375 protein-coding genes, 2 tRNA genes and 6 pseudogenes (2 of these 383 running past the window's edge) are annotated in these 461,373 nt (G+C 44.4%); 181 read left to right on the forward strand and 202 right to left on the reverse strand.

Features of this window, described 5'->3' with window-relative positions:
* Window positions 1-912, reverse strand: partial view of an MATE family efflux transporter gene (locus tag C1S74_RS02155; protein ID WP_103415213.1) — the 5' portion only. The gene continues 456 nt to the left of window position 1, outside the view; 912 of the gene's 1,368 nt are visible here — the first part of the coding sequence; its start codon is at window positions 910-912; its stop codon lies beyond the left edge, outside the window.
* Between the two features lie 277 nt (window positions 913-1,189).
* On the opposite strand from C1S74_RS02155, the gene msrP reads away from it, so the two are divergent.
* From msrP to C1S74_RS02175, 4 genes are all read left to right on the forward strand, one after another.
* Entirely contained in the window at window positions 1,190-2,194 is a 1,005-nt protein-coding gene (gene msrP, locus C1S74_RS02160) for a protein-methionine-sulfoxide reductase catalytic subunit MsrP (protein ID WP_045403100.1), read from the forward strand.
* The gene (msrQ, locus tag C1S74_RS02165) at window positions 2,191-2,808 is read left to right on the forward strand and encodes a protein-methionine-sulfoxide reductase heme-binding subunit MsrQ (protein WP_045403103.1); all 618 of its coding nucleotides are present in this window, start codon (window positions 2,191-2,193) and stop codon (window positions 2,806-2,808) included. Before msrP ends, msrQ begins: the two co-directional genes overlap by 4 nt.
* A 416-nt stretch (window positions 2,809-3,224) precedes the next feature.
* Window positions 3,225-4,733: a DUF3360 domain-containing protein gene (locus C1S74_RS02170; RefSeq protein WP_045403106.1), complete on the forward strand. Its 1,509-nt coding sequence runs from the start codon at window positions 3,225-3,227 to the stop codon at window positions 4,731-4,733.
* A gap of 493 nt (window positions 4,734-5,226) precedes the next feature.
* On the forward strand, window positions 5,227-6,309 hold the full coding sequence (locus C1S74_RS02175; RefSeq protein ID WP_103415214.1) for an MFS transporter: 1,083 nt from the start codon (window positions 5,227-5,229) through the stop codon (window positions 6,307-6,309).
* A 314-nt stretch (window positions 6,310-6,623) separates the two neighbouring features.
* Here the strand turns inward: C1S74_RS02175 and C1S74_RS02180 are convergent, their stop codons facing one another.
* From C1S74_RS02180 to C1S74_RS02200, 5 genes are all read right to left on the reverse strand, one after another.
* Complete coding sequence (locus tag C1S74_RS02180) at window positions 6,624-7,775, reverse strand: ABC transporter permease (protein WP_045403112.1); 1,152 nt, start codon at window positions 7,773-7,775, stop codon at window positions 6,624-6,626.
* The gene (locus C1S74_RS02185) at window positions 7,772-8,959 is read right to left on the reverse strand and encodes an ABC transporter permease (protein WP_045403115.1); all 1,188 of its coding nucleotides are present in this window, start codon (window positions 8,957-8,959) and stop codon (window positions 7,772-7,774) included. Before C1S74_RS02185 ends, C1S74_RS02180 begins: the two co-directional genes overlap by 4 nt.
* 18 nt (window positions 8,960-8,977) lie before the next feature.
* The gene (locus C1S74_RS02190; RefSeq protein WP_045403117.1) at window positions 8,978-9,958 is read right to left on the reverse strand and encodes an HlyD family secretion protein; all 981 of its coding nucleotides are present in this window, start codon (window positions 9,956-9,958) and stop codon (window positions 8,978-8,980) included.
* A gap of 3 nt (window positions 9,959-9,961) precedes the next feature.
* Window positions 9,962-11,377 carry a TolC family protein gene (locus C1S74_RS02195; RefSeq protein ID WP_045403123.1) on the reverse strand — a complete coding sequence of 472 codons (1,416 nt, stop codon included), beginning with the start codon at window positions 11,375-11,377 and terminating at the stop codon, window positions 9,962-9,964.
* Window positions 11,378-11,516: 139 nt separating this feature from the next.
* Window positions 11,517-11,744 carry a hypothetical protein gene (locus tag C1S74_RS02200; protein WP_045403126.1) on the reverse strand — a complete coding sequence of 76 codons (228 nt, stop codon included), beginning with the start codon at window positions 11,742-11,744 and terminating at the stop codon, window positions 11,517-11,519.
* 697 nt (window positions 11,745-12,441) lie between these two features.
* Here C1S74_RS02200 and C1S74_RS02205 point away from each other — a divergent pair.
* On the forward strand, window positions 12,442-15,456 hold the full coding sequence (locus C1S74_RS02205; RefSeq protein WP_045403129.1) for an NADH-dependent flavin oxidoreductase: 3,015 nt from the start codon (window positions 12,442-12,444) through the stop codon (window positions 15,454-15,456).
* A gap of 80 nt (window positions 15,457-15,536) precedes the next feature.
* A complete protein-coding gene (locus C1S74_RS02210; protein WP_045403130.1) occupies window positions 15,537-16,487 on the forward strand; it encodes an FAD:protein FMN transferase in 951 nt (316 codons plus the stop codon).
* 85 nt (window positions 16,488-16,572) lie between these two features.
* Here the strand turns inward: C1S74_RS02210 and C1S74_RS26505 are convergent, their stop codons facing one another.
* On the reverse strand, window positions 16,573-16,734 hold the full coding sequence (locus tag C1S74_RS26505) for a hypothetical protein (protein WP_038867515.1): 162 nt from the start codon (window positions 16,732-16,734) through the stop codon (window positions 16,573-16,575).
* Between the two features lie 88 nt (window positions 16,735-16,822).
* The gene (locus C1S74_RS02215; protein WP_082039106.1) at window positions 16,823-17,113 is read right to left on the reverse strand and encodes a YkgJ family cysteine cluster protein; all 291 of its coding nucleotides are present in this window, start codon (window positions 17,111-17,113) and stop codon (window positions 16,823-16,825) included.
* A 420-nt stretch (window positions 17,114-17,533) separates the two neighbouring features.
* On the opposite strand from C1S74_RS02215, the gene C1S74_RS02225 reads away from it, so the two are divergent.
* Together C1S74_RS02225 and C1S74_RS02230 are read left to right on the forward strand one after the other, a co-directional pair.
* The gene (locus tag C1S74_RS02225; protein ID WP_045403133.1) at window positions 17,534-19,153 is read left to right on the forward strand and encodes an ATP-binding protein; all 1,620 of its coding nucleotides are present in this window, start codon (window positions 17,534-17,536) and stop codon (window positions 19,151-19,153) included.
* Complete coding sequence (locus C1S74_RS02230; protein ID WP_045403135.1) at window positions 19,150-19,836, forward strand: response regulator; 687 nt, start codon at window positions 19,150-19,152, stop codon at window positions 19,834-19,836. Before C1S74_RS02225 ends, C1S74_RS02230 begins: the two co-directional genes overlap by 4 nt.
* Before the next feature lie 139 nt (window positions 19,837-19,975).
* Here the strand turns inward: C1S74_RS02230 and C1S74_RS02235 are convergent, their stop codons facing one another.
* Together C1S74_RS02235 and C1S74_RS02240 are read right to left on the reverse strand one after the other, a co-directional pair.
* Window positions 19,976-22,111 carry a TonB-dependent siderophore receptor gene (locus C1S74_RS02235; RefSeq protein WP_045403138.1) on the reverse strand — a complete coding sequence of 712 codons (2,136 nt, stop codon included), beginning with the start codon at window positions 22,109-22,111 and terminating at the stop codon, window positions 19,976-19,978.
* Between the two features lie 190 nt (window positions 22,112-22,301).
* A complete protein-coding gene (locus C1S74_RS02240) occupies window positions 22,302-23,237 on the reverse strand; it encodes an AraC family transcriptional regulator (protein WP_045403140.1) in 936 nt (311 codons plus the stop codon).
* 548 nt (window positions 23,238-23,785) lie between these two features.
* On the opposite strand from C1S74_RS02240, the gene zwf reads away from it, so the two are divergent.
* From zwf to gnd, 3 genes are read left to right on the forward strand one after another with little or no spacing between them, the layout of a single operon-like run.
* The gene (gene zwf / locus C1S74_RS02245) at window positions 23,786-25,288 is read left to right on the forward strand and encodes a glucose-6-phosphate dehydrogenase (RefSeq protein ID WP_045403142.1); all 1,503 of its coding nucleotides are present in this window, start codon (window positions 23,786-23,788) and stop codon (window positions 25,286-25,288) included.
* Entirely contained in the window at window positions 25,285-26,019 is a 735-nt protein-coding gene (gene pgl / locus C1S74_RS02250; RefSeq protein ID WP_045403145.1) for a 6-phosphogluconolactonase, read from the forward strand. The genes zwf and pgl overlap by 4 nt, the downstream gene beginning before the upstream one ends.
* Before the next feature lie 40 nt (window positions 26,020-26,059).
* The gene (gene gnd, locus C1S74_RS02255; protein WP_045403148.1) at window positions 26,060-27,508 is read left to right on the forward strand and encodes a decarboxylating NADP(+)-dependent phosphogluconate dehydrogenase; all 1,449 of its coding nucleotides are present in this window, start codon (window positions 26,060-26,062) and stop codon (window positions 27,506-27,508) included.
* An 86-nt stretch (window positions 27,509-27,594) separates the two neighbouring features.
* On the opposite strand, the gene C1S74_RS02260 is transcribed toward gnd, so the two are convergent.
* Window positions 27,595-27,801, reverse strand: a complete 207-nt coding sequence (locus tag C1S74_RS02260) for a hypothetical protein (RefSeq protein WP_045403151.1) — start codon at window positions 27,799-27,801, stop codon at window positions 27,595-27,597.
* A 271-nt stretch (window positions 27,802-28,072) separates the two neighbouring features.
* Between C1S74_RS02260 and C1S74_RS02265 the strand changes: the two genes are divergently transcribed.
* On the forward strand, window positions 28,073-29,593 hold the full coding sequence (locus tag C1S74_RS02265; protein WP_045403154.1) for a DUF1254 domain-containing protein: 1,521 nt from the start codon (window positions 28,073-28,075) through the stop codon (window positions 29,591-29,593).
* Window positions 29,594-29,692: 99 nt separating this feature from the next.
* Here C1S74_RS02265 and C1S74_RS02270 read toward each other — a convergent pair whose 3' ends face one another.
* A complete protein-coding gene (locus tag C1S74_RS02270) occupies window positions 29,693-30,595 on the reverse strand; it encodes a LysR family transcriptional regulator (protein WP_045403157.1) in 903 nt (300 codons plus the stop codon).
* A 342-nt stretch (window positions 30,596-30,937) separates the two neighbouring features.
* Here C1S74_RS02270 and C1S74_RS26510 point away from each other — a divergent pair, with 342 nt between their 5' ends.
* Entirely contained in the window at window positions 30,938-31,075 is a 138-nt protein-coding gene (locus C1S74_RS26510) for a hypothetical protein (RefSeq protein WP_009704374.1), read from the forward strand.
* Between the two features lie 450 nt (window positions 31,076-31,525).
* Window positions 31,526-34,669, forward strand: a complete 3,144-nt coding sequence (locus C1S74_RS02275) for an HD domain-containing phosphohydrolase (protein WP_045403312.1) — start codon at window positions 31,526-31,528, stop codon at window positions 34,667-34,669.
* A gap of 26 nt (window positions 34,670-34,695) precedes the next feature.
* Here C1S74_RS02275 and C1S74_RS02280 read toward each other — a convergent pair whose 3' ends face one another.
* The 19 genes and pseudogenes from C1S74_RS02280 to C1S74_RS02370 all read right to left on the reverse strand — a co-directional run bounded on the left by C1S74_RS02280 (window position 34,696) and on the right by C1S74_RS02370 (window position 57,995).
* Entirely contained in the window at window positions 34,696-35,412 is a 717-nt protein-coding gene (locus C1S74_RS02280) for a protein kinase domain-containing protein (protein ID WP_045403160.1), read from the reverse strand.
* Between the two features lie 2 nt (window positions 35,413-35,414).
* Window positions 35,415-38,804: a type VI secretion system membrane subunit TssM gene (tssM, locus tag C1S74_RS02285; protein ID WP_045403162.1), complete on the reverse strand. Its 3,390-nt coding sequence runs from the start codon at window positions 38,802-38,804 to the stop codon at window positions 35,415-35,417.
* The gene (icmH, locus tag C1S74_RS02290) at window positions 38,801-40,054 is read right to left on the reverse strand and encodes a type IVB secretion system protein IcmH/DotU (RefSeq protein ID WP_045403165.1); all 1,254 of its coding nucleotides are present in this window, start codon (window positions 40,052-40,054) and stop codon (window positions 38,801-38,803) included. The genes tssM and icmH overlap by 4 nt, the downstream gene beginning before the upstream one ends.
* 6 nt (window positions 40,055-40,060) lie before the next feature.
* Window positions 40,061-41,392 (reverse strand): type VI secretion system baseplate subunit TssK, encoded by a 1,332-nt coding sequence (tssK, locus tag C1S74_RS02295; protein ID WP_045403168.1) that lies wholly within the window; start codon window positions 41,390-41,392, stop codon window positions 40,061-40,063.
* Window positions 41,393-41,418: 26 nt separating this feature from the next.
* Window positions 41,419-41,901: a type VI secretion system lipoprotein TssJ gene (gene tssJ, locus C1S74_RS02300; protein WP_045403171.1), complete on the reverse strand. Its 483-nt coding sequence runs from the start codon at window positions 41,899-41,901 to the stop codon at window positions 41,419-41,421.
* On the reverse strand, window positions 41,901-42,839 hold the full coding sequence (locus C1S74_RS02305; protein WP_045403173.1) for a type VI secretion system-associated FHA domain protein: 939 nt from the start codon (window positions 42,837-42,839) through the stop codon (window positions 41,901-41,903). The genes tssJ and C1S74_RS02305 overlap by 1 nt, the downstream gene beginning before the upstream one ends.
* A gap of 3 nt (window positions 42,840-42,842) precedes the next feature.
* The gene (locus C1S74_RS02310) at window positions 42,843-43,646 is read right to left on the reverse strand and encodes an ABC transporter substrate-binding protein (protein WP_231578968.1); all 804 of its coding nucleotides are present in this window, start codon (window positions 43,644-43,646) and stop codon (window positions 42,843-42,845) included.
* 12 nt (window positions 43,647-43,658) lie between these two features.
* Window positions 43,659-46,266, reverse strand: a pseudogene (gene tssH, locus C1S74_RS02315) (type VI secretion system ATPase TssH).
* Between the two features lie 57 nt (window positions 46,267-46,323).
* Complete coding sequence (locus tag C1S74_RS02320; protein WP_197064560.1) at window positions 46,324-47,262, reverse strand: type VI secretion system baseplate subunit TssG; 939 nt, start codon at window positions 47,260-47,262, stop codon at window positions 46,324-46,326.
* A 12-nt stretch (window positions 47,263-47,274) separates the two neighbouring features.
* Complete coding sequence (gene tssF / locus C1S74_RS02325) at window positions 47,275-49,026, reverse strand: type VI secretion system baseplate subunit TssF (RefSeq protein ID WP_045403179.1); 1,752 nt, start codon at window positions 49,024-49,026, stop codon at window positions 47,275-47,277.
* Entirely contained in the window at window positions 49,019-49,441 is a 423-nt protein-coding gene (gene tssE, locus C1S74_RS02330; RefSeq protein ID WP_045403182.1) for a type VI secretion system baseplate subunit TssE, read from the reverse strand. Before tssE ends, tssF begins: the two co-directional genes overlap by 8 nt.
* Window positions 49,441-50,835 carry a type VI secretion system contractile sheath domain-containing protein gene (locus tag C1S74_RS02335; RefSeq protein ID WP_045403185.1) on the reverse strand — a complete coding sequence of 465 codons (1,395 nt, stop codon included), beginning with the start codon at window positions 50,833-50,835 and terminating at the stop codon, window positions 49,441-49,443. The genes tssE and C1S74_RS02335 overlap by 1 nt, the downstream gene beginning before the upstream one ends.
* Window positions 50,836-50,903: 68 nt before the next feature.
* The gene (tssC, locus tag C1S74_RS02340) at window positions 50,904-52,382 is read right to left on the reverse strand and encodes a type VI secretion system contractile sheath large subunit (protein WP_045403189.1); all 1,479 of its coding nucleotides are present in this window, start codon (window positions 52,380-52,382) and stop codon (window positions 50,904-50,906) included.
* Complete coding sequence (tssB, locus tag C1S74_RS02345; protein WP_045403191.1) at window positions 52,382-52,885, reverse strand: type VI secretion system contractile sheath small subunit; 504 nt, start codon at window positions 52,883-52,885, stop codon at window positions 52,382-52,384. The genes tssC and tssB overlap by 1 nt, the downstream gene beginning before the upstream one ends.
* Window positions 52,886-52,905: 20 nt before the next feature.
* Window positions 52,906-53,427 (reverse strand): Hcp family type VI secretion system effector, encoded by a 522-nt coding sequence (locus tag C1S74_RS02350; RefSeq protein ID WP_005443647.1) that lies wholly within the window; start codon window positions 53,425-53,427, stop codon window positions 52,906-52,908.
* Window positions 53,428-53,460: 33 nt separating this feature from the next.
* Window positions 53,461-54,906 (reverse strand): type VI secretion system protein TssA, encoded by a 1,446-nt coding sequence (locus tag C1S74_RS02355; RefSeq protein WP_045403194.1) that lies wholly within the window; start codon window positions 54,904-54,906, stop codon window positions 53,461-53,463.
* A gap of 199 nt (window positions 54,907-55,105) precedes the next feature.
* Complete coding sequence (locus tag C1S74_RS02360) at window positions 55,106-55,408, reverse strand: PAAR domain-containing protein (protein WP_005426629.1); 303 nt, start codon at window positions 55,406-55,408, stop codon at window positions 55,106-55,108.
* Window positions 55,405-56,013, reverse strand: coding sequence for a DUF6931 family protein (locus C1S74_RS02365; RefSeq protein ID WP_045403197.1), 609 nt, complete (start codon window positions 56,011-56,013; stop codon window positions 55,405-55,407). Before C1S74_RS02365 ends, C1S74_RS02360 begins: the two co-directional genes overlap by 4 nt.
* The gene (locus C1S74_RS02370) at window positions 56,013-57,995 is read right to left on the reverse strand and encodes a type VI secretion system Vgr family protein (RefSeq protein WP_045403199.1); all 1,983 of its coding nucleotides are present in this window, start codon (window positions 57,993-57,995) and stop codon (window positions 56,013-56,015) included. Before C1S74_RS02370 ends, C1S74_RS02365 begins: the two co-directional genes overlap by 1 nt.
* A 287-nt stretch (window positions 57,996-58,282) precedes the next feature.
* On the opposite strand from C1S74_RS02370, the gene C1S74_RS27110 reads away from it, so the two are divergent.
* From C1S74_RS27110 to C1S74_RS02420, 10 genes are all read left to right on the forward strand, one after another.
* Entirely contained in the window at window positions 58,283-58,453 is a 171-nt protein-coding gene (locus C1S74_RS27110; protein ID WP_244184846.1) for a hypothetical protein, read from the forward strand.
* Between the two features lie 277 nt (window positions 58,454-58,730).
* A complete protein-coding gene (locus C1S74_RS02380) occupies window positions 58,731-59,447 on the forward strand; it encodes a GntR family transcriptional regulator (protein ID WP_045403204.1) in 717 nt (238 codons plus the stop codon).
* 275 nt (window positions 59,448-59,722) lie between these two features.
* The gene (gene prpB, locus C1S74_RS02385; protein ID WP_045403206.1) at window positions 59,723-60,619 is read left to right on the forward strand and encodes a methylisocitrate lyase; all 897 of its coding nucleotides are present in this window, start codon (window positions 59,723-59,725) and stop codon (window positions 60,617-60,619) included.
* A 415-nt stretch (window positions 60,620-61,034) separates the two neighbouring features.
* Window positions 61,035-62,177: a bifunctional 2-methylcitrate synthase/citrate synthase gene (gene prpC / locus C1S74_RS02390; RefSeq protein ID WP_045403209.1), complete on the forward strand. Its 1,143-nt coding sequence runs from the start codon at window positions 61,035-61,037 to the stop codon at window positions 62,175-62,177.
* Window positions 62,178-62,309: 132 nt separating this feature from the next.
* The gene (gene acnD / locus C1S74_RS02395; RefSeq protein WP_045403213.1) at window positions 62,310-64,931 is read left to right on the forward strand and encodes a Fe/S-dependent 2-methylisocitrate dehydratase AcnD; all 2,622 of its coding nucleotides are present in this window, start codon (window positions 62,310-62,312) and stop codon (window positions 64,929-64,931) included.
* A 23-nt stretch (window positions 64,932-64,954) separates the two neighbouring features.
* A complete protein-coding gene (gene prpF, locus C1S74_RS02400; RefSeq protein WP_045403216.1) occupies window positions 64,955-66,142 on the forward strand; it encodes a 2-methylaconitate cis-trans isomerase PrpF in 1,188 nt (395 codons plus the stop codon).
* Between the two features lie 240 nt (window positions 66,143-66,382).
* Entirely contained in the window at window positions 66,383-68,263 is a 1,881-nt protein-coding gene (locus tag C1S74_RS02405) for a propionyl-CoA synthetase (protein WP_045403219.1), read from the forward strand.
* A 160-nt stretch (window positions 68,264-68,423) separates the two neighbouring features.
* A complete protein-coding gene (locus tag C1S74_RS02410) occupies window positions 68,424-68,906 on the forward strand; it encodes a GNAT family N-acetyltransferase (protein WP_045403221.1) in 483 nt (160 codons plus the stop codon).
* 200 nt (window positions 68,907-69,106) lie between these two features.
* The gene (locus tag C1S74_RS02415) at window positions 69,107-70,660 is read left to right on the forward strand and encodes a trypsin-like serine protease (RefSeq protein WP_052437320.1); all 1,554 of its coding nucleotides are present in this window, start codon (window positions 69,107-69,109) and stop codon (window positions 70,658-70,660) included.
* A 307-nt stretch (window positions 70,661-70,967) separates the two neighbouring features.
* Window positions 70,968-72,407: a bifunctional NUDIX hydrolase/phosphatase PAP2 family protein gene (locus tag C1S74_RS02420; protein WP_045403223.1), complete on the forward strand. Its 1,440-nt coding sequence runs from the start codon at window positions 70,968-70,970 to the stop codon at window positions 72,405-72,407.
* 73 nt (window positions 72,408-72,480) lie between these two features.
* Here the strand turns inward: C1S74_RS02420 and C1S74_RS02425 are convergent, their stop codons facing one another.
* Window positions 72,481-73,290, reverse strand: a complete 810-nt coding sequence (locus C1S74_RS02425; protein WP_045403226.1) for a Cof-type HAD-IIB family hydrolase — start codon at window positions 73,288-73,290, stop codon at window positions 72,481-72,483.
* 165 nt (window positions 73,291-73,455) lie between these two features.
* On the opposite strand from C1S74_RS02425, the gene queE reads away from it, so the two are divergent.
* Window positions 73,456-74,106, forward strand: a complete 651-nt coding sequence (gene queE / locus C1S74_RS02430) for a 7-carboxy-7-deazaguanine synthase QueE (protein WP_038894142.1) — start codon at window positions 73,456-73,458, stop codon at window positions 74,104-74,106.
* A gap of 14 nt (window positions 74,107-74,120) precedes the next feature.
* Window positions 74,121-74,819, forward strand: coding sequence for a 7-cyano-7-deazaguanine synthase QueC (queC, locus tag C1S74_RS02435; RefSeq protein WP_045403229.1), 699 nt, complete (start codon window positions 74,121-74,123; stop codon window positions 74,817-74,819).
* On the opposite strand, the gene C1S74_RS02440 is transcribed toward queC, so the two are convergent.
* The 4 genes from C1S74_RS02440 to C1S74_RS02455 all read right to left on the reverse strand — a co-directional run bounded on the left by C1S74_RS02440 (window position 74,776) and on the right by C1S74_RS02455 (window position 79,331).
* On the reverse strand, window positions 74,776-76,743 hold the full coding sequence (locus tag C1S74_RS02440) for a tetratricopeptide repeat-containing diguanylate cyclase (RefSeq protein WP_045403232.1): 1,968 nt from the start codon (window positions 76,741-76,743) through the stop codon (window positions 74,776-74,778). The two genes, queC and C1S74_RS02440, sit on opposite strands and share 44 nt — an antisense overlap.
* A gap of 194 nt (window positions 76,744-76,937) precedes the next feature.
* Window positions 76,938-77,291 (reverse strand): DUF2750 domain-containing protein, encoded by a 354-nt coding sequence (locus C1S74_RS02445; RefSeq protein WP_038867608.1) that lies wholly within the window; start codon window positions 77,289-77,291, stop codon window positions 76,938-76,940.
* A gap of 111 nt (window positions 77,292-77,402) precedes the next feature.
* The gene (locus tag C1S74_RS02450) at window positions 77,403-78,017 is read right to left on the reverse strand and encodes an OmpA family protein (protein WP_045403235.1); all 615 of its coding nucleotides are present in this window, start codon (window positions 78,015-78,017) and stop codon (window positions 77,403-77,405) included.
* Between the two features lie 3 nt (window positions 78,018-78,020).
* A complete protein-coding gene (locus tag C1S74_RS02455; RefSeq protein WP_045403238.1) occupies window positions 78,021-79,331 on the reverse strand; it encodes a TolC family outer membrane protein in 1,311 nt (436 codons plus the stop codon).
* 403 nt (window positions 79,332-79,734) lie between these two features.
* Between C1S74_RS02455 and C1S74_RS26810 the strand changes: the two genes are divergently transcribed.
* Window positions 79,735-90,591 carry a tandem-95 repeat protein gene (locus C1S74_RS26810; RefSeq protein ID WP_045403242.1) on the forward strand — a complete coding sequence of 3,619 codons (10,857 nt, stop codon included), beginning with the start codon at window positions 79,735-79,737 and terminating at the stop codon, window positions 90,589-90,591.
* Between the two features lie 78 nt (window positions 90,592-90,669).
* On the opposite strand, the gene C1S74_RS02465 is transcribed toward C1S74_RS26810, so the two are convergent.
* Window positions 90,670-91,293 carry an OmpA family protein gene (locus C1S74_RS02465; RefSeq protein ID WP_045403245.1) on the reverse strand — a complete coding sequence of 208 codons (624 nt, stop codon included), beginning with the start codon at window positions 91,291-91,293 and terminating at the stop codon, window positions 90,670-90,672.
* A 1-nt stretch (window position 91,294) separates the two neighbouring features.
* Window positions 91,295-92,611 (reverse strand): TolC family outer membrane protein, encoded by a 1,317-nt coding sequence (locus C1S74_RS02470; protein ID WP_045403248.1) that lies wholly within the window; start codon window positions 92,609-92,611, stop codon window positions 91,295-91,297.
* Window positions 92,612-93,004: 393 nt separating this feature from the next.
* Between C1S74_RS02470 and C1S74_RS02475 the strand changes: the two genes are divergently transcribed.
* Entirely contained in the window at window positions 93,005-99,511 is a 6,507-nt protein-coding gene (locus tag C1S74_RS02475; protein ID WP_045403251.1) for a Calx-beta domain-containing protein, read from the forward strand.
* A 67-nt stretch (window positions 99,512-99,578) separates the two neighbouring features.
* On the opposite strand, the gene C1S74_RS02480 is transcribed toward C1S74_RS02475, so the two are convergent.
* Together C1S74_RS02480 and C1S74_RS02485 are read right to left on the reverse strand one after the other, a co-directional pair.
* A complete protein-coding gene (locus C1S74_RS02480) occupies window positions 99,579-100,772 on the reverse strand; it encodes a class I SAM-dependent methyltransferase (protein ID WP_045403253.1) in 1,194 nt (397 codons plus the stop codon).
* Window positions 100,773-100,968: 196 nt separating this feature from the next.
* Complete coding sequence (locus C1S74_RS02485; protein WP_039976836.1) at window positions 100,969-102,372, reverse strand: methyl-accepting chemotaxis protein; 1,404 nt, start codon at window positions 102,370-102,372, stop codon at window positions 100,969-100,971.
* A gap of 90 nt (window positions 102,373-102,462) precedes the next feature.
* Here C1S74_RS02485 and yccX point away from each other — a divergent pair, with 90 nt between their 5' ends.
* Window positions 102,463-102,735, forward strand: a complete 273-nt coding sequence (gene yccX, locus C1S74_RS02490; RefSeq protein WP_045403255.1) for an acylphosphatase — start codon at window positions 102,463-102,465, stop codon at window positions 102,733-102,735.
* 47 nt (window positions 102,736-102,782) lie between these two features.
* Here the strand turns inward: yccX and C1S74_RS02495 are convergent, their stop codons facing one another.
* Complete coding sequence (locus tag C1S74_RS02495; RefSeq protein WP_005443942.1) at window positions 102,783-103,112, reverse strand: TusE/DsrC/DsvC family sulfur relay protein; 330 nt, start codon at window positions 103,110-103,112, stop codon at window positions 102,783-102,785.
* 408 nt (window positions 103,113-103,520) lie between these two features.
* Here C1S74_RS02495 and C1S74_RS27060 point away from each other — a divergent pair.
* Window positions 103,521-103,895, forward strand: a pseudogene (locus C1S74_RS27060) (chromosome partitioning protein ParB).
* A gap of 73 nt (window positions 103,896-103,968) precedes the next feature.
* Here C1S74_RS27060 and C1S74_RS02505 read toward each other — a convergent pair.
* The 5 genes from C1S74_RS02505 to C1S74_RS02525 all read right to left on the reverse strand — a co-directional run bounded on the left by C1S74_RS02505 (window position 103,969) and on the right by C1S74_RS02525 (window position 109,164).
* Entirely contained in the window at window positions 103,969-104,631 is a 663-nt protein-coding gene (locus C1S74_RS02505) for a Bax inhibitor-1/YccA family protein (protein ID WP_005446774.1), read from the reverse strand.
* Window positions 104,632-104,975: 344 nt separating this feature from the next.
* A complete protein-coding gene (locus tag C1S74_RS02510) occupies window positions 104,976-105,725 on the reverse strand; it encodes an amino acid ABC transporter ATP-binding protein (RefSeq protein WP_038873031.1) in 750 nt (249 codons plus the stop codon).
* Between the two features lie 23 nt (window positions 105,726-105,748).
* A complete protein-coding gene (locus C1S74_RS02515) occupies window positions 105,749-106,846 on the reverse strand; it encodes an amino acid ABC transporter permease (RefSeq protein ID WP_045403257.1) in 1,098 nt (365 codons plus the stop codon).
* 1 nt (window position 106,847) lies between these two features.
* Window positions 106,848-108,053, reverse strand: a complete 1,206-nt coding sequence (locus tag C1S74_RS02520) for an amino acid ABC transporter permease (RefSeq protein ID WP_045403259.1) — start codon at window positions 108,051-108,053, stop codon at window positions 106,848-106,850.
* Between the two features lie 82 nt (window positions 108,054-108,135).
* A complete protein-coding gene (locus C1S74_RS02525) occupies window positions 108,136-109,164 on the reverse strand; it encodes an amino acid ABC transporter substrate-binding protein (RefSeq protein WP_045403261.1) in 1,029 nt (342 codons plus the stop codon).
* Between the two features lie 461 nt (window positions 109,165-109,625).
* On the opposite strand from C1S74_RS02525, the gene C1S74_RS02535 reads away from it, so the two are divergent.
* Complete coding sequence (locus C1S74_RS02535; protein ID WP_045403263.1) at window positions 109,626-110,546, forward strand: NAD(P)-dependent oxidoreductase; 921 nt, start codon at window positions 109,626-109,628, stop codon at window positions 110,544-110,546.
* Between the two features lie 105 nt (window positions 110,547-110,651).
* Here the strand turns inward: C1S74_RS02535 and C1S74_RS02540 are convergent, their stop codons facing one another.
* Together C1S74_RS02540 and C1S74_RS02545 are read right to left on the reverse strand one after the other, a co-directional pair.
* Window positions 110,652-111,134, reverse strand: a complete 483-nt coding sequence (locus C1S74_RS02540; protein ID WP_038873018.1) for a YajQ family cyclic di-GMP-binding protein — start codon at window positions 111,132-111,134, stop codon at window positions 110,652-110,654.
* A 32-nt stretch (window positions 111,135-111,166) separates the two neighbouring features.
* A complete protein-coding gene (locus C1S74_RS02545) occupies window positions 111,167-112,219 on the reverse strand; it encodes a 3-deoxy-7-phosphoheptulonate synthase (protein WP_045403265.1) in 1,053 nt (350 codons plus the stop codon).
* A gap of 396 nt (window positions 112,220-112,615) precedes the next feature.
* Here C1S74_RS02545 and C1S74_RS02550 point away from each other — a divergent pair, with 396 nt between their 5' ends.
* Entirely contained in the window at window positions 112,616-113,107 is a 492-nt protein-coding gene (locus C1S74_RS02550; protein ID WP_045403267.1) for a PaaI family thioesterase, read from the forward strand.
* A 25-nt stretch (window positions 113,108-113,132) separates the two neighbouring features.
* Here C1S74_RS02550 and C1S74_RS02555 read toward each other — a convergent pair whose 3' ends face one another.
* Window positions 113,133-114,485, reverse strand: coding sequence for a hypothetical protein (locus C1S74_RS02555; protein WP_038873010.1), 1,353 nt, complete (start codon window positions 114,483-114,485; stop codon window positions 113,133-113,135).
* Window positions 114,486-114,667: 182 nt separating this feature from the next.
* On the opposite strand from C1S74_RS02555, the gene C1S74_RS02560 reads away from it, so the two are divergent.
* Window positions 114,668-115,504 carry a CvfB family protein gene (locus C1S74_RS02560; RefSeq protein WP_045403269.1) on the forward strand — a complete coding sequence of 279 codons (837 nt, stop codon included), beginning with the start codon at window positions 114,668-114,670 and terminating at the stop codon, window positions 115,502-115,504.
* A gap of 324 nt (window positions 115,505-115,828) precedes the next feature.
* Here the strand turns inward: C1S74_RS02560 and rsmF are convergent, their stop codons facing one another.
* From rsmF to C1S74_RS02585, 4 genes are all read right to left on the reverse strand, one after another.
* Complete coding sequence (gene rsmF, locus C1S74_RS02565) at window positions 115,829-117,265, reverse strand: 16S rRNA (cytosine(1407)-C(5))-methyltransferase RsmF (protein ID WP_045403272.1); 1,437 nt, start codon at window positions 117,263-117,265, stop codon at window positions 115,829-115,831.
* Window positions 117,266-117,397: 132 nt separating this feature from the next.
* Window positions 117,398-120,052: an MlaD family protein gene (locus C1S74_RS02575; RefSeq protein ID WP_045403274.1), complete on the reverse strand. Its 2,655-nt coding sequence runs from the start codon at window positions 120,050-120,052 to the stop codon at window positions 117,398-117,400.
* Window positions 120,045-121,292, reverse strand: a complete 1,248-nt coding sequence (locus tag C1S74_RS02580) for a paraquat-inducible protein A (protein WP_045403276.1) — start codon at window positions 121,290-121,292, stop codon at window positions 120,045-120,047. The genes C1S74_RS02575 and C1S74_RS02580 overlap by 8 nt, the downstream gene beginning before the upstream one ends.
* Before the next feature lie 24 nt (window positions 121,293-121,316).
* Entirely contained in the window at window positions 121,317-123,113 is a 1,797-nt protein-coding gene (locus tag C1S74_RS02585) for an ABC transporter ATP-binding protein (protein WP_045403278.1), read from the reverse strand.
* Between the two features lie 92 nt (window positions 123,114-123,205).
* Here C1S74_RS02585 and C1S74_RS02590 point away from each other — a divergent pair, with 92 nt between their 5' ends.
* From C1S74_RS02590 to C1S74_RS02660, 15 genes are all read left to right on the forward strand, one after another.
* A complete protein-coding gene (locus C1S74_RS02590) occupies window positions 123,206-123,679 on the forward strand; it encodes a GAF domain-containing protein (protein WP_045403281.1) in 474 nt (157 codons plus the stop codon).
* A gap of 98 nt (window positions 123,680-123,777) precedes the next feature.
* Window positions 123,778-124,404 (forward strand): RNA chaperone ProQ, encoded by a 627-nt coding sequence (gene proQ, locus C1S74_RS02595; protein ID WP_045403284.1) that lies wholly within the window; start codon window positions 123,778-123,780, stop codon window positions 124,402-124,404.
* Between the two features lie 17 nt (window positions 124,405-124,421).
* The gene (gene prc / locus C1S74_RS02600) at window positions 124,422-126,416 is read left to right on the forward strand and encodes a carboxy terminal-processing peptidase (RefSeq protein ID WP_045403287.1); all 1,995 of its coding nucleotides are present in this window, start codon (window positions 124,422-124,424) and stop codon (window positions 126,414-126,416) included.
* Window positions 126,417-126,626: 210 nt separating this feature from the next.
* On the forward strand, window positions 126,627-127,292 hold the full coding sequence (locus C1S74_RS02605) for a hypothetical protein (RefSeq protein ID WP_045403291.1): 666 nt from the start codon (window positions 126,627-126,629) through the stop codon (window positions 127,290-127,292).
* 232 nt (window positions 127,293-127,524) lie between these two features.
* The gene (gene pepN, locus C1S74_RS02610) at window positions 127,525-130,131 is read left to right on the forward strand and encodes an aminopeptidase N (RefSeq protein ID WP_045403294.1); all 2,607 of its coding nucleotides are present in this window, start codon (window positions 127,525-127,527) and stop codon (window positions 130,129-130,131) included.
* A 66-nt stretch (window positions 130,132-130,197) separates the two neighbouring features.
* Window positions 130,198-130,416, forward strand: coding sequence for a DUF2835 domain-containing protein (locus tag C1S74_RS02615; protein ID WP_078607003.1), 219 nt, complete (start codon window positions 130,198-130,200; stop codon window positions 130,414-130,416).
* Between the two features lie 198 nt (window positions 130,417-130,614).
* Window positions 130,615-135,456, forward strand: a complete 4,842-nt coding sequence (locus C1S74_RS02620; RefSeq protein WP_045403297.1) for an NAD-glutamate dehydrogenase — start codon at window positions 130,615-130,617, stop codon at window positions 135,454-135,456.
* Window positions 135,457-135,761: 305 nt separating this feature from the next.
* Window positions 135,762-136,772: a quinone-dependent dihydroorotate dehydrogenase gene (gene pyrD, locus C1S74_RS02625; RefSeq protein ID WP_045403300.1), complete on the forward strand. Its 1,011-nt coding sequence runs from the start codon at window positions 135,762-135,764 to the stop codon at window positions 136,770-136,772.
* A 166-nt stretch (window positions 136,773-136,938) separates the two neighbouring features.
* On the forward strand, window positions 136,939-137,481 hold the full coding sequence (locus tag C1S74_RS02630; RefSeq protein WP_045403303.1) for a cell division protein ZapC: 543 nt from the start codon (window positions 136,939-136,941) through the stop codon (window positions 137,479-137,481).
* 512 nt (window positions 137,482-137,993) lie between these two features.
* Window positions 137,994-140,120, forward strand: coding sequence for a bifunctional 23S rRNA (guanine(2069)-N(7))-methyltransferase RlmK/23S rRNA (guanine(2445)-N(2))-methyltransferase RlmL (gene rlmKL, locus C1S74_RS02635; protein WP_045403305.1), 2,127 nt, complete (start codon window positions 137,994-137,996; stop codon window positions 140,118-140,120).
* Between the two features lie 22 nt (window positions 140,121-140,142).
* Window positions 140,143-140,394: a glutaredoxin family protein gene (locus C1S74_RS02640; protein WP_038881984.1), complete on the forward strand. Its 252-nt coding sequence runs from the start codon at window positions 140,143-140,145 to the stop codon at window positions 140,392-140,394.
* Window positions 140,372-142,291, forward strand: coding sequence for an ABC transporter ATP-binding protein (locus C1S74_RS02645; protein WP_045403308.1), 1,920 nt, complete (start codon window positions 140,372-140,374; stop codon window positions 142,289-142,291). Before C1S74_RS02640 ends, C1S74_RS02645 begins: the two co-directional genes overlap by 23 nt.
* A 7-nt stretch (window positions 142,292-142,298) precedes the next feature.
* A complete protein-coding gene (locus tag C1S74_RS02650; protein ID WP_045403310.1) occupies window positions 142,299-144,032 on the forward strand; it encodes a DUF3466 family protein in 1,734 nt (577 codons plus the stop codon).
* A 170-nt stretch (window positions 144,033-144,202) separates the two neighbouring features.
* A complete protein-coding gene (gene rmf, locus C1S74_RS02655; RefSeq protein WP_005532367.1) occupies window positions 144,203-144,376 on the forward strand; it encodes a ribosome modulation factor in 174 nt (57 codons plus the stop codon).
* A gap of 206 nt (window positions 144,377-144,582) precedes the next feature.
* Window positions 144,583-145,962: an IS4 family transposase gene (locus C1S74_RS02660; protein WP_103415219.1), complete on the forward strand. Its 1,380-nt coding sequence runs from the start codon at window positions 144,583-144,585 to the stop codon at window positions 145,960-145,962.
* A gap of 57 nt (window positions 145,963-146,019) precedes the next feature.
* On the opposite strand, the gene fabA is transcribed toward C1S74_RS02660, so the two are convergent.
* Both fabA and C1S74_RS02670 read right to left on the reverse strand, forming a co-directional pair.
* On the reverse strand, window positions 146,020-146,538 hold the full coding sequence (gene fabA, locus C1S74_RS02665; RefSeq protein ID WP_010448008.1) for a bifunctional 3-hydroxydecanoyl-ACP dehydratase/trans-2-decenoyl-ACP isomerase: 519 nt from the start codon (window positions 146,536-146,538) through the stop codon (window positions 146,020-146,022).
* 70 nt (window positions 146,539-146,608) lie between these two features.
* Window positions 146,609-148,249 (reverse strand): S16 family serine protease, encoded by a 1,641-nt coding sequence (locus C1S74_RS02670; protein WP_045395838.1) that lies wholly within the window; start codon window positions 148,247-148,249, stop codon window positions 146,609-146,611.
* A 211-nt stretch (window positions 148,250-148,460) separates the two neighbouring features.
* On the opposite strand from C1S74_RS02670, the gene matP reads away from it, so the two are divergent.
* The 5 genes and pseudogenes from matP to C1S74_RS02695 all read left to right on the forward strand — a co-directional run.
* On the forward strand, window positions 148,461-148,910 hold the full coding sequence (gene matP / locus C1S74_RS02675) for a macrodomain Ter protein MatP (protein ID WP_045395836.1): 450 nt from the start codon (window positions 148,461-148,463) through the stop codon (window positions 148,908-148,910).
* Between the two features lie 11 nt (window positions 148,911-148,921).
* Window positions 148,922-149,233, forward strand: coding sequence for a DUF3634 family protein (locus tag C1S74_RS02680; RefSeq protein WP_045395833.1), 312 nt, complete (start codon window positions 148,922-148,924; stop codon window positions 149,231-149,233).
* A 118-nt stretch (window positions 149,234-149,351) separates the two neighbouring features.
* Window positions 149,352-149,662 (forward strand): annotated as a pseudogene (locus C1S74_RS02685) (hypothetical protein).
* Window positions 149,663-149,955: 293 nt separating this feature from the next.
* Window positions 149,956-150,474, forward strand: a complete 519-nt coding sequence (locus C1S74_RS02690) for a hypothetical protein (protein ID WP_231578721.1) — start codon at window positions 149,956-149,958, stop codon at window positions 150,472-150,474.
* A gap of 446 nt (window positions 150,475-150,920) precedes the next feature.
* Window positions 150,921-151,091, forward strand: a pseudogene (locus C1S74_RS02695) (DUF3693 domain-containing protein); the annotation flags it as partial.
* Window positions 151,092-151,259: 168 nt separating this feature from the next.
* Here the strand turns inward: C1S74_RS02695 and C1S74_RS02700 are convergent.
* From C1S74_RS02700 to C1S74_RS02710, 3 genes are all read right to left on the reverse strand, one after another.
* Window positions 151,260-152,990, reverse strand: coding sequence for an ATP-binding protein (locus tag C1S74_RS02700; protein WP_045395830.1), 1,731 nt, complete (start codon window positions 152,988-152,990; stop codon window positions 151,260-151,262).
* Window positions 152,980-154,167 carry an FIST signal transduction protein gene (locus tag C1S74_RS02705; RefSeq protein WP_045395828.1) on the reverse strand — a complete coding sequence of 396 codons (1,188 nt, stop codon included), beginning with the start codon at window positions 154,165-154,167 and terminating at the stop codon, window positions 152,980-152,982. The genes C1S74_RS02700 and C1S74_RS02705 overlap by 11 nt, the downstream gene beginning before the upstream one ends.
* A 113-nt stretch (window positions 154,168-154,280) precedes the next feature.
* Window positions 154,281-154,637 (reverse strand): hypothetical protein, encoded by a 357-nt coding sequence (locus C1S74_RS02710; RefSeq protein ID WP_038881928.1) that lies wholly within the window; start codon window positions 154,635-154,637, stop codon window positions 154,281-154,283.
* A 256-nt stretch (window positions 154,638-154,893) separates the two neighbouring features.
* On the opposite strand from C1S74_RS02710, the gene ccoN reads away from it, so the two are divergent.
* The 10 genes from ccoN (at window position 154,894) to uspE (ending at window position 163,881) form a co-directional block, all read left to right on the forward strand.
* On the forward strand, window positions 154,894-156,321 hold the full coding sequence (ccoN, locus tag C1S74_RS02715; protein ID WP_033006505.1) for a cytochrome-c oxidase, cbb3-type subunit I: 1,428 nt from the start codon (window positions 154,894-154,896) through the stop codon (window positions 156,319-156,321).
* 12 nt (window positions 156,322-156,333) lie between these two features.
* Complete coding sequence (gene ccoO / locus C1S74_RS02720; protein WP_038872939.1) at window positions 156,334-156,954, forward strand: cytochrome-c oxidase, cbb3-type subunit II; 621 nt, start codon at window positions 156,334-156,336, stop codon at window positions 156,952-156,954.
* A 9-nt stretch (window positions 156,955-156,963) separates the two neighbouring features.
* Window positions 156,964-157,140, forward strand: coding sequence for a cbb3-type cytochrome oxidase subunit 3 (locus C1S74_RS02725; RefSeq protein ID WP_009706108.1), 177 nt, complete (start codon window positions 156,964-156,966; stop codon window positions 157,138-157,140).
* Entirely contained in the window at window positions 157,140-158,114 is a 975-nt protein-coding gene (gene ccoP / locus C1S74_RS02730; protein WP_045395824.1) for a cytochrome-c oxidase, cbb3-type subunit III, read from the forward strand. Before C1S74_RS02725 ends, ccoP begins: the two co-directional genes overlap by 1 nt.
* 89 nt (window positions 158,115-158,203) lie before the next feature.
* A complete protein-coding gene (locus C1S74_RS02735) occupies window positions 158,204-158,680 on the forward strand; it encodes a FixH family protein (RefSeq protein WP_038881926.1) in 477 nt (158 codons plus the stop codon).
* Window positions 158,681-158,684: 4 nt separating this feature from the next.
* A complete protein-coding gene (locus C1S74_RS02740; RefSeq protein ID WP_045395820.1) occupies window positions 158,685-161,048 on the forward strand; it encodes a heavy metal translocating P-type ATPase in 2,364 nt (787 codons plus the stop codon).
* Between the two features lie 15 nt (window positions 161,049-161,063).
* Window positions 161,064-161,228, forward strand: a complete 165-nt coding sequence (gene ccoS / locus C1S74_RS02745) for a cbb3-type cytochrome oxidase assembly protein CcoS (RefSeq protein ID WP_010447939.1) — start codon at window positions 161,064-161,066, stop codon at window positions 161,226-161,228.
* A 9-nt stretch (window positions 161,229-161,237) separates the two neighbouring features.
* Window positions 161,238-161,915, forward strand: a complete 678-nt coding sequence (locus C1S74_RS02750) for a sulfite exporter TauE/SafE family protein (protein WP_045395817.1) — start codon at window positions 161,238-161,240, stop codon at window positions 161,913-161,915.
* A gap of 90 nt (window positions 161,916-162,005) precedes the next feature.
* Complete coding sequence (locus C1S74_RS02755) at window positions 162,006-162,752, forward strand: FNR family transcription factor (RefSeq protein ID WP_038872924.1); 747 nt, start codon at window positions 162,006-162,008, stop codon at window positions 162,750-162,752.
* A gap of 181 nt (window positions 162,753-162,933) precedes the next feature.
* Window positions 162,934-163,881, forward strand: coding sequence for a universal stress protein UspE (gene uspE, locus C1S74_RS02760; RefSeq protein WP_045395814.1), 948 nt, complete (start codon window positions 162,934-162,936; stop codon window positions 163,879-163,881).
* A 125-nt stretch (window positions 163,882-164,006) separates the two neighbouring features.
* Here uspE and ttcA read toward each other — a convergent pair whose 3' ends face one another.
* From ttcA to C1S74_RS02780, 4 genes are all read right to left on the reverse strand, one after another.
* Window positions 164,007-164,900, reverse strand: a complete 894-nt coding sequence (gene ttcA / locus C1S74_RS02765; protein ID WP_038872920.1) for a tRNA 2-thiocytidine(32) synthetase TtcA — start codon at window positions 164,898-164,900, stop codon at window positions 164,007-164,009.
* 199 nt (window positions 164,901-165,099) lie between these two features.
* Window positions 165,100-165,762, reverse strand: coding sequence for a DUF2987 domain-containing protein (locus C1S74_RS02770; protein ID WP_045395810.1), 663 nt, complete (start codon window positions 165,760-165,762; stop codon window positions 165,100-165,102).
* A gap of 17 nt (window positions 165,763-165,779) precedes the next feature.
* Complete coding sequence (locus C1S74_RS02775; RefSeq protein ID WP_045395808.1) at window positions 165,780-166,616, reverse strand: glucosaminidase domain-containing protein; 837 nt, start codon at window positions 166,614-166,616, stop codon at window positions 165,780-165,782.
* Window positions 166,609-167,406: a DUF2189 domain-containing protein gene (locus C1S74_RS02780; RefSeq protein ID WP_038872759.1), complete on the reverse strand. Its 798-nt coding sequence runs from the start codon at window positions 167,404-167,406 to the stop codon at window positions 166,609-166,611. The genes C1S74_RS02775 and C1S74_RS02780 overlap by 8 nt, the downstream gene beginning before the upstream one ends.
* 401 nt (window positions 167,407-167,807) lie before the next feature.
* Between C1S74_RS02780 and potA the strand changes: the two genes are divergently transcribed.
* The 5 genes from potA to C1S74_RS02805 all read left to right on the forward strand — a co-directional run bounded on the left by potA (window position 167,808) and on the right by C1S74_RS02805 (window position 172,949).
* A complete protein-coding gene (potA, locus tag C1S74_RS02785; RefSeq protein WP_009706100.1) occupies window positions 167,808-168,923 on the forward strand; it encodes a spermidine/putrescine ABC transporter ATP-binding protein PotA in 1,116 nt (371 codons plus the stop codon).
* Window positions 168,904-169,764 carry a spermidine/putrescine ABC transporter permease PotB gene (gene potB, locus C1S74_RS02790; protein WP_038872757.1) on the forward strand — a complete coding sequence of 287 codons (861 nt, stop codon included), beginning with the start codon at window positions 168,904-168,906 and terminating at the stop codon, window positions 169,762-169,764. The genes potA and potB overlap by 20 nt, the downstream gene beginning before the upstream one ends.
* Window positions 169,764-170,534, forward strand: coding sequence for a spermidine/putrescine ABC transporter permease PotC (gene potC, locus C1S74_RS02795; RefSeq protein WP_005389180.1), 771 nt, complete (start codon window positions 169,764-169,766; stop codon window positions 170,532-170,534). Before potB ends, potC begins: the two co-directional genes overlap by 1 nt.
* A gap of 102 nt (window positions 170,535-170,636) precedes the next feature.
* Window positions 170,637-171,668, forward strand: coding sequence for an extracellular solute-binding protein (locus C1S74_RS02800; protein WP_038872754.1), 1,032 nt, complete (start codon window positions 170,637-170,639; stop codon window positions 171,666-171,668).
* Between the two features lie 243 nt (window positions 171,669-171,911).
* Window positions 171,912-172,949 (forward strand): extracellular solute-binding protein, encoded by a 1,038-nt coding sequence (locus C1S74_RS02805; RefSeq protein WP_038875062.1) that lies wholly within the window; start codon window positions 171,912-171,914, stop codon window positions 172,947-172,949.
* A 165-nt stretch (window positions 172,950-173,114) separates the two neighbouring features.
* Here C1S74_RS02805 and cobB read toward each other — a convergent pair whose 3' ends face one another.
* The 11 genes from cobB to C1S74_RS02860 form a co-directional block, all read right to left on the reverse strand.
* A complete protein-coding gene (gene cobB / locus C1S74_RS02810; protein WP_045395802.1) occupies window positions 173,115-173,846 on the reverse strand; it encodes a Sir2 family NAD+-dependent deacetylase in 732 nt (243 codons plus the stop codon).
* 185 nt (window positions 173,847-174,031) lie between these two features.
* Window positions 174,032-175,411, reverse strand: coding sequence for an IS4 family transposase (locus C1S74_RS02815; RefSeq protein WP_103415220.1), 1,380 nt, complete (start codon window positions 175,409-175,411; stop codon window positions 174,032-174,034).
* A 140-nt stretch (window positions 175,412-175,551) separates the two neighbouring features.
* The gene (locus C1S74_RS02820; protein WP_045401190.1) at window positions 175,552-175,968 is read right to left on the reverse strand and encodes a hypothetical protein; all 417 of its coding nucleotides are present in this window, start codon (window positions 175,966-175,968) and stop codon (window positions 175,552-175,554) included.
* A complete protein-coding gene (locus C1S74_RS02825; RefSeq protein WP_045401192.1) occupies window positions 175,952-177,004 on the reverse strand; it encodes a formate dehydrogenase subunit gamma in 1,053 nt (350 codons plus the stop codon). The genes C1S74_RS02820 and C1S74_RS02825 overlap by 17 nt, the downstream gene beginning before the upstream one ends.
* A gap of 13 nt (window positions 177,005-177,017) precedes the next feature.
* On the reverse strand, window positions 177,018-177,626 hold the full coding sequence (gene fdh3B / locus C1S74_RS02830; RefSeq protein WP_005427693.1) for a formate dehydrogenase FDH3 subunit beta: 609 nt from the start codon (window positions 177,624-177,626) through the stop codon (window positions 177,018-177,020).
* 11 nt (window positions 177,627-177,637) lie between these two features.
* Entirely contained in the window at window positions 177,638-180,493 is a 2,856-nt protein-coding gene (locus C1S74_RS02835; protein WP_045401193.1) for a formate dehydrogenase subunit alpha, read from the reverse strand.
* Between the two features lie 10 nt (window positions 180,494-180,503).
* Complete coding sequence (locus C1S74_RS02840; protein WP_045401196.1) at window positions 180,504-180,704, reverse strand: twin-arginine translocation signal domain-containing protein; 201 nt, start codon at window positions 180,702-180,704, stop codon at window positions 180,504-180,506.
* A gap of 73 nt (window positions 180,705-180,777) precedes the next feature.
* Window positions 180,778-181,410: a TorD/DmsD family molecular chaperone gene (locus tag C1S74_RS02845; protein ID WP_045401199.1), complete on the reverse strand. Its 633-nt coding sequence runs from the start codon at window positions 181,408-181,410 to the stop codon at window positions 180,778-180,780.
* A gap of 9 nt (window positions 181,411-181,419) precedes the next feature.
* The gene (locus C1S74_RS02850) at window positions 181,420-183,081 is read right to left on the reverse strand and encodes a 4Fe-4S dicluster domain-containing protein (protein ID WP_045401202.1); all 1,662 of its coding nucleotides are present in this window, start codon (window positions 183,079-183,081) and stop codon (window positions 181,420-181,422) included.
* Between the two features lie 310 nt (window positions 183,082-183,391).
* Window positions 183,392-184,030, reverse strand: a complete 639-nt coding sequence (locus tag C1S74_RS02855) for a DUF3306 domain-containing protein (protein WP_045401205.1) — start codon at window positions 184,028-184,030, stop codon at window positions 183,392-183,394.
* Entirely contained in the window at window positions 184,020-184,484 is a 465-nt protein-coding gene (locus C1S74_RS02860) for a DUF3305 domain-containing protein (protein ID WP_045401207.1), read from the reverse strand. Before C1S74_RS02860 ends, C1S74_RS02855 begins: the two co-directional genes overlap by 11 nt.
* A gap of 320 nt (window positions 184,485-184,804) precedes the next feature.
* Here C1S74_RS02860 and C1S74_RS02865 point away from each other — a divergent pair, with 320 nt between their 5' ends.
* Window positions 184,805-185,629 (forward strand): formate dehydrogenase accessory sulfurtransferase FdhD, encoded by an 825-nt coding sequence (locus tag C1S74_RS02865; protein ID WP_045401598.1) that lies wholly within the window; start codon window positions 184,805-184,807, stop codon window positions 185,627-185,629.
* Between the two features lie 284 nt (window positions 185,630-185,913).
* Here the strand turns inward: C1S74_RS02865 and C1S74_RS02870 are convergent, their stop codons facing one another.
* Window positions 185,914-187,506, reverse strand: a complete 1,593-nt coding sequence (locus C1S74_RS02870) for an ABC-F family ATPase (RefSeq protein WP_045401211.1) — start codon at window positions 187,504-187,506, stop codon at window positions 185,914-185,916.
* A gap of 400 nt (window positions 187,507-187,906) precedes the next feature.
* Here C1S74_RS02870 and C1S74_RS02880 point away from each other — a divergent pair, with 400 nt between their 5' ends.
* Complete coding sequence (locus C1S74_RS02880) at window positions 187,907-190,252, forward strand: ATP-binding protein (protein ID WP_045401213.1); 2,346 nt, start codon at window positions 187,907-187,909, stop codon at window positions 190,250-190,252.
* Between the two features lie 2 nt (window positions 190,253-190,254).
* Window positions 190,255-191,133: a mechanosensitive ion channel family protein gene (locus C1S74_RS02885; protein ID WP_038872738.1), complete on the forward strand. Its 879-nt coding sequence runs from the start codon at window positions 190,255-190,257 to the stop codon at window positions 191,131-191,133.
* A gap of 107 nt (window positions 191,134-191,240) precedes the next feature.
* On the opposite strand, the gene C1S74_RS02890 is transcribed toward C1S74_RS02885, so the two are convergent.
* A complete protein-coding gene (locus C1S74_RS02890) occupies window positions 191,241-193,283 on the reverse strand; it encodes a sensor histidine kinase (RefSeq protein ID WP_045401216.1) in 2,043 nt (680 codons plus the stop codon).
* Window positions 193,273-194,724 carry a sigma-54-dependent transcriptional regulator gene (locus C1S74_RS02895; protein WP_045401218.1) on the reverse strand — a complete coding sequence of 484 codons (1,452 nt, stop codon included), beginning with the start codon at window positions 194,722-194,724 and terminating at the stop codon, window positions 193,273-193,275. The genes C1S74_RS02890 and C1S74_RS02895 overlap by 11 nt, the downstream gene beginning before the upstream one ends.
* Before the next feature lie 336 nt (window positions 194,725-195,060).
* Between C1S74_RS02895 and C1S74_RS02900 the strand changes: the two genes are divergently transcribed.
* The 6 genes from C1S74_RS02900 (at window position 195,061) to C1S74_RS02925 (ending at window position 200,028) form a co-directional block, all read left to right on the forward strand.
* Window positions 195,061-195,879: an ABC transporter substrate-binding protein gene (locus tag C1S74_RS02900; protein WP_005441551.1), complete on the forward strand. Its 819-nt coding sequence runs from the start codon at window positions 195,061-195,063 to the stop codon at window positions 195,877-195,879.
* A gap of 6 nt (window positions 195,880-195,885) precedes the next feature.
* Window positions 195,886-196,584 carry an ABC transporter permease gene (locus tag C1S74_RS02905; RefSeq protein ID WP_005427748.1) on the forward strand — a complete coding sequence of 233 codons (699 nt, stop codon included), beginning with the start codon at window positions 195,886-195,888 and terminating at the stop codon, window positions 196,582-196,584.
* A 43-nt stretch (window positions 196,585-196,627) separates the two neighbouring features.
* Window positions 196,628-197,347, forward strand: coding sequence for an energy-coupling factor ABC transporter ATP-binding protein (locus tag C1S74_RS02910; protein WP_005445824.1), 720 nt, complete (start codon window positions 196,628-196,630; stop codon window positions 197,345-197,347).
* Window positions 197,325-197,912, forward strand: coding sequence for a molybdenum cofactor guanylyltransferase MobA (gene mobA / locus C1S74_RS02915; RefSeq protein WP_045401221.1), 588 nt, complete (start codon window positions 197,325-197,327; stop codon window positions 197,910-197,912). Before C1S74_RS02910 ends, mobA begins: the two co-directional genes overlap by 23 nt.
* Entirely contained in the window at window positions 197,909-199,687 is a 1,779-nt protein-coding gene (locus tag C1S74_RS02920) for a bifunctional molybdopterin-guanine dinucleotide biosynthesis adaptor protein MobB/molybdopterin molybdotransferase MoeA (protein ID WP_045401223.1), read from the forward strand. Before mobA ends, C1S74_RS02920 begins: the two co-directional genes overlap by 4 nt.
* Before the next feature lie 74 nt (window positions 199,688-199,761).
* A complete protein-coding gene (locus C1S74_RS02925; RefSeq protein WP_045401235.1) occupies window positions 199,762-200,028 on the forward strand; it encodes a DUF2960 domain-containing protein in 267 nt (88 codons plus the stop codon).
* 77 nt (window positions 200,029-200,105) lie between these two features.
* Here the strand turns inward: C1S74_RS02925 and C1S74_RS02930 are convergent, their stop codons facing one another.
* The 3 genes from C1S74_RS02930 to C1S74_RS02940 all read right to left on the reverse strand — a co-directional run bounded on the left by C1S74_RS02930 (window position 200,106) and on the right by C1S74_RS02940 (window position 202,652).
* On the reverse strand, window positions 200,106-200,603 hold the full coding sequence (locus tag C1S74_RS02930; RefSeq protein ID WP_045401239.1) for a hypothetical protein: 498 nt from the start codon (window positions 200,601-200,603) through the stop codon (window positions 200,106-200,108).
* Window positions 200,604-200,820: 217 nt separating this feature from the next.
* Window positions 200,821-201,729 carry an N-acetylglucosamine kinase gene (gene nagK, locus C1S74_RS02935; RefSeq protein ID WP_045401242.1) on the reverse strand — a complete coding sequence of 303 codons (909 nt, stop codon included), beginning with the start codon at window positions 201,727-201,729 and terminating at the stop codon, window positions 200,821-200,823.
* A 173-nt stretch (window positions 201,730-201,902) separates the two neighbouring features.
* Entirely contained in the window at window positions 201,903-202,652 is a 750-nt protein-coding gene (locus C1S74_RS02940; RefSeq protein ID WP_045401245.1) for a tRNA-uridine aminocarboxypropyltransferase, read from the reverse strand.
* A gap of 184 nt (window positions 202,653-202,836) precedes the next feature.
* Here C1S74_RS02940 and C1S74_RS02945 point away from each other — a divergent pair, with 184 nt between their 5' ends.
* Window positions 202,837-203,655: a sterol desaturase family protein gene (locus tag C1S74_RS02945; protein ID WP_045401248.1), complete on the forward strand. Its 819-nt coding sequence runs from the start codon at window positions 202,837-202,839 to the stop codon at window positions 203,653-203,655.
* Window positions 203,652-203,876 carry a DUF7661 family protein gene (locus C1S74_RS02950; protein WP_052437309.1) on the forward strand — a complete coding sequence of 75 codons (225 nt, stop codon included), beginning with the start codon at window positions 203,652-203,654 and terminating at the stop codon, window positions 203,874-203,876. The genes C1S74_RS02945 and C1S74_RS02950 overlap by 4 nt, the downstream gene beginning before the upstream one ends.
* Here the strand turns inward: C1S74_RS02950 and C1S74_RS02955 are convergent.
* From C1S74_RS02955 to C1S74_RS02990, 8 genes and pseudogenes are all read right to left on the reverse strand, one after another.
* Complete coding sequence (locus C1S74_RS02955) at window positions 203,849-204,307, reverse strand: GNAT family N-acetyltransferase (protein WP_045401251.1); 459 nt, start codon at window positions 204,305-204,307, stop codon at window positions 203,849-203,851. The two genes, C1S74_RS02950 and C1S74_RS02955, sit on opposite strands and share 28 nt — an antisense overlap.
* A gap of 17 nt (window positions 204,308-204,324) precedes the next feature.
* Window positions 204,325-204,543, reverse strand: coding sequence for a hypothetical protein (locus C1S74_RS02960; RefSeq protein ID WP_045401255.1), 219 nt, complete (start codon window positions 204,541-204,543; stop codon window positions 204,325-204,327).
* A gap of 37 nt (window positions 204,544-204,580) precedes the next feature.
* Complete coding sequence (locus C1S74_RS02965; protein ID WP_045401603.1) at window positions 204,581-204,961, reverse strand: hypothetical protein; 381 nt, start codon at window positions 204,959-204,961, stop codon at window positions 204,581-204,583.
* Between the two features lie 201 nt (window positions 204,962-205,162).
* The gene (locus tag C1S74_RS26830; protein ID WP_045401258.1) at window positions 205,163-205,342 is read right to left on the reverse strand and encodes a YceK/YidQ family lipoprotein; all 180 of its coding nucleotides are present in this window, start codon (window positions 205,340-205,342) and stop codon (window positions 205,163-205,165) included.
* 297 nt (window positions 205,343-205,639) lie between these two features.
* Window positions 205,640-206,115: pseudogene (locus C1S74_RS27065) on the reverse strand (hypothetical protein).
* Window positions 206,112-206,528: an NUDIX hydrolase gene (locus C1S74_RS02980; protein WP_045401261.1), complete on the reverse strand. Its 417-nt coding sequence runs from the start codon at window positions 206,526-206,528 to the stop codon at window positions 206,112-206,114. Before C1S74_RS02980 ends, C1S74_RS27065 begins: the two are co-directional and overlap by 4 nt.
* The gene (locus C1S74_RS02985; RefSeq protein WP_045401264.1) at window positions 206,521-206,931 is read right to left on the reverse strand and encodes an NUDIX hydrolase; all 411 of its coding nucleotides are present in this window, start codon (window positions 206,929-206,931) and stop codon (window positions 206,521-206,523) included. Before C1S74_RS02985 ends, C1S74_RS02980 begins: the two co-directional genes overlap by 8 nt.
* Before the next feature lie 207 nt (window positions 206,932-207,138).
* Window positions 207,139-209,157, reverse strand: a complete 2,019-nt coding sequence (locus C1S74_RS02990; RefSeq protein ID WP_045401267.1) for a methyl-accepting chemotaxis protein — start codon at window positions 209,155-209,157, stop codon at window positions 207,139-207,141.
* Between the two features lie 139 nt (window positions 209,158-209,296).
* Between C1S74_RS02990 and C1S74_RS02995 the strand changes: the two genes are divergently transcribed.
* A complete protein-coding gene (locus tag C1S74_RS02995; RefSeq protein ID WP_039977304.1) occupies window positions 209,297-209,785 on the forward strand; it encodes an NlpC/P60 family protein in 489 nt (162 codons plus the stop codon).
* Between the two features lie 34 nt (window positions 209,786-209,819).
* Here the strand turns inward: C1S74_RS02995 and C1S74_RS03000 are convergent, their stop codons facing one another.
* From C1S74_RS03000 to C1S74_RS03010, 3 genes are all read right to left on the reverse strand, one after another.
* A complete protein-coding gene (locus tag C1S74_RS03000) occupies window positions 209,820-210,164 on the reverse strand; it encodes a DUF3802 family protein (protein WP_038875014.1) in 345 nt (114 codons plus the stop codon).
* Window positions 210,165-210,304: 140 nt separating this feature from the next.
* Window positions 210,305-211,267: a GGDEF domain-containing protein gene (locus C1S74_RS03005; protein WP_038872706.1), complete on the reverse strand. Its 963-nt coding sequence runs from the start codon at window positions 211,265-211,267 to the stop codon at window positions 210,305-210,307.
* Window positions 211,267-212,235, reverse strand: coding sequence for a response regulator (locus tag C1S74_RS03010; RefSeq protein ID WP_045401605.1), 969 nt, complete (start codon window positions 212,233-212,235; stop codon window positions 211,267-211,269). Before C1S74_RS03010 ends, C1S74_RS03005 begins: the two co-directional genes overlap by 1 nt.
* 224 nt (window positions 212,236-212,459) lie before the next feature.
* Here C1S74_RS03010 and C1S74_RS03015 point away from each other — a divergent pair, with 224 nt between their 5' ends.
* Window positions 212,460-213,326 carry a fructosamine kinase family protein gene (locus C1S74_RS03015; RefSeq protein WP_045401270.1) on the forward strand — a complete coding sequence of 289 codons (867 nt, stop codon included), beginning with the start codon at window positions 212,460-212,462 and terminating at the stop codon, window positions 213,324-213,326.
* 251 nt (window positions 213,327-213,577) lie between these two features.
* Entirely contained in the window at window positions 213,578-213,772 is a 195-nt protein-coding gene (locus C1S74_RS03020) for a CPXCG motif-containing cysteine-rich protein (RefSeq protein ID WP_045401273.1), read from the forward strand.
* Window positions 213,773-213,878: 106 nt separating this feature from the next.
* On the opposite strand, the gene C1S74_RS03025 is transcribed toward C1S74_RS03020, so the two are convergent.
* Window positions 213,879-214,490 (reverse strand): riboflavin synthase, encoded by a 612-nt coding sequence (locus C1S74_RS03025; RefSeq protein ID WP_045401276.1) that lies wholly within the window; start codon window positions 214,488-214,490, stop codon window positions 213,879-213,881.
* Window positions 214,491-214,770: 280 nt separating this feature from the next.
* Between C1S74_RS03025 and C1S74_RS03030 the strand changes: the two genes are divergently transcribed.
* Window positions 214,771-216,141 (forward strand): MATE family efflux transporter, encoded by a 1,371-nt coding sequence (locus tag C1S74_RS03030; protein WP_045401277.1) that lies wholly within the window; start codon window positions 214,771-214,773, stop codon window positions 216,139-216,141.
* Window positions 216,142-216,225: 84 nt separating this feature from the next.
* On the opposite strand, the gene C1S74_RS03035 is transcribed toward C1S74_RS03030, so the two are convergent.
* On the reverse strand, window positions 216,226-219,357 hold the full coding sequence (locus tag C1S74_RS03035; RefSeq protein WP_045401281.1) for an HD domain-containing phosphohydrolase: 3,132 nt from the start codon (window positions 219,355-219,357) through the stop codon (window positions 216,226-216,228).
* A gap of 464 nt (window positions 219,358-219,821) precedes the next feature.
* Here C1S74_RS03035 and C1S74_RS03040 point away from each other — a divergent pair, with 464 nt between their 5' ends.
* From C1S74_RS03040 to C1S74_RS03065, 6 genes are all read left to right on the forward strand, one after another.
* On the forward strand, window positions 219,822-220,310 hold the full coding sequence (locus C1S74_RS03040) for a prepilin-type N-terminal cleavage/methylation domain-containing protein (protein ID WP_045401284.1): 489 nt from the start codon (window positions 219,822-219,824) through the stop codon (window positions 220,308-220,310).
* A gap of 92 nt (window positions 220,311-220,402) precedes the next feature.
* The gene (locus C1S74_RS03045; protein WP_045401286.1) at window positions 220,403-220,852 is read left to right on the forward strand and encodes a GNAT family N-acetyltransferase; all 450 of its coding nucleotides are present in this window, start codon (window positions 220,403-220,405) and stop codon (window positions 220,850-220,852) included.
* Window positions 220,853-221,313: 461 nt separating this feature from the next.
* A complete protein-coding gene (locus C1S74_RS03050; protein ID WP_045401289.1) occupies window positions 221,314-222,291 on the forward strand; it encodes a tripartite tricarboxylate transporter substrate binding protein in 978 nt (325 codons plus the stop codon).
* A 228-nt stretch (window positions 222,292-222,519) separates the two neighbouring features.
* Window positions 222,520-223,014, forward strand: coding sequence for a tripartite tricarboxylate transporter TctB family protein (locus C1S74_RS03055; RefSeq protein WP_045401291.1), 495 nt, complete (start codon window positions 222,520-222,522; stop codon window positions 223,012-223,014).
* A 20-nt stretch (window positions 223,015-223,034) separates the two neighbouring features.
* The gene (locus C1S74_RS03060) at window positions 223,035-224,561 is read left to right on the forward strand and encodes a tripartite tricarboxylate transporter permease (protein WP_005451899.1); all 1,527 of its coding nucleotides are present in this window, start codon (window positions 223,035-223,037) and stop codon (window positions 224,559-224,561) included.
* 153 nt (window positions 224,562-224,714) lie between these two features.
* Entirely contained in the window at window positions 224,715-225,485 is a 771-nt protein-coding gene (locus C1S74_RS03065; RefSeq protein WP_045401294.1) for a sulfite exporter TauE/SafE family protein, read from the forward strand.
* A 112-nt stretch (window positions 225,486-225,597) separates the two neighbouring features.
* Here the strand turns inward: C1S74_RS03065 and C1S74_RS03070 are convergent, their stop codons facing one another.
* Together C1S74_RS03070 and exaC are read right to left on the reverse strand one after the other, a co-directional pair.
* Window positions 225,598-226,569 (reverse strand): TAXI family TRAP transporter solute-binding subunit, encoded by a 972-nt coding sequence (locus tag C1S74_RS03070; RefSeq protein WP_045401297.1) that lies wholly within the window; start codon window positions 226,567-226,569, stop codon window positions 225,598-225,600.
* Window positions 226,570-226,797: 228 nt separating this feature from the next.
* Complete coding sequence (exaC, locus tag C1S74_RS03075) at window positions 226,798-228,318, reverse strand: acetaldehyde dehydrogenase ExaC (protein WP_045401300.1); 1,521 nt, start codon at window positions 228,316-228,318, stop codon at window positions 226,798-226,800.
* Between the two features lie 246 nt (window positions 228,319-228,564).
* Between exaC and C1S74_RS03080 the strand changes: the two genes are divergently transcribed.
* Window positions 228,565-230,328 (forward strand): sigma-54-dependent Fis family transcriptional regulator, encoded by a 1,764-nt coding sequence (locus tag C1S74_RS03080; protein ID WP_045401303.1) that lies wholly within the window; start codon window positions 228,565-228,567, stop codon window positions 230,326-230,328.
* 113 nt (window positions 230,329-230,441) lie between these two features.
* Complete coding sequence (locus C1S74_RS03085) at window positions 230,442-231,458, forward strand: DUF3080 domain-containing protein (protein ID WP_045401306.1); 1,017 nt, start codon at window positions 230,442-230,444, stop codon at window positions 231,456-231,458.
* A 49-nt stretch (window positions 231,459-231,507) separates the two neighbouring features.
* Here C1S74_RS03085 and C1S74_RS03090 read toward each other — a convergent pair whose 3' ends face one another.
* Window positions 231,508-232,350: a DNA ligase gene (locus C1S74_RS03090; protein WP_045401309.1), complete on the reverse strand. Its 843-nt coding sequence runs from the start codon at window positions 232,348-232,350 to the stop codon at window positions 231,508-231,510.
* Between the two features lie 316 nt (window positions 232,351-232,666).
* Here C1S74_RS03090 and C1S74_RS03095 point away from each other — a divergent pair, with 316 nt between their 5' ends.
* The 16 genes from C1S74_RS03095 to C1S74_RS03170 all read left to right on the forward strand — a co-directional run bounded on the left by C1S74_RS03095 (window position 232,667) and on the right by C1S74_RS03170 (window position 251,058).
* Window positions 232,667-232,987, forward strand: coding sequence for an STAS domain-containing protein (locus C1S74_RS03095; RefSeq protein WP_038872685.1), 321 nt, complete (start codon window positions 232,667-232,669; stop codon window positions 232,985-232,987).
* A gap of 26 nt (window positions 232,988-233,013) precedes the next feature.
* Window positions 233,014-233,862, forward strand: coding sequence for an OmpA family protein (locus tag C1S74_RS03100; protein WP_045401312.1), 849 nt, complete (start codon window positions 233,014-233,016; stop codon window positions 233,860-233,862).
* Window positions 233,859-235,958 carry an SLBB domain-containing protein gene (locus C1S74_RS03105; RefSeq protein ID WP_045401315.1) on the forward strand — a complete coding sequence of 700 codons (2,100 nt, stop codon included), beginning with the start codon at window positions 233,859-233,861 and terminating at the stop codon, window positions 235,956-235,958. Before C1S74_RS03100 ends, C1S74_RS03105 begins: the two co-directional genes overlap by 4 nt.
* Complete coding sequence (locus C1S74_RS03110; protein WP_045401318.1) at window positions 235,958-236,644, forward strand: AAA family ATPase; 687 nt, start codon at window positions 235,958-235,960, stop codon at window positions 236,642-236,644. The genes C1S74_RS03105 and C1S74_RS03110 overlap by 1 nt, the downstream gene beginning before the upstream one ends.
* 12 nt (window positions 236,645-236,656) lie before the next feature.
* Window positions 236,657-237,040: an Hpt domain-containing protein gene (locus C1S74_RS03115; protein WP_045401322.1), complete on the forward strand. Its 384-nt coding sequence runs from the start codon at window positions 236,657-236,659 to the stop codon at window positions 237,038-237,040.
* A gap of 276 nt (window positions 237,041-237,316) precedes the next feature.
* On the forward strand, window positions 237,317-238,843 hold the full coding sequence (locus C1S74_RS03120; protein WP_045401325.1) for a sigma-54-dependent transcriptional regulator: 1,527 nt from the start codon (window positions 237,317-237,319) through the stop codon (window positions 238,841-238,843).
* Window positions 238,818-239,891: a glycosyltransferase family 4 protein gene (locus C1S74_RS03125; RefSeq protein WP_045401328.1), complete on the forward strand. Its 1,074-nt coding sequence runs from the start codon at window positions 238,818-238,820 to the stop codon at window positions 239,889-239,891. Before C1S74_RS03120 ends, C1S74_RS03125 begins: the two co-directional genes overlap by 26 nt.
* Before the next feature lie 157 nt (window positions 239,892-240,048).
* The gene (locus C1S74_RS03130) at window positions 240,049-241,233 is read left to right on the forward strand and encodes a glycosyltransferase (RefSeq protein WP_045401330.1); all 1,185 of its coding nucleotides are present in this window, start codon (window positions 240,049-240,051) and stop codon (window positions 241,231-241,233) included.
* A gap of 10 nt (window positions 241,234-241,243) precedes the next feature.
* Window positions 241,244-242,416, forward strand: a complete 1,173-nt coding sequence (locus C1S74_RS03135; RefSeq protein WP_045401333.1) for a glycosyltransferase — start codon at window positions 241,244-241,246, stop codon at window positions 242,414-242,416.
* Entirely contained in the window at window positions 242,409-243,839 is a 1,431-nt protein-coding gene (locus tag C1S74_RS03140; protein ID WP_045401336.1) for a lipopolysaccharide biosynthesis protein, read from the forward strand. The genes C1S74_RS03135 and C1S74_RS03140 overlap by 8 nt, the downstream gene beginning before the upstream one ends.
* Complete coding sequence (locus tag C1S74_RS03145) at window positions 243,836-245,200, forward strand: O-antigen ligase family protein (protein ID WP_045401339.1); 1,365 nt, start codon at window positions 243,836-243,838, stop codon at window positions 245,198-245,200. The genes C1S74_RS03140 and C1S74_RS03145 overlap by 4 nt, the downstream gene beginning before the upstream one ends.
* Before the next feature lie 116 nt (window positions 245,201-245,316).
* Window positions 245,317-246,447: a glycosyltransferase gene (locus tag C1S74_RS03150; protein ID WP_045401342.1), complete on the forward strand. Its 1,131-nt coding sequence runs from the start codon at window positions 245,317-245,319 to the stop codon at window positions 246,445-246,447.
* Window positions 246,444-247,871, forward strand: a complete 1,428-nt coding sequence (locus C1S74_RS03155) for a GumC family protein (protein ID WP_045401345.1) — start codon at window positions 246,444-246,446, stop codon at window positions 247,869-247,871. Before C1S74_RS03150 ends, C1S74_RS03155 begins: the two co-directional genes overlap by 4 nt.
* A 242-nt stretch (window positions 247,872-248,113) precedes the next feature.
* The gene (locus C1S74_RS03160) at window positions 248,114-249,223 is read left to right on the forward strand and encodes a glycosyltransferase (RefSeq protein WP_045401348.1); all 1,110 of its coding nucleotides are present in this window, start codon (window positions 248,114-248,116) and stop codon (window positions 249,221-249,223) included.
* The gene (locus C1S74_RS03165; RefSeq protein ID WP_045401351.1) at window positions 249,216-250,409 is read left to right on the forward strand and encodes a glycosyltransferase family 2 protein; all 1,194 of its coding nucleotides are present in this window, start codon (window positions 249,216-249,218) and stop codon (window positions 250,407-250,409) included. The genes C1S74_RS03160 and C1S74_RS03165 overlap by 8 nt, the downstream gene beginning before the upstream one ends.
* A 10-nt stretch (window positions 250,410-250,419) precedes the next feature.
* A complete protein-coding gene (locus C1S74_RS03170; RefSeq protein ID WP_045401354.1) occupies window positions 250,420-251,058 on the forward strand; it encodes a sugar transferase in 639 nt (212 codons plus the stop codon).
* Between the two features lie 23 nt (window positions 251,059-251,081).
* On the opposite strand, the gene C1S74_RS03175 is transcribed toward C1S74_RS03170, so the two are convergent.
* The gene (locus C1S74_RS03175) at window positions 251,082-251,471 is read right to left on the reverse strand and encodes an ATP-binding protein (protein WP_045401357.1); all 390 of its coding nucleotides are present in this window, start codon (window positions 251,469-251,471) and stop codon (window positions 251,082-251,084) included.
* A 313-nt stretch (window positions 251,472-251,784) separates the two neighbouring features.
* Here C1S74_RS03175 and C1S74_RS03180 point away from each other — a divergent pair, with 313 nt between their 5' ends.
* A complete protein-coding gene (locus C1S74_RS03180) occupies window positions 251,785-256,185 on the forward strand; it encodes an SslE/AcfD family lipoprotein zinc metalloprotease (RefSeq protein WP_045401360.1) in 4,401 nt (1,466 codons plus the stop codon).
* Between the two features lie 96 nt (window positions 256,186-256,281).
* Here the strand turns inward: C1S74_RS03180 and C1S74_RS03185 are convergent, their stop codons facing one another.
* From C1S74_RS03185 to C1S74_RS03195, 3 genes are all read right to left on the reverse strand, one after another.
* Window positions 256,282-256,944, reverse strand: coding sequence for a DNA alkylation repair protein (locus C1S74_RS03185; RefSeq protein WP_045401363.1), 663 nt, complete (start codon window positions 256,942-256,944; stop codon window positions 256,282-256,284).
* Between the two features lies 1 nt (window position 256,945).
* Window positions 256,946-257,179: a hypothetical protein gene (locus C1S74_RS03190; protein ID WP_231572680.1), complete on the reverse strand. Its 234-nt coding sequence runs from the start codon at window positions 257,177-257,179 to the stop codon at window positions 256,946-256,948.
* 132 nt (window positions 257,180-257,311) lie between these two features.
* The gene (locus C1S74_RS03195) at window positions 257,312-257,527 is read right to left on the reverse strand and encodes a DUF6434 domain-containing protein (protein WP_045401366.1); all 216 of its coding nucleotides are present in this window, start codon (window positions 257,525-257,527) and stop codon (window positions 257,312-257,314) included.
* 254 nt (window positions 257,528-257,781) lie between these two features.
* Here C1S74_RS03195 and C1S74_RS03200 point away from each other — a divergent pair, with 254 nt between their 5' ends.
* The gene (locus C1S74_RS03200) at window positions 257,782-258,213 is read left to right on the forward strand and encodes a hypothetical protein (RefSeq protein WP_045401369.1); all 432 of its coding nucleotides are present in this window, start codon (window positions 257,782-257,784) and stop codon (window positions 258,211-258,213) included.
* A gap of 60 nt (window positions 258,214-258,273) precedes the next feature.
* Here C1S74_RS03200 and C1S74_RS03205 read toward each other — a convergent pair whose 3' ends face one another.
* A complete protein-coding gene (locus C1S74_RS03205) occupies window positions 258,274-259,809 on the reverse strand; it encodes a sensor domain-containing diguanylate cyclase (RefSeq protein ID WP_045401374.1) in 1,536 nt (511 codons plus the stop codon).
* 455 nt (window positions 259,810-260,264) lie between these two features.
* Between C1S74_RS03205 and C1S74_RS03210 the strand changes: the two genes are divergently transcribed.
* From C1S74_RS03210 to C1S74_RS03220, 3 genes are read left to right on the forward strand one after another with little or no spacing between them, the layout of a single operon-like run.
* Entirely contained in the window at window positions 260,265-263,426 is a 3,162-nt protein-coding gene (locus C1S74_RS03210) for a response regulator (protein WP_103415224.1), read from the forward strand.
* A 17-nt stretch (window positions 263,427-263,443) separates the two neighbouring features.
* The gene (locus C1S74_RS03215) at window positions 263,444-263,923 is read left to right on the forward strand and encodes a hypothetical protein (RefSeq protein WP_045401609.1); all 480 of its coding nucleotides are present in this window, start codon (window positions 263,444-263,446) and stop codon (window positions 263,921-263,923) included.
* 1 nt (window position 263,924) lies between these two features.
* Window positions 263,925-265,016 carry a hypothetical protein gene (locus C1S74_RS03220; protein WP_045401383.1) on the forward strand — a complete coding sequence of 364 codons (1,092 nt, stop codon included), beginning with the start codon at window positions 263,925-263,927 and terminating at the stop codon, window positions 265,014-265,016.
* A gap of 126 nt (window positions 265,017-265,142) precedes the next feature.
* Here C1S74_RS03220 and C1S74_RS03225 read toward each other — a convergent pair whose 3' ends face one another.
* From C1S74_RS03225 to C1S74_RS03255, 7 genes are all read right to left on the reverse strand, one after another.
* A complete protein-coding gene (locus tag C1S74_RS03225) occupies window positions 265,143-265,778 on the reverse strand; it encodes a sugar O-acetyltransferase (RefSeq protein WP_045401385.1) in 636 nt (211 codons plus the stop codon).
* Window positions 265,779-266,003: 225 nt separating this feature from the next.
* Window positions 266,004-266,333 carry a hypothetical protein gene (locus C1S74_RS03230; protein ID WP_045401388.1) on the reverse strand — a complete coding sequence of 110 codons (330 nt, stop codon included), beginning with the start codon at window positions 266,331-266,333 and terminating at the stop codon, window positions 266,004-266,006.
* Window positions 266,334-266,470: 137 nt separating this feature from the next.
* Window positions 266,471-267,019, reverse strand: coding sequence for a class IV adenylate cyclase (cyaB, locus tag C1S74_RS03235; RefSeq protein ID WP_045401391.1), 549 nt, complete (start codon window positions 267,017-267,019; stop codon window positions 266,471-266,473).
* Between the two features lie 141 nt (window positions 267,020-267,160).
* Window positions 267,161-267,553, reverse strand: coding sequence for an MAPEG family protein (locus C1S74_RS03240; protein ID WP_045401394.1), 393 nt, complete (start codon window positions 267,551-267,553; stop codon window positions 267,161-267,163).
* A 74-nt stretch (window positions 267,554-267,627) separates the two neighbouring features.
* Window positions 267,628-268,062, reverse strand: coding sequence for an Mpo1 family 2-hydroxy fatty acid dioxygenase (locus tag C1S74_RS03245; RefSeq protein ID WP_045401398.1), 435 nt, complete (start codon window positions 268,060-268,062; stop codon window positions 267,628-267,630).
* Window positions 268,063-268,176: 114 nt separating this feature from the next.
* The gene (locus C1S74_RS03250; protein WP_045401399.1) at window positions 268,177-268,533 is read right to left on the reverse strand and encodes an MmcQ/YjbR family DNA-binding protein; all 357 of its coding nucleotides are present in this window, start codon (window positions 268,531-268,533) and stop codon (window positions 268,177-268,179) included.
* 33 nt (window positions 268,534-268,566) lie between these two features.
* Window positions 268,567-269,049 carry a MarR family winged helix-turn-helix transcriptional regulator gene (locus C1S74_RS03255; RefSeq protein WP_045401401.1) on the reverse strand — a complete coding sequence of 161 codons (483 nt, stop codon included), beginning with the start codon at window positions 269,047-269,049 and terminating at the stop codon, window positions 268,567-268,569.
* 120 nt (window positions 269,050-269,169) lie between these two features.
* Here C1S74_RS03255 and C1S74_RS03260 point away from each other — a divergent pair, with 120 nt between their 5' ends.
* Window positions 269,170-270,072 carry a DMT family transporter gene (locus C1S74_RS03260; RefSeq protein WP_045401403.1) on the forward strand — a complete coding sequence of 301 codons (903 nt, stop codon included), beginning with the start codon at window positions 269,170-269,172 and terminating at the stop codon, window positions 270,070-270,072.
* Window positions 270,073-270,159: 87 nt separating this feature from the next.
* Here C1S74_RS03260 and C1S74_RS03265 read toward each other — a convergent pair whose 3' ends face one another.
* Window positions 270,160-270,723 carry an HdeD family acid-resistance protein gene (locus tag C1S74_RS03265; protein WP_045401406.1) on the reverse strand — a complete coding sequence of 188 codons (564 nt, stop codon included), beginning with the start codon at window positions 270,721-270,723 and terminating at the stop codon, window positions 270,160-270,162.
* Between the two features lie 295 nt (window positions 270,724-271,018).
* Here C1S74_RS03265 and C1S74_RS03270 point away from each other — a divergent pair, with 295 nt between their 5' ends.
* The gene (locus tag C1S74_RS03270; protein ID WP_045401409.1) at window positions 271,019-272,299 is read left to right on the forward strand and encodes a mechanosensitive ion channel family protein; all 1,281 of its coding nucleotides are present in this window, start codon (window positions 271,019-271,021) and stop codon (window positions 272,297-272,299) included.
* Between the two features lie 6 nt (window positions 272,300-272,305).
* On the opposite strand, the gene C1S74_RS03275 is transcribed toward C1S74_RS03270, so the two are convergent.
* From C1S74_RS03275 to C1S74_RS03300, 6 genes are all read right to left on the reverse strand, one after another.
* A complete protein-coding gene (locus C1S74_RS03275; RefSeq protein WP_231578899.1) occupies window positions 272,306-272,521 on the reverse strand; it encodes a hypothetical protein in 216 nt (71 codons plus the stop codon).
* A 518-nt stretch (window positions 272,522-273,039) separates the two neighbouring features.
* Window positions 273,040-273,804 (reverse strand): polysaccharide lyase family 7 protein, encoded by a 765-nt coding sequence (locus C1S74_RS03280; protein ID WP_052437310.1) that lies wholly within the window; start codon window positions 273,802-273,804, stop codon window positions 273,040-273,042.
* Between the two features lie 878 nt (window positions 273,805-274,682).
* Entirely contained in the window at window positions 274,683-275,774 is a 1,092-nt protein-coding gene (locus tag C1S74_RS03285; RefSeq protein ID WP_045401412.1) for a linear amide C-N hydrolase, read from the reverse strand.
* A gap of 150 nt (window positions 275,775-275,924) precedes the next feature.
* Window positions 275,925-276,356: a hypothetical protein gene (locus C1S74_RS03290; RefSeq protein WP_045401413.1), complete on the reverse strand. Its 432-nt coding sequence runs from the start codon at window positions 276,354-276,356 to the stop codon at window positions 275,925-275,927.
* 2 nt (window positions 276,357-276,358) lie between these two features.
* Entirely contained in the window at window positions 276,359-276,790 is a 432-nt protein-coding gene (locus C1S74_RS03295) for a hypothetical protein (protein WP_231565416.1), read from the reverse strand.
* Between the two features lie 10 nt (window positions 276,791-276,800).
* Complete coding sequence (locus tag C1S74_RS03300) at window positions 276,801-277,388, reverse strand: winged helix-turn-helix domain-containing protein (protein ID WP_045401418.1); 588 nt, start codon at window positions 277,386-277,388, stop codon at window positions 276,801-276,803.
* Between the two features lie 242 nt (window positions 277,389-277,630).
* Here C1S74_RS03300 and C1S74_RS03305 point away from each other — a divergent pair, with 242 nt between their 5' ends.
* From C1S74_RS03305 to C1S74_RS03345, 9 genes are all read left to right on the forward strand, one after another.
* A complete protein-coding gene (locus C1S74_RS03305) occupies window positions 277,631-278,152 on the forward strand; it encodes a hypothetical protein (protein WP_045401421.1) in 522 nt (173 codons plus the stop codon).
* Window positions 278,153-278,181: 29 nt separating this feature from the next.
* Window positions 278,182-278,688, forward strand: coding sequence for a hypothetical protein (locus C1S74_RS03310; protein ID WP_045401423.1), 507 nt, complete (start codon window positions 278,182-278,184; stop codon window positions 278,686-278,688).
* Window positions 278,685-281,459: a TcfC E-set like domain-containing protein gene (locus C1S74_RS03315; protein WP_052437311.1), complete on the forward strand. Its 2,775-nt coding sequence runs from the start codon at window positions 278,685-278,687 to the stop codon at window positions 281,457-281,459. Before C1S74_RS03310 ends, C1S74_RS03315 begins: the two co-directional genes overlap by 4 nt.
* Entirely contained in the window at window positions 281,459-282,160 is a 702-nt protein-coding gene (locus C1S74_RS03320) for a fimbrial biogenesis chaperone (RefSeq protein ID WP_308622747.1), read from the forward strand. The genes C1S74_RS03315 and C1S74_RS03320 overlap by 1 nt, the downstream gene beginning before the upstream one ends.
* Window positions 282,160-283,200: a hypothetical protein gene (locus C1S74_RS03325; protein WP_045401429.1), complete on the forward strand. Its 1,041-nt coding sequence runs from the start codon at window positions 282,160-282,162 to the stop codon at window positions 283,198-283,200. The genes C1S74_RS03320 and C1S74_RS03325 overlap by 1 nt, the downstream gene beginning before the upstream one ends.
* On the forward strand, window positions 283,200-283,994 hold the full coding sequence (locus C1S74_RS03330; protein ID WP_052437312.1) for a LysM peptidoglycan-binding domain-containing protein: 795 nt from the start codon (window positions 283,200-283,202) through the stop codon (window positions 283,992-283,994). The genes C1S74_RS03325 and C1S74_RS03330 overlap by 1 nt, the downstream gene beginning before the upstream one ends.
* A gap of 84 nt (window positions 283,995-284,078) precedes the next feature.
* Window positions 284,079-284,504 carry a winged helix-turn-helix domain-containing protein gene (locus C1S74_RS27115; RefSeq protein ID WP_369386136.1) on the forward strand — a complete coding sequence of 142 codons (426 nt, stop codon included), beginning with the start codon at window positions 284,079-284,081 and terminating at the stop codon, window positions 284,502-284,504.
* Complete coding sequence (locus tag C1S74_RS03340) at window positions 284,501-284,926, forward strand: hypothetical protein (RefSeq protein WP_045401435.1); 426 nt, start codon at window positions 284,501-284,503, stop codon at window positions 284,924-284,926. Before C1S74_RS27115 ends, C1S74_RS03340 begins: the two co-directional genes overlap by 4 nt.
* On the forward strand, window positions 284,877-285,380 hold the full coding sequence (locus C1S74_RS03345; RefSeq protein ID WP_231578903.1) for a hypothetical protein: 504 nt from the start codon (window positions 284,877-284,879) through the stop codon (window positions 285,378-285,380). The genes C1S74_RS03340 and C1S74_RS03345 overlap by 50 nt, the downstream gene beginning before the upstream one ends.
* A gap of 37 nt (window positions 285,381-285,417) precedes the next feature.
* Here the strand turns inward: C1S74_RS03345 and C1S74_RS03350 are convergent, their stop codons facing one another.
* Window positions 285,418-287,784 (reverse strand): hypothetical protein, encoded by a 2,367-nt coding sequence (locus tag C1S74_RS03350; RefSeq protein WP_156145322.1) that lies wholly within the window; start codon window positions 287,782-287,784, stop codon window positions 285,418-285,420.
* 9 nt (window positions 287,785-287,793) lie between these two features.
* A complete protein-coding gene (locus C1S74_RS03355) occupies window positions 287,794-290,133 on the reverse strand; it encodes an adhesion domain-containing protein (protein ID WP_045401447.1) in 2,340 nt (779 codons plus the stop codon).
* Between the two features lie 760 nt (window positions 290,134-290,893).
* On the opposite strand from C1S74_RS03355, the gene C1S74_RS03360 reads away from it, so the two are divergent.
* Window positions 290,894-291,517, forward strand: coding sequence for an HD-GYP domain-containing protein (locus C1S74_RS03360; RefSeq protein ID WP_045401450.1), 624 nt, complete (start codon window positions 290,894-290,896; stop codon window positions 291,515-291,517).
* Window positions 291,518-291,654: 137 nt separating this feature from the next.
* Here the strand turns inward: C1S74_RS03360 and C1S74_RS03365 are convergent, their stop codons facing one another.
* The 13 genes from C1S74_RS03365 to hppD form a co-directional block, all read right to left on the reverse strand.
* The gene (locus tag C1S74_RS03365; protein WP_045401453.1) at window positions 291,655-292,086 is read right to left on the reverse strand and encodes a GNAT family N-acetyltransferase; all 432 of its coding nucleotides are present in this window, start codon (window positions 292,084-292,086) and stop codon (window positions 291,655-291,657) included.
* Between the two features lie 106 nt (window positions 292,087-292,192).
* Window positions 292,193-293,080 carry a phytanoyl-CoA dioxygenase family protein gene (locus tag C1S74_RS03370; RefSeq protein ID WP_045401455.1) on the reverse strand — a complete coding sequence of 296 codons (888 nt, stop codon included), beginning with the start codon at window positions 293,078-293,080 and terminating at the stop codon, window positions 292,193-292,195.
* Between the two features lie 16 nt (window positions 293,081-293,096).
* Window positions 293,097-294,320, reverse strand: coding sequence for a glycosyltransferase family 4 protein (locus C1S74_RS03375; protein WP_045401458.1), 1,224 nt, complete (start codon window positions 294,318-294,320; stop codon window positions 293,097-293,099).
* A gap of 470 nt (window positions 294,321-294,790) precedes the next feature.
* On the reverse strand, window positions 294,791-296,284 hold the full coding sequence (locus C1S74_RS03380) for a lytic polysaccharide monooxygenase (protein WP_045401461.1): 1,494 nt from the start codon (window positions 296,282-296,284) through the stop codon (window positions 294,791-294,793).
* 884 nt (window positions 296,285-297,168) lie between these two features.
* On the reverse strand, window positions 297,169-297,990 hold the full coding sequence (locus C1S74_RS03390) for a mechanosensitive ion channel family protein (RefSeq protein ID WP_045401464.1): 822 nt from the start codon (window positions 297,988-297,990) through the stop codon (window positions 297,169-297,171).
* Between the two features lie 227 nt (window positions 297,991-298,217).
* Window positions 298,218-298,294 (reverse strand) — tRNA-Val (locus C1S74_RS03395).
* Between the two features lie 46 nt (window positions 298,295-298,340).
* A tRNA-Val gene (locus C1S74_RS03400) sits at window positions 298,341-298,417 on the reverse strand.
* Window positions 298,418-298,596: 179 nt separating this feature from the next.
* Window positions 298,597-298,935: a hypothetical protein gene (locus C1S74_RS03405; RefSeq protein ID WP_045401465.1), complete on the reverse strand. Its 339-nt coding sequence runs from the start codon at window positions 298,933-298,935 to the stop codon at window positions 298,597-298,599.
* A gap of 143 nt (window positions 298,936-299,078) precedes the next feature.
* Window positions 299,079-299,741, reverse strand: a complete 663-nt coding sequence (locus tag C1S74_RS03410; RefSeq protein ID WP_045401467.1) for a DUF2726 domain-containing protein — start codon at window positions 299,739-299,741, stop codon at window positions 299,079-299,081.
* Window positions 299,742-299,938: 197 nt separating this feature from the next.
* On the reverse strand, window positions 299,939-300,607 hold the full coding sequence (gene maiA / locus C1S74_RS03415; protein WP_045401469.1) for a maleylacetoacetate isomerase: 669 nt from the start codon (window positions 300,605-300,607) through the stop codon (window positions 299,939-299,941).
* A 20-nt stretch (window positions 300,608-300,627) separates the two neighbouring features.
* Window positions 300,628-301,665: a fumarylacetoacetate hydrolase family protein gene (locus tag C1S74_RS03420; RefSeq protein WP_045401470.1), complete on the reverse strand. Its 1,038-nt coding sequence runs from the start codon at window positions 301,663-301,665 to the stop codon at window positions 300,628-300,630.
* Between the two features lie 9 nt (window positions 301,666-301,674).
* Window positions 301,675-302,805 carry a homogentisate 1,2-dioxygenase gene (locus C1S74_RS03425; protein ID WP_045401472.1) on the reverse strand — a complete coding sequence of 377 codons (1,131 nt, stop codon included), beginning with the start codon at window positions 302,803-302,805 and terminating at the stop codon, window positions 301,675-301,677.
* Window positions 302,798-303,871, reverse strand: a complete 1,074-nt coding sequence (hppD, locus tag C1S74_RS03430) for a 4-hydroxyphenylpyruvate dioxygenase (RefSeq protein ID WP_045401474.1) — start codon at window positions 303,869-303,871, stop codon at window positions 302,798-302,800. Before hppD ends, C1S74_RS03425 begins: the two co-directional genes overlap by 8 nt.
* A gap of 388 nt (window positions 303,872-304,259) precedes the next feature.
* Here hppD and C1S74_RS03435 point away from each other — a divergent pair, with 388 nt between their 5' ends.
* Window positions 304,260-304,721 (forward strand): TetR family transcriptional regulator, encoded by a 462-nt coding sequence (locus C1S74_RS03435; protein WP_045401476.1) that lies wholly within the window; start codon window positions 304,260-304,262, stop codon window positions 304,719-304,721.
* 335 nt (window positions 304,722-305,056) lie between these two features.
* Here the strand turns inward: C1S74_RS03435 and C1S74_RS03440 are convergent, their stop codons facing one another.
* From C1S74_RS03440 to C1S74_RS03460, 5 genes are read right to left on the reverse strand one after another with little or no spacing between them, the layout of a single operon-like run.
* Window positions 305,057-306,334, reverse strand: a complete 1,278-nt coding sequence (locus tag C1S74_RS03440; RefSeq protein WP_045401477.1) for a sensor histidine kinase — start codon at window positions 306,332-306,334, stop codon at window positions 305,057-305,059.
* The gene (locus C1S74_RS03445; RefSeq protein WP_045401479.1) at window positions 306,331-307,020 is read right to left on the reverse strand and encodes a response regulator transcription factor; all 690 of its coding nucleotides are present in this window, start codon (window positions 307,018-307,020) and stop codon (window positions 306,331-306,333) included. The genes C1S74_RS03440 and C1S74_RS03445 overlap by 4 nt, the downstream gene beginning before the upstream one ends.
* A gap of 40 nt (window positions 307,021-307,060) precedes the next feature.
* Complete coding sequence (locus tag C1S74_RS03450; RefSeq protein ID WP_045401481.1) at window positions 307,061-310,207, reverse strand: efflux RND transporter permease subunit; 3,147 nt, start codon at window positions 310,205-310,207, stop codon at window positions 307,061-307,063.
* 1 nt (window position 310,208) lies between these two features.
* The gene (locus tag C1S74_RS03455) at window positions 310,209-311,396 is read right to left on the reverse strand and encodes an efflux RND transporter periplasmic adaptor subunit (RefSeq protein ID WP_045401483.1); all 1,188 of its coding nucleotides are present in this window, start codon (window positions 311,394-311,396) and stop codon (window positions 310,209-310,211) included.
* The gene (locus C1S74_RS03460; protein WP_045401485.1) at window positions 311,393-312,784 is read right to left on the reverse strand and encodes a TolC family protein; all 1,392 of its coding nucleotides are present in this window, start codon (window positions 312,782-312,784) and stop codon (window positions 311,393-311,395) included. Before C1S74_RS03460 ends, C1S74_RS03455 begins: the two co-directional genes overlap by 4 nt.
* A 266-nt stretch (window positions 312,785-313,050) precedes the next feature.
* Here C1S74_RS03460 and C1S74_RS03465 point away from each other — a divergent pair, with 266 nt between their 5' ends.
* From C1S74_RS03465 to C1S74_RS03485, 4 genes are all read left to right on the forward strand, one after another.
* Window positions 313,051-314,157, forward strand: a complete 1,107-nt coding sequence (locus C1S74_RS03465) for a M20/M25/M40 family metallo-hydrolase (RefSeq protein WP_045401486.1) — start codon at window positions 313,051-313,053, stop codon at window positions 314,155-314,157.
* A gap of 426 nt (window positions 314,158-314,583) precedes the next feature.
* Window positions 314,584-318,294 (forward strand): M66 family metalloprotease, encoded by a 3,711-nt coding sequence (locus C1S74_RS03475; RefSeq protein WP_156145323.1) that lies wholly within the window; start codon window positions 314,584-314,586, stop codon window positions 318,292-318,294.
* 158 nt (window positions 318,295-318,452) lie between these two features.
* Complete coding sequence (locus tag C1S74_RS03480; RefSeq protein WP_045401489.1) at window positions 318,453-318,881, forward strand: hypothetical protein; 429 nt, start codon at window positions 318,453-318,455, stop codon at window positions 318,879-318,881.
* Between the two features lie 9 nt (window positions 318,882-318,890).
* Entirely contained in the window at window positions 318,891-319,565 is a 675-nt protein-coding gene (locus C1S74_RS03485) for a Crp/Fnr family transcriptional regulator (RefSeq protein WP_045401491.1), read from the forward strand.
* A gap of 68 nt (window positions 319,566-319,633) precedes the next feature.
* Here C1S74_RS03485 and tsgA read toward each other — a convergent pair whose 3' ends face one another.
* The 5 genes from tsgA to C1S74_RS03510 all read right to left on the reverse strand — a co-directional run bounded on the left by tsgA (window position 319,634) and on the right by C1S74_RS03510 (window position 324,955).
* Window positions 319,634-320,800 carry an MFS transporter TsgA gene (tsgA, locus tag C1S74_RS03490; RefSeq protein ID WP_045401493.1) on the reverse strand — a complete coding sequence of 389 codons (1,167 nt, stop codon included), beginning with the start codon at window positions 320,798-320,800 and terminating at the stop codon, window positions 319,634-319,636.
* A gap of 87 nt (window positions 320,801-320,887) precedes the next feature.
* Window positions 320,888-321,598, reverse strand: a complete 711-nt coding sequence (gene deoD / locus C1S74_RS03495) for a purine-nucleoside phosphorylase (RefSeq protein WP_373408340.1) — start codon at window positions 321,596-321,598, stop codon at window positions 320,888-320,890.
* Window positions 321,599-321,954: 356 nt separating this feature from the next.
* Window positions 321,955-323,079 carry a GGDEF domain-containing protein gene (locus C1S74_RS03500; protein WP_045401496.1) on the reverse strand — a complete coding sequence of 375 codons (1,125 nt, stop codon included), beginning with the start codon at window positions 323,077-323,079 and terminating at the stop codon, window positions 321,955-321,957.
* Window positions 323,080-323,277: 198 nt separating this feature from the next.
* Window positions 323,278-324,453, reverse strand: a complete 1,176-nt coding sequence (rlmF, locus tag C1S74_RS03505; RefSeq protein ID WP_045401500.1) for a 23S rRNA (adenine(1618)-N(6))-methyltransferase RlmF — start codon at window positions 324,451-324,453, stop codon at window positions 323,278-323,280.
* Complete coding sequence (locus C1S74_RS03510) at window positions 324,440-324,955, reverse strand: M48 metallopeptidase family protein (protein WP_045401503.1); 516 nt, start codon at window positions 324,953-324,955, stop codon at window positions 324,440-324,442. The genes rlmF and C1S74_RS03510 overlap by 14 nt, the downstream gene beginning before the upstream one ends.
* A gap of 139 nt (window positions 324,956-325,094) precedes the next feature.
* On the opposite strand from C1S74_RS03510, the gene C1S74_RS03515 reads away from it, so the two are divergent.
* On the forward strand, window positions 325,095-325,322 hold the full coding sequence (locus tag C1S74_RS03515; RefSeq protein ID WP_039985173.1) for a glutaredoxin family protein: 228 nt from the start codon (window positions 325,095-325,097) through the stop codon (window positions 325,320-325,322).
* Between the two features lie 39 nt (window positions 325,323-325,361).
* Here the strand turns inward: C1S74_RS03515 and C1S74_RS03520 are convergent, their stop codons facing one another.
* A complete protein-coding gene (locus C1S74_RS03520; protein ID WP_045401505.1) occupies window positions 325,362-326,231 on the reverse strand; it encodes a LysR family transcriptional regulator in 870 nt (289 codons plus the stop codon).
* 111 nt (window positions 326,232-326,342) lie between these two features.
* Between C1S74_RS03520 and C1S74_RS03525 the strand changes: the two genes are divergently transcribed.
* From C1S74_RS03525 to C1S74_RS03535, 3 genes are all read left to right on the forward strand, one after another.
* The gene (locus C1S74_RS03525; RefSeq protein ID WP_045401508.1) at window positions 326,343-327,566 is read left to right on the forward strand and encodes an MFS transporter; all 1,224 of its coding nucleotides are present in this window, start codon (window positions 326,343-326,345) and stop codon (window positions 327,564-327,566) included.
* Window positions 327,567-327,616: 50 nt separating this feature from the next.
* A complete protein-coding gene (locus C1S74_RS03530) occupies window positions 327,617-328,198 on the forward strand; it encodes a DUF1415 domain-containing protein (RefSeq protein WP_045401511.1) in 582 nt (193 codons plus the stop codon).
* A gap of 108 nt (window positions 328,199-328,306) precedes the next feature.
* Window positions 328,307-328,882: a nucleoside triphosphate pyrophosphohydrolase family protein gene (locus tag C1S74_RS03535; protein ID WP_045401514.1), complete on the forward strand. Its 576-nt coding sequence runs from the start codon at window positions 328,307-328,309 to the stop codon at window positions 328,880-328,882.
* A 105-nt stretch (window positions 328,883-328,987) separates the two neighbouring features.
* Here the strand turns inward: C1S74_RS03535 and C1S74_RS03540 are convergent, their stop codons facing one another.
* The 12 genes and pseudogenes from C1S74_RS03540 to C1S74_RS03600 form a co-directional block, all read right to left on the reverse strand.
* The gene (locus C1S74_RS03540; RefSeq protein ID WP_045401517.1) at window positions 328,988-329,620 is read right to left on the reverse strand and encodes a class I SAM-dependent methyltransferase; all 633 of its coding nucleotides are present in this window, start codon (window positions 329,618-329,620) and stop codon (window positions 328,988-328,990) included.
* Window positions 329,617-330,390 (reverse strand): nucleotidyltransferase domain-containing protein, encoded by a 774-nt coding sequence (locus C1S74_RS03545; RefSeq protein WP_045401520.1) that lies wholly within the window; start codon window positions 330,388-330,390, stop codon window positions 329,617-329,619. Before C1S74_RS03545 ends, C1S74_RS03540 begins: the two co-directional genes overlap by 4 nt.
* A gap of 32 nt (window positions 330,391-330,422) precedes the next feature.
* A complete protein-coding gene (locus C1S74_RS03550) occupies window positions 330,423-330,929 on the reverse strand; it encodes a P-loop nucleotide/nucleoside kinase family protein (protein WP_082039076.1) in 507 nt (168 codons plus the stop codon).
* 508 nt (window positions 330,930-331,437) lie between these two features.
* The gene (gene btuD, locus C1S74_RS03560; protein WP_082039077.1) at window positions 331,438-332,205 is read right to left on the reverse strand and encodes a vitamin B12 ABC transporter ATP-binding protein BtuD; all 768 of its coding nucleotides are present in this window, start codon (window positions 332,203-332,205) and stop codon (window positions 331,438-331,440) included.
* Window positions 332,192-333,186, reverse strand: a pseudogene (btuC, locus tag C1S74_RS03565) (vitamin B12 ABC transporter permease BtuC). Before btuC ends, btuD begins: the two are co-directional and overlap by 14 nt.
* A gap of 102 nt (window positions 333,187-333,288) precedes the next feature.
* Window positions 333,289-334,317, reverse strand: coding sequence for a succinylglutamate desuccinylase (locus C1S74_RS03570; RefSeq protein ID WP_045401527.1), 1,029 nt, complete (start codon window positions 334,315-334,317; stop codon window positions 333,289-333,291).
* Between the two features lie 238 nt (window positions 334,318-334,555).
* Complete coding sequence (locus C1S74_RS03575) at window positions 334,556-336,355, reverse strand: M3 family oligoendopeptidase (RefSeq protein ID WP_045401530.1); 1,800 nt, start codon at window positions 336,353-336,355, stop codon at window positions 334,556-334,558.
* 82 nt (window positions 336,356-336,437) lie between these two features.
* Window positions 336,438-337,052: an alpha-ribazole phosphatase family protein gene (gene cobC / locus C1S74_RS03580; RefSeq protein ID WP_045401533.1), complete on the reverse strand. Its 615-nt coding sequence runs from the start codon at window positions 337,050-337,052 to the stop codon at window positions 336,438-336,440.
* Entirely contained in the window at window positions 337,049-337,597 is a 549-nt protein-coding gene (cobU, locus tag C1S74_RS03585; RefSeq protein WP_045401536.1) for a bifunctional adenosylcobinamide kinase/adenosylcobinamide-phosphate guanylyltransferase, read from the reverse strand. Before cobU ends, cobC begins: the two co-directional genes overlap by 4 nt.
* Window positions 337,594-338,400 carry an adenosylcobinamide-GDP ribazoletransferase gene (locus C1S74_RS03590; protein WP_045401539.1) on the reverse strand — a complete coding sequence of 269 codons (807 nt, stop codon included), beginning with the start codon at window positions 338,398-338,400 and terminating at the stop codon, window positions 337,594-337,596. The genes cobU and C1S74_RS03590 overlap by 4 nt, the downstream gene beginning before the upstream one ends.
* Window positions 338,400-339,443, reverse strand: a complete 1,044-nt coding sequence (gene cobT, locus C1S74_RS03595; protein ID WP_082039078.1) for a nicotinate-nucleotide--dimethylbenzimidazole phosphoribosyltransferase — start codon at window positions 339,441-339,443, stop codon at window positions 338,400-338,402. Before cobT ends, C1S74_RS03590 begins: the two co-directional genes overlap by 1 nt.
* 19 nt (window positions 339,444-339,462) lie before the next feature.
* Window positions 339,463-340,074, reverse strand: a complete 612-nt coding sequence (locus C1S74_RS03600; RefSeq protein WP_045401545.1) for a flavin reductase family protein — start codon at window positions 340,072-340,074, stop codon at window positions 339,463-339,465.
* Window positions 340,075-340,738: 664 nt separating this feature from the next.
* Between C1S74_RS03600 and C1S74_RS03605 the strand changes: the two genes are divergently transcribed.
* From C1S74_RS03605 to purT, 8 genes are all read left to right on the forward strand, one after another.
* Entirely contained in the window at window positions 340,739-341,434 is a 696-nt protein-coding gene (locus tag C1S74_RS03605) for an NAD(P)H-binding protein (RefSeq protein WP_045401548.1), read from the forward strand.
* A gap of 191 nt (window positions 341,435-341,625) precedes the next feature.
* Entirely contained in the window at window positions 341,626-342,999 is a 1,374-nt protein-coding gene (locus C1S74_RS03610; RefSeq protein WP_045401551.1) for an L-cystine transporter, read from the forward strand.
* A 229-nt stretch (window positions 343,000-343,228) separates the two neighbouring features.
* On the forward strand, window positions 343,229-343,909 hold the full coding sequence (locus tag C1S74_RS03615; protein ID WP_045401554.1) for a DUF1826 domain-containing protein: 681 nt from the start codon (window positions 343,229-343,231) through the stop codon (window positions 343,907-343,909).
* A 200-nt stretch (window positions 343,910-344,109) separates the two neighbouring features.
* Complete coding sequence (gene sbcB, locus C1S74_RS03620; protein ID WP_045401557.1) at window positions 344,110-345,531, forward strand: exodeoxyribonuclease I; 1,422 nt, start codon at window positions 344,110-344,112, stop codon at window positions 345,529-345,531.
* Between the two features lie 58 nt (window positions 345,532-345,589).
* On the forward strand, window positions 345,590-345,964 hold the full coding sequence (locus tag C1S74_RS03625) for a CidA/LrgA family protein (protein WP_045401560.1): 375 nt from the start codon (window positions 345,590-345,592) through the stop codon (window positions 345,962-345,964).
* 1 nt (window position 345,965) lies between these two features.
* On the forward strand, window positions 345,966-346,643 hold the full coding sequence (locus C1S74_RS03630; protein WP_045401562.1) for an LrgB family protein: 678 nt from the start codon (window positions 345,966-345,968) through the stop codon (window positions 346,641-346,643).
* A gap of 268 nt (window positions 346,644-346,911) precedes the next feature.
* The gene (cdd, locus tag C1S74_RS03635; RefSeq protein ID WP_045401564.1) at window positions 346,912-347,799 is read left to right on the forward strand and encodes a cytidine deaminase; all 888 of its coding nucleotides are present in this window, start codon (window positions 346,912-346,914) and stop codon (window positions 347,797-347,799) included.
* Between the two features lie 147 nt (window positions 347,800-347,946).
* The gene (purT, locus tag C1S74_RS03640) at window positions 347,947-349,122 is read left to right on the forward strand and encodes a formate-dependent phosphoribosylglycinamide formyltransferase (protein WP_045401565.1); all 1,176 of its coding nucleotides are present in this window, start codon (window positions 347,947-347,949) and stop codon (window positions 349,120-349,122) included.
* 80 nt (window positions 349,123-349,202) lie between these two features.
* On the opposite strand, the gene C1S74_RS03645 is transcribed toward purT, so the two are convergent.
* Entirely contained in the window at window positions 349,203-349,853 is a 651-nt protein-coding gene (locus C1S74_RS03645; RefSeq protein WP_045401568.1) for a thiopurine S-methyltransferase, read from the reverse strand.
* 334 nt (window positions 349,854-350,187) lie between these two features.
* On the opposite strand from C1S74_RS03645, the gene C1S74_RS03650 reads away from it, so the two are divergent.
* On the forward strand, window positions 350,188-350,961 hold the full coding sequence (locus tag C1S74_RS03650) for a RelA/SpoT domain-containing protein (protein WP_038868633.1): 774 nt from the start codon (window positions 350,188-350,190) through the stop codon (window positions 350,959-350,961).
* 135 nt (window positions 350,962-351,096) lie between these two features.
* On the opposite strand, the gene ihfA is transcribed toward C1S74_RS03650, so the two are convergent.
* On the reverse strand, window positions 351,097-351,393 hold the full coding sequence (gene ihfA / locus C1S74_RS03655) for an integration host factor subunit alpha (protein ID WP_005427969.1): 297 nt from the start codon (window positions 351,391-351,393) through the stop codon (window positions 351,097-351,099).
* A 528-nt stretch (window positions 351,394-351,921) separates the two neighbouring features.
* Here ihfA and C1S74_RS03660 point away from each other — a divergent pair.
* Both C1S74_RS03660 and C1S74_RS03665 read left to right on the forward strand, forming a co-directional pair.
* On the forward strand, window positions 351,922-352,800 hold the full coding sequence (locus C1S74_RS03660) for an AEC family transporter (RefSeq protein WP_045401570.1): 879 nt from the start codon (window positions 351,922-351,924) through the stop codon (window positions 352,798-352,800).
* 86 nt (window positions 352,801-352,886) lie between these two features.
* Window positions 352,887-353,612 carry a metallophosphoesterase family protein gene (locus tag C1S74_RS03665; protein ID WP_045401573.1) on the forward strand — a complete coding sequence of 242 codons (726 nt, stop codon included), beginning with the start codon at window positions 352,887-352,889 and terminating at the stop codon, window positions 353,610-353,612.
* Window positions 353,613-353,713: 101 nt separating this feature from the next.
* Here the strand turns inward: C1S74_RS03665 and pheT are convergent, their stop codons facing one another.
* From pheT to C1S74_RS03755, 17 genes are all read right to left on the reverse strand, one after another.
* Window positions 353,714-356,119 carry a phenylalanine--tRNA ligase subunit beta gene (gene pheT / locus C1S74_RS03670; protein WP_045401575.1) on the reverse strand — a complete coding sequence of 802 codons (2,406 nt, stop codon included), beginning with the start codon at window positions 356,117-356,119 and terminating at the stop codon, window positions 353,714-353,716.
* Between the two features lie 18 nt (window positions 356,120-356,137).
* On the reverse strand, window positions 356,138-357,121 hold the full coding sequence (gene pheS / locus C1S74_RS03675) for a phenylalanine--tRNA ligase subunit alpha (protein WP_038868637.1): 984 nt from the start codon (window positions 357,119-357,121) through the stop codon (window positions 356,138-356,140).
* 250 nt (window positions 357,122-357,371) lie between these two features.
* Window positions 357,372-358,553, reverse strand: coding sequence for a hypothetical protein (locus C1S74_RS03680; RefSeq protein ID WP_045401578.1), 1,182 nt, complete (start codon window positions 358,551-358,553; stop codon window positions 357,372-357,374).
* Between the two features lie 9 nt (window positions 358,554-358,562).
* Window positions 358,563-359,354 (reverse strand): outer membrane lipoprotein-sorting protein, encoded by a 792-nt coding sequence (locus tag C1S74_RS03685; protein WP_045401581.1) that lies wholly within the window; start codon window positions 359,352-359,354, stop codon window positions 358,563-358,565.
* A 26-nt stretch (window positions 359,355-359,380) separates the two neighbouring features.
* Window positions 359,381-361,762, reverse strand: coding sequence for an efflux RND transporter permease subunit (locus tag C1S74_RS03690; protein WP_045401584.1), 2,382 nt, complete (start codon window positions 361,760-361,762; stop codon window positions 359,381-359,383).
* A 205-nt stretch (window positions 361,763-361,967) separates the two neighbouring features.
* On the reverse strand, window positions 361,968-362,756 hold the full coding sequence (locus C1S74_RS03695) for a TetR/AcrR family transcriptional regulator (RefSeq protein ID WP_045401587.1): 789 nt from the start codon (window positions 362,754-362,756) through the stop codon (window positions 361,968-361,970).
* A 170-nt stretch (window positions 362,757-362,926) separates the two neighbouring features.
* Window positions 362,927-363,736: a helix-turn-helix domain-containing protein gene (locus C1S74_RS03700; protein ID WP_045401590.1), complete on the reverse strand. Its 810-nt coding sequence runs from the start codon at window positions 363,734-363,736 to the stop codon at window positions 362,927-362,929.
* 635 nt (window positions 363,737-364,371) lie between these two features.
* Window positions 364,372-364,686, reverse strand: a complete 315-nt coding sequence (locus C1S74_RS03705; protein ID WP_038868645.1) for a heavy metal-binding domain-containing protein — start codon at window positions 364,684-364,686, stop codon at window positions 364,372-364,374.
* A gap of 1 nt (window position 364,687) precedes the next feature.
* The gene (locus C1S74_RS03710) at window positions 364,688-365,077 is read right to left on the reverse strand and encodes a VOC family protein (protein ID WP_045401593.1); all 390 of its coding nucleotides are present in this window, start codon (window positions 365,075-365,077) and stop codon (window positions 364,688-364,690) included.
* A gap of 10 nt (window positions 365,078-365,087) precedes the next feature.
* Window positions 365,088-365,468 (reverse strand): RidA family protein, encoded by a 381-nt coding sequence (locus tag C1S74_RS03715; protein ID WP_045401595.1) that lies wholly within the window; start codon window positions 365,466-365,468, stop codon window positions 365,088-365,090.
* A 306-nt stretch (window positions 365,469-365,774) separates the two neighbouring features.
* Complete coding sequence (locus C1S74_RS03725) at window positions 365,775-366,035, reverse strand: nucleoside triphosphate pyrophosphohydrolase family protein (RefSeq protein ID WP_227741108.1); 261 nt, start codon at window positions 366,033-366,035, stop codon at window positions 365,775-365,777.
* A 279-nt stretch (window positions 366,036-366,314) separates the two neighbouring features.
* Window positions 366,315-367,486, reverse strand: a protein-coding gene (locus tag C1S74_RS03730) for an IS3 family transposase (protein WP_103415227.1) whose coding sequence is annotated in 2 segments (ribosomal slippage) — window positions 366,315-367,204 and window positions 367,204-367,486 — 1,173 coding nt in all. Because the reading frame shifts where the segments join, the coding sequence is not laid out codon by codon here.
* Between the two features lie 104 nt (window positions 367,487-367,590).
* Window positions 367,591-367,944, reverse strand: a complete 354-nt coding sequence (rplT, locus tag C1S74_RS03735) for a 50S ribosomal protein L20 (protein ID WP_004727974.1) — start codon at window positions 367,942-367,944, stop codon at window positions 367,591-367,593.
* A gap of 40 nt (window positions 367,945-367,984) precedes the next feature.
* Window positions 367,985-368,179: a 50S ribosomal protein L35 gene (gene rpmI / locus C1S74_RS03740; protein WP_009705876.1), complete on the reverse strand. Its 195-nt coding sequence runs from the start codon at window positions 368,177-368,179 to the stop codon at window positions 367,985-367,987.
* A 117-nt stretch (window positions 368,180-368,296) separates the two neighbouring features.
* Window positions 368,297-368,797 carry a translation initiation factor IF-3 gene (gene infC, locus C1S74_RS03745; protein ID WP_038868650.1) on the reverse strand — a complete coding sequence of 167 codons (501 nt, stop codon included), beginning with the start codon at window positions 368,795-368,797 and terminating at the stop codon, window positions 368,297-368,299.
* A gap of 54 nt (window positions 368,798-368,851) precedes the next feature.
* Window positions 368,852-370,780: a threonine--tRNA ligase gene (thrS, locus tag C1S74_RS03750; protein WP_038868651.1), complete on the reverse strand. Its 1,929-nt coding sequence runs from the start codon at window positions 370,778-370,780 to the stop codon at window positions 368,852-368,854.
* A 304-nt stretch (window positions 370,781-371,084) separates the two neighbouring features.
* Window positions 371,085-371,828 carry a sporulation protein gene (locus tag C1S74_RS03755; protein ID WP_045402606.1) on the reverse strand — a complete coding sequence of 248 codons (744 nt, stop codon included), beginning with the start codon at window positions 371,826-371,828 and terminating at the stop codon, window positions 371,085-371,087.
* 198 nt (window positions 371,829-372,026) lie between these two features.
* On the opposite strand from C1S74_RS03755, the gene hutC reads away from it, so the two are divergent.
* The 5 genes from hutC to hutH all read left to right on the forward strand — a co-directional run bounded on the left by hutC (window position 372,027) and on the right by hutH (window position 378,460).
* Window positions 372,027-372,734 (forward strand): histidine utilization repressor, encoded by a 708-nt coding sequence (gene hutC / locus C1S74_RS03760; RefSeq protein WP_045402611.1) that lies wholly within the window; start codon window positions 372,027-372,029, stop codon window positions 372,732-372,734.
* A 119-nt stretch (window positions 372,735-372,853) separates the two neighbouring features.
* Window positions 372,854-374,104 carry an imidazolonepropionase gene (gene hutI, locus C1S74_RS03765; protein WP_045402613.1) on the forward strand — a complete coding sequence of 417 codons (1,251 nt, stop codon included), beginning with the start codon at window positions 372,854-372,856 and terminating at the stop codon, window positions 374,102-374,104.
* A gap of 1 nt (window position 374,105) precedes the next feature.
* The gene (gene hutG, locus C1S74_RS03770; protein WP_045402616.1) at window positions 374,106-375,119 is read left to right on the forward strand and encodes a formimidoylglutamase; all 1,014 of its coding nucleotides are present in this window, start codon (window positions 374,106-374,108) and stop codon (window positions 375,117-375,119) included.
* 96 nt (window positions 375,120-375,215) lie between these two features.
* Window positions 375,216-376,913 (forward strand): urocanate hydratase, encoded by a 1,698-nt coding sequence (gene hutU / locus C1S74_RS03775; RefSeq protein WP_045402618.1) that lies wholly within the window; start codon window positions 375,216-375,218, stop codon window positions 376,911-376,913.
* A gap of 11 nt (window positions 376,914-376,924) precedes the next feature.
* Window positions 376,925-378,460, forward strand: coding sequence for a histidine ammonia-lyase (gene hutH / locus C1S74_RS03780; protein WP_045402625.1), 1,536 nt, complete (start codon window positions 376,925-376,927; stop codon window positions 378,458-378,460).
* Window positions 378,461-378,665: 205 nt separating this feature from the next.
* Here hutH and C1S74_RS03785 read toward each other — a convergent pair whose 3' ends face one another.
* Genes C1S74_RS03785 through C1S74_RS03795 form a run of 3 tightly spaced genes read right to left on the reverse strand, consistent with a single transcriptional unit; the run spans window position 378,666 to window position 382,861 of the window.
* On the reverse strand, window positions 378,666-379,439 hold the full coding sequence (locus C1S74_RS03785; protein ID WP_045402627.1) for an ADP-ribosyltransferase: 774 nt from the start codon (window positions 379,437-379,439) through the stop codon (window positions 378,666-378,668).
* Window positions 379,440-379,453: 14 nt separating this feature from the next.
* Window positions 379,454-380,203 (reverse strand): ADP-ribosyltransferase, encoded by a 750-nt coding sequence (locus C1S74_RS03790; protein ID WP_045402630.1) that lies wholly within the window; start codon window positions 380,201-380,203, stop codon window positions 379,454-379,456.
* A gap of 15 nt (window positions 380,204-380,218) precedes the next feature.
* On the reverse strand, window positions 380,219-382,861 hold the full coding sequence (locus C1S74_RS03795; protein ID WP_045402633.1) for a hypothetical protein: 2,643 nt from the start codon (window positions 382,859-382,861) through the stop codon (window positions 380,219-380,221).
* Between the two features lie 923 nt (window positions 382,862-383,784).
* On the opposite strand from C1S74_RS03795, the gene C1S74_RS03800 reads away from it, so the two are divergent.
* Complete coding sequence (locus tag C1S74_RS03800; protein WP_038868665.1) at window positions 383,785-384,510, forward strand: DUF3581 domain-containing protein; 726 nt, start codon at window positions 383,785-383,787, stop codon at window positions 384,508-384,510.
* Window positions 384,511-384,616: 106 nt separating this feature from the next.
* Here C1S74_RS03800 and C1S74_RS03805 read toward each other — a convergent pair whose 3' ends face one another.
* Both C1S74_RS03805 and ydiJ read right to left on the reverse strand, forming a co-directional pair.
* Window positions 384,617-385,078, reverse strand: coding sequence for a methyltransferase family protein (locus tag C1S74_RS03805; RefSeq protein ID WP_045402635.1), 462 nt, complete (start codon window positions 385,076-385,078; stop codon window positions 384,617-384,619).
* Window positions 385,079-385,170: 92 nt separating this feature from the next.
* Window positions 385,171-388,206 (reverse strand): D-2-hydroxyglutarate dehydrogenase YdiJ, encoded by a 3,036-nt coding sequence (gene ydiJ, locus C1S74_RS03810; protein ID WP_045402637.1) that lies wholly within the window; start codon window positions 388,204-388,206, stop codon window positions 385,171-385,173.
* A 259-nt stretch (window positions 388,207-388,465) separates the two neighbouring features.
* On the opposite strand from ydiJ, the gene C1S74_RS03815 reads away from it, so the two are divergent.
* From C1S74_RS03815 to C1S74_RS03850, 8 genes are all read left to right on the forward strand, one after another.
* Window positions 388,466-389,149 carry a DUF3334 family protein gene (locus C1S74_RS03815; RefSeq protein WP_038868668.1) on the forward strand — a complete coding sequence of 228 codons (684 nt, stop codon included), beginning with the start codon at window positions 388,466-388,468 and terminating at the stop codon, window positions 389,147-389,149.
* 142 nt (window positions 389,150-389,291) lie between these two features.
* Window positions 389,292-389,987 carry a DUF2786 domain-containing protein gene (locus tag C1S74_RS03820; protein WP_038868669.1) on the forward strand — a complete coding sequence of 232 codons (696 nt, stop codon included), beginning with the start codon at window positions 389,292-389,294 and terminating at the stop codon, window positions 389,985-389,987.
* 156 nt (window positions 389,988-390,143) lie between these two features.
* Entirely contained in the window at window positions 390,144-390,812 is a 669-nt protein-coding gene (locus C1S74_RS03825; protein WP_038868670.1) for a YiaD family glycine zipper/OmpA-like lipoprotein, read from the forward strand.
* Between the two features lie 76 nt (window positions 390,813-390,888).
* Window positions 390,889-391,869 carry a J domain-containing protein gene (locus C1S74_RS03830; RefSeq protein ID WP_045402640.1) on the forward strand — a complete coding sequence of 327 codons (981 nt, stop codon included), beginning with the start codon at window positions 390,889-390,891 and terminating at the stop codon, window positions 391,867-391,869.
* A gap of 178 nt (window positions 391,870-392,047) precedes the next feature.
* The gene (locus tag C1S74_RS03835; protein ID WP_045402643.1) at window positions 392,048-392,233 is read left to right on the forward strand and encodes a hypothetical protein; all 186 of its coding nucleotides are present in this window, start codon (window positions 392,048-392,050) and stop codon (window positions 392,231-392,233) included.
* A gap of 266 nt (window positions 392,234-392,499) precedes the next feature.
* Window positions 392,500-392,787, forward strand: a complete 288-nt coding sequence (locus C1S74_RS03840) for a hypothetical protein (protein WP_045402652.1) — start codon at window positions 392,500-392,502, stop codon at window positions 392,785-392,787.
* 458 nt (window positions 392,788-393,245) lie between these two features.
* The gene (locus C1S74_RS03845) at window positions 393,246-393,638 is read left to right on the forward strand and encodes a SulA-like leucine-rich domain-containing protein (RefSeq protein WP_038874664.1); all 393 of its coding nucleotides are present in this window, start codon (window positions 393,246-393,248) and stop codon (window positions 393,636-393,638) included.
* A gap of 149 nt (window positions 393,639-393,787) precedes the next feature.
* Window positions 393,788-395,167, forward strand: a complete 1,380-nt coding sequence (locus tag C1S74_RS03850; protein ID WP_103415229.1) for an IS4 family transposase — start codon at window positions 393,788-393,790, stop codon at window positions 395,165-395,167.
* Between the two features lie 140 nt (window positions 395,168-395,307).
* Here the strand turns inward: C1S74_RS03850 and C1S74_RS03855 are convergent, their stop codons facing one another.
* From C1S74_RS03855 to C1S74_RS03885, 7 genes are all read right to left on the reverse strand, one after another.
* Complete coding sequence (locus C1S74_RS03855; RefSeq protein WP_045402154.1) at window positions 395,308-395,628, reverse strand: hypothetical protein; 321 nt, start codon at window positions 395,626-395,628, stop codon at window positions 395,308-395,310.
* An 86-nt stretch (window positions 395,629-395,714) separates the two neighbouring features.
* Window positions 395,715-396,416 carry a hypothetical protein gene (locus C1S74_RS03860; protein WP_045402157.1) on the reverse strand — a complete coding sequence of 234 codons (702 nt, stop codon included), beginning with the start codon at window positions 396,414-396,416 and terminating at the stop codon, window positions 395,715-395,717.
* On the reverse strand, window positions 396,361-402,498 hold the full coding sequence (locus tag C1S74_RS03865) for an RHS repeat-associated core domain-containing protein (protein WP_208624116.1): 6,138 nt from the start codon (window positions 402,496-402,498) through the stop codon (window positions 396,361-396,363). The genes C1S74_RS03860 and C1S74_RS03865 overlap by 56 nt, the downstream gene beginning before the upstream one ends.
* A 413-nt stretch (window positions 402,499-402,911) precedes the next feature.
* Window positions 402,912-403,670: a SpvB/TcaC N-terminal domain-containing protein gene (locus tag C1S74_RS03870; protein ID WP_158652388.1), complete on the reverse strand. Its 759-nt coding sequence runs from the start codon at window positions 403,668-403,670 to the stop codon at window positions 402,912-402,914.
* An 11-nt stretch (window positions 403,671-403,681) separates the two neighbouring features.
* A complete protein-coding gene (locus C1S74_RS03875) occupies window positions 403,682-404,059 on the reverse strand; it encodes a hypothetical protein (RefSeq protein WP_156145327.1) in 378 nt (125 codons plus the stop codon).
* Between the two features lie 16 nt (window positions 404,060-404,075).
* Window positions 404,076-404,408: a hypothetical protein gene (locus C1S74_RS03880; RefSeq protein WP_045402164.1), complete on the reverse strand. Its 333-nt coding sequence runs from the start codon at window positions 404,406-404,408 to the stop codon at window positions 404,076-404,078.
* 34 nt (window positions 404,409-404,442) lie between these two features.
* Entirely contained in the window at window positions 404,443-404,787 is a 345-nt protein-coding gene (locus C1S74_RS03885; RefSeq protein ID WP_045402167.1) for a hypothetical protein, read from the reverse strand.
* Window positions 404,788-406,412: 1,625 nt separating this feature from the next.
* Here C1S74_RS03885 and C1S74_RS03895 point away from each other — a divergent pair.
* On the forward strand, window positions 406,413-407,516 hold the full coding sequence (locus C1S74_RS03895; protein WP_045402170.1) for a phosphoribosylaminoimidazolesuccinocarboxamide synthase: 1,104 nt from the start codon (window positions 406,413-406,415) through the stop codon (window positions 407,514-407,516).
* A 148-nt stretch (window positions 407,517-407,664) separates the two neighbouring features.
* On the opposite strand, the gene C1S74_RS03900 is transcribed toward C1S74_RS03895, so the two are convergent.
* From C1S74_RS03900 to C1S74_RS03910, 3 genes are all read right to left on the reverse strand, one after another.
* Window positions 407,665-408,042, reverse strand: a complete 378-nt coding sequence (locus C1S74_RS03900) for a hypothetical protein (RefSeq protein WP_038868678.1) — start codon at window positions 408,040-408,042, stop codon at window positions 407,665-407,667.
* 235 nt (window positions 408,043-408,277) lie between these two features.
* A complete protein-coding gene (locus C1S74_RS03905) occupies window positions 408,278-409,036 on the reverse strand; it encodes a phospholipase A (RefSeq protein WP_045402173.1) in 759 nt (252 codons plus the stop codon).
* 111 nt (window positions 409,037-409,147) lie between these two features.
* Complete coding sequence (locus C1S74_RS03910) at window positions 409,148-411,502, reverse strand: helicase-related protein (protein ID WP_045402177.1); 2,355 nt, start codon at window positions 411,500-411,502, stop codon at window positions 409,148-409,150.
* A gap of 237 nt (window positions 411,503-411,739) precedes the next feature.
* Between C1S74_RS03910 and C1S74_RS03915 the strand changes: the two genes are divergently transcribed.
* From C1S74_RS03915 to C1S74_RS03925, 3 genes are all read left to right on the forward strand, one after another.
* On the forward strand, window positions 411,740-413,428 hold the full coding sequence (locus tag C1S74_RS03915) for an NAD-dependent malic enzyme (protein ID WP_045402180.1): 1,689 nt from the start codon (window positions 411,740-411,742) through the stop codon (window positions 413,426-413,428).
* Window positions 413,429-413,594: 166 nt separating this feature from the next.
* On the forward strand, window positions 413,595-414,341 hold the full coding sequence (locus C1S74_RS03920) for a SanA/YdcF family protein (RefSeq protein WP_045402184.1): 747 nt from the start codon (window positions 413,595-413,597) through the stop codon (window positions 414,339-414,341).
* A gap of 246 nt (window positions 414,342-414,587) precedes the next feature.
* On the forward strand, window positions 414,588-415,958 hold the full coding sequence (locus C1S74_RS03925; protein WP_005443284.1) for an SLC13 family permease: 1,371 nt from the start codon (window positions 414,588-414,590) through the stop codon (window positions 415,956-415,958).
* A 162-nt stretch (window positions 415,959-416,120) separates the two neighbouring features.
* On the opposite strand, the gene C1S74_RS03930 is transcribed toward C1S74_RS03925, so the two are convergent.
* Entirely contained in the window at window positions 416,121-417,464 is a 1,344-nt protein-coding gene (locus C1S74_RS03930; protein WP_045402187.1) for a GGDEF domain-containing protein, read from the reverse strand.
* 340 nt (window positions 417,465-417,804) lie between these two features.
* On the opposite strand from C1S74_RS03930, the gene C1S74_RS03935 reads away from it, so the two are divergent.
* A complete protein-coding gene (locus C1S74_RS03935) occupies window positions 417,805-418,629 on the forward strand; it encodes a DUF2797 domain-containing protein (RefSeq protein ID WP_045402190.1) in 825 nt (274 codons plus the stop codon).
* Between the two features lie 80 nt (window positions 418,630-418,709).
* Here the strand turns inward: C1S74_RS03935 and C1S74_RS03940 are convergent, their stop codons facing one another.
* Window positions 418,710-419,945 (reverse strand): cysteine desulfurase-like protein, encoded by a 1,236-nt coding sequence (locus tag C1S74_RS03940; RefSeq protein ID WP_045402193.1) that lies wholly within the window; start codon window positions 419,943-419,945, stop codon window positions 418,710-418,712.
* Window positions 419,929-420,585 (reverse strand): 2OG-Fe dioxygenase family protein, encoded by a 657-nt coding sequence (locus C1S74_RS03945; RefSeq protein WP_045402196.1) that lies wholly within the window; start codon window positions 420,583-420,585, stop codon window positions 419,929-419,931. Before C1S74_RS03945 ends, C1S74_RS03940 begins: the two co-directional genes overlap by 17 nt.
* 371 nt (window positions 420,586-420,956) lie before the next feature.
* On the opposite strand from C1S74_RS03945, the gene trxB reads away from it, so the two are divergent.
* From trxB to cydC, 3 genes are all read left to right on the forward strand, one after another.
* Window positions 420,957-421,916 (forward strand): thioredoxin-disulfide reductase, encoded by a 960-nt coding sequence (trxB, locus tag C1S74_RS03950; protein ID WP_045402198.1) that lies wholly within the window; start codon window positions 420,957-420,959, stop codon window positions 421,914-421,916.
* A 103-nt stretch (window positions 421,917-422,019) separates the two neighbouring features.
* Window positions 422,020-423,807, forward strand: coding sequence for a heme ABC transporter permease/ATP-binding protein CydD (gene cydD, locus C1S74_RS03955; RefSeq protein ID WP_045402201.1), 1,788 nt, complete (start codon window positions 422,020-422,022; stop codon window positions 423,805-423,807).
* Window positions 423,800-425,524: a heme ABC transporter ATP-binding protein/permease CydC gene (cydC, locus tag C1S74_RS03960; protein WP_045402204.1), complete on the forward strand. Its 1,725-nt coding sequence runs from the start codon at window positions 423,800-423,802 to the stop codon at window positions 425,522-425,524. The genes cydD and cydC overlap by 8 nt, the downstream gene beginning before the upstream one ends.
* An 87-nt stretch (window positions 425,525-425,611) precedes the next feature.
* On the opposite strand, the gene C1S74_RS03965 is transcribed toward cydC, so the two are convergent.
* Window positions 425,612-426,943: a D-serine ammonia-lyase gene (locus tag C1S74_RS03965; protein WP_045402207.1), complete on the reverse strand. Its 1,332-nt coding sequence runs from the start codon at window positions 426,941-426,943 to the stop codon at window positions 425,612-425,614.
* Window positions 426,944-427,436: 493 nt separating this feature from the next.
* Window positions 427,437-428,237, reverse strand: coding sequence for an EAL domain-containing protein (locus C1S74_RS03970; protein ID WP_045402210.1), 801 nt, complete (start codon window positions 428,235-428,237; stop codon window positions 427,437-427,439).
* Between the two features lie 163 nt (window positions 428,238-428,400).
* Between C1S74_RS03970 and C1S74_RS03975 the strand changes: the two genes are divergently transcribed.
* From C1S74_RS03975 to C1S74_RS04005, 5 genes are all read left to right on the forward strand, one after another.
* A complete protein-coding gene (locus tag C1S74_RS03975) occupies window positions 428,401-429,318 on the forward strand; it encodes a helix-turn-helix domain-containing protein (RefSeq protein ID WP_045402212.1) in 918 nt (305 codons plus the stop codon).
* Between the two features lie 424 nt (window positions 429,319-429,742).
* Window positions 429,743-430,675 (forward strand): helix-turn-helix domain-containing protein, encoded by a 933-nt coding sequence (locus tag C1S74_RS03985; protein WP_045402213.1) that lies wholly within the window; start codon window positions 429,743-429,745, stop codon window positions 430,673-430,675.
* A gap of 70 nt (window positions 430,676-430,745) precedes the next feature.
* Window positions 430,746-431,693: a helix-turn-helix domain-containing protein gene (locus tag C1S74_RS03990; protein WP_045402215.1), complete on the forward strand. Its 948-nt coding sequence runs from the start codon at window positions 430,746-430,748 to the stop codon at window positions 431,691-431,693.
* An 822-nt stretch (window positions 431,694-432,515) separates the two neighbouring features.
* Window positions 432,516-433,529: a helix-turn-helix domain-containing protein gene (locus C1S74_RS03995; RefSeq protein ID WP_045402370.1), complete on the forward strand. Its 1,014-nt coding sequence runs from the start codon at window positions 432,516-432,518 to the stop codon at window positions 433,527-433,529.
* Between the two features lie 954 nt (window positions 433,530-434,483).
* Window positions 434,484-434,870 (forward strand): hypothetical protein, encoded by a 387-nt coding sequence (locus C1S74_RS04005; RefSeq protein ID WP_045402217.1) that lies wholly within the window; start codon window positions 434,484-434,486, stop codon window positions 434,868-434,870.
* An 89-nt stretch (window positions 434,871-434,959) separates the two neighbouring features.
* Here C1S74_RS04005 and C1S74_RS04010 read toward each other — a convergent pair whose 3' ends face one another.
* From C1S74_RS04010 to C1S74_RS04025, 4 genes are all read right to left on the reverse strand, one after another.
* Complete coding sequence (locus tag C1S74_RS04010; protein ID WP_045402219.1) at window positions 434,960-436,918, reverse strand: diguanylate cyclase; 1,959 nt, start codon at window positions 436,916-436,918, stop codon at window positions 434,960-434,962.
* A complete protein-coding gene (locus C1S74_RS04015; RefSeq protein ID WP_231578935.1) occupies window positions 436,915-438,021 on the reverse strand; it encodes a sugar ABC transporter substrate-binding protein in 1,107 nt (368 codons plus the stop codon). Before C1S74_RS04015 ends, C1S74_RS04010 begins: the two co-directional genes overlap by 4 nt.
* A gap of 232 nt (window positions 438,022-438,253) precedes the next feature.
* Window positions 438,254-439,348, reverse strand: coding sequence for a 3-phosphoserine/phosphohydroxythreonine transaminase (gene serC / locus C1S74_RS04020; RefSeq protein WP_045402373.1), 1,095 nt, complete (start codon window positions 439,346-439,348; stop codon window positions 438,254-438,256).
* Window positions 439,349-439,479: 131 nt separating this feature from the next.
* The gene (locus C1S74_RS04025; RefSeq protein ID WP_045402222.1) at window positions 439,480-440,742 is read right to left on the reverse strand and encodes a DUF945 family protein; all 1,263 of its coding nucleotides are present in this window, start codon (window positions 440,740-440,742) and stop codon (window positions 439,480-439,482) included.
* A gap of 185 nt (window positions 440,743-440,927) precedes the next feature.
* Between C1S74_RS04025 and C1S74_RS04030 the strand changes: the two genes are divergently transcribed.
* The 3 genes from C1S74_RS04030 (at window position 440,928) to C1S74_RS04040 (ending at window position 444,118) form a co-directional block, all read left to right on the forward strand.
* Window positions 440,928-442,868, forward strand: a complete 1,941-nt coding sequence (locus C1S74_RS04030) for an ATP-binding protein (RefSeq protein ID WP_045402225.1) — start codon at window positions 440,928-440,930, stop codon at window positions 442,866-442,868.
* Window positions 442,865-443,362, forward strand: a complete 498-nt coding sequence (locus C1S74_RS04035) for a response regulator (protein WP_045402227.1) — start codon at window positions 442,865-442,867, stop codon at window positions 443,360-443,362. Before C1S74_RS04030 ends, C1S74_RS04035 begins: the two co-directional genes overlap by 4 nt.
* A 207-nt stretch (window positions 443,363-443,569) precedes the next feature.
* Window positions 443,570-444,118, forward strand: a complete 549-nt coding sequence (locus tag C1S74_RS04040) for a hypothetical protein (RefSeq protein ID WP_045402229.1) — start codon at window positions 443,570-443,572, stop codon at window positions 444,116-444,118.
* A 210-nt stretch (window positions 444,119-444,328) separates the two neighbouring features.
* Here C1S74_RS04040 and C1S74_RS04045 read toward each other — a convergent pair whose 3' ends face one another.
* Window positions 444,329-444,916: a TfoX/Sxy family DNA transformation protein gene (locus C1S74_RS04045; protein ID WP_045402230.1), complete on the reverse strand. Its 588-nt coding sequence runs from the start codon at window positions 444,914-444,916 to the stop codon at window positions 444,329-444,331.
* Window positions 444,917-445,286: 370 nt separating this feature from the next.
* Between C1S74_RS04045 and C1S74_RS04055 the strand changes: the two genes are divergently transcribed.
* The 5 genes from C1S74_RS04055 (at window position 445,287) to C1S74_RS04075 (ending at window position 450,875) form a co-directional block, all read left to right on the forward strand.
* Window positions 445,287-446,207: an HDOD domain-containing protein gene (locus C1S74_RS04055; RefSeq protein ID WP_045402232.1), complete on the forward strand. Its 921-nt coding sequence runs from the start codon at window positions 445,287-445,289 to the stop codon at window positions 446,205-446,207.
* A gap of 107 nt (window positions 446,208-446,314) precedes the next feature.
* The gene (locus C1S74_RS04060; protein WP_045402233.1) at window positions 446,315-447,220 is read left to right on the forward strand and encodes a LysO family transporter; all 906 of its coding nucleotides are present in this window, start codon (window positions 446,315-446,317) and stop codon (window positions 447,218-447,220) included.
* Window positions 447,221-447,430: 210 nt separating this feature from the next.
* Window positions 447,431-447,943 (forward strand): hypothetical protein, encoded by a 513-nt coding sequence (locus tag C1S74_RS04065; protein WP_045402235.1) that lies wholly within the window; start codon window positions 447,431-447,433, stop codon window positions 447,941-447,943.
* A 120-nt stretch (window positions 447,944-448,063) separates the two neighbouring features.
* On the forward strand, window positions 448,064-449,710 hold the full coding sequence (gene panP, locus C1S74_RS04070; protein WP_045402236.1) for a pyridoxal-dependent aspartate 1-decarboxylase PanP: 1,647 nt from the start codon (window positions 448,064-448,066) through the stop codon (window positions 449,708-449,710).
* Between the two features lie 310 nt (window positions 449,711-450,020).
* Window positions 450,021-450,875, forward strand: coding sequence for a MurR/RpiR family transcriptional regulator (locus C1S74_RS04075; protein ID WP_038868710.1), 855 nt, complete (start codon window positions 450,021-450,023; stop codon window positions 450,873-450,875).
* Between the two features lie 68 nt (window positions 450,876-450,943).
* Here the strand turns inward: C1S74_RS04075 and C1S74_RS04080 are convergent, their stop codons facing one another.
* The gene (locus C1S74_RS04080) at window positions 450,944-452,182 is read right to left on the reverse strand and encodes an iron-containing alcohol dehydrogenase (protein WP_045402237.1); all 1,239 of its coding nucleotides are present in this window, start codon (window positions 452,180-452,182) and stop codon (window positions 450,944-450,946) included.
* Between the two features lie 359 nt (window positions 452,183-452,541).
* On the opposite strand from C1S74_RS04080, the gene C1S74_RS04085 reads away from it, so the two are divergent.
* Together C1S74_RS04085 and C1S74_RS04090 are read left to right on the forward strand one after the other, a co-directional pair.
* Window positions 452,542-452,808, forward strand: a complete 267-nt coding sequence (locus C1S74_RS04085) for a GrxA family glutaredoxin (RefSeq protein WP_008077635.1) — start codon at window positions 452,542-452,544, stop codon at window positions 452,806-452,808.
* Window positions 452,809-452,990: 182 nt separating this feature from the next.
* Window positions 452,991-454,673, forward strand: coding sequence for an aspartate:alanine antiporter (locus tag C1S74_RS04090; protein ID WP_045402238.1), 1,683 nt, complete (start codon window positions 452,991-452,993; stop codon window positions 454,671-454,673).
* 115 nt (window positions 454,674-454,788) lie between these two features.
* Here the strand turns inward: C1S74_RS04090 and fabV are convergent, their stop codons facing one another.
* The 5 genes from fabV to C1S74_RS04115 form a co-directional block, all read right to left on the reverse strand.
* Window positions 454,789-455,991, reverse strand: coding sequence for an enoyl-ACP reductase FabV (gene fabV / locus C1S74_RS04095; RefSeq protein ID WP_045402239.1), 1,203 nt, complete (start codon window positions 455,989-455,991; stop codon window positions 454,789-454,791).
* Between the two features lie 180 nt (window positions 455,992-456,171).
* Window positions 456,172-458,457 (reverse strand): acyl-CoA dehydrogenase, encoded by a 2,286-nt coding sequence (locus C1S74_RS04100; protein ID WP_045402240.1) that lies wholly within the window; start codon window positions 458,455-458,457, stop codon window positions 456,172-456,174.
* A 69-nt stretch (window positions 458,458-458,526) separates the two neighbouring features.
* Window positions 458,527-459,153: a TetR family transcriptional repressor PsrA gene (gene psrA, locus C1S74_RS04105; protein ID WP_038868716.1), complete on the reverse strand. Its 627-nt coding sequence runs from the start codon at window positions 459,151-459,153 to the stop codon at window positions 458,527-458,529.
* A gap of 446 nt (window positions 459,154-459,599) precedes the next feature.
* Entirely contained in the window at window positions 459,600-460,769 is a 1,170-nt protein-coding gene (gene nhaA / locus C1S74_RS04110; protein ID WP_045402241.1) for a Na+/H+ antiporter NhaA, read from the reverse strand.
* A gap of 330 nt (window positions 460,770-461,099) precedes the next feature.
* Window positions 461,100-461,373, reverse strand: the end of a protein-coding gene (locus C1S74_RS04115; protein WP_038868755.1) for a lipocalin-like domain-containing protein. It continues 842 nt past the right edge of the window; 274 of the gene's 1,116 nt are visible here — the last part of the coding sequence; its start codon lies beyond the right edge, outside the window — the gene reads right to left on this strand; it ends in the stop codon at window positions 461,100-461,102.

A 461,373-nucleotide genomic window follows, 5' to 3' on the forward strand; every position in this document is an offset into this window, starting at 1 on the left:
GGCACCGAGTTCACGGCCAATCATTGGTGGCAAAGACATGGTGAGTGCCAGCGTGAAGATCAGCAAGAAGCTTTCCACTCGGTTTAATAAGCTCCAAAATGCGATTTCGTTAGTACCAAGATGAGCGATGAACATAACCGTCACGAAAGCACTAACGGACGGTAGAATTTGATTCATCATGGTTGGAATCGTGGTTGTGATCAGCAGAGCAACATCGTCTTTGCTAGCTAAAGCCGAAGAGAAAGGTGCGAACCATTGACGACCTTTGGCTTTGTTCATCATGTAAACCGCGCTGATGGCAAAGCCAAGCATCGACGCTAATGTAGCACCTGCAATCCCCATGTTTATAACGAACATAAATATCGGATCGAGCACGAGGTTGATAAGGCTTGCGATAACAAAAACAGAGCCAGTAACTTTAGTATCGCCGTTAGCACGATAAACACAGGTCATTAAATACAGTACGGCACTGGATAGTGCGCTCAACAGCCATAAGCCCCAGAACTGACTAAATAACGTTTCGAGCTGTTGATATTGTGCGCCGCTGTCTTCCACAGAGACAAACGCAGAAAACACGCTTTGCTCCATCAACCACAACGCAAATCCAATGAGAGCGATAAAAGCGCTGCCGACCAGTAATGCAAGTGAAGCGGTATTTGTCGCGCGTTGCGTATTATTTGCACCAAAAGCATGTGAGATGATCGACGTTGCAGCAACACCAATGCCGACTTGAATGCCAATAAAGCCAGCTTGGAACGGCATGGTGATACCTTGCACGGTAAGCTCGTTCACGCCAAGCATGCCGATAAACACCGCGTCGATAAGTTGTACTGACATGATCGCAAAAAGGCCGACAGTCAGCGGCAGTGTTTTTTCGAGAACGGATTTTAAGGTCGAGGAAATCGCTATCATCACAAGGCTCTTGGTTCGAAAGTTCGGGAACCGTGCCAGTATAGAGTTGCGATTGTTAATGATAAGAGGGCTAATCCCTAAATCAGTTTTTAGATTTGGTTAATAATGAACTAAAAAAGAGGCAGTATGAGTGCAACTCTACTGGGCAAAAAGCTTAACTTGAATGCGTGTCTCTTTTTGTTTTTTATGAAATAAATTTGTTTTTGCTACGGTCTGTTTAAATCAACGTATTACCAGTTCGCTATTTACTAAAGTATGAACTCATTCGGGGAAGATTATGTGGATTAAGAAGAACCATCGCTGGGCTTTATCTGAAAACGAAGCGACGCCAGAGTCCGTTTATAAAGAACGTCGTGAAATACTCAAAAAGCTTGGCATTGCGGTTGTCGGCATGCCACTCGCTGCAAATGCACAAGCTGGCATTTTGGATATCTTCTCCTCAAAGGAGAAGCCAGTCTCAGACAATCGAATTGACCTTAGCGCGGCGAAGCCACAACAGTACCAAGCGGATCTTTCTCTTACTCCTGAAAGTAAGGTTCTGAAATACAATAACTTCTATGAGTTTGGTACCGATAAATCTGATCCTGCGAAAAACTCTTCTGAGTTTGTGTCTGACCCATGGACGGTTGAGATCGACGGCTTGGTGAATAACCCGATTAAGCTCGACCACGATGATATCTTTAGTAAGTTCACACTAGAAGAGCGAATCTACCGCTTACGTTGTGTCGAAGCGTGGTCAATGAACATTCCGTGGATTGGTTTTCCTTTAGCGGACATCATCAAAATGGCGGCCCCAAAAAGTAGCGCGAAATACGTTGCTTTTGAAACTCTCTACGATCCGAAACAGTTCCCAGCCCAAGGCTCCTTTAGCAGTATTGAATATCCTTACGTCGAAGGGCTTCGTCTTGATGAGGCAATGAACCCGCTCGCGCTGATTTCTGTGGGTTTGTATGGAAAGACGCTTGCACCACAAAACGGTGCGCCACTTCGCTTAGTTGTACCGTGGAAGTACGGCTTCAAAAGCATCAAGTCTATTGTTCGAATTCGTTTAACTGACCGAGAACCGCCAACAACGTGGAATCGTTTAGCGCCAAATGAATACGGTTTTTACGCCAATGTGAACCCAAATGTTGACCATCCGCGTTGGAGCCAAGCAAGCGAGCGTTTCATCGGAGAGGGCAGTGTACTCAGCACTCGCAGACAGCCAACATTGATGTTCAACGGCTATGAGGAAGAGGTGGCGCATCTCTATAAGAATATGGATCTGAGGAAGTTCTATTGAGAAAGCTGACGCCAAAACACATCATTGCGCTTAAAGTCCTGATCCACCTTGTTTCTCTCGGTTTCTTAGGTCTGCTGGTCATTGCGATTAATACCGACAACTTAGGTGGTGACCCTGTTCAAGGGATTATCCATTACACAGGTATTAGCGCGCTGAATACGCTGTTTATTACCTTGTTAGTTTCTCCGCTTGCGCGTTGGACCAAGCAGGGTTTGTTAGTTCGAGTTAGGAGACTACTCGGGCTCTACAGCTTTTTCTGGGCAGTACTTCATTTGGTTGCGTTTGCTGTGCTCGATTTAGGATTAGATTGGAGTTTACTCGCTTCCGAAATCGTTAAACGCCCTTATTTGACCGTTGGTGCAGCAGTGTGGGTAATCTTGTCACTTCTGGCAGTGACTTCGACTCAATCCATTCAACGTAAAATGGGTCCTAAATGGCAAAAACTGCATAACTGGGTCTATTTGGCAGCGATACTGGCGCCGATTCATTTCTATTGGTCGGTGAAGTCAGAGGTAGCGGAGCCAACGATTTATATCTTAATCGCCATTGGTTTGTTGCTGGTGCGCTGGAAGACATTGAAGCAGCGAGTGTTTCGAAAGCTGTTATCCAGTTGATGCGCTGTTAGACCAATTGCGATAAATGAATCAACAGACTAAAAGGGGCTACGTGAGCCCCTTTCTTAATTGGATAAAAAGCCGCTAACCCAAGCTTTCTGTTGCTGTTGGCTCACCACGCTTCCACACCTTTTGTTCGCTTTCGCCAAAGACCTTGGGCTAAGTCTATCAAATCCCATCACAACGTTCATACCGTTAGCCCGAACCCTACGACTAATGTCTAACCACCTGAGACTATTTGTATTTTTTCGTTTGGTATAAGGTACTAGCAGCTGAATTTTAAGAGTTCATAAAGATCAGTCATCGAGTTCTTGTAGCAGAGAATTTATAGACAACGACTCGCTTAATCTTCGTTTAGTGAGTAAACAACGTTGGTTGGAAAAACACACCTTAGAGTGTGAACGAAAGGAATCATAATGAGCAGCACTTTAGAGTCCGTACATATTGGAACAGATAAGCCCAAAGCCAGTGAGGATGAACTCACTTACGAACAACAACATAAGCCAAGCTCGGAATTTGAGTCCCGAGAACAATATTTAGAGCACGAGTTGCAAATCATGGCGCCTAAACGTTGGCGTCCCAATTTGCCATTTAAAGACTATCGATTCGAGGTAGAAGACACCATTCCAGCGATGGCCGCGACCATTGGTAAAGTCGTTATGGTGGGAGCGATCGCAGCAACCTTTGCTGGGGCGCTAGGGCTGAATGAAGGCTTTATTTTAGAAAACGTTCGTTATGAACTACTCATCGCCTCTGTTTTCATTATTCTTTTTTCAGGCTTTTTACTACCTACCGCAAACCTCGCAGGTACACACGGCCCACTCATCCCATTAATTCCTATCGTCGTTGCAGCAGGCGGGCACCCTATGGCCTTTGGCTTGTTGATTGGCGCCTTTGGGATACTGCTAGCGATTAGTAAAGGTGGCAGTATGCTGGCAAACCTTACCAGTAAAGGCGTGTGTGGCGGTTTATTGCTCTACCTTGGCTTTGTTGGAACCGTCTCTCAAGTGAAAAAGCTATTCGCTTGGGCAGAGGGAATAGGGATGAGCCACATCGCTTTTGTCGTGATCTTTTGCACCATTATTTTATATGCACTACTGGAACATTTTCGTAAGCGTTGGCTAGCTGTCCCTCTTAGTTGCTTGCTAGGCGGTACTTTAGCTTTTGCTATGGGCGCTCCGTTTTCTTTTCAAACCGAGCCCGGCTTACCCAATATGAACCCTATGTATTGGTGGGGGGAAGATACGGGTTGGATGCTAGGTTTGCCTACGATTGAGCATTTCATGGTGGTATTGCCTTTTGCTATTTTAGCCGTAGCCATGTGGTCGCCAGATTTTTTAGGGCATCAAGTGTTTCAAAAAATCAGCTATCCAGAACGTACAGAAAAAGTACATATGAACATCGACGATACGATGACTACAGCGTCAATTCGTCAGACGTTCGGTTCTCTGCTCGGTGGTACTAACTTTACGTCTTCGTGGGGGACTTACATCGTTCCGGCGGCTATTGCTAAACGTCCTATTCCTGCCGGCGCGTTACTAACGGCACTGTTCTGTATCATCGCCGCGGTTTGGGGTTACCCAATGGATTTAGCGATCTGGCAACCTGTACTTTGTGTTGCGCTCATTGTTGGGGTATTTGTGCCTTTGCTAGAAGCTGGAATGGAAATGACGCGTGAAGGGAAAACCACACAATCGGCGGCGATTGTTGTATTTTCTTCAGCGCTCGTTAACCCTGCATTTGGCTGGTCTCTCACAATGCTGTTAGATAACTTAGGCTTGGTCGGCTGTAAAGAACGTAGTGGGGAACTCAGTAAAATGAGCCGCTGGGTGTTGCCTGGCATTATGTTTATTGTGCTAACAAGTGTAATGGCGTTGGTTGGTCTACTACCAGGAATACCAGCGGTTATCCCAAGTTTTCGTTAGATAGCCTCATGCTACGATTTATGGTTTGAAAGTCCTATTTCCAACCTGTTATAAACGGTTTAGTTCTGTTGTTCTAAACCGTTTTTGCCCCGTTTTGAGTTAGACCTATTACTCATTCATGTCCTATTTACATGATTTTAGATTAGTTTCATTTACTGTTTATCAATACCTCATTTAAATATTGACGGAGGCATGCCAAAAAGGTATATGTAGTCTATGGTAATTTTTAATTTAATCTCATCTCATAGCAACCATCAGTCATCTCATATTTGGCTGGGGGTAGCTATTGCTGAGTGAATTTAGGTAAGCCTGATCACTAAGAAAGCACCTTCAGCATAGACTATAGGGCTTCGTGACAAATCAGTGTTCAAGGAATGCCAAATGAATGATTGTTTATTAGTTACACCTTTACAGCAGAATAAAAAATATAAGTTAGCCGTTATTAATAATATAATTGGTAACTTTTCGATATGGTTTTTTTAATACCTCAATAATGCTGTTGCTTGTTGAATATTCAAACTCAGCTTCAATTGGCGTGATGGCATTTATATCTATTAACGCTCCAATAGCTTTATTTAGTATTGCATCAGGTATCATTAGCGATAAATATGATAAGGATAAAATAATACTCATATCAAATTTATCTATCGCTTTTTTTATTTATTTAATGCAATTTTTCCAATCTATACAATTTATTTTAATAATAACTTTTTTCATTTCTTCGGTTGCAGCAGTAAGAGTGATTGCAATGCAATCATATATTGCCAGTATTATCGATGCGAGTCAGCTTAATACCTCAGCAAGTATAAATAGCATATCACTTGCTATTGTAAGAATACTAGGGACGTTAATGTCTGGCTATTTATATTCTATTTTAGGATTTTTTGAGTCATTATTAATAATTACGATACCAGTGGCAATAACGACAATAATATCAATCAAATCAATCAATTGCAAAATGGAAAGGGTAAGGATAAAGGAAAAAAATAGAAGTATTTATAATAAAAACATCATGAGTCATGAGTATAAAAATTGTTTATTTGATTCTGTTATGCTCTTTTTAAGTGGTAGTGCTTTATGGTCATTAATACCTTATATATCATCACATGAACTAGGCTTAAATAAATCATACCAATCATTACTTATGTCTCTCATGATTCTTGGTGCAATACCCGCATTTTTAATTAAGGAGAAAGTATCATCGATTAAAATTAATAGCTTTAATTATGAATTAATAACAATTATCTTGTCTTTAACTATCTTAATAACTAACTTATTTGTGAGTTACTCAACTATAATCACATCCTTTTCTATCGCTATCTTCGGTTTCTTATGGTCGATAAAGGTGACAATTATTAATAGAGAAATTCAACGTATGGGTAGAGAAAGAAAAAACATAGGTTTAACTATATCGATATCATACACTTTTATGTACTTAGCTATGACGATAGGATCTTTCTTTTTTGGTCAGATGACAGATATATTTGGTCTGAAATATTCACTTTCCGTCTCTACATTGGTTATGGTTATTCCAATATTTAAAGAAAGGCTGATATTAATAGTAAAGAAATTATAGAAAGATGTTCGGATTGGGTCGTTTTTATGCTGTTGGTCTTATTCAGATAACATTTATCTAATGTGTTGGATCAGATCACGCCAATATTAAAATCTGGTATAAGAAAACATTGCCAATATCATTAGGGAGATGGTTAAAAATCAAACATCACCCTAACTATTTCTAATATCAACCAACCTAAGTAGTACAAACAACCTAAGAAGCTTTTGTCCATAAACGAGCCAACGACTCTTCTGCTCAACTCAGTCATTAGACTATCTACGCAAACAAAAAGGGGCTACGTGAGCCCCTTGGTTTTATTGGATAAACAGCCGTTAACCTAAGCTTTCTGTTACTACTGGTTTGGTATTGCGTTTGGCAATCCAGTAGGCAACGCCGCCCCAAAGTACCGTCAGAACCCAAAGTGCGGTCCAGTGTTTAGCTACTTGTTGCCACGTTGAGCCCATTTGGTTGAGTGCTAAAAAGCCTTTGATTGCCCACGTACTTGGGCTCAAGTCTGCAAACCAAAGTAGCGGGGCAGGGATCGACTCAACTGGCCAAATAAAGCCTGCTAAGAAGATTAATGGCATTGAGCTAACCAGCACGACCAATGTCACGAGCTCGCGCCTTGGTAGCAAATAACCGAGCCACAAACCTAAACCACAACAGCCAAGCAAGAACGGTAACAGCAAGGTCAACAATTCACCGGCATTGGCAACATGGTTGACGTTCAAGCGTTCAAAACTGAAGCCAAAGTAGTAGGCGCTGAGTAGGTAGTAGATAGCTACGAAGACCAAGGTTCTGGCAAGTAGCAGAGCGCCCGTTGGCACCTGAGACCAATACCCGCGACCATGACGTTGTGTACCTGTCTGCAAGCCGACTGCCATGATCAATGTTTGCTGAAGGATCAATACAAACACCGCTGGCACTACGTATTCGATGTAGCCCATGGTTGGGTTGAAGGTAGGCTTCATGTTGAGTTTGATTGCCGAGTAGTCATGGCTCGCCATGCTCAGTGGCACGCCATCGATCACCATCTTGCTTACTTTAACTTGAGAACCAAGCGTACCGCCTGCTGTTGCCAAGCCTTCTACCACGGTGCCGTAGACCAAGAAGTAGGAAGCATCAGCTGCATAAGCCAGAGTCGGGCTACTTCCAAGCATCAAGTCTTTGTAGAAGTGTTCTGGAATCACCAAAAAGCCGGTGATTTCACGGTTTAGGAATGCTTGTTTTGCATCTGCAATCGTGTGTAATCGTGTCACGACTTTAACCTGAGGCGTGGCGTCGACCATGCGCTCTAGAGTTAAACTGGTTTGGCTACCATCGAGGTTCACAATTGCAATCGGCTGCTCTCTTGGCGTTTGTTGCGCGTACGGAAGTGGGTATAAGAACGAGTAAAACACTACGCCACCAAAGACAGTAAGTACCACGACAGGATTGGTCATCACTGAGCGTAACTCGGTTTTAATCAATTGCCATAAGTTCATATTGCCCCCTGTTTACCATCAGCACGAGTTGCGCTATTGAGTAAGGCGGTATTACGATGTTTTGCCATCAAAGCCGCCGTCATCAATAACGGAATAACGTACCCAGCCATCGGCCAGAGTGAGCCGATTGATTGTGCCGCACTTGCGCCGTAGTTTGCTTGATCCACTTGAACTTCGATGTAATGCGTAATCGGCAATAAGCCTCGCCATGCTTGCGCTAACGCGTTCATGTCGGAAACCGGGAAGGTTATCCCCATAAATGCAAAGCTCGGTGCGGTAAATGCGCCAGCAAAGCTCATCGCACGTGCTGGGTCCATCGATAGGAAAAAGAACAATGCCCCCATGATGATGCATGCGATAGTCGTTACGAACTGCGCCAACAACATCACTAAGTAACTGCCTTCCATCGGCCAATCAAGCACCATATAGAACCAGACTAAGAACAGTGCGCTTTGCGCCATAAAGACAGGAATGTACTGGCTTAGAATTTTGCTTAGTCGAGTGAAAGGGCGGTCGCCTAAGAACGCGAAGCTGTTGTTGCCATTTCCATAAAGACGAAAATGCGCTGCGAGGATCAAAATGGTACTGACCACGATACAGATCTCCCAGATCGCCGGAACAATCGCTGTCACCAAGAACTGAGCGTAGTTGGTGTTACGGTTGAACAAGGCCGTAATCTGAGTCGAAATCGGCACTGCTTGACCAACAGCAGCAAGCGTTGTGGTATTCCCCTTTGCTAAGTTACCCATGGTTTCTAGCTGAGCATCAAAATACCCTTGAGACTGCGCAACCGCTGAGTTGATCAGTTTCGCAACCAAAATGTATTGGCTATTGAAGAAGACCGATAGCTGCGGTTGGCGATGCAAAAGAATGTCTTGGTCAAATTGAGGGGGAATCACAGCATAAGCGTAGATATCACCCTCGATCATCGCATTTTTGGCCTCTGTTGAACTGACGTAGTGGTAATCAACAGAAAGGGTGGATGAGGCGTCAAGAGATTGAATCATCTTGCGTGACAACTGTGAGTGCTGTAAATCGACCACGCCAATAGGGAGATCTCTGGCAATGCCTGCAGAGAATACCCCCCAAATACTGATTGCCAATAAGATCGGCACCCAAGTAAGGCAAGACAACAACCACTTATCGCGCCTTAGGACCTGTCGTTGTGAGATTTGAATAGTCATAGTACTAAACCAACGCGATTACAGGTCAACCACGACGCTCATGCCCATTCGAAGCTCAGGCTCTGGCTGGGTAGGGCGAGCTTCGACTTCAAATGTACGAAGATCAAAACCTTTTGATGCATCTGTGGCGCGCCATGTCGCGAAGTCACCCATAACGGCAACGTGCGTTACTTTAAACTCAACGTCTTTATCAAGGGCAGGCAGATAAGCTTCGAACGTTGTGCCTTTGGTAAAGTGTTTGAGCAAATCTTCGCGCACGTTCAGTGTCGCCCAAGAATCTTGAGTATCGATAACCGTCACCACCGGGAAGCCTTGAGGAGACAGCTCACCACTTTGCAGTAGTACTTGAGAGACTTCACCATCAAACCAGCTGAAGATTTGTGTGTCTTTCGCGTATGCTTCTACTTCGGCAACAGCACCAGCCGCCATGCGAGCTTTTTCTGCTGCGGCGACTTTGGTTTCGCTACGCGCGCCTTCTTTTGCCATGTTGTACATTTGGAACGCTGCGCTCTCGGTGTACTTAGAAGCTTGCCACTGAGTCAGCGCCTCATCGCGTTTTTGTTCTGCGACAACGCCATCTTTGTAGAGATTATTTACGCGCTGGTATGTTTTCTCCATCAAATTAGCAGCCGCTTGTGCTTTCAACCACTGGTCTTTTGCTGCTTGAATTTGTTGCTCACGCGCGCCTTTTTCTGCTTCTAACGCCAACGCGCCAGCGGCTTTTTCACCGGCTTTTGCTTGTTCTAGCTTTGCTTCGATTTCAGGGCTGTGAAGGGTAAAGATCAACTGACCTTTTGTTACGTCGTCACCTTTGCGTACCATGACTTCATCAATACGTCCTGGCACTTTAGAGGAGATGCTGTATTGCTGCGCTTCTATCAACCCTTGTAAACGAGCGGGTTCTGGTTGATACGCTTGGTAGAACTGATAACCAACCCAAGAAGCGACACCCAAAGCGCAAATTGATAGTAGAGCGGGTTTTAGAGATTTTGCTGCCATGACTTATTTTGCCTCTTTGGATGTTGATGCTGGAACGTAAGCAGTATGTTGGTATTGAGCGAAGCTGTTCATTTCGCTACTTAGTGCTAATAGTTTGGTCAAAGAAATTAGATAGCGGAAACGTGCCACAGATTGCTGTGTTTCTACGCTGGCGACATACAGTTGCGCGTCGACCACATCCAAAGATGAAGATAAGCCCTGAGTGAAGGCTTTTTCGCGTAAGCGTAGGTTCTCGTCTGCAAGGGCGATACTGGATTCTAAACCTTGGACTTCATCAATGGCTTGCTGCGCCTCTAGGTAGGTTTTCTGTACCAGAAGCGACAAGTCTTGTTTGGCTTGTGACTTTAGTGCATCCACTTGCGTGACCATACTTTGCGCTGCTTTCACTTTTTCGCTGCGACCAGTGGATTCGATTAGCGGAATATTTACGCCGACACCCACTAACCAATCCGGTTTCATTTGGCTGGCAAGGGAATCGTCTTCATACAGGCTGTAATCACCGTACAAATAGACTTCTGGATAGTATTTGCCTTTCTCGGCTTTTATCAGGCTCGATGCTTGTTTGTGTTTCGCATTTAATAAATCCAAGCCAGGGTAGGTCAGCAGTGTTTGATCAACAAACGCATTCAATGGAGGAAGGTTATCATTGATGAAGAGTGATTCTGATGGCTCTACCGAATCATTCTGCGCCAAGATTTTGCCAAGAGCAGCTTGGGCAATACTTAAATCGCTGGCCGCTTTACGAGTTTCTACTTTCGCTTTGTCTAGTGATGCTTCTGCTTGAAGGCGTTCAACTCGTGCAATCTGGCCTTGCTCTTCCATCTTAATTGCAAAATCACGGTGTTTGGTTAAGCCTTTTTCGACGGCTTGTCGAGTCGCCAGTACTTCTTTCGCTAATACAACCGAGAAGTAGTATTTGGAGAGATCTTCAAAACGCGCCTGTTGCTCCATCGCGAGCTGGCTTTTCGCTTCGTCCGTTTTGCCTTCTGCGGCCGATTGAGCTGCATTAATGCGACCACCGGTAAAGATTGGCCAGATAGCACGAATCGAAGAGGAGAAGATGTCACGCTCAGTGATCGTTGAGGTAGTATTCGCAAGTGCACTAAAGATAGGTTGAAAGACTGGTGGCACACTGATTTGTTGCCCAGTACTGTCGAATAACTGCTGACCCGAGACCGTTACGTCGGTGTCTAAGCGCGTGTAATTCGCTCCGATGCTGACTTGTGGAAGATTAAGGTTGTCTGTCGCACTTTGTTGGTATTCGTAACTTTCAACGTTCGCACGCTGTGCTTTTAGTGAATAGTTGTTTTCTAACAACAATTTCCATGCGTCATCAAATGTGATGGGAGCCGATTGACAGGCAAGAGAAATTGAGCTGCTGAGAAGGCCCAAGATCCATAACTTTCCGGTTTGTTTCATAGTGGCTGCTTTGCTTTAGAGTATTAACTCTAATATAAAGTATTCATTCGAAAGTGTTAAGTGATTGGCGAAAAGAATTGTTGGAGAAATGTTGCGCTCAATTGAGTACAGATCACTTGAGCGCAGCTGTGTTATTTTTTTATCTCATGGAAGGGCAGTGAAACTCTGCTCTCCACTCAAGTTGACGAGAACCTCGCATTGTATTCAGCAGGTCTTTACCACTCATCTGTGGGAACGATAGCAGCACCTTAAGTTCTGGGGAGCTGGCATCACTCTTTTCGTAAGCTCTGACGTGGGTAAACGTTGAATACATATTCTCTGACAGCATAGCCTTATTCAGGCAAATTCCAAATGTATCGCGTTCCATGTTTAGGTGTTCCTTCTAACTATAAAAGCGCCTCTGTTTATAGTTATTGCAGTGGCAGATGGTGTCTAAGTAATTGTCCTACGGTCAGTATTTGTATTTTTATCAATGTGTCTTCAAATTTCCTGACGCAAGTGCTGAGCGTTAAATAGACTTCCAGTTGGCTGCTTTCTTTTGCCGAAGCTCTCTCTGGCTTCTTGACTAAAAATTATACGATGGAAAGTCTCAAAACGCCTCAAAAACCGATAAATTTGATGTGATCGTGTTCAAGATTTAGATGGCAATTTATGTATGATGTTGAATAAATAACAACATTATTTGGCTGGCGATTTGATTGCTTTTTTATATTTCGTTTCGCTTATCAATGATGAATCGTGTACGTGACATAAGCATGAACCTGATGATTTTAAAGCGTCAAATGTTGTCACTGTTGCAGCGCTGTTAACTCGTATTCCCTTTTGCCTTTATCTCTACTTATTTCGACTTAACTCTTTGCGAGAAAGGCATTCTGATTTTTATTAATGCAATAAAATCATGTTAAAAATGCAAACGATTCATTTTACTCATGCGCATAAATCAATAATATTTTTGAGGTTATTAGAGGATCTGACTGGTTCTCATATCAAAAATGCTTGTGATGAGTAAATCCTTTTTGCAGGTGCGTTTCATATGAGAATTAATCTGTTAAAGGAAACTATTTATGGCTCAGTTAGTCGATGAAATCGTATTTCAGTCAGGGGTCAAACTCAGCAATCGCATCGTGATGGCACCGATGACGATTCAGTCCGCTTTTTTTGATGGCGGGGTGACTCAAGAGATGATCAATTATTACGCCGCTCGCTCAGGTGATGCTGGCGCAATTATTGTTGAAAGTGCTTTCGTTGAGAATTACGGTCGTGCTTTCCCTGGTGCTCTGGGGATTGATACTGATAGCAAAATAGCAGGTTTGAAAAAGCTCGCCACCGCGATTAAAGCGAAAGGTTCCAAAGCCATTCTTCAAATCTACCATGCCGGTCGTATGGCTAACCCTGAATACAACGGTGGTCATCATCCTATTTCGGCAAGTCCTGTCGCTGCACTTCGCGATAATGCGGAAACACCGTTAGAAATGACAAAAGAGCAAGTCGAAGCAATGATTGAAAGCTTCGGTAATGCTGTCAATCGTGCCATCCTCGCTGGTTTTGACGGTGTTGAAATTCACGGCGCAAATACTTACCTGATCCAACAATTCTTCTCACCACATTCAAATCGTCGACGCGACAAATGGGGTGGTAACATTGAGAAGCGCACCAGATTCCCTCTTGCGATTTTAGATGAAACGAAACAAGTCGCGTCATCTCATGATAAGTCGGATTTTATTATCGGTTACCGATTCTCGCCAGAAGAGATCGAGCAACCGGGCATTCGCTTTGAAGACACAATGTTCCTATTGGATAAGTTGGCGAGTTCAGGCTTAGATTACTTCCATTTCTCGATGGGCAGTTGGGCACGTAACTCAATTGTTACTCCAGAAGATCAAGAATTACTTATCGACAAGTATCGTCAACTTCAATCTGATGCCGTAGCAAAAGTGCCTGTCATTGGTGTTGGTGGTATCGCTCAACGTGCAGATGCAGACAGTGCATTGGCACAAGGTTATGACATGGTCAGTGTTGGTAAAGGCTATTTGGTCGAACCAACATGGGCAGGTAAGGTGCTGGATAACGAAACTTGCGCTGAGTTTGCTGATATTGCTCAGCAAGAAGCATTGCAGATCCCAACACCGCTTTGGGAAATCATGGATTACATGATTGTTGATAGTGCAGCTGAAGCGCTAAAACACCAACGTATTAAAGAGCTCCAAAACATTCCGATTAAATTCAATTCGGGCGAGTACACGGCATATGGGCGCGGTCACAATGGTGACTTACCAGTAACGGTTACCTTCTCTGAGGATAAAATATTAGAAATTTTTGTCGATTCATCTAAAGAGTCAGATGGTATTGCAAACCCTGCTTTTGAGCGTATTCCGCAGCAGATCCTTGACGGACAAACACTGAATATCGATGTTATTTCAGGTGCGACAGTCAGCAGCCAAGCGGTTCTTGATGGCGTGTCAAATGCGGTTGATTTGGCTGGTGGCAACTCAGAAGCATTGCGTTGTAAAGCGAAGGAAGCGGTTGAATGGTCATCGAAAACCATCGAAGAAACCGTTGATATTGTAGTTGTTGGCGGTGGGGGTGCTGGTTTGAGTGCAACGCTGACGGCGCTTGATAAAGGCAAGTCAGTTATTTTGCTTGAGAAGTTCCCAGCGATTGGTGGTAACACTGTTCGAACGGGTGGTTGGGTTAATGCTGCAGAACCTGAATGGCAAAATGACTTTGCTGCGCTTCCGGGTGAGAAAGAGACGCTAATGTTGCTGGCGAAAACGCCAGAGTCAGAATTTGTGGATGAGTACCTTGCTGATTTCAAAGCGCTGAAATCACAACTCGATAACTACTTCACTGACCTAGAAAGTGGCAAACAGTACTTGTTTGATTCGGTAGAATTACACCGTATTCAAACTTACCTTGGTGGTAAACGCACTGATTTAAATGGTGAGTCTATCCATGGCCAGTATGACTTGGTTGAAACGCTGACTTCTCGTTCTATGGAATCCATCGATTGGTTGAGTGAAACGGGCATCGACTTTGATCGCAGTGTCGTGGAAATTCCTGTTGGGGCGTTGTGGCGTCGAGCACACAAACCAAAACGTCCAAAGGGCGTCGAGTTTGTCGATAAACTGTCAAAACGTATTCAAGACCAAAATGGGCGCATTATTACTGATACGCGAGCTACCGATCTGATTGTAGAGGATGGCAAAGTCGTTGGTATCAAAGCGGTTCAAGCAAACGGCACTAAGCTCGTACTGCGCGTAAATCATGGTGTTGTTCTGGCCTCAGGTGGTTTTGGTGCAAACACTCAAATGATCAAAAAGTACAACTCATACTGGAAAGAAATCGCGGACGATATCAAAACCACCAACTCACCAGCGCTTGTCGGTGATGGTATTGAAATCGGTGAAAAGGCTGGTGCAGAACTTGTAGGCATGGGATTTGTGCAGTTAATGCCGATCGGTGACCCTAAGTCGGGTGCTTTGCTTACGGGGCTGATTGTTCCGCCAGAGAACTTTGTGTTTGTTAACCAACAAGGTAAGCGCTTTGTTGACGAGTGCGGAAGTCGCGACGTGCTTTCGGATGCCTTTTTCGACAACGGTGGTCTTATCTACATGATTGCCGACGAAAATATTCGTCAAACCGCGGCGAACACATCGGATGAAACCATTGAGCGAGAAATTAAAGAAGGCATTATTGTTCAAGCCGATACGCTAGAAGAGCTGGCTGAGAAGATTAATGTGCCAGTTGCTGAATTGACCAATACGATTGCACAGTACAATGCCTGTGTAGAGCAGGGGCATGATCCTGAATTTCATAAGAGTGCGTTTGGTTTGAAAGTGGCGCAAGCCCCGTTTTATGCCACACCTCGTCAACCATCGGTTCACCATACGATGGGCGGCTTGAAAATCGATACTAAAGCGCGCGTTATCGGTAAAGATGGCAACATCATCGAAGGCTTGTACGCAGCGGGAGAAGTTACGGGTGGCATCCATGCGGGTAACCGTCTGGGCGGGAATGCCTTGATCGACATCTTCACCTACGGCCGAATCGCAGGTGAAAGTGCATCTGACCTTGTTTAATCGCCATTAAGTTAAGAAGTACCAGTTAAGAGGGGAGCGATGCTTCCCTCTTTTTCGCATTGGACATTCAGGATCTTCAGATGAGCATAAAGAAATACAGCGCACGATTTCCGATGATGGGCACATTCATCGATCTTGTCGTTTACCACGCCAATGGTGAACACCTAATAAAAGAAGCTTATTTTCAGCTAGAGCAATACGCTCAACGTTTTACGGTGAATCAACCAGATTCGGAACTGATGCACGTTAATCAAAATGCTGGTATTGCTCCCGTTTGTGTTCAACCGGACCTTTTTGCCCTAATTAAACTGGCGAAAATGGTCAGTGAAGACCGAAATCATCCTTTCAATATTGCAATTGGTCCTCTTGTGAAAGCGTGGCGAATTGGATTTAAAGATGCCAAGGTTCCGAGCCGTGAAGAGATTGAAACAAAGCTTAAATTGGTTGACCCTAGCAAAGTCATCCTTAATGAACACCAATGCTCTGTTTATTTAAACCACGTCGGTATGGAGATAGATTTGGGTGCCATTGCTAAAGGATATTTCGCCGATCAGGTTAAGAGAGAGTTAGTGGCAGCTGGCGTCGAAAATGGTTTTATTAGTTTGGGGGGGAACGTATTAACGATTGGTCAATCGCCAACTAATACGAATCAAGCATGGAATGTGGGCATTCAGAATCCGTTAGGAGAACGTGGTGATGTGATTCGCGTTGTTCCACTTAAAGGGATGTCGATGGTCACTTCCGGGATCAACGAGCGCTTTTTTCAGAACAATGGGCAACGTTACCATCATTTGTTGGACGCAAAAACGGGAATGCCGATTGAGACTGATATCGCTGGGCTTACGATTCTATCGGAGCATTCGGTCGATGGTGAAATATGGAGCACAGCAGGGTTTTTACCATCAATGCAAGAATCTATGTCTTATTTGAATCAGCAAGCTGGCATTGAAGCAGTGGCGGTTTCAAAGCTAGGTGAGGTTGTTGTTACCGAGGGATTAATCGATCGAAATGGCGGGATTTACCTACGCTGAAGTTTATCGAAGCGAGACACGAAACAGAGGCAGAAAGTATACATTCTCCCCCTTGTTATCTCATGATTTTATTGAAGTCAGGTGATTAGTCATCGGCTCCACACTTCACGCATTCTTCATAAGTGCGTTCTTCTTCACTGATCACCACATAGCCACTGACACACTTGTCACACAGCGCGAGTTTTGGGTAAGCCAGTTTTTGCTTTTTGGCGCTCGTGTCGCCTTCAACAATGTAATATTTTCTCATGTTATTTTTTCATTTTAGAGCGAACCGTGTACTTTAACATGCCGCTAGTTAGGGGGAGCAAACGCAAAATAAAGCCGCTGATTCTGCTTTATAAGAACTTAACTCGTTCATCAAGGCATTCATCCGATCCCATTTCGAACTCGCGACATATCCAAGGCCGATTTTCATAAATAGTGCACATTAAACTGTCTCTATCTAACGCTGCGCACCAACCATCATCCAGTCGCATCATTGTCTCACCGCCATATTGATCACGTTCGATAAATTCTTCTGGAACGCCAGTATCTGAGATAATCATAACTTTAAGACGACAGCAGCATGCTTGGCAGTTTGAGCAAGAAACATTGGAGGATAACGGGTTTTTAGTGGGTATGTTCATGGATAGCTACAACTAGATCAATTGTGCATGATACCGTAAATGCTAGTTCAAATGACCTTTATTTTTTAGCTGAACCCTTTGGGCAGCATTTGTTGGTCATTTCTACTACGTTATCGACTTCTCATGTAGGCAAGCTACTCAGCAAAGTCTCTGCCTTGTATAAATACCCAACAATTCGCTGCAAAAATCAGCTCAAAAGGTCAACAGACCCTAACTTTGTCAGCCAGAAAGTAACTTAAGTAGGAGAGTGGACGATCATTTTCTCTTCCCTAGCGCCTAAAAACTGAGCACCAGCCAGCGAGATTATTTCCCTCGTTCACATATTTGTCATTTAGAGGATACGCCTTTGTTAACTCAGTGTTAACGTAGGAGCGTCGTCACAGTGACGTGGTAGTTTGAGAGTCGATAAAGGATATATCAATGAGTTGGAGAACGATCAGCTTTCGCAAGCGCATGCTCATTATTATGACGTTATCGGGTTTGATTGAACTTCTTATCCTTGTGGCAGCGGGCTTTACTTACCTTAAGTTCGATCAAGAACAAGAGATGGGGGAGAAAGCGCTAGGTGTTGCGCGTTTCTTATCGACATCCCACATCGTCATCGAGATGATCGAATCTCAACAACCTGAGCCATACCAACAGCGATTTCGTGAAATGACCGATGCGTTAGGTGCTGCGTTTATTGTTATCGGCGATAAAAATGGCGTGCGTCTGATTCACCCCGTCGACGAACGTATTGGCAAGCCGATGAAAGGCGGTGATAACCAAAGAGCGTTGGTGGAGGGGAAGTCCTATATCTCAACGGCTCAAGGTTCTCTAGGCTATTCCGTTCGTGGTAAAGCGGCGATTTTTGACCAGCAAGGCAACATTATTGGGGTGGTTTCAGTCGGTTATCTCTTGGAGCGCCTACAAGATCGAATCGAGCCGTTTTTCGCCTTTTTAATTGTAATGGCACTGGTTGTGGTTGCTGCCAATGCTGTGGTCTCTAACTATGCGTCACGTAAATTCCAACGAGCGATCATGGGCTTTGAGCCGGAAGAGATTGGTCGTTTATACGGTGAATTGGATGTGACGATGAGCACCATTAAAGAAGGGGTGCTCAGTGTTGATGCGCAAGGTGTATTACGCTCAATCAACCGTAGCGCATGCCAAATTCTGGGTATTGAACGAGAAACCGCGCTCAACAAACCTTTGACCGATACGCTCCGAGATAGCGATTTGTATACGGTGTTAGAAACAGGACAAGAAGATCACGACATCGAGATCTTCCTCAATCATAAACGCTTCATTGCGAACCGCTCCCCGATCTTTGTGGATGGCAAAATCGTCGGTGCCGTATCGAGTTTCCGCTTGCGTGATGAAATCAACGAACTCACCGAGCAACTTTCGCAAACCAAAGAGTACGCGGATTTGCTTCGCTCACAAACGCATGAGCACAGAAATAAACTCAACACCATTAGCGGCTTGGTTCAAATGGGTGAGCTAGAAGCGGTGCAGCAGCTTATTGGGCAAGAGACTGCGCATTACCAAGCGATGATTGAGTTCTTGCGGGACACCATTAAAGATCCGCTTATCGCTGGCATGCTTTTAGGCAAAACAGAACGTGCTCGTGAGCTTGGTTTGCAGCTGGTGGTAGAAGAAGGCAGTCGCCTAGAGCCGCTACCAGAATGGCTAAACGCCGAAGATTTGGTGACCATTCTCGGCAACCTTGTCGATAACGCATTTGACGCGACTTTGTCTGCTATTCGTGCTGAATCTGCGTTTGCGTTAGAGCGTCGCAGTATTGACGTGTCTATCAGTGATTACGGAAACGAAGTGATTTTAGAGGTGGTCGACCAAGGTTGTGGGCTACCGGAAAACATTGAGCCACAAGAGCTCTTGAAAAAGGGCATTTCAACCAAGTCTCGCCAGAATCGAGGGGTAGGATTACACCTTGTGAATCAACTGGCGACGCGTTATCACGGTTATGTTGAGATGCTACCGAATACAGAACATGGAACGAGAATTACCGTGTATTTGCCTAAGGAAGAACAAGTATGAATACGGCAACGCGAGTCATGATCATCGAGGATGATATTGCCATTGCAGAGCTTCACCACAAGTATCTGAGCCAACTCTCCGGTTTGGAAGTGGTGGGCATTGCAACCACGAGAATGGAAGCGGAAATGCAACTGGAGATTCTAAAACCAGATCTTTTATTGATGGATGTTTATCTACCAGATGGGACAGGTTTAGAAATTCTCAATACACTTCGTTCAAATAATCAAACTTGTGACGTGATATTGATTACCGCTGCGAGAGATGTCGATACGTTGCAACAAGCGATGCGTGGCGGCGTGGTCGATTACTTGTTAAAACCCGTGATGTTCCCAAGATTGGAAGCGGCATTGCAAAAGTACATTTCTCAACGTCAACAACTGAACGTTGCAGAAAGCTTAGATCAGAACCTAGTCGATAAGATGCTTCAATCGAGTACGAGCGCAGATAGCACACCACAACGATTACCAAAAGGGATTGATGGTGTCACGCTCGATAAAATTCGCACACTGTTCGGTGTGGAAGACAGATTTACGGCTGATGAGGCTGGCGAGCAAATTGGCGCAAGTAGAACAACTGCCAGACGTTATTTGGAATACCTTATTAGCTCAGGCGAACTGGAAGCCGATTTAAACTACGGCACGGTAGGGCGACCTGAACGCAGTTATAAAAAAGTGATGCGGTAACGTTTATTGTCGTGTTGCACTTAATGAAGAATGGTTTGACTTCGCCTAGAACAAATAAAAAGCGGAGGCTCTATGGTAGCCACCGCTTTTGTTTTCATATTCTCAAACAAGTTAAGTCCGTTTGAGTTAATCTAAGAGATTAGAACTTGTACTCAAGCGTTGCTTCGATAGAGCGCTCTGCACCGAACCAACAGTTGTTCTTATCGTAACAGCTGTAGTATTCCTCATCGAAGATGTTACTTGCAGAAACAGTAACTGTTGCACCTTCAAGTGACTGAGAAGCCGCAGAGAAATCGTAGCTCGCCGCAAGATCCACCAAGGTGTAATCTGCCACTTGATCGCTGTTTTGTGCGTCCATTTGCGTTTCACCTACGTAACGAACACCCGCACTGGTGCGAAGACCGGTTAGAGGACCTTCGAAGTAGTAGTTCGCCCAAAGAGATGCGGTCTGCTCCGGTACCCAAACTGGCGTTTTGCCTTCTTGGTTGTAGTAGGTGTCTTCTGTGATTTCCATGTCGATGTAGGTGTAGTTCAGCGTTAGGTCAGCTTGTGATGTTGCCTGCCATTTTGCCTCTAGCTCCGCACCTTGAGAAACTACTTCGCCCGCTTGGTATTGCGGTGCATAAGGGTTGTTTGGATCGGTTAGGATCGCGTTTTTCTTGGTGATATGGAATAGCGCTAGGTTACCCGACACGTTGCCACCCAGAGGTGCGTACTTGAAGCCAAGTTCCCATTGATGGCCTGTTGAAGGCTCAAACGCTTTACCTGTTGCATCGGCACCTGCAATAGGCTCAAAGCTTTCAGAGTAAGTTAGGTAAGGTGACAAACCGAAGTCTAGCTCGTACAAGCCGCCAACTCGGAACGATACGTTGCTGTCGTCTAGCTTTTCTTTACCCGTTGATACGTCGCCAATGTAGTTGGTTTCTGTATCCGTTTCTGATTCGTATTTGTCCCAACGAAGACCGGCAATCATGACAAGATTGTCGTAACGAACTTGGTCTTGGAAGTACAAACCAATCTGTTTCATGCTGATATCGAGATCCTGTTGGTACAAGAAGTTCAGTGAATCACGATTGATTTGGTTATGGTCAGGATTGAAGATGTCCTGAGTCAACGAGTAATCCAATGTATCTTTGTACTTCACATCAGAATCAAGCTGTTGGTAATCCAAACCAAACAACAAGTTGTGCTCGAATTTACCATGAGACAAGTAGCCGGACAGTTGGTTATCAATCACGAATGATTTAGAGGTTTCATCCGTTAGGTAAGCGTTACGTCCGATGGTTCGGTTATCTGCCTGTAGTTCACTGTTGTAGGTGTTTTCTTGGTATGCATCCGCTGTCATGAAGCGAGCATTTTGCAAGAACTGCCAGTTGCTGCTGAAGTCGTGTTGAATCTTATAGCCCACCATCAGAACTTCACGTTCGTACGTGTTCCAGTTCTCGTCACCTAAATACGTGTTTGGAGAAAGAGAGCCCAGTGGGTTATCCAACACAGAACCCGCCGCAGGGACAGTTGTGTAAATGCCTGCTGATGGATCGTTTTGGTAGTACACATTGACGTTTACAAGCGTGTTTTCTGTTGCTTGCCAATCAAAAGAAGGGGCAAGTAAGTAACGCTCATCTTCAGACGTGTCTGCTTGACCGTCGCGCTGCTTCGCCATACCGATAATACGGTAGTTCACGTTAGAATCACCAATTTGACCAGTGGTGTCGAAATTCACTTCTTTAAGGCTATCTGAACCTGTACTGACAGAAACAGAATGTGAAGGCTCTGATTGCGGTGTTTTGGCAATCATGTTGACCATACCACCCGGTGGGATATTACCGTAAAGCACAGATGTAGGGCCTTTAAATACCTCAATCTGTTCAATGGCCGCAGCGTCGATTTGCGGTTGAAGGTTCCAGCCGTTAAACAGCAGAGGCAGTCCGTCATAAAAGTTGGTGTAGTTAATAAAACCACGGATATTGAAGAGATCAAGACGGGTAACAGCACGACCACGAAGCTCGGTGTTAACACCAGACGAATAGCGTAACGCTTCACTTACCGTACTAACGCCACGCAAATCCATTTCGTCTTTTGTGATGACAGTAATGGCTTGCGGCGTTTCTTCTGGATCGAGTGATGTTTTGGTTGCAGTGTTTCGGTAGGTTTCACCGAGAACGGTTATTGTCTCAATTTGTGACACATCTTCGTCAGCCACTACATGACCAGCAATGAGAGCAGAGACAACAACAGCAAGTGTTGAGCGATGAAATTTAGTCGGGGTTTCCATTTTACGTAAATCCACTACTTTTTCTAGTTATTGATAATGATTGTTATTTGTATTTTATAGCTTGGATGTATGGAAAAGTTAACAATTTGGTGCAATATCAATTAACAGATTAGATTTTAAACAGAATAAACAAGGAAAAATTAAGAGAGCTTGCAAAGGTGCATATGCCGAAAGAATGTTTCTGTTCGGGTTATCTTGATTTCGTTTCGAATTGCTCGACAGGCAACCAGTATTGCATTTGCGCGTCTTCTTTGTCGGCTTGATAATCCGCCGGATAGATTTCCAGCTCGTAGCCATCAACACCGCGATAATTTGAGAAGGGTAGCCAGCGCATAATGAACCATTCCAGTGTTTGTGCCAACTTAGACGCTTTGCCAATATGTGTGATGACTGCGTAAGTTTGTTTTGGAACGAATAGGGCATCGAGGTTTTCTGAAACCGCACTCGGTACGCTATGAAATAGCGCATCTGTGTCCATTTCGTATCCAGCCCAATACTCAAGATTCGAACCATCGAAATGAGGGTTAGTGACGTCAATCACACCAAGATGTCGAATGGGTTGTCCCTCCAACGGTTGTGCCATTAAAGAGAGTTGAAGCCACAATTTCGGGACTTTGTAATGAAAGTCGGGATCAGGCGAGAAGAGTCCGCTGATTGGTTGAGATAACCCTTTTATGTAGAAAGCGGGTTTGGTCTCGATCTTCACTTCAATAAAATGGCTGTCATTTTGTGAAGTTTCAGGAAGTTGGCGCAAGGTAAATGGTTTTCTCAGTCCTGATAGCTGTTGGTTTTTACGATATTCTCGCGGGCTAACTGAAAACACCTGCTTAAACGCACGGCTAAAAGCGTGTTCAGACGCAAAGCCCATTTCCAGTGCAATGTCGAGTGATCGATCTTTGCTGCTGACTAAACGCTCGGCAGCATAACTTAGCTTGAGTTCACGAACGTAGTTAGCGACTGACAAACCAGTTTGTTGTTGGAAAACGCGTTGAAGCTGCCAACGAGACCAACAGCTTTGCTTAGAAATATCATCAACACTAAGAGGGGAGTCCAAATTGTTATGAATGAAGTCGAGCACACCCTGAATGCGAAGGGTAGATTGTTGCTTTAGTGAGCCCTGATTCATTACTTTCTAGTTCCATGTTGATAGAATTACTCATTATCTTCAATTAAGTATCATTATCAACAACTATGAAAAAGAATATCGAAAGATAACTTGTATTCATTGATTATGTAATGGATTGCAATTTTGCCCAATAAATCATCAATTTAGAGTTTTTGTTTAAATTTTTCAAGAAAAGGAGATAAAGTCTTTATTTGTTTTAATTCATGGAGTTATTGCAATTTTTGTAAATTATTTAAACGTTTGCACTACCAAGTGTTGATGTAAATCAAATAGTCGTAGACAATACGCCCCCGTGTCGGAAATCTCCTCCGTAGAGTGCAAGGTTGTACTCGAGAGACATAAGTGTCCTAAAAGACCGCCAGTTGTTGAATTTCAAACTATGGTTAAGGAGTTCAACCGTTGAGGTGGGTTTTAGGGCTATAGGCTTTACCTATCAACGTAATAGGTAAGACCAATTTTCTATTTTGGGGTGCCATTGATAGGGTTGGCTCAATCCTTTTAGCCGTATCCGGGCACACAATAAGTTCCTCGTTTTTAAGGGAAAGATGATGGTAATACCAGAAAACAGCAGCATCGTTATTTTTGGTGCTTCAGGCGACCTTACATACCGTAAGTTAATTCCTGCTCTATACCACCTCTATGCGAACAAACAGCTTCCAGAGAATTTTGCCATTCTTGGCGTAAGCCGTACTGAATACAGCGACGATTCTTACCGCGAAAAGCTGAAAAAATCGCTTCAGGAAATGGAGAAAACTGAGCCAGAAACGCTTAATGCATTTATCAACCACCTGCATTACCAAGCAATCAATACTTCTGACACACAAGATTACAGCAAGTTGGTGACTCGTTTAGACCAACTAGCAGACGAATACCAATTCGAACAACGTAATACGCTTTTCTATCTTGCGACGCCACCAAGCCTTTACAGCGTGATCCCTGCAAGCCTTGCAGCACACGGTCTGAACAACGAGGAAGATGGTTGGAAACGCCTGATCATTGAGAAACCTTTTGGTTACGATCTTGAATCAGCGCGCACTTTGGACAAAGAAATCCACGAGCACTTCCAAGAGCACCAGATTTACCGTATCGACCACTACCTAGGTAAAGAGACGGTTCAAAACCTTCTTGTACTTCGTTTCTCTAACGCTATGTTTGAGCCGCTATGGAACCGTAACTTCATTGATTACGTGGAAATCACAGGCGCAGAATTCTTAGGCGTAGAAGAGCGTGGTGGTTACTACGATGGTTCAGGTGCGGTACGCGACATGTTCCAAAACCACTTGCTACAAGTACTAGCAATGGTCGGTATGGAGCCACCTGCACAAATCAATGCTGACGCAATGCGTGATGAAGTCGTGAAAGTGCTTCAGTGTCTTAAACCACTGGATGAAGACGCACTTCGCAACGACCTTGTATTGGGTCAGTACACGGCGTCTGAGGTTCGTGGTCAACAACTTCCTGGTTACCGTGAAGAGAACGGCGTAGCAGACGATTCTCGTACAGAGACTTACATCGGCCTGAAAGCTTACATCAACAACTGGCGTTGGAATGGCGTGCCGTTCTACGTACGTACAGGTAAGCGTCTACCGACTCGTGTTACTGAGGTGGTTATCCACTTTAAACAGACACCACACCCAGTGTTTGGTCAAAACGCACCAGAGAACAAGCTGATTATTCGTATTCAGCCAGACGAAGGTATCCAAATGAGCTTTGGTCTGAAAGAGCCGGGCGCAGGCTTTAAAGCGAAGGAAGTGAAAATGAACTTCCACTACGCTGATCTGCAAGAAACCCAAATGCTAACTGCTTATGAGCGTCTACTTCTTGATGCTCTAAACGGTGATGCAACGCTATTTGCTCGTAGCGATGCGGTTGAAGCGTGTTGGAAATACGTGCAACCAATTCTAGATTTCAAGCAAGACCCACAAGCGCTATTCGGATACGCATGTGGTACATGGGGACCAAAAGAAGCGGACGACTTGCTACAACGAGCTAACCGCGCATGGCGCTTCCCTTGTAAAAACCTAACAGATACGGACTACTGCGAACTATGATCAACCATAAGATCTACCAAACAGCAGAGCAGGTAGTAGAAAGCCTTGCTAACGACATGAAAGCGTTTAGCGAAATGGGCCGACCTGTTCACATCTCTCTTTCTGGCGGCAGCACACCTAAAATGCTGTTTAAGCTATTGGCAACAGAAGCTTACGCGACGTCAATTCAGTGGCAAAACCTACACTTCTGGTGGGGTGATGAGCGCTGTGTTGCTCCTGATGATGCAGAAAGCAACTACGGTGAAGCGAATGCCCTTTTGTTCTCAAAACTAAGAGAATTTAGCCAAGTAAGCATTCCTGCTGAGAACATCCACCGCATTCGTGGTGAAGACGAGCCAGAAGCTGAAGCACAGCGCTTTGCGAAAGAGATGGCAGAAGTGATTCCAACTGAAAATGGCACTCCTGTGTTTGATTGGATCTTACTTGGTGTTGGCGCAGACGGTCATACCGCATCGCTGTTCCCAGGTCAGACAAACTACGATGATGAGAACCTATCAGTATTGGCTTCTCATCCTGAGTCTGGTCAGATTCGCGTATCGAAAACGGCACGCGTACTAGAAGCAGCGAAGCGCATCAGTTACTTGGTACTTGGCGCTGGTAAAGCAGACATTATCGAAGAGATTAACAGCTCACCAGCACGCGTACTTCCATATCCGGCAGCGAAGATCCAAGCGAAAGCAGGTCTGACGGAATGGTATTTAGATTTAGACGCAGCGGCAAAAATCGCTTAATGCGGCCGTTGGTCGAATAAAAGACAATTGGAGAGAAACAATGAAAGGTGATATCGGTGTAATCGGCCTTGCTGTAATGGGTCAAAACCTTATCCTAAACATGAATGACCACGGCTTTAAAGTTGTGGCTCACAACCGTACTGCTGCTAAAGTAGACGAGTTCCTGGAAGGTCCAGCGAAAGGCACAAACATCATCGGTGCATACTCTCTAGAAGAACTAGTAGAGAAGCTAGAAACGCCACGTAAAGTGATGCTTATGGTTCGTGCAGGTGACGTTGTTGACACGTTCATTGACAACCTAATTCCGCTTCTAGACGAAGGCGACATCATCATCGACGGTGGTAACACTAACTACCCAGATACAAACCGTCGCGTAGCACATTGCCGTGAGAAAGGCATTCACTTCATCGGTACTGGTGTATCTGGTGGTGAAGAAGGTGCACGTTTTGGTCCTTCAATCATGCCTGGCGGCGCTGCTGAAGCTTGGGAAGCGGTTAAGCCAATCTTCCAAGGTATCTCTGCAAAAACTGACGCTGGCGAACCATGTTGTGACTGGGTTGGTAACGACGGTGCTGGTCACTTCGTTAAGATGGTACACAACGGCATCGAATACGGCGACATGCAGCTTATCACTGAAGCTTACCAGTTCATGAAAGATGGTCTTGGTATGTCTGCTGACGAGATGCAAGCGGTATTTGCTGATTGGAACAAGACTGAGCTAGATAGCTACCTTGTTGAGATCACTGCTGACATCCTTGGCTACAAAGATGAAGACGGTGAAGCTCTTGTAGAGAAGATCCTAGACACAGCAGGCCAAAAAGGTACTGGTAAATGGACTGGTATCAACGCACTAGACCTAGGTATTCCACTAACGCTTATCTCTGAGTCTGTATTCTCTCGTTGTCTATCTGCACTGAAAGACCAACGTGTTGAAGCTGAGTCTCTATTCGGCAAGACAATCACTCCAGTTGAAGGTGATAAGCAAGAGTGGGTTGATGCACTACGTCAAGCGCTACTAGCATCTAAGATCATTTCTTACGCTCAAGGCTTCATGCTAATGCGCGAAGCGTCTAACGAGAATGGTTGGGACCTAAACTACGGTAACGTAGCTCTAATGTGGCGTGGTGGTTGTATCATCCGTTCTGCGTTCCTAGGCAACATCCGTGATGCGTACGAAGCGAACCCAGACATCGCATTCCTAGGTTCTGATGAGTACTTCAAAAACATCCTACAAGGCAGCCTAGCAGCATGGCGTAAAGTAGCAGCGAAATCTCTAGAGTCTGGTATCCCAATGCCATGTACGATTTCAGCGCTATCTTTCCTAGACGGTTACACTACAGCTCGTCTACCTGCGAACCTGCTTCAAGCTCAACGTGACTACTTCGGTGCTCACACTTACGAGCGTATTGACCGTCCACGTGGTGAGTTCTTCCACACTAACTGGACTGGTACAGGTGGCGACACAGCGTCTACAACTTACGACGTTTAATCCGCAGTCAGTAAACGGATAAAAGCAAAAGGATGCCCAAGTGGCATCCTTTTTTCATTCTTACTCTATAGTAACTCAAAGAGCGCCTAAGCGCTCTTTTCTTTTACATTGCCTTTTGGGTGATGGCCGAATCTGTCATTCAAGTAGAGCAATCCACTGACGAAAAGTGCCACAATGGAAACCGTAAAGAGGGCATACATACTTAATACCCAAGCGAATGTGGCTGTCAGAAAGGCAATGAAGGAAAACATTCTGCTGAATGACATTACATGACCTAATTTTTTACTTTTCATAACGCCTCCCAGAGCTTAGTGGGTAGAGCCAGAGTGTTTTCACTCCGCATTTGTATTGTCTCTTTTTTGCTCAGAATATACCCAAAAAGTAGGCTAAATATTTCTCAAAAAAGATTAAATATTGACCTGGTAGACAGTTTTTAATAGCCAATTATTGTGAGTTTCATTGCATAGCGTTTTAGACAGCATTTTTGATTCTATTGAGCGTCAAAAATGATTTTTATCTTTGACTAAAGTAAATGCATCCCAACTGAAAACGCAGGAAACTCTTATGTTAAAGACTCAACTTAAACGTGTCGCATTGATTACTAGCCTATTGGTTTCATCATCAGTGATGGCAAGCACAGGCGCTTACAACACTGATATTCCATCAAGCATCATGACACCTGATAAGGTTGAAACCAGCATTGGTACTCTGAATTTCAAGGATGGCGTGCCAAGTCAACAAACCATGGATACGCTCTACAACAATCTAGATACCATGCGTGCAACAGAAGTGTTTATGAACGCGATTCCTATGGCCTCTATGGAAGCGTTGAGAGTCGGGCATGAGAAGATGGGGCTAACCAGTTCAAATCAGGTGATGCTGTTTGATGATCTGATGGATTCAAACCCGCTATTTTTAACGGGTAACACAGACACGGTTTACGCATCGGCGTTTCTTGATTTAGAGCGTGATGGTCCAACGGTTGTAGAAATTCCGCCGGGCATGGGGCCAACTACAGTCAATGATGCCTTCTTCCGTTTTGTGACCGATATGGGCGTTGTAGGTCCAGATAAAGGTCAGGGCGGTAAATACCTCATCTTGCCACCAAACTATGAGGGTCCAGTACCTGAGGGTTACCATGTTTCGCAATCGACAAGTTATACCAACTGGTTTATTGCGCGTGGCTTCCTGAAAGATGGTAAGACGGATGCCGCGGTGAACTCATACCACACAGGTTTGAAGATTTACCCACTGGCGAAGAAGGGTGAACAGCCGAAGATGGAGTTTATCTCTGGTAGTGGTAAGTCTTTCAATACTATCCATGCGAACGACGACCATTTCTATGATGAAATCAAAACGGTGATCGACAAAGAGCCGATTGAGTTCATCGACCCAGAAATGCGTGGTTTGATTGCGACTATCGGTATTCAGAAGGGCAAACCATTTGCACCGGATGCTCGCATGCAAAAGATCCTTGAAGATGGTGCTGCGATTGGTAATGCAACGGCACGTGCACTGATGTTCAACCCACGCACCGAGAATGCATATATTTGGAACGATCGTAACTGGAAGACCGCATTTATTGGCAATGATTATCAGTGGTTAATTGAAGAAGGTAACGGTGGACGAAACCTAGATGCACGTACCTATTTCTTCTACATGGCAACGGTTAACACGCCTGCAATGGCATTGAAGATGGTTGGTAAAGGATCGAAATACGCGATTGTCGATAAGTCTGCACAAGGCGAGTACTTTGATGGTGGAAAGAATTACAAACTGACGATTCCTGCCAATGTGCCTGCGAAGAACTTCTGGTCTGTGGTGGCTTACGATACGCAAACACGTTCGGAGCTCCAAACGAGCCAACCGTTCCCAAGTAAGAACGACAAACGTGATGAGATGATTGAGAACTCAGATGGCTCGATTGACTTGTACTTTGGCCCGAAAGCACCAAAAGGCAAAGAAGCAAACTGGATTCAAACCGTACCCAATAAAGGTTGGTTCACCATCTTGCGAGTATATGGTCCACTAGAACCTTGGTACGACGGCACTTGGAAGCCAAGTGATATCACTGAGGTCAAATAAGACAAGATCTTAGGTTCTACAAACTGAAGAAGGAAGCCGGCCTGTTTATTGGTCGGCTTTTTTGTATTCGTTAACGATGTGGCAATTGAATTTAGTGGCTTAGCTAAGCGCTCGTTTAATAAAGGCTTCTACTTGAGCAATGATTGGATGTTGGTAGAAGGCACGATGGTACTGAATACCTACGTCAAACATCATAGGTTTGCCTTCTAACTTCAAAGGCAGTCGACGAATGCCCGTGGGCAGCTCTTGGTCATCGATATACATGCCAACAAATACATACGGGCTGACTTTGACGCAATCTAGCGCAGCACTCATGGAGGAGACAGTCAGTTTTTGTTCTAGATTCACGCCAGTTAACTTACGCATTCGCTCGTAATAAGCGCTCACATCGAGCGATCCCATTGAGACGCGCACAGTTTCAAGGTTCTCCATATCGCTCAGCTCAATTTCTTGTTGTTGACTGAGTGGGTGTTGATCATTGACGTAAGCGAAAATCGGCACTGAGCTGACTTTGCGTTCTACCATCCTTTCATTGAGTTCATTCGGAAAACCACCAATACCAATGGCGACAGCACCACGTTTGGGGTTTTCTATGCTCTCAATCGACCAATCAATAAAGGCGATCTTAGGCTTTTGCTCTTCTGTTGTGAGGGCGGTGACCAAAGGAATCGTCAACATGGCAGAAAGAGGATTGATAATGCTGAATAGGTATTCGTTCGCATGCTGATTCGCATTGTAGTTTTGTGCCAGTTGCGGTATCTGCTCAAGTTGTTCTAACGGCTCGCTTATGGCTTCACATAGCTGCTGGCAAAGGAGAGTGGGGGTGTAGAACCCTTTCTCCGCATTGAACAGTTCGTTATCAAATCGCTGGCGACATTCGGCGAGTTGCCGAGTAAAAGTCGCTTTGCTGATGTCGAGGGTGTGACACACTTTTGCCTGCGTTTTCTGCTGGCTGAGCAGATAAAGAAAGCGATACAAATTTAAATCAATGGTATTTTTCACGAAGTAAGCGCCTCAAAGCATTGAGCTTTAAGTATCAACGCCTCTCATCCTCTGTTCCAATAAAATCTGCATCATTTTTTTCTTTTGTGACATAGAGTTAGCTCGTAAGGGTATGGTGTATCAATACTGATATCGAAACTAAGATTACGTAAAAGATGAAAAGCAGTGTTAGGTAAGCCCTTGATCTCCTCCTATAATTAGCTTGCATATGGAGGATGTTTAGTAGACAAACATCCTCTATTTTTTGAAACCTACAACAAGGAACCGGCATAAGTCGTTTTTGCTGGTGTTGTTTACATTTACCAAGAAGGTGATTTAACACTATTAATTGAGGTTCTTACGATGACTCTTAACAAGTACTTTGTTTTCATTCCGGCAGATATGGATCAGGAAACGCACAAGGAACAGAAAGTGAACTCTGAAACGGAAACTCAACGTCAGGCATTAGTAAAACAGGCGCAGCAAGAAGGCGGACTGTAAGGCTAGGTTTCAAAATAAGAAGAACATCCAGTGTTTGCTGGCTTCTCGGATCATCGCGGCTTTCCCAGGAAAGCCGCTTTTATCTTTAAGAAGCAATATTCTATATCTCGATACCCCGTTCGTTTGATTGACATTATCCTTTTTAGTTTGTTGGGTTGGTCGACTCTATCCATCACAACCGCTTCGATATATTTGCCATGCTCACCTAGTAGTTTGAAGAACAGTCGTATTTTTTACGATTGCGACCGAATCATCTCACTTACTACCGTTATTGTTTTTAGCTCCTACTAATCCGTGATGAATCTTTTTATTGCCTAAAAGCGATCTTTGCCCGTATGCGACGCAAGTCTCTGAATAACATGTACTAGACTTGAAAAGTACATGCTTCAGGTTGCTTTGATAAAGCGAGTTGCTGAGTTTGTTGTTGAAGCCATCGGAGGGCGTTATAGCGTGAAGACTAAATCAGGTACTCCTCGTAAATTTTCGATTAAGTTCACCGTTGGCTGTCTCTTCATATCTGCTACGGCAGTAACGGCTTTGCTTGGGATCGGCATGCAGTTCTATTTTGGTAAGCAGATGTCGGAAGAGCACATACTGACGCGCTTAACAATGACAGCCAAAGATGTCAGTAGTCATATTCATCAAATCGACGCCAGTGCGACAAGTAGTGCGAGTATATTGAGAAGCGTCGCTGACTTTAGTGATACTGAGTTTAGTGTCGATGAGATTCAACGAGTGTTCATTCAAACGCTTATTGATAACCCAGTTTTTTATAGTATCTATTTTGCGAATAATGATGAGAATTTTTTCCAAGTCATTAACTTAGAGTCTTCCTCCGGTGTTAGAGAAAAAATTGATGCGACAGCGGATGAGCGTTGGGTAACTATCAGAATCACAGGGGATGGTGAAGCGCGAATTAGACAAACGTTTTATTACTCTGATGCACTTGAAATTGTTCGTCAAACAGAACAGAAAAGTAACTTTTATCCATCCCGAAGGCCTTGGTTCGATAACGCTTCAAGAGCGAGCGTGTACAAGACCGACCCATACCTCTTCCAGCATTTGAAAATCACCGGGCAATCCTATTCAGTTCGAAGTAAAGGTGCCGTTATCGGTGTCGATACCGTGCTTTCCTCGTTAAATGAGGAAATCAGCGCAACCGAACTCGGTATGAGAAAAAATGATGGTGTAGAGTCATTCATTTTTAATAATCGAGGTGAGGTCATCGCTTCGAGCATCAACGTATTTCATGAAGTCGAGATTCCTGATTCGTTACCTTTGTCTCTTAATGAAGAACAAAAGGCGTTATTGAAGGGAAAAGAATTTGTGGTATCCAACCAAAATGATTGGGGGCCATACGATTACACCGAGAGTGGCGAGCCCGGGGGGTACGCCATCGATGTGTTAAAGCTCGTTGCAGAAAAAACGGGCATGATTTTAGAGTTCGTCAATGGCTTTAGTTCAGAAGAGCTGGTCAAAAAATACCGCAAGAGAGAAATCGATATTCTTCAACCTGTTCTTGGTTCTCCAACTGAGTTAGGTGTTCAAAGCCTTCCGATATTTTCAGCTCAATTGGCGATAGCTGCGAAAATAGATAATCCTTTACCAACTTCATTGAGTGAGCTTTCCAACCAAACTGTAGGAGTAGTTGCAGGTTTTGGGATGAAACAGTGGTTAATCGAGCGTTATCCCACGTTAAATATCATTGAACAACCTAACCTAGATTTAGCAAAAAGAGCGCTACATATGGGGGACATACAGTATCTAGTCGATAGCTACTTGACCATGGCTGAAATGAAGAGACTGGTTAAAATAACCAATATCCACGTGACGAAACTAACCGAGTCACCACTCGAATTTTCTCTGTTCATGAAAGCAGAAAATGGCGCATTGATGAAAATTCTCAATCAGGCGATAAATAGTATTACACCAGAACAGAAAGCAGCCTTGGAAAAGAAATGGTTTAAGCCTCATCAATGGCGAGGCAGTTTTGCGCCATATCCGGAGATCTATGAATTAGCTACTCAAAAAGACAAGCATGATATGATGAACAAAGTAAACATCGAGGGTGAAAATCGGTTCCTTTATATCACTAAACTGCAGTCTACACGTGGAACGAGTGATTACTTTGCCGTCTTAGTTTCGGAGCAAGTAGTCACCGATGCCGTCACCAACCGATTGTCTAAATCTATTGCGTTTACTTCTGTTGTGATGGTTATTTTATTCCCTTTGGCGTGGAAGGTAGGAGCTCCTATAGTTCGTCCTATTTTGGATCTTCGAAAAGAAACCATTAAAATTAAAAACCGAGAGTTTGACCAACTAATAGCCGTCGAAACGCGCATTAAAGAAGTTTCTGATTTGTCTGATTCGGTCACTGAAATGACGCAAGAGATTCAGCATCACGAGCAACAGCAAGAAGAGTTTGTTGAAGCCTTTATTCGCCTTATCGCGCAAGCGATCGATGACAAGTCTCCTTATACTGCGGGGCACTGTAATCGTATTCCAGAAATTGGCTTGATGCTGGCAGAGGCCGTAGAGAAGTGCGACACCGGTAAGTTCAAAGACTTTAAATTCAACAATGACGATGAACGACGTGAATTCCGTATCGCGGCTTGGTTACATGATTGCGGTAAGATCACCACGCCAGAACACATCGTTGATAAAGGCACTAAACTGGAAGCCAACTACAACCGTATTAATGAAATTCGCACTCGCTTCGAGGTACTAAGACGAGACGCTGAGGTGGAAATGTGGAAGTCGATATCCACTGGTGAGCAGTCCAAAGAAGAAGCGCAAGCCAAGTTCGACCAACGAGTTGTGCAGTTGGACGAAGACTTCCGATTTGTGGCCAACGCCAACGTGGGTGGCGAGTTCATGAGTGACGAGAAGATTGAGCGCATTAAACAAATCGCCCAGCAAACTTGGTTGCGCCACTATGATGATCATCTTGGTCTTTCTCCATTTGAAGAAATGATTAAGCCAAAATCTGACGTGACGCTGCCAGTGGTTGAAAACCTTTTAGCGGATAAGCCTGACCATATTATTGAACGCGTTCGCCCAATGGAATTTGCACCAGAACATGGCATTAAGGTGCAAGTGCCAGAACATCAATATAACTTGGGTGAAGTGTACAACCTGACCATTTCCCGCGGTACGTTAACACCAGAAGACCGCTTCAAAATTAACGAGCACATGATCAGTGGCATCAAAATGCTGGGTGCACTGCCATTCCCTCCGGAGTTAAGTAACGTGCCGCGTTATGCTTCGACTCACCATGAGACGTTAAAAGGCACTGGCTATCCGCGTCGCTTAAGTGCGGAAGATTTATCGACCCCAGAACGCATCTTGGTGATTGCGGATATTTTTGAAGCGTTAACCGCAGGGGATCGACCTTACAAGAAAGCCAAGCCAGTAAGTGTTGCGGTCGACATCATGTACAAGATGGCACTGGACGAGCATTTGGATATGGACTTGTTCTTGTTGTTCTTAGAAAGCGGTGTTTACCGTGACTATGCCAACAAGTTTATGCCAGCCGAACAGGTTGATGAGGTGGATATTGAGAAGTATCTGAAGTCGAAATCATCAGACGCGTAAGCCAGAGAGCTTAGAGCGTTGAATTCCTAGAGCTTCAAAGAGTGGCGCATTCGTTGCCACTCTTTTTGTATCAGAACTTGGTAGCGTGTTGGTAAATCAATGTTGCTTGGGGTAGGTAGCAGTTCTGCCGCTTGTTGTAGCGAGAGACCGGCAAAGGGATGTTGATCGTGGCAGCTGAGCAAGGTCATTGCCAAGGCATAGAAATCATCGTTCTTACTTGCCTGACCGATACGCAGACAAGGGCGTGTCGCACTATAGGCTCGGCTAACGGTTGTATGTGAATGCTCTCGGTATTTAGCAGCAACTCGAATCACACTGCCAAAGTCGATAAGCCGAACTTGGCTATTTGGCGTCACGATGACGTTATGTGGCTTGAAATCGCCATGCAGATATCCCGTTTTGTGTAGATTGAGCAAAGCGAATTCAAGCTTGCTTATTAAATCTTGAGGTAATAAATCAGGTTCTATCGCATTAAGTGTTTTGCCTTCCAGATATTGGCTCATTAACCAGTCGGCGTGGTTTTGCGAGCCGTAACCATGAAAGTTCGCCCAGTAATCCGACGCGTATTTGGATAGAAAGTCGGCTTCCGCCATCAAAGCCCGCTTCTCAGCTAAGCTGCGCGCTATCTTGATGACCACAGTGCCATAAAGTTTGTGCTCGCACTGAAACACGTTTTCGCTCAGAGGCGCTACATAAGTAACGCCACAGGCTCTAAACAGGGTTTGATTGGCGAACGTGTTCATCACTAAATGCTCGCCGGTAACACAAAGCCCGCAAAGAAATTTGGCACGAACGGATTGTTCTGACCTTGAGTTTTAATCGTTAAGCGAACCTTATCACCATTGTAATCAAACTCAAGCTGGGTACTTTGCGAAGAGGTTGAAGTGACGCGCGGTTCAATCAAGCGGAACCATGCCCAACTGCCTTTAAACTGCTCATTAGCAATCGGCGTTGCTTGTTTTTGCAGACGCACCGTTAGTGCATCTTGCGCGACAGAATCGCCTTTCCAGCTTTGTTGTGTCCACAGCATCGGACCGTGTTGATAGGTGAAAATCGGTTTTTCAGCACGAATGGAAAACTCAGTCAGTGCCGAGCTCATCTCTGTTGGTTTCATCTGGAATTGAATCGCGACGTTTTTCGGGTCAGCTAAAAACAGGGCAGAGCGAATGTCTTTGGCTTTGTCAAACATCAGCCAAATCGCAGGATCTAACGCAAAGCCAGTATTTGGCAGTAAGCCGGACATAAACGGCGCACGTTGCTCTGTCGAGAAGCCTTTCAACATGGTTTGATAGAAGGTGTCCAATGTGCCATCGGTTTTAAAGAAGGCAGCAACATCCGCTGCGCTTGCATCGCTGTTGGCACTTTTCTTAAACGGGTAGAAAGCCGCGATGGTGTTTTCATAAGGCTGGTAGACTTCGCTGTTCCACATACTATTAAGGTATTGGTGAGCTAAGTTCATTACCAACTCATTGGTTTGTACTGTCACATAGTCAATCACTTCACCGGATAGCGGTGGTTGGGAATCGGTCAGTGACGCCAACTGTGCGACAGGGTTTTGCGCTTTTAAACCGGCTGATAGCGTTTCGTAAGCCACTTTGTCTGGCGTGTTGGATTTGTAGAACTGATCGAGCCATTTGGCCGTGTTCGCAAAACCTTCCAGAACGGAATCTATTGGTTTCTTACCCTGATCGTCTGGTGTCACTTGTTTATGGAAATCATTAAACGTCAGTGTGATTTGTCGAGCGGATTCCTTTTTCTCGTTGTCTTGCGCAGCATCGGCAATCTCTTCATCGGTTTTCTTCTTCGCATCTTTTGGCTCAGGTAGAAGAACCGAAGTGTAGTTGCTGATGGTGGTAAACAGCTTAGACATTGGATTGTTTGAGGCATTGTTGAGCACGTTCAAGCTGGCATTTAACTGCTCAGAACCGGAAATGGTTTTCACCTCGATGCTGTTAATAAAATCGCGCCAGTAATTGATGTAATCGTTCTGGTACATGCGTTTCAAATCGTGGCTGATTCGGTGCATTTCTAGTGCACTTGGTGCTTGTCCTGCGATGCCTTCATAAGCGGATAACGCTTCGATAAGAAGAGGAGATTCCACCGAAAGATCCAGCTCGTTAAAGCCAGTCGGCGTGTACAAGTAAGGCACGAAATAACCAACGTAACCAGGTTTGAATTGGTATATTTGGTTGAAGTTGGAGCCAAGTTCTTTACGCACGTCGATGCGCTTCTCGTACGCATGATCATTCAAAATGTGTTGGTAGAGTAGCGTCTCTATGTTGGATTGATTGATGACTTGCTTCGCCAGCCCTTCAAGTTCTTGATTGGTAGTTATCGCCACCAAGTGCTGGTTAAACACGTCGTCGAGCAACACTTTAAGCTGAGCGACGTTAGTTTTGTCTGCTTCGCCTTGATGCTCTAAGTTCGCCAAAAAGTAGCTCTTCAACTCTTCAATGTTGGTACGATTTTTATCAAACAACAGTCGATAGTCATTCAACAATTCGAGCGTTCTGGCTTGATCTTCTAAGTTCACATACACATACAAGTCGCTCTCAATGGTGTGCGCCATAGAAGGGATCAGCACTTGTTGCAGCTCTTTAGTGTAAGCCGCTTCAACTTCTGGTTTGATGGTCGCATTCGGTAGGAATGGCAATGTATACCAAGGTTCAGACTCCTGATATAGCGCGTAAATGCGATGCATGGTGTACAGGTTTGGAATGTTGCCCACCAAATCTTCTTTGCTGTATGGCTGTGCTGCGATCGCTTCTTTGTAACGCTCTAACATGCCATCGGCTTTGGCTTCACGATTGGTTTGATAATCGAAGTCGAGCTTGAGAATCGTCAGTGTACCAATCAATAAACCGAGCCAAATTAGGGTGTAGGCGGTTTGGCTGAACCACAACCAATTCTCTTTATGGCGGTTAACCCCGACTAAAGTGTTTTCATTTAGCACGACATGAGACATCAAATGCTGAGCAAACAAGGTTTGTTGAACGGGCATTTGTTGGTGCTGTTGATATTGCTCATTGCCGAGGGATTGATTGACGACATTTGCCAGTAAATCATGCTGTGCGAAATCACTGCCACTGTGGGTAAAGTAGAAGCCGCGGAAGTTGAGTCCATCTGTGTATTGGTCGCCTCGGTGCAAGCGTTGTAAGAAGTGCCACAAATCCTGTTTAAGTAGACCAAATTGGTATGGCGCCCCACAAATGGCATTACGGAAATCTTGGTTAAGCTGTGCTCCCAACGCGTTGCTCATGTTCGAGATTAACTGACCAATGAGGTGGTCGTATTCGTCATTGAACCAATCGGCGTCTATGCCACCATGCTTTTGCACTGGGCTGGTGGCGCCGAATACTTCATTGCGTCTCGCTTCATCAAACGCAGAAAAGAACTGACAGAAATCGCTTACTTGACCCATGTTGGTTAGGACATTGTAGACAGGTAAGTTCAAACCAAATGAACGATTGAATGCTTTGATTTGCGATTTCAATTGGTCAGCTTTTTGTGAAAGGGTTTCACTATTGCTGACTAACTGTTCAATTTCTGTGGTTAGCAACAAGCCGTTAATTGCTTGTCTCGGGCGCCATTTATTGAGGCATTGGCACAGGGTTTTTAAGTAAAGCGGTTGCTGATCTTCGCCCATGCTGACGGAAATCAGAATGGAGTGTTCACTGAGCCAAAACAGAATCGGAAACTCAATGTCGTTGCCAAAATCATCCACTTTATAAGCTTCGTAACCCATCTGCGTGATGATGCTTTTGTCTTTGCTTGGGTTATCACTGAGTAACAGGTAAATCGGCTGATCGTAACGGCTGGTTAAGCGCTTTTTACGTTTTTGTACGCCGAGCATTTTCTTGAAGTGGAAAGCGAGTAACCTGGATCGTTTGATGATTAGTGCACGTTCTTGGTCTTGCTCAAGACTCTTTTTCACCTTGCGATTGATTAACCAAAAGCAAAGCCCAGCAGACAGTAGTGCCACAATGGTTGTCGTGATGACTCCTGTCCATAAGAAATCAGGATACGCAACAAGCCAAGTCAGCAAGCCGCCCAAGATTGCCAGAAGCAGAAGGGTAACTGAGCTCCAAATGATTGCCTTTTTCCTGGTTGGTGTGTTTGGGTTGTCTTGCGTCATCGTGACTCAACCTCGCTTTGTTTGTTTTTGTTATGCACCACTAAGCCGTTGACGTTGGCATTCTCTCGATACCAGTTATTGATGGTTTTAGCTTGCTCTGAGTTATCACATCGAACGATGACGCGAACGTAGGAGTTGATGTTATCCGCGACGGGTTGATAGTTGGATGTCGGCAGTTGGGCGATAAATTTCTCGGCGTTTTTAAGATTGGAGAAGGTTGCAAGCTGCACCAGCCAATCAGTGTCTGCTGTAGGGCTCGTGATTAGAGCGCTCTTCGTCTCTGGCGTGGAAGTTTTCGCTTGTGGAGTCACGGCTTTTGGTTGGCTCGGCACTGGACGAGGTGGTTGAGTGGTATTTGCCGCGACTTTATTGCCTTTTAAATCGTCGTCAGTGCTGACATAAACGATGTCTTCTGCACGACCAGATTCAATATAGCGCTGGCTGTACTCACCAAGTTGGACAAAATCACGTGCCCGCTGTGGTTTGGTTTTGTTGTACCAGAAATAGGTCAGAGCAACGCTCAAACCAATGATAGTTAGGAAAAATAGTGTGGTGACAAGGTAACGTTTCTTGCGCGTTGGCTTACGTGTTTTAGGTACCGAAACCTTAGTATGGCAATAGATTCCACCGGCTTGTCGGTACTGACTTAAAATCTGTTCTAGACGGTAGGTAAAACTCTTTAGCTGTTCGCTGCCCGTTTCACGGTACTGACCTTTAAAGCCGATATTGAGAAACAGATAAACCACTTCTAATAAGTCGATCAGCTTGTGCGGTTGGCGCGCTGCTTTCTCTGCCACAGTAAAGAAAAGCTCACCGCCGTTGCGCATGCCAAACAGTTCACTGAGTAGGGTTTTGTTCTCCCATCCGCGTTTTTCACCCCAATCGGTGTAGACAATCAACTCATCCAAAACCACGGCATACAGGAAGCACAGCTTGTCGATCACGGCGACTGGGTAGGTCAGCTCTGCGCCTTTGGTTTTGATTTCATTGATGGAAGCCACCAGTTGATGCCTGAGCGTGGTGATGTCTTCGGGCTCCGGCAAGGTGTTGATCTTGAGCGTCACTGCCAGTAACTCAGAACTGATGTTGATCAGCTGATTCTCGGCTTTGTCGAAATGATGTAAGAACCCTATGTTGGCTTGAGCAGCGTTGACCGAATACCACTTTACGTCTGGCATGTCGGTATCTTTATTCACGAAGTCGTTTTCGCTGCTGTCCCAAACTAAGGTATCTTCATCCAAATAGTTCATAACTTACTACCTCAGTGCGTACAGCATCACTTCTAGGTCGCCAACACGTGTATCGACGTGCAGCGCAAGTGCATCGCGGTTTTCAATCATTTCTAACCAATTGCGGTCTAACGTATCCACTTCAAAATACGCTGTGCCTTGCATCGGTTTTAGCTCGCTTGGCGCAACAGGAAGCGGCGTCAGTTGCACGCCAGAAAGGGCATTACGCACGATCTCGACAATCTTGTTATTGCTGCTGAGTTTGGCAGCCGCAGGGAACAACTCGTTGAGCTCGGTGCTGCTGATATTGGAACGGACACTAAGAACAAATCGGCGATCGGACAGGTTGTGACCATCTTTCACCAAAGTGCGCAGCAAGCGGCGTCGTTCAAATAATGAAGTGTCGAACGCAAACTCAATCACCGAGTCTTGTTGAACCAGCGTGAGCATATTGCGCAGATTCGAAAAAAGCGGGTTAAAGCAATCGTACAGGCGATGAAAATCCAACGGTTGGCAAGGCTCTGGAATCGCAGGTGTGGATGCCATGACTTGCGCTTCAAACTTGCGTAGCTCCAAATAAAGCTGATGAGTCTGAAACTTAGGGTTCGACAAAGATAAATCAAACCACGGAAGCCAAGTGTTGAGTGTTTGCAGCCATAGGTAATCCTGCATCATCGACTGTGGGCTCTTTTGCCCTTGTCCGGCTTGAATACGTTTGAGCAAGCTGGTGGCACGGTTGGAGGTGAGGGCGTGGATCTCTTTCAAACGCTCAACCAATAACTGTGATGCACCATAATGCAAACACGCAGGAATAAAGGAGCGGTCAAGCATCACTTCGCCCGTTTCGCTGCATTCCAACACCTTGGCGAAAGGAATGAGGGTAAAGCCCGAAGTGTCTTCGCCTTCGAGTTTAATCGCTATATTTAGCTGCGCGACGTCCACCTCAACGCTGGCATTTTCAGAGGTTGAAGTATCAAACACATTGATGGTGCGCGTTAGATAGCGGCTTTGTTCCGATTCATCATTGGCGTAGTCATTATTGCCTTGAAGAGAAACAGGCAGTGCTAAGTAAGCCATTTTCTCAATCGTACCGTGCGGTACATCTCTGGCGACTTCGCGTTTCAGTTCGAAATGCGTGCCATCTGGGAACAACCCTGCGCTAGAAGAGACGGAAAGCTTACCAATTTTAAGAAGATCATGATTGATCACCAAGTCGGTCACGCCGTAATAAGGGGCATAACCGGCAAGCGTTTCGACGTTTTGTCTGACGTAGTTTTGTGTGTATCTGTCTTGTTGTTGAAAGTGTTGTGGGGCAATGAACATGCCTTCTTGCCAAACGACTTTTTTATATGCGTCCACGTGATTTCCCTATCTACTGAATCGAGTTAAAAGACATCCCACCAAGGCGAATCTGGTGTTACGGTTTGCAATGCTGCTTTGTTACCGCTGATCTTTAACTGGATATATTGTTCTTCTTCCTGAGGCGTGGTTGTCACTACCGTCGCCGTGCTCGCATCATATTCGGCAAACTCCACCAATACGCCGATGTACTGAGTGGTTTTGTTGATGTCTAAGGTTTGTTTGCTGTTGCTGTCTGGCATTACCACAGGCAGCACTTGCTTCGACACCAAGTTTGCGCCCAAAAGGCTTACGTCATCGTTGTACAAATCGATAAACGGCAATTGCTTAAACTGCTGGGCATCGGTCAGTTGATACAAGCGGACTACCACGGGATTGGTACTGTTGTTAGCACTTGGGTTAATCGTCTTCTCGGCGCTTACCGCCAATTGATATTGCGTGACAACCGGTTTTGGGTCAGACGAACACCCCACCAAAGCAAGAGCGAGTAAACTAAGCCAAATCTTCATCAGCTTTCCTCGCTTTGCTTTTGCATGTTTTCCATAAACATCGCTTTGAATTGACGACGAAAATCACCGTTGTCTTGTCGATGTTGGAAGTGCTTGCGGTAGATTTTCCAATACTTCTTGTCTTTGCTACTGAACAGTCCACCAGACACAAATTCACTAAATTGATTCTCTAGTTGGTTTGGCGCGAATTCATTGAGGAACTGATCGAGCGTTTTGTCCAAGGCATCAAACAAAGCATTATGTGCAAGTGGTGGGTTGCGAAGGTATTGCTGATTCTTCTCGGTAATCGTAATCAGCTTTTCGATGGAGGCTTCCAGCTCTGACGTTGGAAGATGGTCGCCCGGAAGATACTCAATCTCCGTAGAACGCTCCATTGCTTGCTGCTGTTTCGACACTTCATCCACTTCAACGTGATCCGTCAGTTCATCATCATCGATGTCTTCAAACGGGTCGGAAGAGAACGGGTCATCGCTCATTACATTCTGGTGGGAGTAATGAACTTCCGATTTCACGGGTTCGACGATGTCACCTTCATCGAGAAAATCGACATTGTCTTCTAGTTGCAGGTCGAACTTGGTCGCAAAGAGGTCATCGGATTGCTCTTCGACAGGCGCTTTGCTCGACGTGAGTGTTGATACCAACATCGAATAGCTTTCGATCTTTAAAATGTCGCCATCGTTGAGTGGGTAATCTTTATCTCTCACCATGGCTTTATCGTTGAGGCGAGCCGGGTTCTTGCCGGTACTCTTCACCAAATAACCTGTTTCAGTGAGGCGAATTTGTCCATGAATACGCGAGATGCGTTTTGATTGATCGGGCAATGCCACTTCACAAGAAGCAGAACGCCCAAACTGCCCGCCAGACTCGGGCAGATAGATGACTCTTGAAGTCACCACCTCTTCAGAGGGTACAGAAATCAAATGTATGCTGATCGCCACTTGTTATCCCTCGCATTTTGCCAACGCTGTGTTGAAAGCGGTTAAGAAACCAGAATATTTGTCCAAAAAGCGGTTAGAGAAATACACGCCCATTGGTTTGGTTTCGAATACTTGAGAATAGAAGTAATCGCTTGGAAGAGAGGCTTGGCTTATTTCCGTGTGGAACACTCGTTCATCTTCCAGTGCGACGTCAATTTCTCTTTGTTTTAAAAGCCTTAGTAAAACCTTAGCATCTCGTGGCTGCTTAACGACGTTGTATCCATTACGTTTCAGCCAAAACCATGTGCTTGAGCCAAATTCTGCCGAGAACTTAAGGTTCAACTTTGACAAATCATCAAGCTTAGGCTCTACACCGGGACCAAAATACCAACGCAAATTTTGCTCGGTAATAGGAGCAGACAACGTTGCGTAGCTGTCGTGCTCTCTGGTTTTCGGCGAGACGAAAAAGCCGTGCTGTTGACCACTGTGTACGTGGAGCTGTGCGTCAGACCATTCCGTCATGGTCAGTTGGTAAGGTTGTCCCATTTCGCCAAGCGCGCATTTGACGCGATTGAGCGCAAACCCATCCATGTTTTGATTCTGGTGAGTTTGGTATGGTGCCCATTTGTGGGTCGCAAGCAGTAATCGGTCGGGACCAATCCAAACTTGCGCCCATGCTTCAAACGAGAATAGGGCACCAAGCAAAATAAACAGCGATGAAACCAGCTTGGTTATTTTGCGGAAAAGACTCACCCCACAGCTGACCGCCGCCTCTTGAACAAGAATCGAGGTGGTGACGAGATGGGGTGAATGTACGCTTCTAAACATCATGATTCGTTACTACTGAATATCCAGTTCAAAGCCCTGTGGCGTCGACGCTGCGGTGACCGTCACTTGGCTAATCGGTTGTTGTGTGCTCAGGCGCGCGATGCACTCTTCTGCCAACTTCGGCATCAAAGAGCGGTTAATGATTTGCTCAACCGCGCGACCACCTGTCGTAGGGTCGGTGTTTTTGCTGACAACCAAATCCACAAAACCTGCATCCCACGTAAAGCTCGCTTGATACTGTTCTGCCAGTTTTTTTGCGAATGCGGTTTAGCGCGATTTCGGTGATCTTCGCCAACTCATCATCGTTGAGTGGGTAATAAGGCACGATGGTGGTACGTCCTAAGAATGCAGGTTTGAAGTAGCGTTGTAGATCGGGACGAATCGCTTCAAGCAGTTCATCGTTGCTGATGCGTTCGGCGTTTTCATCACACACATCGCAAATCGCTTGGTCAGCTGCGTTAGAAGTCATGATGATTAAGGTGTTTTTGAAATCTACCGTGCGACCTTCGCTGTCTTTGATATGTCCTTTATCGAAGATTTGATAGAAGAGGTCATGTACGCCCGGATGTGCTTTTTCCATCTCATCCAAAAGCAAGACAGAGTAGGGATTGCGGCGAATCGCTTCGGTCAGTACACCACCTTCACCAAAGCCAACATAACCGGCAGGCGAACCAAGTAACATTGAGATTTTGTGTTCTTCTTTAAACTCGGTCATGTTGATAACCGTGAGATCGTTGCTGCCTCCGTAAAGTTGCTCCGCGAGTGCCATGGCGGTTTCAGTCTTACCGACACCACTTGGACCACACATCAAGAACACACCGATTGGCTTGCGATTATCTGTTAAGCCAGCGCGTGAGATTCGAATCGCTTTTGCCAGTTCTTGCTTCGCCACGTTTTGACCGATAACGCGCTTATCTAGCTCTGATTCTAGTGACAATAGGCGAGCGATTTCATCACTCATCATGTTGCCGACGGGAATGCCTGTCCAACCGGAAATGACTTGAGCAATGGTCGCATCATCCACCATCGCATTAACTAACGGCTCTTCACCTTGAAGCTCACGTAATTGGTCGAAAAGGGCATTCAACTGGTTTTGTTGAGCTTCGTCCGGCGCTTCACTTTCTGTGATGCTTTGTTGAAGCACTTTAATCTCATCAACCAATGTAATCTCTTGCTCCCAACGCGTTTGGTAGGCAGCTAATTGAGATTGGTTAGTGGCGATTTCTTGCTTCAGTTCGGCAATTTCTTCTGCGCCAGTGCCGAACAAATCAAACTCTTTCTCTAAAGCTGACTGCTCGTTTTGCTGATAACGAATGGTTTGCTCTAACGCTTCAATCACTTCTGGTTTTGCGCCTTGAGTTAAAGCAATACGCGCACTGGCGGTATCGAGCAGGCTGATCGCTTTATCTGGCAATTGGCGAGAAGGTAAGTAGCGAATAGATAGGTTAACCGCCGCATCAATGGCGGATTCTGTAATAAAAGCGCCGTGGTGCTTTTGCAATGAAGCCGCAATGCCACGCAGCATTTGTTTGGCATCTTCCGCATTTGGCTCTTCTACAGTCACGACTTGGAAACGGCGAGTCAGAGCTGGATCTTTCTCAAAGTACTTTTTGTACTCTGCCCATGTTGTTGCGGCAATGGTTTTGAACTCACCACGCGCAAGAGCCGGTTTCAATAGGTTGGCAGCATCATTTTGTCCTGCTGCACCCCCAGCGCCGATAAGCGTATGTGCTTCATCAATAAATACAATGATTGGCACATCGCTGTTTTTCACTTCGTTGATGACGTCTTTAAGGCGATTTTCAAATTCGCCTTTGACGCTTGCACCTGCTTGTAACAGCCCTAAATCAAGCGAATGGAGCTGAACGCCTTGCAGCGCACTTGGTACTTCATCTGCTGCGATTCTCAGCGCTAAGCCTTCAACGACAGCGGTTTTACCCACGCCCGGCTCACCAACAAAAATAGGGTTGTTCTGGCGTTTACGACAAAGAATATCGATGGCTTTTCTTACTTCAGAATTACGCCCAGAAATCGGGTCGATATTGCCTTCAATCGCTTGTTGAGTCAGGTTGATGGTGTACTTGCTTAATGCGTCGTTCGCGCTTGCTGTGTTTGCTGCTGAACTTGCTTCACCTGTGCTTTTTTGCGTTGCTCGCTTAACTGGCGTTTTGTTGATTAAACCTTGCAGGGACTCGGTCGACACGTTCTGTAGTGACTCGAGATTGTTGCTCGATACGCCCATGACGTTCTGTTGTAGCAGCGCTTGAACGAGATGCAAGCTGATGATTTCGCCATGACCATAGTTAACGGAGGCAATCATCCAAGCGTCTTTTAGAAGTTCAGTCAGTGCATGGCTGAGCGTTGGTTGGCTGTCTTGTACTTTTGGTAAGCTCTCGATGCGATTTGCTAGTTCACTGGCAAGTTGATCTTGGTTGATCTTCTGACTTTCAATCAGAGTTTTTAAGTGCATGTCTTGCTGATTCAATAGCGTGAGCAGCCAATGTTCTGGCTCAATGGCAGCAACGCCTTGGTTCATAGCTGCACCCGCAGAAGCTTCCAATGCACGTTTTAATTCTGGCGATAACTTGGCGACTAAATTTGTCAGCGTTACTTGTGTCATAACCTTATCCTTGTCTTTTGCGCGATAACCTTCTTTGTCGTCGCGGTGTCCACCTAGCTATTTCAGAAGAATCCGAATCCGCTCTGTAAGTTTACGTTCTGGGGCGAGGCAATCCACTTCACCCAATTTTGCGGCTTGATCTGGTTGAGCAGATAGCCTTGGTTTTTCGAGATACGCACGCTTAACGTTGAGATAAATAGAAATCGGCGTGGCGTCTCGTAAATAATGTTGAATGAGCTGGCGCATGTGGCTCGCCAACTGAGTATCTCTATGAATTTGATGCAGCTCTTTGCGGTTGGCAGGCTGGATACTCACCACCAAATGCTGGTTGTAAGTCATGCACGTTTTGCCAATGAGGAAACCTTGCCCGATCCCGCTGTTGTAGTCGTCTTTCTGTCCCAAACGGGTAAGAGAACTTGCTGGTAACTGACGACGTTCATGGCTCTTAGTCGACACATCGATTTGGTAAGGGAAGTAGTCGTTAAGGATCTGCTCTAACGTTTCTAAGTTACGATGCCCTTGAGCGAACAACAGTGAATACTGGAACAGCGCGCCGTGTTCGTGTTTCAGGTTCGCCAGTTGTTTGAGTAAATCGGTTTTTTCTTTCGCCAGCTCTTTCTGAACCAAGAGGTGAGGAGCGAGTTCTAGCTGCGCGGCAAGTTCAAAATGGCGTTGATTGAATACGTCTAAAAAGTCCTTCAGTGCATGATCATCGTTATGCAACGCAAACAACAATTCTTCATAGATGTAGTTGGGGATAACCCCTTGTGCACCAGATAGTGCTTGCTGCGCAATGCGAACCTTGGCGCTGTGGTCACTGAACGAAAAGTATTGAATATCGTCGGCATCACCATGGGGCATGGCTTCCGCTTTGAGCTCTAACTTCAGCTTGTGCCCAGACTGTTTTGCCATTTGCATCAGCAATCGCATTGCTTGAGCAAAGTCATACTCATGTGGGTTCGCTTTTAAATCGTTAATCAGTGACATCGACATCATCTATCTTCCATGCTACATCGAGCGCTGGCTCCCGTGGATTTTTGGATAACGCCTCGCAATGCCATCTTTGCCATAAAGACGAATTGTGAGCTGAATGTAGCGATCAAAACTACAGAACTGTTGGAAGAAGCGATTCAACACATCGGTGAAAGTCAGATAGTTACCAGAGGTATCGAGAGTGATTTCAATCTCTGTGCCCGGAGAGAAGACGTTCTTACCAAGAATACGCATCGATGAAACCTGCGAGCGCACTTTAACTGACTGAATCATCTGAATTTCATCGCTTACTAACTGATTGCGGCTACACAATTGCAGCATTTGCTTAAGCTGTTGAGTAGGATCTTCAGAGTGCAGCAGAGACGAGAAGTTACTGTTCAGGAGCCCGATAAACTGCCAATGCATATTAGCGTCAGATTCACGTTCTATCGGAGCTGACGGTGGGTAGAGCGAATGAAAATCACCGGGTAAATCGATTGGCTCTAAACATGTCATCTCACCATTGATGGTGCATGCTTGTTTGCCATTGGTACAAAGAAGGCGAGTGCCATAGAGTTTGTTGAATTCGAGTTCTTGGTTGGCATTTAGGCTTATCGCCAATCGCAGTTCACCTGTGGAATCTTTTCGGCTTTGCCAGTAATCACAATGTGGGTCGCTTTGGTAACTGTCTTTAAACAGTGGCGTCAGCAGTTTTTGACCGCTCGACGTAATCTCAAACACATCCAAAATGTCGACCACTTGAATCTCATTATCGGTATGCGCATCGGCATTAACAGGAATGGTAAGGCTGCGTTGGTCATAACTCGTTGGTTCGCCCGTCTGCTCGAAGAGGTTCACCGCAGGCACCACATTGAGCTTAAACACTTGGTTGTCGAAAAGACGGATAAACTCCATCGGTAAAGAGTGCATAAACAGGTTTAATACCACAGTGGAGCAATCATGTTGCTGACACGCTTCACCAAAGCCTTTAAGACGGAAGAACTGACGTTTCTCTTTGAAGAAGAAAAATTCGTTCATCAAATGGTAGCCAGAAAATTGATTGCCTTTTTGTGGCAGAAATTGAAACTGCTTATCGCTGATTCTGCTCTTGAGCTGATTGGCAGCTAAGACAGTGTGATTCTCACCATTGATGTCGGAAATCGATATTGCACGCGCTTCACTGAGCAGCAGTTCAACCAAGGAATCCGCATTGTTCTCGAAACCTTGAACGAAGAAGTCGAGATCTTCTAACGCTAATTGACTGAAATGCACATCATCATCGCCAGTAGACAGAGTGAGCTGAATAACGGCGGTAGTTTGTTCACTGCCTTGTGGGCGATTGAAGTCAAAGGGCGCGCTGCTTGCCTTGGTGTCAATCAGTGCAAATGGTGTAGTTTTGAGTTCATCCGTTGTGGTGAACAAACATGTTTTGCCTTGAGACTCGGAAGAAAAGCGTGTGCCTTTGGGAAGCGTCGTGCTGTCGGTGGAAGGCGCGTCTGTGCTCATTTCTAGATACGCCACACTCGGTACCGTTTGAATGTAACTTGGGTAGAGTACGCCAAGTAATCCTTCGACAACTTCAGGGATTTGCTCAGATAGACGTTTTTCGACGTTGGCATTCAGTAGTGCCACACCATCCAATAAGCGAGCCAAACTTGGATCTTCGATTTGTCCCTGATGGATATTGAGGCGTTGTGCGTGTTCTGGATGTTCAGAACCAAATTGACCGAGGGCTCGACGGACAAAAGTCAGCTCTTGTTCGTAATAACGCAGTAGAGGATCACTCATACAAATCCTCCTTCATGTTGGTGGTCATGTCGCTTAATGAAATCTTGGAATCAAAAATCAACTCTTTTTCGCCCTGTGCCGTTTTGGCTTTGGCGACAATATTGAAAGCGATGGTGTTTTCTCCCGCTTTGCGCTCAACCAGTTCAACCATGACTTGGCTAAGGCGTGGCTCGAAATGTCGAATGTAGTTTTCTAGTTTGAGGGCTAATTGCTGGTGGTCGAGACTGGCACTCAACAGGTGCACATCCTCGATGCCAAAACGATAGTTAGAGCGCTGCACTTCGGTTAATCGATCATCAATGCTCATCAGTGACGCTTCCGAATCAAACAGACGAGTGAGGTGATACTTGATGTCCTCGATATCATCTCGACGAGTCGTAGGGGCAGTTTGCACAAAGGTACGCCAAAAACTCATTACGCCACCTCATCCAATTCTGTTGTCAGCACGACTTCGCCACTGAAATGGTCGTATTGATATTGCGGGACGATACGCAAAGTACAGACGAAATTGCCCGGATGATGGTCGGAATCGCACACGCTGATCTTTGCAAAACTTAATGGGTATTTTGATAGGGTTTCTTCGTTGGCGTACGCAACATTGCTAGAGAACTTTTCTATCCATTGAGAGAGGAACAACTCACACTCAGCAGCTGTTTTGAAGCTGCCAATCATCTCTCGCGCTTGTACTTTGAGATAATGCGCAATGCGGCAAGACATCAATGACGTTTGGATTTGAGTGAGAACTTTCTCGTTATCAGACTCGCTGTTGTGCCAAATCGAATTGTTACCATTGAAGTAGAACTTGTCGCTCAAAGGACTCTTAGTAAGAGGGATAAAACCGCTGCGACTGTAGAAGGTCGACAGTTGTCCAAATAAAGTCACTTTGGTTTGTGGTTGAATCAGAAAATGGCTATCGCTTTGGCTTTGATTGACCACGGCACCTTGGTTGTTATCGTTCCAGCGAGATTTTAAGAAGCCAAACCAACTCACACGTTGATGTTCTCGCATAATGGTGGATACAAACGCAAAGCCCGCATTGCCCCAAAGTCCGTTTTGTTTCTCGTTGTAGATGAATCCCACTTTGGCGTTTTGATAACGTGTACGCATGCACATTTCTGGCATCACTAAACCGACAAAACGCGCAGAGGACTTACTGCGTAAAGACTGCCACGATTGGTAATCAGGGCTGGCGAGGATCTTCTCGATTCGGTTGATGTCAGACAGCCAGTCTGCGCCGGATTCGACAAAGAAATCGCGATTCGGAGCAAATAGCATTGGACATAACGTGGCTTCACCCAAGCGGCTCAATAGTTCGACGGTGAATAAATCATCGTAGTCGGATTCGAAATCCATATCTGCCGCGATAGGTTGTGTGAACAGCAAGCAACCGAATGGATGTCCGCCTAAGGTGTTTAACTCTTGGTTGCCGATCTTGTTATACAGCTCAGACGTTTTGGTGCTGTAGGCTTGATTGACGTCGGAAGACACTTCTTCCCAACTCATATTGAGCAGCTTGAGTTGAGTGCGTTGGTAATTAACGGGCAGGGTGGCTAAGCCTTGAAGCCCAAGCCAGTTGGTTTGCAGTGCCTCAAACTCTGGATGATGCAATAACTCATCCATCTGTTTCGAGAGTTTATTGTCAATCTCTGCAATTAAGCGCGAAACATGAGTAATAAGCGCATCGGGATTGTCTAGCGCGGAGCGAGACACTTGAGACAGTAAAGAGAGCGCCTCTTGTAAAAAGTCGCTGTCTTTATCGTCTAGCTGTGTAAATTGGGTCTGCCAACCTGAGTGATAAATCTTACTCATACTATCCTTGTGACCTAAATCGAATTGGCTCGGTCGAAGCATCCTACTTCGACCAAGCTTTATCATGCTTAACCTGGGATCTTCGCTACCATGCGAACCGACGTAGTCAGTTCTTCAAGTTGTAGCCAAGGTCTTAGGTGAGCAACGGCTGAATACGCGCCCGGTTTACCCGGTTGTTCAACCACTTCAATGCGAGACTCTGCCAATGGCGTTTTCGCTCGTTGATCGTTACCAATTGCACCTGCGTTGGTGTATTGATCGATCCATAGTTGAAGTTCGCGTTGAATGTCTGGCGCTTCTAGGTTTGAACCTAACTTGTCGCGACCCATGACTTTCAAGTAGTGAGCGATGCGACCACTTGCCATGATGTAAGGAAGACGTGCTGAAATGGCTGCGTTTGCTGTTGCATCTGGATCTGTGTACGTTTTCGGTTGCTGTGTTGTTTGACCACCGATGAACACGCCGTAGTTTGAGTTCTTGTAGTGAACCAGTGGCAAGAAGCCTAGGTCACTTAACTCTTTCTCGCGTTCGTCGGTTAGGTTCACTTCTGTTGGACATTGCTGAACCAAGTCGCCAGCTTCGGTCTTGTACGTTAGGTTTGGTAGGTTTTCTACTTTACCTCCGTTATCCAGACCGCGAATCGCTGTACACCAACCGTACGCAGTGAACGCTTGCGTCATTTTCAGACCCAACTCGTAAGCCGCATTTGACCAAACCAACTCATCGTTGCTAGATGGATTCGGATTGCCATCTTGGTCAGTGTTTAACTCTTCGTAGCTAAACAGTTTGGTGCCAAGACCTTTCTCACCGTAAGGAAGGCGAGCGAGTGTACGAGGTAGTGTTAGAGTTACGTAGCGCGCGTCGTCACTTTCACGGAACGAGTTCCATGCAGCATAAGCCGGAGAATCAAAACCAGCCGCAACAGGTTTGCCTTCTTCAAAGGTTGTGAAGTCATTGAACTCAAACATTTCTGCGTTTGCTGCGGCAATGAACGGAGCGTGACACGCAGCGGCTACTTCACCCATGTAGCGTAGTAGGGCGACGTCTTCATCTTTTGCGCTGAACTCGTAGTCACCGATGAAGGTACCGTATGGTTCACCACCTGCTGTGCCGTATTCGCCTTGGTATACCGCGTTAAACAGTGGGCTACGGTCGATGGCTGGCGCATCTTCAAATTGATCAAGCAGCTCGTCTTTGGTGTAGTCGACCATTTTGATTTTCAGTGAACGCCCTAGGTCGCTCTCTTTAACCAGTTTTTGCAGACCACGCCATGAGCCTTCTAGTTTTTGGAAGTCATTTTCTTGCATGACTTTCGATAGCTGTTTAGAAAGCTTTTTATCGATCTCTACGATGGCGTTTTCAATCGTTTTGGTGACGTTCTTGTCCCATGTTACCGTGCCGCTTAGCGCTTGCTCTGCTAATACTGAGAACAGTTCTTTTGTTGTATCCGCTGGCGTTTTTGTGGTCGCTTCGATTGCACGATCCAGAAAGCTCAACGAAGCTTCAGCCGCTTCTGCTTGTGGTTGGTTTTCAACTTCCGTCGTCATTATTCTGCTCCTTCTTTCTGGATGCCTAGCTCATCGGAAAGGGCGTTGATAGTGTCTGCACTTTGCAGAACTTCCTTGAGTAGCTTCTCTAGATCACGAGAACGGTCCGCTTTTGAAAGCAGTACTTTGAGTTGGTTACGAGTCTCAACAAGTTTCTTAAGCGGTTCAACTTGCTCAACGATTGCTTCAGGCTCGAAATCTTTCATTGATGAGAATTTCAGACTCGCTTCGATTTGGCTGTCGTCATCAACCAAAACGTTGTCCACTTTGAGTGAAAGCTCTGGACCAACGCGCTTCATCACGGTATCGAAGTTGTCTTTGTCGACGTTGTAGAAGGTACGATCTTCCACGTTTTCTTTGTCTTGTCTGTGACCCGAGTAATCACCCACAACTCCCACTACAAAAGGGAGTTCTTTGGTTTCTACTGCGCCATTCGTCTCGACATCGTAAGTAATACTTACACGGTTTTTGCTAACTCGCTTGTGCTGGGAGTTCAGTGCCATAATGGTATCTCCTTATTCCATTAAGAAGCTGTCGAAGTAACTTTCGCTGTCGTCGCGTCAAAGCCCACTTCAGGACCTTTCTCGATTTTGCCGCCTTCGCCTTCGATGTAGTACGCTTTCGAAATCTCGGTGTAAGTGAGGCTAAACGATTCATTTGGTAGGTGACCATCAGACGCGCCCATGTTGTAGCTCGACATACGTGCTGCGCTTAGTGTCAGGATTAGGTATGGATCCGCGCCAGAGCCTTCACGGTTTGGTTTGGTCATGACGATTTCGATGGTTTTACCTTCACCGCCCGGAGCATAAAGGAAAGTGGTTAGGTAAGGGGTCGCGCCATCACAACCTCGAGTGATGTTCACTTCACCTAGCGCGACCATGCCTTGGTCTGCGTTGTTCGCATTACCGACGTCGATGCCAACGCCACGAACGGCACTCCAGTTCACTGTATCAATAGCAAAAAATCCATCCTTGCCACCGATCTTATCTACCGTTGCAGCACCTTTTGGGGTAGTGCCATCGATTCTCATGTAAATAGAAGCCATTTAGTTCTCCTTTGCTTTTTAGCATTATTTGCTTCACCACTCGAAATCGGTAATACCGCTCGACGATTGAGTAGTTTTTACTTCTGGTTGGTTGGTTGTATTAGGAGTGTCGCTTTGCTCTGACGTTGTTGGTTCTTTTGACGTTGCACTTTGAGACTCCTCATTAGAGGGCGTTTGAACCTCAGGCGCTGGCACGGTTGGAACCGACTCTGGCGCTGGTTGTGGTTCAGGAATTGTCTTAAGAATGGTTTGTTCTAAGTTGTCCATTCCAGTGAGTTGATTGATATGGGCCAGCACTTGGTTGTTGCCGCCCGTCATCTCTTGCAGTAGTTCAGGCAAACTTAGGTAGCCCCAACGAATCGCTCGCTCAAGTAAGAACGGCACTGGGCTATGTGGTTCGGTTTGTTTGAAGTAGTCAGCTAACTTTCTAAGTTCATGAAAGGCATGATCGCGATTTTGAATCTGGCCTGCGATATTCATCGTAGTTGGTGCCGCTGGCTGGTGTGTTTCATTTGAAGGAATCGGCTCTAGCAACGGCGTCGTAATTTGTTCTGTTTCTGGCTCTGATGAGGCTGGTGCTGCTTTTACATCTTCATTTGCCTGATTGGTTGTTTCAGGAGAGTTTGCCTCGACGGGGGGAGCCTGAGCTTCTTCAGAAATCAATCTAAATTGATCATCCAGCGGCCATTTAGAAAACTTGTTTTCAGTGAGATGACGAATCGCGTTAATCAGTTCGGCGATGTTTTCTTTAATGAATTTGAAACTTACTGGCGTGGCATTAACTGGTTGGCACTGCTGAGCGATGGCTTGTTCTATGGCATCAAGATTTTGATAGGTTTGTGCCAAATCCATTAAGGTGTCTTGCGTGTCAGCGTTGAATAGGTTTTGCGCTTTAGTTTTGATTTCGCCAAGCGAACCGTTGCGCTCTGCGCGTAGGTAATCGCCAAAGGTGACATCGTCAATCAAGCCAATCAACTGCAAAGGCATATACAGGGCAGTGGTATCTTGAGTTTCGCCGACAAGTTGTAGCAGAGGTTTCATCCGGAACTCAGCGCGCTCTCTTGCGATGCCGGACTCTTCTGCGCTTTTTAGTTTGTCTTCAGGAAGGAACGGATTGAGTGAGTCCCAAAACTGCTCCACAGTGCTTAAAAGAACTTGCGTTGCGTCGGCAAGATTTCGATAGGGTGAGTCGGTGAACAACTGGCTAGTGATATACCAACCCAGCAACTCCAAGTCTTTGCTTGACTGGGTGAGGGCATGGTAGGTAGCGGTTCGCAGTTGTACCCAGTTCTCATCGTTGCTCTCAAGCAACGCTTGATCACCAGACGCGTCAGGAGTTTCAACCAACTGGCGAAATGACGACTGCGCCGCATTGTAATTGTTTCTCAGTGCTCGATAAGCACTTCTATCAAGCTTTAGATAGACGCCACTTGGCGACCCATTTGTGATAGGAGCCAAAAGACTATCAACATCAACCATATTCAATCCGTGAATTATTGTTTTATTAAGTCAGGGGTGGTTTATTCGCCTGAGTTCATAGTTTGTAAGTTTGAGTCTAGGAGAGATTTCTAAATTAGTTGATGTAAATTAAACATTTAATAAAAACTAAGAGGTTGATCCAAAAAATTGGTCGGAGGAATGCATCTATCAATATAATATCCTGATTTATATAGGGGTTTTATCCCCCTATAAGGACTGTGGGCATGCCAGCAACGATGCTACCGCCATGTGAAGTGGTATCGCCCATCCGAGCGGCAGGCTTATTGCTTAATAGCACGGTCGTGCTTCCCATCGCGATAGAATCTGGAGTTCCAACGCACACGCAAACGTCACTCACTGTTGCGGCAGGTAAGCTACCTATCAACACAGTAGGTGCCCCAGGACCAGTGACTGGACCACCCACATGAGGAATTGGCGGCGTTGCAGGTGTCTGCATTGGACATACATGCATGTCAGTGATACGAGCTGCAGGTAATGTCATCGTGCTTCTCCTTGCACTGCAGTTTGTGATTGGCTATCTGGGGTGCCTTGACCGCCTGCAGCGATATCCAAAGCCATTGCGATTGCGGCTTGATAGTAAGGTTTAGTTTTGTCCCATTCAGGAAGGGCAGCTGCGTGATTTATCGCACCTGCAGTCGCTTTGGCATACAAAAATGGATCAGGCATAACGGGTGGAATATCTGGTGCAACGATGCTGCCAGAACCATTCCAAAATACTGCTTGAGCAAGCCAAGATGGCCCACAATTCAGTTCCAATCGATGAGATAGATGTTCGGCTTTGCGGCGCAATTCTTCGGAGGGTGAACGCACCCAAGCCATGCAAGTTTCGACACTCTGCTTTTGAAGTGGTGACCATTCTTGATTACGTTGATTTAAACACAGTGCTCCCCACCAGATGGCTTCACGGACGGGCAGAGCGTGCGTCAAAAACTGCACGAGATCGTTGTAGAGCTCTTTGTCTCTAAGTGATTGAATTGCATCGCTGATGCTGGTTTCTTCGTCGAGCAGTGCCTTTGCTTCGTTGCTAGCTTTAAATCTCGGTAGTATTTGCCCAGCCGTTTGGTATGGAATCTTCTTATATTTCATTAGTTAACCTTTACAATTGCGCCTTTCACTTCACCCATTACGCCGCCATCAAATGTCGCTTTGAGACCCGATTTAAACTCCGCACTCAAAGAGCCTTCAGCAGAAAGCGTGGTGTCCGCTTTGATGGAAATACTCAAGCCAGAAATGCTGTTTGAACTGGTTGCTTCAAGCGCCGTCGTGGTGCCTGAAACCTTGTTGGCTGAAGTGGCTTTGCTGGTGACGTTGGTCCCTTCCAAATTCAGCGCGCTGCTGGCTTTGACGTCGATATTGGTTGCTTCAATGGCAATGGATGATGAGGACAGGGTTATTTTGCTTGAGCCAACTTTGAGCTCGATAGAATCGTCAGCTTCAATCGAAATCGACTTGGCTTTTTCGCTTAATGCTTTGGTTACGCTCAGCGAGTAGTTGTCTTCTGTCGACACTGATACCGATTTGGTAACTGTCTGGCTTAGTTCACCCTTGATGGTTTCGGTTTGGTTGTTTTCAACTTCTTGTGTCAGGTCTTTGGCTGCATGAAGGTAAAGCAGTTCATTGTCTTTTTTGTCATCGAAGTAGAGCTCATTGCTTTCACCAGAAAGCTGAGTTTTGATGCCTGACTTTGTTGTGTTGGCTTCTGCGTATGGCGGGGCATTTTTGCTGTTGTAAACGCTGCCTGTGATGATTGGTCTATCTGGATCGCCATCGATGAAAGAGACCAGAACCTCTTGCCCGACTCGTGGCACAAACTGAGCACCGTAACCACTTCCCGCAAGCATTTGTGCGACGCGAACATAACAACTGGTTTTGTCGCCACTTGCGTCTGTATCCCATTGGAATTGAATACGCACGCGACCTTGTTCGTCCTGATTAATACCACCCGCGGTTGAGCCAGCAACGACTGCGCTTTGCAAGCCCTGAACGACTTGTTTTGAGCGAGGTTGAGGGTAGTGAGGGGTATCTTTTGGGATCACTTTCAGTCTGGTGCTGCTCTGTGCACTTTCAGTGTATTCCACTTCCATACTAATGACCGAAAAGTCACCAAGTTGATCTTTGTCTAGATGGCTTGAGAGCGAGAAGTAAGTACCGAGCTCGAAGAGATCATGTTTTGCGCTGGCAATGACACTTTGGTAATCCTGCTCGACATACTCGATTCGACGCTTGGCAAGATTACTAGAGAGATCCGTCATGTCACCGCTGATGCCTAAAGTCGGGTAACGCGTGTTGGCAAGTTTAGTGTTGTTGGCAATGGTATTGCTGGAGGTTTTACTGCCGCTGGTGATGAGTTTCGTCTGCGAATAATCGTAGCTTGAAAGCTCAACACTCGCGCCATGAAAAGCAACGGTAGGGCACCAATCTTCAAGCAAAGGAAGTGATCCTGTCGGCGTTTCCTTCATATCAAATTTCGCTGTGCTGGCTTTATCAAATGGGGTTTGAGCATCTTGCAAAATCATGGTGTGTGAACCACTCGCATGCTCGAAATAATAATGAACACCTTCCTCAGCGAGCAGGTGAGAAACGAAGTCAAAATCCGATTCGTTATATTGCAAACAATATTCACGCTTGGTCGAAGGCATGCTGGATATTTTATAGTTTCCTTTGAAACCAGCGTTATCGAAAATATCACTGACAATTTCTTGTGTGGATTGATTTTGATAAACCCGGAAAGAATGTGTGTGTTTTAATAACCAAAACCAAGGTTTAAGCGTTATTTCGTATTGGTGATTCTGCAAATTAGAATCCATTCCTAAATGTTGGATCAATGTCACAACTCCATTGTAGGAACGATTGAGTGTATTGCTGCCAGATTCGTTGAAATAACGGTTTATTGTAAGAAACTGACCTAGTTGATCTTGCATGTCAAAGCCACTGGATACCAGCATTGCTTTGATTTCAAAGGGCTCCGATAAGGCTTGCTTTATTGTTGCATTGCTTATGATATGTTCTTGATTACTTGAATCTTTTGCAGACATCAAGCTAGCCGAACTGCTGTATTTATCAGCCATTGCATATCCTTGTGCTTTAACTTTTCAATAATAAAAATTTGAAATATAAATACTATTATTAATCAAATTACTCAAAAAATAGCAGTATTAGATCTTATTCGCTATTCGATTTATTAAAAGAAAAGGAGTTCTTTATGGCGAGCCAAAATGCAAAAACGATGGCGAAATAATTTTTGCAAAATGTAGAAAAGGACAGTAAGTCATATCACAAAAGTTGGGCGAGAAAATTCGGTAATAAATACCAATCTGCCAAGAACTGGATAAAACGTGACAAGAAAATGGTCGCGATGAATATTGCACAAAACCTACCGCAACTGGAAGAAGCGTTTGACCAGATCCGTCGTAGTTACGGCAACATCAATTCGCTCAAACAACTGCAAGATATGATGTTAGAGAGAAACCTCGTTGAATCCGGTTTGTTGGGTGAAAAAGACTTAACCTACAAGTTGGTCAACTAGACAGATCTGACCGCTAGTTACCAAATTGAACCTAAATAGGGAGCGATTGTGCTCCCTAACTCTTTTTACTTACTGAATTTATTGGGTTTTTATTGTCGACAATTTCAGCTTGCTCTTATCGAATTGAATACTTTTCCACTCATAAATCACTCAATAACACTATACCTTAGTCTAAATTGTCGACAATTTGCTTGATTGTCGACAATCTGATCGTCTATTTTATATTCAGGTTAACAAATTGTTGACACTTTGATTTCTAAATACGAGTGCCTTGAATATGAATACAGAATTGAAAACTCGTCATAAAGTGATTGTCTCTGAGAAGGAGCACACTAAATCTGAATCGCTGACTGAATCGTTAGTGGAAGCGATCGTAAGTGGTGAAATTGAACCGGGAAGTAAAATCTCAGAGCCTGAATTAGCCAAGAAATATCAAGTGAGTAGAGGCCCTTTGCGTGAAGCCATGATGCGTCTTGAAGGGCTTGGCTTGATTGAGCGCATTCCGCACGTTGGTGCTCGTGTTATTACTTTCTCTCCAGAAAAACTTATCGAATTGTATTCAGTCCGCGAAGCGTTAGAAGGCATGGCAGCAAGGCTCGCGGCTCGCTATATCACTCAAGAAGAGTTACTGAGTTTGGAAATGCTATTGTCGACACATTCCAAACATATTGACGAAGTTGAAGGCTCGTCTTATTTCCACCAGCATGGTGACTTCGACTTCCATTATCGAATCATTCAAGCGAGCCGAAACAGCAAGCTTATCTCTCTGCTTTGCGACGAGCTGTATCACTTGCTACGCATGTATCGTTACCAATCGCCACGTGCGCAATCTCGTCCTAATGAAGCACTCAACGAACACAAATTCATTCTGCAAGCGATTCGCAACCGTGATGAAGAGCTGGCAGAAATGCTGATGAGAAGGCATATCTCAGGCAGCCGAAAACTCATCGAATTACAGATCCTACATTCTGAAAGTAGAGATATACCCAAGTGACTTCAAGATGCAGGATTCAGAACGAGTCACTGACTCAAGTTCAAGGAAAACGAAGCAGCGTAAGATCTATTTCCAAGTCGTTTGACGAAGAAATTGTTTCAGTGACTCGTTCCCGAAGGGCGAATTGCCTTGGCTCGCATACTTTGTTAACGATTTTTGATTTAGAGCTACTAGATCTTCAAATCGTTGCCGCGTCTGCAAACCAAGTCACTTTCGCTGAACCATGCATCTCGAGGTTACTTGGGTATAGAGAACAAGACTAGAAGGAAATTGTCATGAGCTTATCTCCGGGGGCGAAGTTCAGACTCGCCATTGAGCAAAACAACCCGCTGCAGATCGTCGGCACCATTAACCCATACTGCGCCATGATGGCGAAAAACTTGGGTCACCAAGCTATCTATTTGTCGGGTGGCGGCATCGCCAACGCATCTTACGGTTTGCCAGATCTTGGCATTACGACACTGAACGATGTTTTGGTGGATGTAGACCGCATCACCAACGCGTGTGATTTGCCGTTATTGGTTGATATCGATACTGGCTTTGGCGGTGCATTTAATATTGCTCGCACCATTAAAGCGATGGAAAAAGCAGGTGCGGCGGCAGTACACATGGAAGACCAAGTGGCGCAGAAGCGTTGTGGCCATCGTCCAAATAAAGCGATTGTTAGCCAACAAGAAATGGTCGACCGAGTGAAAGCAGCGGTGGATGCACGTAATGACGAAAGCTTTGTCATTATGGCTCGTACCGATGCGTTAGCGGTGGAAGGCATGGACAGTGCAATTGAACGAGCGATTGCGTGTGTGGAAGCAGGCGCAGACATGATCTTCCCAGAGGCGATGAATCAGCTAGACCAATATCAACAGTTTTCGACAGCGCTTGAAGACGCGACAGGGAAGCACGTTCCGATTCTTGCCAACATTACTGAGTTTGGGCAAACGCCACTTTACGGCTGTGAAGAGTTAGCCCAATCCAAAGTAGACATGGTTTTGTACCCATTGAGCGCATTCCGTGCGATGAACAAAGCTGCCGAGATGGTTTACAAACACTTGCTAGAAGTTGGTAACCAAGAAGCGCTGCTTGATTCAATGCAGACACGAAAAGAGCTGTATGAGCACCTCAATTACCACGACTACGAGAATAAGTTAGATAAGCTGTTCTCGGAGGATAAATAGGCTCAAATAGCGACCAACCAGGTCAACGAAGAAACAAACGGAAGCCCAAGAAAAGATAGATAAACGGAATATTAATACTCAAGTAACCTCAAGTTACGCGGTTCAGCGAGAGTTGTTTGGTTTGTAGGCGCGGCACTGATTTTAAGATCTAGTGACCTACATCTAAAACCAGTAACAAAGACTACGAGCCAAACAAACTCGCCCGTTGGGAGCCTGTCACTGACTCCACTTCATCGGCAAGTAACTTGGAAATAGCTGGCTATTACACGGCGTTACTTTACTCGAATTGAAGCCAGTGACAAGGCTCTGAATTCGATAACTTGAGGTCACTTGAGTATCCACCAATAACGTGAAAATTGTCTGATTCAAAAGAGCCCATAAAGAGAGCTAAATCAGACAGAAAAGGAGTTCAACAATGCCTCATTCTGTAGAAAAGAAAGCTGAGATAGGTGGCGCAGGTCTACGCGGTCAAAGCGCTGGAAGCACAGCTTTATGTACTGTCGGTAAAACGGGGACGGGTCTAACGTATCGTGGTTACGATATTACGGACTTAGCAAATCATGCTCAATTTGAAGAAGTGGCGCATTTGCTGTTACGCGGTCACTTACCTAATCAACAAGAGCTAGACGCCTACAAGACACATCTATTGAGCCTGCGTGGCTTACCAGCGGAGCTTAAGCAAGCGTTAGAGCTGATTCCTGCTGATGCACATCCGATGGATGTCATGCGCACAGGTTGCTCTATGCTAGGTAACTTAGAGCAAGAAATGGACTTTGAGCAACAGCTGCATGCTACTGAGCGAATGCTGGCGCTTTTTCCTGCCATCATCTGTTACTGGTATCGATTCAGCCACGATGGCGTGCGAATCAAAACGCACGATAACAGCGAAGACTGCATTGGCGGCTACTTCCTAAAACTGCTTACCGATAAAGCACCAAGTGAAACGCACAAAAAGGTGATGCACTGTTCTTTGATTCTTTATGCAGAGCATGAGTTTAATGCCTCAACATTTGCGGCGCGTGTGTGTGCTTCTACGCTTTCTGATCTTCATTCTTGTATCACAGCTGCTATCGGCACGCTGCGAGGTCCACTTCATGGCGGTGCAAACGAAGCGGCGATGGAGATGATTCAAGATTGGCAAACGCCAGATGAGGCAGAAGCCAATATTCTGCAAATGCTAGAGAACAAAGACAAAATCATGGGCTTTGGTCATGCGATCTACCGCGAAAGTGACCCTCGCAATGCGCTGATCAAGCGTTGGTCAGAAGCGTTATCGAAAGAGGTGGGGGGGACACATCTTTACGCTGTCTCTGAGCGTGTGGAATCCGTCATGAAGCGCGAGAAAGGTCTGTTTTGTAATGCCGACTTTTTCCATGCTTCGGCTTACCACTTCATGGATATTCCAACCAAATTGTTTACACCAATCTTTGTGATGAGCCGACTGACAGGTTGGGCGGCGCATGTGTATGAACAACGTGCGAACAACCGAATCATTCGCCCAAGTGCGGATTATACCGGACCGGATCATCAAGACTGGGTGCCAATCGAACAACGCTAGCGCGTGACGCCTCTTTGTGGGTTCCGCCTTGATGGCATTCACAAGGGGCGTCTCTTTCACCGCGAATCCATTTCAAAAACAGTATCGCGGTGCGTTCAGGCACAAGATGTACACTAAAGCGGAAGCAAGCCCATGAGCATCACCACAAATATAAATACTCAATATCGTAAGCCGCTCCCGGGAACTCAACTCGATTATTTTGATACCCGAGAAGCGGTCAACGATATTTCTCCTAGAGCCTATGAAAAGCTCCCATACACCTCACGCGTTTTAGCAGAGCAGTTGGTTCGTCGCTGCGATCCAAGTACGCTCACTGATAGCTTAAAACAGTTGATTGAACGCAAGCGTGACCTTGATTTTCCTTGGTATCCGGCGCGCGTGGTTTGCCATGACATCCTTGGACAAACCGCATTAGTCGACCTCGCTGGTCTGCGTGATGCGATTGCCGAACAAGGCGGTGACCCAGCGAAAGTAAACCCGGTGGTTGAAACGCAATTGATCGTTGACCATTCACTGGCGGTTGAACACGCAGGCTTTGACCCAGACGCGTTTGAGAAAAATCGTGCGATAGAAGAGCGTAGAAACGAAGACCGATTCCATTTTATTGAATGGTGTAAAACGGCGTTTGAGAACGTCAGCGTCATTCCTGCGGGTAACGGCATCATGCACCAAATTAACTTGGAGAAGATGTCTCCGGTTGTGCAAGCCAAGCAAGGCATTGCTTACCCAGATACCTGTGTCGGCACGGACAGTCACACACCTCACGTTGATTCTCTTGGCGTTATTGCGATTGGGGTCGGCGGTTTGGAGGCGGAGACGGTTATGCTTGGTCGCCCGTCGATGATGCGTCTGCCAGACATTGTTGGTGTGAAGCTTACTGGTAAGCGTCAACCGGGTATTACTGCCACCGATATCGTGTTGGCAATTACCGAGTTTCTGCGAAATGAACGCGTGGTTTCATCTTATCTCGAATTCTTTGGTGAAGGGGCGCGAGACCTAACCATTGGCGACCGCGCGACCATCTCAAACATGACGCCAGAATATGGTGCAACCGCTGGGATGTTCTACATTGATGAGCAGACCATTAATTACCTCAAACTGACGGGGCGCGATGATCAACAGGTCGACTTGGTCGAGAAGTACGCCAAGCAAACAGGTCTATGGGCAGATGATTTAGACACTGCTGTTTACGAACGCGTACTTGAGTTCGATTTGTCCAAAGTCGGCCGCAATCTCGCTGGTCCATCTAATCCCCATCGTCGTTTACCTACCTCAGAACTTGCTGAGCGTGGTGTTTCTGGCGAATGGCAAGAGAAAGAAGGCGAACTTCCAGATGGCGCGGTGATCATCGCGGCGATTACTTCTTGTACCAACACCAGTAACCCAAGAAATGTTGTCGCAGCGGGTCTGGTCGCTAAGAAAGCGAATGAGCTTGGGTTGGTGCGCAAACCTTGGGTGAAGTCTTCATTTGCACCGGGTTCTAAAGTGGCTCGACTCTACCTTGAAGAATCTGGCTTACTCCCTGAACTAGAAAAGCTTGGTTTTGGTATCGTGGCTTATGCGTGTACAACCTGTAACGGTATGAGTGGTGCACTTGACCCGAAAATCCAACAAGAAATCATCGACCGAGATCTGTATTCAACGGCGGTACTTTCTGGGAATCGCAACTTTGATGGTCGAATTCATCCTTATGCAAAACAAGCATTCTTAGCATCGCCACCTTTGGTCGTTGCTTACGCGTTAGCCGGTACGATTCGTTTTGATATCGAACGTGACTCTTTAGGAACAGACAAAGACGGCAAGCCGGTTTATCTCAACGACTTGTGGCCAACGGATGAAGAAATTGATGCTGTGGTGGGTGAGTACGTTAAGCCTGAGCAATTTAATCAAGTCTACATTCAAATGTTCAAACTGAATGATGAGGCTCGTAACCCAAATCCGCTCTACGATTGGCGCCCGATGAGTACGTATATCCGAAGACCTCCTTACTGGAAAAAAGAGGGGCAAAAAGAGGGGGATGGCGCTTTGGCGGGTGAGCGAACTCTGTCTTCAATGCGTCCTCTCGCCGTTCTAGGCGATAACATTACTACCGACCATTTGTCGCCATCGAACGCAATTTTGGCAAGCAGCGCCGCAGGTGAGTACCTTGCGAGGATGGGCGTGCCAGAAGAAGACTTTAACTCATACGCGACTCACCGAGGCGATCACTTAACGGCGCAGCGCGCCACTTTTGCTAACCCGAAACTGTTCAACGAAATGGTCAAGGAAAATGGCGAAGTAGTGCAAGGATCGCTGGCGAGAGTCGAACCTGAAGGCAAAGTGACACGCATGTGGGAAGCGATTGAGACTTACATGAATCGCAAGCAGCCGCTTATCGTGGTCGCAGGTGCGGATTATGGCCAAGGTTCGTCGCGAGATTGGGCGGCGAAAGGCGTTCGCTTGGCGGGTGTAGAAGCCATTGTCGCAGAAGGTTTTGAGCGTATTCACCGTACCAACTTAGTTGGGATGGGCGTACTTCCTCTGCAATTTAAAGAAGGCGTGAACCGAAATACGCTCGAATTAGATGGCACTGAGCTTTATGACGTTATCGGCGATATCACTCCAGGTGCTGATTTGGCGTTGGTGATTACTCGTGCAAATGGCGACAAGGTTGATGTGCCGGTGACTTGTCGACTCGATACCGAAGATGAAGTTCACGTGTACAAAGCGGGCGGTGTGTTACAGCGCTTTGCTCAAGATTTCCTCTCGCAATAGATAGCGCAATAACGGAGCAAGATATGGATAGCAAGATGCAAAGCCAAATCAAAGTCCCGGCGACTTACATGCGCGGCGGTACGAGCAAAGGTGTGTTCTTCAACCTTGAAGACTTGCCACAAACAGCGCAAGTTGCAGGCGAGGCAAGAGACAAACTGCTACTTCGTGTGATTGGTAGCCCAGACCCGTATGCCAAACAAATTGATGGCATGGGCGGCGCGACTTCCAGCACCAGTAAAACCGTGATTGTGTCGCGCAGTCAGCGAGCCGATCACGACGTTGATTACCTGTTCGGGCAAGTATCGATAGATAAGCCGTTTGTCGATTGGAGTGGTAACTGTGGCAACCTTTCTGCTGCAGTCGGTCCCTTTGCCATTCATGCAGGGGTGATCGACGAAGATCGTATTCCTCAAAACGGCATCGTTACCGTACGTGTATGGCAAGTAAATATTGGCAAAACCATATTGATTCATGTGCCAATCGTAAATGGTTTCGTTCAAGAAACAGGCGAGTTTGAGCTTGATGGTGTGACGTTCCCAGCGGCAGAAATCCAAGTTGATTTTGTCGACCCTGCTGATGGCGAAGGCAGCATGTTTCCAACCGGCAATCTAGTAGATGATTTGGTCGTGCCGGATGTTGGGACGTTCAACGCCACCTTCATCAACGCAGGCATACCGACGATCTTCATAGATGCAGAAGCGCTGGGTTACCAAGGCACCGAGCTTCAAGATGACATCAATAACGATGAATCTGCGCTTGCAAGGTTCGAGTCTATTCGTGCTCATGGCGCGTTAAAAATGGGGCTTATTGATTCGCTCGAAGAGGCTCAAACAACTCAACACACGCCTAAGATTGCGTTTGTTTCCCAGCCTAAATCCTATTTATCGTCGAGTGGTAAAGCCGTAGATGCAGGTGAGGTCGATATTCTCGTCCGAGCTTTATCTATGGGCAAACTTCACCACGCTATGATGGGAACCGCAGCGGTCGCTATTGCCTCGGCGGCATGCGTTCCGGGTACTCTAGTCAATTTGGCGGCTGGTGGCGGAGAGAAAGAATCAGTGACGTTTGGGCATCCATCAGGAACGCTTAAGGTGGGGGCAAAAGCCAAACAAACAGAACAAGGTTGGGTGGTTGAGAAGGCCATCATGAGCCGCAGCGCGAGAATACTGATGGAGGGCTATGTGCGTGTTCCCTCCAATGTCTTTGAATAGCACAATTGCATGGTAGAAATACTTATACCAACCACATCAATTATTTGATCATTCTTGCTTGTTAAAACCGCTGATAACTTCGTTAAACCTATTTCTTAGTTAAAGAAGGTGTAGGTAGAACAACTAGCTAGCTGCAATCTTTGCCTTGTTCTAAGCGGTTTTACCTACGCAATCTTCTGAACATCTAATTAATGCGATTGGTATTAAAAAGCAATGTCAGGACATACTGGAGGAAGCAATATGTCTGCATATCAAAAAGAATACCTTTGGGCACAAAATGAACCGGAAAACTTTTGGCGTGCTCAAGCTGAAAACATCGATTGGTTTGAAGCGCCAAACACCATCTTACAAGCTGACGAACATGGGATTGAACGTTGGTTTCCTGACGGCGTATTGAACACGTCATGGCTCGCGTTGGATTACCATTGTGAGCAAGGGAGAGGCGATAAAACCGCCCTGATTTATGATTCGCCAGTGACGGGGCAAAAACAAACTTACAGCTATCAAGCTTTGCGTGACCAAGTGGCAAAGATCGCGGGTATGCTTTCCAACCAAGGTGTAACTAAAGGCGATCGTGTGGTCATCTACATGCCTATGATCCCAGAAGCGGCAATGGCGATGTTAGCGTGTGCTCGATTGGGCGCGATTCATTCGGTGGTGTTTGGCGGTTTTGCTCCGAATGAGCTTGCCGTTCGAATTGAAGACGCGGAACCCAAAGTCATCATGACGGCGTCTTGTGGCATCGAAATCAATAAGGTGATCCCGTACAAACCCATGGTTGATAAAGCCATTATGGACAGTCGTTGGAAGCCAGAGAAAGTTATTGTTCTTCAGCGCCCGCAGTGCGAAGTGGAGCTTAATCTTGAGCGTGAATTAGATTGGCAGCAAGAATACGCGCAAGCTTTGCCTCATGCGTGTGTCCCTGTGCTAGCGACAGATCCTCTTTATATTCTGTATACCTCTGGCACAACAGGGAAACCAAAAGGTGTGGTGCGTGACAATGGTGGTCATGCCGTGGCGATGAAATATTCGATGACGTCGATTTATAACATTCCCCAAGATGGCGTGTTCTGGGCTGCATCGGATGTAGGGTGGGTCGTTGGTCACTCTTATATTGTGTACGCGCCGCTTATTCATGGCTGTACAACAATTCTATTCGAAGGCAAACCGGTGAGAACTCCAGACCCAGGTGCATTCTGGCGTGTTTGTGATGAATACAAAGTGGACGTGCTTTTCTCCGCGCCAACCGCTTTCCGTGCAATTAAGAAAGAAGACCCAGAAGGCGAGTTCATTAAGCAATACGACTTGTCCAACCTCGACTCAATCTTTATGGCAGGCGAACGCCTTGACCCACCAACGCTAGAATGGGTCGAAAGCAAAGCAGATAAGCCGGTCATTGACCACTGGTGGCAAACAGAGACTGGATGGGCGATCGCGGGCAATCCGACCGGTATCGAGATGATGCCAATTAAAGCGGGGTCTGCTACTAAGCCGATACCTGGTTATCAGGTCGAAATTCTAAACGAAATAGGCATGCCAGTAGGCGCAAATCAGCAAGGTTTTGTGGCTTTGAAGCGCCCATTACCACCAAGCTGTCTACCGACTGTCTGGCGCAACCATGATCGCTTTGAAACAGGTTATCTAAGTCAATTTCCGGGTTACTACGTATCGGGAGATGGCGGTTACCTAGATGAAGAGGGTTACCTGTTTATCATGGGTCGTATTGATGACGTAATTAACGTCGCAGGTCACCGTCTGTCTACCGGCGAGATGGAAGAAATCGTTGGTGGTCACCCAGCGATTGCAGAATGCGCGGTAGTTGGTATCCACGATGAGTTAAAGGGGCAGCTACCACTTGGGTTCGTGGTTCTTAAAGATGGTGTGAAGATTGATGATCTAACGCTAGAAGGTGAGTTGGTGGGTAAAGTGCGCAACGAGATTGGCGCAGTAGCGTGCTTTAAACATGCGCTGGTTGTTGACCGTTTGCCAAAGACCCGCTCAGGTAAAATTTTGCGAAGAACCATTCGTCAAATAGCCGATGGCGAGCAATACGTGGTGCCATCAACCATTGATGACCCTTCCAGTCTAGGCGAAATCGAACGAGTGCTTAAGCGCGGCTAGTTAAGTACGATCTTAATTAAGTGCGCCCTTAGGTTACCTAGGAGCAAGCACAAACACTAGAGCCTCTTGCTTTGTTGGCAAGAGGCTTTTGCATTCCTGCTTGCCTAAATGCATGTTTAAACACACACTATATGGATTCCTGTTTTTGGCTTCTTTTCCTATGTCTACTTTTGTAATCAAACCAGCGCTTTTTGATGATCTTGAACAACTCAATGATTTGATGTTCGAGCTGCATGATGAGCACCATATCCAATCCCCAGAGCTGTTTAAAACCGCAGAAGAAATCGAACAAGAAAAGAGCATTGCTCGTTATCTCGATAATCCTGAATGTTTGGTGTATGTCGCTAGAGTAGAGGATGAGATCATCGGCTTTGTGTCAGGGCACTTCTGCGAGCTTATTTCTACGGTTAGTAAGCCAGTCATGATGGGAAGCGTTGATGAGCTCTACGTTTTACCCAAGTATCGCAAGCAAGGTACCGCAAAGGCTTTGATTGAAAAGATAGAGGCGACATTCGTTGATTACGGAGTGAAACAGATGTTTGTTGAGGTTTGGGACTTCAATCAAACCGCGATTGCTCTCTATGAGAACCAAGGTTTTGGGCATCATATTCATTGGTTAAGAAAGTCGTTGTCTGAACGTTAATTAATGCGTAGCTAAGACGGTAACTTAGTGACTTATGTAATCTGATGATGCAAAAGTTGAGTCTAGTAGTCAGTATTTGCTATTAGTCTCGTCGCAATGTTCGGCGACTCATTCTCATCCAAATTGGTGATGTTGTTTTTGTTTGCTTGTTTTGTAAGTGGCACATGAATAGTGCCTCATAAAACAAGAGGAAAATAACATTGAATCTATCAAAAACCTTACTTGCAACGGCGTTATTGCCAATGTTGGCAAGTGCAGATCAAGTCACGCAGACACAAAACAATGAAATTCAGCCGGATATCGTGGGTGGTATCACGGCAAACCCCAATGACTGGAAATTTTATACGCAGATAGTCAGCCGCAATGGTAATCGTTCTTTTTGCGGGGCGAGTTATATTGGGGATGGTTTCGTACTTACTGCTGCTCACTGTGTTGACGGTGACACACCAAATCAAATAGCGGTAAAAATTGGTGGTGTGATTTATAACGGCACTGATGGTGTACGCTCTAACGTTAGCCAGATCTATATTCATCCTTCTTATAATGCTTCTACGCTTTCAAATGACATAGCATTGCTTAAGCTCACTTCGATCCCTCAAGGTGTCGCGAAAGTGGATATCGCAGCAGGCAGTGTCTCGCAATATGCAGGCGTAGGTGATTGGTTAACCGTTGCCGGCCTGGGCCGAACTTCGGAGGGGGGCAGTTCGCCAATCGCTCTGCAAGAAGTGGATGTTCCTCTGGTCTCTGATGCGACTTGTCGACAAGCTGGCGGTAATTACACCACGGTTGGCTCAGTATCATTCTGTGCGGGTGTGCCGCAAGGTGGCATTGACTCTTGTCAAGGAGATAGCGGGGGTCCCATCGTCGTTAATAATAACGGTCTCGTCACTCAGCTAGGTATCGTCAGTTGGGGTATAGGTTGTGCCCGACCGGGTAAGTACGGTGTGTATAGCGACATTGCGGCGTTGCGCAGTTTTGTTGATGGCGTCGTAGGTACGACAACGCCTCCGACAGATAATGTTTCTGTTGGTTACACCGCAAATCAGACTTTGATTTCTTTTAAAGTGGGCGAGCTGAAGCAACACAGTTTCAGTATTCAAAATCTCGGTAATGTTGCGTTTACTGTAGAAAATGTGGGGCTTCAAAGTTCTGGCGTCACGAAATCTGCGATGATCACCAGAGACCAATGTGCACAATCGACGCTCAATGTAGGAAGTTCGTGTCGTGTCGATGTGGAATTTGGTGCGTTTCAAGCCGGTGATGCGAGAGTCGCTTTGGCTTTTGGCATTGATAAAACCAGTACTACATACCAAGCAATGGCTACAGCTTCCGCCACTAGCACAACGACACCGCCATCAGGTAGTTGTGAAAGTGAATGGCAAGCGAGTGGCGTATACAACACGGGTGAAACTGTTTCTTGGGCTGGTCAATTATGGCAAGCGCAATGGTGGACTCAAGGCGATAACCCTTCCGACTCGGGTCCTTGGGGAGTGTGGCAGTCAATTGGCAGCTCAGATTGTTCTGGGACTAATCCTCCTGTAGAGCCACCGACAGAGCCAACACCACCAACGCCGCCATCTTCAGGTGATGCTTACCAAGCGGGTACGAATTATTCTGCAGGGGACGTGGTGACGAATAACGGTGCAAGTTACCAATGTAAGCCTTGGCCAAACAGTTTTTGGTGTGGTTCGATTCCGAGTGCATATGAGCCGGGTGTGGGATCAGCTTGGACAGATGCATGGTTAAAGCTGTAAAAGCATAAGTGAACCATAAAGAGAGTTTATTTGTTATCGACAATAAGCTCTCTTTCTTGTTTCAATTCTGAGAAGGCGTAAAATCCACGTAAATTCCTCTGACGTTAACTTAATATAACTGGCAAAATCGCTGCCAATATTTCGAGTTATGTCTGATTTTTGTCAGAACTATTTTGAAGAGTGTCGCAAAGCGTTTTTTGACATGTGTGCTAAATGTACAACTGGTTACTTAATTTATGTCGAAAAATATTGGTAATCCTGCCATCATAGCTAGGTGATTCTTCTTTTTTGTTAAAGGTCGTATTTTGTGCTGAGACAGCTGTTTTTTCTCATCCTGTATTCCATTTCTTTGTTTGTATCTCCTACATCTGCCGCGAATCCTCTTCCTGAAGACGTAAAAGGGGCGCTTTGTATTGTCCGCGCAGATGACAAACTGGTTTTAATCCATGAAATATTAACCAATAAGATTTCTCTCCCTGGCGGTACTGTTATTGAAGGTGAGTCACCAAAACTCGCTGCGCAAAGAGAAACTTGGGAAGAAACCGGCCTAGTTGTCACCGTCGGCGAGGAGCTAGGTAGAACGGATACAGCAGTATTCTATGACTGTGTCTCTGATTCAGAAGTAATTGCGTTTTCTATGACCAACACTTTAGATGGCAACGAGCTTCCAATTTGGTTTGCGCCGCATTATGGCGTAGAAGTCGCCTCTGCAATGATTGCAAACCCGAGCAACATGTCTGCTTCTCTTTACCGTTATCCTGCGCAATGGAAAGAGGTGGCTGAATTTTATTCGCGAGCGACAAATCAATCAGTCGTCTATGTTGACCAATTGATAGACTCCGCACCGGGTTTTCGTCAACTTGAGCTTTCTTGGATGGTTGATCTACAAAGCTGGATCGCGTCATTTTCGTCAGCAAGCCGTGAAACAACCTGTGAAGTTGCAAAATTGGTAACGGGCATCAGCAATCCAACGTTTCTGCTGTTTTTGTTCCCGTTTGTCATGATGAAGTTTGATAGCCGTTTCGTGTACCGTCTATTTTTCTCAATCACTGCGACTTCTCTGATGGTATTGGTTGCGCAACAGGGGTTCTCGCTACCAAGGCCGCACGTTTATATGCCGATCACAGAGTTAACGCATAGCTTTGGCTTTAGTTTCCCAAGCTTGCCGATCGCGATTTGGTTCTGTGTGATGACCTTCTTATTCCAAAGAACGAAGAGTTTTGGATTAAATCGAGTCACTTTGTTGACGGGCTTGGTCACTTTAACTGTAATGTTCTGCAAGTTCTTCTTAGGGACTGCGTTTATTCTGGATATGTCTGTTGGTGCGTTGCTGGGCGTTCTAGTGGCATGGCATGTTTTGCGTTTGGAAGATAATCCAGAAATAGATGTCGATAGACTGCTCACCTCGAAAGGGGTTTGGTTCACCATGACAGCAATTACGGCGGTGATCTCTGTTATCTGGCCATTGCCTGTGTTCACCAGTTGGTTAGCGATTTTAATTACAGCGTCTGCACTGGTTATGACATTTAAAGAGTCGGATATTCGATTTGAGCGCCAGCAGATGTTGTTTGTTATTTTGGCCTTGTTGTTGGTTGACCAACTCTATCTCTACTTGGGAACAACGGTTTCGTTCAGTGGGTTCTGGTCTCTGGTCTTTAATACGTTCCATTACCCGTTGCTAATGCTGACTTTTATTACGCTAGCTAGAAAACTGACGTGTGGAAAGCGTGCGAAACAGAGCGCTTAGCTAGAAAATGGATAACAAAAAGCCTCGCTCAAATGCGAGGCTTTTTTACATCAATTCAGTTCGACTCAGAGGATTACGCGTTAAGCACAAATTTCTCGATCGATTTAGCTACACCGTGATCGTCGTTGCTGACTGTGATGTAGTCTGCGATTTGTTTGGTTTCTTCCATCGCGTTCGCCATTGCGATACCAAGACCTGCGTATTCAAGCATGTGGTGGTCGTTTTCGGCATCGCCCATACAAATCACTTCTTCAGCTTTGATGCCTAAGTATTCTGCGATTGCCGAAACACCGACGCCTTTGTTGCTTGAAGGATTCAAAAACTCTAAGAAGAAAGGCGCACTTTGTACAACTGTAAACTCTTGTTTTAGCTCTGCTGGTAGGGCTGAGATAACTTCAGTTAGTTTACTTGGCTCCGCAACCATCATTGCTTTAATGATCGCATGATCATCTTCTAGCGCATCAAAGTTCATCTCAGTGACTGCTACGCCATTGATTTTTGCTTCGATGTCAGTGTAAGGGTTGTTTTCTACTGTGATCAGACCATGTTCTTGGCTGAATGCGTGAACATAAGCGCCAAGCTCGCGTGCTTTACGTGCAATTTTCTTCGCAGCTTTGCCATCAATGATCTGCTGGTGGATGATTTCATTGGTGCCAATGTTTTTCACCATAGAGCCGTTGTAGTACAAAACAAAGTCTTTGTCAGAGTTGATGTTTAACTCGTCTAGCTTGTCTTGCATTCCCTCAAGAGGGCGGCCAGAAGCAAGGACAACGGTAACACCCGCTTCACGTGCTTTTGCAATGGCTTGCTTGTTCTCTTCAGAAATTACTTTGTCGCTGTTTAGCAACGTGCCGTCCATGTCTAGGGCGATCAGCTTGTACATCTTTACTTACCTTAAAAAATGGGGAACCTGCGTATGAAACTACAAAACCACCTATTTTAACAATTTATTTTTGGTTTAAATTGACCTGAGTGCGCCTCTCCATTAAGGTCTTCGCCTCGAAGTATAATGAGTTGAGTGAGTTCTACGTTGTATAAGCTAAATGAGATGTTTGAAACCATCCAAGGGGAAGGGGTTTTCACTGGTGTGCCGGCGGTTTTTGTGCGTTTGCAAGTATGTCCGGTTGGGTGTTCTTGGTGCGATACGAAACAGACTTGGTACGCAGAAGAAGAAGACCAGCGCCAGATCGGTGATATCTTGGTGAAAACAGAAGATTCTCCAACGTGGTGTTTCGCCTCGGCAGAAGACATCGTAGCTGAATACAAAAAGCAGGGCTTCAATGCGAAGCATATTGTGATTACTGGTGGAGAACCATGCATTTATGATTTACGTGCGTTGACGGCTGCATTTGAAGAAATGGGTTGCCAATGCCAAATCGAAACCAGTGGTACTTCAGAGGTCGTGACTTCAGAAAGCACATGGGTGACAGTGTCACCTAAAGTCGCAATGAAAGGGAAGCTACCAGTACTCAAAAGTGCATTAGAACGCGCAAATGAGATCAAACATCCGGTTGGCACCCAAAAAGACATCGATCAGCTTGATGCATTGTTGGCCTCTGCAGAAATCGCTGAGAAGACAGTAATCGCACTTCAGCCTATCAGTCAGAAGCCTCGCGCTACACAACTGTGTATTGATACCTGTGTTGCTCGCAACTGGCGTTTGTCGGTTCAAACTCATAAATACCTAAGTATTGCTTAAGCTCGGAGAGAAAGATGAAAAAAGCAGTCGTTGTTTTCAGTGGTGGACAGGACTCTACAACATGTCTGGTTCAAGCATTAAAAGAGTTTGACGAAGTACATGCCATCACATTCGATTACGGTCAGCGTCATAAGCTGGAGATTGAAGTGGCTGAGAAAGTTGCAAAAGATCTTGGCGTCGCTGCACACAAAGTGATGGATGTTGGCTTACTGAATGAACTGGCCATTAGCTCTCTGACGCGTGACGACATTCCAGTTTCTCATGAACTTCAAGAAAACGGTTTGCCGAACTCATTCGTTCCTGGCCGCAACATTTTGTTCCTAACGCTTGCTGGCATCTACGCTTACCAAATTGGCGCAGAAACCGTCATTACGGGTGTTTGTGAAACAGATTTTAGTGGCTATCCAGATTGTCGTGATGATTTTGTGAAAGCGATGAACAGTGCCTTGGTTAAGGGTATGGATCGTCAGTTTGAAATCAAAACTCCGCTAATGTGGTTGAACAAAGCAGAAACGTGGGCACTGGCTGATCAATATGATGCGCTGCAACTAGTTCGTGAAAACACGCTAACGTGTTACAACGGCATCATCGGTGATGGTTGTGGTGATTGCCCGTCTTGCGACCTGCGCAAAGCGGGCTTAGATGACTATCTGAACAACAAAGACGCCGTTATGCAGTCGTTGATTCAAAAGCAGAAGACGGAAGGTCAATAGGCTCGTTGTAAGCATCAATCATAGCGTCGTGCCCACTTTGCTTCGCTTGATATAAAGCTTGGTCTAGTATCGAATACAGCTCATCAAAGTTCGTTAATGGTTTTGATGTAGACAAATAGGCCAAGCTTGCAGTTACACTCAGTACCTCAGCATTTTCAGTTTTGATCTGCTTATCAGATATCGTTTTGTGAAGGCTCTGAACACGAAATGGCACGTCTATCTCATCAACATTCTTCAGAAGTAAAATAAACTCCTCTCCACCTAGTCGACCAAGGTATTCCCCTTTGTTTAACTTTGCTCTAACCGCTTTACACACATGCTTTAGTACAAGATCGCCAGTAGGATGGCCATAGTGATCGTTGATGGATTTAAAGTTATCAAGGTCAATGAGTGCTAACACATAACGCATATCTTCTGGAGCTTTAACGGTTTGTGCCCGTATTCTCTCAATAATCGTACTTCGATTGAGTGAATCAGTCAGACGATCTAATTTTGATTTCATGTATGTTTTACGTTGAATGAACAATGCGACGAATAACAATGTCAGTAAGCAGAAAAGAACGAAGTTATACGCCCTTTTTTGTTTCGCAAGCTTTTCGACTTCAAGTAACTTTAGGTTACGCTCATTATTCATTTTCGTTAGTTGCAACTCGTACTCATATTCATTTTTCGTTAAGTCTAGAGCTTCAATGGCTTTGACGTTGTTTGCATCGCGGTTCGCAAGTTCTAGCGTAGCGTAATCTTGATAGTGGGACAGGGCGGCCAAATAGTTGCCTTGCTCACGATAAGTTTGTGAAAGTAGAAGCTGTGCCTTGGCTTGCAATGCGGAGTTCGAATTATCTGATGCGAGCTCAAGAGCTGCGACACCATGTTCAAGAGCATTCGCCAACATTTTATTTTTAAAGTAAGCAAACCCTGCCGCCAAATGACTCTCCGTTTCTAAGCGCTTGTTTTCATACCGTTTACCCAGCTCTAGTGCGTTCTTTATATAGGGTACGGCACTTTCCAGGTTTCCTGATTCGACATAAGCAGAACCAAGGCCAAGATAGGTCAGACCTCGACCATATGGGTAATCCAACTCTTTTAAAATGGTTAGCGCGTTTTTGTAGTGACTGATTGCCTTGTCGTAGTCTTTCGATTTGTTATACATAGATGCAAGACTGTGCTCGACTTGAGCAACTTCAAGTGGTGTCGCTTCAAGTTGGCGAGCCAGCAAAGCTTGAATAAGGTATTGCTCGGCTTGCTCGTACTGTCCAAGTTCGCTCAGCAAGTTACCTACATCATTGTAAACACCTGAAGGATCGCTTTGAGCCGGCATTTTGCTTAGCAAGCGGCGATAAAGATCTAAAGCAACGTCGTATTCACCACGATAGTCGAAGTTATTAGCAATAACACGTAACGCTAGGTCACTAGGGAATCTCTCAGGATGCTCGATCGTTAAATGATTATTCAGAGAAGAGCAGAAAAAGTTCGCTTTGTGATACTGGCCTTGTTGATTCAAGGTGTAGCATAGCTGATAGTTCATTAGGGCTTTGCTTTCCACATCGTTATATTGTTTTGTGCTTTGTAGTAATGCGGTGAAAAGATTAACGGACTCATCATAGTTACCCAGTTTGCGTTCCTTTAGCGCAAGGATGTATTGAGATTCCAACTTAGCAAAACGATTATTTAAAATTTGACTACTGCCAAAGTAGGGTTGATCGATGTTTGCCATGTATTCATAGATGAGCCCGCTCACATATAGCTTTTCACTGTTGGAACTTGCTGTGTGATAGCGGTCTTGAAGCATACTCAATGCCGATTCGACATTTGTTTTAACAGTAGATTGATAGACAGCATGCCATTGAGTGATGCTTTGAGTGTCACTTGCGTTTGCTTGACTGCCTAATAATAGTGACGCAAGCAAAGAGAGCAGCGTACGCATAGTGATGTAACCTTATGTTCTTTTTTATATAGTTTGTTCGGTATGATATACCAATTGGAGTTGAGCCATTGTGACAAAACACGAAGGGTATAGGTAATGAAATGAAGAAAACTATGCGCTCGGTCGAGCTTTACATCGAAAAGGTAATTTAAAAGAGAGAGAAGACCCCAGCAAGGCGCTGAGGTCTTTAGGAATTAGCTTAGGTATAGCTTAGCTAGATCTTGAGGTTCAAGCTCTTTACCTTCTAGTTGTGCATTCCAGTTAGCACCAACAAGAACGCCATCTTCAGCAAGAGTTAGAAGCCAATCTTCAACAAAGATATCTAGAGGAATCTCTAGTACTTCGAAATCTGCCCATTCTTCAACGTTGTGTGCTTCTGCGTCTTCTTTCGCAGACCAAAAAGGCATGACTTCGCTGTTTTCGAATTCAGTTGAATCGCAAGATAACCAACCTTCTTCATTGCGTAGACCCCAAACTAGCTGGTTTTCTTTTGTTTCAGCAACAAAAAGATCAAGGTTTGCTTGGATATCTGTTGTAAGTTTGCTCATTTCAAAACTCTCATTGTTATGACGCGGCTAGATTAACATTAAAGTGTCGATTCCTAAAGCATAATACGGTTTAGCAAGCTTGAAAAAACAAAAGGAGCCGAAGCTCCTTTATCAGGTTTTTGGAAGAGTAGTAAATATGGTCCACTCTTTCTTTATCTCGCCTTTATAGCCCACGACATAAGCCGTTACACGTCTGTTAAGTGCATGGCTGACTTCGTCTGTGCCTTCTGTTGCCAAATTAGTGTCGCCGAAGCCCACGATTCGGACTCGATTGGAATCAACTCCATAACGCAATAGTGCTTCGCGGACATTATTTGCACGTCGTTTTGAAAGGTCCAAGTTATGGGAAGACCCACCAACTTTACTTGCGTACCCTTGCAGTTCGATCGAGGTTGAAGGGTACTCCTTCAGGAAGTCTGAAAGCTCACGTATTTGACGACGGAATACGGGGTTTATCTCGTCTGAATCGTTAGCAAATAGAACTCGTACTTGCATTTTTTCGGATGCTTTGATGTATTCGCCACAACCGTCATTGTCGATTTCAGATGTTGCTGGGGTGCCTGGGCATAAGTCACGAGCATTAATCACGCCATCATTGTCATCATCTTGCAGGTCTGCAATTTGCTGAGCGTCAGGAGTTGGCATGTAATCATATTCATCATTGGCTGATACAGAGTTGGCAAAAGCCAGAAAACCCAAGGTAAGCAGAATCTTAGTTAGTTTCATGGTTTAGTACTCCACCTTTTGATTCCACTCGGTCGGAACGTCAACTCGCAGTGCATTTAGTAGTTGGCCTGTAGCGTTCATCACGCGATATTTGGCGTACTGTTCCGCGTATTTAGCATCCAAATAGTCTTTTCGAGCTTCGAACAATTCGTTTTCGGTATTAAGCAAGTCCAGAAGGGTGCGTTTACCGATGCGGTATTGTTTCTCGTACGCAATGACGGTTTTAGAAGCTGAATCAACATGGTCGGATAAGAATTCTTTTTGCTGTAATGTGAGGTCGAGTGCACTCCATGAGAGCCTTAATCCTTCTTCAACGTTTCGATAAGCGCGCTCACGTAAGTCTTTTGCTTTATTGAGTTGGTAAGCAAAACTCTCGGCATTTGCCGCATCACTGCCACCGTTAAAGAGGTTGTAGCGCATTCTTAGCATTGCTGTCGTTTCATCGCCACGTCCTTCAATACCTCCTGCGTCATCACGCCACGTTTGGGCTGCTTCAACGGATAGAGTCGGGTAGTAGTTACCTTTTGATTGCTTGTATTGGAACTTTGCAGAATCCACATCAGCAGTTGAGATCTTAATTACTGGATGAGAATCGAATGCCAAATCTACAGCGTCATCTACCGTATATGGGATAAAATTTTGATCGGCTCGTGGAAAAGTGAGTCCCTGCGGAGTTTGGCCGACTAAACGAGTGAACATTGTGTGGCTATCAAACAGGTTGTTTTGCGCAGCTGCTAAATTACCGTGAGCTTTTGCCAGACGAGCTTCAACTTGCGTTAAGTCGGCTGTCGACCCAATACCAGAATCCACGCGTTTTTTAATGTCTTGATAGATTTTTTTGTGCACTTTCAAATTATTTTCAGAAAGTGTCAGGATTTCATAAGCCTTCACCGCATCCAAGTACACTTTTGTGACTTCCAGCGCTTTATCTTGGGCGTCTGCAAGTAGTTGGTAACGCACCGACTCTGCATCAGCAGCCGTTCGATCAATATCGTTTAACGTTGCGGAACCATCCCATATGAGCTGGGTAAGAGTTACAGTCGCTTCTTTACGGGTTAAGTCCGTTGATTCTCGGCCCGCCTCAGCAGGATCAATACCTTCGTATCCAATACCGGCATCAAGATCGACAGAGGGAAGATAAGCGCCACTCGAGGCTTCATTCACATACTGCTTACTTACGAATTCATTAAACGCACTTTTAATGTCTGGGTTTGTTTTAAGCGTATTTTCAACCGCTTGCTCTAGTGTTTGCCCTAAAGCAGGGCTAGCGGCGAGCACACCCAAGCAAAAGGCGTTGGCACGAGTCCACTTCACTGTGATTCTCCTAGATTGTGTATTGTTTGGGGTGAGAAATCGTTCTTATAAATAGCGACACCCCTATGTGCGTCAATAATTTAACGCACATAGCTATTAATAATCAACTATGGAACTAGTTGCTATACTTATTAATGTGTAAGTAAATCTCCAATTACCGTATGGTGACTCATTTGTATTTTGAATAAAGATCATGTTTCCAGTGTCTTTTTTCGTATGGATGCCTATTAAAAGGTGACGGTAATCGTGATTTATCGCAAAGCACATCCTTCTGAGTAATATGTGACTTAGAAGTTGTAATTTAGTATTAACGCACTGTTATTACGTGATGTATTCGGGCAATATATAACGAATAAGTATCAATGGTCAAAATGTTGACAGTAATTTTAGGTCAGAGGTTTATATGGATCGTACAGCCTTAGTTTCACTTGGCGGGCAATTAGTTGTAATAGGTTTGGATGGGCAATTGAGAACACTTGCCGAAAACGAACAGCCGTCACCTGGTGAGTTGATTGTTTCTAGAGCTGAAGCTGAGTCAGAAAGGCTTCAGGTATTAGTTGCAAAGCCAGAAGGGGAGCAAGACGTTTCTGACGATGTTGCTCAAATTATTGACGCTCTTCAAGACGGTCAAGACCCGACGTTATTGGCTGAAGAGTTTGCTCCTGCTGCTGGGCAAAGCAATGGCTCTAGTTTACAAACCAGTGGTACGGTAGAACGTACTGCGGCTGAGCTGCTAGCGGACACAGATTTTGAAACCACCGGATTGGCTGCGTTAGGCTTCTCTGAAACGCAAAACCTGTCTTTAGCTGAGCTCTACCTTAATAATATCCGTCCTGATGTAACCTTACCTGCAGTCACGCCAGTGGCTCCTGTCGCGGAAGACGACAACATTCAAACCGACGAAGATGTTCCCGCAACTATTGATGTACTGGCTAATGATACTGACCAGGATAGTGATAGCTTAACGATTGAATCTGCCACCGTGCCTGAAGATCAAGGTACGGTCGAAGTCGTTGATGGTGAACTCATTTTTACCCCTGCTAAAGATTTTAATGGTGATGCTACGGTCACTTATGTCGTTACGGATGGGGAAATGACGGATGAAGCGTCTGTTACGATTACAGTTAACCCTGTCAATGATACTCCAATAGCCGTGGATGACTTTGCGACTACTGATGAAGACACTGCCGTCACCATAGACGTTCTTGCGAACGACAGCGATCCAGATGACAACCAACTGACAATTACAAACGCGTCTGTGCCAGCCGAGCAAGGTTCGGTTGAGATCGTAGATGGTAAGCTTGTGTTTACTCCTGCTGAAAACTTCAATGGTGACGCGACTATCAGTTACACCGTGTCAGACGGTGAGTTAACTGATAATGCGGAGGTTTCGGTAACGGTAAATCCAATCAACGATGCGCCCAAAACAGAAAACACCATTGCTGACCAAGTTCTACAAGAAGATTTTGCTGAATACACAATCAACTTAAATGACGCGTTCAGTGATGTTGATAATGCAGATAGCGATCTGACGTTTAGCGCTTCTGGGAGCAGCAATATCCAAGTGTCGATTGTTGATGGTATCGCGACCATCACACCAACGGCGGATTGGAATGGTTCAGAGGTACTCACGTTTACCGCGAACGATCCGAGTGGTTTAGAAGTCAGCCAGACGGTTGATTTCACAGTTACTGCCGTTGCAGACATTGTGTCAGATAAAGCTGATATTGTTGAAGATACCGCGACAACATTGAACGTTCTGCAAAATGATGACTTTGAAGGTCAATCACCAGTTGTCACAGTAGAAGCGGGCAATGAGCCTGCGAATGGCAGTGTGACCGTTAATCAAAACGGCACGATTACTTATACGCCGAATACGGATTACAACGGTCCAGATGAGTTTACCTACACAGTTACTTCTGGCGGTGTGACTGAAACCACAACTGTCACGCTAAACGTTACACCTGTTAACGACAAGCCAGTGGTGGAAAACACCATTGCTGACCAAGTTCTACCGGAAGATTTTACTGAATACACCATTAACTTAAATGACGCATTTAGCGATGTCGACAACGCAGACAGCGAATTGACGTTTGCCGTTTCTGGTAACAGCAATATTCAAGTTTCGATTGTTGATGGCATCGCAACCATCACTCCAACAGCTGACTGGAATGGTTCAGAAGAGTTGACGTTTACCGCGACAGACCCAAGTGGTGAAACAGTAAGCCAAGTTGTCGACTTCACAGTTATAGCTGTGGCAGATATTGTGTCTGACAGCGCGAATATTGTTGAAGACACACCAACAGTTTTGGATGTGTTGGACAACGATAGCTTTGAAGGTCTATCACCAGTTGTATCAGTCGAGACAGGCAATGGCCCAGCAAATGGCAGTGTGGTTGTTAACGATGACGGAACAATCACTTACACACCAGACCAAGATTACAACGGTGCTGACGAGTTCACTTACACAGTAACCTCTGGTGGTGTGACTGAAACGACAACAGTCACTCTGAACGTAACGCCAGCCAACGACAAGCCAGTGGTGGAAAATACCATTGCAGCCCAAGTTCTACCGGAAGATTTTGCTGAATACACCATCAACTTGAATGACGCATTCAGCGATGTTGATAACGCAGACAGCGAGCTGACGTTCAGTGTTTCGGGTAACAGCAATATTCAAGTATCGATTGTCGATGGTATTGCGACGATTACACCAACAGCAGACTGGAACGGTTCTGAAGAGTTAACGTTTACCGCGACAGATCCTGATGGTGAAAGCGTTAGCCAGACTGTTGATTTCACGGTTAACGCCGTTGCCGATATTGTCGTTGACAGTACAGACATCGTTGAAGATACGCCAACCGTTTTGAACGTGTTGGGCAACGACAGCTTCGAAGGCCAATCACCAGTTGTATCAGTCGAGACAGGCAATGGTCCAGCAAATGGCAGTGTGGTTGTTAACGCTGATGGCACCATTACTTACACGCCTAATCAAGATTACAACGGTTTAGACGAGTTCACTTACACTGTCACTTCTGGCGGTGTGACTGAAACCACAACTGTCACGCTAAACGTTACACCTGTTAACGACAAGCCAGTGGTGGAAAACACCATTGCTGACCAAGTTTTACCAGAAGATTTTGCTGAATACACCATTAACTTGAATGATGCATTTAGCGATGTTGATAACGCAGACAGCGAGCTGACGTTTAGCGCTTCTGGTAACAGCAATATCCAAGTTTCGATTGTCGATGGTATCGCAACCATTACACCAACAGCAGACTGGAATGGTTCTGAAGAGCTAACGTTTACCGCGACAGATCCAGACGGAGAAACAGTAAGCCAGACGGTTGACTTCACGGTTAACGCCGTTGCCGATATCGTTTCGGATAGCGCGAATATTGTTGAAGACACACCAACAATTTTGGATGTGTTGGGCAACGACAGCTTTGAAGGTCAATCACCAGTTGTATCAGTCGAATCTGGAAATGGTCCTGCAAATGGCAGCGTAGTTGTGAATAACGACGGCACGATTACTTACACGCCGAACCAAGATTACAACGGGCCAGATGAGTTCACCTACACGGTAACCTCTGGCGGTGTCACTGAAACTACAACAGTATCTCTAAACGTAACACCTGTTAACGACAAGCCACTTAACGAAGACTTTGATCATAGCGCTGATGAACTTATTACTAACGTAATTTTTGATACCGATGATAAGCCTTTGAACCAAGGTTCAGAAAGCGATCATATTTCTGACGTTGAGGATGACTTAAATGGTGATGATCTTCAGATCCGAATAACAGAGCTACCTACATCTGGCACCTTGTATTTCACAGATGAAAATGGCGATCTTCAAGAAATTACGTCGGCCGATGGCTCGTTGTACAACAAAGACAGCATCTACTATGAAGCGGATAATGTTGGGTTCTTGCTTGGTATTAAAGACAGACCTAATTCTCCAAATGGAGAAGAGTCAACGACGGATTTCTACAACTGGGGTTTAAGTGCAGACGGTGGGGAGTCACACAGTCGAACCGAATATCTAGTAAATGGAGCGTCTATTGATATCTCCTCTGATAGTGGTGTGCTAGCTCAATACAATCGAGAAGTTTCACATATTGGCCATGGTATTGCTGATAACGATGGCCAAGGCATTCAGCGCGGCGAAACCATCAGCATTGATTTGTCTGAGAACCCTGTCGGCAGCGTGAATCTTGGTCTGGATGGTCTAGGAGGTTTGTTTGAGCACGGCGACAACAATGCTGCTCTTATCACGGTGACATACCTTGATGCTAACGGCACAGAGCAAACTCAAGTTATTGAGTTCTTGAAGCCAGAAGGCAACAACATGCTATTCCAGGAGACCAGTATTGGCTTCGGTAAGGATTACCCTCTACCTGAAGGGGCGGTAATTACTCAATTAGACTTCTCGACAAAAACATCTGGGAATTGGGAGTTGCGTTATGTAGAGGGCTTCCCACCTGAAGATAGTTTTGATTACGTTGTAGTTGATTCTGGTAACGCTGAAAGTGACCCTGCAACGGTTACAATTGCCAATCAGGTTCTAGACGGCAACGTGTCGGAAAACGGTCCGGATCTATCTTTAACAGGGAACACTGTTACAGAAGGAGAAGACGTTACGTTTTCTGTGGTACTGGATGAGGCGACAGAAACGGCGGTTAAGTATCCAATAACTACATTGGCTCCAGGCTCATCGGCAGATGACTCGGACGTCAACCTTTCTAATGCAACCTACACGAATGGTGTTGTTTTTGCAGGGGGCTACCTGATTGTTCCTGCCGGTGTTAGTAGCTTCGAAATCATTGTGCCGACGATTGATGATCTTGTTGTTGAAAATGACGAGACGATGAAAGTTGAAATCGGTAGCGAGTCGGGCTCATCAACAATCGTAGACAATGATAGTACGTCACTTTCAGTGAGTAATGCTGGCGACGTGAGTGAAGGTTCTGACGCAGTATTCACGGTGTCGCTGTCTAACGAAGTTCAAAGTCCTGTTGTCGTCAATCTAAGTCCGAAGACAGATGGCAACTACACCGCTGAAGATGAAGATCTTGGTAACATGACGGTGACGTATATTGATGGAGAAGGCCAAGAGCAGACTCTGGATGTTAGTCCAGGTGGAGACGTTACTATTCCTGCCGGAGTTACTGATATCACGGTAACAATAACAACGACACAAGACGATGTTTACGAAGGTGCAGAGTCTTTTGGCTTGGTTGTGACTGAATCTGGCGGTATTACCTCAAACGGCGTGGCGAGTGGTGAGGCAGTGATAAAGGATGATGGCTCAGCTGTCGGTCCAACAACGCCTGATAACGATAAGCCGCTGCTATCTATCAGCGGTGGTGGTGATATTAATGAAGGAGAAGAAGCAATATTTGTTGTTTCTTTGTCTAATCAAACAGAGTCACCAGTCGTTATCAATTTGGCCACGAGCACGAGTGGCGCATATACAGCAGAAAACTCTGACATTAAAGATTTTGTCGTAACCTACAAAGACAGTGAAGGAGAAACGAAATCACTAACCGTTTCAGAAGATGGTAATGTCACTATTCCTGCAGGTATTACTGCAATCGAAGTATCTGTTCCTACAACTCAGGATGATGTTTACGAAGGCTCTGAGAGCTTTGGTTTAGTCGCGACGGAGTCTGCTGGCATCACTTCAAATGGTTCTGCCGTTGGTCAAGCGAACATAAAAGATGACGGCTCTGTTGTGGGGCCGACAACACCAGACAACGACAAGCCTACGCTAACCGTAGATGGTGGCGGGAATGTCGATGAAGGTGAAAATGCAGTCTTTACGGTTTCGTTATCAAGTCAAACTGAAAGTGCTGTTGTTGTTAACCTATCGGTAGAGACGGACGGAAACTATTCAGCAGAGGATAATGACCTTGGCGATTTAGTTGTGACTTATGTAGACACTAATGGCCAAACACAATCATTGAATGTTGATGGAAATGGGAATGTAACAATACCTGCGGGAATCCAGGATATCACGGTTACTGTGCCGACTAACGAAGATCATATCTACGAGGGCAATGAAACGTTTGGCCTCACTGTGACAGAAAGTAGTGGGGTGACAACTAATGGTCAAGCGACTGGCCAAGCAACAATTTTAGACGCAGAAAGTGCACCAAAAGTAAGTATTGTCGCCGACCAAGATAGCGTAAACGAAGGTCAAACCGCGGGCTTTACTGTGAGCTTGGACCAAGTCACTGATGAGAAAGTAACGGTTGAGTTCGAATACTCTGGCACTGCTCAAGATGGCTCTGACTTTACTGGTGTTGCAAGCATTGAAGTACCGGCAGGCCAGTCTTCTGTTGACCTAGACATCACTACGCTTACTGATGGCACTTACGAAGGTGCAGAGTCATTTACTGTCACCATTAAAGATGTGGAAGGTGCAGACGCAACCGCTTCTACAAACAACAGTGCGAGCGTGACTATCAATGACGCTCAGCAAGCACCGAAAGTCAGCATTGTTGCTGACACAGGCTCTACCTCTGAAGGTGGTGATGCGAACTTTACTGTAAGTATCGACCAGAAAGCGGATGAGGATGTCGTGGTGACATTCACGATTGGTGGTGACGTTGATAGTGATGATTACACCGCGCCAAACACTTACACCGTGACTATTCCTGCAGGCCAAACTTCAGTAGCCCTTGATATTGAGACGTTGGATGACGGTATCTATGAAGGCGCTGAAGATCTGACAGTGACGCTAACTGAAACGAGTGGTGCAGACTCTTCGTTGAATACGGCTTCTAAAGAGGCATCTGTTTCTATCGCAGACGCTCAGCACGCGCCGGAGTTTATTTCTGATGGTGATCTTCCTGGTGATGCAGTAAACAATGATATTTATGACTTTGGCACCGTAAATGAAAACAGTGTTAGTGGCACTGTTGTGGGTACGCTTGTTGCTGAAGATCTAGATAACGATGAACTTACTTACAGCTTTGCTGATGGAACAACAACGAACGGTCTATTTAATATCGACCCATCGACGGGTGAGGTTTCACTCAACAAGACTATTGATGATGTTGATTTAGGCGACTATACACTGCAGGTGAAGGTTGCCGATGGTACGGGTGGCGTAGACACTGCAGAGGTTAATGTTTCACTTGTAAACGTTAATGATGCACCAGAAGCTTCGCCTTCGTCAGTCACCACTCTAGAAGATTCCCAAGTTACTCTGGATTGGGCATCATTTGGTGTCACGGATGCTGACTCAGAAACATCGACGCTGTCTGTCCAAATTACATCGCTTCCTAGCGACGGTGCACTTGAGTACAAAGGTGAGCAAGGAAATTGGCAGGCGGTTCAAACAGACCAAGTACTGAGTAAATCGCAGTTTGATGCCGATGGTGTACGTTTCACTCCAGAGGTAAACGCATCAGGCGATGATAGCTTTACTGGTAATGGGGTTGGCAATCAAGAAGGGAGCTATGCACAAATTGGTTTTAAACCAACGGATGGGGAAGATAAGGGCCAAGAATCTGTGTTGACGATTGATGTCACTCCAGATGCCGATGCGCCGAATTTAGCGACGGTAACGCCGGGATTGTCATTGCCTCAACAAGAATTTCATGTGACTTCTTGGAACAACATTTTGGTTGGTTCAGACAATGGGCAAGGAGTAACAGGACAAGTCTTGATTGATACGATCGATGCTTTAGATTCAACCAATGGAAGCCAATCGACAATCACAAATGTTCAAGATTCATCATCTTATGCGACATCATCTGATGAAGCCGTATTGGTTACAGCGTTGGTCTACCTAGAAGCAGGGACTAGTTATGACTTTGTAGGCAGAGCAGATGATAGTTTAGCAATTAAGATTGGTGGAACACTTGTAGATGAAGCTCGCTGGGGTAATGGTAGCGGCGACATTAAAGGTAGCGAGTTCGTACCTTCTGTTTCAGGCTTCTACCCGATTGAGATCTACCATCATAATCAGAGTGGGCAAGGAAACTTTAATGTTGATGTGTCGATTAATGGCCAAGCACCTGTCGATTTAAGTAACAGCAATCTGTATGTCGTTAGTGACGAAAACGCACTGGACGCAACGGATGTTCGTACCTCGGTTTTACAAGAAGCTGACGGAGTACAATTCTACGAGACTTATCAAGTTAATGAAGGGCCTCAAGATACTGCCATTCCACTATCTGAAATCCGCGCTAGTTTGAACGATACGGATGGTTCTGAATCACTGAAAGTGACTTTGGAAGGAATACCCGTTGGTGCTGTTCTTACTGATGGTAGCAGCACGATTACTGTGGCGACGATTGATGAAGTTCTTGATGTTACTGGCTGGTCTCTGGATTCTCTAGCTATTACGCCACCATTAGGTTCACATGATGATTTCACTATAGCTATTAAAGCGACCAGTACTGAAGTTTCAAATGGGGATACTGAAGAATCACATGCAACGATTAATGTGGTTGTCCATGAAAACTTAGCGACAAACACTGGCAGTGATGTGGGTGTGACAAATGAAGATAATGCGCTACAGGGTAACGTATTGTTGAATGATACCGATGGCGACAACGTTTTATTAGTCGATCATATTACCGTTAACAACACAAACTATGCCGTTGGTGAAACTGTATCATTGGATAGTGGCTCATTAGTGGTAAACCAAGATGGTAGCTACACGTTCGAACCAGTTGAGCATTGGTCTGGCGATGTTCCTTCTATTACATACACCACCAATACCGGCGCAACAGAGAGCTTAGATATTGATGTTGTCGCAGTAGCAGACGCACCAAAGGTTAAGATTTCAGTTGGTGATTTTTCCAAGACAGATGCTGTTGATTCGAATCATGGCTTGGCAACTTCAGCAACAAGCAACACAAAAGTACAGAATGCTTCTATCGCGGGCGCACTAGGTTTGGATGGCGTTGTTCAAGCCGATAACCCTGTAGCAAACGTAATGCTTGGCGACAACAATGACCTAACGGATACCGATAGTTTATTTGTTGGCACAGACTACAACGATACCTTTTATGGTGGCGGGGGTAATGATGTCTTTGTCGGTGGAGGACAAAACGATTCTTTCTATGGCGATGATGCGTCTACTAACACAGAGCACGATGGTACCGATACGGTTTATCTCACTGGTAACTTCAGTGATTACGAGTTTACGTTCAAGAATAACCATGGTGGTGATGTTCCATATTGGATCTTCTTGGATAAGCGCTCGATAGATTCGGTGAATGACAACACTGGGCAAGAAGACCGAGGCGATCACCTGTATGAAATCGAACGAGTTGTTTTTGCTGATAAGGTTGTTGAACTCAATCCTGACGGCACGTACCAAGTACTGCAAGATCGTTTGATTCCAGTCGATATCGATGTTGATTTAGTGGATCGTGATAGTAGCGAAACATTGAGCCAAACGGTTTTGGTTGAAGGTTTACCATCAGGCGTTGAGCTGCATATCAACGGCCAAGTTCTGACACCAGAGGTTTCTGGAGGTTATCTGGTGAATATTGATAATCAAGGTCGCGTATCTTTCGAGATCAAAGTACCGTTTGACTATGAAGGCAGCCTTGATTTCCCTGTCAGTGTGACGGCGACGTCGATAGAGTCCTCAAACAATGATTCAGCGACTACAACAGAATCTGTTGATATAACCGCTCGCGATTTTGAGTTGGAGTCTGGCTCACATGGTAATGATACGATTGCCGGAGGTTCCGATCACGACCTCATTATTGGTGATGTTCAAGGCTTGGAAATTATTGCGGGTCAGGATTACAACATCGCGTTTGTTCTTGATACCTCAGGCAGTATGGGAAGTTGGGTTGGCAATGCAAAAGATGAGGTTCTCGATGTCTTTGATGAGTTACTAGCGTCTGTAAATCAAGGCGTTGAACCTGGCATCGTAAACATCATGCTTTCTGAGTTTGCGACTGGTGCAACAACGGTTATAGAAGTGGATTTAGGTTCTGCAACAGCAAGAGCTGATTTTGTCCAGAAATTGGATACGATTGGTGATTACGGCAATGGTAGCACGAACTATGAAGCCGGTTTGCAGTCTGCAGTAGAGTGGTTTGGCAGCCAACCTAACTCACGGGGCGAGAACATCACCTATTTCATCACCGATGGTGAACCGAATGTCATCTCCGAACTGAAAAATGTCCAAGAAGTCAACTTTGATAAAGTTCTGTTAGATGTCGATTCAGATGGAAGTATTGTCACGTTAGACGATGTTTTAGCCGACAATCAGTATGAATTCGGTGACAAGCTTTACTACAAAGGAGAACTGCTTGTTGAGTCTGATGGCCGTGTTTTTTCTCCATTAACAGGCCAGACGTTGGGCGATATTGATGAGAAGCAAAATGGCAAGCTTGTCTACGATGATGAGTACTCAACTACCAAGCAATCACAACATATGTACCAAATGCTCGCATTGCTCTCTAGCGTAGAAGCTGTTGGCTTAGGAGGGGGTGTCGATGAAAGCACACTGCAACAATACGATACCGATGGTGTCGTCGAATCAGAAATTGATGTCACCAAACTTGCAGAAACGATACTTGGGCAAGACGTACCGTTGAAGCAAGGTTCGGATACGATCTATGGTGGTGATGGCGATGACATTCTTTTTGGTGACCTAATTGAGTTTGGTGGCAACGAGCAAGGTATTAGTGCTATCCAGTCCCATGTTGCTCAAGAAACGGGACAAGATATTTCCAAGGTTGACGCTGAGGCGATTCACACGTACGTGAAAAATCATATTGAAGAGTTTAATCAAAGCCACCAAGGTGATAAAGCTGACTCTCTGTACGGCGAACAAAGCAATGACATTTTGTTTGGGCACGGAGGGGAGGATATTTTGGTTGGTGGTGAAGGGGACGACATCCTTATCGGTGGTTCTGGTGATGACATCTTTAAATTGGTTGATGAAGGTTCCGACATTCGCGATGGTGAGGTGGATACGATCAAAGACTTCACTAAAGGTGAAGATAAGATCGATATCTCTGACTTGCTCCATACCGATAACTCAGACTCTATCGATTCATTACTTGCGAACAATGAGATTGGATTAGAAGCCGATGGGGACAATTTGATCCTTACGATTTCAGAATCGGATGGTTCATCTAGCCAGAAAGTCGTCATTGAGGGAGGCTCAAGTCAGTACGGTGAGTACCTAAGTGATGGTGTGCTATCGCCGACTGATGGCAACGCAATCTTGAATGATCTGCTTAAGATTAACGATTTATCTAATAATTAGATAGGAAGCGAGATACAGCTATCAAAAAAAGGTCTAGCAAACGCTAGACCTTTTCTCTTTTTGATTTTACGAATTTGGTTAACTCTTAGGAAGCGTGGTAAATATAGTCCATTCTTTCTTCACTTCACCTTTGTATCCAATGACCGTTGCCGTAACACGTCGATTCAGTGCATGGCTTGTTTCATCGGCACCAGTAGAAGCGAGAACAGTATCACCATAACCAACGATAGTTACTCGACTTGGTGAAATGCCATTTTGAAGTAAAACCCTTCTAACATTTTCCGCTCGGCGTTTAGACAAGTCCAAGTTATGTTGCGCAGTACCCGTTCGGCTCGCATACCCTTGAAGTTCAATAGAAGTACTTGGGTATTCTTTTAAGAACTCAGACAGCTCACGAAGTTGTTGTGAAAAGATCGGATTGATTTCATCTGAATCGTTCGCAAACAAGACTCGAATTTGCATTTCTTGGGACGTTTTTAAGAATTCCCCACATCCATCATTATCGATTTCTGAACCAATCGGCGTACCAGGACACAAATCTCGAGCATTGATGACACCATCTCGATCATCATCGATCAGGTCGGCAATTTGATTGGCGGTAGGCGTTTCAATGTACTCGTATTCATCGCCGGTTTCGGTATTAGAATTAGAACTGCACGCTGAAATCAAACACGCCATGAAAAAAATAGGTATTACTTTCATATTAATACTCCACTTTCTCTAGCCACTCTTGCGGAATATCGACGCGCAAAGAGTTGAGCAGTTGTCCTGTAGCATTCATTACGCGGTATTTTGCGTATTGCTCGGCGTATTTTGAATCGAGATAATCCTTACGCGCTTCGAAAAGTTCGTTCTCAGTGTTGAGCAAATCCAAGAGAGTTCGTTTGCCAATGCGGTATTGCTTTTCGTAGGCAATCACGGTTTCTGCTGCGGAGTCTACGTGATCAGATAAGAATTCTTTTTGTTGCAAGGTTAAGTCTAAAGCACTCCAAGAAAGTCGTAACCCTTCTTCTATATTCTTGTAGGCGGACGCGCGTAAATCTTTCGCCTTATTTAATTGGTAGGCGAAATTTTCTGAGTTTGCTGCATCGCTGCCTCCGTTATAAAGGTTGTATCTTAAACGCAACATTGCGAGTGTTTCGTCACTTCGACCTTCAATACCATCTGCATCATCTCGCCAAGTCTGTGAAGCTTCGATAGAGACAGTAGGGAGGTTAACCCCTTTGGATTGCTTGTACTGGAACTTAGCTGAGTCAACATCAGCAACCGCTACTTTCACCACTGGGTGTTCCTCAAAGGCGATTCCTACAGCTTCATCGACAGTATATGGAATGAAGTTCTCATCAGCTCTAGGGAAAATTAAGCCTTGCGGAGATTGACCCACTAACCGAGTAAACATGGTATGTGTGTCATAGAGGTTGTTTTGTGCAGCAGCAAGATTGCCGTGCGCTTTTGCTAGACGTGCTTCTACCTGCGTCAAATCCGCGGTGGAACCGATACCGGAGTTCACACGCTTTTTAATATCTGAGTAAATGCGTTTGTGCACCGCTAGATTGTTTTCAGACAAGGTCAAAATTTCATAGGCTTTCACCGCATCTAAATAAACTTTTGTCACCTCTAATGCTTTGTCCGATGCATCAGCAAGGAGTTGATAACGCAGTGACTCTGCGTCTGCCGCAGTTCGATCGATGTCGTTCAGAGTAGCAGACCCATCCCAGATAAGTTGGGTTAAGGTCACGGCCGCTTCTTTACGGGTTAAGTCGGTTTGTCCACGTCCGACACTCTCGGCTGGATCGATTCCCTCATAACCAATACCAGCGTCTAAATCAATTTGTGGTAAATATGCGCCTGATGAAGCGTTGTTAACGTAACGACTACTTGTGAATTCGTTAAATGCAGCTTTCAAATCAGGGTTTGTTTTCAGCGTTAAGGCTACAGCCTGTTCTAACGTTTGACCGAAAATAGGAAATGACACTATTAGGCAACTGCAGCACGCTATGCTTAGTCGGCTCCACTTCACGGCGATTCTCCCAGAAAAATCCATACAATTTGTCGCTCTCACAAATGAGATTCAACGACATTAAACAGCGGTTGAATGCATTATTTATCAACTCACTGTTATCCCTAGGCTTTTGAGGTTAATTCTCAGTCTGACCCCTTATAACACCGTAGCACATATGACTAGGTTTGCTTATGTTTTAAGCGAAATCCCTCAAAAAAAATCCTGATTTTTTAGTGTCATAGCGATTTCGAACCGTCTGGCTTGATCGATCTTCACTTGTCCCGCCCCTAGGAAAGTGAAGCACCGAGAACCGTATAGGTAAGCAAAATTTGCGATTATTTTGACTAAACTATAGTCGTAAATGATGAGGTGACAAACTTTTGACGCAGCACGATGCGAGTCGAGGTAACTATGAATAATGCAACCTTACGCTCATTATTGGGCCAGACAGTGGTTATCGGTTTAGACGGTAATTTAAGAGAGTTGGAACAGGGCGAAGCTCCGGCTCAAGGTGAAGTGCTAGTCTCTGATTTATCGAATGAATCTACGCCTAACGTGCGGATTGTGACTCAGGAAAGTCAGGAGCCTGTAGAGATTACAGACGACGTTGCGAGAGTTGTAGAGGCGATAGCACAAGGTGATGACCCAACACAGTTAGGAACAGAATTTGAACCAGCGGCGGGTGAGAGTGACGGTTCGAGTCCTCAGGCGAGTGGCGTAATCGATCGGACTGGTGCTGAAAGCCTTGCTGCGACAGATTTCGAAACGGTAGGGTTGGCCTCTCTTGGCCTTTCAGAGACACAGATCTTAACCTTGTTAGAGTTGTATTTTAGTGGTTTTGTCTCACAACCGAGTCAAATTGCTGACGTCATCATACAGGATATATCAAGCCCAACGGTGAACGAAGGTGAAGACGTAAACTTTGATGTCACTCTGGATGGGCCGACAAGTGAAGAAACCGAGTTAGCGTTTTCTCTGGATGATGGTAGTGCGTCAGGTGGACAAGAAGGCAATGGTGCTGATTTCCTCAATAACACCGTGACGATTACGTTTGAAGATGGCACAGAACAACAACTGAGCGTCGACGAGAATGGCGATTTCACTATTGTTGTACCAAGCGAGACGACCACTTTTGCCGTCACTGTAGAAACTTTTAATGATGACCTTTTTGAAGGTGACGAAACTTTCACTCTCAATGGTTCAACGCCAAACCAACAAGAACCCGTAACTGGCACAGCAACCATCAGTGATGATGGTGATGGTCCGGGAGACAGCCCTGATGATGATCGTCCTACTGTACTTTCCATCTCAGATACGACCGTTAATGAGGGAGAGCCAGCGGTTTTTGAGATCGTCTTAAGCAACCCCAATGAATCTGAAACGACAGTCACTCTTACACTTTCTGACGGCAGCGCAACAGGAGGAGCGGACTTCGAAAACACATCTGTTTTGGTTACCTTCTCAGACGGTACGTCGCAATCTGTCAGCGTTGCAGATGATGGCTTTTTTACCGTGATGGTCCCTGCAAATGATACTGACTTTTCTGTCACGGTCGTAACGAATAATGATGAAGTACTTGAAGGGGATGAAACGTTTACGCTCACTGCAAGTACACCTGCTCAGGAAGAGCCTGCAGAAGGAACGGCAACCATCAGCGATGATGGTGATGGTCCTGGGCAAAATCCAGACGATGACCGACCTAATGTTGCATCTATTACGGATGCAACGGTAAATGAGGGCGAGGCGGCTACGCTTGTCGTAAATCTCAGTAACCCGAGCGCAACGAACACCGTTGTCACCATGCAACTCACGGGTGATACCGCGACAAGTGGTGTGGATTTTTCAGACACAACCGTCACGATCACGTTTTCAGATAATACCAGCGAAGTCGCTCTGCTGAACCCAGATGGTACATTTGAGGTAAATGTACCTGAAAACACAACGACTTTCAGCGTCACGGTCGATACCTTCAAGGACGATATTTTGGAAGGTGCAGAGACCTTTACATTGTCTGGTGCAACATCAACTCAAAATACTCCTGCAGAAGGTACGGGTACGATTGTCGATGACGGTAGCGGCCCGGGGCCTGAGCCAGATGATGACCGTCCAGTTGTTGCTTCAATTAGCAACGCGACAGTCAATGAAGGTGATCGTGCTACGTTGGATGTAACACTTAGCAATCCGAGTACAACCAACACGGTTGTAAGTATGACGCTTGCTGATGGCACCGCAGATGGTGGAGTAGATTATACCGACACTTCAGTCACCATCACTTATGCGGACAATTCAACGCAAGTGGTAGCTGTGAATTCAGACGGTACTTTTGACGTTACCGTACCTGCGAATGACACCACTTACAGCGTTACCGTTAGTACGACCGACGATGATGTGTTCGAAGGTCCAGAGACCTTCACGTTGTCAGGTTCCACTTCAACTCAAAATACTCCGGCGCAAGGCACGGGTACGATTGTTGATGATGGCAGTGGCCCGGGGCCTGAGCCAGATGATGACCGTCCAATTGTTGCTTCAATTAGCAACGCGACAGTCAATGAAGGTGATCCTGCCACATTAGATGTCACGTTAAGCAACCCAAGTACGACCGATACTGTTGTCAACATGACACTTGCTGATGGCACAGCCGATGGAGGTGTGGACTACACAGACACCTCAGTCACCATCACGTATGCAGACAACTCAACGCAAGTTGTAGCAGTAAATCCGGATGGCACATTCGATGTGAACGTGCCTGCGAATGACACGACTTACAGTGTTACTGTGAACACCACCGATGACGATGTATTTGAAGGTCCAGAAACCTTCACATTGTCAGGTTCTACGTCAACTCAAAATACTCCGGCGCAAGGCACGGGTACGATTGTTGATGATGGCAGTGGTCCGGGACCTGAGCCAGATGATGATCGTCCAGTTGTTGCTTCAATTAGCAGTGCGACAGTCAATGAAGGTGATCCGGCTACATTAGATGTCACGTTAAGCAACCCAAGTACGACTAATACAGTTGTAAGCATGACCCTCGCTGATGGAACTGCTGATGGTGGCGTGGATTACGCTGATACGTCAGTGACTATCACCTACGCGGACAACTCAACCCAAGTTTTGGCTGTGAATCCAGACGGTACTTTTGACGTGACCGTACCTGCGAATGACACCACTTACAGCGTTACTGTGAATACCACCGATGATGATGTGTTCGAAGGTCCTGAAACCTTCACATTGTCAGGTTCCACATCAACTCAAAGTACTCCTGCTCAAGGTACAGGTACGATTGTCGATGATGGTAGTGGCCCGGGACCTGAGCCAGATGATGACCGTCCAATTGTTGCTTCAATTAGCAACGCGACAGTCAATGAAGGTGATCCTGCCACACTAGATGTCACGTTAAGTAATCCAAGTACGACAGATACAGTTGTAAGCATGACGCTTGCTGATGGTACTGCCGACGGTGGCGTGGATTACACCGACACCTCGGTGACTATCACTTACGCAGATAACTCAACGCAAGTTGTAGCAGTAAATCCGGATGGCACATTCGATGTGACTGTGCCTGCCAATGACACGACTTACAGTGTTACTGTGAACACCATCAATGACACTGTCTTTGAAAGTTCCGAAACCTTCACGCTTGCTGGGGCAACCTCTATTCAAAATACGCCAGTGCAAGGCACAGGTACGATCTTAGATAACGACGCGCCTCCAGCCATCGGTAATGTGGTTGATGCGATTGTTTCTGAAGAAGGGCTACCTGATGGTATCGCAGATAATATGGGTACTCCTTCAGACTCCACGAACTCGGCGAGCTTTGTTGGCTCATTTACAGTCAGTGACCCTGATACGACGAACGTGAGTGTTGTACTTTCCGGATCCAATGGATTGGCATCTGGAGGTGAACCTGTCACTTGGTCTTGGAACGCCAATACTCAAACACTTACCGCATCGACGGCAAGTATTGCTAGTGTAGCAACAGTAGTGTTGACAGAACCCAACGCTGCAGGGCAAGGAACATGGGGTTACACCATCACACTCTTAGAGCCACTCGATCACCCAGTTAATGACGTCGAAGATTTAATCGACTTTGATTTGCAGATCTCAGTGAGTGATGGTCAAACCACGAGCTCCCAAAGTATGAACGTGGTCGTTGAGGATGACTGTCCAACTGTTCCAACGTCTTCTCAAGCCGTAGATGTGTCGCTGGCAGATATCCCGGAAATTCTCACCGGCAATATTAGCTTTGTTGGCAATGAATCAGATGCACTCAGCCGAACTTTCGGAGATGTAGAAGTGACCGCATTGGGATTTTTGTCTAATGAGTCTACCGACCTTGGCGCCGCAGAGATTAATCAAACTTCATCAGGCATTGGTGTGAAAAGTGTAGGTAATAACGGCTATCCGCTTGCTAATGAAGTGGACTATCGTTTTGCCGGTGATACCGGTGTCTCAGAACAACTGATCATCGATTTGGGCGATAAGATTGCATTTGGCGCTGAAATCGAATTCGAGAAGATGTTTGGTGGTGAGTTAGAAGAAGGTCTTGCATCTTTCTATCGCGACGGTGTTTTGATTGCTCAGCAAGCCTTTAACTCTGATGCGGCAAGCGGTGATTATGCGGCTAACTTCAGTGTTCAACAGGGTGGTTTTGACAAGGTTATTCTTGAAGCAACTGGCAACGGGAATGGGCCAAATAACGCTGACAACAGCGACTTTACAGTGAAATCTATCACCTTTACTGGGGCTGATTCTGCCATTCCAGTTGCAACTGCAGAAGGTAATTTAGGCGCACTCTATGGCGCTGATGGCCCAGGAAGTATCGTACTTAATGGTGCAGAGAGTGGCTTAGAAACGCTTGATGGCAAAGTTATTAACGTTGCAATTGATCCTCAGAATCCAAACAGATTAGTCGGTGAAGCGAACGGCGAATTGGCTTTTGAAGTTCAACTAACGCCAAGTACTGGGAAGTGGGAATTCTTCCAGTACGTACCTTTGACCTCTCCAAGTGGGGATGGCGATATCGACTTCAGTTACACGATTATCGATAACGATGGTGACAGTAAGACGGGGAATTTTGCGGTTAATCCATATGCGCCTCCGATTGTTGAAGGTGCAACGCTTAATGTTTCTGAAGAAGGTTTGGGTAACGCCATTGCCGATGACTTCGCGCTGAATGGTTTTATGGACACCACAGACTCAACGTTAGATATGGATCAGTTAACACTTGGTCAAACGGTTGACTCGGTCGCACTGAATGTCCCAACTGCGAACCTAACCAGTAACGGTGAGGCAATCACATGGACCTTGTCCAACAACGACCAATTGCTTGTTGGCTCAGCGGATGGAGAAGAGGTCATTAAGATCTCGGTCAATGATACGGGGGCAATCTCTACTGAACTTCTTGGCCCAATAGATCATCCAGATACTTCTGGCGAGGACTCCTTAAACATTGAGGTGCCTGTCGTTGTTTCGAATGCACTTGGGTTGACGAACTCTGCGGTAGCAAATGTTGTTATTGAAGATGATTCACCTGATTCGACATCCATTGTTCATGATGTGGTCGCGGAAACAAAAGAGAGCGCTAACGTTCAATTGATCATGGATGTTTCAGGCTCGATGCGCACGGGTAATCGCCTTCAAATAATGAAGGACTCGGCAACTCAGTTATTAAATCAGTACGAATCGATTGGCCAAACTCGGGTTCAAATCATCAAATACAGCGGTTCAGCAACAACGTACGCCATTGCCGGGGCAACATGGTTAACCGTAGATGAAGCGAAAGCGTACATTGATACACTTACTGCCGGCGGCGCAACCAATTACAATCGAGCAATTAATGAAGCGAAGGACTCTTGGGATGATGCGGGTAAGTTACCTAGTGCATCAAACGTGAGCTACTTCTTATCTGACGGTCAACCAAATCCAGCCTCATCATTCATCAACGATGCTCGTGAGGGTAGTTGGATAGATCACTTGACCGATTCTGAAAATCAGATCACGGCGCTGGCTTATGGTATGGGCGTGAACCTGATGCCTGATCAGTTAGACCGTGTTGCTTACGATGGTTTCTTGAACCAAGACCTTGATGGTGTAGTGGTGCCTGACGTTACTCAGTTGCCTCCAGTTATGTTGCAGTCCGTGATTCAACCTGTTGGTGGTAACCTCATGTACACCACATCACCGGATACAGGTATTGGTGCAGATGGCGGTTACATCAGCGAAATAGAACATGACGGTGTCACTTATTCATTTGATGGTACAGACTTGACGGTTGTAGACAATAACAACGACATCTCACATGCATTTGACGATATCACGATGTTGCTCACTATCTACATCGACAGTAAGCACACGTTGGAAGTCGATTTGAATGATGGTGCGTATGCCTTCTATGGTGCGGTAGGCGACACAGTGGAAACGTTAGACTTCGATTACGTGCTTACCGATAACGATGGTGACCAATCTGAAAATACACTTCAGTTTGTGATTGACGAAAATGGTGGTGTAAACGCAGCGAGCGGTGGTGCTGCGAACATCATTGAAGCGGAAGTGGATGTAAGCCATGACATTTTAATTGGTAATGACAATGAAGCGGACATATTTAGATGGGTTAATGACTCACTAGATTCCGGCACGGACTTGGTGCGTGGCTTTGAACGAGACCTCGACATCCTAGATCTAAACCAAGTTGTCGAAGATGCAGGGCATAACACCATTGAAGAGCTGCTCAATAGTATCGACCTAAATGTTGACGGCGAAGATCTATCACTTGAAATCACCCACAACGAGGGCAATTCCATCCAAACGATCGTCATTGAAAAAGGAGCTTCCGAGTTTAGCGACTTGATCATCGGAAATATGGACTTTGAAAGAGATGTCTTATCGGCTCTCACGAAAATAAATTTAGACTCATAATAAAAAAGGGCCGACAGGCCCTTTTTCTTTGCTTCAATTCTTTATTGCTGGCTTTAAGCAAGCCCGATTATAGAACTTTACACGCAAATCCTTTCAGGTAGAAACCTTCTGGGTAGGCTGTATCCGTTGGGTGATCGGCTGCTTGTTCAAAACGCTCTACAAATTTTACTTGGCGATTTGCATCTACTGCGGCGTCAGCAATGATTTTTTGGAACAGAACTTGGTCCATTAAGCCTGAGCAAGAGTAGGTCAGTAGCGTGCCACCCGGGTTTAGAATTTGCATCGCCAACATGTTGATGTCTTTGTAGCCGCGGCATGCTCCGTTTAGCTGTGCTTTACTTTCTGCGAACTTCGGTGGATCCATGATCACAACATCGAACTTCGTACCTTGGTCACGGTATTCGCGTAGCAGTTTGAACACGTCAGCGTTTAGGAAAACAGCGCGTTTTTTCGAGATATCGAATTCGTTCAGTTCTGCGTTGAACTTGGCAGTGTCTAGAGCAGGTTGTGATACGTCCGCATTGATAACGCGTTTTGCGCCGCCTTTTAGTGCATACAAACCAAAACCGCCGGTGTACGAGAAACAGTTCAGAACTTCTTTGTCTTTCACGTACTTCATCGCTTGTTGGCGGCTATCACGTTGGTCTAGGTAGAAACCCGTTTTATGACCGCCGACGATATCGACACTGATCTTCACTCCATTCTCTTCAATCACCACTGATTTTGGTGGCTCTTCACCGTGCAGTACGCCAGTGGTTTCTTTCAAACCTTCTTTCTTACGTACCGCGACGTCTGAACGCTCGTAAACGTTGTAGTCAGGGAAGCACTCAACCAAAGCATCAACAATCGCTTGCTTGTTGTATTCTGCGCCCGCACTTAGAAGCTGACACACAAAGAAGTTTTGGTAACGGTCGATAGTAACGCCAGGCATACCATCAGACTCTGCCGCGATAAGACGGTAGCCAGTTAGGCCATCGCGTTCGATAATGTCTTCACGAAGAAGCTGAGCGTTGTTGAAACGCTTAACGAAGAAGGCTTTGTTGATTTCTTCTTTTTCAAAACTCCAGATACGAGCACGGATTTGAGACTCTGGTGAGTATGCTGCTTTAGCTAGCCATTTTCCGTCGTGAGTGAATACATCAACGGTTTCGCCGAGCGCTGGTTCGCCCTCAACTTTACTGATGCCTCGAGAGAAGATCCAAGGGTGCTTGCGCTTAACCGATTTCTCACGACCTTTTACCAAATAGATAGCAGCTGTCATTTCTTTAGCTCTTGTTGAATTTTGAAAGGGGCGTATTGTCCGGGATGTTGCTTGCAAAAGCAATATCCGTAGGCAATCCAATTATTTGCTGTCGAGTTAATTGTAGCGGTCATCTCGCTTAAGAATAGAGTTGGCTAGTGTTATTTTGCATACAAAAAAGGGCCACCGAAGTGACCCTAGATTCTGATTCATTCGACTAGGCTTTTAGACCTGTCAGCAACGATTCCATGGTGTCACTTTGAGCTCGAAGCTGCTCAACGTTTTGCGACGTTGTGCTGATCATCGTACATACATTGTTTGCTTGTATGCGGATCTCTTCAACGCTTGATGCAATATTGTCTGCAACGACACCTTGCTCTTCAGCGGCGGTGGCAATTTGAATGCTGCTGTCTGAGATAGTTTGGTTCTTGTCTGCCAGTGAGCCTATTTCGTGGTTCACTTCAGCCATCAGAGTTTGGCCCTCGTTCGCATTATGAACCGTTACTTCCATTAGTTTAGTCAGTGATTGGCTATTACGTTGTAGCGCTTCAATCATTGCTTGGATTTCAACCGTTGCTTGTTGAGTACGTCCAGCTAGAGCGCGAACCTCATCGGCAACAACCGCAAACCCACGACCTTGTTCACCTGCACGTGCTGCTTCAATAGCCGCGTTTAACGCAAGTAGGTTAGTTTGCTCAGAAATGCCATTAATGGTCGTTACCACTTCATCAATCTGTGCAGCATTTGCATCTAACTCTTCTACGGCTTGTGATGCTGATTGAATCTCAGTCGACAAGTTAGAAATAGAATGCAGCGTGTTTTCAACCTTCACTTGGCCAGATTGAGCGACGCTGCGAGCATCGTCAGTCTGCGTACTTGAATCGTGTGCCAGAGTTGCAACTTCACGAATCGTGGAAGCCATCTGCTCTGTTGCACTTGCTAGTGAGTTAAGGTGCTCTTGTTGAGTATTCGAGATCTCAGAACTGTTGTGAATCGAAAGGTTCAGATCAGAACTGATTTGCTGCATGAGCGCCACTGATTCTTGAATGGATTGAACCATCTTTTGTTCGCGATCTGCTACTTTGTCGATGGTAATCGCGATTTCGCTGAACTCATCACGAACGCGGAAGAAATTCATACGCGCTGTTAGATCACCATCCGCAAGCGTGTTGAGAGCTTTGTTCATCGTAAACATCGCACCACCGATGAAAGTCATGATGTAGTAAACACCAATCGCGATGATGAATAGAGTCACAAGAATAATACTTACTTGCGTTGTAGAAAGTGCGGTCCATAAAGACTGCTCATGGTTTGCTACAAGGCTAAATGCGCCATTCAGCACGGACACGGAATCTGGGCCAGTACCAAAGGTAATGGTGTCTGAGCCTGCAATAAGGTTTGCAACTTGAGATTGCGAAAGGTTGCCAGCCTCGATCAGCCCTTTCATCAGCATCAATTCTTCCTGATACAAACCAGAAATCATGGAGTCAGCGGCACTGTTTAAGACTAAAGTGAGAATGACTAATGCAAGAAGAGGAAGAAAGAAGAGTAAATAGAACTTTTCTTGAATTTTTAAATGGATGAGATACTTATCAATCCAACGGAAGGGAATTTCTTTCATAATTATTATAACCATATAAAAACCCACTATCCTTAGTGGGGTAAATAGACGCAAATAATATATCACTCAAATATAGGGAGCGGTATACGGATGGTACTAAAGTGTGAGAAGTTTCTGATAGTAGGGCATGTTCAAGGGGTAGGATTTCGATACCACACGTCACATCAAGGTTTGAAGTTAGGTTTAACGGGGTATGCAAAGAATTTGAACAATGGTGATGTCGAGGTCATCGCTTGTGGTACAGAGGCGCAAATTGCAGCGTTTTCGGCGTGGCTGGAGGATGGTCCGCGGACGGCAACGGTAGAAAGCGTTACCCAAGAGGGTGTGTCTTACAAACCTTTCCGCGGATTTAAGATCTTATAGTTTTATAAGCAGTGATCTTTTAAGTGGTGTTTTTGCAAACTAGAGCACTACAAGCATTTCGCTGGCTTTGGCAGACCTGCCAATTTTGTTGCTTGCTTTGCAGGGCCTTTCTTAAATAATTTGAATAGGTACTTACTGTTACCTTTTTCTGGGCCGTGTGCTTTTTCCATCGCCTTCACAAGCATTCTTACCGCAGGTGAGGTGTTGAACTCCTCATAAAAGTCGCGTACGAAGTGAACCACTTCTAAGTGCGCATCGGTAAGCTCGATCTCTTCATCTTTTGCTAGAAGCTCAATCATGCCTTCTTCCCACTGAGTGTGGTCAAGTAGGTAGCCTTGAGCGTCGGTTTCAATTTCTTTGCCGTTGTAAACGAACATAGCTTTGTTTCCGCTAAGTAACCATTGATACGTATAGGGTAGCGTAGAGCGAAGCTTAGACTCAACAAAAGAATCTTTGAAGGCTTCTGAGCGAAGTAAATTTACACAATTGATAGCAGAAAAAGAAAGTCCTGGCAGGAGGGGTTAATTACTCTGATTATTCACAAGAATGTAAATTTATTCATCTTGTTAGAAAATTCTCGGGGTGAGTATCTGTATGTTTGCATTTTTATCCAAAGTTATTCATTTTTCGTTGTCTTTTTTAATAGTTTCATATGTTTAAGTGAGGTGTTGACGAACAATGATTCGCTTACGACGTTGTGTTTGTTGTTATGGGGCGATATTCTCTTGGTTTAATAATTAACCTGTGTTCAGGTTATAAACCAAAATCATGACAAGGAGTTAGTCGTGTCGAAACAACGTTATATTGAGATTAACGATAACGTCAAATCCACTTGGTCTATCGAGCGTATTTGGAAGCTCGCAGAATCTTTACCCGTAGAAGAAATTGCAATTGATGACATCAAAGGTCCGAATGAGGTGACTTAGTTTAGTGAAGAAGGGCCGCTGCCAACCTGTCGTGAAATAGCGAAACATTGCCAACGTATCAACAACGCCGATTTGTCGTATCCCGTCATATTAACCAGTGATTATCGAGTCTTTGATGGCATGCATCGCATTGCCAAGAAAATCATGTTGGGAGAGGAAACCATCCAAGTGAGACGGTTTAGAGAAAATCCAGAGGCTGACGAAGTTATCGAGTTGGCGGTAGACCAAGCATAACAAACTGAATTACTTGCAAAGAAAAGCCCGAAGTAGAACTTCGGGCTTTTGAGTTTTAATTCAATCTAACGAATTAATCGTCGTTCATGATGCCTAGGATGCTTAGTAGGCTGATGAAGATGTTGTAGATTGAAACGTATAGCGTAATCGTTGCAGAGATGTAGTTTGTTTCACCGCCACGGATGATGCCTTGCGTAGTCATCAAAATAGCCATGGTAGAGAAAACAATAAACAAGCTGCTCATTGCTAGGTGCAGGATAGTTGATTGGATAAAGATGCTCGCAATCATACCTACTACTAGAACAACGAATAGAGACAACATCAGGCCACCCATCATAGATAGGTCGCGTTTGGTTGTTAGAGCGTAAGCAGAAGCTGCCATGAATGACAGAGCGGTACCGCCAAGTGCAGTAAGAACCACATCGCCCATACCAGCGCCGATGTACATGTTTAGAATTGGACCGATGGTGTAACCCAAGAAACCAGTAAATAGGAATGTAAATACCAGACCCATGCTGTTGTTACGGTTCTTTTCAGTCAGGAATAGTAAGCCGTAGAAACCAACCAACATCAGGATAATGCCCGGACGTGGCAAGTTAAACGCCATTGAAACGCCAGCAACCAGTGCTGACCATAGTAAAGTCATTGAAAGTAGTGCATATGTATTACGCAATACTTTGTTGGTTTGTAGAGCACTCTCTTGAGTAGTAGTGCGTGAAAACATAGGACTGTTCATAATCTTCCTCTATAAGGGACCGTCTTATCTTTGATATATAGACATATATGGGCCCGAAAGTTCAAAAAATCAAGCCCGACACGTCTATCTCTAGAACAAAATAATAATAGAAATAGTGTGTTATGTATGTGGCAACTTGTAACACAATATTACTGCCTTGCATAGTTAGGAAGGGCTTGGCAATCAAAGGTATGAAGGTTACCTCACGAACTTTTTTGTAAAATCGAACAAATTTACAACGTATTGAATCAACTGGATTTTCGTAACATCGATTTGAGGCAAACAAAAAGCGCCGATTTTTTTCGAATCGACGCTTCACTTTTTTAGCGTTTTTTTGCGACTAATTAATGGTGAAGAATTTGCGCAAGGAAGTTCTGAGTTCGATCAGATTGTGGATTTTCAAAGAAATCGACAGGGTTGTTCTCTTCGATGATTTCGCCTGCGTCCATGAAGATAACGCGATCTGCGACTTCTTTCGCGAAGCCCATTTCGTGTGTTACACAAAGCATGGTCATGCCTTCTTCCGCCAGTTCAACCATTACATCAAGAACCTCACGTACCATTTCTGGATCGAGCGCTGATGTCGGTTCATCAAACAACATCACCTTTGGGCTCATGCAAAGAGAGCGTGCAATCGCTACACGTTGTTGCTGACCACCTGAAAGCTGACCTGGATACTTATCTGCTTGATCTGGGATCTTAACACGCTCTAGGTACTGCATCGCGATGGCTTCCGCTTCTTCCTTTGGCATCTTCTTCACCCAAATTGGGGCAAGTGTACAGTTCTCTAGAACCGTTAGGTGAGGGAAGAGATTAAAGTGCTGGAAACACATGCCGACTTCGCGACGAACGGCTTCGATGTTCTTTAGGTCTTCGGTTAATTCGGTGCCTGAAACATAGATGTTGCCTGCTTGATGTTCTTCCAAGCGGTTGATACAACGAATCATGGTCGATTTGCCAGAGCCAGAAGGACCACAGATAACAATCTTTTCGCCTTTCTTTACATCGAGGTTGATGTTCTTTAGTACGTGAAACTCACCATACCACTTATTCATGTCCTTCAGCTGGATCATATAGTCTTGTTGTTGCGTCATAATACGTCCTTGATCTTGATGAGTTATCGTTTGTGACCGGTATGAAGTCTATTTTCGAGCCATATCGAGTAGCGTGACATGCCAAAACAGAATACCCAAAACACTAACGCGACAAATACATAACTTTCTGTAGCGAAGCCTAACCATTCAGGGTCAGTGTTCGCTGCTTGTCCTATACCAAGTACATCAAACATACCGATAATAAGCACAAGGCTGGTGTCTTTGAACAAACCAATAAAGGTGTTCACGATAGAAGGGATAGTAATCTTAAGAGCCTGAGGCAAGATGATCAGTCCCATCTTTTTCCAATAGCTTAAACCTAACGCATCGGCGGCTTCGTACTGGCCCTTTGGAATCGCTTGTAAGCCACCACGCACCACTTCTGCCATATAAGCGGCACTGAACATCACAACACCGATTAGGGCGCGGATAAGTTTGTCCGTTTCTGAGCCTTGGGCAAGAAAGAGCGGGAGCATGACGGATGCCATGAAGAGTACCGTAATTAAAGGTACCCCTCGCCATACCTCAATATAGATAGTACAAATACTGCGGATGATAGGCATGTCCGAACGACGGCCTAACGCTAACGCCACACCAATAGGTAAGGAGACGACGATACCGACTAAGGCGATGATCAGCGTAACCAGCAAGCCACCCCATTTATGTGTCTCAACCACTTCTAGGCCGAATACCCCGCCATACAATAATGCTGCGATAATGAACGGGTATATGTTCACAAAGAATAGCCAAATCCAAATACGTTTTGGGGTCTTCTCGTAAGCGAGGAGTGCTGTGAATATCGCCAAGGTAATGTAGAACAAACGTGGTCGCCACAGTTCAGCTTCTGGATAGAAACCGTACATAAACTGCTCCCAGCGTACGCTAATAAATACCCAACATGCGCCTTCACGGGAACAGTCATCTCTCGTTGTGCCAACCCAATCGGCATTAATGAATGCCCAATCCGCAATGTTCCAAAGTGCAGAAAACACAATGTAGGCAAGGATGATGGTAACAACCGAGTTAACTGGGCCGTTGAATAGGTTTTTGCGCAGCCATCCCACAATACCGACGGTATTGGACGGAGGTGGAAGATCAGGCTGAAATTGATGTGTGCTCATATTATCTCTCCACCAGCGCTACTTTTCGGTTGTACAAGTTCATCAACGCCGACGTTATCAAGCTCAATGTTAGGTATACACCCATCGTCATTGCGATAATTTCGATCGCTTGTCCAGTCTGGTTCAGCGTTGTACCGGCAAAGACCGAAACAAGGTCTGGGTAGCCGATTGCCATTGCCAACGAAGAGTTCTTCGTTAAGTTCAAGTATTGGCTTGTTAGAGGAGGGATAATGATTCGCAATGCTTGCGGAATCACCACCAGTTTCAGTGTTTTTGCTCTCGGTAAACCCAGTGACATCGCGGCTTCGGTTTGACCATGATTCACAGCGTTAATACCAGAGCGAACAATCTCAGCAATAAACGATGCAGTGTAAACACTTAACGCTAAAAGAAGTGCTGCAAGCTCCGGAATAATGCTGATACCACCGCGGAAGTTGAAGCCTTTTAATTCTGGGTACTCCAAAGAGATCGGCATGCCTGTTACAAAGTAAACCACCAAAGGCAGACCAATCACTAGGCCGAATATAATTCGTCCCATTGGTGTTTGTTGGCCTGTTAATCGTTGCTTGTTCTTAGCCCAGCGATTGATTAAGAAGCTTGCAACAATGCCTATGATGAGTGCCGCAACAACAAAACCACCGCCAGCTTCAATTACAGGAGAAGGGAAGTAAAGACCACGAACATTCAGGAAAACGGATTCTCCAAGACTTAAGCTTTGTCTTGGCGAAGGAAGGGCTTGTAGAACCGCGAAATACCAAAAAAATATTTGTAAAAGTAGAGGGATATTTCGGAACGTTTCAATATAAACCGCCGCTAAACGACTGACCAGCCAGTTAGAAGAAAGGCGTGCGATCCCCATAACGAAACCAATGACGGTTGCGAGGATAATACCCAGCACAGACACGAGTGCGGTATTAAGCAAGCCAATGACAAATGTACGCCCATAAGAGAACGTTTCGTCATATTCGATGAGTGTTAGTCCAATACCAAAGCCCGCTTCTTGGTTAAGGAAACCAAAGCCGGTGGCAATACCACGAGCATCGAGATTGGTTAGTGCATTGTTGATGATTGTGTAGAAGAAAAATACCAGTGCGGCGATGGCAATGATCTGGAAAATAGCAGAACGAAAAGCTGGATTGTAAATCAGACTCTTGCTTCCGCTTGGTTTGGACATCGTACTTTGCGATGCATTATTCGTCGGTTTCATACAGCGATAACCTCAAACCCTTATATAGAATAGATTCAGCCAAGAAAAAGGGCGGCATACACCGCCCTTATTTAACTCGTTTCTATCGGATAGGTGGTGCGTACATAAAGCCGCCTGCATTCCACAGTGCGTTTACACCGCGAGAAATCTTAAGAGGCGAACCAGTACCTACCGTACGCTCAAAGCTCTCACCATAGTTACCGACTTGCTTGATAACTTGGTAACCCCAATCGTCACGGATGCCTAGGCCTTTACCTTTAGGGCCGTCAACACCAAGAATGCGTTTGATGTTTGGATCTTTCGATTTCAACATTTCATCGGCGTTCTTAGAACTGATGCCATATTCTTCCGCATTCACCATTGCAAATAGCGTCCATTTGGCGATGTTGAACCATTGATCATCACCTTGACGAACAACAGGGCCTAGTGGTTCTTTTGAAATGATTTCTGGAAGTACGGTTGCTGAAGAAGGGTCTTTAAGGTTTAAGCGAAGGGCATAAAGGCCAGATTGGTCAGTAGTAAGCACATCACATCGGCCAGCATCGAAACCTTTAGAGGTTTGCGCTGCGGTATCAAATACCACTGGCTTATAAGCCATACCTTGGTTACGGAAGTAATCTGCTAGGTTAAGCTCTGTGGTTGTACCTGATTGCACACATACAGAAGCGCCATCAAGTTCTTTTGCACTTGAGATGCCTAGATCTTTCTTCACCATAAAACCTTGTCCATCGTAGTAGTTAACGCCTACGAAGTTCAAACCAAGAGCAGTGTCGCGATGAAGTGTCCAGGTGGTGTTACGTGAAAGCACATCGATTTCACCCGATTGTAGAGCGGTGAAACGTTCTTTCGCGGTGAGGGGTACATATTTAACTTTCGTTTTATCCCCAAGAACGGCTGCGGCCAGCGCTTGGCAATATTCTACGTCGATACCTTCCCATTCACCTTTAGAGTTAGGGTTTGAGAAACCAGGTAGACCGGTACTTACGCCACAAGTGATGAAGCCTTGTTTTGTGACTTTGTCCAGAGTAGTGTCTGCTGCTTGAGCTGATGTTGCCATCATGGCAGTAGAAGCCGCTACGACGGAAGCAAGAACTGTGAGTTTATATGCCATTTGTATCCTTCCTGTATGATCCATGTTTAATCAGGAGCGACCTGATACAACGTGTCCAATTTATTTGTGTTATCGTCCTATCTGGTTGATTTTCAATAAAACGGTAATCGATAAATCAACCAGTTATAAGCGTAGGTAAGGATCTGCTAATTCTCAAATATATAATTTAAATAGAGTTTTGGAGAGAACTTACAAAGAACCTTGCGATTTAGAATGACCAAATGTTAAATGTTTGTAAATAGTGCAACAAGTTGTCAAATTGGTGCATCAGAACAATCACTAAAAGAGTGGCAAAAACAGAAGGATAATAATTTGCTATTAAAAGTGTCATTAGTAGAGGTTGGCTGAGTCGGCCGAAAATTTGAACAAAAATTATTTGTGACATCGAAACTAGGTGAACAGGTTGCCCTGTTTTTGGTAGCATGAATTCCGACAGTTATTTGAAGTAATCATGGATTGAAATGCGATATTTTCCTCTGTTCTTAGATTTAGTAGATAAACCCGTGCTTGTTGTAGGCGGTGGTGAAGTGGCAAGCCGAAAAGTAGAAGCCCTACTTAAAGCTGGAGCGGACATCACCATTGTGTCTCCAAGCCTAGTGGACTTCCTTTCAAAGTTGGCCGAAGACCATCAATTGCGTTGGGTTCAACGTTTCTATTCAAGTGACATTGTCACTAAATCCTTCATTCAAGTATGGGCAACGACCGATAATCCAGAGTTGAATCATCAAGTTTATAAAGATGCCAAAGAGCTTGGCATATTAGTTAATGTTGTCGATGACAAGCCGTACTGTGATTTTATTACGCCTTCAATGATCAATCGTGGCCGCATTCAAATTGCTATTTCAAGCGGTGGGGCGTCTCCTGTTTTAATTCGAAATATTCGAGAAAAGCTTGAAGCGATTCTTCCACAAAATATGGGATTGATGGCGGAGTTCGCTAACTCCAAACGTAATTCGATTAAAGAGGCACTACCGAGCGTCGACTTACGCCGGAAGTTTTGGGAGAGTTATTTCTCTCACCCAGAAGTAGAAAACGCTCGCGATAATCGCGAATTGGAAATCATTTATCAGCAAACCATGGCAAAACCTCTGGACGAGGAGGGAAGCTGTACTTGGATTCAAGTTGGGCAAGATGTCGAAATGCTGCCAATTAAAGCAGTCCGCTACATGCAGCAAGCCGAACTTGCCTTGTATTCGACGAAGTGCGAAGTGGACGTGATGGAATTAGTAAGAAGGGATGCGGAACGTGAACCTTTTAGAAGTGCCACCGAACTTGCTGATATGTTGACTAAAGCGAGAAAAGAAAACTTACGTGTGTGCGTGTTTGTACCTTCAGGGACGAGTGAATTCTCTTTATTGCAAGGGCAAGACCTAGTTATCTGATTATCTTGCATAAAGTTTACGGACATAAAAAACGCCGACGAATAACTCGTCGGCGTTTTCAATTCTTGGTTTCTTCAATCGACAGGTGTTAATTGAGGAACCGAATTAATCACGGAAGTTGTTGTACTGAAATGGGATACCCATATCTGCTTCACGGATCGCTGCAATCGTCGCTTGGAGATCATCACGCTTCTTACCTGTTACGCGAACTTTGTCGCCTTGGATAGAAGCTTGAACTTTAAGCTTTGCGTCTTTGATTAGCTTAACCACTTTCTTCGCGGTTGGTGTATCAATGCCTTGGCGGAAAGCGACGTTTTGGTGCCAGTTTTTACCTGTTGCTTCTGGATTTTTTGCGTCCATAGCATTTGCATCAATGTTGCGTTTAGCCAAGTGGCTACGCAGAATGTCACGCATTTGCTTGAGCTGAAACTCGCCTTCTGCTGACACTTTTACATTTTCTTCTACTAGCTCAAAGCTCGCATTCACATTGCGGAAATCGAAACGAGTAGACAGTTCACGGTTAGCGTTATCAACCGCGTTACGTAATTCGACGGTATCGATTTCTGAAACAATATCAAACGATGGCATGAAGATTCCTTGATTATCTTGTTATAGGGAAATTACTTACTGGATTTAACTGCGGCTGCCAGTATATCTAGCATGGTTACAGTATCATCCCAACCTAGACATGGGTCAGTGATAGATTGACCGTAAGTTAGGTTGTTAATATCAGTCATTGGCTGATTGCCTTCAATAATGAAGCTCTCTGCCATAATACCAGCAATACGTGTGCTGCCTGACTTAATTTGGTCGCAAATATCTTGTGCAACATCGATTTGTTTACGGTGTTGTTTTTGGCAGTTTGCGTGACTGAAATCGACGATCAAACGCTGCGGCAAATCGAACTCTGCTAGCGCGTCACAAGCTTGCTTAACAGAAGCTTCGTCAAAGTTAGGACCTTTCTCACCACCACGAAGAATAATGTGACCGTAAGGGTTGCCGCTAGTGCGGTACACCGTCATACGCCCATTCTTGTCTGGGGAGTAGAAGTAATGTGATGCTTTAGACGCACGAATCGCATCAATGGCAATTTTCACGTTGCCGTTAGTACCGTTCTTGAAGCCAACTGGGCAAGATAGGGCAGACGCCATTTCACGGTGAATTTGCGATTCAGTCGTACGAGCACCAATTGCGCCCCATGTGATCAAATCAGCAATGTACTGGCCTGTAATCATATCAAGAAACTCAGTAGCAGTAGCAAGACCAAGCTTGTTGATATCCAGTAGCAGTTTACGCGCTTTGTGAAGACCGGCTTCAAGCGCATAAGAACCATCTAGGTTAGGGTCAGTAATCAAACCTTTCCAACCAACTACTGTACGCGGCTTTTCAAAGTATGTACGCATAACGATGAACAGTTCGTCTTTGTACTGATCTTGAATTTCGCTAAGACGCGTCGCGTAGTCAATTGCTGCTTCAGTGTCATGCACTGAACATGGGCCAACGATAGCAAGGATACGGTCATCCTCACCAGTTAAAATCTTTTCAATTTGTCGACGAGATTGAGCGATACGGTCAGCTACATCATCAGTGATTGGATGTACACTACCTAGCTCTGCGGGTGTCGGCATTGGACCCAAAGGTTGGGTTCTCAATTCATCTGTTTTTATAGGCATGTTATAGCTTTATTCTCTATTGCGAAGCGGTAAAGATAACGGAATTATAGTTAGGAATAAACCGTTTCACGGGATTCTTATCTAGTAAATACCGAATTGTATGTACTGCTGTTGGTATTCATTGGCGTTACTTATATATAAATGACAAAACATGCTCTGGATATCAATACATAGTTGTTTGAATTTATAACTGTTTTTTCTATTTACTAACAGAATAATTGTGCCAAATCGTAAGCAAAGCGTTGTAGGTTGGGAGTTTCATATATTGTGACCATGTCACGCGAAAATGCGCAAACGATTTGTTTTTTAACCAAGATCGATTTCTCGTTAACATTTCTTTGACATCTTTGAGGTTTGTTGATTGACTGGTCAGACTAGTCTAAAGGGAGTTTCAAAATGTTTTCAGCGGTTCGTCGTGCAAACCTTTATCTCAATCTGTTTGGCTTTTCAAAAGTGCCTTTAATTTGGCTGTGTCGACCGAAGATCCTTGCGATTGATGATCAGCATGTCGAAGTAAGAATCCCGCTCAAGCGAAGAACCAAGAATCATCTTAATAGTATGTATTTTGGCGCCTTGGCTGTTGGGGCAGATGTTGCTGGTGGCTTTCTTGCTATGAGTAAAGCACAAGAGCAAGGAGAGAAGATTTCACTCGCGTTTAAAGGTGTAAGTGCTGAATTCTTAAAACGCCCTGAGGGTGACGTACACTTTGTCTGTCATGATGGCCCAGTGATTGATGAAATGCTCAAACTCACGCTAGAAACCGGTGAACGCGTTAATCGAGATGTGAAGATCACCGCATTGTGTCCAAAGATTAATGGTGATGAACCAATGGCCGAGTTCTCTTTAACGCTCTCCATCAAAAAAGCAGCCCAAAAGCAGGCTGCTTAATTTAAGAATGGTGACTGACGTTAGTTTAATTCAATTCTATTTTCTCAATAGACACGATTTTCGAACGGTTTAACACGACTTTCCAACGATAGAAGACAGGCTCGTCAGTGTGGTTGTCTTCTTTCACAATCACGTTGACCAAGTGTCGCTTCTCTACAGACTCTTTACTCACTTGCCCTTCGTTCAGGCGATATACGCGGTTAGAGCTTTTGTCCATCAAACGGATAATTGGGCGTAAACTGATGTTTAGCGTTTCACGAGTTTGTTCATAGCCACTCAAAAATAACGATGTCGCCATCTCAGTTTTTGCGTGGTAATGAAGAATTTGTTCTTCACGCTGGACGACGCGTTTCTTACGAATGTTCTGAATGCGATCAGGCAAACTCGAAAGGGAGCGATAGTCCAACCATTCCAATTTTCGACCCACAACTTTCTTTGTTGTCGGGTCCATGTACTTCTTGCGCCACTTCGGTTTGCCTTTGCGGATCCAACGCCACATCGCGTCGCGTAGGTCATCTTTAAAGATTTCACGTAGAGCATAGATAAACGACATCGCAATGATAAAAGATGCAGAAATCTCTCCTAAGTAATCTCGGGCAAGAATAACGGTACTTGTGACCACGACCATCACCAAGCCCGTGGCTATGCCTTTAATCGCACGCTTGATGTTGTTTCCCATCGACATCGTTTTTTCGCTTAAAACGATAGGGTGCTCAATCAAACGTCTCAGCAAACGCATTTTATTCGACAAACGAGTTACATCTTCAACGACACTCGGCGAGTTATAGTTGTTGAGTTTACGGTGGGCTTGCTCTTTCTCACACAAAGTAATCAGGCGATCTTTAATTGTGCTGTAATCGCCTTCGCGAGGAAGGTGCGCGACAAGAGACAAAAATTTTTGCTCTGTGTACCAAGACAAGTAGTTATCAATGTTCACGTAATAACGTTTGAGATTTTCTTCGTAAGGAATGGAACGTCTCAAACGCTTAAGAATGTCGATAGTCAATTCGATGACTTCATCCACTTCTTCTGCCGTAACACTGTCGTTGTCATGCTTGTTCAATGCTGCAACGGCTTTATCCAGAGCCGTGACGTATTGATACGCAAACAAACTCAAACTTACGCGATATTGTCGATTAGATAGGCGCCCTCGTTTAGCCAAGCGGCTATGCACGAGAGGGAGTAGCACTTCTGTACTGTAGTAAGAACGTTTTTGCGTGATGGAAGTGTAATAGAACTCAGACTCGCTGATGATGTCGGAGTTTAAACCTAACTCACCAGGCACAAAAATATAGATATCAAGATCGAGCGTTTTGCTCTTTGCCAATGCGTGGCTAATTTTTAAGGTTATCGAATCCTGTTTGTCGACGGTGACCAAGGAAGGCTCCTGATTTTGCTAAAGCATCCTATACCCATAAGCGTCCATTAAGCACAATAACTTAAGGTCGACTAGGATAAGTAGTTGAACGACGACAGCATAGCAGAGAGGATGGTATTTCTCTCTGATTTTCTTGTCAGTTTGGGTATAATTCCCAGTAAATTTAAAAAGAGACAAATTCAATGATTAAAATTGGTCAAATTAACAGCTTAGAAGTCACTAAAACGGCTGATTTTGGCGTATTTTTGGATGGTGATGATTACGGTTCTGTCATGCTGCCTAATAAATATGTACCAGAAGGTACGAACGTAGGCGATCATATTGACGTATTTCTTTACTTTGATTCAGAAAGTCAGCTAGCTGCGACCATTGATAAACCCATTGCTCAGGTTGGCGAGTGGGGCCTAATGCAAGTCGAAGGTGTCAGTAGCACTGGTGCTTTCGTAAATTGGGGCATCAAAGAAAAAGATCTTCTTATCCCGTTTAGTGAGCAACGTGCGCGCTTTACCGCTGGTCAAAACATTCTGGTTTACGTGTACACAGATAAAGCATCTGGTCGTATTGTCGGTACAACTAAGTTCAATAAGTGGCTGGATAAAACGCCAGCAAACTATGAAGTGAACGAAGAAGTTAACCTAATCATCGCAGAACGCAGCCAACTTGGTTATAAAGCGATTGTGAACGGCGAGCATTGGGGAATGATCTTCCCATCGGATGTGTTTGGTAAGTTATTTATTGGTAAAAAGCTGAAAGGCTACATTAAGCAAATTCGCGAAGACGGCAAAATCGACCTTGCGCTACAAAAAGTAGGCGTGGCGAAAATGGATGATCTTTCGAGTAAAATCCTAGAGCTTTTAGAGAAGAAGGGCGGTTTTCTACCTCTAAACGATAAATCTACGCCAGATGCGATTTTTGCAGCTTTCCGTACAAGTAAAGGCACGTTCAAAAAAACCATCGGCGGTTTGTACAAGCAAGGTAAGCTCGTGATTGAGAAAGACGGTATTCGTCTCGCTGAATAGAGCTTTAAGTTGCTGGTGGCGGAGATTCATCAAGTTCAAACTCGATTTGGACGAAATTAGCAGTCAAAAAAATGGCCCAAACTCGTCCTTATTTTGGGCCTAGGGGAAACGGCTCCTTTCATAGAGCCTGCGCTAAACTTTTGACCAACACATATTGTTGGTGAACATAGAGAGAAATGCCGTTTCAAAGCGATGCTTTGATATCTTCAGTTTAGTACAGGGGACTCGAATCGCTAGTGAACCCAGTTCCAATCATGCTTTAGAACCAAAAAGCCATCGTAAATACGATGGCTTTTCATTTATTTATAGCATTTCACTTTGCTATTAAAATAAGTTCTTATCTCGCACTAATTCTCGTGGAAGGCCGTTTTTAATGCGGTTACTTACCCATTTACCAAGGCCAATGATCGCGCCTTCGTACTTCACTAATACTTCGCCTTTGCCGGTTTTCATCTCAGCTGGAATGTTTTGAGGGCGAACGTCTCGGCCCATATACCATTCACGAGCTTCGTCGATCGTAAGCTCAATCGCATTTTTCTCTAAACCTGTCGCCAGCGCCGTTGCTACTTGATGTTGCCAACGGTAGCCATTCTTATGCGCTTCGGCAATCTTGATACCCATGCGAGAGAAACGCAGTTCGCCAATCATCGGCTCTAGTGCGTCTGGGAAAAGCCACACATCTTTATCACGAATCCAAACCGTGCTGTCTTCAGGTAACTTGATTTCCATTGCGCTTTGAAGCTGGTTAGCGATATCAGTGGATTCTTTGTTAGACGCTTTAACAAATGGGAATTTACCCATGCGTTTTTTGACTTTTGGTGCTTCTACGGCAGCAAGCTTACGTATACGTGCAACAAAGAAACCCTCACAGTCATACACTTGAGGGAAGATGTGCAAGAAGCCTTCTTCAGTCAACGCCGCCTCGGCATTATGAAACAGATCTTTTAAGCTCTCGAATTCAACCGCGTCACCAAATGTTTCTTTAAGATGGTGGCAAACTTGTTGGTTTTCTTCCGTGCTCAACGTGCAGGTTGAATAAACCATCACGCCGCCAGGTTTAAGAGCGTGGAACGCACTTTCGATCAAATCTTTTTGAGTGTCTGCAATTTCAATGACTGATGCTTGCGTCCAGTTCTTCATTGCGTCTTCATCTTTACGCACTGTGCCTTCACCGGAACATGGTGCGTCTAACAGAACGGCATCAAATTGTTCTGGTAGCCAGCCACCAAACACACGACCGTCGAAGTTGCTTAGTGCTGCGTTACGCACACCACAACGTTCGATGTTTGCGTGTAGCACTTTTACACGACTTGCCGCGTATTCATTCGCGACCAAAACGCCTTCATTGTTCATTAAGGCAGCTATTTGAGTTGTTTTAGAGCCCGGAGCCGCAGCGGTATCGAGCACTGCGTCATACGATTCGTCATTCATGAATAAGGCGGATACCGGCATCATTGAGCTGGCTTCTTGAATATAAAACAACCCAGACATGTGTTCTGCGGTATTGCCTAATGGTACGAGCGATTCATCTGCTTCGATCCAAAACCCAGTCTCACACCAGGGTACAGGAGATAACTTCCAACCTTTTGCCTTTGCTCGCTCTAAAAACGCTTCTACGCTGACTTTCAACGTATTAACGCGAATACTCTTGCGCAACGGCTTTTGGCACGACGCTACGAAGTCATCCATGTTGAGGTGAGCAGGAAGAATAGTTTTGATTTTTTCCAGAAATGCTTCTGGGATGTAAACATTAGGATGCAAAGTGGAATCTCGATTGCAGAATTTGCTTCAAATGATATACGAAACTGGGTTAGAAACGAATAGCCACAAAGGCTACGGTAATAAAAAAGAGCAGCGATTGCTGCTCTTTAGTCTATCTTGGTTATCTATGAATCATGGTTTGGGGATTGCTGTGCGCCATTCCAACCAACTCTCTTCAGCTTGAGGGTACAAGTAGAAAGAGTGACCTTTTTTTGCTGCTGGTGGAATTTGAGATTGCTCTGGTGTTGAGAAAGCGATACCACCACGTACAAGGCTATCAATTGTACCTGCTTTAATGTTTGCTCCACCTAAACCAATCGAAACATCAACGCCAGACACGTTCCAGAATACACTGTTCTGACGAACTAGGTAGGCATATTCTGGCTGAATTTCAATCTGGGTAATCACACGATCAGCGAATTCTCCTAAATGCACATCCGTTACCTGACCAACTTCCATTTGACGGTATAGGATAGGGGTGCCAATCTGCACTGAGCCACGCTGTTCACTTTGTAAGGTAAAACGCATCCCTTGTGAGCGCGCATTACCTTTCTCTAGATCAAATTTGAATGCTGCTGCACCTTGGCCCGGTTCCACGCTAATGGATTTAGACACTAATGCGCCTAGGTTTTTAACGCCGCCTAAGCCAATTTCTGGCTCAGTCAACCAAAAATGTGACCCGGTAACGGCAATGTCTTCCACATATTCAGGTAAAATACGGGCAGTCACTTCAACCATTTCTCGGCGGAAGTTAGGGACCACTAAAGTGACTTCACCGACTTTGACACCTTGGTATTTGATTGGCATCCCTTTGCTTACTTCCTGAGAACCGTCTGTTTCCAAAGCGATGACACGTCCAAACTTACGCGCTTGCTTTTGATCTTGATAGAGCTTCCAGCGTTGGCCAATTTTGTTCTCAATACCTGGAATTGAATCGAACGCGATACCGCCTTTAATTAAGGATTTAAGCGGGTGTGCCTTAACGGTGATTCCAGCAAGTGAAGCGTCGACCTCAACGCCTGAGCGATTCCAAAATACGGTTTGAGCCGTAATCAGATGTGCGTAGCGGTTTTCAATCGTGGCTTTTACGATAACGCCACCATCGACTAAATTGAAATCAGACACGCTGCCCACGGGCAGATTTCGGTAGAGCAGAGGACTGCCTTTCGAAATCGGAGGCAACTCAGAAGCAAATAAGTTAAGCGTTTTCGAACCACTCTGGTTGTATTGCGCTAATTCAGCTAAAGATTCACTTTGGAATAGCTGGTACTCTTTTTGAATCTTTTCCGCGCCTTGGCTAACAAAGCTGATTGAACCTGCTAACAGTTGTTTGGCCGGTGGGACCGTCACACTGAGGCCCGATTCGGTGAGCTCGGCCGATGCACTGCCTGTTACATAGAAGCGGTTGTTGGATTTGATGAGGTGTTTGTATTCTTGATCAATCAACACATCCATGAAAACTTCATGATTCGCTTGCTGAGCTTTCTCTTCATCGAGTAGTCCTACTTTAATGATTGAACCCACAACAATGCCTTTGTAGAGGACGTTTGCACCGCTATCTAAGCCGAATGAGTTATCCGAAACAAGGCGAATCGCTATCGATTTCTCCTGCTGCTGATTAAAGACGTTTTTACGAATAGCAGTAAACTGACGTGCACGTTCACCTTCACCTGGAACGATGGTTAAGAAATTGCCACGAACAAGGTTAGCGATATTTTCGACACCAGAAAGTGATACTTTTGCTTCTTCAAGAACAAAACGTGTACCAGAGGTAAGCATGTCACTGAATGCGGGTTGGATTGCAGCAGAAGCAAGAATGACCTCACGACCTTCAGATAGGTTTAAATCCGTGACTTGGCCGACTTCAATCCCACGATACATGATCGGAGCACCTTCAGCGCTGATTTTGTTGTCATCTGGAAGGGCAATTTTGATTGCGATACCACGGCCTGCGGTTTTAAGGTCTTTATATAAACGAAATTCTTTATAATCTTCGACTGGCTCACCATCGTCTGGTGAGTCGACCGCGATCGCACCACCAAGTAGGGCGCTCATGCTTTCTAGGCGGACATCAACGCCTTCAAAACCGATGCTTGCACCAATACCACTCACATTCCAAAAACGACTGCGGTTGTTGATGATGTGTCGGTATTGATCCTGAATGTTGGCTTGGATCGTAATGGATTTCGCATCTTCGTTTAATTGGTAGCTGTAAACTTCACCAATAGGGATTTTTTTATAAACAATCTGAGAACCAATGGAAACGCCGCCTAAGTCACGACTTTTTAGTTTGATATTGAGCCCTTGAGTGACGCGAAGATCAGTCGGTGCGGAGTCAAGTGCGTGGAACGACGTTTCAAACTCTTTACTGTCACCCGGTTGGATAGAAATGTAGTTACCGGAGACAAGAGCATCTAACCCAGATACACCAGTTAAACTTGCGGTCGGTTTAACGAGCCAAAAGCGTGTTTTCTCATTAAGCAATTTGGTTGCTTCTGGGTAAATGTCTGCATCGACATAAATGCTGCCTAAATCCTCAGACAAGTTGATGTCGCGTACCATACCCACTTCCAAGCCTTGATAGCGAATCGTCGTACGGCCAGCAATTAAACCGGCTGCATCAGAGAAGTGGATTTGTACCCGCTGTCCAGCGTCATGAATGGACTTAACGACTAGCCAACCGGCTAAAATCATCGTCAAGATCGGCAGGAGCCAAAGGGGAGAAATGCCTTTACTCCTCTTTATCTCTGGCTCGTATGACGTTTGAGAACTGTTCTGATCACTCATTAATTGACTCTTTTTCTGATTGTTTTGGGGCTTGGTCCCAGATAAGCCTTGGATCAATGCTCTCCGCGGCGAGCATTGTAAGAACGACAACTACACCAAACGCTACCGCACCGTAGCCTGGTGTGAAATCGAGAATTTGTCCACGATCGACCAATGTCATCATGATAGAGATAACAAACAAATCCATCACGGACCATTTACCGATCCACTTTACTGCAAAGTAAACCATCATTCGCTGTCTTCGAAACACCGAACGTTTAAATTTTATACATAGCAAGATGTAGGTGAGACCAAGGATTTTTGCCACAGGTACGACAATACTGGCAACAAAAATGATCACTGCGATACCGTACATCCCATTTTTGACTAAACCAGCAACGCCCGAAAATATCGTATCTTCTAAACGTTTGCCGTTCGTAAGCAAGATAGAGATAGGGATTAGGTTCGCCGGAAAAATAGCAATGGTTGCTGCGATTAGGTAAGCCCAAGTTTTTTGGATTGAATTTGGCTTATGATGGTAAAGCGCATGATTACAACGGCGGCATTTATCACCTTCTGGTTGAGAAAGGTGACACTCGTGACAATGTACGTCCTTGTGTTCAAAGTCATAGCTCGTCTCAGACTGCCATGACTCCCAGTAGCGACGGACGCTAATACGAGAAATCAACAAAACAGTGAAGATTTGCAGTAGTACGAGGCCGATCAATCCTGGTCCGACGAAAATGTCAGAGTAGTCCTGAAGCTTGAAACAGGAAATTGCGATACTGACCAAAAATACATCCAGCATGACCCAATGTTTAAGGTGTTGGATTAGCCACAGTGAAACCCTAAGTCCTTTAAACCAACGCTTGTGTAATGACCAATGTGCGGTTACGACAGAGCTGCATACGATGAGTGGGGCGAGGGAGCTGCAAAACAGAATTAAGATAGAAAGAAGGACAAAGCCTTCTTGAAACAGCGTAATCATCCCAGAAGGCAGTGTTGCCGGTATCATTACACCGAACAGACGAATGCTGATGAAATTAAAAAAATGTGAAGGGATGAACAGGAGAATGCAGGTAACCGCGATAGCAAGGTTACCAGACAAGCTTGGACTGCCACCTCGATACAACTCAGTACCGCAGCGTGGGCAGTGCGCATTTCTTCGATTAGGTAAATCGACAATATCGACAGGTAACTCGCAACCTTGGCATAAGCGAACATTATTGGGTTGCGACGCATGTTTAGATAGAGAGGTCACAACGACCTCTCCACTAAGAATGGTTTAAGCGTGGGACTGAATGCCCCCGTATAGGGTTTGATATAAGCCTTCTTGCTCAACAAGCTCACCATGGGTTCCTGTTTGCGTCACTCTTCCGTCCTCAAGCACATAAATCAAATCAGCTTGCTTAACGGCAGATAAGCGGTGCGCGACGATTAGTGTCGTTCTACCACGTAAGAATTCAGTTAACGCCTTATGAAGAGCCGCTTCAGTTGCGGTATCCAATGCAGACGTTGCTTCATCTAGGATAACAAATTGTGGATTACTCAACACCATTCGTGCAATAGCTAAACGTTGACGTTGGCCCCCAGATAGGCGAATACCATTGCGTCCGATTTGCGTATCCAAACCGTGGTTTAGTTGAGAAATTACATCTTGCAACTGCGCAACTTCTAGTGCGCGCCACAATGACATTTCGTCAAAATCCCCACCGAGGGTCAGATTATGCCTCAACGAGTCATTAAATAGTATAGGTTGTTGTAAAACCACGGCAATTTTGTCGCGTATCACTTCAAAGCTAATGTCGTCTGTCAGTTCATCATTAAAACGGATTGAACCTGCGGTCTGTCTGTATACGCCAATCAACAGCTGAATCAGCGTCGATTTACCACCACCACTTGCACCGACCAAGGCTACTTTCTTACCAGCTGGGATGTGTAACGAAAGATCATCCAACACTTTGTTTTCATTATTGTATGAAAAATCAACATGTTCGATTTTTACATCAACTTCTTTATTTTCTTTGAAAGGATTTACCTTAGAGACAGGTCTATGTTCTTCTTCCAATTCCAATAGGTCGTTAATGCGTTTTAGTGCGGCTTTTGCGCTGTACCAAGAGAATTGGATACCCAGTAGTTCCTGGACAGGAGAAAGCATAAACCAAAGGTAACCGAATACTGCGAAGATTTGACCAATGGTGAGATCACTGAACATCACCATTAACATCGCAACAGCACGAAACAGTTCAAAGCCAATTAAAAATAAGAGGAAAGAAACTCGACCCGCGGCTTCGGATTGCCATGCATACTTGTCCGCATCAATACGAACTTGGTCAGCGTTGTTCTTCAATTGCTGTAGAAATTCGCGTTCTTTGTTTGCTGCGCGTAATTGATAGATACCATCTAGCGTTTCGACTAATCGATTCTGGAAGATTTCGAATGAATGGTTTTCCTTACGTTTTAGGTGTTTAACCATGCTCCCCAGTTTGCGAGAGAAGTAGATAACGATAGGGTTAACCAAAAGAATAAAGAGGCCGAGACGCCAGTCGAGCCATAGAAGGACAATGGCGGTACCAATCACCGTTAGAAAACTGATAACAAATTTAGCTAACGTAGAACCAATGAATTTATCAATGGTCTCAATGTCGGTGATAAGGTGAGCATTGATGCCACCGCTGCCTTTTGTCTCGTATTGTCGAATACTGATGCGACCGAGTTTGTCGATCATTTTACTTCGCATTTCAAACGTGATGGTTTTGGAGACTAAAGTAAATTGTCGGCTCTGAAGAATATTGAACGCTTGGCTGCCTGCCCGCATGAGCACAACCAAAAAGAGAGTAAAGAAAATATATCCCGTAGGTGTATGCCACGCTTCAGGTAAGACTGCATTCATTGCCGCAAGGCCTGATGCCGGTTTGTCCAATAAGACTTCATCCACCATTAAAGGCATAAGAAGAGGGATTGGAACACTAATCAAGGTTGCAAGAACAGCAATCAAGTTCGCCACAATCAACTTGGACTTGTGCTTTTTGACTTGTGTTATCAACCAAGAACGGCTAATAGTGTCGTTTTTCGGATTCATTGTAATTGAGAATAAGTCCTATTAAAAAGTAGGGCTGCATTGTAGCGCCATACTGTAAGAATGGAAGCCTAAATAAAAAGTAGGAAGTTAATATGAACATAGAACAATACCAAAGACTTACCAAACAGGCCGTAGCGCTGATCGAATCAGAAAAAGACTACATCGCGAACCTTGCCAACATCAGCTCACTACTAGTTATGGAGCTTGACGAGCTCAACTGGGCGGGTTTCTACCTTAAAAAAGGAAATGAACTGGTACTTGGGCCATTTCAAGGCAAACCTGCTTGCGTTCGTATCCCAATGGGGCGTGGTGTTTGTGGTACAGCTGCTCAAACTAATACCGTACAAAGAGTATACGACGTTCATGAGTTTGAAGGTCACATTGCCTGTGATGCTGCGAGTAATTCGGAAATTGTTATTCCTTTTACTATCAATGGAGAAGTGGCTGGCGTATTGGATATTGATAGCCCAAATATCGGCCGATTCGATGAAACAGACGAAGAAGGACTCACTCATTTTATGTCAGAAGTAGAAAAGCTGCTTAATTCGCACGCTAACGACGCATAAATTCGTCCTCTAGTGTGGTTTTTCCTTGGCATGTCACTATAATACGAGAATATTTTTTCTTAATGCTTCGCGGAAATCCGCTCAAACCAGGAACCCTCATGACTGAAAAGTTAAAAAACAGCAAAGAAGTTATCGCATACATTGCTGAATGTTTCCCTAAGTGCTTTACTTTAGAAGGTGAAGCAAAGCCTCTGAAAATTGGTATTTTTCAAGATCTTGCGGAACGTCTAAATGAAGACGAAAAAGTAAGCAAAACTCAGCTTCGTGCAGCGTTAAGACAGTACACTTCATCATGGCGTTACCTACACGGTGTAAAACCAGGTGCAGTACGTGTTGATCTAGATGGCAACCAATGTGGTGAGCTAGAGGAAGAACACGTAGAACACGCAAAAGCAACACTAGCTGAAAGCAAAGCGAAAGTTCAGGCTCGTCGTAAAGAACAAGCACAAAAAGCTCGTGAAGAGGGTAAGGCGAAAGCGAAACCTGCGGCTAAAAAGCCACAACAGCCTCGTCGTACTAACAAACCAAAAGTACAAAAAGAAAGTAAGCCTGTTGAAACACGCGCGCTAAATGCTGATGAAATCACAATCGGCAACGCAGTAAACGTGAACATGGGTAAAGGAAACATGGCAGCGACCATTGTTGAAGTCAATAAGGAAGATGTACGTGTTCAACTTGCTAACGGCCTGCAAATGGTTGTGAAAGCGGAGCACTTGCGCGCATAAGGGAGATACTCCTACGCATGAATTGCCGTTCAAAAGTGACACTGATTGCTGCTAGCTTCTGGCTAGCAGCATCAGCTCAGGCTCTCGAAGCCAAACTAAACAAAGATGACTTGCCGGTTCTTGCTCCTGAAGTTCAGCATGAAACAGCCAGCAAACGAGTAACTTCTCGATTTACCCGCTCTCATTATAAGCACTTCAATCTGAATGATGATTTCTCTAAAGCGATCTTTGAACGCTACGTAGAAATGCTTGATTACAATAGAAATATTTTTACTCAAGCAGACATCGATTCTTTTAAAGATTGGTCGATCAGTCTTGATGATCAGTTAAAAGCTGGTAACAACAAGATCGCATTTGATGTTTATAACCTATCGATGCAAAAACGTTTCGAACGTTTTGCCTATGCGTTGACTCTGCTTGATAAAGAAATCAAATTCAATACCGAAGACTTTATTGAACTGGATCGTTCTGAAGCCGCTTGGCCAAAAGACGAAGCTGAGTTAAATGAACTTTGGCGTAAGCGCGTTAAGTATGACGCTCTAAACCTAAAACTGACCGGTAAAGACTGGCCAGAAATTAAAGAGGTTTTAGAGAAGCGTTACAACAACGCAATGAAACGTATCACGCAGACCCGTAACGAAGATGCTTTCCAGCTTTACATGAATGCATTCGCTCGAGAAGTCGACCCGCATACTAGTTACTTATCACCTCGTAATGCTGAACAATTCCAATCTGAGATGAATCTCTCTCTTGAAGGTATTGGCGCAGTGCTTCAAATGACGGATGACTACACAGTGATTCGTTCACTTGTCGCAGGCGGTCCAGCATCCAAAAGTAAGCAGTTAGGTGAGGGTGATCGCATCATCGGTGTTGGACAAGATGGTGAAGATGTTGTTGACGTAATTGGTTGGCGTTTAGATGATGTTGTTCAGTTAATTAAAGGCCCTAAAGGGACTAAAGTTAACCTAGAAATCTTGCCTGATGGTAAAGAAGCCAAGAGTTACGTTGTCACTATTGTGCGCGACAAAGTTCGTTTAGAAGATAGGGCAGTCAAATCTGAAGTTATTGAGAAAGACGGTAAGAAAATTGGTGTGCTTGAAGTACCAAGTTTCTATGTTGGTCTCTCGAAAGACACAGATAAACTGATTTCTGAACTCAAAACGAAAAACGTTGATGGCATTATCGTCGATTTGCGTAACAACGGCGGCGGTGCACTAACCGAAGCTACGGCACTGACAGGTTTATTCATCAAAGAAGGTCCTGTTGTTCAAGTCCGTGATAGCTATGGTCGCATCAAAGTTAACGCAGATACTGATGGTCAAGTAAGTTACGATGGCCCGCTGACGGTATTGATCAACCGTTACAGTGCTTCAGCTTCTGAGATCTTTGCTGCAGCACTGCAAGATTACAATCGTGCAGTGATTTTGGGTGAAAACTCATTTGGTAAAGGGACCGTTCAACAACATCGTTCATTGAACCATATCTATGATCTTTTCGACAAAGAGCTTGGCTATGTTCAATACACGATTCAAAAGTTCTACCGTATTGATGGCGGAAGTACTCAGAATCGTGGTGTAGCACCAGATATTGCGTACCCAACCCCAGTGGAACCAAGTGAAACCGGTGAAAGTGTCGAAGATAATGCACTACCTTGGGACAGCATTGATAAAGCGAAATATCAGACATTCGCAAGCAATGACACTTTGGTTACTAAGCTAACAGAGCTTCACAACAAACGTATCGCTGATGAAATGGAGTTCCGTTTTATCAATGAAGATATCGACAAGTATCGTAAAGAGAAGGATGATAACTTATTGTCTCTTAACGAAAAAGTTCGTGAAGAAGAATCAGATGAAGCGGAAGCGTTACGTTTGAAGCGCATCAACGAACGCCAAGTTGCAATGGGCAAAAAACCATTTAAAACTTTGGACGATGTGCCGAAAGACTACGAAGCGCCAGACGTATATCTGGACGAATCTGTAGCAGTCATGGTTGATATGCTAAAAGGCTAAAAATTTAGTCATAACAACTAGCAATTCTGCTAATTAAGAGCAAGTCATAGTGACTTGCTCTTTTTTTATGTGCTTTTTACTAGGGTAACTAACTGCAAATGAGTTAATTCTGCGCTTAATTTGCTTGAATAATTTACGTGATGTAGATCAAATATTTCGCGAAAGTGAGATCTAAAGCCTAAGCTAAAAGAAAACGATAAGGATACCGTTATGAAATGGTGCATTATTTTACTTAGCTTTTGCTGCTTTAGTGTTTCTAGCGCCGAAAGCAACAAGGAAGACGAACTTAGCCACTTTGACACTCCCTTTCTCATCGGGGATTGGTATTTAATGAATCCCAACCCGGAGGATTCAGCAGAGAATTTCCGAGCAATAAAATTAACGCTTGGTTCTAACTATACCTTCTCTATCGATATCCAGAAGAAAGACTACTCAATTGACCATTGGGAAGGGCTTTACAATGCTAATGAAGACACCATCGTACTAGGACTAAATACCGATGAGCCTCAAATTTATGCTTATCAGAACAACCACAATACGTTAGACCTCAATGGAGTGACCTTTACTAAGGGGTTGTCTAATACTTTAGCAGGCATTTGGTCGAGTTCTCATGTCGCTGGCGATGGCATGTTGGCCAACAACATCAATCAAATGGATCTCATACTCCAGCCTGATTTTGTATTTATGTTTCGCGTTGCCAATGAATCAGGAGAGGAGTCAGTAAAGCAGGGCGTCTTTTATACAGAGGGTGAACATCTGGTTCTTTTGTATGAAAACGGCGAGCATGGAACACGCTACAAACTGAACCAAAACGAGCTCACTATCGAAGATTCTAGTGGGGAGATGTACGCGGTACTCAATCGAGTTACACCCTAAATGATTCATTCCAATTATTTCACTCTGGTTTATTAATAGTGAAATATTCTGATGTTGATTAAATGTTAAACAGAAAGCGGAGCTAAGCCACTAAAAGCTCCGTTTTTTTATAGAAAGACTTGTATTCTGATACCACAACCCCTACAAATAGCTTATATCGTGATACCAGCGTGAGGTGTTTGAGCCTCCGGTCCTGGTATTTTTGTGGTTCTATATACAAGGATTTTTGGATATGTCTCAAGCTCCCCAAGCAAAATATCGCAAAGACTATCAAGCGCCTTCGCATACTATTACTGATATCGATTTAACGTTTGATCTTTACGACAACGACACTATCGTGACTGCAGTATCAAAAGTAGTTCAAAAGGGCGAATCAACAACTTTAGAATTAGATGGTGAAGGGCTAGAGCTTCGCTCCGTAAAAGTAAATGGTGAAGATTGGGCTCATCATGAAGTAAAAGAAGCCTCTTTAGTTATTACCGATTTGCCTGCGGAATTTGATTTAGAAATCATTACTAAGATCGACCCGGAAGCAAACACTGCACTTGAAGGTCTATACAAATCAGGTGGGGCATTCTGTACGCAATGTGAAGCCGAAGGTTTCCGCCGCATTACTTACTATCTCGACCGTCCAGATGTTCTCGCTAAATACACAACAAAAGTGATTGCAGACAAAGCTGTTTATCCGTTCTTACTCAGCAATGGTAACCGCGTTGCAGAAGGCGAAGCAGAAAGCGGTCGTCATTGGGTTCAATGGCAAGACCCACATCCAAAGCCTGCTTATTTGTTTGCGTTAGTTGCCGGTGATTTTGATGTACTACGTGATAAATACACAACCACATCAGGTCGTGAAGTAGACCTAGAAATCTTTGTCGACAAAGGCAACCTCGATCGCGCGGGTCATGCGATGACTTCGCTGATCAACTCAATGAAGTGGGACGAAGAGCGCTTTGGTCTTGAGTACGATCTAGATATCTACATGATCGTGGCGGTTGATTTCTTCAACATGGGTGCGATGGAGAACAAAGGTCTGAACATCTTCAACTCGAAGTTTGTTCTTGCGAATGAAAAAACCGCGACTGACCGCGAATACCTTGGCATTGAAGCGGTAATCGGTCACGAATACTTCCATAACTGGACAGGTAACCGCGTGACTTGTCGTGATTGGTTCCAGCTTAGCTTGAAAGAAGGTCTAACGGTATTTCGCGATCAAGAGTTCTCATCCGATCTTGGTTCACGTGCAGTAAACCGCATCGACAACGTTCGTATTATCCGCGGTCCTCAGTTTGCGGAAGATTCAAGCCCAATGTCACACCCAATTCGTCCAGATAAAGTTATTGAAATGAATAACTTCTACACGCTAACCGTGTACGAAAAGGGCAGCGAAGTGATCCGCATGTATCACACACTACTTGGCGAAGAAGGTTTCCAAAAAGGCATGAAACTGTACTTCGAGCGTCATGATGGTACTGCAGCAACGTGTGAAGATTTCGTTTCTGCAATGGAAGATGCAACGGGCGTTGACCTTAAGCAATTCCGCTTATGGTACAGTCAATCTGGTACGCCAACACTTAGTGTAAACAGTGAGTACAATGCGGAAGCAAAAACTTATGCACTAACGGTTGAGCAATTTACTGAAGCAACGCACGACCAAGCAGAAAAACAAGCGCTACATATTCCATTCGATATTGAGCTATACGCACAAAACGGTGACGTGATTCCACTGGTTATCAACGGTGAATCGGTACACAACGTTCTGGACGTGAAGCAAGACAAGCAGACTTTCGTATTCGAAAACGTCGCAGAACAACCAGTGCCATCATTGCTTCGTGAGTTCTCTGCACCGGTTAAATTGGAATACGATTACAGCGATGATGAACTGATCTTCTTGATGAAGCACGCAACGAACGATTTTGCTCGTTGGGATGCAAGCCAAATGCTGCTAGCGAAATACATTCGTCAAAACGTAACTAACGTTCAAGCGGGTGGTGAGGTTAAGTTGTCTGAAGACTTAATCGATGCATTCCGTGGCGTGTTACTTGATGCGAATCTTGAGCCAGCGTTTATCGCACAAGTACTGTCTTTACCTTCAATTAACGAAATCACCGGTTGGTACAAGCAGATCGATATTGATGCGGTAGATACGGTACTGAATAATATTACAGTGTCACTTTCTAAAGAGTTAGAAGATGAACTGAGTGCAACTTACCACGCCTTGAACCAAGCAGAGTACAGCATCGATCACGACGCTATTGGTAAACGAGCTTTGCGTAACCAATGTCTGCAGTTCCTAGCTCACACTGAAAAGGGTAACGAACTAGCGAAAGCGCAGTACGAGTTATCAAACAACATGACAGACACGATTGCGGCGATGAGTGCAGCGAACAATGCGCAACTTGCATGTCGTGAAGCGCTAATGGCGGATTACAGCGACAAGTGGAAGCACGATGGTCTGGTTATGGACAAGTGGTTTGTTCTTCAGGGCAGCAACCCGGTTGAAAACGCACTTGAGAAAGTGAAAGAAACCATGGGCCATGAAGCGTTTAGCTTGAAGAATCCGAACCGTACGCGCAGCCTGATTGGTTCGTTCTTGAACGCAAACCCTGTGCGCTTCCATGACAAATCTGGTTCTGGTTACCAGTTTGCTGGTGAGATCCTCCGTCAGTTGAACGATACCAACCCACAAGTGGCGTCTCGTATGATCGATCCTCTATTGAAGCTCCGTAAATACGATGAAGGTCGCCAAGCGCTTATCCGTGCAGAGCTTGAAAAGCTTAAAGCAATGGATAATCTAGCGAACGACTTATTCGAAAAAGTGACTAAAGCACTAGACGAATAATCGACAAAAGAATAGGGTGGTCGTTACGGTCACCCTAGTTTTTTGTTCTGACAATAATCCATTCTCATGAACCAGTATTACTTCTCTCTCAACATCTCTTATCAAACATTTCTTTCACACTATTCCGGTGCCGCAAGTTCAGTACAAGTCATTACTGACAATGGTTTGAGAGTGCAACTAGATGCATCAAAATTTCGACCATTTCTTAGTCAATTAGGCGTTAGAGGTCGTTTTAGACTCACAACTGACCAAAATAATAAGTTTCTAAAGTTAGAAACTCTGTGATGCCTGATATTCCTAGTGAGTTAAACAGGAATCTTAGTCACATAATCAAACATTTCACCTCTTACCACTGCGAATTTTTGTTAAACATTTGTAATTATGCTTTTACAATAAGTGCATGCATTACCTATGCTTAGTTTCGGGGTCAAACCCCAAACTAAGTCCCCCTACAAAACAACAATTCTAATGTGGAGTGTGAATATGACCGCGCGTGAAAATGTAGTGCCGGTTCTGCTTGAAAAGGTATACCAACTAATTCAAGACAAACTCGAGCTTTCTCACCAACCGCTTGTAACTAAACTTGCTCAACACTTATTTAGTAACATTGCTGATGATGACTTGATTCAGCGAAACGAATCCGACCTTTATGGTGCCGTGGTTAGTCTGTGGCATCACGTCAATGAAAAGAAACCAGAAGACATCTCTGTAAGGGTATTTAACCCAGCAGTCAGCCGCCAAGGTTGGCAATCGACTCACACTATTGTTGAAATTGTTGTTCCAGATAGCCCATTTTTGGTGGATTCCATCAAGATGGCGCTAACGCGACTCGATCTTGTCTCTCACTTAATGCTTAACAACCCAACGCAACTAGAACGCGATAAGAAAGGGCAAGTGACAGACATTAATGGTGAAGGCGGCGTCCTTCAATCGCTATTTCATATCGAAGTTGATCGCTTAACCAGCAAAGATGAAATGCAAGCGTTAAAAAATGAGCTGATCACTATCTTGTCTGACACGCGTTTAGTCGTTGATGACTGGAAGCAAATGGTTGAAAAACTTAAGATCGTGACTAACGACCTTGAGAAGAATAAAGATCGGGTTTCAATGAAAACGGATCGTTTAGATGAAACGATCGAATACCTACGTTGGCTAGGGGATCATAACTTCACCTTCATGGGGTATAAGGAATATGATCTTGTTAGTGTCAATGGTGATACTGAGCTTCAGCCGGTGAAAGAGAAAGGCCTTGGTATGTTTGCTGATGACGGTCGTGTTCGCAGCATCAAACTTTCTGAACTGTCAGACTCTGCGCGCCTTGAAGCGAAAAAACCTTACGCGCTGATCATTACTAAAGGTAACCAAGCGTCTCGAATTCACCGTCCAGCATACACTGACTACATTGGTGTTAAAAAATTCGATGAAAACGGCAAAGTAGTCGGTGAGCATCGTTTTACTGGTCTTTACACTTCTGCGGTATACAACCAAGCCGTACAAAGCATTCCGCTGATCCGAGAGAAAGTGGATCGTATTCTGGAAGCAAGCGGCTACCGCAGTGGTTCATATTCGTACAAGGCCCTGCACAATATTCTGGAAAACTACCCTCGTGATGAACTGCTTCAAGCTCGCGAAGAAGAGCTACTGGAAGTAGGGATGGGTGTCGTGCAGATGCAAGACCGTGACTTACTGCGTCTGTTTGTTCGCAAAGACCCGTTTGGTCGTTTCTTTAGTTGTATGGTCTATGTGACAAAAGATCGTTACAACACCGAACTTCGTCGCCAAACTCAACGCATTCTTAAGCAGTACTTTGGTTGTGAGCAAGAGGTTGAGTTTACTACCTTCTTCTCTGAGAGTCCGTTGGCAAGAACCCATTACATCGTTCGTGTAGACAACAACAACATTGATGTAGACGTGAAAAAGATTGAGCAGAATTTAATGGAAGTATCGACTTCATGGGATGACCGCCTAAAAGAATCCATCATTGCTAACTTCGGTGAGAGTAAAGGTCTTCCTCTTTCAAAAGAATACATGAGCGCGTTCCCTCGTTCATACAAAGAAGACATGATGCCTGGTTCTGCGGTTGCAGACATCGAACGTCTAGAAGTGTTAAGCGATGACAACAAACTTGGCATGCTGTTCTATCGTCCGCAAGAAGAAGCGGCTGAATCGAAAGCAGTTCGCTTGAAGCTATACCACCGCGACGAGCCAATTCACCTATCCGATGTGATGCCAATGTTGGAAAACCTGGGCTTACGCGTAATCGGCGAATCACCATATGAGATCGAAACCAACAACGGCCAAACGTTCTGGATCCTTGATTTCTCAATGCTGCATAAGAGCGACAAGACCGTTGATCTTCGTGAAGCTCGCGATCGTTTCCAGCAAGCATTCGCAGCGATTTGGGCAGGTAACTTAGAAAGTGATGGTTTCAACCGCTTGTTGCTAGGCGCTTCACTGTCTGGTCGTGAAATTTCTATTCTTCGTGCATACGCTCGCTATATGCGCCAAGTTGGCTTCCCATTCAGTCAACAATATATTGAAGATACCCTTAGCCATTATCCAGATTTGGCAACAGGTCTGGTGAATCTATTTTCTAAGCGATTCGATCCAAAACACAAGGGCAGTGAGAAAGGTCAGAACGATCTTATCAAGAAAATAACCGAGCAATTGGATCGTGTTGAAAGCCTAGATGATGATCGTATTATCCGTCGCTACATGGAAATGATCACCGCTACGCTGCGTACTAACTACTACCAGTTGGACGAAAATAAGCAGCCGAAACCTTGGTTATCATTGAAGATGAAACCAAGCGAAATCCCAGACATTCCTCAGCCAGTCCCTGCGTTTGAAATCTTCGTATACGCACCGGATATCGAGGGTGTACACCTACGTGGCGGTAAAGTCGCGCGTGGTGGTCTGCGTTGGTCGGACCGTCAAGAGGACTTCCGTACTGAGATTCTTGGTCTGGTTAAAGCACAGCAAGTTAAGAACACGGTTATTGTCCCTGTGGGAGCAAAAGGTGGCTTCGTATGTAAACGTCAGCCAACTTTAACTAACCGTGATGACATCTTCGCTGAAGGTCAACGTTGTTACAAACGTTTCATTCGTGCATTACTCGATGTTTCCGATAACATCATCGAAGGCGAAGTTATTCCGCCGAAGAGTGTAGTGCGTCACGATGAAGACGACCCATACTTAGTTGTTGCAGCCGATAAAGGTACAGCGACGTTCTCTGATTTGGCGAACTCTGTATCGGACGAGTACAACTTCTGGCTAGGTGATGCGTTTGCGTCAGGTGGATCTAACGGCTACGACCACAAAGCAATGGGTATCACTGCGAAAGGTGGTTGGGAATCGGTGAAACGCCACTTCCGAGAAATGGGCATCAACTGTCAAACCACTGACTTCACTGCTATTGGTGTTGGTGATATGGCGGGTGACGTATTTGGTAACGGTATGCTGCTATCTAAGCATATTCGTCTGCAAGCTGCGTTTAACCATATGCACATCTTCATTGATCCAAATCCGGATTCAGCCACCAGCTGGGTAGAGCGTGATCGCTTATTCAACCTCCCTCGATCAAGCTGGGAAGACTACAACGCGGAGTTGATCTCGAAGGGCGGTGGTATTTTCTCTCGTCGCTCTAAATCGATCCAATTAACACCAGAGATCCAAAAGATGTTGGGCACTAAGAAAGCATCTTTGCCGCCAAACGATCTGATTAAGATGATCCTACAAATGAAAGTGGATCTACTTTGGAATGGTGGTATCGGTACTTACGTTAAAGCATCTAGCGAAACGCATACCGATGTTGGTGACCGTGCAAACGACGTTCTCCGTATCGACGGACGTGACTTGAAAGCGAAAGTGGTTGGTGAAGGCGGTAACTTAGGTATGACTCAGCTTGGTCGTATTGAGTACGCAACCACAGGTGGACGCGTAAATACCGACTTTGTGGATAACGTTGGTGGTGTAGATTGTTCGGACAACGAAGTGAACATTAAGATCTTCTTGAACGGTCTAGTATCAAATGGCGATCTAACGGTTAAACAACGCAACCTGATTCTTGAATCAATGGAAGACGAAGTCGGCGAAATTGTTTTGGACGATGCTTACCGTCAATCTGAGTCGATTTCAGTGACCGAACAGCAAGGCGTTGGCATTGTTAAAGAGCAAATCCGCTTTATCCATACGATGGAGAAAGCAGGGTACTTGGATCGTGCGCTTGAATACATTCCTGACGACGAAACACTGATTGAACGCGAAAAACAAGGTCTTGGTCTGACGCGTCCCGAGCTTTCAGTGTTGGTTGCTTACGGCAAAATGGTTCTAAAAGAGCAACTCGTTGCTGACGAGATTGCAAATGATGAATTCCATGGAAAACAATTAGTTGCTTACTTCCCAAGTGAGTTACGCCGTAACTACAAAGATCAAATGGTGAACCACCCGCTGCGTGCAGAAATCATCGCGACGGCGTTAGCCAACCAAATGGTTAATGAAATGGGCTGTAATTTCGTGACTCGTCTTCAAGAAGAAACGGGCGCGAGTGTGGTTGATATCGCAAACGCTTACAGTGCAACCCGTGAAATCTTCGAACTGGAAGATATCCTTAAGCAAACCCGTGCACTAGATAACGTTGCAACAGCAGAAGCACAGTACGAAATCATGTTCTACGTACGCCGTGCACTGCGTCGTATCTCTCGCTGGTTACTACGTAATCGTAGCAGTAAGAGCACAGTGACTGAGTTGGTTGCTTTGTATAAAGACGATGTTCACACCATCACTGAAACACTAGACACCATGCTAGTTGAGTCTGAAGTAGAAGAGCACAACGAACTTGCGATGAAGTGGATTGAACGCGGAGTAGAAGAGAAGCTAGCACACCATGTCGCTCGTCTATCAAGCTTACAATCAGCTCTGGATATTTCAACAGTAGCAAGTGAAACGGGTAAAACAGTGGAGCAAGCTTCGAAGCTGTACTTCAACTTGGGTGACCGTTTATCACTTCACTGGTTCTTGAAGCAAATCAATAGCCAAGCCGTTGATAATAATTGGCAGGCATTGGCGCGAGCGGCATTCCGTGAAGATCTAGACTGGCAACAACGTCAGTTGACGGCTCAAGTGTTGACTTGTGGTTGTTCAAGCGAAGATCTTGATGTGATTCAAGCGTTAGAGGATTGGATGTCAACGAATGAGCTGTCTTTACATCGTTGGGAGAGTATTCTAAACGAATTTAAAGTCGGTTCAGTTCATGAGTTTGCGAAGTTCTCAGTAGCACTTCGAGAGTTAGTTTTGCTTAACCTAAATTGTTCCTCGAACGAATAGGGTAAGTTGACTCAGATAAAGGCCTCGCAAATGCGGGGCTTTTTAATGCTTAAAGCAATCAAAACTATAAATTTCAGTGACAATGTAACGTATTGTTTAAGTTTTTATGGCGTAAAATCGTTTGCTTTCAACGAAAAAGCTATCAGTTTTGTATAGGTAATAGAGCGATAATAGACTGTTTTTATAAGAAAAATTAAAATAAGAAGTGCAATTTTGCTGAATTCGTTCATTTTCATTGAATTGAGACGAAAAACAGTAAATAATATTGTCCCGTTTACACGGGGCTTTTTTCTTTCGGAGGCACAATGCTTTACCGTCTAGCCAGAACTGGCTTTTTTCAACTTGATGCCGAAAAGGCACATGATCTTGCAATCAAAAATTTCCAACGCTTCAACGGCACTCCTCTCGATCTTTTCTATCGTCAACAATTACCAAACCGTCCAGTAGAATGCATGGGACTTACATTCCGTAACCCAGTTGGTCTTGCTGCTGGCTTGGATAAAAACGGCGAATGTATCGAAGCATTTGACGCTATGGGCTTTGGTTTTGTCGAAGTGGGTACTGTTACACCTCGTCCACAACCAGGTAACGACAAGCCACGTTTGTTTCGCCTAGTTGAAGCAGAAGGTATCATTAACCGTATGGGTTTTAACAACTTAGGTGTGGATCATCTGGTTGAGAATGTGAAAAAGGCAAAATACAACTGCGTTCTTGGTATCAACATTGGTAAGAATAAAGACACACCAATTGAGAACGGAGCAGAGGACTACCTGATTTGTATGGAAAAAGTGTACGAGTACGCCGGTTACATCGCGGTGAACATCTCGTCACCAAATACACCAGGACTTCGTTCGCTTCAGTACGGTGAAGCACTAGACGAATTACTGTCTGAACTTAAAGAAAAACAGTCAGAACTTGCAGAAAAGCATGGCAAGTACGTACCACTTGCACTGAAAATTGCACCAGATTTGAGCGATGACGAAATCAGCCAGATTTGTGAGTCTCTGATTAAGAACAGTATTGACGGCGTTATAGCAACAAACACAACGCTGGATCGCACAGTTGTTGAAGGCATGAAACATGCGAACGAAGCGGGTGGCCTAAGCGGACGTCCGGTTCAATCACGTTCAACAGAAGTTGTGCGCAAACTTCATGAAGAGCTTGGCGACAAACTTCCGATCATCGGTGTGGGCGGTGTTGACTCATACGTTGCCGCAAAAGAGAAAATGATGGCAGGTGCGCAACTTGTTCAAGTTTACACAGGTTTTATCTACCACGGGCCTGGTCTCGTACGCGATATTGTTAAAAATCTATAAGATCAATCGCTAAATCGTTGAGAAATCGGCGCTTGTTACTAAAAAAAGAGGAATTCGTTTCCTCTTTTTTTTTTGTCCGTTCGTTTGTAAAATTTAAAAATCATGAGTAGGTAATTAAGCGTCTTACCTCTTATTGCTGTTTAATTAGTCACAAGAGAACGGAATAATGCTTAAACCCAGCGACAAATGGAATTGGTATTTTGACGAGCACAAAGCTTGCTTAATGCTGGATTTAGGGGAGGAAATGATTTTCCAAACCAATCTATGCCGTAAGCTGTTGGTCAATTGCGCCTTCTCAGAAAATGAATTCACAGTTGATGATGCGAGCGCGTTTCAAACATACAACGAGCGAATTCGCTGTCTCAACATCAACGAATACCGCCAAGCAGAGCTAACACTTTATTGTGTGGCTGCCAAACGCTTCCATAAACCTGTACAGCCTAAGAGCTGGTTCTTCGACGCCCAATGCGATGGGCATGAGCCAGAAGAAGGGGATATGGTGTTCCTGACAAACCGTTATTCAGAAGGCGTATTCATCGTCCTAGAACCAGGCGATTCATCAAGCCTTTGTGCCTATGTCGGCCAAGACGAATTTCTACTCGACGGCAACAAAACACTCCAGTTTGGACAACCGATTAAAGTTATGCATGATCGCATGGTATGCGCCAATCACTTATTCATGATGGCACCAATGGCGATGGTGGGGTAGTTTCCTTTTTGATTTTCTTTGTATTTCGTTCCTTTGTTTGCATTAATCGACCAGTTTAGGTCGATTTTTTTTGCCTTAAATTCTCTGATTTCTTCCACCAGTACCGCCTCACATTTTCATTAGGTGAGTGATATTTCGCATCTCATTTATGAAGCGGCTCACTTTTCTTCCACTTTTTTCATTTTAGCGTTTCCTTAACTTAGGCAACTAAGCGCCTAATAATCCACCTTTTGTTCCCCTATAAGGGCATTTTGTAAGTAACTTACACGTCAAATTAGCCCTTGGTATAGACCAAATATGCGATAAATAAGTATTCACTTCTGCTGTGGAGCTTGTTTTCAAAAGAAAATAGAAAAGAGACGTATTCTTTCGTATGGCGGCTTTTGTTTTGACTTTCTACAGGTGAGATTGGCGACTGTTTGCGCTAACAAAGCGAAAAAGCCTTTAAAAACGAGGCATTGATCGTAAAGTTAGGTATAATCAAAACCATTTTTTATCGATGAAAGAACACTATGAATCAATATCTCGCGGTAACTTCAAACGGCATGGAAAACTTGCTGGTTGAAGAACTGACTAAACTAGGCATTGAAAACGCCAAACCAGTACAAGCAGGCGTTAAATTTAAGGCAACGAATGAGCAGATTTATCGTTGTTGTTTGTGGAGCCGCTTGGCATCTCGATTTGTACGTGTTCTGTCGGAATTCACCTGTAATGACGATATGGACCTATACCTATCGACGTCGGCCATAAACTGGGTAAACCAATTCCACAGCTCGAAGCGTTTTGTTGTAGATTTCAACGGTACTAACCGAGAAATCCGCAACAGCCAGTATGGTGCAATGAAAGTAAAAGATGGCATCGTAGACTGCTTCGAGAAAAAAGGGCTCCCTCGTCCTAACATCAGTAAAGAGAACCCAGATATCCGTGTTCACGTCCGTCTACATAAAGACAAAGCGATTCTTGGTGTCGATATGGTGGGTAGTGGTCTTCATCAACGTGGTTACCGTCCAGAATCTGGCCGAGCTCCACTTCGTGAAACGCTAGCCGCAGCTATTATCATGCGCTGCGGTTGGGACACTCACCAACCGCTTTTGGATCCTATGTGTGGCTCTGGTACTTTATTGATTGAAGCAGCAATGATGGCTGCTAACATGGCACCAGGTGTTAAACGTAAACAGTGGGGCTTTGAAGCGTTAGAAGACTTCGAACCTGAGCTTTGGGCAGAGATTAAATCTGAAGCTAATGTGCAAGCTCGTCGTGGCGTCAAAAAAGTTGACGCTAAGTTTTTCGGCTTCGATAACGACCCAAGAGTTCTGAAAGTAGCGCAAGACAACGCTCGCAGAGCTGGTGTGGAAGAGTTGATTGAATTCGCTCAGGGTGATGCTGCAACTCTTACCCGTCCGGCCGGTTTCGAAGCGGGCGTTATTGTGTCTAACCCTCCTTACGGTGAGCGCCTTGGAACAGAGCCAGGCTTGATTGCGTTGTACACGGCATTTGGTGGCCAATTAAAAGCAGAATTTGGCGGTTGTAACGCGTCTATCTTCTCTAGTTCAGACGAACTATTAAGCTGTCTTCGCATGCGTGCTGATAAACAGTTTAAACTGAATAACGGTGCGTTACCGTGTCACCAGAAAAACTACAGCATCGCAGAGCGTAGCGCTGATGAAGTGAAGGGAGCAAACGGTACCACAGTTCAAATCGCACCTGACTTCTCAAACCGTTTGAAGAAAAATATCGGTAAGATTGGTAAGTGGGCTCGTAAAGATAAGTTAGACTGTTACCGTATCTATGACGCAGACCTTCCTGAATACAACGTAGCAATCGACGTTTACGGCGACCAAATTGTGATTCAGGAATACGCAGCTCCGAAGAATATCCCAGAAGAGAAAGCGAAACGCCGTTTGACCGATATCATCCGTGCCACAATTCAGGTGACAGGTGTTGAAGCGAACAAAGTTGTTCTTAAAGTTCGTGAAAAGCAAAAAGGTCGTAGCCAGTACCAAAAATTAGGTCAGGAGTCCGAGACTCTTGAAGTGAACGAGTACGGCGTGAAGTTGATCGTAAACCTTCACGACTATCTAGACACAGGTCTGTTCTTGGATCATAAAATCACTCGTCGTCGCTTGGGTGAAATGGCTCAGGGTAAAGACTTCCTTAACTTGTTTGCTTATACAGGTAGCGCAACCGTGCACGCAGCAATGGGTGGCGCACGTTCGACAACCACGGTAGATATGTCGAATACTTACCTGAACTGGGCAAAAGACAACATGCAATTAAATGGTCGTGTTGGTCGTCAACACCGTTTTGAACAAGCAGATTGTTTGCAATGGTTAGAGAATGCGAAAGGTGAGTATGATTTGATTTTTATTGATCCACCGACATTCTCCAACTCTAAGCGTATGGAAACTTCATTTGATGTGCAGCGTGATCACATTAAGCTGATGACCAATCTCAAGCGTTTGTTGCGTTCAGGTGGCACGATCGTTTTCTCAAACAATAAACGCCACTTTAAAATGGATGAAGCTGCGTTGGCAGAGTTAGGGCTAAAAGCGCAAAATATTTCTTCGCAAACATTGCCACTAGACTTCTCTCGCAATAAACATATTCACAACTGTTGGTTAGTGTCTCACGTAGAATAAACAAAGGATTAAAGATAAAGGGATGTTACAAGCGTTCACACTATACAGCACTGAAGGATGCCATCTCTGTGAGATGGCATATGACCTTATGGGTCAGGCTGGTCTCGCCGAACACACAAACATTGTCGATATTGCACTCGATGATGAACTCTTCTCGCGTTACGGCGTCACAATTCCTGTATTAAAATATCAAAATTCTGAGTTGAACTGGCCGTTTGACTTGGAACAACTCAAAAATTGGTTGGAAAATAATGGCATTACTTACCATTCATAATGCACAACTTGCATTTGGGGACCATCCACTGCTTGATAAAGCAGAATTTGCTCTACAAGAAAACGAACGGGTTTGTTTAGTAGGGCGAAATGGTGCTGGTAAATCAACTTTGATGAAAGTACTCGCCGGAGACATTTTGCTTGATGATGGCAAAATTCAAGTGACTCAAGATGTGGTGGTTTCGCGTTTAGAACAGGATCCACCTCGCAACCAAGAGGGCACAGTTTACGAATTCGTGTCTGGCGGGTTGGCAGAAGTTGGCGATTTACTCAAGATCTACCATGATCTTCTTGATCTTGTCACGCATGACCCGAGCGAAAAGAACATTAATCGTCTTGCAAAAGTGCAAGAGCAACTCGACCACTTGAACGCTTGGCGTTTTGATGACCGCGTTAATAACGTTTTGGGCGCTCTCAAGCTTAGTCCCGAAACAAAATTGACGGATTTGTCCGGTGGTTGGCAACGTAAAGCAGCACTTGCGCGTGCGCTTGTATGCGATCCAGATGTATTGCTTTTGGACGAACCGACGAACCACCTTGATGTGACTACCATTGAGTGGTTAGAAGGTTTCCTGAAAGACTTTAAAGGTTCGATCATCTTTATTTCGCACGACCGTACGTTTATCAAGTCAATGGCAACACGTATTGTCGATCTCGACCGTGGTCAATTAGCATCATTCCCTGGAGATTACGAGAACTACCTTGTAGAGAAGGAAGAGATGCTTCGTGTTGAAGAAATGCAAAATGCAGAATTCGACAAAAAACTTGCTCAAGAAGAAGTGTGGATTCGACAGGGTATTAAAGCACGTCGAACTCGTAACGAAGGCCGTGTAAGAGCGCTAAAAAAATTACGTGAAGAGCGCAGTGACCGCCGTGAAGTTCAGGGTAAGGTAAACTTAAACATCGACGATGCCTCTCGCTCAGGCAAGATTGTCTTTGAAGCAGAGAATGTCTCTTTTGCTTTTGACGGTAAAAATATCGTTGATAACTTCAGCTTCAACATCATGCGCGGCGATCGCATTGCACTAATTGGTCCTAACGGCTGCGGTAAAAGTACCGTACTCAAGCTGCTATTAGGTCAGTTAGAAACTCAAGGCGGCCGTTTGCATTGCGGTACAAAACTCGAAGTGGCTTACTTCGACCAGTACCGAGAAATTCTCGATCCTGAAAAGACGGTTATCGATAACTTAGCAGATGGCAAACAAGAAGTGATGGTTGGTGGTCGCCAGCGTCACGCATTGAGTTATTTACAGGATTTCTTGTTTGCTCCGAAGCGTGCGAGAACACCAGTTAAAGCACTTTCAGGTGGTGAAAAGAACCGTTTGTTACTTGCTCGTATATTGTTGAAACCAAACAACTTACTTATTCTTGATGAACCAACCAACGATTTGGATATCGAAACGTTGGAACTTTTAGAAGAAATGCTTGCCAATTATCAGGGTACGTTACTCTTAGTGAGTCACGATCGTGAGTTCGTTGATAACACAGTAACGACCAGTTGGATTTTTGAAGGTAACGGCGTAATCGAAGAGTTTGTTGGTGGTTATCACGATGCAAGACAGCAACGTGAACAAGCTCTTGCTTCGCGCAGCTCGGTTGAAAAAGCAGCGAAGAAAGAGAAAGTGGTTGAGGAAACTCCCAAAACTACGCAACCTAAGAACAATTCGAAGAAGTTATCGTATAAGCTGCAAAGAGAATTAGAAGCTCTTCCAGCTAAACTAGAACAATTAGAGTCGGATATTGAGGCACTACAAGAACAGGTGAATGACCCTGCGTTTTTCGCTAAATCTGTAGAAGAAACTCAACCGGTATTGGAACAGCTCGCTGCTGTAGAGCAGGAGTTGGAAATCGCATTCGAGAGATGGGAAGAACTCGAAGCAATGCAACAGGACAGTTAAGAATTCGATGAATTGTAGTAACAAATTCAAATTGACCGCCGTCGCGATGATGGTTGGCACGGCAATGAATGCGAATGCAGCATTGTATCAAGTGGTTGAGGTGGATCCCGGAGTAAACGGGGACAATATTGATTACTCAACAGCTTATGGTGTTGCGATCCAACAGGGAGATGTAGAAAACCCTGGTACAGATGCCCCGTATGCCTTAGGTTGTTTCAACGATTCAGCAGGGTGTACGCCAGAACAATTCAAGCTTGCTCTCGAGACTCGTACAACACCGTTATCTGCAAGTGAAGCCGTTGATGGTGTTAGCTACCGAGAGGAAGTGCCTTTTGCGATGGACTCAGGCTTTTATTACATCCAAGAATATGACGACTTCGAACGTTATTGTTACAACGAACGTCGCTATTCTACATGTGAGTCGTGGGCTTATGTTCATTGGCAACCGTGGGGTGAAGAGTTAAGCAAAGACTTTACAACAAACTCTTTTGCATTCGTCGAAGGCAATGAAAGCGCTTACGAAAACAAATACAACAATGTCATTAACAGCCTTACCGAAGAAGGAGAGGCTGTTGGGAACCAAAGTATTGTGAGTTCCTCTGATTCTTCTGAATTGGAAACTCGAAACACAGTAGTAGCTCCTGTTCTTCCAACAATTGTCCCAAGCGATGAAGATGCAACTGTCGTCGCTAGCCGTGCATGGCGTACTGATGGCAAGTTTACGGTAGGTAGTATCTCAGAAAAAGCCTCAAACGATAATGGGACCCACCACACATCAAAAGCAGCGATTTGGGATCAAACTGGAGCCGTCAGTCAGGTTGAATGGCCAAGCGGAACTGCGAAAGATGGTGAGCGTTTAGCGCAAGGTAGCATGCGCGGTATCGCTGAAAGTGGAAACACGGTATATGGCGTTGGTTACAACACTTACAAAGATGACAACTACATGAATGCGACTGTTTTTGTTGGTACATTGCCGACAGCAGGTTCTATCGCAGGCGTTACTTGGGAAAATAAACAAGTTAGTGGTGCACAGCAACGTATAGATGGTGATACAGTTCATTCAAACTCTCGCTTGACTGACGTTAATAACAACTTTGTCGCCATTGGTGAAGCAAAACGTTCCGGTGGTTATTTAATGCCAACAGGCTCTGCTCCTAATCGATTGTTTATCGTTGATAACGTGAGTGCTGAGTCTGTTAGTGCGTTTTATCCAACAACAGGGATTTTCTTCAGTGGCGCCGGTGGTCACATGGGTGGTATTAACGCTTACAATGAAATTGTGGGTCAGTTAGATGCAGAGACCACTCGTGAAGATGATGGTAAACCTCGCCGTAAACGTGGTTTCATTTATCCGTATACCCAAGATGGACAGTCGACTAGTGAACGTTCTACAACATTATTTGATGGTAAACCATGGTTCTTAGATAACTTAACAAATGGTGGTGATCACTCTGATGAGAACAATGCATTCCGTATTATTAATGCTACGGACATCAACGATGCAGGCGTAATTTCCGGTACAGCGATGATGTGTAGTGGTGGCTATAAAACGACCTCGCATAACTCGTCATGTGATGGTGAAGAGAAGATCGTTGCAGTTAAGCTAGTCCCAATTGCTGGGGCAACGGCTGCTGATATTGAAACGCGTAGCGTTGAAGAAGATTCGGCAGAACGACAAGGTGCGAGCCTAGGTTGGTTGGCTTTGACTATGCTAGGTTTGTTCAGGTTCCGTAGAAAATAGTCAGTATTTTTTAAATCAAGCAGAGGCTCACAGAAATGAGCCTCTGTTTTTTTATGCCTTGAGAAAATCCTCAAATTGATCGATTCTTATAAGTGGAGTCATAAAAGCTCCATCAAAGTTTCACAATATCAGCTGTACGTTAGTAAATGGACCTGTATGAGGAATTAACTATGAAGAGACAAAAGCGTGATCGCCTAGAACGAGCTCAATCTCAAGGCTATAAAGCTGGGTTGAATGGGAGGTCTCAAGAGGCTTGTCCGTATCAACAAATTGATGCTCGGTCATATTGGTTAGGTGGTTGGCGTGATGCCAGAGATGAAAAACAATCTGGTCTCTACAAATAACTCTCCACATACAAACAGAAGGATTTGAAAAGGCTCTCTAAGAGCCTTTTCTACATTTGTCGCGAGGATGAATTACAAAATGAAAAAGGCCCCAAAAAGGCTGTCTCTTATACACAAATCCCCAAGCTTGTAGCTTGGGGATTTTTTTTGAACTCTTTCACGTGTGTGTGATCTGATCACTTAGTAATCCTTACTGAAACACTAAGATGACACATTCAGACGCTAAACTTTGGGCACAAGAACAATTTGGACAAGCACAACTTAAAGACCCTCGAAGAACACAACGCCTTATCAGTTTAGCGACTTCCATTGCTAATCAACCAGGAGTTTCCGTGGCTAAACTTCCTTTTTCTCCCGCTGATATGGAAGGTGCATATCGCTTTATCCGCAATGAAAACATTGATGCAAAAGACATCGCTGAAGCAGGTTTTCAATCAACTGTATCTCGAGCTAACGAGCATGAGGAGTTACTCGCGATTGAAGATACAACAACGCTTAGTTTCCCGCATCGAAGTATAAAAGAGGAGCTCGGGCACACGAATCAAGGTGACAGAACCCGAGCGCTCCACGTACATTCAACTCTACTTTTCGCTCCACAAAGTCAGACCATTGTTGGGCTTATAGAGCAACAACGATGGAGCCGAGATATTACTAAGCGTGGGCAAAAGCACCAACACGCGACTCGTCCTTATAAGGAGAAAGAGAGTTACAAATGGGAGCAAGCTTCTCGCCGTGTCGTTGAACGCCTAGGGGATAAAATGTTAGATGTTATCTCGGTCTGTGACCGAGAAGCAGACCTATTCGAATACTTGACTTATAAACGTCAACATCAGCAGCGCTTTGTCGTTCGCTCAATGCAAAGTCGCTGCCTAGAAGCTCATCATCAAAAGCTTTACGACTATGCGCAAGCGTTACCAAGCGTCGAGACAAAAGAGCTTACCATCCCCCAAAAAGGAGGGAGAAAAGCGAGAGATGTAAAGCTTGATGTTAAATATGGTCAGGTGACATTAAAGGCTCCAGCAAACAAAAAAGAGCACGCAGGCATACCTGTTTATTATGTTGGTTGCCTTGAGCAAGGGACATCAAAAGACAAGTTAGCATGGCACCTCTTGACGTCGGAGCCAATAAACAACGTTGAAGACGCTATGAGAATTATCGGTTATTACGAGCGCCGATGGCTGATTGAAGATTTCCATAAAGTCTGGAAAAGTGAAGGGACAGATGTGGAGTCACTCAGGCTACAAAGTAAAGATAACTTAGAGAGATTAAGTGTCATCTATGCCTTTGTTGCTACGCGTTTATTGGCGTTACGCTTCATTAAAGAAGTTGATGAGCTAACGAAAGAAAGTTGTGAAAAGGTATTGGGCCAAAAAGCTTGGAAGCTACTGTGGTTGAAACTAGAAAGTAAGACGTTACCTAAAGAAGTGCCCGATATGAGCTGGGCGTACAAAAATCTCGCTAAATTAGGCGGTTGGAAAGATACCAAGAGGACGGGTAGAGCTTCAATAAAGGTGCTTTGGGAAGGATGGTTTAAACTACAAACCATCCTTGAAGGCTACGAACTCGCAATGTCTCTTGATCACTAGACTTGTGATCAAGAGACAGCCAAAAAGGAGCCTTAAGAATATTCTGTAAGCAGGAGATTAAAAGCTAGAGGTATCTTGGAATAAACCAACTTTCAAATCTTTCGCAACGTAGATCTCTTTACCATCAACACATACACGACCATCAGCTAAGCCCATTACAAGCTTGCGGTTAACAACGCGTTTCATGTGGATTTCGTACGTTACTTTTTTCGCTGTTGGTAGAATTTGGCCAGTAAATTTAACTTCGCCGACACCTAAAGCACGACCTTTACCTTTGCCGCCAACCCAACCTAGGAAGAAACCAACCAGTTGCCACATTGCATCTAGACCAAGACAGCCTGGCATTACTGGGTCACCAGGGAAGTGGCAATCAAAGAACCAAAGATCGGGAGTAATGTCCAATTCTGCTAGGATCAAACCTTTACCAAAATCGCCCTCAGTTTCAGACATTTTGGTGATACGGTCCATCATTAGCATGTTCGGCGCAGGAAGCTGCGGATAACCAGGACCAAACAGCTCACCTTGGCTAGAAGCTAAAAGGTCATCACGGTTATAAGAATCACGTTTATTTTGCATTATCAATTACTCCAATTTTTGATAGCTGCATCTTAGTGAACACGTGTACGCTAAACAACTCCGATCAGTACTAGACAAACCAGTTTTTGATGCGCTCCACAATTCCTAAAGTATGCTCATGCCTTTCAAAGTTTTCAATACGTTCGGCGATTTTGCCAATGATGCTATCTTCCTCACCTCGGAACGGTTTCGACATCAGGATTGGAATGGCTTCATCGACAGTAGAAACCGACCAAATATGGAACTGACCATTTTTGATGCTTTCTATTACATCCTTATGTAATGCGAGGTGCTTGAGGTTAGACTTAGGTAAAATCACGCCTTGCTCACCCGTAAAGCCTTGGTGCTTACATACTTGGTAGAAACCTTCGATCTTCTCATTCAAGCCACCTACGGCTTGAACACGACCAAACTGGTCTACAGCGCCCGTGACGGCGATCTGCTGATTAACAGGTGACTCGGATAAGGCACTCACTAAACAACAAAGCTCAGCTAACGATGCGCTATCGCCATCAACTTCGCTGTAGGATTGCTCAAAAACAATCGAGGCAGAGTAAGGAAGAGGCTCATCAAGGTTCAAGCCAGAGCTTAAGAACGCTTGCATGATCATCATGCCTTTGGCGTGCAGGTTTCCGCCTAATTCAGCTTTACGCTCTACGTCTGAGATATCACCGTCACCGAAATGGATAACACAAGAAATACGCGCAGGCTCACCATAAGAAACCGGATGTCCCGCCATATCAATCACAGTAAGCCCGTTGATCTGACCAACTTGCCCACCAGTGGTTTCGATGATCACTTGACCATCAAGAATGTCATCCACGGCTCGCTGTGGTAGGTAAGATTCACGGTAGTATTTGTCATCAATTGCAGCATCGAGCGCCGTAAAATCAATAACATCGCTTTCCATGTACTGGCTGGCTAAACCAATCAATTGGTTGTGCCAAAGCACGCCAAGGGGAAGATAATGCTGATCTTCGGTATAACGCATACCAGCAAGCATCAATCGTTTGAAAGCGGAACAGTCTAAAGTAGGGTGTTGGTATTTCTGACATATCCAGTTAACCAAACCAAAGTACAAAGTAAGATTTTGTTCAGAAAGGTGGATATCTTCTTCTACTTCTGTGTACATGGTTAAGCCAGTAGAGAAATCATCATCCACATATTCGATTTCTGCTAATTGAGTTCGGTCACCCGTAATGATCAACTTAACGTCATACCGCTGGGCGACAAGAGGAGAAGAGGCAATACGATTCGGGGTCAAATTAATAGGAGCAAAGACCTCACCTTGTATCGCAGCTTTAATGTTTGGCCATCGAGCAGCATTTGCCAAAATGAGGTTAGCAGGGATTATTAAATAGCCACCATGAGCCTTTGACAGTGAGCCATAATCGAACGTTGATTGTCCTTCACTGTTGACACTGTAACGGTCGAATAGTTCTTTGGCATCCAAAGATTCTATAGAGACAACTGGCAATGATGCGACATCTGTTACAGCTTCACGAATGAACTCGCGGTAAATAGCATTATCTGCACAGTTTACTAGCAGAATTCTTGTTAAGCCGTTAACACGAGCAAATCTACTTAGCGTCGCGGTTAGGCGAGGTTGAAGATCTGTGAACGTTTTTTTTGGGAGAGATGGTGCTGTTTCCAATAGTGCTTCATATGGCTCAAATGAAGGGGTTACGTCTTGCCAGTCAAGTTGGTTCATTAATAATCATCTTAATTCAATCTTGGAGTCATTATAACGAAACGTCCAATAACTCCCTAGCGAGAATTTGAGCAATCTAAAAATACTGAAGATTCATATGATTAAACCTTCGACAAATGAGTGATCAACATCGATACTTTATTGAGTTTTAATTGCTGTATAACAACATCTGGGTTACGCTGTCACCAGGTGTGTTTTAAGGGTCGAAAGGATGAAATATCAGCAGCTTGAAAATCTAGAGTGTGGTTGGAAATGGAAGTATCTGATCAAAAAATGGAAAGATGGTGAAGCGATTACAAGGTATATTGATACCAGTGAAGCAGATGCTGCCGTTGTAGAGCTACGAAAGTTGGAACACGAACCAACTCTAGTTCTTGCTTGGATTGAAAATCACATGTCGAAAGAGTTAGAAAATAAACTCAAGCAAGCAATCCGTGCCAAGCGTAAACGCCATTTCAATGCTGAACAAGTTCATACCAAAAAGAAATCTATTGACCTTGACTATCGTGTTTGGGAAAAGCTATCAAATAGAGCAAATGAGTTAGGCTGTACACTGTCTGACGCTATCGAATATTTACTCTCAGAAGCTTCTCGTAGTGAGAAGGCGAGCCAAAAAGTAACCTCAATTAAAGAAGATTTAAACAAACTATTGTCTAGCTAAAGGAGTATCAAATGCTATATGTAATCTTGATCGCTGCTATTGTCATATTTTGGCTTATTGCTGTAGATAGACCTGTCTTAAGAATATCGTTTGAGAAAGGGCATATTACAAAAGTAAAAGGCCATCTTCCTCCTTCTTTTAAGCACAACTTGCAAGATATTGCTGAGCATGACCCCTTTGATGGCGAGATGAAAGTTTATAATCAGCGCACAGGAATGCGTTTGACCTTTTCAAAACAAGTTCCGAAGAAAGTTCAACAGCGAATTCGCAATGTTTTTCCTCACCAAGGACTCAAGAGCCACAAGGGGAAAAAACGCGCGTAAGCGATATATCAATTACTTACCGGCATTAAACGGGACGCATTTTACGCGTTCCGTTTTTATTTATACTTACTCTAAAGATAAGCTGAAGGCTGTTTAAATGGATGTTAAAGAGACTCCAATGCGTTGCACTGTCACTTTTATGTTGTTATTTATGTTTAGTCATCCTTTGACTGCAGATGATTCTGACAATAACCCTCTAGCCAAGAAACTCAAAACGAAACTACAAACTAAAGTCGACAACAAGTTTGACCGTTACCAAGGTTATTGCGATGTCATGATTGAAATGGAGCACAAAGGAAAAAAGGCGGCAGTCAAAAGAGTTCGCGGTAGTGGAGATAAATCTGTCTGTCGATCTTAAAAGTTGGGAAAACTTATCGATATGCCTATCCAGAAAAGTACATCAGACTCCACATAACAACAGGAAACTGAATAGATTCCTAACATTTAAGTAATCAATTATTATTTGTAGTTGGAATAAACCTCACAGATTGTTTACTGCAACATTGTTTGTAGATAGAATTCGAGCAACGAAAAGAATACTGCTAGGAATATCAGTTTGTTGCTCACTCAAAAAAACTATACGCAAGAAGCAATGGATATCGCAGCTAACGTCTCTAAAGACGTAGAACTTAGGCATGCAAAATGGCTTGTCAGCATTAACCACCACGTCGATCAGTCACAAGTTCTGGCAACACTTAGTCTTAGTTGCGAATGTTACTAGGATGAGACTAGAAGCTGCAGGAGTCGAGGACTCTGATTGCGGCATACTAATTGGGGCCTTAAGGGCTTTGGGCAACTTCCTCATCATCAATCACTTTACGTATGCATTCGAAGATGCACTGATTGAAGTGATGCTGCATTATCGAAATAGCAATCAAAACGAACTGTATTATGCGTGTGTTGATGTCAAACCAAACACGGTTTTTCTTTCCAATGTAATAAGTAAGTTTGAATCACACGTCACAAGAAACCTAGTACAACAATTAGATTGGCCGACAAATGTATCTCATATCAAAAAAGCACTTTTGGAAGACCTCGATCAAGTGCCAGTATTAAAACGAAGCACTTACGGAGCTGCGTTGGCGCAGGCTAGGGCGTATGCTATTTACGATGGACTGTCTAGAAGTGGTATCTTTAATGAAAAGCATAAATCGTTTTGGTTTGCTAATGTTCAAATCTCTAGAGAAGCGCTAATAAACATAAGGATGAACATGCCAGGCAAAATGACAAAAATACTTTAATAAATTACACTGTAACTTATTAAAACAAGAAAACGGCCTAACTTGGCCATTTTTTCGTTCTTGTATAACAAGAAATATTCGAGAATGAACTAAAGTATAGCTCCAACTAGCTAAGTGACGTCGTCAATTCTAAACAAAAGTGGTTCACAAAAAAGGACGTAGAAAAAGTATAGAAACTCCCAAATTTTTGAGTATCGATTAGCTAACTTAACCGGAATTGAAAGCGAACGAACAGAATTTGGAAAATTAATCGGGTCCACTTAAATGGATGAAGCCTTAGATATTGCTTAATTGATTCTGACTAAAAAGAGAAGCTTGAGCTGGTGAACACCACAATGGCACTAACAAACGTCATGGCTGGTCATATCAGTGCAGTATGGCAAATGTAGAAAGGTCATTTACGAAAGAACACATCTGAGATACTAAGATTTTAATAATAGGTTTTTCACGCTGATCGCAACGAGAATCCAGAGATTCGCGATATGTGGGAAAACATAGCAAAAAAGTTTAACGGGCTTGGATTACCAAGTATTTCAATGGCTTGTGGTGGCTTAGCTATGGTGATTTCGAGCCCATCAGAATCATTATTAAAGTGCGTATTATATGTGTTATGTTAAATCAAGTATCCGTGTACGCCAAATCTTCTCTAGTTTAGTCTCCTATCCCTCTCAGATTTCAAAATACAACGCTTCCTGTGAGTGCCATTAAACATAACCATGATTTACCATAAAATACTTAATATAGATCTTAATAATCTTACGATTGTTAAGATCTATATTAAGGCGCTACGCAGTTTCTACTAATGATTGGATCGCTTCGTAAACATCTTGCCTACGAACTGGTTTTGAAATGAATCCATCCATGCCGGCTTTCAAACACATACTTTTGTCACTCTCTAATGCGTGTGCCGTTAGTGCGATGATAGGAATTGAAATCCTTTTTTTCCTGATGAGTCTTGTCGCAGTTATCCCATCCATGACTGGCATCGAGACATCCATGAGTATCATATCGACAGCCTGAGAGTTTTGTTCTAGAAATTGAATTGCTTCGGATCCATTGTTAGCAATACAAACATTATGTCCTAGCTTATTTAAAATGAGCTTAATGACTAATTGATTTGATTCGGTATCTTCAACAATGAGTATGTTCAATACTTTCGATGGCCTGCTGGTTTCAATCTTTACTGGTCGTTTTTGGTTGTTACGTGTAAGGACAGGAATTGTTATACAAAAATGTGAACCTACATTCTCCTCACTATTGACGGTAATTGAACCTCGCATCATTTCTACTAGATGCTTAGTGATGGCAAGCCCTAAGCCAGTCCCACCAAAACGGCGTGTAATCGAACCGTCGCCTTGATGAAATGCAGTAAATAAATGATTGAGTTTGGTCCTAGGAATTCCAATTCCGGAGTCAGTAATTGAGATGTTGAGTTCACCATTTTTTTCTTCTACTGCAACACTGACTTCACCAAAGTCAGTGAACTTTATGGCGTTACCGATTAAGTTGAACAAAACTTGGGAGAGCCTTGTGGAATCTATCCAATATTGTTTACTTTTTTCTAATCCGAAGCTTAAATTAAAGTTCAAATTTTTACTGGTAGCTACTTGTTTTTGTTGGGAAATAACAAATGTTACAGCGTCACTCAAATCTACCCACTGTTCATTTAATTGAAAGCTGCCCGACTCTATCTTAGATAAATCAAGGATGTCACTGATGATCGCTAATAGTAGTTCTGCCGAGCATTCCATTTGATCAAGGACTTCGGACTGGTCATCGGTAAGCATGGATTGGCGCAGTATATCTAACATTCCCAATACCGAGTTTAACGGCGTTCGAATCTCATGACTCATCATGGCAAGAAATTCAGATTTCGATTGGTTTGCCTTTTCCGCTTCTTCTCTTGCTCTGGCGAGTTGAGATGTACGCACGTCAACGATACGTTGTAACTTCTCTTTGGTTTCAATATCTATAACAGCGCGTTCAATTAAGGGGCTAAAGCGTCTTAATGTCTCTTTGTTCTCGATGCTAAAATGCCCTTTTTGAGCACCGATCAATAAGATGATATTTTGGGTTACCTCGGTTCTAATCCCAGTTAAGACAACTGAATTAACATGGCTTTGTATGAAGCTGTTAAGGTTTTCAAACTCACGTAACCTTAGCGGCTCAAACAGTAAAATACATTCACCGTTTAAAGCTCGCTCGGAAACGCTACCCTGTAACCAATCTAAGTTATCGAACACACTATTTGTAGAGATTAAGGTTTTAAATGCGTCTCTAGTATGGTCTCGAGTGATCACGATGAAGTCATCAAAATTGATGTACTTTTTAAGTACGTTGTTAAGGCCGGAAAATATTTCGTGTCGATTTCGAGCCTCACTCATTGCAGAGATAGCAGATAGAATGGCTTTATTTTCATCTGCCAGAAGTTTTTCTCGTTGCCTTGCTTCTTTAAGTTCGACCAACGCTTCTTGCAACGCTTCTTGTTGATATATCTCTAAGTATTTATTTTTCATAAGGTTTATGGAAAATCGCTGATGATATCATCAAGTTTCCATGTCCATTTTCACCACCAATGAATCTTCCTTGCTCACCAAATGTGAATGGGCAAATAAAAGGCAGGTGTTCTAATTCTTGGTTAATTTGTTCGCAAACACTGTTTATATCTTGCTTTAAGTGCAACATAGGACCAGCACAAAAGATATTGATCACACCTATTTTTCGAGACTCTTCTAATTTTTGATTAAAAGCGGCATTCACAACCCTTGCAGCTCTTGCAATTAGATGCTCCCTACTCCCTTTCATTAGCGTTAATTGCTCGCCTTCTTCGATAGTTGTGAACAACTCGATGCCACCGTGTGAGGTCTCGCGAATGGGATGGGACAGCTTGTAATAAGGCCTTTCATATAAGTACCCGGCAACACGACCTAACGGGTAAGCACTGGCATTAGTAAACAGAAATTGTTCGTTATCTGGTTGATTATTTTGGTGGTTTGTCCATCTTCGATAAACATCTAGTGCTGGCTCACCGTCAATTTCTAATAAACATCGGTTATGGGTTTTCGTTGCAGTTCCCGTAACATCCGTTGGGGAATGCCCTGCACTAAACGCAATATCGACAGGTTGAGATGAATAAAATAGTGTTAAGCTAATGCCAGCTTTTTCACTTCCTTGCGTGGTTATAATAGACCAGTTCCCTTCTATGTTATTGTCGGCAGAAGAGCCGCCAATAATGGGGACCAAAGTACCAAACCGCTGATCGATCGCTTCAATTACAGCCTCTTCATTCCCTGGCGTGGCATGTAAAAGAATAAGGTTGGGTACCTCGCCGAGCCGGTTAGCATGAGATAAGGCCATGTTCAGCGCTTCATCCACATAAGTATCGACAGAATCACCACATTTCGAAATTCCAGTACCATAGGAATGTGGTCCCGAATCATAGATAGCCAGAACGGCGATGACTGGTCCACGATGGTAACCTTGGTTGGTCATAATTGCCTGACACGAGCTCGCACCGTGGAGAGACTGTTTAGGAAACAGCTCTCGAAACGCTGATTGAATAGCACGGAAGTCATACTCCTCTGTGTAATAGCAGATGAGGTGAGAGAGGTTCTCTTCAAAGAGTTCCGTGCGAAATTTCTTAATCGCTAAATATTCGTCTGTAATATGAGTAAATAATGATTGGCACTGCATACGAGTTTAATTATTGTGTGATCTTTAACCGTTATACCATTACGACAATATAGCGCTAGACAATAAAGTAATAATTGTATAAAGAAGCGTCATTATCTCGCGTCAGATCTGATTTATAAATGAACTTGGACAATGTTTTCGCTTATTTTGAAATTAATTACTCGAGTCTCAGAAATATCACTCCAATTGCTCTGGCGATATTTATCCGACAGATCTATAAACTCACCAGATTGATTTAGATCAATTTTTATACTGCCATTTTCTGTGCTTTCGATCGAAAAGCCATCAGAACCCTTGTTTATTGTGATTTTTTCTGTTCCGATTGTTACATCACATCGTTGTTTTTGTGAACAATCCACAACGCTACTCGTCTCATAAGTAAAGGTTCTCCAGAAAAATGCACCAATTAAAAGACTGAGCATGATTAAGATTTGTGCAAGTCTTGCCTTTGTTAACTTTTGTGCAGCCATAATTCCTAATATCCTTGTTACAAACTTCAAACTTTTTAAATAAAAAATGATTTCCAGAGGCCTAGTAAGGTTACTACTCTGTCATTGAATTGTTAATTCAAGTATAGTGACTCGCTGAAAATGCCACTTTTTATTAAAGTCAGCAATGGAAATAAAGTGATGATAACACTTAAATTCTAGAGTTTACTTGGGTGGTGTTACGACGCAAGTCGTGTTGGAAGTAAAGTGTAGTTAATTAGAAATTGGAAGCATGCAAATGAGCCAAGTAAAGCAGCTTGAACAAAACTACAACTATACAGTCGTTCGCCAATTTACCCTTGTGACCATTTTATGGGGCATAGTTGGTATGGCTGTTGGTGTTTTGATTGCCGCTCAATTAGTTTGGCCACAGCTAAACTTTGATACGCCGTGGTTGACGTACAGTCGTTTACGTCCACTGCATACTAATGCGGTAATTTTTGCGTTTGGTACCAGTGCTCTGTTCGCAACATCTTATTATGTTGTTCAGCGCACCTGTCAAACACGTCTTTTTGGTGGCCCACTCGTTGCCTTCACCTTTTGGGGATGGCAAGCAATTATCCTAGCCGCAGCAATCACCCTACCTTTAGGTTTTACCTCAGGTAAGGAGTACGCTGAGTTAGAATGGCCTATTGATATCGCAATCGCGATTGTATGGGTATCTTACGCGGTCGTGTTCTTTGGGACATTGGTCAAACGTAATACCTCTCACATCTATGTGGCTAACTGGTTCTTCGGTGCCTTTATCCTCACAGTAGCAGTACTTCACATCGTGAACAGTATGGCTATCCCAGTATCACTTGGTAAATCTTACTCGATTTACTCCGGTGCCGTGGATGCGATGGTTCAATGGTGGTATGGACACAATGCGGTAGGTTTCCTACTGACCGCTGGTTTCCTTGGTATGATGTACTACTTCGTCCCTAAACAAGCTGAACGTCCTGTTTACTCTTACCGTTTATCTATTGTTCACTTCTGGGCACTGATCTCCCTGTACATCTGGGCTGGTCCTCACCACCTGCATTACACAGCACTACCTGACTGGACTCAGTCTCTAGGTATGGTGATGTCTTTGGTTCTATTTGCTCCATCTTGGGGTGGTATGATCAATGGTATCATGACGCTGTCTGGCGCATGGCATAAGCTTCGCTATGACCCTATCCTACGTTTCCTAATCGTTTCATTGTCTTTCTACGGTATGTCTACCTTTGAAGGTCCAATGATGTCTATCAAGACTGTAAACGCACTATCGCACTACACCGACTGGACCATTGGTCACGTTCACTCTGGTGCTCTAGGTTGGGTTGCTATGGTTTCCATTGGTTCTGTATATCACCTTGTTCCTCGTCTATTTGGTCAAGAGCGCATGTACTCGGTTAGCCTAATCAATGTTCACTTCTGGTTGGCAACTATCGGTACGGTTCTTTACATCGTAGCAATGTGGATTTCTGGTGTGATGCAAGGCCTAATGTGGCGTGCAGTTAACTCTGACGGCACACTGACTTACAGCTTTGTAGAATCTGTAGAAGCATCTTACCCGTTCTACTTCGTACGTTTCTTAGGTGGTTTCATCTTCCTATTCGGTATGTTCTTAATGGCATACAACACGTACAAAACGGTAACGGCGCCTAAAGAAAGCTTAAAAGCTATCCCTCAACCGGCATAAGGAGATTAAAGAATGAGTAATAATTCGAATAATCGCCACGAAATCCTAGAACGTAATGTCGGTTTGTTGGCAATTTTCATCGTCTTTGCAATTAGTTGGGGTGCGCTCGTAGAAATCACTCCTCTAATTTTCCAGAAGCAAACGACGGAGCCTGTAGAAAACCTACGCGCTTACACTCCTCTGGAAATGGAAGGTCGTGACATCTACATCCGTGAAGGTTGTAACGTTTGTCACAGTCAGATGATTCGTCCTTTCCGCTCTGAAACAGAGCGCTACGGTCACTACTCTGTAGCCGGTGAAAGTGTTTGGGAACACCCATTCTTATGGGGTTCTAAGCGTACTGGTCCAGATTTGGCTCGTGTAGGCGGACGTTACTCTGATGAGTGGCATCGTGTTCACCTTATTGATCCTCGTGAACTAGTACCTGAATCAAACATGCCTGGTTTCCCTTGGCTAGAAGAGAACGTACTAGACGGCAAACTGACGCAGAAGAAACTAGAAGTATTCCGCAACCAGTTCGGTGTTCCGTACACGGATGAACAAATCGCGAATGCGGCTAAAGATGTAGAAGGTAAAACAGAGATGGATGCAATCATCGCTTACCTTCAGTCTCTTGGTCATGCAATGAAGTAAGGGGGTTACATGGATTTCGGTACAATTCATAGTATTTATACCGTAGTACTCTTCGCGAGTTTCATTGGCATCGTATGGTGGGCATTTGGTAAGAAACGTAAAGCACGTTTCGAGGAAGATGCTAACTTGGTGTTTGCAGACGAAGAGCAAAAAACGACCCCAAATAACCAAGGAGTGAAGAAGTAATGACTACATTCTGGAGTCTCTGGATTATCGTGATTACTGTCGGTACGCTGGTAGGCTGTGCGATCCTCTTGACTTGGTGCGCTAAAGATAAAATGGGCGTCGAGGAAGGGGAAGACATGGGCCACGAGTACGATGGTATTCGCGAGCTTAACAACCCTCTGCCAAAATGGTGGACATACTTATTTGTGAGCACGTTTGTGTTTGCAGCTGTATATCTAACTCTATTTCCAGGTCTAGGTAGCTTTAAAGGCGTCCTTAACTGGCAGAGTTCAGATCAAACCGTACGTACGCTGGAAGAATCTAAAGAAGCCATCGCACGAGCACAAGAAAACAAACAGCTTAACCAATATGCTAAAGAGCTTGATGATGCAGATGCTTACTTCGGTGAAGCGTTCCGTGCTCTTGCTCATAATGCAGAAGGTCTACGCCCTATCCCAGATATAGCGCAAGATCCTGAAGCGATTAAAGTTGGTCAACGTTTGTTCCTACAGAACTGTTCGCAATGTCACGGTTCTGATGCTCGCGGTCAGAAAGGCTTCCCTAACCTAACTGACGACGCGTGGTTATACGGTGGCGAGCCAGCAGCTATTGTTACTACTATCATGCAAGGCCGTATCGGGCAGATGCCTGCGTGGAAAGATGCACTTGGCGAACAAGGTGTTCAAGAAGTAGTAAGCTACACGCTAAGCCTATCTGGTCGTAAAGTGAATGCACGTGAAGCGGAAGCTGGTAAAGCTCGCTTTGTAGTGTGTGCAGCTTGTCACGGCACAGATGGTAAAGGTAACCCTGCTGTAGGTGCACCTGACCTAACTGACCAAGACTGGTTATTTGGCGATTCACGCGCCGCAGTAACAGAAACAGTTATGAATGGTCGCTCTGGCGTAATGCCTGCTTGGAAGGACATTCTAGGCGAAGACAAAGTTCAACTTGTCGCGGCATACGTCTGGAGTTTAAGCAACTCCGACAATAAGTAACATTTCAATAACAGCCCCTTTCATAGGGGCTGTCTTTCCTTTAAATTTAAAGCCTTACATTTTTTCATTTAGCTGTTGAGAACTTTTTTATGGTAAAGCCTTGGTATAAACAATTTTGGCCGTGGTTCCTGATCATCCTACCTCTAACTGTGGTGATTTGGACAATCGTTACTGTGGTCGTATTCGCCAACAACTCGGTATCTTTGGTCGCTGAGGATTACTATAAAAAGGGCAAAGGTATTAACATCGACATTAGTAAAATGAATGTCGCACGAGACCTTGGTCTTAACGCTACCGTTTCATCAGATGACAACACGGTGGTTATCTCTTTTAACAAAGGGGAACTGCCGCACTTCCCTGCGCTAACTGCGACGTTTACACACCGCACGTTGCCAGACCGTGATTTTACTAAGCTTCTCACTGCCGATGCGAAAGGCAATTATCGTTTGACGCAAGAAGACTCTATTCAAGGTCCTTGGTTTGTTGAACTTGAACCACACAACAAAGAATGGATGATTCAAGGTCGAGTTGAATTCCCTGCACAACCAACAATATTAATGAAGTAAGTCTATGTGTAAATCCTGTTATCACTGCGGTGAAGATGTACCAGCCAACACGGATTTCAAAGTAGAAATATTGGGTGAAATTCGCGACATGTGTTGCCCGGGTTGTGAAACTGTGGCACAGACCATTGTCGAGAGTGGGCTCGTCTCCTACTACCAATACCGAACTGCGCCAGCTGAAAAAGCAGATTTAGTTCCGGAACAGCTCCAGGCGCTGATTCATTATGACAATGAAGAAGTGCAATCGGAGTTTGTTCGTAATAATGAGAACACCTCTGAAGTCACCCTTTCCTTGGACGGCGTTTCTTGCGCAGCTTGCGCTTGGCTAATCGAAAAGCAAGTCTCGGGCGTAAAAGGCTTAGTGTCTATCCGTGTAAATACCACCACGAACCGAGCTTTACTTGCGTGGGATAAAACACAAGTTCGTCTCAGCGAATTGCTCTCTGTGATTCACAAACTCGGTTATAAGGCTGCACCTTTTGAAGCGGATAAACAAGAAGCCGCATATCACCACACAATGAAGCAATACCTGTATCGCTTAGGCATTGCAGGCCTTGCAACCATGCAAGTAATGATGTTAGCGGTGGCGTTGTATCTGGAAGTTTTTGGCGATTTAGAGCCGGAGTTTAAAAACTACTTCCGATGGGTAAGCTTAATCTTCGCAACTCCTGTACTGCTCTATTCTGCGCTTCCTTTTTACCTCAATGCATGGCGAAGTATTAGAGGACGAACGCTTGGTATGGACGTCCCTGTGTCCATCGCATTAATCTTTGCTTATGTGGCAAGTCTAGTCGCAACGGTGACAGAGCAAGGTGAAGTATTCTTTGAATCCATCTCGATGTTTACCTTTTTCTTGTTGGTTGGTCGATTCTTAGAAATGCGTGCTCGTCGCAAAGCCGCGGCTGCTAGCGGTAACCTTCTTAAACTCATCCCTGCGATTGCCACCACGTTAGACGGTGAACAAATCCCAGTTAAGACACTAAAGGTCGGCGATCGCATTCGCGTTCTTCCTGGCGAACATATTCCTGCCGATGGCAAAGTGATTTCTGGTCGTATCCATATCGACGAGTCTATGCTGACCGGAGAGTCTGTTCATGTAGTTAAGAAGGCGGGAGATGCCGTTTACGCGGGCACATTGAATGGCGAGGAGTCTTTCGATCTCGAAGTGACGAATTCAAAAGCAGATTCGATGATTTCTAATATCGTTCGTCTTCAAGATGAAGCTCAGCACTCTAAGCCTAAAATCGCTGAAATTGCCGACGTAGTAGCACGTTATTTCGTTGGCGCGATTCTAATCATTTCAGCTGGCACGTGGCTTTACTGGCACCAAACCAAACCTGATGATGCGTTCTGGATTATGCTGTCTGTTTTGGTAGCGACTTGTCCATGCGCCCTATCCTTAGCAACGCCAACCGCACTAACTTGTGCAACCTCTCGAATGGGTAATTTTGGTATTTTGCTACGTAAAGGCCATGTTTTCGAAACGCTGTGTAAGATTAATCATCTTGTCGTAGATAAGACAGGTACGCTGACCAAAGGCGACATCGAAATTAATCAAACTCAAACCTTTGCTAGCTTTAACGAAGCTGAAGCACTTGCGATTGCATCGGCACTTGAAGCGCACGCAAACCACCCTATTGCTCGGGCATTTTCAGGGTTTGGTCAAGAAAACGTTACCGTAAGTGACGTTCAAAACATCATTGGTTCTGGCATTCAAGGTAATTGGAACAATAAGACAGTAAAGATCGGCAGCGCTACTTTTGTGGTTGGTGAGAACCGAGATGAAAGCAACGCGGTCTATCTCTCTGTCGACGAAAAACACGTTGCGACCTTCTATTACCGCGACCCGATTCGTAAAGAGAGCAAAGCATTCATCCAGCGTTTTGCAGATGCAGGTATTAAGACAACGCTATTGACCGGTGATTCTTTGCAAAACGCGCAACCAGTTGCCAACGAAATGGGTATTGACCATGTGTTCGCCTCAGCAAAACCAGAAGACAAACTCGCGTATCTTCAAGGACTAGATAAAAACGACATCACTATGATGGTCGGTGATGGCATTAACGATGCACCTACTCTTGCAGGTGCACACCTATCCGTTGCGATGGGTGGTGGTACGGATGTCGCCAAAGCTTCTGCAGATATGACCCTTCTAGGCGATAATTTAGAGAAGCTATTAGAGGCAAGATTGCTTGCGATACGTACAAGAAAGATAATCCGAGAAAACTTGGCTTGGTCTTTAGGTTACAACCTGCTAATTTTGCCATTGGCAGTTGCAGGTCTTGTCGCACCTTATGTTGCCGTTGTTGGTATGTCTGCGAGTTCTATCATTGTAGTATCCAACTCATTGCGACTGCTTAAAGAGAAGTAAAGTAAGAGAGCTAACATGGAAAGTCTTTACATTTTAATCCCTATCGCCATTGTTTTGGTCTGTGTGGCGGTTGCTATTTTCCTATGGGCCGTTCGCAGTGATCAGTTCGAAGATCTAGAGCGACAAGGCCACAACATTCTTCTCGATGAAGATGAAAAACCAAATAACAAAAAACCGTAACGTTACTCTATGAGTCCAGATTTTATCGGTGCTTTTATGATTGGCTTGGTCGGGGCTGGTCATTGCATGGGGATGTGTGGTGGTATCGCGTCACTACTCTCTATGGGCACAAAAAACACTAAGCCTTCACCCGTTATCCCTCTCTTCTACAATATTGGACGCCTCGCTAGCTACGGTTGTGTTGGAGCAATGGTTGGTGGGGCTATTTCCGGCTTGTCTGAACTGAGTGGATTAACCCAATCATTAGCGTGGCTCCGCTTTATTGCGGCTATATTCATGATTTTGGTTGCTTTATATATTGCTAAGTGGTGGCAAGGCCTGCTGATTATTGAAAAACTTGGGCAGTCCCTTTGGAAATTGATTTCACCTACTGGTAAGAGCCTACTCCCACTCAAACACCCTTTACATGCCCTGCCGTTTGGGTTTATCTGGGGATGGTTACCGTGCGGCTTAGTGTACTCGGCTCTCACTTGGTCAGCAGTGTCAGGGAGCGCATTAAATGGCGGGATGATCATGCTGGCATTTGGTCTTGGTACCCTTCCATCAATGCTCGCGATCGGATACGGAGCGAGCCACTTTCAGAAGTTGCAAAAGTCGTTAATATTTAGAAACATCTCAGCGTTAATCTTAATAACTTATGGCGTGTATACTGCCGCCGGAGCTATGCGAATGCTCGGTTTCATATAGTATGAAAGTCGTTTTCAATAATTTTTTTGCTACCCTTTAGAAGTAAGCGGTGATAAAATATTGATGTATATCAAATAGTGAAAGGTTGTTATGATTTCTGAAAAACCTGCAACAAAGCGTATCCAATCAGGTGGTTGCGCGATTCATTGCCAAGATTGTAGCATTAGCCAACTGTGTATTCCGTTCACTCTAAACGAGTCTGAGCTGGATCAGTTGGATCAAATCATCGAGCGTAAAAAGCCAATCCAAAAAGGCCAAGAGCTTTTTAAAGCAGGTGATGAGCTAAAATCTCTGTACGCTATCCGCTCTGGCACGATAAAGAGTTACACCATTACAGAGCAAGGCGATGAGCAAATCACTGCGTTTCACTTAGCTGGTGACCTTGTAGGTTTTGACGCAATAACAGGTGACCAACACCCAAGTTTTGCTCAAGCGCTTGAAACTTCTATGGTTTGTGAGATTCCATACGAAATCCTTGATGACCTATCAGGAAAAATGCCTAAGCTTCGCCAACAAATCATGCGTTTGATGAGTAACGAGATTAAAGGCGACCAAGAAATGATTCTGCTTCTTTCTAAAAAGAATGCAGAAGAACGTCTTGCTGCATTCCTGTACAACCTATCAACACGTTTTTCCCAGCGCGGCTTTAGTCCTCGTGAATTTCGTTTAACCATGACTCGTGGTGACATTGGTAACTATCTTGGTCTAACGGTAGAAACCATTAGCCGTTTACTTGGTCGCTTCCAGAAATCTGAAATTCTGAGCGTAAAAGGTAAGTACATCACCATCTTAGATCACGATGCATTGATGGAACTTGCAGGCGTTAGCAAAGACTAATTTACCCTATCAATTGATGTAGCTCGAAAATGAGCTACATCATATTTCTTCTAAAATCCCTTCGAAAGTCCTCAAATTCTTCTTCAAACTGAGCTACAGTAAAAATGTACCTTGTGTACTCCAATATACTGATTTACTTTATATTCAGTATTTGGTTTTACAATAATAAGTGGGCTTAGATATGAGTATATACAGTAAGATCCTTGTTGTTGCTGACATCAATAATGATGAGCAGCCAGCACTTGCAAGAGCGGTTCAACTCGCTCGAAAAAGTGTATCCAGAAGCCGAATCACTTTCTTTCTGTCAATCTACGATTTTTCGTATGACATGACCTCAATGCTGTCGGTCGATGAAAGAGATGCTATGCGTCGCGGTGTTATCCACCAACGTGAACAATGGATGCGTAAGATAGCCCAACCGTATTTAGACGATAGCTTCGACTTTGATGTTTGTGTTGTTTGGCATAATCGCCCCTATGAAGCGATCATCGCTGAAGTCTTTGCTGGCGGTCACGACATCGTTATTAAAGGAACGCGTAAGCACGACGTTCTAGAATCCGTCATTTTCACTCCTACAGATTGGCATTTGTTGCGTAAGTGCCCTATCCCTGTACTTTTAATTAAGAACGCTGATTGGCCTGAGCATGCGAAGATACTCGCGTCTGTTCATGTTGGTTCGGAAAACCCAACACATATTGACTTGAATGATTCGATGGTAGAGCGTCTTAAAGAAATCAGTAACCGACTTGATGCCGATCCGTACCTTGTTAATGCGTACCCGGTTACGCCAGCCAACATCACAATTGAGTTGCCGGAATTTGATCCTACAACCTATACAGACGCTGTACGTGGGCATCATTTAACCGCAATGAAAGCACTTCGCCAGAAGCATGCTCTTGATGAAGAGCAAACGATCGTCGAGCAAGGCTTACCAGAAGACATTATCCCAGCAACTGCAGAAAAACTAAGTGCAGCGATGGTGATTCTTGGTACAACTGGTCGCACTGGGCTTTCTGCGGTGTTTATTGGTAACACTGCTGAGCATGTGATTGATAAAATCAATTGCGACGTACTGGCATTAAAACCAAACGGTTACATCAGTCCGCTCGATCCGAATACAGCGACATAACAGCGCTTGTTTTTGAAATGATATAGAAATGAAAATCCCCCACTTGTTGGGGGGGTTTTTATTCTGTTCACGGCCTTAAGGCACGCAAATTAAAAAGGAGGCTCATTTCGCCTCCTCTTTTCGAATTAGATGTTGGTTACATCGATAAACATTGATTCGTCGATGTTTGTCGAAGATACCACTGCTTCACTGAATTCGTATTCTTCGCGGTTACCTTCACGATCTAATGGTAGGTTTACAAAGTCGAAGAGTTCACGGTCAGCAAGCTGGCTTGGACTTACGTTCTGGATTGACTTGAAGATAGCTTCTACGCGACCAGGTGTTTTCTTATCCCAATCGATCAACATCGCTTTAATCGATTGACGTTGAAGGTTCTCTTGAGAACCACATAAGTTACAAGGAATGATTGGGAACTCTTTATGTTCTGCGTATTTGATTAGGTCTTTTTCACGACAGTAAGTCAGTGGACGGATAACTACGTTACGACCATCATCTGAACGAAGTTTTGGTGGCATCGCTTTTAGGCGCGAGCCATGGAACATGTTCAAGAACATCGTTTCTACAATGTCATCCATGTGGTGACCAAGAGCCAGTTTAGTCGCGCCAATCTTCTCTGCGAACGAATAAAGTGTACCACGACGAAGACGTGAACATAGGCCACAAGTTGTTTTGCCTTCTGGCACTTTCTCTTTAACTACTGAGTAAGTGTCCTTGTCTACGATGTAGTAAGGAATGTTCAGCGTTTCAAAGTAGTCTGGAAGAATATGCTCAGGGAAACCTGGCTGTTTCTGGTCAAGGTTAACTGCGACAACTTCAAATTTGATAGGCGCTGCCTTTTGTAGGTTCAACAGGATATCAAGCATCGCGAATGAATCTTTACCACCACTAATACATGCCATCACAACATCGCCTTCTTCGATCATGTTGTAATCAGTAATGGCATTTCCAACATGTCTTCTAAGACGTTTCTGAAGCTTGTTGAATTCTAGGGTTTCTTTTCTTGTATCTACTTGGTTCATTGCGGGCTCTCACATCGCCGATAAATCGACTAGGGCTTCCTAACTTGGATTTCTATGGGGCGTGGATTATACGAGCTTTTTGCGCAGGATTAAATGTTTGTGTGACGGACTCATCAATAAATGCACTCAAAAACAGCGTCATGAACGTTAGAAACAAAAAAAGAGCCGCAATTGCAGCTCTTCTTCGGTTTCTTTATGATTATTTTTTTGCATTCGGTAGATAAGGTAATACACGAGTCGTTGGTTGAGGTAATGTCATATGACCACCCTCGCCAATTTCACTCATTGCGACTTGCACCTTCCCATTAACAATCGCTTTTTCAGTCCCGTTAGAGAACGTAATAGTATCATTAAGTTCGTTAGCGAACTCCATGGTTACACCTTGTACTTGGGCCGTAAACCAACCCGCAAACATACCTCCAAGATCTTCGAGTAAGGCTTGCATTTGAGGCATCAAAGGCTTCAATTCTTCGTACGTAACGCTACCCTGTAACGGTTCTTTCGTCATGACTACAAGAGAATAATCACAGCGCGTATCTTTGGGCGTTTGTACAAAGACAAGTGGATTCGCTGACTTTAGGTTTTTATCTATAGGAAGCGGTAGCTCTTTCGAAGTTGGTATCACAAACTCCTCAAAATGCTCTTCCTTTTCCATCCATGCTTTTTCGATTTCACACAATTGCTTTGTATCAGAATCAACAAAGAAAACACCGACTCTAACGTCATCATGGCCGTCTTTAATGTTGTTCTTTAATTGCGTGTAAAGCTTAGAATACGTAAACATGTATTCTTGAGCGTGAGTGATAGGCGATGCCAAGATCAGTACCGCACTACCCAGTAAACTTAGGCTTAACTTCTTCATCCGATCCGTTATTTCTTTTATTGTGTCCAGTAAGCGTTATTGTGACGAATCATCGCCCGCAAGTCATTCACATAAGCGATGCCGCGTTCAGAGTAAGCAAGCAGGCCGTGAGTAAGTTCTGATGCCGTCGCCACAGATAACAAATCCTTGTGTTTCCCTGCTAAATTCGCACGAATATCACGTAAATCAGCATACGCACGGTTACGATTCACATTCATAAAGTAGCCATGTACAGACTCTTGTACAGTGTCAAACTTCTCTACTTCGTGCGTTTTACCTGCACCGCGTTTCGCAGGGACGATTCCGCAGCCCTTTTTATAACACCATTGACCAAACAAGTTGTTTGCTTCGGTTGCAAAACGAGAGGTGCCCCACGCAGATTCATTCGCAGCCTGTGTTAACACCAAAGCCTCAGGCAAAACATTAACTCGCTTAAGCATTTCATCCAACCAAGCTTCCGTTACCGTCTCGTCTTTCAATGGGTAAGAGTAAAGTGCAGCCAAGCGTTTAGCATATGAAGTTTGTTCTGAGCTTACCTCGCCAAGCTTCAAAGCCGTTAAGAAGGCACGCTCTTTTTCTATGCGCTGATTTTCTAACGCAATTTTCGGTCGAAGAAAATCAAAGAATGCCGTCTTCTTATCTTTAGTGTCCTTTATCGAATTGAAATCGGGGATATCACCAATATAAGGAAGGTCGGACAAATCTATGTGTGACACAGGTCCATGAACTACCTGAGTGTCAATCGCACTTCGATATTCTCGGTCGTAGTGTAAATACGGACCTATAGAAACAAAAGTGGCGGCTATTGAGATAGCCGCCACTCGTAAACTCATTGATTTTAAAGATTTAGGCATCAAACACCTGAGAGTTACCATCGTGATCGTTATCATTTTGCTGTGTCGCTACGATCTTAAGCTTAATACCAAACATTTCGCGATACAGTATCCCCTTCAAATGGAAGAAGAACGGCAGTACGAAGATCAAGCCAATTCCGTAGAACATTGCTGCAATAATAAACATCAACATCACGCCCAAGTAAAGCCCTGCAAGAACAAAAATCTTCTTGTTGACTGCACGAAGAGACAATAATAATGATTGCATTGGTGGCACTCTTTTCTCACAAATCAATAAGATAGAATGACTAAAAGCTAAAGAAAGGTATAACGATAGCAGAGGGAAAATCATCCCAGCTACGCCCTGCAGCATTAGACTAAACAGCGTCGCTAAAATCACTGGCACAGTGAATTGTAGGCCTTTACCAACGTGACGTACTTTTGTTTTCAACCCAGCGACATGGCTCATAGCCATCAAACTGATACCCGCATAAATTGGCGCACTGATCACTTCGTAACTAAAGTTAGCGACATAAATAGCAGAGACGATGTCAGTGGTAAAAGACTCAGGGTCTTGCAACGCATCAAGAATCACACCTGGGTCACCTAATTGAAGTTGCAATGCGATATAGAAGATGCCCAACTGAACGAAAAGCAACAAGATGATCGCTGGCGAGAAGGACAAAAATTGTTGAATGGTCGTGCGCCAAGCTTCACTAAAAACAGCACCCGCTTTTAGTTCATACTTGCCAGAAAGAGCTCGCTCTACACTCCCTCCTAAATTGAAATCTTTCTCAAAATCGTTGTTCATATGTTATCCAAGGCTAACTTGTAAATTTTTTTCTGGAAAACCAGCCAATTAATAAGGGCGTCATTATAAAGAAATCTTTCCAAGTCTAAAATCAGATCTCGGCCTCAATACTTGCAATATCTTCTATTTGGTCGATAATTAACCACTCGCAAATCTATGAAATTGAAAACATTTGCTGGCGAAATTAAAACCCTACAAAACGATAGCGAAAGCGTAAATACCCCCATAAAAACAGTATGGTAAGGAATGTTTACTTTTGCCTGCAAAATTTTTTCTGTTTCAAGATAAGAAAATGCTTTGATTTCACAATTTTGGTGATTATGATGCGCGCCTCAAAAGTGAATGACTAATGTCACATCAATGGGATATAACCCAATTTGAACGTGGGAGAAATACAGACGTTGAACGCTAAACAGCAAGCAGGAAAGCCAGTAGTTCGTCTATCTGGTATTAGCAAAAGTTTCGATGGCAAGGAAATCATCGGTAATTTAAATCTGGATGTTAATCATGGTGAGTTTCTGACGATTCTTGGCCCATCTGGTTGTGGTAAGACAACGGTTTTACGCATGATCGCTGGCTTTGAAACGGCAGACAACGGTCAAATCGTATTAGATGACCAAGATGTAACACAGGTTCCTGCAGAGCAAAGGCACGTCAACACGGTATTTCAGAGTTACGCACTCTTTCCTCATATGACCGTATTTGAAAACGTTGCATTTGGTCTTCGTATGCAGAAAACACCTGCTGCAGAGATCGAGCCACGAGTAATGGATGCGCTGCGCATGGTTCGCCTAGAAAAAATGGCACAGCGTAAGCCACACCAACTTTCTGGTGGACAACAACAACGTATCGCGATTGCTCGCGCGGTTGTCAACAAGCCAAAAGTACTGCTGCTAGATGAATCTCTATCTGCACTTGATTACAAACTACGTAAGCAAATGCAAATCGAGCTTAAACAGCTTCAGCGTCAACTTGGTATTACCTTTATCTTCGTTACGCACGATCAGGAAGAAGCCCTATCGATGTCTGACCGTATTATTGTTATGCGCGACGGTGTTATTGAACAAGACGGCTCTCCGCGTGAGATCTACGAAGAACCGAAGAACCTATTTGTTGCTCGCTTTATCGGTGAGATCAACGTATTCAACGCGACCATGCTAGATCGTATCGATGAGAAACGTATCCGTGCAGAAATTGAAGGTGTTGAATCGGTGGTTTACTACGATCAAGAAGCACAGGCCGGTGACAAACTTCAAGTACTACTTCGCCCAGAAGACTTACGTATCGAAGAGATCAAAGAGTCTGAAGAAAAAGGCATCGTAGGTCACGTGACCGAGCGTACCTATAAAGGTATGACGCTAGATTCAGTTATTCAGTTGGATTCTGGCATGCGCGTGATGGTAAGCGAATTCTTTAACGAAGATGATCCAGATGTGGACCACTCACTCGGCCAGAAAGTCGCTATCACTTGGGTTGAGAGCTGGGAGGTAGTACTAAATGATAAGCAAGAAGCTTAATCTTCAGAACGCGATCATTGCCCTAATTGTTGGTTGGTTAACACTTTTCGTGTTGGTACCAAACCTAATGATTATCGGTACAAGTTTCTTGACGCGTGATGAAGCGAACCTAATTGAATTAACGTTTACTTTCGACAACTACCTTCGCTTGCTTGACCCTCTGTACGCGAAAGTGCTAATGCACTCTTTCTACATGGCGATCATCGCGACATTGTTGTGTTTGGTTATCGGTTACCCATTTGCCTACATCGTAGCGAAAATGCCAGAGAAATGGCGTCCGTTTATGTTGTTCTTGGTTATCGTACCGTTCTGGACAAACTCTCTGATCCGTACTTACGGGCTAAAGATTGTTCTTGGTACACAAGGTGTCTTAAACAAATCGCTGATGGCAATGGAAATCATCGATAAGCCGATACGCTTAATGTATACAGAAACGGCAGTGATGATCGGTCTTGTATACATCCTGCTTCCGTTCATGATTTTGCCGCTTTACTCGGCAATCGAGAAGCTAGACAACACTTACATTGAAGCGGCAAAAGATCTTGGTGCGAACAAGTTTCAAACCATTACGCGAGTAATTTTGCCTTTAACAATGCCTGGCATTATCGGCGGTTGTTTATTGGTTCTACTACCTGCACTGGGTATGTTCTACATCTCTGACCTTCTTGGCGGCGCGAAGAACCTACTGATCGGTAACGTAATTAAGAGCCAAGTATTGAACGCTCGTGACTGGCCATTTGGTGCTGCGACCAGTATCGCCCTCACCTTCGCAATGGCTGTTATGCTTTATGCTTACTACAGAGCAGGCAAACTATTGAATAAGAAAGTGGAGCTAGACTAATGGGACGCACAGTTAGATTTAGCTTTATGGCGCTGGTATATGCTTTTCTGTATCTACCAATTATCGTCTTAATTGTTAACTCATTTAATGCCAACAAATTTGGTATGAAATGGGGTGGTTTCACCACGAAATGGTACGAAACCTTAGTAAACAACGACAGCCTAATGCAGGCTGCATGGCATTCATTGAACGTAGCGGTATTCTCTGCAACAGCGGCAACCATCATTGGTAGCTTAACGGCTGTTGCCCTATTTCGTTACTCATTCAAAGGTAAAGGCGCGGTCAACGGCATGTTATTTGTTGTAATGATGTCACCAGATATCGTTATGGCGATTTCATTACTTGCTTTGTTCCTTGTATTAGGTGCACAGCTTGGCTTCTTTACCCTATTGATTGCTCACATCACCTTCTGTCTACCATTCGTTGTGGTAACAGTGTACAGCCGACTAAATGGCTTTGATGTGAAAATGTTGGAAGCAGCGAAAGACCTAGGCGCGAGTGAATGGGTAATCTTAAAACAGATCATTCTTCCTCTTGCAAAACCTGCGGTTGCTGCGGGCTGGCTATTGAGCTTTACCCTGTCTCTGGACGACGTAATTATTAGCTCATTTGTAACAGGTCCAACTTACGAAATCTTGCCATTGAAGATTTACTCAATGGTTAAGGTGGGCATTTCACCGGAAGTGAACGCCCTAGCAACGGTCATGTTGATTGTTTCTTTGGTCTTGGTAGTGATTTCTCAGTTGCTAGCAAGAGAAAAAGTAAAGTAAAATCCTCATCCGTTAACATCACGAAACAGAATGGTTACATGCCATTCTGTTTTTCTATCTATCGTCCAAAATTGGACAACGTTTGGTTTGGAGCTAACGTCAATGAAAAAATGGGCTACTCTATTAGCTGGTAGTGCATGTGCGCTTTCTCTGTTCTCTGGTACAGCGGCAGCGGATGATAAAGAATTAGTATTTATGAACTGGGGTCCTTACATCAACAGTAATATCCTAGAACAATTTACTAAAGAAACTGGCATCAAAGTCATCTACTCGACTTACGAGTCGAATGAAACCTTGTATGCAAAGCTAAAAACTCATAACCAAGGTTATGATCTAGTGGTACCTTCCACTTACTTCGTAGCGAAGATGCGTGACGAAGGTATGCTACAAAAGATCGATAAGACTAAACTGAAAAACTTCGGTAACCTAGATACTAACTACCTAGACAAGCCTTACGATCCAAACAACGACTACTCTATTCCACACGTTGTTGCGATTACAGGTCTAGCGGTTAACGCTGACATGTACGATCCAAACGAGTTCCAAAGCTGGGCTGACCTATGGAAACCTGAGCTTGAAGGTCAAGTAATGCTGATGGATGACACTCGTGAAGTCTTCCATATCGCATTACGCAAATTAGGTTACTCAGGTAACTCTACGGATCCAAAACAAATAGACGAAGCGTACGCAGAGCTACAAAAGCTTATGCCAAACGTTCTAGTATTCAACTCTGATAACCCAGGTGCTCCATACATGTCTGGCGAAGTTGGCGTTGGTATGCTTTGGAATGGTAGCGCGGCAGCTGCTCAAAACGAAGGCATGAACCTAAAGCTTGTATTCCCTAAAGAAGGCGGTATCGGCTGGGTTGATAACTTTGCAATCTCTTCTGGTGCTAAGAACGTAGAAGCGGCTCACAAGATGATCGACTTCCTACTACGTCCAGAAATCGCAGAGCAAATCTCGGCTGATACGGGCTACCTGACTGCTGTTGCAGAGTCTAACGCCAAGTTTAAAGACGTTGCACCATTGTTCCCTTCTCAAGAAGATCTTGACCGTGTTGAATGGCAAGACTCTGTTGGTGACATGACAGCGAAGTACGAAGATTACTTCCTAAAGCTTAAAGCGGGCCAATAATCGCTTAATAAGCCATCTAGTAAATGAAAATAGGCAGCAATACGCTGCCTATTTTCGTAATTGACTGATATAATTACACGTTGCTAGGTTTATTTGACACAACTTCAAACATTCTCGTCGATGAAGACATGATGTTTAACGTTCGCGCTCAAATAAACAGGATTGTGCTTATCGCAATTTGGCTCAAACCAGTATCTGTTACTAGTATTGATTTGACCTGTTGCTGAACAAAACGGAAATAAAATGAAAAGTAAATTCTACGCAAGCGCACTGTGTGCAGCGACGCTAATCGCTTCCCCTGCAATGGCTGCTGATCAAGAACTGTATTTCTACAACTGGTCGGAATACATTCCAAACGAAGTTCTTGAAGACTTTACAAAAGAAACTGGAATTAAGGTTATCTACTCTACGTACGAGTCTAACGAGAGCATGTACGCAAAGCTGAAAACTCAAGGTTCTGGTTACGACTTGGTAGTACCGTCTACCTATTTCGTATCTAAAATGCGTAAAGAAGGCATGCTGCAAAAGATCGACAAAGAGAAGCTTTCTCACTTTGCTGATCTAGACACTAACTTCCTGAACAAGCCGTTCGACCCGAACAACAACTACTCTATCCCTTACATTTGGGGTGCGACCGGTATTGGTATTAATGCTGACATGCTAGACAAGTCATCGGTTTCTAAATGGGACGATTTCTGGGATAGCAAGTGGGAAGGTCAACTAATGCTGATGGATGATTCTCGTGAAGTATTCCATATTGCATTGACTAAGCTTGGTTACTCACCAAACACGACTAACCCAGACGAGATCAAAGCAGCTTACGAAGAACTGAAAAAGCTAATGCCAAACGTGTTGGTATTTAACTCAGACTTCCCAGCGAACCCATACTTAGCAGGTGAAGTATCACTTGGTATGCTTTGGAATGGTTCTGCTTACATGGCTCGTCAAGAAGGCGCGAACATCGACATCATCTGGCCAGAAAAAGGCACTATCTTCTGGATGGACAGCCTAGCAATTCCAGCTGGCGCGAAGAATGTTGATGCTGCTCATAAGATGATCGACTTCCTACTACGTCCTGAGAATGCAGCTAAGATTGCACTAGAGATTGGTTACCCTACTCCAGTGAAAACAGCGCACGATCTACTACCGAAAGAATTTGCTAACGATCCAAGCATCTTCCCACCACAAGAAGTGATGGACAGCGGTACATGGCAAGACGAAGTTGGTGAAGCAAGCGTGCTTTACGATGAGTACTTCCAAAAGCTAAAAGTAGACAACTAATCAGTCTGTCGAAATAGTGTAGAAAAGCGGCTTAGGTCGCTTTTCTTGTATCTGAAGCTCGCTTTTTGTATCTCCAGCTACACCGCACAAATTACAAAGCGTCAGAATACAAAAAGGCATCGAATCACTCGATGCCTTTGTTATAACTCATCTCTGCCCGCTTGTTTAAGCGCTGGCTTCATTTTCTAGAGCAAGAATTTCATCGACCAATTTTGGTACTTCAATACTTGCTTTGCCATAGCGCTTCTCTTCAAACTCACTCTCGACAGCACTTGGCTCCAAGTTGATTTCAATCGTATGTGCACCATGCATCTTCGCATCATGTACAAAGCCTGCGGCTGGATATACCACGCCAGATGTACCGATAGAAATAAACAAGTCTGCTTCTTCCAAGGCTGCGTAAATCTCACCCATGCGCAGTGGCATTTCACCAAACCAAACAATGTGAGGTCGCATTTGCGCTGGGATCTGGCAACAATGACACAATTCACCGGTTTCAATGTCTTCTGAATGTTCGATGACTTGGTTGGATTCGCTGCAACGTGCTTTGAGTAATTCACCGTGCATGTGAATGATATTGGCGCTACCGCCTCTCTCGTGCAGATTATCAATGTTTTGAGTGATAATAGTCACTTTGCCTTCCAACTGCTCTTCTAGGCTTCCTAGCGCGATATGAGCCGCATTCGGCTTGATGTCTTCGCCTTGAAGCTTTGAACGACGTTGGTTGTAAAAGCTTTGGACAAGATCCGGATCGCGGTCGAAACCTTCTGGCGTTGCCACGTCTTCTATTCGGTGATTCTCCCAAAGACCATCTTGAGCTCGAAATGTTTGAATACCAGACTCAGCCGATATGCCAGCGCCAGTAAGTACGACAATATTTCTGTATGGGAAATTCATAACCTATCCTTGTTGCTCTTTTTATTAAGCTTAACACCGATACAAAAACAACAATAGCAATAAGGATTAGACCATGGTCGTAAGCCTGCTGATTTGCCTCTAATTTCTGCTTAAAAACTGGTGACATTAAGAAGATTCTCTACAATAAAAAAGCCTCGCGTTTGCGCTGTCTCTTGATCACAAGTCTAGTGATCAAGAGACATTGCGAGTTCGTAGCCTTCAAGGATGGTTTGTAGTTTAAACCACCCTTCCCAAAGCACCTTTATTGAAGCTCTACCCGTCCTCTTGGTATCTTTCCAACCGCCTAATTTAGCGAGATTTTTGTACGCCCAGCCCATATCGGGCACTTCTTTAGGTAACGTCTTACTTTCTAGTTTCAACCACAGTAGCTTCCAAGCTTTTTGGCCCAATACCTTTTCACAACTTTCTTTCGTTAGCTCATCAACTTCTTTAATGAAGCGTAACGCCAATAAACGCGTAGCAACAAAGGCATAGATGACACTTAATCTCTCTAAGTTATCTTTACTTTGTAGCCTGAGTGACTCCACATCTGTCCCTTCACTTTTCCAGACTTTATGGAAATCTTCAATCAGCCATCGGCGCTCGTAATAACTGATAATTCTCATAGCGTCTTCAACGTTGTTTATTGGCTCCGACGTCAAGAGGTGCCATGCTAACTTGTCTTTTGATGTCCCTTGCTCAAGGCAACCAACATAATAAACAGGTATGCCTGCGTGCTCTTTTTTGTTTGCCGGAGCCTTTAATGTCACCTGACCATATTTAACATCAAGCTTTACATCTCTCGCTTTTCTCCCTCCTTTTTGGGGGATGGTAAGCTCTTTTGTCTCGACGCTTGGTAACGCTTGCGCATAGTCGTAAAGCTTTTGATGATGAGCTTCTAGGCAGCGACTTTGCATTGAGCGAACGACAAAGCGCTGCTGATGTTGACGCTTATAAGTTAAGTATTCGAATAGGTCAGCTTCTCGGTCACAGACCGAGATAACATCTAACATTTTATCCCCTAGGCGCTCAACGACACGGCGAGAAGCTTGCTCCCATTTGTAACTCTCTTTCTCCTTATAAGGACGAGTCGCGTGTTGGTGCTTTTGCCCACGCTTGGTAATATCTCGGCTCCATCGCTGCTGCTCTATCAGACCGACAATGGTTTGGCTTTGTGGTGCAAAAAGTAACGTCGAATGTACGTGGAGAGCTCGAGTTCTATCGCCTTGATTAGTATGCCCGAGTTCTTCTTTTATACTTCGATGCGGAAAACTGAGCGTTGTTGTATCTTCAAGCGCGAGTAATTCCTCATGCTCGTTAGCTCGAGATACAGTTGATTGAAAACCTGCTTCAGCGATGTCTTTTGCATCGATGTTTTCATTGCGGATAAAGCGATATGCACCTTCCATATCGGCGGGAGAAAAAGGAAGTTTAGCCACGGAGACTCCTGGTTGATTAGCAATGGAAGTCGCTAAACTGATGAGGCGTTGTGTTCTTCGAGGGTCTTTAAGTTGTGCTTGTCCAAATTGTTCTTGTGCCCAAAGTTTAGCGTCTGAGTGTGTCATCTTAGTGTTTCAGTAAGGATTACTAAGTGATCAGATCACACACACTTGAAAGAGTTCAAAAAAAATCCCCAAGCTACAAGCTTGGGGATTTGTGTATAAGAGACAGCGCGTTTGCGAGGCTTTTGAGCAGATAGACCGTTTTATAGGTTTGGACCTGTAGACGGTCTGTGCGGCATATTATTGCGTAGTTGGTTCATACCTTGGTACATACGTAGGAACCACACGAAAATCGCAAGCGTTGCGAACAGCATACCTACCCAAGGAATGAAGTAAGCAACCGTGTCTAACAAAGTACTGTGCACCCAATAGTCACTTACGCCAACCAATACACCATTCGATGTTGCCACTGTTACGATCAGAACAACAAAGAACGTGAAGTACAGGAAGAATGTGCGAATCAAACCGTAGTAATGTGAATTCACTACGTCACTGTCTTCACCTTTATCCAAACGGTAACCCGCGTAAATGATTGCGATAACGCCTGAGATCAAAAACGTAAACGGGGTAAAACAACTCAGGATGTAGGCAACCCAAATCCCGTTATGAGGTTTGTTCATTCGTCTTCGCTCCTTTTACGTCCGTTTGAGCTGTGTCAGCCTCACCCATCGCTTCTTTAGATTTCACTTCTTCATACCAAAGGTCGTGGTGCTCTTTCGCCCATGTCTCGTCAACTTCACCAGTAACCATACCTTCTAATGCACCTTCCATACCGAATAGACCGATGTAGATGTGGAAGATAAAGCCACAGATCAGAATCAGTGCCGAAATCGCGTGAACAAGGTTAGATAGTTCCATATCGCGGCGAGTTTGGCCGAAAATTGGGAAATCCAGAACTAAGCCACTCACTGCAGCGATAGCACCGAAGAAGATCAACAACCAGTAAATCGCCTTCTCACCACCGTTTGAGAAACCAGCGGATGGATGCGTGCCTTTATGCTTACCAACCATGCCGCCCATTTTCATGAACCAACGAATGTCAGTCATTGTTGGAATGGACTTACGCCACCATTTCAACAGAACAAACATCAGCAAGATAAAGAACAACGGACCCATGTAGTTGTGGTACTGCTTTGCAAGCATCACAACAAAGCCCCAGAACTCAGTAGGCACGTACGGCTTCAAGAAGTGCTTACCGTAAACCAGCATCAAACCACTGAATGCCAGCGTTAAAAAGGTAAACGCCATGCTCCAGTGAAGTGCACGGTCTAAGCGAGACCAGCGTTTCATCTTTTTACCAGTACGTGGCTTGCTTAACATCAGAGGGCCAACGAACACGTAAGCCATGATAACCATTGCGATACTGCCGAAAATCGCGACAGCGCCCGCAGGAGACATCCATTTCTCTTTAAGAATGTACCAAGTCTCGCCCGGAGTACTGATTAGTATGCCGTGCTCTGCTGACTTCGACGTGGTATAGCCTTCTTGCCCCTCTTTGACCTGACGCCAAAAGTCTGCACCTGCAAGTTGCGTCATCTCCTGTTGTACCACTGGAGATGTTTCTTCTTGCGCAGACGCTGGCATCGCGAAGGTCAGGAGTAATGCTGTCATCATCGACAGCATTACAAGAGACGCACGTTTAAGAGTATTTAACATGTGTCTCTCCTACTTAGCTTTTGGTTGCGTCGTAAGAAAGATCGTTACCGTCTGTCCAACCTGCGTTTTTCGCACCGCGCTCAACCACACGTTGACGGAAGATGTCAGATACTTTCTCTGCATCACCTGCTAGCAGTGCTTTCGTTGAACATAGTGATGCACACATAGGTAGCTTACCTTCAGCAATACGGTTCGCACCGTACTTTTCACGCTCTTCTAGAGAACCTGGTTCTGTGTTTGGACCACCTGCACAGAATGTACATTTGTCCATTTTGCCACGTTCACCGAATGACGCTTGTTTCGGGAACTGAGGCGCACCGAATGGACAAGCAAACAGACAGTAACCACAACCGATACAAAGATCTTTGTTGTGAAGAACGATGCCGTCTTCTGTGTGCTCGAAACAGTCAGCTGGACAAACTGCCATACAAGGCGCGTCTGTACAGTGCATACAAGCTACAGAGATTGAGTTTTCACCTGGTTCACCGTCGTTCAGTGTTACCACGCGACGACGTTGAATGCCCCACTCAAGAGCATCATCGTTTTCGTTCTTACATGCAGTAACACAGCCGTTACACTCGATACAGCGTTTGGTGTCACATAGGAATTTCATTCGTGCCATTGTCAGACTCCTTACGCTTTACGAATGTTACATAGGGTTACTTTTGTTTCCTGCATCAAAGTAACAGGGTCGTAACCGTAAGTGGTTGCCGTGTTGGCTGCTTCACCAACAACATAAGGATCCGTGCCTTCTGGGTACTTAGGACGTAGGTCTTCACCTTCGAACTTACCGCCGAAGTGGAACGGAATGAACGCCAGACCCGGTTTAACACGACGAGTGACCATCGCTTTCACCTTGATGCGACCTTTCTCTGCACCTTCAACCCAAACGTCATCACCATCTTTGAAACCAAGATCGTTTGCGTCTTTCGGGTTCACTTCAACGAACATTTCTTGCTGAAGTTCAGCAAGCCATGGGTTTGAACGTGTTTCTTCACCACCACCTTCGTACTCAACCAAGCGACCAGAAGTCAGGATGATTGGGTATTCGCCAGACTTGTCTTCTTTCTGGATAGACTTGTAAAGCGTTGGTACACGGAAGATTGCTTCTTTGTCGTCCCAAGTTGGGTAATCCGTTACAAGGTCACGACGAGGCGTGTATAGCGGCTCACGGTGTAGCGGCACGCGGTCTGGGAATGTCCAAACAATCGCACGCGCTTTTGCGTTACCAAACGGGATACAACCGTGCTTGATCGCTACGCGTTGGATACCACCAGACAGGTCAGTTTTCCAGTTTTTACCTTCCGCAGCGGCTTTTTCTTCAGCCGTTAGGTCGTCCCACCAACCAAGCTGTTTGATTAGCTTGTCAGAGAACTCTGGGTAACCGTCTTTGATTTCACAGCCTTTTGAGTAGCTGTCTTCAGCAAGTAGGCTTTGACCTTCGAATTCAACACCGAAACGCGTACGGAAGTTACCGCCACCTTCTGCAACCGTCTTAGACGTATCGTACAGAATGTGTGTGCCTGGGTGCTTCATCTCTGGTGTGCCCCAACATGGCCAAGGTAGACCGTAAGTCTCACCATTCACAGGACCACCCTCTGCTTCCAGAGATGTCTTGTGGAATGTGTGCCAGTTTTGTTGGTGCGCTTTTAGACGCTCTGGGCTTTGACCTGTGTAACCGATGGTCCACATGCCTTTGTTGAATTCGCGAGTAATGTCTTCAATTACTGGCTGGTTGTTCTCTACGCGTACGTTTTTGAACAGCAGATCTTCATAACCTAGCTTCTTAGTTAGCAGGTACATGATTTCGTGGTCAGGTTTAGATTCGAACAATGGTTCGATAACTTGATCACGCCACTGAAGTGAGCGGTTAGATGCTGTCACACTGCCGTGCGTTTCAAACTGAGTCGTTGCAGGAAGCAGGTAAACGCCGTCAGTACGATCGTTCATTACCGCTGCAACTGTTGGGTATGGGTCAACAATAACCATCATATCCAGCTTCTGCATCGCTTTCTTCATCTCAGGACCACGAGTCTGAGAGTTTACTGCGTGACCCCAGTAGAACATTGCGCGGATGTTTTCACGTTGACGAATGTTGTCTTTGTTTTCAAGGACACCATCTACCCAACGAGATACGGGGATACCTGCGCTGTTCATTGGTTTTTGACCGCCGTAAGCGTTGTCATCGAAACGACCTTTCACCCACTCGTAATCGATTTCCCACACTTTCGACCAATGACGCCATGAACCTTCAGACAAGCCGTAGTAGCCTGGTAGCGTGTCAGATAGTACGCCAAGGTCAGTTGCACCCTGTACGTTATCGTGACCACGGAAGATGTTTGCACCCCCGCCTGATTTACCGATGTTACCTAGCGCAAGCTCAAGTACACAGTAAGCACGAGTGTTGTTGTTACCAGTCGTATGCTGAGTACCACCCATACACCACACGATACAACCCGGACGGTTTTCAGAAAGCAATTTCGCTGTTTGGTAAACTTCAGACTCAGGTACGCCAGTTACGCGCTCAACTTCTGCTGGTGTCCACTTAGCCACTTCTGCACGGATTTCATCCATACCGAATACACGTTGACGGATGAACTCTTTGTCTTCCCAGTTGTTCGCGAAGACATGCCATAGCACGCCCCAAATAAACGCAACGTCAGAACCCGGACGTAGCGATACGTAGTGATCCGATTTTGCAGCGGTACGGGTACGGCGAGGATCCGCAACAACGATCTTACAGTTGTTCTTCTCTTTCGCGATTAGGATGTGCTGCATCGCAACAGGGTGCGCTTCTGCAGGGTTTGAACCAATGAACAGCATCGACTTACAGTTGTGCATGTCATTGAAAGAGTTGGTCATCGCACCGTAACCCCAAGTGTTTGCGACACCTGCTACGGTTGTTGAGTGACAGATACGCGCTTGGTGGTCAACGTTGTTGGTACCCCAAAGCGACGCCATCTTACGGAACATGTACGCTTGTTCGTTGTTGTGCTTTGCACTACCCAACCAGTACACCGAATCTGGACCCGACTCTTTGCGGATGTCCATCACCTTGTTACCGATTTCTTCGATCGCTTGATCCCAAGAAAGCTTCTTCCACTTACCGTTTTCAAGCTTCATTGGGTATTTCAGACGACGCTCACCGTGACCGTGTTCGCGCAGTGCTGCACCTTTTGCACAGTGTCCACCAGCGTTGAATGGGTGGTCGAATGCAGGCTCTTGACCTGTCCACACGCCGTTTTGAACTTCAGCGTAGACACCACAACCTACAGAACAGTGAGAACAGATGGTACGTTTTACTTCTGTTTTCGCTTCTGGATCCACCGATTTAGCTTGTGCTTTCTTCATCATGCCCGGTGCAAAAAGACTTGCACCTACAACCGCACCACCAGCAGCAAGCGAGGTATTTTTCATGAATGCACGGCGAGAAACGCCAAGCTGATTGGTTTCTTTGCTCACACTGTCGGAGCGTTTGACAAGTTTCATCCGTTATCTCCTAAAGTGTGTCGTAGTAATCGCGAATGTGTTGAGTTTCACGATACCCTTTCTTCTTCACGTCATTTTCAGAAGGCTCAACCGTTTCTGAAGCGCTTGCCACTTTTGTTGTTCCAGCGACAACCGCACAAGCTACGGCTGCAGTCGTTAAGCCTTTCAGGAGATCCCTACGGCTTGTGTTTATTTCTTTATTATCTTTCATCATTGCTTCCTTACCTTACGGTAGATCTTTGGAGGCTATTGCCCCTCTATCGATATGACCAAGTACTGCTCGATTACTCGTAATCAGTGACGTTTTTCACATCAATTTTTAATTTGTGCTTACTGCTTTTGGTGTTCACGCTAAAGCGCACTTGTTCCAGTGTTAAGAACGCCTCACACAGTTGAGCTGCTGGCTTATAAAAGTTCGCGCTCTCTGAGTTTTCTAGTTGCTGAGTGAAAGAGTTAAACCAAGGTGCGATGTGTTTGTTAAACACCGCTTGTTGAAGATCTTCTTCTTCACCCGTTAGCATCGACATCACTTCACAAAGTGCTGCGATGTGGTCTTCCGGCTCTTTCACATTTTCATCGCGCTCGAAACCAAGCAGTTCCAAATCGTGACGAATTTCAGCCAGTGGTTTTTCCATCATTGCGCCCGTCATGTGCCATGAGCCAAACGGCATCACTTCACCACGACCGATACCAATGAAAAGATCTTGGTATTCATCTTCGAGCGCTTCGCGATTAGAATCTTTTGCCGCTTGCTGAAGCGCAATCCACGCTTTTTGCATTGCGCTTTCTGATGGTTCAACTTCTAGAGAAGTCAGGAACTCGATCATCTCTTCACTTGGTGCGCTACGGAAAAGCGCTGACAAAACCAAGTAGATCTCTGTTCTCAGTGTTTGTTCTTGTTCTCGTTGTGTATCCACTGCGAGCTCCTAGTATTTCAGTTGTTTCATTGGGTCTTCTGCCATCGACTCAAACATGTCGATCACACGGCAGTCTTCACACATCGCGATACGATTGATCGCCGCTTCATCAGAGAAATGAGAGTGGCCGCGTAACTTATTTTGTAGCATGTCGATCATAGACTGAGGTGCGAATGGCTTATGACAGCGAATACATTCCGCTGCTTTCTCTTCGTGAATCACAACCGCTTTTTGGCGCTCTTCTTTCACCCAGTTCATGCGTGGCGTTAGAGTCAGAACTTTCTCTGGACATGCTTTTTCACACAAACCACATTGAATACAATCTTGTTCAACGAATTTAAGTGATGGAGATTCACCATCAGTATGAAGTGCACGTGTTGGACAAACCGCCACACAGCTCATACACAACGTACAATCTTTGCTCTCACAAGAAACATTGCCGTAAGGCGCGTTCGCAGGCAGTTCAACAATGTTCTCAACCGGAATACGAGAAGAAGACATTGCATCCAGCGCAGTAAACAAACGTTGACGCTTGTTACCTTGAAGATCGCCAAGGGCAAGGTCGAATGAATCTGTACATAGTGTTGGAGGACCTTCACGAAGCGATTCCAAGTAAAGGATATCGATGGTCTCTTTTGCGATACCAAGTTGATCCAATAGCTCTTGCGCAATACCCACTTCGTTGTTCAGAACACGAATGATGGTTGCAGGCATAAAGCGAGAAGCCGCAAATAGCACTTGCGTCGCGCCATTAACTAGAGCTGCAAACCATGTATCGATACCGATAGAAGGAAGCTCTTCAACCACAATTGGAATCACGTTATCTGGTAACGCTTTCAGTGCCATCACGTTGTAAGTCTCGTGACGAGAACTACAGATAAGAACGATAGGATCCAGACCGCCCGCTTGCTCGTAGTTCGCTAACGTGCGTTCAATGAATTTTTGCGTATCTTCAGGATTAGGTAGCGCATAATGAATCGCTTCTGTCGGACAAGCCGTTGCACAAGTACCCACGCCCTGGCATAGGTATGGGTTAATCTCGATGTGATGACCGGTTTTATCGCTGCCTTCACTTGATAGTGCGCCAGCAGGACAAGCATCGACACAACGCTCACAGCCTTTTACGCCACGAGAACTGTGCGCACATAGGTCAGTGTCCAAGCGGAAGAATTTTGGCTTATCAAACGTACCCATTAATGTTGGGATTTCTTCTAGCGCTTCTGCCAGTTTTGGATAACCGCGTCCTACTGGGTAGTAACCCGGAACCGGAACCTCTTCTGACATACAGCTGCTTAGACAAAGATCGAGAACAACATCGAAACAATCACTATTAATAGCGACTTTTGCTAGGTTGCTTGTTAGACCGTTATTTTCGATAAGCACTTCAAACGTACCTAGGAAACCAGAAACCTGAACTGAGTTTGCAAAGTACAGTTCTGGATTGGTGCCTTTCTCTCCGTCTGTAGAAAGAAGTGTCAGGCTGTTCATTTGAGATAGCTGCGCGGCTGCACTCTCAATGATGGCAGTCGGTCCAACAATCAGCGTATTACCGCCACTCTCGTAGCTCACCGTTGGTGGAATAAGATTGGTCAACTCTACGGTATTCTCAAACGCATACAGACGCGCTTTACCGTTATTGGAAGTTGCTTGTTCTAATAGTTGTTTCAACATTGCTCAGTTCCATTTATACGCATGGATAGTTTCTTCCATCTTTCATTGTAGTTAGCGCAGGCGATTCTGCTGATTAACTCGTCAGTAACTACCCCTTTTAGGTAGTCCAATACGGGTTATCACTGCCTGTTAGGAAAATGGTCTAACTTCAACAAGAATGGTAATGAACAACAGATAGCAAATGTCGTGCCAATTAAATATCAGCTAATTTTCAATAGGTTAGCTATTTATCTTAGAAATTGTAGGGATAAAAAAACCGACTGGGACATTTTGTCTCAGCCGGTTCATTGAGCGTTTAGTCAAAATGTACCTATTCTTTGTGTGGTATATTTTGTCCCACCTCTTCAGGGTCTAGTTTTGTCTCTGGAATATCACTTTCATCAGATACTGTGTTTATATACAGCCCTTTTTGTTCTTCGGGAGTTTCGGCACCTTCAGTAAGTTCTATATCAGACGCTTCAATATCACTTTCTTCATGAGATTCAGCAAGTTGTGCGTGTTCTTCTGATGGTTCTTCTTCCGTTTTGTCTTTCACCCAATTACGAAGTGTTTCAGCCACCCCTTCAGAAAGCGACTTGAGATTACTGTAGTCGTCGTCGTAATCATCCAAGCCATCGCGAACGTTAAACTCTTCTGACAGGAACATCTTACGCAGTGCGGCTTTCTTAACGCTCTCTGAAGCCTCAGAAACCAATAACTGCGCCACGGACATCTCTTCAGGATCGGTTGCTTCGCTTGATGCTTCTTGAGCCATTGCTCCTTTAGCTTCAGTCTCTGTAGCAGAAGCCTCGGTAGCCAATGCTTGCGCTTCAGTGCTTAATTCTTCATGAGCTTGTGTAGTTTCCGGTTCAGTAGATTCAACAGCGTCTACAACCCTAGCGTCTGTAGGCTCTGTAGTGGTTTCATCTAATTTACGTTTCGACCAACGGCTAAAGAAACTAGTTGCCATTTGCTCTGCCCGCTCCTTTGCGTTTCTTACGTCTTACTTCTAGTAACTCACCATGGCGACCAATAAAGGCTTCCATCCAAGCTTGAACGGCTAACGGCATATCATTGGACAACACTAGGTTATCGCCATCCATATATTGTGCAGCAACCGTTTGAGAGGCAGTAAGCAATTGAATTATTGGTTTTTCACCAGAATCCACATTATCCATAATTAAAAACAACTTAGGTTGCTGAGAACTTAGATTAAATCGGTAATCAGTGCGCTCATCTTTATGCAGTTGCAGTAAACACACATCTTGAGTCTCATCCGTTGGCGTGATTTCAAAACCTGCAAGCTGCCATTGAGTCGTGACCCAAATCCCAGTGCTGATTTCGTGTTCTACCAAATCAACGCCAATTGGCCATGAATCTTCTGTTTTTTCGTATTTGTTCTCGAACTCTTTCGTATTCGACATAACTCATCCAGTTTGTTCTATGTAGGCTTGAAGACAGAAAAGGACATTTTGTACTTTGCTTTCAACCATTTTAGCGTTACAAAGCAATAAACGCGCCAAATCAAACTCACTTTTCTCTCTATACAAAATTAGTCTAGCCGTCAGTGTGAGTCTGTGTCATTACTGCGAACTCTCAGTTTTAGCAGACATTTGACGTAAAGCCTCGCAATTTCATTTATACCCGCTATTTTGGAATGAGAATTGCTATGTAATCCTTGTTAAGACAAAAGAACCCATTAATGAGAGCGTCCATGAGCTCTCTCATTCATCAGGACATGACTGTGGTAAAACCAAACATTATTAAAACCAGTGAAAATCCCCTACAGACCATCGAAGTAGAAGTGTTTGACGAATACGGTGAGAACCTGACTAAGCAAATTGCATGTGAACGCCCTCTTACCGTCATGTTGAACTGGAAAGAGATTGTCACACTGATGACACTCGGTTCTCGCCCAGAAGCGCTTGTATTGGGTTATTTGAAGAATCAAAGCTTCCTTTCAGATCCTGAAGCGATTGAATCAGTTATTATCGATTGGGAAACGCACACAGCTGCGGTTATCACCAAAGAGAACATTGAACATCTTGAAGGTGCATTGAAGAAGAAGACCGTCACGTCCGGCTGTGGTCAAGGCACTATGTACGGCAACGTAATGAAGCAGCTTGAAGATTATCAAGTACCACAAATGCCACTCAAACAGTCTGAGATATACACCTCGTTAGAAGCGTTGACGCACTATAATGACACTTACAAGAAAGCTGGTGCAGTTCATGGCTGTGCAGTGTGCAAAGGCGATAAAGTACTGTCATTTGTGGAAGATGTTGGTCGCCACAATGCTGTTGATACCCTCGCGGGTGAAATGTGGCTTAACCAAGAAACGGGTGAAGATAAAATTTTCTACACAACTGGTCGCCTTACATCAGAGATGGTGATTAAAGTGGCACAGATGGGCATTCCAGTTTTGCTGTCTCGCTCTGGCGTTACGCAAATGGGCTTAGATCTAGCCAAGAAGTTTGGCATTACCACTATCGCTCGTGCTAAAGGTTTACGTTTCCAAGTATTCACAGGCGCAGAGAAAATTGATTTTGATGTAAAGGGAAATCAATAACTCATCATTAAGTCGCCAAATGAGTTAGACTTAAACAATCATATGGATTCACAAAGGATGTGAACGATGAACAACGATCAACTGTGGAATTATCTACTCACCCCAAGCGGTATCATCGTTTCGATGATCATTACTTTCGGGCTCGTTGGCATTTATGCTTATCTAATGAGGCAATTTAAGGACTGAACGCCACAATCTAGGGCTAGCAAAGAATTAGCGCTCACAAAGAATAGACATAAAAAAAGACCTCGCGATGAGGTCTTTTTCTTTATTCGGAAGAAGGATTAACCTTCAATACCACGTGACTTCAGGAACTCAGAGTAAGTGCCTTTGAAGTCTGTGATTTTACCATCACGGATTTCGATGATACGTGTAGCTAGTGAGTCTACGAATACACGGTCGTGCGATACGAAGAACAAGGTGCCTTTGTACTGCTCTAGTGCCGTGTTCAATGATTCGATCGATTCCATGTCCATGTGGTTGGTTGGTTCGTCCATTAGCAGCATGTTTGGTTTGTGCATCATTAGCTTACCAAGCAACATACGGCCTTGCTCACCACCCGACAGTACTTTCACTGACTTCTTGATGTCGTCTTGACCAAACAGCATACGTCCTAAGAAACCACGAACCACTTGCTCGTCGTCGCCTTCTTGACGCCATTGACCCATCCAATCTGTCAGGTTCATATCTTCTGCAAAGTCATGCGCGTGGTCTTGCGCGTAGTAGCCAATGTTTGAGTTTTCAGACCACTTGAACTCACCAGAGCGTGGGTCTAGTACACCAGCAAGCGTGTTTAGTAGGGTTGTTTTACCCACACCGTTCTCACCGATGATTGCAACGCGCTCACCGACTTCAAAAATCGCATTGAAGTTAGCAAACAGATCGTCTTCAAAACCTTGGCTTAGGTTTTCAACAATCAGAGCGTTACGGAACAACTCTTTAGACTGTTCAAAACGAATGAATGGGTTTTGACGGCTAGACGCTTTCACTTCGTCCAGTTTGATCTTGTCGATTTGCTTCGCACGAGATGTCGCTTGCTTTGCTTTCGATGCGTTTGCAGAGAAACGCGCAACGAACGTTTGTAGTTCAGCGATTTGTGCTTTCTTCTTCGCGTTGTCGTTCAGCAGACGTTCACGAGCTTGGGAAGCCGCAGTCATGTACTCGTCGTAGTTGCCTGGGTAAACACGCAGTTCACCGTAATCCAAGTCAGCCATGTGCGTACATACTGAGTTTAGGAAGTGACGGTCGTGCGAGATGATGATCATGGTGCAGTTACGCGCGTTTAGCGTGTCTTCCAACCAACGGATAGTATCCATATCCAAGTTGTTGGTTGGTTCGTCAAGAAGCATCACATCAGGGTCAGCAAAGAGAACTTGCGCTAGAAGCACACGAAGTTTCCAGCCTGGCGCAACTCCACTCATTAGACCGAAGTGTTGCTCCATTGGGATACCTACAGCAAGAAGCAACTCACCCGCTTTCGCCTCGGCCATGTAACCGTCCATTTCCGCGAACTGAACTTCAAGGTCAGCCACTTTCATGCCGTCTTCTTCGCTCATTTCTGGCAAAGAGTAAATGCGGTCACGTTCTTGCTTCACTTCCCATAGTTCTTTATGGCCCATGATTACCGTGTCGATAACCGTGAACTCTTCATATGCGAACTGATCCTGGTTCAGTTTTGCAACGCGCTCGTTCGGATCGTAGCTTACGTTACCGCTAGTTTGCTCTAGCTCACCACTCAGGATTTTCATAAAGGTTGATTTACCACAACCGTTAGCCCCGATTAAGCCGTAGCGGTTACCTTCGCCAAACTTAACTGAGATGTTTTCAAATAGCGGCTTAGCGCCAAATTGTTGAGTAATATTCGCTGTGGAAATCAAAACCTTTACCTTAGCAATTCAAGTTTATTGGGAAAAACCGCGCAACGTTACTGCTTAAGGCTACACACTTCAAGTTTTGTTTTTATTAATTAATGAGAAAAAGCTTTCTTCGTTCGGTTGTTTTTTGAGATTTGGCTAACATAAACCTTGCCATTCCTAAGGGCTCTTACCCTAACAGGTTCAAAAGTGAGACATAAATCTGTCATGACTAAGCATTGACATACACCATGAGATTGGGTTTATAGTGCGTCCCTTTTTATCAATTCCGTACGTTATTCCTTTATTAAGCATCCGTTTCTCAAAGGAAATCGCAACATCACGCACGGTCATTGGGTAAAACTCGCATATCGCGATAAAGCAACTACACTAACTCTAACCTTATAAGTTTTAAGAGAATTTTATGCATTTCATGGCGCGCATTTTAATGCTAGTCGGTCTCGTGCTTTCTTTACCCGCTCACGCTGAGTGGGAGTACGAATTCCAACCTGAGCCTCAAGTATTGCCAGTGGCGCAAGAGATCACTCAGGAGATAAACAAATTGCCTGAACCTTTGTTTATGTCTGACCAAGACAAACGCAAAGTCAATCAACTGCTTAATGCAGTGATGAACGAGCAGCGCAAACAAACCCTCATCTTTGACCAACATTTAAAAGCTTATCGCGAGTCTGGTGAAGACAAAGAGTGGTTTGAAACGCAGTCTAGCAATTTGACTCTGAACAGCCTTGGTCAAAGCAAAGAGCGATTATTAGCGCTGACGGATCCGATTACACACGACAAGCTAACTGGCTTTGGTCCTTATGGTGTGACCCAATTCAAGCAAGAGTGGCGTCAAACTCAATTGAATGCGGAATACTTACTGTTCTTCCAGATTCGTTCATTCCAATCGCTGATAAAAGAGGTGTTCATTTCACCAATCCCAGTACTTTGGGCAGGCATTAAAGTACTGTTTATTTACTTTGGGTTGGTTTGGTGGTTAACCAACAGCAAGCGCATCATTACGCTGTTCCGTGAAACGCAATTAGACAATGTGGCCAAGCCTCCGATTTGGGTTCGTTTGATTTGGTACATCAGTCGTGCACACCGAGCGATTGCTTGGTTGATTGCAATTACGCTTTCTCTTCGCGTGCTATCAGAAATCCCGAGCTTGCAGCATTTGATCATTCTCGAGATCTTCACGTGGTGGGTGTTGGGTGGTTCTATTGCCATCAGCTTCATTTTAGAGTTTGCTTACCGTAACAGTCGTAGTACCAGCCAAGAAGTGATTGCGCTGCGTCTATCGACCATTCGTCGCTATGTATGGAGCGCGATTGTCGCAGGCGTGATTTTGCAAATCTCGATTCGAACACTAGGCAAAGGCACCATTTATTCTTGGATCTACAGCGCACTGTTCTTTTGGTTTGTATTGGTGACGCTGTCGGTATTGCGCCTATGGCGTAAAAAGGTATTTGAAGTCGCGGAAAAGCTCTCTGACCGCCCTGTTTGGGTAAACTGGGCCATCCGCCGAAAAGACACCATGCTACTAAGCATTATCGGCACCGCCATTGCTGCTATCTGGATCATGCTGCACAGCTTTAAACACCGCATTGTTGCCATGTTGTCTAACTACACCATGTTTAGCCAAGCTTTAGCGTATTTGTTCCGTATTGAAGTCGCAAAACAAACGGGAAATAACGGTGCAGATACCAATCTTGTGCGAATAAAAGGCGATCAAGCGTTTGACTATATTCTCCCAGGTAGCGAAGAAAGCGAGTTGGTGGACTACGCCTCTGATGAAATCAAGCATCTGTCTAAATATCTCCTGACAGACAGCCCTGCCGTGTGCGTTATCTCGGGTGAGCGTGGCGTTGGTACAACAACCTTCCTTCGCACTATCTTGAATAAAGTTAAGAACGCCGAACCGGTTTATCTAAACTGCCCTTATGCGGGTTACAGTGAACTACTTAAAGAACTCGCTTTACAACTCGGTTTAGAAGAGGACGCGTCCGAAATTCAAGTCCTTTCTCTGCTACGTAAGAGTGATACGCCTTACCTTATCGCCGTCGATAACGCCCAGCGTTTAGTTAAGCCGATGGTGGGTGGTCTAAGCGGTTTAATTAAACTGACTAACCTACTTCGTCGCTCTAAGAAGAACCACCGCGTTGTCATGGCGATTGAGAAAGCAAGTTGGCGTTTTGTCGACCGCGCTCGTGGCGAACGGTTGTTGTTTGACTGGGTAGCGTTTATGCCACGCTGGAGCGAGAAACAACTCTCTGCGCTGTTTGATACGCGTATTAACCAACAGATTGAAAACCCAGTGACGTTTGATGGCCTTGTCGTCCCTAAGCAATGGGATCAGGAAGACATCACTGAAGAAGAACGAGCGAAACAAGGCTTCTACCGTATTTTGTGGCACTACTCTGATGGCAACCCGACGGTTGGCTTGCGCTTTTTCCGCTTGTCTCTACGTCAGGATAAAGAGACGCAGCAAGTGGTAGTTCGATTGTTCCACGCTCCAGAGTCTCAAGAGCTAGAAAAAATGCCGAAGCCTATGCTGGCCGTTCTGCGTTCTATTGTTCAGCTTGAAGTGGCATCGCCAGAGGAGTTGTCTGAATGTACCCAGCTCAGTATTGCGGAAGTTATCGGTACTCTTCGCTACTTCCAAAGCCGTGGCTTTATTGAGTGGAGCGAAGACAAAGCTCGCGTGTCGGATCACTGGTTCCGTCACATTACTAACGTTCTCGACCGTCAACATTTATTGGTGAAATAACGATGAAAAAACTACTCACCGTATTGGCTCTTTGTTTATTGAGCTCCCCTGCATTGGCGACTGAAGAAATCGCGAGTGTCGATAATATCTCGCAAATTGCCAGCTTGATTCGCTGGAGCGGCGTGTTCTTCTCTATCATCGTGATTGCATGTACATGGTTGTTGCTTAAGTTTATGAGCTCGATGGTAGAAAGTATTGGTAGCCAATTTGTGCAGTATCGAATGGTACTGCAAAAGCTCCAATCATTCCTGCAGTTCTTTATCTACTTAACCGCCGGCTCTGTGGTATTTATGATGAGCTTTCGCATCAACGACCAGATCCTTGCTTTGATTGGTGGTACGTTGGCGGTATCCGTTGGTTTTGCAATGAAAGACCTAGCGGCATCGTTCATCGCGGGTATGACGGTTATGGTTGACCGTCCATTCCAAGTTGGTGACCGCGTCACGTTTGAAGGGAATTATGGCGATATTATTGCGATTGGTTTGCGTTCAGTGCGTATGCGTACCCTAACCGATGACATCATTACCATTCCGAACAACAAGTTCTTGAGTGAAGTGGTCGTCAGCGGTAACTACGGTGCGCTGGATATGCAGGTGGTGATTCCGTTCTATGTAGGCATGAATGAAGACATTGCGTTAGCACGTGACTTAATTCAGGAAGCGGCCTCTTCAAGTCGCTATATCCATCTACCGAAGCCTGTGACGGTTCTCGTAAAACAGACGATTACTGATAACTACTTAGCAATTCAGTTAACGTGTAAGGCGTATGTGGTAGATACCGCCTACGAGAAGCTCTTTGAAACCGACATTACTCTACGTGTAATGAAAGAGTTTAAAAAGCACGGAATCAATCCTCCAAAGATTGCGGTGCATACAGGTTAATTCGACGTTTTCCTCTCGCACTTAGAGAGGAACAGATACAAAAAGGGTCAGTAAATTTACTGACCCTTTTTATTTGATTGGGACTCGTAGTCAGCTTAAGAATAGCACTAAACAATATTCATAACGTCAAATAGCAACTCGGCTTTTTTAGGCAGATAGATACTGAATGTGCTTCCTTTGCCCCATTCTGATTCAGCTTTTAGTTCGCCGCCTGTTTGGCTAAGAATACTTTGCGAAACAGAAAGCCCTAGACCAGTACCGTCGCGCTTAGTGGTATAGAACGGCGAGAAGATACGACTTAAGTTTTCTGGCTTGATACCGCAACCTTCGTCGGTGACATGAATCGCTGCGCCTTTCAGTTCGCCGTCTTCAATCCAACCTTCACTCACGACGGTTAGCTTACCTCTGCCGTCCATCGCATGAATGCCATTCATCTGCAAGTTCACCAGAATCTGCAACAAGTGGTGGCGATTGATCTCGACCGAAGTATGAGCCTGTAAATCGGTGACAAACTCGATGTCGCGCTTCTTAGTACCGGTTTTAACCAGCGTAATACTCTCATCGATGATTGGGTTCACGTGTTGCCACGTAATTTCGTCCTGTACACCACCCTGACGGCTGTATTGCAGTAAACTACGCGTGATATTACGAATACGGTCAATTTGAGCGTGAATGGCGTCTATCTCTTCCTGTACACGGTTTGCCTCTTCTCCAAGTTCAAACTGAATCAACTCGACGTTTCCGAGGATTACTGCGGTCGGATTATTAATTTCATGAGCAATGCCCGCGGTTAATTCACCAAGTGCTGCCAGCTTCTCATTCACCACCAGCTTATCTCGCGTTTGGTTGAGCAACTGAATGTGGAGTTCGAGCTGTTCTGTTTTTTCCTTCAAACTCGCCGTACGTTTTTGAACTTTTCCTTCCAGCTGCATGGCAGAGTTCTTCAGCTCGACTTTGCGATCTTCCAAAGCATCAAGCATGTTGTCGAACTGGCGCGCTAACTGAGCCAGTTCGTGATGTTCATCCAACCCTAATGGACCAATACGCTTTTCTTTACCCAGCTGGACAAGCTTCACGACCTTGTAGATGCGCTCGATTGGACGGAATAGATCACGTGAGCCGCGATACACCATCACGCCAGAAACTAAGAGCAGCATTAAAGTGATCAAGCTTATCTCAACGATATTGGTCATGTAGGCTTTTACGAATGGCCACATCAAATAACCGGTATAGAGCATACCAATGACATTATCGTATTGGTCTTTGATTGGCTGATATGCGGTGATGTACCAAGCGTCGTAGACGAACGCGCGGTCGACCCATTGCTCACCTTCTGCCAATACCTTGTTGTATACCTCAGAACTCACCCGCGTACCGATAGCACGTCCCAAACGTTGCTCACTGTCTAATGGAACGTTGGTGCTAACACGAAGATCATCCAAGAATACCGTCAAAGTCCCCACTGGACGGAGGGTGTCGTTATCACTCAAATAGATAAGATCACGAATTTGATCGACCAACACCGTGCTGTTGTTGAGTAGCAAACCACCATCTAAGAAGCCAATTAAGTCATTCTGCTGGCTATATACGGGGATCACGGTTCGACTCACCAAGCCACGCACTTCCACACCACCATTTTTTAGAATTGGTACTTCAGCACGTTTGGCGAGTTCGGGGTCTAGCTTTTCCAGTTCTTTCCTGTCCAGAACATCGAAGAAAGATTCGCGCTTAGTTAAATCCATAAAGCGGAATTTGTTTTCCATTGAGTTAACACGTTGGAAGGACAAAAAGTCCAAACCGTAGCGTTTCTTCTGCGCAGTAACCCACTTTTGCAACTCTGCTTGTGGGACATTTTGGTTCACTCGGGTACGAAAATCATAAGAGTCCGCGAACGATTTCACGTAGTTCGCCTGCTTTTGTTGCAGCAGCGTAATACTGTTATTAGCGACACCCAAACGCTCCGATACGTCTAACAATGCATTTTGCCACGTATAGTGAATCGACCAATAGATCGTGATACCAATCAATGCCAACGACGTTAAAAAGATTGGCGCGGAGGTCAAAATCAACAATCTATAACGCACCATGGTTTTAAACCGGTACGTCCATTTAGACAATCCCTTGCGTTGCTGCCAAGTACTATTCGGCATAATCCTCGTCCTCAGAGTCCCACTCTTTGTATTTGCGCTCTAGGGTTTTTCTTGCCACACCCAAATCACGTGAAGCGGCAGATTTATTGCCTTCATGAAGAGTAACCACTTGTTGTATATGCGCTTTTTCAACCTCTTTTAGCGTCCAAGTGTTTGGATAACCTTCACCGCTGAACTCTCTGCCCTCTTTGAATGTTGGCAGCTCTGCAGTATGAGAAACCGTAATCGACACGTTAGGCAGCGCATGTCCGCCATTCAATTCACGCCAATGGTGCGCAGGCGGTTTGCCTAACAAGATGCAGCGCTCAATGAGGTTTTTCAGCTCACGAATGTTACCTGGCCATTCGTACTCACTCATCGCTTCCATATCCTCATGCGCCCACTTCGGTGCTTGAATACCCAGTTCGCTCGTCAGCATGTTGCTAAAATAAGGCACAAGCTCGAACAAATCGGTTTTGCGCTCACGCAGGGGAGCGACTTCGATCTTCAACACGTTCAAACGGTAGTAAAGGTCGCTACGGAAGTTGCCTTTGTTGACCTCTTCTTGCAGGTTGCGGTTGGTCGCCGCGACAATGCGCACATCAATGCTGATTTCACGCTCTGAACCTACCGGACGAATGGTACGTTGCTCTAACACGCGCAGCAGTGACGCTTGCATGGATAACGGCATTTCACCAATTTCATCAAGGAATAATGTACCTCCGTTCGCTACACGGAAAAGTCCTTCCCGAGACTTTTTAGCGCCCGTGAAAGCACCTGAGGTATGACCGAATAGTTCACTCTCTAAAAGCTCTGGCGCAATCGCACCACAGTTAAGTGGGACAAATGGTCCTGTGCGACCACTCGCTTGGTGAATGCCGCGCGCAACGAGCTCTTTACCTGTTCCCGACTCACCTTCGACCAAGACTGATGCGCGAGAAGGCGCAAACTGGGTAATCAGCTGTTTGAGTTGACGGGTTTTCTCAGAGCCGCCAATGATTTCTGACGTGTGAAGACGCTGATAGTCACGTTTCATCGCGTATTGCATGCGCTCAGTCAAACGACGATCCATACAACGGCTGACCGCTTTCAACATCTGCTCTAGGTTAAACGGCTTGAGGATAAAGTCCGACGCACCAAGTTGTAATGCTCGAATCGCAATTTCTAAGTCTGCGTAACCGGTCATAAAGATGACGTCCGCGCGCTTGTCATCGTCCTCAAACGCTTCTTCCCATTCAATCCCCGAACGCCCTGGCAAGTTGATATCCAACAGAATCAAATCGTAGTGGCGTGAATTACGCAGTTCTTCCGCTTCTTCAATGCTGCCCGCTGTATCGACTTGCGAAAACAGTTTGCCCAGCGCCTTTTTAAGGATGGCTTGCATACCGAGTTCGTCATCAACGACCAGTACTGAAAAAGCGTTGTATTGTTGGTTTGTACTAATATGGGATTGAGTAGACATATTTACCCCAGTTGGATTGGAATGGGACAGAGTGTACCAAGTTTAAACAGAGATACCCTACAAAAAGTGCGACATTTTGTACCAACGCAAATTTTTATGCAAATAAGTCCATGAATTAGCGCATAAATCAAACATTTTGAGCTTGTAAAATGTTGGCATCTTGTTTGCTATATGAAGTGTCCAAGTGACCTCAGGATGTAGGAGATATTAATGCAAGGCCATCACTCCTCCACCCTAAGATGACTTGTGATATGAGCGCGCTATGACGCTCTGGCGACTTCTTTAGTAACCCAAGACTTAAGAAGCCAAAGAATCATTGGAAAGGAAACAACTAAAATGAAAAAAATTGCGCTGACTCTAGCTGCAACGTCAATCACTCTTGTAAGCTACTCTGCTTTTTCAGCTCAAGATGGCGAACACATTCGTCTGGCGACAACAACAAGTACTTACCACTCAGGCTTACTGGACTACTTACTTCCTCAATTTGAAAAAGACACTGGCTACAAAGTGGATATCATCGCTGCTGGTACTGGTAAAGCGCTGAAGATGGGTGAAAACGGCGACGTTGATTTGGTTATGACACACGCCCCTAAAGCAGAAGGTGTGTTTGTTGAGAACGGCTACGGCGTCCTTCCTCGTAAACTGATGTACAACGATTTCGTTATCGTTGGCCCTAAAGCTGACCCAGCACAAGTAAAAGACGATGCGTCAGTACTAGACGTATTCAAAGAGATCGCAAACAAAGACGCGACATTCATCTCTCGTGGCGATGATTCTGGTACACACAAAAAAGAATTGGGCATTTGGGCGCAAACTAAGATGGAACCAAACTTTGGTGGCTACCGCAGTGTAGGCCAAGGCATGGGCCCTACTCTAAACATGGCGTCAGAGATGCAAGGCTACACCATGACTGACCGTGGTACTTGGTTGGCTTACCAAAACAAATTGGATCTTGCGATTCTATTCCAAGGCGACGAAAAACTGTTTAACCCGTACCAAGTGATTTTGGTTAACCCAGAGCGTTACCCAACCATCAACTACCAAGGTGCGAAGGCTTTCAGTGACTGGTTAGTGAACCCACGCGGTCAAGAGTTGATCAATGGCTTCCGTCTGAATGGTAAACAATTGTTCGTTGCGAATGCTGAGAGCAAATAACGCAATATGAATCTTGCTGATACAACACTAGAAGCCTTGCGCTTACTGGTGAATTTTGATGCAGACCTATGGGAGATCGTTGCGGTCTCCTTTAGTGTTTCTATTACGGCAATATCTTTGGTGGTATTGCCGTCTATTTTGATGTCCTTTGTCCTTGCTTACACCGACTTTCGTGGTAAGTGGTTCTTATTGTCCATCGTCAACACGCTACAAGCTGTCCCTACGGTCGTGATTGGCTTGCTGTTGTACATGATGCTTTCAAGAGCAGGACCTTTGGGTGATTGGCAAATGCTGTTTACGCAAAAAGCCATGATCTTAGGGCAAATGATCGTCTGTTTTCCGGTTCTAGTCTCAATGATGCACGGCGCGCTGCAATCCAGTGACCGTCGCGCAGTTGAAACGGCGATTACGTTAGGTGCGTCAATACCTCGTATCGCTGCTACTATGATCTGGGAGACACGTTTTCCTTTATTGGCGGCTATCATTGCGGGATTCTCACGAATCGTCACAGAGGTAGGCTGTTCAATGATGGTTGGTGGCAACATTATGGGCGTAACCCGTAATATTCCGACTGCCATTGCTATGGAAAGTAGTAAAGGTGCTTTTGCGCAAGGAGTTGCATTAGGAATTGTATTACTATCGTTAGCGTTAGCGCTCAACTTCCTCTTATCGAGCATGAGAGGCAAAGGCTATCTAAGAACATGAAGCAAGCAATCGACTCGCCATCGACCCAATGTAAGGGTGAATTATGACTATAAAAATTACCGCCGAGCAATTGTCCATGCGCTTTAAAGAGCGTGTGCTTTTCCACATCCCTGAATTGGCCATTGGTCCAAACGATGCAATTTACCTAAAAGGTGACAATGGCGTTGGTAAAACCACCCTACTCAAGATCCTTGCAGGTTTGCTCAAGCCTTCAACGGGTAAAGTGGTGGCACCGAAAGATACTTGGTTGAAGAAGTGGACGCGTCGCAATGGTCGTGTTGACGTGATTTATCTCCATCAGTCTCCTTACCTTTTTGACGGCACTGTGTATGAAAACGTCGTTTATGGAGTTAAATATCAACAAGACACGGCAAAAGATAAGCGAGCTCAAGTTATTAGTGCGCTGCGCATGGTAGGGTTGGAAACCTTAGCCGACGAACACATCTCTGTATTGTCCGGCGGTGAAAAGCAACGCGTAGCAATGGCACGAGCTTGGATCTTAAAACCATCGATTTTGTTGATGGACGAACCAAGTGCCTCTCTCGACCAAGAGTCGATTGAACGTCTGGTTATCATGGCAAAAGATCTGCTTGATCGCGGTTCTAGTATTGTTGTGACTAGCCACCAAGCGAACGCGTTGACGGATTTATGTAAAAAACAGTGGTGGATTAAAGACAAGACTTTGATAGAGTCTCCACTCTTGTATGTCATACCAAAAGAAACATCCCAAGAGAACGCATATGCTTCAGCCAACACAAACTAGTTGGGTCATTTTGGCTGGTGGTCAAGCCAGCCGCATGGGTGGAAAAGACAAAGGTCTGATCGAACTGAATCAGAAGCCACTCATCGAACACGTTATCGAACGTTTATCTCCGCAAACACCACGCATTCTAATCAATGCGAACCGAAACCAAGACGCCTACCGTGCGTTTGGTTTCGTCTTCAGCGATCAATTTAAAGATTTCCCGGGTCCGATGGGCGGTATCCACGCGGGCTTGGTTCATACAGAAACCGATTGGGTTGGCTTCGTCCCTTGCGACAGCCCACAAATCAACACCGATCTTGTTGAGCGTTTTTGCAATGCAGTAAAAGAAGACACCGATATTTTGGTTGCTCATGATGGCGACCACCAACAGCCCGTCTTCACGCTTTACCATAAGCGCGTACTGCCAAAGCTGACTGCGTTTTTAGAACGTGGCGATCGTAAGATCATCCTACTCTACAAAGAGTGCAACACCAGTTACGTTGACTTTAGCGACTCACCAAACTGTTTCGTCAACTTAAATACGCCTGAAGAATTGGCGCAATTTGGACAACTCGAATCATGAAACACACGCTAAACATCCCTATTCTTGGTTTTGCTGCCTACTCTGGTACAGGCAAAACCACGCTACTTGAAGCATTGCTACCAAAGTTGACCGAAGCAGGTTTACGCATTGGTATGCTAAAGCACGCACACCATAACTTCGATGTCGACCAACCGGGCAAAGACAGCCACCGCCTACGTAAAGCAGGCGCATCGCAAATGCTGATCTCTTCGCGTAACCGCTTCGCACTAATGACAGAAACACCAGAATCAGAATCTGAGTTTGATTACCTTCTGACGCGTTTCGACGAGGACAAGCTAGACGTGGTTCTAGTGGAAGGATGCAAAAACACCGCATTTCCTAAAATCGAATTGCACCGTGAAGAAGTCGGCAAGCCTTGGCTTCATCCAAACGATGAAAACATCATCGCGATTGCTTCAGACAGCGGCGAATTGGATTCTGAACTGCCACAAATGAACATCAACGATCTTGAAGCAATTGCTCAGTTTGTAATTCAGTATGTTCAAGAAGCGAAAGCACCAAAGAGTAAAGAGAAAGAAGCCGCATGCTGCGATACCCTGTCTCCAGCTTTCCTTTCTGTGGTTCAAGGGCAAGAAAAGATCCTATCTTTGGTGAACACGGTTGCTGAAACCGAAGCGTGCAAGATTGAAGATGCATACGGTCGTGTGCTTGCAGATCATGTTGTGTCACCTGTGAACGTTCCGCAATACACTAACTCAGCGATGGACGGTTACGCGATTCGCGGTGATGACGTCGAGCGCGACAGCTACCAAGTGGTTGCTGAAGTGATGGCGGGTCATGCTTACGATCAACCACTAGAAGTTGGTCAAGCGGTTAAGATCATGACGGGCGCACCAACACCTATCAATGGTGATACCGTTGTTATGCGTGAGCAAGCTTCCCAAGACGGCGATACTGTCACGTTCAATGGCGCGAGCATCAAAACCGGTCAAAACGTTCGCCAAGCAGGTGAAGACTTAGCAATTGGTAGCGATGTGTTTACTGCAGGTACTCGCCTAGCCTCTCCTGAGATGGGCATGATTGCTTCTCTTGGTTTTGGTGAAGCGAATGTGTTTCGCAAATTGAAAGTAGCCGTGTTCTCTACTGGTGATGAAGTACAAGCGCCGGGCACTGAGCAGAAAGCGAATTCAATCTACGATTCAAACCGTTTCACTATCATGGGCATGTTAGAGAAGCTCGGCTGCGAGATCTTGGATTTCGGTATCCTAGAGGATAACGAACAATTGATGATTGAAGCGCTAGAAAATGCTTCTGCACAAGCTGACGTCGTATTAACGTCTGGCGGCGTATCCGTTGGTGATGCGGACTACATCAAACTTGCATTAGACAAACTGGGTCAAATTGATTTCTGGCGTATCAACATGCGCCCTGGTCGTCCGCTTGCGTTCGGTCAAATCAACGATAAGCCTTTCTTTGGATTACCGGGTAACCCTGTGGCAGTTATGGTTTCATTCATTAACTTTGTTGAACCTGCGCTGCGTAAGATGCAAGGTGAACAAGGCTGGAAGCCATTAAAAGTCAGCGCAATTGCCACAGAAAGCCTACGCTCTCGCCAAGGTCGTACCGAGTTTAGCCGCGGTATCTACGAGCTAGACGAAACAGGTCGCCTAACCGTTCGCACAACAGGTAAACAAGGCTCAGGTATTCTGCGCTCAATGAGTGAAGCAAATTGTTTGATCGAAATCTCCCCTGCTGTTGATACAGTAAAAGCAGGAGAAAGCGTGACAATTATCCCACTTCAAGGCAGAATCTAGGCCGATTCAGAATTCAAAGGTCAGCGTGTCTGGCCTTTTTATTGATTACAGAAAAACTTTTCAGAGAGACAGCTATGGCTCGCACCATTCTTTACACTTACAAAGACCAAGACAAAGAACTGACGTTCTCATACCAGCAACACCGTAACATTCAAGAAGCGGTTGCAGAAGCGGAAGGTATCGACATCACTGAGTTCCTAAAGATGGAGCAGCAAATCGAAGCAGTATCTGACACGAAGGCAGTACGTAACTACCGCGACAATCATTTCAGAAAATTAGGCTTTAGCAAAATCACCCTAGCTCAAAAAGAAAACTTGGGCGTAGGTAAAAAGAGCAAATAAGCCAAGCTACACAGACCAAAACAAAAACTCGCGATTCGTCGCGAGTTTTTTTATACATGCAATCCAAAGGTAACACACTATAGCTGAGGCTCTACAATCACAAACTGATTGGTTCCCGCAATTGGCGCATACCAGTCACTGCCTTGAACATAGAAAGTCGCCCCATTAACGGTCACCGTGGTTGCTTCATTCGGCAAAATATCGACTATCTTACCTGCCATCCCCTTATTTGTTACGACAGTGGAGCTCACTGTATTCACTTCGCTCTGCACAGATACCGGAGGTTGCTCCACGTAAATATACTGATCGCCACTTCGCTTGTAATAGACATTATCAACGACGGTATAAGTGATCCCCGCAATCACTAGGTAAGTCGCGGTTCTCGGAATTTTATTGTAATGGTATACGCGATGAACTGGCGCTTTATAAACGGGACGGTAGACAGGCTTTACCACCACCACCTTCTTCCCATGCTTTGGTGGCTTAGGTGCTGGAGGCTTGGCAAACGTCGGTGAAACCATACCAACTAAGGCGATGCTAAGAACGCCATAGCGCAATTTTGATGAGTTGAACATCTTCATTCCTACTGTTAGTGGAAGCAATACAGAAAGCTTATCAATCGAGAGTTCAAGGGACGTAAACGAAGCGTAAAGCTGCGTAAAGATGGCAGCTTAGCAATACAGAGCAGCAGTATGGATCGACAAAAATAAAAAAAGCCTCGTTTCACCTTAAAGGAAAACGAGGCTTTCAATGTAGGTCTTATGTGTTTTCGCTTACCGAAAACTCAGACGATTATTTGATGTTTAGGAATGCAGCACCACGTACGCCGCCTGAATCACCGTGTTTTGCTTTGATGATTTTCGGACATTTCGCGACAGAAAGCAGGTACTTAGGAATACGTTTTGGCATCTCTTCGTAAATCAGTTCGAAGTTAGATAGACCGCCACCTAGTACAACAACGTGTGGGTCAGTCGCAGTAAACAGGTTCGCAAAGCAGATTGCTAGAAGCTCCATAAAGCGCTCAACGTGCTCAACCGCTTTTGCTTCGCCTTCTGCGTGTGACTTAATGATGTCGATCGCTTTCTTCTCTTCGCCGTAGTAATGCGCGTAAAGAAGCTCGAAACCACGACCAGATAGGTAGCTATCTAGACAACCTTTCTTTTCACAACCACAACCTAGTAGAGGCGCGTTTTCGCCTAGGTGGAACCATGCGTCAATAGGAAGACGTGTATGACCTACCTCACCCGCTACGTGATTACGACCAGAGAATACTTTACCTTCGTAGATAAAGCCGCCGCCAAAACCAGTACCAAGGATCAAACCAAGTACAGATGGTTCGTTTTGAAGGTCTTCGTCCCATGCTTCAGAAAGCGCGAAACAGTTTGCATCGTTTTCGATTTTTACGCTACGGCCAATCTTAGCTTCAAGATCGGCACGAAGTGGTTTGCCTTTTGCCGCAGGTACGTTGACCGTTAGTACTGTTGCATCATCCGCGTCTTCCATACCAGGAAGACCAAGACCAATCGTGCCTTCACAACCAAATTCAGCATCGTATTTGTTGACTAAACCCGCGACGGTTTCCACAAGTAAATCGTAGTTGTCAGTTGGTGTTGGTACACGCTCTGTTGCTACACGCTCAAGTTTTTCGTTAAACGCACCAAACTCGATTTTAGTGCCACCGACATCAAAGCCGTAATACATGCAATTCTCTCCTAAAAAGCTCAAACGACTCCCAAAAAATGCTGAAGTCAAAAAAGATAAACTTTAGGCATTATCCATATCTGTACGCCTGCAAACCGTGACCGAATGCAGATTTATCCTCTCATTGAAGCCAGTTGAACAACAAGCCATCAACAAAAGTTCATTCCTTAGAGTTAGCTCTCGATTTTAGCCCACTCTTTGAAACGTTTCAGATGCGGTCGAGACCAGTCGGTTTTTACTCGAGTTTTCGTCAGCATGTAGGTTTCACGGAAGGCTTCAAACCACAATTGCAGACACTCCGAAGCTTGCTCTTCACCTGCTTGTTTGAATACTAACGTCGCGACTTCTGCAGTAGATAGATGCTGCTCATTGTCTGAGCGGCGCATGATGTATTCAGACAATGATTCCGGCTCAATTGAAAGCACAGGTGAAGACTTAAGAAACTCTGAACGGCGGAAGATCTTACGCGCTTCACGCCAACTGCCATCAATGAAGATCAGTAACCATTTTTTGTTCGAACCATCGGATGCCTTCAAACGCTCTGGATTCAAACCATCCAATAAACGCTCAGGCTCATCCACGTAATCTGCTGGGAATACCACCACAGGTTGATAAGCATCGTTCTCTAGCAATGCCAGCATCTCTTGAGAAGGCTCGGTACGATTCCATTGATACACGTAGGTCTCTTGAATCGTATCAGCAATTAGACGCCCGGTATTACTTGGCTTGAACACTTCGTTTTCCGATACGATCAGCATGCAGGCAATATTGGATTCGATGTTCGGCTGAATGTCGCACAAACAATATTGCTCAGAAACCTGACAATATGGACAGCGAACCACTTTACAACCACGAGCGTTAAACGGCTTCGTTGAGATAGATTGACGGTGCTGGTATAAACGATGGAAAGCGTGGATTCTCATGGATAGAAAGTGCCAGTTAGAAATAAGTGCATGTGTTAATTAGAGCGCGATTCTACTTGCATAGCGGGTTAGTCTCAAGAAATGCTGGTAAACGGACTGATATTCACATTCCTGGCTTCTCGGTGAAAGATACGGTGGAATCTTAAGGTCTTAACAAATAAGCGAATCTATCAAGGAAATTAGCGTGACCGAAACTACCTTTAACGACCCTTCTTGGCTAAGACTCAGCATCTTCATTGGTGTTTTGTTGCTATGTACCCTGTGGGAAAACAAGCTGCCGAGAAAGAAGCTTACCGTCGACCGATCATTTCGCTGGTTTAACAACCTCACACTGGTCGCGCTAAATAGTGTCGTTATTGCCGTTGTCATGCCTATTGCCGCTTTCCAAGCTGCCATCATCGCTCATGAAAACCAGTGGGGTCTACTCAATACTCTTGCCTTACCGACTTGGCTAAATGTGCTGATAGCCGTTGTGTTACTCGATCTCATCATCTACCTACAGCATTTAATCTTCCATCGCGTTAAACCGCTGTGGAAACTTCACCGCATGCATCACGCCGACTTGGATATCGATGTCACAACCGGGACACGATTCCACCCGATAGAGATCATTCTCTCTATGGTGGTGAAAATCACCGCAGTGTTTGCTTTGGGCGTCTCTCCTATCGCCATCGTAGTGTTTGAAATCGTATTGAATGCTAGCGCGATGTTTAACCATAGCAATGCAAAGCTTCCACTGCCTTGGGATTCGAAGTTACGTAAATTGGTTGTGACGCCAGACATGCACCGCGTGCACCACTCTGTCATCGTGCGCGAGACACATTCAAACTTTGGTTTCTTCTTGTCGATCTGGGATCGTTTGTTTGGCACTTACCGAGCTCAACCGGAATTAGGTCATGATAATGTTGTGATTGGTGTTCCAGAGATTCGTGACAAAGACGAGCAAAGATTGGATAAACTGATCACCCAACCATTTCGTTACAAGGAAAAGTCTTCCTCATGAGCAGTTCAATGAAAGTAAATGTGTTTGGAAAAATCATGCTTGCTGAATGCAAAGATGGGATTTGGACGCTTTATATCGATTCGGAAACTTCGATAAAGCGCCCTATCAGAGACTTTGTAGTGCCGCCTTTTCTCGATGAGGACGAGTTGCTGACCTACCTAGATGATATGTATCACGAGCAAGCAACCGCAACTCATACCTGTGTGTTTCGGATTGAATAGCCCAACTTAACTTCCGTAGCTGGATGACCATTGGTTAATGAGAACAACGAGGAAGACTCTGTTTGCAGCACTTCAAAACCGAGTGCTTTAAAAACCTCGACATTACCCGTATCTTCCACACACCAAACACTCATAGCATTCCCCGAGCCATATAACTCACACAAAGTCATAATTAAGCGGCGAGCGATGCCTTGTTTACGATATGCGCTTTCTACAGCCAGTCCAGATAATTGCAACTCACCGTTTGTTAGTTTGACTTTGACGCAGCCAACGATTCTATCTTCAAGATAATAAGCATAATTGACCCATTCATCTTTGCTTGAAGTCGATTTCGCGGCTTTATTTGGAGAGTAGATTGCTCTCAATTCTTGAAAGCAATCTCTAGTAAGGGATACTACCGAAGGGTTTTCACTCGAAACGCGTTTAAGCATTTTCTATTTTAAATAACTTAGGCTTTGATCAAATCTCGCTTTTTGTTCGATTGAGTGACACCAACAAACAAACCGATAATTCCCAAGATAATCGAAGATATGGCGAAAACACTCACATCTTGTTGTTTATTGATGGCTGCGTACACAAACGCAATCCCAAAAAATATCGCACCAAAGCTAAAGCCTGATAGCGCGGCAAAAATACCGAAGCTCGCCAGCTCCTTAAAGTTGTCCATAACACTTCCCTGTTGAAAAATACGTAACGTCTAAAAATTAACGGAATATCTGACGAGAATGACGAGTCTTTTGCGAATTCCACAACCAGACCGATACCCCAATAGAAAATCCTAATAACAAGGTTTGCCATTGCAGCTGTCCACTGCTCTCTAATACAGCCAGTCCATAGTGTGCATATGAGTTAAAGCCTACGCTGCTTAACATAATCAATAACACTAAAACCAGCCCAGTCCGGCGATGCTTGATCAACAAATACACGGCAAGCAAATCTAGGAGCCCTAAAGCACTCCAATACATATTTAACCAGCCTGGGGCAAAATCGTAAGGCAAAAAGCCATCGACAATATTGTCGTAAAGGTGAATAACACCACCTACTGTCAGGCAAAGGCATAGGAGGAACACTACGAATTTATCCATCATTGTTTCCTTTCCTTATCTGAATGAATGCGCAAAGCATATAGAAATCAGCTAAATAATTGTAATTTCGACGCCATTTTTGAGAGCGACAGTGCCTTTAAACCGTACGTGAGAGATTGAAAGAACAACAATGGCTGTTCTTCCTTATCATTTCGCTCCTGATAAAAGTATAGCGTTTGGTTTGATGATTCGCTTGAAAGCTTAGTTAACGTCTATTGGCCCTTTCTGTGCCTGCATTGTTATGGTGCACGGTAAGAACAAGGTATCAACCAGCGCTGAAAAAGCGGTATCGAACACAAAGAAAGGCACCCCATCTAGTTTGGGCCCCGTGTTTTCTGAATAACTTGGCTCACCATTTAACAAGCACATGCTGTAATTCATCCCGCTGTAAACTCTTGGTATTTCCTTACAGTAACTCTGCTTTCCCTCATGAGAGATTCTCACATGATTGTTTGGTGGGTTTAGGGTCCCTATCGTTGCACAACCTTACAACGCAATTGCTGCCAATGTGACGAGGCGTTTTTTCATGAACTTTCCTTGTTTGTATTTCCTTCGTGAGAACGATTTACGTATTTCTTTACTTACTGCTGATACACGTTGGGATGTGATGCTTGGAGGCGGTTTAGAGGCTGCAACAAATCTCCAGTCAAGTTGTCGGGAATGGGTAATAAACAAACGTCAATGTTGTTCCTCCTCTTTAGCCTTCGCATCAATGAACACAAACTTCATTGAAGGTGGAAAGATAAAGGCATCATCACATCGATAACCTCTTAGCCACACACTATCATCCCGCCTACGCAGATACAAACCTCTGGGATAGGTCTCTTCCTGCTCAAGATGCAAAGAAGCGAGCGTTACGTATTCATCTTTTGTGAGCAAAAACCTTGAAGTAACAAGTATGGTGCCACGGCGAGCGGACAAGGCTCTAGCCCTTTCAGAGCTGCATGAGCAAGAAGCTCAGCCAACGTTGAACCAAATGAAGCACCTAATTCCGAAGGCGTTGTTATCGATAAAGACAAAGTCTGAACACGCTGTTTGGTTTGTATCATTTGGTCTTCAAACAGCTGTAAGGCAAACGGATTGAATTGAATGCGTTGTTTTTTGAGTTCTTGAAGCAACTCTGCATTCGTGTGATTACCGATTTCAACTTTCACTTCATTGCTCCAAGGCGGATAAGCTGACGAACTTGCTCTAAAGCACGCTGAAAGACAGGGTGCGCATGGGAAGAGATGTCGTTCGTAACTTCATGCCAAAAGAATTCAAAATCATGCCCACCATCATCTTGAGTGTGGAAAACCCAATGTTCCGGCAACACTTCACATTCACACAAAACAAAATGCCAACGTTGCTCTTGAAACCCGCTCTCCCAAGCCCCTAAGTAGGTTGGTTGATTGACCAGTTCAATCCCCGACTCTTCTGCCAATTCTCTTTTTGCCGCACTTAAGACGTCGCAATCGAAGAGTTCAACAGTGCCTTTCACCAACTGAACGCCCGCAAGAGGATGTTTGAAAAGAAGAATCTCACGATTTTGTTTTCGCAACACCAGAGGACACACTTTATCAACCACAGAGTACCTCCTCGCTCTGAAGGCATATTTGTTTTGCTTCGACTGGAAAGAGAGGCAACATGGCTAGTTCAGTAAAACTCACCCATCTCAAAATATATTGATTGAAAGCCGAGCGCCTTTGTCGTTCGGGGCCGTTACCTAATGCTGGGGTAGCTGAGCCGATATGTGATAAGAAGTAATGATCCATTCGGCCTTGATTTTGGATCTGAAACACAGGAGTGAGCGATGTCAGCTCTATAGAGGTCTCTTCTAAAGCTTCGCGTTTTGCTGCTTCAGAAAGACTTTCTCTATCCTCTACACTGCCGCCAGGAAACACCCAATAGTGTCTATCGCCCTTCACTCGTTCAATCAATAAAACTTCTCGGTGATCGTTTATTAATATCAAACTTGCTCGCTCCGGCATTCATCTCACTCCCTTGATTTAACGGAATATTCTAACAACCTTGAAGCGACAACAAAGCATTAACAAATGTTAGCGACACATTTCTCTTATGCCATTAATCAATTTGCGATTTGGGTCACTCACTCTTGGCGTCAAAAAATAAAAGGCAGAGCGATTGCCCTGCCTTTGGTCGTATTAGAAGTTTGTTTGGTCTTACCTAATACTGGATCAACTCACCTGATGCAGTTCGTATTTATGTAGCATCGCTTGTTGATGCCCCGCGATGTCTGCGACTTGCTCTGAGCTTTCGACCATGGATTCTAATTGGAGTTTGGTGTGTTCACCTTGGTCAGAAATATGTGTAATGGCTTGTGATACATCCGCTGTTGCTCGTTCTTGCTCTTCTGTCGCAACAGAAATCTGTTCGACACGTAGCTGTATATGTCGAACCGCCGCATCGATATCCGAAAAAGCCGACTTTACTTCATGACTCGATTGAAGTGCATGCGCCATCTCTTCACGCGACTCACTTACCGCTTTACGTGAGCGTTCTGCCGCTGCGACTAACTCATTCATCATTTCACGAATATTGGTGGTCTGCTGCGAGGTATCACTGGCCAACTTGCGAACCTCATCGGCGACTACCGCGAAACCTCGCCCTTGTTCCCCAGCACGCGCCGCTTCAATCGCCGCATTCAAAGCAAGTAAGTTGGTGTTATCGGCAATGCCACTGATCATGTCTACCATCTCACGAATCTGTTTAACTCGTTGGTCGAGCTCCATCATGGATTGTTCATTCATGTTGAGTGAGCTTTCTAGTGACTCCAAACGCTGACGGTTTTGCTCTACCACAGCAACACCTTTCACTGTGTGTTCTGTCGCTAAATGCGAATCTTCGGAAGAGGCATTCGTCACCGTCGCGATCTCTCTAATCGACGCTTCTAACTGAGTAATGGTTGTCACCATGCTCGCCAGCGCTTCATTTTGCACAGTTAAGCTTTGATTTGTTTGCTCTGCCGCATCGTGGCTAATCTCAGCGGTTTGGTACAAGGTTTCGCAGTTACGCGTAACGGTTGAAATCGAATCATGTGTTGAGTCGATAACTTGGTTGAGTTTGCGTGCGACTTCTTTAAGCTCAAACGGTCCTATCTCATGCGCTTTATCTCGGAAATCATGTTCCGTTAAAGCGGAAAGACGAGTAAGGATGTTTTTCAACCCTCGATTGATCCAAGTACGAAGGCCAAACCAAGTCGCTAACACCACAAGCGAGATGACGCCAGCGGCAACAACAACCATCAAGCTGACATTTTGAATGGTGCTGTGGACAATAGTTTCACGCTCATCAATCAGCGCAGAGGCAGAATCAGAGACTTGGTCGAGCAAATACATGGTTTCGTTTGAGAGCTGAGAGGCACGTTGAAACTCCGCTTTTTGCTGCTCGCTCCGTTCAAGTTTCGCTAGAATCAAACGCAAAACCCCTTCATCTTTGAAGCCTGCCTGTACCATCTCATAAGGCGCAGTTAGGCTGGCGAACTCATTCACTTCAGGGTGCCACTCTTTGAAATCATCGTAAGCGAGATTAATACCAGCGATACGGTTTCGCATTTCTCTGTATTCTTGCTCCGCTTTCTCTAGCTCGGTTTGCATCATCATGACCAAGAAGGTGCTTTCCATCGAGCTTGCAGATGCAATGAAGCGATTTGCCGCATCACTCGATTCAGGGTTGTCGTTGCTTAGGAATGAGCTGATACGGTTCATCTCTGGACCAATCGAACTTAAGCCATATCGAAACCCATCGACGGCCAAGTTAATGTCGCTTTGCATCTGAATCACCGCAGACTGTTTCGATAAAATGGAATTGGTGACTTGATGCAATTCCTGAACATTTACTTGTAACATGTTAGATAAATGTTCAGCGACTCCCGATGTTTGTTCTATTAAACCTTCAGTTTGCTGTGCGAGAGCTTCAATTTGTGCGGTGATGAGAGGAAGTTCATCTGGATCAGAAATTTGCATTCCATAGTTAAGCAACTTTACTTGCTCTAAAACATTTCTTGTCAGTGTCGCATTTGCCATCGCCATCGGTAACGCTTTTTGAGACAACTCTTCAAATTGTTCTCCAACCTGCTCCATTCCTTTGAAACTTGAGACAGAAAGGGCTATAACAAGTGCGATGATAGTTAAAAATGTTGCACTGATCGTTTGAATCAGTGAAAAAGAGAAGCGTAGACGTTTGCGCGTTGTCATAATCAATTAATGTTCTTTCTTGGGCTTGAATCAACTTCCCGTTTGTTCGTCACAGAAGTGAGACAAAACGTGATTTGCTGCCCATACTAGGTATTGGTCATGACATTAATATTTCAGTTTTAAGTTGTAGGGATGACAGGTGGGTGATGTGCGTCGTATTTATTTTCCTTTGATAATCAGTGTACTACTTAGTGCGTGTTCGTCCGCCCCCGATCCAGAAACACAAGCTGAGGTCTCTCTTCCTGTTACTGAACTGCTCTCCGACAATCGGGGCCTGTTCGACTTTTATGATGAGTGGGAAGGCACGCCTTATCGCTTGGGTGGAACCAAAAAGTCTGGTATTGATTGCTCTGCCTTCGTACAGAAAGCCTTTGTCGAGGCATATCAAATGTCATTACCAAGAACGACAAGACAGCAATCTAAGCAAGGCGTGGAGATGAGCTGGTCAGATGCACAACAGGGTGACCTAGTGTTTTTCAAAACAAGAAGAACCACTTACCATGTTGGTATCTATCTAGGGAATAAGCAGTTTATGCACGCTTCCACATCGAAAGGCGTGATCATTTCAAGAATAGACAACCCTTATTGGGCATCGAAGTTTTGGCAAGTAAGAAGAGTTACCATGTAACTCCTCTTTAGATCGAAATGACGAGAGACTAGATTCAATCGTAAGTCGCGACAGCGGTATCAAATAAGTTTTTCACTAGCGCAATGTATTCATCAAGGAATGCAATTTGCTCGTTGGTCGCTTTCTTACCCCAAACGCCAGCTAACACTTCGCCAAGGTCTTCAACGACGGCATCCGCTTCTTTAAGTAGCTTGAAACGTACACTTGAATGCAGTTCTGGGTTTTGTTCGAAAATCGCCATGATGTTCGACGCCACCATGTCATTCACGACATCTTCGATGCTTTCTGATCCTGTGTCACCAATTTCAGACGTGAAAATATCTAAGTTAAGTGACAGGTGCTCTATAAGAGCGAGATATCCATCGGTTTCTACAACCACTGTTTTTCTCCGTTTAATGCAAGCCTTCGAAGATGAAAGCGAATTAGTTTCAATAGTAAGACATGCCGAGAAAATTTCATTAACTTATTTCATATTAACAAGCATTGATGCGCCAACTGAATGATTTTTATCCAATTAGGTTAGTCGTCTTGATGACAACAAGTCTGATTGCGTCCATTCTCTTTCGCGCGATACAACGCTGCATCGGCACTCTTCAGCCATTGTGTGTGACTCTCAAAGTTAGATTTATACTCGCAAACACCGATACTTATCGTGTAGTTAATCAAAAAGTCTTCAACTTTCACGATTTCTTGCTCAATTCGCTTTCTAAGACGCTCTGCGAAATAGGACGCTTGTTCTTGGTTGGTATGTGGCAATAAAACGGTAAACTCTTCCCCACCAAAGCGTCCACAAACGTCACTACTGCGTGCGGTTTTGCGCAACAAACTGGACGTTCGACGAATCACTTCGTCCCCGGTATGATGCCCATAGGTGTCGTTGACTTTTTTAAAGTGATCGATGTCAAAAATAACCAGTGAGCACGCCCCTTCCATCACTTTAAGTTGATTGAATTCTTCCTTCAGTGACTGTTCCCAATAAGCACGGTTAAATAATCCAGTTAATCCATCTTTGCGGCTGATTTCAGACAGGTGTTGGTTGGTTTCTCTTAAGTGGATTCTATTACGCGCGGTTTCCGAGACATCGTTGATTTGAATGGCTATGTGGCTCACCTCCCCTGATAACGAGCGTAAAGGCGTGATAACAATATCTTGGAACATCAAATGACTGCTGTTGGAAACCGGCGAAAAGTTGTTGAATTTAAAAAGGTATGGACGGTTTTCCCAACTTGAAAATGAACGAGTTTCTAAATCCGCGGACGTTTTGAGCTTGGTCTCTAGCCACGTTCGGGGTAAATCTTGGAAATGGTCAAACAAACATTCACCGAGGATATTCTGCGATAGTATGCCACTGTAAGACTGCATAAAACTGTTCCACACGCAGACTTTATAGTCTTCATCTAAAACGATGAGCCCTGAGTCCATGGTATCGAGTATTTGGGTAACCCAATGAAAGTCTGCTATATCCAGCGTAATTTCGGACATTAGATTAGCTCCATAATTTCATAGATGATTTCTACGGATGATTTATCTATCAAAAACAGAACTTCACACTCAAAATCGAGCGCCTCTGCCATGTAGGTGTATTCGATGGTAAAGAGTTCACCAGATTCACTCTTCTCTTCATTGTATGGAATGACGTTTTCTATAATGGCAGGCTGGCGCAACGAAAATTGCTTATCCAACTGTGTACCCAGAGACGTTAAGAATGAAGATACCAAGAGATTCGACACATTTAGGATGATCTCGTTGTGCCGCGTGAACTCAAGCAAATAACCAAGGCGCTCTCCGATTTGATTGATGTCTTTGCCACGCAAACAAACTAGAGCTTCACCATGGATACCACCACCAACAAATCGCTGAGCAACGGCAACTGAACTGTCTCGACCGATCACGTCCACTAACGTCATATGCAGTTCTCCATACGACAATGGACCAACGTGGGGCACTGGCAGTTGAATGAACTCATGAAGATGGTCGGCCATAATCGCAGCCCCCTTACCTAACGCGATGTTGGCAACTTCACGAAATTTCGCCAGAGGGGTAATCTCAATTTCGGGGGCTGGCACTGCATTTCCACTCGAGCTAAATGCGTATTGCAACCCTAACGTTTCATATAGCGGGATAACCTGTTCTTCTGACAGAGGCTTGGCGATAAAGTCGATTGCGCCAAGATCTAAACAACGTTGTTTAGCCTCTTGCTGAACGTCACCAGAAATGATGACAACTTGAGTGGGATAATTGCTGACCGGTAGAGACTCTAGTACCTCGAACCCGTCCATAATCGGCATCGTTAAATCGAGAAACAAAACGTCAATATTTTGTTCCGCTAGAATCGTCAACGCTTCGTAACCGTCTTGGGCTTCGATCAGGTGCAATGATGTTTCGTGTACGATGGAACGGGATATCAACTTTCGTGCTACCGCCGAATCATCACAAATCAGTATTTTCATGCCACCAATGGAACTAAAGTCAAAAAAATAATAATACTCGTTGTATACCAATAGCTCCATATGTTAAGTCCATAAATCATAGGGTTATAGGCGACATGATTCACACTTATGCACATTTTCTACTATATGCAGCAGTTTTATTGTCGAAGTTTGCTCAACTGCGCGTCAATCTTCCGCCGTTTATCCTAAACTATTGTTGGTCAAATAGATAAGCGAGGTTTTGTATGTGGCAAGCAATATCGCAACAGCTTTCTGATACCTTGATGTTCGAATATCAAATCACTGAGAAGACACGCCTCTCTGGTGGAGACATCAGTGAGAGTTACATGATCAATGACGGAGAACAGCGCTATTTCGTCAAACTCAATGATCGAGACTTTTTATCTAAGTTCGAAGTTGAAGTAGAAAGCCTTCACTTGTTACGTGAAACCTCGACGGTGTTTGTCCCTGAAGTCGTGTTAGCGGGCAAAACCAAAACCCACTCATTCTTGATCCTGAATTACCTACCAACCAAACCGCTTGAAGATGTAAAGCACAGCTTTAAGTTTGGCCAGCAACTGGCGCGTTTACATTTGTGGGGAGAACAGAAAGAGTTCGGATTTGATTCCGATAATTACATCGGCTCTACCCTTCAACCAAATCAATGGCATAAAAAGTGGTGTGTCTTTTTTTCTGAGCAACGAATAGGTTGGCAGTTGCAGTTGCTGAAAGAAAAAGGTGTGACCCTCGTCGATATCGATGACTTTATTGATGTTGTGAAACAGCTTTTAGCCAATCACGCTCCAGAGCCATCATTGCTTCACGGTGATTTGTGGAATGGGAACACGGCATTGACGCCATTTGGCCCTATCTGCTTTGACCCAGCTTGCTATTGGGGAGATCGTGAATGTGATATCGCGATGACTGAGCTGTTTGGTGGGTTCCAACCTGAGTTTTATAAAGGATATGAATCCGTTGCGCCATTACCCGCAGGTTATGACGAACGAAAAGACATCTACAACCTTTATCACATCCTCAATCATTGTAACTTATTCGGAGGTCACTATCTTGAACAGGCCCAATCGATAATTAAGAAGATTATTTGTTATTGATCTGGAAGGGAAAGATCATTGCCGAATGTAAAAATTCGACGCACATCACCCTAGTTTAAGGCCTCAAGCTCAATCATGAGTTTGGGGTCAACTTTTGTACTTATTTCGACTCAATTAGCAACAACAGCACCTAATATTCAAAGTAACTCGACTTAATTTGTATCTCTGCACCAGAGAGAAGACGAGTGTTCAAGGGCTGAATTTTCGAGACAACAAAGTATTAAAAGCCCTGCAATACTAGGAGTTTTTGTATGCAAAATTACACTGAAAGACATGTTAAATGCCCTCACTGTGGGCACTCTATCGGCATCACTTTAGATGCAAGTAATGGTAACCAAGAATTTTATGACGACTGCCCTGCGTGCTGCCACGCTATCCACCTCAACATGAAAGTGGATGAGTTGCACGAAAAGGTAGAATTGTTCATTGACGATAACTACGAATAGAGAGCTTTAATCCCCCCGAGTAATCATCTACATAAAGTAAACATCCAAACAAAATATAAAAAGGAGCGGTTAAGCTCCTTTCTTGTTTCTGGTCATAAGTAAACGTTTACAACTGCTTTGCTGCTAATATACGTTCAACCGTATCGACGATAGCTTGAGTTTGCGGGTCAAATTCAATGTTTATTTTTTCTCCAATCTGACGCGTACCAAATAAGGTTCTTTGCAGGGTTTCCGGAATCAAATGCACCGAGAATCGATTCTCTTCGACTTCGCCGATGGTCAGTGAGCAACCGTCCAAACCGATGTACCCCTTCGCCAGTACATATTTCATCGACTCTTGCGGCAGTGCGAACCAAATGGTGCGGTTGTTTGGCGTATCAATCACATCAACAATCTCGCCCATTAAACTGATGTGCCCAGACATACTGTGGCCACCAATCTCATCACCAAATTTGGCTGCTCGCTCAATATTTACGCTGTCGCCTTCTACCAATTCACCTAGGTTTGTCAGAGCTAAGGTCGCTTGCATAAGATCGAAACTGATGTGCGTTCCTTCAATTTTAGTGACGGTTAGACAACAACCATTGTGTGCGACCGAGGCTCCAATCTCTAGCCCTTCACTTAACGAGCCTTCAAGTTCGATAACGTGAGTTTGAAAGCGCTCTTTTTTTTCGATTTGAACGACTTTAGCCGTACCCTGAACTATTCCTGTAAACATTCTCTTTACCTATTTGTTAGAAGCGACTGATAGCCAGAACGAACATTCGCAAGCTGTTTTTACTATTGTCTATCAATTAACCAAAAATCCCTATCTTGTGGGTATGGCATCTGGGCATACAATTGTTTATCATCTGCGCGGAGTTCCTCCGAGGCATTTTTTCACCTTATAGTGACTAAAATCAACCATCAGATCAGTTCATCACATCTTTTGTCCTCGAACACTCCCTATCTTTTCAACTTATTTTTATTCTATCTATTGTTCCGCTCTGGAGTATTTCGTGCATCGTTATAAAGAAGAAGCATCGAGTCTTATTAAGCTGGCGACCCCTGTGTTGATCGCATCTGTCGCGCAAACCGGGATGGGGTTTGTCGATACGGTCATGGCTGGTGGCGTGAGTGCGACTGACATGGCAGCGGTATCTGTCGCCGCAAGTATTTGGTTACCGTCAATCCTGTTTGGCGTTGGCTTATTGATGGCCCTTGTACCTGTTGTCGCTCAATTAAATGGTTCTGGCCGTCGAGTAAAAATTCCTTTTGAGATCCAACAAGGCATCGTTTTGGCATTGTTGATCAGCATCCCTATTATCGGCGTTTTGTTCCAAACTAAGTTCATACTTGGATTGATGGATGTAGAAGCGGCGATGACCGAGAAAACCGTTGGTTACATCCACGCGGTTATTTTTGCGGTACCCGCTTTCTTGTTGTTCCAAACGTTACGCAGCTTTACTGATGGCATGTCGCTAACCAAGCCCGCCATGGTGATTGGTTTTATCGGCCTAATGTTGAACATCCCGCTGAACTGGATTTTCGTTTACGGTAAATTTGGTATGCCTGCCCTTGGTGGTGTTGGTTGTGGCGTCGCAACCGCCATCGTTTATTGGGTGATGTTTGGGCTGCTTTTCCTTTATGTGACTACGTCTGCTCGTCTAAAAAGCATCAATCTGTTTGGCGAGTTTCATAAGCCACAACTGAAAGCTCAGATTCGTCTGTTTAAGCTCGGCTTCCCTGTTGCCGCTGCATTGTTCTTTGAAGTGACACTGTTTGCAGTCGTGGCACTGTTGGTTTCCCCATTGGGTTCAATCATCGTAGCCGCGCACCAAGTCGCCATTAACTTCTCTTCATTGGTGTTTATGCTGCCGATGAGTGTGGGTGCCGCAGTAAGTATTCGTGTTGGTCATCGTCTTGGGGAAGAAAACGTCGATGGCGCACGCGTCGCTTCTCGCGTTGGCGTCATGGTCGGTTTAGCGTTAGCAATGATGACGGCAATTCTTACGGTTCTGTTCCGTGAGCAAATTGCCTTGCTTTACACGAATAACCCAGAAGTTATCGAATTAGCGATGGTGCTATTGCTGTTTGCTGCAATCTACCAATGCACTGATGCGGTTCAAGTTATCGCTGCTGGTGCACTACGTGGCTATAAAGACATGCGTGCAATCTTCAACCGTACCTTTGTTGCGTACTGGTTATTGGGACTTCCAATTGGTTACATTCTTGGTCGCACAGATTGGATTGTTGAACCAATGGGCGCGCAAGGTTTCTGGTTAGGATTCATTATTGGCCTATCTGCGGCCGCCTTCCTATTGGGTATCCGACTTCGTTGGATGCATCACCAAGAACCTGCGATTCAGTTGAATTTTTCTCAACAGTAATTCAACCTAAACCTAAAAAGAGCGATACCAATGTATCGCTCTTAACAAAGTCATTTGGTGAAGGTTTAGTTTGGGCCTGTATTTTCAGTTAGAGAGATACTTCTGAACATCGACCTCATCCACTTGCGTTTCTGGTATAAACTTCTTCGCATAATCCAGGTACACCCCACTTTCCACAAACAAGATGAACAGATCCATATCTAAATGCTCATCCAGCGCCATTTTGTGCATGATATCGATCGCAACGCTGACAGGCTTCGCTTTTTTATAAGGGCGATCGCCTGCGGTTAAAGCTTCAAAAATATCGGCAATCACCAAAATACGCTCAGGGATCGACAAATCTTCGGCACTCAATTTACGGGGATAACCAGTTCCTTTCAGCGTCTCGTGGTGAGTCGAAGCATAACGCGGTACATTACTTAGCTCAGGTGGGAACGGCAATGCCTCTAGCATCTTGATGCCGCTGATCATGTGTTCATTGATTTTAAAGCGGTCTTCCGGTGTCAGCGTTCCACGAGAAATTGTCAGGTTGTACACTTCTCCCATGTTGTACTGATGCTCCGGCACTTGCATTTGAATACCATGCTCAGGTGCAAACTCAACAGGACGAATACGCTTAATAATGTGCTCTGGTTTGTCTTCCAATAGCTTTTCCATGACCGGCAGTTGCGTGTTCGACGCAGGCTTGTTCATTTCTTCAAATGGCGACAAACCCAAGCGATCATCGAAGTAACGTAGCCAAGTCTGTTCCGATATTTTCTTAATACGCGCAACTTTGTCGTCGCTCATAAACTCACCACCAATATTGGCGCTCGCCACAAACTCGAAGTCCTGATTCAGTTGCGCGACTTTATTGTCAAACGCAGCTTTTGCTTCTTCTGGATTGACGCCACCCTCCAGTAAAGCGGTTAAGTATTTAATTTCAGCATCACGTCTTAACACTTCAAATCGAGTTCGTATTTCATTAATGCGGTTGTAGTTGGCCTCAAGCTTGGTACCTTTATCAACAATATGTTCTGGCGTCGTGATCTTACCGCAGTCGTGCAACCAAGCAGCAATTCGGAATTCTCTTCGCTCCGCGTCATTTTGGAAGGCGAAGTTTTTGAATTTGCCGCTTTGACATTTTTCAGCCGCTTCCGCCAGCATCATGCCGATTTCTGGTACTCGGTTACAATGCCCTGCGGTGTATGGTGACTTGTCATCGATCGCTTGTGCAATAAGGCGAATGAAGGCTTCAACAAACTCTTCTTGCTGCTGCTCATGACTTTGTATCACACTCACCATATCCATCATCGAATCTGACAACTCGCTGATTTCTTTTACTTGAGTCTCTACCGGTTTTACTTTGTCGAACCTTCTTTCTCGAATCGCAGTGGTTCTTGCTTTCAAAGCATATATGGATCGAGTCATTGGTGTACCAAGACGCCACGCTAACGGAAACAACGCAATCAATACCACAGCAGTAAAAACCAAAGAATTCACCAGCCGTTTGATAACGGCTTCAGTAACCACTTCTTTGGGGATCACTACAGCAAAATAATCATCACCACCGCGAGAGGTTGAAATAGGCGTCACATAAACATAACTCGGCTTACCTTCTATTATTCTCCTAGTCATCAAGTTATGTGCAGAAGCGTCTTTTGCTAACTGATATACCTTAGGGTAAGGGACAAACGTCCCTCGCCACTGGTTTGAAGTCAGCCATTTATCTTTAAGTGCCTGATGCTGTTCTGGTGTAATAGCTTTCAAAGCAAGGTTAATAATATCCAACAAGCTCTCATGAGTGTGGTTCAAGTAAAGGTGAAACGGAATTGGCTTCTCTTCTAGCTTGTTGACATTAATTGATGAAACGCGCTCCAAGCCATTGAGCTCATCCAATGTCAAAAAGGTATCAACGAGATAAGGAACCATCTCTTTCTGCAATGCGTCTTTTGCGTCGCTTAAGCTTTCAAACTCGACAATATTAAGCTCAGGATATTGAGCAAGCAGCCACTCCTTCATCCCAAATCCAGCGACGACACCAATTGACTCTTGATTGGCATCCTTTAGCGATTTAGGAAATGGATGATTCACTTTTACCGCAATGGCAAGGTCTGCACTGTACATCGGGTCGCTGTGTTCACCATATTGGCGACGTTCACCAGAAACAGAATGCAATAGATCAATAGTACCATTGATGTATTTGTGGGCTAATACAGAAGATTCGAAGCCATTAACAAAATCAAACTTTAGTCCGGTCTTCTTCTGAATCAATCTCAACATGTCGATAGCGTAACCTTGGGGTTCGCCTGCTTGTGAGAAGTCATAAGGGCCCCAATCATTCTGGTTAGACACAATGAGAGCCGGCGCATTCATCACTACGGCTTTTTGTGCCTCGTTGAGTTCAAGTGGGGCTGAAGAAGGAATTTCGACATCTCGATGCAAATCGATATTGGAAGCAATGACCTCGCCTTTATGATTAAAGATGAACGATTCTGCACCACTATCCAAAGACATACCGAGCGCGGTAGGCATGATCTTTTGATTTAACGTAGAAAGTTCAATATCGATGCCAATCACATCATCGCCATTGCGTATCGAATAACTCTGCCCCGTCACTTTCATGTTCTTAAACAGATACGGTTCAGTTTTGAAAACACCGGTATTTTTCGCACTGATAAACCAAGGTCGACGCGTCGGGTAAAAGCTGCTTTTGCTTACAACGGTTCTGTTTACCTCAAAGTTTTCGGTAACATAAGAGACCACCATCTGACGCTCTGCTCCTACTCCAGAAGCTTTAGCGATTGCCCAACGGTCTGGCACCTCTGCATCCATTTTGTCACGAATAGTCTCCGATGTTCTTAGATTGATAATTTGGAAAAAGTCATCGTTCTCATTCCCTACATACAAGCTTTGTATAAAGGGATTTTCTTCCAAGACCTGTGCAAACAAAGTGAGGATTTCTTTTTCGGAGAAGTCATGATCCGCCATAGAAAGAAAGTTCTTTAGCATTTTGGTGCTGTTTGTCGCGTTTGTGTCAACCTGATGAATGTACTCACTGACATCAGCAGCTGCAGAGCTCAATTTGGAAATGACGTGTTCTTGGGACATCTTTTGTCCGAAGTAATACTGCATTCCCATAGCAAAGATAGCCGTAAACGCTGTTACGAACATAAACATGCTACTTACAATGAACTTGATTGAGTATTTACTATTTAGCTCAACACTCTCTTTCATTCTCGAGCCCCAATATCACCGAAAAGTACAAAATTGTTCGGAATTACATCACCATTAAATATCAAAATACTAAATTAACCCATACATAAGCGTAGACTGATACAACGTAATGTTTGCTATCAATTTTGCAAAATCTACGTATAAAACGATCTAACAAATAAGACAGTCATTCACAGAAATGAATTTTCTAGTTATTAATTCGGTCAGAAAAGAAATGAGAAGATAACCAATATGCGATGCATATCACGATAAAATTAACCCAATCCATTACATTCATGAAAATTCTTTATCTTGTCAATCTGTTACTTTTCTATATAGCTCAAGCTTTGGTGTTTAAATGAGCTTTATCGTTCATTGATAGGCTTCAACTGTTGAAATAATCGTTCATCTCAAATTTATACCGAGCACCTCGCTCGCTACTATGACGCCTCTTTTGTGTTACTCCCCATTTATAAGAAATCGCTATGAAACAAAAAGGATTCTCCCTAACGGAAGTGGTGGTTGCGGTTGTGGTACTGGCGATCATTGGACTGTTTTCTGCACCTAAGATGATGCAAATGCAACGCGAGGCTCGAATCAATACCCTAGAAGCTTTCGTTGGTGCTTTTCATGCCACCAATGAGGTCGTGATGACCAAAGCCAAAATACAAGGGGTTGAAAAGGAACCGTTGGCAAAACTGTCAGACCATGACATTTATATTCGAATGGGTTCACTCGCGTTGGATGATTTTAACGTGGTGAATGCAATGGAAATCGATGGGTTCAATCTTGCCAATATGGGCTCGACGGAAACACCCTCATTGCTGGTCTATTTAGGTAAGGAAAAATCCCTACAACAAATCCGAGATTCAGGCTGTTTTGTCAATATTCATCGTCCCTTCACGGCTTTCGATGTAGAAGGCATTGTGGCCATGGATGAGCTGAAAGTGAGTAAATTCTACAACTATTGCTAGCTCATCATTTTAGAGAGATTAGATTACCGGAAAGCCTCCCAGCGCATTAGGCGTATGCTTGCTAACATCCTGTATGCCTTTGAGGTTTTATTATGATCGTTGTGAAAAAAGCAAACGCCAATGACGTTGCGAAAATTGCCCCTCTTTACCTGAAGTATCTTGAGTTCTACCAAGTCGATGTTTCAGGTAAAGACCCCGAGGCTTTTATCAAAGCTCGTATTGAGAATGAAGAATCAGTCGTGTACTACGCGACTGATGAAAGTGGGCAGACGCTTGGTTTTGCGCAGCTTTATCCACTCTTCTGTTCGTTAGAAATGAAAAAGATTTGGCTTCTCTACGATTTGTATGTGGATTCATCCCAGAGAAAACGAGGGATTGGTGAACGCTTATTGGAACAAGCAGACCAACTGGCGAAAGAGACCGACTCTGCCTTTGTTATGTTAAGCACAGGCATAGACAACGAAGCCGCTCAATCTGTGTATGAGAAACACGGTTACGTACGCGATGTCGAGTTTTATAACTATGTACATATGATCAAGTGACCAAAAGTACACATGCTCAAATAAACAACGTACATATAAAATAAAGAAGAAGCCGAGCGAGTCTCGGCTTTTGTGTGACTAGCTCACACCACTTTGTACTTGCTCATACACAATCAAAAACAAGCCTGCGAACACCACCACCGTCAGCAATACCTTTAACCACATAAACTTCATTCTTCTCTCCTGTTTCTTGTTATTACCCATCAGTATCGCTCATTTAGAAAGTTTACCGCTGTGAGCAAGGTTCAATTCATCCGGATACCACAACATAAAAGTGCGCGTGAACTTTATGAACAAAACGTCGTTTATACTCAATATTCTCTTTATCTACGCATTAGAGACATCACGTTAACACCTTATTAACCTTTAGCTCATCACTAACGAGTCACCCTACCTCGTTAGGAGAACAAATAATAAGACTCTTCAAAACAAGAGAGTCACCAACATAAGGAACGTGAAACATGTTAAAGGTACTCAAACCAACGCTCGCCGCATCCATCATTGCAGCCTCATTTTCTTTCCACGCTTTTGCTGCTGATGTTGAAAAACTCCATTTCCTAATCCCTGGTGGTGCTGGTGGCGGTTGGGATATGACCGCTCGTGGCACGGGTGATGTTCTGGTTAAATCAGACATCGTTGAGAATGTCTCTTTCCAAAACCTCTCTGGTGGAGGTGGTGGTAAAGCCATTGCACACCTCATCGAAACCGCTGAGCGCCAACCTGATACGTTGATGGTGAACTCAACCCCAATCGTTGTTCGTTCACTGACTGGCATCTTCCCGCAATCTTTCCGCGATCTAACACCCGTTGCCGCAACCATTGCTGACTACGGCGCTATCGTGACTTCCGCGGATTCGAAGTACAACACATGGGAAGATGTGGTGAAAGAGTTTGAATCTAACCCACGTAAAGTAAAAATTGCGGGCGGTTCTGCTCGTGGCTCGATGGATCACTTAGTGGTTGCTGCAGCATTTAAAGGCGAAGGTTTCGATGCTCGTAAAGTTCGCTACATCGCGTACGATGCTGGTGGCAAAGCAATGGCAGCACTGCTATCTGGCGAAACCCAACTGCTTTCAACAGGTCTTGGCGAAGTATTAGAGATGTCGAAATCTGGTCAGGTAAAAGTACTGGCAATTACGGCACCAAAACGTCTGGACGCTGCTCCAAATATCCCAACTCTCAAAGAATATGGCAATGAGACTGTGTTCGCGAACTGGCGTGGGTTCTTTGCCGCTCCTGGCACTAGCCAAGCCAAGCTCGATGAATGGAACGCAGCTCTGACCAAGATGTACAAAACGGACGAATGGCAAGTTGTTCGTGACCGTAATGGTTGGATTGACAACTACAAAGCGGATAAAGAGTTCTTCGCGTTCCTAGAAGAGCAAGAGCAGCAAATGGGCGATCTAATGCGCGAATTAGGTTTCCTTAAGAAGCAATAACTCCCATCCGAGTTTATGGGGTTAGCTATCTCTAGCCCCAGTTGTATTTGCACTCTAATTTCACCGTATATGGGCATTGTCGATATTCGACAAATAAAAACTCCTTTGTTTATTGATTGGTAAACACTAAGTAAGTCGACTAGCAGCGATGCGCTTAATTGTTAATGACTTGGTCCTTCTTCATTAACGCCCATATACGGTCTTTTCCTGTTGTTCTAGGAGTTGGATATGTCTCATTCAACCAATATTTTTACCAAAGAGAATTTGCTGTGCCGCGATCGTGTCGGTGCAATGATCTTTTTGTTGTTTTGTTTATGCTATGGCTACCAAACCACGCAAATCCCCCTCTTTCCCGGGGATGAATACGAACCCTTCACCGCTCGCACCTTACCGACCATTCTGACCTATGTGGGCATTGGCTTGGCTTTGATGCTACTGGTGACAGGTCAGCCAGATAAACAAAGTGGCGCGGTCTTATCATTCAATTGGAAGCTGCTCGCTGCCTTTATTATTTTGATGGCGCTTTACGGCCTTGGCTTAACTTACCTTGGCTTTGTTTTGGCGACAGGCTTTTTCTTACTCGCTGGGTTTTATCTACTTGGTGAACGACGCAAATCGGTGCTGCTTGGTGCCTCTTTTCCGTTCGTTATCGCCTTTTACTTGTTGCTTACTCAAGGTCTGGATATCTACCTTGAGCCCGGCTTGATTTTCACCATCTGGTAGTCAAAAGAAAGGACTGAATTATGTTAGATGGAATTCTACAAGGATTATCCACCGCCGTGATGCCAATGAACATCATGATGGTGATTGTTGGCTGTTTTGTCGGCACGTTTATCGGCATGTTGCCAGGGCTTGGTCCTATTTCTGCTATCGCACTGATGATCCCAATCACCTATGGATTAGATCCGTCGTCAGGTTTGATTCTGATGGCAGGTGTTTACTATGGTGCGGTGTTTGGCGGCTCAACGTCTTCTATCCTTATCAACGCGCCGGGTTGTTCTTCAACGGTAGTCACCGCGTTTGATGGCTACCCAATGGCACAGAAAGGACAAGCAGGTAAAGCGCTTGCGCTGGCGGCTTACTCTTCTTTCACTGGCGGTACGCTTTCAGCAATCATGCTGCTTGTTGCGGCGCCAGCGCTGGCTAACGTCTCGTTAAGCTTCCAATCTTCTGACTACTTTGCGCTAATGCTACTTGGCTTATCCGCAGTGGCTGCTTTCGCAGGTAAAGGACAAGTGATCAAAGCATGGATGATGACCATTCTGGGTTTGATGCTATCTACCGTCGGTATCGATAAAGGTGTCGGTGTCGAACGTTTCACCTTTGGTCTAACAGATTTGATGGATGGTTTCAGCTTCCTATTGTTGGCGATGGCGACCTTTGCGTTGGGTGAAACTTTGATGGGCATTTTGAAGCCTTCTGAAGATACGCGTGATGAGGAACAAGATAAGCTGAGCAACATTGGCTCGATGAAAGTCACCAAGGAAGAAATCAAAGAAGTAGCACCGGTTTCTATTCGCTCTTCAATCCTTGGCTTCTTTACTGGTGTTCTTCCGGGCGCAGGCGCAACCATCGCCGCCTTCTTAAGTTACGGCATGGAACGTAACCTAGCTCCAAAAGATAAAAAAGAGCAGTTTGGTAAAGGCAGCATTCGAGGTTTGGTCGCTCCGGAGTCAGCGAACAACGCAGCATCAAGTGGTTCTTTCGTTCCTCTTTTGACCCTTGGTATTCCGGGCTCTGGTACAACCGCAATCATGCTAGGAGCGTTAATCGCTTACGGTATTCAACCAGGTCCTCGTCTGTTCGTTGAGCACCCAGATGTATTTTGGTCGGTAATTATCTCCATGTACTTCGGCAACATTGTGTTGGTGATTCTCAACCTACCGCTGATTCCATACATCTCAAAGCTGTTGGCAGTACCAAGAACCGTGTTGTTGCCGATGATTCTGTTCTTCTCCATCACGGGTGTGTATCTGGTTTCTTTCAACACCATGGACGTGTTTGTGATGTTACTTGTGGCAATGGCTGCCATCGCACTAAGGTTGGCAAACTTCCCTCTCGCACCGCTGTTGCTTGGCTTTATCCTTGGTGGATTAATGGAAGAAAACCTCCGCCGTGCATTGATGATTTCCGACGGTGAACTGAGCTTCCTATGGGAACGCCCAATCACACTGACATTCACGGTGCTTGCAGTATTGGTACTTGGCAGCCCACTGTTTGTAAAACTCTTTCAAAAGCTTAAAGCGCAGCCAGTGAAAGTTGAGCAATAAGCATTCTATCTCTCCCTCAAGATAGACCTTTGAAACCAAGCCACCCTCTGCGGTGGCTTTTTTCTTGGACTAATCGCTACTTTATTTCTTTGGGTGAGTTGCGTAGTGTTAACCGTTCAGAAACAAAACTATAAGAACAAAAAAGGACTTTTTATGCTGCTGGAATTTGCTCTCTTGTTTGCTGCAGGCGTCGTGGGTGGGATCATGAACTCCGTCGCCGGTGGTGGTAGCTTCATTACCTTCCCTGCATTGATGGCGGTTGGCGTGCCTCCTATCATCGCAAACGCAACGAATACCTATGCTTCTTGCGCAGGCTACATCAGTGGTGCAATCGGCTTTCGCGAAGAAATCATGAAGAACAAGCAAGAGCTGGCTTTCACTATCTCTTTCAGTTTGATTGGTGGCGCTGTCGGTGCTTACCTTCTGCTGAATACGCCAGAATCTGTTTTTCTTGAAGCGATTCCATGGCTACTATTATTCGCAACCGTGCTCTTTTTAACTGGCTCACACATAACTGCATTGATTAAGTCACTGACCAAAGAGACCAAACACGCCGGCATTCTGGGTGTGATTGCACTGAGTCTTCTTTTGATTGGCGTCTCTGCTTACGGTGGGTTCTTCAATGCCGGATTGGGCGTAATCGTGTTGAGTTATTTAGTGGTTGCAGGACACCAAGATATCAACTTAATGAACGGGCTTAAGCTGCTCGTTTCGACCTGCGTTTCCCTGATTGCCATCGTGATTTTTGTTGCCAACGGTTCAATCGATTGGACCAAAGGTAGCGTTGTCATGGTTGGTACATTAGTCGGCGGTTACTTGGCAGCGCGTGTGTCTCGTCAGCTGAATCCAAGCCACGTAAAAGGCTTTGTAGCCCTCTCTTCTATTGCCATTACTGTTTACTTCTTTATTGATGTTTATTTTTAGCTCACAGTCCAAATATTTGCCTAACTGAGGGCTCACTCTAAACAAACTAAAACGCCATCGCAAAATACGATGGCGTTTTTTCATGGTTTGAAGCTTCTATTTTAAAACAAGGTTACTTAATCAAACCCACTTCTTTGTAGTACTTCTCAGCACCTGGGTGAAGCGGCGCTGATAGACCGTCTTTCACCATCTCTTCTTTCTTCAAGTTAGCGAACGCTGGGTGTAGACGGCGGAAATCATCAAAGTTCTCAAATACCGCTTTTACTACGTTGTACACCACTTCATCTGGCACTGCGGTTGAAGAGACAAACGTTGCACCTACACCAAAGGTCTGCACATCACTTTCAGAACCGCGGTACATGCCGCCTGGTACATTTGCGATGCGGTAGAAGCTGTTGTCTGCCACCAATTTGTCCACTTGTGGGCCTGCAACCGTGACGATATTGCTGTCACAAGATGTAGTCGCTTCTTTGATGGCACCGCTTGGATGGCCTACGGTGTAGATCATTGCGTCAATCTTGTTATCACACAACGCTTTTGACTGTTCTGATGCTTTTAGCTCAGACACCAGTTTGAAATCGTCATTGCTCCAACCGTACTCTTTCATCAGCACTTCCATCGTTCCGCGCTGGCCAGAGCCCGGGTTACCAATGTTGACACGCTTACCTTTTAGGTCATCAAACGATTGGATGTTGGCGTCTTTACGAGCCACAACCGTAAATGGTTCTGGGTGAACGGAGAAAACCGCTCGCAGCTCTTTAAATGGTCCTTTATCTTCAAACTTGCTGGTTCCGTTGTAAGCATGATACTGCCAATCTGATTGAGCGATACCGAGATCCAACTCGCCTGCTCGAATGGTATTAATGTTGTAGATAGAGCCACCGGTACTCTCTACCGAACAACGAATGCCATGATCAGCACGTGACTTGTTCACCAAACGACAAATTGCACCACCCGTTGGGTAGTACACGCCAGTTACACCGCCCGTACCGATCGTCACGAACGTGTCTTTTGCAGAAACTGCAAAACTTGTACTTAATGCAGCCAGAGAAGCCGCGACAGCAATTTGCTTGAGCTTTAACATTGAACGTCCTTATTATTTCCTTTGTTTATGGCCAGATAAGTATAGCAAGCGTTAACAAGCTGATAACGTTCAAGATCACATACTGGAAATAAGACCCAGACTCTGGAAGGCATTGATCAGTAAGAAAATATGAATACTCTTTCACCCCACCACACAATAAACAGAACCTCGAACTGTTCGAGGCTCTGTTATTGCTGCTTTTTCTTGTTGCCTTGAAAATACCGATTTTTAAAAGAACCCTAGCGGATTAACGTCGTAGCTGATTAATAGGTTTTTCGTGTTCTGATAATGATCGAGCATCATCTTGTGAGTCTCACGGCCGATGCCTGATTTCTTGTAACCACCAAATGCCGCGTGCGCTGGATATGCGTGGTAACAGTTGATCCAAATACGCCCTGCTTCGATGTTGCGTCCCATGCGATAAGCAAGGTTCTGATCACGCGTCCATACGCCTGCCCCTAAGCCATATTCGGTATCATTGGCAATCGCTAAAGCTTCTGCTTCGTCTTTAAAAGAAGTCACAGCGATAACTGGACCAAAGATCTCTTCTTGAAAAACACGCATCTTATTGTGGCCTTGTAGAAGCGTTGGTTGGATGTAGTACCCCTGCTCCAAATCGTCTTCTTGTTTGGCGACCTCACCACCGAACACCACTTTTGCTCCTTCTTGGCGGCCGATTTCTAGGTAGCTTAGAATCTTATCGAACTGCTCTTGCGAGGCTTGAGCGCCCACCTGAGTATCAGTATCTAGTGGGTTACCTTGTTTGATGGTCTTGGCACGTTCTGCGACTTTCTCGATAAACTTGTCGTACACAGATTCATGCACCAACACACGAGATGGACAGGTACAGACTTCACCTTGGTTAAAGAACGCAAGCAGTGTCCCTTCAATGCACTTATCTAGGTATTCGTCTTCGTGATCGAACACATCAGGGAAGTAGATGTTAGGCGATTTACCGCCTAACTCAACAGTGGATGGAATGAGATTTTCTGCCGCACATTTGAGGATATGGTTACCCACCTCGGTGGAGCCAGTAAAGGCCAATTTTGCAATGCGATTGCTGGTTGCTAATGCTTGCCCAGCCTCTGAGCCAAAGCCATTCACCACATTCAATACACCCGCAGGAATCAAATCACCAATTTTTTCCATCAAAACAAGAATCGATGTTGGAGTCTGTTCCGCTGGCTTTAAAACAATACAGCAACCCGCGGCAAGGGCTGGTGCAATCTTCCAAGCCGCCATCAACATTGGGAAGTTCCATGGGATGATTTGACCAACCACACCAATTGGCTCGGGAAAGTGGTAACTTGCGGTATGTTCATCTAACTCGGCTGCACTGCCTTCTTGAGCGCGGATACAACCTGCGAAGTAGCGGAAATGGTCCACAACCAAAGGCAAGTCCGCCGCTAACGTTTCACGAACGGGTTTGCCGTTTTCCCACGTTTCAGCCACTGCGAGCTCTTCAAGGTTTTGTTCAATACGGTCTGCAATTTTCAGGAGGATGTTCGCACGTTCAGTGACACTGGTTTTCGCCCATTGCGCTCTTACGCCGTGCGCGGCATCCAATGCGAGGTTAATGTCTTCCTCACCAGAACGAGCAACCTGACAATACGCTTGGCCGTTGATTGGCGATGTATTGTCAAAATATTCGCCACCCGCCGGTTTCACCCATTCGCCACCGATGTAGTTGTCGTAATGCGATTTGAAGTTAACGATGGCATTTTCACTACCTGGCTGTGCATAGATCATAGCTCTTCCTTTTGTTCTCGTTCAGTTTTTGTTTTAAACAACCGAGTGTTTAACGCGGTCTTGTTGTAAGAACAACACTCAAGTCACATGCCAACAACGCACGTCTTGTTGTTAATTAAATGTAAAACTATGATTACCAAGCGATAACAAACCAAGTGAGTGACGTTTGAGCGGATGTATGGTGTGAACACCAGTGTTCAAGTGTTCCAAAATGGCACACCCTCACTGTGACAAAATGGTACAGTCATGGAACTTCAACACATTACCAACAACAATTGGCTTTCAACGTCTTGGGATAGAAGTGAGCAAGCCGGTTTAAAACAGCGACGTCAACCTGATGATATTCGCGTGACTTCCGCATTCCTTGAGGGCCGACGCCACCAGCTCAGCTTCTTAATCGATGCAGTCAAGCAATTCGCCCTACCTTTGTTTAATCAACTGTTCGCCCACAGCGATAGCAGACTGATATTGACTGATGCCGAAGGCGTGATCATTGGTAGCTGGGGGCAACCCAAATTCCGTGAAAAACTCACTGAGATAGCGCTCAGCTCTGGTGCTTGTTGGCAAGAAAAACTCAAAGGGACCAACGCTATTGGCACGGCATTAGTAGAGGCGAAACCCATTTCTGTGATTGGTGATCAGCACTTTATCCAGCAACATCGCTTTATTAGTTGCTCTGCCAGCCCTCTTTTCGATCATCTGGGAAATTTGATTGGTGTATTGGACATCACCAGTGAGCAGAAGAAACATGACTTTTCAACGCAGGTATTGGTTCAAAACATGGTTCAGAAAGTGGAAAATCAGCTTCTAAACCAAATCCCTCAAGGACACATTCGAGTTGATTTAGCCTGTGAGCAAGGACTACTGAATAGTGGTTGGCAAGGCATTATTATCGCCAATGAAGAAGGTCAGATACTGGCTCATAACCAAGTTGCCTCACAGCTTTTAGATCAAACCAACGTTGTTGGACGGTCATTAGCATCAATACTCGACGACTCTGCCAACAACCAATCTTTAGTATTTAAAACTCAACCACTGTCAGACAAGAAAATTCAATCTCGTTCAATTTCTGCTTCTAACGATCTTCATTACGGCGATACCAATGTCGAACATTGCTGGCAACAAGCGAATCGCATTATCGACAAAGACATTAGCTTGTTGATCCTCGGCGAAACAGGCGTAGGTAAGAATGAGTTTGTCAAAGCACTACACAAAAACAGCCAACGAAAAAATGGTCCTTTGGTATCAGTGAACTGTGGCGCACTCCCAAAAGATTTAGTCGAATCAGAGCTGTTTGGTTACGTCGCGGGCGCATTCACAGGTGCAAACAACAAAGGCTACCAGGGTAAGATTCGCCAAGCGCACAAAGGCATCTTGTTCTTAGATGAAATTGCAGACCTTCCGCTTGAAGCACAAAGCCGCTTGCTGCATGTACTCCAAGACAAGACCGTATTGCCTGTCGGCTCTAACCAGACCATCCAAGTCGATACACAAATCATCGCTGCGACACACAAGGATTTAGAACAGCTTGTTGCGATGGGTGATTTTCGCCAAGATCTTTATTACCGACTCAATGGCCTGATTGTTGAATTGCCCCGCTTTGAAGAACGCAGCGATAAACAAGCCCTGATTGAGAACATTCATCGCCGTCACTCTGAGACTGAACAAAGCATATGCCCTCACTTACTGTCGTTGATGCTGAGCTATGGTTGGCCGGGGAATCTCCGTGAGCTCGACAGCTTAATAAAAGTCTCTGCATTGATGGCACAAGGAGAACCGCAACTCGATCTCAGTCATGTTCCTAACCATTTAGCGAGGAAGCTAAGCCAAACAAACGTTGTTGGAGATGTAGGCACGTTCAAAGCGAAAGATATGCGCTCTACTGTAGAAGATAAGTTGGTGAAAACCTACCAAGCGAACCAAGGCAACATCAGCAAAACCTCCCGTATGTTAGGTTTGAGCCGCAACACGATTTATCGCAAGTTAAAAACCCTCGGCGTATTGAAATAAAGTGACTTATCAATGGGTTCTTGGAGTAAAAAATAGCGAGAGCAAACGCTGGTTTTTTGATCGTTGTAACGCCCTCGGAGGTATACGTACTAGATGATTTAAAAGGAAATGCTGTGAGAAAACGGGTCATTGCTTCGGCTGTACTACTGTCAACATCGCTGCTTAGTGGGTGTAACAAATGGTTCGCCCCAGAGAAAGCAGTGTTCGAAAAATACAATCAGCGCCTTGCGAACGTGCTGGATGTCTCTGCTTCCGATGTTAACGACCCCCCTTCTATCACCATCCCAGACAAAAGAGAACTCTTGCAAGAGTTGCCTCGTCTTTCATTAGGATTACTAGAAAGCTATCAACTCCGTCAGTGCGGTTTATTCAATTTGCTTGCAGAGAAAAACTCTCAGCTCGGTAAGATTCAAGATGCTTTTTACGATTTTGACTACCAAACCAGTTTGCTACGAACGATGAACGACTGCTTAACCCAATTTCCTTTAAGCGATGAGGAGAGCATCAAGCTCAACGGGTTGTACGACCAAAAGTGGCATCACCTCGCCGTACATCTAGACAATGTTCTGCTCACCAGTGACGCAATGCGAAAACAACTCACGGGGTCAAGTTGGCTCTCCCATGACAGCAAAGATCACGTTGCTCATGTGAGAGATGCTTTTTTGGTGTTCAATGAAATGTACCAAACGCCCTATCGCACGATCTCTCGCTTGCCAGATATCACCTTGGTGAACTATCAGGAAGAGATCGAAAAAACTCGCCTTGTCGGTCGACTCTATTACACGTTGGTTGATGCTTCTAATTGGTTACGTCATACCACACAGATACTTGAAGCGAATCAAGACCGCCTTCAATGTGGTGCGAATCGCGATTCCACACAATTTCGTTATTTGAGAAACGTCTTCCAATCGATTTACGTTGCTGAGGTACAACCATATATGGCATACCTCGACAGCACCTATCAGCAACTCGACGGCGGGATCAGCCTTATTGAGCAAAGAATGCAGGCACATGGCACTAGTTATGGTATTGAAAAAGCACATGAAGAGTTTCGCCAAGAAACAATGAAGCATGTGCAATTTTGGAAAGGCTTATTTAAGCGCTGTGGAGTGAAAGTTGGAAATCGCTAATGCTCTTTAGTTTTATGCTTGTTGGATCAAAACTCATTGCCATTCAGACTTACAGCGACATCCGTTCTCTTAGGAATCGAGCGAACCTTGGTTTGCCATTGTGAGTAAACCCGTTGTAGCGGAAGGTAACTGTAGAACCAATCCTAGGCGGAGACTTACGAACATCATCGGTAAAGCCGCTACCGATGTAAAACTCGGTACCGTCCGCTAACCTCACCAGCAATGCGCCCATCATACCTAATAAGCGGCCTGTCCCTGGCTTGTAGCCTACCACTAAGGCTTCAGCATCTTCATAACGCTTAAGCTTGAGTAAATCACTGCCTCTGCCTGCTTGGTATCGGCTTGATACCTTACGCAACATCACACCTTCACCGTCAGATTGCGAAATTCGGTCCAATTGGATAAACAAATGGTTCTCATCTTGAATCGCACGATGCTCAACATATTTAATATGAGGAGCGTCAATCGTAAACACCAAATCTTGAATGTTGTAGTAACGCTTTCGGTAATCGCCTGCAGAATAAGGCATGTCAAACACCATAAAATCGATCTGTCGCCACGCTCTTTCTACCGGCGTTTTATCTAGTACTGTTTGCTGTACAATATGAAAATTGCCTCGACCTGCCCATAACTCACCATCCAACGGGTAATCCGGTAATACCTTAACAAACCACTCCGGCGCGTAAATTCGGTTGCCATTACGTGTTACGAGGTGTTGGCCTGTCCAGTACGCTCGAATCCCATCGAGCTTCTCGCTATACCAATATTGAGAGACGTCGATACCATCTTGGTACGATTCAGCTAAAGAGACAGGTGGAAGTAAATTTGGATCAGCGTGTGGCTGAGCGGAAGCAATTACAGCGAGGGCAATCAATGTCATTCTTAATGGCATGTGGGGACCTTGTACAAAAAAGCATCTCTATTGAACCGTAACTCGATCAAATCACCTAACCCACATTTCACTTTCTACGACCCACAGCAACACCCATAAGCAAACAAATGCAAATAGACACATAAAGATCAGATCGAAATAGCATTTATAAATCATTCAATCCATTCACTTTTTTGATTCTCAAATTGAGTGCGCCTTAATTCTCAATTTAAAAATTACGAATCTAAAACAATAAACGACTGTTTTTAAATAAATTTATTATTGGCATGTTACGTGCTCTACCTCAATCAGACAGATTTTTAATGGAGAATACACTATGGAACTGCGAAAACTAGAAACCGATCAAAACACATTGACCATCGAGTTTTTTGGCGATTTAGACGCGAAAGGCTGCCGTCAAGCTCAACATCATATTGATGAGGTAATTCACAGTGATGATCACAAGGAAGTCGAAATCAACCTCAAACACGTCCAATTTCTTGATTCTTCAGGGATTGGTGCCATTGTTTATTTATATAAGCGCCTAGTTGAACGTGAACGCAGTATGATAATCGAAAACGTATCGGGACAACCCTTAGAGATAATGAGTCTGCTACGTATCAATCATGCTATTCCCGTGAATTCAAAGGGCCACTAAAAATACCGGTTAATACGGAGGTTGGCATGGTGAATCTAATACGACAAAGTGTAATGAGCAGTCTCGTTGTCGGCGTTGTTGGTTGCTCAACGTTTAACTACCCCGAGCATGGTCAGGGTGGCATGGCAGAAAGCTACCAAGATATTTCTATTGAGAATTATCAGTTTTCACCCGTTATGCCTGATGAGCCTCTTGGTCCGGAACATGGTCTTCGCTTCGATTGGCAGCTTACTAAACTGCATTTGGACGCATTGATTAAGGAAGGGGCAAGATGGTGTTTCCCTGCAGCAGTCGTTCAGGCATTGGAAAAACAAAACCGAATTGCACGTGAACTCGAAGGCGGGCTGTTGCTTGATGCCGCTAACGATATTGTGATTCAGCGTCGTCGATTGAGCCAACTAGAACAACAACTTGATTACGTACTTTCTCAAACCACGTGTACGCCACCGCAAGATATTGAAGCACTGCGCAGCGATTTAAGTATTGTCGCAAACGTCTATGATCTCCTTAACATTGATAATCAGTTTGCCGTCAATTCCGCAGAAATCAATCCAAAGTACATGGGGCACCTAGCAGAAGCGGCCTATATTCTGCGAGAGCACCCTTCTCTCTCCCTTGTTGTCACCGGCCATGCCGACGTTACTGGCGAACCTGAATACAACCAAAAACTGGCGCAAGAGCGTGCTGAGCAAGTGAAACGATACCTCAATGTATTTGGTATCACCTCAGACCGGGTCCAGACCAAATCCGTGGGCGAAACGCTCCCCCTCTACGAAGGACAAACGCCAGCGGTCCGCCTAACCAACCGACGAGTAAGCATTGAAGTACTTAATTCAAATTCAGACAGCACGACTGACATGGGAGAGATGTTATGAGAATACTCAAATCTGTTGTCACCCTTTTCTTGTTCTGTCTAATCAACATCAACGTGAGTTGGGCTGCTGAAGACGAAGTCGTCAAAGTGGGCGATTTAGTTCAAATCAACCTGCCTGGTGAAGCCTCTCTAAACAAAGGGTTCCAAGTTGATAAACGTGGCCGTATTAGTCTGCCTGAAATCGGGCCTGTGTTTGTTGCTGGGTACAATGAAGAGCAGCTCCAAAGCGTTATTATCGATAATCTTAAATCCGTTTATCGAGACGTCAATAATGCTCGCGTGTTCATCAAGCAGCAGCAATTGCTTATTTCCGTTCAAGGTTATGTGGTCAAGCCTGGCGAGTACACATTGCAAGCCGGTTCTAATATACAGATGTTTCTCTACGAAGCCGGTGGACTGCGTGCTGGTGCGCAATTAGATAAAATCATCGTCAAACGTGGCAACAAGAACATCGAATTTGACTACAAACGCTTTCTCGATACCGGTGATGACACCCAGTTACCGCAGCTCGAATCTCTGGATGTTCTCTTCGTCCCTGCTTCACCGCTCGTTGGCAACATCGAACAAGAGTTTGATGCAGCTAAACTGGCGAACTCTGGCGACAGCGCTGATGCTTCCAAAGCAATCAAAGTGTTTGGAGAGGTAAACGCGCCGGGTTCATTTACTTACAAACCTAATACAACGCTTGTCGATGTCGTCATGCGAGCTGGAGGTGTCACTCGCTACGCTAGCGTCGAACAAATCCGTGTGATCACAAATAACACGCCTAGCCTGTTCAATTTGAAACGTTATTTAGATACGGGCGACCAAAGCCTGTTACCTGAGATTTTGCCTGGAGCAACCATCTTTGTTCCTAAGCAAGAGGAGGAAATAAAAGCGGGTTCAAACGTCGTTTATGTGATGGGCGAAGTGGATAACCCTGGCGCTTTCGAAGGCAAGAAAGGCGCGACATTTATGGACATTTTAGCTAACGCAGGTGGCCCAACTCGCTACGCAGAGTCACGTCAGATTCGAGTTCTTAAGGCGAACGGCCAAGTCATCAAGTTTGATTTAACGGCGCATACCGAAGGGCTAACATCAATAAAGCCGCCGAAAATTGAATCTGGTGACGCAATATTCGTCCCTGAAAAGACGGACATGAATGAAAAATCATGGCTCAAAGTGGCTCCAAACCGTGCCGTTGCCGTTATGGGTGAGGTTGTTCGTCCTGGACGTATCGAATGGTCAGATGAAATGGACTTGATTGACTTACTGGCTCATGTAGGAGGCCCAACTCGTCGAGCGGACACCAGTAAAATTGAGGTAGCAAACAACGGGAAAATGGCGAAGTTTGACCTAGACAAGTTCATCTTAGATGGTTCACCAAATTCAAAGCTTCCAAATGTGAGTGCGGGTACGGTGGTCAGGGTTCATGCATTGCCCGATGACCCGTCGGACAACAAATCACAATGGGTGAGTCAGAGCTCAGATGCCTCTATCTATGTCTTTGGTCAAATCAACTCTCCTGGTCGCTATCGTTTTACCAACGAGATGCACTTCCTTGATATTCTTTCTGCGGCGGACGGTCCAACCAAAGACGCCGATATTCATAATATTCGGGTGACGCATCGTGGCCTTGGTTACGCCAAAGTCAGTAAACTGAATCTTTCGATGTATTTTGAAACCGGCGACGAAAACATCCTACCGAATGTTCGACCGGGCGATACCATCTACATACCTGAAAAGAACAAGAACTGGCTCGACCGCTCGAAAGAATCTACAGTGCGAGTTCTGGGTGAAGTAAGAGACCCCGGGCGTTACGTCTTCAATGACAATATGACTATCCTCGATTTACTGGCTGAAGCCGGAGGCCCGAGTGACAACGCTTACGTAGAGAAAATTAGCGTGGTCAATATGTCTTGTTGCCAAGGGCAAGCCCGTACCTTCGACTTAACTGAATTCAGTAAAACCGCCAACATTTACGACCTTCCGGTTATTCGAGCCGGCGACACTATCTATATTCCACACAAAGATGAAAGTTTTGCGGAGAAAGCGCGAGCTGGTTTGCGAGACCTTCTGCAAATCACCACCACCATTGTGTTAATAGGAGCGCTGTAATGACTATTCCTGCGACTCATGCTGAAATCGAGCAAATTTACTTATTGGGCGAATTAAAAGGCCACCGATCTTTGTGCGTCGTCGCTTGTCAATCAGAAGACGGGGTGACATCCGTGGCTTCAGCACTCGCTGAACGCTTGATTCTCGCAGGACATAACACGTTGTACGTGGATTTGAACTTGTTTAAACCTGCGTACAATACCGTGCATCAATTCTCTAGCCAAGAAGGCGTCGGGCAACTCATCGCGAGAGAAGAAGATCATCAAACGTTAGTGGGCTTAACCGTCCCTTCAATGGCGAGCACACAACTCGCGTATCGTGACCCAACCATGCTCAAAAAAGCCATAGACGATTGGTTAGAACAATACGACCGTGTCGTCATCGATACCTCCCCCTTGTTGAGCTTAAATCGAAATAATATTCCTGCTCAAGTTGTCGCAGGCGTCTGTGATGCCAGTATATTAATAGCCAGTTATGGATCGACTACCACCACACAGATTGACCAAGCCAAAAAACTACTGGAGAGCAGTAACGCGAACCTACTCGGCGCTGTGCTGAACATGAAACACAATGCTGGTTTAAAAGACGAATTGCTTCGTCAGGTAAAAAAAATGCGCTTTATGCCAGAAAAGCTAAAAGCAAAAATATCAGAACAAATTAGAAACAGTGAGTTATTTACATTATAGGGAGCGCATCCAATGAGCAATTACACAAACGTGGCCATAGAGCCGGAACTGGTCGACGAATTGATTCTTCAGCAAATGATCAAAGATACGTGCGCCGAGATAATGCCCACGCTCATTGAGCACTACATTGAAGAATCTCGCGAACGTGTAGAAAAGATCAAGCAAGCCTTAGAGACCAGCAATATCGATACCCTGGAGTTTGAGGTGCACACACTAGGCAGCTCCGCTCTAGCACTTGGAAATCGTCCCCTTTCTCGGCATGCACGAACCATAGAGAAACACTGTGTTGAAGGTGAAACTCAACAAGCCCTACTTCTATGCCAATCATTACCAGAACTCGCCGAAAATTCATTTGTTGCTTTGAATCAGAGAAAAGAACAAGGATTTGAGGATTAGCGTGTATACGCAAATGACTTCAACATACTTGGATATATTGAGTTATTTAATTAGCTAAAAAATAAAGAATTTTCTGCAAGACTCCCAACCTGTGCTAATACTTAAATATAAAGATTCTCAAAATGAGAATAGAAAAGAAGCTATCTGCTTGAGAGTACGACAACTATTCATTCTCACGAACTGACTCCCCAGCAGATAACGCATCGTTAGAGCAAAGACAGCGTTAGAACTGATTCTACGTTAGAACAGAAAACGAATAAAAGTTGGGAAAGGACTATGAGACCAAGGGTGTTATTGGTAGAGGACTCTACCTCACTAGCCATACTTTACAAACAGTATGTCAAGGACGAGCCTTACGACATCTTTCACGTTGAAACTGGGCGTGAGGCAATCCAATTCATTGAGAGAAGCAAACCACAACTTATAATTCTTGATTTAAAATTGCCTGACATGTCCGGGGAAGACGTGCTGGATTGGATCAATGAAAACGAAATCCCAACATCAGTGATCATCGCGACCGCACACGGTAGCGTTGATATTGCCGTCGGCTTGATTCAAAAAGGCGCAGAAGACTTCCTTGAAAAGCCCATCAACGCAGACCGACTAAAAACTTCCGTTGCGCTCCATCTCAAGCGTGCCAAGTTAGAGAACCTGGTCGAGAACATTCAATCCACCTTCGACCGACACAATTACCACGGATTCATCGGTTCTAGTCTACCGATGCAAGCCGTTTACAAAACCATTGATGCTGTTGCTTCAACGACTGCGAGCGTATTTATCGTTGGCGAAAGTGGTACGGGTAAAGAAGTCTGTGCCGAAGCGATACATCGTCAAAGTGATCGTCGCAACAAACCTTTTATTGCCATTAACTGTGGCGCAATTCCTCGAGACTTAATGGAGAGCGAAATTTTTGGTCACGTCAAAGGGGCGTTTACCGGTGCGACGACTGACCGTAAAGGTGCAGCCACCGTTGCTCATGGTGGCACGCTCTTCCTCGACGAACTGTGTGAAATGGAATTGGAGATGCAGAAAAAACTGCTGCGCTTCCTACAAACTGGCACATACACGCCGCTCGGTGCAACTAAAGAGATGAAGGTTGATGTTCGCATCATTTGTGCAACTAACCGCGACCCTCTGACCGAAGTGGAAGAAGGCCGCTTCCGAGAAGATTTATACTATCGCGTCCATGTTGTGCCAATCGATATGCCTCCGCTTAGAGAACGAGGTAGTGACATTGTCACGCTCGCTAAGCACTTCCTGACCGTTTACTCCAAGCAGGACAAGAAGAAGTTCAACAATATCGACAACGAAGCGCAGTACGTGATTAAACATTACGATTGGCCAGGCAACGTCCGCCAATTACAAAACATCATTCGTAACATCGTGGTGTTGAATAATGAAGACAAAGTGACCTTGGCCCACTTACCAGCTCAATTGACTCGTAAGCCATCAAAAGCCCGCACAGTAGCTCAACCCGTGGAATTAACCCCTGCAATTGTATCTGAGCCATCGCCAACACAATCCATTGAAAACATCGCTACCGAAATGCCGATGCAAGAATCCGTCATCGTACCAGAGCCAGTTCCGATGAGTGCGTCTGCACAAGTGGCTTCACCGTACTTTAATTCGGACGGTACGATTCGCCCAATGTGGAAAGTGGAACGCGAAGCGATACAAAATGCGATTGCCTACTGTGACGGCAACGTACTTAACGCCGCAGTGATGTTAGAGCTGAGCCCTTCTACGGTTTACCGTAAAAAACAAGCGTGGGAAGCAGATGAGGCTAATCTCGAACAATCATGATATACCCATCGCGGGCGAGGTTTGGATTCTACTCGACAGCCGCATCTTTGGCGGCATAGAAAGTCACGTCCTTGAGCTCGCCAGAGGATTACAGGCGTTCCATGTGTACGTTAGAGTGGTGTTGGTGGTTGAATACCATCCACCTGCGCCGCTTATTTCGAAGTTGAGTCATTCCGATATTCCTGTTAGCTACTTACATCAGCTTTGCCCCAAAGGTAACGACTCACATTCATCCATTGCCGTAAAACAAATCACAAGTGCTGTCGCGGAACATCAACCTAGCGTCATTCATACTCACGGTTACAAAGCCGCGTTACTTGCCCGTAGCGCGGAGCTGTTTACGCGGACCTTCCCTCGCCTTATATCGACCTACCACGCAGGAGAAACTCCGACCGGAATAGTTTGGCTTTACGATTGGCTTGATCGTTACAGTGGCCGTCTATCGGACCATTGCTTTGCGGTCAGCCAAAGTATTCAGAACAAGCTGCCCATCAAAGCAGAACTATTGAATAACTTTGTATCGCTTCCAGAACTTAACAGCAACTACAAAGAAATCGCGTTTGTGGGTCGATTGAGCCATGAAAAGGGCGCGGATCGCTTTATCGACATAGCAAAGCATTTACCTGACCGCCAGTTCTCGATTTATGGCGACGGTCCAGAAAGAGAAACACTTTCCCAACAAGCACCAAAAAATGTCGTGTTTCATGGTCATCAAAGCAATATGAACGAGGTATGGAACAATATCGGCGTATTGATCATATCTTCTCGTTATGAAGGCCTTCCAATGGCAGCATTAGAGGCAATGTCGCGTGGAATTGTCGTATTTACCCTAAACGTTGGCCGTATGTCAGACCTTATCGAGGACGGCAACAATGGGTTTATTGCTCAAGACATTCTCAATTTGATAGAAAAGCTCAACCATTGGATAACCATGAGCGTCTATACTCAATCTCTTATTCGCAAAAAGGCCATTAAGACCATCTCTGAGCAATATTCTTCGCAAAGCGTCATTCCTATTTTGATTGAACGCTATCAAATTGAGAGTTAATCTTGATGCATATGCATTCTCATTATGATAAAGAATCGTCACCCCTCTACCTTACATCCATTTTGTCCTTATGAATCAGTGAGTTAAATAATTAACAAAGTTTGGCATCTCGGTTGCAATACCCCATTAAACAAATGGGCAAACCGAGGTGACGACGATGACTACTCCAAAACGCATTCTTTATGTTCATTATGGCGACAACTGGATTCGCCACAGCGAAGTCGTATTGCTTGACCTTTTGTCTCGCATTGATCGTGACCAATTCCAACCTTATGTATGGACAAATTGTGAGCCTTTGATTGAGAAATGCCATGAAATGGGCATCGAAACTCAATATTCCGCCTTCAAATTAGTTGGTGGGTGGAGTACACATCGTTGGGACATCAGCGCTTGGAACCGCCTTATCAAGCAAGGTTCTGAGCTTATCGACAAGCACAATATTGACCTAGTCCACGTCAACAATGGCGCAACTTGTCAGTGGATGTGTTTGGCAGCGAGAATGAACCATGTTCCGTTGGTTACACAACTGCATTGTCATTACGGCGTCCGCGCTCGATTTTCACTTGATATACACATGTCGCCAAAACTGATTTGTGTTAGCCAAGGCATGGGGCAAGAGCTGATTCGAGATGGCTATCCGGAAGAAAACTTACATGTGGTGCACAATGGCGTCTCATTAGATCGAAGTGAAAAATCGGTTGATGTGAAAGACTATCTTGGTATCCCAAAGAACGCATTCACATTCCTATCTGTCGGCTCTCTGATTAAAAGTAAAGGTTTTGATCGTCTGATTCGCGCTATTCATATGCACAATTATCATCAGAATAATCCGCACCTTGTCATTGTTGGGGATGGCGAAGAGAGAGAGTCATTAAAACAACTCACATTGGATTTAGGTGTTGAAGACCGGGTACATTTTGTTGGACAACAGAATAACAAAGACGCATGGATGACGGGGAACGTCGATGCCTTCATCAGTGGTGTTTACGAAGAAGACTATGGTTTGGCGGTCGGGGAAGCAGCGTTAGCAAAACTGCCTATCGTGGCACCAAAAATCGGTGTCATTCCTGAGTTGGTCGAACACAATCACAGCGCTCTGCTTTATCCAAATCATGGCATGGCCGGCCTGCTCAACTCAATGCAGCGCATGCTTAATGACGCGCCACTGCGCAATCAACTCGTTCACAATGCCTATCAATACGCGACACAACACCTCACTATTTCCGCTTCAGTGAACGCTTTAGAGTCAATTTATCATAGTGAACTGGCACAAGAGCCTGCGCTTTCAATACCTCCTTCGCACAGCAAGAAACCAATGCCTCATTGGCTAAAGCACAACTGAGGAGCGGCTCATGAAACACGTACTGATGTTGGATACCAACCCTCTACAAAGCGGATCTAAAGTAGCAAATGCTGAGCTATTAAAACAATGTAATCAACGCGATGTGGTCGGCTATGTCGCGACCACTCATCCAGAACACTGGAATAAGTTACTGGGAGATAACGAACGCATTCAAGTAGTTAAGATCCCTTGCTCTCCGGTTACCTCCCAAAACGGACTGGCTTATTGGGTTATGAGCTTCTTTTACCTTTTCCAGTTGCTATTCGTCTTGATCAGATTGCCTAAGGTTGACTGGCTCCTCGGTCTCTCTAATCCAAACAACGATATGCCTTTGTACTTATTACGCCTATTGAATCGAAGACCAGTGGTTCAAATTGTCAGCCAATCCGTGGGTAAATCAAGATCTGCTGGCTACTGCCTTGTGAAAGCAACCAGCATTTATTACTTGGCAAATTGCCGCGAATCCATGATTCACGCGCTGCAAGCTTATCTAAACCTGCCCACCGCTGCGGTTAGACGTTACTGGACGACCTTAAACACCTCATCATTCGTTAACGGTCTTTCTTCAGAGCGTTGGCCAAAGCAAGCGAACCCAATGTCTTCTCGCGTGTTTTGGGCAGCGACTCTCCTAAAACGCAAAAACGTCAATTTGCTTTTAGAGGCGATTCAGTTAGAAAACGGCATAAACCTCAAAACAACCGTGTGTTACATCCAACCAAACCTGATTAATGATGAAGGCTTATCCCCTGATTTCACAGCAAAAGGCGTCGATTGGTACGAGTCCCCAGAGAATTTAGATGACCTTAGAGCACAATGTGGTGTGTTTGTTGCAACAGCAGAGAATGAGCCGTTTGGTCTTGCAATACTGGAATCGTTAGCCGCAGGAATGTGTGTAGTGATTCCACATGATGACAGCTACTGGGATCGCATTCTTACTGATGGAAAAAACTGCATCAAGTACACACCAAACGACGCGGCTTCGCTGCACAACGCGATTCGCTTACTCAATGAGTCTCCTTGGTTGAAGGTGACAATGGGAATAGAAGCGCTAAATGTCGCTCGACTTTACACTGCTGAACGTTGTTATTTCCCAATTACTCAGCACTTGTGCGCAGGGCCAGAACAACAAAACGAATCCAGCGCGAAAAAGCGCAACAACGTCAAAGGATATGACCATGTCTAGAGCAATGACCAACATGTCACTCTTTGCCATTGCACTGGTGATCAATAAAAGCATTAGCTTGATTATGCTGCCAATACTCCCGCAGTATTTGACGCCAGAGCAAATCGGTAAAATGGAGATCATTGCCTCTGTTGGTATCGTGATTGCGTTAACCATTAGTTTGGCCTTGCATGAAGCATTAAACCGCTTTGCAGGTGTGGAAGATGATCCGCACAAAAGAAAATCCTTACTTAACCAAATCTACTCCCTTTCTCTTCTTATCTCGATTCCTGTCGCTTTGATACTGACTGCGGTAATAAGGTTCACTCCTACTCCTGAACCTTTTACCAAGATCGAATGGATGGTTGCCTTAGTCGCCATCGCCTTAGAAGGTGCAATAGCCATCGGGACCGCATGGCTGAGACTGCAAGATGACAAAGCCAAAACCTTGTTAAGCATCATGGTGACAACCACAGCACTTCAGGCTGCTTTTATTATCATTGCGCTTCAATTTAGCCAAACGGTGTTGTCTGTTTTACTTGGTGGATTGATCGCAGCCTTGGCACAGTTGGTCTGGTTGCACGTGACCAATCGCTACCAATTGGTTCTGCCGAGTTTTATCTCATCAAAGCAATTCTTCAAGTACTGCTACCCCATCATGTGTTCAGGCTTAATCATGTTTTGTTTAAACGGCGCGGAGCGTTGGTTTATTGGGGCGAATGCATCGTTAGCAACGCTTGGGGTTTATACCATTGCATTTAAGTTCGCAATTGGCATGTGCTTTTTGGCGCAACCGTTCGCAATGTGGTGGTCGCCAAGACGCTTCTCGATTTTAGAAAAAAAAGGCTCCAACGAAGCAACACGAATCACTCACCTAGGAATGATTTACCTGACTTTTTTAACCGTGGTAGTTGGTTCCATGGCCGTAATTATCATCAATAATTTCTTGCCTGAAGCGTACCGAGAAGCGTCACTTTACGTGCTGTTTCTTCTGCCGATAGCATTACTCAAAGAGTGGAGTGAATTACTGTGCATTAGCATTCTTTATAAACGAAAGACCCACTGGTTAATGGGCATTAATGCGATACCGGCAGCGATTGGTCTTGCGATGCTGTTTAGCTTGTCTTCTTTGGGCATCTACGGCGTATTCATCGCGCTTTACTACGCTCAGCTTTGTCGATTGGCGTTAACCTTTAGCGTCGGCCAGCAATGCATGAAGCTTCCTTTCCATCTGAGTTTGATGGTCACACTGCATATCCTTGCTGGAGCAACGTTATTCTTGGTTCATTCAGCCAACTCAATCCCACTCATCATGTTGGTGTGTTTTACAAGCTGCATACTCATCGCAACCATTGCCTTTCGTTACCTTGATTCACAGGCTAAAAGCGGCATACATCACTTGTGGTTAAAGTGGCGCGGCCAAATGAAGAGAACACCACTATGAACCCAGCAGAATTAAGAATGAAGCAATCCATCATCGCCATAACGTTCACTATGTGTGTCGCGTTATTGTGGTTGGTGATGCCTAGTCCAATTCTGATCCTAGTGCTGTGTTTTGCGCCATTGGCCATTTTATTTGTTCTTAACCAGACCTTTTGGTTTGTTACTCTGTTTGTGATCTTCTCTTTCTTTCGAATTCACGAAACTTTCCCGGTGATTTACAGCTTCAAAATTCCCTTATTGCTTTCGCTTGGTGCCCTCATGGCGTTGTCTTACCATTTGTTTATCAGCCGCCAAATCATTGCGTTTTGGCACCCTTGTTTAAAATGGTTATCGATATTTTGGGTACTGGTTACGCTCGGTGTGGCGTTTGCTTCGAATCGCCCCGTTGCGATTGAGGAATTCACCAGTGTTTATTGGAAAATCATTGTGATGACACTTGCGATTACTTGGCTAATCACCACGCCAAAACAAGTTGCTCAAATGTCTAAAGCTATCATGTTGGCGGGCTTGCTGGTCGGTTTAACTGCGCTTTATAACGCCAACAATGACATTGGATTAGTCGAAGGCTCACGCGTCACCATCAGCCGCGATTTAGGCTCAGTACTTGGCGACCCAAATGATCTATCTTTGGTACTCATGTTCCCGCTTGCATTTACCGTCAGCCAATTGCTAGAGAAACGGGCTAGCCTCACGCTTCGCCTATTCGCATTAATCACCTGTCTTGTATTGTTCTCCGCGATTTTAGAAACACAAAGCCGTGGCGGCCTACTTGGTGCGCTTTCTGTCTTTGCGTATTTCGCGTTTAAACACATTAAAAGCAAGGCACTTGTTGTCTCACTTGGATTAGTCGGCGCACTCGTGCTCTATGCCGTTGCTGGGATTTCTGGTCGTTCTTCTGGCGGTGCCGCGGAAGAAGGGATAGATGAATCCGCAATGGGACGAATTTATGCATGGGAAGCCGCAATAAAGATGGCGCTAGAAAATCCATTCACTGGTATCGGGATCGACAATTTCTACAATAACTACTTCTTCTACAGTTCCCATTGGGACGGGCTCAATCACGCCGTACACAGTACTTGGTTTGGTGTGCTTGCAGAAACAGGGTTTGTTGGCCTGTTTGTATTTATCGCACTCATTGTGTCTTTGATTCGGACCTCACGTGCGACAATCCGACTTCTGACACCCACCAGCGACCATACATTATCCATTGGAGCAAACGCGGTATTAGGTGGACTTATCGGTACGATTGTTTCTGGTACTTTCCTAACGCAAGGGTTTACTTGGCCGATTTATATTCTTGCTGCGCTCACCATTGTGATACATCGTATTGTTCAATCTGATTGTCAAAATGAGAAATCTTAGAGCTTCGTTATCTCATCTATCCTAACTCAATGTTTATATTGAATTTTTTTCCTTGGCACGTATTGTGATAACTCTACTTATTAGAACAATCATAAAGTTGGCTCAAGGAGAGAAAAATGAAGGATATCGTAGTGTTTGGCGAAGATTTTGGCGGATTGCCTTCTTCCACTCAACATATCATTAAACATTTAGCGAATAACCACCGCATACTGTGGGTCAACTCCATTGGTTTAAGACAACCCAAGTGGGCCGCAAAGGACACAAAGCGCATTTTGAATAAACTCACACGTTCCTTTAACGCGGATGCGCGCAGCAATGCAGCGTTCAAACAAGACTCTACTGTTTACGACAACATTCAGACGATTGACCTACTTACCATCCCTGCACCACGTGCTCACTGGGCTCGGAAAGCCGCTTCGAAAATAATGCAACGTCAACTGAATCGAAAATTAACCAAGCTTGGCTTTGATAAACCAATATTCTGGACGTCTCTACCGACGGCGGTTGATGTGTGTAAGGCCATGAGTAACACAGGCATTATTTATTACTGTGGTGACGATTTTGGCGCGCTTGCGGGAGTCGATCACCAAACCGTTTTGGAACATGAAGCAGATTTGATTGATTGTTGCAACGTCATTTTGGCGGCAAGTGACAAACTGACAGCAAAATTCCCAGAAAATAAAACCGTCACACTGCCTCACGGTGTGGATTTCCCCCTGTTCTCCACCCCATCAAGCAAAGCCAAAGACCTGCCAGATAACGGGCGAAAGGTTCTCGGTTTTTACGGCAGTTTGTCTGAATGGTTAGATTACTCTTTGATTGAACAAGTTGCCGAACAAGCACCCGATTGGGATCTTGTTTTCATTGGGCCGAACGAATTCCCTCATAACCCGTTGCCACAACGAAATAACGTCCATTACCTTGGCCCTAGAGCACACCATGATTTGCCAAGCTACTCACAACATTGGGACGCAAGTTGGTTGCCCTTTATCGACAACGCCCAAATTAAAGCGTGTAATCCACTCAAGCTTTTGGAGTATTTAGCGACAGGCACGCCCGTTATCAGCACCTCTTTCCCAGCGCTTACACCTTATAAGCAGATGCTACATGTCGTGACGGATATCGATGATGTTTGTGCCAGCTTGAAGCATTTACTGCCTCCCCCAAATGGCACTATGGCACTGATTGAAAAACAAAGCTGGGCATCGAGAGCCTTTCAAGTTGAACAACTAGTGAGGTCACTATGAACGATTTAAGAGAAAACTTATCTGTGTTACTTCATGGAGCATGGCGTCGACGTTACCTCATTGTCGTACCAATGTTGGTGTTGCCGATTCTTGGTTTTATCGTCAGTAAAATCCTGCCTACCAATTACGTTGCCCATACCAGTATGTTGGTGCAAGAAACCGCAAAAATGAATCCGTTTCTTGAAGATCTGGCCGTTTCCACTCAATTAAAAGACCGTATCAACGCGTTGAGTACATTATTAAAAAGCCGACATGTGCTCTTCTCTGTCGCTCAAGAACAAGAATTGATTAACGATGAAATGACCCCAAAAGAGCAAGAATTCATTATTAAAGATCTCGCCAGTCGTCTCTCCGTCAAGCAACTTGGTAAAGACTTCATTCAAATCGAACTTACCAACGACACTCCTGCTGGTATGGAAGAGATACTCACGTCAGTCAGTAATCATTTCGTTGAGCAATTGCTTGCACCAGAGCGTTCATCTATCAAAGATTCCAGTCATTTCTTGACGATTCATATCGATAAACGACGCACAGAACTGGACGCAGCAGAGCAGGCATTTGCCGAATATAAAAACACGTATGCCCATGCCACACCCGAGATGCAGGCACAAAGCCTGTCTCGATTGGCCAGCCTCAAACAAACCTTGGCAGAAAAAGAGGCTGAGTTGGCGGGTGTAAAACGCAGCTTGGGTAGCTTGGACCAACAGCTTTCTAAAACAAATCCTGTTATCGGTAAGATTGAAGAACAGATCATTGAGATCCGTAGTGAACTCACCTTACTTCGCGCTAGATACACGGACGCGCACAGTCTGGTCCAAGGTAAAGTTAGGGAACTTAATCGACTTGAGCAAGAACGTACTGTTCTGATCAACTCTAAACAGCCAGAAATGAACAGCAATCAGCTATGGGATATTGCCAGCACTGCAACGGTAAGCAATATTGGTGATGCGCAGCCCTTGCTTGTCTCTCAGCTTCATCAGTTACAAATCATGCGTGGTCGATACGAATCGCTAGAAGAAGAAACCGATAGCCTTTACAACATGATTCAAGATCTGGAAAACAACGCCAATCGTTTTGGTAGTACCGCTACCGAGATCAACCGACTAGCAAGAGACGTCGCGGTAAAAAGAGAATTGTACGACGATCTGGTCGAACGTTATGAAATGGCACAATTAACCGGTTCCCTTGGCGTATTCGAAGAAAACAAACGTGTGAAAATTATTGATGAGCCCTACACACCAACTCTGCCTTCAAACCTACCAAGCATCGTATTCATTATTCTTGGTCTACTCGGCGGTGCTGGATTAGGCGTTGGTATCGCAACCATTATCGAACTGGCCGACAACTCCATCCGTTCACGTAAGACACTAGAAAACCACTTAGGTGTCGCTGTGATCACGACGATTCCTAAGGTGACGTATTAGCACGTAGTTGGCTCGTCATTCTGTTGAATCAAAGCACTCGCGCTGGGGTGCTTTTTTCTATTTTATCAACACGTTGCCCCTTTAAAATCCACTATCGAATATGAATCTCAAATTGAGAACGCCTTGGTGTCATTTTAAATAACGCATGAAAGCACTAATTTAAGGCATTGTTTTAAAACGATTTAATGATTGGCACGTACCGTGCAATGTTGATTATAACAACTAACGTCGAGGGCTAAGGAATGCAAAACGTTAAGACCCGAGAAAACAAAGGCAAAGTGATCGTCCATGTCGTACAGCATCTCGCACCCGGCGGGTTGGAAACCTTGGTGTTGGAGATGTTGCGCTTTGCTAAGCCCGAAGACTCTGTTTTTGTCATCAGCCTAGAGGGAAACAGATTCACTGCGCTAAACCATTGGGAAAAGTTGGCAGACTTTAAAGACCAACTCCACTTTCTGAACAAACAATCTGGCTTAGATTTTTGCACAATAAAAGCACTGAAAAAAACCTTGAAACTGCTGCGTGCCAATGTGGTACATACCCATCATATTGGACCTTTACTTTATGGCGGTATCGCCGCTCGACTCCATGGTGTGCAAACCTTGATCCATACTGAGCACGATGCTTGGCATCTTAACAATAGAAAAGCCGCACGATTGCAAACCGCCCTGCTCAAACTGCTTCATCCACAGGTTGTCGCAGACGCCGATTTTGTCGCGAAGCAAATCATCAATAACTTGGGTTACGAACGGGTGAAAACGATCCACAACGGTATCGACTGCGAAAAATTCAAAGACGGCAATGGACTGTTAGCCAAACAAACATTCTCGCTACCAATTGACAAATTCATCATCGGAACTGCTGGCCGCTTAGAGGCCGTGAAAGGGCAAGAAATCCTAATCAAAGCTTTTTCGCAGTTACCAGCAAACACACATTTAGCACTTGCTGGTTGCGGCAGTCAACGAGACTTGTTGGAGTCTCAAGTAAGAACGCTCGGATTAGAAGATAGAGTGTCGTTCCTTGGCTTAGTCAACGACATGCCAAGCTTTTATCAGAGCCTCGATTTGTTCTGCTTACCATCACTGCAAGAAGGCTTTCCGCTTTCGACTCTGGAAGCACAGGCATGCGGCGTACCGTGTATCGCCAGTGATGTCGGCGCGGTAAAAGAAACATTGTGCCCGCATACCAGTGCACTGGTAGAACCAAACCGAGTTCCAATGCTGACGGAAGCATTAACTAACCAGTTGTCACGACAATCTCGTTCACCACGAAGACACATTCTTAAGCACTTTGATATTCGCGATATGGTTAATCGCTACGCGGCTCTATCTGGGGAGGCTTCTTATGAGTGATTTACTTTGGACAGCTAGTTTTGTTTTGTCTGCGCTACTGATTGTTTACCACCATGTTGGCTACCCTTTGGTACTCAGCTGGCTCTCTGCACGTAGGCGAAAAAGTAAAGCATCGCCGAAACGCAGCGAACGTAACTACAAAGCTTCAAAAAGCGACTGTACTTTGCCAACCATGACGGTGATTGTTCCCGCTTACAACGAAGAACAATGGATAGCAGAGAAAATTCGCAACCTTGCGAGTTTAGATTATCCGAGAGACAAACTTACCGTGGTTATTGCTTGCGATGGGTGCTCTGATAACACCGCAGATATCGCACAAGACACCATTCAGGAAGCCATTTGTGCTGATACCTTATTCATCATCCACGATCATCAAATCAATCGAGGTAAGGTCGCACTTCTTAATGCAGAAATGGAAAGCGTCATTTCAGACATCACGGCTTTAAGTGACGTTTCCGCTTTGGTGTCTTGTGATTCATTGTTACTAGCCAGCCAACACTATCAAAATGAGAACGTCGGTGTCGTTAATGCGACCTACCAAATCATGACCACGCAAAACCAAGGTGAAGCGGCTTATTGGCACTATCAATCTCAAGTGAAGTACAAAGAGTCGTTGATTGGCTCAACGATTGGCTCTCACGGTGCTTTTTATACCTTTAGAACCGCGTTGTTCACACCTTTAGAGCCAGAAATCATCAACGACGACTTCATCTTACCGATGCGCATCGTGCTCCAAGGTTATGCTTCTATCTACGAACCCAAGATGCTCGCCATCGAGCTAGAAGAAAGCTCAGACGAATCAGACTTCAAACGCCGTCTGCGCATTTCTGCCGGTAATATGCAGCAATTCTTAAAGCTGAAAAAACTGCTTCTCCCTCGTTATCGTGGCACCGCATTTGCATTTCTATCAGGAAAGGTACTGCGTCTCGCGACACCTTACCTGATGATCATATGCTTGGTGAGTTCATTGCTGCTTGATCACTATCCAGCATTTCAGTTTTTAATGCTTGGACAGTTAGCCGTCTATCTGGTGGCACTGATCACCTACTTTGTTCCGGTATTCAATATATTCAAACCGTTCAAGTTAATCAGTTACATGGTCGTAGGACACATCGCTAATTTTGCAGGTGGATTACGTTACCTACTAGGTATGAAAAATGGGCGTTGGAAGCGCATTAATCAATAAGGAAATCACCATGAAGACATCACGCTACGACTCAAACATTCATCTAGCAAAGCGAACTTTCGATGTTCTCATCTCGCTATTGATCTTAATCGTGACCGCGCCAATCATGCCTTTGATTGCTTTAGCGATTGTCATTGATTCAAAAGGCCCTATTATTTATCGCCAACTACGCGTGGGGCGTTGTACCCCGGAAAAAATGGATTTATTCGAAATTATGAAGTTTCGCACCATGTATGTTGATGCCGAGCAACGCTCTGGTGCGGTATGGGCTTCTGCAAATGATCCACGTATTACGCCGGTTGGCCGCTTCTTACGTAAAACACGATTGGACGAATTACCACAGTTATTTAATGTATTGAAAGGTGAAATGTCTCTGATTGGTCCTCGTCCTGAACGCCCTGCTTTTTACCAAAAACTGGAAGATGAAATCCCCTTCTTTGTCGAACGCACCTACGGCGTATTGCCTGGGATTACGGGGTTGGCTCAGGTGAATCAAGGATATGATTCGTGCATTGAAGATGTGAGACGCAAAGTTGGTTTTGACCACAGTTACGCACTCAGCCTGAGTTCTTTCTACTCTTGGATTTCAATGGATATCGCCATCATGAGCAAAACGCTGATTGTGATGATCGATGGCCGAGGTCAATAACTATGACACCAAATCTAGAAACTTTACTCTTGCCACTGGCGACGCATGTTTTCAATCGTTGCTGGTGGCACATCATGAACACTTGAAAACTCTCCGCAACAGACCTGCACTTCCACTTCAATGCCCTTTTTCTCACAATACTTGACGTAACGTTTCATTTCCCATTGACGTACAAACGTATTACTCACAATCACCGTCTTTCCCTTACTCAACCATTTGCGAGTTTGTTGAAAGCACCACTCATGCGCTTGTGCCAACTTCGTACCGTCAAAAACATATTCGCCATTTTCATTCTCAAAATACATGTCAGCTTCAAAATGTTTTGCTTTGAGCTGTTTGGACAATTGCTTTGCTAGTGTTGTTTTACCGGAACCCGGTAAGCCGCGAATAAGAAGGAGTTTAGCGTTGGACATAATGAAATGATTTCAGTGAAAAACCACCAAACTCTACGCTATTTTTTAAGAAAAGAAAGTTAAAGTACCCAAGAGAATCACTCGTCATCGGAACCCTCCTCTCATAAGCGTAAATAATTGAGATCGAGCGTTAATTTTTGTTCCCTCCGGTCGCATTTAAATCTAGAATGCGCGCGCATTTATTGAGCTCAAAAAAGTCACTAAAACTTAAATACTTACTTAGCATCAATCAATAAATGTGAGCTTTAAAATAAAGTTTATCTTAACCAACTCACCATCTATTATTCGATGGTATTTCATAAGGGTTTAGTCTTTGAAAAGAAGTCTTCTTTCAATCCTTGTCGCGTCGCTGCTGTTTGGCTGCGGAGGCGATGAAAACAAGCACTCAACAAACACCACACCACCTACTGTTGAACCCGAATTACCGCCTGATCAACCAGATATTTGCGTGACAACCTACCAAGGTAAGCTGTTTATCAATGGCAAACAGGTGACGGGCGATATTCAGTGTGACGGTCAAGACATCAGCGAATCTGCTTACTTCACTTATGCAGCACCTGAAGGTCGCTTTAGCTGTCAATTTGGTGGCATTACACTCGGTGAATTTAATTACCAGATTCCGGAGCAAACACGTAACGGCTCTCAACCGTCAGAATTAACCCAAGCGTATGATTTGAAAGACGTGCTTGGCGCACATACAAGTAATGCCGCAAACCTGCTGAATAAAATTTCGACTTGTCCGACTCAAGAATCACAACTGTGCTTGGATGAACTCAACAGTTACGACATTCTAGACCTTTACCAAAGTGACGACCAAGCGGCGATTGATGAGTTCCTAAACCCAAGTGTTGTAAATGAGGGCGAACAACCTAGCGCACACGTCGACCCAGAGTTGCAGCCAGAAGTTACGCAAGGTGCAAGTAATAACCTAACTGGTTCATTTGTTTCTGCAAACGCGGAAGCAACCTATGAGTACAAGCCAAGTGCAGCAAACAAGCCACTCACCAAAAGCCGATTGACCGATTCCCAAGGAAATGCACTTGCAGGTATCGAGTTCTTTAGCCAGTCGGCACGTGGTATTACTGATGCAAATGGTGAGTTTGAATACCTTTGGGGCGAAAACCTGATCTTTGGTATCGATACGTTTACACTAGGTCAAGTTAAAGGTAACAAGGTCAACTATTTTCTTGAAGACCTGAGTGACAATGCATTAGTAAAGCAAAACTTAACATCGTTTGTGCAGCGCTACGGTCAACACTCGGGCAGTCAAATCGAAATTAGCGACAACGTTCGTCAGGTATTCGCCCAATACCCAAACGTAATCAACGAGCTGATCAATTTGAGCTTACCTAACGGTGCAATCATTGAAGGGACTAACTTTGCGACGCCAAATGAGTTTGAAGCACAGTTCAGCCAAGGCTTAACGCAAATCATTGATGCTCAGTTAAAACAACCTACACCGTTATCAACATACGCCGCGCCAATGCAGCGTATTGTGCGTGCAACTGGCAACAACTATGTGACGCAATCTCTGCAACAGATCTATGCGGGGGTTGATGCAATACATATCTTCCATGATAACCACGGTTGGGGCGGTTCAGGCTATGCACGTGCAATGCGCAACTTCAATCTAACGAATGAAGCCTTCCCTGTTTTAATGCCACGCAATGACAACAGCTACTGGTTGCCGTTTGATCAAGAAGCTGCATGGACTCGTGGATCAGGCAAAGATCAAAAAGCCTATATTGTTGACGCCACCACGATCGATGAGAGCTCAAGCGTTGTTATGCAGCGACCAGAAGTTATCTCTAAGAAAACGGCAACGTTTAACTTACCATCGATGGCCGCAGGTATGATTGGCTCTGGCAAAGTGGTGTTCTTAGGTAACGCGATGTACACCTCGATCTTCTCTTGCCCCGAAAACTACTGGGCTGGCGCGGATCTCGGTATTGATGCAGCAGAGCAATCTTGTCGCTATACCACGCCACACAATGCAGAAGCGCAAGAGACCGATAGCCGAAACGATCACGGCAGCATGCAAGTCATGTTCGGCAACCTCATTGATTGGTTAGCCCCGAATGCCTCGCAAGAGTCTGTGGCAATTGCTACCAACATCGCAAAGGGTCACGCCTTCCGTTGGGATCGCAAAGAAGGCCAAATCTACGACTTTTTTGTTAACCCGAGTTACCAACTGGGAGAAATGGAGCGTTTGACCAGTGGCCAATTTGATTCTCTCGATGCTAAATCTACGCCATTGTTGCTGCTTCAGTCCTACGAAATCAAAACTGACGGGTATGATACTAAATCTGTCGTGTCTGATATTAACCAACCTAAATTGGACGCAGATGACGTCACGGCATTGATTGAGTACGTGAATAACGGCGGCAGCATTATCTTCTTTGATGCGTTAGAAGAAAGTAACCCGGAGCCAATTGCACGTCTAGCAGACGCCGCTGGTGTCTCCGTGGGCGGAGCGAACGTAGCCAAAACGTTCCAGTCATTGTGTAGCGACAGTTATTGGTGTCACAGTACATCAGGCCCGAACGTCCCTAACCTACATACCGTAGCAGAATACGATTTGGTGGTTTATGAACGTTATGACGACACAAGCAAAATCGTCATTAACGACGACGGCAGTGTGACTTGGCCGGGTAACATCGATATGCCAACTCTGGAAATTCCGTTGTATAAAGTCTCAATTGATGGACAAGAACATCAACGCTACGCTTTCCACATCGTGAAAACAGAGCAAGAAAAGCAAGCTGCGATAGCCGAACTACAAAACGAGTTCGTCGGTGTACCAATGTGTAAAGACGACTATCAATACGAAGTAAACTGTATTGAAGTCCGTGAAGGTCATGGTATTCCAAGCCGAGGCAATCATCACCGTCCTGACTTTACTCGTTATGAAATGAGCCCAGAAGTCGTCGACAGTATGGTAAAAGCGGCAAACTTGGGTGCGAATATCGACCGCTTACTCTCGCATGAGCTTTACTACCGCAGTAAAGGCGAAATCGGTGAACGCTTATCTCAGGCCGAGCTAACTTCAACGTATGACAATCTGTCCGTTTGGTTGTGGAATGATGAGCAATACGAATTCAATCCAGCGATGCAAGACGAGCTTGGTTTTGAACGTGCAGTAGAGATGCTCAACTGTTACACCAAGGATACTCACGCAGGCGGCAATCATTGTGGTGATGAAACACAATCGCAATTAGCCAAATGGTCGATGATCACCGATTCTGGCGAACTTAACCCGTCTTATCCACTTAACTGGATGGAAAAGCCGTTAACTCGTATGATGCTCGGTCGCTCTTACTGGGACGTCGATATCCGTGTTGACACCAATGCCTACCCTGGTCGCCCTAGCGAAGCAAGCTCCACCGCAAGTGTGAACATTCATACTGACAACAAGACGGTTGTTGGCACAGCAGGCAACATGCAATCTACGGGGTTATGGGCTCCTCAGCTTGAGGAAGTCACCATTACGGGCGGTGTAAAAGCAGCGATCAGCGTTGCTCTAGTCGATGACTTAACAGGACGTGCAAACCATGAACTGAGTTTGAAACGTCCACCACGTGTTCAAAAGACGTACCAATACGACGGCGACTCACTCACGTTTAAAGTCCCTTACGGTGGCTTGATTTATGTTCAACCTTTGGAAGTGGATTCACGTGACGTTGTGACGTTCAATTTCAATGGTGTACTTCGTGCCTCTTGGTGGAAAGACGGCAGATGGGTCAACCCTATCAATACTGACGTCCCTCTTGCCGAAATCGACACTGGCCACTTCATCTATACGACGCCTGTAAATAACGTACTTGACGCTGATATCACTCAGTTTGCTGATGAGATGAATGCATTCGCAAATCACGCGAGCGATTTTTATGGCCGTGATCAAAAGGTCGATGAAGGATCACACCGTCGATTCACTTACGATGCGCTGCTAGCAAACCGCCATCGCTTTGTGAATGACGTACAAATCTCGATTGGTGCTGCTCATTCTGGCTATCCCGTACAAAGCAACAGCTATCGTCCAACTTGGACAGTCATGCCAACCAATCCTACCAATGATTGGCTACTATGGCACGAAGTCGGACATAACTTAGCATCCGCACCATTCATGATGGCAGGTTCAACCGAGGTGACAAACAACATTCTTGCTCTTTACATGCAGGAACAGCGTGAGACAAAACCTTACATGGACCGAATCGCCAGTGACCTTTCTAAGTCACCTACATGGGTTGACCGCTTTGAGGGTCATGCATGGAGCGAAGCGGATGTGGGTATGCGCCTTGCGATGTTTGGTCAGTTAAAACTGTGGGCTGAAGAACATTTCGATATCAATAACTGGTATGAAAACAACGCTGAAAAACCAAGTATTTTTGGTGAAGACCAAGGTTGGAACTTCTTCAAATTGGCACATCGCAAAGCACGCGGTGACAATACTGGTGATCAAGGCATTAACTACTGTTCTGCACAAAGCAGCCACCTAAACCAGGGTGACTTGATGATGGCGTGTACCTCATACCTAACGGGATATGACTTAAGCGACTACTTCCGTACTTGGAACCCATCAGAAACCAAAGCTAACTTGCCAGATGGTACGGTTGATTACTCTGGCGGTTTAACATCAGATGGTTACAACGCAGTGTCCTCGATGAGACTACCAAAACCAGATAAGTCCCCTTCTGATTACTTGTTGGTTAAATAGCGCTCAATAGTCTTTAGCCTTCAATAAAACAAAAGCCGACAGAATTTGATTCTGTCGGCTTTTTTCATTCATGCTTAAGTGCTAGTGCGATCTAGTTTAAAGCGCCATCAGGCGTTGCTTGGTTTGCTTGTCGAGTTTTTCAATTGCATACCGAAAGGCCGTTCTTGGCATTCTACTGTGATTACACTTTAAATACTCAATCACGCTGTTTGGCTCTTTCTGTGCCAATACTTTAAGCATCCATCCGTAGCCTTTCTGAACTAAGTCGTGCTCATCTTCTAATAAGCGGTTCGCCACTTTAAACGGCTCAGTCCCGCCATACATCCCTTTATTAATAGGATAAATAAGCGAGACCGCTGCTGCTCTTCTCACTGCAAAATTATCGCTTTTGGTCCACTTCAACGTTCGTTCAAACAAACTATTATCTTGAGCTATCAAAGCACCTAAAGCATGTGTGCAGAAATCATCGCAGTCGTTCCAATCGGTAATGTACTGGTGGAGCCATGATTCGAATCGAGAGTACGTTTCTTTGTCATAATATTTTTTCAGTCGAAAAGCCCAATCAAAAGCAATTAAACTCAACGCCCAGTCTCGTTTTGACAACAAGATTTCGCATTGCTCAAATACATCATCTGGAACCTTACTTTCCAACGAGCGAAAGCCGTTTGCAGAAATAGTACGAACCAAACCTGTACGAACACGTTTTTCTGGATAACCAATGCCGCTCAATTGTTGTGTCAATCTTGTTGCTATACACATATCAATGTTTCTCGTTACGTTTTCGAGCATGAATCAACCACCAAGGCCTTCCATCAAATAGACCTGAGCCGACTTGTTTGACTTCTAACATAAGTCCGTTAACCACTTCATTGGGGAATTCTTGCCGTAATCGGGTTTCATTTTCTGTCCATTGCTGATAAATCGATTGCCAGAATTCGGAAACGCCCTCTCGCTCAATCGCTTCAATAAGTTCAAAACCATTTCGCTCAAGCACTGAGCACCATGCTCGACCAAGCTTGGTTGATTTTGGCGACCCAGCAAGAGGCTCTCTCGTGGTAAAAATCAGGTCTCCAGAAGAGTAAAGTAAGTGTTAGGAAATCGATATTGATAGATGTCCATGTAGAGCCTATTTCTGCTCTTGGCGTTGCAACCACTCTTGAGCCGCGTCTCTCATGGTCAGCCCTTCAGAATCTTGCATCCACTGCATAAAGTCACGATCGAATTTGAAATCTTCGCCACACTTAGCTTTAAAGTAACGACGTACATTCTGTGTATTCTTATAGGTCGCAGTAATTAACGTACTGTCTTCAATAGTATTTTTATGCCAATCCACATTGCTCATGAAACCATCTCCTTTTTACTGAGTAAGCAAATCCTTGCCTATAGAAAGATGACATCATTTTGGTTGTCCATCTAGAAACTTTTATCTAGACGGTCAATTTTGCAATCTAGCCCAAATTTTGAGTAATGAGAGTTGCAGCCCTCTTCGAACTGAAATTGAGAACGAGTCACGAATATTTACATATGGATTTGTAAGTCGCAGCGGCTTTGGTCGGTCTTGAAATGAGAACCTTCATAACACCAAAAGGAATAGAAATGAAAGATGTAGAAACATCAACGCTTAACTGTAAATTGGCTTGGGGATTATTGGTACTAAGACTAACGATCGCCATCGTTTTTATCATGTGGGCTTTAGACAAGGTGTTTGTACCCGAGCACGCGATGAAAGTTTTCTCCGGGTTTTATGGCCTCAGTATTTCCAATGGTGTATCTGTTGCGATAGGAATGGCTCAGTTGGTCTTTTTAGCTGTATTTGTTGCGGGACTGTGGAAGAGCGTCACATACCTTGCCATTTTAATCTTGCATGCCGGGTCCACCTTCTCAGCGTTTGCCAAGTACTTCGACCCATTCAACAATCTATTGTTCTTTGCGGCATGGCCAATGCTTGGGGCGTGTTTCGTTCTTTATTTACTGCGTGACTATGACGTGCACGTGTTACGTATGAAACCAAAAACGGCGTTAACTTAAATAAGAAGAGGAATGAAGAAGGGAGACATGATGCCTCCCTTTAATCTACAGTGAAGTCTGTTATGAGAAGATTGGGATCTCCACCATCGATGGGTGGTAAAACGTGTAGCGCCCTTTTCCTAATTGCTTGCTGCGATACACCGCCATATCCGAGCAGTGCAGCAAGGTTTCAATATCTCGGCTGGCTCGATCGGTAAGCACGACACCGATTGATGCTGACAAATCAATATTAAGATCCAGTCGTTCAACCGTCGTTTGCAGCTTGTTCAAGAATTGTTCTAGCTTTCTTTCCAGATCCCTTCTGTTTTCATATTCCTGCGTTAGCACCACGAACTCATCGCCACCAAAACGTCCGATAATGTCACGCTTATGGTTGAACGTTTCTCTCAACACAGCGACAAACAGAGCAATCACCTTATCACCAGCGAGATGGCCGTAAGTGTCATTAATGTACTTCAAATCATCCATATCAAAGAAGATACAAGCTTTAGGGTTGTTGCTTAACGCAAGAGACTTCTCAGCACCACGCAGAAAGTATTCTCGAGTTAATAAGCCACTTCGAGAGCAAAACACGCCATTGCGGCTTGCTTGCAGCACCAATTCAAAATGCTCTTTCAATTCCATAGAACTGTCGTTAAGCACCACTTGGCTCTCTTCTAAGAATCGGTCCAGAGGCTGAGTCAACCCAACAACTTGCTTACCCATCAAGCGTGTTATGACGAGATAAATGGCGATAATAAGCAAGACATTGACGCCGAACATCGTCGTCCCTTCACTTAATAAGCTGCTGAACTTGGCTTTTGAAAGCAAGATCCAAGGCGTACCCTCAACCTTTCGGAACTCAATGTATGACAGGTCAAATGGTGAAGAATAAGTAAAGAAGCCTCCAGATGAGGAATGAGACAAAGCATGTAGATTGGTTTTACGGTCAAAGAGCTTTTCATATCCATAGTTAAACAGATTCACGCCTACATACTGCGTGTCTTTAGAGTGGCTGATGACATTCAGTTCGTCATCCAGTAGGACGCTGTAAATCTCATTCTCACTGTCTGTTTTTAGCGCGTGTTGTATCTCACTAAAGTGAATCGACGCTGATATGGTGCCTTGCAAATCCCCTAAGATATCGAACATTGGACGACATAATACATAGACGATATTACCATTACTGATGTCAGTCAGAACATCGGTCATGACGGTCTTTTGCGTTCGAATCACTTGGTGGAAGTAATCTCGATGCGCGATAGAATGCACTTTGTTGTTATGGGTACTTACCATGTTCCCAACGCCATCACTAAATCCAATGCCTGCCAGTTCAAAAGCTTCTTGATATGGCACGGCACGAGTGGCCCGTTCTTTGAGTGAGAGTTGAGATTCGGTGAAATGCTCGTCATGACTCATGGCTCGTAGCAAATCGCGATACCCATTAACAATGGTTCCAAGGTTCACTTCAGCAGACTTCACATGATAACGAGCAAGGCTCTTGGCTTCATCAACCTGTTGATAGGCCCAATAGGTAAAGTTAGTAAATAAGGCCATAAAGACGATTGGGACAGTGTAACGGAGTGTTACGTTTTGAAGACTTCGAGATACATTCATGACTTAATTATTGTTGTGGTATTGTCGTACTTTAAATACGTATTTTAATCGTTGAACGGCACGTTTTGCTTACGCCCTTTGACTTTAATCGGCGTACAAATTAAAGAAAATGCAAGCACTGACGTTTAGCAATCTCATTAACAAGAAAGCGAACAAATTATACCTACCCCTATATATCGAAACAGCAACTTTATCCTTCGTTGCGACAAAACATTTTCCATATACAACAAATGGTTTTTATCGATAAGTTTTATGACGTTAAATAGGCACAAAAAATGTAACATTTTCCTTTTTATTGATGTTTTTAAAGCTTAATACTCTTATCAAAATGCACTTTTGTCACAAAAGTCACAGTTTTCAGATAGCCAAAGTATGAATTTTTGTACGTAATCTCTAACAAATGAGACGCATACACTACACTTTTCATATTAATCTCTCGGATATGGACGTGCACTGTGGCTAGATCGCTTTCATGGAATAACCTATCTGTAAAACATAAGCTGTTTTGCTTAGTTTTCTTACCCATCGTTTTATTGCTCTTTCTCGCGGGACAGCAAGTAGCTAGGCTCTCTACTCAGGCTCACGATCTTGAAAAAGCACATTTGTTCTCTAACTACATGGATCAGGTATCGTATCTCTACAATCTGCCCAATAATCCTGATGTGACCGATAAAGCGGTAATGATCAAGACCACGACTGAGACACTGAATACCAACGCCAGTCGTATTTTTGCCGACAAAGGGGTTGAGATGGCTGACTTATTGACCAGCCTTGAAGAAGCGAGCATATCTTTAGCCACCAACACCGATATGGACGAACGTTTAGATTTGTCTGAATGGCGTGCTGACACCTATAAACAGATTCTTTTGGCTTTAGAGAAAGTTCCTTTTAACAATGCCACGTTTGAAATTCAAAACCATCTGTCTGCCTTAATGCAAATCGAGTGGTTAATGTTCTGGTCGAAAGAAGAAAACCGCTTAAGCCAATATCTGATTTATTCTGTAGAGCAAAACCAGTATTACGACACAGACATCGGTAGCGAGATCGAATCCCTCGTTAAGAACCAACAGCTGTTTCTAGAACGCTTTGTAACGCTGAACGCCAATCAACAACAAGTTGAGTTATTGATTGAGACCTTTACGAATGACGTGTTTGTTCTGAGCCAGGAATTTCGCACTTACCTACTCAACCAAGAAGAACTCAGTTCTCTTGCTTCACAAGAGGTTTCCGCGGGTTTAACCGCGCTCAATGGTCGCCTTGAACTGTTGCAAAGCGTCGATAACAAAATGACAGTTCAACTCAATGCGGACGTTGATCATGCAATCTCCATTGCTAATCAACAGCGATTACTGTTCATTGGTGTGATGTCGTTAATCACCATCTTAGTCATCAGCTTAGCAATACGCTTGGTGCGTAAAGTGACAGGTAACCTAAACCTTGTGCTCGAGTTCTTACGTCGCGACAGCTACAGCGAAGAGTCACCACTTAAAGAATTGGTCAAAGGCAAAGACGAATTAAGCAAATTCGCCCAAGAAGTAGAACGATTGAGCTACGAGCGTGAACAAGCGAAAGTGAAGCTGACTCAAGCCAAAGAAGATGCCGAACGCGCCAAAGACGATGCGATTAAGGCCAGCAAAGCGAAGAGTAGTTTTTTGGCCAACATGTCGCATGAAATACGCACGCCACTAAATGGAGTTATCGGTATCTCAGAAGTCCTTTCCGACACGTCATTAACCGCCACTCAACGTGATTACGTCGACACCATCGAGACCTCTTCTCAGTTACTATTGAGTCTGATTAACGACATTTTGGATTTCTCTAAGATTGAATCAGGCATGCTGCTGATCAGCCCACATTCAACTTGCGTGCGTGAATCCATTTATGACATTGCCTCTATTGTATCTCCCAAAGCCAAAGAGAAAGGCATCGACCTTCAAGTAAGTATTAGCCGTAATACCCCTTTCCGCTTGATGATTGATGATCACCGTTTGCGCCAAGTAATAATGAATTTTATGTCGAATGCAGTGAAGTTCACTGAGAGTGGCACAGTCTGTCTGTCTGTTTCGACTCATTCAGTATCGGGTTCTAGTGCCGTGATGGAGTTCTCGGTGCAAGATTCAGGCATCGGCATCGATGAACAACAACAGAAGAAGATTTTCGAACCCTTCGCTCAAGAAGACGACTCCACTACGCGTCAATTTGGTGGCACTGGGCTTGGCTTGGCGATCAGTACTCAACTTGTCGAACTGATGGGTGGCAAAATTCAACTAGAGTCTGAAAAAGGTCAAGGCAGCCGATTCTTTTTCCAACTGACGACGCCTATTGTACAACTCGACTTTGACTCAAAACGCTTAACCCATAACAGCCAAATTTGGTTGGTGTGTGACGATACGGATATGGAAAGCACCCTGCGTGATGAACTCAATTTCTATCGTATTGCGATGCATCAATCCGTGACGTCATTGGACGGTTTACCAACGTGGATTAACGAAAAAGAACAAATAGTCGTGATTTATGCGGAGACACGCCCGAATGCAGCCAAAGCCAATGAAGACACTTTCTACAAACTGGAAACGCAGAATGTACGCGTGTGCTTAGTGAAACATTTACACAGTGACCAATTTGATTTCGGCCAAACCGTAAGCGCCATGATTACCCAGCCGCTCCTTGGTCAACGCTTGGTGAAAGCATTGGAGAGTTGTGAAGCGAAGTGCAGTCAAAAAGCCCAGCAAGTCGTAACCAATGTCGCTAACAGCAAGAGCAAAATCCTGGTGGTTGATGACAATACCGTAAATCAAAAAATTGCCGGCCTACACGTGACTAAAGCAGGCTTCCCTTTCGATTTAGCAGCAAACGGTGCAGAAGCCGTTGAAATGTTCAAAAAGAACCAATATGCCTTGATCTTAATGGATTGCATGATGCCAGTGATGGACGGTTTTGAAGCAACAGAGAAAATTCGCCAAGTAGAACAAGAGGAAAATCGTCGCTACCGCATCCCTATTATTGCCTTGACTGCAAGCGTAGTGGATGACGATATTCAGAAGTGTTTTGATGTCGGCATGGACGATTACGTTCCTAAACCATTCAAAGCCAATGTTTTGAAAGAAAAATTGGCAAAAGCAGTCGATGTCCCCGTGGGTGGTGATGCCGTTAACAACATTAACCCGATGTCTGTCAGCCATGTCGACAACCATCAAGCCACCGCTCTAAAAGAAGAGCCCGCCCTCAATACCATACCGAATCGCTCTGAGCGTATCCTTTTGGTTGAGGATAATACCGTCAACCAAAAAGTTGCATCATTATTACTGAGTAAAGCCGGTTACGAGTTCGAGATTGCTGAAAACGGCCAAATTGCCCTTAATATGTTCCAACAAGATAATGGATTCGACATCATTTTGATGGATTGCATGATGCCGGTGATGGATGGCTTCCAAGCAACCAAAGAAATCCGCGCGTATGAAAGAAGCTCAGGCCTACCGAAAACCCCAATCATTGCCTTAACTGCAAGTGTCGTAGATGACGATATTCAACGCTGCTACGACTCTGGTATGGATGCCTACGTGCCAAAACCGGTGCGAAAAGAGAAGCTTCTTCATCAAATTGAAAGTGTGATTTAACGGAAAGGTTCATGGATATGCATACCCATTTCTTGATTTCCAAAAGCAGCGTGGTGAGAGGGTTTACTACCGCACTGATTGCCTTCGCATTACTCATGTCATTCGATAGCGAAGCACTGGCCGCGGATCAATACGCGATATTCTCACTCAATTCAGAGTTTAGTGAGTTAAACATTACTAAGGCAAGAAAGCTCTATCGGGGCAAGACAAAACGCTTGCAAGGTAAACGTATTGAGCTGTCAGACTGGCCGGATACCTCTTCCGAACGCTCTGAATTTTATCGCTATTTACTGAACAAAAACGTGGCTCAAATGAATGCCCATTGGGCTAGCTTGTCTTTCTCAGGTAAAGCTCGCCCTCCTAAGGTCATCGACAGTTCGGACATGAATGCCCTACTGGAATGGATGAAAGAAAAACCCAATCGCATAGGTTATGCGCCAGTGAACAGTTTGCCTTCTAATGCTCAGATCCTCTACGTAGTCAGTTCGGAGAAATAATATGAAGAAATCACTCATCGCAATTGCACTTAGCGGTCTGGCTTTTCCGAGCTTCGCAACCATAGAAATCACTGATAACTTGTCGCTCAGCGGCTTTGGTTCAACCTCTTGGGCAACATCAGATAATGAGACGCCACTGCTGGTAAACCGGTTTATCGATGATGAAAACTGTTACGACTGTGACACCACTTTTGGCGTTCAACTCGACTTTTTTTACGATGCCTTTAAAGCCTCAGCGCAAGTGGTAAAACGACCACAGGATCACTGGAGTGAGCCTCAATTAGAATGGGCGTATTTAGCTTACACCTACGGTAACTTTGAGTTCCGAGGCGGCCGTTTGAGAATGCCTGTGTTTCTCGCTTCTGAATACTATTATGTGGGGCATGCGTTTACCCCAGCTCGCCCACCAAATGAGGTTTACGACAGTATATTAGGCATCACTGCATACAATGGTTTATCCGTGCTTTGGAACTACGATCTGAACGACAGCATGACCCTAACCACCATACCTTTCATCGGTTTTAAAGATAAGAGCACTGTAGACTTTAACGCCAACACCGAACTAACATTTGAGACTAGCGAGATGTTTGGTGTGAACTTAATATTGAGTGGTGATTACTACCGTTGGAACTTCACTTACTTGGACTCCAATTACGACCAAGAAACCAAGCTGACCAATTTAACCACCAACATCCCAGGAATGGGCGTCGTGCTGATTCCCGACCAAACCATTAAAACAAAAGACCAAAGCATCCAGTTATTCTCGTTAGGTGCAGAATATGAGTTTGATGCCCTAACCCTAACCGTTGAAGGTCAAACTAACGACATTGCTTCTGCTTGGTACGTTCAAGGAGAATACAATCTTAATCGGTTCACACCTTACGCAGTCTACGGTCAACAATTTGATGACCACGAGCATCGAGTCGGTGACAGTTACCTGTTTGGGGTGAGGTACGATATACATTACAACGTATCACTCAATGCAGAATGGCAACACTTCAAGGCTTATCGCAACGCCTCTGGCGCGTTTGTTTCCACCCCATCTGATGACGACGCCAATCTGTATACCATCATGGTTAACTTCGTTTTCTAGTCTTAGTTGATAAGCGAACTTGCAGGTCGAGAATTCTCGGCCTGCTCTTCCCTTTTCAACCTACCGGCTGCTTGGCATAGGAAGGAGGAACCAAAGGTTAGTTGTGTGTAAAATCACTGTGTATTCTTAAGGATGTGAATGTTCAAACTGACCATTGAACATATTTTGTTCAAGCTTACGGTTCTTAAAATAGTACTCTTTATCGTGTTGTCCGATCTCTCTAAGAACGCGGCAAGGATTACCAACCGCCACCACATTGGCTGGAATATCTTTAGTTACTACACTGCCCGCACCAATCACCGAGTTCTCACCAATCGTCACTCCTGGCAGTACAACTGAGTTCGCTCCAATCCAAACGTTGTCACCTATCCGTACTGGAATATTGAATTGTGCAACTTCGCGCCTCAAATCAGGATCAACAGGATGGCCCGCCGTTGCGATGGTTACATTTGGCCCGATCATCACATGGTTGCCAATATAGATGTACGTATCATCAACCAAGGTTAAGTTGAAGTTCGCATAGACATTGTCACCAACGTATGTATGACATCCCCAATTGGCACGCAGTGGCGGCTCGATATAGCAATTATTACCAACAGATGCGAGCAAACGTTCAAGGAGCTCACCTCGCTTTTCTGATTCTGAAGGCCGACTAAGGTTGTAGTCATAAAGCGTTTCTAAACATTGAGTCTGCATCGCTGCCAGTTCTTCATCGTCACAGAAGTACATCTTTTGGCTGTGCAGCATGGTTTTCTTATCCATTATTTTTCCTATTGAGGGGATGTTCTAAGCTGGAATTTAACAAAATGCATCAGCTAAAAACTTGCCAAAAATCATGAAAACTGAGTCTTGTAGAAAAGAGGAATAGAGAAATCGTAGCAGCGCACGATTTACCATGCTAACGGGCAATAAATATTGAGAAAATAGAAGCGGTAGCGAATCGACACAATAAAAAATGCCGCAGATGTTGAATTGAGCGTCCCCTTTCTAAATGCGCTTTTTTGGATTTTTGCGATTCTCTAACCGAGCTTTGAACTTCCTATTACGGCGTTTCAATGCTCGGAAAAATTTGGACTCTTCGTGATACCAACCTATTACGCTAATCGGGATTCCCACCAACATCATAATAAACAAATCGACGGGTAGCTGTTCTGTCACGTCTTTTAACGTTTGGAGTTCACCAAAGATAAACAAGCCAATCACCTTGCCAACCAACAAAGCACAGCAGATCATCAAGAAAGACTTCACAATATAGTGCCATTTGCCTTTCTTACGCTCTTCTCGCCAATACACGTATTTGTGCTCGCGGTTGTACATTTCTTCCTCCGAATAAGTGACGTAGTCACAAATAACACGGTTAACATGCGTAACGCTGTTTCAGTGCTTCTCACTATTTTAATCATAGTGTGATTGTAGGAAGTTGCTTGTCAGACCAATAAGAAATGACGTGGAATTTACTGAGATGTCCAAATTTGTTTATAGGAGCGTAACTCTCTATTTGATTCATCCAAACCAAACATTGCAGCAAGGGCTTCTAGCTTCTGCTTGTAACGTCCAAGGGCACTTTCGTCATCGGTCATAATCGCGAACTCAGCGAAATAACCAACACCTTCAAGATGGTCGAGTGTGATATGGAACTCGCCGACAAAGTAAATACTGCGCACTTTCTTGGTATGGAGCACAACTTCGTACCCCATGTTCTCTAACATACTTTTGGCAGCGTGAGACTTCGTGATGTCTGTGGCTTCACAACGATCTTCTTCAGGGCCCTTCACAATCCAAAGCTTGATGCCAGAAGGTTCGATTTCTCGAATCACTAAGCTTTTGTTCTCGCTGGTAAGCTTTCGTTCAGGCGTGTCATAAAACCAATCGGACTCTTGGTTCTCTTCAAACATGACTTCGTGCTTTAAGCTGCTGAGCGCGGTTAAAAATGCTCGCTTGTCTTGCACATGGTATTTTAGTTCAACTTCAAACTGGCCTTGAAAATGTTGTTCTGCACTCATACGACTACCTCATTACAACAGTACGTTTCAACTGTTCACTTTTACTCTACTTTTAAACATGGGAACGATAAAAGCAGCACGATAGTAGCATAGGCTAAATCACGAAACTGATGCACAAGCTAACTTTGTGGAAACGTAGCACTAAACCGAAAACGCTAGAGAAATCATGTAAACACAGCTCGCCAAGCCAATGATAACGACAAGAGTACGACCTATTGCAATATCAGCAATGTACATAACTGGATGGAGCATTCGAGTAAAGGCGAAAACCATCGCTGGCATAGATAAGTCTGACCATGGAACGCCACTCAAGCTCACAGTAAGAATCGTTGCGGTATAGAAAGCCAGCGCTTCCCAGGCATTAGATTGCGCGGCAATAATTCTGGCCGCACGACCACTGAGCTTTTTTTCTTGTAAACGAGGATGATGATTGTCGAGGTGACCGAGTTGTTGGACTTTGGCATAACCGCCAAAGCCAGCAAGTGCATAAGGAATTAAGCTAACAAAAACTAAAACAAACAGTGCGGTTGGCATAATTAGGTAGCATGATAATGACTAATACCCTGAGTTTAGCAACTCCTCCTTTCTACGACTTCCTTCCTGTTCTATTAATGCTTACGAAACACCCAAATTGGACCAATAAATAAGAACTGAACGTCTTCAAAAAAGGACGGTTTCTTCCCTTCGATCTTATGTCCAATAAACTGAAATACCCAAAGCACACCGAAGAGCAGCATCGAGATTTGCAGTACTGGCCAGCCAAGAATGTCCATCGACCAAATTAAGCCAATACACGCCAAGGTATAGCCAATCATCATCATGAAGACGCTCAATGAAAGCCGAAAGTAAAACACCCATGCAGGTAGCGCAGCTAACCACACCCAATTAAGATTGAAACCAAGTACAGGAATTTGCGGAATGGACCAAATCAATCCGACAACCGACAAAAATATACCGGGTACGGCAACTTTATGGATCTTCTGATTAATTGGGTTTTGATGGCTTTCACCGTAGGCTTCTAACCATTCAGATAATGCTCGCATAACTTCACCTTTAACATCGGTATAACATATGTAGTCTTTGAGAGTTAAAGGTGCGAATTTTTGCCTGAGGATATTGATAATAAGTAAAGTATCTGTGACCAAGGGCATACTATCTTACTGATACCCCAGTGAAATACGCCGCGCTTTGGTTAGTTTTGCCACTACGAGTTCATATGAGCGTTCACATAAGTCCTGCACCAAACCATCTTCAACATCCCCATCGAAATAGACTGTAATCCAATGACGCTTATTGAGATGGTAACCCGGCGTGATATCGGTAAATTGTGAGGTCAGTACTTCTCCGTCTTCGGGTTTTACTTTCAGACTGACATATGCTCTTCCATCACGTTCCGCGAGAATCGCAAATACCTTTCCTTTTATTTTGAAAACAAGCACTTCAGGGCCAAACGGAAAGTCACTTTCTGCACTCATAAATGTATTTAGGTATTGCTCTAACGCTTTAATATCCATGATGATTCCTTATCACAAACCGGCTTAACCTGATTACTCATATTGTGGTAACAACAACTTTAATGCCTGGTTAACCTGCGCTTTCTCATCGTGATTCAACGTCCCCATCAACTCATGTTGAGCTTGAAGGTGCAGTTCGATAAGCGAATCGATCAACTCAAACCCTGTTGAAGTCAGTTCAACAGTCACGCTACGTCTGTCTTCTTTACTGTGTTCACGAGCAATCAAACCTTTCTTCTCAAGCTTATCGAGTCGATTGGTCATCGCACCAGAGGTGAGCATCATTGAGGAAATCAGCTCTGAAGGTGTTAAGCGATAAGGCTGACCGCTGCGGCGTAGCGTTGCTAATACATCAAACTCGCCCATTTTAAGATCATAACGTTTGTGTAATTCCGCCACATGGTTTTCCATATGTTTCGCAATTCTCATCAAGCGCCCCATGATCGCCATCGGTTCAGTATCGAGTTCTGGCTTTTCCTTTGCCCACTGTCCTACCACTCTATCAATTGCGTCCATTACCTGTTCATCTCCAAAGACATTTTGATTGACGAATTTATTTTAACATAAAGATACTTTACAAGAAGCCACCACGCGCGTACCTTTACAATAAATTACCTCAACGTAAAGATATTTAACATGAACATTTTACTCGCGATGATTCCGGCGTTCTTCTGGGGAACCACTTACGCCGTGACACAATTTACTTTGCCCGACTGGCCGCCAGTGTTGCTTGGCGCACTGCGCGCGTTACCTGCTGGTCTTTTGCTACTAGCAATCAAACCATCATTACCAAAGAAGCAAGATTGGAAAATCCTACTGATACTAGGAACCATCAACATTGCCTTCTTCTTCGGGCTCATTTTCGTAATGGCATTGACGTTACCTTCTGCGATCTCTGGTGTTGGTATGATTTCCGTGCCTGTGTTCGCAATGCTGTTTAGTTGGACGGTCTATAAACGTCAGCCTAGTTCGATTCAAGCCATCAGCGGTGCCACTCTTATCGCGCTAGCTTGGTTCTTATTTGATCCTAGCTCGATAACCCTAAACCCTGTTGGCTTAGTTGCAATGTTAGCGGCGATCACGTGCATCGTGATTGGCAGTAGCGTGACCAAATCACTCGGCTCTCGAATGCACTGGTGGACGGTACTAACTTGGCAGCTCATCATAGGTGGTGTTGTCCTATCTATCGCTGCTGGTGTGCTTGCTGGCCTAAATCCAGAACCTTACATTCACGCTGTACAAAATACATCCTTGAGAAACGTTTGGGGTTTGTTATGGGTGATCTTACTGAATACGGCATTAGGTTACGGCATGTATGTGTGGCTGCTACAACGTATGTCGGTGGTTGACTTCACGTTTGGTGGTATTGCTAACCCTATCGCCGGGATTGTTTCTGGTTTAATTCTTCTGGGTGAAAGCTATACGCCAATTCAATACAGCTTAATGATCGGCATGATAGTAATGTCGCTCATTCCACAATTGGTGATGTCGTTTAAGCAAAAGCGCAATACAACTCACGCTAAACCTTGCCAATCCTAAAGTCTGCTCCCCAAAAACTGAAAAAATGCCCACCTAGATGGCGGGCACTTTCAATATTTCAGAAATGTTTAGCGCTAGATTTATTCGTTACTGAGAAAGCTTCTTCATTTGCATCCCCATGAAGATGAAGCTAATACCTTCAATCAATAATGAAATACCCACAAATGTGCCTAACAGAGTGGTTGAAAATGCAGGATCGTCGAGCAACATGAAGAAATAGCCACCAATCAGAACGGAAATCACGCCACTGAATACGATCACATTGCTACTTGGCAGGCTGCGATTGCTCAAGCCAAAGAACACACGAGTCAAACCGTTTAAGATCATTACGATAACCATCAACATGGTAATCGTCACCAAACCTGCAAGAGGTTTAAATAAGATGAACAAACCACCCACGATATATAACACCGCGCTCAATACGTACCAAAGTTTCTCTTTCCAAGCGTTAATAGAAAAAGTGTGATAAGCCTGAACCAAACCACTGAACAACAGCACAGCCCCTACGATGGTCGAGATCGTCACGCCAGCCAACACGGGTAAGCTCATTGCTCCAATTCCCATTAAAGAAATGATAACGCCAACGATAACGAAGTATTTCCAACCTTTAGATAAAAAAGTAGGTTGTTGTGATTGATTAGAATTTTCCATTGAATGCCTCTTGAATTAAACGCACGCCGCTTTTTCAGTCTAGTCTAATAAAATATTGAGAGTTCACAGACTTAACAGAAACACGTGTCCCGTTTGCAGAATTGGATGTTAAACCCGTATCACATCATCGCCTATACGCTATTTTTGAATAATAAGATTCAAGATTGTTGGATTAAAGCAGTGCAAAACAAGGAGATGGAGAGTAGGATTGGCGGCTTTCCAACGTCTGTTGCCTGACTCTCTACCTTGAGATTCTCAATCACTATCCATCAGGCCGCATTTTGAGGGTGACATTTTGCTCGATCATCATATTCGCACTTTTATCGCAGAGAAACTAAGTACCGTAGGAATTAATAGCGATCCTTATGGCATAGAACTCACAAGCGTTTTTCTTTTGTCGAGCCTTGCGGCGGCGGCAATCAGTTATTTGATTGTCCATCACCTTATCGTTCGCTCAGTAAATAATGTCTTGCAAAAGACCAATAAACCCTTAGCGGATAGTCTTGCCAAATACGACGTTCTAGAAAAGCTATCCTTACTGATTCCAATCATGGTCTTGGACGTGTTTATTCCACTAGCCGTTGGACACTATGATTGGCTGGCCAATATATTCGACCGCATTCTAAGCATCTCTATTTTGGTCATCTTTATCTGGATGATATTCGCCCTACTTGATGCCATGAATGACATTGCGACGTTTAAAGGCATCACGAGAAAGATGCCAATTAAGAGCTTTGTGCAACTCATTAAGCTCTTTACCTTCTTTGTTGGTGTCGTGGTATCGATGTCGATATTGGCAAATGAATCACCAGTTATCTTCCTATCTGGTTTAGGGGTTGCCACTGGTTTTGTCATGCTGGTGTTTAAGGACACGATATTAGGCTTTGTCGCTGGCATTCAACTTTCAGCGAACCGAATGATCAGTTTAAATGATTGGATCCAGATGGACTCTTATGGCGCCAACGGAACAGTAGAGGAAATCTCACTCACGACAGTAAAAGTAAGAAACTTCGATAATACAGTCAGCATGCTACCCGCTTATGCTCTGGTCCAAAATGCATTCATTAACTGGCAAGGCATGTCAGATTCTGGTGGTCGCCGCATTAAACGATCGGTCAATATCGACGTCACATCGATTCGATTCTTATCTGATGAAGAAATTGAAAAGCTGAAAAGTATTCGAATTCTTCGCCAGTACATTTATGAAAAATCGCGTGAAATCACCGAATACAACGAAGAGATGAGCGACGAACCAGCGTTTGGCAATCTTCGCCAGATGACCAATTTAGGCATGTTCCGCGCTTACATCAATGCCTACCTGAAAGCGAACAAAGACATTCACCAGTACATGTTAATCATGGTGAGACAGCTAGAGCCGACCTCTGAGGGCATTCCAATTCAAGTTTACGCATTCACCAATAATACCGATTGGGCTTATTACGAAGGCGTTCAAGCGGATTTGTTTGATCACATCTACTCCATTATGCCACTCTTTGGTTTGCGACCTTATCAAATGCTGACCAGCAATGACGCCACTCAGATAGCTTTAGAGTACACAAATAAAAACGCCAAATAAGCTTACTTACGATGGTGAAGTTTCGCCTTCACCGTCAATATTGTTCACCAAGTTTTTACGGTTATAGCGATGCTCACTCAATACGCCTCCTTCCACCTTGTAACGTAATCCATACTTTCCGATACACCCTCTCAGCCTTGAGCGAGTCAAATCAGATAAATCAGATGCAGAACTTGCCTTATCAACAAGCTGAACCCAATACGTTTCCATTTTATCTTTCACGATAATTCCTCGGCCAACTTCTTTAATTGATTTGGCAGGAATTTTGGCAAATACCGCTTATGGTCGGGATAGCATACGACAGAACTTTTCTAGAGGAATGCCTACGAAAATCGCAATTTTAATGTTCAAAGAGTCTGTTATAGTTTGAAAACAAAGGTTTCCGTCTGATTTTTCCCCACAATAATCAGAATAATTAAATTCTATACGTTTTGAGTGTCGTGATTTTTAACTATCAAAAAGCACTATCATAAATCGTAAATCAAAATGTCTTAGGGTTATTGATAGCGTAGAGTACGCACAAACCAACCTTGCTGGTCAAAGTCCCCCCCCCCCCATCACTCAGGAAAAGCCTAGCTAGTTAGTCAGTGAGGCAGACAATAAATTCCTGCAATCAGATAAGAGCGCAATTGAGTCTAGGTATCAGGATATCTAACGATGTTCAAAAGAAAAAGCCAGCAACTCGCATTACTGGCTTCTTAGATACTGTCAATGTATTTTAGGATGAAACAGAAGACAGCTTAGTTTGTGCTTTCAGAGTAGTAATTTAAAGACTCGAACTGAACCACTCCTGTACCTGAGGTCTGATTGTATACACCTGCTTTAAAGTGACTTTCTAATTCGCCCCAGTATGTCACGTCATATCCATTGATATCCGAATGTGTAACACCATCTCGCTTGATCGACAGTTCATTGTTTCCTAGTCGTATCTCAAACTTGACCGCCGAGTCTCGATATTCTCCTAAGTCAATCTTGTCGTAGTTATTACAACTTTCACAAGCATCCGCTTTTATCACCGCCCAGTAGTGGTTTTCAACGCCTTGATATTCTCTCAACCAAACTAAGCGGACTAATGGTTTATTGATCGCATTTCCATTGTCTTTGACATCATGCACTTGCATGAACGTGATTTCATCTACTGAGCCTGACTGTGGCTCCATGATGAGAGTATTGCCTATCATCTTGTTCACTTTTGAAGGCTCGGAAGTATACCACGTCGTTATTTGACGCAACTCGGAACGGGCGTGGTCACCTGTTACTTCGAAGGTCATCCATGAGTGGCCAGAGTCAGGTACATAAAAATATTTGTTATGCTGCCCTTCAAACTCCCCTTGATTAATCAAGGTGCTGCTATCCGGGGCTTGCAATTTTGAATCATCAAGTACGGGCTGATACTTTCCTTGATCATATGGGGCTGAGGCAGCGAGAGTTGAGCTTGTAAATAAGAAGAAAAGAGAGGCGACGACGGTATGTATGCAAGAGAAACGGTGATGTAAGTTTATCATTGTCTATTCCTTGTTCTACAGATTGACTAAGGGGAGTCATGTGCGGAAGGTGTTTACGATAAATCACACATCTTCGCTTTGTATTCCGCTGCATGGTTTAAGAAACCGCCTAATTTTTGTGGCGACAACTTTACTAACTCTTAAATAACACAAGTAAACCTAAAATTATCGGCAATATTAAATTAGTGTGTAGGGTTCATACATTTATTGGAATTATTCACTAGCGAACAATGATAAGAATCATGTTATTAAACTACAACTTTGTTGACTCGCAACAATACATGTGAGTAGCCGTCGAATTATTGAGCGCACGCAGCGAGCCAGCTAAAATTCATATTAAAACTGAGTGATAATAGTGTGACCTAAGTCCATATTTTGACAGCATCTATTAATGCGCTTGATATTGTTTTGAAAACTTGAAGGCCAGATACCACAACGTGCTTAAACGTGTCTATCCGTCGTTACGTTTGGCATTGATACTCGAATCACCGCTCCCAAATACCATCATCTCATCCGCCGCGCTGTTAGCAATTGGTGCCTTGTATTCTATTTGATACGGTAGTTCATAGTCACTAACAAAACCAAAGATCATTTCTTTCATCGCTCACACAAAGGCCAAGCAAAGCCAAAAATATCATAATCTTATTTAAAATCACTGAGTAAAAACCCAATTAATAAAACAAGAAAGTATTGAGCAATAAATTTATTTAAATCGACGCAAAAAAGTCTTATACCCATAAAAGTTATCAGAATTTTACTACAAAGCTATTATTCTCGAACGATAAGAAAAGATACAGTGGCTTGTTAAATAGGATAGGTATAAAAAATGGAGAAAGTCATCTTCTCCATTCTTACTAACGTAATTTATAAACCTAGCGTTATAGCGAGACATCCGAGTAGGTGAATTTTCCATTGTCCAACTCACGCTTCTGCTCTCGTTTTTGATTAAAGTCGACCTTGCTCAAGTCCACTTTCTTGATTCTGCTGTCATGCATGGTGGTGTAGTAAAGTGCACCATTGCCTTGGTCAATGACCGACGTCCATTGCGTTGCACTCGGTAAATCTGGAATATGCTCACGATACTCTGGGCCAAATTCAGTACCGATTGGAATATCGAAGTTGTTCAGTATATGGAACGCTTGTGATACCGCCTCTTCCCCAGTTTTAGACTCTGGAGCAGTGTTCACAAAAAACGCTGCACGAACAAAACGCGATGGTGGCGTGATATCACCAGGTAAACCTAAGAAACCCGAACCGATACCAAAAGACTTAGCCTCTACCCCACCAAATTTTGTTGGCGCACTGGTTCCCGGCTGCAAGTGAATGTAGTTGTTCAAGTTGGTCACTTGCCATGGGAACGTTGGTGAGTTCGTTAGTACACCGACTTCGTTGTCGTAGATGTGTACTTGGCCATGATCCATGATTTCAATGACGATGTTGTTGCCCGCTTTGTCGGTAACACGCCAGTGCCCAGTTGGTGAAGGTTGTCCTTTCTCATCGATATAAACCGGAACAATATCGATGTTTTTCATCGCTGTTTTAACTTCATCGACGGTTTTGAACTGCGACAGCATCCAACGAACAAAGTCCATATCCGCAATGCTGTTTGCGCGATCTTTCGCGTCGTACGCTTTTAATGAACCGTAACCTTTGAAGTAAAACAAACCAGCAGTCAGTCCCTCTTCATTGATGCCTTCACCAACGAAACGATCGTCACTAACGGAGATCCCAACAAAGCCGTACTTACTCTTCCAACTCAAACCTTGTTTCTGGTCCGGCATAGTCGAGGTAAACGTGTAATCACGGGGAGCAACAATCAACTTGCTGTTGAGATCGTTCTCGCCCCATTCAATTGTACGACCATGAATGTGGTCATTCGCCACAGTAGAAAGAGAGATGCCAGTACAAGCACTCGCCGGAACGATAATGCTTGCAGAAAGTGCCATAGCAAGGAGGGTTTTCTTTATCATTTTTAGATCCACCAATGAGGGGTAACATTTCGCGATTGTAGTCCTTTCTAGGCAACTTACAATCGAAAAGATATCAAAATGGTGGAATATAAAATTACTCGTGTAGATACAAAATAGCGCTCTAGTTATTAGAGCGCTACCCCTTGCTTACTATAAAATCCCCAAGTCACCTTCAATAATTACTGGGTACTCAGAGATACCTTTTCGCGGGTCTTCTTCGATAAGTTTGACCAAGTATTCTTTGTCGGACTTTTGATTAAGCTTGAAAACAATAACAATTCGATGGCCCCTAAGAAACTCGTTAATATCAAACGCATCATCAGCGGCGACTTTATCTCGGCGCACCTGAAATAAATACAAAGTGTCAAACAGAGAAGCGTAATATCCCGTATTTACAACATGTGTCTTTGAGCGGTAGTTTGCCTCTAGTTTATATCGGCCATGAGAGCCGATAAATTTGACGCTCCTGTCGCCAAAATCCCCTTCCATTACAAAATTGCTGCTGACTGCATTAACCCATGGAATGGACAATAGAGCGATGAATAAGATTAGGTAGATGATTACTTTTTTCTTCGTAGTCATTATCACCACCCCACCAAACGACCATTGAGGACCACTTCATCAAATAAATGTTCACTCTCTGCCTTCTGCATCTTACCGATCCACTTACCATCCCCTCGATCTGCAAGTTTCACATGAGTGAGTCCTCGGAAATAACGCGATAAATCTAAACTGATCACTTTCTCCGCAAACTCAGGATCAAGGCCTTCAATGTAATTACCATCAAGTGAAAAGAAATACATTGAACTGCCTAAAGACGCATAGATACCAGTGTGAACGCGGTACACTTGGCCATCAAAAGTGTGAATGGTTTTGTAGAAGCCCGATTTAGCCGTCAATAAGATCTCATGCTCTTCATCTTGAAAGTGGGCGTAACCAGAAAAATAAGTACCAAGAGAAAAGAACCATGGTAGAAAAAAAGCGATACAAACTACCGCAAGTAATCTCAAACTCATTCTTTTTACGTTAGCCACCTAAACCTCCAAAGCAATCAAAACATTCAAAAGCTTCGCGATACACGAAGAAGAAGGTCACCGCACCAATAATTATCCCAAGTGAAACCTCCCAAAACAGCGGTGTTCTAATAAGCTTTTTGATACCCGTGTCTTGAGGGGGTTCTGAGATGCAAACCACTTCGTCAACTTCTACTGGATTATCTACAATAGAAGGCTCAATTGGTGTGAGCTCTTCGGTTTCACGTAAAGATGTCTCTGCCACGCCATTCTCATGTGCTATTCCCACGTTCTTAGCATTGATAAAAACATAACCTTCACCGGGAAGGTTATTTATTTCAAAGCCCAAATCCAAGCTGTCTAACTTTTTTCGCAACTTCATGATAGCAACCGCAAGCGAGTTATCACCAACCACACGACCGGGCCACCCCAATTCAATAAGTGCCTGTTTGTCTATCACCTCACCATGAGAGTCACAAAAAGCCAAAAGCAAATTATACTCACTTCGATTCAGTTCAAGTGGTTGATTATCCCTTCCCGATTCACTATCAACTAAAGTAATCGTTCTTCTGACGGTATCAATAGAAAGTCGTTCGTACATCTTTAACCTCGTGCAACTCCATTAGCATTAATTGTTATATAAAAAAATATAAATTCAAGTTATTCATAAACTTATCAATCTAACTCAATCAAATTAAATCTCTTTTAATCATCGGTAAAGCACTATTAACAGCCTTTTATTTCCAAAGTTTCGCTCAATAGAGTCAAATTGCTCTCCACACAAAACAGCCCAATCTCATATTAAATACGAGTAAATAACTTTTTTAAACATAGGTGAAAAACATGAAACTTAATACATTTTTCTTAGTGAGTGCGACAGCAATGACAATGGTTTCAGGTGCAGCAAATGCAGCAGACGAAGCGCTTGCTGATGCAATTTGGAGTGGTGTTGTTGGCGGCTCAGTACCAAGCTCAAACTTAATCATCACCGGTGAATCAGGTGGTGATATTCAACAAGGTACTCTTTACGTCAATCAAGACGGCACTTTCACTTCTTCAAATGTGGTTCTAGAGGCTCGCGACTACAACCCTGAAACACAAGAAGTAGGTCTTCGTCAGCCAGAAGCGACTTGGACTTACGTGACCTCTCAAGTATTGGTTGGCAATCAGGTAACTCAAGAGGCTGTTCTTGAGTTGACTGACAATGCTTCATCACAGACCTTTACTCAAGGAACTTCTGGTCAGGTAACAGGTGGTTATCTGCAGCTTTCTGTTACAAACAACACAGAGATTACCGATGTCCCTGTTGAAGGCGAAGCTCAAGTTATTGTTCAAATGGCTGCTAGCTATGTAGAAGCGCTCTAAATAGCTTGGGGAATAACGTGAAGACTTCTATGAATCGTTCGTTTTTCTGTCTGCTATCCGGAGTCTTGAGTTTCGGCGCGCTGGCAGAGACGCACATTTTCCAGTTAGTAAGTGAAATCGATAAAAGTCAGTTTTTCTCTTATCAGATCACTGACGTCGCGTTTTCCCCTTCTTCACTGACGCTTAAATCAAATGCCGAAACGAACACGTTTGATGATGCGTTTACATTGCTGACTGTTGCTACGGATATTCCTAGCACGGATCAGTCAATGAAGTTTCAACTATTTATGAAGAGCAATACTTCACAATGTTACAGCATTGATGAGACGGCGCTAATAACGCCGTCGGATTTTGCTCAGGTTTACATTGAGGGACAGCCATTAACAGAGCTTGAACCTGTGTTAATGGAGTTCAATCAGGCTTCGGATGGCGTAAAAACTGGCGAATACGACGTCAAATTTTCTTTCGGAACCTTGCCTGAAAGCGCGAGCTTATGCCAAGGCAAACTTTCTGTGCTTGCGGAGCTTTCACTGTGAATAAAACTCTCACTCTTGCTTACAGTATCTTGGGTGTACTCGCACTAAATGCGACAACTCAAGCAGCGTCGGTGCCGGACGGCTTCCAAAACTTTTATCAGCAACAAGTTCGTGATGTCGAGGTCAAGGGCTTAAATGGTACCTTTATCGCTCTACCTATGCTGGTAACGTATACCTCTGTCCAATTACAACAACCTAATGATACAGAGAAGCTAGTGGCTCACTTTGTGCGCTCTGGAGTAACTGAAGTTGCAGCGAAGAAAATCGCAAATGAGTTCATGCTTGGTACAGAAAACAGCGTAGATTGTGTTGGCGACTTAAATCTGTGTTCCCTGAATCCTGAATCGTTCGATACATTCTATGATTATCATTCGAACAAACTTTACGTGTACGTAAACAAATCACTGCTCGCGAATACTAAGCCAGGAGCATTAAAAAAAGAGTATGCGTCAACATACAACGCCAATCCAGGTTTGATTAATCGAGCAAGTTTATACACATCGTCTGACTTCACCGACAGCCCTAACCTCTCACTCAGTGATCAATTGGTAATCGGCTTACCTTATGGTTCGGTTCATCTCGATGCCTATGCGAGTAATCAAGATAACGCGTCTGAGGTTAACTACGGTTACTACAACATCGAGAACAAAAATTTACGTCTAACTGCTGGCTATCATCAAGATCGCTTGGCATTGAACAGCACATCATTTTTGCTTAATGGCACACAATATCACGATGTTAACGTCAATTTATCTTCAAGCAAAAATTTGAGCCGTGCGAGTAACAATGATGATCAGTTTCTGTTCTATTACGCGCCTTCTAGTGGTGTGTTAAAGGTTTATAAAGATGAACAGATCATTGCCCAAAAATCGGTGACAGAAGGGCAAGGTAGCATTCGCTACTCGGAACTTCCAAATGGTGTTTATGACGTGACAGTAGAGATCACGACAGGCTCGCAAGTGGTTTCTTCAGAGTCAGTCCGAGTCTACAACGCACAAACCGATACGTTAAACACCGGTGAACTCGATTTCTTTGTTGCTGCTGGTCAGTTTCAAGGGGGGGAAATCGATGTCGTAAGTGAAGACGATGAGTTTGAGTTAGAAAAGACAGAATCGTTTGAAGCAGCGCCTTTTCTGCAAGGCATGACTGCTTATAAATGGTCTGATACTCAAACCATTGCACTGGGTTCTACCCTGACGGAAGAACACATAATGAACCAGATTGGCTTGAAGGGTTACTTACCATTTGAGAGTCGCTACGAGTTGACAGTATCGTCAGTGGACGGCGAAGCGACCTATTTATCGGGTTACTTAAATATTGACCATATAGGTGTCACTTACGAAAAGCTGGAAAACGAAGAGAAAAACCGTTTCGCGCAATACCTATATGGTGCAACAAACAAAGAACAATTAAGCCTATCTGGCAGCTTCGCTCTGGGTGACAACATTCGCGGGTACGGCTCAGTAAACTATTTGAATCAAGCAGATATCTATAATAACGAACGTAAGAACTGGTTTTTGTCATCAGGTGTCAGTTCGCCTTTCGTTCTCGACTCTACTATTGATGTCAATTTGAGTTACAACAATGAAGTACTCGCTTCTAACTTTGATGAAGGCGAAGTGACACTCGCGCTAAATTGGTCAGTACCATTAGCATCAAAGCTCAGAGGAAAATCGAGCGTAACCATTGATCAAGATGGATTTAGCCAGTACACCAACAGCTTGGAGACTCGTGATCTGATAGAGAGTGAAGAGACTGACGTACGCTTGACTGCAAGCAATAGTTACTACTCAAACTCTTCGCAGTCTTCGCTAAACAATGTGACGGCTTACGCAGCTAATAGAAACGATCATTATCAAGCAGATGGCTTTGTTTACGTTGCCGACAATGGAGAAAAGTCCGTTAACGCTTCACTAAGCAGCACTCAGGTTATTGGCAAGAATAGCGTTAATTTTACGACAAAACAGAGCGACGCCTACGTCACTGTTGAAACGCAAAACAATATACGTTTCGATGAGGGCGAAGAAAAAACAAAAGGATTGCTGGTTGTAAAAGCGGACGAGCAGATCAAACACAAAGAATATATTTATGGTGAATCCGCTTTGATTCCACTCGATGAATATCAAACAAGTACGATCGAATTAGATGTTGAGAGCGTCGCTCTTCACAACACAGGTCAACAAAATACGACTGGTTATACACATCCGGGGACGGTTATTGAATTGAATTCAAACGTCAGTCGTGTAATTAGCTTTGTTAGCAAATTCAAAGATATTTTCGGTAATGACATCGAAAAAATTGAGTGTGAAGGACCAGCATGTTTATCAATCTCAAATATCACATCAGGTATACACAAGATTGATGTACAAGAGGGCCAAACCTTCTCATTAACTAGCGGAAGACAACAATGCTATTTGCCATCCGTAGACGATGCAAAGCAACTGAATTTTGGCACTAACTACTGCCAACCTGCTCTCTCCCCAATGGAATCCATCGTATTGGTAAGAGATAAGCAAGAAATCAACGTGATGTACATCGGTCAGTTTGATGACCTCACCGAAATTGATCAACAACTTAAGGCAATGACTGACAACGGAACCAAGGTGTTAACCACTCGTTTAGGTCGAAAGTCTTTCGTTTATCTGACTGGAGATAAGGATCTTCAACTCAGTCATCAACAACGTCAAAACATTGAAAACGTCGCTCAATACGCCAACTCGGAAACGCAACAAGAGCACGACTTTGTACTTAATCGACCAGAAGGTAACTGATGATGAAATCACTTCCAATTTTAGCAGTAGCACTAATTGCAAATACCGCGTCAGCAATGAATGTAGACACCATGTTATTGGTGGGTGACGAATACGGCAACGGCGTTTTTACGATCTCAAACAACAAGCCAATGACTGAATTTATTCAATCAAACATTACTCAACTGCAAATAAAAGACGGAGAGCTGACTCGCGTACCATACACTGAGGAAAATTTCTCTGATTGGCGCGTCACTCTGACCCATCCGAAGATGATCGTCGAGTCTGGGCGCCAGAAACAAGTCGGTGTGCGTTCTCTTTGCGGTAACAAATGTGATTTTAGCGAAGATCAATACTACTTGGTGAGCTTTGAGCCATCGCCATACGATCCTGAAGGAAAGATGAAATCCGCAGTAACGATTAACTTTGGCTACCGACCTTTGTTCGTGATCCCTGCTAAAACACAGAAAATCGATTATTCCGTGTCATTGTCTGGTGGAAAATTACATATTAACAACACAGGTAACAGCTTTATACGTGCGTATGTAGACCAATGTACTGATGCCGTAAAAGAAGACTGTGAATTTACGGCGATGTCGCTATCAGGTAGAGAGCGTGCTTACGAGTTGCCTAAAAACATCGATAAAGACCAAATTGAGGTCACCATCGTCAATCATGACGAAAGCTACCGTAAAAAATTGACGTTGAAGGAACGCAAGTAATGGTTCGTTCAGCTTATTGGCTTATGCTACTTGCCTCTCCGTTAGCACAAAGCGCTACTCTCAACATTATCGTTGAGGGTCAACAGCTACGATTAGACAATGCAATTACGTTAGGTGGTAGCTCGTATACGCTCAGTGATTGGACGGTTGCCAGTGGTCTAGCCCCTACCGAGCGTTTTTTGCCGGGCGCTTATCTGGCGAATAAGCCGAATGAAGTGACGTTAACCGGGCCGACTGGTGCAACCATCAATGCACCTATCGCTCTCAATGGCGTGCAGTACAACGTGTCATCAAACGCTTATGTACGCAATGACACTCAGCTTATGAGCCCAACATGCACCACTTCTCAGCTATCTGGCAATATCGTTACCCTTTCCGATAGTAGCGTACAAAACTGCAGTGCAGACTTTTCTTTAGATTACAGCACAGCGGTGACGCCTTTTTACTTTTACAGACCAACATTTGAGATGGACACATCTGCATTATTGAATGCACTACAAGGTCAAGATAAAGGCTTGTATACCACGACGATACCTGCGGATGTTCGGTACTACTATCAGTCATCGGGAGGTGCCCTCACCTACCGCGTGCTTTCAGACGTTTTTACCATCAATATTGATTACGTGCCTAACAGCCTAGAAAGTATTGATGTCTCGGGAGATGGAGTGTTGGAGCCCGTCTATGACACTGCAAATCACACCGTGTCGGCTGAAACCACATTCAATATTACTGCGATGGGCACATTCAGCACAGGACTATCTATGACTTTGTTAACTCATGATTTCAAACTCACTTCAAGTACCGGTGAATCGGAAATCCCTTTTAGCATTGAATGTCCATCATCAAACTGTGAAGACCAAATATGGGTCGAAGATGGTGTGAATAGACTGACAAATGATGAGACAAGTTATGTGGTAGATGCACCGACGAGCACCATCAATTTTGATCTCAATGTGAATTATCAGGATATCCCTTCGACAGAGGTTGAGTCTGGCACTTATTCCGGCAGTTTTACTGTGATGTTTGAGGAGCTCTACTAATGAAAGAAAGAGCAGTCATCATCGTTCTGGCTACGAGCCTATCTACTTTTGCGGCTGAACAACCTTCGAATTGGTACGCTGGTGGGACAATCACTCACAACGGAAAAACAGAGACAGGAGAGCCTGATTCTTCCTTTGGCGGGTCATTAACGTTGGGTTATCAGCTTTCTCCCACTTGGGCGATAGAAACCTCTACTGGTTTTTACGGTCAACTCGATATCGTCAAGCCGGGAGAATACCGCGACACAATACAGAACCAGTCTCGATACGCGACCGATTTATCCTTATTAGGCAACGCACCTCTTTCTAAACGCTACAAGCTTTATGGCGGCTTGGGAGCTATGCGGGAAAGTAATGACTTATCACCTATCGCGCAACTCGGTGTACGCTATGATCTAAGTAAACGTTGGTCGTTTAACTTTGGCTATAAGTTTATTTTCAATCAAGCGTCTGAATACAAACTACAGTCTTTAGGCCTTGGCGCTCAGTATCACTTCCAAAAGACCAATATTGATGTTGTAACGCCTGTTTATAACGACTTTGAAGTCGTATCAAAAATACAAACAAATAAAGCTTCTAAGTCTGAAGTCGCCAAGGAAAAAGCTGAAAACAACATATGTAAGACTGAGATATACCACGTCAAAAGCGGGGACTGGCTATACAAGATTGCAAGTATACATAATGTCTCTTTTACAGAGCTGAAAACGGCGAACGCTCACTTTGAAGCATTCAAAAACATTAACGTAATTTACCCCGAACAAGTGATTAAGATCCCCAACTTACAGTGCCCTTAACCCATGCTGCTTTGCATTAATGAAGACAACCGAACTATTGAAGCATACGATGAGTCAAGCCAAAGCTTGCTCAAGTCAGTATCAATGAGTGTCAGTAGTTTAAACATTGCGAAAACTCTATTTAAAGACACCAATAGCATTTATAGCCGTGAAGAGTTGATCAACTCAGGATGGCCAGAAAAATCCATCGGCTCAAACTCTCTCAACGTTAGTATTATGAAGTTGCGTAGAAAACTCGAAACTATAGACGAACAGATTGAAGTCAAAAGCTATCCATCCCTTGGATACAAATTACTCCTACCTGTCGGAGTCAACGTTGTGTTTGAACAACCGGGCTGCGACAGTACCCCATTCACTGCTCGCCCAAGCTTGGAGAGAAAACCAAACAAGCAATCACAACAAGACTCAAACCAAACTCAACCTCCTCACATTCGTTGGGGGGATCTCTTTTTAAGTGTTCTCATTTTGTCGTATAGCGGCGCACTCTATTACTCTTTGTACTTATTATGAATATCAAACGCACGATTGGCATCGCAGCTCTCATTGTTGTGATGCCCTTTATCAATGCCACCGGTGGTGATTTTACTGTTTATAGCCCTGCCTCAGAACATCGACTGGAGACACATTTGCAGTTTGCGCATGGCTTTTATTCATCACTTCAATTCATGCCAAATGACATCATTCGACACGGCTACGGGCTTTATGCCGTCGTTGATGAAACTGTTTTTATGCTCTCGATAAACAAAAACTACGAGTTCTTAAATAACAATCGGAATGCAGCCGAAACGATTGAGATGAACGCTAAAGATTACTTATCTCAAATCAACGTTGCTCAGTTCGACGCCAAAAGTAATACTGTTTATCTCAGCAAGAGGTTTGAATATGAAAGACTCGATAATGTCGAGATTTCTGGCCAACTGGGCTTCTGGTAAATTTTCATTTTGGAAGGCTTCAGTGGCTATTGGTCTCTTTGCTATTACAAGCCCATGGCTAAGCTTAGTTGGCTCTAAGTTCTCCATTGACAGCAAACTTACGAACCCCAAAAGGACACTCAGTGTTTATGTCAACCATGGTATATTCACCTTCGTCACAACACTGGAGGACGGAACGACAAGGAAAAGTTCCGGTATTCTAGGCTACAAAAAAAACAGCTTCTACTTTTTAACTTTGAAAACTCAGTATTTGTACATCGCAGATCACTCATCTGCTGCATTTAAAAGAGATCTGATAAACGTGAATAACCGTTATTTTGATGTGAGGCTTAAACGCTTGAACGAGCATGATTTTTTGCTGACTTATGATGGAGAGATTGAGTCTGAGGGAGTACAGAGGCAAATAGCTGGTATAAGAGGCGAGCTAAATTGGCTGGATGAGAAAAAACTCTGAATGTGAATAGGGGCTCAAATAGAGCCCCTAGTTAGTATTAGTATTGAATATCGAGTGCGTTAATAACCGCTCTGACTCCGCTATTACCATGCGCTCCACCGGACAATCCAAAGTAATAAAAGCTCTCGGTGTCTATGCTTGAACTTTCCATACTAGCACTCAATGCTAATGACTGATCAGAGTAATCAGTGTTAGTTGCTTGATATATGGATATCATAGAGCCATTTATCACTACTTTGTAGTACAGTTGTGATAACCCTCGATTTGTTAAAGTCCCTTGAGCTAAAATACCATTTTTATCTTTAAGAACAATCTTACTGCCATAATAGTCAAAGATAAAAGCTAACCAACGTTCATCTGTTTGAGGGATCCCCGCATCATCTTTATTATCGGTAGACCACCTGCAATCTCCATACATCGCTTCATCACACGACTCGTATATATTTGGAGCTTTAGAGCTAACTTGTTGTAAAACGATATTTGTATTCCCAGCAGTCAGTTTATCAGTTGTACTTCTATCTAAGCCAAACTTAATTTCTACATGCTCGCCAAGTAGCGGTTTCTTAGCTATCGAGGTAATAAATTGACTTATTTCACCTACAGCCACTTTTGTACCTTTATCACTAATAATAGGTTCATATGCCTCAAGCTCGGTTGTTCCATTAACTTTAGAAACATTCCAGTCATTCGGATTGGTAACATCGAACCCTCCTTCAGCAAAGTTCACCGTTACAAAGTCAACACTATCTCTGTATTGCACCATTACGTTGTCTTCATACCCACGAGTAAACTCATAGAACGCCGTAGAGATGCCATTAATATCCGACTTATCTTCTGTTTCACGATCAGTATTAGAAGCTCCGAAACCACCAACCCCGTCACTGCGAATCCAAAACATAACGTCTTGATATGGGGCGGGGTTTCCATCAGGATCCAATAATGTCGTTGTGATTTTCCTAGTTGTATTCGTAGAGTCACCAAAATCGTCACTCTCTAAGTTTGTGACCGTAAAATCTTTTGCGTCTCCGTTAAGATATACGCACGTAACGTAGCCATAATCTTCATTCGCATTTCCTGAAGATATTTCAGAAGAAGTCAAATCTACTTTTTGTGCATCCGCCTCAGAAAGCCTATCAACTGACCAGTACGGTATCTCTGTTGGCCAGTTGTGATTAAAAAATGGAAGTTCAGCTAATAAAGACTCTAGTTCTCTAGTCATTGGTAGCCTTCCACCTCGGGTATAGCAGTAATTTTTAGCCTGCTCCCAATTCATATAAGCGATTTGAACCCCTCTGGGCCCCACTTCACCACTTTCGATATTGGAGTCAATATAATCAGCATTAACGTATTCAGCCATCGCTTCTGACATCGGAGCTGAAAACGTAATTTCAGCCTCAATGACTGCATCTGTAAGAGTAATGTCCTCCCAATCCTGCACCAAGCTAAAGTCCGGCTCGACTTCAATGTAAACTTGTCCAACATCGTACCCTCCACGTCCATCATTAATGGTGTAAGCCACTTCATGCGCACCAGGCTCTGAAGAACGAAACGTAAACGTATGCTCAGAAGCAGACGTAATTTCCGTTACTGCGTTGTAAGCTCGGACAGACTCTAGGATCACCGAATCTTCTGCATCAGAGACATACTCCGTTAGATCAATAGTAACCAGCATATCTTTATCTAACTTGCCTTCTCGGACATAGTTAAGAGCCACTGGCGGCGTATTCTGTGTATCAGAGACGGCAACATCAATCGTTCCAAGTTTAGTAACTGAACCATCCGTCATCGAGTAAGTAATCCTAGAAACTCCAACATCAAAAGGAGTAAAGGTAAGCATATTGTTAGCCGCATCGCTATCAACGATACCGGCGCCAAGCACAGATGCATCAGACGATAGATAGAACACTGATGTATCAAGTTCCTCGGCTAATTCCTGAGAAAGGTCAATCACAACAGGCGTATCAATATCCGTCGTTTCTGCAAGGTTGGGTACTGTGTTATCAGCTGCTGTTTCAGACACAGAAACACGAGCAATTGAGGATTCCTCACCAACATAAAGCTCACTATTTTGTGGTGCGACTGTGTATTCGTATTGGCACTCTCCTACTTCGTCAGAGCTAGTCGTAAATGACTGTTTATCAATGGAGGTAACCTGGCAACTATCTCCTGATATTGAACGCACAGATGTCACCTCCATCGCCGCGTTGACATCATTTGTTGCCAAAACGTCGATAGCAACCTCTTCACTCACCAGTCCTTTAGATTGGATAGGAGAATTTTCAATGTTCACTGTCTCAGGAGAGCTTCCTTCAACACTGTTGGATGATGAATCATTACCAGAACCACCATTACATGCAGAAAGAAAACACATCACCACTGGAGTTAGTATTAAAGACTTTTTCATTGTGTTCCCCTAGTAAGCTGCCATGTGCAGTTCTGAAATACGGTAGTTTTTTGATGCCTCTGCGTTCTTTCCGCCGATCGATAACCAATAAGGATTGGTCAGATCAACTCCTCCAGTTATGCTAAAAGATCCAGAGGGTTGTGCAGGTCTGTCTTCGGTGAGAGAGGTATAGACAAAAACCTCTTCCCCTCTTTTATCAAACCAGTAATAACGGTCAGGGTCACGAAAGCTAATATTCGTAGAACTAGAAACCTCTCCCCCTTCAAACAGCGAGACTGGTGTGGAACCATAGAGGTTTACATTCAAACCAAATGCCGTCGGTTCTCCTACAGGGTAAGGTCTAGTGTTTCCTGTTTGTATAACTCCGTCTTGCTCCCAAGAACTCTGATCATTTCCTAGCTGTTGTATCATCACAGCAAACTCACCTCGAGAAGAACTGCTGTCAGCCGTGACTCGAAATCTAATAACAAAGTTCTCACCATTAAACGGCGTTTCATAAATGTGAAAAAGCTTGCTGTAGCCGACACCTGGCATCAACATCAAACCTTGTTCATCCGGCTCGTATATGCCTTTGTTCCAATATTCATCACTGCTCCACAGCGATGGGTCTGTAACATCAATGGCTAGATGATCATCTTCAGGAACGAACGGAAACAATTCCTCTGCGGAGCTAACTTCAATTGATACAACCTCCTCAGTGAAAGAGATATCAAAATATGAATCGTTAATAACGCCTAAATCATTGGTAGTTAGATGACTAATCGGTTCTCTATTCTGAAATACTCCCCGTTCATAAACTGATTCAAGTGTGACATCAGTAAAAGGAGCAAGGTTGCCATCAGGATCAAAGACTTGAACCCTGTAGTCATAGCGATTAGATACCGCTGAACTACTTTCGATCACTGATGAGAAATCCTTAACACCGCCACTAAGATCAACACACGTTGTGTACATAGCCACAGTTTTTGACTGGTTGCCAACCAGGCCATCATTCAAGTTAACCGTCGCTGTATTGGTTTCACTGACGTTCTCGGCTGTCCAATACTTCTTACTCGTTGGCCAGTTGTGATTGCTGAACGCACTGGTTTCGTTTGCCATTAGGGTTTCAAGTTCGCGTTGGAGTGGCAAACGACCACCACGCACCTTGCAGTATTGACGTGCTTGGGTGAGCGTTTGCATTACCACCTCTGCATCTTTCAAACCATATTCACCATTTTCTGTATAGGTTGAGGTGTAAGACGCATTTACGTAGTCTGCATATACTTTTGTCATCGGCGCAAAAAAATGAATCTCTGTATCAATAACTGGATCGTAAGTGACGATGTCTTCCCAATCCTGAATCAATGAAAAATCAGGCTCTACTTCGATACGAGCAACCGATGTTGTGTAACCACCCATGTGGTCACTGACGGTATATGCCACATCGTGAGCACCAGGTGTTGTCGACTCGAACGTAAATTGAGTATTCGTTACGTCGGTTGGCGACGACAATGCGATCGTAGAGTTAAAGTCTTCAACACTGACTAACTGAACGTCATCTCCATCCAAATCGGAGACATATGACGCAACATCTATCGTGGTGCTTTCACCAAGTTTAATGAGTTCTTGATGAGCAAATGCATTGGCGGTTGGTGGAGTATTTTCAGTCAACTCCGAGACAGAAACCGAAATCGTACCTTGCTTGATGGCAGAGTCGCTTTCGTAGCTGTAGAAAATCTCACTTTGCCCTTTTCCTGTCGGAGTAAATTGAACGCGTTGTGAGTCGAGATAAGTGGCACTTCCGTTGCCAATAACAACCATCTGTTCTTGTAACTCGTAGCTACTATCGGGCATCGAAGCACCTAACTCCGTTTCAAGGTCAATGACGACTTCTTGATTCTCGGTGGTTGAGGCTGTGATTCTCGGTAACGATGTCGATGCATATGTTGAAGCAGAAGCAACACGAACATAAGACTCTGACTGTGCGCTACTGTTCATAGGAGAAACTCGGTATTGATACAGGCAATCTTGCGTTTCATTCGAGCTCACATCAAACGACGTTGAACTAGAACTGACGATCTGACAAGCATCGCCTGATAACGACTCGACAGACGTAATCTCAAACTCGCTATCATCGCTTGTATTAACATAACCAGTAACGTTAATAGAAGTGCGCTCACCAACAATAGCATTGTTACCAATGTTGGCAGAGAAGATCGCTGTATTGTCGACAGGTGAAGTAATTACCGGATTGTCCGAGCCGCCCTCACTACCACCATTACACGCAGTAAGAAGTGTTGCGAGGGAGACGCTTGTTAGCAAAGATAGAGATGAATTCCTTTTCAACAGATACATGTTGAACAGTTTCATTGATGTCACTCGGTTGTTGAAGATTCAAACATTTTGGCTGCTACGCTTCAAAGTAACCACTAAATGACTATGATTAGTTATTAACGATTAAGACTATGATATTAAAATGATTAATTTGAGAATTAATTGTTCTTAATTGATGAAATCCAGAGCTTAATGCTGGTTAGAAGCTTTTGACACTTTCTATTGCCTTGAGTAGTTGGCAAAAATCGAAGCAATCTTGAGTGCTGCTAATTTCATAGTTTAGAGAGTGGGCATCTAAATGAACGGTAGCGACAAGCCGTGTTCTTTCGGGGGTTAGTTGAATGATGATTCGGTTGTTGACCAACCCTTGGTGATGTTGAGAGTATCCAATCTCCTTTGAGAATTCAGCTATCGTCGTACGCCACAATGTAATGTGAAATAGTGTTCGGGTCATGATGTGATAATTAATACTGATTGTTCGAGCGGCTATCATCCACACGAGCGAAATCAGTTACCAATAAATGGTTGTGAATAATGCCATTAATGGCGTATTGATGAGACATAGCTGTTAACCATTTTTGCCCACGCAACCACAATCTAAAACCCATTCTCCCATAGATTTTCACTATAAGTTTTATACGACGCTATCTCGTTGATTCCAAACAATTACGCCATTCTAAAAACTTCTAAAACACCGATTTAACCCTTATTAATTTCGATTCACGACCATTCATTTAACACAAGCACTAACCTTCACCATACTTGCCGCCCCAAACGAACGACTTAAGGTGTAGGTATGCAAAACGTCAAACTCAATCATGTGTATGCAATGGCATTGAACCACGCACATTCATTTACAGCACTTGAGTTGCTACAAGAAATGGCTGAGCACTCTCCGGAAACCTATACACACACGCTCAATGTATGTTTAATCGCTTATGATTTTGGTGAGTTTCTGAGTTTTACAGATACGCAGTTAGAGCTGATTTTTGATGCAGCTCTAGTACATGACTTAGGCAAGCTAAAAACACCAACGACTATCCTCCATAAACATGGCAAGCTTGAACCAATTGAACGTCAAGTGATGAGCGAGCATGTAAAGCACACCTACCAGATTGCAAGAGGTATTAAAGCTCTAGAAACAGCGACAATGGTTGGTGGTCTTCATCATGAACGTTGGGATGGGAATGGTTATCCATTTCGTCTTAAGGGCGACGAGATTCCATTTATCGCGCAAGTGCTCGCGATTGTCGACACATGGGACGCAATGGTTTCAGACAGAGCTTATAGAAAAGGCATGCCTAACTCGAAAGCAATCAACATCCTTTTAACCGAAAAAGATAAAGGCCAGTTTAATCCGAATCTAGTCGAGTTGTTTGTTACTTACATTGATTCTCACGGTAAAAGCAACCTGTCGTGAAAAACATTTTCTTTCCTATACCTGCTTTGAGTGACTGCCTATATCCAACAGTCACAAACGGAAACGCCCAAAGTTATTAGCTTTGGGCGTTTCTTCTAACAAAACCTGGTTGAGGCGGATGTACGACATATCGAGCGTTACAACGTCATGTGTAAAATTGGAAATGGTTTACCCATATCATCGAGTGGTGAGCGAGATTCGATTTTAAAGCCCATACGTTGGTAAAAACCGACGGCTTGTGGGTTTTGCTCATTCACATCGACTTTTACTGCGCCGAGATGCTTGATCGCGTGCTGCAGCAACATCTTACCTATGCCCTTTCCTCTTGCTTGGTCTAGAAGAAACAGCATCTCGATTTTTTCATCATGAACACCAACAAAACCTTGTATTGCACCTGTAGTGTCTTTCACACACTTTAAGGTTACTGCGGGAAATGCTTGCTCAACAATGATGGGTTTAAAAAACTCAATATCTTCTTCTGTGATGAAGTCATGCGTCGCTCGGACTGAATTTTCCCAAACAGCTAGCAGCTCTGCGTAGTGTTCAGGAAGCACATTTTCTACCGTCATAGATGTTCTCTCTTTGAGTGGACTGAAGTTCAATGTGCAGCCGCGTATTGGCATTTTAACAACATCATTGTATTCTGCCTACGCTAAACGATTAAGAATAACGTCCTCAAAAGATCTTTACCGCCACTCGATTAAATAATTGTTGGCAATCTTGTCCCAGAAGGCGTGTAAATAGGCCCACTTTGACCAAGTTATGCAGAGCAGGATACCGCTGCTTTGGTATAAAACCATCTTCAAAATACCGCTCGTCGCCAAAGCCTAGAATTCGCTCATGTTCTTTGGTCAATCCTTTTAAGAAGGCAGCATTAAGTAACAGTGGTGCGTAACGATCGTAGTCTTTATCTAAACTCTGAATAGGAAAAGCAGGATCGTGAAAGTTGTAGAACACCACATTACGAGATGTGAGTACCGGGCAGTTTTGTCGATGGATTCCGCTTGTATCAAACAAAAAGGCAGTTCCCGCTTTACCGGTCACATGTCGTATTGGTAAATTCATTCCCTTGACTTGACCTATATTCCAATGACTTGGAGGCAGTTTTTGTTGGTGACTTTGCTCAACGTAAGCAAACTCTCCACTGTCAACATCAGTAAGATAGACGCCCAATTTAAGCTGAGGTGGAGGCTCTTTGCATTGGTTTACGTCATACCATGCGTCGTTATGCCAACCATGAAAGTTACGCGTAGTGCGAATCGTTTTCCAGCCTCTTACTTCCGTCACTTGGAATCGCTCACCAATATATTCACGGCATATATCCATCAAATCATCTTGCTTAATGGGATATAGAAAAGCAGGCGACAAAGTAAGTAGATTTTCAATAAGCAAACGCCATCGTTCATTTTGTTGGTAGCCTGTCCAAGTATTAAATTGCGGATGGGCAAGGTGACGATCAAAGCAGCGCTGCATTTGTTCAAGTTTAGGTAACGGAATATAGCCATCAATTACAGCAATACCATTTTCATGTAATTGTTTGAGTATGTCTTTTACGTCAAGCATTAGATTTCCCTTCCTCCTACCCTCTCAATTCAAGCATTTTCTTCATGCTCTTCCACAAGCTTTCGTTTGAATTAAGCAGGAGTTGATAATGCGAAAAGGTTTTGGACACCATATTGTCCAAATTGAAATTCTGCTCCGCGTGACGTCTTCCGTTTTTGCCAAACTCAACCCGAGCGTCCGTATCTTCTATCATTCTACGGATGGCGTTATATAAACAAAGTTCATCTCCAGCTTCTACCAAAATTCCGCTGTGATGATGCAATATCACCTCAGGAAGTCCGCCAATATTAGATGCGACAACAGGAACACCGCATGCAGATGCTTCAATGGCAGTTAGACCAAAGGCCTCTTCCCATAAGGATGGCATCACAAATACATCTGTCACACGCAAAATGTCGGGAACATCGGAACGCAAACCCAGATAATGGATATCATTCCGGTAAAGATGATGAGAACAAAGGTTTTCCACTTCTTTGCGAAACGCACCATCCCCGATAATGAAGAACCGACACTCTACACCATCATCAACGCACCGTTTGGCAACATTGAGAAACAGATCGACGCCTTTTTCCTGAGTTAACTGACCAATAAAGGCCACAGTCGTGACGTCGTCAGATATTCCCAGCAGCTCGGACTTTATCCGCAACACGTTGTCTTTTGAGTTAGTCGGCTGAAACCGCGTTAAGTCAATACCGTTATAAAGCCGACGGATCTTGTGCTGAGCATTTGGCAAGTTCAGGGCGATACGCGCTGCGACAAAATCAGAGACTGGTAAATACGCGTCAATAACGAGGCTCATCAGGTTCTGTCGCATGGACCGAAGATGATTAAGTGCTAGATAACTGTGACTAAACTTATCAATGGGGGTGGAGCTGTGATCAGAAAAAACAATTCTGCCACCCCACCTCAATTTACATAACAACAACGCTCTATCGGTTGGGCCGATAAAGTGGGTGTGAAGTATATCGACATCGCGCTCTTTCAATAAACGCACGATAAAGTTTGTGTTTGTTATCTTGTCTCGTTCTAAACATATGAGCTCACAGCCTGAATCATTCAACCACGACTTGATCTCTAGTGATACAGGCTCAGCCACACACAAAATGTACGTCCATCCTCGTTTTTTGGCCTCTTTACCCATCGCCCATAAATAATCTTCAAAGGAGCCTTGTTTTTGAGGTGAGATTAACGCCCAACAGAATACTATTGGTCTAACAACTAATGTCTTGGATTCCTTCACTACTCTCTCCTTCACAATTCCTTAAGCATTAGGGGCAACCCATGAAAGCTCGCTGGTCGTAAGTTAGAAAGCCAACCGAAAACATGTTCTCATTCTGACAGCGAGAGATACTCTGCCTCACACTTGAGACTGACTACGCAATATCAAAGCCATGTACTGTTTTACAGCCCCCCCCCCCCAAAAAAAAAGAGCCCTCACATCCATGGGGCTCAAGCAAAGTTTCGCATTATTGTCATTTTAGGTGAGGCTAATACTATAGGAGGTGTTAACGCTCACGTGCATATTACCCCATAAGAGCAACGAAGAATGGGCATCTTAACTCGTCAGTTTTTTAGAATTGCCAAGTATTCTCCACGCAAAGTCTCGTCATTCAGATATCAAAAAGCCACCATGTATAAAACGATGGTGGCTTCCTCATTTGTCAATTTAAGTAACTCTTAAACTGATGCTTCTCATTATGAGAATTGGGCTTAATTAGCAGGACGCCAAACACCCCACTGATCTTTCTGGTAAACCGCTTTAGGGTTATCACCGCCTTGAATCCACCACTGAGCTTTCCAGTTTTGAGCGTCATAAGTCACGATTTCCCCGCCTAGGTATGTTTTAGCAACATCCCACGCATCACCGTCTGGATCTGGCGTTGGATCCGGGTCTGGTGTTGGATCTGGGTCAACGCCACTGTCTTCTGCAATCACTTCAAATGTGAAAGTCTCTGCGCGCTCACTGTTTATTGCATTCGCAACAAACGATAGCGTTTCGTTTTGCGTAATTGCGCTAGTATCTACAACAATAGATGCAGTGCCGTTATTTTGAATGCTAACGACTGAACCTTGAGTTTGAGTTAGGTTCGCCGCTTCGCTGGTTGCAATCACAACTTTATCGCCAGCATTCACAACATTATCACTCTTCACAAGCTCGTAGATATCGCCTGTTAATGGCTCGACGTTACCATCATCGCCATCGATAACCGAAATCACGCCTGATGCACTGCCATCTTTCGAGTTGAAGAAATTGCGTGACGGATCGTTTTGGAAGTACATGTAGTGTGACATTTCTTCATGCCAATCACCGATGAATACCGCACCATCTTTAAACTCGGCATGCCAACCGTTGATTTCTGACGCTAATAAACGTTCCCAATCATTAGCGTTTGATCCATCAACAACAATATCAAAACTACGTGCAACTTCGCCGTACTTATTGATGATGTCGTATTTAACTGTGTCACCAAGATCTAGCCCAGCAAAGTTAACAGGAATGTATAGATCGCCTTTTACTAGATCTGGTTCTGGTGTCGGCTCCGGTGGAGGCGTCTCGCCGCCCACAATAGTGATGTCTGAACAGTTGTAGAAGCCTTCACCCGCAGCGTCGTCACGTTGCCAACGGACAAAAAGGATTGCATCGCCAGAGCGATCAGAAGGAATCGTTACGTTCATGCGATATTTGCCACCGCTTACCGGAATATTGCCTTCAGTTTGAATCAGGTCTAGGTCGCCCCACGCCAGCGCTTTACTTAGATCAACGCCCGGCTTGGTTAGATAAAACTCCCAAAATGATGGGTTATGTGGCGCAGTCGCGTTAAACACAAATTCAAATGTACCAGTGTTTAACTCTGTACGAGTCCAAGCGGTATGTGGCGCACCCATTCCCTTCTTTTGAGGGTCGTTTGCGTAACATAATGTACCATCAGGAATCGCCGCTTTTACCGCTGCCATGTTGTTGTAATCCGTAATGTTCTTTGCGTACTCATTACGCTGAACAAAAGGATATGTGCCCGAGATTTCTTTTGCTTGAGCACACGCCGCATTTGGTGGATTACCCGACCAAACTCCACCTTGCTCATAACACGTATTTTGACGCGCACTTGGAAACTCTGACCAACCGTGAGCATTTGCTGCTGTTGGTAGGCCAGATAGCATCGCCATACCCACTGCTACTTTAAGAATGTTTTTATTTGCTTTCACTTTTTCACTCTCTACCGTTTATTGTACAAAATAGCTTCAACGATTATTTTATAACCGTCGTCACCTATTGCATGTTTATAGTTTTAATCAGAAAACAGTAAAAAATAATATACGTAAGTTTGTTCAATGAAAGTTCTACGATTATTGATATGAACAAACATCACAATTTTAAATATTTCAATTACATATAACAAAGCCCTCACAAAGAAACAATTCCATTAAAAAACAGTACAATAAGATTATTTAACACCCATAAAATAATATAAACGTAGAGTAAATACACCAAACCCGCACATGTATTAATCAAAGATAAATATGAATCTTTCTTGTGACTTATATTCCAATCCATTTCTTAATCATTATGATCAAAAGATGTGATTTAAGAACAGCTAATATAAGCAGCCAAAATAAATAAGAACTTTAAATTGCATTATTATTATATTTAACTTTACTAATAAAATAACATGACACATTAAATAATCAGCAGTAGATAAAGCGATGGGTATTAGGGTCTGTTGACCTTTCGTGGTTAAATTTTGTTCGAGATAAAATCGTTTTAGGCGAGTCAAGGAGTGTATAGCCTAGTCATACTAAGCAAATACTCTTCAACAAAGCATCAAACGATTTTAGTGGGGACGCCTAGCTCGAACCCTTTAGGCAGCGTTTGTTGGTCATGTCTACTGCGTTATCGAACTCTCATGCAGGCTAACTACACATCAAAGTCTCTACCTTGTATAAATATCCAACAAGTCGCTGCAAAAATCAGCTCGAAAGGTCAATAGACCCTAGAGCATTCCATAAAAACACGCGACAAGGCATGCTATTACATTGACAACATTGATATTGACTAGAAAACAAAAAAAGGAGCTTACGCTCCTTTCTCGTTATTGGTGGATATGTACATCTCTTTGAGGGAATGGAATCGTGATATCTTCTGAATCAAAGGCATCTTTCACTCGCTCATAAAGGCCGAAATAAGCTGGCCAATAGTTTTCAGAATCTACCCACGCCCACACTAACATACCAATATGACTGTCACCGTGCTGACTCACATGCACAACAGGCTCTGGAACACTAATGATCAGATCGTAGTTTTCCATTACTTGCATGAGAACGCGTCTCGCCTTGTTAATATCATCGCCATAGCTAATACCAAATTCGATATCAATACGACGTTTTTCTTCACAAAATAGATTCTTAACAGTCCCGTTAGACAAAGATCCATTTGGGATAATGATTTTTTGGTTGTCATAGGTAAGCAGCACAGTCACAAAAATTTGAATATCGACAACCTTGCCCATGTGCCCTTGGGCTTCAATCACATCACCAACTTTAAATGGCTTGAAAAATAGGATAAGTACACCACCAGCAAAGTTAGACAAACTGCCTTGTAGTGCCATACCGACCGCTAGACCAGCGGCACCGAGCATTGCAATAAAGGATGTGGTTTCAACGCCAATCATAGATGCAGCAGAAATGATCAAAAGGATTTTTAAAATGACAGAAGCAAGAGATGAGAGAAAGCCTCTCAAACCGTGCTCAATTTTCATTTTTTCCAAAGTCACTTCTATTGCGCGACTGACTTTACCGACAAGCCACCAACCGACAAACAACACAATTAAAGCCAAAATGAACTTTGGTCCAAATGTCAGCAATAACTCCAAACACTTTTCATACAGCGCTTCTAGAGAAATGTTATTCCACATTTGTATCCCTCTCTATATCTAAAAAAAGAGGAGCACTTTCGTTCGAGAAAGAGCCTACTGCAACTATCGCTGTTCAATATTAAAAAAGACAATCACACTTTTCGTTTGGTTTGACGTTCTAAGTCTAGGTTTCAAAAGATTTAGGCAAATAAAGATTTAACAGTTTCAGATACGACAAAGCCCGCTAAGTTAGCGGGCTTTGTGTTTGTTCACGAAGAACTAAAATTTGGTGGGTCCGACCAGATTCGAACTGGTGACCCCTACCATGTCAAGGTAGTACTCTAACCAACTGAGCTACGGACCCAAATTTAACGTTCAGCATACTTTGGTTTTAGTATGACTTTAAGGAATGGTGGGTCCGGGCGAACTCGAATCGCCGACCCCTACCATGTCAAGGTAGTACTCTAACCAACTGAGCTACGGACCCATTCCTTAAGAACGAGAAGGATATTAGCTATATCCTATGAGGCGTGCAAGCATAAATTCACTAACTTTGATTCGTTTGGCGAAAATCTAAACTCAAGACCCGATTTTAGACGACTTTATCAGCAAACCACCATCTAACACGGCCTAAAAGTGTGATCTACTTAACTTTTATAATTCTGGCTAATTATCGTAAGGCACTTCACTGAGCATCCAGATCTGCAAAACCTGTGATACTTCGGGGCACTGACCAAACAAGATTTGGTATTTAGGCTCAAACGGCTCACCTATAAACGTTGTCCGGATCAGCTTACCGGTTTTGAGATCCACTTGCGTACTTACTCGCCCTTTGAAGTTTTGAAAAATCGCAAATTGTTCACTGTGGTAAACCATCTGGTCTCGATAGAACAAGAAATGATCTTGTGGCGTTTCAGTCAATTGGCATTCTAGTGGTTTTAAAGGCTGCTGAGCTTGAGCACTAAGTGCAACTAGCAGTGCTGATAGGCCCCATCCAAATCGCATCCTACTTCCCTATTCTTCTTTCTTTATCAAAGTATAGGTGCTTATAAGACAACCGTTACTAGCGACTGGATTTATTCGCTTTCTAAGATGAAAAAGGCTTTGACCCCATGAGCCAAAGCCTTCTGCTTATCTGGAAGAACGGTTTAATCGTCTTCAGTATCAAACACTACATTGTAGTTTTCAGTGTAAGTACAATTAGGCTGGCGACTACAAGTGAAGAAGCGTCGGCCTTTAAAATCACCTTGGCTCGCTGTTTTGATGATCATCGGACTACCGCACTTCTTACAAAAACGAATCTCTTTATCCGGTTCAATCAGATCAATGTGTGCCGCCAACAAGCGACGTAAACGCCCCACTTGGTAGCTGTGTTTTACCGATGCACCAATCAAAGGCAAATTCGCCGACTTACACACATGCATCAGCAACTTTTGACGCTCGACTTTGCCTTTATGCAGCTGCTGGCCATTATCAAGCTCAATAATCACACGTGGTTCAAGCGTTCTAGGATCGCAGATAACGTAATCAAAGTAGCTGCGTGAAATTCGGTTACTGGCAATAAAGAACTGCTTTTTATTTTTAATCTCTTTTGGTGCGATCAACGTTGCCATGTTTACTTTGGCAAACACCACAGCATGATCACCAACCGCCGCTCTCAATGCATTAAAAAACGCCCCTTCCTGCCCTTTTAATAAAGGACCTTTCGAACGGTATGGGAAGTCTCGCGTGTCATCGTTTTTGATCACGTACTTTTGAATGATAAAGAAGAAAACAACAAGTAGAACAACAATGATAAAGATGTTGGTCATAGATAAAGTGCGCCCAAAACAACTAGTTGCTCAAAGCCTAAAGGGAAATCCCAACCAGAGCAACAAAACCGATAAATTTTGCGGGGTGATAATAACAGTAGCCAACGTTTTGAACACGATTTTTACATGAACCAGAGAGAACAAAAACGGACTCCATAAAGAGCCCGTTTGTTAATCAGTAAGATGTAGAGAAAGTACTAGCTGTTCGCGTCGGGTTGGTTCTCTGGCATGGCATCAATAAACGCGGGCAGTTGATTACACGCTTCTACAATCGAGCTAATTACCGGATAAGGCGTCATATCCACTCCAAAACGTAACGCATTGTACACTTGAGGCACTAAACAAATATCAACAACAGAGGGAGAGTCAGTCACACTGTAGATACAGTTTCCATGCTGTTTTCGATGCTGGTTTAGTTTCTCTTCTAATGCCGTAAAGCCTTGATTTACCCAATGATGAATCCACTCGATTTTCGTCTCTTGTTCACACAACAGCTGCCCTTCTAGGTACTGCAACACGCGCAAGTTATTGAGAGGGTGGATCTCCATCGCGATATCCTGAGCCATTGCTAATACTTGGTATCTCAGCGGCGATGGTTCTGGAATCACTGGAACTTGCGGATACTGCTCATCGAGATACTGAATGATGGCAAGAGATTGGTTTAACTGAATATCACCATCCACCAGCACTGGCACAAGCTCAGAGGCGTTTAACTCATGGTATTCCGCGCTGTGTTGTTCACCGCCGTTACGTACCAAGTGAACGGATTTGGACTCGTAACTCAAGGCTTTTAAGTTTAAACAAATACGCACTCGATAAGCCGCCGAAGACCGCCAGTAGCCGTAGAGGGTGATGTTATCGCTCATACTTCCCTTGCCCCTCACTCTCAGTGTTTTAGGTATTGGCTGACTTGCTGATCAATCGCGCCAAAGATCGAGTCGCCATCTGCGTCAAACATTTCCAACTTGATTGAGTCACCAAACGACATAAAGCACGTCGACGGTTTGCCATCACGAATAGTTTCAATCATGCGCACCTCTGCAATGCACGAGTAGCCTACGCCACCCTCTCCGATAGAGGTACCGTGCTCCGTGCCCTGCTTGTTCGATACCGTGCCCGAGCCAATGATTGCGCCCGCAGAAAGTGGACGGGTTTTGCTGGCATGGACAATCAAATCAGCGAAATCAAACGTCATATCTACACCTGCATTTGGACAACCAAATGGTGCATTGTTATAGGTTGAAACCAAAGGCAAATGAACTTTGTTCTCATACCATGCTTCACCCAGCTCATCTGGCGTTACTGCAACAGGAGAAAACGCCGAGGACGGTTTTGATTGGAAGAAACCAAAACCTTTCGCCAGCTCCGCCGGGATCAAACCGCGCAACGACACATCGTTAACTAGCATGATAAGACGAATTGATTCTTGTGCTTCTGCAATGCTTGCTCCCATCGGCACGTCACCAGTGATCACGGCTACTTCACCTTCGAAGTCAATACCCCACTCGTCGGTGGCAAATTCGATGTTGTCGCAAGGACCAATAAATGCGTCAGAACCGCCTTGATACATCAAAGGATCGGTCCAGAAGCTTTCTGGCATTTCCGCACCGCGCGCTTTGCGGACTAGTTCGACGTGATTAACGTAAGCACTGCCATCTGCCCATTGATAGGCGCGTGGCAATGGTGATGCTAGATAGTGGGATTCAAACTCTTCGCTTCCTGAGACCGAACCATTGTTTAGCGCGTTATAAAGCTCTTCCAGTTGTGGAGCGACTTTATCCCAGTGATCCAATGCTACTTGCATGGTTGGCGCGAGATGCATCGCGTGGAAAATTTCGGTTGCCGGCACACATTGTGTCAGGTCTTTGCTCACGACCATCAACAGACCGTCGCGAGTGCCATTTTTCTTGGTTGCTAATTTCATCCTTGCCCCTTAGTTCTCTTGCCAGCTATAGACGTATTCTTTGTTTTCAACCTTATCGAGTTCGTCAGAGAACTCGAGCGCGTGGCGCGTATCAATCATCACAGCCACTTCGTCGGTAAACTTCTTCTTATATTCCTGACCTGCTTTGAACGCTTTCGGATGAGGACCGTGGGTAAAACCTGCAGGGTGGAAAGTCACCATGCCAGATTCAATGTTGTCACGGCTAAAGAAATCCCCTGCGTGGTAGAACAAGACTTCGTCATAATCGTCATTGTTATGATAGAACGGCACCTTCAGTGCGCCCGGGTCGCTCTCGATTGGACGAGGTACAAACGTACACACGACAAATCCGGCACCAACAAACGTGGTGTGCGCAGAAGGTGGTAAATGATAACGATGCGACATCAATGGACGAATATCACGCCAGTTCACTTTAACTACCGCCAAATCACCGTGCCAACCAATCGCATCAAGCGGATTAAATGGGTAGGTAATGACGCTGACTTTGTCATGGCGCTTCACATGAACTTGAGTTTGATCTTCTGAGTACTGCGCGCGAAACTCGTCATTAATTGACGGCGTTTCCAGAACAGCCGGGTCGAACACAGCATGATTGCCCACCATGCCTTTTTCTGGCAAAGAATAAGCGGAATCAGTATTTTCAATCATCAGAACAAACATCGGCTCGCTTGGTTCTAATCGCCAACTGGTTGAGCGCGGGATCATTACGTAATCCCCTTCACTCACTTTGAGATGACCATAGTCGCAGTAGAGGTCAGCAGTTCCGTGATGGATGAATAACAACTCATCGCCATCGGCGTTACGCACTAAGAAGTCCATCTTCTCGTCCATTCGCCATACGCGGATCTTACAGTTGGCGTTGTGCAGAAGATGCGGCACTGCCCAAGGCGAAATCTGACTCGCCGTTTCGACTAGGTTGAAATCGAAAGCGCGCGGGCGTAAATCCCCTTCCCACTCAGACCAACCTGTCGGTGCGTGTTGATGATGAAAGTGTGCCGCAGGACCGAAGAACCCACTTCGACCTGCTTCACGTTCGTAAATTGCCTCTTCCGGGAAATCAGCATGTGCTTGCTTGGAGCACACTCCCTCCCGATGAGGGAATGTGATCCATTTATGCATCGCTTAGTACTCCTCGGCGGATTTGGTCTTCTTCAATCGATTCAAACAAGGCTTTGAAGTTACCTTCACCAAAGCCTTCGTTGCCTTTACGTTGGATGATTTCAAAGAACACAGGACCAATAACAGTCTGGGTGAAAATTTGCAGCAAGATGCCGTCTTTGGTTGGCGCGCCATCAATAAGAACTTGCAGATCGCGCAGTTTGCTGACGTCTTCCCCGTGTCCTTTTACGCGCTCGTCGACTTTCTCGTAGTACGTGTCTGGTGTTGGCATAAAGTCCAGGCCGCGATCACGCAGTGTTTGAACGGTTTGGTAGATGTCATCGGTTGTCATCGCGATATGCTGAATACCTTCACCGTTGTATTCACGGATGAACTCTTCAATCTGCGATTTGTCATCTGAAGATTCGTTGATTGGAATGCGGATCTTGCCACAAGGCGCTGTCATGGCTCGGCTAACAAGTCCGGTCAGTTTGCCTTCGATGTCGAAGTAGCGAATCTCGCGGAAGTTACCAATGCGCTCGTAGAATCCAGACCACACGTCCATGTTGCCTTGCTTCACGTTGTGAGTCAGATGGTCGATTTCGTACATACCAACGTCGGCTTTCGCTAGGCGCTCGTCTGCATCGTCGTAGAAACGGAAGTCGACATCGTAAATGCTTTGTTTACCGTAACGATCAACGAAGTACAGAAGACTTTCGCCAATGCCGTAAATCGCCGGAATGCTCAGTTCCATCGGACCGATTTCCGTTTTGTACTCTTCACCGCCATTATCCAGCGCTTGTTTGAGTGCCACGTTGGCGTCTTGCACGCGAAATGCCATGCCACAAACAGAAGGTCCATGAACTTTAGCAAAACCTTCTGCCTGACTGTGAGGTTGAGCGTTGACGATAAAGCTGATGTCACCTTGTCGGTACAGCCACGCCTCTTTGGAACGGTGTTTTGCGACTTCTGCAAAACCCAACGAAACAAACAATGCTTTCAATTGCTCAATACCTTCACTGTTTGCCGCTGTGTATTCAACAAACTCGAATCCATCCGTGCCTAATGGGTTGTAGGTGTCCACCATGACTTTCTCCTTATGTCATTGTTGTGTTTGAACTTGTGTTCTCACTTAATATTTCTAACTTGGCGCAGGAGGTGAAAAATTGGAATACATGGGCAGAAATCTAGGTTTACGTGGTTTGAAATAGAGATTGTAAATTTTATGTTACACGCAATTTTGTTATAGCAAACGTTTACGAAAATTATACGGAAATCGAGCTATATCAATGCATTATCATATCCAGCATCAATTTACACACCGCAGCAAGATGTAAGCAGATTGTTACCATGGCGATTTTTATGGGCAGTAACGCGCATTTCTCATTCAAACAACGTCAAGATAAGGATATTTATATGGAATGAGTGACGATAAGTGTTAGTATCATTTTTTAATCACAACACTGGCAATAGTTATGGCACGCCGAACTCACGAAGATACCCAAATCACCATCAACACCATTCTCGATGTCGCGACAGAGCAATTGATCACGCTTGGCTACGAGAAGATGTCCTACACGACGTTGAGTGAGCAAACGGGTATATCGAGGACGGGCATAAGCCACCACTTTGCAAAAAAAGCCGATATTCCACGCGCACTGCAAGGCAGACTACTAAAGATAATCGTAGATAAGTTAGACCTCTCTGTTAATGAGGACACCTTTATCAATAGTTGGCAACATCACTTTAAAGATGCCGAATTCATGGCTATTTGGCGTTTGGCATTTTTGATGACCGTTTGTGAGCATCACACGCCTTATCTTAGCGATTTTCAAAGTCAGGTAGAGGCAGTGACTTCCTACAAGTTAAGTAAGGATAGCCAGCGCACAATTGAATGGATGATTGGTTTAACCCTGTTGAACTTGCAGCGAAATTAGCCAGACTGTTTGAGACAAAGCCGAGTTACTGACTCGGCTTTTAGCATTTTCAGACTTAGAAAACTTAAATTTGATTATTTTTGATTAAAGCAGCCGAACCCTTTTCAGAGTCCGGCCTATCCAGAAAGGCAGTGCGAGAGGACATGAATAAACAGAAACCTCATTAATCCACATTAGTGACATTGCTTCAATAATTGTCCGTTAAATTACAATCGACCATGCAGATATACTGTTAACTTTTCATCAATTACATAAATAGATCGATTGACTGCATAAAGCACTTACCTTGCCATCAGCATTACAATTTTACGTTTTAAATTCATTAACTTATTTAGTTATACCTTCAGCTCAAGAGGCAAAGCAAAACAAACTACCACACGACGACCAGAAGAAGTTGGCGTGTTCTCGTAATGCCATCCATATTGATCAATCAGCCGTTCCGTCAACTCGAGTCCTAAACCAAAACCGAGATCTTGTTCTACTTCGTTATTAGATAGGTTGTCGTTGTCGATTCTCAGATCATTGCCAATTTGCTCAATGACAACTTTACCGCAGTAAGTGTGTTGAAAAGCATTGCGAATGAGATTGGTGATCACGATTCGGCATAGACCAGAAGGCAACTTCAACTCCGTATTATCGGTGGAAATTGAGACTTCTACTTGCTTGCCATGCAGCACATAAGTGAGTTCTTGGTTGATCTGAGTGACCAAGTCACCAAGCACAACACTCTCCGTCGGCAAACTTTTGTCTTCCTGACGATTGAGCCATAACAAGGTCTCCGTTAAGTCCGTCATGGTAAATACTGCACGTTCTATTCTTTCGAGTACTTCTTCTTGCTTCGCTTTATCCACTTCTTTACTGATCATTTTGCTCAGCAATTCTGTGTTGGTACGAGTCACAGCGATGGGTGTTCTAAGCTCATGGCTCGCGTACCCGAGGAATTGTTTTTCACGATCTAAGCTGTCTTGTACTGAACTTAAGCTGGACTGTACAATTTCGGCTAATGAGTTTAGCTCACTGTACTGGAAACTTGGGATGGGCTCCTTAAGCTTTTCTTTATCGAGAGATTTTGCCCACTCACGCAGATCTTCAATGGGCGTGGATACAATTCTTAAAATTACGAATAAAGCGGCTGAAAACAGCAAAAGTGCCCCGAGCGCAGTAAAGATGATGTAGAAGAAGTGCGGAATTTCCTCGTCACGAAATCGTGTATCCCCTTCTCTCTCAGGAAGCTCCATCGAGACATACACTGCTTCGCCCCTATCTACGATTTTCATCGCAAAATAGCCTCTTTTAGGTGGCTTAGTAATTGGAATACCTTCTATATGCTTGAGCAACTCATTAGGGATGAGTTCGTCCTCATTAAAGGTTTCTCGAATAGGTAGAGGTAAGTCTTGCCAGCGCATCGCAACCGTCACTTCACCAAGTTTAACTGGGTGGTTTTCTTGCGGCGTGACTTGGCGGGCTTGGGCTCGCATAGAACCTGCCATCGCCATATCCATCCCTGAAAAGAAGTAATTCACCGCCACACCAGACATGATAAGAATGGTAACGGAACCAACAAGAAACATTACAGCAAGAAAATAAAGTCGTAAACTGCGCCTGATCCTCATTGCTCACCCTCTAACTTAAACGCAAAACCTCGACCAACAATGGTGTGAATGAGCTTGTGTTTCGCATTAGCATCGACTGCTTTGCGTAAGTTATGCATGTGCACCTTCAAGCTATTACTATCCGGTTGTTCGTCTCCCCAGACACTATGCATGAGCTTTTCACGGGAGACGGCATTTGGGCTCTCACGCATTAAGGTTTCTAAAAGCGTTACGCCGATAGGTGTCAACTTGAGCTCCGTTCCATCTCGGCTTGCGATCTGGGTTTGTAGTTCTAATTCAACCCCTTCGACCATCAATTTCGTTGCTTGTCCACTTCTTCGGCGCGACAACACTTGTGCCCGTACGATCAATTCTTCCATCGCAAACGGCTTAACCAAGTAATCATCGGCTCCTTTTGAGAAGCCCGTCAGTTTATCATCCAAAGTATCACGGGCTGTAAGCATTAAAACAGGAACATCTATTCCCAATGCACGAAGATTCGCACACACCTCTAGCCCATTCATCTTGGGCAAATTGAGGTCCAGTATGACGGCATCATAGGGATTCTGTTTGATCAGATAAAATCCAGCAACACCATTGGCAGCATGGTCACACTGAATATCTTCCAGTTCGAGGTAATCAATCACGGCTTTCGCCAAATCTAAATCATCCTCAACCAACAATAATTGCAGTTTTTCAGAATTCATCCTTTCCTCTAAATATTCATTCAATGTGACCGTGTATGAGTTATGCCGTGCTTTCTACCTTGCGCATCACTCGTTGTTTAATACGCTCTATACTCGTTCTAATATCGTTATCAATCATCAATAATGACGGGGTTAATATCAACGTAATCAACGTCGCAAACAAAATACCATACCCTAGTGCTGCCGCTGCAGGAATTAGGAATTGCGCTTGCATCGATGTTTCGCTGAGTAGCGGAGCAAGACCTGCAAATGTAGTGACTGATGTCAGTAGTACCGCGCGCAGTCGCCCAGTGCACGCTTGTTTTATCGCCTCTGCTGGCGGCAGTTTCTTTTCTCTCACTAATTCATTGTAGCGCGACACCAACAACAAACTATCGTTCACTACCACGCCACTCAATGCCAAAATACCATTAAGTGACAAAATACTGATGGTCAAATCGTTCCACCAATGCCCAAGTATTGCCCCCACGATACCAAATGGAATCGCAACCATGATAATCAGTGGCTGGACATAAGACTTCAATGGAATAGCCAACAGCGAAAAGATAACGACCAACGCTAGAACAAACGTGCTTTCCATCGACTCTGTCGATTCTTGTTGCTGCTCGGCCTCCCCTGTAAAGTCGATCTTCAAGGTTGGGTAGTCCGACTGAAGTTCCGGTACCACAGTACGTTTAAGTTGATTAACCAACTCGTTTGATGAAATTACATCTTTATCGACAACAGCAGTTAAGTACACGGCCCGCATGTTATCAATGCGTGTGATTTCCGCTTGTTGATAATCTGAATAAACGTTCGCTACGGCCACCAAAGGCACCACTGCTCCTTCCGGGGTGCGAACGCTCGACTGTTTAATGTCAGCTAACGTTTGACGGTCATTTTCTGGATAGCGGACACGCACTTTGACTTCATCTTTTCCACGTTGGAATCGCTGAACAATATCGCCACCGAAGGACTGCAAAACTTGCTGCGAGAGACTTGCCGTATCCATACCAAGCGCACGACCTTGTTCGGTCAGTTCAAAGCGGTACTGTGGCTCACCCAAGTCCAAGTTGTCATCAATACCGCTGACACCTTGCATCGATTGAAGTGTCTGCTTGAACTTATTACCCGCCGCTTCAAGCTCGGTTTGGTCGTTGGCTTTCAATTCTACTTTAAAGTTATCGACCATTTCTTTGGAGGACATGACTTTCAGCTTCTTCACCCCTTCCATTTGCTCAGACATCTCAAGCCAAGCATGAGCAAAGTCATTCGCGCTGTAAGAGGCATCAGCATCCAATTCGACTTGTACGGTCCCAAGCTTATCTTCTTCTGCAATCACTTGAACACTGGTGATGTAAGATTCGGCGTTGCTCTCCTTTTTTGCTCGTAACACTTGGTCAACTTTGATCGCATTATCTTCCAGCTTCAATAAATTGGCTTCGGTTTGACCAAAGCTGACATCATTGTACAAACTGATTTCAGCGGTCACCGTATCACCCGTAATATCTGGGAAGAAAGCGACACGTACCGCGCCTGTCATCGGCATGCCAATGACCAAAATAAACAACGCAACAAACCCAAGAACCACAGCATAACGGAGTTCTAGTGCGAATTTAATGACCTTCTTGTAGACGCGTTCGTTTAGCCAATCTAAACCTTTTTCTGCACCACCTTGGATGCTGCTCCAGATGCCTTTTTTATCACTTCGATGGGTATTGATATGAGCCAGATGAGCAGGAAGAATAAGTTTGGATTCCACCAGCGACAACAGTAAACAAATGGTTACAACCATCGCAAATTGCGCGTAGATCTGCCCCATTTTTCCGTCGACCGCTGCGATAGAGAGAAAAGCAGCCACTGTAGTCAATACACCGAATACCGTCGGAGCTGCGACCTTCAAGGTACCTCTAATGGTGCTGTTTATATTGTCGCCTTCGGCTCGCCTTGTGGTGTAGATGCTTTCCCCGACTACCACGGCGTCATCCACCACGATCCCAAGTGCCATGATAAAACCGAAAGTGGTCATTTCATTGATGGTCAGCCCAACAAATGAATCAGTCATAAAGAACAAAGTCCCGAAGAACACAAACGGCAGACATGCGGCTACCCAAAACGCCACGCGAATGTTCAAGAACAGTGCAAGAACAATAAACACCAACGCGATCCCCGTCAGTGCGTTTTTCGCCAACAATGACAAACGATCTTTGATCATCGTACTCTTGTCGTACCAAGTATCGATTTCAACATTGTCAGGTAACAAGTTACTCGCTTTCCACTGCTCAACAACTTGTTTCGCTTGCTCTACGATGTTTACGACGTCACTGTTTTCATCCATTACGATCTGAATACCCATCGCATTCTGCTGCTTGTAACGTGACAATGTGTATGTGTCTTCTTCAAACGTATCGCGAACTGTTGCGATGTCACCCAATGTGATTTGACTGCCGCTCGCCGTCATCATAACCGGAATCGCTTTAAAATCTTCGACTTCGTATGCTTGCTCAGAGGCTTTCAAACGCACGGTTTTCGCGCCATTGCGTAGGCTAGTTGAAATTGCGGTTGAAGATTCTGCGTTGATGGCATCCGACACGTCTGTCAGTGTTAAGCCGTAAGCCTGTAACGCGCTTTCACTCACCTCTACGGATACCATAGGATCAACTTCAGCCTTGATTTCCAAATCACGTATCGCACTTTGACTTAACAAATCCGACTTCAATTGCTCTGCCAAGCTTTGTAACGTCGCTCGGTCGACGTCGCCATACAGCTGAACCCAAATCGCATGGTCTTGCATCCGCGCTTTATCAATAACCGGCTTGTCTGCTTCCGTAGGTAAATTATTGATGGCATCCACTTTGGTTTTGACATCCGTTAACAAGGTATCGAGTTCGTAATTGGTCTCTTTCTCAATCGAAACGTTACTACCGGACGAACTAGACGTTGAAGTAATACGCTTAATACCCGGAACGGTTTCAAGCGCTTCTTCGATCTTAATCGCTAAGCCTTCTTCAGCTTGTTTAGGGTCACCACTGTCGTAATTAACCGATACCGTCACCACATCCGGTTCTAAACTTGGAAACGCTTCTTTACGCAAAGAATTGACTGAAAACAGGCCAACAATGATCACGCCCAGCATCAGTAAATTCGCTGCCACTGGATTTTTAGCAAACCAAGCTACGATACCTTTTGGCGTTTGATTCGCGCTCATCTTACCCCTCCTCCTTTGGCGTCACTTTCATGCCAACTTGGAAGTTGCTTAACGGACGCATCACAACTTGAGCAGCGCCGTCAGTCAATGTAGGAGAAACATAGACTTTGTCTTGGCGCTCAAACAATTTGTGGGCGGACGATTTTTGTAAGACCCCCTGAGCGTCTACCGTCCAAATATCGCCTTGTGGAGATAATGCCGAGGCAGGCACTTCCCAAAGCTGATCAATTTTAGCACCGGTTAATTTCGCTTGAACAAACGTACCTGGGTACAAAGGGGTTTCCTGCTCCAACGGATAATCAACCACCGCAATAAGCGATCGTTGGCGCGTATCTTGGGTTACGTGTTGACTGGTACGCGCCACTCTAGCTTGCCATTGGTGCTCACTCGTAGTGTCTTGCACTGTAATATGCCATTCGCTGACATCATCTGTTTTTGGTAGATTTGCCCATTGTTGGTCAGATAGCGGGATCTCAACTTCAACGCGGTCGACGCTGTACAAAGTCGCGATATTGCTACCCGTGCTTAGGTAACTGCCGGGCTGTATTTCACGCACAACAACGAGTGCATCAAAAGGTGCTCGAATTACCGTATCTTCAAGATCTTTCTCTGCCTTTTTCAATGCTTGTTGAGCGTTATTCAACGTTGCTTGTGCGCTTACGAGTTGTGGTTTACGAAGCACAAGAGGCGAGCTTGGTTCTCCGTCTAAACCCGAACGCTCCCATTCCGATTTCGCCTGTTCACCTTGACGCTGTTCTTCTAACAACGCGAGACGTGCCGACGCCACATCGGCTTTTGCTTGAGAAACGGCTTGCTGGTAAGAGGTGTCATCGAGTTTGGCGATCACTTCACCTTTTTTAATAATGCGCCCTGTTTCAAATGATTCTGCAAGCGACTTCACTCGTCCACTAACTTCACTAGTAAAGCTCAAATCATAACGAGGTTTGGTTTCCCCATACCCGATAACTTCTGCTTGATAGCTCGCCGATGATGTTGTCTGCACCGCCACTTGTTGAAGTTTCAATGTTTGCTCGATATTCGATTGTGGCGCTTGCTCTACCACTTCAGTCGTTGGCTTTTCTTGTGGTGTTTTCGCTCGTGCTATATGGCTACCGTTATAAGCAGCAACCGCAAAAATAGAACCAGCCGCAGCTAGAGTGATGACGTAAGTAATGGCATTCTTTTTCATGAGGACACTCCTAAGCCCAAAGCAAGGCCTAAATCAATTCGGTTCAATAATCGTTGGTATGTGGCATTCGCCAGTTGAGCTTCGATATCGTAGGTTTGCTGTTGAACGGTGAGCAGATCAAAAATGTCGACCAAACCCTCACGATACTTCTGTTCGTAACTCACAAAGCTACGTTTGGCACTGGTTAGCGCGTCATTCAAATGCTGCTGTTGTTGTTCTAACGAGTATTCCTGACCAACCGCATTCTCAACTTCGTTAACAGCACTCAATAGCGTTTCTTGATACGCCCAGTAGGTTTGCTCGGTGGTAAGCTCAGCGATTTCTGCTTGTGATTTCAGCTTTCCACCTTGGAATAGCGGAGCGGAGACTTGCCCTAATAAACTCCATAACGGGCTGGTTAACAGCGCTTCGCTTGGCGTCTCTGCTATGTCTGACAAACTTGCGGATAAACTGAACGAAGGCAGCATGGCTTTGTAAGCCGCATCGGTCCGGTAAGATTCTGCTTCGATATTCAAGAAGGCTTGTTGTAGGTCAGGACGCCCCGACATGTCTTGTTGTGATAAACTGTCTAGCGGGTTAATCACGCAAGGGAATTGAGAAGTAACCTGTGGCTCACTTAACGCTGAATCCCATTGACCTGTTAGTAGTACTAAGCTGCGCTCACTTTTGGCTACGTTCTCTTGGTATTGAGCAACGGTCGAACGCGTAGATGACGCACTGGTTTTGGCATTGTCTAATTCTTCCAAGCTGCCTAACCCTACTTGGTAGCGTTGTAAAACCAGCACTTCATTGTTTTCTAAAATGGTTAAGCGGCGTTGCTCAATATCAAGCAACTGCTTATTTACGCTGATTTCTAACCAAGCACGCATCATGTTGGCCGCCAATAAATCCTTGGTGGCTTGCAGGTCGGCTTGAGACGCTGCAACATCTTTACGCGCTGCCGCACTGGTATCAGCGAGTTTTTGCCATAAGTCTAACTCCCAACTCACCGTAACATCGGCGCTGTAACTTTCATGGCTGTCTTCTTTATTTTCGCCAGAGAAATTCGCATTAACCGTTGGCAATTGGTCAGCAACTGTCACGCCCTGCTGCGCGTAAGCAATTCTCAACGCTATGATGCTCTGTTGCAGGCTTGGATTGTTTTTAAGCGCCGTTTGTAAATATTGATTGAGTTCTGGCACATTGACCAAGTCGGTGAGATAAGTTGGTGCCACGTTTTGAACCGTTGATTTAGCAAGGCCACGTTCGGCCGCCACTTTGTCCATCAATTTCTCGATGGTTTGCGTATTGGTTTGAGTCGCTTGAGAAGTAAAACCTGCATCACTGTTTGACGCACAGCCGACTAAGCCAGTCAGCATCAAAGTAATGATGGAATATCGAAATGTCATTTCATTGTCTCCCGCTATGATGAACGCAGACTAATGGCAAGGGGGTTAAGATGGGGTTAAGAATCAATGCGCTGACAAATCTTTGCTTTCGTGACCACCGCATCAGATCCGGAAATTGGCAGGTCAGAATAATGTCAGGCAGAGGTGTTTTTTGATTCAAGACAGTTTTCACATGGTTTAGGTATGTAATAAGAGGTGTTCTGTTCCCGTTCGGACTCGCGCTTTACTGGCTGCGGTCTCGACCAAGTAGAGAAAGAGACATCCAAATGACACAAATTAATCAAGAACGTCTAGTTGAACATTTCTGCCAACTGGTTCGCATCGACAGCGAATCTATGAACGAAAAACAAATCGCAGAAACTCTGGCTGAACAACTGGGCGAACTAGGCTTTACGGTTCACAAGCTTCCTGTACCAGAACACATTTCTAACGGCTTCAACGTGTATGCGCGTCTAGAAGGCAAGAAAGAAGGCTCTATCCTAATGAGCTGCCACATGGATACCGTAACACCGGGCATTGGTATCGAACCAATCATCGAAGACGGCATCATCCGATCTAAAGGCAATACCATCCTTGGTGGCGACGACAAATCAGGCATCGCAGCAATCATGGAAGCGGTTCGTTGTATCCAAGCTGAAAACCTAGAGCACAAAACGCTAGAGCTTGCCTTCACAGTGCACGAAGAAGGCGGTCTTTTCGGCTCTGAGTACTTCGACATGACCCACGTAACGTCTAAAGAAGCGATCGTTCTGGATACAGGCGGCCCTATCGGCACTATCGTGACAGCAGCTCCGGGTCAGCAAAAAATCGTTGCGACTATCAAAGGCCGCCCAGCACACGCGGGTTTGGCACCTGAAGAAGGCATCAGTGCGATCATGGTGGCGGCAGACGCTATCAATCAAATGAAACTACTTCGCATCGACGAAGAAACAACGGCAAACATCGGTATGGTAAACGGTGGTCAAGCGACCAACATCGTAATGCCAGAACTGAAAATTGTTGCCGAAGCTCGCTCGCTAAACGGTGAGAAGCTAGAAGCGCAAGTGAACCACATGATCTCAACGTTTGAGTCTGTATGTGAAAAACACGGTGCAGAAGTTGAAATCGAATCAAGCCGCGCCTACGACGCGTTTGTTATCGAAGAAGACAACGCTCACGTATCAGCAATCAAAGCGGCGTTTACTGACATGGGCATCGACGCGTTCACAAAAGGCACTGGTGGCGGTAGCGACGCGAACAACTTCAACAAGAAAGGCCTAACAACCGTAAACCTTTCTACCGGTATGGCAAAAGTACATACCACTGAAGAGTTTATCGCGGTTGACGACATGGTGAAAATCACTGAGTTCGTTAAGCACTTCCTAGTAAAATAAGCTAGTGAAATAAGCGCCCCGCTCGCTTAAACTCAGAAGATAACTTCATCCCCTTCTAGCCTTGCGCATGAAGGGGATTTTTTTGATTTCTGTTGAATGATGTATCCGTTCTCTTTTTCAATTAAACCACGAGAAACCACCCGCTCATCAAGACCATATAGCGTACGCATACATATAAAACGCCATTTTGTATAGATGGATAAATGCGAATTTGGACATAAGATACCAATCTGATTTCACCACTGAATGAAAGGTGGAAGCAAAATCACAACCGCAATTCATGCTATCTATTTCGACGTCAATTCCCATCAGATAATCAAATTCGTAAGGCGCTCACATCGAGAGGGCCTATGCAACCCCTCCATATTGTACCTAGCTTCTAGCGGTACATAAATGTCTATTCAATTGGCAAAAGTAGAGTCTAATATGAAGAAAAATACGCTCGCTTGGCTGATCTCCTCTTTACTAGGAAGTACAGCCACTTTCGCACACGCGAACCACGACCTGACGCTGGTCGAAGTCGGAAATCAAACCTTTGAACGCATTGAAATGCTCAAGCAATTGGCAGACAAAGGCCAAGGCTCGTCTCAGCGTGATGGTGAAACCTACCTTGATTTCCAAGGCTATGAGTACTGGGTGAACTTTGATGGCTACCCTAAGTTCCCTTTCCTATCTGGCGATCAAGATCAAGCCTACCGCAATGTGGTGGACTTCGTCGGTCCTGAATGGGAATTCATCATGTACAACGGTGGTTTCTATCTGATGCACAAAGAGTTTGGCGTGATGAACCGCGATGATACAGGCTGTTACGTTGAGTACATTCCTGCAGCTCGCGGCTCGAAACGTCCAAATGGTGGATACATTTGGCAATCGGAAATGATCCAAAACATCGAGGCCTCCGACTGTGGTGACTTATCCGCACCAAGTATCGATGCGCTGACCGTTGCGAACGTTTCTGATCAAGGTGTTCAGTTAAATTGGGCTGCTCAAACTGAAAACGACAACGTAGTAATAACACTGACTGAGTCAGGCGCAAATCCCGTTCGTTATGAAAACGTCCAATCAGGCTTATTCATTGGTAACCTGAAGCCAGACACTCGATACATCGTTGAGCTTTCTTCATGCAATGCAATTGATTGTATCGAACCTCAACAAGTTGAATTTACCACCAGCACAGCACGTCTTGGCTATGCTGACGAATTGCCTCTGGAAAATCACTTAAATGGCGATTTGACCGGCTCTATCCATTTTGCTCAAACCCATACCACCACTGCGCCAAGCCAGAACGATGTGAACCTATTCCCTGACTTGGTTATCGACCGTGAAGCACTACTATTGTTTACACCGGAAGACAAAACCGTTCAACAAGTATGGGTGGAAGTGAGCTTTAAAGGGAATGTAATTGCTCGCCTTCCGATGTTGCCACCAAGCGCACTTGCAGCTTCCGATCAACCAGATAATGGCCGTTCTAAAGTGGTATTCTCCCATCACGCGTGGTCACTGCCGCTGCAATGGGATTGGATGAAGCCAGGCTTGTCGCTGCGCTTAACCGATAACACTGATCGCCAAGGCGACTTAGCTGCCAATGAACTTGTCTTTGGCGGCGCGCCGGAACTTGTCATTCAAAACATCGACATGGGTATGCTCACGGCGCCGCGTGATGGCAACACTATGATCAAAAACATGGCAAAACTGAGCGCCGATTACTTCCAGAAAATCCCAGCATCTAAACTGGTGATGGCGGATTACACTGCCGCATACTTCCCGAAAGTCACGTTACCAAATGGCAAGGTTTACACCGCAAGTTCTGACGGTGAAGGCGGTTGGCACAGCGGCGACATGCGCGAAGCCATTGGTAAAGCGTTGGTATCCACAGGCGTGAACAATGCCAACATTGGTATTACCGATAGCGCGGGTTATTCGCAAGCTTACAACAAGCGCTTTAACCACATTACGGCGCACACCAACCGCGGCGTATACACCAACGGCATTATTGATCACGGCGGCAGTGGCGGTGGTGGCATCGTGACGTTAACAGCGACAACTGGTAACGAATGGTCGCACGAGTTGGGTCATAACTACGGTCTGGGTCACTACCCTTGGTATGCATCTACGCACGATTTGGAATCTGGTTGGGGTTGGGATGCTCTACATCGCCGCTTTATCGGTAACTTACACTGGACAGGTGAAGCCACGACTAACGATGTGGGGGGTGAAGTGGTGCCACCGTTTGCGGGTGAATTCCGCTTTATGCGTGACGCACAAGCTGGTGGCGAAGCCGCACTATTAGGCACCATTAGTCATTACACCTTGGAGCACCCTTCTCAGTCTCGCCGCGTTCAAACTTGGCTTAACAACGGCTTTAACGTTGATTTAAACAGCAGTACTGGTTACGCACGTTGGAACCAGGAAAGCCAAAGTTACGAAGAAGCGCAAACCGATACACCAGTGCCTAGCGCTGCAGGCGTGCCTGTTGTGACCATGTTGGGTATTTACGATCCGCGTAATGAACTTGCAAGCCAAGTTTACCCGCTGATTTACTCCAACTACGGCAACGTGTTTGAGCTACCTTCTGCACCAGACGTGACTTACCATCCGGAAGGTTGGCAAGCAGTATCTTCTTTGTCTGACGAGCAAATTCAACAAGATTTGTGGCAGATGATGAAAGTAAACAACCAGCAAGAACGCATTTGTCAGTTCAGCTACACCGCAAGCAATGGCGAAAGCGCAAACTTCGTCGGGACAGTGAGTGATGATTTGGCGCGCTGTGAAAGCAGTGAAGACATGTACTGGAGCGTCAATGGTGAACGTGAACGCATGATTTCTCAAGATCATGACTATTCACTACTGTCTAAGTACGGTGAAGGTGCGGTGACCTACACACCAAATGGCGAGATTGGCGAAGTGCCACTTTGTGTCTTGAACAAAGCAGGTACAACTCATGATGGCGCGGGCTACTTTACTTCTTCACACTGTCAGCAGTTTACTGGCGTGAAACACAAGAATGGCGCTGATTGGCGTTACGCGAAACACCAAGGCGGCATGCTTCAGCCAAGTATGATCTCTCAGCGTAGCTGCGCAGTCACCGTAGAGCGTGAAGATGGTTCAGTACAAAACATCGCGGTTGCAAGTAGACGACTTAACGACTCGCAAAGTAACAAGTTCCACTTTAACTTGGAACAGTTACCGTTACCGACTCGCGTAACGCTAAGCTGCACCGACGTAAATAGTGAGCAAGTGTTGGATTCTTTGACCCCAGATCAAAGCCCAGCACTTGATAAGCTTGTCGGTCCTATCTTTGTTGGTCAGGAACACGGTTACAAACAGTACGTTGATCAACAACTACTGTTTACTGATAACGCCTTACTAAACAGCATCGACTTTGGTTTTATTACTGACTTCGACAAGTTCGTTGCAGACAACTACGGTGCAGGCGTGCTGAACAACGGAGAGACAAGTGCAGGGCGCCGAGCAGGAGCATTGTACGTGTACCCGAACCCAGTATTGGGGACGCGTGATTACTTCTTAATGCGTGATATTTCTGCAGCTAATTTCCCGACGAATCAATCGGATAATGAAGGTTGGAAGTACTTAGGATCAGCAGAAAATCATGTTCAGTTTAGCTTTAACCCACTGACCATTGATCGCAGTAACAACGACAACGCCCAGCGCGTAGCGAGCTACTTCAATCAATCTAAGTTGCTGACATGGGAACAAGCAGGTACAACCAAATGGGGACAATCGGAAAACGCCATTTTCATCGACACAGATGAGGACGGCGCACAACGTTACTTTATGCAAAAACGTCCGGGTGTGAACAGTGCCCTGCCTACCCATAACGTCTCTGACGCAGATTGGCGCTTTATTGGCAGTGATACTGACATTGAACAGTACATTGCTGAGCTCAACCGTGACTTGGCCAAGTTTGAAGCGGAGATCCTAACTTGGCACAAACAAGAGCGAATGGGGATTTGGGGCGAAAACAACAACACAGGAACGATTAACGATATTTACGTTTATCACTTCCGCGGTGGTTACCATTACTACCGCTTAATTGACGGTAAATATTGGTACTTCCCTTGGCCAACCGAGACGAACCCAAATAACGCCGATTGGCAGTACTTAGGTCAGTTCTAAACTTCTAGAACAAAAATAAGATCATCATTAAACAGCCACGCCCTATTCAATTTAAAACTTGTATAGGGCGTTTTTCTATTTTAATCATGCGGTCTTTTTGGCGTTGACCTCAAAACGATATACACTACGCCCTCTTTTCAATCTTCTGAATAACGCCCATGACCGATGCCGATATCGAGCTGCAACACCTCTGGTTAGAAGTCCAAGCCGAGCGCTGGCAAAACCTGTCACGCTTCTTGTTTAGCTACTTCTGCTACAAGCACAACCTGGTGAGCAAAACCAATAAAGTTTGTTGGGAAACCGCCCGTGCAGCGCTGCCGTGTTCGGCGTCCATTGATGATCGTAAACACGCGCTTATTGAGCCTCTAGTGCCAGAGGATACTGTAGTCGGACTTTTAAAAACCATCAGTAAAGATGGTGATATGAGCATTGAAATGATGACGGCGACGCTAAACACGTTTTTGCGCTATGTTGTGATCAGCAAACAAGAAAAAGCGCAGCTTAAACCCAACATGCCTGCGAGCTGGTATCAACAACAGAGCAAGCCGCTGATGGCACGTTTTGAGCAAGCGGGCATTGTCATTTAAGGTAAGTCGATGCAGTTACAGACCCTAGGTAAAGGACGCTTTGAGGCGCAATGGAGTGAAGATAAACATCTCATCGAACAAACGATCCGAGATTGCATATGTACGCGCCGAATTTTTGATGAAAATGAAAAGCTCCTCACCCAAGGTGAGCATGTCGAGAACTTGTACCTTGTTGATTCAGGTAGAGTCTCTATGGGCGTAACAGCCAGAAATGGCAAGACCTTTCTGCTTGGTACGCTTGAGTGCGAACAACAAGTTTTTGGCGAAATGGAGTTCTTTACTGGCTATCGCTGCCAAATGGACATCGTTCCGGTAGAGCCAGTTGAAGTTGCCATTATTGATGCGCAAAAACTGCAAAAATGCTTACTAGAACAGCCTCGCCTATCGCTTTACTTTGCCAGCGCCATCGCGATTGATTACCAAGATACGGTGGAGATTCTTTCTCGCCGGTTACTCTATCCGATCACCTATAACGTGGCATACGACATCTACCATCAGTATTTAAATGATCTGCCAGTGGATGGGTTCCAAAAGAACTATTTGGAAGCGGAGCGATTTGCCACCTCAGACCGTGTATATCGCCGCGCAGTGAAAGAACTAGAGAACAAAGGCTTTATCGCTAAAGAGAAGAAAGGACTGCGCATTCTCGATTTGGATGGACTGCGTGATTTCGTTGAACAGTAGCCTCATTTCCAAGTTCTAAATAAGAAAAGGTCTGCATTGTACAGACCTTTTTTGTTCTCTCACCGCAATTATGCAGCTTGGCTTTGCTTGACAGGTTTAAACTTAATGGACGCAAGAAGCATCGCTACCACCACTGCGTAGATAACTGGGATTGCGTACATCACAGTTTGCAGACCAACTACGCTTTCCATGACCGAGCTAATTGCTGGGCTGAACATGGCGCCAGCGCTACCACTGATCAAGATGTAAGATACGTTCTTACTCGTTGCATTGCGCACAAACGACACACCATAAGCGATAAAGGCATTATAAAGCGCGGCACATGCAAAGCCGTAGCCGTAAGTCAGGTATGACAACCACTCGAGTTTATCCGTGGTTACGATAACGCTGGTGATCACCATAGCAACAGAGATGATCGTCAACAAGAAAGTTTGAATCTTCATGCGTGACACAATCACAGTAGAGACCAGTGCACCAACCAAAGCTGCTGACCAGTATTGTGTGATAATGTTACCCGCTTGCTCGAATGGGATATCAAACTTCTCTTTCACAAACATCGGCGCCCAAGTTAGGAAGGTGTAAAGCGCAAGCATACCTAGGAACAACCCCACACCGCCGCTGATGATGCCAAAGTTCCACTCTGATTTTGCTTCTTGCTCAGAGCCACTCTCACCGCCACATTGATTAAAGTTAGTCATTAGTGCGACAAACATGGTCGCCAGAGCCACAACACCAACACTTAGATAGCTGATACTCCAGTTCATTGCGTTGGTTAGCGCATAAGTAGTAATCAAAGGGAAAACAACGCCCGCAACATTGAAGGTCGCGTCTTGCACTACCAGCATGGTGCTTTGAATTTTGTCTTTCCATACCGATACCACGATGGTACCCGCGATACACAGACCAACACCGCCACAAAAACCGATTACCGTCATGCCGAGCATTACGACAGACAGTGACGGCGCAACATATAAGCTCAGCGCAGAAGCGGCAATCGCACCATAGCACAGGACGGTCATGCGCTTGATGCCGACTTTTTCAATCAAAAAGAATGCCGCAATAGTGCCGGCAAGTGCGCCGCCATTTAGTAGCGAGAAAATTGACGCGACTTCATTAACGTTCGCATCAAAGGTGTTGGCAAGCGGTTCAACCAACATACCAAATTGGGTTGCAAAGCCCGCCATGATGAAGTTGGCGAGAAAACTGATTGCGGTGAGTGTTATTTTATTTTTCATATTTCACTCCAAGGGCTCGTAGGATAGATGTTCTTATAATTAGAGAGAGCCAGCGAACCAGCTCTCAGAGTAAACTTAATCTTAGGGTTAAGCTTTAATGGCAGTTTCTAGCGCGATTTCAATCATGTTGTTGAAAGAAAGCTGACGCTCTTCTGCTGTGGTTTCTTCGCCAGTAATGCAGTGATCAGACACGGTCAAAATCGCTAGCGATTCAATGCCGAATTGGTGCGCTAAGCCGTACAAGCCTGCTACTTCCATATCGACGCCTAGTACACCAAATCGCTCTAGTGCAGGGATCATGTCTTCGTCTGGATCATAGTAGAGATCGCCTGTGAAGATGTTGCCCACTTTGACATCAATGCCCTTCTCTTTCGCAGACATATAAGCGTTGTGCAACAGTTCAAATGTCGCAGACGTTGCCATGTGGTAACCACTACTGCGCTTAGCGTTAGTAGGCGAATCCGTACCTGCGGCTTGCGCTAAGATAACGTCACGCATGTGGACGTCTTTTTGTGTTGCGCCGATGCTACCGATTCGAATGATGCGCTTTACACCAAAGTCATTAATCAACTCGTGACCGTAAAGCACCATAGATGGAATACCCATGCCATGCCCCATCACCGAAATACGCTGACCTTTGTAGTAACCGGTGTAACCCAGCATGTTACGGATATCCGTAACCAGTTTGGCATCTTCTAGGTAAGTTTCAGCAATGTATTTTGCGCGTAGCGGATCGCCCGGCATGATTACGGTTGAAGCAAAATCTTCTGCAGAACCTGCGATATGAGCAGTCATAATGTTTTCCTCGTTCGTTCTGATGGCGTCATCATAATGAGGAAGCATGAGAAAGTTTCAGGACAAAAGTCCGGTTTGAAAGTACGAGCTCTCATAACTGACTAAACAGTAAATACTTAGCGAGATGCGTTATTGAGAAGCCCGAAACGTTCAACTTTTGGCGTAACGTGAAGAGCAAGAAAGAGTTTTAAGGTAAAGACGAGGATATCTACACAGAGCAGGACTACATCAATAGTAGCTTATGAAGAATACCACTACGCTTACAACAATATGTATAAATCGATTAAACTTAACCAAATAACAGCTTGAGAATAAATGTAAACTTCTATTATTAAAAAAGCAGAGAAGATTATATTTAATTAAAAATTAGAGCTTGAAATGACCTTATTTCTTCCACTCAACTTAGCCTTATATAAACATTGATCGGCTTTGTCTAAGAAATAGCGGATGTCTGAAGTAGGTTCTGGTTGCTGAGTGAATACACCTATCGAACTGGTTAATATATGGCTTTGGTCATTGTTTTCACAATTGAAGGAAAGCTTAGCCATGGCTTTTCTAAATGCCTCTGCACGGCTAATTGACGTTTGATGCTCAGCTCCAACGATCACAACAAGAAACTCTTCTCCACCTATTCTAAAGACAATGTCATTGACATCATTAAAGTGTGAAGACAATAACCCCCCAACCTTAGCGATCGCCTCATCACCTTTCAGGTGACCAAACTGATCGTTAAGCTGTTTAAAATAGTCTAAGTCGATGGATACAAAGCTGACTAACTGTTTAGCGTCCCGCGCTTTGGTAAGAATATCCGGTGTCATGATATTGAAATATCGACGGTTATATAATCCAGATAACTCATCAGTAATGGCCAGCTCTTGCAGTTTTTTGTTGAGGCATCTCAATTCCTTCTCTGCCACAAAGCGGCGATGTTTTTCTCTCACTAATTCAATGGATTGACTTGATACTTCAAAATACATCTTGAGTACCGTATCGGCGACCAGACCATTGATACCTTGCAATGTATCTACAGCGTTCACTTTGGCAGTCTCTAAAGAATCGCTGGATTCCAACTCTTTTACTGCAACACTCATTTTTTTATCATCACCGATGATATGAAATACAAGCCATCGAATTAAGAACTGTAGAATGTGCTCAATAGACTCTTGCCAATTGAGATCTTTAGATTCAGTTTGAATTTTAATAACTTCATCAACAAAAGAGGCATGGCTTTTCTTGTGTTCGTCATTCCAGATATCGTCGAAAAAGTATTCATTCCATATACTTTCTTCAAATGAGAAGTGATATTGAGCATAGTCTTTTAACTCACCGAAAACCCCATCAACTTCTATTTGATCATCATAAATCAACGTATTTGCTAATTTATTCACCAATAAAAAAAGATGGTAATGTTGTTCATCAACATTTTTAATCCCGGTCTCAAAATTGTGGTTCCAAGGAAAAATGATCAGTTCATTATCTGACATAGCTAGGCATATATTAATACTATTTATTTACTGGATAGTAACCCATGTTATTTGAAGTTGATAGCCCCTCATTAAAGTAGATTTGAAGACAAAATAGCTGGTTTGTTATAGATATTAAATTAGCGGATTCCTTGTTAAAAAATAGCGCCAACAACGTGGCGTTATTTTTTAATTATTTGGAAAACTTGATCTGAATTATTACTTCAACGCAATCCATGATTTTCGCTGTGCTTTATCCATATAAGACCACGCAATAAAGCGACTGACTTTTTGACCTTGGCTCATTTCCACTACTCGGATCGCTTTAACACCCAGTTTTTCTAGTTGTTTACGCATCGGTCGAACGTTGTCTTTCTTGGAAATTAACGTGGTAAACCAAAGTACCTGCGCGCTGAAAGCTTGGCTTTCATTTGCCATTTTACGGATAAATACCGCTTCCCCACCTTCGCACCAAAGCTCTGTATTTTGTCCGCCAAAGTTAAGTACGGGTTGGCTCGCTTTTACTTGATGAGCTTTTACTTGATGAGCTTTTACTTGGTGAGAGTGAACTTTTACGCCCTTCTTACGTTGGTTAGCTTTCAAGTTATCAAGCTTGCGCTGACTACCCATCGCTGCTTCTTCTGCTGAGCGATGAAATGGTGGGTTACACGTCGTGACATCGTAACGTTCATTCGGTTGAATGATGCCACGGTAAATATTGGACTCATTGGTTTGTTGCAATAAGTCAATGTTGCCGTTTAACGAGGCATTTCGCTCTACGATTGCTTGTGCAGACTCAATGGACTTTGGATCGACGTCACTACCCGTGTAGTGCCAACCATATTGAGTCACACCAACTATTGGGTATATACAGTTTGCGCCAACTCCCACATCAAGCGCCCGCACTTTATTGTGCGCGTATTTTCCTTTTACTTCACCATCCAGCAGTTCCGCAACTCGGTGAACGTAATCCGCTCGCCCAGGGATTGGTGGACACAAGTAAGTATCAGGAATATCCCAAAACTCAATATCATAATGAGCCGCAAGCAATGCTTTGTTGAGCATCTTGACTGCTTTTGGATCGGAGAAGTTGATTGAGTCTTCCCCTTTTGGATTCTTAATCACAAATGATTGGAGCTGAGGCTCTGCTGTGACCAGTTTTTTGAAATCGTAGCGACCTCGATGCGCATTACGATCATGCAAACCACTTTTGGCGATTTTGATCACTTCCACGTCGCTGTTTTTCTCAGTGGCGGTGGTTTTCGCCACAGTTGTAACTTGCGCTGTCGGTTTACTTTTCACACGCTTTGGTTTTGCCTTGGTTGCTTCTTTACTCGGCTTAAGTTTCGCCGTTTTTGACTGAGCTTGTTTCGCGTTGTGATTATTGGTCTTCATTCGAGTTCGCTTTTAAATCGAGGTAAATCATAAACAGACGAGCATCAAATTCGAGTTGGTGATACTCAGGCTCCATGTAGCAGCACAATTGGTAAAACGCTTTGTCGTGGTTTTTCTCGCGTGTATGAGCCAATTCATGGACCACCAGCATGCGCAATAATGCCTCAGGCGCATCTTTAAACACGTTAGCAATGCGGATTTCATTTTTTGATTTCAGCTTGCCACCATGGTTACGACTGATCACGCTATGTAAGCCAAGTGCGTTATTAACCACATGAATTTTCTTATCGTAGACCACTTTGCTAATTGGCGCGGCTTTCTTCATGTAACGGTTTTTAATCGCTATCGCATATTCGTAAAGTGCCTTTTCGCTTTTGATTTGGTGCCTATCTGGGTAGCGTTTTTCGAACCAAGGGAGCAATTTGCCACTGTCCACCAATGAGCTTACTTGCTCAACAATGTTCTGTGGATAGCCTTGAATGTATCGAAGTGACGGATGCATGCGTGTTAAGTCTGCTATTGCAAAAGAAAGGCGCTAAATATACCTGAGATAACTAAGAGTTTCATCTTAGGTTTCAAGCTTTCCTTTATCCTTAAACCTCGTTAAACTTCGCGTCCCGACGATAATGGAGAGAAATTGAATGAAACGAGTCGTTCTTTACATCACAGACAAATGTCCCCACTGCAAAGATGCTCAACGTTATCTTGATTCGAAAAACATTAATTACCGTTTGTGCAATGCAAAGATGCAGCGTGGACGTAAAGAGTTAGATGCCTTGGGCGCACGCTCAGTGCCGGTGCTGAAAATTGGTGACCGAGTCATGATCGGCTGGAACCCCAAGAACTTTGAAAAAATGTACAGCAACTAAGAACCTTAAGAGCTTCTCCAATGAGAAGCTCTTTTTGTATCAAATATATCTTTTCACAAAATCAATAAAGGTACGGTCTGCAATGGATAAGTAACCTTGCTTTCGCCAAGCTAGTGCAAGGTCGAGTTTCACAGTAGGTTCAAATGGAATACCCACAACATCTTGTTCGTGCAGTGTCACCAATTCGAGAAGCGCTGTGATCGCAAACTCTTGTTTGACGATACTGAGGATTAACGGCAATAAGTTTGTCTCAAACGAAGAGTTCATCGTAAAGCCATGCTCTTCACTGACATTATCTAAAAACTCTCGGTGGAAATAACCATGTTGAAACATCACGAGGTCATGTTCAAAAAACTCATCAAATGCGATGGACTTTCGCTGGGCTAAGTCATGTTCTGGAGCCACAACTGCGACCATTTGACTGGTAAACAAATGATCGGTCTCCAGATCGTCGGGCACATCGTCACAGCTGATCACGCCAATATCGAGTTGCCCATTGAGTAGCATACGACGAATAGACTGAGTGCCCGCCTCCACCAGCGTAAGTTTCAAATCTGGGTATTGACTCTTAAATGCCATCACGATGCGAGGGAAAAAGTAGCTCCCCATCATCGACGGTGTACCAAGGCGCACTTCTCCTTTGGCTAAACCTTTAAGCTCATCAATCGCCAGCTGTGCATCGTGTAATTGCTGGATCACTCGCTTAGCATGAATCAACAAGGTTTCCCCTTCTTTGGTTAAGCTGATCTTCTTGTCATCTCGACGAAACAGCATCACTCCAAGAGACTGTTCAAACTTCTTAATTGAAATGCTTAACGCAGGCTGAGCAATATGCAAAGCCTTGGCCGCATGTGTAATGTTGCCGTACTCTGCAACGGCTAAGAAATGTTTAAGTTGTTTCGATTCCATAAGATCAAAAATATATAGCAACCATATTTTTAATATATTTTTTCAATCCAAATCTAACTGATAGATTGATCACAGTTTCTTTCATTGGCTCGCTCACATTAGGCAGGACTCATGGTCACTTTCGGCACTCCGGAATACAAACGCATCACGCTATCACTGGCGCTTGGTTCTTTTTTGGTTTTCTCTAACCTTTATCTTCTTCAACCAATGCTTCCAACTTTTGCCGCACACTTCGAGATATCAGAAACTCAGGTCAACTGGTTGTTCGCAGCCACCACACTTGCTCTCTCCTTTAGCCTAGTGCCCATGGCCGTGCTCTCAGAAACTATTGGACGTAAACCAGTGATGATGTTTGGTTTGGTTTCCATTCCTGCCATATCAGCACTGATGCTATTTGGTGATTCATTTCTATTCTTGGTGGTTTGTCGAGCCTTAATAGGCATCGCCATTTCAGCCTTTGCAGCAGTTGCCGTGGCTTATATGGCAGAAGAGTTAGACACACACGCGTTCTCGATGGCGATCGGTACCTATATCGCGGCAAACTCCTTGGGAGGTATTGCTGGCCGTATTAGCGGAGGTTTGTTAGCGGATAATTTCAGCATAAATGTCGCCGTTGAGGCTATGATGATGGTAACACTTATCGGCGTAGCAAGCGTGTATTACTTGCTACCAAAACAACGCAACTTTACTCCTTCCTCAATCAGCTTAAGACACCACAATCGCGCTGTTGCAGGACACTTCAAAAACCAACGTGTGTGGTATGCCATGTTGATTGGTGGATTGAACTTCGCATTGTTCGTAAACCTTTATTCGGTAATGGGGTTCCGCTTAGTAAGTCCCCCTCACAACGTGCCAGTGGGTTTAGCTTCCCTCATCTTTGTTTGTTATTTAGGCGGCACTTTTTCTTCTCGTTGCGCCGGACATTGGAGTAAGCGTTTTTCTCCCATACTTGGCATGTTTTTAGGTTCTATTGTCAGCATGGCGGGTATGTGGATTGCGGCAATTGAAAGCATAGCCGCGATGCTTGTCGGCTTACTATTAATCAGCTTTGGCGCGTTCTTTACTCATACTTTGGCCTATGGTTGGGTTGGACAAAACGCGACTCGCGCCAAAGCAACGGCAACAGCTCTGTATTTGGTTCACTATTACGTTGGGGGTAGTTTAGGTGGATTCTTGTTGCTTTACTGCTGGCAGCACGGAGGATGGTCAAGCGTTTTGATTGGTGGTAGCTCGTTGTACGTAGCCATGTTTGCAGCTATCGCTTATTTGAAGCATTTCACCGAAAGTCGTGATATTGATGACAGTGCGGATCTAACAAGCTTAAGAAGAAGTTGAATACGAGTTCTGCTATGCTTGCGCCAAACCCATAAAAGCAAGAAAGTCGTATGCCAATGCGCTCAACACAAGCAACACCACACATGGATATCAATGCAATCACACAACAAGTCGATCAATGGCTCAATGATGTCGTGATCGGGTTAAATCTTTGCCCTTTCGCCGCTAAGCCACAGCGTAATAAACAAATCAAAATCTTCGTTAGTGAAGCCTCGCAAGAAGAAGCTTTGTTAGAAGATATTCTGCTGCAACTCATCGAATTAAGTAATACCGAGCCAGAAAAACTGGAGACAACCTTAGTCGTTGTGCCAAACATGCTACAAGATTTCTGGGACTACAACTTCTTCATCGATTGGGTTGAAGGCTTGATCAAACAGCAAGATTGGGAAGGTATTTTCCAAGTTGCAACCTTCCATCCCGATTACTGTTTTGGTGGTTCAGAGCCTGAAGATGATGAGAATTTAACGAATCGCTCACCGTACCCAGTATTTCATTTGATTCGTGAAGAAAGCATGGAAAAGGTACTCAAACACTACCCTGACCCAGAGTCCATCCCAGATACCAATATCGCACGTGTCTCAGCGCTTTCAGAAGAAGAACGTAAGAAGCTCTTCCCTTACCTGTTCCGTTAAACACAAATCCCCAAGAGACAGATTTCTAACCAGTTAGAATGGGATCGCTTGGGGATTAAAGTTCGGTTTGATATGATTGTCGCTTCAATCGATTCAATGGACATTAGAATGCAACTGTCAAAGCTAACCCAAGAGATTTTTGACCACCTATACCGTGACATCACCGAGTTCCGTAGCACCTTCGACCTACCTGTGGCGGATGTTGCAAGCCTAGACGCGCAAGCAGACACGCTACACACGTCTCTGGCGATCGAAGAGCTCACTGAGCTAGCAGAAGCGGATTGCAAAACAGAGCAAGCGGACGCAATCATCGACAGCGTTTACGTTCTAATGGGTCGTCTGGTACACCTTGGTGACAGCAAAGTTGAAGATAACCTAACGATCAGCTACCTGATCGATCTACTGCTTAACGTTGCAGTAAACCGCGGTATCGACTTTATTCCTTGTTGGGATGAAGTGCACTCGAGCAACATGAGCAAAGTGTGCCGCAACGGACAAGAATACGCAGAGACAGAAGCGTTCTACGCAGAGCAAGGTATCAAGTTAATGGCAGTTCAAAAAGGCGAATATATCATCGCTAAATGTGCAGAAGATTTTGTATCTGAAGGCAAAACTGTCCGTAAAGGCAAGGTACTGAAATCGGTTTACTACCGTCCTGCGGATCTGAAGCCACTAACGCAATAAGTCTTCATTTAAGCACGATAGATAAAATTCAGCGCCCACAATACTTCCCAATATTGTGGGCGCTTTTTTATTCCGAGCGTTTTTAAACAACGGTTAAGAAGTCATTCAAGCTTTCACAGCACACACCGTAATGTGGTTTGATGTATCGCGCTCATACACCTGTACTTTCCGCACTTCAAAACCAGCTCGTTCCAATTCGGAAACGAGGCTTTCTTTTGATGGAATACACCGATAAGCGTACCCATCTTTGTATATGTGATAGCTATTGGTATCTTTCGAGCACAGACTGCTCACAAAAAACGTCCCTTTCTCAGACAGTAAGCGATACACATGATTGAGAAATGTGGTTCGGTCATTCCGGATAATACAGTGCAGGCAATTGCCATCGATGACAACGTCATAACGTTCAGTAAGTTCCAAAGATTCTGCGGTTAAGTCAGCGACATAATACGTGCCAGCCACTCCCTCTGATTGTGCCTTTTCTTTCGCCCACAATATTGCCGTTTCCGAAATATCGACACCAGTCACTTCAAAGCCTTGCTGACAGAATGCCCTGCAGTGATGCCCTTCACCGCAACCTAACTCAAGCAGTTTACCTTGTGTCGGACGTCCTTCCAAGGCAAGAAAACGTTCAACTAACATCGGCTTAAAAATTCGTTCATTGCCGCCCCAGCCTTCCCATCCGGCTTGGCGCGCTTGCACATACATTTCTTCATGAATTAGATAGTTTGTTTTCATACCCTTCCCTGTAGACTGATGATACGTTGACTTAACCGTTGATAAAGCACAATAACGTCTGTTTTAGATGTAATTTTGCCTATTGCACATTGGTAAGCGAGGTCAATATCTTTGTGTTGGCTTGTGTAATGTTTCTTCGCCACTTCGACGCATTCGGGCAGACTTGTATACCAACTGCCGTCCTTACAAGCGACAAAGTAATAGGCAGCTCTTATCAACTTCTTGCCTATAGTTTTAGCTACTGCCTTCTCACTCATTTGTGAAAATCGGACTCTCATTTGGTCCAAGAAAACAGCTAAATCACCATTGAGTGCATAAGCTATTTCAGGACTGGGTTTGTGCGGCATAAATCCTTTCGATAAATCATTGCCCCAAATACAGCAGCAGCAGTGCTTGAGCCAAAATTGCCAGTGATACTTTTCTTGTAGTTCTAAAACACGGTGAAGATAACCAGGGTCAATATCAAGCTTGCTCACTTGCGGATAAGCTTTGGGAATGCTCGCAGACAGTTTGCTAAATATTTGCATCTCATGCTGACTCACCGGCGTGGTCAGTATTACCGAAACATCGAGATCTGAGTGCCCCAGCATTGCTGTACCTCTGGGAACGCTGCCGTACAAGTAAATACCATCTATTTGTTTTGGAAGTTGCGTTAGCAACTCACCAACAACGGCCTCAACAACTGGTTGGAACTCTATTTGAATGTTTTCTGGTGAACAGTCATTGCGGATAAAGCCCTGGGCATCGAGACCATTATCTCGCTTGTGCATGGCGAATCTCCATCATAAAAGGAATGCTAAATTCAAATACCAAGCTTTTCGACCAATTTGGCAAACGATGTTTCGATACTGTCTGCTGCCGTATCAATCTTGACGACTTTCGTCTTCCAAGCCTCGTAGTGACGAGCTTTTACTTGTTGCCAATTCGGTAACTGCAGGTTCTCAACTTCATTCTTACGAGAGTCAACACGTTGTTTATGCTCATTCTGATCCGAGCAACTTATCTCTATGTTAACAAAGTGAGCGGACATGCTTGTTGCCAGTTGCTGCCATTCATGCCGTGTAAGCTCTATGGGGTTACAAGAGTCAGCGATACAACTCAACCCAAGTTCAAGGTTATCTCGGATGATCCGGTAACTCAGCCGATAACCCTCACCTTCAACCTTCAAATGACACAAATCACGTAGACCTTGCTCTACAGTATCGACGCGTACATACATCGCGCCAACTCTTGCGGCTAATAGCTTTGCTAGCGTCGATTTACCAGACGCAGGAAGACCAGAAAAAATGTACAAGGTAGGAACCATCAAATGAACTCCTGCTCTACACATGCTGCAAGCATGAAATACGTGATTAAAACGAATGATGTTTAAGAACATCAAAGCGACATGCCAGACATTCATCACCGTCGACATACTCTGCGAACCAATAATGCCCATCCTTTAGCTCACGAGAATCAGCTAAGCGGTATGATTGTGAGAATCGCTACCTCAATACAATGAGCTTATTGCATTTCGGAGGCCAAGTCGTAGTTTCAGCAATTAAATTGTTATTTTTCAGCTCAGATTCAAGGATCTCCGTTAAAAGGGGGCTTCGGAACATATTATCTGACCTCAAAGGAAGCTGCCTCTCGTTAAGTAAATAAAGAAAATCCTAAGACGAGAATCTCCAAGAAGTAATAAGGTATGGGTTGAGTATTATCAATGCATCGACAACCCTTGTGATCTCCAACAATTCCATTCACCTCAGATGTCTTTGTTTTAGCATCATAAGCAATCAATATCTGAGCATCTAGAGCTCTGTATATCTCTTGGATTATTAATCAAAAATCAAATACGGCCTGTCTTCTATAAGAACTTTTCGAACTTGAGTTTGGAACACCTCAGCTAGCCCGTCTTCCGTCAAGACCCCATCGGCAACACCAGCTGAATGCAGGACACCATTATTGAGCAGTAATACCTTATCCGCGTGTCTTAGCGTTCTGTTCAGATCATGGTTAGCGACCAAAATACAAATACCCTGTGCTGCAACCGCGTTGATCAATTGATACAGTAACCCTTCCTGAGCAATATCTAACGGCGCTGCTGGCTCATCGAGTATTAATAGCTGCGAATATGGATTGATGGTACGCCACACTTGCAGACATACCCCAGCCAAGCGCACACGTTGCCATTCGCCGCCAGATAATGTCTGAATACTTCGATGAAGCTTGTCTTGCAGTTGCACCAGCTCAATAACGATATTGACTGCATCTCGTACTTTCGCATCGCTGATATTGGCACCCGTTGGCAATGAAAGTGCTAAGTATTGAAAGACATCAACGTTGAATGCGGGCCTTGATTGCTGACACAAATACCCACGAATATGCGCCTGTTCTGAAAGCGGCATTGCTAGCAAGTCTTTATTGTCGACAAGCACTTCCCCACTCACGCCTTCACGCTGAGTTAAGGTGCCAGATATCGCGCCAAGTAATGTACTTTTCCCGGATCCGTTTGGCCCCACGACATGGACAACCTCACCCGGCTTACATTCAAAGGAGAGCGGTAGCAGTCGACTTCCAACTGCGATGTGCTTAACGTGCATCATGACTTTTCACCAGCATCCAAATGAAGATAGGTGCACCGATAGAAGTGGTCATCACTCCAAGCGGCAGCTCAGCAGAATCAAGTAACAAACGCGCGCCGATATCAGCAAACACCAATAAGGCTGCGCCAGATATTGCAGAAAGAGGTAACAGGTAGCGGTTTTCTGTACCAAACGCTAATCGGAGCAGATGCGGAACAACTAAACCCACAAAGCTAATAATGCCACCTAACGCGACAGAACCACCAACGAGAATGGAAATTGCCAAAATAAGTTTCCAGCGCATCTGATGAACGTCAATGCCCAGTTGAGTGGCATGAATTTCCCCTAGCATCAACTTATCCAGCGGTTTACCTTTGCAACATAGCCAAACAAGTACGGGTAGCATGACCAAAGTGACCGTGTGCTGATACCAACTTGCCCCACCGATACTGCCCATTAACCAGTACATTAACTGACGGAGGCTTAAGTCATCGCTAAAGTAGAATGCCCAAGTCACAATGGCGCTCGACAGAATACCCAGAGCAACACCGACGAGTAGCAGCCTTGCGGTAGTTAGATGCATCGCCCGCGCTATGCCAACCAATATGACGGTGAATAGCATCGAGCCAGCGATCGCGGCTAACATAAAAATTATTGGGGAAGGCAAAACAGGCAAAGCAAACATGGCGAGCACCATTGCCAAACTTGCCCCCCCGAGATCCCGAGAACACCAGGCTCGGCTAATACGTTCCCAAGCAAGACTTGCAATGTTGCCCCTGAGACCGCTAATGCGGCGCCAATTATCGCAGCGGCTACCAAACGTGGCAGACGCAAATCCAATAACAGTTTTTGTTCAAACGCTGAAAGAGATTGAAAAGGAGAAAGGAAAACCTCTCCGACCATCAAATGAATGGCAGAGAGCAGCACGAGAATCACTGACATAATCAAAAGATTGCGTTGCCAGCGTCGCTCCTTGTTCAGGATAAGTTGTTGAAAATCCATAGTGGCCGATAAATACAAACGAGGCTTAACCTTACAGTTAAGCCTCGGTAAATTGCAAATGACTTAGTATGCTTATTTACCCTATTTTAGGGCTTACTCGCATCAATCGTAGACTAATTCGCCATCTTCAAAGCGTGTTTTCACTTCACACACCATTAACGCTGCTCGCTGCCCAATAGCAACATGGCGATTTGGGAAGACTATCGCTTCGTTGTCGTTTTTAGCCATTAACGGCTTATCTCCATCATGACCAAACACTTCCCCATGAACAAACGCGGTAAAGTTCTCTACATTGTCATCGAACATAAAGTCAAAATCTTCATGCAAGCGCACAATCGTACGGCTTACGCGGTACTTAATACATGGCTTCGATAAGTGCTCTGCTTTTGATTCTGCAATTAAATTACGCAAAGAGAGGTCAAATGCAGTCATCTTATCGAGATCGTTTTCACCAATGCGAGCAACACGACCAAGTTCCATGGTCAGTGCTTGCGCACCGTAGTTTTCCGCACTAAACCAGCTAAATGTACTCGATGGAGAGTTAGACAGTAGCACCGCTTCAATATGTGCGCTGTCGAGAAAATCAATCAAGGCTTTGCTACGAACAGGATGACGCGTTTTCGGACTCACAGCAAAAGTGTAGTGCTTTGAATCACGGATCGCACAGTGCAAATCTAAGTGCCAGCGTGTTTCAGCTGCCGTATCTTGATAGAAATCTCTCACTAACAATTTGAGAGTATCAGCAATCGCAAGCTCTTTGGTTGGCTCGTGCTCTTTCTCATCAAACAGTCGGTTAAGGTTTTCTTCTAAAAATCGCGTGTGCTCCAGAGTCGATTCTGGGTGAGCGATAATGAATAAGCATCGAGCCTCGACTTTCTGGAAGTCGGATTCGATGTCTTTGATAATTGAATCCACCAGCTCCATCGGTGCGGTTTCATCCCCGTGGACACCACAAGAGATGATGACGTTCTTCGTTTCCTGAGTGTATTCATCAGGAATGACTTCTAGCACACCACGCTGATAGAGTTTAAGTTTTACACCATTAGACAGCACCTGCTCCGCTGGCGCGACATCAATATGAACATCTAACGTGTCAGTTAAAAACGATTGGCGAAAGAGAGACTTCGTCATGCGTTACTCCTTAATAGCACGGCGGGTATGTTAATAAATTGTACAAAGGATTTTTGTTGTTGCGATCCCACTTATGAGTAGAAGCCACCAGATTTATTTAAAATCCCATACCTTTTCGCGCCATGCACTCAAATCAAGCATTGAGGCGTTTATTTTTTAAACAATTACAAAGTGTTAGGGCTGTGAACTTTACCACAGCCCTAAAGAAGATCATTATGATTTGATCAACTTTTAGCGTTTATTCACCACGTTGTGCGAGTAAACGTTCAAATTCGTCTACTTTGTCACGAACTAGCTCAACACTCTGCTGCCAAAATTCTGGTTGCGTCAGATCCATCGATAAGTGTTTGGCTACTACGTCCTCTGCCATCATATTGCCAGTATCACGCAACAATTCCACGTAGTCACTGTAGAAGCTCTCACCTTTCGAAGCACGCTGCGCGTAAATGCCTTTACTGAATAAGAAGCCGAACAGATACGGATAGTTGTAGAAACTCACACCAGAAATAGAGAAGTGAAGTTTGCTCGCCCAGAAATAAGGATCAGCCTCACTCATTACATCGCCATACCAATCTTTCCACGTTTCTGACATCAGTTCACAGAAGTCATCTGCGGTCAGTTCACCCTCTTGTCGACGCTCGTAAAACGCTTTCTCAAACTCGTAACGAACTGGAATGTTGATCATCAGCGCTAACGCCGAAGAGAGCTCTTCCCACAGCATTTCGAGCTTATCATCCACAGTTTCTGCTTTTGAAATTAGATGATCGCGAACGATGTTTTCAGCGAAAATCGAGGCAGTTTCTGCCAACGTCATCGGGTAGTACGTTTGGCAAAGCGGCAAGTCACGAATCACCCAGTTGTGGAACGCATGACCAAGCTCATGAGCAAGCGTCATCAAATCTGAGCGGCTACCACTCCAAGTCATAAACACAAGTGGCGTACGTGTCGCTGGCAGCTTGGTACAGTACGCACCAAGGCGTTTATTGGCATTGGGTGCGGCATCAATCCAACCGTTTTGTACCATCATGCGGACAAACTCAGACATATCTGGGTTCACGGTTTCGAACGCTTCACAAATAACGTCGATTGCTTCATCAAAAGGGTAAACTTTCGCTTCACCACTTAGAGCAGGCATCGCAGCAAGGTGATTCCATGGTTTCATCTCATCAAAACCGTGTACTTTTGCCATTAGTAAGCCCGCTTTCTGGCCTATGTCACGGCTGTCTTTTGCAACCGTCATCATTGAGTCAAGCGTTTCAGCTTTAATTCGACTACCGTGCAAACTTGGGTCAAGGAAATGAACATCACGTTTAACAGAACGCTTTTTGTTTTCCGTTAAACGCCAACCTGAAAGTGCATTGAGAATCGCTGCGAACGATTCTTGATGTGTGGCCATCGCCTTTTGCACACCGCGCCATGCACCTTCTTGACGCTCAAACTCCGAGCCATAAAGAATACTCGCCGCTTGGGAGAAACCGAGTTCTTCGCTCTCGCTATCCGCATGTTCTAATTGAACTTTTAATGAACCTGTAAGGTTATTGTAAAGCTTGCCCCACGCCGATTTCCCATCCACACTCATTGCCGCTAACAACTTTTCTTCTTCAGTGCTTAAGCGTGTGTCAGCGAGCTTACGTGAATTTGAAATCGAAAACGCCTGACCATTAATGTCTGGATTTTCATGATCTAGAACACGAGTAATGAACTCATCATCAGCGTGAGTCAATTTAAGCTCAAAGGCACTGTAAGCTTGAGAAAGCTCGGAAAAGATACGTGTCATACGACCAAGCAGTGCTTTCGCCTCTGCATTTGTCGCATCCACTGACGCGTAACAGTTTGCGAAGTTCGCAATAGTGCCTGCCAAACGGCTTGCCGCCTCGCTGGTTAAGATTGCGTTTTGCATCACTTCGACAGAGTTACAATCAGCAGACTGTTTATTGAGTAGGTCAATGCATTGCTCTACAAGGGCAATGTCATCTTGAATTCGTGGGTCAGCGAGATCGTTATAAACGATGGATAAATCCCAGCTAGGAGCAGTCATTTAAGGTTCCTTTTGATGTAATCGAGCCAGCCCTCTTCTCTCTTAAACTCGGTCGAGATCCAAGCGTTGGCTACTTCCGTGACTAATTTTCAAATAGTGGTACGCCTATCGAACGAACTGAGGCGTAAATCTGATCATCGATGGTAATTGTTATATGTGTTACTGACGCATTTCCTATCGCTAATGTCGAATACCATCGTGGATTGCGCCAATCCACCCCCAACACATGGGCGAGAATCATTCTAATTACGCCACCATGCGTGACAATTAGCAAGTTGTCATTGATATCATTAATGATTTGAGACCAAGCACAAGTTACGCGATGAGAGAAATCGTCTAGGCTCTCAGCATTCGGCAAGGTGTGTTGTGCAGGTGCTTTCCAAAACGCGTCGAGCTTGTTCCAATGCTCAGAAAGCATGTCAAATGGGATACCGTCGAAATCACCAAAATCCAACTCTTGAAGTTGTGGCTCCACATGCAAAGGCAAAAGTTGCTGCTCTGCAAGTATCTGAGCAAGATCGTGACAACGTGACAAAGTAGAGCTAATGATCCCTTCTACTTCTCGACCCGTTTGTTGCCAGGCTTGTGCAATTTTGCGTTGCTCAACATCATCAACGTTTAAATCGGCTTGTCCGTGTAAACCTGGGGCTGCGTTCACTTTCCCGTGTCGCAGTAAATAGATATTCAGCGTTTTCATTTCTTCCCTTCCTGTGGTTTGAGCTCAAGCGGCAAGCCCGCAGCGACAAACGTGACTTGCTCACATACGATCGCCAATTTTTGATTCATCCGTCCCGCATTATCAACAAAGTAGCGACTGACAGCGCCGAGCGGCACAATACCCATGCCGACTTCGTTAGAGACAAAAATCAGCGTCGCTTCAGATTGTGCTATCGCATTTACCAACCGCTCAATTTTTTCCTCTAACCGCTCATTACAGCAGTCATCACCGAGTTCAAAGATCCAGTTGTTGAGCCAAAGCGTAAGGCAGTCAACTAACACGACATCTTGAGACGAAAACTCACAAATGAGCTCAGGCAAGTTAAGCGGACATTCATGTTCAATCCACCCAGCCCCTCGCTGCTGTTTATGGTGAGCAATGCGTTGCCTCATTTCCTCATCAAAAGGCAATGCCGTCGCCACGTAGTGAAGCGTTCCGTTTTTATTTTGTGCCCACTGTTGCGCCCTGCTCTCTGCTAAGCTCGATTTTCCTGAACGCGCACCACCTAGAATAAGTTGCTTCATAATGAATGACTAAATGCGATAAGAGTGAGATAAACAAGCAACTCTGCAAGCTGCTGCGCGGCACCAAGGCAATCGCCAGTAAATCCGCCGATACGTTTGGTCAGCCAGCGTTTAAAGCCGACACGAAACAGTGCCAACACCAATATGATAACCACTGCCTGAGTCACGCCCAATAACAGCGCTACAACCCCACCTGTGAACAGTAGTATCGCGACTTCTAAGCTCGATTGTTTGTTCGCTAACGGTTTACTTTTCGAGGTATCCGCGTCACTAACGTAAGGCATGTCATATATGAGAGTGGCTGCTAGCGCTCGGCTCACGGTGTACGCCACGACGATCATCAGCCAAAATTGAGGTTCATTGGCTAACTCGCTCCAAAATACAAACTTCGCCAGCAGCGCCATCATTAGCGTTGCCGCTCCGTAAGTCCCGATGCGGCTGTCTTTCATGATGGTTAAGCGGCGCTCTAACGTCATACCACCGCCAATACCATCCGCCATATCCGTTAAACCGTCTTCATGGAACGCGCCGGTAAGCAGCAGGCTAAATACCATGGTTAACACGATGGCAACTGAGTTTGGGAACAACAGACTCGCCAGTGAAAACACAGCTGCGCACAGTAGCCCTAGCAACACTCCGACCAAAGCAAAATATCGACCCGCTTGGTTCATGCGCGTTTCACTGTAAGGTAAATCAGAAGGCACTGGTATACGGCTAAAAAAGCTTACTGCGAGCAAGAAAAGCTCACTCTGATAGCGCAAAGAACGAGTCTCTGAATGGAGTGTATTATCCGAAGCAGACACTAAACCGTCACTCCCGCACTCTCAAAGCTCGCCATGTTGTTGTAAAACTGAGCCGCCGCTTTTACCAGTGGTAAAGCAAGTGCGGCTCCGGTCCCTTCACCCAAGCGCAACCCAAGATCCAAGAGAGGCTCAGCTTGTAAGCATTCCAGCACAAACTTGTGCCCATTTTCTTCTGAGTTATGTGCAAACAGCATGTAATCTCGCGTCTCTTCATCTAATAGAGTCGCGACGTAAGCGGCTACAGATACGATAAATCCGTCGACCAAGACTGGCGTTTTATGGCGTTTCGCTTCTAAGAATGCGCCAACTATTTGCACGATTTCGAACCCACCGACTTGAGCCAACGCGCCTTTAGTATCAAGGTCACGACAGCGATTCACACCTTGTGCAACTAGCTTGATCTTGCGGTTGAGTTGCTCTTGAGTAATACCCGTACCATAGCCAACACAATGGTCTACTTCCAATGGACTCAGCGCAGTTAACAGTGCCGATGCAGAACTTGTATTGCCAATCCCCATCTCGCCAAACATCAACAAGTTCGAACCACTCAGGATCGCGTGTTCAGCAACTTTGGCACCATATTCCAAACCTAGCGCGACTTGTTCTAGTGACATCGCTGTTTGTTTAGCAAAGTTTGCCGTGCCATTTCCCAGACGTTTCTCAATCAAGTTGGGATGATGTTTAAAGTCCGGAACTAAGGTATCGATGGGCGACAACATGCCACAATCAATGACCTTAAAGTCAATTTGGTTGAGGTCACAGAAACAATTAATGGCGGCACCTCCAGCAAGAAAATTCGCCACCATTTGTTGAGTCACAGCACTTGGCGCAATGCTCACCCCTTCTTCAGCGATGCCGTGATCACCAGCGAATACCAACATGGTTGGTTTGCGAATTTCTATTGTTTCAACCGCTTGCGGCTTATCTTGGCTTTGAATTAGCGCCAGTTCTAAGGCTACTTTTTCGAGCAAACCAAGAGCGCCTACTGGTTTGGTTTTGTTATCAATGCGAGCTTGAATTTCTGAGGCAAAAGAGCGATCCATGATGATGGTTCCTTATTATTTATTTTGGACGAGCAACAGAGAACGTCTTTTCTAGCGTGGCGTACTCATTTCCACCAAGCCTTGCTAATGGGTCAACCGCAAGAGCGTCGACTTTTAAACGATCACCTTCCATGGATATGACCCGTTCATCGACATAAATGTGTTCAATTTCTGCAAAGATCAAACTTTGTGGTGTCTCCCCCATCTCTATCACTTCATGCAACTTACAGCCGAATGCAATTGGCGCGCCCTTTAAGCGAGGTAATTCGCATCCTTGAAATTGAGTAGTCTCAAGCTGAGTGGTGAGCAATTCAGACTCCCCATGTTCTAACGTGGCAGAAGACTGAGTGACTTGTTCAGCGAGTTCACTCGTCGCAATATGAATCACCAATTTACTAGTTTCTAATGCATTTCGAGTGGTGTCTTTGATATCTCCATTGGGCTTCTTACCAACTGAAATCATTAACAAAGGAGGACGGCTAGAAACGGCGGTGAAATAAGAAAATGGCGCGAGATTGAAATTTTGCTCACCCGAATCAGTAAGCACCCAGGCAATTGGGCGAGGAATAACGGTCTGAGTCATCAAATGATACACCTGCGTAGGTGCAAGTGTACTGAGATCTATGTTCATACGACGTCCTTGGTCTGAAAAGTCTCGAATGAGCCAATGGCTCGTTTTTTAAAGACAACAAGTGTACGCCTCTTGTGTGCAATTTCACCTAATTTTCTCTTTTTGACTGGCACTTTTGTCATTTCGACTGTCATATTGATAAAAATGAAAATTAAGAGAGAACTTTTCATTCATGATGAATGTTGAAGCGACATTGAATAAATAAAGAAGGCACTATTGATAAGCTGAAATTAAAACCAACTAGTCAAAACCAGAAACGCAAAACCTCAATAACACCATGTTTTAATTAAATTAATTCAACACTATGCGCATTCATTCAACCAATGCGCTGCTCATAATTTTGACTATCGTTTTCCTTCAGAGCAATGTTGGCATGCCTGATGCAATTAAGGATTGTCCCTAACAAAAAAGCGAGAAATCATGTTTGCCAATCAAAGTCGTCGCCCCGCTAAGAGAGGCAAGCCTAACCCAACCCGCCAACCTCGGCGATCCATACCCTTATCATTCTCCTAACAAAAAAGACCCGTTTGTCCCGCGGGTCTTTTTATTTTTGAAAAGACAAAACAAACAAGTTAAATATCAAACATTGTATTCATGCCTAATGTTTGTTCAGGTAAATCAGCTACAATAGCGTAAGCATTTGTTCTTTATGAGGAAGAAGACAATGAGTAACAATACGAACGCATGCGTCATCATTGCTGGTGCGACTGGGCTTGTCGGCAAAGCTGTCATCAATAAACTGGTTTCACAACCAAGCATTGATACGCTCTACTCCCTTTCTCGAAAATCCTTGACTGATGTCGCCGATCCTGACAACAAGATTATCCCCATCCTAGATGCTGAGTTAACCATTCATGACTGGGACGAACAACAACCTACCCCAAACGTCGGCTTTATTTGCTTAGGAACGACGCTAAAACAAGCAGGCAGTAAAGATGCTTTGCGCAGAATCGATGTGGAATTGGTGTGTAAAGTCGCGCAACAAATGAAGATGATCGGTGTGAAACGCCTAGCTGTGGTTTCCAGCTTAGGTGCAAAAGCCTCTTCATCGTCTCATTATCTTGCTTGTAAGGGCCACATGGAAAAAAACATCGAGAAAATGGGCTTTGATGAAGTGGTGTTTGCAAGACCTGGTCCCTTAGTCGGTCAACGTGAAAACCCTCGAACTGATGAAAAGCTCATTCAAACGCTTTTCAAAGTCATAAGGCCACTTATGCTGGGTAATTTGGCTAACTTTGTGCCAATTCATGCCCAAGATGTAGCCAAAGCGATGATTTACCAAGTTTTCAGCTATCAAGAAGACCCTATCGTTTATTTGCATCGGAGAGAAATGCTCGACCTCATAAAGCACTACGATTAAAAACCTGGTTGGAATTCGCTCTAAATCAATAATTAACGAGAAGTGCGTCGCGTATTTATATTCATTTTAGATCTATCTAATACCTGTTTTTCATTTTTAAAGTTATATCCCGAACGTTATCTTACGCCATCAGTTTATAGCTCTATATAAAAAAACAGTCAGCATTTAGCGCTGATTGATAAGGTCAAATTATGAATTTCTCAGTGGTTGCCTCTCTGGCGGTGTTTGTCGCCATACTATTCTTACTTTTTAGCCAGCAACAAAAACAGAACACCCTATCTCGTCTTGTTCTGATCGGCCTGGTTACCGGTTCACTTTTCGGTCTTGCTCTACAACTGATTCATGGTGAGGGCAGCGATGTGATTGCTCAAACTCTTGAGTGGGTTGGCATCGTCGGCAGTGGTTATGTTGGCCTGTTGAAGATGGTGATAATGCCATTAGTACTTGTCTCTATGATTGCTGCGGTAGTCAAATTGGAGAAAGGCGGCTCACTGGGCAAAATTTCTAGCCTGACGATTTCTGTTTTATTAGTAACTACCGCGATTGCTGCGCTTATCGGTATTGTTGTCACCTCAACGTTTGGCTTGTCAGTAGAGGGCTTGACCGAGGGTGCGCGCGAAACCGCTCGTATTGCTGTATTAGAGAGCCGAGCAGGCAGTGTGAGTGACCTGACTATTCCCCAAATGCTAATTAGCTTTATTCCAACCAACCCATTCGCTGACCTAACGGGGTCACGTTCGACCTCTATCATCGCTGTGGTTATTTTTGGTGTTTTGGTGGGTATCGCCGCGCGCAAAGTCATGGCAGAAAAAGAAGAATTGGAATCTCCTATTCGTACTTTCGTTGAAACCGCTCAGTCTATCGTGATGCGTTTAGTTAAGATGATCATGGCATTAACGCCTTACGGTATCGCGGCATTAATGGCAAAAGTGGTCGCAACCTCAAGTGCTGGTGACATCCTTAACTTGTTGGGTTTCATCGTAGCATCGTACGTTGCTATTTTGCTTATGTTCCTTGTACACGGACTACTAGTGTCTTTCGTTGGTGTAAGCCCAGCAGAGTATTTTAAGAAGATTTGGCCAGTACTGACTTTCGCATTTACATCACGCAGTTCAGCAGCAACGATTCCACTGAACGTTGAAGCGCAAATCACTAAGCTTAATGTGCCACCTGCAATTGCTAACCTCTCGGCATCGTTTGGCGCAACAATCGGCCAGAATGGTTGTGCTGGTATCTACCCTGCGATGTTAGCCGTGATGGTTGCGCCGACAGTAGGCATTGACCCTTTAGAAATTAACTTCATTCTGTCATTGATTGCGATTATCACCATCAGTTCATTTGGTATTGCTGGTGTAGGCGGCGGCGCAACGTTTGCTGCACTTATCGTACTCCCTGCAATGGGATTGCCAGTAACGATTGCCGCGTTACTTATCTCTATCGAGCCTTTGATTGATATGGCGCGTACTGCACTAAACGTATCAGGCGCAATGACGGCAGGTACGATTACCAGTCGCCTATTGAAGTCTTCTGAAAAAGAGACACGAATGGAAGAACAAAAAGCGTAGATCACTCACTGTTTCAACCAGTCAAATAATCAAGCCGATGGTTTTCCCGTCGGCTTTTTTGGTTTTCAGGCTCGCTAAAATAAAAGCATGGCGAATCTCCCCAACCTTTTTCAAAGACTTACTAGAGTCTAAATAAGATTTGCGGCAAATAGGTTTGTTAGCAAAATATGTTATGATATAACATTACAACAAAGTAAATCCGCATACGAATAACATCGGAGGTTATATCATGACTTCAACTTTAACCGAGTCCATTACAACTGAAGCCTTGGGAAACACACAAAAAACGACTGGTTTCAGTGCACGAAAAGAACCGACGGTGTTGGCAGACATTTATCAAGAAGACATCAATATCGCGATTTGGCAGCGTCAATTTGATCAACAACTTATTGATGCAAGCAAAGCGTTTGTTACATCAAACCCCAACTTTGGTAAGTCGTTGAGCGTCTCCCCAGAAAATGCTTTAGAAACGTTGCAATTCGCAACTGACGGAAAAGCGCCAGAAGTGCTACTAAGAAATATTGCTGAGTTGGTTGATATGTTCTGCTATTTGTTTGAACTAAAAGATGCAGGATTACGCCTCGCAATGCTCAATAGCGCAATGTGTCCCCGCTTTCACGTTGACCAAGTACCTTGCCGATTGGTTACGAGCTATTTTGGTAGCGGCACGCAATGGCTTCAAAATAGTACTGTCGATCGCTCTAAATTGGGGCGCGGGAGTAACGGATTGCCAGATTCAGAGTCGGGCTTATATGACGTAGAGTCTGATATACAGCAACTTGCTTGTGGTGATGTTGCCCTTCTTAAGGGTGGGCGCTGGATAGGTAATGAGCATACGGGCTTGGTACACCGCTCACCGAACATTATGTCTAACGAAACCCGATTATTAATGACATTGGATTTTGGTTAGGAAAATACACAGCGCTCAAATAGCGCCAGTTATTCGATAAAGAAATGCCTTACTGCTTACACGCTAACCAGACATAAATTATCAAGCTGATGCTTATACGACCTCTTTTTCATTTTCACAACTTCACCTTGCATCTTTCGTTGCGAGTCAAGGCGTTGAATGGTCTAATACTCCCATCGGTTCCGTAAACGGTAAGCAGAATGCACCAAGATAATCAGCCCACTTTTTTCTTCTTTGACTACGAGACTTGGGGTACAAGTCCAGCCAAAGATCGTCCGAGCCAATTCGCTGGTGTTCGTACAGATGAAAACTTCAATATCATCGGCGAACCATTAGTCATGTATTGCCGACCACCTGCTGATTACCTCCCTTCTCCCGAAGCAGCTTTGATTACCGGTATCACGCCGCAAAAAGCAATGCAAGAAGGCTTACCCGAGCCAGAATTTATTGCAAAAATTCACGCAGAGCTTTCGAAGCCAAAGACCACTAGCCTTGGATATAACAGTATTCGTTTCGATGATGAAGTGACACGCTACACCTGTTACCGTAACTTTATCGACCCTTACGCATGGAGCTGGCAAAACGGCAACTCACGTTGGGATTTATTGGACGTAATGCGCGCATGTCATGCGCTTCGGCCAGAAGGCGTGGAATGGCCAGAAAATGATGAAGGCTTTACCAGCTTTAAATTGGAGCACTTGTCGGTAGCCAACGGTATCGAGCACAGTAACGCCCATGATGCGATGGCAGACGTCATCGCGACCATCGAAATGGCGAAGAAAGTCAAAGCGGCACAACCGAAGCTGTTTGATTACTTTTTCTCTATGCGTAACAAACGCAAACTGAACGACCTTGTTGATATCGTCAACATGACACCGTTAATGCACGTTTCTGGCATGTTAGGGCGTGAATGCCAGTATACAAGCTGGATCGTACCTGTCGCTTGGCATCCAACAAACAACAACGCCGTTATCACGATCGACTTGGCAAAAGATCCTCAGCCGATCCTCGACCTTTCGGCAGAAGAGCTAAAAGTACGTTTGTACACCAAACGCGATGAATTAGGAGACTTGCTTCCTGTGCCTGTCAAACTGGTGCATTTGAATAAGTGCCCTATTCTTGCTCCCGCAAAGACTTTGACAGCCGACAACGCAGAGTTGATTGGTATTGATCGCCAAAAATGCTTAAGCAATCTTGCTTTACTTCGTCAGCATCCAGAGATCCGAGACAAACTTATTAGTCTATTCTCTATTGAGCGTGAATTCGAAAAGAGCGATGACGTCGATACGCAGCTGTACGATGGATTTTTCTCCCCAGCCGATCGAGCAGCAATGGATATCATCCGAGAAACGGATCCAAACAACCTCGCAGCTCTTGATATCGAATTCGACGATAAACGAATTAAACCACTGTTGTTCCGTTACCGTGCGCGTCATTTTACGGGCACGTTGGATGAGCAAGAGCAAAGGCGCTGGGCGCAACATTGTCGTGAAGTCTTCGAAAGCCAAATCGAAGAGTACATGTTGAATTTAGAAAACTTAGTTCACGAACATGAAAGTGACGAAAAGAAGATAGCACTATTAAAATCTGTCTATCGTTACGTAGAGAGCCTAGCCTCCTAATTTCTTACCTTGTTCAAACGCACCTTCGGGTGTGTTTGTTGTTTTATATGCTGTCAAAATGATTAAAGACCGATTACTACAGCTGATCCATTTGCTTATTTCCCTCGCACTTATTATGGGAGCACTTGGTATCGGCAACACAATTCAAAAATTCGCTGGCATCTCCGTTCCCGGAAGTGTTCTTGGTATGCTTGTGCTGTTTTTCTCTATGACCCTTGGCTTCGTCAAAGTCGAATGGGTTAAGCCTGGCGCGACGCTTTTCATTCGCTACATGATCTTATTGTTCGTCCCAATCAGTGTTGGTTTGATGCAGCACTTTGATATGTTGTTGGCGAATGCGCTGCCAATTATTGCGAGTGCAGTAGGCGGCTCACTGATCGTATTGGTCAGCTTAGCGTGGTTCTTAGATTACTTGCTGAAGGAGAAACACTAATATGTGGTTACTTGTCACTATTGTTGTTTTCCTAGCAGCACGTCAAATCGCCATTAAGGTCAATAATCCTATCGCGAATCCGCTACTGATCAGTATCGCTGTGTTAATTCCATTGCTTACCTTTTTGAAGGTACCGTTCGAGACTTACTATACCGATAACGAGTACATCAGTTTCTTACTCCAACCGGCTGTCGTAGCACTAGCATATCCACTCTATGAACAGCTCCCTCAAATCAAAGCGAACTGGCGTATTATTGCTCTGGCCTGTTCTTTGGGCAGTGTGATGTCTATGTTGACAGCGACACTGATTGCCGTTGCGTTCAAAGCAGATATTAGCCTAATTGCGAGTTTAGTGGGTAAATCGGTAACGACGCCTATCGCAATGGAGATCTCTAGCCACTTAGGTGGTGAAGCCGCTGTTGCCGCCATTCTTGTGCTTATTGTTGGCTTATTCGGTGCGATTTTGGCGTATCCAATCTTCAATCTTATCGGCATCAAACACCCTATTGCGCGCGGATTAACAATGGGTACCGTTTCCCACGCGCTTGGCACCGCAACTTGCGCAGAGAAACAACCCGGTGATGCTGCCTTTTCATCACTCGCACTCGTGTTGTGCGGTATTATCACATCGATACTTGCGCCAAGCTTCTTTGCTCTAGCCGTTTGGTTATACCAATAAAGATAAATGCCAAAGCCTGCTCTTTCTTGACGTAAATAGACTGAGCCGGCTTTAACTCCTTTCCAAAAAATTCGCAGTATGAATCTAAGTTGATATAGTTATTTATGGGACAGAGATAACGTTAAGCCTCTGTGCAATCGAATACATGTGTGAGCTCACTCTAACTATGTAACGTAAATCATCATTACAGACATTAACGTGATCCAAAGCACAGAACATTTCCATCTTTCGCATAGAATAACTGTCCATGCAATAACAAGGATTCAACATGAAAAGTCGCATTGAACAGGCGCTAGCAAGCGCTCCTGAAGCACTTTCAACACATTTTGCTCCTATCGTTCTCGCTGACGATTTTGATGCCACTATTTCTGAGCAACAGTTTGATGAGCTGCTGAACGCTACCAACCTTTCAGACAAAGAGCTTCGTGTTGCTCTACTTCCTTTTGCCGCAGCGTTTTCTTACGCTCCGATTTCTGAGTTTTATGTAGGTGCGATTGTTCGCGGCCTATCAGGTCGTCTTTATTTTGGCGCGAACATGGAGTTTTTCGGTGTTCAGCTAGGTCAAACCGTTCATGCTGAGCAGTGCGCTATTAGCCACGCTTGGATGAAAGGCGAACATGGCGTAAAAGACATTACCATCAACTACAGCCCTTGTGGTCACTGCCGTCAGTTCATGAATGAACTAAGCACCGCGAAAGAACTGAAGATCCAATTACCAGAACGTGAAGAAAAGTCACTTCATCACTACCTTCCTGAAGCGTTTGGTCCAGCAGATCTAGGCATTGAGTCAGGTCTTATGGCAGAGGTGAAGCACGAGTTTGTTTGTGATGAAGACGATGCTTTAATCCAAAAAGCCGTCAATGCGATGAACATCAGCCACGCGCCATACACTAACAACTTAAGCGGTATTGCGCTTGAGATGAACAGCGGTCGCGTATTCCAAGGCGCGTATGCAGAGAATGCAGCGTTCAACCCTAGCCTTCCTCCACTTCAAGTTGCTCTGATTCAGATCTTGATGTCGGGTGAGCAGTTTGAAGACATCAAAGCAGCAGCCTTGGTTGAAAACTCACAAGGCAAGATCAGTCACCTAGCTGATACTCAATCAACGCTAGAAGCACTAAATCCTGATATTCCAGTGAGTTTTGTGAACGTTTAATTCATACGATGCTTAAGAGATAGGCTCTACTTGAAGTAGGGCCTTTTTTATTATCAAAAACCATACGCAAACGTTTGCTTCATCCGTAAAAATCAGTATGATCCTCTGCAATTTCTGTTTCATCACTTTATTTTGTAAGGGAACACTATGTTCGGTACTGCTACTAGCACTCATGCTACCCGTGTATTACTTTTGGGCTCTGGCGAGCTTGGTAAAGAAGTGGCAATTGAATGCCAACGTCTTGGTTTGGAAGTAATCGCATGCGACCGTTATGCCGATGCTCCAGCGATGCAAGTAGCGCATCGTAGCTACGTCATCGACATGCTTGATGGTCAGGCACTGGAAGAGATCATCAACAAAGAGCAACCTGCTTACGTGGTTCCTGAAATTGAAGCCATCGCGACAGATAAATTAGTCGAATTAGAAGAGAAAGGCTTGAATGTTGTTCCTACAGCGAAAGCAACTAAGTTAACAATGAACCGTGAAGGCATTCGCCGCCTTGCTGCTGAAGAGTTGGCGCTAAACACTTCCCCTTATCAGTTTGCTGATAGCTTTGAGGACTTTAAAGCGGCAGTAGAACATGTTGGTATCCCATGTGTTGTGAAGCCAGTGATGAGCTCTTCAGGTAAAGGTCAAAGCGTAATCAAAACAGAAGACGACGTGCAAGCGGCTTGGGACTATGCACAAGAAGGCGGTCGCACGGGTGCTGGTCGTGTCATTGTTGAGGGCTTTATTGATTTCGATTACGAAATTACGCTCCTGACGGTACGTGCAGTTGATGGAGTGCATTTCTGTGCCCCGATCGGACATCGCCAAGAAGATGGTGACTACCGAGAATCATGGCAACCTCAAGCAATGTCCGACAACGCCATCAAAGCGGCTGAATACACAGCAGAGAAAGTCGTTAATGCACTAGGTGGCTACGGCATCTTTGGTGTAGAGCTGTTTGTTAAAGGCGATAAGGTTATTTTTAACGAAGTTTCCCCTCGCCCACACGACACTGGCATGGTAACCATGATTTCTCAAGAAATGTCTGAATTTGCACTTCATGTTCGCGCGTTTACTGGTATGCCGATTAACAGCATCGTTCAGTATGGTCCTTCAGCATCAGCAGTCATTCTTGGGCAAGGCACCTCCACCGATATCCGCTTTGATAATATTGCAAAAGCACTGGCTCAACCACAAACACAAGTTCGCTTGTTTGGTAAGCCAGAAATCGACGGTCGCCGTCGCTTAGGTGTCGTTTTAACGCGCCGTAAAACTATTGAAGATTCGATTGAAGATGCAGTGAACAGCGCATCTAAAGTACAGATCGTTTACTGATTTCGTTAATCAGCTCGATATGTACAAAAGCGCAGCTCAATTTGGTTGCGCTTTTTCTTTCTGTGGGTTCGAAAAGCCCTTTATTCGCTCTCTATTAAGTACACTTCTTCAGAGAAGCGACTTAGACCTTTCTTCGCAATTTTCGGATGGTTTTCGTCGGCTTGGTCGACATTCAAACAAGTTACCTTATAACCCGCAAACAACTGTTCAATCTCTTCGACTGGCACGCTAAATGGAGGTCCTGACATCTCATCCTGTGGGTAGTTAAGAGTCACAAGTAAAATACGTCCGCCAGGGTTCAACAGTTGCTTAAGACGAGCTACGTATTCTTCTCGCATCTCTTGAGGCAATGCAACCAAGGCTGCACGATCATAAATGATATCGGCTTTAGAAACTGGCGCAGTAAAAAAGTCACCCGTATAAATGGACAGCTCGTCGAACTGATACAGCTCATGCATGCCGTTAATCGACGTAACGGTCGGGGTATAGAAATGCTCTGCAAAAAATGCTCTTACCGCAATTTGGCTTAGCTCAACACCTTGAACCTCGTCATGTTTCGTCGCAAGCCAAATTAGGTCTTCAGACTTACCACACAGAGGAGCCAACACGATGTCTTCACGTTTTGGGTTGGTGCGTTGCCAAAATACTGGCAATAGTGGGTTTACATCATCTAGGTGAAAACCGATTTGGTTACTCGCCCATTTGTTGTGCCAAAATTCTTGATCTCTCATTTTACTTCTACTTGTCGGCTGATAAATACAATGAGCATTAACGCTACTTTGTGGGCTAAGACTAATGATTTTTTCAAATTTGTCTATGTTGTTCATCTTTGGTTAATACAGCATTGGTAGAATAGCTATCGTTCAAGAATGAACCCTTCCTTTTTCTGGTTGTCAGAATAAAGGCAAGCGAAATGGTGATCTGGAACACGATTCTACTATTAGGTTAAAACTCAGCCTTGGAATCTTTCACAGAGCCCCCATTAACTAGGTAGTACCTGATTTGCGAATCTTAGTGACCTTTTCGTTACCCATTTTCTAAGTGCAAGCAAGTTAAGGAGAGTGAATGAGCTTATTTCTACGTACTACAGCATTGATGCTTCTAGTACTAAGCCGTGCGCCGGCGTTCGCCGCACTTCCAAATGTCACAAATAACGAACAAGATCGTTCAGCTAGTCAAAACGAAGTTTGTTCAAAATTGTTCAAGCATAGCCTTAGTGGTTTGTATGGCATTCAGTCAATCGACTCCAAACCAACTCAGCCTTATTCAGATTTCGACGTACTTTACAGCAAAGCTCACCAAGCGCAGTTCGAGCTAGAAACTATCTGTAAAAGTACTGCCCTTCTTACTGATGCTCAGCCTTACTTTGCTGGCGTTAAATCTCAGCACCGTGCCGAAGAGAAAATTGTTCACGAATTGGACGGTCAAGTAAACCGAATCACTGACCTAGCACGTGCGACCATTGTTGCTGACGATGTAGCAAGCTTGGTTTCGGTATACGAAGCGTTAGAGCGTGAAACAACGATAGTTAAAGTGAAAAACCGCTTTAAAAAACCAACCGCTTCCGGTTATCGAGACCTAAACCTCTTAGTTCGCTTGCCTAAGACCAACCTCGTTGCCGAAGTGCAACTGCATTTAAAAGCTATTGCGGATGTAAAAAACGGTCCAGAACACGACTTATATGAACAGATTCAGAAATTAGAGCGTCAAGCTCTAGTGGAGGATCGCCATTTGAATGACTTAGAAATGGCATCAATTAGAAACATGCGTACGCAATCTAAAAACTTGTATCAAGAGGCATGGCATCCATACCTAACGACACACTTAGAAGCGGCATAATTGACATAAACTGATGCACCTAATACTAAAAACCCACCGAAATTGCGGTGGTTTTTTATTTGTTCTTTAGTAAATACCGAAACGTACAGACAAAAAGACCACGACAAAGCGTGGTCTCAATCCATGTTACATGGCTTACTGGTCTGCCTTTAAGTTCTCTACGCGAGCTTTCAACTTCTGACCCGGGCGGAACGTAACGACACGTCGAGCAGTAATTGGAATATCTTCACCAGTTTTCGGGTTACGACCAGGTCGTTCGTTCTTATCACGAAGATCGAAGTTACCAAAACCTGACAGTTTTACCTGTTCGCCACTTTCCAGTGCCTTACGAATTTCTTCAAAGAACACTTCCACCGTTTCCTTGGCGTCCCGTTTACTAAATCCCAATTTATCAAACAGGTTTTCTGCAAGTTCGGCTTTTGTGAGCGCCATAAAACTTTCCTCAAAGCTATGTTAAACAATGCTACCTTATGTGTAGCGCCAGAGCAGTTTTACCCTACCAATTCAACAACATATCGGGGTTACATCAGGAAGTGTATGCCAAGCTTATGATTTTCGCCAACTTTTTTCTTTGCTAATATATCGTTCACTGGAAGAGGAAGCTACTTTACCCACCAATATTTCGAGATTTTACTTTAATTCTCTCTTTTCAAGGAAAAATATCCAGTTCAAATTACTAGTTTAAAAACAAAAAGCAACATTAATCACTATTTAACAAAAATGTCAGATACTGGTCACTTTACAAACAATTGACAAAAAACTTTCCAATTTTTCAGTGGTTTGAGTGATGAGCAATATAGATCTGACCAGTACTATTCAGGTTACCTTTAATGCAGATACTGCTGGTTTTTCCATAAAAAGAAAGCTTGAACAGTGCCAATATTCTGATGAGATAGCAATGACGACATAGAGAAACATTGGTACTGTTTGCAAATAAATAACTCCCGTTCAGAGCGCCCAATGTTTCACCAAGTCATCAGTATTCTGTTCCCTGTTTTTGCTTTAGCTTGTGCGGGTTATTTAGTCGGACGTTATATCAAACCAGATTTTCGGCCGATCAATCGCATCAACATGGATGTGTTTACTCCTGCATTGGTCTTTTCGTCTTTGGTCAGTATGCCTCTTGATATTGGGCAAGTCCCCCTACTACTGGCCGCAATTATTACTGTTATCGTTCCTGGATTACTCATGCTACCCATAGCCAAGTTAACAGGACTCTCTTTCAAAGCGTGGGCACCACCACATATGTTTAGAAATAGCGGAAACCTTGCAATTCCGTTGTTCACCTATACTTTTGGCGAGCTAGCTCTCCCTTCAGCAGTATTGTTGTTTGTGGTTTCTGCCTGTTTACATATCAGTTTGGGCGTGATGCTTCTAAGTAGTGGTAACCCATTGAAGCAAATGTTTAAAATGCCTATTTTTATCTCTGCTGCTTTAGCACTCATCATCAACCTTTCTGGATTCAACGTTTGGCCACCATTTTACGAAGCGACCGCTTTACTTGGACAAGCCGCTGTCCCTGTCATGCTGCTTTCTCTGGGCGCTCAGATGTGTAACTTAAGACTTGGTGGTTTGAAAGTAGGGTTGCTTTGTACAGTGCAGTCGTTGTTAACTGGTGCGGTCGCCTTTGCGGTAATTTATTGGCTTATCCCACTTCCAACCATGCAATTGCAAATGATGGTGCTATTTACAATGTTGCCACCAGCAGTGATGAATTATCTTTTTGCCGAACGATTGAACATAGAACCAATGACCGTCGCCTCTATGGTGCTATTTGGTAACTTCTTTAGCATTCTCACGCTACCATTACTGTTAATGTTTACGCTTTCATTAACATAAAGGCATCAAAGATCGCGGACCACACAGCGATTAACAATGTTACACTGCACCAATAACTCAATAGAATGTCAGGCTATTTCATAATCGTGCGTACCGTTATCCAAATTAGTGATTGCCACTTAAGCGATGAATCCAGCTTTAACCGCCTTCGCAAAGCCCTTAACACGGCTCAAAATGAAACAACCTGTGACACTCTCTTACTGACTGGAGACCTATGTTGCAACCCTAGGGCTAGCGACTATCAAGCTTTGCTTGCGTTCTTAAATAAACATATCCAAAACAAACACGTTTATGCCATTGCAGGCAACCATGATGACTTCATCCTAATGAAAGAAGAATTTCGTGATAGCAGCGTTGATGTTGTTGAAAAAGCGGAAATTCATGGGCGAGAAGTATTGTTTTTAGATTCGAGCGCTAAACCATTAGATGAACACCATCCTCTTGGCTCTGGCCGAGTTGATAACCGTGGAGTAGCCCGCTTTAAACGGCAGCTTCGTCATGCAACCAACCCGATTGTCGTTGTCCACCATCCCATTATTCCTGTCGGCTCAGACTGGATGAAAGCGATTTGTTTGGAGAACGATGCAAGCTTACTTGCGCTTTTGACTAAGCATCGAGTTCAAGATGTAATTTGCGGGCATGGTCATGATGCACTAACGGTGACGAAACAAGGTGTGACTCAACATATGGCCCCCGCCACCGCTTACGGCTTTGACCACAGTATTGACGAATACAACCGAAGTGAAAAGATTGGTGTGAGTAAGATTTGCTTTGAAGATGAAAGGATCAACGTGGAGACAATTTGGCTCTAGCTATTCCCTATTCCCTATTCCCTATTCCCTATTACAAAAATACAAAAAACCCTGCCAAACTGGCAGGGTTTTCATTTCTTAAGAAGATACGTTACGCGAGATTAGTCACGTAGAGACGCACCAAACTTCTCAGAAACGTGAGCAACGATAGCGTCAACCGCACCAGCGATATCTGCGTCTTCAAGCGTACGCTCTAGTGACTGTAGAGTCAGAGCTATTGCTAGGCTCTTCTTACCTTCTTCAACGCCTTTACCTACGTAAACGTCGAACAGTTTCGCATCTTTAAGGAACTCGCCACCTTGCTCTAGACAAGCGTTAACGATGTCACCAGATGCAACAGCCTCGTCCACGACTACCGCGATATCACGACGGTTTGAAGGGAATTTAGAAAGTGCTACCGCTTCTGGGATCACTTTGCTGTTGATTGCAGACCATTCGATTTCGAATACGATAGTACGACCGTTTAGACCGAACTTACGCTCAAGCTCAGGGTGAACTGTACCGATCACACCCACTTCTTTGCCATCTACGATGATTGTCGCAGATTGACCTGGGTGAAGTGCTGGGTTAGCTTTTTTGCTTTCATGTGACAGTGCAGCGAAAGAGTATGCTTTTTCGTTCGCAGATAGCTCTAGAATCGCTTCTAGATCGCCCTTAAGATCGAAGAAATCAACAGTGTTAGTTTCGATATCCCAGTGCTCTTCACCGCGAGTACCAGCGATAACACCTGCAAGCATTGGCTCTTGGCGCATACCGTTTTCTGCAGATTCACATGGGATGAAACGTAGGCCGTATTCGAATAGACGAACGCGTGGCTGTTGACGTTTCTGGTTGTGAACAACCGTGTTCAGCAGACCTTGGATAAGACCAAGACGCATCGCTGACATATCCGCTGAAATTGGGAATGGCAGGATTAGCGGCTCAACACCTGGAACAACTAGCTTTTGTTGCTCTGGCTCAACGAAGCTGTATGTAATGGCTTCGTGGTAACCACGGTCAACAAGAAGATCACGAACGCGTTTCAGTGGAAGATCCGCTTCAACGTGGTTATGCATCTTAAGCGCTGCTGCTGGGTGTTGGTTAGGGATGTTGTCGTAACCGTAAATACGGCCAACTTCTTCAATCAGGTCTTGCTCGATAGCGATATCGAAACGCCATGTTGGCGCTACTGCCATCCAACCTTCTTCTGAAGCTTCAACAGTCAAACCTAGGCGCTCTAGGATTTCTACTACGTCAGCATCAACAATGTGATGACCTAGTAGGTTGTCTAGTTTAGTACGGCGTAGAGCAACTTTGTTTGGCTTAGGTAGGTCTGCTTCAGACTCTACAGCAACAACAGGTGCAACTTCACCGCCACAGATTTCAACAAGAAGCTCTGTTGCACGTTCCATTGCGTTTACTTGCAGTGCGTAATCCACACCACGCTCAAAACGCATAGAAGAATCTGTATGCAGACCGTAGCTACGTGCGCGGCCACGGATGTGGTCAGGTGCAAAGAATGCACATTCGAGTAGAACGTCTTTAGTTTCTGTTGTTACACCAGACTCCTCACCACCAAAGATACCTGCGATTGCAAGTGCTTTGTTGTGGTCTGCTACTACTAGTGTATCTGCGTTTAGTTCTGCTTCGCTGCCGTCAAGAAGAGTTAACTTCTCACCTTGCTCAGCCATACGAACTACGATGCCACCCTCGATCTTCGCTAGATCGAATGCGTGCATTGGTTGGCCTTGTTCTAGAAGCACGTAGTTAGTGATGTCTACAACAGGGTCGATAGAGCGAATACCACAACGACGCAATTTCTCTTGCATCCATAGTGGCGTTTCAGCTTGAACGTTTACGTTCTTAACCACACGACCTAGATAACGTGGACACGCAGCTGGAGCTTTCACTTCGATAGACACTTTGTCTTCGATTGAAGGTGCAACAACGTCTACTGAAGGCTCTGTTACGTCTGCACGGTTGAGTACACCTACTTCACGTGCCATACCGCGAATGCTGAAACAGTCCGCGCGGTTTGCCGTTAGATCTACATCAACTGTTACGTCATCTAGACCTAGGAATTCACGGAAATCGGCACCGATTACTGCGTCTTCTGCTAGTTCCATGATGCCATCAGATTCTACGTCAATACCTAGTTCAGTGAATGAACAAAGCATGCCGTGTGATGGTTGACCACGTAGTTTCGCTTTTTTGATTTTGAAATCGCCTGGTAGTACAGCGCCGACTGTTGCTACTGCAACTTTAATACCCAAGCGACAGTTAGATGCACCACAAACGATGTCTAGAAGCTCTTCTTCACCAACATCTACTTTCGTTACACGTAGCTTGTCTGCATCTGGGTGCTGACCACATTCAACAACGTGACCAACTTTAACGCCGTTGAACGAACCTGCAACTGGCAGTACGTCGTCAACTTCTAGACCCGCCATTGTAATTTGGTGAGTTAGTTCGTCAGTGGTAATCGAAGGACTAACCCACTCACGAAGCCATGATTCGCTGAATTTCATAGTGATTTATCCCCTGGATTACTTGAACTGTTTTAGGAAACGAAGGTCGTTCTCGAAGAACGCACGTAGGTCGTTTACGCCGTAACGAAGCATCGTTAGACGCTCTACACCCATACCGAATGCAAAACCAGAGTATTTCTCAGGATCGATGCCTACACTGCGTAGTACGTTCGGGTGAACCATGCCACAGCCTAGAACTTCAAGCCATTTGCCGTTTTTACCCATTACGTCTACTTCAGCCGAAGGCTCTGTAAATGGGAAATAAGATGGACGGAAACGAACTTCTACTTCTTCTTCAAAGAAGTTACATAGGAAGTCGTGCAGAATGCCTTTTAGTTGAGCGAAGTTCACGTTCTCATCAACTAACATGCCTTCCACTTGGTGGAACATTGGCGTGTGCGTTTGGTCGTAATCGTTACGGTATACACGGCCCGGTGCAATGAAACGGAATGGTGGTTTGCCATTTTCCATTGTACGGATCTGTACGCCAGACGTGTGAGTACGAAGCATCAAATCAGGGTTGAAGAAGAAAGTATCGTGGTCAGTACGCGCTGGGTGATCAGCGGCAATGTTTAGTGCATCAAAGTTGTGGAATGCATCTTCGATTTCTGGACCAGACTCAGTATTAAAGCCAAGTTCACCAAAGAACTTTTCAATACGCTCAACAGTACGAGTAACTGGGTGTAGACCACCGTTCTCGATACGACGACCTGGTAGTGTTACGTCAATCGTTTCTGCTGCTAGCTTCGCTTCAAGTTCTGCACGTTGTAGTGCATCTTTACGGGCTGCGATAGCTTGCTGAACTACGCCTTTCGCTTTGTTGATCTCTTGACCCGCTTCACGGCGCTCTTCTGGTGGTAGTTTACCTAGGCTTTGAAGCTGAGCAGTTAGCTCACCTTTTTTACCTAGATACTGAACACGCACTTCATCAAGTACGACTAGCGATTCTGCGGCTTCAATTGCTGCACTCGCGTTAGCAATGATCTCTTCTAGATGTTGCATCGTTTCCTCATCTACCTATTGGTAGTATCCATAAGGGAGTGATTGGTTTTTTGATAGCTGTACATAGTAGCCAAACCCGCCACCAAAGCCAAATTGAATTATGAAAAGAAGAGGTTATTGAATAAAAAGAACACAAAAACGCAAAAAAAGCAGCTTCGCACGTAAATCCCTAGGATTATGGCTTGCTGCTTTGCGCATAAATACCGCAGTTTCGTCCCCAAGTAAAAACACTTTAGGTTAGTCGACAATGCTAAAAATAGTATTGAATGGATAGCTCGATAAAGTCATCGTCTCTGGCGAAGTAAAGCAGATCGGTAGGCGTTTCGTTTTTAAACAACCATGCATCTATCTGCCATTTAAAATGATTTGAAATACGGCTGGAAGCTTCCAGTTTCGCGTTATACACATCTGAATTATCGAGATCTTGGGTGATACCCGTTAATATTTCAGTTCCATCTTCATCATTCAGCGCCAATCGAATACCCACAAACACATCATTTTGTCCGATGTTTTGTGCATTATTGCCTCGACTATCATAAAGATACTCACCAATAATACCCAAATCCCAAGCCGTTTCGAATGCACCAACTATCGTGTACTCAAAACCTGTGACAGCACCGACATGATTATCATAACTGTCACGATAAACACTTTCCAACTTCCAGAGCCAGTCACCGACGATACCTTGAACATCAAGACCGACATGGCTCATTAGGGCATAGTAAGGTTTTAACTCCCCTTGCTCAAACCGAAAATACGGGTCACGGTTTGTTCCGTAGACATAGCTCAAGCCAACATCCCAATCCCCAAACATCTGCGCATACCGGAAAGCAACATCAACATGCTTTTCTTCTCGGCTAGATTCGTAGATCGCATCATCAGAGACCACTGGTTCAATTCTCAAACGTCCATCTTTGCCTGCAAATGTTCGTTCGCGAAAATAAGGCAACACCATGGCATCGACTACTCCCCAGTCTTTGACTGACGTAAAGTGGACCATGGGTTGACCGAGTTTATCTTCACCATCAACGGCTTCTACCGCATCGACTTGGTTTATGACATCAACCAAATGTGCTGACTCAGTCACACCCCAGAAGACTTTACTGATGCCGACACGTAGCTCGTAGTCATCCCAATAAGTTAAATACAACGCTTCGCGAATATCACCATGAGTCCGCTCGTCATCCATACTGTCTAAACGATAAAAGGGAGTGAACGTGAAACTGGCTTCCCCATCTTGTAGGTCCCAGTAAAACTCCGGCTGCAAGACCAGTGAAGTTTGTCCTTTCCCCTGCCCCTGAGCACCATCGGAGAAAAACTGACGATGCTCGATGTTGACCTGTCCTGCTAACTCAACCGCCAATAAAGAGCCAGAGAGAGGCATAGTGGTTAGGCCAGCGAATATCATACTGGCCATGTTTACCCTACTCATTCGATCTCCTTACTTAACGCGCTTAAGTATGTTTTTGTTGAAATCGGTGTCTTTTAATCCAGTTTGGAACGTTAACTCACTTGTTGTCAGCTCAGTACTTTTGCCGGTCTGGTGATTGGTCATCGCCATCGTGTGCGCACGCCAATATTGATTTAAGTACTGTTTGTAATCAGAGAAAACCAAAGTCTTAAGTAGCGCGCCTTTACGGTCATAGAACTCTACTTTCATTGGACGATAATGCGCTTTGTCCAACCACACTACTTGCTTGGTGTAACCTGAATTTTTATCGGTTGGAATTTGCTCTAAAACAAACGTATCTTGCCCGTTGATAGCGTCATCCTTGAGATAGTTAAATCGATACTTCTCGATTTCAAACGAACTTAGATCTTCGTACGCAAACTCACTGCCCATAAATGGCCCCGACTTATTACGTGATGCAATACGTTTGACGCGCTTTAATGCAGGTAGATAGAGCCATTGGTCATCGGAACCCACTGTATGTGAATGATTAAGGAAAGCGGTACCTTTTACATCTCGTGGCTCATCAAAAATGGTTAACCCTTTGTCACCATCATCAACTACCTCAAGAGACTTCAAGCGCATCGCTCGGGTACTGCTTTCCCCTTGAGCATTTCGCAGGATCATTTGCATTGTCGCAACAGAATCACGCCAACCTTCGTCACGAACCTTGCGTTCTTGTGCAATTTCCAAACCTTTGGCTTCGTCAGCCCAAGAAAATGGCGTCATGAGAAAAGAGGCTGCTATTAACGCTACTTTCAATCGCGTATTGAGTAAATTCATCATTCTATCCTTGTCTGTTTTCAGAATTACAACTGAGTTGCCGTAACACTTTTCTGTGAGTCCGTATCGGGGTTATTTATTGCCTTGCTTTGGGCATAAGCTTCTTTATCGAATAACATCAATAACGTTGGTAGGAATAAGAAATCCACAACTAAGGCAATAAAGATGACTATCGCACTCAGTTGGCCCATGTCAGCATTCAAACGGAAGCTCGACATTGCCAAAACAGAGAAACCTGCGACTAAAACGACAGTCGTTATCCAAAGTGCTCGCCCCACCGTGTGGAACGCATATCTAACCGCTTGCTCGGCAGTTTGCCCTTCTTTACGTGCGCGTTGATATTTTGACAAAAAGTGCACAGCGTCATCGACCACAATCCCGAGTGTCAACGTCACTACGACAGACAATCCTAGGTTGATTTCTCCTGAAATCAGCGCCCATAAACCAAAACCAATCACGGCTGGTGCGATGTTTGGCACCAAGCTGATCAATCCTAACTTGAGAGAGCGAAGCGCAAAGATGAGCAGTGCAGAAATAAGCACTAATGTGATAGGTAAGGTAGAAAGCATACTTGCCATGTTGGTTTCGCCAATGTGGGCAAACATCAACGAAGGGCTCGACGCAACGACTTCATATTGATGCGCGTTTTCCGCAAACCAAGCGTAGATACGATTCTCAAGGTCAACCAATTCAACGCTGCCTAAGTTATCGACGGTCAAAACCATTTTAATTGAGGATTTATCAACGTTAATTTGATTGTTGAGATCTAACCCATAAGGCAGTGACATTTCGTAAAGCAGCAAATACTGCGCGGCTAATTCACGATCTTGTGGTAGTGAATAATAAGCATCATCATCGTCGGCATGCATGTTTTTATTTAAACGCTTATACACATCCGCCAGAGTTGCGACATGATCAGTTTCCGGCTGAGCACGCAACCAATCGGTGAAACTACCAATCGAGTTCAAAAATATTGGGTCTGCTATTCCCTGCGACTCATTAGTTTTGATGGCAATACTGATGTTTGTCATCCCACTGATTCGCTCTTCCATAAAGTCAGCGGCTTGGCGAAAATCGCTTCGTGAATCAAAGTACTTCACAGATTCATCATTCACTTTGTTTAGCGGGATTAAGCTCGCACTGACAACGATCACTAGAACAGAAAGGGGTAACAAGGCTTTTCGATTTGTCACCACAAAATCGCCTAGCTTATCCATAAAATCAGAACCGTTTTTCGATGTATTTTGTTTGACTCGTATCGGTAACAGTTTTAATAAGGCAGGCAACAAAGTAACGGATAAGAAACAGGCAATCATGACGCCCAGTGCGGACAAATTACCGAAGTCTCGTAACACTGGAGAATCCGACATATTCATCATCAGAAAGCCAATCGCCGTTGTTACTGAAGTAATAAGGATTGGCATGAAGTTGAGTGCAATACTGCGTTCTATCGAATGCGCTTTGCTAAATCCATTTTGCATAGACTGACGCATCGTAGCGATAACGTGAACACAATCTGCAACCGCGAGTGTCATGACTAAAGTTGGGACATTGACCGTCGCCGTACTCAGGAACATACCTGCCCAACCAGATAGTCCCATAGTTGCCATCACGGACCCGATAATCACGACCAAGGTCGCAATCACACTCAAGAAGGAACGTAACATAATGGTTAGGAACACGAGAATAACAAGCAACATCGTAGGGACCAGCGTAGAACTGTCTTCTTGCGCAGCCGTCATAAAGGCGTAGTTCATTGCGATAATGCCTGCTTTATGAAACTCGACATTTGGGTAGTTCTGCTGGTATTGCTCAATCATCCCATTGATGTGATTCATCACCTCTTGAACTTCAGCGGTCTTATCAACTTCGGGCAATTGAACCGTGATGTTTACAATCGTTACGTCGCCATTCTCAGAAATCAAAGCGTTTTTAATCACTGGTTCCGTCAAGGCAATGTGCTTAACTTTGGCAATGCGCGCCGGCGTTAATTCATAGTCTTCATAAAGTAGGTCTTCGACAAGCAGATCATCTTCGATTGCTTCGGTATGTTGATAATTCGCAATCGAATCAACACGACTTGAGTAAGGGACTTGCCATGAATCAACCGTTAAGTTTTGGACAAGTTGGAGGGTTTCAGGGGTGAAGACACCATCGTTATCCGGTGCAATAACAATGGCTAAGTTATCGGTTTTAGCAAAGGTCGTTTGAATTTCATCAAAGGCAAGCAACTGCTTATTAGTGCCATCAAAAAAGATATTATAGTCACCACGGAAATAGAGATTCTTTCCTCCGATGGTCGCGACAATCACGAGTAATACCGTTGCCAGCAATACCCAGATACTGTACTTGGTTGGAATCTTCCCCCATTGTCCGGTGGAAGTTTGTTGAGCTTGGCGGTGTTTCATCACACTCTCCCTTTGTGACGTTTCGTCAAAAGACGGAGCAAAAAAGCAGCTTTCACTGTTTCTCGATCCAGATTCGCTTTAAACCTTGTTGTTGCATCACCTTTATTAAAATTATTGATGCAAAAACAATCGTTATTGACGATCCGTCAAATAGTGTGATTAAAAAACCAATCTTTATTGGATTGGTTTTTTGCATTCATGGGTATCAGCGATTCACTGAGTCTAAGAATGCAACTTCTTCACTGAACAATTCCTGCTCCACTCGACGCCAAGTTTTACGGTAGTCCCACTCTGTTGAGAGCGGCAACCATCCAAGGCCATCAAGTAACATATTCGCATTGTGAAGCACAGAGAAGGGGTCTTGTAGACGCTGGATACAACGACTGTTCGATGCATTTTGCGCCAGCGCATTAGAACCAAAAGCAATAGACCAGTTAGCAAACACAATGGCATCTGAGCCAACAGCTGGAGAAAACTTAAGATCCCCTACTTCTACTGCATGGTTTACCAAAGCGTCCGCACCGGATATCACTTCTTCTTCCAACTGGTTTAATTCGTTAAGGCGCGTTGGAGATGCTTTTTCTATCACCCACGGCGTTTTAGCAACAATTGCACACGTTGATAATACAGGCTCCATGCGAGCATAAATACGATACCCAACATGCATCGCAATGATCTTCTCGCGAGTATTGCCATCAAAGTTTGCCGTACGCTCGAAGAACACGGCTTCACTCTTCAATGAATGGATACATAAAGCAAGAATCACGTCTTCTTTGCTACAAAAATGGTTGTAGATGGTCCCTTTTGAATAAGGGCTCGCTGCGGTTAGCTTATCCATGGTGAGATTTGCAAACCCCTGCCCTTGCACCAATGACTTCGCAAGCTGAATCAACTCTACCTCACGATCGGCAATCGCCTGTTGTTTCTTCGTTAAGCCGGAAACAACGCGACAGTCTTCCTGTTTGTCATTCTTTTTGCAGCCAAAATTAAACATAATTCTTTGATCCGTATCCCCATGTGACGCTAACGAATAGTAACACGAATATGATTGGCAGAAAGTTCATTACCTTTCTGACGAATCGTCATAATTGACACATCGTCATGTTAGCTCACCAATTACACATTTCAAGTATGAATCTATAAATCACTAAAAATAACTACTAGTTATATTGATAAGCTTGGCTTATCCCCAGCCGAAGCGATCGCACAACGGATATCTTCAATAAAGTTACCATCAGTTTGAACTATGCCATCAGAGAAGGTAACAGGTTGGTGTGGTCCCGCAACCAGTAAGACATTCGTAAAATCGGAGACATTGAAATTTTCTGCTACGACATTCTTGGAGTGAAAATCGAGAACAGTGTTCGCGACCTGTTCTTCTAATGTAAGTAATTGTTCTTCAGTAATTTTCATTCGAGATAATGCAACACGAACACACTTCTCATGAGTGGTCGTCTGCTCTTTGATGATCTCTGTATATTTATCGTTAAGCTTTGAGTTTTCTGCATAACTGTAATAGAGCGGGCCATGCAATGTGATGTTATTTTCTTCATCAACGTAAACAAGATCTAAGAGCTCCAACGCTCCTAAATAGTCGCGCATCGTCTGTTTAGAAAGGTCATACTTTTTCATTAGAATCGTGTAGCCATCTTTACCACGCAACATTCTCAACTCTCGATAAAAATCATAGAGGTGGGGAAATTGGAAGAACACTTCGTCTTGAGTGTGACTGAAATAATCTTGATCTTCTGCTTGTAGTTGATTGGCGAGTTTTTGTAACTCGTCCAGAGTACAGTCGATCGCTCGACAGTACTCGAGCAGTTTATCTAGAGCGAGGTTAGTACTTGTTAAATGACGTTTAAAAGTGGACAAAGGCATACCCATTTTCTCTGATAGCTCTCGATATGTTAGGCCTTTCGTTTTTATCGCTTGTCTTAATGCGGCCAACAAGTACTCGGGAGTGAGTTCTCTCATCTACAATTCCTTTTAGTAATGTTACAGCTGTATGGTATTTGTAACAATTTAGAATTACTTCGCAAGGCATAAGTTCATATTTTTATAGGAAAACTTTGAATTAATATACTTAAACTCACATTTACCACACTAATAGCGACATTTAAAATGCATTCAGTTTCATTATACGTAGCTAATTTATTACATTATAAACATCATAGCTTTAATGCTATTCGTCGCATTAAATCCTAGAAAGTAAAAATATGGCGAGAGTTTACTACTCAAACAAGCATCATGCGTTAGAACATTTGCCCTAAAAACAATTCATCACAAAAGGCATAATTATTCAGTCAGACGATAGTTCGTGAACACAATTAGGTTTAGCAGCGCAGTGCGATCGAAGTCACTTTAGTCAAAATGTCAAAGCAACGAATGGATACAATAAATACCCCGAAATGATGATCGGTATGTAAACGATAGGAAGGAGAACCCAATTAGGAACGACGTTGTCTTGGACTTATTAACAACGTCGACAGACTTTTCATACTAGATGGCGAGGCAAACTCACCGACATGAATGCCACACCAGGGAGAAACTAAAAAATAGCGAACGAAAAAACAATCTTCACTGTATTAAAACGACAAAAGCCTCTTCAACTATACGAGCTTCACAGCCGTTCCAAACGCTAGAATTTCAGAAGATCCATCAACAATCGAGCTAGTTGTAAAACGGATGCCAACCACCGCATCAGCGCCCATATTCGCAGCATCTTCAACCATACGTTGAATCGCGATATTGCGAGCTTCAGTCATCATTTCGGTATAACCTCGAATTTCACCGCCAACGATACTTTTTAGACCCGCCATGAAGTCTCGACCAATGTGTTTAGATTGAACCACATTACCCGTTACTACACCCTTTATCTCGGCGATTTCTCGTCCTGGAATCGTCTCGGTTGTTGAATAAATCATGTTAAGCCTCAGTAAGATAGTTAGATAACTCAATTAAGTTACCATCTGGGTCTCGAATGTAAACAGATAGGATGTTACCAATTGCACCGGTTCGTTGAACGGGGCCTTCAATTACCTCAATAGCATGAGCTTCAAGGTGAGAGATAATATCCAAGATAGGTGTGTCTGTAATAAAACACAAATCAGCACTGCCAGAAGCAACTTGACGTGCTTTAGGTTCAAACTCGCTCCCTAGTTGGTGAAGATTTATTTTTTGCTTTCCATAAATCAAGGCTACTCGTCCTTCACCAAAAGTGATGCTTTCCATACCAAGAACCTGCATATAAAAACCCAGCGTGGTTGGAATATTTTTAACAGTTAGGACTAAGTGATCCAATCGGTTTATTTTCATTGGCCCCTCTCTATAATGCTTCACATGAGATGACTGCCTCTATCTCAATAAATAAGTCAGGATGAATCAAACGACTCACCTCGACTAATGAACAAGCCGGCAAATAGCCCTCATAGAAGTCGAATAATACCGAGCGAATCTCTGGCAATTGGTTCATATCGGTTACAAATATCGTCAGCTTGATGAGGTCACGTTTCTCTCTTTGTTCTTCCGCAAGTATTTTCGATAAGTAAGACAGAATCGTTTTTGTTTGCTCGATTAGATTTTCACTTTGGCTCGGTGAGCCCATTGCTGTCAATCCGGAAACATACAAGGTCTCACAATGTCTTGCCGCATGGACATAAGGACCAGCAATTTGCGGCAAAAATTCGTAACTGATGCGTTGAACCATTTTGACTCCCCTTCCCTAGCGGTTGTATTTCCGTTTATTCAATATCTCTTTCACTTCGTGCGTTTTTTCTAAATCTACTTCATAAACATTGGCTAATGCACAAACATATTATACCCAAACGTCTTCAATGAGCAGGATCCAGAGCGTTGTCACTGACTCTAGTTCAAAGTCAAACAACTTGAGGAATAGTCTTTCTATTTCCATTTTGTTTGGCAAAGAAATAGTGTTAGTGACACGCTCCCAAAGGGCGAGTTGCCTTGGCTTGTATACTTTGTTGTCGATTTTCGATTTAGAACCACTAGACCTTTAAATTGCCGCCGCGTCTACAAACCAATGCAATCTCGCTGAACCTAGCGCATTGAGGATATTTGGGTATACGCGTACGTCGTAGAGTTCTTCCGCGATTGTTCCTTTAATTGTGTCCTCTGTCGGTTGTCCAGTGGCGTCTTTCCTAATCGATTCAGACAACTCACCCACTTCTTCAATCAGTTTGAGGAAATAATGCTGTTTCTGTTCCGGGTCGTGATCAAACTCTTTTATATGCGCTTGTAGTTGTCGAATGTCCATTTCTAATCCTTTTTTGTTTGTAATCCTAATAAACCCTACGATAAGTAGATAACAGAATGATTTAAGGCGATATTCCCAATAGCTCGGTAACACAGATGCTCCTTATCCATGACGTGATGAGTAGAGGAAAAATAGCAAATCCAGCCATTAGAGCAACTGATTTGGTCGGAGTTGGGATATGAGCGGGAAATGGGTAATGGGTAATGGGAAATGGGAAATGGGAAATGGGAAATGGGAGAGTTTGTGGTGGAATGACCCCTTAAAAGTAGACACGGAGGGTTAATTCATTAGCTCAAAGTCTATGGGGCTCACTCCACCTAGAGTCCCATGCCTTCTTACCGGATTGTAATACGTATCGATATAAAGTCGGCTTTGCATTGTCATTTCCTGACGGGATACCTCTCCTAAATTGCTAATCCACTCTTTTTTGTATTGAGCAAAGAAACTTTCTGAACAAGCATTATCCCAACAGTTTCCTTTACGCGACATACTCACGGTAATCGCCTTTTTCCTAAGCCATCGTAAGGTTTCTATCGCTCGATATTGAACACCTTGATCCGAATGAAACATTAACTCCCTTCCATCCGGTAGACGACTCTTCCATGCCTTACTCAAGGCTTTTAGCACTAAATAAGCATTGTTTATGCGACTCGTAGACCACCCCACCACCTTCCTCGAATACAAATCCAATATGACACAAAGGTAGTTCCAACCTTCCTTACATCGAACTTGAGTTATATCAGAAGCCCAAACTTGATTTGGTTTACTCACGTCAAATTGGCGATTAAGAAGATTGTACGCAGGCATCAGTGTTTTCTGCCTAGGAGCTCGACCATGGCGCTTTTTACTGGCTTTAGAACGATAACCTACTAACTGTAATAGCCGTTGAACTCGCTTCTTATTGCAAATAAAACCGAAAGCAACCGCGGCTTCCCACAGCTTTCGATAGCCGGGGATACAATGCTGCCTATCACTTTCCTTTTTCAAAAAGTCGAGCAAACTTTCATTTCTTTGTTCACGCTCACTTGGCTTTCGATGGAGCCACTTATAGTAGCCAGCTGGAGAAACATCTAGCCATCGGCACAGCCTTATTACTGGTCGCTGGACACTCGTATATTTTAGAATGTATTCAAATCTTATTCTTTTAGGCTGTTGAAGTAAGCTTTCGCTTCCTTTAAGAATTCGTTCTCCATCTCAGCCATTTCCAGACGCTTTTTCAACCTTCGAATTTCTTTTTCTAGTTGAACAACTGATTTTTCTGGTCCCACGTTGGGAAGAGTGGGTGATGTATGTTTTTGAGAGGTCATTTCAGCCCTCCATTTGGACAGTAAACTCGGGGAAATGCCTAACGATTTCGCCACTGATTTTACGGTATCAGGAGAATCTAAAGATTGCTGTACGGCCTGTTTCTTGAAATCTTCTGAATGTTTTCGGACAGTTTTTACTTTCATCGCACTCAAATTCCAATATTGAGTGTCTACTTTATTGGGGTCATATCAGAAAGCAATAAAAAAGGAGAGCTAATGCTCTCCTTTTCTTAATCCTAAACTGCTAATTAAAGAGCAGCTTTCGCTTTTTCAACTAGAACAGCAAATGCTGCTTTATCGAATACTGCGATGTCCGCTAGGATCTTACGGTCGATCTCGATAGATGCTTTCTTAAGACCGTTGATGAAACGGCTGTAAGATAGACCATTTTGACGAGATGCTGCGTTGATACGTGCAATCCATAGTTGACGGAATTGACGTTTCTTAGCGCGACGGTCACGGTAAGCGTATTGACCAGCTTTAGTAACTGCTTGGAAAGCTACGCGGTAAACACGAGAACGTGCACCGTAGTAACCTTTAGCTTGTTTTAGAACTTTCTTATGACGTGCACGAGCTTGTACACCACGTTTTACGCGAGGCATTATGCTTCTCCTAAACTAAACGATTGATAACTATAAAGAATTAAGCGTATGGCAACATACGAACAACTGCAGCAACTTCACAACGTGGAAGAATTGCATTTGGACGTAGCTGACGCTTGTTCTTAGTAGTACGCTTAGTCAGGATGTGACGTTTTGTAGCGTGCTTGTACTTAATACCACCAGCAGTTTTCTTAAAACGCTTAGCAGCACCTTTGTTGGTTTTCATCTTAGGCATGATGAATAACTCCGCATTGAGTAGGTTTAATAAACAACGTAATTAGGGCGAACAAAACCCAACCGTTTACCTTTAAAAGGGAAACGGCCAGGTCTTAATTACTTGATGAGCCGTTAATTACTTCTTTTTAGGGGCTAGAACCATGATCATCTGACGACCTTCGATTCGACTTGGGAAAGATTCCACTACAGCAAAGTCTACAGTGTCTTCTTTTAAGCGATGAAGAACGTCAACACCGATGTCTTGGTGCGCCATTTCTCGGCCACGGAAGCGAATTGTTACCTTCACTTTGTTGCCTTCTTCAAGGAAACGCGTCAGGTTGCGTAGTTTTACCTGATAGTCTCCAATATCAGTTCCAGGACGGAATTTTACTTCCTTAATCTGAACCTGTTTTTGCTTTTTCTTCTGCTCTTTAGCAGATTTGCTCTTCTCAAAGAGGAATTTGCCGTAGTCCATAACACGACAGACTGGCGGCTCAGCGTTAGGACTGATCTCCACAAGATCCATGCCTGCTTCTTCAGCAGCTGCGATCGCTTCTTGAATCGATACAACACCAACTGATTCACCGTCAGCGCCAGTTAGTCGAACTTCACGAACGCCACGAATTTCACCGTTCATACGGTGTGGGTTTTGTTTTACCGGCTGTTGGCCGCGTCTTCCGCCTTTAATAGCTTATTCCTCCAGATTGAGCTTACGGCTTGAAATCTCGTCTTGGATGTATGCAATGAAATCATCCACTTTAAATTTGCCGAGATCTTTACCTTTACGAGTACGTACTGCGATTTCGCCAGCTTCCATTTCTTGGTCACCGACAACAAGCATATACGGTACACGCTTCAAAGTGTGTTCGCGGATTTTAAAGCCAATCTTCTCATTTCTCAAGTCCGCTTTAGCTCTAATTCCACTTTTTTGTAGTTTTTGTACTACTTCCTGAACATAATCTGACTGTTTATCAGTAATGTTCATAAGAATTGCCTGTTCTGGCGCCAACCAAGTTGGGAAGAAACCGGCATATTCTTCGATAAGAATACCAATGAAACGCTCTAGTGAACCTAGAATTGCACGGTGAATCATCACCGGAACAAGACGTTCATTGTTTTCACCTACGTAAGTTGCACCTAAGCGACCTGGTAGGTTGAAGTCTAACTGAACAGTACCACACTGCCATGCACGGTCTAGACAGTCGTATAGCGTGAATTCAATCTTAGGACCGTAGAATGCACCCTCGCCTTCTTGAATCTCGTATGGAATTTCCATTGATTCTAGAGACTGTTTCAATGCTTCTTCAGATTGATCCCAGATTTCATCTGAACCTACACGTTTTTCTGGACGAGTAGACAGTTTCACTACGATGTTGTCGAAACCAAATGTTTGGTACGTATCGTACACCATCTTGATACAATTTGTTACTTCTTCTTGAATTTGGCTCTCAGTACAGAAAATGTGAGCGTCATCCTGAGTAAAACCACGTACACGCATAATGCCGTGTAGTGCACCAGATGGTTCGTTACGGTGACATGAACCGAACTCAGCCATACGTAGCGGTAGATCACGGTACGATTTTAGACCTTGGTTAAAGATCTGCACGTGACCTGGACAGTTCATTGGTTTCAGTGCGTATTCACGGTTTTCAGAAGAAGTGGTGAACATCGCATCAGCGTACTTGTCCCAGTGACCAGAACGTTCCCAAAGAACACGGTCCATAATAAGTGGACCTTTTACTTCCTGGTAACCGTATTCGTCTAGCTTAGAGCGTACAAATACTTCAAGGTCACGGAAGATAGACCAACCATTGTGATGCCAGAACACCATGCCTGGTGCTTCTTGTTGCATGTGGAATAGGTCTAATTGCTTACCAAGTTTACGGTGGTCACGCTTCGCTGCTTCTTCAAGGCGAGTTAGGTGCGCTTTCAGTGCTTTCTTATCGTGGAAAGCCGTACCGTAGATACGTTGAAGCATTTTGTTGTCGCTGTTACCACGCCAGTAAGCACCCGCAACATTCAATAGAGTGAAATGTTGACAGAAGCTCATGTTAGGAACGTGAGGACCGCGACACATGTCGATGTATTCTTCATGGTGGTAAAGACCCGGACGATCATCACGAGATACGTTTTCGTCTAGGATTTCCACTTTGTATGGTTCGCCACGTGATTCAAATGTATCACGTGCTTCCTGCCAGCTAACCTTTTTCTTAACAACTTCGTACTTGGTCTTCGCTAGTTCTTTCATACGCTTTTCAATCTTTTCAAGATCGTCTTGCGTTAGAGATTCTTCTAGGTCGATGTCGTAGTAGAAGCCATTGTCGATGGTTGGACCGATCGCCATTTTAGCTTGCGGGTAAAGTTGCTTTAGAGCGTGACCAAGAAGGTGAGCACATGAGTGGCGAACGATTTCTAGACCGTCGACTTCATCTTTAACTGTGATGATCTCAAGGCTTGCGTCTTCTTCAATTAAGTCACACGCATCAACGCGGTTACCGTTTACACGACCAGCGATAGTTGCTTTTGCAAGACCAGGACCGATCGATTGCGCAACTTCCATAGTAGAAACTGGGTTGTCAAATTGACGCTGACTGCCGTCAGGAAGAGTAATAATAGGCATGCTATATCCTTTACAGTGGTGTTGCACACCAAGCAACACATGTTATTCAAATTAGAAGATTTTTCGAGAATCGATAAAGGCCGCTCGGTAACACGAATACCGGACCAATATCGAGAGAGGGATTGTACCTAGCTCACATTTAGAATGCAAAGAGCGATTACAATTTGTCACTGAAACTTCATTGTTCAGTGAATGAGAGCCTCAATAATATTGATAAAAAATCGACGCTATCTAAAAATGAAAATAGCTCTGATAGTGAGCGTCCCTCTTCCATCAGAGCTTATGAGAACCGCAGAGTAAACGATTACAGGTTAAGAGTCGGAGCAATTGCTGCTGCAACCTGTGAATCTGTCGCATCAATAGGTAAAGAGAATGAACGATACTGATCACCAGACATGCTAAATGAGCGGTCGATCTCCGCTAAACAATGGAGCGTCGCACCATCCAATATGAATGACAATTCGATTTCTTTAGTGGAAACGAAGCCGTTATTACGGAACTCTAGCTCTTGGTAAATACCCGAACGTGACGAGAATGTGTTACCACGCAAGAAGCCCTTCTCTACATCGGCTTTAACCATAGTAAAACCAGCTTGCTCAATAGCGCCGATTACTCGTGATGCTGTGGGTAATGGCTTTACTTCAATGTAGTCACGATCGCGTGGGTCAATCGCAAAACCGATGTCTAATGTGGTTTCTACCCAAACGTGGCACTGGTTTTTCATTGCGCTTACTGCCGTAATTGGCGTTTCATCGTGCAGTTTTAACTCGAACGGCACTTGTTTTTCTTCATTCGGTTGGATGATGAAAGGTTCAACCGCCTTCAATTGATCGATCGTGAATGTCTGGTAGCTAACGCTATCATCTGCTTCCACTTTCATCTCAGTATTCAGTTTGATAGTGATAGCATCGATTTGTTGCTCTACATCACCACCTTTAATTTGAACGTGTCCACGTAACGTTGAACCTTGATAAACGCTCATCTCATCTAAAATCGTATCTACCTTTGCCGAGCCGATACCAAGCGATGCTTTTAGTTTTTTAAACATGGAATTCCTTTGTGACTGCCTGTTTTATTAATTTTGTTTTGGAGAACCTTTGTTTACACAACTGATGAAAGTACTGCAAGCAATAGACCTCAAGAATGCGGACTAATTCCTTTTATCCATTCACAAAATAGGTTTAGGTATTTGCAATTTGTACATAGATTACGCACTATTTGTATAGTCAATTAAAAGGAAGTCACTATGTCTGCGCCACTTTATAAGCAAATCAAACAATTTATCCTCGATAAAATTGATTCGGGAGAGTGGATGGTTGGGCATCGCATCGCGACAGAGTTTGAGCTGACCGAACAATTCGGAGTCAGTCGAATGACGGTAAATAAAGCCATTAGAGACTTAGTGAACGAAGGCAAATTACAACGTCGTCCTCGCCTTGGGACGTTTGTTTGTGACCCGGAAGAAAAGTCTGAATCCCCTCTCCTAGACATTCGTAACATTGCTGATGAGATCAGCAATCGTGGTCGAGAGCATCATAGTGAAGTGTTGCAACAAATCGCAATCAAAGCCGATGATGACATCGCAATAAAATTGGGCGTCATGCTTGGTACAACCGTCTTCTACAGTGAAATCATCCACTATGAAGATCAGACTCCAATTCAGCTGGAACTCAGATGGATAAACAGCCAATACGCACCGAGTTACCTTCAACAAGACTTTACTTCTATGACGCCAAACCAGTACCTTTCTAATAACTGCCCACTCAGCGCAATTGAACATACCGTAGAAGCCATTGCGCCAGATGGGCGCGTTAAGCAAGACCTTAAAATGCAAGCTGATGAACCATGTTTACTGCTCAACCGACGTACATGGAGCCAAGACAAACTGGTCAGTACAGCGTTACTTTATCACCCAGGTAATAAGTACAAATTAAGCTCTAAGATCCTATTGTAAACTAGGCATTACTTCTTCGTTTCGATCACATTTCAGCAACATTAGTCTTGTCAGTGATGCTTTTTTCTCCTATTTATTTGTATATACATTTAATCAAGTAAGTATTGGGATGAGTGGAAATGGATTTGTTGATTGAAAATGCACGACTGGTAACCATGCAAGAAGGAGAACAAGGATATTTGCCGACTCCAATTGCTCGTGTGGGAATTCGATCAGGAAAAATTGTCGCCATCAGCACAAAAGAACAAGGTAAAGATAGCGAACATACCGAATCCCTTTTGAATCCAGCCCAATATGGGCAAACCATCGACCTTCAAGGCAAATTGTTAATGCCAGGGTTAGTAGATTGCCACACGCATCTTGTTTACGCAGGCAGCCGCGCCAACGAATTCGAAATGCGCCTTAACGGCGTACCATACAAAGAAATTGCGAAACAAGGTGGTGGTATTCTTTCCACCGTTCATGCCACTCGCGCAGCAACAGAAGAACAACTTATTGAACTCGCCCTACCACGTTTAGATGGCTTACTCGCCAGCGGTGTTACCTCTATCGAGGTTAAGTCTGGTTACGGACTCACACTGCAAGATGAAATCAAGATGCTTCGTGCAGCAAAAGCATTAGAGCATGAGCGCAAAGTAAAAATCACCACAACGCTGCTCGCCGCTCATGCACTTCCACCAGAGTATCAAGATCGTTCTGATGACTACATTGGCTACGTTTGTGAGGAAATAATCCCTCTCGTGGCTCAAGAAAAGCTCGCCACCAGCGTAGACGTATTTTGTGAATCCATTGGCTTCAATCTGGCACAAACCGAGCGTGTCTTTCGGGCTGCTGCACAATATGGTTTGAGAGTGAAAGGCCATACTGAACAGCTCTCAAATCTTGGTGGTACCGCTCTAACCACACGATACAACGGCCTCTCAGCCGACCATATTGAATACCTGGACGAGCAAGGTGTGCTCGCGCTTTCAAATTCATCGACCGTTGCGACATTACTGCCAGGCGCTTTTTACTTCCTACGAGAGAAGCAATTGCCACCAATCGAGTTGCTTAGACAACACAATGTTCCAATGGCAATTGCCACAGACATCAACCCTGGCACTTCGCCATTTGCAGATCTAACGTTAATGATGAACATGGCATGCACCCTCTTTCGATTAACGCCTCAAGAAGCGTTGCGTGGTGTCACACAACATGCCGCAAAAGCATTGGGTTATGGAGACTCACGTGGCGTGATTGAGGTTGGGTTTGATGGCGACTTCTCAATTTGGGATATCGACCACCCTGCTGACCTGAGCTACCAAGTAGGAACAAAACGTTTGATTAGTCGCATAGTCAATGGTGAGTATGTCTCACACGGAGGATTGTGATATGGCTCAATCCGATCCAAATACCGCTCCATTTCACTGGCAAGGTCGTCACGATGCAGAAGACGGTGAACTTGGTAAGCGTGTTCATCACGTGATTAAAAACATCTCTGTTGAAGAGTTAGCGAGCAGAAGTGAAGGCGTCTCGATTCTTGGCTTTGCTACCGATGCAGGAGTTGCTCGAAATCAAGGCCGCATTGGTGCGAAAAAGTCACCCGATTTAATCCGCCGAGCACTGGCAAACTTAGCATGGCATCAAGATACTCCACTTTACGACCTTGGCACCGTGGCCTGCGAAGATGACCTTTTAGAGAGCAGCCAAGCACAATGTGCAGAAGCCATTGCTCAAGCATTACCACACTCACCTGTTGTTGTCCTAGGTGGCGGACATGAAATCGCGTGGGCCTCTTTCTCTGGTCTAGCAAAGTATTTCAATACTCACCACCCAGAAAAGCCGCCGAAAATTGGTATTATCAACTTCGACGCTCACTTTGATTTACGTGCTTTTGAAAGCGACATGGCCGATGTAAAGCCAAGCTCTGGTACACCATTCAATCAAATCAATCACTTTTGCCAACGCAATGACTGGAAGTTTCACTACGCTTGCATTGGGGTAAGTCGCAGCAGCAATACGAAGGCACTATTTCAAAAAGCTGATGAGTTGAACGTATGGTATGTAGAAGATAAGCAGCTTTGCTACATGAATCACAGCTATCATTTGACACAGCTACAGCACTTCATCGATGACTGCGATTACCTCTACCTGACGATTGATTTGGACGTATTCCCTGCAGCAACTGCGCCAGGTGTAAGCGCTCCAGCTGCAAGAGGGGTTAGCTATGACATCATTTCACCGTTTTTAGACCGAATCCTACATTACAAAAATAAGCTGATGCTGGCTGATATTGCCGAGTACAACCCCACTTATGACATCGATAGTCAAACGGCTCGATTGGCAGCCCGCTTATGCTGGGATATCGCCAACGCCATGGCCGAAAAAGAGCATAAGCACAAATAGCCTTATTCAATCCATTCAATTTCGAATAGCACCTTACTCATATAACAAAAGCCAAGCATAGACTTGGCTTACACGTGAAACTAAAGGAGTCTTACAATGACACAGCGCCAAGGACAAGATCCACGACTTGATACCAGTAGAACAATTCGTGCTCCACGCGGTACCGACCTGCGCGCCAAATCGTGGCTGACTGAAGCCCCTCTTCGTATGCTGATGAATAACCTTGACCCAGATGTAGCGGAGCATCCGCATTCATTGGTGGTGTACGGCGGTATTGGCCGTGCGGCTCGTAACTGGGAATGCTTCGATAAAATTGTTGAAGTATTAGAAAGACTCGAAGACGACCAAACTCTTTTAGTTCAATCAGGCAAACCTGTCGGCGTTTACCCTACTCACAAAAATGCACCTCGCGTTCTGATTGCTAACTCTAATCTAGTACCACACTGGGCAAACTGGGAGCATTTTAATCAGCTCGATAAAGAAGGTTTGATGATGTACGGTCAAATGACCGCAGGCAGCTGGATTTACATTGGTTCGCAAGGCATCGTTCAAGGTACTTACGAAACCTTTGTCTCAGTGGCGAAAAAGCATTTTAACGGCGAGGCAAAAGGTCGTTGGATTCTCACTGGTGGTCTAGGTGGTATGGGTGGCGCACAAACCTTAGCAGGTACCATGGCGGGCTTCTCTATGATAGCCGTCGAGTGTGATGAATCACGTATCGATTACCGTCTACGCACAGGCTACGTCGACAAGAAAGCCACATCGTTGGATGAAGCGTTAGCGATGATCAAAGAATCAGACTCGCCTATTTCAGTTGGTCTACTAGGCAACGCAGCAGACATCTTCCCAGAGCTTGTAGAACGTAACATCACGCCAGATGTAGTAACAGACCAAACCTCTGCGCATGACCCATTGAACGGTTACTTGCCTCAAGGTTGGAGCATGTCTCATGCAGCAGAAATGCGCCTGCAAGATGAAGCCGGCGTGGTTAAAGCGGCGAAACAATCAATGGCAGTACAAGTTCAAGCCATGCTAGAGCTGCAAAACCGCGGCGCTGCAACACTGGATTACGGCAACAACATCCGTCAAATGGCGCTAGAAGAAGGCGTCGAAAACGCGTTTGATTTCCCTGGTTTCGTACCAGCTTACATTCGACCTTTATTCTGTGAAGGTATTGGGCCATTCCGTTGGGCAGCGTTGTCTGGCGATCCAGAGGACATCTACAAAACCGACCAAAAAGTTAAAGAGCTGATCCCAGATAACCCTCACCTACACAATTGGCTAGACATGGCACGTGAACGCATTCAGTTCCAAGGTCTGCCTGCGCGCATCTGTTGGGTAGGTCTGAAAGACCGCGAGCGCCTTGGCCAAGCCTTCAACGAAATGGTGAAAAACGGTGAACTTAAAGCACCGGTTGTTATTGGCCGTGACCACTTAGACTCCGGCTCTGTAGCCAGCCCGAACCGAGAAACCGAAGGTATGATGGATGGCTCTGATGCCGTATCGGATTGGCCGCTACTTAATGCGCTATTGAATACAGCAGGCGGCGCAACGTGGGTGTCTCTACACCACGGAGGCGGCGTTGGCATGGGCTTCTCTCAACACTCGGGTATGGTTATTTGTTGCGATGGCAGTGATGATGCGTCTGAGCGTATTGCTCGCGTACTTCACAATGACCCAGCGACGGGTGTTATGCGTCATGCTGATGCTGGCTACGACATCGCCAAACAATGTGCAGCCGAACAAAAATTAGATCTACCAATGCTCAACGAAGAGCTGAAAAAGCTGAAGTAAGGATGAAAGACATGCTCAATTTAACGCTAAAGCCAGGTCATATTAGCTTAAACGAACTCCGTCAGGTGAGTCGTTCACCTGTTAACCTTACTCTCGATCCAGAAGCGATTCCGGCCATTGAGGAAAGCACTCAAGTCGTCGACCGCGTGATTGCAGAAGATCGAACCGTTTACGGCATAAACACGGGTTTTGGTCTGCTTGCGAACACTCGTATTGCACCAGAAGATCTAGAGACGCTACAGCGCAGTATTGTACTCTCTCACGCGGCAGGCATCGGGAAATTCATGTCTGATGAAACCGTTCGCTTAATGATGGTTCTTAAGATCAATAGCCTTGCGCGTGGCTTCTCTGGCTTGCGTTTGAAAGTCATCAACATGCTGATTGACCTAGTGAACGCACAAGTTTATCCATGTGTGCCACAAAAAGGCTCAGTGGGTGCTTCTGGTGACTTAGCGCCGCTAGCTCACATGAGTACGGTGCTTCTTGGCGAAGGCCAAGCACGTCACAATGGCAAAGTCATTTCAGGTCTAGAAGCACTGCAAATTGCTGGTCTAGAGCCAATCACACTGGCCCCTAAAGAAGGTTTAGCACTGCTTAACGGTACTCAAGCGTCAACGGCATTTGCACTGGAAGGCCTATTCATCGCAGAGGATCTGTTCTCATCCGCGACGGTTTGCGGGGCGATGTCGGTAGAAGCGGCATTAGGTAGCCGTCGTCCGTTCGACCCACGTATTCATCGTGTTCGCGGTCATCGTAGCCAAATGGATGCCGCATTAGCGTATCGACATATGCTAGAAGCAACCAGCGAGATTGGTGAATCACACACCGATTGCGAAAAAGTACAAGATCCATATTCACTTCGTTGTCAGCCCCAAGTCATGGGCGCATGTTTACAGCAAATTCGTAATTCCGCAGAGATTCTGCAAGTAGAAGCGAACTCAGTATCAGACAACCCGTTGGTGTTTGCTGAAGATAACGACATCATCTCTGGCGGTAACTTCCACGCTGAGCCAGTTGCTATGGCGGCGGATAACCTTGCGCTTGCGATTGCAGAGATTGGTAGCTTGTCAGAGCGTCGTATGGCACTGCTTATTGATAGCGCGCTATCTAAGCTTCCTCCATTCTTGGTCGACAATGGCGGTGTGAACTCAGGCTTTATGATTGCGCAGGTGACGTCGGCTGCGTTGGCAAGTGAAAACAAAACACTGGCTCACCCTGCTTCGGTAGACAGTCTGCCGACTTCAGCAAACCAAGAAGACCACGTATCAATGGCTACATTTGCAGGTCGTCGTTTGAAAGAGATGGGAGAAAATACACGTGGCATCTTGGCAGTCGAATATTTGTCAGCCGCGCAAGGTTTAGATTTCCGTGCGCCAAACAAGTCTTCTGAGCGCATAGAGATTGCTAAGCAAATGCTGCGTGAGAAAGTGTCGTTTTATGATAAAGACCGCTACTTCGCACCCGACATTGAGCAAGCAAATACACTTCTAAAGTTAGCACTGCATAATGCATTGATGCCTGAAAGTTTGTTACCAAGCGTACATTAAATTACTCATCAAAAATTAAAAGCCGATTGAGCTATTAACTCAATCGGCTTTCTGTTGAACATGTCTCTCTTTAGCGATAAGGCAACACTGACTTAAATAATATTTGACAAGTACTGTATAGAATACAGTTGCCACCTTGATACTTCAGAAAAAACGACTTGTTTTAAACGTTGACATCCTTTAATTGGAATGAGGGCAATGGATATTATAGGCAGTACACAGTCGATCTGGTTCGAAGTGAGACTTCTTCTCCACTAAAACTATCGTAAATATGAATATCTGGCTCCGCCTTTAAATATTTAGACGGACTTTTGATTTCCCTTAATTTGATATAGTTTTTTTGAGGAGAGATTTTCTCTATTGCCTCAACACGAAAATAAGTATTGGGCTTAGCTAAAATTTCTGCTTCATAAGCTTTAAAGGTATAAGCATTAATAGCCCGCCCAGACGACTTCAGTTCAATTTTAAACTGAGCCGCAGACACTCCCTCATATGCTCCAGAAGCGGAAAAGTTTCTGGCGACACTTGGAATAGTAGAAGTCGATAGAAAGGCTTTCTCATGCAGGATGTCGCCAATATTGAGCTTTTCTAAAAGGCTGTTCTTGATAGAAGAACCACGATAAACCGTTCCTTTGTAATTTGGTAACTTGTTCATCACACTTCGCATGTGAGAAACACGCTCTTTAAGCGCTTCCCCGTATCCCGGCATTAAGAACTCTTTAGGCTCACCTGCTCGCATGTACTCATTCACAACATCGTGATCAACTCGACCGTAACGTTTAATTGCTGAGTACTCTTCCGGAATCATCTTCCGCTCTGCCTTTGCGTGATTCTCGACAGACCAATCCATTAGGTCATCTGCCATCTGCTCTTGTTGAACTGGTGACAAATCCCGTCCTTTAAACTCGGCAAAGTCTTCCGCGCTTGCTGGACACGTAACAACAGCCGCTAGTAAAGCGATTAACATTATCTTTTTCATATTTTCCTCCATGCTTAACCACAGATTAAAGCGCGCCAATAAGAACGGCCGATCTCTTCACCCGAATACAAATTGTAAGTTTTCCCCGTCGTAGGTTCCGAAGGCGACACCGTCTCCAGTGCCACCATTGCGGAATTCTGCCCCGTTTCAATATGAGTGACTCGATAATAAGTGTTTGGAGGGAGCAGGACCTCAGCTTCACCACTGAATTCCGATAGTCCGCCGAGTGCACGCCCATTATTTTTAACCTGCACCTCATACAGCACTCGCTGCAATGGCTGTGGAGAGTTTGGCCTTACCACAGCAAACCGTTTCGCGATTTCAGGAATGGTGCTGCTTGACGTAAACGCAGGCTCGACCACCACATCCCCGGCTTGAAGCTTGTTCAAAAGCGATTGCTTCACCCACGCTCCGCGGTAAGTAACCCCCTTGTAACGAGGCAATTTTTTCATCGCGTTACCTACTTGCTTAATAAACTTTCGAGCACTTTTTCCGGCACTTCCCCATGTAGATGTATCCACCGCACGTAAATAGTCATTGGCAAGTTGATAACCTGACACAGAAAAGTCCTCCAACGCCTCAAGCTCATTCGCGGTCATCAGCCTATAACGCCAACCGCTGGCTGCGTTTGACCAATCGCTAAACTGAGTCGCTAACTCTTCGATTTGATTTTGGCTACGCAATGGTGCTTTGAGAGCATCAAATGGTGCCGCGCTAACAGAAAAACTAAAACAGAGAATAAGTAATGTAATTAATCGCCACATAACCAACACCTCCGACTACCAATATCTTGGGTTGTTAGGGCTCAAATCGCAGGAGATATTGAGCTCATTTTGCTTTATCACACCGAATCGAATCACACTAAACAGCTCTAATTGCTGACGAGTAAGACTGTCAAACCAATCAGAAAACGGCGTTAACCAATACATTGATTCATCACCGGAGACCTTAAACAAGGCGTCTCTCAGTTGCGGGTACATGATCATGCAAGTTCTGCCCGGTAGGTTAGTGAAGTTATTATTAACTTGAACCAGCAGGTCGAGCTTTCTACCCAATTCAGAATCGGCGTTAAACAAATCATCGATCGATGCATGTAGACGCACGTCATAACTCATGTCTTCTCCACTGTTCGCTGGGTGGTAATAAGCAGAGTCGCTGTCGTTGATATTGTAATAAACGTCCAACGTCATATAGCGCAGTAGATGTGCAGGTAGTGGCTCAGATAGGAGTGCGGTCGTCCCCATTTCTCCTGATGCGTAGTGACCTGTAGAAATATTCTGCGCATGGATAATGCCAATGTATCTCTGGAAGTCGCCAAGCTGTGCAGCAAGCCATTCCTCACCATTGCTGTCAGCCACACTCATCGCTTCTAAAATACGATTTTTTACCACGCTTTTCGCTAGCGGTAATGCGGCCGCAAGATTGCTGGTATTCAAGTTGGACGCCTTTAGCGCTGACGCAATTAAAGGAGCATGTTTATCGAGATCAAAGCTTCCCGGATATAGGTAACTATAAAAACCGTTAACATGTGTTGCCTGCCATTCACTCTCTAGTGCCGAGCTAATAAAACCCTCCAGTTTTGCCAAGCGCTTTGAATGCACGTAATACCCTGAGTCTTTGTTCCTTTCATGCCAATCAGCAATGTGGTGCAATGACGATTCGCGAGACAGATTTTCTTTTGCTAGGTAGCTAGGGGACCAAGCGGCACAAGCATTACCACCGCCACACTCGGCTTCTAGCGCCGCACTGGAATCAAACATCCAACGCACCACTCGCGCTTTGTCGGCTTCCGCAGTTCTGATGATGCGTTGCTTATCGGAAAAGCTTAGGATCTGCTGTTCAAGCCAAGCCTCTTCATGTTGAGAGCTCCAACCTTCGTTGATCAGTTCATCCATAGATTGTGCAAAGACACGCTTGATCGCATCGCGATTTGGCATCACCATCTGCGAAATTACTTCATCTTTTGCAGAGTCATAATGCTCTTTCTCTGCAGGAATCCACGTGTACTCAGTACACCCTCTGAAGTTCGGGTCACCCCCAAGTATCCCAATTCGAATACACTTCTCGTACCCTTCTTGAATAACAAAGTACTTTTGACGACGTTCAGTAGCCGTGGCTGGACGCCCAAAAATACTGCGAGACATTTCATCTATCGCTAAATAATCCGCTTGGGCTTTAAAATAGCGATGGGCTTTCGCAACCGCTTCTGAATCAAACAAACGATCGATGGCATTCATGCCTTCTGCATACATTTCTTCTTTTAACTTGGCTCTAAGCACATCAAGCTGGGAGTTCGCGGTCTCGACGATTTTGATCTTCGAATTGAGAACTTGTCGGTAAAGTTGATGCAGTGATTGACGATCTAAGCCTTGCACTTCCCCATTTCTAAGTTCATCAAGCACCGCCACTGCCAAGTCCAGATGGTCTTGTTGGCAATGCTGCAAGCGCGCTAAAGCTTGATTGGCTTCTCGCTTCGATGGCACATACATTGGGCGGTTGTTGTTTTCTTCCTGCTCTGGGTACAAAGCCAGCAACGCATCAATCTCAGTGCGGCAAGTTGAAGCAAGATCAGAGGCAAACAGTTTGGCATTCGTGCCTTCCAGCGCGAGCTTATTAAAAATGGCTTTCTGAACTTCGCTCTCGACCGAGTTAATCAACGTCTCTGCTAACACAGCTTGTGCTTTTAACGCTTCTTGATAATGCTGCTGATACTTAAGCGCTACATCAGAGGCATAACCCTTCGCCAGCGCCTCAAGCATGCGTTGTTGACCGGATGCAAGATCCGCCCAATGCTGCTTATCTTTTTTGTCTTGTTGAGTGACGATGTCGTCATGAACGGTAAAGCTATAATGATCACCCGCGGCAACTCGATTCCAACGAGCAGTTAGAATCTTACGATCAATTTCTCGCTCAGGTAGCTTGAGAACACCAAACCAATCAATCAGGCTCATCACCGTAGCAAAGCGGTCGTAGGACGTTTTCGTTTCATCTTCAAAGGATTGAGCCACATCATTTGCCCACAATCCCACGGCAATGGTATCGCCTACTGGTCCTAACGCTTCTAGCGCACCCTTGGCAAAACCTGCCGTCGAATGCCCGATTGTCGCAAGCAAACTCGCCGCTTCTTCGGATTCAAGAACGGCAACATTGGCAGGACCGACCTCAAGTAGAGATGCAGTTTCTGGGAAAACTTCATCTGCCTCAGCAAGCGAAGGTCGCGCGTCTGCGTGGTGTTCTGGCGCAGATAAAAATAAATCTTCTGCCGTTAGGTCTTCACTGAAGTTTCGGTAATTTGACTTACGTATATCGTGGAAGCTCTCACGATCCAGTACGTTGTATTCATCACCAATATTACAAACTTCAAAAGCACTAACACAGGGGGAAGCAATGGCACACGCCAATACCAATTTTCTTAACTTCATATAATTATCCTTGGTTTGAGAAGTTATTCGCTTCTTGCAGGAAGCAGCAAGCCTCCGATTACTTATTCGCAACCGGAAATTAAACGTTTTTAATTAAGGTGCTCTCGTGGGCAAACGGCGAGAGCAGAGAGACTTAGAGCTAAGCCTTTGGTTGATGCCGAGGGATCATTGATTTCATAGACAGCCAAACTTTTGTTGTTGTGTTTTATTACCTCCTGCGTACAAGACAGTCTGTTAGGAAAGAGGCTATCAAGGTTGCAAGGGCGCTATTTTTTATTGTTTTTATAAAATTTCGCGAAACATTAAACCAGCAGCCCAGTTGCGGCAATGCACCTTATCTCAACTTGTTGTAAGTGATTTGCCACTTAAGGCAATGAAAAATAAGACATTAAAATTCATAAGGACAAATAATGGGAACGCTCCCAATACGGATAATAATAACAATATAGATTACTGTTTCTGTTTAATTATCTTTAGGTCAGGTTAGGCAGAGATTGTTAGTTACAAAAGAACCAATAGTGTCTTTTTGGACAAAAGAGGATGTAGATAGTACAAAACGCCAAATAATAATACGCCAATACCATTCAACACGGATATTATTAAGGCACTGTTTTATAACAACTTAATATTTAAATTACTCATTAATTACGATGATAAACAGTCAATATCTCACAAAATTAAGAGAAGTAAGCCATTGACCAACTATATTTATCCTCAATCGATACATTTGAACTATGATTTACTGATAAAAGCGCCTATTTTCCTAGGTATTTCCAAGGCAACGATGAACGAGTGGACTGTGGCTTTATTCACCCCCCTTATCGTCTCATTGTTAAGATGCTGTGAACTTTCCACTGGATGGACCATTGGCAGGAAGATATTCGCCTATAATCCCTGACAGTTTCGGTTACTACGTAAAAATTATGTTTCTAACACCTTATTTTTCAAACAATAATCACCAATTCCAATTTACTCGTGAGCAAGCAAGTCACTTTGCCAAGCGCGTAGCTGGTGATTACAACCCTATTCATGATGAAGACAACAAACGCTTTTGTGTTCCAGGAGACCTGCTTTTTGCAGTGTTACTGAGCAAAGAAGGTGTGAGCCAAAAAATGCGTTTCGATTTCTCAGGAATGGTAAGCGATGGCGTTGCACTTCACATTGAAAATAAGTGTGAAAAAGAAAGTGCGGTCGTCAATGAAGCAGGCAAAGAGTACCTACACATGTCTCGCGAAGGTGAAACCAACCGCGATGCTGCATTTATTGAACATGTAGTAACAAACTACGTTCAGTTCTCTGGCATGAACTTCCCACACATTATGGTTCCTCTTATGGAAGAGAAACAAATGATGATCAACTGCCAGCGCCCTCTTGTTATCTACGAAAGCATGGAAGTGGAATTTAACCGTCTCGATCTGACTCATCCGGAAGTCGATTTTACCGGCGCGACTTTTGATGTCGAAGGTAAACGCGGTGTGGTAACACTAAACTTTGCATTCAAACAAGACGGCGAAGTGGTAGGCAAAGGGATCAAGCGAATGGTGGCAAGTGGCCTTAAGCCATACGACCAAGATGCGGTAGACGATTTGGTTCAACGCTTCAACGAGCGTAAGGACGCCTTTCTAGCAAAGTTCGCTAAGGCAGCTTAGTTCTTAACAGACAAAGTTTCTGCCGACCAATTTCAAAGTCAAATTCATAAGAAAGCCCAGCGACTTCGCTGGGCTTTCTTTTTATCTGTGGTTTGTTTTACTATCATCAAATCCAGCGACGTACTTGATTCTTATAATCTAAATAGTCTTCACCAAACAATCGCTCTAATGCTCGCTCCTCTGGCTTAATTTGAAAGCGATTCATGTAAGCAACAAACAATACGCCGCATAAGATAACACTGAGGTGTTGCCACCATAGCCCAATCGCAATGATGACAAGCAATAGCGCTACGTACATTGGATTACGTGTGTAAGCGAACACACCAGTATCCACCACCAACGAAGCAGTTTCTGGTTTTACTGGGTTAACGGTCGTCTTAGCTTTTCGAAACTCGTAAACACCAGCAATACCAACAACCCCCGCGATCAAAATTAGCCCAGCGGTAACAAACTCAACAAACGGTACAGTAATTTTCATTTCTGGCATGGCTTCTTTCAACCAGTACATCAGGAGCACCATCAACAAAAACAAAGCGACAGGTGGCACTTTAAGCTCAAGCTTTTTCAATTTTCATATCCTTATGAAAGCGTCTGCGTGTCAAAAATGAACGCGAGTTATAAGTGATAAAAAGCCCAGTAAAACTGGGCTTACGAAGCTATTTATACCAAGGTTAGCAAAGCTTGAACCGGATGCTTAGGTTTTACCCCTTCAAAGCGTTTGACTTGGCTTCGGCATGAGTAGCCAGTGATGAGACATCTTTCATTGTCTAACTTATCTAGATTTGGCTTCCAACTCAGGTCAAAGATATCCCGCGACATGGTTAGCTTATCCACTTCATGGCCAAATGTACCCGCCATACCACAACACCCGACAGGTACTGTATTTAATACCGCCCCAAAGTGAGCGAAAATAGCCCCCCACTCCTTCTCAGCATTTGGCATTTTGGTTTTCTCGGTACAATGCGCGAACAAGTACCAAGGTGCTTGCTCTTTCGACTCTAATGTCTGGAACTCGCCTAATCTTGGGTGGAGCCATTCATGGGCGGTCAACACATCAAAATCACCACGTTTACTGCCCAATACCTCGGCATATTCGTCTCGATAACAAAGTACCAACGCAGGATCGACACCAACCATAGGGATATCCAAATCCGCAACCATCTCTAAGAACTTCGCAGTATCTTGTGCGGTGCTCTTGAATTGGCGTAAGAAGCCCTTAATGTGCTGTGCTTTGCCATTTGGTTTAAACGGTAACAACACTGGATTCATACCGAGCTTTCTGACGAGCTTGACGAAATCTTCCACTACTTCGGCATCGTAATAGCTGGTAAAAGGGTCTTGTACAATCAGTACATACTTTTGCTTATCTTCAGAAGGTAAACCACTCAACGCTTGCAGATCGTAAGCCGTAGTTAACGTCTCTACTCGCTCTTTCAAGGCCGGTACAGACAGCAGCGGTGCATCAACATATCCGACTGTCGACGCAGTCAAACTTTGCACCCAAGATTGCTTAAGCACACCATTTACTACACTCGGCGCTTTGGCCATCAATGGCAGCATGGATTCAATGTTCGATACCAAATAGTCTTTAACTGGACGTTGGTAACGTGAGTGATAAATATTAAGGAAGCGAGAACGGAAGCTCGGTACGTCAACTTTAATTGGACATTGGCTAGCACACGCTTTACACGCTAAACAGCCGTTCATGGCTTCATACACTTCATGAGAGAAGTCATACTCGTGGCGACGATTAATCGAATGGCGGACTCGGTCAATCATGGTTTTGATGGACGTTTTGTTTTCCAGAGTTTGTTTTTCTAGATCGAGAATATCGATGCCTTGCTCTGTTAGTTGGCGTAGCCATTCACGAACTAAACCCGCACGCCCTTTTGGCGAATGACGACGGTCTGCAGTGACTTTCATTGAAGGACACATAGGCGAGCTGGTGTCGTAGTTAAAACACAAGCCGTTACCGTTACACTCCATCGCTTGCTTGAAGCTATCACGTACCTGAACATCAATCTGACGATCGAAGTAACCACGTTTGGTATCGGTGACTTTGACAAGCTCTGCATCGCTATTTAGCGGCGTACAGATTTTGCCTGGGTTCATTTTGTTATGAGGGTCAAAAGCGGTTTTAACACGGCGCAATTCAGTAAAGAGTTCTTCACCAAAGAACTCAGGGCCATACTCAGAGCGGAAACCTTTACCGTGCTCGCCCCACATTAAACCACCGAATTTTGCCACCAACTTAACGACTTCATCTGAGATTTCATGCATCAACGTTTCTTGATGAGGGTCGCACAAATCCAATGCTGGGCGAACGTGAAGTACGCCTGCATCGACATGACCAAACATGCCGTAGTTAAGTGATTTTGCGTCGAGTAACTCGCGGAACTCAACGATAAAGTCCGCCAAGTTTTCCGGTGGCACACAGGTGTCCTCGGCAAACGCAACGGGTTTAGCACGCCCTTTCGCAGCGCCCAATAGACCCACGGCTTTTTTACGCATGTTGTAGATACGGCCAATACTCGCCACATCACTGCATACTTGGTAGCCAATGATGCCCGCTTCTTCCGTTTCTAGCATGCTATCGAGCTTAGCAGTCAAATATGCGACTTGAGACGCAACTTCTTCTTCGTCTTGCCCTGCGTATTCCACCATATTGATACCAAGCATCTCTTTGTTTGGCACGTCGGTAATCAGGTCACTGACGGTATGCCAAACAATATCTTGTTTCGCAAGGTTTAGAACTTTTGAGTCTACGGTTTCTACCGACAACGCATTCGCTTCCACCATAAACGGGGCATTACGCAATGCAGAATCAAAACTGTTGTATTTAACGTTAACCAAAGTACGAGCTTTGGGAATATGGGTTAGGTTGAGCTTAGCTTCTGTAATAAACGCTAATGAGCCTTCCGCACCACATAGAACTCGTGTGATATCGAAGCTATCAGTCTCTTCATCAAACGCATTTTTAAGGTCATAACCGGTTAAAAAGCGGTTTAACGGAGGGAACTTGTCGTTGATTTGCTGGCGTTTGTCACGACACACAGATTCCGTTACACGCATTGCCGTGTCAGCAAATTCGCCTTCAGTCGGCAAACCATGAGAAAGGTCAGACTCTAAAATTGAACCATCGGCAAAAACGGCTTGAAGAGAAAGAACGTGATCAGACGTTTTACCGTATTTTAGCGAGCCTTGACCGGAAGCATCGGTATTGATCATACCACCAATCGTTGCCCGATTACTGGTCGATAAATCTGGGGAGAAGAAATAACCATAAGGACGAACGGCATCGTTCAATTGGTCTTTGACGACACCCGTTTGAACACGAACCCATCCCTCTTGCTCGTTCACTTCTAAGACTTTGTTCATGTGGCGAGACAAATCAACCACAATGCCTTTGGTTAACGACTGACCGTTAGTGCCAGTGCCACCACCACGAGGAGAGAACGTAATACGCTCATATTCCTCTTTGTTGCTCAATTTACCGATGAGCGAGACATCTTGGGTGGTTTTGGGGAGAACAACGGCCTGAGGGAGTTGCTGATAGACACTATTATCAGTGGCTACTGCGAGACGACTAGAGTACTGGCTTTCAATATCGCCAGTAAACCCGGAGTGCTCGAGTTCTTTGAGAAAACTCAGAACGAGAGGATCGACATCCGTTTGCGAGTGTAATCTTGGTAACATTTGCTTCCTGCCCCTACTGCGCTGATCCAATCAGCTGCGGGTTATCTAATTTTTAGTCATCCACGCATTTTCGACCCGCAGCCATAAAACTGAGACCGAGACGAGGATGAAGTTGTTTTCTTTGAATTACGTCACTTTACAACATTTAAAAAGGCGTTCAAATCAGAATCTCTATACAAGATTTAAACTTATGCTTTATTTTTTAAGGCTTGATGCCTTACATTGAAGGGGAAATAGCCTTTCAATATGAGCTTTCAGGATGAAAAAAAATAAAGTTGTAACCACTGAAGATATCCTTCTAAAACTTTGCCAGTCGGTTTCTGGCGTTCTTACTTCGGCAACCTCTTCTCAAGTTAACTACTCTGCAATGGTGCAAAAGATCAATAAAACCAGCCTCAAGCCGGATTTTGGTTGTTTTGTACTGTTTGATGGTGGCTTCACGGGCCTTGTAGTGATTAACTTTACCGCAAAAGCGGCACTTGAGATCTACACCAACTACATGCGCAATATGGGCATGCCAGAAGAGGAACTGGCGATCTCACACACATCAGATGAAGTCGGTGATGTACTCGGTGAACTGATGAATCAGCTAGTGGGTGATTTCACGAACAAGATTCGTAAAGAGCTACAAACCAACATTACGCAGAACCAACCAAAAATGCTGTCGCTCAATAAGCAAGTGATTCTGCAAGTTGATACCAATCTCGATCGACCTCAAGCACGCCGCGTGACCTTCTCAACAGCGAATAACAACATCTTCTACCTTGAGCTTGCGATGGACAAAACTGAATTTATCCAACTCGAAGAGTTTGAAGTGGCAGAAGATGAAAGCCCAGATGATATTTTAGAAGCCACTCGAAAAAGTATGGAAGACAAGAAAGCATCGGAAGCAGCCAGTTCCAAAAGCGATGCCGATGACCTACTCGACCAACTCGGTTTGTAATTCTACTTCGCACCAAAGCCCCTATCATTAAAGGGGCTTTGTTTTTCTCGCTGCCTTTCTCCCACTCCCGTTATTCCGTTTTTGACTGAAAAAAGGTAATATATCCGACTTCCTAAATTTCCGTTCTCGTTATTGGTCGTCGATGGATAAACAAAAAGCTCTGAAAAAAATCGCCAAGTGCTTAGAACTGGGCAACTCCGCCAACGTAAATGAGGCTGCAAATGCTATCAAGATGGCGCACCGCCTTATGCTTAAGTATGGCTTGGATAAAGATGATATTGAGTTTATCAAAATGGGTAAAACTCAATCTTCGCATCTGCTGCCAGCAAACATCAGTTCAACGCTGTTGCGCGTGATTCGTGGCATCAATACCAAATTTGGTGTTGAAGCCGTCTTGTTGAATCACAAAGGGCTTAAACGCGTCGAATTTATCGGAGAGGCAGACCGCGCTATTTTCGCGGCCTTTGCGTTCGATATTATCTACCGTGAAATGAACGAGAGCACCGGACAATTCCGCAATAGTTTTGCCGGTTCTGGTACCTCTTCAATGGAAGTAACGCGCCGCGTAAACTCATTTGTTTCTGGCTGGGTTGAAGGTGCGTTGGAAAAACTGCCTGTTATCTCTCCAGATGAAGAGTCAGCCAATAAAATCAATAATTACATTGATAAAGAATTTAAAAACATCGATCGCGAGACGTTCAAGCAACAGCTCAGAGAAGCGATGAAGAACCTCACTGCAGATTACGAAGTTGGGTTAAAAAAAGGTCGTAAGGTTTCCGTCAACCGTGGCGTTGGCGGTGAACAAGCGAGAAAGATGTTAGACAACCCGTCTAAATAATTGCACAAACGGTTATAACATCAGCAACTATAAGAAAAAGCTTACAAAGCTTCTATCAATCTGACGTTCGCATAACAAATATCAATACCTACTCATTCATAATTCGCATCCCATTATGAGGCGCAATTGCGCCTCAGCTTATACGGAGATTTTCCCTTGAAAAAGATGTCTATTGCACTTGCGCTAGTGCTAGCTCTTACTGGCTGTCAAGCAACTCAACGCCAAAACGCAACCACAGGTGAATACGAGACTAACTCGACCACACAAGGTGCATTGATCGGTGCTATCGCTGGTGCGGCTATCGGTTTGGCAACAGGTGATGACGCAAAAGAACGTCGTAAACACGCTCTAATTGGTGCGGCTGCTGGCGGTGCTACTGGCGCAGGTGTTGGCTACTACTTCGATCAACAAGAAGCAGAGCTACGTCGCGCACTATTGAATTCAGGTGTACAAGTAGAACGTGTTGGTGAAAACCAGCTGCTACTTCGCATGGAAAACGGTATTGGTTTCTCTTCAAGTTCTTACCAACTGGACGCAAGCATCCACAACACACTACGTGGCGTTGCACGTATCCTCGTTGAATACCCAGATACAAGCCTTGTGATCGACGGTTACACGGACAGCACTGGTAGTGACTCTTACAACCAAACACTGTCTGAGCGTCGTGCAGAATCGGTACGTCAGTTCCTAGTATCACAAAACGTAGCACCAGGTCGTGCAATTGCACGTGGCTACGGCGAGCGAAACCCAATTTGCTCTAACCAAACTTCTGAAGGTCGTGCTTGCAACCGCCGTGTTGAAATCCAGATCTTGCCACTGAAGTAATTTGGTTGCACCATATCGGTAATAATAACGGTTACCGGAGCAGGTCTAGCGAGGATCGCTAGACCTGACACATCCCATGTCATTTAGAACCACTGCCCTTTCCTTTACTTTAAGTGCCTTCGTAACAGGTACTGCCTTTGCTTCTCAAAGCCCGACGCAACCTGAAGACCAATTCGATTTAGCACAACAACTGGCACTAACACCTAATACAGACTCTCCTTCCGATGCCCGTTATTGGTTAGAACAGTCGGCTCATCAAGGCTATCTTCCTGCACAAAAGCAATTAGCGGAAGATTATGCTCGCGGCCTCACTGGTAACATTGATGACTCTCAAGCAATCTACTGGTTTACTTCGGTTGCGTTAAATGACCCTACTGACAGTGGTTTTCTACTAGCCGACTTTATCCAGCATCATCAAACCGAGGTCACTAACGCTGACTTAGTTGATGCGTGGTATCAACTTTCTGCTCTTAAAAACCCACAAGCAGAAGAAGCTTACAACCAGTTTTTAGAACAACGCTTTAATCAAATGCGAGCGAAGCAAGTTTCCGAGATCGTCGAGTTAGATAAAAAAGCAACGGTTGAGGAGAAACAAAAACAAACGAAAGGCCATGGTGAGCATAAAGCAGAACCCTCTCAGGCATGGTTTGCTTCAGGCGCTCTAGGGCTTGCGATTTTAGTAGGCGGAGGCCTATTTGGTTATCGTCGACACCACCGTCAAACACAAATAAACGCAGCGAATGACGCTTCCAAGTCACTGCAGTTAGAAACACAAGTAAAAGAGTTGCAGTTTACGAATAAGCAACTCAAACGACAGTTAGAAAAAGTATTTAAAGAGTTTAAGAAAGTAAAAAACCAATCAGACGGACAGAAATTGGTGGTTGCGTGTGCAATGTTTGGTTATACGCCACAAACCATTCCTGACAGTAAAGCAGTGAAATTGCGCTACAGACAATTATCAAAACTCTATCACCCTGATTCTAGAGGCTCAGAAGAAGAGATGAAGCGTTTAAATCAGGCGTTTAAAACCATTTCACAAAATGTTACAAAAGAGTAAAAATAAGCCACGTACCTTTATCTTGCGAGCCTTTCAACCTCATAAATCAAGGCTCGCAATCGATCTCCCTCTCAAACAAATTAACAGACATTTAACCTGACTATATTTTGTATGCCATAATGTTGGGCGAAAAATAACACCTAGCGACTCAAAATTTATGTAGGTGGGGAGAAAATCAATGTTCACTGAAGAAGGCACCTGTGACTGGTGTAAAAAACCTAGCTTTGTAACTCGTCATGATTATGTCGACGGCAAGTACCATAGCTCATGCAAATCCTGCTACGACATCGCAAAAATCGATGTTCGCCTGTTTAACCAAGGCGAAATGCAAATGCGCGAACGCATGGCACAACGAGCAAGCTAACAAGAGCAAATCAACGGAACTGATTTTCAAGAGCGCCTTTTTGTAAGGCGCTTTTTTGATCCCACTTCAATACTTGTTTCATCGCGGTTTTCTAGAAGGAATTCATATTCCCTATCCCTCTGGTGCTTCTCAGTCTATTAATTAACCAATTAAAAACGATGTCACTTATTTCATAGTGAACACGATTGTTTTCCTAGTTACCGGGTCAAACCCTCGATTTATCTGGAGTATAGTTTTGTCGCTCAAACAAAAAAACAGGTGACCATATGTACACAGATGAAGCTGAAGCGTTCATTGCTAGCCAGCCTCCTGAAGCCGTTGCAACTGGTGAGTTGATGGTTTTGAAAAATACAATTAAAAGAAAAGTCTCTGGCCCTAACAGAAGTCGATTATTGCGATTAGCAAACTCCGACCTTGGCAGTTTATGCTCCCGCGCCAATTCAGGTAACATCGAGCACATTCGCAGCATGTTCCAAACTATGGTGCAACTCGTTAGAGCGGGTAACCTTGGTCAATTTGAAACAGAAATCGCACGTGCAAAAACCGAATTCTAACCATTATTAAACATCGATCCTTGTATTTTCAGGCTGCGTATTCGCAGCCTGCTTTTTATCATTTCCTGTAAAAGCAAAGCGCTTTCTTGAACGTTCTGCCTCTGCCTTTCTTGTTTTCTCTTCCTTTCTTCTCCCTCAAAAGCACTAACACTACTGTGTGCCATCACGAAAAAGCACTGTATAAACCGGTTAAAACCACTGTATAGCTAGGCCGAAATTACTGTATATACAGTAGTAACCACCTGTATATACAGCTCCGCAATGCAGGTGACCTCACATTTCACCATGTTTATCAAACATATCAAAAACTAAACTTTATATTTTAATTTCAACAACTTAGACAAAAAACAAATCTTAAGTAAGGGAAAGTTTTTCAACTCCATTCATAAAAATCGGTTGATCAGGCATCAAAAACAAACTACTGTATACACATACAGCATGTATAAAGGAACAGTAATATGCAGTTACAAACTCAATCTCATACATACTCTCGCTACAACGTATTGGCACAAGCAACACAACCTATGGATGTGTCGGACCAACTTCTTTCTAAGTTGGCAGTATTGTCTCAACAACAGCAATGGATTCTGTTTACCGCCGAGTGCCCTCGTCCTGATTTTGAGCAACTTGCTGCTTCCCACATTCGCTGTCAAAACATCATTCAGATGAAGCCGTCTCAACAGCTCTCTGAAGTGGAGATCGTGATTAAAGCTATTCAGTCTGGTAACGCTAGCGCTGTCGTCGCATCGAACAAGATTGCGTTAATGAATCAATCAATGCTTCGCGATATTGCTCAACGTTATCAGTGTGAAGTCTTTTTCGTCGAAGGCAGAGTGAACAAGTACCACTAACAAGATCGACGTTATCCATCCTGCATCTCGCCTCCTTTTAAGGCTGTCTCTTATACACAAATCCCCAAGCTTGTAGCTTGGGGATTTTTTTTGAACTCTTTCACGTGTGTGTGATCTGATCACTTAGTAATCCTTACTGAAACACTAAGATGACACATTCAGACGCTAAGCTTTGGGCACAAGAACAATTTGGACAAGCACAACTTAAAGACCCTCGAAGAACACAACGCCTTATCAGTTTAGCGACTTCCATTGCTAATCAACCAGGAGTTTCCGTGGCTAAACTTCCTTTTTCTCCCGCTGATATGGAAGGTGCATATCGCTTTATCCGCAATGAAAACATTGATGCAAAAGACATCGCTGAAGCAGGTTTTCAATCAACTGTATCTCGAGCTAACGAGCATGAGGAGTTACTCGCGATTGAAGATACAACAACGCTTAGTTTCCCGCATCGAAGTATAAAAGAGGAGCTCGGGCACACGAATCAAGGTGACAGAACCCGAGCGCTCCACGTACATTCAACTCTACTTTTCGCTCCACAAAGTCAGACCATTGTTGGGCTTATAGAGCAACAACGATGGAGCCGAGATATTACTAAGCGTGGGCAAAAGCACCAACACGCGACTCGTCCTTATAAGGAGAAAGAGAGTTACAAATGGGAGCAAGCTTCTCGCCGTGTCGTTGAACGCCTAGGGGATAAAATGTTAGATGTTATCTCGGTCTGTGACCGAGAAGCAGACCTATTCGAATACTTGACTTATAAACGTCAACATCAGCAGCGCTTTGTCGTTCGCTCAATGCAAAGTCGCTGCCTAGAAGCTCATCATCAAAAGCTTTACGACTATGCGCAAGCGTTACCAAGCGTCGAGACAAAAGAGCTTACCATCCCCCAAAAAGGAGGGAGAAAAGCGAGAGATGTAAAGCTTGATGTTAAATATGGTCAGGTGACATTAAAGGCTCCGGCAAACAAAAAAGAGCACGCAGGCATACCTGTTTATTATGTTGGTTGCCTTGAGCAAGGGACATCAAAAGACAAGTTAGCATGGCACCTCTTGACGTCGGAGCCAGTAAACAACGTTGAAGACGCTATGAGAATTATCGGTTATTACGAGCGCCGATGGCTGATTGAAGATTTCCATAAAGTCTGGAAAAGTGAAGGGACAGATGTGGAGTCACTCAGGCTACAAAGTAAAGATAACTTAGAGAGATTAAGTGTCATCTATGCCTTTGTTGCTACGCGTTTATTGGCGTTACGCTTCATTAAAGAAGTTGATGAGCTAACGAAAGAAAGTTGTGAAAAGGTATTGGGTAAAAAAGCTTGGAAGCTACTGTGGTTGAAACTAGAAAGTAAGACGTTACCTAAAGAAGTGCCCGATATGAGCTGGGCGTACAAAAATCTCGCTAAATTAGGCGGTTGGAAAGATACCAAGAGGACGGGTAGAGCTTCAATAAAGGTGCTTTGGGAAGGATGGTTTAAACTACAAACCATCCTTGAAGGCTACGAACTCGCAATGTCTCTTGATCACTAGACTTGTGATCAAGAGACAGCGCGTTTGCGAGGCTTTTTTTATTCGCAGCTCAACGCCAACGCGACAATAGCGGCCTATGAGAAAAATGAGAGGTTAGCTCGTTCAAAAGGCCCATTAAAGGGCCTTTTACTTTCAGTGCATTATTCAATAGTAATTGCTTTTACAGGTGCATACTTATATTTCGAATCACCGACATTATAATGAACGGTAATCGTCGTTTTGGCATGCTTTACGGATAACAGCGTTGATAGAAGAGTATTAAAAGCAATGTCACTTTTTGTTATACGAAAGAACCTAGCATCACTTGGCATATGATCCAACGTGAACAATATTTCACCTCGATGACCATTTGGCCAGTTTTCACCATAAAGGTTTATTTTACTTACTTTACCAGTCTGAGAGCCTGCATAGACATTGAATGACATTAAGCCGATAAACAGCAGTGTGAATAGTTTTTTCATTTATTTCCCAAAATAGTACGTTAGAGATAAGGAGCCTAAGAGCCTAGAAACACCGACCGATTTTTGTTCTGGGCTCTACTGTTTAGTCAAGTGATGGAGTGAACAACTTTGGACACATCCTTCAACATCCCCCTATTACCAACGACTACTAAGGTTTCATCTCGACCATTGTCAGCAGGGAAATAACGCAAAACCGATGTTGTACTTAACTTTAACAAATCCCTAGCAACAGCATCATAGTTAAACGCCAAAACTGACTTTTCTCCTTTGGCAACCCATCCTTCAACTAGTCCATTAAAACTCTCCAGATCGAGCTTAGTTAGTAGGATAAAGCTAAAAGCCCAGTTTAAAACAGCTTCCCCCTCCGATTCATAATCAAATTTTTCTAAATTTACTAACGATACAAGCCTAGTACTACCCAGAGCGACCTCAACTTCACCACTATAGCCCTCTAGATTTCGAAGCTCTTTGTTAGACCACAATGCTCCCTTTTTTAACCTAAGTTTACTAGCTGGACCAATATCATGGCTAGCTACTACCAAATACACATTTCCATCAAAACAATGGGAAATTTTCTCTATGTATTTCAAAGCAGTTATTTCTGGACATTGATCCACATCGTACTCTTGCTCCGAACGCAACTTGATTTTTTCAAGAAATAGCGAATCAGACAGATCCACGTTAAAAAAGAAGGCTTTCTCATTTTTATGCAAAAAAGTACTCACAATTTTATTAATCCCCGTAGTAATGGTGCTGCTTAAGCTTCGGCGAACCTTTAATTCCTGCATTGTAGTGATTCCTCTGATCACCTTTACCGCCGTCGTCATATTTAGCAGGTTTGTCTTGTCTAATTGAAATTTTCTCACCTTTATTATTAGTATATTCCAACTGTTTTACATTTCGGTCATCTAAGCCTGCCTCCTTCCCTTCAGGGGTATTTGGTTTAATCGTTTTATCAGGTTGGGCACTTCTTGGAATATCGTTTACCTCCTTGGCTTTGCGGAGAGCTTCACGTGATGTATCAGAACTCGTATCTAAACCATTTTTTGGACGACCTCCTTTCCCTTTTCCAACAACCCCACCAACAGCGGCCATAACCTTCGCCGTTCGCATTGAAGCCCGGACGTCTTTTGCATTCATGTTTAGGCTGTTTGCCGCGGAGTTTCTATCTTCCTCTGGAGCTTCGTGATAAGCCATGCCAGCGACACCATAGCCTGGCGCAATAGCATCTCTCACTTTTTTTAGTTTATTAACAGTACTACCAAACACATCGTTAGTTTTGGTTTTCTCGCCTTCAGGATCTCTGCTTTCTGAATCCCCCCCCCTATTACCTTTAGGTTTACCGCCGTCTGAATTTGGGTTTCCATCATCCCCTTTAGTCTCTGAGTCATCTGATGCAACACCGGAATCTACCCCGCTAAACCCTGTTGGGTCTGTGTACTTGAGCGGGTTATTCATCACATATGCATAGCGGTTGAAGCTATTTACTACGTATGGCGACTGAACAAGTGGATCCGCGCTCGTAAAGCGCCCTAACTCTTGGTCGTACACACGTCCGTTCATGTGTATTAATCCAACTTCTGTGATTTCCTCATGCCCGGTGTAACCTCGGTTGGTAATAGCTGACTGTACAACACTCGCGGCGCTTTTATCTTGCCACTCAACGTGGCGCTGTTTACCCCAAGTATCATAGCTGCGTTTTTCTACAACTAAGCCGTAACCGTCAGTCAGCATGTCAACAGAATCCAGCGCATCATGGTGCAAGTAGCGCACTTGCTTATTCTTGAGCTGGTTTTTACTATCGAGCGTCTGAGTGTTTAAGGCAATTAACTTACCCTCAGCGAAAATAAAGTGCTTGTGTTGTATTTCCCCTGTTTTAAGGTCTTTCTCTCGTTCATAAGTTTTGCCAAAGTAGAAGGTAACTTTACCATCTGAGCTTCGCTTTAAGTAACGGTCGTGGTTCGCATCATAAGAAAACTCTACCGACTTACCCTCACGTACGATTTTGATTGGCTTATTGAACGGCGACCAACGCATCGTTCGCTCATTGGATTTGCTGCCTTTCGCTTTCGCGCTGGTCATGTTACCCACAGCATCGTAGTTGTAGTCTAAACCATTTGCATTGGTAACAGCATGCGGACCCGCCCCCACTCCAGAGTATTGATAAACACCCACGTCTGATTTGTGGCGAATATTACCCAGCTTGTCATATTCGAAGCTGCGTTTACCTGTCAGATCCGGGTTGTTAAGACCATGGCGAGCCTTATCAACCAGAACCATGGTGTTGGTTTCGACTCTATCTAACGCATCATACGTCCAAATGTCAGTGATGCCGAGCTGATCATCAAAGCGCTGAGTGACGTTGTTGTGCTCATCGTATTGATAACGCAAGTAACGAATGTGCTGATTTCGAGATGGCTTGCTTATTTTATCTGAGCTGTAGACATGATTACCCTGATAAGTTGCTATCGCATTCATTCGTCCAGTATCTGCATCGTAATCATACGTGTTCATCAACCCATTACCCAGCATTTCACTGAGTGTATGATCAAAAGCATCGGTGGATTGACGCTGCCAATAGTAAACGTAGGCGTTATTTTTATTTGCCGCAGCCAATTCCGCGTTGGTTAAAATCGTATCCAACATATCGGCTTGGCTCACACCACCATTGCTCCTGCACTCTTTACGAAGACTCGCATCCACTCGGTTACCAGCTAGGTCATTAGCAAACTCACAATATAAGCCACTCAGTTTCGCGACTTTCTCCGACACCCCAATCATGTCAGCCGCCAGTGCTTTGTATTGCTTGTACTGGCGGTTAGCAATATTGGCGGCTTGTTCAAGATCTTCCGCTGCGAATAATAATTCACCGCGCAGTTCATCGTCAGCCTTCGCCGAATAAATATCGCCTTGATACATTATGTCTGGCTGACCATCCTCATCGTAATCACCAGATAAAAGCATGTCCTTCATCTGTGTAAGGCTAAGACCAGCTAATTCCTGCTCAGAAATGGCCGTTGCTGTCAGATCATGCGCTTGCAGCCCTGGTGTAAGGATATCCCATAAATCGCTGCCATCTTTTTCGCTGGTAATTCGATAAGCCTGACCTTCGAGCGTGACATCCAGAGGGATAGTGATGTCATCGTGCAGCATTACCCAAGTTGCAGGACGCAAATAGCACGTGTTCTGGCCATCACACCACTGTTTATAACGGTAATTATCTTTTAGTAATGCTGCAGACGCGCTATCAAGGTTGTAAACGTCAACCCGTTTTCTTTCGTACTCTAACTGCTTAGTGCGGAAGAATTGCTCCTGCCTTGCGTATCGACTCGCGCGTTGTAGATAAGTATTAGCTTGGTTGATCGCCCCACTAAGAAGTTGACGGATATCTTCACGGAACTTGGCGCTGGTAAAGATATCATCAGCGTAAGTTCTTGGGCTTCTTACTGCGCCCAAATAGCCAAATTGGTTGTAAAGATACTCCACCGCTAAGCGTTGGTGGCCTTTTTTACCAAGAGCAGACTTTAACGTTTGACCATCAGGACGAACTTCTCGTCCTAGACGCTCAAGTTTATCGTACTCATATTGTGTCGAGAAGATTTCTTGCCCGACTGTGACTGCTTTTTCTTGCAATAGCCCGTTGGAATTATAGAAATAATCTGTCCTTTGTCCCTTGCCACTCATCCACGATAGTGTGCCTAAGGCGCCACGTTCATCGTATCGCCATTGTGATGCCTCACTACCATCATTTTGTGCGACTTTACGTCCCAGCGTATCGTAACCCATAGTGGTGACGATTCCATTCGCATCTCGCTTATAAACAAGCTGCCCTAGTGCGTTGTAGCGATAGTACCAATGGCCGATATCCGGATCATCTAGCTCTGTTCGATAGCCTAGGTTGTCGTATTTTACTTGAGTAATGTTCCCGTCAGAATCTACCGTACGTCTTAGCTTACCATCAGGGTAATATTGATACGTTTGATAAGCACCAAGTGGCTCGTCTTTACGGATCACCTGCCCCATAACATTGTGGGTGGTGCTACGTTTAAAGCCACGAGCATCCGTGCCTTCTATTTTGTAGCCATCGTAACGAGTGGTAAATATCGCTAATCCACCGCGATTTGCTGGTTCTATTCGGCGGACTTCTCGGTTGTAAAGGTCGTAGTCAAACGTTACTCGTGGCGCATTACCGGCTTGGTTTAAAAACTTTGCCGCCGTCACAAAACGCTTACGACCGTTCTGATCCCATTCAGAATCGACCACTACCCAGCGACCATCAAAAGCTCGATGAAGGCGACGGACCTCTCTGTCGGCATAATCAAACTGTGTTTGCTGTTCTGAGCCATCGGCTTTTCTGACCGTAACACAGTGTGCGGTGGTCGCAAGTGCGTTCATACAAACGGCACCTAACTGGTAGTCCGTGAAAACGGTATTACCAGTACCCGGTAATGTCGCCACTCTTACACGCCCAAACATATCGTATTGGTAACGTGTTTTGCGCCCTTTTAACGGACTGGTTTCAGACAGCAGACGACCTTGAGCATCGTACTCCCACGTAGTGGTGTGCCCTTTAGCGTTGGTAGTGGTTTTAAGTTTGAGACCATTTTGCTCATAACCATAGGTTGTGGTGCGGCGTGCAAGATCACTGCCGTACTGGCTTTCTTGGCGAATGTTACCCCAAGCGTCATATTGATAAGCGGTCGTTAGCGTGCGACCTGAGCCAGAGCTAGGTTCATATTCTGAGCCACTGGTTCTAACACTACTTACCAAGCCGTTCTGCGTGTAAGCGTAATCTTGTAGAGTAAGTTTGCTTAAGCCATGCTGTTGGGCTGTCACCTTACTTGTTGTGCGCTGTACTGCTCCAACTTGCCAATATTCATTACCCGACTGCGTCACACGCTGTGATAAGTTAGCCGTTGTTGTACTCAATTCAGGGTGTGAATCACCAATAATGTTGCCAAAGGTAAAGTCACCGCAAGGTTTGGTGGTCTGGCGCTCGAACTCAGCACGACTGATTTGAGTTAGCTCTCCACTTCGCTGTGTGATTCCACTGTAAGAATTGGATTGACTCTTAGTTACACGGTAACGGTAATATTCGTTATGACGCGTCACTAAAATGGGGGTATCCACCTCGCCATGTATGAGGACAAATTTATCGTTTGGCTTAAAGTAAACGTCATCGTTACTGGTTGAACAATACCCTGTCAGCCCATCCTGATAACGTGCAAACTTCGCCGACATATCCGACACCTGATGACGCGATATCGTATTGTACGTAACAGATGTCGTCGTATACCCGTTAGAAACATAGGTGTTGTCAACGGTGGTGGTAAAGGCATCACGCGTATCTTTTGCGTTAACTAGAACACTTTCTTCTTTCGTTAATGCGCCAAACGCATTCAATTCACGAGTAATTGTTTCCGTTTTCTGTAATGCCCCATTTTCATAGCTTTTCTTAACAACTTTGTTTGGGTAAACCTGAAAAGCACGATGGGTTCTGTCCACCGATTTGTAGCTGAAATCCGTGGCACTCACTTTATCAGATTCTCGATAAACAAACGGTTTTGCACCTTTACCTTGTTTGTAAACGGTGACCTTTTTCAGCTCTCCTGCTCTCTTCAAATCTAACTGATGGTATTCGCTTACCGTTGTTGTGGTAACAAAGTCATATTTATTGGCAACAAGAAATGAGCCGTTGTTAGACTCTACCTCCGTAATTTTTGCAAACCCTAAAAAGCCACCGCCTAGCGCATGCGACTTTGCCCCCTCATAATGGTAGGAGTATCTGGTTGCTATATATCCTTTGGGTTCCTTGATCACGTTTGAAACCAGCTGCTTGCTTGGTGTTGTATTCAAGTAAGGGTAATCAAAGTATCGCTTTTGAGTATGTACAGATTTATCCAACGCTGGTTTGTATTCGATTTTATATGTGCGGGCTTGCTCTGTAATGATATTTATCCGGTCTATCTCAAGACCAGTAGAAATATGAGTCTTAGACTTTTCTTTAGGAGCCTTACCCACACTGCTAACGAAATCGTCAATACCGTCACCATTAATATCTTCGACCAAGTAAATATCCTTAATCTCAGGGGTATCGATCGGCTTAGTTAGGTCAAAATCACCGCCATGATTGATATAAAACTTCCCATCAACATAAAGCTCTGGATATCCATCGCCATTGTAGTCAATAAATTCAACCTTATGTTCTCTACCAGGTAAGCTGTAAGTTGAGCCTTGCTTTTCATACCCAACACCATTGAATGTAAAAACATCAATTTTTTTCGCTTTATTGTTAACAACGGCGAAATCCTTGTAACCATCATTGTTGAAATCGTTAAAGGTAAGGTACGCTAAGTTGTTACAAAATTTCTGGAGAGATGGTAGATTTCTAACACACAACTCTTTATCTTGAACAGGAATAGAAAACGTTTTATGCCCCTTGTGTGAAAGAGAGTAAACAAGCTGCTTACCGTAAACATACACCCAATCATCTATCCCATCATTATCAATATCTAGCACATGCATTGGCACATGCTTCATCTTATTTCTGACGTATATTCTCTCGCGTAAAGTTTGCTTACCATCACCATTAAAGTCACCAGAAATGTATTTAAGGCCTATTTTATTACCTACATTTGGCACGTTTGGAACTTCAACCAAAACGCCATCTAGATTTGGCATATAGCTTTGTGCCGATAAGATATCGTCATCCACACGATATTCATACTTAGAATATCGCCCATTGGGGCCACAGTCGCCGACACGCATAAACTTATTTGGACGAGGTAACAACTGAGGTGAATCGATACTACCAACTAGGGTATAACCTTCTAACCCTGGTTTACTACTAACACCGTCTAGCGACAACATGCTACCCAAAGTAGAACTATCAAAATAATTTTTATATGAACATGAAAACAATGTGGTCGATTTTTCTTTTACCCCGAAAGGTTCCTTGTAACCATCTCGATTTACATCAAAATAACTGGCTTTGGCAAAATCCAATGGCTTTGTTACTCGTGGGATCTTATATTTAATATCCGGTATAGAAAGATTGCCCGCATTAACTATCGGAGACGTACCAAAAGTAGTTCGCGTTGCTCCAGGTTCATTCCATGAGAATGATATCGGGGTACTGCTTCCACTTGAAGCGTTGCCATACACAATATCTAGCAGCAAACTACGGCCAGTGTATTTAGAGTATTGATAATCTAACTGATAGTTAGCCGTTTGTGTTCCTTCTGCGTCAAAGGTATTAATGCGCTTTAAACGTTGGTCGCGGACTAACTTCTTACCGTGAAGGTATTGTGAGGTTTTGTCTTCTCTATTTTCATAAACAAATTCGACCTTCCCCCTGTGTAAGATACGCTCGCTAACTGGTGACGTCCTCCTGCGTTATCTTCGCGGTAGTGATACAGAATATGATTTTGTTTGCTCGCATCTGTTCTCTTGTTCAGAGACCACTTGTACACATCCGACTCAGTTGGCAACTCTACGCGAGAATCCGAGGTAACGCCGTACTCAAGAACACTGCCATCCGTTTTCCAAACCTTAAAATAGGCTGGGCCGCTACTACCACTACTCCCAAAAGAAACGATTTTGTTGTAGCCGTTCTTTTTGATTCTGTATTCGGTTAAATCACCGCCGTCGGCGCCTTCAACCGCAATAAGGCGTTGACCATCGATACAAAAACGATCGTCCGAGTTAAAATGCACTCCCCCCCAGTTACCGTCCGTCTCTAAGTTTTTACCGCAACGGTAAATAACAGACTGACCGCCCAAGCTCCAACCCATGCCCATCATGCCATTGGGAGAGTCGCTCTGGTAATCAAGACTGAGTTCTGGTTGATGACCAGCACGCCCCGCTGACACTACGATGGGTAAAGTATAAGTGGCTTCGCCACCTGAGGTTGCATAATCGCCACTGAGTCCAATAGTATCTTTGTAAAGTGAGGGAACTCTGGCTTCAAGCGAACTGGATACAACGCTTGCGGACAATACCGCAAATATCGTTGCATATTGAATAGACTTTTTAGTTGACACCACTTTGTCCTTTATTGTTTAAGACTTTTGTGTAGTTGTTGCAATTGTTCTAAGCGAGACTCTAGGTCAGCAAGCTCTGAGGGCGGTTGATACGTTTCATCTACATTCTCATCAGAAAAATCTTGTAAATCACCCCGAATCAACTCAAGAGAGGGATCCGCAAGCTCAACTAAACCCGCCGCCATCGTTTGTTGTAATTGGACAACGGGAGATGGAAATGCCACGTCATCACTCAAAATCACTTGTGGAGAATGCTTGGAGAAAAGCTCTTCTTTTGTTGATTGATCTACATCTGGCGAATTGGGTGTATTTGAACTAGAAAAAACTGTAAATCCGACAACTGCGATCCCGGACAGTAACACCAATGAGCACCGCGAGTAATGGTTCATATGAAGCCCTGCTCGACTAAGGTTTAACTAAGAAACGATCGACTACAGCAGCACATTTCTTCGTTTGCTCAGCATCGTATCTGAGGAGGATTTTTTTCTTCGCCATAAAAGCAGCCATAATCACACTAACTTTCGTATCGTAATTTTGTGCTGAAGCAGGAATTTCAAAACGGTAACCACCGTCGCAGGCAGAAACAGACTCATCCTTATATTCCGTATAAAAATTCAACCCTCCATTGTGGGGGTAAAGTTTCTTGATCTCTACATAGGGTGAATCTTTCCATTTAACCGCAAAGGCAGGAGAAGATAGGCTCGCAAATACTGCGACAGTAAATAGACATTTTTTCATTTTGTTTTCTTTTATTCGGAGAAATTTGAGGTTATTAGCTTGCGAAAACCCAGTTTAAATTTTTAGCTACTGACCAACTCTTAAATGACGAGCATGAGTCTATATTAGGTAGGAAGGTGATATTGACCGTTTTGTCTTGTGATTTTGCAGCCAGTAAGGTGCTGTAAATAGCTTTGCAACTCTCGACCTCTATATTGTTGACCTTATTTTGAACATTACACAGGTACACACTCGGCAATCCGCCTGGACCATTGACTAAAACAGTTCCACTCCTTCCGATAGCAAGATAAGTGACTTTTCCTTTGCAATGTGTGTCCGAAATTGCCGGAAAAGTAGTGACTAAGGCAAGTAGCCCCACTAGTGATAATATCGTTTTCATTTTCCCTCTTATTAAGCGCTTCTTGTTTAACAATTCATCTGCTTTCACTAATCGGCATTATAAAGATTAAAAACACTCAACAATGCCTACATTTCCTTCAATGTTTTCTTTATAGTCCCTATTAATATAAGCACCAACATGATGCATCCACTAGCTGGATTGATAATAATGTAAGCTATGTTCTCGTCGTGACTAGATTGATTAGTGATATAAATACTCGGATTTACGGCAAGTCTTGTGGGGTTTATAACTACCTATGTAACGACTAGCGTTATTTCTATGCATAAAATTAATGTTGTCATAACTACAACTTAATTAAGGATGTAAACCGTACCACTTGGAGTCACAGTGTTATATGTAACTTCAGGTTGAGAGTACCAGCCAACCGAGGTGCAGTTATGAGAATAAAGCAGTATCTTTTTTTGTGCTGTAAATGCTGCTAAAACGGTTGAGTAGATTTCGCTGTACTGTGATGTGTTTTCTGAATAAAAAATCTGTTTTCTCTTGTACAGTTCATTGGATTACCAAAATTACCATAAACCATAAAACCATTCCCCCTCTCTATATCGACTCTTGTTGGCACCGCGGCACTAGAAAATGCCCCAGACAACGCTGGCAACGATACAAATAAAAAAGCAACTAACAACACCATTTTCACTTTATTTTCCTCACATCATATTGTTAATAGTATCTAATAACTAAAGATTCTAAACATATGCCTTAAAAGGCCACTTCTACTTATTATCAGTTCAATTTATAGAATCTACTTATCATTATTTTAACTATAGTTACGCTTCAGTTAATAAATTGTTCTCAATGTACACTTATCTTATAAAAAAACAAACACCTTTGTTATGAAAGTGTAAGGTGGTTATGAATTTTTTATAAAACCATTGGTGACATCGGTTTTGTAAATGCATTTTAATTACAAAAGCATCAATAACAAGCATTATAAATGGAGAGTATTAAAAGAGTGATAAATCATAGTTATTAATATTTTACCTTGTTAGAATTCGATAGAAACAACACCATCCGACCAGCTCAATAAGAAGGTTCTAAATTAAAAATAACTAAATTAATTAACGTAGTTTTTATAATAAATTACTAACCATGTTTACGAATCAGGTCTTACTCCTTTAAACATAAAATCATGTTGCTTCACAATGAAAAGCTCCCCACTTTATTACTCAGTTTCGCATGCTCTTAACTCTTTACATGCATCTAAGTTGAATGTTGAACACTTTCGGATGATAAAAGCCATCGTTGATATCAAGTTTTCATAATGCAGTTACTACTCTCATCTATGTCTCAGCAATGAATATGACTCGGTAGCATTGGCTGCTGCATTTATAAATAAAAGAGTAAGAGTAGAGTTCGATAGTGATGATTGCTCTGCCAAAAATCCGGAGCTCATCTTTATTAAGGCCATTACTAAGTAGAAAAAGTACACTTTTTCACTCTGGTTAATTCATTCTTTGGAAAGCCAAGCAAAGGCAAACGTTTGCTTTTTCTCTGGCGAGTTAAAATAGTTCTGGTATGATGCCCTCATTCGATTTATTCAGCGCACATTTTTCGCTGGATATCTTCTCTTTATGACGTTTGATTAAGATGATAGGAATGTCGCAATGAGCCTTGCTAATCAAGTACTTGCCGTCAATGACGACCTGCCAATTCGCACCCACAAGCCTGTTCACAGCGGAAAAGTTCGCTCTGTTTACTGGTTAACTGAAGAAGACAGCGCACGGCTGATCAAAGAAAAAGGATACGATGTCGCTCCTGATGCACCACTGGCCATCATGGTGATCAGTGACCGTATTTCTGCATTCGATTGTATCTGGCACGGCGAAGGTGGACTCAAAGGCGTTCCGGGTAAAGGCGCTGCACTCAACGCGATCTCTAACCACTGGTTCAAATTGTTCAAAGACAATGGCCTTGCTGATAGTCATATCTTGGACATCCCTCACCCATTCGTTTGGATCGTACAAAAAGCGAAGCCAGTTAAGATTGAAGCAATCTGCCGTAAATACATCACAGGTTCTATGTGGCGCGCTTATGCAAACGGCGAACGTGAGTTCTGTGGTATTGAGCTTCCGGAAGGTCTTGAGAAAGATAAAGCGTTACCTGAATTGCTAATGACACCGTCAACCAAAGGTATCTTGAAAGGCATTCCAGACGTTCCTGAAGCGGATGACGTGAACATCACTCGCCAAAACATCGTGGACAACTACGAAGCATTTAACTTTTCTAGCGCAGAAGACATCGCCCAATACGAGAAACTATTGAAAGAAGGCTTTAACGTTATTAGTTATGCACTTGAAGCTATCGACCAAACGTTTGTGGATACTAAGTTTGAGTTTGGCTACGTTCACGACGCAGCAGGTAACGAAAAGCTCATTTACATGGATGAAGTAGGTACGCCTGATTCGTCACGTATTTGGGATACCAAAGAATACCAAGCCGGAAACATCGTTGAGAACTCGAAAGAAGGTTTCCGTCAGTTCTTATTAAACCACTTCCCTGATCCTGATATTCTGCTTAACAAAGAACGCATGCCTGAGCGTGAAGGTCTTGCTCGTGATAACGACCTGCCAGTAGAATCTTTGATGGATATCTCTCGCACTTATATCAACATTGCCGAGAAGATTACTGGTCAGCCAATCAAGCTCAGTGACAACCCGAAAGCAGAGATCATCGAAATCTTGAGCAAAGAATACGGTTTGATTGATTAAGCTTTACTCGCTAAACGCTGAGTAAAAACCGAATACAAAAGGTAGCTAAGCTAAAACACAGCATTGGTTCTCAGGTTTACAACAGGTAATAAAAAAGCGACCGAATACTCGATCGCTTTTTTGATTGGGGGAAGGTATCGCTTTAGTGTTAGAACTTCAAATTAAGGACATCTTGCTCTGTGGTATCTACTTTTAGTTTACTTCTAGATTCAATGTACTCAATTTGTTTTAAGTCTAACGAATAAGGCATAACTACACGTAATTCATGGATTCCTTCATGTTTTGCAAGCTTTGCCAACATCACTAAATTGGATTCATCGCTCTGACGTGAAGACATCGATTTTAATGCAGCGTCCCAAAGACGATCCTCTGGTTGGCTCAATTCCGCGATGTTCTGTTTCCACATCATGCCAAAAATGGGCGCGATGGTGGCGAACGCTTCCAGAAAGGTCCACTTCTTACTTCCCGTTGCCCCTAGGAAGCTGGTGTAGTCGAATTCAATGCATGTCTTTCCTTGTTGCTCCATCCTATGCCTCGACACTCTGAAATGAGATATACAAAATATCGTTCAATTACTTTGATATAGCAATAGGATATAAAACAATGGTCTTTTATGCCCTTATTTAACCTCAAAAGGAAATATTAAAACCAGCTTTGTAACAAATGATGTACAGCTTCGCCATATATAAGCATCCAATTGATTAATATTTTCAACGCTGAACTAAAAACGTCGCTAAGCACATCAAGCAAATAAAAGCCCTTTATAAATTCACCAATCGAATACCAAGCCCCACGCGAGTTTGAGAGTGATCATAGTCGATGAGCGTTTCGCCATAACCATGGTATCCCTGAACATACAGACCAAGGATGTCGTTAAAGTACAAGGTATAACCTAACTCGATGCCACCTTTATCATCAGCAAAGTTGTAAAAGCCTCGGGTATTGAACACACCAGCGCCAGTGTAGACCTTTGCCCAAAGTTCATAAGGCGCATAATAGTCTTCCATTTCATCATTTTCAGTGGCGATTACCCACCAAGCGTGTGCACCATATTCCACAGGGCCTGAAAAACGTTCGGTGGCGATATATAACCTATCCCAACTGCGAGAAAGCTTACTTGATTGACCATTTGATTCATGCTTATAGCCCGCTTCTAAGTGGTTGAATAAAAGCATGTTGGATTGGTGCGCGAGAAATACTTGTGGTTTGTAGTTGGTCTCTCTGAACGGAGAAGATATGTCAGAGTTAGCAAGTTGCCAGAGAGATTTTTGTGTGTACGCACCCATCAGCGCAGTACCAGAGTTAAATCGATAAAATGGAATCGAAGCGGAGATTTGAAACTTCACTTCAAAATGCTGTAATGAGTCCATTTCAGAACCGAGTTCATTGTAAGCATCTTGATTAATGTCTGAGGTGTACGTACCGAGGACATAGTTATCTTCGTAAGTGGAGATATGATTAATACTTTTTCCGTAAGCCAGTACGGGGCATAACAATAGTGGAATTGTTTTATACTTCATCGTTTTCCTTCACGCCGCTCAACAAGAGCGGCAAATTCATTCCTTATCGCCTAAAAACAGGCCATAAACTTCAAGGGAAACGAGGTGAAGCAAATACTGTTCCGGATTGTGTTACTTCACATCTAATACTCGACTGGCTTTCTTGTATTGCACTTTCCAACCTGACCAACGTGGCAACTCCCAGCGTTTAGGATCCCCTTTTCGACTTCCTTCGGCGTAGATAACCTGCACGAGCTTGCGTGATACAAAATACTCAACATCCAGTTTTAGCTCTGCAAGTACGAGTTTAAGTGGATAGCGTTCAACAAAGTCATCATATTCCCACTCAGGGATGCCTTCGAACGGGATGTCATCGGCTTCAAACAGTTCGATATCTTCCACACTTTCTACGCCAAGCGTTTCCAGCTGCTCGACTAACCAAGTCGCGAAAGACAAACCATCGAGTTCCGTTTTATCGATAGACTCTGGATTTAGCCCGAGTGCGTTGTAGATCTTCCAATGCTGAATTTGCTGCCTTCTTAGCGGTGCAAATCCTGGCAGTAAAGTTTCGTTCTCGATCATCTCAACAATTGATTGGACGGCAACTTCGCCTTCAAGCGCTTGATATTCAGTACAGATGGTTCGCCCTGCATAGATCAAATGCATGGTCGCTCGTGGGGCTTCTTCCTCATAATTGGTTTCGCCTTGTTGCCACTCACCAAGCTCTAATTCGCGCAGCAGATTGAGGGAAACAGGTAGCATTACGGAGGCAAGATTGAGCGTCTGTTTTACGCCTCGTCCGGGTACGCTGTGGCTATCTAACACCAAAGCTGCTTCATTTTTTTCGGAGAAACGGCTATTGCGCCCAACCATCATTTCCATCAAACCATTGCCTAGCGCGTCACGACGTCGTTCTCGGCGCACAAATACGAGTTGTGGATGCAAGGTGGCAATGGCTTTGATCAACTCATCACGTTTGTATCGCGATGCGACTTCAAGATCCGGTAATTCAAACACTTCTCGCATCTGTTTCGCCAAGCCTTGTGCTTCTTCAAGTACGCTCACATCGACATTAACGCCAGGAAGTTGCTCCCCTCGCACCAAGCGAATCATCAGCGAGGCATCACAACCAAATGGTTCTTCTTGTGCTAATGCTTCGGCAGACTCACCGCCTTGCAATTGATACAACTGAGCTGGCACAGAAAGCGCTGCTGCTAAATCGATCATTGCTTCTCTTTCTGATTTGGTTTGGACGCGAGTCACTAAGTCCGCAAACAGGGCATCAATTGGTAGAGGGTAAACTTTTTTACCGTGCTCGGTGATGTCACCTTGCTCGTCTACCGCTTCCATCCCTTGCAAGGTTTGGAGTGCTGAGTTAAGTGACTTTTCAGGCACAAGATCGAGGAAGGAAAGTTCGGAAAGTCTGTACCCACAACAAGCCGCAGCTAGCATTGGCTCTACAAGTTCTTCACGGTGCAATTCAGGTGGCGTCACCAGTTCCAACGGTGCATGCTCACCAAACAAGCGAATACACGCCCCTTCTGCAACACGACCTGCTCGGCCCATTCGCTGTGCCGCGCTAGCTTTGGAGATGTTGGTTAACGTCAGGGCAGTACGTCCATTTCTTTGCACCGTTCTGCGTTCCAAGCCGCTGTCGATCACGACGCGGATGTTTGGAATGGTCAGAGAGGTTTCTGCAACATTGGTAGCCAACACCACTTTGCGTTGCTTTTGTACCGTTAACGCACGATGGCGCTCTTCATCACTCACCGATGCATGCAGCTTCACGACCATCACATCATCAATACTTTGCAGCATTTGCGCGCATTGAGTGATCTCTTTTCGACCCGGTAAGAAAACGAGAATATCGCCCTCTTCGTCTTCGAGTGCTTCTTTTACCGTGCGCACAACATCATTCTCACAACTTTTCTTGTTCGGCAAGTAACGACTGTCCATGGAGCGATGAGTCACGGTGACAGGAAAGCAACGCCCTTCAGAACGCAGGCGCTTGGCATGCAGATAGCTCGCCAGTTTTTCGCCTTCTAAAGTGGCTGATGTGACAATCAAACGGTGCTGTTTTTCTTGCTTTAAAATCGCGGTAAGGAGATCAATGTCCCAGCGGCGTTCATGAAATTCGTCCACCATCACGATATCGAAGCTAGCCAGTTTGTCTTCCGCGAACCAACGCAGCGCAACACCGGGCGTCACGAACACGACTTTAGTCTTTTCATCATAGTGAGCGTGAAGCTTTATCGCGTAACCAATCTGTTTACCTAAAGGTTGACCAGATTGCTCGGCAAGAAATTCAGCTAACGAAGTACAAGCGATTCGGCGTGGTTCAATCACCAATACTCGACCGTGATTGGCAGCCCAAAGTGGCAATCGCGTGGATTTACCTGAGCCAGTTTCGGCCTCAACCACCAAATGATGGTGATTCACGAGTTGGTCAAATTCCGCTTGTAAGCTATCGATAGGTAATTGAGACATAAAAGATAAGAACGTGATAATGGATTGCGAGGCATTATACCTGAGTGAGAAATTCCTGCTTTAGGAATCGTTTCTGGCCATTTAATGACAAGATTATCGTTTCAGTGACGATATTTTCGTCGGGAATTGGATTTTTTTGCGACATTACGTTGATGTGCATCAACGAATGTTTACAACTAAATAGTGAACCCGTTAGAATTTTGCACGCATCCTTCAACCCTACATTTAAGGCACCCAATGAACAACGACAAGCGCCCACTCTATATCCCATATGCGGGTCCGGCTCTTTTAGCGACCCCTCTTTTGAACAAGGGCAGTGCGTTCTCCGGAGAAGAACGTAGTTCATTCAACTTGGAAGGTCTTCTACCAGAGACGACTGAAACCATCCAAGAGCAAGTAGAGCGTGCGTACCAACAGTACAAAAGCTTTGAAAGTGACATGGACAAGCACATTTACCTGCGCAACATCCAAGACACGAACGAAACGCTATTCTACCGCCTAGTTCAAAACCACATTTCTGAGATGATGCCGATCATCTACACACCAACCGTTGGTGCAGCGTGTGAGAACTTCTCAAACATCTATCGTCGTGGCCGTGGTCTGTTCATCTCTTACCCGAACCGTGACCGTATCGATGACCTACTAAACAACGCAGCAAACCACAACGTTAAAGTTATCGTGGTAACTGATGGCGAACGTATCTTGGGCTTGGGTGACCAAGGTATCGGCGGCATGGGTATTCCAATCGGTAAGCTTTCTCTGTACACAGCGTGTGGCGGTATCAGCCCAGCTTACACATTACCAATCGTGCTTGATGTGGGTACTAACAACCCGCAACGCCTAGCAGACCCAATGTACATGGGTTGGCGTCACCCTCGTATCACTGGCCCTGATTACGATGCGTTTGTTGAAGAGTTTATCCAAGCAGTACAACGCCGTTGGCCAGATGCACTGATCCAGTTCGAAGACTTTGCACAGAAAAACGCAATGCCACTTCTAGAGCGCTACAAAGATCGCATCTGTTGTTTCAACGATGACATTCAAGGTACGGCGGCAGTTACAGTAGGTTCTCTACTGGCAGCATGTAAAGCGGCGGGCACTAAACTGTCTGATCAGCGTATCACTTTCTTGGGTGCTGGTTCTGCTGGTTGTGGTATTGCAGAAGCGATCATTGCTCAAATGGTATCGGAAGGAATCTCTGATAAGAAAGCACGTTCGCAAGTTTACATGGTTGACCGTTGGGGTCTGTTGCAAGAAGGCATGCCTAACCTTCTTGATTTCCAACAGCGCCTTGTTCAGAAGTTCGACAACACGAAGAAGTGGGAAAACGAAGGAACTGGCTTCTCACTTCTTGATGTGATGCACAATGCTAAGCCAACCGTGCTAATTGGTGTATCAGGTGCCCCTGGTCTCTTCAGTGAAGAAGTGATCAAAGAGATGCACAAGCACTGCGCGCGCCCGATTGTATTCCCTCTTTCGAACCCAACAAGCCGTGTAGAAGCAACACCAAACGACATCATTCGTTGGACGAACGGTGAAGCACTGGTTGCAACAGGTAGCCCATTTGAGCCAGTGGTTCATGAAGGCCAAACCTTCCCTATCGCACAATGTAACAACAGCTACATTTTCCCTGGTATTGGTCTAGGTGTCTTGGCTGTGAACGCGAAACGTGTGACAGATGAAATGTTGATGGAATCAAGCCGCGCACTGGCGACATGTTCTCCATTGGCAATTAATGGTCATGGCGCGCTACTTCCACCTTTGGAAGAAATCCATTTGGTATCGAAGAAGATTGCTTTTGCTGTCGCTAAGAAAGCGATTGAGCAAGGTGTCGCACTAGAAATTACCGACGAAGCGCTAAATGACGCGATTGACCAAGCATTCTGGCAGCCAGTTTACCGTCGTTACAAACGCACAGCATTCTAAATTTTGCTACACTTTGTACAATAATTAGCCCTCGCACTGCGGGGGCTTTTGTTTTTTATGCTTTTTTTTCTCATCCTAACCATATTTTGGCATAAATGGGCTTCTCTCTTTTCATTTCTATCAGATATGATGAGAGATACACATTCAATTAAGGACATCGAACGTTTTGCTGTTTTCTCGCATAAAGTCAAAGTGGAAGCTCAAATTTTCATGGAAGCGTCTTGCTTTGGCTTTGTCGATCTCTTTAGTCGGTCTTTTCGTCACCATCATTGCGATTGACCGATGGGTCGTGCTTCAAGCTCAAGAAGAAATCTTTACCGACTACGAGCAAGTGCCTAAGCATGAAGTCGCGGTCGTTCTCGGCACCAGTAAATACATTGGGAAGATCCTCAATACTTACTACACCCACAGAATCAACGCCGCTATCGAACTGTACAAACAAGGAAAAGTGAAGCAGTTTTTACTTAGTGGGGATAACGCGCACCGTTCTTACAATGAACCTTGGACAATGAAGCGCGATCTGCTGCGCGCTGGTGTACCAGAAGAAGTGATTCATCTGGACTATGCGGGATTCCGAACTCTGGATTCTATCGTTCGTGCTAAAAAGATATTCGCCTCTGAGCGTTTCTTGATTGTCACTCAACGATTCCATTGTGAACGCGCGCTGTTTATTGCTGACGCTTACAATATTGATGCGCAGTGTTTGGCAGTAGCTGGACCAACTGCAAGCAAGCAGAAGATCAACATGCGAACGCGTGAACTTATGGCTCGTGTGAAAGCGTTTTTGGACTTGTACATCATGAATACGCAACCGCGCTTCCTTGGACCTCAAGAGCCAATCGTTGCAGTGGAAGATACGGTGGAAGAAAAACAAGAAATCATCGAAAACGAACGTAACATTCCGGTTCATTAAGTCGAGCAAAGTGTTGCTGCTTTCAACATTCTCACCCTGCATTACACACCGATAACAATTCATTAAAAGTAAATGGGTAGCTTTATACCCATTTCCAATTCCCCACCTCACACTTTCTTATTCTGCCGTCGATTCAGGCAAAACACCCTTTCGCATCCGAAGTAACATTTAATCAATAAATAACTACAAGTCAGTTACTTTGCCATAAAAAACCAACACTAAGGCAATGCAAAAGGAGCACAACCCATGACCGCACTCGCTGTGACACTGAAGAATTGGTTCTTCACACGCAACAGCATGATATTGACGTCTAATGTCCTGCTGTTCGCTATTTTGTTCAACACCCTACCCTTTGAGCCTCAAGTCGTAACCGGCTTATGTATTTTGATTTTCGTTGCCGTACTTTGGTTAACGGAAGCCATTCACGTAAGCATCACTGCCCTGTTAATCCCGCTACTCGCGGTATTCTTGGGCGTATTCAATACCCAAGCAGCACTAAATAACTTCTCTAACTCAATCATCTTTTTGTTCTTGGGTGGTTTCGCATTGGCTGCTGCGCTGCATAAGCAAAAACTCGATCAAGCGATCGCAGACAAAGTACTGCTCATTGCGCGCGGTAAGATGTCTGTCGCTGTCTTCATGTTGTTTGGTGTGAGCGCAGGCCTATCAATGTGGATCTCAAACACCGCAACGACAGCGATGATGTTGCCATTGGTTCTAGGCGTTATGAGCAAACTAGACGCGAAGAAGAGTCACAGCACTTACCTGTTCGTACTACTTGGTATCGCTTACAGTGCGTCTATTGGCGGTATAGCTACCCTAGTAGGTAGCCCACCGAATGCTATCGCAGCCGCAGAAGTCGGTTTGAACTTTACAGAGTGGATGGAGCTGGGTTTACCAATTTCTTTGATTCTGATGCCTATCGCGATCTTGGTGCTTTACACCATGACAAAACCAGATTTAAGCCACACGTTCGAACTTGACCACCAGCCTGTTGAGTGGACAAACGGCAAGAAGATCACCTTAGCGATTTTCCTATTAACAGTGACATTCTGGATTTTCAGCAAACCAATCAACGCTATGCTTGGCGGTTTTGCGAAGTTCGATACGCTGGTTGCAATTGGTGCCATTCTTTTACTTGGTGCATCTCGCGCTGTGGAGTGGAAAGACATTGAAAAGACAACTGACTGGGGTGTTTTAATCCTGTTTGGTGGTGGTATCTGTCTAAGTAACGTACTAAAAGCAACAGGTACAAGTGTCTTCTTGGCTAACGGTCTAGCAGGCTTCCTTGAGCAAGCTGGCGTCCTACTCACGATTCTATCTGTGGTTGCGTTCGTTGTTTTCCTAACCGAGTTTGCAAGTAACACCGCAAGTGCGGCGCTATTAGTGCCAGTATTTGCCACCATTGCAGAAGCGCTTGGTCTATCGCCAGTCATTCTATCAGCACTGATTGCAGTCGCGGCATCTTGTGCCTTCATGCTGCCAGTAGCAACGCCACCTAACGCGATTGTATTTGCGACGGGTCATATCAAACAGAAAGAGATGATGCGAATCGGTATGGTGCTCAATGTTGCATGTATCGGTGCACTCACGCTATTCGCTTGGTTGTTCTGGTAATGTTCAGATATATGATAAGAAAAGAGCAGCAAACGCTGCTCTGTCTTAGATAAAAGGTAGCACTACAGCCGCTGTTCTCGGTAATCATTCGAATACCAAAACACCCCTAGTTTTCTGTTCAGCGGTTTCCCTTTTGGTGGTCATTAGGCCACCTTTTTTCGTTTAGTCCGGAGTGTTTATTTCTGGTTGCTTTTGCATACCGTAATTGACTTCGATTCGGTTTCGGCCATTGCGCTTCGCCATGTATAACACTTCATCCGCACGCGCCATGGTTTCGGATACTCGCTCATTCTGCATTTGAGCAACACCAATACTGCAAGTTAGCGGTTCGCCATGAACCCAAAGATGTTTTTCTACATTTTGACGGACGATTTCTGCTTTCTTTACGGCTTGTTCAATATTGGTGTTTGGGCAAAACACGACAAACTCTTCTCCGCCCCAGCGAACCAATCGATCATCAGCGTGAATAGAGCTAGCAATAACCATCACAAACTCTCGCAAGATATCGTCCCCCATTTGATGACCGTACTTATCGTTCACGCGTTTAAATTTGTCTAAGTCCATGTAGAGAATTGAAAACGAATCACGCCCCCAACGAACTTGCCGAGCTTGTTGTTCTAACCAACTTTGTACCGCATGTCTGTTCATTGCCCCCGTTAAGGCATCCCGATGCGCCAGTTCTGCAAACTCATAATTTTGAGCGCGCAATGTGCTGTTCATTCGTTCCAAATGACGGTGACGCTTTTTCGCTCTGTCATAAGCCACTTTATTTTTTCGCAGTTCATTAAGTGAAAAAGCTAAGCCCAGCGCCATCCAAGAGAATAGCAATGCAAACAACAGCGTAGATTGCTTAATGTATGCCCCCTCAAACTCGATCTTATCAATCACAATTTTGTGCTTACCCAATCCAGCGCCAGCGCCAGTAGCAAGGTCGATTCGAGTGATGTTCGCAAACTCTGGTGCAGAATGCTCTATTGAAACGTTATTGTCATTCAACCACCATGTCATGACTTGAAGGTTCTCGATAGGGATTTCTATCACCTCAGTAAAGTTTGAAGGTGAAAACTGCATGCCATTGTATTTAATAGTGTATTCGTCATCAGGCTTAGAGTACGCCGAATTGTAGTTTCTTAAGTACAAGCGCAATTCTTTGCTTTGGTTTTTACCATCACCCGCTTGCTCGTAACGTAACTTCAAACGGATGGTGTGATAACTCGATAAATCGAGGCCTTTTGTCGCTTCAAGCACGTCGGTATAGACTGAGATTCCGCAATATGGCCAAGCGTATTTGCTCTTTTTTAAGTCGCAATCTAAAACCAGGCTTTGATCTTCGTAACTGATTTTTGAATCACTCAAACCACCAGCACTAGCATCTGTCGTGGCATAAATATCAAATTGGTCTGGAGTGACGACAAGTTTACGTGTGTCACCTAATAAGCTATAAAGCGCGACCAAGCTGATGGTGCATATTGACAATGCAAAAATTAATTTATGTATCCACTTCATGGCGACTGGCCTGTTTACTGACAGTTGTTCGGTTTATATCATGTAATGTACTGAAAGATTTTTTACACTTCAAACAAAGTTATTTATCAAGTTAAAAAGTGACTTTAAATCCGAATTCTTAACGTCAATACATAGTACATACAAAGCAATAGTGATCCTGCTTCAGGATTGTAGAAATATTCTCACTCAACAATATTTGCGAAGCACTTCACATACTCCGTTCCCCTTGTGTTTAAAAAGCCATCAAACAGAAAGCGAAAGCCAACACGTATTCGCTTTCTCCTGCATCTGAACGTCTGTTCGGTATATACTGTGCAAAAACACAATAATGAGTAATGTCATGTCAATAATTGCTAAAGGCACGCTAAACAAAATGCGTGCGTCTCTTGATGGTGCCGTAAGCTACCGTCTCCCTGTTGGCGAAGAAGAAATAGACTTAAGCCCGTTTCTTGGCCAAGCCCTTACCTTGACCCATACTGGCAATATTTTTTGTAGTTCATGTGGAAAGAAAACGAAGAAAAGCTATTCGCAAGGTCACTGCTTTGTCTGTATGAAAAAACTGGCAAGTTGCGATATGTGCATCATGAAGCCAGAGACTTGCCACTATGAGCAAGGCACCTGCCGAGAGCCACAATGGGGTGAAGAAAACTGCATGGTGGATCACTTCGTTTATCTATCTAACACGTCAAGTCTGAAAGTGGGCATCACGCGTCATACCCAAATTCCAACCCGTTGGATTGACCAAGGTGCAACTCAAGGTTTACCGATCTTCAAAGTGAAAACGCGCCATATCTCTGGCTTGATTGAAATCGAGTTAGCAAAACACATTGCCGATAAGACGAACTGGCGAACTCTACTGAAAGGCGATGGTGACCCAATTGAGTTGCAAGATCGCTTTGCAGAACTGCTGCCATTGGTGGAAGATAAAATAGCTGAGATCAAACAGCAGTATGGCGATGACGCAATTGAAGTGTTAAGCGAAAACATCACTTCCCTAAGCTACCCGGTTCAGCAGCATCCGACTAAAATCACCTCACACAACTTCGATAAAAACCCAGTTGTAACGGGTACATTGCAAGGCATTAAAGGCCAATACCTGATCTTTGATACTGGCGTGATCAACGTGCGTAAGTTCACTTCTTATGAAGTTGAAGTGAGCGAATAAGCTCTCGGCTCATTGAACAAACGAAACGAAAAAGCTCGAGCACTTGGCTCGAGCTTTAGTTTTTTAGTGGTCTTCGATTCTTACGCATCGAGGATATTTTCTAACACATCAAACAACATGTCGATCTCAGCCGTAGTGTTGTAATGCATACAACCAATACGAACGACACCACCCGACTCTTCTAACCCTAATTGCCGAACCAAACCGAGTGCATAGAAGTGCCCATTCCAAACACAGATATTGTGCTCACCGAGTGTTTTAGCGATGAAATCTGGAGAGTACTTATCAAACGTCAGCGCAAAAGTTGGTGTTCTCAGTTGGCTACTTTCGTCATTGATGCCATATAACTTCACACCATCTAGCGCACTTAAACGTTGTAAGAAATGCTCGCTCAGATGCTGCTCATGCTCATTGTATAAAGCATAACTCTGCTCTAAACGTTGACGAAGAGACACATTCGTATCACCAAACTGTGCTAGATACTCCACTGCTGCTGCAACACCCGCCAAACCTTCAAAGCTTTGCGTTCCCGTTTCAAAGCGTCCAGGACCGATGTTGGTTGCAGGTTCGACTTTGTAAGGTTGGATACTATGCAACCATTGATCTGCAATGTAAGCAATGCCCACATGTGGTCCAAAGAACTTATAAGCCGAACACGCTAAGAAATCGCATCCTAAGTCTTGGACATCCACTAAGTGATGCGGCGCGTAATGGACGGCATCCACATAAACCTGAGCACCAATGTTATGCGCCACCTCTACGACACGCGGAATATCGACGATAGAACCGGTGGTGTTCGATGCGTAAGTCACCGCCACTAAACGCGTTTTCTCATTCAACAAGCTCTGAAGATGCGCGAGATCTAGCGTGCAATCTTCTTCATTGATTCTGACTTGGTGAACCACCACGCCTTTATCTTCTGCTGCTTGTTGCCAACTCGACACGTTAGAGTAATGGTCGAGGGCTGAAACAATGATCTCATCGCCCTCTTTCCAATCTCGACTAATAGCGCGACTTAGCTGGAAAGTCAGTGATGTCATGTTGGCACCAAATACGATGTTGCCAGACGATGGTGCATTTAATAGCGCTTGTGCAGACTCACGAGCTGACTGCATCACTTCGACCGTTGCTTGACTCGAAAAATAATGGCCTCCAAGGTTCGAATTGAGTCGGCCAAGATAGCTTACTATACTATCGAGAACGGATTGCGGCACTTGTGAACCGCCAGGACCGTCAAAAAACGTAACTGGACGGTCGTTATAATACTGAGCCAGTGCGGGAAATTGTTCTCGGATCTGATTAAGATTGAAGTTCATTTCGTTTGTCCGTCGCTGTCAGTACAAATACATCCATATGACCTTCTTGGTCATTAATCACTGAGCGAATTGGCACCGCGTTGTGCCACAATTTGCTGTCTGCCAGCATTGCCACTTCGCCATTTTCCAATACTTTACGGAAAAAAGGCGCTTGGTTGTGGCTGCTGTAAAGCATGATGTCGCCACCCATGATGTTGTGACGCCCTACACCGACTAATGCAATGTGGTCAAAACCATCTTGGTGTACCCCTTCCGGTGCAACTTGGGTCTCATCGTAAATCGCGGTGATTCGAATTTGATGGATCTCGATTTCCTGACCGTCTGGTAAGTGGTTTGCATTAACGAACAACTCACACATTTCACGGAAACCTTCACTGGAAAGAATCCCTTTTTCAATCGGCTGAAACTGGCGAATCACATCACCTTGGAAACGGTTGATATCAGAAGATTGTACAAAGCTGTTCTTGTTTAAATCGACAACCTGACCGTTTTCAAACCCAACCACAGAGTAACGACGAAGACGATATTGGCCATCGGCATGTTCTGTCCGAGGTAGGCCTTCAAAGGAAGGAGAAAGTTGCTCAATCGCTGCCATGCTGAGCTGAGTTAAATGTAGGGTGTTCTCTCGTGAATGTAACATCATTGGCTCCTTTAATGAGGCACATTTAGCTTGTTTGAATTAACATTTAATTTACATCTTAGGATACGCAAATATTCTGCGATTACCAGAATTTGACGTTGATAGCTTCAACAAAAAAGAAAAAACAACACTTAGCACTACAATTAACATCAACAGTAGTTTAAACATTCAGAACGGAGCTTGCGCAGTATTTGAAACTAGAACTCTCTACTATAAACAGAATTTTATTCTAGTCTGGAACGCCTCTCCATAAACATCAGCAAGTTCTAACCTATAACCAATAATTCGATCCGCTCCTTTCGTTTATGCTTTTAAAGCACTAAGAATTTCCATACAATCGGGAGAAATGTTCAGCCCTCTATGGAGCCATAATGAGCGACGTAAAACACTGTAAATTATTAATTCTTGGTTCTGGCCCAGCAGGTTACACCGCAGCAGTATACGCAGCGCGTGCTAACTTAAACCCTGTGCTAGTAACGGGAATGCAGCAAGGTGGTCAGCTAACGACCACAACTGAAGTAGAAAACTGGCCTGGTGACGCAGAAGGTCTTACTGGCCCAGGTTTGATGGAACGCATGAAAGAACACGCAGAACGATTCGAAACAGAAATCGTGTTCGATCACATCAACGAAGTGGATCTGTCTCAACGTCCATTCCGTCTAAAAGGTGACTCTGGTGAGTACACTTGTGATGCGTTAATCATCTCTACTGGCGCATCAGCGAAATACCTAGGTCTTGAATCTGAAGAAGCTTTCAAAGGCCGCGGCGTTTCTGCTTGTGCAACTTGTGATGGTTTCTTCTACCGCAATCAGAAAGTTGCGGTTGTGGGTGGTGGTAACACTGCTGTAGAAGAAGCGCTTTACCTATCAAACATTGCATCAGAAGTGCATCTGATCCACCGTCGCGATTCATTCCGCGCTGAGAAGATCCTTGTAAAACGCCTGATGGATAAAGTTGAAAGCGGCAATATAGTTCTTCACACTGACCATACACTAGATGAAGTGCTAGGCGACGACATGGGTGTAACGGGTGTTCGCATTAAAGACGTGAACAGCGGTGCGACAGAAGATATCGACGTAATGGGTGCATTCATCGCAATCGGTCACCAACCAAACACGCAAATCTTCGAAGGCCAAGTCGATATGAAAGATGGTTACATCCTCGTTCAATCCGGTCTTGAAGGTAACGCAACGCAAACAAGCATCGAAGGTGTGTTTGCAGCAGGCGATGTGATGGACCATAACTACCGTCAAGCAATCACCTCTGCAGGTACTGGCTGTATGGCAGCTTTAGATGCAGAACGCTTCTTAGACGCACTTACTGACAAATAACTTTTCACATTTGTGTCATATCCTTAAAGCCCAGCGGTATTCCCGCTGGGTTTTCTTTTGTATACTACCGCCTCATTAAAACAATTATCATTAAGCCTTCACGATGGATAAGAAAAAGCAAAGCAGCTTGAATAAGTGGCTTCAGCAACAAAGTAAGTTGGCCAAGCGCTGGCTGATGGTTGCGATAGGCCTAGGCGTACTATCAAGCGTGTTTTTATTGGCTCAAGCAGCCCTGCTCGCCTCCATTCTTCACCAACTCATTATTGAACAAGTCGACAAGTCCGAGCTCGTTTGGTACTTCGTCGGACTCGGTGTCACCGTTATCGGTCGCGCAGCTTGTACTTGGGGACGCGAAATCGCTGGATATCGTTGCGGCGAACAGATCCGCGTTTACATCCGCCAACTGATTCTCGATAAAGTTCACCAACTTGGTCCTGCTTATATTAAAGGTAAGCCAGCAGGCAGCTGGGCAACGTTGATTCTAGAGCAAGTAGAAGACATGCAAGACTTCTTCTCTCGCTACCTTCCGCAAATGTCGTTGTCTGTTTTGGTGCCTTTCATCATCCTAGTGGTGGTTTTCCCAATTAACTGGGCAGCGGGTTTAATTTTCCTAATTACCGCACCATTGGTTCCAATGTTTATGGCGTTGGTAGGTATGAAAGCCGCTGACGCAAACCGTAAGAACTTCAAAGCGCTGCAACGTTTATCTGGTCACTTCTATGACCGTTTGCAAGCAATGACAACCATCCGTTTGTTCGACCGTACTCAATCAGAAACCGAGACATTAAAAGGTGCATCTGAAGTTTTCCGTACTCGTACAATGGACGTATTGAAGATTGCATTCCTATCTTCAGCGGTTCTTGAGTTCTTCACTTCTATCTCAATTGCGATTACGGCGGTTTACTTTGGCTTTAGCTATATCGGAGAGCTCAACTTCGGTTACTACGGCACAGGTGTAACGCTGTTTGCAGGTCTGTTTATTCTGATCCTTGCGCCTGAGTTCTATCAGCCATTGCGTGACCTTGGTACCTTCTACCATGCCAAGCAACAAGCAGTGGGCGCAGCAGAAAGCATTGTTGAATTTCTAGAACTAGATGTGGACCAAGTTAAAGACGGAAACAAGGCAGTAGAACAAAACGCAGCGATTCATATCGAAGCTCAAGACCTTGTTATCTTCAGCCCTGAAGGTAAGCAACTTGCAGGTCCGCTATCCTTCTCGCTAGAAGCAAACCAAAGCACTGCGCTAGTTGGCCCAAGTGGTGCAGGTAAAACCAGCTTAGTAAATACCATCCTTGGTTTTATGCCATACAAAGGCAGCTTAAAAATTAACGGCTGTGAACTTTCCGAGTTGGATTTGGCGACATGGCGCGAAACCATCAGTTGGATTGGCCAAAACCCAATGCTTCTGCACGGCAGCATTCGTGACAACGTCACTCTAGGTAAGCAAGATATTCAAGACCAGCAAGTCCACTCTGTACTGAGCGACTCCCACGCCGCAGAGTTTGTTGAAATGCACGGTCTGGATTACCAAATCTCTGATCGCTCTGGCGGTTTGTCTGTTGGTCAGGCACAGCGTCTTGCCCTTGCTCGTGCGATGCTGCAAAACGGCCGTTTTTGGCTACTTGATGAACCAACTGCAAGTTTGGATGCTCGAAGCGAGAAATTAGTTATGGAAGGCATCGGTAAATACACCGAGTCCACCACTAACTTGATGATCACTCACCAACTTGCGCCACTGCAGAATGTCTCCCAAATTCTGGTTATGCAAGATGGTCAAATCGTTCAACGTGGCGATTACGCAACGTTGGCTTCGCAAGATGGTCTATTTAAAGAAATGTTGGCTGCCAATCTAGCTCAACGTGAATCAGACAAGGGGAACTTAGATGCGTGATTTACTCCCTTATCTAAAACTGTATAAAAAGCATTGGTTTGGTTTGTCACTCGGCATGCTTCTGGCATTTCTGACGCTGGCTGCTTCTATTGGCCTACTCACCTTATCCGGCTGGTTTATCTCTGCGGCTGCGGTCGCGGGTTTAACTATTGCTCGTGAAACCTTCAACTATATGCTTCCGGGCGCTGGCGTTCGTGGCGCTGCGATGGCACGTACTGCGGGCCGTTGGGGCGAGCGTGTAGTTAGCCACAATGCAACATTCAAGCTATTGACGGATTTACGTATCTTCTTCTTCAAGAAGCTTGCGCCGCTGATCCCTGGTCGCGTTTCGACTCTGCGTGATGCGGATCTACTGAACCGACTAGTGGCAGACGTAGACGCGATGGACCATGTGTACTTGCGCCTTGTCAGCCCTGTGATTGTTGGCATCTTTGGTATCTTGTCGCTAACTGCCGTACTCGCCTTCTTTGATTGGCACCTTGCCCTACTGCTTGGCGGTATCCTGACTGTGATGCTGTTGGTATGGCCGGTATTGTTCTACAAACTGGGCAAACATAACGGCGAACACTTGACTCAAAACAAAGCACAACTGCGCGTAGCGACACTGGACTGGCTACAAGGTTACAGCGAACTGAGCCTTTTTGGTGCAGAAGAGCGTTACCGTAATGTGATTCTAGAAAAACAAAAACAACTGCTGTCCAACCAGTTTGTTAATGCAAACCTCACTGGTATGGCGTCTGGCTTGTTGATGCTCGCTAACGGCTTAACCCTTGTTGCAATGCTTTGGTTTGCTGCTGATGGTGTTGGCGGTCGTGCACCAGATCCTTGGATTGCACTGTTCGCGTTTGCAACTATGGCGAGCTTTGAAATTCTGATGCCAATCGCCGGTGCGTTCCAATACCTAGGTCAAACATTGACGTCCGCGCGTCGATTGAACGAAATCACCTTAGCGGAGCCAGACGTTGTCTTCCCAGAAACATCGAAGCGTGAAGGTGGTAAACCGTTAAATATTGAGTTCGACAAGGTTGATTTCACCTACCCTGATGGTCAACAAAAAGTGCTGAAAGACCTAACGCTCTCACTACCATTGGGCTCAAAAACGGCGATTGTTGGCCAAACTGGTTCAGGTAAGTCGACACTTATTCAATTGCTTTGTCGCTACTGGGATGTAAACCAAGGTCAAGTGAGCATTGGTGGTGCGCCGTTACAAGATTGGAGCGAATCCGATCTGCGCGCTGCAATCACGGTAGTTAGCCAACGTGTGGATGTGCTTAATGGCACACTGCGTGACAACCTATTGCTTGCGGCTCCAGAAGCAACGGATGAACAACTGGCTGATATTCTGACTAAAGTGGACTTGGCGAATCTATTAGACGAGCCAGGACTGGATGCTTGGCTAGGTGACGGCGGGCGTCAACTTTCTGGTGGTGAGAAGCGTCGTATCGGCATTGCTCGCGCTCTATTGCGTGATGCCCCTATCCTACTGCTTGATGAGCCGACCGAAGGTCTAGACAAGCGCACTGAACAAACAGTAATGGAACTGTTCAAGCAACACTTCACTAATAAGACGGTCGTATTCATTACTCACCGTTTGATTGAGCTAGAAAGCATGGACAACATCTGTTTGATGGAACAAGGCGAGATCATCGAGCAAGGTAGCCACCAAGCATTGCTTGCAGAAAAAGGTCGTTACCACCAGCTACTACAATCTCTGTAATACTGGGATTCAAATAGACAAAGGGCTCATCCATTGATGAGCCCTTTTCTTTTACTCTCGCGGTTCCCAAAGCAAGAGCAAAATCAATTATCGACCAGACTTCGCAAGGTACGCCGACATTTCAGCCTCTGGCACCATGCCGCCACCGGTCGCCCAAACTAAGTGAGTCGCGTTGTTTAGTTTCTCTTCAGTAAACTGCATTCGCGCTTGGTAAGCTTTATCGTTAGAAACGTGCACCGCACCAATCATGCCCGCTAACGCCGATGGTTCTAAACGAATGTCTTCCAGCTCACTTAGCTCACCTAAATGGTGATACATCCGCTCATCCGTCATCGTGTAGTAACCATCAAGCAGTCTTTCCATAGCTCGACCAACAAAACCAGACGCACGACCTACCGCTAAACCGTCAGCAGCAGTGATGTTATCAATACCAAGATCTTGTACTGCGATACCATCATGCAAGCCAGTGTGTACACCAAGCAACATACATGGGGAATGCGTCGGCTCGGCAAAGAAACAATGAACATGATCACCAAACGCCATTTTTAAGCCAAACGCCACACCACCAGGACCACCACCGACACCACATGGTAGATAAACAAACAAAGGATGTTCCGCATCAACCGCAATGCCCATTTCATAAAACTGTTGCTTCAAGCGTTCGCCTGCAACCGAATAACCTAGGAATAAGGTTTGCGAGTTTTCATCATCGATAAAGAAACAGGTTGGGTCTTTCTCTGCTTCTTTACGCCCCTGCTCTACTGCAACACCGTAATCTTGCTCGTACTCCACCACATTCACACCACGAGAACGCAGCTTGTTTTTCTTCCACTCTCTTGCATCCGCCGACATATGGACCGATACAGAGAAGCCGAGTTTTGCACTCATGATGCCGATAGACATGCCCAGATTCCCTGTTGAACCTACTGCAATGCTGTATTGCTGAAAGAACTGACGAAACTCTTCACTCGACAGTTTGCTGTAATCATCACTTTCACTCAGAAGTCCTGCTTCCATCGCCAACTTCTCTGCGTGTGTCAGCACTTCATAGATGCCACCACGCGCCTTAATTGAACCAGATATAGGTAAATGGCTGTCTTTCTTGAGTATCAAACGCCCAAGAATCGAAGTGTCGTATTGCGCTTCTAAACACGATTTCATCTTATCAATATCGACAACGTTCGATTCAATAATTCCGTTAGAAGCCGCCGTTTCAGGGAAAGCTCTCATTAAGTATGGAGCAAAGCGTTTTAGTCGTTCACTCGCGTCTTTGATATTGGCAGCACCTAAGCCAACGTACGGCAGACCTTCTTCAAGTGTGGTAATATTTGGGTTGAACCAAACCACCTCTTCTAACCCAATGAGTCGCTCAACCAAAGGGAATTCTGTTACTAGTGCGTTTACATTGAAGGTTGTCATCTTTACCTAATATGTGAATTACTGTCTCTAACCGCTATTTAAGCAGATATTCGTTTCACCTGACAAACGATGAAAAGTCACATGTCGATGAAGTATATTTAAACAAGGCCGTGATTTGGTCGGAGTTTCGTTTATCCAAGCAATATTTGAGTTCATTTATGACGCACAGGGTAATCTCATTTCTTTCATCTAAGTTTTATTAATTTCAGGAAAATGACCATTTATTCCCATCAATTTAACTCAATGTTTTCACGAAAAATGAAAACGTCAATATGACTACACGACAAACAGACGTGGGATTGCCACTCAAATCATGATGAGTGAGCATTGTGGACGAATGAAAATGACGTATCCAGTCTCGATGATGTAACAAGCATTTCTTTTGAACGCTCGGATTTAACAGTAACCGCTGCACTGCCAACGAAAAACACTCTCGTAAACGAGTAACTATTCATTGGCTGGTTGAATCAGCAAGTTAACAATGAATAATGCACTACGCTCTTTTTAGCAATTGGCTTTGTTCCAGTACTTCGAAAGGCAAATTAAGGTCCAACTCAGCTTGCAATGTAGGTCGATGCAAGTAGTAACCTTGAGCATAATGAATACTTAAACTTTGTACAAAACACAAATCATTTTGTGTCTCTATTCCTTCCGCAACAAGGTCAAATTGGTACTTGTGTTTCCAACCTGCTAAACGTTGCCAGAAAGCCACATGCTGCTCTCCTTTCATCGTTAACAAGCTTCGATCCAGTTTGACAATATCTGGCGTGACATAACGAATAATGTCTTCACCTTTATGGTTGCCACTCCCAAAATCATCCAACGCGATTTTAATTCCAAAGTGTCGACAAACCTTTATGTTCATCTGAAACATGGTTTTATCTGCTACTTCCGTCGGATACTGGTTTTTCTCGGTGAGCTCTAGCCAGAGTGTTATTTTAGCTCGCTTGCACGCATTAATTAAAGGTAAAACATCAGCAAAGAATGACATACTCGCTAGATAAGACGGTGGTATGTTGACCGACATAAAACGTATAGAACTCGGCAATGTTCTCAATTCTTTGGCAAGCTTCTGGAATAACCGTTTAGTGAACTGATTTGCGTATCCCTCTTCATCAATGCAACGAAATGACGTCTCGATGCAACGAGGCGTGTCCCATCGTGTTAGTACTTCTACCCCTAGAGGGAAATCTACTTGCAAGCCATAGACGGGTTGAAAAATGGGATAGAATGCGCCTTTACGAATATCAGCAAAGACCTGTTTACATTTATCCTCCCTGGTTAAATTACTCATACATAACACCATTCAAAAGTATTGGTCAGCCCAGAAGAGTAAATCAACGAAACGTACAACTGTAGGCATCGAAAAATAGGAATGCTTGAGCTTTGCTAAGCGCCCCCTATAATGACGAAGCAATCAATAACCTAAAATAAAAATAGAATGTGAGAGGTATTTGATGTTTGGCGCCTATTTAAAGCAAGTACGGGAAGAGATTGGACTAACACAAAAAGCGCTTGCCGCGAAGCTTAACCTCGCGAATACCGAATTCGCCTCAATCGATCCAGTGACCATCAGTCGTTGGGAAAGAGGGAGCACTGCTCCAACCGTTATTAAAGCCATAAAAGTACTAAGAGTACTGACAACCGACTTGATGCCATATTTGACTCTACTGCCCGACAAAGTCGACAATAATCTGTTTGAAGAAATTGCGGAACACCGCTTTAAATCACCTTGGGCAAGATTAATGATGTCCTCTTACGACGCTCCACCTCCTGTTGGTAAAATTTTGGATTGCCCTTTGTTGGAAAGTCGTCAGGACAATTATCTAGCCAACCTCAAGCATTTCTTTGATAGCATTGACCTCGATAATAAAGCCATTTTTGACATCGATTTATATCAATACCAACTTGAGCAAAAATCTTGCTCGAGGAAGTTTATCGATCAAACCACCAAAGAAATTCTAGGGCATCGAATCACTTTCTTATTTGATGCAAATGAACTTAAACGATACTTATCTTCGCCATACCTTGCCATTCCACTTCAGCAATCTCGTTCTTACTCTTCGAGTCGAATAATGGCCATGTGTACAGTATCTCGCTACTCTTCCAATGAAGCCGTTTTTTGGGTAAACAGCGCATCGGGAGCTAGGTTTGTTGCTACCCACGCCAATATTCACGATATATACTTTTACGCAATTGACCAATGGTCAGTGAATTATATGGAAAGCTTGGGGGCAGAAAAGATCACCTTTGATACACCGCATGACGATGGTGTAATAAAAATAGGTAATCAATCATTCAGGCGCTGCTTGTATCGAGTAGATAGTGCGAATTGGTTATCACGTTCTGAAGTCATTTCACTACTAAAAAAGTAATATACCCAAGTGACTTCAAGATGCAGGATTCAGAGCGTTGTCACTGGTTCGAGTTCAAGGAAAACAATGCAGTGTAATAGCAGGCTCTTTCCAAGTTGTTTGACGATGAAGTCGACTCAGTGACATGCTCCCAAAGGGCGAGTTGTCTTGGCTTGCATACTTTGTTAACGATTTTTAATTTAGAGCGACTAGATCTGCAAATCGTTGCCGCGTCTGCCAGCCAAGTCATTCTCGCTGAACCAAGCATCTCGAGGTTACTTGGGTATACACCAACGAAAAATCAGCTTAGGTACAGAAGAATGAAAAAGATATAACTAAGCTCAGACATATAATTGACATGACAAAACATAACTCTGCCTAACATAAAAATAATCACTACAATTTATCTAGAATTTATTCATGTTCAAATGGTTATGAGGGTTATATGTTTGGGGATTACCTGAAGCAACTAAGGCTAAAAGCTGGCCTTACGCAAAAGGAGCTTGCGGTAAAACTTAATTTAGTTGACCCAGAGTTTGTATCCATCGATTCTGTCACGATCAGCCGTTGGGAGCGAAATAGTACGGCTCCTAACCCTATTCGAGCAGTAAAAGTCTTACGCTCACTCACCAATGACCTTCGACCTTATCTACTTTCTTTAGAAGTAGAAGAAGCCAACACCCAACTCAACGATTATCTAAAAGACCGATACCGCTCTCCTTGGGGAGGATTGATGAGCTCTTCATATCAATCACGCAAAGAAGACACGAATAATGACGTGAAAGAATTGCCCTTATTTGAATCACGCTCAGATAAGTATGAAGATGGGTTAAAGAATTTTCTCAATAGCATCGGAATTGAAAGTGAATCGCTATTCGACTTGGATCTGTACCAATACCAACTAGAGCACAAAATATATGGTAAAAAATACATTCAAGAAGAATCTGGCAAACTAATGGGGCATTCCCTCTCTTTTTTCTTCCATGCTGAAGAATTAGGTAACTACTTTAGTTCACCGTTCTTGACGATTCCTATCAAGAAAACTAAGGCATATTCTCACAACAAAAAAATGGCAATTTGCACACTCACACACTTTTGCTCCGATGAGCCAACCTTTTGGATCGATCATCGAACGGGGATCGATCACCTCGCGACACACGCGAATGTGCAAGACTTGTATTACTATGCCATAGATAAACTAACCGCCGATTACATGATCAGTATTGGCGCTGAAAGAGTCGCTTTCGATACACCACACAAACATGGCATTGTCAAAATAGGCACTGAGAAGTACATGCGCTGCCTACTCAAACTCGATAGTGCTGTGTGGTTAACAAGGCCCGAATTATTGCTGATATTGAGGAAACACTATGCTTAATATTCAACTACCATAGTGTAGAGGCCACTTGTTAGTCGGTTCATTTCAATAATAAAAACAAGGTAAATTTATGTTTGGAGACTATCTGAAGCAGTTGAGAATTCAACATGGATTAACGCAAAAGGAACTCGCCACCAAGTTAAACCTGTCTAACCCAGAGTTTAGCTCAGTAGACTCAGTGACGGTCAGTCGCTGGGAAAGAAACACTACTACGCCAAATACCGTCAAGGCCATCAAGGTACTTCGCCTACTTACGTTGGATCTAAAACCGTACCTACTTACTATAGACGCGCCGACGGTCGGTGCTGTCTTAGGCGATATTCTCTATGACCGCTTCCATTCTCAGCGTGCGATGCTTATCTCCTCCGAATACGAAGAGCTAAAACCACAGGAAGATACGAAAATCATAGAAGAGTCGATGTTTTCAAATGAAACAGCGGAACATGCCAGTCGTTTAAAGAACTTCTTTATCAACACCGATGCGCACTACCCTGGTTTGATAGACTTAGACTTATTGAGCTTCCATAAAGAAAATAAAGTTATTGCCAATATTTACCTAGATGAAGAAAGCAATAAAGTAAGAGGCCATTCCATCTCTTTTTTATTCAAAGTCGAAGACCTAGAACCACTGTTCACTAGCCCAAACCATGCTTTGCCATTTAGCTTAGTGAAACCTTATACCGAAAATCGAGACCTTGCGCTTTGCTGCCTAAGTCGCTATGCGGCCAATCAACAAGTGTTTATGGTGCTTCATCCAACTTTGGTAGATTACCTAGCTGCGCGCTCGAACATCACCTGTATCTACTATTACTCGTTTGACAATCAGTTCTCAGATTACCTTGTTAGCTTAGGTGCCGAGAAAGTCGCTTATGACAGTCCCGACAAATCTGGTTCAGTAACAATAGGCAAGACAGCCTACCGTAAATGCCTACTCAAAATAGATGCTGCGATATTATTGGCCCAACCTTCAATGCTATACCTGCTGCATCAACACCAGCGTAACATCAAAAGCCGTTAACCTAAATATAACAGTTGTCTAAACTAGAGCCCTCGCGAAAAACGTAGTTCTGGCACATTTAGTGTAAAAGCTCTATTTATACCAAAGTGACTGCAACATGCAGGATTTGGTGTGTTGTCACTGATTGGAGCTCAAGGAAAGCAACACCGTGGAATAGCGAGTTATTTCCACGTTGTTTGCGATAAAAATCGGGTCAGTGAGACTCTCCGAAAGAGTGAGTAGTCTTGGTCAGGATATCTTTAGGGCCACTAGGTTTTCAAATCTTTCCCGCGTCTACAAACCAAGCTATTCTCGCTAAACCTAGCATCTTGTGGTTGCTTAGCTATATTATTGAGCATACTTAAGTTAGGCAAATACTCTTAAATAAATATCTAATATACCCATATGAAATATGTTCTCCCACATGAACCTTTCTCACTTTTAAGATAAGACACACCAATAACTTACAGAACGAACAATTGTAAACCCTCATTAATTTTCACTCTAATTCTTCAATAAAGATAGTAAATTCAAGGCTATTTATCCCATTTTTAAGACAAAAAAGGCCTAGACTAGGCATCTTTTTATTGACCGATACAGTGAATGCCTTCTCAATTTAATAGCAAACATAATACGATTCTCATGATATTTATGAGCAAACATGACATGAATATTAATGCATTTTCAACCTCCTATCAGCCGCATCAATCCTAGAAGGTAAGTCGTAAATGGAATAACGTTTATCGCCTTCAAACTATTCGGCAGAGGAATGTCATGCACATAACTTAAATGAAAAATAACAATTAGCTATAGACATGTTTTAGACACATGGGAGAAAGTAAGGTGTTCGGGAGTTATCTAAAATCTATAAGAACCGCATTAGGTTTAACTCAGGAGCAGGCATCGATTCGGCTAAATCTATTAGGTGGTGATTTAGCAAATATAGATTGCGTCACCTTCAGTAGATGGGAAAGGGGTATCACTCAACCAAGCCTCAGCCGACGCGTAAGAGTGCTTCGAGCGTTTGAGAATAACTTGCTGCCATACTTGTGTAGCTTGGGGTTAGACTCATCATTAAAGGAAGACGTAGAGCAGTTTGAACTCTCATTAAAACAACGCTATCAGGATGCGATGTCGATCATATCCGGAATTGACTACAACAATGCTCATCAAGTCGAGCACAATGATATTGACGAGGAAGAACTCAGCCAAAGTAATGAACACGGTTTCATTCACAGTTTAAACAACTTCCACAATCAGTTGAAGTCACTCAATATAAAACATAATCTTGCTACTATCGATTTGGTAGAATACCAAAAAGATGGTCGTGCTATCGCTTATAAGTACCTCTCTAAGGGCGAACTCGTAGGCCACAACATTGGTATGTTCTTTACGGAACCTACGTTAGAAAACGAAATCGAACGGACGAAACGAAACCGTCTACCGATTGATACTATCGATTTAAGGTTAACTAAACCGCTGAAAGAAAAAGGGACATTTTCTTACTACGCGATTAGCCAACACTCAAAAAACGAACGTGTTTTTCGTAGGCAATTGCACACAGAGTTTACGTTCTTGGCCCAAAACTCACACATCCATCACTATTATGCGAGCGTGACACTAAAAAGCTCTGTGGATGTGATGCTTAAAATGGGCTTCAGTGTCGCCGCTTACGAGGGTGAAAACCCTGTTGGCGCAATTAGAGTTGGCTCAAAACGATATACTCGCGCGGTGATGTACATTGAAACCAGCGAGCTTTTTACTCAGCCAGAGTTTCTTTATTTATTGACTTGTTGCGACGTTTGTACTGAACGCGCATGTGAGACCTCTTTAGAGCATCCCAATTGCATCTGTTAACGTTATATCGAAATTAGGGCCTGTTGACCTTTCGAACTGATTTTTGCAGCGAATTGTTGGATATTTATACAAGGCAGAGACTTTGCTGTGTAGTAGCCTACATGAGAAGTCGATAACGCAGTAGAAATGACCAACAAACGCTGCCCAAGGGGTTCGGCTAGGCGCCCCCATCCGAACAAAATTTAACCGCGAAAGATCAACAGACCTTAGTGAATGGTTCATAATTTAAGGTCAATGTCGACAAATCGCCCGTCCCCTGTCGTATTGGCCTTACTCATCCTGCTAGCGATCCTTTGCTGATTGGGAAACCTCTCCTTCTCGCTCCACTATTATGATGTACCTTTCAGAGCGGCTTCTTTTCTTAATTTTTTCATTCACTTTTCTATACCCAAGTGACTTCAAGATGCAGGTTTCAGAGCTTTGTCACTGATTCGAGTTCAAGGACAGCATCGCAGTGTAATAACTGGTTATTTCCAAGAGATTCGACGATAAAATCGGTTCAGTGACAAGCTCCCAAAGGGCGACTTGCCTTGGCTCGCATACTTTGTTGACGATTTTTGATTTAGAGCCACTAGATCTTCAAATCGTCGCCGCGCCTGCAAACCAAGTCATTCTCGCTGAACCAAGCATCTCGAGGTTACTTGGGTATATATTATTGTCATAATATTCTTGATTTAAATGAATCCATAGGCAAATAGCAATTTAGCATTCATTAATATGCTTAATGTTGGTTAACTATATTATCACCAACTATTTAGATTAATAGATTTAAATAACATTTCATACCCTGAAAGCAACACGCTTATTATCAGATAAAATTTATGTAATTAACTGAAAATATATACATTTAGCAATTCATTGTTTTTTCACTTCATAGATGCTATCAAAAGTCGAATTACAAACAGTATGATCAATCATTAAAACGCTATTGAAATTTTTTCTCAGGTGAAAGGTATGAAAAAGATTCGCTACCCATTTGATTTACACGGAACACTATCAATTCGGTATAGGGATAAAGTAAACCCTATCTTTCTCGATACAGATGAAGATAACCAATCAACCATTGATATAGATGACTTTGCTGTCAGATCATTCAGTTACGACTCTGAAGATCGTCTACTTAATATCTCATTACAAAAAGCCGTGAATTTGACTGAAATAGCCGATTGCGGAACGGTATTTACTGGCGTTGAGTTGGAACAGAATAATATTAAGCTAGACATCGTATATTGCCTATACAATGCCGGAATCATCAGTTCTAGTATCTCTTTTCCATTAGATGATGCATCTCCTGTTCAGTCTATTACAGTAGCGAAACCTTTAACGCTTCACTTGAAGTAGTTGATGAGACACAAGCATAAAAGAACCCGACAAGAAAGCCCTACCTATTTGGAATTAGGACTTTCTTACGTTAGCACTACTACCTAAAACTATGGCTCTTTGGAATATTCTTCTGAACTCTGATAGAAGGCTCTCTTACGCTCATACATGGCCTCATCTGCCATAGAAAACAGATTTTCAAGAGAGGTGAATTCACTTGAAGCTCCCCCTACAGAGAACTTAACTGGGTGGCGCTTGTGCTCAGGTAACTCTATCCATTTATCTTCTTGAGCGGCTTCTAGGGCTGAGGTTAGTACCTCAAGCATCAGGCCATTTAAGTTTCTTGCAATAACCGAGAACTCATCCCCCCCAATTCGATAAAGTAAGAATTCTTCTTTCAATACCGACTTAATCAATTGGGTTGATTTGGAAATCAGAATATCACCACGGTCATGACCATAATTATCGTTTAAAGCTTTCAAACCGTTAATATCAATAATGATGATCGCAACAGCGTCCCATTGCCCTTTAGCGACTGACTGACACGCAAATTCATAATCTTCATCGAACGCTTTTCGATTCAAACAACGCGATAGTTTGTCTCTACGAGCAAAATCTTCTAACTCAAGCCAAGAGTAAAGCTGCTTCTTAAAGAGTTCGATCAAGATTCGCTCTTCATCATTCATCGCGTAATGACCATAATCGAAATAGCCAAGTACGGTTCCCGAGGAAGAACGCATGGTCTTGGTTTGCGTTCCTTTGGGCCGAATGAAACTAAAACGCATGCCTGAGCCAGGTATCAAACGATTTAGACCTGAGTTAATAACTTCTGGAATAGCATGATAACCAATGCCAGCATGACCTGTTGTAAAATTAATCAACGTCATCAACTTCTCTTGGTGTGCCTCTTCTCGAGTCAAGTTGGTGCGTAATGTTGCCGTTTGCTCTTCCACACGATTTTCTAGCTCTTGGTTAAAGTCTGCCAATTGAGCATTAGTGTCTTGCACTCGTTGGTTAGCTTTTCGCAAATCTTGGTTACGAACTTCCAATTCATCCATGTGATTGGTCAATTGCAACCACAAAGAGTCCAACAAATTCATCAACTGTCTAAATTCTTTAAACTGAAAGCGCTTAGGTTGTAGTTCTGGCCGCTTATTGTTCTTAAAGCTACGCACAACCACTTCCATTTGACGAATTGGACGTGTTAGCCAACGACTCGCTAATACCGCAATAAATAAAGTCACGACCAAGGTAGCAATAATGATGTTTAATAGTTGCTGCTTGGACTGCTCTAACTCTTGATTTCGTGCCACATTCGATACTGAATGAATCATGGTGACTTCAAGTGGTTCAATAAAGTTGTTGTTCAATACTTCAATATTGGTCAGATGACGTGAAGCGTCTCCCTTCGTCTGGTTTACCGAGCCGTAATGGAAGTTCACACTTTCTTGCGCATATAGGAATGGCTGGGATATCTGGATCAGATCCTGATACGACACCAACACAACAAGATAACCTTGAGGTTCATATTCAGAATCAGGCAACAAGGTATATGGTAATAAAGGACTCACAAATACAATGCCGCTTTGACCACCTTTTAGCACCAAGCCTTCATCAAAATAGGTGGTGTGGAACACTTTGCCTTGTTTGTATACCGCATCTGCAGCACGTATTTTCTTTAGTAACTTACTGTTTTCAAGATGATAAACCGAACCGTTACTCTCATACATAGGTTGCCAATTCTTGTCGATGATGTACGTGGTACTCACGTTGGTCGCCAGATCTTCGAAGGTCTCGATCATTTGCCAAATAATGCTTGAGTAAAGAACGTTGTCCATTCCCTGAACTAACAATCGATCTTTCGAGTACCAACGCGTTAAATTAGCAACAAAGGTGAGATCCTCCGTCACTGTTTTCTGAATACCTTGATTTGTGTTCTCGAGCTTGATTTCCTTTTGCACCAACAGATCTTCTTGGTGTTTATCAATCATGCTGATACCAACCCAATACGCTGGCAACAAAGAACCCATTACCACGATCAAAGTTAAGATATTACGCAAACTGATCATAATGACAACTTCCTGCTTTTATGGATGTGCGCAGAGTGCTTTTGGATGAACTCAACCACAAACTCAGCAGCTCCCTCTGCTGGCATCCCCGCTCTAAAGCGTTTGTAACCACGAATCAACGCTTCCCATGTGACCGCCATTTCCACCGTGCTTGGCATGGCATAAGCTGGGGTAAGCTCTTTGTACAAATCACTGTAATAGGTAGTGTCAGAGTCATACCACTTGCGATTGATAGAGCGATTGGTGGAAATCAGGTTTTGGTTGATGATCACATCTTCAATAAACTCAGGTTTTTGTACGATCATCGCTAAAGTTCGCATGGCTTTCTGCTTGGCTGGATTCGCCATCGCCTCCGCGTTAAACGCCAAGACTTTACCACCACTTAAGGAATGCATATGGTGGTTGTTGTAAGTTGGCAAGCTACTGATTTTTAACTCGGTAGAAAAATGCTGCTTGAGTTCACCCAAAGCCCAATCGCCATCGATGAGGTATGCGACTTCACCTTGAATGAACTGCTGTCGGGCTTGGTCTCGGGTGTAGTTGTTTTTGACTACTCTCTCTTGTGGCAGGTCACCATAAAATCTAAGTGCGGCGGCTAATGCACCAACATCAATATCGGTCACCGATGTAGAACGATGATCTGAAAACATAGGTACGAACGACATCAAAAAGTACATGTTCGGATATTGCATTGCGAGTGAGGATTGCCCCAGCTTGGCCTCTTTCAATAACCTTTCCCACGTTGGTTGCAAATCTTTGGTCAGCTTTGCGTTTACGTACAACACCAGATGATTTCCTAAGCCCAAAGGCACACCATAAATAGCATTGTCTACCGTAACTAATTCCAGCGCTTTAGGTTCAATGCTCTTTTCTTCAATCCAGCTATTTGGAATTTTGGCAAGGTCAAAATAATCATGTAGACCAAGGAAATCTGAAGGAACCCAAATCACATCGGGTACCGTGATGCCAGTTTGCTTCGCTAATAGCAACTCTGAACGAATGTTGTTTACATCAAACTCTCTGATCGCCAGTGTGTTTCCCGTTTCTTGTTCAAAACGCTCATTGATTTCAGCAACCGTGGAGTATTCGATACCACTCCACACTTGGATCTCCTGAGCAGATGTCAGGCTAGAGAAGCAAAACAGGAACGTTAAACAGAGGTTTTTCACGGGAGTTCTCAAAAATTGGTGATGTGACAAAGATAGCGAACAGCAAGTCGTTGTTCAAAATAGCCATATGGAAATGTGCGAGTGCTTCCATTAGAAAAAATGATTCTTCAGAAAACAAAAAGCGCCGCAATTGCGACGCTTTTGAGGATTATATCACAGGTCGGAATTAAGCGTACTCTTGCTCAAACTCACGCATAAAATCGACCAACGCTTTCACGCCTTCTAACGGCATTGCGTTATAAATTGAAGCACGCATACCACCAACCGCACGGTGACCTTTCAGAGCTTTCAGGCCTTTCGCATCTGCAAGTTCTAGGAACGTCCCGTCTAACTCAGGTTTTGCCAGTTGGAATGGCACGTTCATTAGAGAACGGTTCGCTGAGTAGACACCATTACGGTAAAATTCCGATTGATCGATGTAATCATAAAGCAACGCCGCTTTTTCACGGTTCACTTGCTCAATGGCTTTTACGCCACCCTGTTCTTTTAACCACTTGAACACAAGACCAGAAAGGTACCAAGCGAACGTTGGTGGCGTGTTGAACATAGATTCTTTTTCTGCCAACACTTTATAGTCCAAAATGCTTGGGAGCACTTGCTTCGCTAAACCAAGAAGATCATCACGAACGATAGCAATCGCGATACCTGATGGGCCGATGTTCTTTTGCGCGCCCGCATAAATCACACCGTATTTCGATACGTCAATTTCGCGAGAAAGAATCGTTGAAGACATGTCCGCAACAATCGGTTTATCTGTCACTGGTAGATCATTGATTTCAATACCGTCAATGGTCTCATTTGGACAGAAATGTACATACGCAGCGTCAGGGGCGATTTTCCACTCTGTCGCAGGTAGCACAGCCGTTTTACCGTCAACTTCGGTCTTCGCGTTGAAAACATCTGGTTCACAGTATTTTTTGGCTTCTGCTACTGCACTTTCAGCCCAGTAACCACCATCAATATAAGTCGCGGTTTCAGCATCACCTAGTAGGTTTAGCGGAACAGCGGCAAACTGAGCACGAGCACCACCTTGGCAAAACAGTACTTTGTAGTTACTTGGGATATTGAGAAGATCACGAAGGTCTTGTTCTGCTTCTTCAGCAACCTTAATGAACTCTTTACTTCTGTGACTGATTTCCATCACTGAAGTCCCTAGACCTTGCCAGTTGATTAGCTCCTTTTGTGCTTGCTGCATGACTGCTTTTGGCAGACCTGCTGGCCCTGCACTGAAGTTAAATACGTTGCCCGTATTTTGTTCCATGATGCTCATTGCTCCTGCTAAGTAAGTATGACGAAATTAATATCATGTTTTCGCTGGGATAAAAACAACAAAAGAGGTCTTACGACCTCTTTTTAATCTGAAAAAGCTAAAAACTTACGTTGTAAACTTGCCTATTGCATCAGTGCAGGCATTAGCAAGGCGATTAAAGGAAACTCTTGCCCATTTTCGAATTTCAATTTCCCATCAGAAATTTGTGCTTTTAATTGGTAGCCATTATCTTTTTTCTCGATAAGTTCCATCACCATCAACTCATCCACACTTTCTTGAATGAATGGGTAGAGATCCACTAACTCGTCAGAGAAATAGGTGCTTAACGAACCGCTTGTTGCCGTCATTAACTTCATTGGGTCTTGAGTGATGTGATCCGTTCCTTCTGGTACAGAAAGCTTCCACTCGTTACGGAATTTACCTTCACCAAACGCTAGAGAAAGCTCATTCACTGACAACTTAAAACCTTTACTAAATAACGTATCAATGTGAGGAAGCAAAGTTTGAATTTCTTGCTCATCCAACATTGGTGAGTTCTGGTAAATAGACATAATCTGGTCAAACGACTGGCTGTCTACATCAGCAATGGAGAAGTCTAGCTTGAAGTCATCAACATCAGTACCATCCGTCAAACGGAGTTGCTTCGCACCTAGGTTTAGTTTGCTGTTGAGCTTATCACCCGCTTCGTTAAGAGACGTATTGCCACTGTATGTCGCGTTCTCAATCAAAAACATTGGCGCAAGTTGCGCATCAACCACATCCAGTTTTTGAAGTGAGAATGTCTGTTCACCAAGCCAGTAACCCTTCGCTTGCTTGCCTTTACCTTGACCAGTCAACTCGGTTAGGTGAATTTCTTCACCATTTTCAAAATCCACTTGTACTGAAGGCACTGAAACTTGGTAATTCAGATCGCCAAGCACCGTCACGTCGCCAGTGATTTGCAACGGGCTCGTCGACAGGGACATTCCTTGAGCGTCGTTTTGATAGTTCCAGCTATCCAAATCTAAGGTAAAGGCAGTATTACCGTTAAGCTGGGTTTTACTGTGCATCGTAAGTGGTAGGAAATCAGCATCCACCAGCTTAGAGTCCGCCGTAAGGCTGGTTAAACCGTGAGATAAGTCACTCTTAACATCGAAAGCTGTTGGCAAACCATCACGCTCAAGTTGAGTTTTGATATCTGGGTCAACCACGGTGTAACGAGTAAGGACAACCGAAGAAAGGTAACCGCGGTCGTATTCCACGATCTCGCCTTTCACCATGTCATCATTCATGTTTGCAATACCATCTTCAATGATGGTTTGACCAATCTGCCCAACCGCGAGTGGCCAACATAGCGCAAGAGAAATGGCACCACCGATGGCACCTATTTTTTTAAGATTTTCCATAACATCACTTATTGAGTATTTGTGCTCAGTCTAACCCAAACCCTAAGCGGATAAAACATTGAGTTAAATCAGACTATTGATGGTTATTTTAGTTCATTAATCGAGAATAATACTCAGCTCTCAACCATTACGGTGTTTAATTGATATGTTGTTTGTGCCAAGTTTTAACCGGAGCTCAAACACCTGTGAACCGTTACGCTGTATTGTGTCTCGACAACAATCCTATCAGTGCCGAGCAGTTTCGATTGGAGTTGTCCGCTTTCTCAAGCAAGTTTGACATTCTCTCTGTCGAATCCATAGAAGAAGCGCAGAGCGCACTGGAGTACCTAGAAGAAAGAGAACAGACCGTTGCTCTCGTCATTGCGAGTCACCATACACACTTTAATGGTGTTGATTTTCTTATCGGTTTAGACCGAAAACCTCACACACAAAGCGCTCGAAGAATACTGATCAGTTGCTCGTCCGATATTGAAGCTATTTTAACGGCAGTAAACGAAGGTCGTCTTGATCACTGCTTAACCAAACCCTTGCCAGACAAAGTTCTATTCAATACAGCCCAAAAAGAGCTCACCCAATTTATCCTACGCCACGATAAAGAAGATTTACTCAGCTATAGCCAAATACTCGATCAACACAAGTTACTACGCGCGCACATTGAAAACCAGATGAGTAACTATCAAGCTGGCTTCTTGAATGATTACCATGCCCTCTCTGATGGTGAACTAGCAGAGCAAGTCATTACTGCACTGCAACACTTCTTTGCTCAAAATGACGATAGCGAAGCCTGTCGAACCTACTCCCCTGAACACTTACTGACGGTCGAGGGAGAGCCAAACAGCTTTCTGTGGTTTATCACCAGCGGTGAGGTAGCACTTTATAAGAGGGATGAACTTGGTATGCAGCGTGAGGTCGTTCGCCACTCAAAAGGTAACATCATAGGCGGCATGTCATTCGTTACTGGGGAAAGCTCCTTCTCTACAGCTTTAACACTGACCAAAACAGAAGTCATAAAACTGGATAGAAACGTGTTCCGTAAGGTTATGCAGAGCGATTCCAACTTGCTACCGCTGTTTACCAATTTGCTTCTTCGTCACTTTAACCGCCGATTACAACGCAGTATCAATACTAAGTTACAACTACAAAAAACTTTAGAGTCGCTAGAGTCTGCGCATCAACAACTGATCGAACGCGAAAAAATGGCAATGCTCGGCCAACTTGTGGCAGGTGTCGCGCACGAACTCAATAACCCGATTGCAGCCATATTGCGTGGCGTTGAAAATCTAACCCATACGCTAGAACACTTACTCACCAAACTCCCAACCCACGACATTCAAGAAAAAGGCGTAGAACTGCTCACCCATGCACAAAGAGCCAAGCCTGCCTCAACAGCAGAACTTAGGGAACGAGTGAAACAACTCAACCATTCCCTGCCCGACCGCGCTTTAGCGAAAAAAGTGGTCAATCTGGGATTAGAATCAGACTTGACCTTCATCGATAAGCTCAATCGCCAAGAATCGGTGTCACTGCAATCACTGGGAACGTTAGAACAATATCACCAAGTAGGCGCATCACTTCGCTCGATTAACGTCTGCGCCGCCCGCATTGCCGACATGGTTAAGAGCTTAAAAGGTTACGCTCGTTCAGATGATGAAACACTGCACTATGCCGACCTTCATGAAGGCATAGAAGATACATTGGTCATCTTCGAGAATCGCCTCAAATTACATCAGGTCACGACAGATTATGCGAGCTTGCCCAACACTTTGTGTCAGCCTATCGCATTACAACAAGTGTGGACAAACCTCATTTCCAACGCAATTGACGCATTCCCAGAAAAAGGGAGACTCAGCATTCAGTCGCAACGAATCGAAAAAAACCATCAGCCTTATGCTGTGATTTCGTTTAAAGACAACGGATGCGGCATTCCAGAACAACAGAAGAAAGCGATTTTCGAACTTAATTTTACAACAAAGAAAGAAGGTAACTTTGGCTTAGGTATCGGGCTTTCAATTTGCCAGCAAATAGTGGCAAGCCACAATGGTTGGATTGAAGTGGATTCAGAGTTGAACCATTTCACCTGCATGAAAGTTTGGTTACCTATCACATCAGAAGGAGATAAAACATGACGAAATATCTGATTTTGTGCGTGGATGACGAAAGAGAAGTCTTGGATAGTGTCCTTCAAGATCTCATGCCCTTTGAAGATAACTTTGTTGTCGAGGGTGCAGAATCTGTCACAGAAGCGAAACAGGTGATAGAGGAAATGACCGACGAAGGCGTTCGTTTGGCCCTCATTCTTTGCGACCATATAATGCCAGAACAAACTGGCATCAGCTTTTTGATTGAGTTGAGTCAGAATAGCAACACTCGATCTGCACGCAAAATTCTGCTCACAGGACAAGCCGGGCTCGAAGATACCGTAGAAGCGGTGAACCACGCCAGTTTAGACTACTACATCGCAAAGCCTTGGAAAGGCGAAGCGCTTCGAGAGGCGCTTGTGTCGCAACTGACTGCTTTCATGATAGAAAATGACGATAACCTTTTATCATGGACTGCAATTCTAGATTCTGAAGCCATTTTGAACGCTATGGCGAAACGACGCAGTAGCTTTGGTGAATAACCCCTCCCCATAGAAAACGCGGACAGATAAAGAGAATCTGGCGCGTTTTTTGCTGTTAAGTTGGCACAATTGAGTCAATTGACAAAACATCGACACATTTTTGTTGGTCGTAGACCTTCGTTTTTATTATGATGTCGAACAAATCAGATTAAGGTTCAAGTGGTTACTTGGATCCATGGAACTATAAGACAAGGTTTATCGTTAGTTATGCGTAAAACACTATTAGCCGCTGCCCTTTTGTTGGCATCTAGCCAAGCTCTAGCTGCGAACGATTACAACGCTCCAGCAACAATGAGCAACTTTAGCTACGACTACATGGAAGCTCGTATCGGTGCAAGCCCAGTAACATTCGGTGCTGGTTTCAGCAAATCAATTCACCCAAATGCGCACATCATTGCTCGCATCGATTCTGAATTCGATGGTGATTTCGATTCAGCAGCGGGTTTTGGTTTCCACTCGCCACTAAATAACTGGGCTGACCTAACAGGTGCAATGCTAATGCGTGTTGTACAGCCTTCAAACTCAAGCAGCACAGATGTTGGTATGGAACTTAACCTTGGCATTCGCCAATGGCTTGGGCCTCAACTAGAAGTGGGCGGTAAAGCGGGTTACGTATCTATCGATAACGATGACGATTGGATCGGTTCAGTATACGCTCGTTTCCACTCTACAGAACTGTTCTCTCTAGGTGCTGAAGCGCGAATTAATGATTTCTATGGTGATCAAGTCATGTTCACTACTCGCTTCAAGTTCTAGTCTCAATTTGATTGAAACGTAGCTGGAGCAAAAAACAAAAACCGAGGCATTAACCTCGGTTTTTTGTTCTTAACATATTGACTCGTTGCAATGACTAACTCGAATGAAGTGGCCAAAAGCTTCCAACTTCCTTTTGTCGCTTTCAACGCTCACTTTAATGACTCGCTAACTTCATCCTAAACGAGTCAATCATTATGAAACTAAATAAACTTACTCACACATCGCCAGCAACTGTTTTTTGCGTGGTTCTTGAATGAGTTTCCAGTGAACACCGTCGATCGCGCCAGCAAACTTCCACAATAGTTTCACATCAACATCACTCCCGTACGCAACTCGTACTTTGTTGAATACTTCTACTGGGCCAAGTTCCAAAAACGTTTCTACGTCATCGATACCAGCTTTTTTCACCATACGCTCTAGCGTCAATTGCATGTTTGGTAGATCACGCAGACGTCTACTGGCTGAAGACTTTTGGTATTTACGTTCCTTAATTGAGCAGTCTATAGATTTTTGTAACAGCTCATCAAGACCAGCAAAGCCAGCATCGAATAAATCTGTTACATCGTAATAGTTAACTGTTGCCGTCGTTTGTTTTTTGACGTGCTTATATTTTTCACAGTTAAGTTGAGTAAACTCTGCGTCGAGTTCGTCGCCGCCACGCAAATAACAACAGTCGTTACTTACCAAGGCAAACATAGCGTCATTGCTGAATAAACCAATGCCGCCGAACATTGAACGTTTTTGATACTCACTAAAATTGCTTACATAGTTAAAAAAAGCTTGGTCTGTCATGTCCATTGACCTCTTTAATCTGAATAAATTACCCCGATTAGCGATGTCACCAGATGAACAGCAGCTTAGTGCGAATTATAAAATGTCGATATGTTGGCGATATTTTTGTGAATTGCGCTCACCAACTGCCTTAATCATACTTAACGTTGAAAAATAAGTTAGGATCTATGTCACATATGCCAAAGTACAAATTCAACATACGTGATTAGTTTCACATTTACCCATCCTAAACCGATATTTTTTTGACACAAGCACTGCCAAAAACTGAACGCCACGGTGATTAATACAGCAATTGCGAGAGTGAAATAGGTATTTAATTGATAACTAACATACTGTGAGGGTACACTGTACGAAAGCTCTCTAGCACAGCGTCGTAATGGAACATCTATCATTTTTTTGGCTACCCAATAACAAAGATAAGCTTATAAAAGCATTGGAATCTGAGTTCGCTCAGCTGGTAGAACAATCTATCTCTACCGGTAAAATATCCCTTCCTCCTATCCCAGATGTCGTACTCAAAATTCAACAGCTTTGTACTGAAGAAAACACCACGATTGCCGACGTTGCTAACGCACTACTCGAAGACCCAGGCCTTGCCGCTGTGGTTGTTCGTGTCGCTAACTCTGTTATCTTCAACCGTCGCAATATAACCTGTAACGATCTCATCACTGCGGTTTCTCGCTTAGGCATTCTGAGAGTAAGGGATATTGTTACTGCACAAGCGATTGAGCAACTCAAGCATTCGGTTAATTTAACTAAAGAATGTAACGCAATCTTAGTGAAGAGTGCTGCTGTTTCTCGTGAACTCGGGGCAACAATGGTGTTAGTGGTTCAAGAATTTAGAAAGCACGAACCTGCGACCTACGGACATTTGGAGCAAGAGAAAGCCTTACTCGTTGGCTTGCTTGCAGATATCGGTTTGTTCTGTCTTATTAATGAATACCACTTGTACCTCGATAAAGGGAATTACCTCGATTCTGATATTGCTTTGCAAATATTCCAAACTCGCTGCTCTGCAACCAGTAAACTCGTGCTTGAGAAATGGGGCTTTGATAATGACTTCCGTGAAGTGTCTTCAAACGAAAAATATCAAGCATCTCGTCCAGAAGTTAGCTATTTAGACATTGCTCGTATCGCTAACCATCTACTAATGTTCCGAAATCAGGATGAGCGAATTGAAGAACACGAAGTAGAATTTAATTTAACTGGTGCAGAAGTCTTGTATGAACTCAGTAATATGAGTGATACTGACTTCCAGAGTGAAATTAAAGAAGTTCTCAGTGCTAGCGGCCTTTAATCTCCCAATACATCAAATCCAGCCACGTTAAAGCTCAAATAGTGTTTTGATTCGTTTATACGTGGCTAAGTTATTCTGCTTACCTCATAAAGGAATCATTGAGTTTTATGTTCTCAGGGATGCTATTTATCTTCGCCCCATTGGTGGTGGGCTATTTAATTCCAATTTCTCGAGCTTCGATGTTGGAGAAAATCAACAAGTCGACCTCATACCTCATTTACGTCATTCTTTCTTTGATGGGTTTGAGCCTTGCGGCATTGGACAACCTTGGTAGTAATTTACAAACTATTCTTCTTTACGCTGGCACATTTTTCGCCTGCCTGAGCGTATGCAACCTACTCGCTTTACCTTTGGTCGATAAGCTGCTTCCTTTGCAAACCGATCAGAATCAAAAGAAACTTCCTCTTTCGTCAATGGCTTTAGAGTCAATCAAACTTGTCGTTGTTGTGGGTGGTGGCCTAGTTGCTGGCTTGTTTCTTCCTATTGGTTTGTCTTGGGTGGACACAGCGAGCGAGTGGATTTTATTCCTTTTGCTTTTCTTTATCGGCATTCAACTACGCAATAGTGGTTTGACGCTTAGACAAATCCTACTCAACAAGCAAGGTATGGCGATTGCGACAGTGATCATTGCAACGTGTATGCTTGGCGGCGTAATTGCTGCAATGATTTTGGATCTTCCTCTTTATCAAGCTTTGGCGATGTCGTCCGGTTTTGGCTGGTATTCACTTGCGGGTATTTTAATGGGAGATGCCTTTGGGCCCGTATTTGGCGGCGCGTCTTTCCTGATTGAATTAATGCGTGAGTTGGTTGCGCTGGTCGCTATTCCCCTGTTTATTCGCAGCTACCCTTGTACTGCGATTGGGTATGCTGGTGCAACTGCGATGGACTTTACCCTACCAGTTATTCAGACCACAGGTGGTGTTCGTTGCGTACCTGTTGCCATTGTTAGTGGCTTTATCTTGAGCTTATTAGTGCCAGTGATGATGCTTTTCTTTGTGTCACTTGCTAGCTAGATCTCAGGAATTTTCATTAACATCCATTACAATACGGCAAAAATTCAAATACCCAAGTAACGTCAAAATGCTCAATTCTAAGAGAATTTTCTGGTTTACCGTGCTGCTATCGGCCATTTTACTTTTTAATTCTTGGTTCGGTGACCAGTGAAAGAGCATCGCATGGTGCTTATTGGGGTTACGAAGGGAAAACAACCAAAAGGAAGAACAATGAAACGCTTTGTCGTTGCAGCGCTCCTCGCTACAAGCTCAACTTTTACTTTTGCTGCTGATCAGCAATGCTTAGCTTCGAAGTACGATGGTTATGTCGATGCCTCACTTCAATGGTATCAAGACCTCGTTGACTTAACTGTCTCTCAGTATCCGGATTTAAAAGAAGTCAGTCAGTGGTTCTTGGATGGTCGTAAACACCACTTCGAACTCAACCGTGAAGCAGTACATTATTTTCTAGAGAACGATCCAAGCCGTGTTGCAACAGAACAACCAGTAGAGGCTTGGCTTAAGCTTGAACAGCATGATGTGAAGCAACTTGCGACTCGCAGTGATGACCTTGGTCAGGCAGCACAAAAGACGTTCAGCGATCGTCAATCTGCTAACCATCCAAAGAACTACGACCTACGCTCAGCGTTTGCTGACTTGCTAAGCCATCCAAAACAGATCGATTCTGCGCTTAACAAGTATAATCAATCAATTGCTAAGATTGAAAAGCAGAAGTGTGAATAAACCCCGCCTAAAGTTTCATTTCAGCAACATGGGTTTCAATAATTAAAACGGGACTTTGCGCCCGTTTTGGTTTAGATTGTGCCGCTCGCATTACCAAAATAACTACAAAGATTCTTTGCTATGGTTAAGGAACAAAAAACCGCTGACGTTAGCTTCGAGAGCTTGTTAAAGATCTTCACGATTCCTGAAGGTCCAGATTCCACGTTGACGAAAATTGATGAAAGTCTTTCCCAAAACTTAAATCAATTCCTTCGTGAACACATCGTGGCAGAAGAAAAGCCTTTACGTGAAATCGAGAAAGACTTTTCTTCTGCTCAGATTCCTGAGCAACCTGAGTTTGTATCAGACCATACCGAGCACCTTTTAGATACCTTGGTATCTCACTCGGTTCACACCTCTGCACCAAGCTTTATTGGTCACATGACTTCTGCCCTGCCGTATTTTTTAATGCCGCTGTCGAAAATCATGATTGCCTTGAACCAAAATTTGGTGAAGATTGAGACCTCAAAAGCTTTCACTCCACTAGAGCGTCAAGTGCTAGGCATGCTACACAGCCTTATCTATGGTCAGGACGAAAAGTTCTACCGTAAGTGGATGCACAGCGCCAAACATTCTCTAGGTGCATTTTGTTCTGGCGGTACCATTGCCAACATTACTGCGCTTTGGGTTGCTCGTAACAAAGCATTGAAAGCAGATGGTGCATTCAAAGGTGTAGAGAAGGAAGGCCTTTTCAAAGCGATGAAGCATTATGGCTACGAAGGTCTTGCGATCTTGGTATCAGAGCGTGGCCACTATTCACTTAAGAAAGCTGCCGATGTCCTTGGTTTAGGCCAAGATGGCTTAGTTGCCGTCAAGACAGATGCAAACAACCGTATTGTTGTCGATGACCTTAAGGCAAAAATCGCGGAGCTTGAAGCACAAAACATTAAGCCGATAGCTGTTGTTGGTGTTGCAGGTACAACCGAAACGGGTAGCGTAGACCCCCTAGCCCAAATTGCCGAAGTTTGTGCGCAGCATAATTGCCACTTCCACGTGGATGCGGCTTGGGGTGGTGCGACACTAATGTCGAACAATCATCGTCATCTACTCGGTGGCGTTGAGCTTGCTGATTCAGTCACGATTGACGCGCACAAACAACTGTACATTCCTATGGGTGCAGGCATGGTTCTGTTTAAAGATCCTGACGCAATGAAATCCATCGAGCATCACGCACAGTACATACTGCGTAAAGGATCGAAAGATCTTGGCAGCCATACGCTTGAAGGCTCTCGTTCTGGAATGGCGATGCTGGTTTACGCAGCCATGCACATCATTAGCCGCCCAGGTTACGAACTGCTTATCGATCAGAGTATTGCAAAAGCGCGCTATTTCGCCGATCTCATCAAGCAACAAGAAGATTTTGAACTGGTCTCTGAGCCTGAACTTTGTTTACTGACCTATCGCTATTTACCAACTCACCTACGAGCAGCACTGGAAAAGGCACAGGGCACGCAAAAAGAAAAATTGAACGAACTGATCAACCAGCTCACTCAATTTATTCAGAAGCGACAACGCGAAACTGGTAAATCCTTTGTCTCTCGTACTAGGCTGAATCCAGACCAATGGCAACGTATGAATACCATCGTATTTCGTGTTGTGCTGGCGAACCCTCTAACTACGAACGACATATTGAATGCTGTTCTTGATGAGCAACGTGAAATTGCTCAACAAGCACCAAGCTTGATGGCTAAGATTGAAGAAACTGTCGAAGACATTCTCAATTCTTAAGCGCCAATGTGAGTTACATCAAATTGAAAATTTCTTTCTTTTTGGTGTAACTCAAACATCATTATTGTGCCACTAGAGCAACATACCTTCGATCCCACATCCAATTCTGTAGTTTTTACAACATTTTGTTTGAGGCTTGTCAAATTCTCACGAAATAGTAACCGTATTTGTTTTAGCCAGATAAAGGATCGGGTTTATACTGAATTTATGGCGCTGGTCGTTTTCGTTAACGCCCCTCTCGACCGAGAAACTTTGTGTTTCTACCCGTTAACAGAGCCAGCGAGTTGTTCTCTATACCCTCGTGAACACTATGAATACATTAGAAAAAATTCAAAAAAATCTGGAGAATTTCAGTAAATCAGAGCGCAAAGTTGCGGAAGTAATTATGGCGTCTCCACAAACTGCAATTCATTCAAGCATTGCAACGTTAGCGAAAATGGCTGACGTGAGTGAGCCAACTGTTAACCGTTTCTGTCGACGTCTGGATACCAAAGGTTTCCCAGACTTTAAATTGCACCTTGCGCAAAGCCTTGCCAATGGCACGCCTTATGTAAACCGTAACGTTGAAGAAGACGACGGTCCTGATGCCTACACCCATAAGATTTTTGAATCGACAATGGCGTGTTTGGACGTAGCGAAGAATAGCCTTGACGCGATGCAAGTGAATCGTGCCGTGGATCTCCTTACTCAGGCAAAGCGTATATCATTCTTTGGTCTTGGCGCTTCTTCTGCGGTTGCGCGGGATGCACAAAACAAATTTATTCGCTTTAACATCCCAATTACTTGCTTCGAAGACATTGTAATGCAACGTATGAGCTGCATTAACTGCAGTGACAACGACGTAATTGTTTTGATTTCTCATACCGGACGAACCAAGAGCCAAGTTGAGATTGCGAATCTAGCTCGTGAGAACGGCGCAACTGTTATTGCAATTACAGCCAAAGATTCGCCACTAGAGAAAGCAAGCTCACTGGCGATTACATTAGATGTACCGGAAGACACTGACGTATACATGCCTATGGCCAGTCGTGTAGTTCAAATGACCGTCATTGATGTACTTGCAACGGGCTTTACGCTTCGTCGTGGTACTGGGTTCCGTGAGAACCTAAAGCGAGTAAAAGACGCGCTAAAAGATAGCCGTTACGACAAGCTAAGTCAGTACTAATAGAGATACGAAGGGGAGCTTAATTGCTCCCCTTTTTTTAGTACAGATAACCGCATTCGCTATCTCAGTCAATCGTTGACACTAGAGAGATCTGAGTGTGATTCAAGAATTTCAACTGAACTAGCATGAAGCTTGCTTTCTTCCATGCATTCCCCGCTACAATCGCACACTTGACGTAAGATATAGACTAATCGGTCTTGATTGAGCGGAAGAGGATTTCCTTTAATAGCAACGGACATGAGGGCGTCATCGGCCACTTGTTCAAAAGAGGTTTGGCAAACCCCAAACTTACCAAGATGAGGCAACTCAAGTTTATCGAGCACCATTTTCACCCATAGCACACCGTCATGTTCATTAGCATTCGTTCTATCCGTGACAAGTTGTGCCAACCTCCTATAGCGACTGATCACATCCGCTCTGCCCGCTTGCTTTGCTGCCTTTATGTTCTCTTGCATTACGTGCGGCGCCAACCTTGCAGTAATCACACTATGGGGGGCATCTAACTTTCCACCTAATGCCGAAGCTAAACCATGCGCAGCACCTAGTTTAGCATTAGTAATCGCCATACCTCCCAACAAGGCTGCGAAAGACAAATCTGATCTCGCCTTATGATTATCTTGCTTACAACCAGCTATGACAGAGCGGCTTAGACATCTGAGACCTTCTTCGCACACCATGTCAGTTAAAGGGTTAGGGTCACCGCAGACATACGCTTCCATCAAATGAGTGAAAGCATCCATCGCTCCCCTTCCAGATGTGTATTGATCCGTACCATAAGTTAAGGTGGGATCCACAATAGCGACATCCGCTAACATCTCCGGACTGCGTAAACTAACCTTGACTTGGTCTTGCCCAGATTTGAGCACTGCGTTACGAGTCACTTCGGAACCTGTGCTTGCCGTGGTAGGGATAGCAATAAAATGAATCGGTTTGGTTTTTAGTGGGACGTTTCGACCAACAACTTCAACGTAGTCATACACATCCCCTTGATTTGGGATAATAGCAGCGAGCGCTTTCCCCATATCAATCACGCTGCCTCCCCCAATGGCAACGACTATATCCGGCTGAAACTTTCGTCCTAGAATGGCAGTTTCTTCCACCATGGTGATATTAGGCTCACCATTTATAGCGACATGCTGATAACGCATATTCTGCGCTTTAAGATAATTAATGATCGGTGTGGCACGTTGCGTGTCTTTACCTGTCACCAGTAATACGCTGTAGCCAAATTGATTGATTACAGACAACGAAGATTGAAGCGCCCCTTCGCCGAAGATAATCCTTGTTGCAGTCATAAACTGAAACATACACTTCCTCCCCAAAACAACAACTCACACTAGATTGCTATGCTTTGCGCAAAAAAAAGTTGACCGAGTGCACCTTGCCGCCATTAACCCTTCAAAATGTGTGTTTTTATGCGTCACTTCACAGAGTTATCTAAGCCCAAAGATCGATTAACTTTTGTTCTAAAAGTGACTTTTCTTGGCTTTAAGCTTAGTGCGTGTTTAGTTTTTATACGATAGATTTCGCCTATCGAAACAAGAGGCATTTGCTGCTTTATTTCCGGTTCTGGATCGGGCATAGTTGTCCCAACATACGGGAGCGAATCGCAGCATTGACGTTTTCGTTCGCTTTCAATAAGAATAGATTTAGGAGAAATAAGATTATGTTCGTAGTTATCTTTGGTCGCCCTGCATGTCCTTTCTGTGTACGTGCTAAAGAGCACGCTGAAACACTTAAGGCAAAACGTGATGATTTCAACTACCGTTACGTAGACATCCACGCTGAAGGTATTTCTAAAGCTGACCTAGAAAAAACGGTTGGTAAGCCAGTGGAAACCGTTCCTCAAATCTTCATCGACCAAGACCACATCGGTGGTTGTGATGACTTTGAAGCTTACGCAAAAGAGCACCTAGGTCTATTCGACGAGTAATTCGAATAACTGAATTTTAAAAAGCCGCTAGTAGCGGCTTTTTTATTATGTATTCAAAATGTTATTCCCTTACGTCAAGTAATAGTAAAACCTAAAAAAATTCACTTATCTTTTTGCTATATTTAGTTACAATTCGCAATTCTTAATCTTTTTCTTTGGCACACACTTTACCGAGCCACACAGTGAACATAGACGTCGTACATCTTCTTGAACAAAACCCCATTCTTCTAATCTTCGTCGTATTAGCAATTGGTCTTGCCATTGGCAAAATTCGCTTTGGAAAGCTGCAGTTAGGCAACTCTATTGGCGTGCTCATTACCTCGCTTATCATGGGACACCTCGGCTTCTCATTTAACGCAGAAGCGCTAACGATTGGCTTTATGCTGTTTATCTACTGTGTAGGTATCGAAGCTGGGCCTAACTTCTTCGGTATCTTCTTCCGAGATGGTAAGCATTACTTCATTTTGAGCATGACCGTGTTGGTTTCGGCTGTCGGCTTAACTTATTTCTGTAGCCACTATATGGGGCTCGATTATGGTTTATCTGCTGGTATGATGGCAGGTGCGCTTACTGCAACACCGGTGTTAGTAGGAGCTCAAGATGCGCTAAACTCCGGCCTAGCAACCATTCCGCGCAACATGGATTTTTCGCTGGTATTAGAAAATCTATCTGTGGGTTATGCGATGGCTTATCTGGTGGGTTTGATCAGCATGATTATGTTCGCCAAGCTATTACCTAAACTGCAAAAGCAAAATCTCTCTGACTCAGCCCAACAAATCGCACAAGAACGTGGGTTAGGAAGTTCGAGTCAACGTAAGGTATATCTGCCAATCATTCGAGCCTACCGTGTAGGCCCTGAGCTGATTGATTGGACCGATGGTAAAAACCTACGGGAACTGGGCATCTACCGTCAAACCGGTTGTTACATTGAACGTATTCGTCGTAACGGTATCCTTGCCCACCCTGATGGCGATGCTATCCTGCAAGAAGGTGATGAAATTGCACTAGTAGGTTTTCCAGATAGCCACGCGCGTTTGGATCCTAGCTTCCGTAACGGTAAAGAAGTATTCGATCGCAACCTACTCGATCTTCGCATCGTTGAAGAAGAGATCGTCGTAAAGAGTGACGCTATTGCAGGCAAACGTCTGTCAGATTTAAACCTATCTGAGTTTGGTTGTTTCTTGAACCGAGTCGTACGTGCTCAGATTGAAATGCCGATGGACTTAGACATCGTTCTTGCTAAAGGTGATGTTCTGCAAGTCAGTGGTGAGAAAAGTCGTGTGCACGGTCTTGCTGAAAAAATCGGTTTCATCTCGATTCACAGTCAAATGGCAGACCTATTAGCATTCTGTAGCTTCTTTATTTTGGGCATTATGTTTGGCTTGGTAACCATGACGTTTGGACAGGTGTCGTTTAGCCTCGGTAATGCGGTTGGTCTTCTGTTATCCGGTATTACACTGGGCTTCTTACGAGCTAACCACCCCACTTTCGGTTACGTACCGCAAGGGGCATTGAATATGGTCAAAGATTTAGGTTTGATGTTCTTTATGGTCGGGATCGGTTTGAGTGCGGGTGGCAAGATGTTCGAGCACTTGACTCAAGTTGGTCCACAGATCATCGGTTTGGCCTTTATCGTCAGCGTTGTGCCTGTTGTTCTTGCATACCTAGTTGGCGCTTACGTGCTTAAGATGAACCGTGCCCTACTCTTTGGTGCCATTATCGGTGCTCGTACATGTGCACCAGCAATGGACGTAGTGAACGAATACGCGAAGTCGACTATTCCTGCGCTTGGTTACGCAGGTACATACGCGATCGCCAATATTTTGATGACCTTAGCCGGTACAATTCTGATTATTTTAAGTTAATGTCTTTGAATGAGTGTTGCTGGTTAGTTTTAGGTAGTGCTCATGACTCTATACAAAGCTTTAAGACACAAAAAAGGCGCTCAATGAGCGCCTTTTTCAATTCCGTTAGAAACGATTAGATTTGTGTGAAATCTGTTTCTACTGCTGGGTTCACGTCTGCTTCGTAATCCACACCGTCAACACCAAAGCCGAATAGCTTCAAGAACTCTTCTTTGTACTCAACGTAGTCAGTTAGCTCTTTTAGGTTTTCAGACGTGATCTGTGGCCATAGGTCACGACAGTGTTGTTGGATGTCTTCACGCAGTTCCCAATCATCCAGACGTAAGCGGTTCACTTCATCTACTTCTGCAGCGCTGCCGTCTTCTTTGTAAAGACGTTGACTGAACATGCGGAAGATTTGTTCCATACAACCTTCATGTACGCCTTCTTCGCGCATTTTCTTGAATACCATTGCGATGTATAGAGGCATTACAGGAATTGCAGAACTTGCTTGAGTCACTACAGACTTAAGTACCGCTACGTTTGCGCTACCGCCGGTTGCAGAAAGCTTCTCATTTAATGCTGCTGATGCACGATCTAGGTCCATTTTTGCTTTACCTAGTGCGCCATCCCAGTAGATCGGCCAAGTTAGCTCAGTACCGATGTAACTGTACGCTACCGTCTTACAACCATCAGCAAGAACGCCTGCATCTGCAAGTGCATTCATCCAAAGTTCCCAGTCTTCACCACCCATTACGGTCACTGTATCTTGGATTTCTTGCTCAGTTGCTGGCTCTACGCTTGCTTCGATGATGACATCTTTGTTGGTATCAACGGCAGTAGATGTGTAAGTCTCACCAATAGGCTTAAGCGCGGAACGGATGAGTTCGCCCGTTTCTGGCATTTTACGTACTGGAGAAGCCAGTGAGTAAACCACCATATCTACCTGACCAAGGTCTTCTTTGATCAGATCGATTGTTTTCTGTTTTGCTTCATTTGAGAACGCGTCACCGTTTAGGCTTTTCGCGTATAGACCCTCTTCACGAGCTAGCTTTTCAAATGCAACAGAGTTGTAAAAACCTGCTGTACCTGGCTTCTTCTCTGTGCCTTCTTTTTCGAAGAAAACACCGATAGTTGAAGCACCGCCACCAAATGCCGCAGCGATACGAGAAGATAGGCCGTAGCCACTTGATGCACCCACAACGAGAACGCGTTTTGGAGCGTTTTTAATTGGGCCTTGTGCTTTAGTGTAAGCAATTTGTTCTTTTACGTTAGCTTCACAACCCACTGGGTGCGTAGTAGTACAGATAAATCCACGAATTCTAGGTTTGATGATCATATTCAACTTCCTTTAAAAAACGTTGCTAGGATAAAAGGTTCAGCCCTACTTCGCACCTAATTTCTGTAAAAATGCTGCGAAAATGCAAGTGGTTGGAGCACTCACAGCATCATTTATGACCGACAGAAACAAATAAGCACCTCGGCTGAGATGCTTATTTCTAAGATTTTAGTGTGGACGTTATGCCGCTGAATTCAAATGCGATTTCTTCGTGGTCACGTTAGTACGAACTTCTGAGAAGTCATGGCTAAAGTGGTCAACTTGAATTGCTTTGTAACGCAGCTTATCCGCCGCCATAATTTGATCAATTTCTTGCTCGGTTAACACATCCGCTTCAAACGCTTGCTGTAGACGGTCATGTAGCAGACCTTTACGCGCGACTTTGCCATCTTTCGCCGCTTTCATCAGTTTGCGCTCCAATGGTTTTACGTCATACATGGCTAGGAATGCACGCTCCATCAAACCCACACTGTCGTCTTCGTCCTTGCCGATGTAACAAAGGTGAGTCAAACGGTCACGCTGAGCGCCTGGGGTCATCATCGCTTCTGCTAGACCAACACATAACTCATCACTCGGGGCTTTGAAGTGGTTACCAAGTGGGAATAACAAGCCTTTAAGCACACCACCTACGTATTTCACAGGGAAATTTGAGTATGCTTTATTCAATGACTTAGATGCATTGTATAAACAGTGTTGTACGGCGTAATGGACAAAGTTCAAGTCACCCTGTTGTCGACCTTCATCTTCGTACTTCTTCAACGCCGCTGATGCCATGTACAGGTAGCTTAGCCCATCACCCAAACGCGCAGAGATCATCTCTTTACGTTTTAAACCACCGCCAAGCGTCAGCATCGCAAAGTCAGCACTTACGGCTAGCGCACGGCTTAGGCGAGTGATGTCCTTGTAATATTGCTGTGTTGGGCCGCTCATGTGCGCCTTAACAAAACGAGAGCCAGTTAGTGCAGCGCCAAGTGCGCCAAAGGTATTACCCGTTGCATGCTTAATGTGCTTAAACAGTAGGTCATCGAACTCTTTCGCGCCTTCTTTAGCATCTGGGTTGGCTGCTGCTTCCATCTCTTTTAGTACGTATGGATGACAACGTGTCGCACCTTGCCCAAAAATCATTAAGTTACGAGTCAGAATATTTGCACCTTCAACAGTGATCGCCACCGGAATGCCTAGATAATGTTTCGCTAGGTAGTTCATCGGACCATCTTGAATCGCACGCCCCGCATGGATATCGAAAGAATCGTTCAGAATAGTACGGGCCATTTCCGTCATGTGGTATTTAGCAATAGCTGTCACGATGCCTGGTTTCTCTTTCATATCAAGAGACGTCGTCGTCAAAGTACGTGTTGCTTCAAGTAGATAAGTTAAACCACCAATGCGTCCCATCGCCTCAGCGACACCTTCAAATTTACCGATGGACATACCAAACTGTTTACGGACATATGCGTAAGCGCCTGTGGTTCGTGTGGTAAGGTGACCGATCGCGGTGCCGAGCGCGGGAAGGGAAATACCACGGCCTGCCGACAAACATTCCACCAACATACGCCAACCTTTACCCGCGTACTCTGAGCCACCAATTAGCCAGTCCATAGGGATGAACACGTCATTACCACGTGTTGGGCCGTTCATAAACGCAGAACCGAGCGGATCGTGACGCTCACCAATTTCCACACCTTCGTGATCAGCAGGAATCAATGCACAGGTAATACCCACATCTTTCTTGTCGCCAAGCAGGCTATCCGGGTCTTGAAGTTTGAATGCGAGACCAAGAACAGTCGCAACAGGTGCTAGGGTAATGTAACGCTTGTTCCAACTAACACGGATACCAAGAACTTCTTCACCCTCGTGCGTGCCGTAACAAACTACGCCTTGGTCTGGAATACCGCCTGCATCTGAGCCAGCTTCAGGGCCGGTTAAGGCAAAACATGGAATATCCGTACCGTCAGCGAGACGTGGTAGCCAGTAGTCTTTTTGCTCTTGAGTACCATAGTGAGAAAGTAGCTCACCTGGGCCAAGAGAGTTTGGCACCATGACTGATACGGCTGCGCTGATGCTTCGTGTGGCAATACGAGATACGATGGTTGAGTTTGCAAGTGCAGAAAACTCTCGGCCGCCGTATTCTTTCGAAATGATCAGAGAGAAGAAACACTCTTTACGTAAGAACTCCCAGACTTCAGGTGGTAGATCACGGTCATCTTTTACGATCTGCTGATCGTTTAGCATTTCAAGTAACGTCTCAAGTTCATTGTCCATGAAGGCTTGTTCTTCAGACGTCAGTGCTGGTTTTGGGTAGTGATGAAGCGTTGTAAAGTTAGGCTTGCCAGAAAACAACTCGGCATCCCACCATACACTACCGGCTTCCATTGCCTCTTTTTCCGTACTCGACAATGGTGGCAGTACTTTCTTAAACATTTTAAATGCTGGGTCACTAATCCATTTTCTTCGTAGAGAGCTCATAGTTCAGATCCTTTTGTTCACATCACCGCTCGCGGCTTTCACTTTTCTTTTTTATTGATTTAATCAGGTTTACTTGGCGGACATGCCTGCCGACAGGTATGGAATCAGTAGGTCGACAACAGACTTCGCATCGACGTCTTTTTGGAATTTACTTTCCGCAATTTCCGTTAGTGCTTGGCTAGATGCCATGGTGAAAACACAAGTCCCAAGGGTAAAGTGTAATCGCCAAAACAGCTGTTCTTCTGTTAGTTCAGGGTTTGCTTTGCCTATGGAGAACATAAACAACTTCAGCACTTCGTCATATCTGGTGCTGATAAACCAACGTAAATGCCCCTGCACATCGGTGTAACCACGCCCTATTAACAACATAAACAAGGCAGTACCGTTTGGTCGCACATCATTTAACGCCCGTAAGGGTAAGCGTAACGATTCGAATACCTCATCCATGTTGTAATCGTCACGGGTGTTTAGCTCTATCAGGGATGTTTTAATGCTCGGCATTAACGCTTCTAAATAGCGGTCTAAAACGGCTCTAACGAGCGTCTTTTTATCGCCAAAGTGGTAGTTCACCGAAGCAAGGTTTACGTTCGCCTTACCAGTAATGGTTCTTAGCGATGTGTCATTGAAGCCGTATTCTGCAAATAGTCCTTCTGCTACATCGAGTATTTTTTCTTTTGTTGTACTTCTCGGGGCCATTTCAATCACTCGTATTAAACAACTGTTTGAAATATACTCTCGAAACGACAGATTAACAAACGATTAACATCACATTTTCAAGCATTGGTCTGACCAGGCATAGAAAGTGCAGGCGTAAAGGAATGAATTTAAAGCGAATATTATTTTGTGAAAAAAACTTCTAAAAAAAATGGAACTGAATGGAATTAGCTCGGTCTGAATTACTGTAACAACTAGGGCATTTAAAGTTTTTCAGGCCGTCAAACTTGTTTCTTTCTGGTTGTTACATTGCTGCTTTTTCTTATTAACTCCTATGTTTGTATCCGCCCAGATAAATTTTCTTCTGGGCTTTTTTTCATCTGTCGTTCCCCGCTATGCACTAACAAATAGTAAATCCAAGATATAAAAAAAACCTCTCAATTGAGAGGTTTTCGTATTTCAAATTGCTGCTCTAAACGCGGTTCGCTTTAGTATTCCTCAACAACCTCTTCTGACGCCTGCTTTGGCAACGAGAAATGCAGTAACGCATAGCCAAGTACAGCAGCAGTGGTAGAGCCCATCAGGATGCCTAGTCGAGCATAAGTGTCAAACTCAGGACTCACGTTTGCAAATGCCAATGATGAGATGAAGATAGACATCGTAAAGCCGATACCACACAACACTGACACCGCAAAGATATGCATAAAGTTCACGCCTTTAGGCAGCTTAGCAATACCTAGTTTCACTGCAGCCCAACTGAATGTGAAGATACCCAGCGGCTTACCAACCAACAGACCCAGAGCAATACCTAATGGCAGCATTGAAGTCAGACCTGACATCGATACGCCCTCTAATGAGATACCAGCGTTTGCGAATGCAAATAGAGGAAGAATACCGAATGCTACATATGGGTGAAGTGCATGCTCCATGTGTTTTAGTGGAGAGTGTTCGCCCTTCTTACCTTTCAGTGGGATAGCAAAACCGATCACCACACCTGCCAATGTTGCATGGACGCCAGATTTCAGAACCGCGAACCAGAGAATAGCACCAACGATCATATACGGCGTGAGCTTAGTTACACCTTTTGCGTTTAGCATAAAGAGCAAGCCCGTCATCGCAAAACCAACCAACAATGCCATCGTTGATAGGTCACCGGTGTAAAACAACGCGATGATCACAACAACACCAAGGTCATCAATGATTGCGAGTGCAAGCAAGAACACTTTCAAAGCAATTGGTACACGTTTACCCAATAGCGCCATGATACCAAGTGCAAATGCGATATCTGTCGCCGCTGGAATTGCCCAACCAGAGATCGCTTCAGGGTCGCCAGCATTGAAAGCAACGTAAACAAGTGCAGGAGCCAACATGCCGCCAACCGCAGCAATTGCCGGGAAGATTGCGGTTTCTTTCGATTTTAGTGCGCCTTCAAGTAGCTCACGCTTTACTTCAAGGCCAATAAGTAGGAAAAACACAGCCATTAGGCCGTCGTTGATCCAGTGAGACACTGACATACCAAGTACATAAGTATGCAGCATTGCTTGATAAGTTTCGCCAAGTGGTGTGTTAGCAATGGTCATCGCAATTGCTGCCGCAATTACCAGAAGAATACCACCAGCGGATTCCATTTTGAAAAAGTCACGAATGACATCGTTCATGATTTCGCCCTTATATTTATTATCTTAATAAACGATTAACAAAGAATGATGAGAGTGTATAGCTGCTGAAAATTTTAGAATAATCGCTTGTTCAGAGTATAAACTTCGATTTTTCCGATGTATTCTTTACGACACATCGTATTTTTCAACAAGAACATATAAATTTACAAGACCTGACAATCTCCCTATAAGTCTATGTATTCACATAGATTACTATTAACTTAGTATAATATGTGACTGATTTTCGTGATTAACATGCAGTTTTACGACGAAAACTGCGTGTTTCAACGACAAAAAAGCCACCTTTGATGAGGTGGCTTTCTGTTCTTTTTAGTAACCGGTGAGTTGCATAAATCCCCACGCCTCATTGGAACCCGATGCGAGTATCGGTCCTTCCCAATAAGGGATCACAAACGGAAGCCACATGTCCGATTTTATGATTCTCGTCGTCAAATTGATGTTGTGCTCGGGGACATTAATGATCCATTGCAGCGGTAGCCTTCTTCCGTTTGATAAGCCAGTGACCTGCAAAGGTGTCATGGTTAATTCTTTCTCAGTTAAGTTGATCACCTTACCGGAACGTGTCGCTAAAGTGCCAAACAGA

Origin of the sequence: Vibrio hyugaensis (genome assembly GCF_002906655.1) — a bacterium.
GTDB lineage: Bacteria > Pseudomonadota > Gammaproteobacteria > Enterobacterales > Vibrionaceae > Vibrio > Vibrio hyugaensis.

What these genes read in the sequence shown, in the direction of transcription:
- msrP (WP_045403100.1), top strand. Translation starts at nt 1,190, where the DNA reads ATGTGGATTAAGAAGAACCATCGCTGGGCTTTATCTGAAAACGAAGCG.
- C1S74_RS02170 (WP_045403106.1), top strand. Translation starts at nt 3,225, where the DNA reads ATGAGCAGCACTTTAGAGTCCGTACATATTGGAACAGATAAGCCCAAA.
- C1S74_RS02175 (WP_103415214.1), top strand. Translation starts at nt 5,227, where the DNA reads ATGCTGTTGCTTGTTGAATATTCAAACTCAGCTTCAATTGGCGTGATG.
- C1S74_RS02180 (WP_045403112.1), bottom strand. Translation starts at nt 7,775, where the DNA reads ATGAACTTATGGCAATTGATTAAAACCGAGTTACGCTCAGTGATGACC.
- C1S74_RS02185 (WP_045403115.1), bottom strand. Translation starts at nt 8,959, where the DNA reads ATGACTATTCAAATCTCACAACGACAGGTCCTAAGGCGCGATAAGTGG.
- C1S74_RS02190 (WP_045403117.1), bottom strand. Translation starts at nt 9,958, where the DNA reads ATGGCAGCAAAATCTCTAAAACCCGCTCTACTATCAATTTGCGCTTTG.
- C1S74_RS02195 (WP_045403123.1), bottom strand. Translation starts at nt 11,377, where the DNA reads ATGAAACAAACCGGAAAGTTATGGATCTTGGGCCTTCTCAGCAGCTCA.
- C1S74_RS02200 (WP_045403126.1), bottom strand. Translation starts at nt 11,744, where the DNA reads ATGGAACGCGATACATTTGGAATTTGCCTGAATAAGGCTATGCTGTCA.
- C1S74_RS02205 (WP_045403129.1), top strand. Translation starts at nt 12,442, where the DNA reads ATGGCTCAGTTAGTCGATGAAATCGTATTTCAGTCAGGGGTCAAACTC.
- C1S74_RS02210 (WP_045403130.1), top strand. Translation starts at nt 15,537, where the DNA reads ATGAGCATAAAGAAATACAGCGCACGATTTCCGATGATGGGCACATTC.
- C1S74_RS26505 (WP_038867515.1), bottom strand. Translation starts at nt 16,734, where the DNA reads ATGAGAAAATATTACATTGTTGAAGGCGACACGAGCGCCAAAAAGCAA.
- C1S74_RS02215 (WP_082039106.1), bottom strand. Translation starts at nt 17,113, where the DNA reads ATGAACATACCCACTAAAAACCCGTTATCCTCCAATGTTTCTTGCTCA.
- C1S74_RS02225 (WP_045403133.1), top strand. Translation starts at nt 17,534, where the DNA reads ATGAGTTGGAGAACGATCAGCTTTCGCAAGCGCATGCTCATTATTATG.
- C1S74_RS02230 (WP_045403135.1), top strand. Translation starts at nt 19,150, where the DNA reads ATGAATACGGCAACGCGAGTCATGATCATCGAGGATGATATTGCCATT.
- C1S74_RS02235 (WP_045403138.1), bottom strand. Translation starts at nt 22,111, where the DNA reads ATGGAAACCCCGACTAAATTTCATCGCTCAACACTTGCTGTTGTTGTC.
- C1S74_RS02240 (WP_045403140.1), bottom strand. Translation starts at nt 23,237, where the DNA reads ATGAATCAGGGCTCACTAAAGCAACAATCTACCCTTCGCATTCAGGGT.
- zwf (WP_045403142.1), top strand. Translation starts at nt 23,786, where the DNA reads ATGGTAATACCAGAAAACAGCAGCATCGTTATTTTTGGTGCTTCAGGC.
- pgl (WP_045403145.1), top strand. Translation starts at nt 25,285, where the DNA reads ATGATCAACCATAAGATCTACCAAACAGCAGAGCAGGTAGTAGAAAGC.
- gnd (WP_045403148.1), top strand. Translation starts at nt 26,060, where the DNA reads ATGAAAGGTGATATCGGTGTAATCGGCCTTGCTGTAATGGGTCAAAAC.
- C1S74_RS02260 (WP_045403151.1), bottom strand. Translation starts at nt 27,801, where the DNA reads ATGAAAAGTAAAAAATTAGGTCATGTAATGTCATTCAGCAGAATGTTT.
- C1S74_RS02265 (WP_045403154.1), top strand. Translation starts at nt 28,073, where the DNA reads ATGTTAAAGACTCAACTTAAACGTGTCGCATTGATTACTAGCCTATTG.
- C1S74_RS26510 (WP_009704374.1), top strand. Translation starts at nt 30,938, where the DNA reads ATGACTCTTAACAAGTACTTTGTTTTCATTCCGGCAGATATGGATCAG.
- C1S74_RS02280 (WP_045403160.1), bottom strand. Translation starts at nt 35,412, where the DNA reads ATGAACACGTTCGCCAATCAAACCCTGTTTAGAGCCTGTGGCGTTACT.
- tssM (WP_045403162.1), bottom strand. Translation starts at nt 38,804, where the DNA reads ATGACGCAAGACAACCCAAACACACCAACCAGGAAAAAGGCAATCATT.
- icmH (WP_045403165.1), bottom strand. Translation starts at nt 40,054, where the DNA reads ATGAACTATTTGGATGAAGATACCTTAGTTTGGGACAGCAGCGAAAAC.
- tssJ (WP_045403171.1), bottom strand. Translation starts at nt 41,901, where the DNA reads ATGAAGATTTGGCTTAGTTTACTCGCTCTTGCTTTGGTGGGGTGTTCG.
- C1S74_RS02310 (WP_231578968.1), bottom strand. Translation starts at nt 43,646, where the DNA reads ATGTTTAGAAGCGTACATTCACCCCATCTCGTCACCACCTCGATTCTT.
- C1S74_RS02320 (WP_197064560.1), bottom strand. Translation starts at nt 47,262, where the DNA reads ATGATGTCGATGTCACTGATTAACGATTTAAAAGCGAACCCACATGAG.
- tssF (WP_045403179.1), bottom strand. Translation starts at nt 49,026, where the DNA reads ATGAGTGATCCTCTACTGCGTTATTACGAACAAGAGCTGACTTTTGTC.
- tssE (WP_045403182.1), bottom strand. Translation starts at nt 49,441, where the DNA reads ATGAGTTTTTGGCGTACCTTTGTGCAAACTGCCCCTACGACTCGTCGA.
- C1S74_RS02335 (WP_045403185.1), bottom strand. Translation starts at nt 50,835, where the DNA reads ATGAGTAAGATTTATCACTCAGGTTGGCAGACCCAATTTACACAGCTA.
- tssC (WP_045403189.1), bottom strand. Translation starts at nt 52,382, where the DNA reads ATGACGACGGAAGTTGAAAACCAACCACAAGCAGAAGCGGCTGAAGCT.
- tssB (WP_045403191.1), bottom strand. Translation starts at nt 52,885, where the DNA reads ATGGCACTGAACTCCCAGCACAAGCGAGTTAGCAAAAACCGTGTAAGT.
- C1S74_RS02350 (WP_005443647.1), bottom strand. Translation starts at nt 53,427, where the DNA reads ATGGCTTCTATTTACATGAGAATCGATGGCACTACCCCAAAAGGTGCT.
- C1S74_RS02355 (WP_045403194.1), bottom strand. Translation starts at nt 54,906, where the DNA reads ATGGTTGATGTTGATAGTCTTTTGGCTCCTATCACAAATGGGTCGCCA.
- C1S74_RS02360 (WP_005426629.1), bottom strand. Translation starts at nt 55,408, where the DNA reads ATGACATTACCTGCAGCTCGTATCACTGACATGCATGTATGTCCAATG.
- C1S74_RS02365 (WP_045403197.1), bottom strand. Translation starts at nt 56,013, where the DNA reads ATGAAATATAAGAAGATTCCATACCAAACGGCTGGGCAAATACTACCG.
- C1S74_RS02370 (WP_045403199.1), bottom strand. Translation starts at nt 57,995, where the DNA reads ATGGCTGATAAATACAGCAGTTCGGCTAGCTTGATGTCTGCAAAAGAT.
- C1S74_RS27110 (WP_244184846.1), top strand. Translation starts at nt 58,283, where the DNA reads ATGAATATTGCACAAAACCTACCGCAACTGGAAGAAGCGTTTGACCAG.
- C1S74_RS02380 (WP_045403204.1), top strand. Translation starts at nt 58,731, where the DNA reads ATGAATACAGAATTGAAAACTCGTCATAAAGTGATTGTCTCTGAGAAG.
- prpB (WP_045403206.1), top strand. Translation starts at nt 59,723, where the DNA reads ATGAGCTTATCTCCGGGGGCGAAGTTCAGACTCGCCATTGAGCAAAAC.
- prpC (WP_045403209.1), top strand. Translation starts at nt 61,035, where the DNA reads ATGCCTCATTCTGTAGAAAAGAAAGCTGAGATAGGTGGCGCAGGTCTA.
- acnD (WP_045403213.1), top strand. Translation starts at nt 62,310, where the DNA reads ATGAGCATCACCACAAATATAAATACTCAATATCGTAAGCCGCTCCCG.
- prpF (WP_045403216.1), top strand. Translation starts at nt 64,955, where the DNA reads ATGGATAGCAAGATGCAAAGCCAAATCAAAGTCCCGGCGACTTACATG.
- C1S74_RS02405 (WP_045403219.1), top strand. Translation starts at nt 66,383, where the DNA reads ATGTCTGCATATCAAAAAGAATACCTTTGGGCACAAAATGAACCGGAA.
- C1S74_RS02410 (WP_045403221.1), top strand. Translation starts at nt 68,424, where the DNA reads ATGTCTACTTTTGTAATCAAACCAGCGCTTTTTGATGATCTTGAACAA.
- C1S74_RS02425 (WP_045403226.1), bottom strand. Translation starts at nt 73,290, where the DNA reads ATGTACAAGCTGATCGCCCTAGACATGGACGGCACGTTGCTAAACAGC.
- queE (WP_038894142.1), top strand. Translation starts at nt 73,456, where the DNA reads ATGTTTGAAACCATCCAAGGGGAAGGGGTTTTCACTGGTGTGCCGGCG.
- queC (WP_045403229.1), top strand. Translation starts at nt 74,121, where the DNA reads ATGAAAAAAGCAGTCGTTGTTTTCAGTGGTGGACAGGACTCTACAACA.
- C1S74_RS02440 (WP_045403232.1), bottom strand. Translation starts at nt 76,743, where the DNA reads ATGCGTACGCTGCTCTCTTTGCTTGCGTCACTATTATTAGGCAGTCAA.
- C1S74_RS02445 (WP_038867608.1), bottom strand. Translation starts at nt 77,291, where the DNA reads ATGAGCAAACTTACAACAGATATCCAAGCAAACCTTGATCTTTTTGTT.
- C1S74_RS02450 (WP_045403235.1), bottom strand. Translation starts at nt 78,017, where the DNA reads ATGAAACTAACTAAGATTCTGCTTACCTTGGGTTTTCTGGCTTTTGCC.
- C1S74_RS26810 (WP_045403242.1), top strand. Translation starts at nt 79,735, where the DNA reads ATGGATCGTACAGCCTTAGTTTCACTTGGCGGGCAATTAGTTGTAATA.
- C1S74_RS02465 (WP_045403245.1), bottom strand. Translation starts at nt 91,293, where the DNA reads ATGAAAGTAATACCTATTTTTTTCATGGCGTGTTTGATTTCAGCGTGC.
- C1S74_RS02475 (WP_045403251.1), top strand. Translation starts at nt 93,005, where the DNA reads ATGAATAATGCAACCTTACGCTCATTATTGGGCCAGACAGTGGTTATC.
- C1S74_RS02480 (WP_045403253.1), bottom strand. Translation starts at nt 100,772, where the DNA reads ATGACAGCTGCTATCTATTTGGTAAAAGGTCGTGAGAAATCGGTTAAG.
- C1S74_RS02485 (WP_039976836.1), bottom strand. Translation starts at nt 102,372, where the DNA reads ATGAAAGAAATTCCCTTCCGTTGGATTGATAAGTATCTCATCCATTTA.
- yccX (WP_045403255.1), top strand. Translation starts at nt 102,463, where the DNA reads ATGGTACTAAAGTGTGAGAAGTTTCTGATAGTAGGGCATGTTCAAGGG.
- C1S74_RS02495 (WP_005443942.1), bottom strand. Translation starts at nt 103,112, where the DNA reads ATGTTCGTTTACAACGGCAAAGAAATTGAAACCGACGCTCAAGGCTAC.
- C1S74_RS02505 (WP_005446774.1), bottom strand. Translation starts at nt 104,631, where the DNA reads ATGAACAGTCCTATGTTTTCACGCACTACTACTCAAGAGAGTGCTCTA.
- C1S74_RS02510 (WP_038873031.1), bottom strand. Translation starts at nt 105,725, where the DNA reads ATGACGCAACAACAAGACTATATGATCCAGCTGAAGGACATGAATAAG.
- C1S74_RS02515 (WP_045403257.1), bottom strand. Translation starts at nt 106,846, where the DNA reads ATGAGCACACATCAATTTCAGCCTGATCTTCCACCTCCGTCCAATACC.
- C1S74_RS02520 (WP_045403259.1), bottom strand. Translation starts at nt 108,053, where the DNA reads ATGAAACCGACGAATAATGCATCGCAAAGTACGATGTCCAAACCAAGC.
- C1S74_RS02525 (WP_045403261.1), bottom strand. Translation starts at nt 109,164, where the DNA reads ATGGCATATAAACTCACAGTTCTTGCTTCCGTCGTAGCGGCTTCTACT.
- C1S74_RS02535 (WP_045403263.1), top strand. Translation starts at nt 109,626, where the DNA reads ATGCGATATTTTCCTCTGTTCTTAGATTTAGTAGATAAACCCGTGCTT.
- C1S74_RS02540 (WP_038873018.1), bottom strand. Translation starts at nt 111,134, where the DNA reads ATGCCATCGTTTGATATTGTTTCAGAAATCGATACCGTCGAATTACGT.
- C1S74_RS02545 (WP_045403265.1), bottom strand. Translation starts at nt 112,219, where the DNA reads ATGCCTATAAAAACAGATGAATTGAGAACCCAACCTTTGGGTCCAATG.
- C1S74_RS02550 (WP_045403267.1), top strand. Translation starts at nt 112,616, where the DNA reads ATGTTTTCAGCGGTTCGTCGTGCAAACCTTTATCTCAATCTGTTTGGC.
- C1S74_RS02560 (WP_045403269.1), top strand. Translation starts at nt 114,668, where the DNA reads ATGATTAAAATTGGTCAAATTAACAGCTTAGAAGTCACTAAAACGGCT.
- C1S74_RS02575 (WP_045403274.1), bottom strand. Translation starts at nt 120,052, where the DNA reads ATGAGTGATCAGAACAGTTCTCAAACGTCATACGAGCCAGAGATAAAG.
- C1S74_RS02585 (WP_045403278.1), bottom strand. Translation starts at nt 123,113, where the DNA reads ATGAATCCGAAAAACGACACTATTAGCCGTTCTTGGTTGATAACACAA.
- C1S74_RS02590 (WP_045403281.1), top strand. Translation starts at nt 123,206, where the DNA reads ATGAACATAGAACAATACCAAAGACTTACCAAACAGGCCGTAGCGCTG.
- proQ (WP_045403284.1), top strand. Translation starts at nt 123,778, where the DNA reads ATGACTGAAAAGTTAAAAAACAGCAAAGAAGTTATCGCATACATTGCT.
- prc (WP_045403287.1), top strand. Translation starts at nt 124,422, where the DNA reads ATGAATTGCCGTTCAAAAGTGACACTGATTGCTGCTAGCTTCTGGCTA.
- C1S74_RS02605 (WP_045403291.1), top strand. Translation starts at nt 126,627, where the DNA reads ATGAAATGGTGCATTATTTTACTTAGCTTTTGCTGCTTTAGTGTTTCT.
- pepN (WP_045403294.1), top strand. Translation starts at nt 127,525, where the DNA reads ATGTCTCAAGCTCCCCAAGCAAAATATCGCAAAGACTATCAAGCGCCT.
- C1S74_RS02615 (WP_078607003.1), top strand. Translation starts at nt 130,198, where the DNA reads ATGAACCAGTATTACTTCTCTCTCAACATCTCTTATCAAACATTTCTT.
- C1S74_RS02620 (WP_045403297.1), top strand. Translation starts at nt 130,615, where the DNA reads ATGACCGCGCGTGAAAATGTAGTGCCGGTTCTGCTTGAAAAGGTATAC.
- pyrD (WP_045403300.1), top strand. Translation starts at nt 135,762, where the DNA reads ATGCTTTACCGTCTAGCCAGAACTGGCTTTTTTCAACTTGATGCCGAA.
- C1S74_RS02630 (WP_045403303.1), top strand. Translation starts at nt 136,939, where the DNA reads ATGCTTAAACCCAGCGACAAATGGAATTGGTATTTTGACGAGCACAAA.
- rlmKL (WP_045403305.1), top strand. Translation starts at nt 137,994, where the DNA reads ATGAATCAATATCTCGCGGTAACTTCAAACGGCATGGAAAACTTGCTG.
- C1S74_RS02640 (WP_038881984.1), top strand. Translation starts at nt 140,143, where the DNA reads ATGTTACAAGCGTTCACACTATACAGCACTGAAGGATGCCATCTCTGT.
- C1S74_RS02645 (WP_045403308.1), top strand. Translation starts at nt 140,372, where the DNA reads ATGGCATTACTTACCATTCATAATGCACAACTTGCATTTGGGGACCAT.
- C1S74_RS02650 (WP_045403310.1), top strand. Translation starts at nt 142,299, where the DNA reads ATGAATTGTAGTAACAAATTCAAATTGACCGCCGTCGCGATGATGGTT.
- rmf (WP_005532367.1), top strand. Translation starts at nt 144,203, where the DNA reads ATGAAGAGACAAAAGCGTGATCGCCTAGAACGAGCTCAATCTCAAGGC.
- C1S74_RS02660 (WP_103415219.1), top strand. Translation starts at nt 144,583, where the DNA reads ATGACACATTCAGACGCTAAACTTTGGGCACAAGAACAATTTGGACAA.
- fabA (WP_010448008.1), bottom strand. Translation starts at nt 146,538, where the DNA reads ATGCAAAATAAACGTGATTCTTATAACCGTGATGACCTTTTAGCTTCT.
- C1S74_RS02670 (WP_045395838.1), bottom strand. Translation starts at nt 148,249, where the DNA reads ATGAACCAACTTGACTGGCAAGACGTAACCCCTTCATTTGAGCCATAT.
- matP (WP_045395836.1), top strand. Translation starts at nt 148,461, where the DNA reads ATGAAATATCAGCAGCTTGAAAATCTAGAGTGTGGTTGGAAATGGAAG.
- C1S74_RS02680 (WP_045395833.1), top strand. Translation starts at nt 148,922, where the DNA reads ATGCTATATGTAATCTTGATCGCTGCTATTGTCATATTTTGGCTTATT.
- C1S74_RS02690 (WP_231578721.1), top strand. Translation starts at nt 149,956, where the DNA reads ATGAGACTAGAAGCTGCAGGAGTCGAGGACTCTGATTGCGGCATACTA.
- C1S74_RS02700 (WP_045395830.1), bottom strand. Translation starts at nt 152,990, where the DNA reads ATGAAAAATAAATACTTAGAGATATATCAACAAGAAGCGTTGCAAGAA.
- C1S74_RS02705 (WP_045395828.1), bottom strand. Translation starts at nt 154,167, where the DNA reads ATGCAGTGCCAATCATTATTTACTCATATTACAGACGAATATTTAGCG.
- C1S74_RS02710 (WP_038881928.1), bottom strand. Translation starts at nt 154,637, where the DNA reads ATGGCTGCACAAAAGTTAACAAAGGCAAGACTTGCACAAATCTTAATC.
- ccoN (WP_033006505.1), top strand. Translation starts at nt 154,894, where the DNA reads ATGAGCCAAGTAAAGCAGCTTGAACAAAACTACAACTATACAGTCGTT.
- ccoO (WP_038872939.1), top strand. Translation starts at nt 156,334, where the DNA reads ATGAGTAATAATTCGAATAATCGCCACGAAATCCTAGAACGTAATGTC.
- C1S74_RS02725 (WP_009706108.1), top strand. Translation starts at nt 156,964, where the DNA reads ATGGATTTCGGTACAATTCATAGTATTTATACCGTAGTACTCTTCGCG.
- ccoP (WP_045395824.1), top strand. Translation starts at nt 157,140, where the DNA reads ATGACTACATTCTGGAGTCTCTGGATTATCGTGATTACTGTCGGTACG.
- C1S74_RS02735 (WP_038881926.1), top strand. Translation starts at nt 158,204, where the DNA reads ATGGTAAAGCCTTGGTATAAACAATTTTGGCCGTGGTTCCTGATCATC.
- C1S74_RS02740 (WP_045395820.1), top strand. Translation starts at nt 158,685, where the DNA reads ATGTGTAAATCCTGTTATCACTGCGGTGAAGATGTACCAGCCAACACG.
- ccoS (WP_010447939.1), top strand. Translation starts at nt 161,064, where the DNA reads ATGGAAAGTCTTTACATTTTAATCCCTATCGCCATTGTTTTGGTCTGT.
- C1S74_RS02750 (WP_045395817.1), top strand. Translation starts at nt 161,238, where the DNA reads ATGAGTCCAGATTTTATCGGTGCTTTTATGATTGGCTTGGTCGGGGCT.
- C1S74_RS02755 (WP_038872924.1), top strand. Translation starts at nt 162,006, where the DNA reads ATGATTTCTGAAAAACCTGCAACAAAGCGTATCCAATCAGGTGGTTGC.
- uspE (WP_045395814.1), top strand. Translation starts at nt 162,934, where the DNA reads ATGAGTATATACAGTAAGATCCTTGTTGTTGCTGACATCAATAATGAT.
- ttcA (WP_038872920.1), bottom strand. Translation starts at nt 164,900, where the DNA reads ATGAACCAAGTAGATACAAGAAAAGAAACCCTAGAATTCAACAAGCTT.
- C1S74_RS02770 (WP_045395810.1), bottom strand. Translation starts at nt 165,762, where the DNA reads ATGAAGAAGTTAAGCCTAAGTTTACTGGGTAGTGCGGTACTGATCTTG.
- C1S74_RS02775 (WP_045395808.1), bottom strand. Translation starts at nt 166,616, where the DNA reads ATGCCTAAATCTTTAAAATCAATGAGTTTACGAGTGGCGGCTATCTCA.
- C1S74_RS02780 (WP_038872759.1), bottom strand. Translation starts at nt 167,406, where the DNA reads ATGAACAACGATTTTGAGAAAGATTTCAATTTAGGAGGGAGTGTAGAG.
- potB (WP_038872757.1), top strand. Translation starts at nt 168,904, where the DNA reads ATGATAAGCAAGAAGCTTAATCTTCAGAACGCGATCATTGCCCTAATT.
- potC (WP_005389180.1), top strand. Translation starts at nt 169,764, where the DNA reads ATGGGACGCACAGTTAGATTTAGCTTTATGGCGCTGGTATATGCTTTT.
- C1S74_RS02800 (WP_038872754.1), top strand. Translation starts at nt 170,637, where the DNA reads ATGAAAAAATGGGCTACTCTATTAGCTGGTAGTGCATGTGCGCTTTCT.
- C1S74_RS02805 (WP_038875062.1), top strand. Translation starts at nt 171,912, where the DNA reads ATGAAAAGTAAATTCTACGCAAGCGCACTGTGTGCAGCGACGCTAATC.
- cobB (WP_045395802.1), bottom strand. Translation starts at nt 173,846, where the DNA reads ATGAATTTCCCATACAGAAATATTGTCGTACTTACTGGCGCTGGCATA.
- C1S74_RS02815 (WP_103415220.1), bottom strand. Translation starts at nt 175,411, where the DNA reads ATGACACACTCAGACGCTAAACTTTGGGCACAAGAACAATTTGGACAA.
- C1S74_RS02820 (WP_045401190.1), bottom strand. Translation starts at nt 175,968, where the DNA reads ATGAACAAACCTCATAACGGGATTTGGGTTGCCTACATCCTGAGTTGT.
- C1S74_RS02825 (WP_045401192.1), bottom strand. Translation starts at nt 177,004, where the DNA reads ATGTTAAATACTCTTAAACGTGCGTCTCTTGTAATGCTGTCGATGATG.
- fdh3B (WP_005427693.1), bottom strand. Translation starts at nt 177,626, where the DNA reads ATGGCACGAATGAAATTCCTATGTGACACCAAACGCTGTATCGAGTGT.
- C1S74_RS02835 (WP_045401193.1), bottom strand. Translation starts at nt 180,493, where the DNA reads ATGAAACTTGTCAAACGCTCCGACAGTGTGAGCAAAGAAACCAATCAG.
- C1S74_RS02840 (WP_045401196.1), bottom strand. Translation starts at nt 180,704, where the DNA reads ATGAAAGATAATAAAGAAATAAACACAAGCCGTAGGGATCTCCTGAAA.
- C1S74_RS02850 (WP_045401202.1), bottom strand. Translation starts at nt 183,081, where the DNA reads ATGTTGAAACAACTATTAGAACAAGCAACTTCCAATAACGGTAAAGCG.
- C1S74_RS02855 (WP_045401205.1), bottom strand. Translation starts at nt 184,030, where the DNA reads ATGGCAACTAGTTTCTTTAGCCGTTGGTCGAAACGTAAATTAGATGAA.
- C1S74_RS02860 (WP_045401207.1), bottom strand. Translation starts at nt 184,484, where the DNA reads ATGTCGAATACGAAAGAGTTCGAGAACAAATACGAAAAAACAGAAGAT.
- C1S74_RS02880 (WP_045401213.1), top strand. Translation starts at nt 187,907, where the DNA reads ATGCATTTCATGGCGCGCATTTTAATGCTAGTCGGTCTCGTGCTTTCT.
- C1S74_RS02885 (WP_038872738.1), top strand. Translation starts at nt 190,255, where the DNA reads ATGAAAAAACTACTCACCGTATTGGCTCTTTGTTTATTGAGCTCCCCT.
- C1S74_RS02890 (WP_045401216.1), bottom strand. Translation starts at nt 193,283, where the DNA reads ATGCCGAATAGTACTTGGCAGCAACGCAAGGGATTGTCTAAATGGACG.
- C1S74_RS02895 (WP_045401218.1), bottom strand. Translation starts at nt 194,724, where the DNA reads ATGTCTACTCAATCCCATATTAGTACAAACCAACAATACAACGCTTTT.
- C1S74_RS02900 (WP_005441551.1), top strand. Translation starts at nt 195,061, where the DNA reads ATGAAAAAAATTGCGCTGACTCTAGCTGCAACGTCAATCACTCTTGTA.
- C1S74_RS02905 (WP_005427748.1), top strand. Translation starts at nt 195,886, where the DNA reads ATGAATCTTGCTGATACAACACTAGAAGCCTTGCGCTTACTGGTGAAT.
- C1S74_RS02910 (WP_005445824.1), top strand. Translation starts at nt 196,628, where the DNA reads ATGACTATAAAAATTACCGCCGAGCAATTGTCCATGCGCTTTAAAGAG.
- mobA (WP_045401221.1), top strand. Translation starts at nt 197,325, where the DNA reads ATGCTTCAGCCAACACAAACTAGTTGGGTCATTTTGGCTGGTGGTCAA.
- C1S74_RS02920 (WP_045401223.1), top strand. Translation starts at nt 197,909, where the DNA reads ATGAAACACACGCTAAACATCCCTATTCTTGGTTTTGCTGCCTACTCT.
- C1S74_RS02925 (WP_045401235.1), top strand. Translation starts at nt 199,762, where the DNA reads ATGGCTCGCACCATTCTTTACACTTACAAAGACCAAGACAAAGAACTG.
- C1S74_RS02930 (WP_045401239.1), bottom strand. Translation starts at nt 200,603, where the DNA reads ATGTTCAACTCATCAAAATTGCGCTATGGCGTTCTTAGCATCGCCTTA.
- nagK (WP_045401242.1), bottom strand. Translation starts at nt 201,729, where the DNA reads ATGTATTACGGCTTTGATGTCGGTGGCACTAAAATCGAGTTTGGTGCG.
- C1S74_RS02940 (WP_045401245.1), bottom strand. Translation starts at nt 202,652, where the DNA reads ATGAGAATCCACGCTTTCCATCGTTTATACCAGCACCGTCAATCTATC.
- C1S74_RS02950 (WP_052437309.1), top strand. Translation starts at nt 203,652, where the DNA reads ATGAGCAGTTCAATGAAAGTAAATGTGTTTGGAAAAATCATGCTTGCT.
- C1S74_RS02955 (WP_045401251.1), bottom strand. Translation starts at nt 204,307, where the DNA reads ATGCTTAAACGCGTTTCGAGTGAAAACCCTTCGGTAGTATCCCTTACT.
- C1S74_RS02960 (WP_045401255.1), bottom strand. Translation starts at nt 204,543, where the DNA reads ATGGACAACTTTAAGGAGCTGGCGAGCTTCGGTATTTTTGCCGCGCTA.
- C1S74_RS02965 (WP_045401603.1), bottom strand. Translation starts at nt 204,961, where the DNA reads ATGGATAAATTCGTAGTGTTCCTCCTATGCCTTTGCCTGACAGTAGGT.
- C1S74_RS26830 (WP_045401258.1), bottom strand. Translation starts at nt 205,342, where the DNA reads ATGAATTACAGCATGTGCTTGTTAAATGGTGAGCCAAGTTATTCAGAA.
- C1S74_RS02985 (WP_045401264.1), bottom strand. Translation starts at nt 206,931, where the DNA reads ATGCCGGAGCGAGCAAGTTTGATATTAATAAACGATCACCGAGAAGTT.
- C1S74_RS02990 (WP_045401267.1), bottom strand. Translation starts at nt 209,157, where the DNA reads ATGACAACGCGCAAACGTCTACGCTTCTCTTTTTCACTGATTCAAACG.
- C1S74_RS03005 (WP_038872706.1), bottom strand. Translation starts at nt 211,267, where the DNA reads ATGTCCGAAATTACGCTGGATATAGCAGACTTTCATTGGGTTACCCAA.
- C1S74_RS03010 (WP_045401605.1), bottom strand. Translation starts at nt 212,235, where the DNA reads ATGAAAATACTGATTTGTGATGATTCGGCGGTAGCACGAAAGTTGATA.
- C1S74_RS03015 (WP_045401270.1), top strand. Translation starts at nt 212,460, where the DNA reads ATGTGGCAAGCAATATCGCAACAGCTTTCTGATACCTTGATGTTCGAA.
- C1S74_RS03020 (WP_045401273.1), top strand. Translation starts at nt 213,578, where the DNA reads ATGCAAAATTACACTGAAAGACATGTTAAATGCCCTCACTGTGGGCAC.
- C1S74_RS03025 (WP_045401276.1), bottom strand. Translation starts at nt 214,490, where the DNA reads ATGTTTACAGGAATAGTTCAGGGTACGGCTAAAGTCGTTCAAATCGAA.
- C1S74_RS03035 (WP_045401281.1), bottom strand. Translation starts at nt 219,357, where the DNA reads ATGAAAGAGAGTGTTGAGCTAAATAGTAAATACTCAATCAAGTTCATT.
- C1S74_RS03040 (WP_045401284.1), top strand. Translation starts at nt 219,822, where the DNA reads ATGAAACAAAAAGGATTCTCCCTAACGGAAGTGGTGGTTGCGGTTGTG.
- C1S74_RS03045 (WP_045401286.1), top strand. Translation starts at nt 220,403, where the DNA reads ATGATCGTTGTGAAAAAAGCAAACGCCAATGACGTTGCGAAAATTGCC.
- C1S74_RS03050 (WP_045401289.1), top strand. Translation starts at nt 221,314, where the DNA reads ATGTTAAAGGTACTCAAACCAACGCTCGCCGCATCCATCATTGCAGCC.
- C1S74_RS03055 (WP_045401291.1), top strand. Translation starts at nt 222,520, where the DNA reads ATGTCTCATTCAACCAATATTTTTACCAAAGAGAATTTGCTGTGCCGC.
- C1S74_RS03060 (WP_005451899.1), top strand. Translation starts at nt 223,035, where the DNA reads ATGTTAGATGGAATTCTACAAGGATTATCCACCGCCGTGATGCCAATG.
- C1S74_RS03065 (WP_045401294.1), top strand. Translation starts at nt 224,715, where the DNA reads ATGCTGCTGGAATTTGCTCTCTTGTTTGCTGCAGGCGTCGTGGGTGGG.
- C1S74_RS03070 (WP_045401297.1), bottom strand. Translation starts at nt 226,569, where the DNA reads ATGTTAAAGCTCAAGCAAATTGCTGTCGCGGCTTCTCTGGCTGCATTA.
- exaC (WP_045401300.1), bottom strand. Translation starts at nt 228,318, where the DNA reads ATGATCTATGCACAGCCAGGTAGTGAAAATGCCATCGTTAACTTCAAA.
- C1S74_RS03080 (WP_045401303.1), top strand. Translation starts at nt 228,565, where the DNA reads ATGGAACTTCAACACATTACCAACAACAATTGGCTTTCAACGTCTTGG.
- C1S74_RS03090 (WP_045401309.1), bottom strand. Translation starts at nt 232,350, where the DNA reads ATGCCATTAAGAATGACATTGATTGCCCTCGCTGTAATTGCTTCCGCT.
- C1S74_RS03095 (WP_038872685.1), top strand. Translation starts at nt 232,667, where the DNA reads ATGGAACTGCGAAAACTAGAAACCGATCAAAACACATTGACCATCGAG.
- C1S74_RS03100 (WP_045401312.1), top strand. Translation starts at nt 233,014, where the DNA reads ATGGTGAATCTAATACGACAAAGTGTAATGAGCAGTCTCGTTGTCGGC.
- C1S74_RS03105 (WP_045401315.1), top strand. Translation starts at nt 233,859, where the DNA reads ATGAGAATACTCAAATCTGTTGTCACCCTTTTCTTGTTCTGTCTAATC.
- C1S74_RS03110 (WP_045401318.1), top strand. Translation starts at nt 235,958, where the DNA reads ATGACTATTCCTGCGACTCATGCTGAAATCGAGCAAATTTACTTATTG.
- C1S74_RS03115 (WP_045401322.1), top strand. Translation starts at nt 236,657, where the DNA reads ATGAGCAATTACACAAACGTGGCCATAGAGCCGGAACTGGTCGACGAA.
- C1S74_RS03120 (WP_045401325.1), top strand. Translation starts at nt 237,317, where the DNA reads ATGAGACCAAGGGTGTTATTGGTAGAGGACTCTACCTCACTAGCCATA.
- C1S74_RS03125 (WP_045401328.1), top strand. Translation starts at nt 238,818, where the DNA reads ATGAGGCTAATCTCGAACAATCATGATATACCCATCGCGGGCGAGGTT.
- C1S74_RS03130 (WP_045401330.1), top strand. Translation starts at nt 240,049, where the DNA reads ATGACTACTCCAAAACGCATTCTTTATGTTCATTATGGCGACAACTGG.
- C1S74_RS03135 (WP_045401333.1), top strand. Translation starts at nt 241,244, where the DNA reads ATGAAACACGTACTGATGTTGGATACCAACCCTCTACAAAGCGGATCT.
- C1S74_RS03140 (WP_045401336.1), top strand. Translation starts at nt 242,409, where the DNA reads ATGTCTAGAGCAATGACCAACATGTCACTCTTTGCCATTGCACTGGTG.
- C1S74_RS03145 (WP_045401339.1), top strand. Translation starts at nt 243,836, where the DNA reads ATGAACCCAGCAGAATTAAGAATGAAGCAATCCATCATCGCCATAACG.
- C1S74_RS03150 (WP_045401342.1), top strand. Translation starts at nt 245,317, where the DNA reads ATGAAGGATATCGTAGTGTTTGGCGAAGATTTTGGCGGATTGCCTTCT.
- C1S74_RS03155 (WP_045401345.1), top strand. Translation starts at nt 246,444, where the DNA reads ATGAACGATTTAAGAGAAAACTTATCTGTGTTACTTCATGGAGCATGG.
- C1S74_RS03160 (WP_045401348.1), top strand. Translation starts at nt 248,114, where the DNA reads ATGCAAAACGTTAAGACCCGAGAAAACAAAGGCAAAGTGATCGTCCAT.
- C1S74_RS03165 (WP_045401351.1), top strand. Translation starts at nt 249,216, where the DNA reads ATGAGTGATTTACTTTGGACAGCTAGTTTTGTTTTGTCTGCGCTACTG.
- C1S74_RS03170 (WP_045401354.1), top strand. Translation starts at nt 250,420, where the DNA reads ATGAAGACATCACGCTACGACTCAAACATTCATCTAGCAAAGCGAACT.
- C1S74_RS03175 (WP_045401357.1), bottom strand. Translation starts at nt 251,471, where the DNA reads ATGTCCAACGCTAAACTCCTTCTTATTCGCGGCTTACCGGGTTCCGGT.
- C1S74_RS03185 (WP_045401363.1), bottom strand. Translation starts at nt 256,944, where the DNA reads ATGTGTATAGCAACAAGATTGACACAACAATTGAGCGGCATTGGTTAT.
- C1S74_RS03195 (WP_045401366.1), bottom strand. Translation starts at nt 257,527, where the DNA reads ATGAGCAATGTGGATTGGCATAAAAATACTATTGAAGACAGTACGTTA.
- C1S74_RS03200 (WP_045401369.1), top strand. Translation starts at nt 257,782, where the DNA reads ATGAAAGATGTAGAAACATCAACGCTTAACTGTAAATTGGCTTGGGGA.
- C1S74_RS03205 (WP_045401374.1), bottom strand. Translation starts at nt 259,809, where the DNA reads ATGAATGTATCTCGAAGTCTTCAAAACGTAACACTCCGTTACACTGTC.
- C1S74_RS03215 (WP_045401609.1), top strand. Translation starts at nt 263,444, where the DNA reads ATGCATACCCATTTCTTGATTTCCAAAAGCAGCGTGGTGAGAGGGTTT.
- C1S74_RS03220 (WP_045401383.1), top strand. Translation starts at nt 263,925, where the DNA reads ATGAAGAAATCACTCATCGCAATTGCACTTAGCGGTCTGGCTTTTCCG.
- C1S74_RS03225 (WP_045401385.1), bottom strand. Translation starts at nt 265,778, where the DNA reads ATGGATAAGAAAACCATGCTGCACAGCCAAAAGATGTACTTCTGTGAC.
- C1S74_RS03230 (WP_045401388.1), bottom strand. Translation starts at nt 266,333, where the DNA reads ATGTACAACCGCGAGCACAAATACGTGTATTGGCGAGAAGAGCGTAAG.
- cyaB (WP_045401391.1), bottom strand. Translation starts at nt 267,019, where the DNA reads ATGAGTGCAGAACAACATTTTCAAGGCCAGTTTGAAGTTGAACTAAAA.
- C1S74_RS03240 (WP_045401394.1), bottom strand. Translation starts at nt 267,553, where the DNA reads ATGCCAACCGCACTGTTTGTTTTAGTTTTTGTTAGCTTAATTCCTTAT.
- C1S74_RS03245 (WP_045401398.1), bottom strand. Translation starts at nt 268,062, where the DNA reads ATGCGAGCATTATCTGAATGGTTAGAAGCCTACGGTGAAAGCCATCAA.
- C1S74_RS03250 (WP_045401399.1), bottom strand. Translation starts at nt 268,533, where the DNA reads ATGGATATTAAAGCGTTAGAGCAATACCTAAATACATTTATGAGTGCA.
- C1S74_RS03255 (WP_045401401.1), bottom strand. Translation starts at nt 269,049, where the DNA reads ATGGACGCAATTGATAGAGTGGTAGGACAGTGGGCAAAGGAAAAGCCA.
- C1S74_RS03260 (WP_045401403.1), top strand. Translation starts at nt 269,170, where the DNA reads ATGAACATTTTACTCGCGATGATTCCGGCGTTCTTCTGGGGAACCACT.
- C1S74_RS03265 (WP_045401406.1), bottom strand. Translation starts at nt 270,723, where the DNA reads ATGGAAAATTCTAATCAATCACAACAACCTACTTTTTTATCTAAAGGT.
- C1S74_RS03280 (WP_052437310.1), bottom strand. Translation starts at nt 273,804, where the DNA reads ATGATAAACTTACATCACCGTTTCTCTTGCATACATACCGTCGTCGCC.
- C1S74_RS03285 (WP_045401412.1), bottom strand. Translation starts at nt 275,774, where the DNA reads ATGATAAAGAAAACCCTCCTTGCTATGGCACTTTCTGCAAGCATTATC.
- C1S74_RS03290 (WP_045401413.1), bottom strand. Translation starts at nt 276,356, where the DNA reads ATGACTACGAAGAAAAAAGTAATCATCTACCTAATCTTATTCATCGCT.
- C1S74_RS03295 (WP_231565416.1), bottom strand. Translation starts at nt 276,790, where the DNA reads ATGAGTTTGAGATTACTTGCGGTAGTTTGTATCGCTTTTTTTCTACCA.
- C1S74_RS03300 (WP_045401418.1), bottom strand. Translation starts at nt 277,388, where the DNA reads ATGTACGAACGACTTTCTATTGATACCGTCAGAAGAACGATTACTTTA.
- C1S74_RS03305 (WP_045401421.1), top strand. Translation starts at nt 277,631, where the DNA reads ATGAAACTTAATACATTTTTCTTAGTGAGTGCGACAGCAATGACAATG.
- C1S74_RS03310 (WP_045401423.1), top strand. Translation starts at nt 278,182, where the DNA reads ATGAATCGTTCGTTTTTCTGTCTGCTATCCGGAGTCTTGAGTTTCGGC.
- C1S74_RS03320 (WP_308622747.1), top strand. Translation starts at nt 281,459, where the DNA reads ATGATGAAATCACTTCCAATTTTAGCAGTAGCACTAATTGCAAATACC.
- C1S74_RS03325 (WP_045401429.1), top strand. Translation starts at nt 282,160, where the DNA reads ATGGTTCGTTCAGCTTATTGGCTTATGCTACTTGCCTCTCCGTTAGCA.
- C1S74_RS03330 (WP_052437312.1), top strand. Translation starts at nt 283,200, where the DNA reads ATGAAAGAAAGAGCAGTCATCATCGTTCTGGCTACGAGCCTATCTACT.
- C1S74_RS27115 (WP_369386136.1), top strand. Translation starts at nt 284,079, where the DNA reads ATGAGTGTCAGTAGTTTAAACATTGCGAAAACTCTATTTAAAGACACC.
- C1S74_RS03340 (WP_045401435.1), top strand. Translation starts at nt 284,501, where the DNA reads ATGAATATCAAACGCACGATTGGCATCGCAGCTCTCATTGTTGTGATG.
- C1S74_RS03345 (WP_231578903.1), top strand. Translation starts at nt 284,877, where the DNA reads ATGAAAGACTCGATAATGTCGAGATTTCTGGCCAACTGGGCTTCTGGT.
- C1S74_RS03350 (WP_156145322.1), bottom strand. Translation starts at nt 287,784, where the DNA reads ATGAAAAAGTCTTTAATACTAACTCCAGTGGTGATGTGTTTTCTTTCT.
- C1S74_RS03355 (WP_045401447.1), bottom strand. Translation starts at nt 290,133, where the DNA reads ATGAAACTGTTCAACATGTATCTGTTGAAAAGGAATTCATCTCTATCT.
- C1S74_RS03360 (WP_045401450.1), top strand. Translation starts at nt 290,894, where the DNA reads ATGCAAAACGTCAAACTCAATCATGTGTATGCAATGGCATTGAACCAC.
- C1S74_RS03365 (WP_045401453.1), bottom strand. Translation starts at nt 292,086, where the DNA reads ATGACGGTAGAAAATGTGCTTCCTGAACACTACGCAGAGCTGCTAGCT.
- C1S74_RS03370 (WP_045401455.1), bottom strand. Translation starts at nt 293,080, where the DNA reads ATGCTTGACGTAAAAGACATACTCAAACAATTACATGAAAATGGTATT.
- C1S74_RS03390 (WP_045401464.1), bottom strand. Translation starts at nt 297,990, where the DNA reads ATGTGGAATAACATTTCTCTAGAAGCGCTGTATGAAAAGTGTTTGGAG.
- C1S74_RS03405 (WP_045401465.1), bottom strand. Translation starts at nt 298,935, where the DNA reads ATGCGATTTGGATGGGGCCTATCAGCACTGCTAGTTGCACTTAGTGCT.
- C1S74_RS03410 (WP_045401467.1), bottom strand. Translation starts at nt 299,741, where the DNA reads ATGACCAACATCTTTATCATTGTTGTTCTACTTGTTGTTTTCTTCTTT.
- maiA (WP_045401469.1), bottom strand. Translation starts at nt 300,607, where the DNA reads ATGAGCGATAACATCACCCTCTACGGCTACTGGCGGTCTTCGGCGGCT.
- C1S74_RS03420 (WP_045401470.1), bottom strand. Translation starts at nt 301,665, where the DNA reads ATGAAATTAGCAACCAAGAAAAATGGCACTCGCGACGGTCTGTTGATG.
- C1S74_RS03425 (WP_045401472.1), bottom strand. Translation starts at nt 302,805, where the DNA reads ATGCATAAATGGATCACATTCCCTCATCGGGAGGGAGTGTGCTCCAAG.
- hppD (WP_045401474.1), bottom strand. Translation starts at nt 303,871, where the DNA reads ATGGTGGACACCTACAACCCATTAGGCACGGATGGATTCGAGTTTGTT.
- C1S74_RS03435 (WP_045401476.1), top strand. Translation starts at nt 304,260, where the DNA reads ATGGCACGCCGAACTCACGAAGATACCCAAATCACCATCAACACCATT.
- C1S74_RS03440 (WP_045401477.1), bottom strand. Translation starts at nt 306,334, where the DNA reads ATGAGGATCAGGCGCAGTTTACGACTTTATTTTCTTGCTGTAATGTTT.
- C1S74_RS03445 (WP_045401479.1), bottom strand. Translation starts at nt 307,020, where the DNA reads ATGAATTCTGAAAAACTGCAATTATTGTTGGTTGAGGATGATTTAGAT.
- C1S74_RS03450 (WP_045401481.1), bottom strand. Translation starts at nt 310,207, where the DNA reads ATGAGCGCGAATCAAACGCCAAAAGGTATCGTAGCTTGGTTTGCTAAA.
- C1S74_RS03455 (WP_045401483.1), bottom strand. Translation starts at nt 311,396, where the DNA reads ATGAAAAAGAATGCCATTACTTACGTCATCACTCTAGCTGCGGCTGGT.
- C1S74_RS03460 (WP_045401485.1), bottom strand. Translation starts at nt 312,784, where the DNA reads ATGACATTTCGATATTCCATCATTACTTTGATGCTGACTGGCTTAGTC.
- C1S74_RS03465 (WP_045401486.1), top strand. Translation starts at nt 313,051, where the DNA reads ATGACACAAATTAATCAAGAACGTCTAGTTGAACATTTCTGCCAACTG.
- C1S74_RS03475 (WP_156145323.1), top strand. Translation starts at nt 314,584, where the DNA reads ATGAAGAAAAATACGCTCGCTTGGCTGATCTCCTCTTTACTAGGAAGT.
- C1S74_RS03480 (WP_045401489.1), top strand. Translation starts at nt 318,453, where the DNA reads ATGACCGATGCCGATATCGAGCTGCAACACCTCTGGTTAGAAGTCCAA.
- C1S74_RS03485 (WP_045401491.1), top strand. Translation starts at nt 318,891, where the DNA reads ATGCAGTTACAGACCCTAGGTAAAGGACGCTTTGAGGCGCAATGGAGT.
- tsgA (WP_045401493.1), bottom strand. Translation starts at nt 320,800, where the DNA reads ATGAAAAATAAAATAACACTCACCGCAATCAGTTTTCTCGCCAACTTC.
- C1S74_RS03500 (WP_045401496.1), bottom strand. Translation starts at nt 323,079, where the DNA reads ATGTCAGATAATGAACTGATCATTTTTCCTTGGAACCACAATTTTGAG.
- rlmF (WP_045401500.1), bottom strand. Translation starts at nt 324,453, where the DNA reads ATGAAGACCAATAATCACAACGCGAAACAAGCTCAGTCAAAAACGGCG.
- C1S74_RS03510 (WP_045401503.1), bottom strand. Translation starts at nt 324,955, where the DNA reads ATGCATCCGTCACTTCGATACATTCAAGGCTATCCACAGAACATTGTT.
- C1S74_RS03515 (WP_039985173.1), top strand. Translation starts at nt 325,095, where the DNA reads ATGAAACGAGTCGTTCTTTACATCACAGACAAATGTCCCCACTGCAAA.
- C1S74_RS03520 (WP_045401505.1), bottom strand. Translation starts at nt 326,231, where the DNA reads ATGGAATCGAAACAACTTAAACATTTCTTAGCCGTTGCAGAGTACGGC.
- C1S74_RS03525 (WP_045401508.1), top strand. Translation starts at nt 326,343, where the DNA reads ATGGTCACTTTCGGCACTCCGGAATACAAACGCATCACGCTATCACTG.
- C1S74_RS03530 (WP_045401511.1), top strand. Translation starts at nt 327,617, where the DNA reads ATGCCAATGCGCTCAACACAAGCAACACCACACATGGATATCAATGCA.
- C1S74_RS03535 (WP_045401514.1), top strand. Translation starts at nt 328,307, where the DNA reads ATGCAACTGTCAAAGCTAACCCAAGAGATTTTTGACCACCTATACCGT.
- C1S74_RS03540 (WP_045401517.1), bottom strand. Translation starts at nt 329,620, where the DNA reads ATGAAAACAAACTATCTAATTCATGAAGAAATGTATGTGCAAGCGCGC.
- C1S74_RS03545 (WP_045401520.1), bottom strand. Translation starts at nt 330,390, where the DNA reads ATGCACAAGCGAGATAATGGTCTCGATGCCCAGGGCTTTATCCGCAAT.
- btuD (WP_082039077.1), bottom strand. Translation starts at nt 332,205, where the DNA reads ATGATGCACGTTAAGCACATCGCAGTTGGAAGTCGACTGCTACCGCTC.
- C1S74_RS03570 (WP_045401527.1), bottom strand. Translation starts at nt 334,317, where the DNA reads ATGACGAAGTCTCTCTTTCGCCAATCGTTTTTAACTGACACGTTAGAT.
- C1S74_RS03575 (WP_045401530.1), bottom strand. Translation starts at nt 336,355, where the DNA reads ATGACTGCTCCTAGCTGGGATTTATCCATCGTTTATAACGATCTCGCT.
- cobC (WP_045401533.1), bottom strand. Translation starts at nt 337,052, where the DNA reads ATGAAAACGCTGAATATCTATTTACTGCGACACGGGAAAGTGAACGCA.
- cobU (WP_045401536.1), bottom strand. Translation starts at nt 337,597, where the DNA reads ATGAAGCAACTTATTCTAGGTGGTGCGCGTTCAGGAAAATCGAGCTTA.
- cobT (WP_082039078.1), bottom strand. Translation starts at nt 339,443, where the DNA reads ATGGATCGCTCTTTTGCCTCAGAAATTCAAGCTCGCATTGATAACAAA.
- C1S74_RS03600 (WP_045401545.1), bottom strand. Translation starts at nt 340,074, where the DNA reads ATGAACATAGATCTCAGTACACTTGCACCTACGCAGGTGTATCATTTG.
- C1S74_RS03605 (WP_045401548.1), top strand. Translation starts at nt 340,739, where the DNA reads ATGAGTAACAATACGAACGCATGCGTCATCATTGCTGGTGCGACTGGG.
- C1S74_RS03610 (WP_045401551.1), top strand. Translation starts at nt 341,626, where the DNA reads ATGAATTTCTCAGTGGTTGCCTCTCTGGCGGTGTTTGTCGCCATACTA.
- C1S74_RS03615 (WP_045401554.1), top strand. Translation starts at nt 343,229, where the DNA reads ATGACTTCAACTTTAACCGAGTCCATTACAACTGAAGCCTTGGGAAAC.
- sbcB (WP_045401557.1), top strand. Translation starts at nt 344,110, where the DNA reads ATGCACCAAGATAATCAGCCCACTTTTTTCTTCTTTGACTACGAGACT.
- C1S74_RS03625 (WP_045401560.1), top strand. Translation starts at nt 345,590, where the DNA reads ATGATTAAAGACCGATTACTACAGCTGATCCATTTGCTTATTTCCCTC.
- C1S74_RS03630 (WP_045401562.1), top strand. Translation starts at nt 345,966, where the DNA reads ATGTGGTTACTTGTCACTATTGTTGTTTTCCTAGCAGCACGTCAAATC.
- cdd (WP_045401564.1), top strand. Translation starts at nt 346,912, where the DNA reads ATGAAAAGTCGCATTGAACAGGCGCTAGCAAGCGCTCCTGAAGCACTT.
- purT (WP_045401565.1), top strand. Translation starts at nt 347,947, where the DNA reads ATGTTCGGTACTGCTACTAGCACTCATGCTACCCGTGTATTACTTTTG.
- C1S74_RS03645 (WP_045401568.1), bottom strand. Translation starts at nt 349,853, where the DNA reads ATGAGAGATCAAGAATTTTGGCACAACAAATGGGCGAGTAACCAAATC.
- C1S74_RS03650 (WP_038868633.1), top strand. Translation starts at nt 350,188, where the DNA reads ATGAGCTTATTTCTACGTACTACAGCATTGATGCTTCTAGTACTAAGC.
- ihfA (WP_005427969.1), bottom strand. Translation starts at nt 351,393, where the DNA reads ATGGCGCTCACAAAAGCCGAACTTGCAGAAAACCTGTTTGATAAATTG.
- C1S74_RS03660 (WP_045401570.1), top strand. Translation starts at nt 351,922, where the DNA reads ATGTTTCACCAAGTCATCAGTATTCTGTTCCCTGTTTTTGCTTTAGCT.
- pheT (WP_045401575.1), bottom strand. Translation starts at nt 356,119, where the DNA reads ATGAAATTCAGCGAATCATGGCTTCGTGAGTGGGTTAGTCCTTCGATT.
- pheS (WP_038868637.1), bottom strand. Translation starts at nt 357,121, where the DNA reads ATGCAACATCTAGAAGAGATCATTGCTAACGCGAGTGCAGCAATTGAA.
- C1S74_RS03680 (WP_045401578.1), bottom strand. Translation starts at nt 358,553, where the DNA reads ATGAGTAGGGTAAACATGGCCAGTATGATATTCGCTGGCCTAACCACT.
- C1S74_RS03685 (WP_045401581.1), bottom strand. Translation starts at nt 359,354, where the DNA reads ATGAATTTACTCAATACGCGATTGAAAGTAGCGTTAATAGCAGCCTCT.
- C1S74_RS03690 (WP_045401584.1), bottom strand. Translation starts at nt 361,762, where the DNA reads ATGAAACACCGCCAAGCTCAACAAACTTCCACCGGACAATGGGGGAAG.
- C1S74_RS03695 (WP_045401587.1), bottom strand. Translation starts at nt 362,756, where the DNA reads ATGTTTAATTTTGGCTGCAAAAAGAATGACAAACAGGAAGACTGTCGC.
- C1S74_RS03700 (WP_045401590.1), bottom strand. Translation starts at nt 363,736, where the DNA reads ATGAGAGAACTCACTCCCGAGTACTTGTTGGCCGCATTAAGACAAGCG.
- C1S74_RS03705 (WP_038868645.1), bottom strand. Translation starts at nt 364,686, where the DNA reads ATGATTTATTCAACAACCGAGACGATTCCAGGACGAGAAATCGCCGAG.
- C1S74_RS03710 (WP_045401593.1), bottom strand. Translation starts at nt 365,077, where the DNA reads ATGAAAATAAACCGATTGGATCACTTAGTCCTAACTGTTAAAAATATT.
- C1S74_RS03715 (WP_045401595.1), bottom strand. Translation starts at nt 365,468, where the DNA reads ATGGTTCAACGCATCAGTTACGAATTTTTGCCGCAAATTGCTGGTCCT.
- C1S74_RS03725 (WP_227741108.1), bottom strand. Translation starts at nt 366,035, where the DNA reads ATGGACATTCGACAACTACAAGCGCATATAAAAGAGTTTGATCACGAC.
- rplT (WP_004727974.1), bottom strand. Translation starts at nt 367,944, where the DNA reads ATGCCTCGCGTAAAACGTGGTGTACAAGCTCGTGCACGTCATAAGAAA.
- rpmI (WP_009705876.1), bottom strand. Translation starts at nt 368,179, where the DNA reads ATGCCTAAGATGAAAACCAACAAAGGTGCTGCTAAGCGTTTTAAGAAA.
- infC (WP_038868650.1), bottom strand. Translation starts at nt 368,797, where the DNA reads ATGAACGGTGAAATTCGTGGCGTTCGTGAAGTTCGACTAACTGGCGCT.
- thrS (WP_038868651.1), bottom strand. Translation starts at nt 370,780, where the DNA reads ATGCCTATTATTACTCTTCCTGACGGCAGTCAGCGTCAATTTGACAAC.
- C1S74_RS03755 (WP_045402606.1), bottom strand. Translation starts at nt 371,828, where the DNA reads ATGTTTAAAAAACTAAAAGCATCGCTTGGTATCGGCTCGGCAAAGGTA.
- hutC (WP_045402611.1), top strand. Translation starts at nt 372,027, where the DNA reads ATGTCTGCGCCACTTTATAAGCAAATCAAACAATTTATCCTCGATAAA.
- hutI (WP_045402613.1), top strand. Translation starts at nt 372,854, where the DNA reads ATGGATTTGTTGATTGAAAATGCACGACTGGTAACCATGCAAGAAGGA.
- hutG (WP_045402616.1), top strand. Translation starts at nt 374,106, where the DNA reads ATGGCTCAATCCGATCCAAATACCGCTCCATTTCACTGGCAAGGTCGT.
- hutU (WP_045402618.1), top strand. Translation starts at nt 375,216, where the DNA reads ATGACACAGCGCCAAGGACAAGATCCACGACTTGATACCAGTAGAACA.
- hutH (WP_045402625.1), top strand. Translation starts at nt 376,925, where the DNA reads ATGCTCAATTTAACGCTAAAGCCAGGTCATATTAGCTTAAACGAACTC.
- C1S74_RS03785 (WP_045402627.1), bottom strand. Translation starts at nt 379,439, where the DNA reads ATGAAAAAGATAATGTTAATCGCTTTACTAGCGGCTGTTGTTACGTGT.
- C1S74_RS03790 (WP_045402630.1), bottom strand. Translation starts at nt 380,203, where the DNA reads ATGTGGCGATTAATTACATTACTTATTCTCTGTTTTAGTTTTTCTGTT.
- C1S74_RS03795 (WP_045402633.1), bottom strand. Translation starts at nt 382,861, where the DNA reads ATGAAGTTAAGAAAATTGGTATTGGCGTGTGCCATTGCTTCCCCCTGT.
- C1S74_RS03800 (WP_038868665.1), top strand. Translation starts at nt 383,785, where the DNA reads ATGTTTCTAACACCTTATTTTTCAAACAATAATCACCAATTCCAATTT.
- ydiJ (WP_045402637.1), bottom strand. Translation starts at nt 388,206, where the DNA reads ATGTTACCAAGATTACACTCGCAAACGGATGTCGATCCTCTCGTTCTG.
- C1S74_RS03815 (WP_038868668.1), top strand. Translation starts at nt 388,466, where the DNA reads ATGAAAAAAAATAAAGTTGTAACCACTGAAGATATCCTTCTAAAACTT.
- C1S74_RS03820 (WP_038868669.1), top strand. Translation starts at nt 389,292, where the DNA reads ATGGATAAACAAAAAGCTCTGAAAAAAATCGCCAAGTGCTTAGAACTG.
- C1S74_RS03830 (WP_045402640.1), top strand. Translation starts at nt 390,889, where the DNA reads ATGTCATTTAGAACCACTGCCCTTTCCTTTACTTTAAGTGCCTTCGTA.
- C1S74_RS03835 (WP_045402643.1), top strand. Translation starts at nt 392,048, where the DNA reads ATGTTCACTGAAGAAGGCACCTGTGACTGGTGTAAAAAACCTAGCTTT.
- C1S74_RS03840 (WP_045402652.1), top strand. Translation starts at nt 392,500, where the DNA reads ATGTACACAGATGAAGCTGAAGCGTTCATTGCTAGCCAGCCTCCTGAA.
- C1S74_RS03845 (WP_038874664.1), top strand. Translation starts at nt 393,246, where the DNA reads ATGCAGTTACAAACTCAATCTCATACATACTCTCGCTACAACGTATTG.
- C1S74_RS03850 (WP_103415229.1), top strand. Translation starts at nt 393,788, where the DNA reads ATGACACATTCAGACGCTAAGCTTTGGGCACAAGAACAATTTGGACAA.
- C1S74_RS03855 (WP_045402154.1), bottom strand. Translation starts at nt 395,628, where the DNA reads ATGAAAAAACTATTCACACTGCTGTTTATCGGCTTAATGTCATTCAAT.
- C1S74_RS03860 (WP_045402157.1), bottom strand. Translation starts at nt 396,416, where the DNA reads ATGCAGGAATTAAAGGTTCGCCGAAGCTTAAGCAGCACCATTACTACG.
- C1S74_RS03865 (WP_208624116.1), bottom strand. Translation starts at nt 402,498, where the DNA reads ATGTTGTCGCTAGACGGTGTTAGTAGTAAACCAGGGTTAGAAGGTTAT.
- C1S74_RS03875 (WP_156145327.1), bottom strand. Translation starts at nt 404,059, where the DNA reads ATGAACCATTACTCGCGGTGCTCATTGGTGTTACTGTCCGGGATCGCA.
- C1S74_RS03880 (WP_045402164.1), bottom strand. Translation starts at nt 404,408, where the DNA reads ATGAAAAAATGTCTATTTACTGTCGCAGTATTTGCGAGCCTATCTTCT.
- C1S74_RS03885 (WP_045402167.1), bottom strand. Translation starts at nt 404,787, where the DNA reads ATGAAAACGATATTATCACTAGTGGGGCTACTTGCCTTAGTCACTACT.
- C1S74_RS03895 (WP_045402170.1), top strand. Translation starts at nt 406,413, where the DNA reads ATGAGCCTTGCTAATCAAGTACTTGCCGTCAATGACGACCTGCCAATT.
- C1S74_RS03900 (WP_038868678.1), bottom strand. Translation starts at nt 408,042, where the DNA reads ATGGAGCAACAAGGAAAGACATGCATTGAATTCGACTACACCAGCTTC.
- C1S74_RS03905 (WP_045402173.1), bottom strand. Translation starts at nt 409,036, where the DNA reads ATGAAGTATAAAACAATTCCACTATTGTTATGCCCCGTACTGGCTTAC.
- C1S74_RS03910 (WP_045402177.1), bottom strand. Translation starts at nt 411,502, where the DNA reads ATGTCTCAATTACCTATCGATAGCTTACAAGCGGAATTTGACCAACTC.
- C1S74_RS03915 (WP_045402180.1), top strand. Translation starts at nt 411,740, where the DNA reads ATGAACAACGACAAGCGCCCACTCTATATCCCATATGCGGGTCCGGCT.
- C1S74_RS03925 (WP_005443284.1), top strand. Translation starts at nt 414,588, where the DNA reads ATGACCGCACTCGCTGTGACACTGAAGAATTGGTTCTTCACACGCAAC.
- C1S74_RS03930 (WP_045402187.1), bottom strand. Translation starts at nt 417,464, where the DNA reads ATGAAGTGGATACATAAATTAATTTTTGCATTGTCAATATGCACCATC.
- C1S74_RS03935 (WP_045402190.1), top strand. Translation starts at nt 417,805, where the DNA reads ATGTCAATAATTGCTAAAGGCACGCTAAACAAAATGCGTGCGTCTCTT.
- C1S74_RS03940 (WP_045402193.1), bottom strand. Translation starts at nt 419,945, where the DNA reads ATGAACTTCAATCTTAATCAGATCCGAGAACAATTTCCCGCACTGGCT.
- C1S74_RS03945 (WP_045402196.1), bottom strand. Translation starts at nt 420,585, where the DNA reads ATGTTACATTCACGAGAGAACACCCTACATTTAACTCAGCTCAGCATG.
- trxB (WP_045402198.1), top strand. Translation starts at nt 420,957, where the DNA reads ATGAGCGACGTAAAACACTGTAAATTATTAATTCTTGGTTCTGGCCCA.
- cydD (WP_045402201.1), top strand. Translation starts at nt 422,020, where the DNA reads ATGGATAAGAAAAAGCAAAGCAGCTTGAATAAGTGGCTTCAGCAACAA.
- cydC (WP_045402204.1), top strand. Translation starts at nt 423,800, where the DNA reads ATGCGTGATTTACTCCCTTATCTAAAACTGTATAAAAAGCATTGGTTT.
- C1S74_RS03965 (WP_045402207.1), bottom strand. Translation starts at nt 426,943, where the DNA reads ATGACAACCTTCAATGTAAACGCACTAGTAACAGAATTCCCTTTGGTT.
- C1S74_RS03970 (WP_045402210.1), bottom strand. Translation starts at nt 428,237, where the DNA reads ATGAGTAATTTAACCAGGGAGGATAAATGTAAACAGGTCTTTGCTGAT.
- C1S74_RS03975 (WP_045402212.1), top strand. Translation starts at nt 428,401, where the DNA reads ATGTTTGGCGCCTATTTAAAGCAAGTACGGGAAGAGATTGGACTAACA.
- C1S74_RS03985 (WP_045402213.1), top strand. Translation starts at nt 429,743, where the DNA reads ATGTTTGGGGATTACCTGAAGCAACTAAGGCTAAAAGCTGGCCTTACG.
- C1S74_RS03990 (WP_045402215.1), top strand. Translation starts at nt 430,746, where the DNA reads ATGTTTGGAGACTATCTGAAGCAGTTGAGAATTCAACATGGATTAACG.
- C1S74_RS04005 (WP_045402217.1), top strand. Translation starts at nt 434,484, where the DNA reads ATGAAAAAGATTCGCTACCCATTTGATTTACACGGAACACTATCAATT.
- C1S74_RS04010 (WP_045402219.1), bottom strand. Translation starts at nt 436,918, where the DNA reads ATGATCAGTTTGCGTAATATCTTAACTTTGATCGTGGTAATGGGTTCT.
- serC (WP_045402373.1), bottom strand. Translation starts at nt 439,348, where the DNA reads ATGGAACAAAATACGGGCAACGTATTTAACTTCAGTGCAGGGCCAGCA.
- C1S74_RS04025 (WP_045402222.1), bottom strand. Translation starts at nt 440,742, where the DNA reads ATGGAAAATCTTAAAAAAATAGGTGCCATCGGTGGTGCCATTTCTCTT.
- C1S74_RS04035 (WP_045402227.1), top strand. Translation starts at nt 442,865, where the DNA reads ATGACGAAATATCTGATTTTGTGCGTGGATGACGAAAGAGAAGTCTTG.
- C1S74_RS04040 (WP_045402229.1), top strand. Translation starts at nt 443,570, where the DNA reads ATGCGTAAAACACTATTAGCCGCTGCCCTTTTGTTGGCATCTAGCCAA.
- C1S74_RS04045 (WP_045402230.1), bottom strand. Translation starts at nt 444,916, where the DNA reads ATGGACATGACAGACCAAGCTTTTTTTAACTATGTAAGCAATTTTAGT.
- C1S74_RS04055 (WP_045402232.1), top strand. Translation starts at nt 445,287, where the DNA reads ATGGAACATCTATCATTTTTTTGGCTACCCAATAACAAAGATAAGCTT.
- C1S74_RS04060 (WP_045402233.1), top strand. Translation starts at nt 446,315, where the DNA reads ATGTTCTCAGGGATGCTATTTATCTTCGCCCCATTGGTGGTGGGCTAT.
- C1S74_RS04065 (WP_045402235.1), top strand. Translation starts at nt 447,431, where the DNA reads ATGAAACGCTTTGTCGTTGCAGCGCTCCTCGCTACAAGCTCAACTTTT.
- panP (WP_045402236.1), top strand. Translation starts at nt 448,064, where the DNA reads ATGGTTAAGGAACAAAAAACCGCTGACGTTAGCTTCGAGAGCTTGTTA.
- C1S74_RS04075 (WP_038868710.1), top strand. Translation starts at nt 450,021, where the DNA reads ATGAATACATTAGAAAAAATTCAAAAAAATCTGGAGAATTTCAGTAAA.
- C1S74_RS04080 (WP_045402237.1), bottom strand. Translation starts at nt 452,182, where the DNA reads ATGTTTCAGTTTATGACTGCAACAAGGATTATCTTCGGCGAAGGGGCG.
- C1S74_RS04085 (WP_008077635.1), top strand. Translation starts at nt 452,542, where the DNA reads ATGTTCGTAGTTATCTTTGGTCGCCCTGCATGTCCTTTCTGTGTACGT.
- fabV (WP_045402239.1), bottom strand. Translation starts at nt 455,991, where the DNA reads ATGATCATCAAACCTAGAATTCGTGGATTTATCTGTACTACTACGCAC.
- C1S74_RS04100 (WP_045402240.1), bottom strand. Translation starts at nt 458,457, where the DNA reads ATGAGCTCTCTACGAAGAAAATGGATTAGTGACCCAGCATTTAAAATG.
- psrA (WP_038868716.1), bottom strand. Translation starts at nt 459,153, where the DNA reads ATGGCCCCGAGAAGTACAACAAAAGAAAAAATACTCGATGTAGCAGAA.
- nhaA (WP_045402241.1), bottom strand. Translation starts at nt 460,769, where the DNA reads ATGAACGATGTCATTCGTGACTTTTTCAAAATGGAATCCGCTGGTGGT.